Source organism: Halorientalis pallida (genome assembly GCF_004118325.1).
Lineage (GTDB): Archaea > Halobacteriota > Halobacteria > Halobacteriales > Haloarculaceae > Halorientalis > Halorientalis pallida.
The window spans coordinates 1-442,478 of sequence record NZ_RDFA01000003.1 but is presented as its reverse complement, the minus strand read 5'-3'; the positions used below and the strand labels follow the sequence as shown (position 1 = coordinate 442,478).

Here is a 442,478-nt window from a genome sequence, read left to right as displayed (position 1 = left end):
GAACGTGTCAACGGGTCGAACAGCGGCCGGGCGTTCTCCGGGTGTGGCGACGGGCGCGTCACTGACGGACCGGTTCGTTTTTGACAGGCCCGGGTCAATGGTCGGACGTGCTCGCCGCCGAGTTGCACTCCCACTCGTCGCTGTCTCACGACGGCCGTGATCCCGTCGATCTGCTTCTGGGACAGGCCCAGGCCGTCGGTCTCGACGCGCTGGCCGTCACCGATCACGACGAGATCGAGGCCAGCCTGGCGGCCGTCGAGAAGGCCGAGGAGTACGGGCTCGTCGGCATCCCCGGCATGGAAGTCTCGACGGCCGCCGGCCACGTCCTCGCACTGGGAGTGCACGAAGCAGTCCCGCCCGGCCTCTCGTTCGGGGAGACGCTGGACCGCATCCGCAGGCTCGGCGGTATCGCCGTCGTCCCACACCCGTTCCAGGAGTCCCGCAGCGGCGTCCTCGCGAACATCTCTCAGGAGACGCTGACGGCCGCCGACGCCATCGAGGTGTACAACTCCCGCCTGCTCACCGGCCGGTCGAACCGCCAGGCCGAGCGGTTCGCTCGCCGGAACGGCATGCCCATGACCGCCGGGAGCGACGCCCACATCAGCGAGATGGTCGGTCAGGCGGTCACCCGTATCGACGCGGCCGAGCGGAGCGTCGACGCCATCCTCGACGCCATCCGCGAAGGTCACACCACCGTCGAAGGCAAGCGCACGCCCTGGCGGATCAGCTTCCGCCAGGCCGCCGGCGGCGTCAAACGCCGCGTCGCGCGCCGCCTCTCCGAGCTGCGATGATCGACGGGGCCGACCCGGCGACCGTTCGCACCGCACTCGACAGCGGCGACTCACTGCCCGGGACTCGCGGGTTCGCGGGCGATCTATCCGGCCCCGACACCGACACACCGCGTCTGGTCCGGGACGTTCTGGGTCGCTATCCCTGCTTTTCCGAGACAGGCGACCCGACGACGTGGAGTTTCGATCCCACCGACCTGACCGATCCCGACCCCGTTCCGGCGGGCCACGTCCGAACCCCAGACGGCGACGAGCAGGTCTGGACGCTCCCGGACCCGCCCGCGACCGAGGACGACGCGGCGGTCGTCCAAGCGGTGCGGGACGCGCTCGCCGCGAGTACCGCCGCGGTCGATCCCGACGGGCTCGCGGTCGCGTTCTCCGGTGGCGTGGACTCGGCGGTCCTGGCCGCGCGACTGGACGCGCCGCTGTACGTCGCGGGCTTTCCCGACAGCCACGACGTCGAGGCCGCTCGCTCCGCCGCGGCGGCGATGAGTCGGGACTGCACCGTCGTCGAACTCACCCACGAGGACCTCGAACGCGCGGTGCCCGAACTCGTCGCCGCCACGGGCCGGACCAACGCGATGGACGTGCAGATCGCACTCCCGCTCTATCTCGTGGCCGAACGGGTCGCCGCCGACGGCTACGACCGCCTGGCCGTGGGCCAGGGGGCCGACGAACTGTTCGGTGGCTACGCCAAGGTCGCGAAGGCACCCGAGGATCCACGCGTCGAGGCCGACACAGTCCGGGGTGCGCGTCGGGAGGTCGTCACCACCCTGCCCGACCAGCTGGAGCGGGACGTGCTCACACTGCGGGCCGCGGGCGTCGAACCCGTCGCACCGCTCCTCGACGACCGCGTGATCGAAGCCGCACTCTCCGTGCCCGGGAACCTGCTCGTGGCCGAGCCCGGCGAAGGCGTGGACCGTGGCGACGTCGAGCGGAAAGTCGCGCTCCGCCGGGCGGCGAGTGAGTGGCTCCCCGACGCGGTTGCCCAGCGGGACAAGAAGGCCGTCCAGTACGGCAGTCTCGTAGCGCGAGAACTCGACCGGCTGGCCCGACAGGCCGGCTACAAACGCCGGATGGACGACCACGTCACGAAGTACGTTCGGTCGCTCGTGGAATAGCGGTCGCTGGTGAGTCGGTGCAACAGGGAGAAGAGAGCGGAGAGTTACAGAAAGTCAAGGAGAAAGTCCAAGATGTCAGTTGTGGGTTAAATCCGGCAACTTTCCTGCAACCACTTTCACTGCGGTTGGCAACCTCATATATGGGTAGCACTCGTCACACAAAACACAAACCGGGCGATACGATGCACCGAGAAGTCACCACCACGGTGCGGGTCAAACTCCACTCGCTCACCGAGTGGAAAGCCCGACTCGTCGAACGTGAGTACAGTGCGTTCCAAGACGCCGTTCACGGTGAGGACGCGAACCTCTACTCAGCCACCAAGCAGCAGGCGGGCAAAGTCCGGTCGAACAAGAATCCACGCGAGGATACCGAGCAACCAGTCGTCCTCCGCAACGACTGCATCAGCATAGAACACGACGAGGCGACAGTTCTCTCGTCGTGGTGGTTCAAATTCCCTGTCTACAATCCTGAGAAAGAGAAGGGAGACAACATTTGGGTTCCCATCCACGTTCCCGAGAAGGACACGCATCTCCTCACCGACGAATCCATCCGTGACTCGGAACTCGTCCGTCGAGACGGCGAGTGGTACGTTCATCTCGTCTGTAAGCGGTCTGTGGCCGTCGCAGACGAGTACGACGACGTGCTGGCCGTCGACATGGGCGCGAAGTGGATCGCCGTCAGTACGTTCCTCTCCGACCGCGACACGGAGTTTCACGGCGCGGAAGTCCGCCGAGTCCGTGAACACTATAAGCAACTCCGCAAGTCATCGGGAAAGCGAAGGTGCGGTCGGGAACCCAGGTCATCAAGCGGATCGGTCACAAGGAGTCGCGGACGGTCGACCACGAACTCCATCAGGTGGCGAACGAACTGATCGCCCGCGCTCGGGAGCGCAACGCTGTCATCGTGTTCGGTGATATGACGGGGTTGCGGTTTGATGAGGATCAGGGCAGGTACGTGAACGACAAGACCCACAAGATGCCGTATGCGAAGCTGGCGAACTTCTTGACGTACGAAGCCCATCTCGATGGCCGAGAGTGCATCCCAGTTGAGGAGTACGACACGTCTGTGACGTGTTGGCGGTGTGGGTCTCAGAACACGAGTCGGGAGGTGCAGGGTCGTGTCGAGTGTCACGATTGCGGGTTGGATGATAATGCGGACAAGAACGGTGCGTCGAACATCGCGCAACGAGCCGTGGGTAAGGACATTCAGAGCCCGCTATCGACGGCGGGGGCTGTTGTGGCTCAGCCCGAAACGCAGGTCAGACTCGACGGACCCGACAACGAGACAGAACCTGCGAACTCCCCAGACGACGTGGGCCTCACCCTCAGTGAGGGAAGTCCACGAGTTCACTTGTGGGAGTAGTCACTGGGAGACGTTGTCCTCGGCTTCGAGCAGTTCGTGGTAGCGGTTCCGGATGGTGACTTCGGAGATGCTGGCGACCTCGGAGACTTCCGACTGGGTCACCTTCTCGTTGGCCAGCAGCGAGGCGGCGTAGACGGACGCCGCCGCGAGCCCGACCGGAGACTTCCCGGAGTGGACGCCCTTCTCCTTGGCGGAACTCAGCAGTTCCCGCGCCCGGCGCTCGACTTCCTCCGAGAGGTCCAGGTCCGAGGCGAAGCGGGGGACGTAGCTCTCGGGGTCTGCGGGCTGGATCTCCAGACTCAGCTCCCGGACGACGTAGCGGTAGGTCCGGGCGATCTCGTCCTTGTCGACCCGCGAGACCGAATCGATCTCGTCGAGACTGCGCGGCGTGCCCGCCTGTCGGGCGGCGGCGTACAGTGAGGCCGTCGCGACGCCCTCGATGGACCGGCCCGGCAGGAGGTCCTCGTCGAGTGCCCGGCGGTAGATGACGCTGGCGGTCTCCCGGACGTTCTCGGGGAGTCCGAGCGCGGAGGCCATGCGGTCGATCTCACCGAGGGCCTGCTTGAGGTTGCGCTCCTTGGAGTCGCGGGTGCGGAACCGCTCGTTCCAGGTCCGCAGTCGCTGCATCTTCTCGCGCTGCCGCGAGGATAGGGAGTTCCCGTAGGCGTCCTTGTCCTGCCAGCCGATGTTGGTCGAGAGCCCCTTGTCGTGCATCATGTTCGTGGTCGGAGCCCCGACCCTGCTTTTCTCGTCTTTCTCTTTGGCGTCGAAGGCGCGCCACTCCGGCCCAGGGTCGACTTCGTCTTCGGATACGACCAGTCCGCAGTCCTCACAGACCGTCTCGCCGCGCTCGGAGTCCGTCGCCAGCGAACCGCCACACTCCGGACAGTCGACCTGCTCTTCGTTCTCCCGTTCGTCCGATTCCGTCGGCTTTTCGCGCGTGCGCTCGCGCTCGCCCGTATACTCTCTGATGGTGGTGTCGGTCATTGGTTGAATCGGCGGGCACTGATGCCCGGAAAACTCTCTGATACGGTATTATGTTGGGGATCCGCCGACTTAAAACTTCCGGCATGTTGAGCGGTCCTGCGTGCCGATTTCGGCCGTTCACCGGCTGCCTCGCGCGAGCGCGCCCGCGAGCGACCGAGCGGCGGCGCAAAAGCCCGTGTATCGAAACCCTTACCGCCGGTCCGGGCCTCGCCGCGAACATGAGCGATTCGGCCGTCGAACCCGAGGACGTGCGCCACGTCGCCTCGCTGGCCCGCGTCGACCTCGACGACGAGGAGGTCGACCGGTTCGTCGAGCAGTTCGCGGACATCCTCGACTACTTCGAGACGCTGGACGAGGTCCCGGAGGTCGACTCCGAGACGGACCTCGCGAACGTGATGCGGGATGACGAGGTCCGAGACTCTCTCGACCAGGACGAGGCGTTGCGAAACGCTCCCGAGAGCGAGGAGGGCTTCTTCAAAGGGCCGAAGGTCTCGTAATGTCGCACAACGCCTACATCACCGACGAGCGGATCGCGGGCGGCGACGACGGCCCCCTGGCCGACCGGACCGTCGCCGTCAAGGACAACATCTCCACGGAGGGGGTCCGCACCACCTGCGGGTCGGCGATGCTCGACGAGTACGTCCCGCCCTACGACGCGACGGTCGTCGACCGCCTCAAATCGGCCGGCGCGACCATCACCGGCAAGACCAACATGGACGAGTTCGGGATGGGGACGACCACCGAGACCTCCGCGTTCGGCCCGACCGAGAACCCCGCCGCGCCGGGCCACGTCCCTGGCGGGTCCTCCGGGGGCTCCGCGGCGGCCGTCGCGTCCGGTGACGCCGACCTCGCCCTCGGCACGGACACCGGCGGTTCCGTGCGTTGTCCCGCCGCCTTCTGTGGCGTCGTCGGCATCAAACCAACCTACGGCCTCGTCTCGCGGTACGGGCTGATCGCCTACGCCAACTCGCTGGAACAGATCGGTCCTATCGCACCCTCCGTCGAGGAGGCCGCCGAACTCCTCGAAGTGATCGCCGGTCCCGACGAACACGACGCGACGACCCGGGATGCCGCCGAGGAGGGTGCCGATACCGACTACGCCGCCGCCGCGGACGGCGACGTGGAAGGCATGCAAATCGGGATTCCGACGGAACTGGTCGAGGGCGCCGACGAGGACGTCGTCGAGACTTTCTGGGACGCCATCGACGACCTCGAAGCGCAGGGCGCGAGCTCCCACGAGGTCGACCTGCCCTCGGTCGAACACGCCGTCGAGGCCTACTACGTCATCGCCATGTCCGAGGCGTCCTCGAACCTCGCGCGGTTCGACGGCGTCCGCTACGGCCCCAGCCCCGACTACGAGGGCAACTGGAACGAGGAGTTCGCCGGCGTCCGTGAGGCGGGCTTCGGCGAAGAGGTCAAACGCCGCGTCCTGCTGGGCACCTACGCCCTCTCGGCGGGCTACCACGACAAGTACTACAAGAAGGCTCAGGACGCCCGGGCGTGGGTCAAACAGGACTTCGACGAGGCCCTGGCCGAGGCGGACGTGCTGGCCTCGCCGACGATGCCCGTCCCGCCGATGGAGATGGGCGAGAGCCTGTCGGATCCACTCACCATGTATCTGGCCGACGCGAACACGACGCCGGTCAACCTGGCGAACCTGCCGGCCATCTCCGTGCCGGCGGGCGAGACCGACGACGGCCTCCCCGTCGGGATGCAGTTCGTCGGGCCGGCGTTCGGAGAGACGGAGATTATTCGCGCCGGGAGTGCGCTAGCGTAGCAACTGCGAGCGGGCTGGTGGCCCGCGAGCAGTCGTTTTGGTCCAGATGTTACGAGGTTCACGAGAGCGTCGCTCTCGTGAGCAAACCAGAAATCTCCGATTTCTGGTGTGAGCGGTGGCGCGCGAAGCGGGCCACCCGACGACGTAAAAGGTGGTTTTGCGAAGTCGATAGTATTCGGGCCGGGAGCGCGAGAGTCTAACTGGGAACCTGGACAGACGCGCTCAGGAAGTCGACGAGCAGGTCGACGAGTCGATCCGGCTGATCTTCCGGGACGAGCGCGTTCGATCCGTCGACACGTTCGAGCCGCGCGTTCGGGAAGCGGTCGGCCAATGCCTGTGCATCTTCGAGCGGGAAGATCGGGTCTTCAGGTGCCCACGCCAGAAGGACCGGCCGGTCGAATGTCGGAAACACTGTCGCAGCCTCGTTCGTGTACTCCGGAGAGACGCCGAGAAGCGCTTTGCGCAGGTCCCGTCGCACGGCGGCGTCGCTCCGTAGTGAGTCGGTGTATCCATCGAGGACGTCCGGCTGGATCGGGTGCTTGGCCAGGAGGGCGAACGTCTGTCTGCGGATTCGCTGTGACCCGAGTACTCGGGCGAACAGCCCCACGGCCCCAGGTATCCGTGCGCCCCAGACGAACGGCAGTGCCTGGATCGGAGGGAAGTTGTCGAACGCGTCGCAGTTCGTCAGCACCAGCCGTTCGACTCGTTCGGGATAGGCAGCGAGAAATACCTGGCAGATCGCACCACCGGTGTCGTTACCGACCAGCGTCACCCGTTCGACCCCGATTTCGTCGAGGAACTGTGCGAGTAAGTCGGCCACACCGGAGGGTGTGAGGTCTGCGTCCGGGTCCATCGCCACGTCGTGTCCGCCCAGCGGCAGCGTCGGCACGAGACAGCGTGCGGTGTCGGACAGCGGTTCGGCGACGTTCCGCCAGAGGTTGCCGTCGACGAACGCGCCGTGGACGAACAATACCGGTTCGCCCGACCCGATATCGTAGTACTGAATCGGTCCCTGTGGCAGGTCGACGGTTCGTCGTTCGCTTCCGGGAAAGGCCTTCTCCGTCCGCTTGCTCTCTATCTGGCTCATACCTGTAGCATCGACGGGTGTGGCTGTCAAGACACCGACGCGGAAATTCCGAGGGCCCTGGAATCCGTGCCACCAGCAGCGGGTTTCATAAACCGTGCAGGGGACCGGGAAGTATGAACGGCGAGGACCTCACCGAGTTGCTTCGGCTCCGGCACGGAGTCCTCAGGGCACTGACCGAGCAGCCACGCCCGCGCTACGAACTCGTCGACGCCCTGCCGGACTCGAAATCGACCATCTACAAGGGGCTCTCACAACTACAGGAGGCGGGCCTCGTGGAGCGCGTCGAGGACGAGTTCCGACCGACACTGTTCGGCGTCGTCGCACTTTCGCGATTCGACGAACTCGCGGACACGGCTCGGTTCGGCGACCTGCTCGCCGACTTCCCAGGCGGCACTGTCGACCCGACGGCGCTGGCTGGTGCGACGGTCGTCCGCCCCGACGAGACCGACGTCGAACGTCATCTCGATGCGGTCTGGGAACTGCTGGAGAACGCCGACAGGGTACGTGGCGTAACCCCTGTGGTCTCGCCCGGGTACGTCGAACAGTTCCGTGCGCTTCTCGACGGCGGGCTCGGCGCGGAACTGGTGCTTCCGGAAGCAGTACTCGACTCGCTCCGTGACGACCATGCGGACGCGCTGACTGCTGTCGCAGCGCGTGCAGACCTCTACGAGACCACCGCGACCGTTCCGTTCGGTGTCCTCGTGACTGTTGACACGCCGCGACGCATGGCCATCGAACTCCGCGACGGTCCACTCATCACCGGGTTAGTCACGAACGACACACCGAGCGCCTGTGACTGGGCCGAAGCGACCGTCGACCGGTTTCAGGACGATGCCGTCCGGATTGGGACCGGTAGTGGCGAAGGCAAGGGCCTGTGACCCCGTACCGTTCGAACAGGTGTCACGACCAGGGGTCGATCAGACGATCAGTTCGGCATCGTCGAGATAGTGTGCATGGATGCGTTCGACCTCGGGTCCCTCCGGGACCAACCCGGGTTTCGTGGCTGGCTCGTCGAAGCGGTCCGGATTCGGCGTGACGGAGTCGAGAACTTCCGAGAAGACGGGGCCGTCCCGGCCGGTGATGTGAACGAACCCGCCGTACTGTCGGTCTTCGACGCGAGACGCCGCTGGGTCCGGGAACGCTGCTCGGATCAGGTCCGTCCGTTCCCGAATGTACCCGGCCGCTTTCCGCTGTGAATACTGGCATTCGGCGTGGTATCGGTCGCGGTATCGGGAGTCGAGGTCCGACTCGTCGTGTTTCGGCGACTCGTAGCGGATGGCGTCGTCGGCCACGTCACCGTCGAAGAAACTGAAGTTCACCGTAAAGGAGTCTGGGTAGCGAAGGACGGCCAGCACGCAGATGTCGTCGTCGACGGTGAATCGTTCCTGTAACCGGCAGTAACACTCCTGGTAGTAGACGGCGAGCGCACCGACCCAGTCGTCACGGTCTCCCCGAAGATACTCGTCCGCGATCGTGTGGTACTCCTCGCCCGCGATCTGCTGGAGACGGTGTTTGAATCCCTGACTCACCTCGTCGAGTTCGTACTCGTAGGCGTCGGTGAGCGGCACGTCGGGATCGGCGAGCAACTCGGCCTTCCGGTCACCGGCGTCCGCGATGCGATGCATGTTCTCGTGGAGGGTCCGCTCTGCGGCGTCGTCCGCCAGCGGCACCCTGACGGCCTGCCGAGTGAGAATGTCCGTCCCGCGTCCCAGCCGCTGTCGCCAGTCGTCCATTTCCCGTCTCGCTGTTTCGCGGTGGGGATAAAAACAGTCGTGGCAGACTCACCGCTCGATTCGAACGAGACGATCGAAGCCGCCCTGATCCGTTACTCCGCCGCTGGCTGTTCCCGATCGCGTGTTGGCGCTCCCTCCTGTTGGTCGAGGTACGTCACCGCGCCCGAGAAGTTCATCCGGAGTTCGCCGTACTCCAGGTCGTCGCTCCAGCCGTCGGGCACGTCGTTCGCGCCGAGCAGGTGCTTGAACGCCGCGCGGTCGTCCTCTTGCCGGCGGCGTGTCTGTGCGACGCGGCCGACCCAGGCTTTCAACAGGCTGGCGTAGGCGTCGAGCGCGCCGTCGGCCGGCCGCGGCCCGAAGTGGCTGTACAGCAGTGTCTCAGCACCGATTTCGCGGAGCAACTCCACGTCCTCGATGCACTGGTCCAGATCGAAAGTCGGCGGCGGCGTCGCAACCCGGGCGGTGTCGAACTGCTCGTAGAAACAGCCCACTACGTCGGCGGTGAACACGGCGTCGTTCGCCGGATCGTGGTACACAACCTGATGGGTGGCGTGACCCGGCGCGTGGTGGACGGCGAGTTCGTGGTTCCCGAGGTCGATCACGTCGCCGTCGGTCACCTCGCGGATTCGACCCTCGGGGACGGGCTCCGGGTACTCGTAGAACTGCCAGCCCGACTCGCCGACGACCTGTTTCGTTCCGGCGACGAGCGTCGAGGGATCGACCAGGTGGGGTGCGCCTTGTTCGTGGACGACGACCTCCGCGTTCGGACACGCCGCGGCGAGTTCGCCGGCACCACCGGCGTGATCCAGGTGGACGTGGGTGAGCGCGATCACTTCGATCGCCTCGCGAGCGATCCCGAGTTCCTCGACCGCGGCCAGCACCCGGTCTGTGTGTGCGCCGATTCCCGACTCGATTATCGTCGGACGCTCGCCGTCCAGCAGATACACCGACGTGTGTCCTGGCACTTCGTACACGCCGGGATCGACGTAGTACAGGTCCGTGCAACTCCCCATCTCGACACGACTCGTGTCCCCAATTCCCATGGTGTCTGGTAAATTCCCCCATGAATATGAATGTAATGAAGCAAGCAAACTACAGGACACCGCTTCCTGGCGGTTCTGGTAGTTTCAGTGTTAGGATCGCGGTGTCAGTCTCGGGTGTGGCGTTCGATTCGGAGCCGGTGGCCGCGGGCTAGCAACGCGAGGCCGATCAATGCACCGAGGGCCGACAGGCCCCAGCGGCCCGGCAGGCCATCGTACTGTCCGTCACGGCTCACGTAGTAATACTGGTCGCCGTCGACCACGTACCGGCCGGTTTCGTATTCGAGGGTGGAACGAGCCGATCCATGCCGGACCGCTCGCGCGAGGGGAGCTGGAGTTTCGTCCAGGTCGTCACCGACGGTTTCGATGACGGTCCGGGCGTCCACGGGTTCCAGCGAGATCGTCGTGGTATCGTTTTTCTCCGTGAACGTCCGTCGGAAGTAGCCGTCCTGAAGATGGACGAACGGGTCGTTCGGACCCTCGTATTTCGTAGTTTCGACCGTGAGAGAACCGGCTTCTGCAACGTGTTCCTCGAAGGTACACCGCCAGGACGGCGTTATCGTGAATTCATCACAACCGACGCCTCGGACGCCGCTGACGGTGATCACGCCGTGAGATTCCCCAGCGGCGACTCTGACGCGGTCGCCGAAACTCACGACGGAGACTTCGTAGGATCGATACTGATGTCGCGGGCCACCGAGGTCGAACGCCCCGACGAGGAGGGGATTCAGAACCAGCGAAAGTCCAACGACCAGATAGAAACCGATGCGCGTTCGTTTGGCGGGGGACCAGCCACGGGCGACCATGCCCGGTCCGACTCACGCCAGTGGGATGACAGTTACTCCTCGTAGGCGAGGTTCATGACCCACTGGGAGAAGGCGTCCGAGTGGGGGTCGACTTCCTCGTCACCGATGAACGGGGAGAGCATGTCGCCGGCCATCAACAGGGAGAAGTCCAGATCGCGGGGCGCGGGGGTGAGGTGGTAGGTGTTGTGGCCCTCGTAGACCGTCTCCTCGCGCTGGATGAGACCCTTGTCGGCCAGTGACTCGACGATGCGGCTTCCCTTGCGGGAGGAGACGTCGAGTTCCTTCCAGAACTCGCTCTGGTGGATGCCACCGGTCTCCCGGACGAGTTCGAGGCCGCCGCGCTCGTCCTCGGTGAGTTCGGATTCGGGCGTAACCATACCCGTCTCTGGGACTGTCTGCGGTTTAAAACTGACTCTCGACCGGTCGGTACTCCGACTCACATGGTGGACCGTCGGCGAACCGGTAGCGGCTCCCCTCCGAGCCGACGGTCAGAAGCGACGACGAACGCGTCCCGAAGCGATCCCGGTGGATACAGACGCCGTACTCGTGGTCCGCGATCACGTCGGCGGCGCGCTCGATCCACGCGCCGGCCTGCTCGCCGGGTTCGGGGCGGAGTTCGGTCCGGACCGCAGCGGCGTTCTCACCCTGTTGGCGGCCGTCCTCTGGGCGTTCCTCCGGAATCCGCCAGTCGCCGTCAGCGCCGACGTTGACGACGACGTGGACGCCGGGCTGGACGTTCCGGACCGCGAGCTGGCCGTCCCACTCCAGCAGGAGGGCGGCGTTCTCGTCGGCCACGACGAGATTGAACCCGTCGAACTCGTGGTCGCGGACCTCGCTCTCGACGAAGCGGGCCGCCTCTTCCGCGCTCTCTTTCCGGAGCGCGTCCCGCGTGAGCAGACCGCGTGAGCGGTCGCCCGCCAGCTCGGTGCCGGTCCAGCGGTTCGTGATGCCGACGAACAGCCCGTGTTCGTTGTGGCCGATCCAGGTTCCGCCAGCCTCGCTGTCACGCGGCGCGATCACCGCGGGCTCGTCGTCGAGCCGTTGCGGTGGTTCGGAGGGGCGGTCGACCATCTCGTCACGATTCGCCGCGACGGCGACCGGCGTGTCGGCGAACACCTGCCAGGCGAGAACGAGTGTGCACACGAGTCTGCATAACCACCGGGCCCGCTTAAACTGTCGGTGAGCGGGTGGTAACCCGGCCCTACACCGCCCGGTCGCGAAGCCGGTCTCGAACCCGCCCTCGGTCGACGGTTCCCGACGCCGTCCGCGGCAACGCCTCGGCGAACGCGACCGTCCGCGGGAGTTTGAACCCCGCCAGCCGCTCCCGGCAGTGGGCCTCGATCTCGTTCGCAGAGAGCGACTCGTCGGTCGGGACCACCAGTGCGGCGACGCGCTCGCCCCACTCCGAGTCGTCGAGTCCGACGACGGACGCCTCCTGAACAGCGCGGTGGTCCTGCAGGACCGCAACGACTTCCCCGGGGTCGACGTTCTCCCCGCCGGTGACGATCCGGTCGTCCACGCGATTGTGGATCCACAGCCGTCCGTCCTCGTCTCGGGAGCCAATGTCGCCGGTGTGGAGGCCATGCGGGCCGAACGCGTCGTCGGTAACCTCGGGATCGAGATAGCCTGGCGTCACCGTCGGACCGTCGACGACCAGTTCGCCCGTCTCGCCCGGACCCACGGGATCGCCGTCCCCGTCGACGAGGGTCACCGTCGTGTTCACGAGCGACTGGCCGACCGTGCCGTCGTGGGAAGCCGCCTGCTGGGGCGTCGCCGTCGCGATCTGTGAGGCCGTCTCGGTCATGCCGTAGGTCGGACAGGCCGGGACGTTCCGGTCCCAACAGCGCGCGAGCAATTCTTCGGAGGCCGGCGCACCGCCCAGCAGGACGAACCGCAACTGCTCGGACGGCTCCCAGCCCGCGCCGAGCAGGCGCGTGAGCATCGTCGGCACGAGCGAGACGCCGGTGACTCCGTATTCGTCGAGGATTTCGGCGGTCTCCGCGGCCTCGAACTCGCGCTGAATCACGACCGTCGAGCCGTACAGCGCCGAGCGGACGACCGGCGCGAGTCCGCCCATGTGGTAGGTCGGGAGACAGCAGAGCCACCGATCCCCGGGCGTGACACCGAGCCGGAAGGCCGAGGCCATCGCGCTCGCTACGATGTTCCCGACGGTCAGTCGGACGCCTTTCGGCTGGCCGGTCGTTCCTGAGGTGAACATGACCAGTTGTTCCGTGTCGGGCGTCAGCGTCGCCGGTTCCACCGGTCCATCGTCGAGGCTGTCGAGCGGCCGCACGCGCTCACTCGTCGGCGCGTCGACGGACGCGATGGGGCCGTCGAACACCTCGGTCGCGGTCGTTTCCGTGTCCGATTCACAGACCAGCGCGTCCGGAGCCGTCCGCTCGATCTGCTCGGTCAACTCGGCGGATGTCAGCCGGACGTTCAGCGGGACGACCGAGACCCCCAGGCGCATGGCCGCGTAGAACAGTTCGGCGAACGCGGGTCGGGTGTCGAGCAAGAATGCGACCCGCTCGGGCTCGTCACCTGCCAGTCCAGCCAGCGCAGCTGCCCGGCGCTCGACCGCCGCGTCGTACTCCCGGTAGGTGATCGTCTCGTCGCGGTCGGCGTCGAGCAGGGCGGTCCGCTCCGGCGTCGCGGCGGCGCGGGCGGCCACGAGGTCCTGTGTCGGCCAGTCCATCACTCGTCTCCGAGGTCGACGCCCAGGCCCTTGGCCTGTGGGACTTCGATCTGGCCGTCGGCGACTGGCGCGGGGTCGGGGCCCAGGTCGTCGGCCAGCCAGTCGGCCGTCGCCAGGCCACAGGCCGGAATCTCGGGAATCGCCGCGGCGACGTGGACCGCCGCGGTCCGCGCGACGACGGCGTCGATCGTCGTCGAGATCACGGGCGTCACGCCGGCCTGTCTGGCCTGTCGCGCGACGTTCCTGGCCCTGTCGGGGCCGCCCAGCGCCATGGGTTTGAGGACGAGATAGTCGGCGGCCTCGGCGGCCAACAGGTCCGTCACTGGCCGCCCGGCCAGGGACTCGTCGAGCGCGATGGGGACCTCGTTGCCCCCGTTCCGGAGGCCGGCGTGGGCCGCCACTTTCTCGGCGGGCATGGGTTGCTCGACGTACTCGAGATCGAGCGCTTCGAGGCCGTCGAAGGCCCGCTCGGCCTGCTCGCGGTCCCACGCGCCGTTGGCGTCGGCGCGGAGCGCCACGTCGTCGCCGACCACTTCCCGGACTCGCCGCAACCGTTCCACGTCCTCGTCCACCTCCCGCGCGCCGATCTTGATCTTCACGCAATCGAAGCCGTTCTCGACGGCCTCTATCACGCTCCGGGCGGTCGTCTCGGCGTCGGCGTCGCCAACGGTCGCGTTCACCGGCACCCGGCGGACGAGTCGCTCGTTGCCGAGATAGCGGTACAGCGGCGTGTTGTCGAGTTTCGCACGGGCGTCGGCCAGTGCCAGCGCCAGCGCGTGCCGGGCCGCTGGCGCGGACGTTTCGCTGAGCGCCACGCCCCAGTCCTCGTCGGTGGCCAGTTTCGGGGCCCACTCGAGGGCTTCCCGGCAGGCGTCCAGGGATTCCGTCCAGCCCGGGAGCGGTGCGGCCTCGCCCAGCCCGACCCGGTCGGCGTACTCGACCCTGACGAGGAAGCCTTCGCGCTCGTCGATGCTCCCGCGGGCGGTCGAGAGCGGGCGTGCCAGGTCGAGGTGGTAGGGTTCGATGTCGATCATGTGAGTGCAAGCCCGGCGGCGAACAGTGCCGAGTGCGCCGCCAGTAACTGCCCGGTACGTTCGAGCGCCGGGTTGAGCGCCGCGCCGTCCGTTCGCCGCATGACTGTCGCCCCGACCCTGACCGCCAGCGCCAACGTCACCAGCGGCAACAGTGCCGGGAGGCCGAAGGCCGGGTCCAGCGCGAACAGGACGGGGACGACGTAGGCCATGCCGACCATCGCCAGCCACTCGAGCCGGCTGAACGTGTAGCCGAAAATCACCGCGAGCGTCCGCTTGCCCGCCGCGGCGTCCTCCTCTTTATCCCGGACGTTGTTCGCGATCAAGATCGCAGTCGAGAGCCCGGCCGCCGGGAGACTCGCCACCAGCGCGGCCGCGGGCACGGTGCCGTCGGGAATCCCCACCGCGAGCGGCTGGACGCTCGCCAGCACTGTGGCCGCCTGCACGTAGTAGGTCCCGACGACGGCGATCACACCGAAGTACAGGAACACGAAGAGGTCGCCCAGCCCGCGGTAGCCGTAGGGGTAGGGGCCGCCCGTGTAGGCGATGCCGGCGGCGATGCTCGAGAGCCCGACCACGAGGATCGGGAGGCCGCCGACGTAGACGAGATAGAGTCCGACGACGACCGCCAGCGCGTAGGTGGCGGCCATCGCCTGCCTGACGCGCCCGGGTTCGATCAGTCCGCCGGCGGTCACCCGGGTGAACCCCTCGCGGTCGGCCGAGTCGGTCCCCTTGACGGCGTCGTAGTAGTCGTTGGCGAAGTTGGTCCCCACCTGCAAGAGGAGCGCCCCCAGCAGCGCCGCTATCGCCGCAGCCGGCGCGAACACCCCGTCGTGGAGCGCCAGGCCCGTCCCGACGACGACCGGTGCCGCGCCCGCGGGCAGGGTCTGGGGCCGTGCGGCCATCAGCCAGGCTCTCGTCCGCGATACCTCGGCGTCTGCCGTTGCCATTGCCGTACAGTTGGTGGTCCAGCCGTGTGAAGGTTGCCACTCCGTACGTGAACTGAGTGCATCGAGCACCACGTGACGGCCGATTCGACGTACCGCGACCCGTCAATCGCGTCTAAACAGGAGGATCGCGAGCATCAGCGCGACCACACCGACCGCCGGGCCGAACCCGGGCCCCGCGGCGGCCGTTCGCTCTTCGGTGACACTCGAATCCGACTCGGCACGCTCCGTCGTCGCCAGGTCGCCGGTGTTCCGGTCGACGACTACGCCGTCCAGGTCTCTGGTTAGCTCGACGGACTCGTAGTCCGACGCGCCGTACTCGTCGGTCAGACGCGCCTCGACGAGACCACCCAGCTCCCCGAACTGGAAGTCGACCGTTCGGCCGGTCCGGACGGTCCCGTTCGGGAGCCGCCAGCGGACCGTCGTGTTCCCGACGGTGTTCGTCACGTCGGCCACGAGACGAGCCTCGTACCCCTCGCCGTACAGTTGCGAGGCGACGCGCTCGACCGACAGCGCGAGATCGGGCGGGTCGTTGCGGCGCGTCTCGATCCGCCGCGAGGTGGTATGCGTCTGCCCGGCACCGTCGACGACCGTCAGTCCGACCTCGTAGGTGCGGTTTCGCCCCTCGAACGTGTGGGCGACCGTCGCGTTGTCGGTCGTCGCATCCGGCTCGCCGTCGCCGTCGAAGTCCCAGCGGTAGGTCCGGATCGCGCCGTTGTCGCGACTGCCGGTGGCCGACAGGGTGGTCGGTTCTCCGGCGGCCACCACTTCCGACGAGGGTCGGGAGAGCACCGCCGTCGGTGGCGTCGTGTCTCGCACGGCGACCGCCGTGGTCGCGGTCGCCGTGTCCGTCCTGCCACCCGCGTCTTCGACCGTGACTCGTGGCCGGATATCACCGGTCGTCGTCGGGACGTACCGCAGGATCGGCTCCCTGGTGGCGTGTTCGGCCGTGCCGTCGCCGTCGGTGTCCCAGTGGTAGCGCGCGATGCCAACGTTGTCGGCGGAGTCGTTCGCGCGGAGCGTGACGGTCGTGTTCCCGACTTCCGCACGGTCGGTCCCGACTGTGATGGCGGCGGCCGGCCCTGCGAAGTCGATCCGCGTCGCGTAGGCGTCGAGGTCCCCCCCGTCTTCGCGCGCCCCGACGGCGACCGTCGTCTCGTTGCGGGCTGGAAGCAGGTCGTTGACCTCCGTGCCGTGGTACCCACGCCAGCGCTCCCGGCCGCCGGCGCCGAACTGGGCGACGACGCCGGTCCCGTTCCCCGTCTCGCCCGCGGCGAGTACTGTCCCGTCCGGGCCGCGCGCCACCGCGTCGACGCGGCCGCCGTCCGGGAACGGGCGTCGCGTCCACGACGGCACCCCCTCGCCGTCGAGGCGCGCCAGCCAGCCCCGCTCGCCCGCGGTCCCACCGACGACGACGTCGTCCCCGACGGTCGAGAGAGCCCGCAACCGGACCGACTGCTCACCGGTCGTCCGGCGCCACCGCCGGGCGCCGTCGAGACCGAGTTCGGCCACGTAGCCCGTCGTCCCACCGTCGTTCGTCTCGCGCGTGCCGGCGACGAGCACGCCGTCGTCGGTCCGCGTCCCGGCCCGGAGGGTGACGCCGGACGGTGGGCCGTGTGTCCAGGTTCGGTCGCCGTCGCCGCGGGCCGTGTCGACGGCCCAGACGCGCTCGGAGCCGACGGCGACGGCGTGGGTCGCGTTCAGGGGGAGGACGTCGTAGAACGCGCCGTGGCCCCGAGCGTATCGCCAGGTGTGGATCTCACGGGTGTTGTCGAACAGGAGGTAGTCACCCACGCCGGTCATCGATGGGGCCTCGGTCGTCCCGGCGAAGACGTACCGACCGTCGGCGAGTTTCAGCCCGTCGTGGAGGACGCGAGTGTGCGTCGCCGCGTGCATGTACGCCCGGCCCCAGGTGCGGTGGCCGTCGAGACTCGCCTCCGCGGCGTAAGCGACGACCTCGTCGCCGTCGAACTCGTCCCAGCCAGTGCCGACCAGCAGGAGGCCCTCGGCCGTCCGCGCGACGCCGTTGAGTCGCTGATCGTCGGCCTCTCCGAACTCCGTGAAGTAACTCTCGGACCAGAGACTGCCGTTGTCGACGGGCCGATCGGCGGGCTGGCCCGTGGCTGTGCCGACACCCACGAGGGTGGCGACTGCAAGCACTACGACGGCCGCGACCAGTCCGACCCGGGCGATACCTGTCACGGGAACTGATAGTACCGCGATCGGTAATAAGTGATCGGACGCTCAGTAGTGCCAGGGGAACTGCGAGAAGTCCGGTTCGCGGCCCTCGACGAATGCGTCCCGACCTTCCTGTGCTTCCTCGGTCATGTAGCCCAGGCGAGTGGCCTCCCCGGCGAAGAGCTGCTGGCCGACCATGCCGTCGTCGGCGAGGTTGAACGCGTACTTGAGCATCCGGATCGCAGTCGGCGATTTCGTGTTGATCGCCTCGGCCCACGCGAGCGCGACCTCTTCGAGTTCCTCGTGGGGGACGACCTCGTTGACCATGCCCATGTCTTCGGCCTCGTCGGCGTCGTAGGTCTTCCCGAGGAAGAACACCTCGCGGGCCTTCTTCTGACCGATCTGCTGGGCCAGCAGGGCCGAGCCGAACCCGGCGTCGAAGGATGCCACGTCCGGGTCGGTCTGGAGGAACTTCGCGTGTTCCTCGCTGGCCAGGGTCATATCACACACGACGTGCAGGGAGTGGCCGCCGCCGACGGCCCACCCGGGAACCACGCAGATGACCGGCTTGGGCATGAACCGGATGAGCCGCTGCACTTCGAGGATGTGGAGACGGCCCGTCTTCCCCTCCTCGTCGTACTGGTACCCGTCGGGGCCCCGAACGCGCTGGTCCCCACCGGAGCAGAACGCCCAGCCGTCGTCTTTCGGGGAGGGACCGTTGCCGGTCAGGAGCACACATCCCACGTCGGTCTGTCGCTTGGCGTGGTCCAGCGCGACGTAGAGTTCGTCCACGGTCGGTGGGCGGAAGGCGTTGCGCACGGCGGGGCGGTCGAAGGCGATTCGGACCGCGCCCGTCTCGCTCGCACGGTGATAGGTGATGTCCTCGAAATCGAACTCGTCGACCGCCTTCCAGCGGTCGTCGTCGAAAAGTGCCGAGACCATACGGCGACTCGGGCCGGTGCCATCAAATAGGTTCCCGGTCACGGCCGGTATCAGCGCCGAGAACGCGGAGGGAGATTTATCAGCCCGCTCGCGTAAGTTAGCGTGAACGAACCCCACCGGCGCGCCCCTCCGGTGTCGCCCCGGAACCACCTCAGTCCCACCCGGAACCCCCCGATGCACGCCCAGTCCACGTTCTACGACGTGCTCGACGTGCCGCCCGACGCCTCCCGCGACGAGATTCGGGCGGCCTACCGACAGAAGGCCAAGGAGACCCATCCAGACGTCAGCGATCACCCCGACGCGGAGACGCGGTTCAAACGCGTCACCCGGGCCCGGGAAGTGCTGACCGACCCCGACGAACGAGCCCGCTACGACCGACTCGGCCACCGCCAGTACGTCGACGGTGCGGGCTGGACCGGGGCGGACGCCGACGGCGACCAGTCCGCCGACGGGAACCGGTCCGACGCCGACTCGGACCGTGACCACGCGGGACGAGGCGCGGGCCGAGCCGCCGACGACGCGACTCGCGACGCGACCGGTAGTGGCAGTTCGTCGGCACGGACGGACGCGGCCGCGAGCGGTTCGGGGACGACAGGGGCCGGCGCGACGGCCGGGCCCGGGCAGTCGTCGGGGACGACACATGCCGAGTCGCAGGCCGGCGACGGTGCGACCGAGTGGGGGCAGACAGGCAGTCAGCGCGGTGGTGCGAGCGCGACGACGGCCGGCTACGCCACGCGCGCCGACTACAAGGAACAGTCCTTCGACCGCGTTCGGGTGCCGCTGACGCCCCAGTCGCTCATTCAGGTCGGGACGATGTTCGCGTTCTACCCACTCTTCCTGTTCGCCTCCGTCTTTCCAGCCTTCCCGTCGGTCGTCAACGTCGTCGTCGGACTCTGCACGCTGTTCGTGATCGGCTATCTCCTCTCGATCCCCGAGGTCGGGATGGTCGTGTTCGGCGGCTGGGGCGTGCTCGCGCCGGCCGTCCTGACAGCGTTGCCCGAGGTGGGCGTCGTCTCCCTCGTCGGGGTCGTCGCGCTGACGGCCTGCTGGGTCCCGTTCGGCCTCGCGGTGCTGACCCGATCCGCGCTCCGGACGTGACTGCCCGTTCGCACCGAGCCGTCACGAGAGCCGATCGAACGCGTCCCACGTGGGGTCGCTGGCCGGCGGTTCGAGTGCTTCCCCGTCGACCGCGACACCCGCGCCGTCGGTAACGGACCCGACGACGGCCGCGCGGGTTCCGCGCCGGCGCACCGCCTCGGCGACCGCCGCCCCGTCACCCGACTCGACCGCGATCAGGAGCGTGCCGGCACTGGACACCGTCCACGGGTCCACGTCGACGGCGTCACAGACTGTATCGACGCCCGGAGCCACCGGCACCCGGTCGGACTCGATCTCGAACCGGACGCCAGCGCCGCGGGCCATCTCGACCAGTCCGCCGGCGACGCCCCCTTCGGTCGCGTCGTGCATCGCGGTCACGTCGCCGGCCTCGAAGGCCGCCCGGGCGTCGGCGACGGCCGCGATGTCGTCGACGCGTTCCCGGGCGGTCGCGACGGTCTCGGCGTCCAGACCCAGCTGTTCGGGAAACAGCGTCGCGAACAGGCCCGTCGTCTCCGCCGCCGGACCCGTCGTCAACACGAGTTCGTCGCCGGGACGCGCGCCGTCGGGCCGAACCACGTCCGCTGGGTCGCCGACGCCGAGTACCGTCGCCCCGCCGACCCACGAGCTATCGACGCCGGGGTATCGCGCGGTGTGGCCCGTGACGATACTCACGCCCAACCGTTCGGCGTGGGCCGCGACCCCGTCCCAGACCGCGGCCAGGTCCGCGTCGCGCCAGTCCGGCGGGAGCGTCAGGCTGATCGCCAGGTGCGTCGGGGGAACCCCGGAGACGGCCACGTCGGTCAGGACGATCTCCAACGCAAACCGCCCCGCCCGTTCGAGCCCCAGTTCGGGCAGCAGCGAGACTGGATCGGCCGCCATCACCACCGCCCGGCCACCCACCTCGACGACGCCGAAGTCGATCCCGTGCTGGGGGCCAATCGCCACGTCGTCCCGGTCGGCACCCAGCGCTGGGTAGATCACGGCCCGGAACACGTCCCGGTCGATCTTCCCGAGGTCGCTCATCGCTCACCTCCGGTCGCCGCGGGTCGGTCGCCGTTCGAGAGGACGTGAATTGCATCGGGCGCGAACCCAAGCGACACCGCTCCCTCGGGCGGACTCGCGCTGTCGGTCTTGACCGTGATCGGCCGGTCGTCCCACCGGCAGTGGACCCGGTAGGCGTCCCCGAGGTACTCCACGGTCTCGACGGTCGCGGACCGCGTCACCGCCGCCCCTGGGCCGCGCTCGTCGACCGTCGACCCGTGCCCGTCGGCCTGCGCGCCGTCCCTGTCCTGGACCGAGATCGCCTCCGGTCGAACGGAGACCGTCACACTCGCTCCCGTGGACAGGTCCGTCTCCGCGGGGAGCGGGAGCGTCGCCGTGCCGTCCACGCTGATCCGATCGCCCGTCCCGGTGACGACGCCGTCGAAGACGTTGTTGTCGCCGACGAACTCCGCGACGAAGCGGGTGGCCGGCTCGCGGTACACCCCTTCCGGCGTCCCGACCTGTTCGATCCGGCCGTCGCGGACGACGGCCACACGGTCGCTGATCGCCAGCGCCTCGGCCTGATCGTGGGTGACGTAGACGGTGGTGATGTCGAGGTCGCGCTGGATCGAGCGGATCTGCACCCGGAGCCGCTTCCGGAGGCTGGCGTCCAGCGCCGACAGCGGTTCGTCCAGCAGGAGCACGTCGGGTTTCGGCGCCAGCGCGCGGGCCAGCGCGATGCGCTGCTTCTGACCGCCCGAGAGCTGGTCCGGTTCGCGGTCCGCGACGCTCGTCAGATCAACCAGATCGAGCAGTTCCGTCACCCGCTGGTCGTCGGGTTCGGGAAGGTCGTGGAACTGGAGTCCGTAGGCGACGTTCTCCCGGGCGGTCATGTGGGGAAAGAGCGCGTAGTTCTGGAAGACGACGCCCACGCCACGCTCCTCGGGTGGTTCGTCGGTGGCGTCGCGGCCGTCGATCCGGACCCGGCCCGCGGTCGGCGCTTCCAGGCCCGCGACCGTGCGCAACAGCGTCGTCTTCCCACAGCCCGACGGTCCGACGAGCGTGAAGAACTCGCCGTCGTCGATGGACAGCGACACGTCCGTGAGCGCCTCCACGTCGCCGAACCGCACGGTCAACTCGTCCACGTCGACGCCGCCGTCTGCGCTGGTCATCACTCCCACCTCCCGCCGACGCGGTCGATCAGTACGAAACTGACGGTCGTCACCGCCAGCAGGACGGTGCCCATCGCCGTCGCCGGGCCGAGGTTCGGGCCGAGCGAGCGGTCGCCCACGTAGCGTTCGAGCGCGACCGGCATCGTCGCGGTGTCGACCCCCGTCGAGAGCAGGACGGTCGAATCGAACTCCCCGACACTGATGGCGAAGGCGAAGGCCGCGCCGGCCACGAGCGCCGGCGCGACAAGCGGGAGTTCCACGTCGGCCAGCACCGTCGCCCGGTCGGCCCCCAGCGAGCGCGCGGCCTCCCCGAGGCTGTCGTCGACAGAGCGCAGCGCCGGGGTGACAGTACGGGAGACGAACGGGTACGCCGCGACCGCGTGGGCGGCCACGATGGCGACCGGCCCGGTGACAGTGAGCCGCTGGCCGAACAGGGTCGTGCCGAACACGAGCGCCTGGAGCATCCCGAGGCCGAGGACGATTCCGCTGACCGCCAGCGGAGCCGTCAGCAACGCTTCCGCCGCGCGGGAGCCACGGCCGCCGCGCGTCGCCACGACGGCGACGACGATCCCCATCGGAATCGCCACGAGGAGCGTGCCAGCCCCGAACAGCAGGGAGTTGACGACGGCCGGGAACGGGCGGACCGTCCCCGAAGCCGTCGAGGCCTGTCGCGCGAGCAGGAACGCGTAGTAGTCGCCCGTGGGCTGGCCCGCGGGCGTCGTGACGCTCTCGACCACGAGGCTCACCAGCGGCCCCGCGAACAGCACGAGAACGACGGCCCCGTACGCGAAGACCGCGAGTCGAAGGGGATCGACCAGCGAGCGTACCCCGTCGACGAGCGGGCGCCGGGACAGCCCTCGGCTCGCTCCCCCTGGTTCCGTCCGGCGCGCCTCGTAGCGCAGGTAGACGTACAGCAGGCCCAGCGAGAGGGCGGTCTCGATGGCACCAAGCGTCGCCGCCTCCGTCAGGTCGAGGCTCTGAACGCGCGCGAACAGCCACACCTCGACCGTCGCCAGTTCCAGCCCGCCCAGCGCGAGGACGATGGGGAACGACATGAACGTGAACACGAAGGTCAACACCGCGGCCGTCGCCAGCGCCGGCAGGAGTTGCGGGAGCGTCACGTCCCGGAACGCCCGGACGGGGGAGGCCCCGAGCGTCCGGGCGGTCTCGACGCGGTCGGCGTCGACCGATTCCCAGGCCGCCGTCACGAGCCGCGTCACCAGCGGCGCGTTGTAGAAGGCGTGTGCGAGCACGACGATCTCCAGCGTGAACGTCAACTCGACGGGCCCGAGACCGACGGCCCCGAGCAGGTCGTTGAACAGCCCCGTCCGGCCGAACATCGCGAGGAAGCCGACCGCCACGAGGATCGACGGCAGGACGAACGGGAGGATCGTCACCGACCGGAGGAATCGCCGGCCGGGGAACTCGAAGCGGGACAGCACGTACGCGCCGGGGAGGCCCACGAGGACGCTGACGAGCGTCGAGAGCAGGGCCTGGTAGGCGGTGAAACCGAACAGGCCGAACTCGACGGCCGGCGCGCCGGCCGCGAGCCACTCGACGACCCCGGAGGGTACCGCCGCGGGGTCGGTCACGAGCGTGTGCGCCGCGCCGGTGTAGAACGGGTCGCCCAGCACCGAGCGGATCGGGGCGAGCGACAACTGGCCGTCGACGGCCACCGCGTCGGCGAAGACGCGGCCCACGGGGTAGTAGAAGACGACGACCAGCGTCGCGAGCGTCGCGGCGACGCCGACCCACAGTGCCCAGCCGTCCCGGCGGCCCATCGCTACTGGCCTGCGATCTGACGCGCCCAGTCCTCGATCCAGCCGTCGACGTTCCCCGCGAGGTCGTCGTAGCTGAACGTCACCGCCTCGGGCGGTCTGAGCGCGTACTTTCCGAAGTCCCCGCCCGGTTCGACGCCCTCGACCGCGGGGAACTGGACGTTGCGCACCGCGATCTCCTTCTGGGCCGTTTCGGAGAGGACGAACGACATGAACTCACGAGCCAGTTCGGGGTTGTCGGCGTCGGCGAACTGCGCCATCCCCTCGGGGTTGGCGTAGCCCTGATCGTTCAGGAACCCGACCTGGTGGCGCGACATGTCGACGCCCTCGCCGTGGTAGTACACCTGGTCCGTGGAGTAGGAGACGACCATCGGCGCTTCCTCGTTGGTGTAGGCCTGATAGGCCGGTTGCCAGTCCGAGAGGATCTGGACGCCGTTGTCGACCAGCCCCTGCCAGTAGTCGAGGTAACCGTCCGGTCCCTTGGCATCGATGGTCCACAGGAGGAACGCTCGCCCGGGGTCGGACTGCTGAGCGTTCTGGGCGATCAACCCGTCCTCGTAGGCCGGGTCGAGTAGCGCGTCGAAGGTCCCCGGTGCGTCGACTGCCTCCTCGTCGTACACCAGACTGATGAACCCCGTGTCGTACGGGATGGCCCGCCCCTCGGGATCGAACGACAGCGAGGAATCGACCGTGTCGGCACCCTCGAGGCTGTCCTCGACGGTGGCGAACAACTGGTCGTCGAGTTGCTCGTCGACGCGCACGAGTTCGCCCGTGTTCAGCCCGACGAACAGGTCGGCGTCGACCGTCGCGCCCGACGCCTTGCGCTGGACGAACCGATTGATGCCGTTCTCCGGCGTCTGAAACTCGACGGTCGCGTCGGCGTGTTCCTCCTCGAAGGCCGACTTGAGCCAGTTGCCAGCCGTGTCCTCACCCGTGAACGAACTGTACGTCGCTATCGTCAGTGTCCCGTCGTTCGAACCGGCGTCCGACGAGTCGCCCATGCATCCAGCCGTCGCCGCCAGTCCCGCCGTCGCGAGTCCCGCTCGCGAGAGAAACGTGCGTCGTTGCATTACCCAGTTGTCACACCGGGTCATACTTGACGCTGACGTTCGAGATCTACAGTTTCGGCGGCCTCGATCGCTCAGCCGCTGGATTCGGTCAGACCGACCGCTTGCTGGTGAATCGCCTCCCGGCTCCGGTGGCTCGACTCGCCGTCGAACACGACCTCGACCACCTGGGTGCCGTCCATGGCCCGTGATTCCGCGAACGCGTCGGCGAAGCCGTCGGGCCGCACGCGCTGGAACGCCAGCCCGTAGAGGTCTGCCGTCGGCTCGAAGTCGAGTCCGTGGGGCGTCCGGAACTGCTCGGTGAACGGCGGGTCGAAGTCCTCGATGGGGAGGATGTGGAAGATGCCGCCGCCGTCGTTGTTGACGAGGACGATTGTCGCGTCGACGCCACAGCGTGCGATCGAGAGCAGGCCGTTCGAGTCGTGGTAGTAGGCGAGATCGCCGGTGACCAGCACCAGCGGGTCGTCGGTCGCGCTCCCGGCACCCAGCGCCGTGCTGGTGATCCCGTCGATGCCGCTGGCACCGCGGTTGCCCAGGACTGTGAGGTCCGCCGAACGCGGCCGCCCGAATCGGTCCAGATCGCGGACGGGCATGCTGTTGGAGACGAATACCGTGGCCGGATCGGGGACGCGCTCGGCGACCGTCGCCAGCACCTGTCCCTCGAATGTCTCGTCGGCGCGGGCGTCGTCGATCAGGTCCCAGTAGTCGCGCTCGGCGGCGGCGAAGCGCTCGCGGTAGTCGGCGGCGGAACCGGGCGCGTCCCCGTCGATTCGCTCCGCCAGCCCGGCCGCCAGCCGCGAGGGATCGGCCACCAGGTGATCGGTGGCGGTGAACTCGGCTTCCCGCCAGCCGCCGGCGGGATCGACGACGAACTGCCGGGCCGCGTGGTCCCGGAGGTAGTGTCGCAGGACCTTCGAGGTCGGCGAGGCTCCGACCCGAAGGACGACCTCCGGATCGGGCCACTCGCTCGCGCCAGCGAGGTAGGAGTCGTAGCCGCCACAGACGGTCACCCCGTCGCGGTCGAGGTGGTCGCCGAAGCGGAGTCCCGAGAGCGGGTCGGCCAGGATCGGGAACCCCGTCGCCGCCGCGAGATCCGCAACCGCCGCGGCGTCGAGGGCGGGCGCGTCGGCCGGCCCGGCGACCAGGAGCCCGCGGTCGGCCTCCTCGAGGGCCGCGGCCACGTCCTCGACCCCACCCTCGGCAAGCGTCGGCCGGCCGGCAGTTCGCTCGACGAAGGGACCGTCCCGGCCCTCGACGGCCAGCGGCGCGCGCTCGGCCAGGTCCTCGGGCACGTCGCCCTCGACCGCGACGGGTTCGAGGGGCTTCCGGAACGGGCAGTTGAGGTGGACCGGCCCCGCGGGAACGCCGGTGGTCTCGCCGACCGCCCGGTCGACCGTGGTCCGGAGCGAACGGAGTTTTCTGTCCCTGGGTTCGGGTTCGGGGAGCGTTCGGTACCACCGGACTGCGTCGCCGTACAGTTTCTCCTGGTCGACGGTCTGGTTGGCACCGCTGTCGCTGAGTTCGGGTGGGCGATCCGCCGTCAGCAACAGGAGCGGGACGCGCGACTGACTGGCTTCGATCACCGCGGGGTGGTAGTTGGCGGCGGCGGTCCCGGAGGTACAGACGACGGCGGTAGGTTCGCCGGTCCGGCGGGCCCGGCCGAGCGCGAAGAAGGCCGCCGAGCGCTCGTCGAGGATCGAGAAGGTCTCGATCCCGTCGTGATCGGAAATCGCGACGGTCAGCGGCGTGGAGCGACTGCCGGGGGAGAGCACCGCGCTCGACACCCCGGCCGCGGCGAGTTCGTCGGCGATCACTCGGCCCCACAGCGTGTTGCGGTTGGGCGCGCTCATTCGCGTTCGAGTTCGTCGAGGATCGGCCGGTACTTGTGTTTGACCTCGTCCCACTCCTCGTCGGGGTCGGAATCGGTGACGATGCCGTTCCCGGCGAACAGCGTCGCCCGACGGCCGCCGGCGACGCCCGAGCGGATGCCGACGGCGAACTCGCCGTCCCCGTCGCTGTCGAACCAGCCGACGGGCGCGGCGTACCAGCCGCGCTCGAAGGTCTCCGTGTCCCGGATGACTTCCCACGCCTTCTCCGGCGGGAGGCCGCCGACGGCGGGCGTCGGGTGGAGCGCCTCGACGATGGTGAGGACGTGTTCGTCGCCGGACAGCGTCGTGGTGATCGGCGTCTGCAGGTGCTGGATGTTCGTGAGCTTCCGGACGCCCTGCTCGCCCTCGGCGACCTCGCCAAGCGGTGCCAACTGGTCCATGATCGCGTCGACGACCAGTCGTTGCTCGTGCTGGAGTTTCTCGCTCTCCAGGAGCGACTTGGCGTGCTCGGCGTCCGCCTCGGGCGTCTCCCCCCGCGGGACCGATCCGGCCAGCGCCTCGGTCTGGACGCGGCCGTCGGACAGCTTCACGAGCCGTTCCGGCGGCGGGCCGAAGAAGGCCGCCTCGTCGGTCGGTTGGACGAGGAAGCGATAACAACTCGGGTACGTCCGGCGGAGCCGTTCGAGGACGCCTGGCACGTCGATCTCGTCGGCGAGGTCCACCGACAGCGCCGTCGCGAGGACGACCTTCCGGAGGTCGCCGTCGGCGATCCGGTCGATTGCCGATTCGACCTGTGTGGTCCACTCGGTCTTGGTCGGCGTGACTTCGGTGCGCTCGACGCCCGGCGGACCGCCGCTGGGACACATCGAGGGCAGCGTCTCCAGATCCTCCCGAGTTCGTTCCAGTCGCCCGGCGACGTCGTCGGGTGACACGTCCTGGCCGTACTCCCTGACGGTCAGCCAGGTCGTGCCATCGGCACGGGTCAACTGGGTCTCGGGGAGCGAAAACGCCGCCGCGGGGAATCCCGTCCAGGGTGGCGCTGGGTCGTGGTTCTCGTTGAACGCCAGGCCGCCGAGGAACCGCGGCCGCGTCTCGGCCGGGCCGGTCCGGTCCACGTCGCGAAAGATTGTCGTCGCTTCCTCGCGAAGGCGGTCGAACCGGTCAGTGCCGTGAGCGGTGAGTGTCACCGCGGCCCCGCTGCCGACGACTTCGAGGCCGTCCGGTGCGGCCCAGTGGAGCCGTGGGGCCGAGTGGCTGGCCAGGAACGCCCGATAGGACACGTCGGGTACCTCGCAAGTGCGGCTGACCAGCACCGCACCCGCGCGTGGACCAACTCTCTCCTCGCGTTGGGCCGGTTCCATTCCCCTCATTCTCAGGGTTGGTCCCTCTTGAGACTGTCCTTCCAGCGTGGTAGCACTCGCCGCCACCCGCACGAACGCCACGCACGTCGGTCAACTGTACCGGTCTTCGGCCCACGGGTCCGCCGTGACCGAGTAGCCGCGTTTCTCCCAGAATCCGCGTTCGGGTTCGGTGAGGAACTCGACGCCACACACCCACTTCGCCCCCTTGTAGGCGTACTTGTGTGGCGTCACGATCCGGAGCGGACCGCCGTGGTCGGCGGGGAGGTCCTCGCCGTCGAAGCCGTAGGCGAACAGCACCTCTTCGCGCATGCAGTCGTCGAGGGGCAGGTCGGTCGTGTAATCGTCGAGCGACGTGAACATGACGTGACAGGCGTCGTCGTGGACGCCAGCGCGCTCGGCCAACTCCGGGAACGTGACGCCGGTGAACTCGCAGTCGAACCGGCTCCAACCGGTGACACAGTGGAAGTCCTGGCGCTGGGTGACGCTGGGGAGGGCCGTGAACTCGTCCCAAGACAGTTCCAGCTCCTCGTCGACGGCCCCGCTGACCCGGAACGACCAGGTCTCGGGGTCCCACGTCGGCGTGTTCCCCTTCGAGAGAACCGGGAAGTCGCTCGTCTCGTGCTGCCCCGGCGGGAGTCGCTCGTCGCCGAACTCCTCGTAGAGGTCCGTAACGTCGGTAATGGGCACACCGGCAGGAATGGGCTACAGCTACGTAGGCGTGCCGACTCCGGGCCGCCTGAGGCATCAATTCCACAACCACTTGCCGATTGAGGAACCCGAGTGCCGGAATACTGAAATAGTGTACTCGTATCTTGAAAGACAAGTTTGCGAATGATGATGAAAACTTTTACTCGAACCGAAGAACCCCCGTCAGAATTAAATACCCCTCAGTCGAAACCTCGAACGTTCAAATGCCGAAGGCAGAGATAACGATCCCCGAGCACCTCGAGATGCAGATCGCCCAGCTCGTCGAGAAAGGGGAGTTCCTGAACCGCGAAGAAGCCATCGAGGATCTCCTCTCGACCGGCATCAAGGCGTACAAGACTAGCGGTCCGGTCGACGACGACGAAGAGGCAGGCCTCGAAGACGACGGAATGATGGGTCACGACGACGAGTACGTCTTCTGACACACCGCGGACCGACCGGGGGTCGTGCCAGCCCGCGGTTCTGCCCCGTCGCCCTCGCCCGGAAGTGAGTGCTGAACTCGCTCGGGCCGCCTGCGAGGACGCATGTGTATCTGTGACACGGGTTGTCAAAAACCCTTAAACAGTGCTTTTGCGTATGTCACAGTACAGATGCACAAAGACGAACTGCTCGAACTGCACGATCACATGGTGCAGATCAAAGACTACTTTGCGGACCTGGAGGACGTCGACTCCGAGCTTTTCGACCCCTACGAGGAACTCGACGTGACGCCCAACGACGTACACAAGTCGAAAAGCGAACACAAACACGCCGTCTTCGTCCTCGGGAACGCGCTCGCCACGGCGATGAGCGAGGACGAGTTCTCCGACGCGGGGCGGATCGGCAAGCGGATGAAAGAACTCGCCGAGGACGCCGAGAGCAAACTCTAGCCGGGGGTCGACGGTTCGAGGGCCGACAGTCGAGGATCGGATCGCTCATTTCAACTTCGATGTCGTTGCCACTCGTTTGATGTGTTCGGGAACCAATGGGTTGATGACCCCCGAGAGAGGTTGTATCGAACGAGATGGCGTCCCTCCACCACGCGACACTCACCGCCGCGCTGACGTTCGTCGTCCTCGTCAGCGGCTGTGCCGGCATCGTCCCCGGGACCGGAGCGACGTCGGTCGGCGGCCAGGCGGTCTCGGTCCAGTCGGATACTCTCGACGCGATGGAATCGGTCGACAGCTACCGCGCGGTCACGAACATGGACGTGTCGATCGGAGCCAATCGCACGTTCACCAACGTGACGACGCTGGTCAACCGGTCAACGGCGACCGTGAGTGTCTACAGCACCGACCGTAACTACACTACCCACGTCGTCGACGATCAGGCGTACCGCAACACCAGCGACGGCTGGGAGACCGTCTCCGGGGATGTCGACGGCCCGAGCGATCCTGCCAGCAACCAGACCGCCCTCCTGAACGACTCCCGAGTGAGCGACCTCCAGCGGACCCGGACCGACGGGCGCGCGACCTACCGGCTCGACCTGGATCCGCGAAACAGCACACTCGTCGGCATTCTGACCGCCCAGCCCGGCAACGGTGTCGAGCGGCCCGAATCGGTGACGGTGCTCGACCGCTCCTACGAGATGCACGTGAACCGGACGACACACCGCCTCCAGCGGGTCGAGATGACGCTGAAGTTCCGTCACCGCTCCGAGGTCGGGCGCGCGACGATGGTGGCCTGGTTCACCGGCTACGACGAGACGGTGCCGACGGTACCCGACCGCGAGTCGCTCGAAAACTGAGACGACGGGCGTCTCAGGGTCGTTCCAGAATATTCACGCAGGAGACCGCACCGGTCGCGTTGCGGCCGATACCGATGTTGTGCTGGAGGCCGACCTCCGGCTCGTCGACCTGCACGTCACCCGCTTCGCCCCGCAACTGCTCGAAGATCTCGGCGACCTGGGCGACGCCCGTCGCCCCGATGGGGTGGCCCTTCGAGAGCAGACCGCCCGAGGGGTTGACGGGTTTGTCGCCGTCGAGGTGCGGCCGTCCCTCGTCGACGAACTGACCGCCCGTGCCTTCCTCGCAGAACCCGAGGTCCTCGTAGGTGATCAGCTCGGTGATGGAGAAACAGTCGTGGACCTCGGCCACGTCGATATCGTCGGGGCCGAGGCCGGCGCGCTCGTAGGCCTGGCTGGAGGCCTGGCGCGTCGCCGGGAAGTTCGTCAGCGCTTCGGGTGCGCCCCGCTGGAAGGTGTCGCTGGCGAGACCGTAGCCCGCGACCCGGATCGGGTCGTCGGTGAACTCGCGTGCGCGCTCCTCGCTGGTCACCAGCACCGCACACGCGCCGTCGGTGACCGGACAGCAGTCGTAGAGGTTGAGCGGGTACGAGACCGTGGGGGACTCTTTCACGTCTTCGACCGTGCACTCGAACTGCTGGTGTGCGTGGGGGTACTTCGTCCCGTTCTCGTGGTTCTTGACGCTGATCTCTGCGATCTGCTCGCGGGTGGTCTCGTACTCTTCGAGGTGGCGGGTCGCGCGCATCCCGAAGTAGGCGGGCATCGTGACGCCGCGCCCCCGCCAGAGCCGTTCGAGCGCGGCGCTGGCGATCAGGCCCTCGGTGGAGTCGGTCATCTTCTCCGCGCCGATGACCAGCGCGACCTCGGCGTCGCCCGCCTTCACGGCCTGTGCCGCGTTGCGGAACGCGTCGCTCCCGGTGGCACAGGCGTTCTCGACGCGAGTGATCGGCGTCTCGAACAGGCCGGTGGCGTGGGCGACCGCCGAGCCCGAGGATCCCTCGTTGGCGATGTCGATGGTGCCGTACCAGGCGGCGTCGATGTCGCTCGGGTCGACGCCCTTGTCGACGTTCTCGACGAGCGAGAGGTAGGCCGATTCGAGCAGGTCGTCGAAGCTCTGCTCGTACAGTTCGCCGAAGTCGATCATCCCTGCGCCGACGACGTGTGGATCCGTCATGCTTTCTCCTCCCGCGGAACGCTGAACTTGAACGAGTTGATCGGCCGCTCACCGTCGCTGAACAGCTCGCGGAACCGGGCCACGACCTCGGTGCCCACGTCGATCTCCTCGAGATCGGTCTCGGTCAGCAGGCCGTACGCCCGCGCCGGCTCGCCCTCGCCCTCCTGGGGCAGGTCGACGATGGCGACGGGCTGGGGCGTCTCGATGTCGTCGGGCAGGTACTGCTGGACGACGAACGTCTGGATCTCCCCGCGCTCCGCTAGCTGGACTTCTTCCATCTCGGCCGGGGCGTCCCCACAGCGCTTGCAGGTTCGTTTCTCCTCGGGGAACGAGACCCAGCCACAGGCCTGACACTCGAAGCCGATCAGGTGCTGGTCCTGGCGCTTGCTGCGCTCGTAGCGTGGGCCGCTCATGGCGTCTTCACCCCCTCGTACTCGACGGGTTCACGATACTCGAGATGTTTGGCGTACGTCGTTTCTTCTTTGGCGTCGAGGTACGTGGCGACCGACCGAGCGTCGGTGGTCCCGACGCCGTCGGCGGTCTGCAGTGCGACCGCGCCCGCACCGCCCGCGCCGTACGCGACGACGACTGCCGTGTCGCCGGCGTCGGCAGTCTCCAGCAGGTGGGCCAGGTCGAGCAGGGCGGCGGCCGCGCCGGCGTCGCCGACCTGTTCGCGCGTCGAGACCTGTTCCGCGTCGACGCCGCCGAGAGCGGCCCCGGCGAGTCGACCGCTGGGCGCGGCGGCGACGGCTTTCACGGGCGCCGCACCGTCGAGCGCCCGCTCGGTGGCCGCGGGTGCGGCCTCGCCGACGCCGTGTCGGCCCTCGAACTTGGCGTCGCCCGTCTCGGCGGCCTCGCCGTGCCGGCGGTGGTGCTCGACGAAGCCGGTCGTCGCCTGGCCGAAACCGGTGAGATCGGCGGCTGGCTCGTCGGCCTCGGGTCGGAGGACGACAGCGCCCGCGCCCGCGCCGGCCTCGGCCACGTCGTCGCTGTCGGGGTCGGCGGGGAGTACGTCGACGCCGACGACCAGCGCCGGCGCGTCGTTCGCGACGACGAACTCCCGGGCCGACGCGAGGGCGTCGGTGGCGGCACGACGACTCCCGCGCAGGTCAGTCGTGCGCACGTCGCCGGTGGCGCCGAGTCGATAGGCGACGTGGGCCGCGATCCCGTGCTCGGCGAAGGGGTCGCTCACGCTCGCGGTGACGACGGCACCGAGGTCAGCGCCGGCCACGTCGGCTCGGGCCAGCGCGTTGTCGGCGGCCTCACAGGCCATCGTGACGTGGTTCTCGTCGCGGGCCGGGACGGCGCTCTCGCCGCGGCCCCGGCCGCCGTGCTGGGCGGCCACCTCGCTCCTGTCGACGCGGTACAGCGGCACGTAACCACCGTGTCCGTCGATCACGACCATCCGGACCACCTCACGGCGACCGGACCGGTGCTGCGTTGCCAGTACATACCATTAACGCTTCACGAAGGCCTGGTAGTAATCCCTTCCGATGGAAGACGAAAAGCATATATACGAAACGTTGGAAGGATCTGTTGGGTTGCAACCTGTACCCGGTGTACCAGGCAGGTCTTAACACGATCACCTGCTCACCCCTCTCTACTTTACAACTGAAGAGACGTATCTGAATCAATCTAACAGTGTTCTACTGCTCCGGTGGAGTTATACCGGTGGGGGTACAGCTACCCCGCATGTCAGTTGACGACATCGAGCGAGTCGCAGTGCTCGGCGCCGGGAACATGGGTCACGGCATCACAGAGGTCGTGGCTATCGCCGGCTACGACGTCGTGATGCGGGACATCGAACAGGAGATCGTCGACGAGGGCTACGAGGACATCCAGTGGAGCCTCGAGAAGCTGTCCGAGAAGGGCCTCGTCGACGAGGACGCCGACGACGTGATGGCCCGGATCGATACCGAGGTCGATCTGGAGACCGCCGTCGAGGACGTGGACCTCGTGATCGAGGCCGCACCCGAGCAGATGGAGCTGAAAAAGGAGATCTACGGCGAGCTCACTGATTTCACGCCCGAAGACGCCATCCTCGCGTCGAACACCTCCTCCCTGTCGATCACGGAGATCGCGACGGCCACGGACAAGCCCGACAAGGTCGTCGGGATGCACTTCTTCAACCCGCCGGTGAAGATGGACCTCGTCGAGGTCATCTACGGCGAGGAGACCAGCGACGAGACGGCCGAAACCGTCTACGACTTCGTCGAGTCCATCGACAAGACGCCGATCTACGTCCGCAAGGACGTGAACGGCTTCGTCGTCAACTCCGTGCTCGGCCCGTTCGGCGACGAGGCCGGCTGGATGGTCAGCGCCGACGAGGCCACCATCCGCGAGGCCGACGCCACGATGGTTCACGAACGCGGCTACCCGATGGGGCCCTTCGAGCTCGGTGACCTCACCGGGATCGACATCGGCTACCACGTCCGGAAGGAAGCGGGCAAGCCGGTGCCGCCCATCGTCGAGGAGAAAGTCGAGGCCGACGAACTCGGTCAGAAGACGGGCAAGGGCTACTACGACTACGAGGACGGCGACGGGGCCGACTACGGCCACGAGGACGTCTCGGAGGACTTCGACTGGCTCCGCATCGAGGGTCGGATGGTCAACGAGGCCGCCAAGCTGATCGGCAACGACGTTGCCACGCCCGACGCCATCGACACCGGGATGCGTCTCGGTGCCGGCTTCCCCGAGGGCCCCTGCCGGCGTGCGGACAAGATCGGCCTCGACGCGGTGCTTGAGAAACTGGAGACGCTGTACGAGGAGACCGAGGCCGAACGCTACCGGCCTGCCGACTACCTCGTCGAACTCGTCAACAACGGCCACACCGGCGAAGACGCCGGCCAGGGCTTCTACGAGTACGGTGGCGACGACGGCGACCGCGAGTACCGCACCCTGAACGTCCTCGAGGAGGGCGAGGTGCTGGCCATCGAACTCGACCGGCCCGAGCGCATGAACGCGCTCAACGAGGACCTGATGGACGAGATCGAACACGTCCTCGACAACGCCGACCTCGACGAAGTGCGCGTCGCGACCTTCGAGGGCGCTGGCGACCGTGCGTTCTGTGCCGGTGCGGACATCGGCGGCTTCGCCGGTGCGAAACCCTGGGAGCGGGGCACCATCACCTCGATGTTCGAGACGGTCAACGACTTCCCCAAGCCCACCATCGCGAAGATCGACGGCTTCTGTCTCGGCGGCGGCCACGAACTCGCGCTGGCCTGTGACCTCCGGGTCGCTACCGAGGACTCCGAGTTCGGCTTCCCCGAGATCAACCTCGGCCTGCTGCCCGGCGGCGGCGGCACCCAGCGCACGATGCGGATGATCGGCGAAGCACGTGCCAAGGAACTCGTCTTCCGCGGCGAGCGCATCTCCGCCGAACGCGCCGAGAACTGGGGCCTCATCAACCGTGCGGTGGACGCCGACGAGTTCGACGACGTCTGCGCCGAGTTCGTCGACGACATCGTCGAGGGCCCGCCGGTCGCACTCGACTACGCCAAGAAGGTGATGAACCGCGGCGAGGACGCGAGTCTGGAGGCCGCGCTGACCATGGAGAGTCAGAGCTTCGGCCTGCTGCTCAGTACCGAGGACGTGCTCGAGGGCACGTCGGCGTTCGCCGAGGACCGCGACCCCGAGTTCGAGGGCAAATAGATGGGCGAGGGTGACGACGGGCAGTCGACCCCGGTCGACATCGACCCGGACGCCCCCAGCGCGGAGGTGGCCGCGTACGTCCTGGAGAACCACGGCTACCTCTCGTGGCTGAACATCACGGTCGAGGACCTGGAGGAGGGCCGGGCAGTCATGCACCTGCCTTACCAGGAGAAACTGGCCAACTGGGTGACGGGGACGATCCACGGCGGCGTGACCGCCACGCTGATCGACACCTGTAGCGCCTTCGCGCTCCGGACGACGATGGACGATCCGATGAACACGACGCTCGCGACGACGGATCTGGACGTGAAGTACGTCCGACCGGCGACCTCGGACATCGAGGTCGAGGCGGAGGTCATCCGCTCGGGCACGTCGACCGGCGTCACCCGCGTCACCGTCACCGGCGAGACCGACGACGGCGAACGAAAGGTCGTGGCTATCGGTGCGACGACCTACCGGCTATTCACGGACAGCAGCCTATGACAGAGAGTTACTTCGAGACGGTCGAGATCGGCGAACAGCGCGAGACACAGGCCCGGACGGTCACGGAGGCGGACGTGGTCAACTTCGCCGGCGTCAGCGGCGACTTCAACCACCTCCACACGGACGCGGAGACGATGGGCGAGTCGCAGTTCGGCGAGCGGATCGCCCACGGCATGCTGGTGTTCTCGATGGCGACGGGTCTGCTCTGGCAGTCCCGGTCGGAGCAGGAACGCGACGCCGTCGTCGCGTTCTACGGTATCGACGAGGTGCGGTTCGTCGGACCGACGTTCATCGGCGACACGATCCACGTCGAGATCGAAGTCCTCGACAAGCAAGAGCGCGATCACCCAGTCGCGACTGGCGTCGTCCGGTACGACATCGACGTGGTCACGCAGGACGACGACACCGTGTTGTCCTGTGAGATGCTCTCGCTCGTGACCTGACGCGGAAGAGCGGAACTCGCGGTTCTTTCAGTCGTCCTCGTGGAGCGTCTCCAGAATCTCCGGATCGGTCCGGAACTTCAGGACGTTGTGGACCACGGAGTTGCGGATGTTGTGGACGACGTGGCCGTGTTCCTTGTAGAAGTCGTGGATCCACTTGGACTCGGTCTGTCGGTCGGGGAACATCATCACCGACTTCCACTGGTACTCGCCGTCCGAGAGGAAGTACATCAACGTATTCGGCGAGTCCCGGATGTACTCCATGGCGTCGCGCCAGCCTTCCTCGAACTGCTCGGGGTTGATCTTGAACTCGAACATCCCGAAGATGAAGTACTCCTCGTTGGGGATGATCGCCTCTCGGAAGACGCCTTCCTCGCGCATCCCGCGGATCGACTCGCTGACGGTGACGTGGGATACCTCGATGTCGTGTTCCGTCTCGAGGATGCGCGCCAGGTCACGCGAGGACAGCTGTGGGTCCCGCGATAGCTCGCGCAGTATCAGCACGTCACGTTCCTTGAACTCCCAGTCCGGTGCGCTACGTTCTCCGCTCACGCGTCTCCCTCCATCGTCTCAGTGGTGGTTTGCAGATTCATTTTATCCTTTTCACTTGGACACAAACTGCGACACTTCCTCGGCGAACCGCTTCGGCCGGTCTTCGACGACCCAGTGGTAGGCGTCGAGTTCGATCACGTCGCCGCCGACCTCCTCGGCGAGTCGTTCCCCGTACTCGAGGGGCTGCATCACGTCCTGCGCGCCCCAGAGACAGAGCAGATCGGCCTCGATCGCGCCGTAGTCGATCTCGGTCGTGTGGTTGGTGTTCGTCGCGACCGCGTTCCGACTGAGCGAGACCTGCCCCGGCTCGGTTGCCCACGGCGCGGCGATCCCCTCGACGAACGTCTCGTCGACGTCGTCGTGGTAGAGCCCCTGCCGGAAGGCCCCGTCCAGCATCGCCTGGAACTCTTCGGGGTCCTGTTCGGCCGTGTCCGGCAGGCCGAGGTTCGAGATGAACTCGACGGGCCAGGAGTCGTAACAGACCGCGTTGGCCATCACCAGATCGGTCACCTCGCCGGGCCGGTGGGCGGCGTACCGCACCGCCGCGCCGCCGCCGATGTCGTGGGCGACCAGCGCGCACTCGTCGATCTCGAGTTCGTCGAGCAGATCCCGGAGCATCAGTTCCTGCGCGCGGACCGACCGGTCGAACCCGTCGTGCATCGCCGAGTTGCCGTACCCGAGCATGTCGGGGACGATCACCCGGCGATCCGTGGCCTCGGCGACCGCCGGGGCCACGTCCCGCCAGAGGTACGACCACGTCGGGATGCCGTGCAGGAACAGGATCGGCGGGTCGTCGTTCGCGGTGTCGGCCTCGCCGTCGTCCGCCGAATCCCAGAACGCGACCGACAACTCGTGACCGTCGACGGTGACGGTCGCGTCGCTTTGCTCGTTCGTCCACTCCTCGTGTGTGTAGCGCGTCTCGGACATCGTCAGAGGTGCTCCGCGATGATATTCTTCTGAATCTCGCTGGTGCCGTCGTAGATCTTGGTGATGCGAGCGTCCCGGTAGAACCGTTCGACCGGGTGGTCGGTGACGTAGCCCGCGCCGCCGTGGACCTGGATGGCCTCGTCGGTCACGTCGACGGCCCGCTCGGAGGCGAACAGTTTCGCCATGCTGGCGAGTTTCGTCGCCAGGGCGTCGTCGCCCGAGTCGATGGCCGCGCCGGCGCGGTAGGCCATCGACCGGGCCGCCTCCACGTTCGTCGCCATCTCGGCGAGTTTGTGCTGGATGGCCTGGAACTCCGAGATCTTCCGGTCGAACTGCTCGCGCTCGTCGGCGTACTCCACGGCGGCGTCCAGCGCCGCCTGCGCGACGCCGGTGGCCTGTGCGGCCACGTCCGCCCGCGCCGGGGCGAAAAACTCCATGAGCTGGTAGAAGCCCCTGTCGACCTCGCCGACGACGTTCTCCGCCGGGATGCGCAGGTCGTCCAGCACGATCTCGGCGGTGTCCTGGGCGCGGATGCCCAGCTTGTTGTCGATGCGGGTCGCCTCGTAGCCGTCCACGTCGGTCGGCGTGAGCAGTGCGGAGATGCCGCCGTGGCCCTCGCCGCCGGTCCGGGCCATGATGATCGCCACGTCGGCGACCGTGCCGTTGGTGATCCACATCTTCTGTCCGTCGACGACGAACTCGTCGCCGTCCCTTTCGGCAGTCGTCTCCATCCCCGCGACGTCGCTCCCGTGGGCCGGTTCGGAGATGCCCGTACAGATGGGCGTCTCGCCGGCCGTGATCTTCGGGAGCCACTGTTCTTTCATCCAGTCGTCACCGTACTCCAGGAGCATCTCGGTCCCGAAGCGGGCGGCAGAGATGGACCCGCCGATGCCGGCGTCGGCCCGCCACAACTCCTCGGTGACGAGGAGTTCGCTGACGGGGTCCATTCCCGCGCCGCCGTACGCCTCGGGGACGTTCGGTGCCACGAAGTCCAACTCCGCGGCCGCTTCGAGCAGGCCGTGTGGATACCGCTCTTCGGCCTCGTACTCGCGCGCGACCGGGCGGATCTCGGCCTCGCCGAACTCCCTGACCGCCTCCCGGACGGCGCGTTGCTCCGCTGTAAGCCGGAACGACATACCGGCCGTTCGTTACCATTGGAAAAATAAGTTCCGGGGCGAGACAACGGCGTTAAGATTCTCGCCGGCTTTAAGTCCGCGCCCGCCGAGAGTATCGGGTATCCAATGCATCGGATCACGCTCGGAAACACGTACTTCGAGGGCAAGAACGACGCCTACCTGTTCACCGGCGACCAGACGACGCTGGTCGACACGGGTATCGCCACCACCGACACCCGCGAGCAACTGGCCGACGGACTGGCCGACCACGGCGTCGCGTTCGCCGATATCGACGCGATCTTTCTCACCCACTACCACGCCGACCACGCCGGCCTCGCCGCCGAGATTCAGGCCGAGAGTGGCGCGACCGTCTACGCCCACCCCGAGGACGCGGCCCTGATCGCCGGCGACGACGACGCCTGGGACGACCTCGAAACCCGCCAGCGCGCGGCCTTCGAGGAGTGGGGCATGCCCGAGGACGACCAGGCGGTGCTGGAGACGTACATGCGGGCCGGCGTCGACCACCACACCGCCGGGGCCGACGTGGAGACCGTCACCGACGGCGAGCGCTTCGACCTGGGCGACGCGACGCTCGAAGTCGTGCACACGCCGGGCCACACGGCCGGGCTCACCTCCTTGGCCCTCCCCGACCGGAACGAGGTCCTGACTGGTGACGCTCTCCTGCCGGTGTACACGCCCAACGTCGGCGGTGCCGACGTGCGCGTCGACCGCCCGCTGGAGCGCTACCTCGACACCCTCGGGCGCATCGCCGACGCCGACTTCGACCGGGCCTGGCCCGGCCACCGCGACCCCATCGACGATCCCACCGCTCGGGCCCAGGAGATCATCCACCACCACGAGGAGCGCGCTTACCGCGTCCTCCAGGCCCTGGACGACCTCGGGCCGGCCGACGCCTGGGCCGTCAGCGCCGACCTGTTCGGCGATCTGGAGGGGATTCACATCCTCCACGGCCCCGGCGAAGCGTCGGCCCACCTCGACCACCTGACCCGCACGGACGACATCGAGAAAGACGACGGCGTGTACTCGCTGCCCGCCGACACCCGCGAGCGCTTCCAGGCCCGCGACGACGACCGTTGGCCGCTCTGAGCGGCCGCTCGCCCCGATCAGGCACCCTGTTCGGGGTCGGCCGCCAGGTCGCCGAAGCCGGCAATCCGGAACTGCCGCGAGTCGGTGCAGTCCTCGACACCAGCCGCGAGGTCACCGACCGTGTAGTCGAACCGGTGCTCGAAGGAGTCGTAACTGCCGTCGGCCAGTCGGTCGGTCACCGCCGTGACCGAGAGGGCCTCGTCGTACGCCTCGCGGAAGGCCGCGGCCTTCTCTGCGGCGGCCGTCGCAGTCTCCGCGTCGGCCCCGAACTCCTCGACGAACGCCGCTTCGAGTTCCGCTACGAACTCGCTGTCCTCGATCTCGCTCATGTACGCCCCACGGTCGGCGCTCAGTGTATTCCTTGTGGATTCTGGTCGACCACGGGGCGGTCGGACCAGGATCGTGAGACATGTCCACGTCCCCCACCCGGAATAACTTGTTGCGGAAGGAGGGGATTTATACGCTAGAGCCGTAGGGCAGACGTGGCCTCCCCATTCGACGTTCTCGGGATCGACCCTGACGCGGACGACGCGGCGATCCGCGACGCCTATCGTCGGCGGGTGAAGGAAGCCCATCCCGACCGCGGCGGGTCCGCCCGCGAGTTCCAGCGCGTCAAGGAGGCCTACGAGAAGATCGAGAACGGATGGGAACCCGACGACCGAATCCCGGAACCGGGGTCCCCGGAGACCGCACCGGAGCAGGAGCCCGAACCCGAACAGGAGGGGCACCACGTCGAGTACCTCAACTACGAGGTCCTCGACGACCACGGCTGGGAGCTCTCGGACGACGACCTCTTCGAGAAGGCCGCCGGTGCGTACCTCGACGAGGACGACTACGGCGAACTGCTGGTCGAAGACAACCAGTCGCTCCTGGAAGCCGCCGAGGGCGACGGCCACGCCTGGCCCTTCGCCTGCCGGGGCGGTGCCTGCACGAACTGTGCCGTGGCCGTCGTCGAGGGCGAGATGCCGACGCCGACGAACCACATCCTTCCACAGGAGATGCTCGACCGCGGCATCCGACTCTCCTGTATCAGCTCGCCGGTCTCCGACGAACTGAAAGTCGTGTTCAACGTCAAGTACCTCCCCGGCGTCAACGAACTCCTCTTGCCCGCGAGCCGGTTCGAGGGCGCGTCGACCTCCGACTGACCGTCGCCGGCCACTACTCGACGGCTGCCAGTCGGTCGACCCGTTCGACACTGACCGCATCCGCGAGCCGCTCGCGCAGTTCGGGGACCGCCGCGGTGCTCTCCAGAGTGACGGCGACGGTCACCAGCGTCGCGGTGAACTGCGGGTCCAGCCCGCACAGGCCGTCGACAGTCACTGTCCGAACGCCCGCGACGCGCCCGAGCCGCCGCTCGGCCCCGGTCGCGAGGTCGGCCCCGGAGCCGTCGGGAATCCGGACGCCGAGGAGCGCCGTCAGGGTAGTCGTCCGTGTCGATTCGACGTCGGTGTCTGTGATGGTCATGAGTACAGCGTCTCTGATCGGCGACAGCAGTCGTACTCACTGGTGATACGGTCGTCCTCGACCGATGCGTGCCACACGGCGTGACGATTCGGTCGCTGACGGTTCGTGATCAAATCGAGAAGGCCACAGCGACCACGCACGCCCGACTCGCCGTGGGGAACTGTGGCGTCCGGGTTCCCGGCCCCCGACGGGTAGTCCGTGTAGGGTAGCCGGTTGTCCGGACTCAATCGTGGCCCGCGCCACGTGCATCGAGGGCGGCGTCTACTGCCGCCGGTTCACGAACAGTGGCGGCGTCGAGTAGCAACCGGGAAGAACGGCCCCGGACACCGGTCGCTCTCGGACCGCGCGACCGTCGTCCGTCCGGGTTCTCTGCATTCATGGAGTGACCCCTCTCGGGCACGCCGTCGCCGGTGCCCGTGTTCACTCCCACAAACCCGAGAGTGTGTATTAAATTTAGCTGGGGTGTGTGACGCACACTCGTACACCCCCGGCAGAGAGATCACGTCCTGACACCACACGAACACAAAAATAGAGTACCGTCCGTCGCATGCCGACATGGCCGAACTTCTCGACGACCTCTCCGGTTTCGAGTTCGAGGATCTCATGGAGGACGTATTCCGCAATCTCGGCTACGAGGACGTCCGGCAGTCGACGAAGACGGGGGACGAGGGACGGGACATCGTCATGGAGGAAGTCGTAGACGGGACACGTCGGGCGGTCGTCGTCGAGTGCAAACACACGGAACGAGTCGGCCGTCCGGTCGTCCAGAAACTCCACTCCGCGGTGGCGACGCACTCGTTCGACGGGCCAAAACGAGGGATGGTCGTCACGACCGGAACCTTCACCGGGCCAGCACGGGAGTACGCCGAACAACTCCGTTCGAACGACGACCCACACAGGATCGAGCTCCTCGACGGGACGGACTTACGAGCGATCGGTGACGAGATCGGTTTCGACCTGTACAACGGCCGGATCGAGATTCTCTGCGACGAAACGCTCCGACCGTCCGACCCGTCCGCCGGCGTCCACGCGCCGGTCAGGGACGCCTTCCGCGACGTGGAAAACATCGACGCGCGTGACATCCCCGCTCCCGTGGCGACCGCCGATTTTCGGCCCGTCCTCGAAATCACCGCCGAGACCGACGCGACGTTCGAGACGTCCGTCGGCGTCGTCCATCGAGAGCGCGGCCAGGACCGGATCCTCGTCGAGGCAGAGCGCGGTCACCCCTCGGAAGCAGACCCGACTGTTCGACGACTCGTCACGAACAACCTGAACCAGCGAGTGACACTGGACGAAGACTCACTCGGCGAGGCGTTCGACGACATCGAGATCCATCGGTTCGGTCAGACGGAAACCGAACACAAAGACTGGGCAGTCGAACGTATCCGCGAGAACCGAACGACGTCGGTCGAGTACACCGGCGACAACAACGTCACCTACGACGAGACGTGTGAACCGTCGCTCTCTGACGTCTCCGTCCAGTCTATCGACCCAGTGTATCTCCCCCGGATTCGACAGGTCGTCACGCTCCAGCAGTACAGCTATCCCTACGAGTACTACAACGCTGGTCCCTCCCGGGAGACGCTGGAAAACGGTGTCCATCGCTGTGTCCACTGTGACGCGGCCAGCGCGGAGACGTACACGTACTGTGCCAACTGCGGGAGCATCAACTGCGGCTCACACACCAAAACTGAACGTCTCGAAGGGACACCGATCTGCACCGGGTGCGCCGTCACCGAGCGGTTCGTGTTCTCGACGAAGTACTTCTACGACCGCGAGAACCTCGATACGTTCCGGACCGAATACGAATCGATGCCGGTCCACGAGCAACTCATGGAGAACCGGCCGCTGACCGCCGGCCTCCTCCTCGGTGTTCTCGGACTCGCGTTCTTCCTACTGGCGTCGACTGGCCTCCTGTGACACCAGTCTCAAAGAACCGTCACATTCGTCGCTCGCGGAATAGCCAGCGACAGAAGTGCTCCGACAGGGATTTGAACCACGCGAAAACGGACCCGTTCGTTTCACTCACGGGTTGCGTTTTCTCTACTGCAGATCTCTCTGGAGCATTCGCTCCTCACCTTCGTTCGTCGCAAAAGTGCTCCGACAGGGATTTGAACCCTGGTCATCGCCTCGAGAGGGCAATATGATTGGCCGGACTACACTATCGGAGCGCGACGCTTTGGGCATCTCGGACACCCTCGGCGCGTCTACTCCACGGTAACCGCGAGTTGTGTTTAACAGTTCCGTTTTCGGACCACCGTGGTCCGGCGTACCAACCGCCCGTCCGCACCGGCCCTCGCGGTCACAGTGGCGTTCGTGGGCCGTGTTCGAATGCCACGTTCCTGCCGGCTACTCCGATTCGCCGTCCAGATTCGGCTGGTATCCGAAGCGAACGGGAAAGCGGTCGGTAACGGGGTGGATTCGTCCGGCCCGTGTCGGGAGGTAGTCCGTCCGCAAGCACAGACGGGACGGCTGGTTTCCCGCGAAAATACTCACACTGGACACTCTCGTACGGATACAGGTGGTTGTGACGTGGGACGGCCGAGTGAGGATCGGCCGGTAGAGGGGGTCGGCGACTCCTGGGGGCGGACCGTCACCGTCGAGCGGTGCGACTCTCGGCGGGCGGTGGAGCCTGTGACGGTGCGTTGCCGACGAGGCAACCACGAAAGGGAACACCATGTACGACAAATCACTACTGGCGAAGAGTACCGGCGTCTCTCTGGGCGTGATCGCGGTCATCGGCCTGCTCTTTCTGAGTACCGGGACCGGACTCGCCGTCCCGGTCGCGGGTATCGGCGGCTTCACCATCGAGGCCGACAGCATCGAGGGCGACGACCTGGTCCTCTACCCCGACGTAGTCGAGAGCGAGCAGGGATCCGACTATCCGCAGGCGATCATCGAACTCCAGGCCAACCGCATCGAAGGACTCCGACTCGTCAAGACCGTCGACCTGGACGACGTATCACTCGACACGCTCGACGGGACCGTCCGGATACTGATCGAATCCGGCGGTACCGTCGAGACCGATCAGATCCTCATCCAGTCGCCGGGACTGAACGCGAGCGAGGGGACGTTCAACGGTCTCCAGATCCGTGGCTCCGACTCCGACGACCTGACCGAGACGTTCCAGATCACGGCCCCGTCCGAACCGGTCGAGGGGAAGACGGTGGACCTCGACGGCGGTGAGAACCCCGGCATCGAACTCACCGACCCCGAGATCCACGCGACGTACCTGGCGACCAACCAGATCACGCTGCCCGACCTCGAACTGCGCGTGCAGTACGACTCCGACGACGACGGTGAGTACGAGTTCGGATAGCTCGGGTGCCCCGTGGGCCTGCGCCCTCTGCCCCACTCACTCGTCGTCGAACGGTGAACCGGCCGCGTCCGGTTCGTGACCTTTGAGACTGATGATGTTCTCCCGTCCGACGCGCAACTTGCTGATGTGTTCTTCGTCCTCCATGTCCGAGAGGAGCATGCTCACTTTCGATTTCGACCAGCCCGTCTCGTCGACGATGTTGGCCTGTTTCATCCGCCCGCCGTTGTCTTCCAGCAACGACAGCACCCGATCCTCGTCGGTCAACAACTCCTCGTCGGGGATCGGCGACTCCTGTTCCGGCTCGGTCGCCGTTGCGTCGTCGGGATCCGTTTCGGTCGCGGCACCGGCGGCCGGCCCGTCCGAGTCGTCCACCTCGGTCGTCGTCGATCCGAACAGCCCCGTCCGCCAGGCGATGCCTGCGCCGGCACCGACGGCGACGACGAGCACGCCGACGAGGACGAGCGGCAGGAGCCCACCGCCGTCGTTCGAGACCTGGTCGGGTTCGCCCGTGGTGGTCGCCACGGCCCCGCCGTTACCGAGCGTGGCGGGATCGGCAGCCGTGAACACGACCCGTGGATTGTCGTCGGGGAACGACTTCGGGCCGGCCCAGCTGACAGAGGCCGTCTCCCCCTCGGTCGTGGTGTCCGGTTCGGGGGCAGTTCGATCCGCCAGCAGGGCGAGGTCGGGGCCCGTCCGGAAGACGAGTTGCTGGCTCTCCCCGACGTAGAACTCGCCCTGGAACACGTCGCCGACGGTCACGCTGTCACCGGACACCTGCGCGAAGTTGGTCCACAGGAACGACATCTCGACGACGCCGCTGTTGCCCTGCGGGTTCAACCCGGCCGTCCGACTGAACCGCGTCGCGGTCATGTTCCGGCCGGTCGCGTCACTGCCCGCGGCTGTCAGTCCCTGTGCGCTGTCCTGGAAGTTCGTCCAGAGGTCGGTTTCCTCGGTTCGGAACCGCTCGGCGTACTCCCGAAACTGCGCGCGTTCGCTGTCGTTCAGGGGCCCACCGGTGAAGTGTTTGAACGTCCATCGTGCGGAGCCGTTCGCGTACACCGTGACGACGAACCGCGTCGACTCGAACTGCTGTGGCGTCGCGAGGGCCCGCCCGTCTTCGGCCTGTGCCCCAGCGCCGTCGGCGGCGGTCACCCCGGCGCCCCCCGGAGTCGCGGCGACCACGCCTTGTCCGAGGACTCCCCCGGCCAGTAGGATACAGACGAAAGCGAGCGAGAGCGGACGAGACATCTAGTGGGAGAAAGAACCCCCGGACTCCATAAAAACACTGTGTCTGATCCAAGTTCGCCGGTGTCGACACGTCAGGTGGGTCGACGCTCTCCGGTGGTTAGCGGCGAGGAGCGGCCGACGACTGGTCGTCGCTCGGTTTCAGGGGGCCAGCCGGTTCTTCCGGTTTTTCATGTGCTCGTCGTAGTACTCGAAAGTGATCGGACACCACTCGGCTGCCAAGTCAAGGACCTGCTCCGTCATCTGTCTGATCTCCCACTGACTGTCTGCCGCCGCCCGCATGTCCGCCACGTGCATCAGCATCCGGACGTTCATCGACATGACCATGTTGACCTCGGTGCCGATGGGCAGCACGAACCGGGCGTCTTCGGGCGGCATCCCCAGATCGAGCAGTTCCTGGTAGGACTCGACGGCGTCGGCGACGGCGTCCTGGAAGACTTCCTCACGCTTCTCGGCCGTCTCCTCGCCTACTGCACCGCTTTTCTGGTTGCGGCCCACCCAGTCGGGATCGGTCGCCGACGGCGGGGTGACGACCATCTCCCCCTCGCGCACGTCCTCGGGGTCGACCTCGTCGAAGGAGACGTACCTCATACTCTGGATATCGAATGATACGTGCCTGTGACGGGTGATCTGGGCCATACAGGATCGGCTGATCCCCTTCACCGCGAAGGTGGCCTGTGGATGCTCGAACGGGCCGAAGTGGCCGTGATCGAGTAGGTGGCCGATCAGCGTCTCCTGTTTGTCCTCCAGCGACTCGCCGTCGATCGACGCCATGACCTCGTCGAACGGCGTCTCGCCGACGAACTCCGCCATGTAGTCGTTGCGAGCCGCTTTGCAGACGAGTTCCTCAGGGTCCTCGGTGGCTTCGAGTAGGCGGACCTCCATACCTCCACGCCGGAGCGGAGAATTATAAAGTCACCTTTCGATCACTCGGCCCACCCCGTCGGCGGATTGAAATCGCTCGCAGTCGAACAGTCGGTATGGCCTACCAGAGAGCTTCGACCGACGACGTAGAGTCCGTGATCGACGACGAGCACGGCGGCATGTGGTTCCTGAAGGAAGCCCTCGACACCGACGAACTGGGACTGACCGTGATGCGCCTGGAACCCGGCTCGAAGGGCAAGCCACACGACCACAGCGAGGACGGCCAGGAGGAAGTGTACTGTGTGGTCGAGGGTGAGGTCGTGGTCGACTTCGACGGCGAGACGGTGACGCTCGGCGAGAACGAGGCTGTCCGGATCGACCCGGACCAGCGCCGACAGATCAGAAACGAGAGCGACGACCTGGCGCGGCTGGTGCTGGTCGGCGCGCCGATCTAGAGTTCCGACCAGTCCGTGGGGCCGTCGGTCAGCCCCATGACGCGTGCCTCGCGGCCGGCGTCGCCGTCGCGGACTTCGATCAGGCCGTCGAAGGCCTGCTTGATGACCTGCAGGGTCTGGTCGTCGTGGGCACCGCTGTCGATGGTGAACACGCCGATGTAGCCCGCGGCGTCCAGCCGCGAGGAGAGGACGTGACAGAACTTGAACACGGTCTCGCGGTTCGTGTAGGTGAGCATCGTCGACAGCGAGATCAGGGCCATCCTGCCTTCTTCAGCCCCCGCGCCGTGGAGCGCTTCCAGGCACTTCGTGATCCCGATCCCGATGCCGGTCAGGTCGCCCGGCGATGAGACCTTGTGGACGTACAGCCCGGGCGGGGTGTCGCCGTCGGCGAGGCCGCCGCCCGAGCCCTCCGCGCGGCAGTCGACGACGCCCAACTGGAGATTGTTGACGCCGGCGACACGGTCGCGGTAGTCCTCGACGATGTTCTCCGCGCTGTCGCCGGTCGAGACGACCAGCGCGCCGTCGCCGTTCCGTGAGCCCTCGGCCAGGATCTCCATCGCGAGGCTCTCTTTGCCCGTCATCGCCGGGCCGGCGATCAGGATGCTGGTTCCCGGGCGGACCTCCGACACTGCCTCAGTTTCCAGAACAGATGATAGGTCGTACATTACGTATCCTCACTCCCGCCGATCTGCTGAATCGCCGTGATGAAGTCGGCGTCGTCCTCGACACCGCCCATCGTCTGGGAGAGCTCATCCTGCAGGTCGGCGATACGGTTCTGTAACTGTGCGTATTCGTTGCTCTCTGCCAGTTCCGCGCCGCTCTTTGCCGTTTCCAGCGTGGCCTGCTTTTCGACCAGTGCGTAGTACTTCTGGAGCAGGCGGTCGTAGGTCGATCGTTCGAGGAGTTTCTCGACGGTCTCGATGAGTTCCTCGCTCCTGATCGGCTTACTGAGATAGGCGTCGAACCCCATCTCCAGGATGTCGAAGTCGGGTTCGACGGCCGTCACCATCGCCACCCGACAGCCCAACTCCCGCTCCCGAATACGTTCGAGCACCTCGTCGCCCGACAGCCCGGGCATCATCCGGTCGAGCAGAACCACGTCTACCTCCGCGTCGAGTTTGTCGAGCCCCTCGTCACCGTCCCCCGCGATCCGGACCTGGTAGTCCTCGGCGAGCCAGAGGTTGTAGGTCTCGGCGACGTCGGGCTCGTCCTCGACGATGAGCACGACAGGTGCTGCTGAATCAGTCATCTGCGCTCTTGTACGCTTTTACCATTCCTCATACATAGCCCTGTGGGTCGATACTCGCGCCTGATACCGACGCGTGGGCTTCCTCACACGAATCACACACCAGTCAGGTCGTGTGAGTACGAAACGACACGCAAAAGCCGCCGGTCGCTGTACTGAGCGTATGATCGTCAACCTCGCACGCGGCGTCCGCGCGTTCACGAGCAACGTCTTCCTCGTGGACGGCGACCGCACGGTGCTCGTCGACGCCGGTAACGAGTTCGACGTCGTCGGCGCGGCCCGCGAGCACGTCGACGACGTGGACGCCCTCGTGATGACCCACACCCACCCCGACCACGTCGGCAACCTCCCCGACATCGTCACCGAGTTCGACGTGGACGTGTGGGGCTACGACACGGACCAGTCCGGCGTCGACCACACCATCGACGACGCGGCGACGGTCCAGCTGGGCGACCACGAGTACCGCGCGCTCCACACCCCCGGCCACAAAGACGACCACCTCTGTTTCTACTCGGCGGCCGCCAGCACTCTCTTCGCCGGCGACCTGATCTTCGCCAACGGGGGGTTCGGCCGGACCGATCTCGCCGAGGGGAACCGTGACGTCCTGATCGACAGCATCGACCGGATCCGCTCGGTCGTCCCGGAGGACCTCGGCGAGATGCACACGGGCCACGGCCCGAGCGTCACCACCAATCCCTACCAGGACGTCGAACTCGCCGCACAGGCCGCCCGGATGGGCTGAATCGGTTTTCGAGCGCGGATACCGGCTCAGGATTTTAGTCGTTCAGTCGCTTTCGTGGCTGTATCACCGATCCCACTGATGCGGACGGGTCGGCCGATCTCGACGCCCTGGCGGCCCGTCGACGGCTCTACGAAGTGATGCAACAGGACGCTCCATTCGAGGCCAAGGCCGAACAGGCGCTGGCGCTCGGGGAGTCGTACCTCGGGGTGACCTACGGCCGTCTGACGCGGATCGACCCGGAAAGTGAGTACTGGCGCATCGTCGTGAGCACCGACTCGGCGGACGACGAGTACCCGCCGGGGCTGGTCCTCGATCTCGGCATGACGTACTGTCGCCACACGATCGGAGTGGCGGACCCGGTCGAGGTCGACGACGCGCTGGCGAGCGACTGGGAAGACGACCCGGCGTTCGAGCACCAGGGCTTCCGGTGTTACTACGGCACCACGATCACCGTCGAAGACAACCTGTACGGGACGGTCTGTTTCGCCGCCGAAGAGCCACGCGGCGAGTCGTTCTCCGAGGACGAGACGCTGTTCGCCGAACTCGTCGGGCGGATGCTGGAACACGAACTCGAACACCGGCGGACCCAGCGCAAAGTCGACCGACTCGACGACTTCGCCGGCATCGTCTCCCACGACCTCCGGAACCCGTTGAACGTCGCCCAACTCAACCTCGAATCCCTCCGTGCAGACGTGGACGACGAACGCCTCACACGTGCCGACGACGCGCTCGACCGGATGGCAGGACTCATCGACGACGTCCTCACGGTCGCCAGGCAGGGCCAGCACGTCACCGAGACCGAGACGGTCGCACTGTCGACCCTCGCAGACGACTGCTGGACGATGGTCGGCACCGGCGACGCGTCGCTGGTCGTCGAAGACGACCTGCGCTTCCGTGCCGACCCGGACCGACTGCAACGGCTGTTCGAGAACCTGTATCGAAATGCGGTCGAACAGGGCGAGAGCGACGTAACCGTGCGGGTCGGCACCGTCGCCGACGACGGGTTCTACGTCGAAGACGACGGCCCCGGGTTCCCACCGGACGAGCGCGAGCGCGTCTTCGAAGCCGGGTTCTCGACCACCGACGGCGGGTCGGGGCTCGGCCTCGCCATCGTCGAGAGCATCGTGGACGCCCACGGGTGGTCGAGCGAACTCAGCGAGAGCGCAGAGGACGGCCCCGCGAACGGGGCGGGCGACGACTCGGTGGACGATCGGCAGTCGTTCCGGGGCGCACGTTTCGAGATCACGGGCGTCGTGGTCGACCAGACGGCTGAGCGGGACCCCGACGAGTCACGAGAGGGCGGCTAACAGGGCCTCGTATCCCGGCTCGTACGCCGTCGCGACCGCGGACGGCTCCTCGCGTTCCTCGCTCGACAGCGCCGGGAGCGGCGCCGAGTCCACCGGATCGATGAGGTCGACGACGGCGGGGACGCGTTCCTCCAGTTGGCCCTCCTCGGGACCGCCGCTGGTGATCGAACAGGCCTTGGAGAAGCGCTCCCCCTCGTAGATCCGCACGCGTGCCGGCTCCACGACGGCTACGGCGTCGGGCTCGAACTCGCGGAGTGGCCGGGCCACGTCGCCGTAGGACTCGACGACCGCGCGCTCCCGCTCTTCGATTCGACGGGCGATGCCGTCCAGCGCGACCAGGTGGAGGTTCCCCATCACCTCGTTCAACTCGGGGAGCGAGGAGACGTGGATGGCCTCGTCCAGTGGGAGGTACTTCCGCACTTCCGCCGGGATCTCGACGGTGTCGTTGACGACGTAGTTCTCGGCCACCCGGTCGACGACGAACTCCCGGTCGGTCTGACCGAGCATCCCCGCGCCCGATCCCGGCGAGGGCCGCCAGAGCCGGTGGATCGGGTTGATGGCTTCGGGATCGAGGTCGGCGGAACTGGCCGCGGCGAGACGCTTCGCGTCCTTCCCGAACAGGCGACCCTGCTCCACGGCGTGGCGGTAGTCGTCGTGGTGGAACCAGTGGTCGTTGCCGGCGCGGGGCTTGAACCCCACCGCGTCGAGGTGGTCGAGCAGGCCGACAGTGAAGGTGGTCTTGCCGGCGTCGACTCTATCGGACCCGGCGACGAGCAGCTTCATTCCTCGCCGGTACCGCCGCCCGTGCTGCCGGCGGTCCCGGCGGTCGCCAGTCCGTAGTGACCGGGCTCGTCGTCGTCGGCCGGCTCGGCGAACACGAAGGCCTCGCTGTTGTCGAGCATCCACGGGATCGTCCAGTCCAGCAGGATGTCCTCGGTCGCCGGATCGAGGTCCTGCCCCGGTTCCAGCCCCTGGAACAGGCGAGCAATCTCGTACACCGTGTACATCTCGTTCTCGTCGAGCACTTCCTCGGGGTCACGGAACTCCAGAGATCGCAGATCGTCGAATTCCGATTTGGGAACAGGCATACTCGCCGATTCGTACGGAGGGGAGTAAACCTCCCGGAACCGAGCCGGCGAGCCAGCCGGTTCGATCCGTGGCCTGCGGCGTGCAAGCAGCCGAAACTGGTATTGAGACGGCGCTGTTTCGGGGGCGTATGACAGACTCCGACCGATTCGGCGACGACCGTGTCAACGACATCTATCGCCGGGGCATGCTGGACAACGAGACCACCGACTTCCCGGTCTCCTACGAGGACCTCCGGAACGCCGCCCACGCGGCCATGAGCGACGAGGGTCGCGCCTACGTCCACGGCGGCGCGGGGTCGGACGAGACCTTCGAGCGAAACCAGGACTTCTCGCCGTGGCGGATCGTCCCCAGGATGCTCCGGGGCGTCGAGTCCCGCGACCTCTCGACGGAGATCGCGGGCGTCGACTTCGACGTGCCCATCGCGCTGACGCCGCTCGGCGTGCAGTCGTTGCTCCACGAGGCCGCCGAGATCGGCACCGCCAAAGGGGCCGCCGAGATGGACGTCCCACTCGTCCTGAGTTCCCTCTCGACGGAACCCATGGAAGACGTGGCCGAGGCCCTGGGTGACACCCCGAAGATGTTCCAGTTCTACTGGTCCTCGGACGACGCCATCGCCAAGAGCTTCCTCGACCGCGCCGAGGCGGCGGGCTACGACGCCATCGTCGTCACCGTCGACGCGCCCATCCTCGGCTGGCGCGAGCGCCTGATCGAGCGCGGCTACTACCCCTTCCTCGAGGGCGAAGGCGTGGGCAACTACTTCTCCGATCCGGAGTTCCGTGCCCAGCTCGAGCAGCCGCCCGAGGAAGATCCGTCGGCCGCCGTCGAGCACTTCCTCGACATCTTCGGCGACTCCAGCCTCACCTGGGAGGACCTCCAGTTCGTCCACGACAACACCGACCTCCCCGTTCTCATCAAGGGTGTGCTCGATCCGCGGGACGCACGAAAGGCCATCCAACACGGCGCTGACGGGGTCGGCGTCTCGACCCACGGCGGCCGTCAGGTCGACGGCTCCATCTCCGCTATCGAGGCTCTGCCCGCCGTGGCCGAGGAAGTCGACGGCGAAGTGCCGATCACCTTCGACAGTGGGGTCCGGCGCGCCTCCGACGCGTTCAAAGCGATCGGCCTCGGTGCCGACGCCGTGTTGCTCGGCCGGCCCTACGCCTACTCGCTGGCCGTCGACGGGGCCGACGGCGTCGAGACCTACCTGCGGAACTTCGTCGCCGAATTCGACCTGACCATGGGGCTGTCGGGTTGTCGCAACGTCGACGAGATCACCGGGGACACGCTCCGCCACGAGTCCGAGTTGCACTGAGCCGCGGGTCCACTTCGTCGCGACGCCGTCGCTGACGGAACGAGCGCTCGAAAGAAAAACGTGGGTTTTGGCGACTTACTCGTGCTTCGAGACGGTGTGGTCGTACTGTTCTGCGACGTTGTCCCAGTCGACGACGTCGAAGAACCCGTCGATGAAGCTGCCGCGGTCCGGACCGTAGTCGTAGTAGTAGGAGTGCTCCCAGACGTCCAGCGCCAGGATCGGGTGGGCACCCCAGAGCGCGCCCTGGTCGTGCTTGTCGACCGGGACGTTACGCAGCTGCTTCGCGACGGGGTCGTAGACCAGCAGCGCCCAGCCACCGGCGGCCGACGCGGCGGCCTCGAACTCGCCCTTCCAGCCCTCGTACGAGCCGAAGTCTTCCTCGATGCGGTCGGCGAGTTCTCCCGAGGGTTCGCCGCCGCCGTTGGGGTCCATGTTCTCCCAGAACAGCGTGTGGAGATAGTGGCCACAGCCGTTGTGGGTCACGTTCCCCATGGCTGCAGCGGAGCTCCCGAAGTCACCGTTCGCACGGTTCTCGGCGAGTGTCTCCTCGGCACTTTCGAGGCCGTTCACGTAGCCCTGGTGGTGGGTGTCGTGGTGCCATTCGAGCACCTGCTCACTGATCGACGGTTCCAGCGCGTCGTAGTCGTACGGAAGCGGTGGCAGTTCGGGGTTAGATCTCTCGGGCATATGTAATTCTCCTCCGACTCTATAGTCGGCTGGACACCTGTTAAAGGTTTAGAAGGCGGGTGATATCGTACAAAATTCGGACGATGTGTAACCGGTAGCGGCTAGGTCCCCGAGCAGGGGCAGGCTCCGGGGTCACGAGTCCGGTGTCCGTTCGGATTCCTCGACCACCGGGACTTCGAGGCGGATGGTCGTCCCCGACTCGTCGGCCTCTGCGATGGTGACCGTCCCGCCGAGCCGTTCGACACCCCAGGAGACGAGCCACAGGCCCAGTCCACTGGAGTGTTGGAGCGGGGTCTCCTCTTTGTTCCGCAGGACCGACCGCTCCTCGGCGGGGATACCCGGACCGTTGTCGACGACCTCGAGGATCGCCTCGTCGCCCTCGATCCGGGCGTCCACTCTGACCCACGGGTCGTCGCTGTCGTTGTGTTCGGCGGCGTTCTCGAGCAGGTTCCGGAGGACGGCCCCGAGCGGCCGGTCACAGGTCGCTGCCGCTTCGGGGGCAGACGCCTCGAAGGTCACGTCCGGGTAGGCCTCCCGTGCCCGCTCGACCTCGAGGTCGAGGACCTGCGAGACGGTGATCGGTTCGCCATCGGACTCGTCGTCGAGGATGCGGTCGATCTCGCGGGCCTTGTCGCCGAGCGTGACCATCCGCATGGCCTTCTGCTGGATGCGGTCGACGGCTTCGCCGTCGTCGAGTCGGTCGGCGTAGCCGTAGATGACGTTCATCTCGTTGCGGAGGTTGTGCCGGAGGACGCGGTTGAGCACGTCCAGTTGCTGGACGCGGTTGCGCCGGTCGGTCACGTCGTGGATCAACACGATGTGTCCGGCCGTCCTGTCGACGGTCGACCCGAGATCGGTCTCGCTGAGTTCGTAGTAGCGCACCCCGTCCTGGCGCTCGATCTCGATGGTCCGTGTGTCCTCGCCGTCCAGTTCGTCGTAGGCCGGCAGGAGCGCCGACACTGGTCGTTCGACGGCGGAATCGCGCGTGCAGTCGATGATCTCAGCCGCCTGTGGATTGCAGTCGATCACCGTGTCGTCGTCGTCGACGACGATCACGCCGTCGTCCATGCTCTCGACGACCGAATCCCGGGCGACCCGGCTGGAGACTGGGACGGCGTCGAGAAACCGGAACTGCGACAGCGCGGCCAGCCCCGCTGCCCCGGAGATGACGAACATGAACGGCGTCGGGTCGAAGTTCGTCAGCGACAGGTCCGTGCCCGTCAGCACGACGATCGGGAGGTAGTCGGTGGCGTAGATGAGGTTCCCGATCCACGGCGCGATGACGGTCACGACCAGGGCAGCGGCCTGCCCGCGGTACAGCGACCGGCTACTGACAGCCAGCTGGATGACGTGGAAGGTGCCGGCCGCCAGTAACGCGTACGCGTAGGTGATGAACACCCAGAACCAGGGGCCACGCTGGGCGTCGACGAGGGCGACCTCGCCGTACCGCCGGACGACCCGGTCGGTGTACAGCAGGTGGTGGGTGTCGTTGGTCGCCAGCAGGACCAGCGTCACCAGCGGCACGACTCCGAGCAGTCCCAGCGTCCGTCGTGAGACGTACTCCTCGCGGCTCGTGTACTCCAGGGCGAACACCAGCCACGCCGGCGGGAGGACGGCCGGCCCGACCCACTCCAGATTGTGCAGGAGGAGCCGCCTGGAGCCATCCAGGGTGAACAGGCCGATAGCGGAGGCGACGACCCACCACGTCCCGGCTCCCATCATCGCCGCGAACGGCGTCGCGCCGGGTTTGGGCCGCTGTCGCCACGCCAGCAGCGTCAGCGCGGCGGACGCCGTGATCGTCCCCCAGATGAGCACGAACGAGACGTGGGAGACGGTCATAATTGCGACTCCCGCGTACCTCGTGTGTCTGACGTTATAAATACAACCGGTGACGGGCGCGGACCGGCCCGCCGTCGGGCCCGCCCCGTCCCGGCATTCAGGCGTCCCCGCGAGCGTACTCGAACATCTCGATGGCCTGCTCGCGCCGTTCACCGTGGTCCACGACGGGTGCCGGGTACTCCGGTGCGACCTGCTGGCGCTGGGTCAGCGAGAGGCTGGGCCAGTCGTGGATCAGGTCCGGGTCGACGCCGCGCAGTTCCGGCACGTAGGTCGTGATGTACTCCGCGTCGGGGTCGTAACGTTCTCCCTGTGTCGTCGGGTTGAAGATCCGGAAGTACGGCTGGGCGTCGGTCCCGGTCGAGGCGGCCCACTGCCAGCCACCGTTGTCGTTGGCCGTGTCGTGGTCGACCAGTTTCCGGCGGAACCAGTCGTAGCCGTGTCGCCAGTCCAGCAGCAGGTCCTTCGTCAAGAAGGAGGCGACGATCATGCGCACGCGGTTGTGCATGTACGCCTCTTGGCGCAACTGGCGCATTCCGGCGTCGACGATAGGGTAGCCCGTCTCGCCGTCCTTCCAGGCCTGGAGCGCCTCGGGGTCGTCGCGCCAGTCGATGGCCCGTTCGTACGTCTTGTAGTTCTCCGTGACCACCTCGGGGTTGTAGAAGAGGACCTGCGTGTAGAACTCCCGCCAGGCCAGCTGGTCCTGGAACTCGGAGACGGATTCGGCCTCGTCGCTCCCCTCGGCGACCTCGAACTTCGCGGCCTCGGTCTCCTGGTACACCTCCCGAATGCCGATCGTGCCCCACTTGAGGTGCGCCGAGAGCCGGGACGTACACTCGTCGGCGGGGTAGTCGCGGCGCTCACCGTAGCGGTAGATCGGTCCGTTACAGAACTCGACCAGTCGGTCGCGTGCGGCCGCGGGACTCGCGGCCGGGACGTCGGCTTCGGGGTCGTCGAATCCCAGATCGGCCAGCGACGGCAGGGGTTCGTCGTCGGTCACGTCGGCCAACTCGTCGCCGGATGGGGCGTCGAAGGGGTCGGGCTTGCGCCGGTCGTGCCACTTCTTCGAGAAGTATGTGAACACCTGGTAGGGGTCGCCGTCGTTCGTGGTGATCGCACCGGGTTCGTGGAAGATGGCATCGTGGACACTCTCGCGTGTCACGTCGTCGTCGGCCAGGGCCTGCCGGACCGCGGCGTCGCGTTCGGCCGCCAACCCGGAGTAGTCCTTGCACCAGGTGACGCCCTCGGCGTCGAACTCGGCGGCGACGGCGGGGAGGACCTCGCGGGGGTCGCCCTCCCGCACGAGCAGGTCGCTCCCCCGGTCCCGGTACCACTCGCGGAGGGAGTCGAGGGCGTCGAGCATGAACGCGACCCGGGGCGGGCCGGCGTGGGCGAGTACGTCGCGGTCGAAGACGAACACGGGGACGACGCCGGGGGTCTCGTCGTCGGCTGTGGCGGTCGCGGCCGCCCGAAGCCCCGCGTTGTCCGCGCCCCGCAAATCCCGCCGGTGCCAGTGGATGCGCATACCATCTGTAGGGACGGCTCCGTCCAAAAGCCCCCGCCCAACCAGTGGGGCACGCGACACGCCGACACGCGCCGTGCCCCTCACTCGGCGGGCGTTCCAGTCGTCTCGTTTGGGGTCACCTGCGTCTGTCCCTGGGCCTGGGCCTTGGCCTGCTCGAACGTGGATTCGGCGTACAGCGAACCGACCGACTCCATCGAGAGCGTGTCGATCAGGGCCTCCGGGGTGCCCGAGACGAGCAACACGCCGAACGCTTCGACGGAGTCCTCGACGGTGAGGTTCGAGTCGTCCGCGACCCCGGACTCGAACGAGGCGATGGCCTCGCCGTACAGCTCCTCCTGGGTACTCCGGATCTGTGACTGGGCTTCCGACCGGCTGAGGTCACCGCTCTGTACCTGCGACTGGATCTGGATCTGCTGTTGCTGGAGTTGTCGCTGGGCCTCCTGCCCGAGCTGGATCTGGAGCGCCACCGTCGCGCTCCCCGACGCCTGTCCGTCGTCGTCTGCCGTCGCCGTCCCGTCTGTCGGCGTCCCGTCCGACTGGAGGGCGTTACAACCGGCGAGCGAGAGTGCCGTCCCGGTTCCGGCGAGCTTGATGAAACGTCTGCGGTTCGTGTTCGGGGACATCGGTGCGTTGCTTGCGGGAGCCACGAAAAAAGGGCTGGCTTTCGTGCATCTCAGTGACGGCTGATATTTAGGACGGAGCCACGTGGGTTCTGAGCACTCCCAGGCGCCGGAACGGCCGACGTGGACCTGTCGGTATCCACGAATAACGACACAAACCCTTTTCGGGACGGTGTCGAAGCCCAGGGTATGCACGACGAGTTCGACCTCTCGGGACGTGTCGCAGTGGTCACTGGCGGGAGCCGCGGCATCGGACGCGCCATCGCCGAAGGGCTGGCTGGCGCGGGCGCGGCGGTGGTCCCGGCGGCCCGCACACGCGGGGACGTCGAGACTGTGGCGGAGACCATCCGCGAGGCCGGCGGCGAGGCCCGGGCCGCGACGGTGGACGTGACCGACGAGGACAGCGTCGAGGCCCTGTTCGAGGAGGCGGTCGACGCCTTCGGCGGCGTGGACGTGGTGGTCAACAACGCCGGCGTCAACCCCGACCCGGCGCTCGGTCGGCCCGAACGGGTCGACCTGGACGACGGCTTCGACTCCACTGTCGACGTGAATCTCCGCGGGGCCTTCGCGTGTGCGCAGGCGAGCGCGGAGTACCTGGTGGATGGCGGTGGGAGTCTCATCAACGTCGCCAGCGTCGGTGGCCTGGTCGGACTCCCTCGCCAGCACCCCTACGTCGCCTCCAAACACGGACTGGTGGGCCTGACAAAGAGTATGGCGCTGGACTGGGCACCCGAGGTCCGGGTCAACGCCATCGCGCCCGGCTACGTCGCCACGGACCTCATCGAGGAGGCGATGGAAAACGAGGACATCCGTCAGTCGCTGCTGGACCGGACACCGCTGGAACGGTTCGCCGACCCCGACGAGATCGCCGGCCCGGCCGTCTTCCTGGCCAGCGACGCCGCGAGCTACGTTACCGGCTCGGTGCTGTCGGTCGACGGTGGCTGGACGAGCCGGTAGCCGTGTCCACCGCTCCGACCCCCGAAATTACAATGTTAGGGAAAGATGCCAGTGAGAAACCACTGGTAGCCGATGGGGAAATTTTTTGAACGGGTGGGCCGACATGGGTCGTAGTATGTCGGACGAATCCGTACTTTTCGACGTCGAGGACGGCATCGCGACAGTGACGCTGAACGAACCGGACATGCGAAACGCCCTGACGGGCGACGTGGCCGAGGGCATCGTCGACGCCATGGACGAAGTCGACGAGTCCGACGCCCGCTGTGTCGTCGTCACGGGCTCCGGCGGGTCCTTCTCCGCCGGCGGCGACATCAACGCCATGCTGGAAGGGCTCCACGGGGAAGTCGCGCCCTACGAGAAAGTCCAGAACATCAACCACACCTCGGAGGCCCTCACCCGGGTCCACGAGTGTGAACTGCCGGTGATCGCCGAGATCGACGGCACCTGTTTCGGGGCGGGCGCGAACCTGGCCATCGCGTGTGACGTACAGATCGCCAGCGAGAGTTCCCGGATCAGTTTCGGGTTCCGGCAGGTCGGGCTGGCAGTCGACACCGGAACCTCGTACTTCCTGCCCCGGATCGTCGGTCAGAACAAGGCCCAGGAACTCGTCCTCACCGGCGAGATGCTCGACGCCGAGGAAGCCCACGAGGTCGGCCTGTTCACCCAGGTCTACGACGACGACGAATTCGAGGACGAAGCCGCCGAGTACGTCGATCGGATCGCGACCGGCCCGACGGTCGCGCTGAAAACCTCGAAGCGTCTCATCCGCCAGGGCCTCAACAGCGACCTCGATCAGGCCATGACAAACGAGGCCGCGGGCCAGGCGCAGGTCTTCGAAACACACGACCACGAGGAGGGTGCGACGGCGTTCATGGAGGGTCGGGACCCCGATTTTGAAGGCCGGTAATAGCAGGCCTTTTATATTAGGTTCCGGTTTCCTGTTGCACCGTCAACAAACGCCACGAACATTTATTACCCTCGTTTACAATGTGGGGACAGACACCATGGTTAACGATGGAAGTACCAGCGGTGCAGGAGGCGCCAATGGTAGCAAAGAAATTGGGGACGAATACAATGGAAATAAATCGAAGCTTAACCGCCGTCGGTTCATTCAGGCGGCCGGTGTTGGGGCGGCCGCGACGGGGCTCGCGGGTTGTCTCGGCGGTGGTCCCGGGGGCTCGTCCGAAGGGATCCCGAGCGAGGTGACGCTGGGGGTACTCGCCCCGGCACCGGAGAACAACCCGATCGGTGCGGCGATCGCCAACTCGGCGGAGCTGGCGGCCCAGAAGATCAACAACAGCGGCGACGTGCTGGGCGACGCGGACAACGTCTCGGTCTCGATCAAGAACACCGAGGAGAGCCCCTCGACGGGGCGGCAGCGCTATCGTGAACTCACGCTCGACGAAGGCGCGCACATGACGACGGGTGTGTTCACGAGCGAGGTTCTGCTGCAGCTGATGGACCCCATCGCACAGCAGAAGACTGTCCACATGACGACCGGCGCGGCCTCCCCGAAGGCCAGCAACCAGGTCAACGAGAACTACGACAAGTACAAGTACCACTTCCGGAGCGGCCCGATCAACGGGTATCACCTGGGACAGAACATGGTCGACTTCCTCGAGGCGAAAGGCGACGACCTCGGTTGGGAGTCGGTGGCGATACTGGTCGAGAACTACGAGTGGACCAACCCGGTCCAGCAGGCGATCGAAGACCACATCGGCGACCTCGACGTCGAAGTCGCGATGGAGGAACGCTACGCCTCGGGGACCCAGAACTTCGGTCCGATCTACGACTCCGTGGAGGATTCCGGTGCCGACGCGGCCTTCGTGGCGATGGCCCACACCGGGACCCCGGCGATCGTCCAGTGGGCACAGGACCAGCGGCCGTTCGAGTTCGGTGGGATCCACGTCCTCTCACAGCTCCCGGCCTACTACGGGATGACCAACGGTGCCTGCCGCTTCACGGTCACGCAGAACACGGCGACGCCACAGAGCGACCTCACCGACAAGACGCTGCCGTACGTCGAGGACTACAACAGCGCGTACGATTCGTTCCCGGTCTACACTGGCTACATCACCTACGACGCGATCATGCAGTGGGCGAACGTCGCGACCGAGCTCGGCACGGTCAACTCCGACGAGGTCGTCACGGGCCTCGAAGAGAGTTCCTTCACGGGCACCGCGGGTAGCCTCGACTACTACGGCAAGGACCACGAGTTCGCACACGACATCAAGTACAACTTCTCGACCGACAGTTCGCCCGAAGAGGGCGTCAACCCCGTCTTCCAGCAGTGGCAGGAAACCGACGGGAGCGGGACGCAAGAAGTCCTGCACCCAAGCTACGTCTCGAGCGCCGACTACCAGGCCCCGCCCTGGGTGTAACGCGGACTAACTTTTTCAGTTCATATTTCACACATGGCAACTCTATCAGTCGCACTCACAATCATCGTACAGGCGGCAATGATCAGCGCTCTGTATGCGCTGATCGCCATCGGATTTACCCTCATCTTCGGCGTCGGGGGTGTCCTGAATCTCGCCCACGGGGCCACGATCACGATGGGCGCGTTCTCGGCGTACTACGCCGGGCAACTCGGTCTCGGTATTCCCGGAGCAATCTTGGCCTCTGTCGCGATCCCGGCGTTGTTCGCCGGCCTGCTGTATCTCGGCATGGTCAAGCGGCTCGAAGAGGAGCCGATCATGGTGATGATCACGACGCTCGTGGTGAGCGTCGTCATCGAACAGGCCATCGTCGTCTTCGAGGGGACGACCAACCGGTCGCTCCCACAACTCATCGAGGGCCAGTTCTCGATCGCCGGCGCCACGTTCCAGAACCTGCTGGGCGTGATGTTCGTCGTCTCCTGGATCATCATCGGCCTCCTGTTCCTCTTCGTCAACTACACGAAGACCGGGAAAGGCATCCTGGCGGTCAGCATGAGCCACAAGGGCGCGTCGCTGGTCGGCATCAAGAGCAGTCGCATCAACCTGATCACCTGGATTATCGCGGGCGCGTTCGCCGGCATCGCCGGCCTCTTCCTTGGGTCGTGGTTGACCGCCAGTTTCGCGATGGGGCAGGCACAACTGGTGCTGTCTTTCTCCATCGTCGTGGTCGGCGGTATCGGCTCGATCCGGGGGAGCGTCATCGGCGCGTACCTCATCGGCTTCCTCGAGATCGCGACGACGAACCTCGTCTCGTCCAGCCTCCAGGGGCTGGCCCCGCTCGTCGTCCTCGTGGTCGTCCTACTGGTGAAACCTGAAGGCCTCTTCGGCCGGGAGTTCGCGGAGTGATACCATGACTGACAACTCAAAATCTCGACTACGCCTGCTACTCGGGCAACTGAACCCGCTCGGACTGCCGCTGCGACAGAAGATCGGCGTGTTCGGACTCGCTTTCCTGATCGCGCTCCCGCTGCTGGTCTCGCTACCGGTCGTCGGGCAGTTCGTGGTGATGATCCTGCCGGCCAGCTCCTGGGAACTCGGGCTGTACAACGTGGCGGCCGCACTGTTTTTCGCCATGTTCGCGATGAGCTGGGACGCCGTCTCCGGCTACACCGGCGAGATCAGCTTCGGGCACGGCCTGTTTTTCGCCGTCGGGGGCTACACCTCGGCGATGTTGAACATGGGGCACGGACTCTCGCCGTGGGTCTCCGTCCTCGGTGGCGTCCTGCTGGCCGCGGTGGCCGGCGTCATGATCGGCGTGCCGGCCCTGCGCGTCGAGGGCCCGTACCTGTCGCTGGTGACGCTGGTCGCACCGCTGATCCTGCTCCAGCTGTTCATCTTCATGAGCGACATCTTCGGCGGTGAACAGGGGCTCAGCAATCCCGAGAATCTCGTGGGGCTGGGCTTCGTGAGCAACTACTTCCTCGCACTCGGGCTGTTCGTCGCCGTGTTCGCCCTGCTGTGGGCGCTCACGCGCTCGAACACGGGATCGATCCTCACCGCGATCCGCGAGGACGAAGACGCCGTGTCGGCCGCGGGGCTGAGCAAGGCGAAGTTCAAGATCTTCGCGTTCGTCCTCAGCGGCGCGATCGGCGGCCTCGCCGGCGCGGTGTACGTCCACACGCCGGTCGGTTCGCCGACTCCCTCGGAGTTGATGTCGGTCATCGTCAACGTCGAGGTCATCATCGCGGCCGTGCTGGGTGGGATGGGGACTATCGTCGGCGCTGCGGTCGGCGGTCTGTTCGTCGCCATGTTGCCCGACTATCTCAACCTCGTCGAGTTCACCGTCCCGGTGATCGGGAAGTCCATCTCGGAGATGTCCTTCTTCCTGTTCGCCATCGTGACGCTGTTCCTGCTGAACATCTTCCCCGGCGGTGTCCTCCGCTGGGGCATCGCGCTGGGCCGGCGCGCGACCGGCCGCGACGGTGGGAAAGAAGGGATGGCGGCCGACGGTGGCCAGTCCCCGGAGGACACCGGCACGAATCCGGTCGCACAGACTATGGAACGATATCAGGAGTACTACGACAACATGTTCGGAGGTGACGACGAATGAGCGCCGACACGACGGCAGAGGAAGCGGCGACCGCGACGGTCGACGACGAGATCAGTCCCGACGACGGCATCCTCGCCGTCGACGGCCTGCGCAAGGAGTTCGGTGGCCTCGTGGCCGTCGACGACCTCTCCTTCGCGGTGCAGGAACAGGAGATCCTGGGCTTCATCGGTCCCAACGGCGCGGGCAAGTCGACGACGTTCAACTGCGTGACGGGCACGTACCCCCCGACCGCCGGCACCGTCTGGTACAAGGGCGAAGAGGTCACCGGGACCCCGCCCCACGAGATGGTCAAACGCGGGATGGCGCGAACCTTCCAGTCGTTCGCGCCCCTCGAAGACCGGAGCGTGCTGAAAAACGTCGCGCTCTCGATGATGAACGACAACCTCGTCACGATGGACGGGCTGCTCGGTGAATTCCACGAGGAGGCACGGGCGATCTGTGAACGCGTCGGTCTCGGCGACCGACTACACCAGACGCCCGCGGAACTCCCCCACGCGGGGATGCTCCGGCTGGAACTCGGCCGGGCGCTGGGGACCGACCCCGATCTCTTGCTGGTCGACGAGCCCTTCGCCGGCCTCTCCGGGCCGGAGGTCGAGAGCGTCTCCGATCTCTTGCTCGAACTGCGCGACGAGGGCATGACCCTCGTCGTCGTCGACCACAACATGCGTGGCCTCCTGCAACTGATCGACCGGGCCATCGTGATCAACTTCGGGTCGCTGCTCGCTGAGGGCTCGCCCGACGAGATTACGAACAATCCGGAGGTTCAGGAGGCGTATCTCGGAGGTGGTCTCGAATGAGTTCCGACGCCGAGGGGGCCGCCGGTGCGGCGGTCGGCTCCAGTGTCAGTGGCGAGCGGATCCTCTCCATCGACGACGTCCACGTCTCCTACGGGAAGGTGCAGGCGCTCAACGGCGTCGACCTGGAGATCGGCAGCGGCGAGTTGATCTCCGTCATCGGTCCCAACGGCGCGGGCAAGTCGACGCTGGCCAACTCTATCTCCGGCTTTCTCCCCTACGACGGATCGATCACCTACCGGGGTGAGGAGGTCAGCGGGACCGATCCCGAAGGGCTCGTCGGGCGTGGCCTCATCCAGTGTACCGAGAAGCGGGACCTGTTCGGGTTCATGTCCGTCGAGGACAACCTCGACCTGGGCACGTACGTCCGGGGCGACTACGAGGAGCGTCTCGAGTTCGTCTACGACCTGTTCCCGACGCTCGAAGAGCGCAAGGACCAGCACGCCCACACGATGTCGGGCGGTGAACAGCAGATGCTCGCCATCGGCCGCGCGCTGATGAGCGACCCCGAATTGCTGGTGCTCGACGAACCGACCCTCGGGCTCGCGCCGGTCATCCTCGACGACATCAGCGAGGGGATCGACCGCATCCAGGAGGAAGGCGTCACTATCCTGCTCTGTGAGCAGAACGTCACCTTCGCGATGAACCACGCCGACCGGATCAACCTGCTGGAGAACGGCGAGGTCGTCCGGCAGGGATCCCCCGAAGAACTCCGCGACGACGACTACATCCGCGAGTCGTACCTGGGCGGATAGCGCTCCTCGCCCGCGATGGCGCTTCCGTTGTAAGCTCCACCGCGACCATCGGCACCGATGTTAGACGTTACCACGAAATCGGGAAACGATGGTGGAGGATAAGACAACTATTTTAATCACGTCAGCCGTTGGTGGTGAGTGATGACAAACCTCGTAAACGACGTGGCCGAGACGGTCGCAGAATACCCCGAACAGACCGCTATCTCGTTCCAGGACACGGACATCTCCTACGAGGCGTTCTGGCACCGGACCGGGCAACTGGCGGCCGCACTCCGTGACGCGGGCGTCGAGCCCGGCGACCGTGTGGGCGTGTACCTCCCGAACCTGCCGCAGTTCGTCACCTCCTACTACGGCGTCCTCCGGGCCGGCGGGGCCGTCGTGCCGATGAACCCCCAGTACAAGGCCCGCGAGATCAGCCACATGCTCGAGGACAGCGAGGCCAAAGCCGTCGTCGCGCTCTCGGATCTGGTGCCGTTCGTCCGGGAAGTGCAGGACGACACCGACGTCTCCCAGATCGTCAGCGTCGGCGGTGAGGCCGAGGGCGCGACGGAATTCGACGCCTTCCTCGCCGACGAGCCGATGGAGACCGTCGAGCGCGACGACGACGACGTGGCCGCACAGCCCTACACAAGCGGGACCACGGGCACGCCGAAAGGCGTCCTCCTGACACACCGCAACCTCGGCTGGATGACCCGCCACGCCGGTGACGTGATGGAGGAGGACTACGGCCCCGAGGACAAACTGCTCGGCGTCCTCCCCCTGTTCCACATCTACGGCATGACCGTCGTGATGAACGCCGGTCTCTACAACGGCTCGACGTACTACCCGCTACCCGAGTGGGACGCCGAGACCGCCATGGGCCTGATCCAGTCCGAGCAGTTGACCATCATGCACGGAGTGCCGGCGATGTACAACGACATCATCAACCACCCCGACGCCGGCGACTACGACTTCTCCAGCCTGCGCTTCGTCAACTCCGGCGGGAGCAGTTGCCCGGTCGAGGTCATCAACCGCTTCGAGGAGATCTTCGGCGTCGAACTGTACGAGGGCTACGGCCTGACCGAGACGAGTCCGATCACCCACGCCAACCGCCCCGCCGCGCGCCGGAAGGGCTCCATCGGCCAGCCAATCCCCGGCGTCGACGCCAAGATCGTCGACGAGGACTTCGAGGAGATGCCCCGCGTCGAGGAAGGCCCCATCGACGAGGAGGAAGTCGACCTCGACGAGATCGTCGGCGAGGTCGTCGTCTCCGGCCCGAACGTCATGAAAGGCTACCACGGCCGCCCCAGCGCGAACGAGGACGCCTTCACCGAGGTCGACGGCAGTCCCGCGAGCGAAGCGAGTGGGACATCGGAAGCGGGAACCGCTTCCGGAAAGACCTGGTTCCACACCGAGGACCTTGGCTACTGGGACGAGGACGACTTCTTCTACGTCATCGACCGGGAGAAACACATGATCGTCACGGGCGGGTACAACGTCTACCCGCGTGAGGTCGAGGAGTTGCTCTTCGAGCACGCGGACGTGGCCGACGCCGCCGTCGTCGGCATCCCGGACGAACGCCGCGGCGAGACGGTCAAGGCCTTCGTCGTCCCCAAGCCCGACGCCGACGTGACGCCCGAGGAGATCAAGGAGTACTGCCTCGAGAACATGGCCGAGTACAAACACCCACGCCAGGTCGAGTTCGTCGAGGAACTGCCTCGCACCACGACCGGGAAGGTCCAGAAGTTCGAGCTCCGCGAGCGGGAAGAAGAGAACTGAGCAGCCCCCGGCGCTACACCACCGCCTGTTCCTGTTCACGACAGGCGCAGATTTCGTCGATAGCAACCGCCACGAGGTCGCTCCGGCGACCGTGGACCTGTTCCCGGAGGACGGTCAGGCGGTACTGGACGCGTTCGAGTCGGCCCTGATCCGGCGGGCGCTCCTTCTCGGTCGCGAGGTACCACAGCTGTCCCGCCAGATCGTCCAGTTCGTCCTCCAGCCCGGTCTCGGGCGGCGTTTCGATGGCGTCTAGGAGTGCCCGGTTGGCCGCTTCGAGGTGTTCCCGCGTCATGCGCGTGGGTCGCGTCCGCAACCGGATAAGTGACTCCCCACGGACCCGCGCCGCTGACGACAGACCGGCGACGACGCCGATCAGGTGGCCGCCGATCACGCGCCGCCCCGTCTGGAGTTCCGTGTGGACCGTCGCCAGCAGGTACGCGGTCGGGCCGAGGCTCGGGAAGACGAACGCCTCGCCGGTCGCCCACGCCAGCGCGCCGGGCACGACGAGCAAGACGCCCGCGTACCCAGCGTCGACGAGTGGCCGTGTCCGCGCGAACGCCGCCCAGCAGAACGACGACTCATCCATCCGTCGCCAACTGACCGGCTCACGTGATTGTGTCTGACGAATTAGAGGAGAGAGAACTGACCGAACGTTCGGTTCTATGCCGCCACGGCCCGCTCCGGGTGTCACCGGTGGCACACGATGTCGCCTGCGCTCGCCGTCACTCGCCGAGGACCACGTCGACGAACGCCGGCGCACCGTTCTCGTAGTCCGGACGCTCACCGGAGGTCCGGAACTGCTGGACGTGGTCGACGGCCTCCCGTACCGAGGTGGCTCTCGCGATGCCGTCGATACGCTTCTGCTCGGCCCGCTTCGCGATGGCCTTCTGGAAGGGGAGAAACGGATAGATCACGCAGGGGGTGCCCGCGACGACCGTGTCCGCGATGGAGGAGAAGCCGGTACAGACCACGACGTCCGCGGCCGCCGTGTAGGGCGTCATCGCCGGTTTCGTCTCCCACTCGTCGTCCCCGACCGACCTGACGTCGAGTCCATCGGCCTCCAGTCGCCGACGGATCGCGTCGAAGTTCTCCCCGTGGGTCCCTGGGTTGAGGAGCACGTCGTAGGGTTCCACCTCGTCCGTCGGGTCGCCTTCCTGGGCGAGTGGTCCGACTCGAGTGATCCCCTCCGGGTCGGGGTCGTCGGCCCACAGCGACGTGACGACGATCTGCTCGGCGAAGGCCAGCGAGATCTCGTTGTAGATCATCAGCGGCCCTCGCCAGAGCGGGTCCAGCAGGTCCGTCGTGAGGTGGTCGATCCGGTAGAACTCGATGCCTTGTTTGGCGGCCGCCAGCCCCGCGAACACGTCGTCGGTCACCAGTTTGTCCGGATCCTCGTCTTCCAGCCACCGGTACACCTCCCGCATCCGCCGGGCCGCGGACGGCACCAGGTCGAACGCCGTGTGCTTCAGGAAGGAGAGCGGCGTGCTTCCCTCGACCGTCACGGTCGTCAGGTCGGGGTGTTCGAAGCCGTTCATCTCGACGAACTTCTGACCCTTGCCGCCGCCGGCGACCGCGACCTCGACACCGCGGGATTCGAGTTCCTGCGCGACCGGGATGGCCCTGGCCGCGTGTCCCGCGCCGTCACACCAGTAGACGATTGCGACTTTTTCGGTCATGCTCGGCCTGTCGCATCCCAGCCAATAAAGCGAGTACGGTCTCCGGCCGAATCCAGATTGAAAGCAAAGTTACTAATGACGTTCCCACCTCGCTGATGTTCATGGAGGAGACTGCCACGGAGAAAAAGAACGTGGTGTTCCTCGTTTTGGACTCGCTGCGGAAAGACCGGCTCTCGGTCTACAACGAGAGCGTCGACTTCACGGATCACGTGCAGCGACTCGCGGATTCGGCCGTCGTCTTCGAGAACGCCGTCACGCAAGCCCCCTGGACGCTCCCGTCGCACGCGTCGATGTTCACCGGGGAGTACCCCTGGGAACACGGGACGACCCACGCCGAGAGTTACTTCCAGGGCGGCGAGACGTTCGTCTCCCAGTTCGAGCGGGCGGGCCACTCGACCGCAGCGATCACCCCGAACGTCTGGATCACCCCACACAAGGGCATGACCGAGGACTTCGATCACGTGGAGAACTTCCTCGGGAAAGCGGACAACCGGGTGAGCGTCCGGCTCTCGCGGCTCGGAACGAGACTGTTCAACGCGCTCGGCGATGGCACACGTCGCGTGCTCGGCCGGCAACTCGACCGCGTCTTCAGGCTGTTCGACGTCGACGACTCCACGAAATCCGAAGAGACCGTCGAGGCGGTCGAGGAGTACCTCGGCAGCCGGAGCGACGACGAGAACTTCTTCCTGTACGTCAACCTGATGGAACCGCACGAGCCGTACCATCCGCCGAAGTCCTACGCCGACAGCCACGGCGTGGCCGACGACGCGAACATCCCGCACCGGCAGAAAGACATGTTCACGATGGACGACATCGACTACGAGGCCCTCCGGAGGGTCTACGACGCCTCCGTGGACTACACGGACGACCTCGTGGGACGGATCGTCGACGCGCTCGAAGCGAACGACCTCGACGAGGACACCGTGGTCGTGTTGCTGTCGGATCACGGTCAGGCGCTCTGTGAGGACGGCGAGCAGTTCGGCCACCAGTTCACCGTCGCCGAACCGGTCGTGAACACGGTGTTGCTGGTCGACCACCCGGACATGGGTCCCGAGACCGAGGAGCGCCCCATCGAGATGCGGAAGCTCAACGAACTAGTCCCCTACTACGCCGGCATCGCGCCCCGTCCCGAGGGGGTTTTCAGTGAGACGGTAAAAGGCGGTATCGAGTACCCGGAGAACTTCACCGGGTTCATCCCGCGGGACCGCTGGAACGAGTACTACCGGAAGTACAGGTACGTCAAGCGCGACGGGACGAAGGTCGTCAAGTCGGTCGACGAGGACGGCCGGGCACGGTACGAGGCCTACGATCTCGTGACGGACACGGACGTTCCGGTCCCGGACGCCCTCAAGCAGGCGGTCGACGAGATCACGTCGGCGGAGCAGCCGTCCGACGGGGACCGAGACGGGGACGCCGAACCCGATCACGAGATGGACGAAGAGGTAACGCGGCGGCTCGAAGAACTGGGCTACAAGTAACCGAAACCAGAGACGATGGGAACGCCGGGACACCGTACCGACGGACACGCTCCTACTGGCCACGCCGAGGCCCGTATCGTCGCAGCGACAGCCACCCCGAACCCACCCGGGCCGACGCCGCGGTGCCGACGAGCCACGGACAGGCCGGGCTCCCCAGGGAATACAGACGGGAGGTGTCGATGGGGCTCCCGATAGACATCGGTCGGAAGGGAGCGCTCTGGTTCGGTGTCACCGGGCTGTTGTTCGCGATCTTGCTCTATCTAGCCGACGTCGACGAGTTCCTCTCGTCGATCGGCCGCGCCGACCCCGGCTTGTTCGCGATCGCCGTCCTCGTCGGGTTCTCCTCGTTGCTGGTCTGGGCGCTGGTCTGGTACCGGTACTTCCAGCGGATGGGCATCGACGCGACGGTCTCCCGGACCGTGCGGATGTTCCTGACGGGCCACTTCCTTAACTCGATCACCCCGCTCGGACAGTTCGGCGGGGAGCCGATCATGGCCTACATCGTCTCCGACAACACCGACACCGAGTACGAGCGATCCCTGGCCTGTGTGATCTCGGCCGACATCCTGAACGCCACGCCCTTCTTTACGTTCACGCTCGGTGGCCTCCTGTATCTCGGGATCGCCGGGTCGATCCAGGGGCTGCTCGTCGACATCACCATCCTCTCGGTGGTGATCGTGTTCCTTGGCGGTCTGCTGGCGTACCTGCTGTGGTCCGACAACGACGCGCTCGGTGCCGCCATCAGTCGACTCCTGCGCGTTCTCGAGAATCGGTTCGACCGCGCCGAATCCCTCTTCCGGTCGCTGCAAGAGCGGGTCGACCGGATCGAAGACGCGTTCCAGGAAGCCGGGAGCGACCCCCGCTTCCTGCTGACGACCGCCGGCGTCTCGCACCTCGCGATCGTGGCCCAGATCGTCTCGTTGTACTTCGTCCTCCTGTCGATCGGTATCGAGCCCGACTTCGTCCCGCTGTATCTCATCGTGAACCTCTCGGTCATCGCGACGCTGTCGCCGACGCCGGGCGGATCGGGGACCTACGAGGTGGCGTTCTCGGCGCTGATGACGCTTTTTTTCCCGGTCGAGCTGGCGACCGCCGTGACGGCCGCCGTCCTCTTCCGGCTCACGACGTACTGGCCGGGGTTGCTCGTCGGGTACGTGTCGATGCTGACGCTACGGGGTCGACCGACCCCGGACGGAGCCGATTAGCGGCGGCCGTCCCGATCTCTCTCACTCGATACCGTGACGCTCCGGATAGGACTCGGGCACGCCGAAGCCCGCCGTCCGTAACCGCTCGCGGCCGCCAGTGAGCCGGTCGATCCAGGGCTGCCCAGCATCGGTGAGCGCCGTCGCGGCGTACCGGATCGGTCGTCCGCGGACTGTCCGGTCGTCGAGGTCGTACGACGCACGGGCGTAGCTGTCGGCCGCGTCCGGCGAGGAGAAGTCGATCCGGTCCGGCAGGGAAACGTACGGGAGGTCGCGCTCGATGGCCATGTTGCGGTAGACGAACGCGGCGTCGAGGTCGCCCCGTTCGAGGACGTTCGACAGATCGGTTTCGGGCAGGATACGGGCGTTGTCGAGGGTCTGGTCGGCGTCGAGCAAGCCCGCCTCGGCGGCCAGGTCGAGCGCCATCACCGTCCGGTAGCCCAGCGGATCGACCGCGGGGTCCGTCCGACCGACGTCGACGACCGACCGCTGGACGGCGCTCGTCCAGTCGTCGCGGATCCTGTCCGCGTGTGCGGAGTCGGGATTGTACGCGATCACGAGTGCGTTCGTGGCGAACGCCGTCACCCGATCGGCGATCCCGTCGAACAGACGCGGATCCGCGAGCGCGACGCCGTCCGGGTCGCGGAGTCCGTCCCGGATCAGCCGGCGCACGGCGACGCTCCCGTGAGCCTCGACCGTCGCACCGGACACCTGCGAGGCGACGCTCAGCAGGCTTCCCGCCACGAGCACCGACGGAGTCCGGTCCCCGTCCTCGGCCACCGTACCGTACACCGCCACCCCGATACCGCCCGCGACGGCCGTGCCACCCAGCCCGACGAGCAGATTCCGACGTGTCACATTCATTGTCTTCTGTCGGTGACGGTAGTAACCCCGTACGGCTACGTAAGACGACTCCCGTTGTCGAATATAGTTTCAGCCGCGGCATAAACGTGTTCCCGAACGTCGTCGTTCCGACCGCGTTCTCGGAGCCTGGAAACGCCCGGTCGTTTATATTGGACCCCGGACTGCAGTTGGTCGTATGTACGAGAGTATGCCCCTCCTGACCGCCGCGAAGGTGGTGACGCTGCTGTTCGGCGGGACGCTCACGTTGCTGTCGGGCAGAGCGTATCGACGGACGGGATCGCCGGCCCTCCGTGCGCTGGCCGTCGGTATCGGACTCGTCACGGCGGGAGCCATCCTCGGCGGTGCCCTCCACCAGGTCGTTGGGCTCCCTCTGGAGGCGAGCGCGACGGTACAGAGCGTGTTCACTGCTATCGGCTTCGGCGTCCTCACGTACTCGCTGTACACCGAGTCGCCGACGCCGGCCCGCGAACGGCGGTCGGGGCACCAGCCAGGTGACGACTGACAGACCGACCGCAGAACGACTTCCGAACCGGCAACGGCGGGTGAGCGGTCCTCGACCGCGGCTCGAACGCACGAAACAGTGAGCCTGGATCGAGCCGTGGTCGGAGAGAGGGCTCTCGACGAGTTACTCCCGGTGTCGAACCGCCGAGGACGACACCTCCCTCGTCAACGAAGGAGTTCGTCGAGGGCGTCGGCGTGGGCCTGCAGGAGCGATAGCCCGGCGGCAGTCAGCGTGTACCGGTTCGTCCGCTTGTCGATCTCCCCGCGCTCGACGAGGCCGAACTCGACGAGTTCGTCGAGGTTCGGGTAGAGACGGCCGTGGTTCACGTCGTCGTCGTATCGGTCTTCGAGCCGTCGCTTGATCGCCAGCCCGTAGCTGTCTTCCTCGCTCGACTCCAGTCGTCGCAGGACGACGAGTACGTCTCGCTGGAACGCACTCAGGTCCGCGTACGTTACGTCGGCCGTGGTACTAGATTCGGTTTCGGTCATCTGATATCACTCGGCCCGCCGTCGATACCGCAACCAACCAGCCACTCGGACGGGGTCGCCCCCATCGCGTGTCGGCTTGCTCGGTCCATCGAATTCGGTCAGGGTCCGCCCGGGCACGCCACCCGACGACGAATCACACTGTATCTACAGCCCTGTTGGTAATACACTTAATTGTTCCCACAACGATCGTCCATAAATTCCGGTCGTATCTCGTGAAGCGACTGTGAAATGAGAACGAATTTTAAGCCTGCCGTCATTACGGTACGACGATGCAGCCGCCCCTGGCCTCCTGGATGACACCGGTCGACCGCGACGTACTGGAGTTGCTCAGGAACGGGGACGAGAGCGAGCTCGTTCTCACGCCGGGCGTGATCGCGGCCAACACCGACTGGAAACGACAGACTATCCGCGAGCACCTCCTCCGGCTCTCGGACGAACGACTCGTCGAGTACTACGACGAGGCCCGCGCCCTCTACCAGTTGACCGACCGCGGCCGGCGATACCTCCGTGGTGACGTCGCAGTCGAAGCGCTCGAAGCCGACGACTGACCCGCAACTACTCGGAAGCTATCAGAAAGAAAGGAGTTCATAAGACCCTCCCGAGTATCGGCAGACGGATATGATCGAGGCCCTCCTCCAATTGCTACTCGGTGTCGGCATCAGCGTCCTCGCCGTCCTGTTCGCGCTCCCGGTGACGCTCGCACTCGGGAGAGCCTTCCGGCGGACGCTGGGCGGCAGTACCGTGCGCCGGGTCTGTGACCAACTCGGCGGCGACGGCTGGACCTTCGAACTCGCCGACAAGGTCGAGACTGCCATCATCGGCGGCCTCATCGGCGGCGTCGTGTTCGCCAGCCTCAGCCCCGCCATCGCCCCTGCGATGTACGACTTCCACGTCCAGAGCGGCATCGTCGACAGCCCGACTCCCGCCGTCGAGGTCAACCAGCTCGAAGTCCCCGACCGGGAACTGCAGGCCCGCTACAACCTCAGCGCCGGCAACTACTCCGTCTACCGAGTGGAACTCAGCAACCCGGACCAGCGAACCCTCCGGAACTTCGAGCTCAACGCCCGCTTCCCGGGCTGTGTCGAGCGCTCCTCGCTGGGCGCGACCAACTTCGGGACCGCCGTCGTCTCCAACGAGACTCGCGAGTTCCGGATCGGCGAGTACGCCAACCGCTCCGCCAACGCCACCTGCTACGGCGCAGTCGGCGCCGAGGAGTTCCCGCCTGGCAAGGCCGCCCGCGTCACCTTCGTCGTCGACGAGAACGCCTCGGCCAACCGCACACAGCTCTACGAGGCTCCCGAATCCGGGTCGGTGTTGCTCGCCGATTCGTTCTCCTGGACGTACAACGGCCGCAGTTACTCCGACCCCGCCGCAGTGAGCCGACAGTCCGTGGGCGGGAACCGAACGCTGCGGGCCTGACCCCGGTCGCGAGCCGCCGATCCTATATTCTCTTTCGACACTCGGTGATGAATATCCTGACATTCACCTTTAAATAGGCTTTACTCCGTAGAATCGGTTGCTGATTGATCTGATGTATCTGCGTCGGTTACCGGTGTATCTCTGGAAGGTTCTTCTACTGGGCGCTTACTGGAGTCTGGTGATCCTTCATTGACGAAGCCATATGCACTGCTGAGCATGGCAATCGCACCACCGATAATCGTTAGATACAGTCCCATCTCGATAGATATTGCATATTGAGTTATATCTGAGGATTCGGTTGTTACGCCAGCCAGTGGGTCTACAATATAGATTCCAGAGAGCCAGGTTACAATCACTCCCCCGACTACACCGACTATTTGTGTTTTCTTTGACCACTGGTATATGCCAGCCCCAGCGATAAGGAATGCTAGTACGAGCGTGATCACGCCATCGCCATCGACACCACGTTTTGTGAGTGTGGTACCAAGGGCGTTGACCGACATCCAAGGCAAAAGTGCACCAATGCCTATTATGCCCGAACCGGCGAACAACCCTTTCTGACCAAGCGGGAGGTTGCTCTTCGAGTTTACACTATCAAAATCTGATGACATCTTCTCCGTTTTCGCTTGTGTTGGGAGATTTGTACCACAAATTTGACAATGATTCCACTCTGACTCAGTTTCCGCCCCACACTCCGGGCAATATGTCATATTCGCGTATTTTCCCAGCAGTACTATATATCCATGGCCAGCGTACGACGCACTCTCCGCGGAAAAAAGCATCCGACCGCCCCCAGTCGTGGTGATCGCTGGGCCCCTGGTGTCAACCCCCGGCCGCTAACCGCCTTCCGGGAAGGGGGCATTCTCGGTGGTTTCCATGCCAGCGAGCTCGGGATCGTTCGCGTCAACGGTCCCGCCTTCGCCCTGCCAGTAGAGGGCCTCAGAAATGTACTGTCAGGACTAGTCCAGCCGCTCTCCTTCCTAAGAGTGGCTGGGACTCAAGCGGGCTCACTCCTAGGAGCCGTTGAAGTACGTATTTCTATATGCTATTTATTCGGCCACCAAACAGTCCATCGAAGCCGTTCGTGGCCGCCGACTGCGTTGGCATGTGAGCAAAACGGAGAAAGCCAGGGGTGGGATATTGAACCACGGTCGCTCCCGTTCGCTTCGCTCACCTCCCGCTCCCTGATTCAAATCCCAGACGGCTCGCCGCGCTCACGGGTTGTGAGCGCGCCGAAGCCAGGGGTGGGATTTGAACCCACGAACTCCCGATTACAAGTCGGGTGCTTGGACCGCCCAAGCTCCCCTGGCACACCTCCGGATAGCGCCTACCCCTTTGAGTGATTATCGCTTTCCACCGGCTTCTCCAGTTGCACCCGATGCGGATCGTACCCGTGTCGCCGATAGAACCGCCGCGCCGCCTCGTTGTCCGCCAGCACCTCCAGTTTCACCGCGTCGACCCCGCGTGCCGCCAGTTTCTCCTCGGCAGTCGCCATCAACTCACCACCGATACCCTGATCGCGGTACTCGGGACGCACGTACAGGTTCTCGATAGTCCCCCGCGTCGCCGTGGTCGCCAGTAGCTCGCTCCCCGCGCTGAACATCACGAAGCCCAGCACCGTACCGGGGTCGGCGTCGAACTCGTCGTCGGCCCCTGCGACAGCGACGTAGAGGCCGTCGGCGACGATGGCCCGGCGGACGTTCTCGCCGATAGTGCCCCGGTTCTCGACCGCCTGGAGATGGGAGCCGACCTCGCGCTGTTCCGCCGCGAGATCGACCCAGAGGTCGGCGATCGCGTCTGTCGCGTCCGTATCCGGGCGTTCGACGTTCACTACTCGCGCAGCACCTCGACCGCCGGCAGTTCCCCGCCGGTGAGTAACCGGAGGGCCGCACCGCCGCCGGTGCTGACGTGATCGAACCCCTCGATACCGAGTTGGCGGAGCGACGCCGCCGTGTCACCGCCGCCGACGATGCTGTACTCGGCGCTTGTCGCCGCGCCGAATATCTCGCGGGTCCCGTGGGCGAACTGCTCCTCTTCGAACACGCCGGGGGGGCCGTTCAGGATGGCCGTGCCGGCTGTCTCGAACACGTCGGCGTAGGCGGCCGCAGTGTTCTCGCCCACGTCCAGCGCCGGCGCGTCGACGGGCAACCCGTCGATACCGACCTCGACGCGCTCGCCGTCCCGCTCGACGGCCACGTCCTCGGGGACGTGGATCTTCTCGCCGTACTCGTCGAGCAGGGCCTCGGCCTGTTCGACGGCCGTCGCGTCGCGGTCGGTGATGGCGTCCATCGACGGCTGCCCGATGTCGACGCCGCTGGCCGCGAGGAACGCGTTGCCGGTCATCCCGCTGGTCAGGATCTCGTCGGCCAGGCCGCGTTCGAGGACGCTCTCGGCCACGTCGAAGGCGTCGGCGATCTTCGCCCCGCCGAGCGCGTACACCCGCGGGCGCGGCGTGTCCTCGATGTTGCTCAGCACGTCGAGTTCCCGCTCCATGACCCGGCCGGCGTAGCTGTCGACCCGCATCGGCAGGCCGACGATGGAGGGCTGTGAGCGGTGCGCGGCCGCGAACGCGTCGTTGACGAAGGCGTCGACGACCGGGGCCAGTCGGTCGACGAGGAACGTCTCGGCGGCCTCCGCGGGCGGGAACTCCATGTACTCCTCGCTGTAGAACCGCGTGTTCTCCAGCAGGACCGCCTCGCCGTGATCGAGGTCGGCGATGGCGTCCCGAGCCTCCGCGGAGAAGGTGGCGTCGCAGTACTCGATGGGCTGGTCGAGCAGTTCACCGAGGCGACGGGCGTGGTCTTCGAGCGTGGCGAACTCGTCGCCCCCGGGTCGGCCCTGGTGGGCGAGGACGGCGAGTTTCCCGCCACGGTCGAGCAGTTCCTGCAGCGTGCCGACGTGCGCGTGGAGCCGAGCGTCGTCGGCGAGGCGTCCGTCCTCGTCCAACGGGCTGTTGATGTCAACGCGCACCCCCACCGTCGTACCGTCGACGGCGAGGTCGTCGAGCGTCGGTATCCCCATGCTCCTCTCTCCCGTTCGGTGGAGGATATGTGTTTTGTTGTGGGTCGTCGGGGCGGGCCCCGGCGCGCTCAGACGTTCTTGCAGTCGCTACAGACCAGCTGCCCGTTGAACGTCGAGAGATCCCGGGTCAACGACCCACACAGCTCGCAGATGCCCTGGTTCGAGTACTCCTCGTCCGTGGCCCCAGCTTTGGCCGTCGCCGTCACCGCCTCGACCGTGGTCCGTTCCGTCTCCACCCGCTCGCTCTCGACACCCGGGTCGAGCGTCGAGGCCGTCACCACGTCGTGTTCGGTGATCACACCGGCAAGTTCGTCGCCCTCCATCACGAGGAGGTGACGCGAATCCGTCCCGGACATCCGGTCGGTCGCCGCCGTCAGTGATTCCCCGCGCCCGACCGTCGGCGGGTTGTTCTGCATCACGTCCGCGACAGTCACCGAAGCCAGGTCGCCCCGCTCGACCGCCGTCTCAAGCACGTCCCGCTGGGTGACCATCCCGATTGGGTCGGTCCCGCGCAACACGACGACCGTCTCGACGTCCTCTTCGAGCATCAACGCGGCCGTCTCCGCGAGCCCGTCGCCCTCGCTCGCACCCACGAAGTCCCGCCGCATCACCTGTCCGACCGTCACGTTGCCGTTCATGTGATACACTTTCACACACGGTGTCTAAAAGCTACCTACGCCACGCTTAAGACCGATCGTGCCCTATCTCCGAGTCCTTCGGCAATTCCAGAGAGCGACCCTCAGAAGTCCAGTTCCACGTCGGCGCCGTCCGCGCGACACGCCTCCAGTGCGTGTTTCGCGGCCATGCCGGCGTCCTGTGCCGTCCGTCCCCGGCCGACGCCGACCTTGAGGTCCACGTCGACGGCCTCGTCGACGTGTTCGATGGCGTCCCGATAGTCCGCGGCGTCGAGGTCGGGACAGACCGCGATGACGTTGTCACCGCCCACGAAAAATGACAGCGAGTCGTGGGCCTGGCGCATGTAGCGCATCAACTCGGCGTAGCCCTGTTCGATCCGGATGAACGTGTCGAACTCGTTGAGTTCGTCGGTGTACTTCCCGGTCGCGTCGTTCACGTCGAAGTGGGCGATCTGGACGTCCGCGGCGGTCCGGAACTCCTCGTCGATGGTCCGGCCGCGCAGAATCTCCCGCCGGTGTTCGTCCTGGGCGCTCCCGGCGTCCTGGAGTTCGCTCGTGGCGTCACCGAGCGCGGCGGCTGGCGTCGTTCCCGTCGCGACAGCCATGCTCATCGTCACGGGATAGCGGTTGCCCACCGATTCCTGAATCATCGCGTGATCGTCCACGTCCAGCCCGTTGGTCACCGCGATCATGTTGTCGAACCTGGAGAAGAAGACGTAGCCGTTGCGGTTCCCGAACAACTGCGAGAGGTCGGCGTACAGCCGGGATTGCAACGTCTGCAGGTCGACCTCGCGTCGCGGCTCCGGGGTGACCGTCCAGGGGCCGTAGTTGTCGATCTGGACGTGGGTCACCTGCGTGTTCGTCACAGTGGCCACGGCTTGGCCCCGACCCGCTATTTGTCTTTGGTTCTGACAGCGGTCTCCGGACCGCTCAGGGCGCTTCGTCCAGCCGTTCGGTCAGCCGCGGCCCACCGGTGAACTCGACGGTCCCCAGCCGGGAGTCGAACGCGACCGTCCCCGTCTCCGTCAACCGCGGCAGATGGTGCTGGTAGATGTCCGCCCGTGCGCGTCGCCGGTCCGTCGGCACGTCTGTCCCGTCGTCGGCCGCATCCCCGTTGTCGTCCGCCGACGCCACGACGGCTGCCGCCAGGTCGTCGACCGGCATCGGCTCCCCCGCCTCCCTGAGCCGTCGGAGCAACCGCCGACGCGCCGGCGACGCGAGCAAGCTCTCCACCACGTGTGCCGGTAGCTCACCGTCCCGCTCGCTCCCGCCCGGTCCCGTGTTCGCAGTGTGCGTAGCCATGGCTCGTCGTGGAGCTACGCTACCCCTCCACAAGTATGTGTCGTGCTCACACACCACTGGCCCGAGACGTTCGGGCGGCGGAAAAACGGTAGACGACCGTCAGGCGAGTTCGTACGGCCAGTAGCCAGCGTCGCGCATACACTGTCCGACGACCCTGTGGAAGTGTGGGAAGTCCTCGAACTCTTCCTCGTCGACGTTCTCGAAGATGTCGGCCACGCTGACGACCGTCTCGTAGTCGATCCGGATGGGGTCGTCGCCGAACTCCTCGACGAACTCCGCCTGCGAGAGCGGGAAGTCCTCGTCTTCGTCGATCTTCTTGGCGAGGATCGCCTGCCCGTACTTGCGGCGTCCCTCGCTACCTTCGTCGCCGTCGGGATCGTGGGGCCAGTCGCTCATACCACACGCTCGGGCCGAACCACGCAAAAGCGTTACTCTCCACGCTCGTCGGCGGGATCGAGCGACGCCGTGTCGGTGTACAGCGACTCGAGGTTCACTTCCAGCCGCGCTCCACCGTCGGCAGCCTCGGCGACCCGGACCGTCCACCCGTGGGCCTCCGCGAGCGTCCGGACGATGTTCAAGCCGAGGCCAGTCCCCGAGGGCGACCCGCTGACGCCCGCCTCGAAGGCGCCGCCGACGACGTCGGCCGGGAAACCGAGGCCGTCGTCCTCGACGGCGAATCCCGTCTCGGTGTCTTCGACGGTCACCCTCAGACTCGCCGCCTCCGGGTCCGAATCGTCCCCGTTCGGCTGGCCCGAATCCCCCCGCTCGTGCTCGACAGGGTCGTCCGACTCCCTCCGATTGCCCGTCGAGCCATGCTCGACAGCGTTGCGAAACACGTTCTCGAACAGTCGCTGGAGACGGCCCTCGTCGGCCTCGACCGTCCGCTCCGTCCGTACCACGAGGGTCTCGTCGGCCGTTCGAACGGTGTCCCAGGCCGTTCGCGCCACGGTCGCCAGTTCGACCGGTCGTCTCTCCAGCACCGTCTGCCCGCCCCTGGCCAGTGTCAGCACGTCGTCGACGATGCCTTCGATCCGGTCGAGTGCGTGGGTGACTCTCGCGATCGTCCCAGGCTCCGGAGCGCCGTCGACGGTTTCGAGCTGGAGTCTCGCCACCTGTAGCGGGTTCCGGAGGTCGTGTGCCACGACGTTCGCGAACTCCCCGAGACGCTCGTTCTGCCGCTCCAGTTGCCACTCGCGCTCCCGAACCGTCGTCACGTCTCGCCCCACCCCACAGAACCCCAACACGTCACCGTCCTCGTCGACCAGCAACTCCCCCGTCAACTCGAACAACACCGTCCCGCGCGTGGTTTCGGCCCGCGCCTCGACGACCGTTCGTCCCGTCGACATCACCTCCTCGATTGCCGCTTCGACCTGTGGCCTGTCGGCCGCGACGAAAAAGTCCGTGGCAGCCATCCCGGACAACTCCGCCTCTGTCAGGTCGAACAGTTCCCCCAGCACTGCGTTCCAGTGAATCAGTTTCCCTCCCTCGTCGTAGACGTAGAACACGTCTTCCAGGGTGTCCAAGGCGTCGTTGACGAGACTGCTATCGGCACCCATGGCTTCCCTACGTGCCGATAAATTATAACTACTCTGTCATTCTGCTGTTAGAATCCGCTCCGACGCCCGCTCGGGGCGGTCTATCGCCGGACGATGAACACCGCGATCCCGACCACCAGTAGGCCGATCCCCCACAGCACCGAGTCCCCCGGCAGATACGCCAGCAGCAACGTCACGATCCCCGACGTGATGAGGGACCACCCGATGGTCGTCCGATAGGTCATACACCGTCGTGGTCTCGCCGTCCGGTGTACGTTGTGCCGGCATTTGCAAGCGCGCCCGGTCGACGGACCCGTCCCGCGAACGAACCGTTCGCGACAGAATACGGTGGGAAGGGGATTCGAACCGGAGGAAGACATTCCTGCTCGCTCGCTTCGCTCGCTGTGCGGGCTGTGACTTCCAGGGCTCCAATCACCTTGGAGGTTCGCCCGCGGCGCGAATTGCGCCGCGGTCTCACGGTGGGAAGGGGATTCGAACCGAGTGGAGACGGTCGGCCTCACTTCGTTCGGCCGCTGCGACTCCCCGGGTTCGAATCCCGACACCGGATTCGTCGCTCACGAGATGTTCGCGACAGAATACGGTGGGAAGGGGATTCGAACCCCTGAGTCCGTGAGGACACCTGCTCTCAAGGCAGGCGCGTTAGGCCACTTCGCTATCCCACCACAGTCTCCACTTTTTCCCGGCGCTTCTAAGAGTTGTCGGTCACTTCCGACGCTACTCCCGCACCAGTTCCGAGCCGTCCCCGCCCGCGGTCACGTCCAGGCCCAGTCCGACCAGGCACTGCGCGGTGTGACCGGGATGGTTGCGCCCGGCCCCGGCCCGCGCAGCGGTCTGTGTGATCGCCGTCACCAGATCCGCCCGCGTCTCGACGACCGGCGCCATCGGCAGGAAGTCGACGCTGTAGTCGGCCGCCACGCCACGGTCCGTCAGCGACTCCACGACCGGCGGTTCGTAGGCGTCCTCGAAGTCGATTCCCTCGGCGAACCCCGCGTAGTACACCCGCCCGTCGCCCGCGGGACCGAGCACTACCTCGTGTCGCCGGAGCTTCATCGCGGCGTTGTCGACGATTCCACGAGTCAGGAACGGCCCCGTCGGCTCGACGACCGCGGCCGAGGTGACCTGCTCCTGATCGAGCAGGTGCGAGACCGTGTTGCCAGCTCGGGCCGAGAACGACGACCCGACCTGCACCTCGAAACGAGCCTCGTCGGGGGATTCGAGTGCCGGCGCGACGGCCGCCCGGAGCTGTGCCTCCGAGGACTCGCCGTCGTGCGCGGGGAGGTCGTCGTCGGCGCGGTAGTTAACGAGCAGGTCGCCCCCGCTGGCCTCGACGGCCCGGCACACGTCACGGAGCATGGCAGTGTACAGTTCGGCCGCCTCTACCTCCGAGAGTGGCGTTGCCGCGGCGAGTTCCGGCAGGACGAGTCCCTCGCGCGGCGGGTCCGCGAGTACGGCGACGGTAGTCATGTACACCCCTCGGCGCGGGCCGCCCTTGAACGCGCCGTTTCGAGCGCCGGAACCACCCCCGTTTATATTCTCCGTGGGCTAATCCAGTGATATGATCTACGAACAGATGACCGGGTTCGTCGCGGCCCTGCTGATCGCTGCGATGCTCGTCGGCAGTGTCGTCGGAATCGCAATGCTGGTAGCAGCCGTCCCGGCCGTGACCTCCATCACCGCAGTCGGCGCGACCATCGCACTCACCGCGCTCTTCGTCGTCGTTCTCGCGGCCGCCGGTACCGCCGGTAGCGGCGGTGTCTCGAACCCCTACTGGTAACTCACCGACTGCGCCGCCCTTTCGTCTGCCGATAGTCCCGATCCAGAAGCGACGCGAGGTGATCCAACAGGGCCGTCCGCTCCTCGCCCGTCTGCTCCGCCGGCGGGAGCATCGGCACGAGTTCGAACCCCCTTCCTCTGATCGTCGTCGCGTGGTCGGCCGCCACGTCGAAATCGTCGGCCCGCTTGGTCGTGTACTCTAGCGCTAGCGCCTCCAGCGGTCGCTGTCCCACGGGGAGAATCACTTCGGGATTGATCATCCGCACCTCGGCGGTCAGAAAGCCCTCGCAGTTGCGCACTTCCTCGTCGCTCGGGGGTCGTTCCGGGTGGTGACAGCGCGTCAGCGTCGTCAAAAAGACGTTCTCGACGGACGGTTCGTCGCCGTCGGGCGCGTCGACGAACCCCAGGTCCGCGAGGAGCGACAGGACCGCAGAGCCCGCCTCGTCGCCCGTGAATGGAACCCCGGTGGCGTCCGCGCCCGGGCCAGGTGTGTCCCCGAGGACCAGAAAGTCCGCACCCACGTCGCCGTAGCCGTGGACGACCTGCGTTCGCGTCTCACAGAGCTCCGGACACTGCCGACAGTCCGCGTCCATTCCGAACGGGTTGGCGACGGTCTCCTGATTCGGGTCCATGGGTGAACCAGGGCCGGGTCGCTCATAAGCCCCTGGCCGGGTGGGTCGCTCTGTTTCACCTGCTGATACGTCGAAACGATGGGATACGCTGACAACGCCTGACTCCGTAAGACAGGTGATGGGACACTTCAGACGCCTCGCCGAACTGACGTTCCTGATCGCCTTCTGCCTGGTCGAGATCACGACGGCCGTGTTCGACCAGTACCCGGTACTCGTGTGGCTCGGCGCGGTGGTCCTGCTGGCGATTCTCGTGGACTCGCTCCGCTGTGCGCGGTGTCAGTGGCGGCAGTTGCGCGAGGCCTGGTCCGGCAGTGAGGCGTCAGGCTGATTCCGCAGGCGCCCCTTGTGATGGTATGCCCTCGGTCCTCTCCGAGACCGACCGACAGCGCCTCTTCGACGGCGACGACGAGCGATTCTACGAGCAGCCGCGATTCGTCCAGCACGTCGACGAGCCGTTCCGAGAGCGGCTGACGGCGCTGTACCGCGACCGGCTCTCGCCGGACGACGACGTTCTCGATCTGATGAGCAGCTGGGTGTCGCACCTCCCGCCGGACCTGGAACTCGGCGAGGTGGTCGGCCACGGGCTGAACGAAGCCGAACTCGACCGGAACGACCGCCTCGACCGCTGGTTTCGACAGAACCTCAACGACGACCAGACGCTGCCCCTGGAGAGTGCCTCGGTCGACGCCGTGCTGTGTGCCGTCTCCGTCCAGTACCTCCAGTACCCCGGGCGGGTCTTCACGGAGGTCGCACGCGTCCTCCGACCCGGTGGCGTCGTCGTCGTGAGTTTCTCGAACCGGATGTTCGCACAGAAGGCGATCCGGGCCTGGCGGTCCCGGTCGATGGACGAACGCGCCGCGCTCGTGGGCACGTATCTCGATTCGACGGACGCGTTCGACGACCCGACCGTTCACGACGCGGTCGAGCCAGGACGGGATCCGTTCTACGCCGTGACGGCGCTGAAACGTTAGTCGTCGTCCTCGGTCGTCTCGGCCTTCGTCGCGGCGTCCTCGGGGTCGTCCTGCGGACTCGACGGGTGGTAGTCGGTGTCGTACTCGCCGGGGCGGTCGTCGATGCGGTCGGGGTTGATCCGGCCCGAGAGCATCATGAAGTCCAGCACGGTGCATGCAAGCATCGATTCGACGACCGGCACGGCCCGCGGCGGCAGGACGGGGTCGTGGCGGCCGACGACCTGGATCTCCTTGCGCTCGCCGTCCTCCCAGTCGGCGGTCGTCTGGGTCTTCGGGATGGACGTGGGCGCGTGCCAGGAGACCTCGCCGTAGATGGGTTCGCCGGTCGTGATACCGCCCTGGAGCCCGCCGTGATCGTTGCCCACGGGGACGGGATCGCCCTCTTCGCTCACCGTCTCGGGGTGGGATTCGCCGTCGTCGAACTCCCAGTCCTCGTTGCGGTCGATGCCGGCCACACCACGGGCGTCGCGGCCTAGGCCGTACTCGAAGGCCGTCACGGCCGGGATGGAAAATATCGCCTTCCCCAACCGCGCGGGTACGGAGTCGAATCGCGGCGCGCCGAGGCCGCGGGGGACGCCACGACACTCGAAGTAGATCGAGCCACCGATGGAGTCGCCCTCCTTCTGGTACTGGTCCGCGACCTCGCGCATCTCCTCGGCCGTCTCGGGGTGGGCACACCGGACCTCGTTCTCCTCGGTGTGTTCGAGCATCTCCTCGAAGGTCACTTCCGGGGCCTCGACCTCTCCGATCTGGTTGACGTGAGCCTTGATCTGCACGTCGTATTCGGAGGCGTCGAGGACCTGCTGGGCGATGGCACCCGCCGCGACCCAGTTGACGGTCTCGCGGGCCGACGAGCGCCCGCCGCCGCCCCAGTTGCGCGTCCCGAACTTCGCGGAGTAGGTGTAGTCGCCGTGTGACGGTCGTGGGGCCGTGACGAACGGCTCGTACTTGCCGGAGCGGGCGTCCTTGTTCTGGATGACCATCCCGACGGGCGTCCCCGTGGTGTAGCCGTTCTGGACGCCGCTGTTGATCGTCACTTCGTCCGGCTCGCCCCGGGAGGTGGTGATCATCGACTGCCCGGGCTTGCGCCGATCGAGTTCCCGCTGAATCGTCTCCTCGTCGATCTCGACGCCCGCCGGGACGCCCGAGACGGTACAGCCCATGGCCTCCCCGTGGCTCTCCCCGTAGGTCGTCATCTGGAAGAGCCGCCCGAAACTGTTGCCGTTCATTACTGTCTTTTGAGTGGCCCTGGCATTTGAAGCTTGAGAAAACGTCGGACCCGCCCCTCGAGCGTACGAGAGTTTATTTCGGAAGCCGAGATCACCACGGACCATGCGCTGACAGCCGCCGCGGCGCAGTCCGCGATAGCACGGGACCCTGCGCCGCGGCCCGCCTGTCCCGTCTGTTCGCCCCTGTCGCTCACCCCGAGGAGCTTTCACTCCCGACTGACTTCGGCTCCGATGCCCTCGAACACGTCGAAGAAGTCCGGGAACGACACGTCGACGTGTTCGCCACCCTCGATTGTCGTCGGGCCGTCGGCTACCAGTCCCGCCACCGCCAGTGACATCACGATCCGGTGATCGGCGCGCCCGTCGACCGTCGCGCCCTGCAGGTCGGTCTCGCCACCGTGAATCGTCAGGGTGTCCTGTTCTTCCTCGACCGCGGCCCCCATCGCGGTCAGTTCCTCGGCCATCGCGCTCACGCGGTCGGTCTCCTTGTAGCGGACGTGTTCGCAGTCGGTGATCGTCGTCGTTCCGTCGGCCACCGCGCCCAGCACCGCGATGGTCGGCAGGAGGTCGGGCGTGTCCTCGACGCCGACCTCGACCCCCGAGAGCGAGGACCGGCGAGTCGTGATGACGCCCCGGTCCCGGTCCCAGTCGATAGCCGCGCCCATCCGTTCCAGGACGTCGACGATGGCTGCGTCACCCTGGGCGCTGGGCTGTGCCCCTCGCACTTCGAGCTCGTCGTCGGCCGCCAGCGCGCCCGCGGCCAGCAGGTACGACATCGACGAGAAGTCGCCGGGGACGGCGTACTCGCCACCCTCGGGCGCGTAGGACTGCCCGCCGTCGACGCGGAACCCGGCGTCGGTCTCGACGGCCTCGACCCCGAACGCCTCGAGGACCTCGATGGTGATCTGGACGTACGGCGCGGACTTGAGTTCGGTCTCCAGGTCGATCTCGATCCCCTCGTCGGTGACCGCCCCAGCCATCAGGAGGGCGGTGATGTACTGCGAGGATACGTCGCCGGGAATCGAGACCGAGCCGCCGTCGACCGGGCCCTGGACTACGAGCGGGGCCTGGCCGTTCCTGCGGGTACTCTCCGCGCGACCGCCGAGTTGCTCGACCGCGTCCAGCAGCGGCCCCTGGGGTCGGGACCGGAGCGAGTCGTCGCCAGTCAGGACGGTGATCCCGTCGGCGAGTGCGCCGGTCGCGGTGACCAGCCGCATCGTCGTCCCGCTGTTTGCGCAGTCGATCACGTCGTCGGGCACGTCCGGACGGCCGCCGAACCCGTCGATGTCGAGGGTGCTGCCGTCGGCACTGCGGTCCACGGTACCACTGTAGGCTTCGACCGCACCCATCGTCGCTCGCGTGTCCGCGCTCACGAGCGGGTCGCTGACTGTCGCGCCGTCGGCGTATCCCGCCGCGAGGATCGCGCGGTGCGTGTAGCTCTTCGATGGCGGGGCCTGCACGGCTCCACTGACCCGGGACGGTGAGATCTCGACGTTCATGCGGGAGTCGTCGCAGTCCCACGCCATGAGGATACCGGAGAGTACCGAGGACCCACGAGGTTTTGTCGGTCCGGGCCGGACACCGGCGTATGGAACGCGATCTCTCCGCCCTCGACGCCTTCCTCGACGAGGCGGGCGTCGACGGCTTCCTGATCGACGCCGCCGGTGACGACTCAGACCAGCTGTACCTCTCGGGGTTTTCGGCCCCCGACCCGTTCCACACCCTTTACGACGGCGAGGTCCACCTGCTGGTCTCCAGTCTGGAGTACGGCCGCGCGAAGACCGAGAGCGGGGCGGCGTCGGTCGAACGCCACGTCGAGTACGACCTGCCCGCACTCGTCGAGGAGCACGGTCGGCTGGCGGGCGGTCGTCGCGTCCTCGCGTCGTTCGTCGAGGATCGCGGTGTCGAGTCCGTCGCCGTCCCCTCACGGTTCCCCGTCGCGACCGCCGACGGCCTCCGCGAGCATGACATCGATGTCCAGTCCCCCGACACGCCACCTATCGGTCGTGGCGGGACCAACGTAATCGAGGCCATCCGCGCGACCAAGACCGACAGGGAGGTCGAACACGTCCGCACGGCCCAGAAGGCGAACGAGGCTTCGATGCGGGCGGCGGAGGAACTCATCGAAGCGGCGACCGTCGAGGACGGGACGCTTCACTACGAGGGCGACCCCCTAACCAGCGAGCGCGTCAAAGAAGAGATCGAGGTGACGCTCCTCCGGCACGGCTGTGCGCTCGACGAGACCATCGTGGCCTGCGGGGCCGACGCCGCCGACCCCCACGACCGCGGGAGCGGCCCGCTAGCGGCCGAAGAACCGATCATCGTCGACATCTTCCCGCGGGACAAGGCCACGAAGTACCACGCCGACATGACCCGGACCTTCCTGAAGGGCGAGCCGTCCGAGGAGATCCGCCGGTGGTACGACCTGACCGCGGAGGCAAAGCGGGCGGCTCTCGAAACCGTCGAGGCGGGTGCGACCGGCGCGGCGGTCCACGACGCCGTCTGTGACGTGTACGAGGGCGCCGGCGAACCGACCCTCAGAAGCGACGAGACCACCGAGACGGGCTTCATCCACAACACGGGCCACGGCGTCGGGCTGGACGTCCACGAACAGCCACTCGTCGGGCCCGGCGGTGGTGAACTGGAGCCCGGGCACATCATCACCATCGAGCCAGGGCTCTACGACCCCGCGGTCGGTGGCATCCGGATCGAGGACATCGTGGTCGTCACCGAGGACGGCTACGAGAACCTCACCGACTATCCCGAAGCACTCGTCGTCTGAGGCCCATTCGCAGTGGTATTCTCGCTGGTTCCGGCTCGGTCGAGCCACTCGGGTGGCTGGACCGACACGTCCCCGTCCTGCGTGATCCGGTAGTCGACGGCGTAGACGAACGGTGCGCCCCGCTGGGTCCCCTGCAGGTCGATGGTCGCGCGGCGGATCACGCCGTTCGGGGCGATCAGGATTCGGCCCGACGAGTGGTTCAGCGTCACCGTGGCATTCGGGCCGGTCGCCGCCGCAGTCAGGTCGAAGGCGGCGTATTCTCGGCCGTCGCGGGTGACGTTTCCGGCTCGCTCGAACTCGCCGAACTCGTAGACCTGCCGGAGTCGCTGTGTCCGGAGACTACTGCCGTGGACGGTGTTGACGAAGGCGACGGTGCCCCGTCCGTCCGTCGTGAACGTGACGTTCTCGGCCCCGAGATCGGCCGAGTCGAACGTCGTCGAGCCGTTGGCGACGAACCTGGTGAACAACTGCGCGCCGTCGACGAACCGATCGAGGGTGCTGTCGGTCGTCCGTCTGTGGATCAACTGGCGCTCGCTGTCCGGGGCGCTGGCGACGCTGACGGTCCGGTTCTCGCTCCCGTTCGGTGTCCTGATCCGCACGTCGAGGCGGAGTTCGTATCCCCGATCACGGAGCGCGTCGGCGTGTGCGGCCAGTCGGTCGTAGGGGATGCTGGGACCGTCGTCGGTGCCGGTCGTGTTCCCCGCCGCTGGCCCGGCTGGTTCGGGTCGTTCGACCCACGAACACCCGGCCAGGATCGTCGCGACGGCGACTATGAGCACGAGCGCCACCCGGCTGTCCATGTCGGATAGCGTCAGCGCGGCGGTAAAAGGCTCGTGGTCGCCGACCCGAACCGCTTTTGAGCGGGCCACGGTTACCACGTCTCCATGAACGTACTCGTGGTCGGTGCCGGCGCGATGGGCCGGTGGTTCGCCGACGCGGTTCGGGCGGGCCCCGACGACGCGGCCGTCGCCTTCGCCGATCCCGACGACGCGGCCGCGAGCACCGCCGCCGACGCCGTGGACGGCCGAACCGTCCCGCTCGACACCGACGAGTCCTTTACTGCGGTCTGTATCGCGGTCCCGATCCCGGTCGCCGTCGAGGCCATCGCCACCCACGCCGGCCGCGCGGAGGACGCGCTTGTCGACGTGACCGGCGTCGCCGCCGAACCCGTCGCCGCGATGCGCGAGGCGGCCCCCGACCGCGAACGGCTGAGCCTCCACCCGCTGTTCGCCCCGGCGAACGAACCCGGGAACGTCGCCGCCGTCGTCGACGCCGCCGGGCCGACGACCGACGTGATCCAGGAGGCACTGCTGGCCCGCGGCAACAATGTCTTCGAGACCACCGCCGCCGAACACGACCGAGCCATGGAGACCGTCCAGGCGAAGGCCCACGCCGCCATCCTCGCGTTCGGCCTGGCCGCCGACGACGTGCCCGAGCAGTTCCAGACGCCGGTCTCCGCCGCGTTGTTCGACCTCCTCGAACAGGTCACGGGCGGCGATCCACGCGTGTACGCCGACATCCAGAGCGCCTTCGAGGGAGCCAGCGACGTGGCCGCGGCGGCCGAGGAGATCGCGGCGGCCGACGACGACGCCTTCGGGAACCTGTACCGCGACGCGGGTGACCACCGATGAACGCCGACCAGCGCGAACAGGTCCGGGACAACGCCCAGTACCTCCAGTCGGTCCGGCCCATCGACCCCGAGGAGATCCAGGAGTACGTCGAAGGCCAACCCCACCCGGCCACGATCATGCGGGTCCTGCGGGAGGACGCGTTCGACCTCGGACTACTGGAGAACGACGACGGAACCTTCGAGCCCGTCGAGGCCGGTCCGCTCTCTGTCCCCTTCCACGGCGTCGAGGACTTCCCGTCGGCGTACTCGATGGTGCTCGAGGAACTGTTCGTGGACGAATACGGCGCGGGCTGGCCCGACGGCGAGTCCGGCGACGCGATCCGCGAGCGGATTCGCGACCTGAAGACCGACTACCTGTGGGGCAACGACGTGGAGTACGACGAGGAAACCGCACTCGCTTACGCCCTGTATCACCTCCCGGACTACTACGCCGCCGTCCAGTACGTCCTCTCGGATCTGATCGCGGACGGCTTGCTGCCCCGGAAACTGCGCGTCCTCGACGTAGGGGCGGGCGTCGGCGGCCCCGCGCTGGGGCTGGCCGATCTGGTGCCCGAGGACGCGCTGGTCGAGTATCACGCCGTCGAACCGAGCGCGGCGACCGCCGTCCTCTCGGCCCTGCTCGACGAAACCGGCCGGAACTTCCGGACGACGGTCCACGAGGCCACCGCCGAGGACTTCGAACCCGACGGGGAGTACGACCTGATCCTCTTCGCCAACGTCCTGAGCGAACTCGACGATCCCGGCGGCGTGGTCGACCGCTACCGGAACGCGCTCGCAGCGGACGGCTCGCTGGTCGCACTCGCGCCCGCCGACCGCGAGACTGCGATCGGACTGCGCGAGGTCGAACGCGCCGTCGAGGACGGATTGTCCGTCTACGCGCCGGCGGTCCGGCTCTGGCCGTCGGCGACGCCGAGCGACGAGGGCTGGTCGTTCGACGTCAAGCCCGATCTCGACACGCCGGCGTTCCAGCGTCGCTTGGACGAGGCGGCCAGCGACCCAGACCACGAGCCAGGCGAGTTCGTCAACGCCGACGTGCAGTACGCCTACACGATCATGCGGCCCGACGGACAGCGCCGGATCGACTTCTCGCCATCGGTCAGCGAGTTCGCCCGGATGGCCGAGATGGACACGCACGTCTCGAACCGCATCGACGTGGCGGCGATCAAGCTGAGCCACGACCTCGCCGGCGATGACGCCAACCCGCTGTTCAAGATCGGCGACGGGAGCGAACGGGTGGCTCACTACGCCGTCCTCACCAAGGAGTCGGCGCTGAACCGCGACCTGGCGACGGCCGCGTACGGCGACCTGCTGGTCTGTGAGAACGTGCTGGCGCTCTGGAACGACGACGAAGAAGCCTACAACTTGGTCGTCGACGGCGAGTCCGTCGTCGACCGGGTACCCGCAGCCGCCTGAGCTACTCCGTGTCCGCGCCCAGGCCCTCGCCGCTCTCGAACCACTCCGCGAACGAGCCGAGCGCCAGGAGCCAGACGAACGCCAGCGTCCCCGCGCCGAGGAGTCCGAGAATCAGCCCGACCCACCAGAGTCCGACGCTCTGTAACAGCGCCGACGTGGCCGCGACGAAGGCGAGAAAACTCGTCGCCAGCCCGATGAAGACGAACGCGCTCCGGAGTCGGTCGGCCCGCGACTCGTCGAACTGGTCGAACAACAGCCACCGGCAACTCCCGAGCAACGACAGGTCCTCCGGTGGGGTCCTCTCCTCAGCCATACGCGATATCTTATAAAAGGCGTCATATAAAAACTGGTTCCGACTCAGTTCCCGAGCGTCGCGGGTGAGCGGTGGGCTTTTGCGAGGGCCGTCCTACGACTTCACATGGCCGATCCGGAGATTCTGTTGACGAACGACGACGGCATCGAGAGCACCGGGTTTCGCGCCCTCTACGAAGCGCTCTCGGCCGTCGGGACGGTGACGGCCGTCGCTCCCGCCGCCGATCAAAGCGCCGTCGGCCGCGCGCTCTCACACAACGTCGAGATCCACGAACACGAACTCGGTTACGCCATCGAGGGGACGCCGGCCGACTGCGTGATCGCGGGCCTGGGCACGCTGGTCCCCGACGCCGACCTCGTCGTCGCGGGGTGTAACCAGGGTGCCAACCTCGGCGCCTACGTGCTCGGTCGCTCGGGCACCGTCAGCGCCGCCGTCGAAGCCACCTTCTTCGACGTACCGGCCATCGCCGTCTCCCTGTACGTCCCCGTCAGCGAAGACACCAGCTACACCGACATCGACGTCGAACTGGCTGCCTACGACAACGCCGCCCGCGCGACGCGGTACCTCGCCGACCACGCCCTCGACGCCGGCGTCTTCGAGCGGGCGGACTACCTCAACGTCAACGCGCCCGTCCCCGATCAGGGCGGTGACGGGCCCGCGGAGATGGTCGTCACCGAACCCTCCCGGACCTACATGATGGACGCCGAGCGTCACGACGGGGAGATCACCCTCCACGACCGCATCTGGGAACTGATGGGGGAGGGCGACATTCCCGACCCCGAGGGGACCGACCGTCGTGCCGTCGTCGACGGCCAAGTCAGTGTCTCACCGCTGACGGCCCCACACACCACCGAACACCACGAGGCCCTCGACGCGCTCGCCGAGACGTTCACGGATTCTGCCGACTAGCTCCTGACCAGTTGTTCCTCTTCTTTCAGCACGATCCGGTCGTCGGTGATTCGCTCGACGTGTTCGGTCCTGATGGGGTAGCTCTCGTCGTCGTCGTCGCCCCAGCCGAGCGTCGACATGATCCGGTCGGTGATTCCCTGGTGGGGGTCGACGTACACGACCGACCCGTCCGATTCGACAGCCGTGACCTCGCCCACGTCGTCGCCGGTGGCGTCGACCACGCGCTTGCCGACCTCGTCGTCGCCGATCCGGCCCCTCCCTTCGCCGGCCATCGTCCCGGTCTCGCTGACGTCGCGCGTCTCGAGGATCTCGAGATCCCCGTACTCGCCGTCGGTGATCGCAGCGTGGAGGTGCAGTCGGTCGACCACCTCGTCCTCGACGGTCCGTTCACGCTCGAACTGTGTCCTGATCCGGTCGTCTTCCTCGAACTCGCTCTCGATCTCACACTGCGCGAGCACGTCGTCGGGTGCCCCGTCGAGTTCGACGAGACCCTCCTCGACGATGGAGCGGTGGAGCCCCTCGACGTCGACGTCCTGCCCTCGGACGGCCTCGTCCTCGCTCACGTCGACGCCCGTGACACGGCTCTCGACGGTGTACTCGTCGACGACCCGGCGCGTGACCGTCCACGTCTCCCTGACGTCGAGGTCGGCCCCGTAGGGCACGTCGTCGCCCTCGATCTGTGCGCCCTCACCGCGGGCGATCCCCGCTTCGTCACGGGTGGCCGCCTCGTACCGACCCCGGTCGAAGCGATCCGCCGCCGCCGGCGTCTCGTCCGTGACGAGATCACAGCTCGTACATTCGCGGTCGGCCAGCCGTACGTCCACGACCGTCTCGTCCGTGACGTCTTCGCCGACGAGTTCGCTCTCGACGGTCGCTTCCTCGTGGACGACGGTCTCGACGACGGCGGTCTCCTCGACCTGGGTCGTCACCGTCTCGCCCGTGATGAGCCGCTCTTCGAACTCCGCGTCGTCGAGGCCCGCCTGCGCCATCGCGTCCTCGCGCTCGAGGACCGCCAGCGGTCGATCACGGTCCGAACCGTACTCGACGACTAGCTCGTCTTTCGCGTCCAGTTCGGTCGCGAACGTCTCCCAGTCGACCCGCTGGCGATCGGCTCCGATCTCCGACTCGGGAATCAGCTCGAACCGCTCGCCGGACGACCCCTCGAACCGGACCGGGACCACGTCGTGTTCGGTCGCCCACGTACGGATCGTCTCCTCGTCGCTCGATATCCGCTGCTCACCGCCGGTACTCGGTTCCCCAGACATAGCATCTCTCGGTGCCACGGCAGTCCGAATAAACGCCGGACATCGTTCGTCCGGAAAGGCTCTCCTTCCCGGCCGGGCGCCTGCCGACGGCCCCGGTGTCCCACACGTACGCCCAGCTTACCCGGTCTCTCGCCGGCCGGTGGCGCTGTCACTGTCGGTCCGGTTTCGGCCTCACATACCAGACCCAAACCTTACCTACCTGTTACCCTGAGCGGGGGTATGGCCAAGATAGAGATGGAGCTGTCCGACCGCGTCGAGAACGATATCGAACGAATGGTGAGCCAGGGCGAATTCGTCAACTGGGACGAGGCCGTCGAGAAACTGCTCACGCAGGGTCTGTCGGCCTACGGCCCCATCGAGGAGGAGAGCGAAGAACTCGGCGGCGACATGTTCCAGCAGTCGGTCGCCGACCAGCAGGACCCCGCCATGCGCGACGAACCCGGTGACGACGACTACTCGCTGTAGTCCGTCGCTTCGCCGCCGCGACCGCGTCCGACGGCGGTCGCGGTTCGATCCCCCTTCTGTCGGGTTTTCGTGGGAAAACAAGAGTTACGTCGGTACCGTGTGCGTCTTGGGTATGGATCAGACGTTCGTCGACCTGCTGGCGCGGAACGCCGACCACGCCGCCACGTTCGACGCACGGTTCGACGACGTGCAAGACGCCCAGCATCCCGAGGCCGTCACCGTCTGCTGTTCGGACTCGCGCGTCCTCCAGGATCACATCTGGGGAAACGACGAACCCGGGCACCTCTTCACCTGTGGCAACATCGGCAACCGCGTCGTCCAGCGGACCGCGGTCGGCGAGACCGTCTCCGGCGACGTGCTCTACCCCATCGAACACACGGGCACCGAGATCGCCGTCGTCGTGGGCCACACGGGCTGTGGGGCCGTCACCGCCACGTACGACGCACTCACACACGGCGTGTCCGAACCCGACGGGATCGGCCACTGTCTCGACCTGCTGAAGCCCCAGCTCGAACCGGGCGTGGACCGGTTGCCCGCGGACCTCTCCCGACCCGATTCCATCAACCACCTCGTCGAGTACAACGTCGACCGGCAGGTCCAGTTCCTCCGTGAGAGCGACGACGTCCCCGATTCGGTCACCGCCGTCGGCACCGTGTACGACTTCCAGGACGTGTACGGTGGCCGTCGCGGCGAGATCCACGTCGTCAACGTCGACGGCGAGAGGGACGTGGAAACGCTCCGGGCCGCCCACCCCGAGATCGCCGAACGGATCGACCGCCGCTGGGAGTACTGACGGGCAGGTCACTCCCGGGAATCGTGTTCCTGATAGACGACGTGCCCACAGGCCTTGCAGTGTGAGGCGTCCGGATCGTGATAAGAAAGGCCACACTCGGGGCAGGTGACGTTGACTCTCTCCCGGCTGGTCCACTCCTTGAGGATCTTGCTCGCCTGTCGTGGGATGACGATGATCGCCGCGAGGATCGACGCCACGGTGACCCACTTGCCCGCCGCCGTCATCGGGACGATGTCGCCGAAGCCGACCGTCGAGAGCGTCACGACGGTGTAGTAGAACGCGTCCCCGAACGTGTCGACGTTCGGATTGACGCCGTGTTCGGCGCTGTAGAAGAGCCCGGCCGACGCCGACAGGAGGACCAGAATCGTGAGCAGCAGTTTCATCGCCCGCAGGGTGTTGTCCGAGACGGTGCCGAAGAAAAACTCTGCGTCCCGTGTGAACCGGTAGAAGCGCAAGAACCGGACGATGCGGAGAACGCGCAGGAACCCCACGTCGACCGCGAAGACCGACGCCGGGAACGCGACGAGCAACAGCGTCGGCAGGATCGCCAGCAGGTCCACCATCGTGTAGCCGTTCAGGAACTCTGCGAGCCGGTGTTCCGCACCGTAGAGTCGAACGAGGTACTCGACTGCGAATACGGCCGCGATGGCGACTTCGAGCGTCCACAGCAGGTTCTGGAACCGATCCGCGACCGGGTACGTCTCGACGACGAACAGACAGACGAACAGCAGATTCAACAGGAGCAAGGCGATATCGATGGCCTTCCCGAGGTACGTCCGGTGGTCCAGCAGGTAAAACCGAACCGTCGCACGGAGGTCGCCTTCCCCCGACACGGACTCGTCGCCGTCCATACGCCCCGTTTCGGCGGGCCCGTTACAAAGGTACGTTATCGGGACTCGCGCTGTTCGACCTTGTTCAACTCGATCAACAGGCGGAAGACGGCCTTGACGAGGTTCGAGTCGACGTCGAACCGTTCGGCGTTCTCGCCGGCACGTTCCATCACGGCCTGTTCCTGTTCCTCGTCGGTCGTCGGGAGGCCCTGTTCCTCCTTGACGGCCGCGATGGTCTCGGCCACGTAGGTTCGCTGGGCGATCAACTCCACGAGTTCCCGGTCGATGGACTGGATCTCCTCGCGGAGTTCGTCCAGGTTCATCTCGTCTGTGCGCCGTCGGTCTGTGTCGTTGTCAGCCATGTGTTACCGTCTCGTTCCGTCCAGATATCCCGCACTGTCTCGAGCGCGCTGTGCTCCCCGACCGCAGTGAAACTCGGCCCGGTTCCCGACAGGGAGACGCCCTCGACCAGCGGCATCGCCTCGACGATGGGCTCCGTCGGGAAATCGAGTGCCGCGCAGTAGGCCAGGCCGTTGACCGTCATCGCCCGCGCGAAGTCGCCGCCGAGAGCGAGGTCGGCCACCAGCTCGGCCATCGGCGCGACCTGCTCGCACCGATCCACGTCGGCGTCGGCCGAGAACGAGCGTTCCGGCGGCGTCCACACCAGCACGGACCAGTCGCGTTCCTCGCGCGCCAGCAACTCGTCGTCGGTGTTGTCGGTCACCGTCACACCACCGAGCATACTCGCGCTCGCGTCGTCGAACGCGCCCGTGATCGTGACGCCCGCGTCTCGGGCGGCCTGCACGCCGATCCGGCAGGCGTCCTCGCGGTCGATCTCGTCGGTCGCGTCGAGCGCCGACAGCGTCGCCAGCACGGTCGCGTTGGCGGCCGCGCTCGAACTCTTCAGGCCGGACGCCATCGGGACCTCGCTCTCGGTGCGAACATGGCCGCCCTGCCCGTCGCCGAAGCGCTCGACGACGCGTTCGACGCAGCGTTCGATCAGTCGCGTGTCCGCGTCGGGTGCGCCGGCGATCTCGCCGTCGACACCGCCGTCCGGGTCCAACTCGACGGTCGCCGTCGTGTAGGCGTCGATGGCGAACGCCGATCCGGTCCCGGTCGCGAGGGCGTTCAACACCGTCCCTGCCGCGGGGGCCTGGGCCCGACCTTGCATCATCCGTTCCTCTCGTATCTCGGTACTTACCTGTGGTGGTTGCCGGTCGCGGGTCCGGCCGAACTGCGTGCGGCCGGGCTCGGTAGTCGAGCGAAGCGAGTCTACCGGCGGTCCGACGGGATTTTGCCCTCGGGACCGAACGTTCGGGTATGACCACCCGTGAGGAAGTCTCCCCGCAGACCCTGCCGATCGAACTCACCGAGGACGGGATCACCGTCGAGTACACCGACGGGCGCGAGGCGTTCTACCGCGGTGTCCCCCAGAAGCGTGAGTCCCCGCTGAAGACCGCGCCCGGCCGGGACGTGCACGTCCTCGTCACCGACGGCAGTGAGACCCAGGGCGTGTTGACTTACGTCAACGACCTGAAGACCCACGCCGACATCCTGGAAGACACCGGCGTCGGTCGCGTCATGCTCGAACCAGACGAGCAGACCACCGTGTTCCCCGGTGTGACCGTCCGCAACGAGGCCCACCGGGTCTTCGTCGAGGCCGACCTGGATCGAGCCGACGGCCGCGTGTTCGTCTTCGAGGAGAACCAGATGGGCGAGCGCTCGTTCGAGATGGTCGCCGACGCGGAGTGATTTCGGGCGATCACGGCTCGGCGACGAGGTACCGAGCAGCGCCGACCCTCGCGAAACCGTCCACTGACAACCGGTGACGATTCCGGGCCGGAGGCCTACCCACGGCCCGATCCGTTCGCCACCCCAGCGTTCGACCGGCTCGTCGACGGTCTCCGAGCGCGTATCTACGGGAGTGGACTACCAGCGCGTTCTCTGTCGCTCGACCAACTGGCTCTATCGAACACCGAGGCCCTCCGGCCGGGGGCTCACGGCGATTCACTGCCATCATTGATTGTTAAATTGAGTCTCTTTTCTACTTCTGAGATTGGATTGGGTACGAATGAAGAAAACTATTAAATAGGTCTCGGTAGACTCTGACATGTGAAATGATACTATGAACCGTGCCGGTGTCGACATCGGTGGGACCTTCACCGACGTGATCGTGTTCGACGAAGAAAGCGGCGAGATCGAGATCGCGAAGACGCCGTCGACGCCCGACAACCCCGCGGAGGGTGTGATCAACGGGCTGACGAAAGCCGAGACGGGTATCGCGGACCTGGACTTCTTCTCACACGGTTCGACCGTCGGGACGAACGCACTGATCGAGCGCGAACTCCCGCGGATCGGGCTCATCACGACCGAAGGGTTCCGCGACGTCCACGAGATTCGAGACGCGACGAAAGACAACCTCTGGGACGCCTACGAGGACGTTGCCGACCCCTACGTCCAGCGACGGGACCGTCTGGGGGTCCCCGAGCGCGTCGACGCGTCCGGAGCGGTCGTCGAGCAGCTGGACGAGGAGGCCACGCGGGAAGTCGTCCGCATCTTCGAGAAACGCGGCATCGATACGATCGCCGTCTCGCTGGTCAACGCCTACGTCAACGGGGAGCACGAGGCGCGCATCGCCGAAATCGTCGAGGAGGAACACCCCGACGCGTTCGTCTGTACCTCCCACGAGATCCTGCCGGAGATGTTCGAACACGAGCGGACCAGCACGACCGTCATCAACGCGGCACTGGTCCCCGTCGTCCGGGAGTACCTGACGGACCTATCGGACCAGTTGGACGACCGCGGGTATCACGGCGACGTGCTGGCGATGCACTCCGGCGGCGGCGTCATGACGACGGAGGCCATCGCGTACTACGCCGCCCGCATCGCCAACTCCGGGCCGACCGCCGGCGCCATCGCCAGCCAGTACATCGCCGAACAGTGTGGCTTCGGGAACGCCATCGGCTTCGACATGGGGGGCACCAGCGCCGACGTCTCGCTCACCTACGACGGCGACATCGAGATGACCGACGAGTGGGCCGTCGAATACGGCTACCCCATCATGTTCCCCTCGACGGACATCGAGACGATCGGTGCCGGTGGCGGCTCCGTCGCCTGGATCGACGACGGTGGCTCGCTCCGCGTCGGCCCGAAGAGTCAGGGCGCGGACCCGGGACCGGCCTGCTATCTTCGCGGCGGCGACAAGCCGACCACCACCGATGCGAACGTCGTCCTCGGCTGGGTCGACCCCGACAAGTTCCTCGGTGGCGACATGGAGGCGACGGCCGAACCGGCAGAGCGAGTCATCGAACGCGACATCGCAGACCCGCTCGGCCTCGACCTCACCGAGGCGGCGTCGTCGATCGAGCAGATCGCCGTCGCGAACATGTGTAACGCGGTCCGACTGGTCTCCACGAGCAAGGGGTACGACCCCCGCGACTTCGCGCTCGTGGGCTTCGGCGGCGCGGGCCCGCTGCACGCCGCACACGTCGCAAAGCAGATGAGCATCCCGAAGGTCATCATCCCCCCGTATCCGGGGATCAACTCGGCACTCGGTTGTCTGCTGGTCGACGTCGAGCACGACCTCTCGCGGACGTTCATCGCGGACGCGACGGCGGACGTCGTCGACGACATCGAGGGGGCCTTCGCGGAGATGGAGTCGGAGATCTACGAGCGCCTCGACGAAGAGGGCGTCGAGGACGACGACATGCGGATGGACCACGAACTCAAGATGCGCTACGCCGGCCAGTGGCGCTCGCTGGACGTTCCCTGTGCCCGGCCGATAGAGAGCATGGAAGCCATTCGCGAGCAGTTCCACGACCACCACGAACAGGTGTACGCGTACTCCGACCCCGACCAACAGGTCGAAATCTACGGCCTGCGCGTCACCGGTCGGGGGATCGTCGACAAGCCGTCCTTCCCCGAACTCGACGCCGGGGGAGCCACGGACGCCCACGTCGGAACCCGTGACGCGTACTTCGACGACGCGGGCGAGTACGTCGAGACCGACGTCTACGACCGCTCGAAACTAGGCGCCGGTGCGTCGTTCGAGGGGCCGGCCATCGTCGAGCAGATGGACTCGACGGTCGTCGTCCCGCCAGGCACCGACGCGGAAGTCGAACGCACTGGAAACCTCATCATCACGGTGAAATAATGTCAGAATCGCAAGCGCAGACGGACATCGACCTGGATCCGGTCACCTTCGAGGTGTTGCGCAGTTCGTTCACGAACCTCGTCGACCGGATGGCAGAACAGATTCAGCGAACGTGTTACTCGTTCGTGATCTATAACCGAGACTTCAGTAACAGTCTCAACGACGCCGAAGGGAACACGGTCATGCAGGGCTCGAAGGACATCGCCGTCCACGTCGGGACCCTCCACTACACCTGCAAGGAGACGCTCGAATTCTTCGAGGGCGACATCAACCCGGGCGACGTCTACATCGTCAACGACCCGTATCTCGGTGGGACACACATCAACGACGTGCGTATCATGCGACCGGTGTTCCACGATGGCGAACTCATCGCCGTCACCCAGTCCAACGGCCACTGGGCGGACGTCGGCGGCCCCGCGCCGGGTTCGTTCAACATCGACGCCAACTCCCACTTCGCGGAGGGGTTGCGCATCCCGCCGCTGAAGATCTGGGACGCCGGCGAGTTCCGGGAGGACGTCGCCAACTTCATGACGACGAACATGCGCCTCTCGGAAGACCGAATGGGCGACCTGCGCGCCCAGGCCGAGGCGACTCGCATCGCCGAGGAGCGACTGCTCGAACTCGTCGACAAGTACGGTGTCGACACGGTCATGACCGCCTTCGGCGAGTCCAAAGACTACGTCGAACGTATCATGCGCGAGCAGATCCGCGACCTGCCGGACGGCACCTGGCGGACCCAGGACTACATCGACGCCGATCCCAACAAGGAGGAAGGCTACGTCACCGTCGACGTCGAGATGACCATCGACGGCGACGAGGTTCACTACGACCTCTCGGGGTCCGACGAGTTCATCGGCAACTTCCTCAACGCCACCTTCGGGACCTCCTTCTCGGCGGTCATCGCCGGGACGAAGATGTTCTTCCCCGACGTTCCGCTGAACTCGGGGATGTACCGCGTCGTCAGCGCCGATCTGCCCGAAGGGACGGTCGTCAACGCGCCCGAGCCGATCCCCGTGACGGGGTCGGTCGCCGGTGCCTACGAGAAGGTGATGAACGCCATCTTCGAGCTGTGGTCCGAGGTGCTGCCCGAGCGAGCGATGGCGTGTGCGTTCAACCTGGAGTATCTACTCGCGGGTGGGACCGACAGACGGGAGAGCCGCGAGGGCGAGGAGTTCGCCTGGTACGACTGGATGGCCGGCGGCTGGGGCGGCCGCGACGGCAAAGACGGTGCAAACGCCACCGCGCCGGTCTTCGGTGCCGGCCTGGCCGTTCAGTCCCTGGAGGGGCAAGAGCGGGACACCCCACTGCTGACCAGCCAACACGAGATCGTCACCGACTCCGCGGGCCCCGGCGAGTTCCGCGGCGGCTGTGGCCTCCGGAAGGGCGGCCGCATGCTCGACTGCGAGAACGCCGTCATGTCCTACTGTTCGGACCGCTCGCGTTCCATCACCTGGGGCATCAACGGCGGCCTGCCGGGCATCCCCCACGGCGTGACGCTCACACAGGACGGCGAACGCGAGGAGATGGGGACCGTCTTCTCGAACCACCCCGTCAGCGAGGGCGACGAGTTCGTCCGGCCGTCGTCCGGCGGTGGCGGGTTCGGCGACCCGCTCGAACGCGACCCCGAAGCCGTGCTCGAAGACGTCAAAGACGACTATGTCTCCGTCGAGCGCGCCCGGAAGGACTACGGCGTCGTGATCGAAGCCATCGACCCCGACATCTGTGCGTACGAGATCGATCACGACGCCACGGCCGAGGAACGCGACCACATCCGGGACAACCGGGAGGACTGGCTTCGAGAAGACCCGGACGCCGTCGCCCAGCGCTATCGAGACGGCGAACTGGACGAACTCGACCTGATCCGCCGATACGGGGTCATCCTGGACTGGTCGACCGGCGAACTCCTCGAACGCACGACCGAACAGTTCCGGGAGATGCTCGGCGAACGCGCCGAGTCCGAGTGGGAGCAGTGACGGACTCGCTCGCGAACCCCGTCTCAGGACGGTGACACTCGGGCCGCCGTCTGTCGGGTGACCGAATTCGCCGTTCCCCTCCGGCGCAGTCCCGTCACCGAGCGCTGCCGGAATCGTCGACACGACCGGAGTCGCTGCCGGAAACGAGTTAGAGAGACAGTCAGTAGAGGCTGTCGGCGGACAGTTCGGTCTTGAACGTGTAGCAGTACTTCTCCATGCCCTCCTTTTCGTAGAACTCGTGTGCCCGGTCGCGCCAGTGGCCCGACGCGAGTTCGACACACGAGCAGTCTCGGTCATCGGCCCACGACTCGACCCACGAGAGGAGTTCCCCGCCGTGGCCCTCCCCGCGGTGTGGCTCGTCGACGACCAGTTCGTGCACCCACGCGTGTTTGCCGTGGTACATGTTCGTCTCGACGACGACACCCGCGAGTGCTCTGATGTCGCCGTCACCGCTCCGGAGGGCGAACAGCTGGTACCCGCTTTCGGCCCGCATGGTGTCGTAGACGTCCAGAAACGTGTCCGCACCGATGGGCCGGAGCTGTTCCAACACTGGATACGCCTCCCGGAGTTCCTCCGCTGTCGTCAGTTCTGTAACCCGTTCACTAGACACACCATGTCAAGAACTAACACAAACTTATACGTTGTGTTCGAGAGACCGACGCGATGCGACTCACACCGCGATTGCTGGACACAGTTCGATACAGGGTTCGAAACGCGAAATAGACGCGATTGTATGGGGTACGGATCAGATCGAATCTAGTACGGGTCGTGCCGCTCGGCGGATCCGGCGACCGGTCTCACGTCGTCTCGATCCCGTCGGGTAGATCCAGCGGCACGCTCCCTTTCGTGTACCCTTCGACTCGACCGTCGGGCCAGGCCCGGAACACGACCGCTGGGCGGTGTCGGACCTCCGGCCGTTCGTCCAGCAGGGTCGCCCAGTGGTGGTCGGCGAAGGAGGAACAGTCGACGAACAGCACGACGCCGCCCTCGTGTTCGGACAGCTGGCCGGTGACTTTCGTCTCGGCGGTCTCGCGGATCGACTTGCTCGGCGAACTCGCGGCCCGTTCGGCGGGCGGTTGCGGCCGGGTGACCTCCACGAGGACGCCCTCGCCGTTCTCGTCCGCGCGGAAGTCGATGAAGTGGCCGGTGGTCACCTCGATCTCGGGGGTGACCTCGTACCCGGCCTCGTGGAGGAGCTTGGCGACGGTGAACTCGCTCATCGTCGAGCGCATCCGGCCGACGTTGAGGTGTTCGCTCGTTCCGAGTTTCGACGCCATCGTGTACCGGTCCTCGAGGGCGTCGGTCTGCAGGAACGCTTCGTAGAACTGGAGGCCCTCGTCGGGGTCGGCGTCGGGAAAGCCAGCGGCGTGGTCGTGCAGGAACTCTCGGGTCGTGTGTCGGCCATCCTTCGAGAGCAGGACGGGGAGGAAAAACCACGAGATGGTGGGGTAGTCGGCCAGCCACGGCGACTCCTCGTGTAACTGGGCCAGCAGTTCGCGCTGGGCCCACTCCGAGATGCGGTCGGGCACCTGCGAGAAGGTGTACTTGTCCGTGCGCCACAGGGCACTCGGCGTCTCGGTGTTGCCCAGCCAGTAGCCCTGGCCGTTCCAGGCGAACAGGGCGATGTCGCCGTTGTCCATCTCGAACCGGCGGGCTTCGTAGCCCGACGGCTGTTTGAACCAGGGGCGGCTCATCTCGGCCCCGAGGTTGGCATCCAGGGGGCCGAGCAGGTCCGACCGGACCCGACCCTCGGTCCACCGTTCGTTCGACACGCGAAAGCGGAGCGGCTTCGCCACACCAGCGCTTGATTATCGAGCGCATTACGTGTTGCGCGTCGCCGCCGAAGAAATCGCGCGGTTACGACCCCTCGTCACGGCTGTGCCGCACCGGGGGACGGGTCGTCGCCCCCGTTGATGATCCGTTCGACAACGTCACCGATGTCCGGCGCGTTCCGGTCTTCGTCGTCGCCTCGCGGGTCGTACGGAGCGATCGGCATGGGAGTCGCACCCCATCGAACCTCGTCGGCCCGCCGAAAAAACGCTTGTGCCGACTGCGAACCGAGTGCGGGCCATACTTGACGCTGGAGCCGTTGCCTGGGATATGGCCGACGAACACGGGGGATTCGAGCACGTCCGCGAGAGCGTCGACGGCAACGCCGTCTGTCGGCTCGTCGGCTACGCGCGCCCCTACTGGCTCACCCTCACCGTCGGTATCGTCGCCTCGTTTCTGACCCGCTTCGCCCGACTGGTCCCGCCGGTCATCGTGGCGACGGCCATCGACCGGATCATCAACCAGTCCGGGAAGCCGGGACTGCTCGCCGAACTCGGTCTCGTGCCGGCGGGCGCGATTACGAGCCAGGCGGCCCGGCTGGCGTTACTCGAACGCCTCGTGCTCATCGCAGCCCTGGCCTACCTGCTCCGCTCGGCGACGCGTTTTGCGGGTCGCTATCTGATACAGTCGACCGCCCAGAAGATCCAGCGAGACCTCCGCGACGACGCCTACGACCACCTCCAGCACCTCTCGATGGACTTCTTCGCCAACCACCAGACCGGTGGGATGCTCTCGATCCTCAACAGCGACATCAACAGGCTGGAGTCGTTCCTCAACACTGAGTTTCGGCAGTTCATCCGCATGCTCGCGACCGTCGGCGGCATCGCTATCGTGTTGACCTACTACTCCCCACAGCTCGCGCTGATCGCGCTCGCGCCGGTGCCGGTCATCGGCGTCGCGAGTTGGCTCTTTCTGCGCTGGATCGAACCACGGTACCGGGAGATCCGACAGACGGTATCCCGGCTGAACACGCGCCTTGAGAACAACCTCGGTGGTGTCGCGGTCGTGAAGGCCTTCAACCGCTACGGATTCGAGCGGGGTCGAGTCGCCGCCCAGAGCCAGCAGTACCACGACGAGAAAGTCGCCGCGCTCCGTATCCGCCGGGCGTTCTTCGCGACACTCAGGCTGTTCACCGGTGTCGTCTTCGTCCTCGTCCTCTACATCGGCGGCCGGGACATCATCCTGTACGGCGACGCGGGAATCATCACACTCGGTGGCTTCGCCGCCTTCTTCCTCTACCTCCGCCGCCTGTACTCGCCGATGCGCCGGATCGGCAAGTCCGCGAACAAGTACACCCTCGCCAAGTCCAGCGCCGAGCGGGTGTTCGGCCTGCTCGACACCGACCCGACGATCACCGACCCCGCGGCCCCCTCCCGGCCCGACGAGATCGACGGCGCGGTCGAGTTCGACGACGTGACATTCGCCTACGGCGACGGCGAGCCGGTCGTCCGCGGCGTCTCGCTGGACGTGCCCGCTGGAGCCACGGTGGGCCTCGCGGGCGCGACCGGCGCGGGCAAATCCACGCTCCTCAAACTCGTCCCGCGACTCTACGATGTCGACTCCGGGGCGGTGCGCGTCGACGGGACCGACGTGCGCGAGTTCGACCTCCGGCGGCTCCGCGAGGAGATCGCCGTCGTCGAGCAGAACCCGTACCTGTTCTCGGGGACCGTCGCCGAGAACGTCGCGTACGGCGACGAACTCGCCCTGGAGATCGAGAGCGACCAGCGGTCGGTCGACGCCGAGCGCGAAGCCGAGGTGCGCGAGCGCGTCGTCGAGGCCGCGAAGGCGGCCGAAGCGCACGAGTTCGTACAGGACCTCCCCGACGGCTACGACACGCAGGTCGGCGAGCGCGGCATCAAGCTCTCCGGTGGTCAGCGCCAGCGAGTCGCCATCGCTCGCGCGCTGCTCAACGACCCCGCAATCATCGTCTTCGACGAGGCCACGAGCGACGTGGACACCGAGACCGAGGAGTTGATCCAGGAGAGCCTCGACCGCCTGATCGAGGACCGCACCGCCTTCGTCATCGCCCACCGCCTCTCGACGATCAAGGACGCCGACCGGATCGTCGTGATGGACGAGGGCGAAATCGTCGAGGCGGGGAGCCACGAGGACCTGCTGGCCGTGGAGGGTGGTGCCTACGCCGACCTGTGGGCGGCACAGGCCGACGAGGAACGGTCGAAGTCGGTCGCCGACGACTGATTTCCGCGAGCCGAACGGTCAGCCCGCGGCCTCGACTGCCTCCTGGACGGCCTCGAAGTCTGGCTGGGTGTGGGGGTCGTCTGCGACCCACTTGTAGGTGATCTCGCCGTCGCCGTTGACGACGAAGACAGCGCGCTGGGCCAGTCCGTAGTAGCCCATGTCCGCGAAGTCGATCTCGACGCCGTAGTCCTCGATGACTTCCTTGTTCGAGTCGCTGAGCATGTGGAACTCGAAGCCGTGCTCCTCGCGGAACGCCTTCTGGGCGAACGGCGAGTCGACGCTGACGCCGTACAGCGTCGCACCCATGTCGCGGTAGTTGTCGATGTCGTCCTGGAACTGGCTCATCTCCTCCTGGCACGGCGGGGTGAACGCGCCGGGGAAGAAGGCCAGCACGATAGGGGCCTCGTCGAGGTGGTCCGACAGCGTGAACGGTTCGGGATCGCCGTCGTGGGCGAGCGGGACGGTGAAGTCCGGTGCCTGATCGCCAACGTCTGACATGCGCGAACTAGGATGGGCTCTGTATCCGTAAAACCCGGCCGCAACCTGTTCGGGCCCGGAGAGGAACGTCGCCGGGGGGGGGGGGGACTCGACGCTCGAACTGGCCAACGCGCTTACAACGGGGCTCCACCTAGAGCGTGCATGGTATTCTCACCCGGGAACGATGACGAGCGCGACGCGGGCGCGGAGCGGTCGTCGGTCGAGGGCGGGTTCGAGGCGCTGGCGGAGCGGCTCGGGCGTTTGGCTGCCGTCCTCCCCTGGTCGCTCGACGACGCCGTCCTGTTCCGGGACGACGAGCAGGTCGTCCTCGCGCGGCCCGCAGGCGGTTCGGGGCCGGCCGGGCCAACGGTCGGTCCCGCCCCTGCGGCAGTCGACGACGAAGCCGACGTACTGGTCGTCGCCAGCGACGGCGACGGACTGGTCGTCGAGCACTGCGAGCCCGGCGCCGTCGATTTCGACTCGCTGGCGTGGATTCCCGGCGGTCTGGAGGCGGCGACTCGGAAGTGATCAGGCGTCGGTCTCGCTCGCCTGCACAAACGACGAGAGCGGGCGGAGTTGCAGGTACGGCTCGATCGCGTACCAGACGACCACCAGCCCGGCACCGATGGCGTTCGCGTAGGCGTCTTCGACGCTGAAAAACCGGTTCGGGATCGTCCACTGACAGAGTTCGATCCCGATCCCGTACAGCATCGCCACGCAGAACACGCCGACGGCGAGCTCGGTACGCTGCCGCTCCGAGTCCGCCAGGGCGTACGCCAGCGCGTAGGCGATGGCCGCGTAGGCGAGGAAGTGACGCCACTTGTCGAGCGGAACGAAGTCGAACTTGCCCGGGATGACCGGGTCCGGGGGTGGCGCGACCAGCACCGAATTGACGAAGACGAACCCGGCGACGGCGGCCACACCGAGCCACCGCAGCCAGGCTGGAAGCAGCGGAACTGGAAGACGGCGCATGCCTCAGGACGCGCCCGAGCGGGGCAAAAATCCAGCGGTCGGAATCAGGAGGGGTGGCCGGACAGCCGTTCGTCCAGCTCGTCGAGTGCGGCTTCGGACCGGTCACGGAGCTGGTCGAGCCGTTCCACGTGCCGGTCGTACACGTCGTGGCCGGATCGTTCGGTCGGCGTCAGCTCCAGTTCCAGCGCGGCCTGGCTGGCCGCCAGCGAGAGGTACGTCTGCTTTCGGACGGCCTCGTCGGACATCGACGCCGCCGTCGCGACGGCCTCTCTGAACGGTTCCGGGTCCAGCGGTCGAACCAGGTACTCGGTGAACCGAAGTCCGATTCCGTCGGCGTTCGGTGCGTCGTCACCGACGACGATCACCGGACGGTCGACGGCCCGCGCGACTAACTCGTCGAACAACCGTTCCACGCCGTCGCTCGCGACCTCCGTCTCGACCACGATCGCGGCCACGTCTGGCGTCACCGTCGACAGTAACTCCGCGTCGCTCTCGACCACCTCGCTCGACCAGTCGTCGAGCCACTCCTGGTACGTCGCCGCCTGCCCGTCCGACGCAGCGACGAGAACACGCCTGGAATGCGGCATATCACAGTTCGACCGTATACCGGCATAAACTGCCGCGACCGTTCAAACCGTTTATTTCAAACGGCGGGTGTCCGAACCGTGCTACAGTCCCCCGGCACGCTAATGTTCGAGGGCGACGACGCGTGAGTGTGACGCTGCTCGTCGATATCGCCTGTCCGTCCTGTGGTCGCACCCGTACGCTCCGGAAAGTCGCCATCGGAACCTACCGGTGTGACGACTGCGACCGCGAGTTCACCGACGCCGATATCGACCCCTCGCTGTAAAGTTCGTATAGGTAACCTTGTATCAGGGGTGAGCGAGTAATTCCCGAACGTATTATTGTGTGGGACTGCGTGGGTCACGCCAATGACCACAACGGAGGAGTTGTTGCAACTGGAGCGTGAGTACACCGACGAAGTGACAGGATCGGGGACGGTTCCTCAGTTGTTCGAGGCCAGCGCCGAGCGGCACGCGGACCTGCCGGCCCAGCAGTACAAGGGTGGCGTCTACGACCGGTCGTTGACCGAGGACGTGGTTCCCGACCCCGCCGAAGGGGAGTGGGGGCTGTTGACCTACGACCGGATGGCCGACATCGTCCGCAACCTGGCGGCTGGCTTTCGGGAACTCGGCGTGGATCACGGCGAGCGCGTGGGACTGTTCTCGAACACGCGGATGGAGTGGGCCCAGACCGACTTCGCCCTGCTGGCCGCCGGCGGCGTCGTGACGACCATCTACACGGAGTCCTCGCCCCGACAGGTCCGCTATCTGCTGAACGATCCCGAGGCCACGGGCGTCGTCGTCGAGAACGAGGAACTGCTCGCCCGGGTGCTGGACGTGCAGGCGGACACCGACGTGGAGTTCATCGTCATCATCGACGGCGTCGACATCTACGACAACAACGACGACATCTACACTCTCGGTGAGGTCCACGAACTCGGCCGCGAGGCCTTCGACGAGTCGGCCTACCAGTCCTGGCTCGACGAGCAGTCGCCCGACGACCTCGCCAGCCTCATCTACACCTCGGGGACCACGGGCAAGCCGAAGGGCGTCCAGTTGACCCACGCGAACTTCCGGGCCAACGTCACGCAGATCCGCAAACGGTTCGGTCCGCGACCGGACAAAGACGAGGACACCCCGGTAATGGACTCCGACGTGAAGACGCTCTCGTTCCTCCCGCTCGCGCACGTCTTCGAGCGGACTGCCGGCCACTTCTCGATGTTCGGTGCCGGCGCGACCGTCGCCTACGCCGAGAGTCCCGACACCGTGCAGGAAGACATGAGCGCCGTCCAGCCGTCGACGGCCACGAGCGTCCCGCGGGTGTACGAGCGGGTCTTCGACGCCATGCGCGAACAGGCTGCTTCCTCCGATCTCAAGGAGAAGATCTTCCAGCGCGCGCTGGAGATCGGGAAGGAGTACGGTCGGACCGAGAACCCCGGCCGGCGGCTCAAACTGGAGTACTACGTCGCGAACAAGCTGGTCTTCCAGCAGGTCAAAGATCAGCTGGGGGGCAACATCGACTTCTTCGTCAGCGGCGGCGGGAGCCTCAACAAGGACCTCGCGGAACTGTTCCGCGGGATGGGGCTGGAGATCTTCGAGGGCTACGGCCTCACCGAGACCTCGCCGGTCGTCTCGACCAACCCCGCCGAGGACCCGCGACCCGGGACCCTCGGCCCGCCGATGGCCGGGATGGAGACGTACCTCGACGACTCCGTGATCGGCCCTGACCGGAAGGAGAAAGCCGACGGCGAGATCGGTGAACTCCTGTTGCGTGGGCCCAACGTCACGCAGGGCTACTGGAACAAGCCCGAGGAGACCGAGGACGCGTTCACCACCCTGCCCGACGACGACGAGGACGACGACGAGTGGTTCCGGACCGGCGACATCATCGAGCAAACCGAGGACGGCTATCTGGTCTATCACGACCGGCTGAAACAGTTGCTCGTGCTCTCGACCGGGAAAAACGTCGCGCCCGGCCCCATCGAGGATGCCTTCGCGACCAGCGAGCGCGTCGACCAGGTGATGGTGATGGGCGACGAGCAGAAGTTCATCAGCGCGCTGATCGTCCCGAACTTCGAGACTATCCGCCGCTGGGCCGACGAGGAGGGGATCGACCTGCCCGAGGACCCAGACGACGTGTGTGACGACGAGCGCGTCCACGAGTGGGTCCAGGAGGCCGTCGACGAGGTCAACGAGCAGTTCGAGAAACACGAGACGATCAAGCAGTTCGAACTGGTCCACGTCGAGTGGACGCCCGAAAACGACATGCTCACCTCCTCGATGAAGCTCAAACGCCGGAACATCCGCGATCACTTCTTCCACAAGGTCGAAGCGATCTACGGCGAGGAAGCCAGCGCGGACTGACCGCCGGATTCGTCGGCACCCCCATTATCACGAACGAACCCGCCTTCGGTGGCTACGGCAGTTTCAGATACGTCGCGCCCCGTTTCTGGGCACGAGTGACTTCCGCGACGCCGGACGGAACGGTCGTGACTCCATCGGCGAGGCTCTCGGCCGTGTGGTCGAACCGTTCGAGGGAGTTCCCACAGGCGGAAATTTCCACGCCAGCGTCCGCCATTCGTTCGATCTTGTCAGCTTCCGGGGCCGTCGTCAGGAGAAACCGGACGGCCGGCCCGTTGACGACGACCTTCATCAACCCCGGCGGTGTCGACACCGTCTCGTCCTGTACGAGATTCACGAGGTTACGCAGCGCCATTCGCCAATCGCCGGTCTCGCCGCTCGTGATGTGGATCACCATCTCACTTCCGGAATCCATACAATCGACATCGGGGGGTCGAAGACGTAAATCCCTGCCTCGACACGTCCGGCCCGACGGGCCGATTCGCCCCGTGCCGTCCGTGATAGTGCGTCTCGGACCACTACCGGTCTGACGGCTTCCGCTCAGAGTTCCGCCACGGCCGCCTCCACGTCCTCGTGGGGGAGCGGGCCGATCCACTCGTCGGCGACGTAGGCGAACTGCACTTCGAGGTCGGGATCGACGACGAACACGGACCGCCACGGCGTCGCGACGTTGGCCATGTGGTCGCGGTCGGTGAGCAGGTCCAGCGCCTCCGACACGTCGCCGTTCACGTCGGCGAACATCCGGAAGGGTGGGCGACCGAGCCAGCGGAGGAAGTCGTTCTGGGCGTAGGGACCGTCACGACTGATTCCGAGGACGGGCACCTCGTCGAAGTCGTCCCAGCCGTACTTCTGGAAGCGCTTCCACCAGTTCTGTGCGATGGCGCTGTAGACGAAACCGGTCGAGACCAGGACCGCGCCGCGTTCGCCTACGGCCTCGGAGAAGTGGGTCGAGCGAAACGTCTCGCCGTCACAGCACAGTGCCTCGAAATCGGGGATGTCGTCGCCGTCAGCGGGTGGCATACCCGGGCATGGAGTCCCTCCCTCAAAAACCCCGGCGAACGTCCGGGGCTGGGGCCACACAGACGACCCTGAGCCGCAGTTTTTTGCCAGCCGGCCTCGTAGCGGGTGGTATGACGATGACACTCTATCGGCTGGAGGGCTGTCCGTACTGCGAACTCGTCGTGGACCGGATCGAAGAACTGGACATCGACTACGAGTCGGTCTGGGTGGAAGGGCTCCACTCCCGACGCAACGAAGTCAAGCGAACCTCCGGCCAGCGCCAGGTCCCCGTCGTCGTCGACGAGGACCGCGGCATCACGATGGCCGAGTCCGAGCGCATCCTCGAATACCTCGATCAGAGCTACGCCTGACCGGGCTCAGTCGAGACTGTGCGGGTCGAGGCCGGGGTCTTCGACCGCCGGCGCGCCGACCGCGAGGATGACGCCCTCGTCGTCGCCGACGTAGCGGTGACCGTGCCCGATCTCCGGGCCGGCCGCCCAGAACGCGCCCGGGCCGACCTCCATCGTCTCCTCCTCGCCGGAGCGACCGAGCTTCAGCGAGAACTCGCCCTCGATCACGTAGTAGAGTTCTTCCTGCTCGCTGTGCGCGTGATACTGGATCTCCTCGCCGGGCTCGAAATGCCACAGCGTCACGTGGAGGTTGTCGAGGCCCATCGTCCGTCCGACGGGACGGATGTCCAGATCCGGCGGCACGCCCTCGACCTCCGACAGGTCGGTGACCGGTACGTCCTCGGTGTCGAGTACTTCGTACTCCATAGCGACGGAACCCACGCCCGGTCACATCAAAAGCGTGGGGGTGAGTATGCTACGCGGGCCCGGTCGCCGACCGCCCTCACTCCTTGACCGCCTGCCGCAGTCGCGGGAGCGCCTCGGTCACGTCCGCCCGGAGATCGTAGTCGGCCCGCTCGGAGACGGGCGTGGATTCGAGGTTCACCAACACGAGCGTCGCCCCCCGCTCGGCGGCGACCCGCGGGAGCGAGGCGGCCGGCTGGACGGTCAGCGACGAGCCGACGGCCAGGAACACGTCCGCGTTCTCGGCTTTCGCCTGTGACTGCATCAGCGCGTGTTCGGGCAACTGCTCCCCGAACAGCACGGTGTCGGGCTTGAGCGTGCCGTCGCAGTCGTCACAGGTCGGTGGGAGGTCGCCGTCCCGGGCCCGCTCCATCGCCGGTTCGGCGTCGAACCGCCGACTACAGTCCCGACAGACCACCCGCGCGGCCGAGCCGTGGATCTCGATCACGCCCTCGGAGCCGGCGTCCTGGTGGAGCCCGTCGATGTTCTGGGTGACGACGGTGTCGAGGTAGCCCGCCGATTCGAGTTCCGCCAGTGCCTCGTGGGCGGCGTTGGGTGCGACGTTGCCGTCGTCGAACGCCGCTGCCAGGAGTTTCACGCGGTCGTCCCAGAACCCCCCGGGGTCGGACCGGAACCGGTCGATGTGGAAGTCCATCGGATCGTGGCGCTCCCAGATGCCGTCCTCACCGCGGAAGTCCGGGATGCCCGACGCGGTGCTGACGCCGGCTCCGGTCAGCGCGACGACCGTCTCAGCGTCGCGGATCGCCCCGGCGACCGCTCGTACGTCCGACTGGTCCACGCTCATACCATTGCCTGGCCGCCTGCGGGATTAAAATCTCCGCCTCGCGAGATCGGTTTTCGCTCGGGTTACCGTATAAATCACCGTATTTGACTGTAGATTTATCCATGTGTGGGTCCAATTCACATACCGATGCCTGCCGAATCGGCTGGGGACCGTGAACGAGAGGGTTCGGGTTTCGAGGCACGAGCGGCCGGACTGGCCGCCGAAATCGACCGGCTCTGGGACGAGTTGCGTGACGAACGGGAGTCGGGGAGCGACGCTGGAGGCGAACCGGACGACACCGAGACCGGAACGCCGACGGCCGTGATCGACGCGGTCGTCGAACCACCGCCGGGCGCGAGTCAGTCGGCCGTCGAAGCGGCGGTCGCGGACGCCGGAACGGACGATACCCGTCGGAACCGTGAGGCCTACGACGGCGAGCAGCCCTCCACGTGACTCAGAGGGACCGTCGTTCGATCTCGGGGTCGATGTCGGCCGCGGCAAGATCCTGGCGAATCCGCTCGCGAAGCGGCGTCGGAACCGTGTCACGACCGACCGGAACGGCGATGTCCCCGTCGGGCGAGACCTTCCAGTAGACCACACAGTCGCTCGGTTCGTAGTACTCGATGCTGTAACGGTCGGTGCCGCCGTCGTAGTGAACGCGCGCCGCGGCGTTCTCGACGTGCCACCCGTCCTGCTGGGCCAACCGGTCGAGGACAGCAGTCATGTCCGTCCGTAGGGGAGCCAGGGGCTAGTGGTTTCGGTCACGGACAGACCTACCGCGAGGCGTCGTCACTCGGCCACGTTCCGAGGAGGGGGAGCGGAAAGAGGGAGGGGGAAAACCGGTTCGGGATTGGGAGCGAACCGCACCTGATTCAACGAACCCATCGTGGTTCAGTTTTCTTCACGAAATCATCGGCCAGTTATAAGTCCTCCCGATCGCGATCGAAGTGCGCGAGGGCTCGGTGGGAGTGCCCGGGCAATCCGCGTTCCCGGGAACGGCGTGACCGGGGAGTCGGGTGCGGGCCTCAGTCGGAATGGCGGACGATGTGTACGTCGTACCGGGGGTCTTCCGAGACGGGACTGCCGACGCTGGTGACCGGAGTCGAGACGCGGCCGGCGTTCTCACTGCCGATGAACACGATGGATGCGTCCACGTCGTCGGCGACGTGTCTGATGGTCCGTGTGATGTCGTCGATGACTGTCGCAGTCATCGAGTCGCTCGTGTCGGGGTGTTCACACCGGTAAGTCGCGTTCGGTGCGACTTCCTGGACGGTGCCCTCGAACTCGTCACAGACGGCCGCCTGGTCGTAGGTGCCGTCCTCGTCGATCCAGTCGCGCTCGCGGGCGAACTCCTCGTCGTCGGGGATGATCGTCAGCGCGACGACTTCCTCGTCGCGGTAGTCGGCGAATTCGCTCGCGCGTTCGAGCGCCCTCCGGGACAGCGCCGATCCGTCGAACGGGACCAGAAGCGTCATGCGATTCCGTTCTCTAGCCCGCGTCTTAACGCCGGGGGAGGCGGCAACGCCTCCCGAACCGCTCCGGACATTGATGTCGCTCCGTGACCTGCCCTCCCCCATGGAGACGCTGGGCGACGGCGACGGACCCCTCGACGTCCACGACTACCGTCACGGCCTGAAACTCCTCAAAGAGACCCGCGACACCAGCCACTGGGCGAACAAGAACGAGTACGCCTGCCCCGCCTGCGGGAATCCTTTCGAGCAGTTGTTCATCTCCGAGAAGACCGACAACACGTTCACCCCGTCCTCGGTGACGCCGTTTTGCATCCGACACGAACCCGACCGCATCCTGATGTTTCGGCACTGACCACGCCGACCCGATCACAGCGGACGCCCGACGGTGTCCGCGGGGGGACTGGTCGTCAGGGCCGATCCCGCAGGGAAACGGCCTCGTTTCGGTCCGGTTCGGTCATTCGCTCACTTCCGTCTTCACGACGGTCGCGGGGCGGGTCGTCAACCGTACGACGCGATCGGTGACGCTCCCGAGCAGGGTCCGGTACTCCTCCGGCCGACGTTTCGTCCCGAGGACGAGCAGGTCTGCGTCCTGCTCGTCGGCGTAAGCCACGATGGTCTCGGCCGGCTGGCCGTGCCGTATCTCGTCGCCCACCTCGACCCCGGCGTCGCTCGCCTCCTCTCGGATCGCGGCGAGTCGCTCAGTTCCCAGTTCCTCGAGCCCGTGTTCCGGTCCCTCACTCTCGTCGACGTACTCGTCGCCGCTGTAAGCGGTCACGACGTTCTCGTCGACGACGTACAGGGCGTGCAAGACGGCCTCGTGGGCCGCCGCGAGGTCGATGGCGTGCGCTTCGGCGTCGTCCGATGCGGCTGTCCCGTCGGTCGCGAGCAGTATTCTATCGTACATACACGTACAGATCGGATCGCTGTCGTGTTAAATTCACTCGACGGTTCCCATCGATCGATAGGGGCCTGGCCCGCCGCCGTCTCCGGACTGCCGACCGTCGTCGGTCGAGTGCGCCGGCTTACGACACGCCCAGCTGTTTGGCGATGGTGTTGAGCTGAATCTCGTCGGTGCCCTCGACGACCCGCAGGATGCGGGCGACGTGGAGGTGGTCCATGAACGGGTTGTCCTCGGACAGCCCGTTCCCACCGTGGACCTGCACCACGTCGTCGGCGATGTCGAAGTAGACGTTCGTCGCGAGGTACTTGAAGATCGAGGACTCCTCGATGGCCTGCTCGCCCCGGTCCATCTCCCAGGCGAGTTTCAGGCCGGCGGCGTCGGCGGCGTAGTTGCGCGCTCTACCCTCGGCGAGTTTGTGTGAGATACCCTGAAACTTCCCGATGGGGCGCCCGAAGGCCTCCCGGTCGTTGGCGTACTCGACGCCTTTCTCGATGAGGTGTTCGGCGTAGCCGACCGCCTCCGCGCCGAGTTCCAGCCGGCCCAGCGAGAGGAAGTCCATGGCGTTGTAGAAGGCGGTGTCGGGCTGTCCGAGGACGCGGTCCTCCCCGAGTCGCACGTCGTCGAACAGCAACTCGGCCTGCATCCCCTCGAGTCCGACGGCGTTGTTCATCGACCCGAGCTCGAACTCGTCGGCCTCCACGATGAAGCAGGTGATCCCGCCGTAGCGGCCGGCCTCCTCCTGTGGCGTCGTTCGCGCGAACACCTGCACGAAGTCGGCGTAGGGCGCGTTCGTGATCCACTGCTTCTGTCCGTTGAGGACCCACTCGTCGCCGTCCTTCTCGGCGTGGGTGTCCATGTTCGGCGAGTCCGATCCCTGGCCGGGCTCGGTCTGGGCGAAGGCCGTGGACACCTCGCCCGCGACGGCCGGCTCCAGGTACTTCTCGACCTGGTCACCTTCGGCCTGCATCAGAAGCGGCTTGGGCCCTTCCGGCCCCGCGAGGACGTACTCGGTCAACCCGACGCCGTGGCTCGCGACGTGTTTCTTCGCCCGGTACCAGGTGACGTTCGAGACGTCCTCCCCGCCTACGTCTTCGGGGAGGTTCATCGCGTAGTAGCCCGCGTCGGCGCTCTTCTTTCGGATGGTCTCGATGGCGTCGACGACTTCCGGGACCAGTCGCCCGTCGTCCTCGTGGCGCAGTCGTGGGTTCTCCCACGTCTCGCCCAGTTCGTCCCTGACTGGCTCGACCTCCTGCTCCATGAACTCGTCGAGGCTGTCGAGGATCAGTCGTGTCTCCTCGCCAGTGTCGAAACTGACCGACCGTTTCTTGTTTTCTGTTGCCATGGCGCAAGGGAACGCGCGCCATTGCTATGAAACCACCGCTCCGAGCGGTCGGGCTCGTCCCGCCGAGCCGAGGAGGTGGGGGCCGGACCGATCAGCGCCGCCGTACGGCGAGGACGGCCAGGCTGGTTGAAGCGACGAGACCGGTCAGCGCAACTCCCAGGCCGCCGCCGTCGGGCGTCCCGGGCGTCCCCGGTGCCGGAACCGTCGTGCCCGGCGTCGCCGGCGGTTCGGGAACGGGTTCGTCTGTCACGGGGGGTTCGGTAAGTGGCGGCTCGGTCAGTGGGACCTCGGTGATCGGTGGCGGCTGCGTAACCGGTTCGTCCGTGATCGGTTCCTCGGTAACGGGAGGTTCGGTGATGGGTTCGTCCGTGATCGGTTCCTCGGTGACTGGTCGCTCGGTGTCCGTCTCGGGAGGCTGGTCCGTCGCTGGCGATTCCGTTTCCACCGGCGGTTCGGTCTCCCTCTCGACTGGTGGCTCCGTCGGTGTCTCGACCGGTTCGTCGGTGATCGGTGGTTCGGTGGCTTCGGTCTCGGTGGGCGTCTCGTCGGGCGATGGCTCCTCCTCGCCGGGCGTCTGGGTTTCGGTCGGCTCCACAGTCTCGGTGTCGCCCGGCGGTACGTCTTCGGTTGGCGTTTCCGTCTCCGTCTCAGTCTCCGGTGCCGTCGGCGTAGCCTCTTCGGTCGGTGAGGGAGTTTCGGTCTGGGTCGCTTCCGCCGTCGGCGTAGCGGTCTGAGTTTCTGTCTCCGTCGGTGTCTCGGTCGGTGTGGCAGTCTCGGTGGGTGTCTCCGCTATCTCGATCCGTGCCTCGTCCCGATCGTTCACGGGAACGGGGTCGCCGGCCTCGGTCTCTGCCGTCACGTCGTACTCGCCGGGATCGAGGGTGTCGGTCACGCGCCCGTCCGCAGGCACGTCCGTCAGCAGACTCTCACCCCCCTCGGTGACCAGCGTCACCACGACCGTCACGTCGTTGGGGTTCTCGATGGTCACGGCCGAGCCCGCCTGCGTGACGGTAACGCTCTCGAACTCAGCTTCCTCGTCTGTCTCTTCGTCGGCGCTCGCGGCCGACTGCGCGTTCGACTCGATCTCGTCGGTGTCGGTGACACCCTGCTGTGCGGCCTCCTCGGCCGTGGACGCGGCGGCCGCCACGGCGACTTCCTGGATCTGCTCGATCTCGACGTCCTGGCGCTGGCTACGCTCGATCGCCCCGCTGCAGGCCCCGCTGGCCGCGGCCTGGATCTGGTCCGCGCTCGCCGTCTGGGCCTGACTGAGCGCGCCGGCGGCCGCGCCCTGCGTGATCGCCTGGATCTGGACGACGTTGACGGTCTGGACCTGTACGGTCGCGCCTGCACCCGCGCCCGCGGCGGCGGCCTGGATCTGCTCGACGTCCGTCACCTGGTTCTGGACCGCGGCCGCGGTCGCCCCGGCGGCCGCTCCCGCGGCGGCCTGCTGGATCTGGACGACGTTGACGACCTGCACCTGGACCAGCGTGCCGCGTGCGGCCCCCGACGCGGCGGCCTGGATCTGTCGGATCGAAGCCCGTTGGTGCTGGGCGATGGCTCCCTCCGCGCCGCCGGCCGCGGCCTGCTGAATCTGGGTGACGTCGGCCCGCTGGCGCTGGATCAGGGCGCCGCTCGACCCGCCGCGGGCCGCCGCCTGAATCTGGGTGACGTCGGCCCGCTGGCTCTGGACGAGCGCACCCTTCGCGCCGCCGATAGCGCCGTCCTGAACCTTCTTCGGATCGGCGTCGTCGTCGGTGATCGCGCCGCCCGCGCTCCCGAAGGCCGCGGCCTGGACCTGCTCGACGGCGATCTCCTGTGACTGGAGCAAGGCACCGTAGGCACCGCCCTGGGCCGCCTCCTGGATCTGACTGACGCTGGTGCGCTGTTTCTGGACGGCCGCCTCGACCGCGCCGGCCGCGCCACCGGCGGCGGCGAACTGCCGTTGCTCGACCGTCACGTTCTGTCGTTGTGCGAGCGCGCCGTGGCTCGCACCCTTCGCCGCGGACTGGAGCTGTGTGACCTCGGCGTTCTGGGACTGGCTCAGCGCACCAAGCGTCCCGCCGTAGACGACTGCCTGCAGTTGGTCGATCTCGACGTTCTGACGCTGGACGAGCGCGCCGTGGCTCGCGCCTTTCGCGGCCGCCCGGATCTCCTCGGCCGAAGCCCCCTGCATCTGACTCGTCGCGCGCTCCGCGGCCGTCGCCGCCGCGTCGAGCTGTCGCTGGTTCACGTCGGCACCCTGCTCCTGTGCCAGTCCCGCGCCCGCCCGAGCGCCCTCCCGGGCGGCTGTCGTCTGTTCCTGTGTGAGTGCGCCCGGATCACCGTTCTGACGACCGGCTGCGGACAGACCCTCCAGTTCCTCGTCGTACGCCTGCATCGCCGCCGGACCGGCCCTGTCCGCCCCATCGCCGACGTCGTCGGTCACCGAGTCGAGCAGTGTGGGCCCGCCGACCGCGAGGACGCCGACGAGACCGAGCAGGAAGACCGCCGCTATGGCGCCGGCCAGGTTCGTCTTCATCGGGCACCTCCCCGGTCTGTACGTCTCTCAGTGCGCTGGACTCGTGTGTGCATGTAGACCCCCGGTCGCTGTGGACCGCCACAGCACACCGACCCCGTACCCCGAACCAGCGAATAAAGCCGCCCGACCGTTGCACGGCGCTCGCGAGCGACGCGTCACTCGCCGGATCGTAAGTCCACCTTTCCCGACCGATCCCCGCTGTCCCACGTCGGTCGGCTCAGTCGTCGCCGGGACGGGGGCTTATGTTCGTGGCCTCGGGAAGAAGGGTATGCGACTCGACGGAGTACGCGTCCTCGACCTCTCGCGACTGTTGCCCGGCCCCTACGCGACGCAGCTGCTCGCCGACGCCGGCGCGGACGTGGTCAAGGTCGAAGATACGGACGCTGGCGACTACGCGCGAATCCTTCCACCGTACACCGACGCGGGCGTCGGCGCCATCTTCGACGCGGTCAACCGCGGGAAACGAAGCGTCGCCCTCGATCTCAAGAGCGACCGCGGTCGCGAGGCCTTCCTCGACCTGGCCGCAGAGGCCGACGTGGTGTTCGAGCAGTTCCGCCCCGGCGTCGTCGAGCGCCTGGGCGTCGACTACGAGGCCGTCCGCGCGGTCAACGACGACGTGATCTACTGTTCGCTGTCGGGGTTCGGCCAGGACGGCCCGCACGCCGACCGGGTGGGTCACGACCTCAACTACGTCGGCATGGCCGGCCTGCTGGACATGACCCGCGAGGGCGAAGACAGCAAGCCACAGATGCCCGGCTATCCCGTCGGCGACATGGCCGGTGGCCTCTTCGCCGCGTTCAGCACGGTCGGCGCGCTACTCTCCCGCGAATTGGGCAACACCGGCGGGGAGTACGTCGACGTGGCCATGACCGACGTGGTGGCCTCGTTCTCCCAGGCCGTCGCCCACGACGCGCTGACCGGCGGCGATCCACGCCCGGGCGACACGGAACTCTCCGGCGCCCTGCCGTGGTACGACACTTACGAGACCGCCGACGGGAACTACGTCACGCTCGCGGCGCTCGAACCCAAGTTCTGGGACGCCTTCTGCGAGGCAGTCGGACGCGAGGACCTCGCGGACGCGCACATGACCGACGACCCGGCCGAGCGCGAGGCCGTGCGCGAGGAACTCGAAGCGCTGTTCGCGGAGCGGACGCGCGACGAGTGGGAGGCCCAGTTGGGAGACACCGAGGCGATGGTCGCGCCCGTCCGGACGCCCGCCGAGGCGCTCGACAGCGAGGCCGCGGACGCTCGTGACCTGATCGACCACTCCGGAACCGTCCCCCGGGCCGCGTTCCCCGCCCAGTCCACGGCGGAACCGGAGGGCGTCGCCGGTTCCCCGCCCGGTCACGGCGAACACACCGACGACGTGCTCGAAGCCGCGGGCTACGACGCCGACCGGCTCGCCTCGCTCCGCGAGGACGGCGTGATCGAGTAGCGGCCGGAAGACTCCGGAGGGAGCTTTTTGTGCCGGGGCGGCGATTGCGGAGACCATGCAACCGGGCCTGCTCTTGCCGCCTGCCGACGTGATGGACCCGACCGGTGTCGCGACCACCGCCGAACAGCTGGGCTTTGGCTCCGTCTGGATGCCCGAACTCTGGGGGAGCGACGCGTTCGTCCAGCTCTCGGCGGTCGCCGAGGCCACCGAGGACGTCCAGCTGGGCACCGCCATCGCAAACGTGTTCTCGCGCTCGCCGGCCGTCCTCGCGATGGCCGCCGCGACCGTCGACCGCTACGCCGACGGCCGGATGGTCCTCGGCACCGGCGTCAGCACCGCCAAAGCCATCGAAGACCTCCACGGAATGGAGTTCGAGAATCCGGTTCGCCGGGCTCACGAGACCATCGCCATCGCCCAGCGCTACCTCTCGACCGACGACGGCACCGTCTCCTACGACGGCAAGCTGTTCCAGGTCGAGGACTTCGAGCCGCTGGGACGGGACGTGCCGGTCTATCACGCGGCGCTCGGCCCGGCCAACCGGCGGGTGGTCGCGCGGCTGGCCGACGGCTGGATTCCGCACAACGTCCCCTTTCCGGACCTGCCCGAGGCCTTCGAGGACATCGAGGAGACCGCGGCCGAGGCGGGGCGGGACGCCAGACAGATCACGGTCGCACCGTACGTGCCCTCGGCCGTCAGCGACGACGACCCCGACGCGGCCCGTGACGCGATCCGGGGCCACGTCGCCTACTACGTCGGGAACGGCGAGGGCTACCGGAAAGCCGTCGCCCAGCGGTTCCCCGACCAAGCCGGGACGGTCGCGGATCGGTGGCAGGCGGGCGACCGAGACGAGGCGAAGGCCGCGGTGACCGACGAGATGGTGGACGCGCTCGGGGTCGCGGGGACGACCGAACAGGCGCGTGAGCGACTGGCCGAACTACAGGACGGGTTCGTCGACCTGCCTATCATCACGGTCCCGCGGCAGGCCGCCGGGGAGATGGCGATGGCGACGATTCAGGCGCTCGCGCCGGACGCCTGACGGTCCTTAGGGTCAGGATTCGACACCGCCGCGTCTGATCGTGAGGACGCCACTGGCGAGCAGGAGCCCACCGACGAGCAGCGGCAACACTGTGACTGTGTGCCAGTTACAGCCGTCGTACCACGTGATCGCCAACTGTCCGAGATCGAACCCCGTCAGCCGAAGACCCGTCGGATCGACACCGATGGCGTCGTACACTCGTCCCCCGACCTCGGGACAGCGACGCTGGGTACTACCGCCGAGCGTGAGAATCGACAGCGTACAGAGGACGCCGAGTCCGATTACCCCGTAGCCTGCGAGTCGTGAGCGGAACATGGTCGCGGTTCGTGTACAGGACGGACCGCACCAATATGTAGCGGAGGGACAAGTCTCCGTTTGAGTCACTGGCAGTTCGTCCGCCGAGCGCGCCCTGCGCGCGAGGCGGTCCACTTCTCGCGAGCGAGACGGTAGTTTTCATACTAAATTTTTGCGAGTGGGGGTTCGCCGCAGGCGAATCCCCCCGAAGTGAAAATTTAGTAGGTGAACAGATCGACGCCGCCGGTGACGCCCATGACCTGGCCGGTGATGTACTCGGCCTGCTCGGAGGAGAGGTAGGCGACGAGGTTGGAGACGTCTTCTTCGCTGCCGAGTTTGTCCATCGGCGTGGCGCGGGCGATGTCGGCCCAGTGTTCGTTGATGTTTTCGAGCTGGTCGTGGGGCAGTTCGGCGAGGTCGCCGACGACGATGGTCGGCGCGAGGATGTTGGAGGTGACGCCCTCGGGTGCGCCCTCCAGGGCGAGGGTCTTCCCGAAGCCGATGAGTCCGGCCTTCGTGGTGGAGTAGGAGATCTGACCGTAGCCCCCCTCCCAGCCGGCCAGGGAGGACATCGTGATGACGCGGCCCCAGCCGCGGTCGCACATGTTGGGGAAGATTTCGCGGGTGATGTTGTACGTGCCCGTCAGGTTGACCGAGAGGTCCCGATCCCAGATGCTCGGGTCGAGGTCGCCGGCCGTGCCGACGGCGTCTACGAGGCCGGCGTTGTTCACGAGGATGTCGACGCCGCCGGTCGCGTCCTGCAGGTCGTCGACGACTTCGCCGACCTGGTCGCGGTCGGTGAGGTCACACTCGATGGCGATGGCCTCGCCGTCGTAGTCGCCGTCGTTGATGTCGTCTGCCACGTCCTGTGCGCCGTCCTCGTCCACGTCGAGGACGACGACCTCCGCCCCTTCCTGGGCCAGTGTCTTGCAGTCTTCTTCACCGATGCGGCCCGCACCCCCCGTCACGAGGGCCGTCTTATCGTCAATTCCGAAATCCATTGCACCTGCCCTGTACCGAACACACTTTGTTAACAGTTCCTCCTCAGAAGGGAGGGGGGTTTATCAGCCCGGCGCTCAGTCCCGTCGAAAATCAGCCGTAGCGGGTCGCTCGTGTGCGCCGGCTACTCGACCTCGACGACCTCCAGCAGTGTCCGGTGGTCCTCGACGGCGTAGTCGATGGCGTCCTCACCGACGACCCGGTACCCGTCACGGCCGACCTCTGCGGCACGCTCGAACGCTGTGCCGTTGTAGGCAACCGTTCCCAGTCCCGCCTCCGTGCCGCCCTGCATGTCGTGGTCGTAGCGGTCGCCGATCATCAGGCCCCGTGCGGGGTCGATGTCGGCTTTCCCGAGGGCGTCCTCGAACATCCGCTGGTCGGGTTTCTTGTACCCGACGGCCTCGGAGGTGGTCACGCCGTCGAAGGCGTCGTCGATGCCGAACTGATCGAGCATCCGGTGGGCCTCGCGGGTGTCGATGTCCGAGACGATGCCAAGGTAGAAACCGGCGTCGTCCAGCGCCTGGATCGTCTCGACCACGTTCGGTTCGGTCTCCATGGCGGCCTTCGTCGCCGCCTCGAAGCCGGGTTCCCACGCCTCACGGGCGAGATCGCCGTCCACGATGGCCTGGAAGGCCTCGTGGTACCCCTCGGCGGCGGACATGTACTCGGTCCCCTCGGCGGATTTGAAGTGCTCGCCCAGTCGCTCCCGCCAGGTCTCCAGTGCGGGTTCGGGCTCGAGATCACGCTCGGCGGCGAACTCCCGGAGGAAGTCGACGTAGCCCTGGCGGATCGAGGGGAGCGAGACGATGACGCCGCCGATGTCGAAGAAGACGGCCTCGTACTCGGTCATGCGACCTCGTAGCGACGGACGCCGTGGTCGTCCGTCTCGCTCGTGAGGACACCCTCACCGTCGAGGTGGGCCAGCGCGCTGGCGGTCTCGATGACGAGGTACTCCATGTTGCGGTCGCCCGAGCGCTGGAATGCGATCTCGACGGCCGTCGCCCCGCTACCGTTCTCCAGTGCCTCCTGGGTTCGGTCGAGCAGGCGGTCCAGACTCTCGCGGTCGTGCTGGACTCGGACGTCGAACTCCGTGTGGGGGTCGTCGTGGCCAGTGAACACGCGGTCCACGTCGAGGTCAGCTAGCGTGTCGAGGGCGGCGTAGAACTCGCCGATAGCGTCCTCGTAGCCGTCGTCGAAGCCGGTGTGCATCGCGACGGGGCGGAAGGTGCCCAGCGCCATGTCGCCCGAGAAGAGGACGCGCTCGCCGTCCAGATCGGACAGATAGCAGAGATGGTCGGCCTGGTGACCCGGCGTGTGGACCGTCTCGACGGTGAGCGGACCGACGTCGACGGTCTCGCCCCGGCCGAGCCAGTGGTCGACGGCCTCGCTCGGGAGGAGACTGCTGTCGCGTTTCAGCGACTCGACGGACATCTCGACAGCGTCGTCGAGGTACTCGCCCTGGACGCCGGCCGCCTGAGCGTTGGCCCGGACCGTGTCGGACAGATCCTCGGGGTCGCGCTCGAACCGCCGCTGGATCGACGCGGGTGCGTACACCTCCGAGTCGGCGGCGTCGATGACCGCCTGCACCTGCCCGATGTGGTCGGTGTGCGGGTGGGTGACGACCAGGTGTTCGATGTCCGCCAGTTCGTAGCCGTGGGATGCCACGTCCTCGGTCAACTCCTCGCGGGCCGTCTCGCCCGCCATCCCGGCGTCGAAGAGAATCGGCTCGGCACAGTCGACGAAGTACGCCGCGACGTTCTCCGGCGGCCAGTCCACGCTACACTCTAACCGATGAACCGTCGTCGACTCCTGCATTTGCTCTGCTTGCTCGTTCATTTTCCGAGTAGGAGTGTCTTGCGACAGATAAGCGTTGCCCTATTATGAAACAATGATAGATATATAGTCCACATCTATTAACGAAACCAGTTATTTGAGGCAGTTTATTTAACGAACGCAGACGAGTGGACGAACGGGCACCCTCACTGCTGGCTACGAAGTTACTCGTCGTCCCGGAGTTTGTACTTTTGGATCTTCCCGCTGGCCGTGCGGGGGAGACTGTCGACGAACTCGACCTCGCGGGGATGTTTGTACTCGGCCAGTTCGTCGAGGGCGAACTGTTTGACCTCGTCGATGGTCACGTCCTCGCCGGGTTCGACGTCCGGGCGCGCAACGACGTACGCGACGGGGATCTCGTTGCGGCGCTCGTCGTCGATCCCGACGACGGCGGCCTCGGCGAGGGCGTCGTGTTCGGTGAGCAACTCCTCCACCTCGCTGGGATAGACGTTGTAGCCGGCGGTGACGATGACGTGTTTCTTCCGGTCGACGATCTCGTAGTAGTTGTCCCGGTCGCGACGGGCCACGTCCCCGGTCCGGAAGTACCCGCGTTCGGTGAAGGCTGCCTCGGTCGCCTCGGGCATGTCGTGGTACCCTTTCATCACCTGCGGGCCACGGACCAGCAGCTCGCCCTCCTCGCCGGGCATCACCTCCTCGCCCTCGGCGTCGACGATCTTCGAGTCGGTCATCTGCAGGGGCTGACCGACGGTCCCCTCGCGGTGGCCGAACGCGGTCTCGTTCTCCGTGTGAGTCGCGCCGCAGGTCTCGGTCAGGCCGTACCCCTCGGTGATGTCGACACCGGCGGTGTCCTCGAACTCGCGCTGGACGGCGACGGCCATCTTCGCGCCCCCTTCCGCCGCGACTTCGAGACTCGACAGGTCGTGATCGCCGAAGGCCTCGTCGTTGACCATGTCGACGTACATCGTCGTGACGCCGACGAAGTGGGTGATCCCGAGGCCCTCGATGGTCGCCATCGCCTCGGCGGCGTCCCACCGCATCGCGCTCCGGAGGTGGAGCGACCCGCCGCACAGCAGTGGTTGCCACCCACAGTGGACGAAGCCCGTGATGTGGTACATCGGCAACCAGATCAGGCTCTTCAGTTCCGCGGGCGTCAACGGGGCGTTCTCGTCGTCGTCGACCAGCATGTCGATACCCTGGGCGCGAACGTTCCGGTGAGTCAACTGCACACCCTTTGGCTGGCCCGTCGTGCCACTGGTGTAGGGCTGGAGCGCCACGTCGTCGCCGTCGCGCTCGACGTGGGTCGGCTCGCCTGTCACGTCGTCGACGTGGTGGTCCCCGTCGGGTACCTGCCCGCGGTCGCCAGCCGTGATGACCACCGGATCCGCGTCGGTCTCCGCCAACGCGTCGTCGACGGTGCCACGGAGCCACCAGTGAGTGACGATGGCCTCGGCGTCCGTGTCTTCCAGCTGGTGAACCATCTCTCGGTGCTTGTACTGCGGGTTCATGAACGAGACGGGCGTCCCGGCCTTCAGCCCGCCCAGCGCGGCGATCACGTAGGTCGGTCCGTTGGGCAGGTAGAGGACGATCCGGTCGTCCGGTTCCAGCCCGAGATCGTGGAGCCCGCCGGCGAACGCCGCCGACCGGTTCCGCAACTCCGCGTGTGTCAGCGACTCGCCGTCCATCTCGACGGCCGTCAGAGCACCGTTCGCCTCCGCCGTCCGACCGTGCAGCCCGGCCGCGTTGCCCTCAAGCGGTTCGTCGCCGAGGTCCTGAAGGTCCATGCTACCCGATACCATTTAGCATCATTAATAACTACCGTCGTTCACGTACGCGAACTGGTAAAACGGGCGGTAGTCAGCCCCGGAGGGCTTCGACGGGGCGCTCGTTGGCGGCCCGCCAGGCAGGGTACGCGCCCGCGACGAGACTGGTACCGATGCCGAACACGACCGCGCCGACCAGGTAGAGGAGCGACCCCGACGTGAACGCGAAGGGACTACCCAGGAAGATGGCGTTGGCGGCCAGCACGACCAGCAGCGCCAGCGCGATGCCGATCCCGGCACCGATGGCTCCCAGCAGTGCGGCCTCGACCAGCAGGATTCGCAGGATGTCGACCTTCGAGTAGCCGACCGCCCGGAGGACGCCGATCTCCTCGCGTCGTTTGGTCACCGACATCAGCATCGTGTTGGCGATCGAGACGCCGGCGACCAGCAGCGACAGCGAGCCAAGGCCCGCCAAGAACAGGTTGATGCCGTTGACGATGGACGTGAACAGGCGCACGAGCGACGTGAGCTCGAAGACGATCAGCGTGTCTTTCCGCCCGTTGAACTCCTCGCGCAGCGCCGTGGCGGCGGCTTCGGCCTCCTCGACCGACTGTGTCGTGATGCGGACCTGTCCGTACTGTCGATCCCCGGTCGCTTCGATAGGCAGGTACACTTGGTCGACGCCGAACGCCTGGGTTTCGGCCAGCACGGCGGTCACGCGGTACGCGCGGAACTCCCCAGTTTCGTCCTCGTCGGTCTCCGGCGCCAGCACGATCCGGTCGCCGGGTTCGAGATCATTGTCCGCCGCGAACTCCCGGGAGACGACGGCACTCCGCCGCCAGTTTTTCGGGATCTCTCCGGCAGCCACGTCGTAGAGTCGGCGCGGATCGTCTAGATACGTCACCGACACCCCTCGCTCGCGATTCGAACGTCTCCTGTACTCCATCGACCGCGACTCCGTGGCGACGATGCCGGCTCCGCCGACCGTCTCGTCGATCCGCATCAGGTCGGTCCGGTCGAAGTGCCGATCTTCCTTGTCGAAACCGGGCGAGACGTAGACGTTCGTCGCCCCCTGCTCCTGAATCCTGTCGAGTTGGCTCTGCTTGAACGCCGCCCCGCCGGCCCCGATGCCGGCGATGGCCACGACGCCGATCATGATCGCCGCGGCCGCCAGCAGCGAGCGCGTGCGTGCCCGCGAGACGTTCCGGCGGGCGATGACGACCGACGGGAACCGACCGGTGAGCCGTCGTAGCAAACTCATCGCCCCACCTCCGTGTGACCCGACATCAGTCCAACGCCTCCACGGGCCGCTTGTTGGCCGCCTTCCACGCCGGATACAGCCCCGCGATCAGCGCGGTCACGATTCCGAAGGCGATGCCGATCCCGACGTACCGGAGCCCCGCCGCGGTGAACGCGAGCGGGTCCCCCAGCAGGAGCTGGTTGATCGCCATCCCGATCCCCAGCGCGAGGGGCGCGCCGATGGCCGCCCCGACCGCGCCCAGGATCGTCGACTCCGCCACGAGGAGACTGACGACCGCCCGCTTGGGGTAGCCGTACGCCCGGAGGACGCCGATCTCGCTCTCGCGTTCGATTGCCGCCATCAACATCGTGTTGGCGATAGTGACCGCGGCGACCAGCAGCGAGATCGCGCCGACGCCGATCAGGAACTGGTTGACGGTGCCGAAGAAGGCCTCGAACTGCTCGCGTTGCTCCTGGACCTGTTCGACCCGGACGACCTGTTCACGGGCGTTGAACTCCCGTTCGATAGCCTGGGTCGCCTCGTCGATGGAGCCGGTCGTCGTGTCGACGCGGACGATGGCCTGTTCGTACCCGTCACTCTCGAACTCGGAGGCCGGGACGAACACCGTCTGGTCCGCTCCGAGCGGGGCAGAGAAGCCCTGTGGCTCCAGAACCGCCGCGATCTCGAAGCTCCGGTCGAACTCGTCGGTGACGTTCACCCGCAACCGGTCGCCGGGCTGCAGGTCGTTTTGCTCTGCGACCCGGGATCCGATCACGATGGTTCGGCGCCAGTTGTCCGAGATCGTCCCGTTCCGGGCCTCGTAGAACTCGCCAGGGTTCTCCAGTCCCTTCACCCGAGCCATGAACAGGAGCGTCCCGGCCTGGGTCTGTACGGTCGCCCCGACCGGCTCGTGGACGGGCAACACCGTCGCGCTCGGGGTAGCCTGTCTGAGGCGGCCGATGTCGCCGTCCGACAGTTCGGTATTGGTGAGGTTGCCGTCCTCGAACTGGACGTCGGGTTCGACGGTCGCCGTCCCCCCGAACCCCTCGTAGGCCTCCAGTTGATCCTGTTTGAACGCTTCGCCGCCCGTGCCGATCGCGCCGATGGCCACGACGCCGATGACCACGGCCGCGACGGCCAGCGCCGAGCGCAGCGTCGCCCGCGAGAGGTTCCGCCGGGCCAGCGCCAGCGTCGGAAACCGCCCGACGAGCCAGCGGAGCGGGTTCACGGATCGGGACCCTCCTCGAAGTTGGCCCGCCGGCTCTCCGTGTCCCGAATCCGGCCGTCGATGAGCGTCACGACGCGATCGGCGGCTTCGGCCACGTAGTCGTCGTGGGTCACCGTGACGACGGCGACGTTCTCGTCACTCCGGAGTTCGTCGAACAACTCGAGGATCTGGTCGCCGGTGTCCCGATCCAGGTTTCCGGTCGGCTCGTCGGCCAGCAGGATGTCGGGGTCGTTGATCAACGAGCGTGCGATGGCGACGCGCTGTTTCTGCCCACCCGACAGTTCGTCGGGGTAGTGATCGAGCCGGTCGCCCAGGCCGACGCGTTCGAGCAACTGCGTCGCCCGCTCGCGGGTCTTCGTGGGCGTCCGGTCGAGCATCCGGGGCATCTCGACGTTCTCCAGTGCCGTGAGCGTCGGGATCAGGTAGAAACTCTGGAAGACGAACCCGATCGTCTCCTTCCGTTTCCGAGTCTGCTCCCGGTCGGTAAACGTCGATACGTCCTCGCCGCGCAGGCGAACCTCGCCGCTCGTGGCCACGTCCAGCAGGCCGAGCAGGTTGAGCAGGGTGGACTTCCCGCTGCCGGAGGGACCGACCACCGCCACGAAGTCGGCGGGCGCGATGCTGAAGTCGACGCCTTTCAGCGCCCGGACGATCTGACCGCCCGTCTCGTACTCTTTGACCACGTCGGTCCCGCGGATGATCGGGTCCGTCGCGATCGTCTCGCCCAGCGTGCCGGCGTCGAATCCGTCCTCGTCCGGGTCGGGTGTCACAGCGGTCACCCCCGCCGGCGGTAGATCACGACCGCCGCGATCACGGCCACGACCACGAGGATCGGGACGATCGGGAGACCACCCCGCTGTGGCGACCGATCCGGTGCCGCGGCCTGCGTCACCGGAATCTCGGTCGTGTAGTTGCGCCGGACGTCGTCGACGACGTAGCTCACCTCTACGGGGACCGTCGAGACGTTCCCTCGGACCGACGGTTCGAGGGTGAACGACGAGAAGTCGCTCGCGTCGACCGATCCGACGAAGTACTTCTTGCGGCCGACGTTTTCGGCCTCGCCCGTCGAGACGATCACCGACTTCACCTCGTCGGAGCCGACGTTGCTCGCGGTCGCGGTGATCTCCAGCGTTCCGCCCCGGGCGACCGCCTCGACGCCGGTGAGTTCGATCGCTCCGGGATTCGGCGGCGCGTCGAACGCGGCCTGGAACCGCTCGGTCACCTGCTTGCGCGTGCCGTCGTCAGTGTAGTTCAGCGTCACCGTCACTGGGTACGAGCCGCTTTCCGTCACGCGAGCTGGGAAGCGGAAGTCGGTGGTCTCGCCGGCCGTCAGCTGTGACGTCACACGTTCGCTCGCCGTGAACGTCGCGACCGGGGAGTCGACGGCGACTTCCACCTGGCTCAGGTCGCCTTCCAGCCCGTTCGCGACGGTGACGTTGACTGGACGGTTCGTGCCGGGCAGTCCGTCGGCCACCGACAGCGCCAGTTGCGGGCCGTCGACGGCGGCCGAACCGGTCGTCGCGTCGAGTCCGACCGTCCGTTCGAGTTCCTGGGTTTGTCCCATCGCGTTCGTGTATTCGAGGATCGCGGTGACGCTACCGGTGTCACCGTCCGGTATCGAGCCGGAGTACGTGAACGTCCGTTTGGTGCCCGGCTCTAGCTTCGCGTCGAGGCGCTCGGGATCGCCGATCCGGACGTTCCGACCGTCGAGCGTGAGGTCGAGGTTCCGGATGGCGTCGAGCTGGCCGTTCGAGACGTTGACCGCGATCTCGCGGTACCTGCCGACCGAGCCCGCCACGTCGATGCTCATCTTCGGCCCGCTCTCGGAGACGACGACCGTCACCGGATAGTTGAACTGGACCAGTTCGTCGTCGTTGGTCTTCACGGAGACGGTCAACTCCAGTTTCTTGACGCCTGGTTCCTCGAACGTCGTCGTCAGCGGTGCGGTCACCGATCCACCGGGGGTCACCGTTCCGAGATCTCTGACCTGTCCGTACCGCTTGAAACCGGACCGGCTCTCCAGTCGGACTGTCTGGACCTCCGCGGTCTCGGAACTGGTCGCCGCGTTCGAGACCTCGGCACTGATTTCGACCAGGTCGCCGGGCGCGGGCCGGGAGGGCGTGATGCTCACGTCGCTGAGCGATATCTGGGGCCCGGTCGACTGGGTACTGTTCACATTGTTCGCAGCCGCGAGTGGCGCGCCGGTCGCGGACCCGACCAGCAGCACTGCGACTACTGTCGTGGCGACCACAGATAGCGGCCGTCGGACAGTGGGACTCATGACTGCAACCTCGGAAGGGAAGGGCAGTTGGGGACCATCGTCCTATGGCTTGGTCTCCCACTTCTACCCATTAGAATTTTTTTACTTGACATTGGTAGCGGGGAAATCGCTCCACCCATGTCCGGTCCGTCACGCCACCCGGTATGTGCAGATTTATTAACATTGAGGTAGAACGCGGCATTGTTGATTAACAATGGTAACTGAAACGGAGGAAAGCCGATGAGAGAGCAGTTCGCAGTCGAGGATCAGACGGCGATCGTCACGGGTGCGTCCCAGGGGATCGGTCGGTCGATCGCCGAGCGGTTCGCCGACGACGGCGCCGACGTCGTGATCTGCTCGCGCGAGCAGGAGAAAGTGGACGAAGTCGCGGAGGGCATCAACGCCGAGGACGGTGGCGAGTGTCTCGCCATCGAGTGTGACGTGACCGAGCGCGACGCGGTCGACGCGCTGGTCGAGGCGACCGTCGAGGAGTTCGGCGGTGTGGACATCCTCGTCAACAACGCCGGGGCCTCCTTCATGGCCAACTTCGAGGGCATCAGCGAGAACGGCTGGAAGACTATCGTGGACATCAACCTCCACGGCACCTACCACTGCACGCAGGCCGCGGGCGAGGTCATGCGCGAGGGTGACGGCGGCGTGATCGTCAACTTCTCCAGCGTGGCGGGCAACCGCGGCGCACCCTTCATGAGCCACTACGCCGCGGCGAAAGCCGCCGTCTCGAACCTCACGTCGACGCTCGCGTTCGAGTGGGCCGACGACGGCGTCCGAGTGAACTGCATCGCGCCCGGTTTCGTCGCCACGCCCGGCGTCGAGAGTCAGATGGGCGTCAGCGCCGACAACATCGACCGCTCGGCGGTCGACCGACAGATCGGTCTCGAAGAGGAGATCGCCGACCTGACCCAGTTCCTCGCCAGCGATGCGTCCTCGTACATCACCGGCGAGACCATCACCGCGAAGGGCGTCCCGGACATCATGGAAGACCCGGACGTCTAACCTGCGACACCCCGCTCCGACTTTCGTCGTGCACGCACAGTCCACCGGGAGCCTCGCCTGGCGACCGAACGCCTGCCACGAGGCGGCAACTTATTTCCCGATCCCGGTCGGTGAGAGGGTATGGTACGTGACGTTTTCCTGCCGGTCGCGGCACAGCCCAGCGTGGACACCCTCGTCGAACAGGCCCAGACTGCGGAGGAACTGGGATACGACCGCGCGTGGCTCCCCGAGACCTGGGGCCGGGACGCGGTGACCACACTCACCAGCATCGCCCACGGCACCGAGGAGATCGGCATCGGCACCTCCATCATGCCGATCTACTCCCGGTCGGCCGCGCTCATCGGTCAGACCGCCGCCACGCTGCAGGAAGTCTCCGACGGCCGCTTCCGCCTCGGCCTCGGTCCCTCCGGCCCCATCGTCATCGAGAACTGGCACGGCAAGGACTTCGCCAACCCGCTGAAGTTCACCCGTGAAACTGTGGACGTCGTCAAACAGGTCCTCTCGGGCGAGCGAGTCAGCTACGACGGCGAGTACTACGACCTCGACGGGTTCCGGCTGCGCTGTGAGCCGCCCGAGCAGACGCCCCAGATCGACGCCGCCGGGATGGGGCCCAAATCCGTCGAACTCGCCGGCCGGTTCGCCGACGGCTGGCACGCCCTGATGCTCACGAAGGAGGGACTTCGGGACCGACTGGAGGACTTCGATCACGGCGCCGACCTCGGCGACCGCGACCGCAGCGAGCAGGAAGTCACCGTCTCGCTGACCTGCTGTGTCGACGAAGACCGTCAAAAAGCACGAGAACTTGTCAAATCTCATATATGCTTTTATATCGGTGGCATGGGTACTTTCTACCGGGACGCGCTGGCCCGCCAGGGGTATGAGGACCTAGCGCACAAAATTCACGACGAATGGGACGACGGCGACCGCGAAGAAATCGTCGCGGAGTTCCCGGAGGACCTGCTCGACGAACTCGCCGTGGCGGGGACGCCCGAGGAGTGTCGTGACCGCGTCGACGAATTCGAGGCGATCGATGGCGTCACCTCCGCGTCCGTATCCTTCCCCCGTGCGGCCGAACAGGCCGACATCCAGCGGACCATCGAGACGCTCGCACCCGATAACTGATAGGAACGGTGTCCCCGGACGAACGACACAGTTTCCAGCGAATCCCGCTCGGACGGTCGCCCTCGATATGTTTCCAGCAATCTAGGGCGTAACCATGGCGTGGTAGAGTGTGTGTAACACGGCCCACTGTTAAGACAACTATTTTTCAACTTTACACTTCTGTCATGGAAGGCTATATATGCAGTAAACGTTAATCCAGTTCCCATGCGTGGAAGATCCAGATTAGATACCGTTGATAGACGGTCGTTCATGAAGCGTTCGCTCGGTAGCGCAGGGCTCGTCGGTGCGGCCGGACTCGCCGGCTGTTTCGGAGACGAGGGCAGTGGCAGTAGCGAGGCGCCCGGTGCCGACGGCGAGATGGTCATGACGACCTCGACCCAGGACACCGCGGCCTACACGATGAGTACGGTCATCGCCAACGTCGTCAACCAGAACAACGACACGGTGAACGTCCAGGCCCAGCCTAGCGAGGGGACAAACGCCAACATCGGGCGGCTCAGCCAGGATCAGTCCGACATCGTCTACATCCAGAACTGGACGGCGAGCAAGATCGCCAACGAGGAAGAACCGTTCGGGAGCCTCGATTTCACTCCGTTCCAGGTGTTCCACCTGTACGACCTGGCGTGGTTCATGTGTTCGTCCAACGAGGGTTGGACGAGTGTGAGCGACATCGGCTCGGGCGATCGCATCTCGCCGACCCCGAGCGGATCGGGGACCGCGGAGATGCTCGAGTACGCGCTCAGCTTCGTCACCGAGGACTACGAACGCATCAGCATCGGCTACGGTGAACAGGGCAGTGCCATGAGCGAGGGTCGCCTGGACGCCGGGGCCGGGACCTTCGTCAACCTCGCCGTCGAGCCCAGCTGGCTCCAGCAGATGAAGAGTACGACGGACCTGCGCCTGCTCCAGTTCCCTGACAACGTCGTTTCCCAGCTCGAAGAGGATCCGTCGATCATCATGAGCGAGGTCGACACGACCCAGTTCGAGGGCTACGCGTACGCGCCCGATACACTCAACACGCCGGCGCTGGCGTACAACTTCGTCACCCGGGACGACTTCGACTACGACACGCTCTACACGTTCCTGGAGACGCTGTGGAGTCAGCGCGACGGCCTCGGCGACGAGAACGCCCTCCTCGGGACGATGGAGGAGGGATCGTTCTGGACGGAAAACGGCTACGACACGCTACCGTTCCACCCCGCTGCCGCCGACTTCTACAAGGAGAAAGGCGTCTGGAACGACAGCTACTCCGTCGGCGAACAGTAGCCACCAGCACCCCACGCTGTCGTAACCACTCTTTCCATATTCACGATGACCGATACCACATCAGAAACCGAGACCTGGTCGCCGCGCGAGGACCTCTCCGCCTTCCGCGAGCGGGGGATCGCCGAACAAGTACTGCTCACGCTGATCACGCTCATCGGCGTCGGCCTGACCGCCGTGACGCTGTACTTCGCCTGGGAGCGCCCTGTCGTCCGCGCGAAGTTCGCCATCGGCTTTTTCGGTGCCGGCACGGCCCTCTACTACCTCGCCCAGGCGCTGACCGTCGCCGAGGACCCGACCGACCGGAGTAGCGCGACGAAGCTGACGGCCTGGGTGCCCGACCGACCCTACCGTCTGGTCCGGATCGTCGACGGCTTCGTCTGTGTCGCGCTCGCGGTCGCTGGGGCCGCGACGAGCTACCACGTGTTCACCAACTACGCGCGTCTGGACGGCCCCGCTCTGATCTCGGGGTTTCAGAACGTCGACCTGTACGTCGGGCTGGTGATCGTCGTGCTGACCATCGACGCCACCCGACGGGCCTACGGCTGGTCCATCGCCCTCGTCGCGGTCGGCTCCGTGCTGTACGCGTTCTTCGGCGATCTGATGCCCGGGTTCCTCCAGCACCCCGGATTCTCGCTGGAGGGCATCGCGACCTACGGTGCGGTCCGGCTCTCCGGTGCGTTCGGGTTCATCATGGAGATCGGTGCCACCTGGGTCGCCATCTTCATCATGTTCGCCGGGCTCGCCCGCGAGTTCGGGGCACTGGACGTAATTTTGGGCCTCGGGAAGAAACTCGGTGAGAACCTGCGGAGTGGCGTCGTCCACGTCGCCGTCATCTCCAGCATGGCGATGGGGTCGATCACCGGGAGCGCGGCGGCCAACGCCGCGACCACCGGCTCCTTCACCATCCCGATGATGAAAGATCAGGGCGTTCGGAAGGACTTCGCCGCGGCCATCGAGAGCGTCGCCTCCTCCGGCGGACAGATCATGCCCCCGGTCATGGGCGTCGCCGCGTTCCTGATGGCCGACATCCTCGGTGTGGCCTACGTCCGGGTGATCCAGGCCGCCATCATCCCGGCACTCCTGTTTTACTTCTCGGTCGGCGTCGCCGTCCAGTTCGCCGTCCTGCGGTACGGCTGGACCACCGAGAACACGGACGGGCCCGGCATTCTGTCCTCACTCTTTAGCCGGGGTTCACTCCTGAAATCGCTGTACGCGCTGGTCGTCGTCGGCGCGTTCTACGTGGTCCGATTCGTCCTCGGCCTGGGCATCCTCCAGTCGGCCGCGGCCGCCATCGTCGCACTCCTCGTCACCCGCCTGCTGCAGGCCGTCGCCCTGCAGGGCCGGAACGGCAACAGTGTGGGCGAGGACTTCGCCGGTGCAATCGCCCGCTTCTTCGACGGCGCACACTTCGCCATCCCGATGTCCGTGCTGGTCTACACGCTGGTCGTCATGCAGCTCTCGCCGATGGCCGCGGGCCTGTACACGTCTCTGACGATGATCGGGACGATGGTCCTGGGCAACCCCATGGCGACGCTGGCCCGCAATCTCGGCGGGGTCACCGAGGGCGGTGAGTCCACCGATGCGACCGCTTCGGGCGTCTCCATCGGGACGGCCGTCGAACGGACGCTCTACACGCTCGTCGAGACGGTCTACACGACCCTCAAGGGTTTCCGCCGCGGCGCGATGGACATGGCCCCGCTGGTGGGCGTCCTCGCCGCGATGGGCGTCATCATCAGCATGCTCACCCAGACGGGGCTGACCTCCGAGATCAGTGTCCGGATGGTCGCGCTCGGCGGCGGCGTCCTGCTGGTCGTGTTGATCCTGGCGATGATCACGAGCATCCTGTTCGGCCTCGGGATGCCGACGCCCGCCGCGTACATCCTCGTGGCGACCCTGCTGGTGAGTCCGCTGGTGGAACTCGGCGTCACAGAGATCACGGCCCACCTGTTCGTGTTCTACTTCGCGATGCTGTCGGCGATCACGCCGCCGGTCGCAGTCGGCGTCGCCGTGGGGTCGCGGATCGCCAACAGCGGATTCATGATCTCGGCCAAGCAGTCGCTCCGGATCGGCGCGGCCGGCTTCCTGATCCCCTTCTCGCTCGTGGTGAACGACAGCCTCGTCAACTGGTCGCTGACTGGGACGCCCGTGTCGGCGTTCTGCGTGTTCGTCGGCGTCGTCGCACTCACCGCGGTCACCATCGGCTTCGACGGCCGACACGTCCTCGGAGCCACGCACCGCGCGGCCTACCTCCTGCTCGCGCTGACCGCGCTGTACGCGCCGGCACTGAACGTCTACATCGGAAGCGGTATGTCGACGATGCTCCAGCTCACTGCGGCCGCCATCGCGCTGGCGGGACTGACGCTCACACAGATGGATCGGCTACCCGGAGTAGTGACGCCCGCCAGGAGAGCGCGGGACCGCTGACCCCACGATCGCCCTCTCGGTCCCGAGCTCTCGGATTCGCAACACCAGGGACAGAGTGCCGTCCGTTCACAATGTGAACGCAATATCAGTCCTGAATACCGGAACGGAGCATACTTTGCGGGGTCCGCTGCAACTGAGACTATGCTCGCGTCGGATTCCCTCGATGTGCTGGTCGTCGACGACAGTGACTTCTTCGTGAGTGTCACTGCGGACAAGCTCGGCGACGAACACGGGATCGCGACGCGAACCGCCAACAGCGGTGCCGAGGCGTTGTCCGTCCTCGAAGAACACTCCGTCGACTGCGTGGTTAGCGACTACCAGATGCCCGAGATGAACGGGCTCGAACTGTACCGGCGGATCGACGACCAGTACGGGATTCCGTTCGTCATGGTGACCGGCGAGGGCGACGAGATGGTTGCCAGTCACGCCATGAGCGCGGGCGTCGACGAGTACTTCAAGAAAGACGAGATCGCGGCACAGGACCGACTTGAACTGCTCGCCAACCGGATCGGGAACGTCGTCGCACAGCGCCGGGCCCGCAACCGCTACGAGATGCTCGTCGACAACACGCCGGACGAGATCGTCCACGTCGACACCGACGGGACGATCGTCGCAGCCAACAGCGCGATGGCCACCTCCTTCGGCACCGACGAGTCCGACCTGATCGGGCAGCAACTCGGGCACGTGATCCCAGGAGACGTCGCACAGAGCCGTATCGAGGAGGGCAAGCGGGCCATCACGGCCGGGAGCGCCGTCACGTTCCAAGACGACATCGGCGTCCGGCACTTCCACAACATCGCCGTGCCGATCACGGAGGGTAGCGGCGGCGACTCCTTCCAGCTCATCTCGCGCGATATCACCCAGCAGAAACGCCGCGAACGGGAGCTGGCCGCCACCAACGAGGAACTGGCAGTCATCAACCGTCTCGTGCGTCACGACATCAACAACGACGTCCAGTTGCTCCTCAGCTGGGCCGAAGTCGCGAAGCAGTCCGCCGAGGGGCGACCCTGGGAGTACCTCGACCGGATCGAGGACGCATCTCAGCACATCTCGGAGTTGACGACTGTCGTCGGCGACATCGTCGACTCCATCGCTCACGGTGAAACGTTCGATCTGGAACCCACCTCCCTGAAGCCCGTCGTCACCACCGAGATCGAGAAGCGACGGACCGCCGACGACGCGACCATCTCCGTCGTCGGCGACGTACCCTCGGTCGACGTCTATGCCAACGAGTTGCTCCGGTCGGTCGTCGGCAACCTCCTGAGCAACGCCGTGCGCCACAACGACAGCGACGACCCGACCGTCTGGGTCACGGTCGAAGAGGCAGCCGACGACGTGATCCTCAGTGTCGCCGACGACGGCCCCGGCATCCCGGACGATCAGAAAGACGAGATCTTCGGGAAAGGCGAGATGGGCACCCAAAGTCCGGGCACCGGGATCGGGCTGTACCTCGTCAACCGCCTCGCCGAGGCGTACGGCGGCAGCGTCCGGGTCGAGGACCGTGCGAACACGAACATCCCGTCAGACGTCACGCCCGACGATACCGGTGCTGTGTTCAGTGTCCAGCTCCCGAAACACGCCGCCTAGCACGGACCGGAGACGACTCGTCGACGGTCGCGGCGTCCGTTCTAGAGGTCGAAATTGTTATGCTAGCGGAAAGATTAAAATTACACTTCGTTGAGAATAGTATCGTGGGGACATGAACCGGAGACAGTACCTTCAGGCGATCGGTATCGGCGTGGCAACGACTGGCGTTTCCGGCGTCGCGAGCGCCGGCACTTCGGATCTGGGCCTCTCGGACGGGCTGAACACGACTCTGACGACGACGGGGCAGACCAGCGACCTGGAGGAGCGTGCGGCGGTCGCCTGTGGCGGCGCGACGGGCGTCACCGGGACTATCGTGGCCTCGGACGGCTGTGAAGAGCCGGCGGTCGCGGACGTGAGCCTGACCGATGGCACGCTCCGACTGGTACTGGAGACCGTCGACGACACGGGGGGAGTGACGGTCTGCACGCAGGCCCTGGTCGGGCACGAGTACGTCGTGACCGTCGCCGGCTACGACGAGACGCCCGACGAGGTGGTCGTCGTCCACGACGGCACGGAAGTCACGAAGGAGTCCTGTGACGGTGGCGCGGGTGACGTGTTCGTGACGACCGGGGCCGGGAGTGAGATCGAGAACTCGGCGGACGCTATCTGTGGCGGCGTGCCCGTCGTCCGCGGGACGATCGTGGCGTCCGACGGTTGTAGCGTCCCGCGACTGGCCGACGTGTCCGGATCCGACGGGACCGTCCGCTTCGAGGCGGTGACCGAACGGCCCGACGACGCCGACGTCTGTACTCGGAAGATCGTCAGCCACGATTACCTCGCTGCGGCACCGGACCTCGCCGACGCGCCCGAGGAGATCGTCGTCGTCCACGACGGCGAGACCGTGACGGAGCGGACCTGTCTCACCGGGGACGGGGACGACGGCGGGAGTGGGGGCCCCTTCGATCGGCTGCCCGGTGGCGCGTAGATCGCGGACGCGGCGGCCGGGGTAACAAATTTTCCGAGTGGTCGCCGCTGAAAGCCGCTGGGAACCCCTCAGGCCTGGTGTGTAACTATTTTAGGGGTGCCCGCCGGAGACACAGTATCTCCATGACAGGCTACACGGGTTCGGATCTGTTCGTCGACGCGCTGGAGCAGTACGGCGTCGAACACGTCTTCGGCAACCCCGGCACGACGGAGCTACCGGTCCTCGACGCGATCAGTCGGAGCGACCTCGAATACGTCCTCGGACTGCACGAGGACATCGCGGTCGGGATGGCCTCGGGCTACGCCAGCACGCGCCGCTACCACGCCCACCACGACGAGAGTGTGATGCCGGCCGGCGTCGTCAACCTCCACATCACGCCCGGCCTGGCCCACGGCGTGGGCAACACCTACGCCGCCCAGTTCGCGGGCACGCCACTGGTCATCACTGCCGGCAACCACGAGCGGGACTTCCGCCACGAGGAACCCCTGCTCCACGGCGATCTGGAGGCGATGGTCGACCAGTTCACCAAGTGGTCCGACGAAGTGCTGGACGTGACGGCCCTGCCGACGATGCTCCGTCGGGCGTTCCGCGTCGCCCTGACGCCACCGACGGGGCCGGTCTTCCTCGGGCTCCCCCAGGACGTGATGCTCTCGGAGACGGACCCGGAGGCCATCGAGCCGCTGGGGCAGATCCCGAACGCTGGACCGGGCGACGCCGGGCAGATCGAACGAGCGGCCGACCTGCTCGCCGAGGCCGACGACCCCGTCCTCATCCTGGGCGATCACGTCGCCCGGTCGGGAGCCGACGCCGTCGACGCGGCCGTCGACCTCGCAGAGGCCTCCGGCGCGCGTGTCCACGCCGAGATCCTCTCCTGTGAGGTGAACTTCCCCGGCGACCACCCGCAGTGGATCTCCCACATCCCGCCCAACGAGGGCGTGGCGAGCATGCTCATGGACACCGACACGCTCGTGCTCGTCGGCACGTCCACCCACACGACCCTGCTGAACCACGAGAACGCGTTGGTCGACAGCGACACCACCTGCATCCACATCTCCGACGACGCCTGGGAGGTCGGGAAGAACCAGCCCGCACAGGCCGCCGTCGTCGGCGACCCCGGCCTCGTGATGGACCAGCTGGCCGAGCGCCTCGAGGACCGGATTGACACCGCGGAACGCCAGCGCCGGATCGACAGCGTCGAGACCACGAAGCAGGCTCTCGCCAGCACCATCCAGTCGATGAGCGAGGACGAGACGCCCGAGGGCGAGACCCGTGCCTCAAAGGCCGACCTCGTCGACGCGCTCAAAGCGACCGCGCCGGACGCCTACGTCGTCGACGAGGGCGTGACATCGAAGTATCCGCTCCTGATCCGCTGGGAGATGGAGGCCGAACAGATGATCTCGAACAAGGGTGGCGGCCTCGGCTACGGCCTCCCCGCATCCGTCGGCGCGGCGCTGGCCGAGTCGATGACCGAAGACCCCCGCGACGTGGTGGGCTACATCGGTGACGGCTCGTACCTCTACTATCCGCACTCGATCTACACCGCGGTGCGCCACGACCTCGACCTCACCGTGGTCATCCCGGACAACCGCAACTACCGCATCCTGAAGGACAACACCATCTCCATCTTCGGCGGCGACGACGAGGACCACGACTACGTCGGCATGGACTTCGAGCCGCCGGTCGATCTCGTGAAAAACGCCGAGAGCCACGGCGCGCGGGGACACCGCGTCGAGACGCCCGACGAGATCGCCGACACCTTCGCCGACGCGCTGGAGCGAGAGGGGACGGACGTGCTGGACGTGTTCGTCCACGACTGATCGGAGGCTGTTCGAGCAACCGTCGTTTTCGGCCCGCAGCTGCTCGCCTCGTGCCGTTTCAGGGACACCGTTTTCCTCCTCGGGTCGCCCTGGGCGATCGCTCGCCGAAAAACGTCTCCAGAGATCGTAGATCTCTGACGGGCTCGCGGGAGCGGCGCTCCCGCGAACGTGGGCGAAAGAGCCGGCCGATCCCTGCGGTCGCGTCCGGGTGCTCGGCTCAGTCGTCGGTCGGCTCGGCCTGCACCCGCTCGCCCTGTGCCGTCTCGGGGAATATCTTCCCCGGATTCAGCGTGTCCTTTGGGTCGAGCGCACGTTTGAGCGCCCGCATCGCCTCGACGCTCTCCTCGCCGTGTTCCTGTACGAGGTACTTGCGTTTCCCGCGGCCGACGCCGTGCTCGCCGGTGCAGGTGCCCCCCATCTCGATGGCGCGTTCGACGATGTCTGTGTAGACCTCTTCGCCGGTCGCGATGGTCTCGGGGTCGTCCAGATTCACCAGCACGGAGTAGTGGACGTTCCCGTCGCCGGCGTGGCCGAAGCAGGGGACGACGATGTCGTCTTCCGCGCCCCGATCCTTGGCGTAGCGGATGATCTCCGGGAGCTTGCTGATCGGGACGGTGATGTCGCCGGGGTGGAGCGGCTGGAGGTCGGGCTCCCACATCTGGATCGCGAAGGCGAGCTCGGCGCGAGCCTTCCAGAGCTGGTCCATCTCCTCCGCATCGGCCATCTCGAACCGCTCGACGTCGTGGCCCTCGAAGATCGACCGGCAGTAGTCGATCTCCTCGTCGATGCCGTGGTTGGCGTGGAACTCCAGGAAGACCATCGGGTCCGGCGGGAGGTCGGCGTCGCCGTCCGCGTAGTCCGCGGCGATCTCGGCGCTCACGTCGTCGACGAGTTCGATCTTGGCCACGTCCACGCCCGACTGGACGGCGTCCATCACGGCCTCGGCGGCGTCGTCGAGCGTCGGGAAGATGGCCCGCCCGCCCCAGATCTGCTGGGGCCGCCCCTCCAGTTCCAGGGTCGCCCGCGTCACGACGCCGAGGGTCCCCTCGCTGCCGATCAGGAGTTCCTTCAGGTTGTAGCCGCTGGAGGTCTTGACGGCCTTCGAGCCGGCCTCGATCACGGAGCCGTCGGCCAGGACGACCTCCAGTTCGAGCACCCAGTCGGCGATCTCACCGTACTTGACCGTCTGCATCCCGCTGGCGTCGTTGGCGATCATGCCGCCGATGGTGGAGATGTCGCCCGACGAGGGGAGTGGCGGGAAAAAGAGTCCGTGTGTGGCGGCTTCCTCGTCGATCACGTCCCCCATCACACCCGGTTGCACGTCGATCTGGAAGTCGTCGGGCCGGACCTCCAGCACGTCGTTCATGCGCGTCATGTCCAGGCTGACACCCTCGAACTCGGGCACCGGATTCCCCTCCAGGCTGGTGCCCGCCGCGTAGGGTGTCACCGGCACGCCCCGCTCGTCGGCGGCCGACAGGACCGCGGACACCTCCTCTGTGGACTCCGGCCAGACGACCGCGTCGGGCTTGACACCCGTGCCCGCCCCGTCGGAGGCCCAGTCCCCGGCGTGGTTGTCCCGGTCCGAGTCCCCGAACGACACCTGCTCGTCGGGCAGTACGTCCGTCAGAAACGAACAGTCGTGTGGCATTGTTGTACACCCACGCGCCGGACGGCTTAAATCCACGCCGTACACGGCCGGCCGGTCTGTCGCTCCGGTGGGCACGTCGGGAGCGCCTGATCGTCGCGTCCGACCTGCTCTTTTACTGTCCGCGTCTGAAATCCGTACGTATGTACGACCGGATCCTGCTGCCGACGGACGGGAGCGAGGAGGCGACGGCGGTCAGCGACGTGGCGTTCGATATCGCTGCGACCCACGACGGGTCGGTCCACGTGATCAACGTCGCCGACACGACCCGGGACAGCGTGACGAACGTCCGCGGACAGATCGTGGACGCCCTCGTGGAGGAGGGTGAACGGATCGTCGACGCTGTCGAGGAACGGGCGCGGGACCGGGGCGTGACCGTGCGGACGGCGGTCCTGCAGGGGGCCCCGTCACCGACGATCGTCGATTACGCGTCGGCGTCCGATATCGACCTCGTCGTCATGCCGACGCGGGGGCGACGCGGGCTGGAACGGGTTCTCCTCGGGAGCGTCACCGAACGGGTGATCTCGTCGGCTCCGGTGCCGGTGCTCGTCTGTAACCCCGGCTCGGAGTTCGCGTTCGCCTACCCGCCCGAGCGCGTCCTGGTTCCGATCGACGGGAGTGATGCGGCCGACCGAGCGCTGTCGGCGGGGATCGACGCCGCTACCGCAACCGGCGCGACGCTGCACCTCCTCACCGTCGCCGAGACCGCGTCGCTCGGTCCCGACGTGCGGTCGGCCAGCACGACGGAGCGACTCTCCGAGGCGGCCGAAGAAACGCTCGAGGACGCCCGTAGCCGTGTGGAGGCCGCCGGCATCGACTCGCTCGTGACCGCCGTCCAGCAGGGGCAACCGTACCGGGAGATCCGTTCGTACATCGACGACGAGGACATCGACCAGGTCGTTCTGGGCACCGGCGAGGAGTCCGACTTCGGCCGTTTTCTCTGGGGCGGTGTCACGTCGAAACTCGTCCGATCGTCACCGATCCCGGTCCTGATGGCCCCGACTCGTGACGGATAAGTCCCGACGGGACAACTCTCCACATCGGCAAAGTTCCCCCAGACCGGGGGAATTTACATAGGGGGGTTTCCATTGTAAGCTCATGAAGGTAGCTGAGGTAACAGAGTTCGGCGGCAACGAGAACATCGAGATCAACGAGCGGGAGAAACCCGAGCCAGGATCGGGCGAGGTCCGGATCGAGGTGAAGGCCGCTGGGATCAACTTCGCGGACATCATGCAGCGCCGCGGGCACTACCAGGGCGGTCCCGATCCGGCGTACGTCCCCGGGATGGAAGTCGCGGGCGTCGTCGACGCGGTGGGCGAAGGCGTCGGCCGCGAGGTCGGCGACGAGGTGATGGGCTTCGTCGAGGAGGGCGGCTACGCCGAGTACGCCCTCGCAAACGCCGCCGGCTTGTTCGACCTCCCCGAGGACATGTCCTACGAGGAGGGCGCTGGCTTCCCGGTCCAGTTTCTGACCGCCCACAACTGCCTGTTCGAGTGGGGCGACATGACCGAGGGCGAGCAGGTGCTGATCCACGCCGCGGCGGGCGGGGTCGGGACCGCCGCCGTCCAGTTGGCCAGCAACGCCGGCGCGGAAGTGTTCGGGACCGCCAGCACCGAGGAGAAACTCGACCTCGCCGAAGACCTGGGCTGTGACCACCCGATCCAGTACACCGAAGAGGACTTCGTCGAGCACGTGAACGACATCACCGACGGCGACGGCGTCGACCTCGTGCTGGACGGTATCGGCTCGGAGACGACCACCGAGAGCCTGAAGGCGCTGACCCACTTCGGCCGGATGGTCTCCTTCGGCGCGGCGTCGGGCGAACCGGGCCAGCCCAACACCGCCGACCTCCTGTTCAACAACCACACCGTCATCGGCTACCACCTCGGGCAGGCGATGTACCGCGACCCCGGTCGCGTGTTCCAGGCCGTCCCGAAGCTGACGGGTCAGCTCGAATCGGGCGACCTCGACGTGATCGTCGGGACGAGCTTCGATCTCGAAGACGCCGCCGAGGCCCACCAGTACATCGAGGACCGCAAGTCCAGCGGCAAGGTCGTCCTGACGCCCTGAGCCGCGCTCCTCCGCCTCGAAGCGACCAGTACCATTAGGGAGCGGCAGTCCATAGCCGGGATGATGACCCGCGAGGCTGTCAGAGCCGGGTTCGAGGAGTTCGTCGGTGACATCGTCGACACAGCCTACGAGGAGTTCGACGTGGTCGCCGTGTTGCGTGGCGAATCGGGCGCCAGCGGCCGGTTGCTCAACAAACTCCTCAAGAACAGCCGCCGCCTCGACCAGCGCGTCGTCCGCCCCGAGTTGCGCGACTATCGCCGCCGGGTCCTCGAGCAGTTCGAACCCGTTCTGGACTACGCCGCCGACGCCGACGGCGACTTCGAGGACTACCGTGATCGGGTCCGCGACACGGATGTGTACCTCGCCAACCTCCGGCCGAGCATCCGCGGCGACCGGCGACGGACCATCGAGCAAGCGCAACTCGACAGACAGCGCCGCCTGGCCGAGGCCGCACGGCCGCTGGTCGAGTCACCGGAGTCCGACTTCTGGGCCGCTGCCGTCGACTCGCTCGACCGTGACCACGCACGGGACCTCGTCCAGACGCACTTCACCTTCACCGATCCGCTCCGCGAGGACCCCGACGCGTACGTCTTCGAGACCGAGGTCGATCCGGGCGACGTCCTCGGCGGGCCACTGGCCGGCCGACTCCCCTCGGTCACCGTCGAGTACACCGACGAGGTGATGCGGGTGCTGGAACGGGCCGAAACTACCGTCGTCGAGCGAGCGCTGTCCGAACTCGACCGCCGGTTCGACCGCGACTGACTCCCCTCACTCGTCCGTCCAGGACCGCGTGAGTGTGTCTCGCCGCCCGTCGAGCACGTCGAACCGCTCGTCTCGGCGCTGTTCCAGCCAGGAGAGCAACCGTTCGGCCCAGGCCAGTTTCTGCCGTTTTTCGGCCCCTACGTCCGGGTCGTCGAAGTCCCAGCCGACGAACACCAGTTCGGCCGCACCGAAGTGGTCCGCGAGGAACGCCGCCCGGTCCCCGTCGGTGAACCCACCGAAGTTCTCGACCGGCCCCGCAGGCTCGGCCTGCGTCGTCGGGAGCACCTGCTCGCCATCGAACGTCGGGACCAGATCGCGGACGGCCGCGACGTTGTCGCCGTGAGCGTGGGCTGCGACCGGGACGCCCTGCTCGGTCAGTTCCCGGGCCGTCTCGGGGTTCTTGTCGAGATCGGTGACCATGCAGTCGACGTCGACGCCGGCGTCCCGGAGGGTGTCGGCGGCCGTCGACGCGGCGAGCACGGCGTCGGCCTCGGCCGCTCCGCCGGTCTCGGTCGCCAGTGACGGCCCGGCCCCGGCGATGGCGACTCGCTGGTCCCGGAAATCCAACCGCGCCGTGTCGAAGGGGTCGACCAGTCCGGCGAGCACGTCGCGGGCGTGTTCGTCACCGCCCCGACCGTAGCCGAAGTCCGTGAGGATGGCGTCGTATGCGGGTTCCCAGGTGTGAAAGTTCATGCTACTCGCTCACCGGGTTGGTGCTATATAAATCGAGGTGAGCCGAAGTGGCACAACCTGGTACCCCTACCCGGGTGCCCTTTCGGCCTTCACCCCCCTGTTCTTGCGCATTTGGCATAAGTTTTCTCTTCGTCAGGCAGTCCGGTCGGCCGTCGTACGGCGGCTGGCGTGGAACGGTTAAGCAGGGCTTACGCTCCGGGTAGCCCGTCCGTAATGGACGACACGACCGACGCGAGTGGGTCCTCGTCGACCCCCGTGGCCAACCGCCGGAGGGCACCGACCGTCCCGAACAGGAGCACGGTCGCAGTACCGTCGTCGCCCGCCCCACCCTCGACGGCCGTGACGCCGTAGGTGCCGGCCGCCTCGCGGAGTGACTGGGTGGCGGCCTCGTCGAGCCCCGATACCTCGAACACCCGGACGACGGCGTCGTCGGCGTAGGCACCGTCGACGCCCAGTCGGTCGAGGTGGCGGCCGACTTCGCCCGCCGTGGTCACGTCCAGTTCCTCGACTTCGGGCGTCCGGACCCGTTCGCGGGTGAAGGCGTCGCCGACCAGCGCGGCGTCGCGAGTCTCCCGTACGTCGTGTGTCCGGATCACGTGTGCGCCGCGCTCGACGGCCATCGCGGTGGCCGCGAGGCTCACGGGGAGGGCCTCCTCGGTCGTGCGGCCGGCGATCTCCCGGAGGAAGTTCTTCCGGTTGATCGAGACCAGCAGGGGGTAGCCGTAGCCGCGGAACTCCCGGAGTCGGTCGAAAGTCTCGCGGTCGTCCTCGATCGTCTTGTCCTCGCTCCAGCCGCCGAAGGCGGGGTCGAGGATCGTCTTGTCCGTGAACCCGTTCAGCTCCAGGGCGTCGTAGATGTCGTCCACGTCCTCGACGGCCCCGGGGCGTTCCAGATCCGGCGGGCTGGCCATCTTCCCGACGGCCACGTCGTAGTCGGCACAGACCTCTGCCATCTTCGGGTCGGCGAACCCGCAGATGTCGTTGACCATGTCGAACCCGCGGTCGAGCGCCGCCTCCGCGACCTCGTGGTAGCGGGTCTCGATGGAGAAGACGGCGTCGCCGGAGACGCTCTGGATGGTCTCGACCGCCGTATCGAGACGCTCGAGCTCCTGTTCGGCGGTCAGTACGTCGAACTTCTTGTTGGCCGACTCCAGGCCAACGTCGACGATGTCGGCCCCCTCGCCGATGAGTTCCGCGTCGACGTACTCGGCAGCTTCTCCGGGGTCGTCGTAGACGCTGGGGTCGTACGGCGACTCGCTGGAGACGTTCAGCACACCCATGATGCGGGGCGGATAGTCGTCACCGATGCCCAGTCCGGCTGCGTCGACGTTGCGCATACCTTCCCCAAGGAATCCAGGCGCTAAAGCGACGTGATTCGTTCCGGGACCGGAGGTCAGGCCCGATCCCGTCGTTCGACACCCGTGATCTCGAACCGTGCGCCCCCCTCGGTGCCGTCCGTGACCTGAACGTCCCACCCGTGAGCGGTGACGATCTCCTCGACGATGTTGAGGCCGAACCCGGTCCCGTCGTCGTCGGTCGTGTAGCCGTGCTCGAAGACGGCCTCGCGTTCGGCCGGCGGGATACCGGGCCCGTCGTCTTCGACGTAGAACCCGTCGGAGAGCGTGCCGACCCGGATCGTCACGTCCCGGCCGCCGTGCTCGATGGCGTTTCGGAAGAGGTTCTCGAACAGTTGCTGGATACGGCTGGTGTCGACCGAGAGCGTCCGGTCGGTGTCGACGATCAGGTCGGCGTCGCCCGTCTCGACGGTCTCCCAGCAGCTCTCGACGAGCGGCGCGACGTCGACTGGCTTCCTGTCCTCGACCTGTTCGCCGTGGCGGGCGATTGCGAGGACGTCCTCGATCAGTTCCTCCATACGGACGAGCTGTTCGTCCACGACGTCGAGGTGCTCGGAGTCGTACTCCCCGCGGACGAGTTCGAGTCGCGACTGGGCGACGTTGAGCGGGTTGCGCAGGTCGTGGGTGACGATACTGGCGAACTGTTCGAGTTGCTCGTTTTTCCGCTTCAGTTCGCGCTCGCGGCGGCGGCGGTCCGTGACGTCCGTGAGGATGCCGTCGATGTACACCTGGCCGTCGGCTTCGGTTCGGATCGCCGTGAGCGTCACGTCGATTGGCTCCCCCGAGAGCGTTCGCTGTTCGACCTCGAACTCGGTGACGTGCCCGTTCTCGCGAAGTTCGGCCCTGAACGCCTCCCTGTCGCCGCTGTCGGCGTAGAAGCTAGCCACGCTCTCCTCCAGCAGTTCGCTCTTCGAGTAAGCGTCGTATATCGACACGAGCGTGGAGTTCACCTCGACGAACTCGCCGCCCGCTTCGGCCGTCGTCCGGTAGACGCCAACGGGGAGATTCCCGATGATGTTCTCGTAGCGCTGGAGACGCTGCTGGTACGCTTTCCGCTGGGTCACGTCGGTGTTGATCGCGACGAACCCGTCGATGGTGCCGGCCCGATCTTCGATGGGCGCGACCGTCTGCTCTGCGACGTAGTTCTGTCCGTCTCGCCGCTGGTTGATGACCTCACCCTTCCAGACTTCCCCCGAGAGGATCGTGTTCCAGAGGCCAGCGTAGAACTCCCGGCTGTGCTCGCCGGATTTGAGGATGCTCGGATCGGACCCGATAGCGGCCGGCCGCGAGTACCCCGTCGACGCCTCGAAGGCTGGATTGACGTACTCGATGGTCCCGTCCGTATCGGTGATGTAGACGGCGTGTCCAGCCTGTTCGACCGCCTGTCTGAACGGATCCGGCGTCGCCGCGAGCACCCGCTCCGTCCGCCCCCGTCGCTCGCTCGGTGGCTCACGTGGGGACCGCACGACGATCTCGCGGACCCGTTTCGCGACCGTCGCCGCCGGCTCCGGTTCGGCGTCGACGAGGACGTACTCCGTCGCGTCGTCCTCGATCAGTTCCGGGATCAGGTCCGTCCGGTCCCCTCGAACCAGAACGACGAACGGGAGCCCCGGCGCCACGTCCCGTGCCGATTCTCGAACGTCGACGGCGCCGCCATCGGCGCAGTCGGCCTCGAGGACGACACACGCGAACGGTTTCGCCGAGAGCCTGTCCAGCGCACCGCCGACAGTGCCGACCCGGACGACGTCCAGCGCGGGAGCCTCGGATTCGCCGGAGGGGACGGCCGAAAACCCGTCGCCGGTCCCGACCTGCAGTACCCTGTAGGGCGATTCTTCGGGCATAAATCGCTAGGTGGTTGTTCGAGGTTCGGGCCTGGGGTTGGAAATATACACCGGCCCGATATCAGCTTCCGAGAATCGTGTTCGAGTCGCGCGCTTTTTGGTCGGCAAACGAGTACACTCGCCTATGGGCAAGGTCAACATCGGGCTGCGCGGCTGGCGGTTCGACGAGGCGGAAGTGTTCGACGAGGACGGCGACCTCGTGCCGCTGGGGACGATGGACCCCGAAACGCGCGACCGCATCGTCCGGCTCTCGACGATGATGGGCGAGCCGTGTGACGCCTGCTACCTGATCCACGGCGACGAGAACATCCAGGAGTGCAACGTCGCCCGCATCGTCTACGGCGAACCGCTCGGGGAAGTCCTGCTCTGTCCCGAGCACGAGGCCGACTTCCTCTACTGGTTCCGCGAGGCAGGTGGCAAGGAGTACGCCGGCGAGACGGAGATGGAAGACGCCTTCTACGCCTGGTTCGACGACGGCGGCCGTGCCCCGGACGGGTACGCCGGCATCGACCACGTCGACACCGACGCCGACGACGTCCCCGTCCCGGACCCGGCGGAGGAACTCCCCACCCTCGAAGAGGAACTGGAGAAACTCGACGACGAGACACTCGACGACCTGGGCGTCGACCTCGGCGACCTCGATCTCTGATGGTGTCCGTCGCCGTCGTCGACGCGACCGAACCCGGGAACGTCGGCACCATCGCCCGCTCGATGAAGAACTTCGGCCTCTCGGACCTCCTCCTCGTTGACCCGCCCGAACTCGACCCCGAGGGCGAGGCCTACGGCTTCGCCGGCCAGGCCCGCGAGGACGTGCTTCCCGAGGCCCGCGAACTCACCTTCGAGGAACTCGTCGCCGAGTTCCACACCGTCGGCTGTACCGCCGTCACCAACGAGGACGCCACCAAACACGTCCGCTATCCCTTCCAGACGCCCGCCGAACTGGCCGACGACCTCGCCCGCATCGAGTCCGAGACGGCCGTCGTCTTCGGCCGCGAGCGCGTCGGCCTCACCAACGACGAGTTGGCCCGGATGGATCAGGTCTGTTCGATCCCCGCCAGCGCCGAGTACCCAGTGCTGAACCTCGGTCAGGCCGCGACCGTGGTGCTGTACGAGTTGCGTGATCTGACGGTCGACGAGACACAGCACCCCGACGAGCGCCACGAACGCGCCGATCAGCAGGCGGTCGAAGGCCTGCACGAGCAGTTTTCGGACTTCCTCGACGACATCGGGCATCCGGAGGAGAAACGGCCCAAAGCACGCCGGCTCTGTCGACGGTTCGTCGGTCGCGCCCACCCCACGGGCCGGGAAGCCCGGACGCTCCGCGGCATCTTCCGGCGAGCAGGCCAGCGCATCGAGCGGGCCGAACGAGAGGACTGAGGTCCCTGTCGGCGAGTCGACGACGGTGTGACCCGAGTGGGGATCTCGATCCGCCGGTCCGAACCCCGGCCGGTCCGAACGGAACACTCGCACCTGCACACCGGTGTGTGTCAGGTACGCATCCGCGATCAAATCACTCTATATGTACCAATATGGAAATATTAGTTATTGGCTCAGGGAACAGATCCGTTCGAAGATAGTCGAATGACCGGAAATTCTGAAGCTGAAGCTGGACGTACGACTGGTATTCCGAGTGATACGCTGTTCGGAATTCTCTCGAACCCGACGCGGCGGACAGTGTTGTTTCATCTCCGACAGCACCGCGTGGCGACGCTGGACGAACTCGACGAGATCGTTCACGAAGTGTTGGTGACCGACGGCGACAGCGAGCGCGTCCGCACGGCCCTGCACCACGTCCACCTCCCGAAACTCGAAGCACAGGGGCTGGTGAGATACGACGTCGGCGAGGGGACCGTCGAGGGACTGGCCCTCGGTGAGGGGGTCGGCGAGTGGCTCGACCTGGCGGTGCGCCGGGAGATTCAGCTCGAAGCCACAGTCGACCGACGTCGGGGGGACGACGAGATGATCCGCGTCCTGCTCGTAGACGACGAACCGGGACTCCCCGAGACCATCGCCGGGTCCGTCGAGCGGACCAACGCCGACATGACGGTGACGACGGCGACGAGCGCGCTCGAAGCGGTGACCGCGCTCGAATCGGAGCCATTCGATTGCATCGTCAGCGACTACCAGATGCCGGCGATCAGCGGCCTCGACTTCCTGAAAGCCGTTCGCGAACGTGACGCGACGATCCCGTTCATCGTGTTCACCGCGAAGGGTAGCGAGCAGACCGCGAGCACGGCGATCGCGACCGGCGTCACGGACTACGTCCGGAAGGGGACTGGACAAGAGCAGTACGAACGACTGGCCTCGCGCGTCCGTGCGGCCGTCGACCGGACGACAGACAGCGACTGATCCATCTCCAGCCAGCGATGAGAGACACTGCCACAGGAACCGGGACCGACGCCGCTACTGCGGGGTGGGGGATCAACGTGCTCTGTGTCGACGACGAACCCGACGTGCTGGAGTTGACCGCCTCGTTTCTGGAGCGCGAGAACGAGCGCATTGCCACGACGACGACCACGAGCGCGTCGGACGCGCTCGGCAAACTCGGTCGCGAGCCCGTCGACTGTGTCGTCAGTGACTATCAGATGCCCCAGATGGACGGATTGACCTTCCTCGACCGGGTCCGATCCGAGTACGACGACCTCCCGTTCGTGCTGTTCACCGGCAAAGGCAGCGAGGAGATCGCCAGCCAGGCCATCTCACGGGGCGTCACGGACTACCTCCAGAAGAAAGCCGGCGCCGAGCAGTACGCCGTTCTCGCCAACTGCGTCGAGAACGCCGCCACCCGACACAGGGCCCAGAGTCGCCTCGAGAGCTTTCTCCACTCGGCACCCTACGGAATCGTCATCAGTGACGTCGCAGGCCGAATCCACCAGGTCAACCGCCACCTGCAAAACCAGTTCGGGTACGATCGTGACGAGTTGCTCGGCGAGCCGATCGAACGGTTGCTCCCGGAGCGGTACCACGAGGACCACGTCGCCTCCCGCGAGGCCTACGTCGAGGACCCCGACCGCCGCCCGATGGGTGCCGAGCACGACCTGTGGGGCCGCCGGCAGGACGGCACCGAGTTCCCCGTCGAGATCACGCTCTGTCCGATCGACCTGGACAGCGGCCTGGAGATCGTCGCCTCGATCCACGACGTGAGTGCCCAGCGAGTGCGCGACGATCGGCTCGAACTCGCCGAAACGCTGTTCGAGAACACACAGGACGCGCTGTTCGTGATCGACGTCGACGAAGCCGACGACGAGTTCCGGCTCCAGCGGGTCAACCCGGTGTACGAAACCAACACTGGCCTCTCCAGCGACCACCTCTGTGGACGGCGCTTGCGCGACGTATTCGGCGACGAGGTGGGCGGAGAGATACTCGACCACTACCGCGAGTGCGTCGCTCGACGGGAGCCGATCGAGTACGTCGAGTGGGTCTCCGTCCCCGAGATGGGACCATACTGGGAGACGCGCATCGCACCGGTCATCATCGACGGCACCGTCGAGCAACTGGTCGGCGCGACACGCAACGTCACGGCCCAACGGGAACGAGAAATCCGGTACGACGCCATCTTCAACCAGACCTACCAGTTTACGGGTCTGATGGACACGGACGGGAGGCTCCTCGAAGCCAACGAGACCGCACTGGAGTTCGGCGACCTCGACCGCGATAGCGTCGTCGAGAAACCGATCTGGGAGACCATGTGGTTCCGCGACGGTGACGTGTCGGCAGAGACTCTCCGGGACCTCGTCGAACGAGCGAGCGCCGGCGAGTTCGTTCGCGCCGAACTCGAGGTCGCCGGCGCCGACGGCCCAGCCACCATCGACTTCTCGATCAAACCGATCACCGACGAGACTGGCGAGGTCGTCCTCCTGTTGCCCGAGGGGAGAGACATCACAGAGCGCAAGCGTCGCGAGCGGGAGCTGAAACGTCAGAACGCGCGACTCGACGAGTTCGCCGCGGTCGTGAGCCACGACCTGCGAAATCCGCTGAACGTGGCGATCGGCTCGCTGGAACTCGGCCGCCGGAGTGGCGATCCAGTGGATTTCGACCGCGTCGAGATGGCACACGGTCGCATGAATGCGCTCATCAGTGACCTCCTCGAGCTCGCACGGAACGGGAAACGCGTCGAGGAGACGACTACCATCCACCTCGGCACGGTCCTCGAATCCGTCTGGGGGGCCGTCCACACCGAACGGGCGACGCTCGAATCGGCCGTCGGTGACTTCCAGGTGGAGGCCGACAACCACCGTCTTAGCCAACTCCTCCAGAATCTGCTCGCGAACGCCGTCCAGCACGGCTCGACGAGCCCACCGTCGCGGACGGCGGAGGATGCTACCGCTCCCGATGCAGCCGACGTGGCCGACGAAACTCCGGACGCCACCGTCCGTGTCGGCGTCCTCGAAACGGACGCCGGCTTCTACGTCGCCGACGACGGTCCAGGCATTCCCACCGAGGAGCGGTCGGCTGTGTTCGAGCACGGATACTCGACGAGCAGCCGCGGGACTGGATTCGGGCTCTCCATCGTCAGGAGCATCGCCGAGGCTCACGGCTGGACCGTCCGGGTCCGTGACAGCGCGACCGGCGGTGCACGGTTCGAAGTCGTCGTGGACCCGAACGGGTCCACAGAGGCGTAGCGACGGGTGTCTCAGGCTCGCTTCTGGATCTCCTCACGAAGCACTTCGCTCACGAGGTCGCCGTCGGCCTGTCCGCGCAGGGCACCCATACACTCACCCATCAGCCCGGAGAAGGCCTGCATCCCCTCGTCTTCGACCTGGTCGGCGTTGCGCTCGACGACCTCGACGACGGCCTCCCGCACTTCGTCCTCGGCGGCACTGCCCAGGTCCTCCTGTTGGGCGGCCTCGGCCGCGGAGAGTTCGGGGTTCTCCGCGAGCGCGGTCAGGAGGTCCGGCACGCCCTCCTTGGCGACTTCGTCGTCGGCTAGCAGGTCGAACACGCCCAGGAAGTGGTCGTCGGTCAGGTTCTCGACCGGCACGTCGTCCCGACGGAGTTCGGTCACGTCGGACTCGACCGTGCGGGCCGCGAGGTTCGCGTCCACGCCCGTCTCGACGGCCGCCTCGAACAGTTCCCAGCGACGGCCGTAGGCCACCTGTTCGGCCACGCCCTCGCCGAGTCCGTGCTCCTCGACGTAGCGCTCGACCTTCTCGGTGAGCAACTCGGGCGTCTCCACCTCCTCGGGATCGGGTTCGACCGGCGGCACGTCCGTCTCGGGGTACATCCGCGCCGCACCCGGGAGCGGCCGGAGGTAGCGCGAGGTCCCGTCCTCGTTGGCGTCCCGGGTCTCCTCGGGCACGCCGTCCATCGCCGTCTCGGCGCGCTCGGCGACGGCCTCGATCGCCAACTCGGCCGTCTCGGGGTCGTCCGCGACGATGGCCACCGCGTCCGCCGGGCCGGCGCCGACGGCCTCGCGGAGCGAGTCGACTTCGGCCTCGGTGACACCGTAGGCCGGCAGTTCGTCGGTGTGGAAGATGCCGCCCGCGCCGTGGCGCTTGGCGTGATCGGAGAACTCGGTCCCGAGCCGGCGGTCGGGCTGGATCTCCCGGCCAACCAGGCCGTCGAATCCCTCCAGCAGGACCGCCTGCACGACGCCGCCCGACGAGAGCGCGCCGCCGATGACACCCGAATCGGTGTCCTCGAACACGTCGGTCACGTCCTGCGGTTCGCCCACAGCGGCGTCGCGTTCGGCCAGTTCGTCGGCGATGTCGACGAGTTCGACCTGTCGGCGGACCTCGTTGCGCACCAGGTCGTCGATGTCGTCGAGGCTCTGGACGCCTTTCATTTCGATGCGCGCGCCGTCGGCGATGGAGACGTTCACGTCCTGGCGGATCGTGCCCAGACCGCGCTTGACGTGGCCGGTCGAGCGCAGGAGCATCCCGATCCGCTTTGCCGCCTCCTTGGCCTGTTCGGGCGAGCGGATGTCGGGTTTCGTCCCGATCTCGACCAGCGGAATCCCCAGTCGGTCGAGGCTGAACCGCACGCCCGAGTCGGTCTCTTCGACGCGCTGGCAGGACTCCTCTTCCAGCAGCATGTCCTCGATGCCGACCGGGCCCTCGGAAGTCTCGATCCGGCCGTCGTTGGCGACCATCATCGATCGCTGGAAGCCCGTGGTGTTCGAGCCGTCGACGACGATCTTGCGCATGACGTTGACCTGATCGACCACCTGCATGTCGAGGAGCTGGGCGATCTCCAGGCTCGTCGCGAGTGCCTCTTCGTCGACGCGGTGTGGCGGTTCGTCGTCCTCCTCGACCAGACAGGTCGTGTCGTAGGCCAGGTACTCGAATTCGCGTTCGACCTGGCTCTCTTCGAGGGCGGCCTCGTCGATCTCGCCCAGTTCGGACTTGGTGGGGTGGAGGTAGCGGGTGAACCGCCGCGTGGACTCCTCGGGTTCGCGAATTTCGGTCGGACAGGCACAGAACAGCTTGGTCTCGGTGTCGAGTTGCTGGTGGATCTCCAGGCCGGCCACCAGCCCCAGTTCCTCGTAGTCGAAGGCGTCCGCGTCAGTCATTGCCCGAACCTGCGAGGCCGGCGGTCAAAAAACGCACCCTTCCGGTCAGTTCGTACCCGACCGGCCGTCCCGTGGCCAGCCCACGCATAAATCGCCTCGGAACCGACGAGACACACACTTTCCGGTCGGTCGTGAACCGAAACCGTGACCGACACCGAGGAACTCGCCGACGAGGTCGAACGCGTACTGGAACTGCCGACAGACGAACTCACAGAGGAACTGCCCGCAGTACTGGACGACCTCGACGGCGAGGTCGAGCTGCTGGCCCTGGAGAACCCACTGCTACTCTCCGACGTGATCGACCGCGTCGGCGACGTGGACGTGGCCGAATTCGCCACGGAGAACCCCGAGACGGTCGATCAGTTCCAGGAACTCCAGTGGCAGGGCGTCGAACTCTTGGCCCAGTTCAGCCCCGACGTGCAACAGTCGATCGACGAAGACACGACGGTGAACTTCGAGGCGACCGACGCGCCGATGGCCAGCCACCTCGAACTCGACGCCGACGCGGGGACGGTCTCGGGCGGGGCAGGACTGGCCGAGACCCCCGACCTCGAAATCCGCGGGCCGGCAAACACCCTGACCGCGCTGACGACCGGCCAGCTCGACCCGGTCTCGGGTTACGAGGACGGCCAGTTCGAGATGGACGGCTCCGAGGCCACGGGCGACCAGCTGGCGACGACGATGGGAAAACTCGCTGAGAAACTGCCGGACAACTAGAAGGGCGCGCGGTAGATCCGGAACGTACAGCCACAGTAGTTCTCGCCGGGGCACTCCGGACAGTCCCGGCCCTCGCCGTAGTACTCCTCGTACTCGGCGATCAACTCGCCGTAGGTCTCGACCAGTTCGAGGTTCGCCACGTTGTTCTCCCGGACCCAGGCGACGGCGATGGCCTCGTCGACCCGTTCGTCGTCGACGAACGTCTCGCCGATAGCCCGCAGACCCAGTTCCGTCCCGAGCCGCCGGTCGCGGGCGCTGGGCTTCACGACCAGCGACTTGAACATCCCGACGGGGCAGTCCTCACGGTCGAACAACTCTTCGACCGGGACCTGCAACTCGGCGTCGAGTTCCTCGTAGGTGTGGACGCAGGTCAGGGTAAAACCGAGTACTTCCCGCCCGATTTCGGCGTCGTCCTGTGTCCCGAGCTCCCGATAGGCCACCTCGCCACCATCGGCGAGGGCGACCCAGAGGTGTCGGTCGGAGAGGTCGATCTGCCGCCGGAGGTCGTCCGCAGTCCACATCCCCTTCAGGAGTGCCGCGTCGCTGAGTTCGACGATCTGTTCGACAGCCGGCCCGTGTGTCGACGTCTGCGTTTGATCCGTCACTCGTACCCACCTACCTGCGATTTCTTCACGGGACTCTGCAGACTTAATTTTTCCCCGACTGCTGACCGTTCGATTCGGGGCCGACACTGGCGCGGCCGTCGTCCGCCCGGGACTGTTCGGTCCGGGGGAGCGAGACGGCGACTGCGCCGCCGTGGTCCGTCTCCGGGAACGAGACGGTGCCGCCGGACAACTCGGCGATCCACTTGACGATCCACAGCCCCAGTCCGCTCCCGTGTTCCAGCGCCGTCTCGTAGCCCTGTTCCAGCGCGGTCACGTCGGCTTCCGGGATTCCAGGCCCGTTGTCGACGACGAGCAGGCGGACCCATCCGTGGCCGTCGCGCTCGTAGGTGTCGACGGTCACCCGGAGCCAGGGGTTCTCGTCGTCGTTGTGCTCGCAGGCGTTCTCGACCAGCTGGCTCACCGCCGTCGGGAACGACTCGACGGCCAGCGCGGACGCGTCCTCCGGGACGGCCGTCTCCGCGTCGACTTCCGGGTACTCCTCGGTCACCTCCCCGACGGCGTCGGTGACGACCGTCGGCAGGTCGTGTACGGTCCGGGTCTCGTCCCCGTGTTCGAGGACGGTGGCGATCTCCCGTGCCTGATCGCTCAGGTCGGACAGTTCCCAGGACTGGGCGAGGATACGGTCGGCAGCCGTCGCGACCTCCGTGTCGTCGGCCTGCTGGCTGATCACCTGTGCGTACCCGATGACGCCCGCCGTCCCGTTGCGGAGGTTGTGCCGGAGGACGCGCATCAGGACGTTCAACCGCTGTTCGCGCCGTCGCTGACTGGTCACGTCCCGGAGGCTCACCAGACGGCCGGCGACCAGCCCGTGCGCACGGCGGAGTCGAGCGACGCGCACGTCGAAGTCGCGCTCGATCCCGTCGACGGCGATCCGGACCGACCCGGGCTCCTCGGTGTCGCCCTCGCGCAACTCGGCGTCCAGTTCGGGCAGGACCGACGAGAGCGGTTCACCCACGATCGACCCCCGCCCGACGAGACGCCTGGCGGATGGGTTCGCGTCGACGATCCGGTCGTCGGCGTCCAGAACGAACACGCGGTCTTCCATCTCGGTGATGAGTTCCTCCCGGGCGATCTCCTTGGCGATCGGGACGATCTCCAGCAACCGCTGGCGGAAGATCGCGACCGCGAGGACGACACCGGTGAACACGAAGCCGACGTTCGTCTCGACCCCCGCGGGCAAGAGCCCGAGCAACCAGAGGGCGTTCGCGGCCAGCGGGCCACAGACCGCCAGCAACAGCGCGACGCTCTGGTCGCGATAGAGTCGTTCAGTGTTGACGACCAGCCGCGTGAGCAGGATCGCCCCCGTCAGAAACAGCAGGTAGGTGTAGGCTATGTGCGCCTCGAACAGCGGGCCCGGATCGTACCGAAGCACCTGTTGCCCTCCAGCCGCCTCGAGCGTCGGATTCGACCGGAGCAACGGGGCCGGATCGAGTACCCAGATCGCGGCCGTGAACGCCGCCGGTTCCGCCAGCAACGCCGGGACGCTCCGCCGGTTGACCCACTCCTCGTGACCCGTGTACACCACCGCGAACCAGAGCCAGCACAGGACCGCCAGGGGCGCGAGTGACATCTGGAGGCGGCTCAACACCAACTTGCCCTCGATCCCCGAGACCGGGACCGCGACCAGATCGAGCGCCGACCACAGGCTGGCAGCCCCCATCAACGCCGCCAGCGGCACTGCGCCGGCGACGCGCCGGTTCCGGAGCGAGAACACTGTCACGCCGACCCCCAGGACCGTCGACAGCACCGTCAACACCGCGTGCGGACTCAACCACCAGACCATGTCGGTCTGTGCACGTGTTCGACGCCCGACCTGAAAAGTATTACCCGGATGATACTTGTCACTCTAAATGATTAATCTACTGGACGATCCGGGAGCGATGTCCGCCAGCCCCGCCCCGGCTGCGCCCGTCCACCGGCTGAAACTGACCCGAACGCAGGCGGCCCTCGCCGTCGTCCGGACGACTGCCACGAACGCAACCAGTCGCCAGTGGTTATTTTTACACAGAAAAATCTGAAAGTACTGTGGCAGATCCGAACGAAACCGATCGGGGATCGGACGTCTTCCCGGAGGAGTACTCGGACTACTGGGCGATCGTCCAGGGAATCCACAGCGAGGTGCGTTCCGACGCGGTCACACTCCGGAAACGGAAGGAGAAATCCGAGACGACAAAACACGTCACGTACGGCCGCAGCGAACTGGCGAAGAAACTGGCGGACGCACACGCCGCCGCGCGGTCGAGGACCAAATCGAACGCGAAGTTCGCCGGCGTCGAGGTCACGGTCGGCGAGATCGAGACGGCTCTGCGGAACCCGTCGTCGTACGACTCGTCCGAGGACTGGATGGCCTGGGCCGGCGTCCACGAGGGTCGCTGGTACGACACGCACAACGGCAAGGTCTGCGAGGACGACGCGACCTGGTACCGACCGGAGACGGAGTCCGCGTCGGAGTTCCCCGCGGACACGCTCCACCAGGACGCCCACTTCGAGGAACCGAAACCGGACGGCCGGAAAGGGTGGAACGAGTCGAACCCGGAGGCCGACTTCGTCTGGGGATGGGATCCCAAGCAGAAAGACCCGCGAACGCTGGAGTACGACGACGGCTACGTCGGCACCCACGTCGGCTCCCCCTTCTCGAAGGGCGAGGCCAGTTGTATCGTCTGTCTCACGCCACAGGTGGCCTTCGTCGAGGTCGTCGAGCCACATCCGGACCTGCCGCGACGCCTCCGGACGAGCGCGACACCGGACGGCTGGGACTGGGGGTACGGCCAGTGGAGCGTCAAGCTCCGCGACGGGATGTTGACGCCCGGTGGGGGCGAGAAGTGAGTTCCCGGTCGGTCGGAGGGCTCCGCTTGCTCGCGGCTCCTGCGTCGCGGCTCGCGCGCTTGGCGGGTTCGCTTCCCTCGCCCGCTACTCGTCGGCCGACAGGATGCCGGTCTCGGTCATCTTCATCGGGTCGAGCACGTCGTCGACCTCGTCCTCGTCGAGATACCCCTCTTCGAGGACGACTTCTCGGATCGTCTTCCCATCGGCGAGAGCTTTCTTCGCGACCTTGCTGGCCTTGTCGTAGCCGATGGCCGGGTTGAGGGCGGTCGCCAGCGCCATGCTCTGCTGGACGCGCTCCTCGCAGTGCTCGGCGTCGGCTTCCAGCTTGTGGACGAACTTCTCGCCGAAGGCCTCGCTGGCGTTGGCGAGCAGTTTCGCGGACTGTAGGAAGTTGTGCGCGAGCACCGGCTTGTAGAGGTTGAGGTCGATCTGACCCTCGGCCGCGCCGGCCGAGACCGCGGCGTCGTTGCCGACGACCTGCTTGTGGACCTGGTTGACCGCCTCGGCCACCACGGGATTGATCTTCCCGGGCATGATCGACGAGCCGGGCTGGTTCTCGGGCTGGTCGATCTCACCGAGCCCGTTGCGCGGGCCCGACGCCAGCAGGCGCAGGTCGTTGGCGATCTTGTTGAGCGAGCCCGCGATGGTTCGCAGGGCACCGTGGGCCTCGGACATAGCGTCGTGGGCGGCCTGTGCCTCGAAGTGGTTGTCGGCCTCGCGGAACTCCAGACCGGTCTCCTCGCTCATGTACTCGGCGGCGAGTTCGGGGAAGTCCGGGTGGGTGTTCAGGCCCGTCCCGACGGCGGTGCCGCCGAGCGCGAGTTCGCCGAGGTGGTGTCGCGTGTCCTCGGCCCGGGTGATGCCCTTCTCGACTTGTGCGCGGTAGCCGCCGAACTCCTGGCCCAGCGTGACGGGCGTGGCGTCCTGGAGGTGGGTCCGGCCGGTCTTGACGACGTCGGCGAACTCCTCCTCTTTGGCTTCGAGTTCGTCGCGCAGGACCTCCAGTCCGGGGATCAGGTCCTTCTGGACGGCTTCTAGGGCGGCGACGTGCATCGCGGTGGGAATCACGTCGTTGCTGGACTGACCGAAGTTCACGTGATCGTTGGGGTGGATCTCGCGAGTACCGATCTCGCCGCCGTAGATCTCGGTCGCGCGGTTGGCGATGACCTCGTTTGCGTTCATGTTCGAGGAGGTCCCGGAACCGGTCTGGAACACGTCCACGGGGAACTGGTCGTCGTGCTCGCCGGCGATGACCTCGTCGGCGGCCTCGATGATGCAGTCGGCCTTGTCCTCGGGGACGGTGCCGAGGTCCTCGTTGGCCTGAGCGGCGGCCTTCTTGACGATCCCGAGCGCGCGAACGAACCGACGGCCGAAGGTCACGTCGGAGATGGGGAAGTTCTCCACGGCACGCTGTGTCTGTGCGCCCCAGTAGGCGTCCGCCGGCACCTGCATTTCGCCGAGACTGTCCCGCTCCGTACGGTAGTCCTCGTCAGTCATGATCGTCCGACTCTCCGTCCGGAACGGTCCTAAAAGCACACGGTCCGGACCGAGCACCGCCCGTCAGTCGCCACCGTGGAGACTCGCCTGCAACCGGTCGCGGTTGAGTTCGTAGAGATCGCTCGCCGCGTCGGCCTCGATGTCGTAGGCGGTGGCGTCCTGCCGGCCCAGTAGCGACGCGGTGGCGGTGTCGGCAGTCAGGTGGGCCAGGTCGAGTCGGCGCTGGAAGACGGTCCGCTGGCGGATCACCGTCTGGAGCCGGTAGTAGGGGACGATCCGTGTCTTCCGTGTCCAGAAGCCGTCCCGGACGACGAAGTGATCCTCGCCCACGCAGTAGCCGCGGTGTTTCCACTTCAGGTGGGCGGCCGGCGGCACACCCACCAACAGAACGAGCGGCAGATACCAGAGACCGAACGCGGGGACGGCGACGGAGAGCCCGAACGTCAGCGCCGTCAAGCCGAGGACGACCAGCCCGTACCGAACCGCGTAGCGTCGGCGCGCCCGTCGCGGCGAGCGGGTGAAGGACAACTCGTCGAACGGTTCGAGTTCCCGCGCCAGCGCGAGCGTGCGCTCCCGGTCGGCCAGCGGAATCGCGGACTGGGGCCCCTGCTCGCTCTGACCGGGGCTGTAGCCGGCGGTCTCGACGGTGAATCCGGCGTAACCCAGCGCGCGCATCAGGACGTTCTCCTGGATCGTCAGGGTCTGAATCTTGTCGGTCGGGATCGACCCGCTGTAGCGCTGGAGCAGGCCCCGCTCGTACACCAGATCCTCGCCCTGCCGGCCGAGCGTGAACCCGTAGTACTGCAGGAACGTGACGACGCTGCTGACCGCCCACATCGTCACGACACCGAACGCGACGGCGAGCAGGCCGACCAGGATCGCCAGATCCGGCGTCCCAGTCAGCGCGTCGACCGGCGCCTCGATCCCCGTGACGCTCGCGAACAGGCCGACGAGGAGGTCCTCCACGATGGGAAAGCCAAAGAGGAGGAAGGCGACGGATGCGAGCTGGAAGGAGGTGAGCGCGAGGACGAGCAGCTCCGCCGACCCGAGCTCGAACAGCGTCGCCTCGGGCTGGAGGTCACCCTCACGGGAGAGGCGGTCCGCGACCGCCTCGGGGTCGGCGTGGCGGGTCTCGGACGGGGCGGTCGCCTCGACCGTCGCCTCCTCGGATGTCTCGGCGGTTTCGGCTTCGGCGGCTTCTTCGCGGGCGCGTGCCCTGCGGTCGCGAATCTCGCGCTGGAGCCGGCGGGCCTCGTCGGCGGCGACGAAGTTCAGCGTCGCTTCGGTCTGGGAGCCACCCGCAGTCTCGATCTGGACGATGGCGACGCCGACGATCCGGTGGAAGAGGCTCTCGGTCACGTCGACGTTCTGGATGCGTCGGTAGGGAATCTCGCGTTCCTGCCGGCCGATCACACCCGAGTACACGTCGAAGGTGTCCGGCGTGAGCGTGTACTCGAAGCGGTAGTAGTAGGCGACGCCGTACGCGACGCCGACGGCGAACAGGAGGACGAACAGTCCGGCGATCAGGCCGAACGAACCCAGCAGTTCCGGGGCCGCCACCTGTCCGATCGCGGTCACGAAGAACGCGAACGAGGCGGCGACCAGTCCCCGCTGGAGGCTGCGCGTGACCGCACTCAGCGGGTGGAGTTTCATACTGCGTCCTCCGGTTCGCTCTCGATGGCCAGGTCCCGGAGCCGGTTGCGAAGCTCGCGGGCCTGGTCGGGCTTCAGGCCGGGAATCGTCACGTCGGCACCTCTGGAGCCGGCCGTGTAGACGACGACCTGACCGAGGCCGAGCAGACGGTCCAGCGGGCCGCGCTGGGTGTCGACGTGCTGGACCCGGACGTACGGCACGGCCGTCTCGACCTTCGTGACGACGCCGCGTTCCAGTTCCAGCGCGTCGTCGTCGAGCCGGTAACCCCAACTGCGGTACAGCGCCTGGATGTACACCACCTCGAGGGTGGCGAGAGCCACCGCGACGCCCGGCCCGAGCAACGGCGAGAATCCGAGGACGAACCGGTCTATCGCATAGACGATTGCGCCCAGAATCGCCACGACGACGAGGGCGACGATACCCCAACGCACTCGGACGCGCGACTGGAGGGCGTTCATACCCCGTCAGTTCGGCGGCGCACCCGAAAACGTTCCGGAACCCGACACACTGCTGCCGGTCACGTCCACCGATCGAGCCCGGTCTGGACCGTCGCCTCCGCGATCCGCTCGAAGCCGCGCTCGACCTCGTCGGCCGCGACACCCCACTCCTCGACGACGAACGCCTTCGCCGCGTCGACGTCCGGTTCGATCCCGGCGTCGAACGCCACGTCGTCGGTCACGGGCGGATCGAGGAAGAGACTCCTGATGCGGTCGACGTTCTCGACGTACACGTCGCGGGCCTCGAAGACGCCCCAGATGTCGCCGTGTTCCCGGACCGTCTTCACCGCCGTCTTGGGGCCGATGCCGGTGACGCCCTCGTTGAAGTCGGTCCCACAGAGGATGCCCACGTCGACCAGTTGCTCCCAGGTGAGGTCGTGTTCGTCGAGGGTCGCGTCGAGGTCCATACACTCGGGGTCGCCCTTCGAGGTGAGTTGCCGGAGGGTCATCGGCGAGCCAAAGAGGAGGGCGTCGTAGTCCTCGGTGCCCGCGTAGTCCACGGTTCCAGAGCGCGCCATCCGGGCGGCCTGGGCCTCGCCCTCGGCGGGGGCGTCGACGACGGGAACGTCGAGCAGAGCCAGCAGTTCCCGGGTCGTGTCGACGATGGTGTCGGTGAGCCGCTGGGTGCGAGACTCCAGCTTGGCGACCTCGACGGAATCGCCCTCCTCGCGGGCTTGCTCCAGCTGTTCCTCGTACCTCTCGCGCTGTTCGCGGCGCTTCTGCACTTCGTCCTCTTTGAGATCCGTCACCCCGCCGTCGAAGACGAAGACGGGCGTCACGTCGTGTTCGAGGAACTTCGGGAGGCCCTGCACGACGCCGATGAGGTTGGCGACCTCCTCGCCGTCGGCGGTGGTGTACGCCGAGTCACGGGTGAACTTCACCGTCGTCGTCAGATAGCGGTACAGCCAGTTGTGGGCGTCGACGGCGACGACCGATCCCGCGAGATCGTCGTAGGCGACGGTATCGATGACCGCGAGATCGCGCAGATCTGCGTTTCCCATTACCCCGTGGTAGCGGCGGCCACCGCTTGAATCTCCCGACCCGGATCAGGCGTCGTCGGCGGGGACCAACGGAATCGTCGCCGGCGGGTCACTCCCCTCGCGCTCGCGCAGGAACACCCGTTCCGCATCCGAGAGGTCCCGCTCGCGGTACACGTCGAGCCCGGCCTGGTAGGACTCCCGGGTCCGCTCGCCGGGACAGGTCATGACGAGTTCGGCGATACCGGTCTCGTCGCCGGTGAAGGCGAAGCCGGCTTTCGACAGCGCCTCGAACGCGAAGGGGTTGTTGACAGCGATCTGTATCCGGTCGTACCCGCGATCGCGGGCGTGTTCGGCGGCGAACCGGCAGAGTCGCGGGCCGATCCCCTCACCGCGGCGGTCCTCGCGGACGGTGACGTAGCGCAACCAGAGGGTGTCGGCGTCGGTGCGGTCCTCGTTGAACGCGACGGCGGCGACGGTCTCGTCGTCGTCCCGGACCACCGCCTTGCCGGTCGCCGACATGACGAACTTCCCGGCGTAGCTGAACTGTCGGTAGTCCAGCCGGAAGGTCGGCCCGTCCGGGGGCCACCCCAGCAACGCGTACTCCATGACTGCTCCAACGGGCGGCACCCGCTTTAGTTCGGGGGAACGACTGAGGGGGTCGGGCCCGACGGTCCTGGTATGGCGTCCGACACCCGTACCGGCGACGTGGCGATCTTCGACCGGATCGCGCGGCTGTACGATCTGAAGCCGGCGACTCGCCGGAAGAAACTCGCGCCCGCGCTGGCGATGGCCGACCGCGACGTAGAGCGGGTCCTCGACGTCGGTGGCGGCACGGGACAGGGCGTCCGCGCGCTGAACGTGCCGACGGGCGTCGTCGTCGACGCCGCGCCGGGGATGCTCGCGGAGGCTCGTGACCACGGCGTCGCCGGGGTTCGCGGGGACGCCAGTCGTCTCCCCGTCGGCGACGAGTCGGTCGACGCCGTGTTGATCCTCGACGCACTGCACCACATGGCCACCCCTCGGGCCGTCCTCGGGGAGGCGGCCCGCGTCCTCAGACCCGGGGGCGTGCTGGTCTGTCTGGAGTTCGATCCCACGACGGTCCTGGGGCGGGGCCTGGTCACCGCGGAGCACGCGTTCGGGTTCGATTCGCAGTTTTTCACTGCGGGCGACCTGGCCGCGATGGTTCGAGCGGTGGGCCTCTCGGCGTCGATCCCCCGGACCGGGTTCGAGTACACCGTCGTCGGCGTCAAACGGTTCTGAGGGTCGAAGTCGGGACACACAAGTCCGCCCGGACCGAACGCCGGGGCATGACCGCGCTCGACTGGGTCCGGAGTCGTGTCGATCCGACCGCCACGACGGGGCTCGTTCTCGCCGGCGACCTGCTGGCCATCGCCGTGTTCATCGTGATGGGTGAGATCAGTCACGACTACCCGCTGCTCTCCGTGCGGGTCCTCGGAACGTACGCGCAGTTCCTACTCGGGTGGCTGGCCGTCGCGATTCCAGTGGGCGTGTACGCGGCGGACTACCGGCGCGATCTGACGCGCTCGACGGCACTCGTCGTGGGCGCGTGGCTCGGTGCCGACGTGGTGGCCCAGGGCCTGCGCTCGACGGCGATCTTCCCGGGCAACGCGGCGCTGACGTTCGGGATCGTCGCGTTCCTCGTCGGCGGCGTCCTGCTTCTGACCTGGCGGTTGACCTTCGCCCTCGTCACGTCCCGGCGGCAGTCGACGGCGCCCGCGTGACGAGGTAGGCCCCGAGGCCGGCGGCGAGGACCGCCAGGCCCGCGAGGACGAGGAACAACTGCTGGGGGGCGAAGAAGGTCAGCATCGTCCCGGCCAGCGTCGCACCCAGCGCACCCACGCCGAACACGCCGAGGTAGGTGAATCCGTAGGAGAGGCCTCGAGTTCCGGCCGGGGTGTACTCCGCGACGCTGGCCTGGTAGAACGGCTGGATGAAAAACAGAAAAAGGCCCAGTAGTGCCGAGACGACCAGCAGGGCCGGCAGGCCGAGCGCGGCCGCGGGCAGGAAGAGCACGGTGACGACGGCTAACGCGACGAAGCCGGCGAGAATACCGATCTCCGGACGACCGCGGTCGGTGAGCTTCCCGGCGACGAACTGCCCGCCGACGCCGACCATCAGGAGGCCGACGTAGACGTAGCGGCTGGGTTGGAGGGTGCGACCGCCGAACTCCACCGGAGCGAGCGCGGCGATCTGCAGGTTGTCCAGCAGTTCCGGCAGGAAGGTCAGCACGCCCCGGTAGTACAGCCCCGAACAGAGCGTCACGGCGAAGACGACGACGAAGGCGCCAGCGAACAGGTGCCGCGACTGGGCGAGGAAGTCGCCGAGGGAGTCGACGCCGCCCCCGGCGCGGCCGTCGCCGTGGTCGGCACCGCCGTCGGCGGCCGCCACGGCCGCGCGCTCGTCGATGTCCGCCCGGAAGGCGTAGAGAGCGGCGAACGCGGCGGGCAAGGCCAGGACGGCGACGACGACGCGCCAGTCGAACGCGAGGAGCAGGAGGATCGTCAGGAGCGGACCGACGGCGATCCCGAGGTTACCGGCCATCCCGTGGTAGGCGAAGGCGCTGCCGCGCTGTTCGACGCCGCGGCTGATGAGCGAGAGGCCGGAGGGGTGATAGACGCTGGCGGCGACGCCCCAGACGGCCATCGCCAGGCCGATCACTGCCGGCGTCGGCGAGATGGCCAGCAGGAGGAACGACGCGCCCATCCCGACCAGACAGCCCGTGATGAGGACGCGGGCGTCGATACGGTCGACGAGGACGCCGCTCGGGAGTGCGCCGAGGCCGAACAGCGCGAACCCGACGGTCACGAGTGCGCCGATCGTCGCCTCGTTGACCGGGAACTGTGCGAGGCCGACGTCGATGACCGAGAACTCGGTGAGCCAGATGGGGATCAAAACCGGGATCGATAGCTCGTAGGTGTGGACCATCGCGTGAGCGACCGTCACGAGACCGACGATCGATCGGTCGTTACTGTTCACGCGACACGGGTTCGACGTTGATCCGCTTCAACGCGTCGATTGCCCGATTCGGCCACTGGTCACGCCCGGCCGCCGCTCACGGTATCGAGAGAAACGTGTGTACGGGCCTTCCCCCTACGGTCGGCCTCAGCACTCTTCGTCGACCGGAATCGACACGCTGGACTGAATCCATGCCTGGTGGTTCTCCCGGTCGTAGATGACGAACTCGTCTTCGCCGATGTTGAGTTCGGCGCACTGTGGCTGCTGGGAGTCGCCTGCTTCGTCGTCGGTGTCCGTGTTGTGGATGCTCATGTGTGACCTCGGCGGCGTTGCCGCCCTCGTCCGCCTCGATGCGAACTTTCCCGCACGTCCTCATAAGGCCTTGCTCTAAATTATCAATCAATATAATGGTATATACTCGAAGAGGGGCGAAAAGGAATAATATTTTCAGCAGTAAAAATTGGGCTGGTACGCGATCAGAAGCAGTGGGGGCTCGGATTCTACCGCGTTCATAAACGACCCAAGACAGATGCCCTGCCGCTGTCCTGTGGTTTCGGGCTCATAAGTTATGCGTTGGATACGTATGGATCACTCGAGAACTTCAGAATAAATACCTCGTGCCTACAACAGATACTATGCAGTGCCTACGGGACAACACTTATTACCCCATCTGTCCTGTATTAGTACAAGTTATGACGGGATACTACGACTACGTTCTCGGTCTCATTCCGGTGTCAGTTGCAGGAATCAGCACGGCCCTTCTCGCTGCTGGATTGACACTCACGGTCGCCGTTCCGGTCGCTCTCCTGTTCGCGATCGGCCTGATCGGTCACGCGATGTTCGTCAACGCTCCGGTCGACGACGTGACGGCGACCGCCCCGGCGGCTTCGCAGGATAGCCCGCAGTTCTCCGCCGACTGAAGTCGTTCTCTCCGTCCCGGACCTCCCGTTCTCGGTTCTTCGGTCCGCGTTTCGTCGTCCTCACGGTTCTCCCATCGCTCCTTCCAGCACACCTATGAGTGGGTCGTCCGAACGGGCGGGCATGACGACACACAAGGAGGCACTGTTCCTGCGGAGCGACGAACTCGCCGGACTCGCCGAGCCGGCCGAATACGTCGATTCGGTTCGCGAGGGGTACCGCCAGCGCGGCGAGGGCGCACCCGCCGAACCCCGGACCAAGCTCCCGAACGCCGACCCGCCGGGCTTTTTTACCGGGTATCTCGCCATCCTGCCCGACACGGGTGCGATGGGGACGTACACCTACGGTGCCGGCTTCGGGGCCCAGGACGCCCACTTCATGCTCTCGCTGTTCGACGCCGAGAGCGGCGAGCCGCTGGCGCTCATGGACGGTGCGAGCATGAACCCGTTCAAGACCGGTGCGGTCGGCGCGGTCGGTATCGACGCGCTCGCCCGCGAGGACGCCTCGACGCTGTCGATCATCGGGAGTGGCGCGCAGGCCCGCGGCCAGCTTCGCGCCGCGACTACCGTCCGTGACTTCGACCGGATCGACGTGTACTCCCCGACCAAGGAACACCGCGAGAACTTCGCGGCGGAGATGAACGACGCGCTCGACGCCACCGTCGCCGCGGTCGCATCCAGCGCGGCCGCCGTCGAGGGCTCGGACGTGGTCGTCACCGCGACCAACGCCTCACAGCCGGTGTTCGACGGCGACCTGCTGGAGGAGGGGACCCACGTCACCGCGATGGGACAGTACGACGCCGACGTACGCGAAGTCGACGCCGAGACCGTCGAGCGAGCCACCTACGTCCCCGACCTCCGCGCTCGCACCGAGACCGACGCCGGCGCGTTCATCCAGGCCCGTGAGGAGGGCGTCGTCGGCGACGATCACGTCCACGCGGAACTGGGCGAAGTCGTCGCCGGTGTCGAACCCGGCCGGACCAGCGACGACGAGATCACGCTGTTCGACAGCGGCGGGACGGCCATCGAGACCGTCGCCGCTGCGCACATGCTCTACGAGCGGGCCGTCGAGCGTGACCTCGGCGAGCCCCTGGAGTTCGCCCCGGCCAGTCAGGCGCTCACCGGGAAGTGAGCCGTCGTCGGGCCGGTCAGCCCAGCCGCCGGGCCAGTTCGTACGCCACCGTCGCGGGGGCCGAGACCCACAACACGACGAACCCGACCGTCTCCGGGGACGGCTCACCTGGCCGCAGTGCCGCGTAGAAGAAGAGCGAACCAGTCGCCAGCACCATCACGATCGTCGCGACGTATGACGGATCGGTCCACGAACTCGGGAACTCGCGGGCGGACATGGCCGGCGGTTCCGCCGCCGGGCGGAAAAAGTTAGAGGAAGCCCGCGAGACCGAGCGCCTGCAACAGTGGAAGCCCGCTGACCAGTGCGGCGACGAGGTAGCCGCCGATGACGCCCCCGTTGAGCAGTGGCAGACCCGCGTGGGCGCGCCCTTCCAGCACCATCCGCAACAACAGCGCCAGTCCCAGGAAGGTGCCGACCATCGCGCCGAGGGCAGTGACCGGAATCACCAGCCCCAGCGCGCCGACGGTCGGCACCGACGCCGGTGCGAAGAAGGCCGCGCTGGCGACGAGGACGGTGGGAATCACCGCGTCCCCGAGGCCGATGAACAGCGCGTCACGGTCCATCGGTTCCCCGTCGATGGCGTCCGCGCCTCCGTCGTCCTCACCGTCCGCTCCGTCGACTTCTGCCTCGCTCACGGGCTCGCCGCCGTTGGCCGCAGCGTCGCCGTCGACCTCGCCGGTGGGGTCGGGCGTCTCCGCGGAGAGAAACGAGTACGAGAGCGTGAGGGGGACGACCAGTACCACCGGGACTTTGAGGTCCATCACGCCGGAGGCCAGCGTCAACATGTGTTCGGTGCCGTAGACGCTGATGGCGTCGTAGATGGCCAGCACAGATAGCAGGAGGATCGCCGGCAAGAGGCCGAAACTGATCCCGAACAGTCCGGCTGCGCCGGCACCCATGACGACGCCGGAGGCGTCGATGACGTACCACTCCGGGTACAGCAGGAGGGCGGCACCGAGCGCGAGCGCGGCCCCCACCGCCAGGAGATTGAATCCCGCGTAGGTGACGACGCTCGGGACGACGACGCTGAAGACGTACCACGAGAGGTAGACGCCGGCGAAGACGACGAACCCACGGATGAGCTGGTCGACGTCCAGCTTGATCGCCAGCAGCATCAGGCCCGTCGCCACGAGGATCGCCGCCACGTAGACGAGGGTGTTCGTCGGGTCACTCGGGTCCTCGACGGCCTGATAGCCGGCCGCCTCGAACGGCTGGACCAGCGCCAGCGCCCCCAGCTGCACGAGCAGAAAGATCAGTCCGATGAATGCGCTCGCGACGAGCGCCCGCGTTCGCTGCTCCATATCGACCCCACGCCCGTCTCCCGTTTCAGGATTGCGAAGGAATCGTCGAACTCCGGACTACGAGTGATTTCACCAGTCGGCGGTGAACTGACTGCACACCCGTGCGTACGAACCGAGCAAAACTGGCTGCACTCGGCTCCGCAGGACTGCAGGAGATCGGTTCACCGATGGCGAGGCCAGTGGCCACGGAAGCGACGCGAGCGCAACCACCCGACACGGAAAAGGTGGCTACCCGTAGATGTCGGCGGTGGCGACCTCGCCCGTGACGAGGACGACACGACCGTTCTGAGACGCCGAGATACGGGAGAAATCGTCGAACAATTCGATGTCCCTGTACGCGTCCACCGACTCCATGTCCACGCTCGCGGGTTCGTCGAACAGGAACACCTCCCTGGTCTCCATCGTCTCGCCGCGGACCGTGTCGGCGTAGCCGTACCCGACTTGCCCTTCGAAGAGACCGGATTCGAGAGCAGTTTCGGTGACTCGCTCCGACGTGCTGCCACCGAGAAACGTCCCACTGCCGAGTACGCCCGTGATGGTCGCCATGTCCTCGCCCTGGGTCGTATACCGATCGGTTTCACCCGCCTTCGCGTCGATGAGTGACTCGACGTTGGCGGTCGAGTCCATCTCTGCACTGGACCCCGAGAGCACGACTCCATCAGCCAGTGCCACCGTTCCGTCCAGCTCACCGCCGTAATAGAGCGTGTAGGCCCCGCGACGTTCCGTGGACACGCCGGACCTGTCCCCGTTTGCCCCCTCGGAGTCCGAAACCGTGATCGAGTCGGTGAACTCCTCCTCGACGTCCCCGCGGGAAAAACTCCCGAGAATGACGTTCCACTGCCCACCCGAGCCGCTCATCGGCCGGAGGTTGATCAGCGTGGAACTATCCGCGAGGCCGATACCGAACTGTGCGAACTCGTCGGAGCTGACGTTCGACCGAAGTTGACCGAACACGTCCGGGTCCATCTCGGTTCGCACCGACCTGAGCCGCTCGTAGTCAACAGTGCTGAAGGAGTAGTGGTCTCGTCCCGCGAACGCGTTGGGAGAGACCAGCCACTCCTGGTACTCGGTCGACGCAGTCGCGTCTGCCTGTGGAGACGCACTGTCTGCGTCCGCCGTCGAATCACGGCCGTCATCGGTGTCCGTGGTGCCCGTCGTGGCACCACGGTCGTCAGTATCGGAACCGCTGCACCCGGCGATGGCTACGAGCCCGGAACTCCCCACGAGTTTGATCGCTCGTCGACGTCGTCGATCCATGTTAGAATGTTCAAAGAGACTGGCATATCGATTGGCATCGACACAACACTTGCTCGTATATTTCAATAATCTTTGGCTATTTGTACGAATAGTACTACATTTATCATTGGCTGATAGATCGAACACTCTGCCAACCTGTCGATCCGCGAGAGAGCCAGTTGCGGTCCGATCCCGTGGCGGTACTCACCGCGCGTACAGCGCCGACCCCAAGAGCGTGGGCAGCCGAACTCCCTCGTCGGCCGAGACGGCCACGTATGGCTGGTCGACGGGCCCGAACACGTCCACGACCCGGCCGATCTCGTCCAGGTTCTCGTCGACGACGGGCGTGCCGAAGTCGGGGTGGCCGTCGTCGGGTGAGCGGACCACGGCGAGACCCTGCGCGGTGCGGACGACCTCGCCGACGCGTTGCATGCTCACGAGCGGATCACGTCGAGATAGGCCGCGACTGCCCCGAGCAGGTCGCTTTTCGTCGCGTCGTCGGCGTCCTTGACGAGGACGCGACCGCGGGGTTCGAACTCCCGGGAGTACTGTTTGTCGCGTTCGATGACGGCGTCGTAGCCCACCTGCTGGACCGCCTGTGCGATCTCGTCGACGGTCGGCTCGTCGACCGCTTGCTCCAGATTGACCCGTCGACCCTCGGCGCGGGTCAACTCCGCGTCGAGAAACGCGGGCCAGATGACGTTCTCCACCATACCCGCCTCTGACCGGCCCGTCGGTAAGGACTTTTCCGTCCAGCCTTCAGAGCCGCCGCCCGACCAGCAGCGCCGCCGCGGCCACGGCCAGCACGGCGATCGCCCCCACCGTGACACCGAAGCCCGGTCCGCTCGCCGCCGTCTCCTCGGCGGTCGCCCGGTTCGGCGTCGGCACGTCTGACTGGTTGACCGTCCGATTGGCCTCCGCCAGCCCCTCGGGGTACCAGGTCTTCGCGAGTTGTGTCACCGGGATCGCCACTCGAGGCCCAGGCTGGTTGATGTAGCTGTAATCGAGCGCGATGGTCTGGTTTCGCTGGAACGCGGTCGTGTCGTTGTACGGGGTTCCCCCGGCAACGGTGTAGTCGTCGGGGTAGACGATCCACTCTGGGTTCCGGTCGATCACGAGCTCGTCGCTGAGTTCCTTGTACCCCTCCAGTCCGGCCTCGGCGGCGACGTTCTCCCCGCCTGCGGCTTCGATTGCGTCGTGGATGTGGGTTCCCGTGCCGGTCGTGAAGCCGAAGAAGGTGTACAGAACCGACGGACCGTCGCTCGCGTTCGCCTGGGCGGCCCGTGCGCGCTCGACAGTGAGCCGGAACTCGTCGGCCTCCTCGCGGGCCGACTCACAGGAGCCGATCAGCCGGCCGACCGTCTCGACGTTCCGCGCGATTCCGTCCAGCGACTCCACGCCGGCGAAGTGATACACCGTCAGTCCGGCCTCCCGGAGCGACGCGACCGTCTCCGGATCGGAGACGTTCGCCGCCAGCACCAGATCGGGGTTGGTGCCGACGACTCTCTCGACGGTCCCCTCACCGCTCACGTCGGCCTTTCCGGACCGACCGTCGAGGTACGACGTGTACTGGGTCACCGGCATCCCGACGACCCGGTCCTGGGCGTCGATCTCCCAGAGGATCTGGGCGTCGCTGGGCTGGAGCGCGACGATCCGCTCCGGTCGCTCGTCGATCGTGACCTCGGTTCCCGTCACGTCCGTCCGCGTGACCGGGAACTCGCAACTGCTCTGTGCCACGGCTGCCTGCTGTCCGGCGGCCGGATCGACGGCCGACTGCTCGCCCGGCGATCCATCGACCGCTCCACCGGCCACCGCGCCGGTCGCCGCGAGTCCGCCGGCGACCAGCACCACCGCCGCGAGAACGAGTGTGCGTGTGTTCATTCGGATCAGGCTCTGTCGGTATCCAATAAGTATTTGCCTACTCCAATCCAGCTTGAAGACTATGCACACGGGCGTCCGGACCGTCTGGTGGTCGGTCGGGCTGTCCGTCCTCCTCGTGGGGGTCGTCCTCGCGAGCGCGACAATCGGACCGGTCGCCATCGACGCCGTCACCGTCGCGAAGGCCGCGCTCAACGCCGTTGCGATCCCCGTCGGTGTCTCGGTGACCGTCGAATCCGCCGGCGCGTTCGGCGCGTCGGTTCCCGTTCCGGTGCCGGACGTATCCTACTACTACCCGCTCTCGCTGTCGGTCCCGACGACCGCCGAGACCATCGTCCGGCAGGTGCGGCTCCCCCGGATCGTGCTGGCGGCCGTCGTGGGGTTCTCGCTGTCCGCGGCTGGCGCGGTCATGCAAGGGTTCTTCCGGAACCCGATGGCCGACCCGTCGATCATCGGCGTCTCTTCGGGGGCGGCCGTCGGCGCCGTCGCGACCATCGCTTTCCCGCTGGCGATCCCCTTCGGGCTCCAGACCGCCGCCTTCGTCGGCGCGCTCGCCGCCGCTTTCGGCGTCTACGCCATCGCCAGCGAGGGCGGACGGACGCCGGTCGCCACGTTACTTCTCGCAGGGGTCGCCGTCCAGACGTTGCTCGGCGCGGCCGTCTCCTACATGCTGTTGCAGGCCGGGCAGAGCCTCCGGGAGGCCGTCTACTGGCTGATGGGCCAGCTCTCCGGATCGTCGTGGGCCGAGGTCGAGGTGACCCTGCCTCTCGCCCTGCTCGCGTTCGCGGTCCTCTACGCCTACACTCGGGACCTGAACGTCCTCCTGCTCGGTGAGGCCGACGCGCACACGCTCGGTATCGAGGTCGAACGCACCAAGCGGATCCTGCTCGCGGTCGCCAGCGTCATCACGGCCGCGGCGGTGTCGGTCGCGGGCGTCATCGGCTTCGTCGGGCTGATCGTTCCCCACGTCATGCGGTTGCTCGTCGGCCCGGACCACCGCATCCTGCTCCCGACGAGCGCGCTCGCCGGTGGGGCCTTCCTCGTCGCCGCCGATACGGTCGCCCGCGCCGGCCCCGCCGAGGTCCCCGTCGGCATCGTCACCGCCGCGCTGGGTGCGCCCTTCTTCCTCTACCTGCTTCGCAACCGGGAGGTGCACGCGCTGTGATCGACGGTGAGGGTCTGACGGTCGCCCGCGGCGGCGTCACCGTCTTCGAGGACGTATCCCTCTCCGTCGACGAGGGGGAGTTCGTCGCCCTCGTCGGCCCCAACGGCGCGGGCAAAACGACGCTCCTGCAAGTGATCAACGGCGTCCTCACGCCCGAGTCCGGGACCGTCGAGGTCGACGGCCGCCCGGTCACCGACTGCTCGGCTCGGGAACGGGGCCGACTGGTCGCGACCGTCCCCCAGGACACCCACGTCGGCTTCGACTTCTCCGTCGCGGACATCGTGGCGATGGGCCGGACGCCCTACCACACTCGCTTCGGCCGGACCGACCGCGAGGCCGACCAGCGGTCGGTTCGACGCGCGCTGGACCGGACCGACACGGCCCGATTCGCCGACCGCCCGGTCGACGAAGTGAGCGGCGGCGAGCGCCAGCGCGTCCTGCTCGCTCGCGCGCTCGCACAGGACACGCCCGCCCTCGTGCTCGACGAACCGACTGCCAGTCTGGACGTGAACCACCAGGTCGAGACCCTCTCGCTCGTCTCGGACCTCGCTGCCTCCGGGAAGGCGGCGGTCGCGGCGATCCACGACCTCGATCTCGCCGCGCGATTCTGTGACCGGATCGTCCTGCTCGCCGACGGCCGGGTGCTGGCCGAGGGCGCACCGGACGAGGTGCTCGACGCCACGTCGCTGGGCGCGGCCTTCGACGCGGACGCCGCCGTGACGACCCATCCCACGACGGGAACCCCGTCGGTGACGGCTCTCGGCGAACCTCGGGATCGCGATCTGACGGTCCACGTCGTCGGGACCGGCCGAACCGCTGGGCGCGTCCTCACCCGCCTCCACGACGCTGGCGCGACCGTCACCGTCGGCCCGCTTCCGGAGGGTGACTTCGCCGCCGAGACCGCCCGCGCCCGCAACCTGGAGACTGTGACGGCCCCACCCTTCGGCACGCTCGATAGTGCAGTCCGGGACCGCGTGTGCACGCTCCGGGACGAGGCGGACGTCCTCGTCGCGGCCGACCCGCCAGCGGCCGACGGGATCGCGACCCTCCTCGACGCACGATTGCCGGTCGTCGCCGTCGACGGCACGAGTGGAGCCGACGCCGAAGCCAGTGGCCGGACCCCAGCGGTTCGGCCTCAGCAGACGACCCGGGTCGTCTCACCGGGGGACGTCCTCGGAGCCGTGGTCACCGTCGCGCCCGAGCGAGAACTCCCCGCGGACGACTGATCCGGCGACGCGGCTCGTCGCTGTTTCAGTGTCAGCAACAGTCACTGCTAGTTTATGTCCTCAGTCAGCGTACATTTAGCTATGTCTTCAGTATCCACATCCCAGGACATCGGACCTGGTACCGTCAGCCGCACCGTCGACTGGGCGGTCACGATCGTGACGATCCTCGCGGGCCTGCTGTTCGCGGCGGGCGGGGCTGCGCTCTACGCCGCGGCCGACCGGAGCTGGATCGCCGCGGCCGTCGCGGAGGGCACCGTTCGCTCGGACGGCCTGACCGACGCGCAACTCGTCGACGCGATCTACGGGCTCGCGTGGTGGGGCGGCATCGGCCTCGCGGTCACGGGCCTGCTGTTCGTGGTCGCAGGGATCGCGTTCATGATCTACCGCACCCGCTGGCACCGCCGCCGCGCCGAGAGTGGCGAGGCCGGCCCGGACACGACCACCAACGCCGTGATCGGTGCGGTCGTCACCGTCGTGACTTCGTTCGTCCCGTTCTCGCCCGTGCTGGGCGGTGCGGTCGCGGGCTACCTCGGCCGTGCAGACGGGAGCACCGGCGTCCGCGTCGGCGCGTACTCGGGGCTGGTCACCGCCATCCCGGTGATCGTCCTCTTCGCGTTCCTGATCGGCGGGGCCGCGGTCGTCGGTGCCGAGATCGGCGTCGGTCTCGGGGCCGTTGCCATCGCTCTCGTCTTGATGTTCGCGCTCCTCGTCACCGTCCTCACCGTCGTCGGACTCTCGGCGCTGGGCGGGTACCTCGGCGTCGAACTGTCGGAGCGGTCGGCCTGACGAGTCAGGACAGGTCGACGGTCAACACCGGGATCGACGAGTCGGCGACGACTTTCTCCGCCGTACTCCCGAGGATGTTCTGGGTGTAATCGTCGCCCTGGGTCCCCATCGTCACCACGTCGACGCCCGCTTCGTCGGCGTAGGCGACGATCTCGTCGGCCGGCGTTCCCCGTCGGATCGCGGTAACCGCGTCGAGCCCGGTGGCCTCCAGTTCCGCCGCGACGGTCCCCACGGCGTCGTTCCCTTCGGCCTGCAGATCCTCGAGGACTTCCGCTTTCATGTCGTCGTCGAGCGTCAGGAACGCGCGGTCGTCGACGACGTAGAGGACGTGTACGGTCGTCCGCTCGTCGGACGCGATCTCGACGGCCCGGTCGAGCACCGCCTCGAACCCCTCGCCGCCGTCGGTCGGGACCAGAATGTCGTCGTACATAGATGAAGGTCACCCCGCGGTGTACACACGCCTTTCGGTTGCGAGTCGCCCCCGCGTGCTGGGCCGGGTCAGATGACGGTACCGTGTTTCTTGCTCGGTCGATCCTTCTCCACGTCCTCGTAGAAGGCAAAGCGGGCGGCCAGTTCCGTCCGGAGGTCGCTGGGTGGCACGATCTCGTCGATGACGACCTCGCTGGCCATCCGGTGGACGTCGATGTCCTCGCGGAACTGCTCGCGGAGTTCCCGCTCGCGTTCGGCGCGCTCCTCGTCGTCGTCGATTGCCGCCAGCCGGTTGGCGTAGACGGCATTGATCGCCGCTTCGGGCCCCATGATCGCGATCTCGCCGCTCGGGAGTGCGATGGTCGACTCGGGATCGTAGGCCGGCCCCGACATCGCGTAGATCCCCGCGCCGTAGGCCTTCCGGACCACGACGCACTGTTTGGGGACCGTCGCGGCCGACGTGGCGTAGATCATCTTCTTGCCCTGTTCGAGGATACCCTCCTTCTCGACGCCCGAGCCGGCCATGAAGCCCGGCGTGTCACACAGATACAGCAGCGGCACGTCGTAGGCGTCGCAGGTCCAGACGAACTGGGCGGCCTTCTCGGCGGCGTCCGGGAAGATCGCCCCCGCGCGCTGGGCTGGCTGGTTGGCCACGACGCCGACCGGCCGTCCGTCGACCCGCGCGAACCCGGTCAAGATCTCCGATCCGTACTGCGGGCGCAACTCGAAGAACGAATCGGTGTCGACGACCCGCTCGATCACGCGGGTCATGTCGTAGCCCTTGTTGGGCTCGGCGGGAACGATAGCGTCGATGCCCTCGGGCGGTCTCGCGGGCGCGGTGCCCGCGGTCCTGGGTGGGCTCTCGTCGCTGTTGTCCGGGAGGTAGGAGAGCAGTTGCGCCACGAGCGCGCGAGCGTGTTCCTCGTCTTCGGCGATCAGGTCCGCGCTCCCGGTGTGGCGGGCGTGGACCTCCGCGCCGCCCAGGTCCTGCAGGTCGATCTCCTCGCCGGTTACCATCTCGACCATCCGCGGACTGGCGATGGCCATCGCGCTCACGTCCCGGACCATGACGGTGAAATCGGCGAAGATCGGCGTGTAGGCCGCGCCGGCGATACAGGGGCCGTAGAGGACGCAAATCTGGGGCACCCGGCCCGAGAGCCGCGAGTGGTTGTAGTAGTACTTCTCGATCCCCTCGCGGTTGGCGAAAAAGCCCGTCTGCTGGTCGATCCGGCCGCCCGAGGAGTCCATCAGGTACAGCACCGGTTTGCCGGTCTTGAGGGCCCGCTGTTGCATCCGGAGGAACTTCTCGACGCCTTTCTCTGCCATGCTCCCCGCCTTCACCGTGAAGTCGTTGGCCATGAAGTGGACGTCCCGGCCCTCGAACTCGGCCGCGCCCGTCAGCAGGCCGTCGGCGGGGAGGCGGTCGCCCCCGTTCTCGTCACCCTCGACGGCGTTCTCGTGCCAGCTATCGAAGTTGGCGAACTTCCCGTCCTCGAACGCGACTCCGTCCACACCGAACCAGAGGTCGAGTCGGTCGCGGACGAACAGTTTCCCCTGTTCTTCGAGACGGTCGCGGTACTTCTCGGGACCGCCGGCCTCGATGTCTGCGATCTCCTCGCGCAGGCGCTTCTCGCGGTCGGTCGGGCCGAGGTCTGCGTCCGGTTCCGGTGTGGTGTTCGACGGTGCGGTGTGGGTGACCGCCGGTTCGGTGGCGTCGCCGACGTACAACTCGACCGTGTCGGCCACGTGCTGGGCCATCGCCTCGGCGATGGCGGCCAGTTCCTCCTGGTCTGCCCCCTCGGGAACGCGGACTTTCATCGCCCACGACTGGGCCCAGGAGTGTGAAACCGTTTTCCCCTGTCCCGCTTCGAGACGCCGCCAGCGCGGCCGCCGACGTGCCCGCCGACGCGACGATGCTGGTCAGCGGCTTCGGGAGCGTCGGCGAGGATATCGACGTGGCGCTCGTGCAGGCCGACGCCATCGCACGCCGGTTCCCCTACCAGACCCGCTCGCCGGCCCGCGAGGCGGCCAACGACGGGCGGATGGCCTTCGCCGACCGCCACATCTCGACGCTCGGTGACGACGTGCAGTTCGGCGGCCTGGTCGACCCGGACGTGGCGGTGGTCGAAGCCGTCGCGGTCGGCGAGGACTGGCTGATCCCCTCGGGGTCGGTCGGCCACACGCCGGCCTCCGTCGAGAGCGCCGACAGCCTGATCGTGGAGGTCAATCACGCACAGCCGCGGTCGCTCGCGGGGTTCCACGACATCTACCGCCCGGAGCTGCCGCCCGAGCGCGACCCGGTCCCGCTGTCCGCGCCGGTCTCGCTCGCCATCGGCATCGCCGTGCAACTCCTCTTTCTGCTCCTGGCGGTCGCCATCGGGTTCGTGTCGGTCGTCCTACTGATGAGTCTGGTCACGCTCCCGGTCTGGATCGCGCTGATCGTGTTCGACCTCGCCTGGGGCACCCTCGGCGTCATCGCCGTCGGTCGGTTCGTCGCGAACCGCGCGGGTCGTGGTGGGGGCTGGGTCGGTCTCCTCGTCGGGGCCATCCCCGTGGTCGTGTTGCAGGCCGTCCCGTTCGGCGTCGTCCCGATGTTCCTGATCGTCTCACTCGGCATGGGTGGTGCCGTCCGGCCACACATGGGCGTGTCGACGAGCGATCGGTCGGTTCCCAGCGGGCGGTTCTGACTGCGGTCCGGTCGGGCCGAGCACACGGTAAGCCGGCCCTAGACCGTTCCGGATCCTGAAGCGACGAAGCCCGGTTATTCGACGACGGCGAACCCGGGGTATGCTCGGCACCGACGGGGACGAGCGCGGCCTCGGGGCGGCGGGGAAACTACTACTCGCCGTCGCGATCGTGCTGATCGTCGCCGTACCGGTCGCCGTGGCGGGGTTCGAGACCGACCTCCTCGGCGTTCCGGACGTCACCGCGGTCGACAACCGGTTCGCCGGAGCGACCGAGTCCGTCACCGTCGTCACGTCGGACGTGACGGTCCGCAATCCCAACCCCGTCACGGTCGCCGTCGACCGCGTCGACGTTCACCACACCGTCTACGCGAACGGGGTCAGACTCGGGGGCGGCGTGCGTGAAGAACTCGCACTCCCGGCCGGGAACTCGACCGTCCACGTGCGGACGGCCGTTCGGACCGACCGCGTCACCGACTGGTGGGTGCGCCACGTCCGGCGCGGCGAACGGTCGAACCTGACTGTCGTCGCCAGCGTCTCCTCGGCCTCCCTCGACCGGGAGTACTCCCGAACCGTCCTCACCCGAACGGTCCGGACCGACGTTCTCGCCGCGTTCGAGACCGACCGGTCCGTCCCGGTGGACGCGAACGTCTCGCTGATCTCGGGGCCCGTCCTGACCGTCGACTGCACCACGGCCCGGTGGGGTGCCGTCGGCGAGAACCGGACCGTGGTCGCCGTCGCCGCGACCGTCTCCAACCCGACGGCCTTCGACGTTCCCCTGCGGTCCGTCAGCTACGACGTGAGGATGAACGGCCGCGCAGTCGCGAACGGATCGACCGTAAACGCCACGACGATCCCGGCCGGCGCTACCGGGAACGTGACTGCGCGGCTGGTCGTCGACAACGACGACTTCGAGGAGTGGTGGCCCACGCACATCGAACGGAACCAGACGACGCGCGTCCGGATCGATCCCACTATCCGGGTCGACCTGTCGCGGTTCGGTCGTGGGTCCAGAACGTTCACGCCGTCTCCGATCACCCGACGGCTGGAGACGGATCTCTTCGGCGGCCGGTTCGAAGTGGCGCGGGACGGCTCAGTGTAGCGCGCCTTCCAGCCGTTCGATCAACTCGGTGTTGCCGACGTGAACCGGGACACGCTGGTGGAGGCGGTCGGGTTCCACGTCCAGCAGCGACTGCTCGCCGTCTGAGGAACGACCGCCGGCGCACTCGACGATGTAGCCGATCGGGTTGCCCTCGAACTGGAGGCGGAGTTTGCCGTTCTCGGCGGATTGCAGGGCGGGATATGCGAAGATGCCGCCGTACTCCATGACCTGGCTCACGTCGCCGATCATCGCGCCGCCGTAGCGCAGTTTCAGCTCGTCTTCGATCTCCCGAACGAACGCCTCGAAGTCGTCGTGCCAGTCCGGGACGCGGCCGCCGAACCCGTAGACCACGGGATCGGCGGGGATCGTCACGTCCTCCTCGACCACGCGGCGCTCGACGCCCTCGTCGGTGTCGTCGATCACGTACTCTGTCACCGTATCGTCCCGAGCCAGCACGAGCGTCGTGATCGGGCCGTAGAGGACGTAGCCCGCGGCGACGAGCGCGCGGCCGGGAGCCGGCAGTGGCTCGTCGTACACCGCGAGGATCGTCCCCATGACGTTGTTGGACTTCAGGTTCGACGAGCCGTCGAGCGGGTCACAGGCGACGTGGAGGTGCCCGTCGCCGGACTCGACGATCTCTTCGCGCTCCTCGCTGGCGTAGCCGGCGACGCCGTCGACGGCGAGCAGGCGCTCTTCGAGCAACTCGTCGGCGTGGCGGTCGGCCGCGAGCATCTGCTCGCCCGAGGGGTTCTCGCTGGTCTCGTACTCGCGCCGGCCGGTCAGGCCGGCCCGCACGTCGGGCGCGGTCTCGGTGACCACGTCGACGATCTCGGATACCGTGTCGCTCATCTATTCGGCTTCGGGGGCCGCACTCTCGGCGGCGGCCAGGGCCTCCTCGACGGAGGACTCCTCGAAGATGACCTTCTCCAGGGCGTCGAGGATGCGCTCGGGGTTCTCGCGCTGGAAGACGTTCCGGCCGACCGCCAGGCCCGCGCCACCCGCGTCGATCACGGACTTGACGTTCGAGAGGAATTCCTCGTCCGAGCGCTTCGAGCCGCCGGACATGACGACCTTCGTCTTGCCGGCCATCCGGACGGTCTCCTCCATCGCGTCCTGACTGCCGGGATATTTGACCTTGGCCACGTCCGCACCGAGTTCGAGACCGAGGCGGGCGGAGTAGGCGATGCTCTCCGGAGTTTTGGCGTTACGCAGGCCCTGACCGCGCGGGTAGGACCACATGACGACTGGCATGTCGTAGTCGCGGGCCTTCTCCTGGGCCTCGCGGAACTCCTCGACCATCTCGATCTCGTGGTTCGAGCCGCCGTAGACGGTGAAGCCGATGGAGTCGGCGCCGACCTCGTTGGCGTAGTCGACCGTCCAGTTGACCGCCGAGTTGGGTTCGCCGCGCCAGAGGTTCGACGTACCGTTGAGCTTGGCCAGCAGGTTCACGTCGTCCTCGTAGGAGGGGTAGTACGCTTCCGCGATGCCCTTCTGGACCGCGAGGGAGGTCACGGCGTCGTGGGTCGCCACGTCGAAGACGTGTGCGGGGTCTGCGCTCTCCGGTACGTCCTCGAAGTCGACCGGGCCGTGCTCCAGGCCGTGGTCGTACGCCAGGATCAGCACCTTCCCGTCCCGGGTCAGGGGGCTGTCGTCGATAGGGATCATCTCACCTTTCTCTGCCCCACGTTCGCTAATTAAGTTGTTGGAGACGCGTAGCGAAATCCTGCTCCGAACGTGAGTTAACTTTCCGGACGGTGGCGCACAGGTCGGCTCGGAGACAGTCCCGTCGACACACTTAGGCCGGTTCGCGTGGTCCCACCCGGCATGCGTGGATTCGACGAAATCCAGACCTGGGGCGTCGTCGGCGCGGGAACGATGGGCCACGGTATCGCACAGGCAGCGGCCACGAGCGGTTACGACGTGGTGATGCGGGACGTAGAGTCGGAACTGGTCGAGGGGGGTTTGCAGGGCATCGAGTCCAGCCTCTCCAGGTTCGAGGAGAAAGACGAGCTCACCAGCGAGGAGGCGACCGCCGCCCGCGAACGGGTCACCGGCACCACCGATCTCGAAGATTTGGCGGACTGTGATTTCGTCGTCGAGGCCATCGTCGAGAACATGGACATCAAACGGGACGTGTTCGCGGATCTGGACGAGACGGTCGACGAGGACGTGGGACTCGCCACGAACACCAGCACCCTCTCGATCACCTCCATCGCGAGCGCGACCGACCGCGCCGAGCAGGTGATCGGCCTGCACTTCATGAACCCCGTCCCGCTGATGGAGGGCGTCGAAGTGGTCGTCGGCGAACGCACGAGCGACGAGGTGGTCCAGCTAGCCCACGACCTCGCCGAGGACGTGGGCAAGACCACCTGGGAGTCCGACGACAAGCCCGGGTTCGTCACCAACCGCGTGCTGATGCCCTGGATCGCCGAGGGCATCCGGGCCTACGACGAGGGCGTCGCCACCAAGGCCGACATGGACCGCGGGATGAAACTCGGCACGAACGTCCCGATGGGGCCGCTGGAACTGGCCGACCACATCGGGCTGGACATCTGTCTCGACGCGATGGAGACGCTCCACGAGGAACTCGGTGACCGCTACCAGCCGCCGTACCTCCTGAAACGGAAAGTCGAAGCCGGCGACCTCGGGAAGAAATCGGGGAATGGGTTCTACGAGTACGGGGAGTAAGACTGTACCCGTCCGCCCCCGCTTCCACCCAAAACACTTGTTGGTTGATTCGAATGCGCCGACATGACCTTCAGCTACTGGGGCGCGGGCCACATCGCACTGGTCGGTGTCGTCTGTCTGGGATCCGTGCTGTACATCGAGCGCCCAGTCGTCAGTGCCATCGTCGGCCTGCTGGGTGCGTCGGCGATACTGCACGCCGCGTACACGATCCGCAACGAGCGGGTCGGAGAAGAGACACAGGTCGGGTTCTAGGACTCCTCGCTCACCGACCGCTGGAGCGCCTCGACGTCCTCCATCAGCGACTCGAACTCCTCGCGCACGCCCTCGCGGTCGCCGAACTGGCGCTCCGCCCGCGTTTTGAGGTCCGTCGCGTCGTCGCCCAGTCGCTGGACTTGCGCCTGGAGTTCGTCGCGTCGGTCCAGTAGCTCGGCCACCTTCTCGGCGAGTTCGTCGATGTCGGCCTCCCCGATCATGTCGTACTCGTCGTAGAGCCCCGAGCCCACGGCCCCGTGGCCGGAGCCGGTCAACTCGTGGATCACACCGTCGTCGGTCTCTGTCTCGGTGGCCAGCCCGAGCGTCGAGAGTTGCTGGCAGCGATTCTCGACCTGCGATCGTTCCAGGCCGGTCGTCTCGACGAGCGCGTCCACGTCGGCCCCCTCGTGGTCGTCGATGGCGTGCAAGACAGCGACCGCTTCCCAGTCGAGCACGTCCGAGAGTTCAGAAATCGTCGGCATACCCGGGTGCAAGCGTGCCGGCCGGGTAAGGCTTAAGACTCCGCTCGCGCGACGGCGCGGGTCGCCGTCGCCTTGAACGTCGCGACGACCGGGGTTCCAGTGGCGAGTTCCAGTCGCTCGACGCTCTCGACGGTCACCAGCGCGGCCAGGTGCAGGTCCGGGTCGATCGCGACCGTCACGCGAGCCAGCGTCTCGCCGCGGTCGACGGCCACTACCTCGCCCTCGAAGCGGTTGCGCGCGCTCGTCCCCCCGGGTTGGGGGGCCTCGGCCGGCCGGTTCAGGGTCACCGCGTCGGCCCGGATCGTGACGACCACGTCGGTACAGTCCGGTGGCGTCACGGCTCGAATTCGTCCGGCCGTGGTCTCGACGGTGGCGAGTTCGCCGTCCCGCTCGGTCACGCGGCCCGTCAGGACCGTCTCGTCGGCCTCGGCGACGCCCGCGAACTCCGCGCGAACGCGGTCGAACGTCGCCAGCACCTCCCGGGCGCGGTCGGTGAGTTCGCTCCCGCCGCCCCCGCCGCCGCCGCGACTGCGGTCGACCAGCGGGCCGAACGCGTCTCCGAGTTCGACGACGCGCCGCTGGGCGTGTGCGTACGACCGGCCCAGCGAGTCCGCCGCCGCGTTCAACGAGCCCGCCTCGTCGATGGCGGCCAGCAACTCCCGGTCCCGAACGGTCAGGGCGACGCCATCCCGACCGAGTTGCACGTCGAAATCCGGGGACACGTCCATAGATTGCGTTCGTCCGAGACGAACAAAAGCCCTCGTGTCGGCTTTGGTGAGCGCCCCTCAGTACACCAGTTCACCATCTATGAACTTCGCTGTGCGCTCGTCGGCCGGGCTCTCGAAGACGGTATCGGTCGGACCGACCTCGGTGATCTCCCTGTCGAGCAGGACCGCGACCCGGTCGGCGACCCGTTCGGCCTGGTGCATGTCGTGGGTCGCGATGACGACGCCGATCCCCCGGTTCCGCGCTTCTGCCACGGCCTCCTCGATGACGGCCGTGTTCCGGGGGTCGAGATCCGAGGTCGGTTCGTCGAGCAAGAGCACGTCCGGGTCGTACGCCAGTGCACGCGCGAACGACACGCGCTGTGCCTCCCCGCCGGAGAGCGACTTCGCGTGCTGGTCGAGTTGTTCGCCGAGTCCGACGACCCCCAGCGCCTCTTCGACCGTTTCCGGCGTCCCGTTCGACCGGAGCACCTCACTGAGACCGTCGCTGAGTCGGTCGCGCCAGGACCGCCGGACTTTGAGGCCGTACTCGACGTTTCGCCCGACCGTGGCGTCGAACAGGCTCGCCTCCTGGAACACCATCCCGATCCGGCGGCGCAGAGCGAGGCGTTCGCCGTCGCTACACCCCCACACGTCGGTGTCGCCGAACCTGATCGTCCCGGTCTGGGGTTCGATGAACAGCGCGAGAATCCGGAGGAGTGTCGTCTTCCCGACGCCGGAGGGGCCGATGATCGCGACGACTTCGCCGGACTCGACCGAGAGCGAGAGGTCCTCGACGACCGGCGCCGTGTCGTAGGTGTGGGTCACGCCGTCGAGTTCCATCATCACTGCATCACCCCGCCTTCACCCAGGCGGACGACGACGGCGTTGATCAACAGGACGATCACGAGGAGGATCCCACCGAGCACCATCGCCGTCTCGTAGCGGCCCTGCCGGGCTTCGAGCTGGATCGCCGTCGTGAGCGTCCGGGTCTTCGAGACGCCGTCGGCGCTCGCGATGTTGCCACCGACGATGAGGACCGACCCGACCTCGCTGATCGCGCGACCGAAACCCGCCAGGATCGCCGTCGCGATGCCGTACCGCGCTTCCTTGATCGTCACGAGGGCCACGTCGACGCGCGTCCCGCCGAGGACGTGCGCCGCGTCGCGGACGTTCTCCTCGACGCCGGAGACGGCCGCCAGGCTGATCGCCGTGATCGCCGGTGTCGCCAGCACGAACTGGGACATGATCATCGCTTCCCGCGTGAACACGAGGTCCAGTCCGCCCAGTGGTCCCTGGTTGGAGACGGCAAAGAGGACGAGCAGGCCCACGACGACGCTTGGAAACCCCATCCCGGTGTTGATGATGGCCTGCAGGAACTGCTTCCCGCGGAACTCCGTGAATCCGAGCAGGAGTGCGACCGGCAGGCTCACCGCGGTGCTGAAGACGATGGCCAGTCCGCTGACGTACAGCGAGACGTCGATGATACTCCAGACGTACTGTGGCTCGAACGGGAAAGCCGGGAGCGACACGATGGGAACGGCGCCTGCGATCACGGTCACCCGCTCGTCGCGTTACTACTCCAGCCCTCCGGAACGTACTGCTGGAAGTCGGGGTCCTCCGAGAGTGCCCGGGGGAAGAACAACTGTTCGCCGTTCGCACGGTAGCCGTCGATCAGGTCCTGTGCCTGCGGGCTGGTGATGTAGCCGATGTAGGCCATCGACAGATCGTAGTTCACGTCGTGAACCGCCGGGTTGACTGCCATGATCCCGTAGGGATTTGCCAGCGTTTCCGGGCCACCCTCGATGGGGCCCTGCACGAGGATCACGAGGTCGATCTCCGACCGCTGGGAGAGGTAGGTCCCGCGGTCCGAGAGAGTGTAGGCTCCCTGCTCGTTGGCGATGTTCAGCGCCTCCCCCATGCCCGTTCCGGTCTCCTGGTACCAGTCACCGCCCGGTTCGACACCCGCCTGCTCCCAGATCAGGAGTTCTTTGGTGTGTGTCCCCGAGTTGTCGCCCCGCGAGACGAACATCGACTCGGAGTTGGCGATGGTGGTGAACGCTTCGGTGGCCGAGGCCATCCCCTGGATGCCCGCGGGGTCACCCTCCGGACCGACGATCACGAAGTCGTTGAACATGATGTCCCGGCGGTTGACGCCGTGGCCGTTCCGCATGAACTCGTCTTCGAGCGACCGGGCGTGGACCATCACCACGTCCGAGTCCCCGTTCCGAGCGGTCTCCAGGGCCGCACCGGTCCCCTGCGCGACCGAGTCCACCGAGACGCCGTACATCTCCTCGAACGGTCCGTTCAACTCCCCGAGCAGTCCCGTATCGTACGTGCTCGTCGTCGTCGTGAGCGTGAGTGTCTCGCCGGCGACGCCGGCCGTCTGGTCGTTGCCGCCCAGAATCTGTGAACAGCCCGCCAGTCCTGCGACCGCCCCTGTCCCTGCCGCCGCGAGAAACGTTCGGCGTTGTATCGGCATGGACACAACCATGGAGGGGGCTCTGATATAGATTCCGGCTGTCGTCGGTCGTCGTTGGGCGGTTTCTGTCCCGTTTTCGGGCAGTCCATCGAGCGTAAACCTCACCACGGTCGCCGACGGGGATGCTACTATATGACCCGGGAAACCGGAGCGCTCCCACTGAACGCGCTGGGCCGGGGCTCGGTCGCTCTCACGGTCGTCGCCGTCCAGCTCGTGGCCTTCGCCGCCGCATACTCGCTGGGTCGGCCTACCCTCTACGCCGGCTTCGTCCTCCTGAGCGCCGCCGCCCTGGGTTTTGCCTCCCGACGCGGCCTGTTCGGCGTCGCGATGGCGACCCTCGGGAGCGTCCTGCTGGTCGCGCTCGGCCTCCCCCTGCTCCTCTTTGTGGCCCGGCAGTCCCCCTCGCTGATCGCCGAGAAAGCCACGGACCCGGGCGTCCACCGGGTCCTGTACCTGGGCGTGTACGCGCCGCTTCTGACCGCGGTCGTCTGCCTCGCGTTCGGCGTCCCCCTCGCGTACCACCTCTCGCGAGGCTTCCCGGGCCAGCAACTGATCGAGAGCCTGGTCGACCTCCCGCTCGTCGTCCCCCACAGTGTCGCCGGTATCGTGGTCCTCTACGGGTTCGGCGAAGGTGGGATGTTCCCGTCGCTGTCGGTGTTCGGGACGCTTCCCGGGATGATCCTGGCACTCACGTTCGTCAGCGCGCCCTACGCCGTGAACGCGGCCCGCGAGGCGTTCGAGTCGGTGGACGACCGGCTGGAGTACGCCGCGCGCGTCCACGGCGCGAGTCCGTGGCAGGCCTTCCGCCGGGTGACCGGTCCGCTCGCGGTGCGGGGGATGGTCACCGGCGGCGTCCTTGCGTGGGCACGCGCTGTCTCGGAGTTCGGGGCCGTCGCCGTCGTCGCCTACAGCGTCGAGTTCTTCTACCCGCCGGCTGGCGAGCAGGTGATCGCCCAGCACGCGCCCGTGTTCGTCTACAACACCTACCTCCAGGGTGGCCTCGACGAGAGCGGCGCGATTGCGGCGCTGTTGCTCGCCGTCTCGGCGGCCATCTTCCTGCTGGTGCGCTGGCTCACGACCGACGCGACGACCACGCAGGGTGTGGCATGACGCTCGAAGTCGACGTCGAGGCGACCTTCTCGGCCGACGGAGCCGACGCCTTCCACGTCGCCGCGGACTTCGCGGTGCGGGAGGGTGAGACGCTCGTGATCCTGGGCCCGAGCGGGAGCGGGAAGACGCTCCTGCTGGAGACCGTCGCCGGTTTCCACGACCACGGGGGCACAGTGGAGAACGGCGGGCGCGTCCTCTCGGACCGCCCGCCAGAAGGCCGGGACTTCGCGTTCGTGTTCCAGGACTATGCGCTCTTCCCGCACATGACCGCCAGCGAGAACGTGGGGTTCGGCCAGCGGTACCGCGAGGCCGACGCGGACCCCGACGCGTTGCTCGCGGATCTGGGCGTCGCGGACCTCGCGGACCGGTATCCGCCGACGCTGTCGGGTGGCGAAGCTCAGCGGGTAGCGCTCGCCCGGGCACTGGCGGTCGATCCCTCGATCCTCCTGCTGGACGAACCGCTCTCGTCGCTGGACGTGCCGACTCGCCAGTCGCTCAGGGACGACCTGCAGGACGTGCTGGCGGACGTAACCTCGATCTACGTCACGCACGACCGGACGACGGCGCGGGCGCTGGCCGACCGGATCGTCGTGATGAACGACGGGCAGGTGGTCCAGACCGGCACGCCCGAGGACGTGTTCGAGCGGCCGGCGTCGCCCCTCGTGGCGCGGTTCACGGGGAGCAACGTGGTTCCACTCGCCGCGTTTGGCGACCGGACGAGCCAGTTGCTGGACGGCGACCGCGACGCGACCCATCTCACCGTCAGACCGGAGGACGTGGAACTGGGAGCGCACGACCCGGACCTCACGGGGACCGTCGAGCGTGTGACCCGGGAGGACGCCACCAGTCGCGTGACCGTCGCGGTCGGGGACGTTCCGGAACCGATCACCGTCTTCAGCGCGGACCCGCCCGCGCCGGGCACCACCGTCTCGCTCCGCTTTCCCCGCGAGCGCGTGGCGACCTGTCGGGCGTGACCGGGCGTATTTAAAAAGCCGACCAATACTGACACTGGAACTAATTGTCGGAGACGGGAACTGACAGTATGGTCGAACGGATTGATTCGGACTTCGAGAGTCAGGGAACGCGCTGTGCGGGATGGCTGTACGAACCAGACGAGGCCGGCGAGGAATCGCCCGCCATCGTCGTGGCCCACGGTTTCGGTGGCGAGCGAACGGCCCGCCTGCCGGCATTCGCGGAGCGGTTCGCGGAAGCCGGGTACGCCGTCGTCCTGTTCGATTACAGGGGGTTCGGCGACAGCGACAGCGAGCCGCGGCACGTGATCGACGGGCCGGCCCACGTCGCGGACTGGCTGGCGGCGCTGGATCACACCCGCGCGCTCGACGCCGTGGACGGCGACCGAGTCGGACTCTGGGGCACCTCCTTCAGCGGCGGACACGTCGTCGAGACGGCGGCCCGGGACGACGACGTGGCGGCCGTCGTCTCGCAGGTGCCCTTCACCGACGGCCTGCGCAACGCCCTCCACCTCGTTCGGCAGGGCGGGCTGGGCTATCTCACCGAGACGGCGAAAGCGGTCGCGCGCGACCTCGGCCGGATCGTCACGCGCCGGGAGCCCTACTACGTCCCCATCGTCGCCGACCCCGACGAGTTCGGCGTCCTCAATACGCCCGACGCCAGGCCGGGTTACGAGTCGCTGATCCCTCCCGAGGAGGACTGGGACAACGAGTGTGCCGCCCGGATCCTCGCCACCGTGGGCCTCTACCGGCCCGTGACGGCGGCGAGCGACGTGGACTGCCCGGTCTTCGTCGCCGAGGCGACCGCGGACTCGATCATCCCCTCGAAGTCGGTGGACGCGCTGGTCGAGGGGCTGGACGACGTGGAGCGGGTCCGCTACGATATCGGGCACTTCGACGCGTACATCGGCGAGGACTTCGAGCGTATCGTCGCGCGCGAGCGGGCCTTCTTCGATCGGGTGCTTCGGAACTGAAGGGGAGATGGGAAAAGTAAAGGATTGACTGGCCTAGAGTATCGGTATGGATCTGAGTCTCACGCAAGAACAGCGTCAGATCAAGGAGATGGTCTCGGAGTTCGTGGACGAAGAAGTCGTGCCGCGAGCCGCCGAGATCGACAAGAACGACGAGTTCCCCTGGGATCTGGTCGACGAACTCGCCGAACTCGGGCTGATGGGCATGCCCTTCCCCGAGGAGTACGGCGGGGCCGGCCTCGACTACCACGCCTACCCGATGGCGCTGGAGGAGATCTCGCGGGGCTCGGGCGGCCTCGGGACCATCGTCGCCGCCCACATCTCGCTGGCCGGCAACATGATCTACGAATTCGGGGACGAGGCGCAAAAGGAGGAGTACCTGACCCCGCTGGCCGAGGGCCACGACGTCGGCGCGTTCGCGCTCTCGGAACCCGGTGCGGGCTCGGACGTGCCCGCCATGGAGACGACCGCCGAGAAGGACGGCGACGAGTACGTCGTCAACGGCAACAAGCTCTGGATCTCCAACGGCTCGGTCGCCGACACGGTCACGGTGTTCGCCAAGACCGACCCCGACGCCGGGAACAAGGGTATCTCCTCCTTTATCGTCCGCCCCGAGGAGGACGACGGGTTCATCGTCGAAGGGACGGAGGACAAACTCGGCGACAAGGGCTGTCCCACCGCCGAACTGCGCTTCGATAACATGCGGATTCCCGAGGACCGCCTCCTGCAGGAGGAGGGCGCGGGCTTCGTCCACGCGCTCAAGACGCTCAACGGCGGCCGCATTACCATCGCCGCGCGCTCGGTCGGCATCGCACAGGCCGCGCTCGACGAGGCCGCCGAGTACGCCGGCGACCGCGAACAGTTCGGCCAGGCCATCGGCGACTTCCAGGCCATCCAGCACAAACTCGCCGACATGGACACCAAGACCCGCGCGGCGCGCCTGCTGATGCACGACGCCGCCGACAAGAAGATGCGCGGCGAGAAGTTCATCAAGGAGGCCGCACAGGCCAAACTCTACGCCTCCGAAGTCTCCCGCGAGGTCGCCAACGAGGGCATCCAGATCCACGGCGGCTACGGCTACACCAAGGACTTCCCGATGGAGCGGTTCTACCGCGACGCCAAGCTCAACGAGATCTACGAGGGCACCAGCGAAGTCCTCCGCAACACCATCGGCCAGCAGCTCCTGGAGTAGACGGCCGCACTCTTCTCTTCGGCGCAACTCGACTGTAACTCCTCCGCCCCGTCCACGCCGGATATCCTGCCCCCACTTCAATAGCGGATAATCGAAGGCACAGGCTTTGTGCTATCGAGCCACTTGTGATGGGTACACATGACGGCAGCAGCCGACAACGTCGCCGACGGGCGGGAGCCAGTGGCGTCCGACGGTGAATCGACTGTGCGCGAAGTGGTTGGGGACACAGTGGACACAGCGCCTGAATCGATCGCCTACCGCGAGAACGTGGGCACCCTCGACGACCCCGAAGAGCAGTGGCACCGCTACGAGACGGTAGCGGAACTGCCCGACCGGGCCTTCGACGGATGGGACGAACTGTACGTCTACACGGAGACCCACGTCTACCACTGGGTCGCCGGCGGGTTCGCGCAGGGGCCCGAACGGATGCCTCGCGACCCCGAGTCGCTGCCGGACGGGGAGTAACCGCGCGTTTCTGCTTCCGACGGGCGATTACGACCGGCCCGCCCGTCGGATGTGCCACCGGTCCACGAGTCGGAACGGTGATACGTCTCACCCCGTTATACTCTGTCGTGTTCGTCATCGCTGAACTCGCGCTTTCCTCGCCGACCCTCGTGATGACACCGACCATCGAGGCGAATCCGTCGGCGCGGGTTCGCATCCAGTTCCAGCCCGCGATGGACCCCGAGCGGCGGCGCTTTTTCGTGCTGGTCGAAGGTCCCGACTTCGACGCGTTCGACGATGCGCTCGCCGACGACTACACAGTCGCGGAGCCGACCGTCGTGGCCGAACAGGACGGCGTGCGCATGTACCGGCTCGGGCTGACGGAAGACGTCATCGCCGTGACGCCGATGGTCACCGAAATCGGGGGGATGGTGCTGGAGATGCACAGCACCGGCGGCGTCTGGTTCGTCAAACTCCAGGTTCCCGACCGCGACGCGCTGGCCGCCTTCCGCGAGTTCTGCATCGACAGCGGCATCGAGTATCGCCTCGAGCGCCTCTACCGGACCGAGCCCACGCGGAGCGACGACCACGGCCTGACCGCCCAGCAGCGCCGGACGCTGCTGACGGCCGCCCGCGAAGGCTACTTCGACGTGCCGCGGTCGATCAGCCAGGCCGAACTCGCCGCGGAGCTGGGCGTCTCCGACTCGGCGGTCTCCCAGCGCGTCCGACGTGCCGTCGCCGCGCTGATCGAGGGGACGCTCTCCGTCGACGAACCGCCGGAACACCGGGCCTGAGGCTCGACGGGGCTCGCGCTCCGGTCGACGTTCTATTTAAAACGTGGCATATCGAAGCCGACAGTTTGGGACCGTGCAGTGCGAACTCTGGGCAACGATGCAGGACCCAGCCACCGCGACGACCGAAGGGGAATCGACCGAGGCAGTGGGTCCCGACGCCACGTCGGGGTCGACGATTCGCGAGCGAGTGGCGTCGGTGCTGTCCGGCGAACAGTTCGTCGCCGCTTTCCGCCGTCGGACGGAGAGATCGCCGTCGAACCCGGTGGTCAGCCGGGAGCGGTTCGACGCCCTGGATAGTCTCCCCGACGAGACCTTCGACACGACACCGGTACGGACGGAACTCGTCGTCTACTCCGAGACGTACGTCTACCGCTGGGTGGTGACCGCCGGGACCGTCGAGCGGACCCGCCTGCCCCGTGATCCGGCGGCGATGGCTCGCGAACAGTGACCTACGCCAGCTGGTCGCACAGCCACTCGTAGTGCTCCCCGAGTCGCTGCTCGCCCGCGTCGGTCAGGGAATACACGTCGCTCAGTCCCTCAGTCCGTGACTCGACGAAGCCCTTGCGTTCGAGGTCCTCGAGCGAGCCGTAGAACTGTCGCGGCTCGATCCGATCATCGTAGTGGCCTTCGAGCCGCGTCTTGAGTTTCTGGGCGGGCAACTCGCCGTCCTCGGCCCCACCGAGCAGGATACAGATGTCGCGGCGGGTGCCGCTCTGGAGCCAGCGCATACCCGAAGCCGGGGCTGGCGACCGTTTTTAGCTACTGATCTCGACCGGCCGCCGACCGCTCGTCGGCGACCAGTGCGCGGATGGAGACTCCGCCAGTCGATCACGACACCGCTCGCGGCTCACGCGTGGATTCCGGCGCAAGTTCTTTTCGGGGCCCGAGACTGTGTCCGTCCGATGACAGAGAGACGAGACGTCGCTCGCCGTTCGGTCTTACGGATCGCCGGACTCACCGTGGCCGGTGGTCTCGCTGGTTGTTCCGGATCGAGTGACAGTGAGTCGAGCCCGACCGACCAGCCCCCGGCGACGGACGGTGGCGAACCGACCGGGACCGAGCCGACTGCGACCCTGGACGCCGAACCGGTCGCGGTCGAAGACGGCACCGTCTCGGCGGGTGAGCTCCCACCCTACGCTGATCTGCTCCCTGCGACCGAGGACGCACTCCTCTTTGCCGTCTTCGGGACCGAGACCGAGAGCGGCCACGAGATCGGTGCGACGCCCGACGAGCCGAGCGATCCGCTCCGGTTCGACGGCCTGTCGGGCGCGGTGACCGGACGCGTCCTCGCCGCGTTCCTCCTGTCGACGGACTTCGGATTCCGCGTCGACAGGCTCGGGATCGACGAGACGGAACGCGTTCTGAGCGTCGGTGGTGTCGGCGTGCAGGTGTTTCCGGTCGATTTCGAGGGCGCGATGGCGGACCTGGAAGACGCGGACGTGTCGATGCGGTTCCAGGCGGACGACCGCGCTGTGTTCGTCGGCCCCGAAGACGACGTGTTCGGGCTGACCGCCGACGCGCTCGTGTTCGCCGGGGCCGAGCAAGGCTCCGGTTCGTTCGATCCGGTCGACCGGATTCGGGCCATCGTGGACGCGCGGACGGGTGCCGAGCGACCGAAACACGAGACGGACGACGACTTCGCGCAGTTCCTCCGCCACGCAGAGACTGGGGGCAGTGTCGCCGGTGGGTACGCGCCGAACGCCGACCTCGAGACGCTCGTCGGCGACCGTGCGAGCGACGCGTCTCCCTCTCGGGTGAATCTCGTGACCGACGGGTTCGGAGCCGCCACTGCCGGGGTCTTCCGGATGGGGTTGCACAACGGCGACGCGCACCAGCCCGCCCGCGGGACGCTGTTCTACCCGAACCGGGACGCTATCGACGAGGACGCGCTGACGACGACCGTCGGCGCGGCCGCAACGAACCGCTCGTACGTCCGGGACGGGACGACCGTCCGCGTCGAGGGGTCGTACTCCTGGGACGCCCTGAGCGAGTTCGAGACGGAGAGCACCTTCTCCTGAGGACTGGCCGTCCCGCCTCTCCGCGACCGACAGGTTCGACTGTCCCTCGGCCCAAAGGCGGGTAATGACAGACGCAGAGAGCGAGGTGACGGCCGAGGGAATCACCGCGCGTTACTACGAGACAGACACCGAACGCGTCCTCGCGTTCGAGCGCGACGGTGCGAGCGCAGCGGTCGCCCAGAACGTCGAAGGGTACGCCATGCTGAAGGTACGGCCGTCGTCCGACGGGGACGAACTGGAACGGTACTACGGGTTCGACATGGCGCTGGATCACGCCGCGGAGTTACTCGGCGTCGCGCCCTCGACCCTGCCCGTCCCCGACGCCGCAGCCGACATGGGGATGTGATTCAGGCGTCGAGGACGGCGGCGACGAGTGCCGCCTCGGCCCGCCGGAGGAGGTCGTTTGCGGCGCTGGGCACACAGTCCAGTTCCGTCGCGATCTCCTCGTAACTGGTCGCCCGTGGCGACTGGTAGAAGCCAAGCTCGAAGGCGGTCTCCAGCGCTTCTCGCTGGCGGTCGGTGAGCTGTGCCAGCGGACCGCTGTGGCCTGGTTCGTAGTCGCCCAGCCAGTCGATCGTCAGGTCGAACTGGCCGCTGATTCGGCCGTGAGCCTGCTGGATGTCCTCGGTTCGGCCCGCGATGGTGATCGTGACACCTGCCTCCGTCCACTCGTAGGGGCCGTCGACGAGCAGCGTGTACTCGTCGGCGATGTCGAGCAACTCACCCATGAGGTCACTCCGGTCCGCGTGGACGAACACGAAGAGCCACTCCCCGTCCATCTCGATGAGTTCGTACTTCCGGACGGTCTCGTCACCGTCGAGCGCCGTCTCGACGGCCCCCGCGTCTTCGGCGACGATCCGGTACAGCGCCGAGAGGCCGCCGTCGTCCATCCACTCCAGGTTCAACACCGCGTCGCGAGTGACGCCCGCCGTCTCCGCGAGCGTGCTGTCGACGCCCGGGAACGCCCCGCCGGGCGGATCGAGCGTGACCTCCGTGACCTTCATACCTCGCCGCTCGCCCCCCATCGCATCGCCGGTTCCTGTACCCCCGTTCGCACGCCGGTTCGCGTCATCGTCCGACCCTCTACCGGCCAGCGACAAAAATCGGGGGGCTCCTCGGGACCGTCGTGTCTCGCGAATTACGATTTGGTAAAAATACGCCTCTATATCCGCGGAAAATACCAATCGGTTACTTCCAGTACGGATACGTGCTGGCGAGTCGCCAGCACGCCGCACGCACTGACGGGGGTCGGGTGTGCGGACAGGGGGAACACCATGGACGAGACCGACGAGACGACCGACGGAGGGGGCACAGACACCCGGACGGACCGGGAACGAACCGACAGCGAGGTGTCACCGGCAGGGCACACGTCGCGCCGGCGCGTGGTGGTGGGCTCCGGCGCGGCGCTGGCCACGGCGGCACTCGGCGGCGTTCCGACGGCGAGTGCCCAGTCGGCCGATACGCGAACGACACTGGTCGTCGGCTGTCAGGGCACCGGGACGATCACCCTGGCCGACGCCACCACGTACGAACACATCGAGGACTTCGATTCCAGTCCCGGCGAGGACAGTCCACCGCTGACGGACCCGCTCACGAAGATCGCCAAGCCGATCATCGACAGCGTCGCCGGCCGGTCGAACGTCTGCGAACACGTCAACGTGAGTCCGGACGGCGAGACGCTGTACGTCTCCCGTGCGAACCTCGGTGACACCGTCGCCATCGACATGGAGACGCGCGAGATCGAGTGGCGGACCGAGATGCTCGGCTTCCGCTCGGATCACGCCAAGATCACGCCCGAGGGGGACTCCCTCTACCAGGCCGACATCCTGTCCGACAAGGTCTGGAAGATCGACACCGAGACCGGCGAGAAGGTCGACTGCTTCGAGGCGGAGGACTGGCCCCACGGGACCCACGTCCACGAGGACCGGATCATGAACGGCTCGCTGGGCAGTATCCTCCTGCCCGACGAGATCGACGGCAACCACCGTCTGACCTTCGCCGACCGCGAGACGCTGGAGGTGACGAAGACCATCGAGTTCGAGGAAGGCGTGCGCCCGTTCGCGTTCGCCGACGACGACGAGACGGTCTACGTACAGATCTCCTACCTGCACGGCTTCCACGAGGTCGACGTGTCCTCCGGCGAGATCCAGCGGACGAAGGATCTGCCGATCAACGAGAACGTGCCGGACTCGAAGGAGGACTACCCGCTGCAGTCGGCCCACCACGGCATCGAGGTCTCTCCCGACGAGCAGTACATCTGTGCCGCGGGTACCACCGGCAACTACGTGGCCGTCGTCGACCGCGAGAGCTTCGAGACGGTCGGCATCACCGACGTGGGGAAGTATCCCTACTGGGTTGTCAACGCGCCCGACGGTGAACACGCCTTCGTCTCGGTGAAAAACGAGGCGAAGATCTCGGTGATCGAGTACGAGAGCGCCGAGGAAGTCGCGACGATTCCGACCGGAGACTTCCCGATGGTCTCCCAGATCGCCGAGGTGCCCGAGTCCTCTCTCGGAACTGGAGAGAGAGTCACCGACCCGGACGACGGACTGTTCGGAGGGCTGTTCGACTGACCGGCTTCGAACCGGTTGCATCCCGTCTCTCAGCCGTTCTTTCGCGGCTTTCTGTCGGCGGTCGTGTGCGAAATGTGGCCACACCGGCAAGCCTAAATGCCGAACGCCTCGTAAGCCGTTGTGATGTCTGACCCACGCGTAGCCGGCGTCGGCCTCACCCACTTCGGCAAGCACCCCGAGCGAACCGGGCGTGCGATGTTCGCCGAGGCGGGGCTGGCCGCGCTCGACGACGCCGGGATCGACCCCGACGACGTCGAGGCGCTCTTCTACGGCAACTTCATGGGCGAACTGGCCGAGCACCAGGGCCACCAGGCACCGCTGATGGCAGAAGCCGTCGGACTCGACGTGCCGGCGACGCGCTACGAGTCGGCCTGCGCGTCGAGCGGGGCGGCGATCAGGGACGCCGTGTTCCGCCTCCGCAACGGCGAAGCCGACGTGGTGCTGGTCGGTGGCTCCGAGCGAATGACCAACATCGGGACGGCCGCCGCGACCGACGCGCTCTCTATCGCCGCTGACGACCTCTACGAGGTCCGTGCCGGCATGACCTTCCCCGGCGCGTACGCCCTGATGGCCCGAGCCTACTTCGAGGCGTACGGCGGCTCGAAGGAGGATCTCGCGGAGATCGCCGTCAAGAATCACGAACACGCGCTCCCCAACGAGTACGCCCAGATGCAACAGGCGATCACCGTCGAGGACGCGCTGGACGCCCCGATCATCGCCGACCCGCTCGGGCTGTACGACTCCTGTCCGATCACCGACGGCGCGACCGCCGCGGTGCTGGTCAGCGAGGACTACGCCGCCGACCACGACCTCGACACGAGCGTCGCGATAACCGGCACCGGGCAGGGCGGCGACAAGATGGCCCTGCACGACCGGCAGTACTTCGCGCGAACGCCCGCGACCAAGGACGCTGCCGACGAGGCCTACGACGACGCCGGCATCGGTCCCGACGCGGTGGACTTCCTGGAAGTTCACGACTGTTTCACGATCGCCGAAGTCCTCGCGCTCGAAGGGCTGGGGCTGTACGAACCCGGCGAGGCCATCGGGGCGGCGGGCCGTGGCGAGACCACGCACGAGGGTGCCCTCCCCGTCAACCTCTCGGGCGGGTTGAAGGCGAAAGGGCACCCCGTCGGCGCGACGGGCGTCGCCCAGCTGATCTCACTCACGAAACTGCTGGAGGGACGCCATCCCCGCGCCGAGGCCGTCGAGGGTGCGTCGACCGCGCTGGCACACAACGCGGGTGGGACCGTCGCGAGTGCGACCGTCCACGTGCTCCAGGAGGTGGTCGAATGAACGACACGTTCATTCGAGTACGTCAGAGCGAAGCTCTGGAGGTGGAGCAATGAGCGACGAACCGCGGGACGACGGCTTCGACGATCTGCTCGACGCCATCGCCGACGGCGAGGGCTTCTACGTGGAGTGTGCGAACGGCCACGGCTCGCTCCCGCCCCGACTGTCCTGCCCGCAGTGTGGCTCGCAGGAACTCAGCGAGGAACCGCTCCCCGACTCCGGCGAGGTCGCCACGTACACCATCGTCACCGTCCCGACACCGCAGTTCGATGAGGACGCGCCCTACGTCACCGCCGTCGTCGATTTCGGCCCGGTGTCGATCACCGGGCAGGTGCAGGGCGTCGACCCCGAGGACGTTGAGACGGGACAGGTCGTCGGCATCGACGTCGGCGAGAGCGTCACGCGCGACGAACGGCTGATCGTCTTCGAGCCGCGATAGCCGGCGTCGCCAGTCCGGCGACCGCTACTGCACTGCGGGGTAGGTGACACGGGGTTCGCGCACCAGCTGATCGACAGCGGGAGCTGCCGATGCCACGCCGCTGAGTCGTAATACACACACTGGTGCAGTGTGAACGGAAAAGAGAGATGATCGGGGCTGTCGGAGAATGGTTGACGGGAACCGAGGCGGCAGTCCTTCTCGTGATCCTCGTGCTGGCGACGCTGGGGACGGCGGCGTTGTTCGTGATCGGCCTCGCGGGGTACCGGCGGCGTCGTACCCGGACGTATCTGCTGCTGACCGTCGTACTGGGGTTGCTCGTCGTCCGATCTGTCGTTGGTATCGGGACGGTTCTCGGACTGGTTCCGATGCCCGTTCACCACCTGATCGAACACAGTGCCGACCTGACGGTCGCCGCGCTCGTTCTCTACGCGCTCTTCCAGATGGGATCGCCGACCATCGAGTGACAGCGGTTCGGCCTCTCCTCGGTGCCGGTAGCCGCCCGTTCCCAGAAATCGAGAACGTACGCCCTGGCTTTACCCGTCAGTGCCTAACCTCGCCGCACATGACCGACGTGAGACAGCAGGTCCTCGACCACGTCGACGCCCATCCCGGCGTTCACTACAACGGACTCGTCCGGGAACTCGACATCGCGGCGGGGCAGGCGCAGTATCATCTCCGCCGACTGCTCGACGCGCGGAAGGTCGACGTCGAGAAGATCCAGGGCCGGACACACTACTTCACCGACGGGTACGACGGCTGGGAACGGCGGACGATCGCACTCCTGCGTCGGGAGACGGCCCGACACGTCATCGTGTATACGCTCGAATCGGACGGCGCGTCGGCGATGGAGCTCGCGGACGAACTCGACCTCGCCCGGAGTACCGTCTCTTGGCACGTGTCGACGCTCGTCGAAGCGGGTGTCGCGGAGAAATACTACGACTCGAAGGGCCGGGCCCACCTGCGCCTGACGCGACCGACGGAGACGCGGACCCTCCTCGACGCGGTCACGCCGGCGCTGTCGGATCGGCTCGTCGACCGGTTCACGCGGCTGGTCGACGCGAGTTTCCACGGCTAGCCGTCGCGCCGGAACCGACGATTCGACCGGCTACTCCAGGAGGGTACCGCGGTACTGCTCGGCCAGGGCCCGGTCGAACGCGGACAGGTCGACGATGTCGTCCTCGGTCAGGTACTCCACCGCGTCGACGTACGCGACCGCGTCCGCGCGATTGGCGAACGGCGCGGGGTTCAGCCGCATCGGGTCCTCGAGTCGGTCGGAATCCGTCTCGAGCGCGAAGAACGCCTCGGTTCCGTCGACGAACTCGCGGGTCTCGAGGTCCGTCACCCAGAGCGCGGCGACGGCCGCGTCCGTCTGGGCGAACTCCTCGGGGACGGCGTAGTAAGTCGTCGCGCATCCAGCCGTACAGAAGGACGCCCGTCGGTCGTCCTCGTGGACGGCCTGTGCGTTCCAGTCCGAAAAGTTCGCGGCCTTCATCCCACAGACAGCACACGTCGCGTCGGCCGGGATGTCGACCGGTTCCAGCGAGGCCTCACCGGGCGCCGTCGTCGTTTCGTCGTCGGGGCTCGTTTCCGTCGTCTCGGCCGGCGTGTCGTCGGTACCGTTTCCGTCACCGCCGCTACAGCCCGCGAGTGAGACCGTCGCGCCGGCCGCCAGCAGCGTGATCGCGGTGCGTCGATCGACCCTCCGGCTGTCTCCGTTCGTCATAGTCGACCGTTGCAACCCGTGTGAGAAAACCCGTCTGGTACGTTGATCGAAAGGCTTCGAGTAACGCACCAGACGCCTTACCGTCGGACAGTCCGGACTGACAGACGATGAACAGGCGACGTTACCTCCAGTCGGTCTGTTTCGGTGCCGGCGTGGGGACGGCCGGGTGTCTCAAGTCGATGGTGAGCGGCGACTCGGCGGCCCCGGAGCCGGTTCTCGACCCGCCAACGAATCAGCAGTTCGACAGCGAGGACATCCCCTATCCGGCCTACGGGGAACGACTGCCCGACTTCGCGGTGCCGGACCCGCTCCGGGGACGGACCGTCGACACGGCCGACCTCGACGAGACCCTGCTCGTCACCGGGTTCTTCGCGACCTGTCCGGCGGAGTGTCTCAGCCTGATCTCCCGCCTGACGAACGTCCAGGCGGGGGTCGTCGACGAGGGGCTCACCGACCGGACGCGGTTCCTCGCGATCACGTTCGATCCCGAGCGCGACGACGCCGAGACACTGCGGGCCTACGGCGAACGGATGAACGTCGACTTCGAGGCGGGCAACTGGCACTTCCTGCGCCCCGCGTCGGCCGACCGCGCCGAGGCGGTCGTCGACGAGAGACTCGGGATCACCTTCGACCGGGTCGGTGCTGGCGAGTCGAGCCGGCTGACCGAGTACGACTTCGTCCACCTGTCGGTAACCGTCCTCCGGAACCCGGACGGGATCGTCGAACGCGCGTATCGGACGGACACCCCCGACCCAGAGCGCGTTCGCTCGGACGTCTCCGCAGTCGTCGACGCGTATTGATGCTCACGACATGCACACCGGTGAACCCCCTGTTCGGGACGGAGACGATCAGTCTGGGCCTGCTGGCGCTAGTGGGCCTGCTCGGTGGCGCCCACTGTATCGGGATGTGCGGCCCACTCGTCGTCACCTACTCCGACCGAATGGACGGCGGGCGGGCGGGGACGCTCACGCTCGGCGAGGTACGCCAGCACGCACTGTTCAATTTCGGCCGGACCGCGAGTTACACGGTCCTCGGTGGGCTGTTCGGGCTGGCGGGCGAACTCCTCTTCGTCGGCCTCTGGGACCTGACGCGGCTGGCGACGGATATCCACGCGATCTCGGGGATCGCGGTCGGCCTCGTCGTCGGCGTCGCCGGCGTCGGGTACCTGACGGGCGGAGTCGGTGGCGACGTGCGCCTGCCGGGACTGGCCCGTCTGGGCGCGGCAGTCCAGTCACGCGTCCTCCCCAGTGTCGAGGGGCTGGTGAACGGCCCGCGGATCGTCGGCCTCGGGGCCGTCCACGGGTTGCTCCCCTGTCCGTTGCTGTACCCCGCCTATCTGTACGCGTTCGCCCAGGGGTCGGCGCCGGGCGGTGCGACGGCCCTGGCCGCGCTCGGACTCGGCACTGTCCCGGCCGTCTTCCTGACGGGGACGGTGTTCTCCTCGCTCGGTTTCCCCGGCAACCGGCTCTTCCACCGGGGTTTGGGCGTCGTCTTCATCGCGCTCGGATACATCCCGCTCCAGCACGGGCTCGCAGCCCTCGGCGTCGCGCTCCCTGCCGTCCCGTTGCCACACTTCCAGCCGTGGTGACGACCGGACCGACACTCGACACCACCGGAGATCGAACACGACCACGACCGACAGAACACGACCATGACTGACACACGAGATTCACGCGAGTCGGATGGCCAGGGCCGTCGCGGCTCGTCGACGGACCGAACCGACGGACCGAACCACACCCACCAGTGCTGCCCACACCACCGCTCGACGTCGAGTCGGCGCGCCGTCCTCCTCAGTGGCGCGGGCCTCGCCGTCGCGCTTGCGGGCTGTGTGGGCGACGACGGGACCGACGGCACCGACTCCGACGCACCCGACCCCGTGACGCTGACCCGGGCCGACCAGTGTGAACTCTGTGGGATGGTCATCCCGAACCACCCGGGGCCGGTTGCCGAGGTGTTCTACGCCGAGCAGCGACCCTCGGGACACGGGAACCCGGCCCGGTTCTGTAGCACCTGGGAGGCGTTCACGTACGACTTCGAGCGCCGCGACCGCGGCTGGGAGCGGACGGCCTTCTACGTCACCGACTATTCGGCCGTCGACTACGATCTCATCACGGACGCCGGCGACACGCTGATCTCGACACACGTCGCGGCCTCCGCGTTCGCGGGCGCGACCGAGGTCACCTTCGTCGTCGGCTCGGAGGTGAAAGGTGCGATGGGGCGGGACCTCATCGGGTTCTCCGGCCAGGACGACGCGGCGGCATTCCGGCGCGAACACGGCGGCGAACTGGGTACGTTCGAGGAGATAACCGAGGCGACGATCGGCCAGCTCGCCAACCGATGATCGGGCCGAGCCAGCCATGAGAGCGGTCGTCGTCGCGGGCGCGGTGGTCGGACTGACCCTCCTGGTCGCCACGACGGGGTTCGTCGCGAACCCCGCCGCCGAGGCGGACCTCTCGCCGGTTCCGTTCGACCGGACGCTCCAGACGGGGATGACCGGCGTCGACGTCCAGCAGGCCGAGGCCGCAGGGCACGCGATTCCACGCGGGCAGGTGTTCTACTCCCAGTACGAGTACGTCGTCGGCTTCTACGGGATCGACGCGCTCCTCGCGGGGACGACGGGTCGGTACACCGAACAGTTCGGCCGGCCGCTCGCGGCCCACGTCACCGACTTCGCCGGGACCGACCCGACACTGACTGCGGCTGGATATCTGAACCGATCACGGGACGCGCCGATGGGCTGGACGCGCGCCACCGACGCGTGGTACGTCGTCGGGACGGCGGCCCGGACGCCCGCCGGTCCAACGCCCGTCCCGTTCGGCGACCGTGACGCGGCGACGGCCTTCGCACGCGAGTACGACGGCGAGGTTCTCGACTGGGAGACGCTCTCCGACCGACGCGGATCTCGATCGGCGACCGGCCCGCCCGCGTCGCCGACTGACGAGCGACTCCGATGGGCCGACCGGCAGGTCCGGGGAGCGAGTGCGATACGCGAACGCCCGGTCTCGGTGACGGTCGGCGAGGACGCACCGACGGTCGCGGCCGCGGTCGAGCGCGCGCCGCCGAACACGACGGTCCGGATCCCGCCCGGCCAGTACGACGTGAACCTCACCGTTACGAAGCCGATCACGCTCGAGGGCGCGGGCACGGCGACAGTCCTCGACGGCGGCGGGAACGGGACGGTGCTGACCGCCGCGACGGCCCGCGTCGGCGTCACCGACCTCCGCGTGACCGGGGTGGGTGACCGGGAACTGGTGAGCGTCGACGAGAACGAAGTGGCGGACGATCCCGCCTGGGACAGCCGCATCAGGCTCGTCTACGGACGCGGCGACGCGGGTATCAGGCTCTCGACGGCCCCCGGCTCGCTGGTCGAGAACGTCACGGTCCAGACGGACGCGAACGGCGTCGTCGTCTTCGACAGCCCGGGGGCGGTCGTCCGCCGCGTGCGGATCGACGGGCGTGACGGCTCGACGACCGGCGGAATGGGGGTGCTGGCGATGTACTCCCGGATGGTGATCGCGGACACGACCGTCGACGGCGGTGCCGACGGCGTCTACACCCACCACGCCGACGGGCTGGTCGTCCGGGACAGTGCGTTCCGTGGCATGCGCTACGGCGTCCACGAGATGTACACGAGCGACACGCTACTGGTGAACAACACGATCACAGGGGCCGATATCGGGATCTTCGTCATGACCCGGCCGACGGGCAACGCCATCGTCGGGAACCGGCTCCGGGACAACGGCGTCGGCGTCGAGACCGCGGGGACGGCCTCCGCCACCGTCGACAACGTCGCGGTCGGCAACCAGGTCGGGATCTCCATCGGCACGAGCCGGTCCGTCGTCGCGAACAACACCGTCGCCGCCAACGGCGTCGGGCTCCGGTCGACGACGCTGTTCCCGACCAACGACGTGACCGGCAACGACGTCGTCGCCAACGACCGGCCCGTCGAAGTCGACCTCGGACGGCTGACCGTCTGGGCCGTCGACGGCCGCGGCAACTACTGGGGATCGGTCCCGGGCACCGACCGCGACGGCGACGGGGTCGTCGACCGCGCGTTCCGCCCGACCGACGCCCTCGACAGCCGCGCACGCGTGCGACGAGGCGAGTACGTCCTCGCTCACGCCACCGCGGTCGAGCTCCGCCGAGCGTTCCAGCAGGCCGTTCCCGGACTGCGGCCGGCGGCCGTCGTCGATCCCGCGCCGCTGGCGGCCCCGACTCGTCCCGAGCGTCTCGATCGGTTGAACGTCTCCACGAGAGAATGATGTCCGAGCACTCCACCATTGATCCGACCGACGCATCGACCGAGCGACCGGAGCGACCGACAGCCGTCACCGTCGAAGGGCTCGACTACGCCCACGGCGACGTATCCGTGTTCGCCGACCTCTCGGTCGGCGTCGACGCGGGCACCGTCACCAGCGTCGTCGGTCCGAACGGCTCCGGGAAGAGTACCCTGCTGGCGCTCGTCGCGGGCGTCCTCGAACCCGACGCGGGAACGGTCACGGTCGCCGGGGACGGCGACCGCACGGTCGGGTATCTCGCCCAGCGTCCCGAGTTTCGGCCCCAGTTCACCGTCCGTCGAACTGTCGGGTTCTACTGCTCGCTGGTCGCGGGGGGCCAGGACGTAGACGCGCTCCTCGATCGAGTGGGGCTGACCCCGGTCGCGGACCGGCGGGTCGGGGCGCTGTCAGGGGGGATGGTGCGACTGCTCGGCATCGCGCAGGCGGCCGTCGGCGACCCGGCCGTGCTGGTGCTCGATGAACCCACCAGCGGGCTGGACCCGGAGATGACTCGCCGCGTCGCCGGCGTCGTCACCGACCTCGCCGAGTCGGGCGCGGCGGTCCTCGTGGCGACCCACGACCTGCACCTGGTCGATCGGTTCGTCGACCGGGTCCTCGTCCTCGATCGGGGCACACTCCGGTCGACCGGCTCGCCAGCCGACCTGCGCGATGCGACCGGGGCGGACACGCTTGACGGTGCGATCGCCGCCCTGACGCGTGCCGGGGGCAGTGACGGCGTCGCGGTCTCCGCTGGGCTCGACGGAGGTGTCTCCCGGTGACCCGCGCGCACGTGCTGGCGGTCGCCCAGCGGGAGTTCGCGACCGTCTTCCGGACCCGTCTCCTGGTCGTGTTGAGCGTGGGCTTCGTCGGTCTGATAGCGGGTGTCGCCTGGCTCGGTGCATCCCCGGCCTACCTCGCGCTCTCGTTCGATCTCCTGACGCCGCTCGAAGCGCTGGTCCCCGTCCTGGCCTTTGCCTTCGGGTACCGGGCACTGCTGGGCGATCGGGAACGGGGCGAACTGGCACGGCTGCGGACGTATCCGCTCGATCACCGGCTCTACGTCCTCGGCGTTTACCTCGGGCGCGCGGTTGGACTGCTCGGCGTCGTTCTGGTCGGTCTGTCGACGGCGGCGCTCGTCGTCCCGCTCACCGGGACGGAGTCTCTGACCGCCGTGGCGATCTACGGGACCGTCGATTCACCGGCGCTTTTCCTCCGGTTTCTGATTCTGACGGCCGTCTTTGCGCTGGTGGCGCTGGCGCTCGCGCTTCTGGTCTCTGCTGCGGTCCGCTCGACGTGGAACGGGCTCGCGCTCGCCACTGGCGCCGTTCTCGCTCTGGTCGTCGGTCTCGACGGCGCGCTCGTCGGAACGGTCACCGCGACGCTTCCGGCACCGGACGTGACCGCCACGCTCCTCGCGCTCAGTCCCACCAGCGCCTACAGGAGCCTCGCGTTCGCGCTCGTCTTCGCCCCCGGCGGCGTGACCGTCTCCGGGGGCTCGACCGCGGTGATCGGAGCACTCGCGCTCGGTAGCTGGTTCGTCGGCTCGCTCGCGCTCACGGGGGTACTCGTCCGCCGATAGTCCGGGTCGAACGAGCGCGCCCGAATCCGACCGCCGAGTCGACCGCTACTGGCTCGTCGCCCACGACCCCCATTCGCTGGCAGGGATACCGACACCGATGGCGGGGACGGCGCGGGGGCCGGTCTGCGCCCTATTCCTCCGTCTCGGCGGGGTCGCTCTCGCCGGGCACTTCGATCTCGATGCTGGTCGCGTCCCCGGGTTCCTCGCCGTGGACCACCCGGCGGACGAACTGGTCGGCGTGTTCGACGTGGGGTTGCACGTCGGACTCGTCGAACACCAGGAGCCTGGCGTTCGCCTGCTGGGCGAGTGCTTCGCCGTCTTCGAGCGGCGAGACGGTCGCCTGACGGCCCCACACGAGCGTCACCGGCACGTCGAGGTTCGCGAGGGTCTCGCCGACGTCGGCGTCGAGGTCGAGGAAGCCGCCGAAGAAGGAGGCGGGCGCGAAGCGTGCGCCGGGCTGGTGGGCCGTCGCCCACTGGTAGTCGACCAGTTCGTCCGTGACGTTCTCCGCGTCGTAGTAGCCGTGATCGGTGTTGAAGTAGCGGATCGCGGGCTTGCACGTCGCGAGGTTGTAGAGGGCGGTCCCGAGCAGCGGCGTCCGGACGAGCGAGCGAACCAGCGGCCGCCGCCCCTCGAAGGTGGTGGCGTCGGGACAGACTAGGATCAGTTCCTCGACGTCGGCGTCCTCGGCCGCGACGGCGGCGTAGGCCCCCGACAGCGAGGCACCGACGACGGTCGGATTCTCGGTCACGTCCGCGAGGAAGTCACCGACGAACGTGGTGTACAGCGAGCCGGAGTACAGCAGCGGTGGTCGGTCCGAGCGCCCGAAGCCCGGCATGTCCGGCACGAGGACGTGGTAGTCCTCGGCGAGGGCGTCGAAGATGCCACGGAACTCGTGACCGGACCCGGAGGCGTTGATCCCGTGGAACAGACAGACGTCCGGGTCGTCCGGATCGCCGGCCTCGACGTAGGCCACGTCGAATCCACGCCAGCGGTAGGTGTTCGTCTCGCCGTCGAGCGGTGAGTCGAGGCCGTCCGCTCGCCGGCCGAGCAGTCGGTTGGCGGCCCCAATCAGTCCGGCGGAACCCAGCGCCCCCAGTGCGACGTTGCGGAGCTTCATAGAAGAATCAAGGGGCGACAGGCGTTTATACGTGATGGGACAGGCGGGGTCGGCCGCGGGCTCACTCACGCCAGACGCGGGCGACCGCGACGCCCAGCGCACCGACGAACCAGAGGGTCAGCCCCGCCGTGCCCGCCAGTAGCGACGGGGTTGGGGCACTCCGGGTGTACACGTCACCGACCGCGAGCGTGTAGACGAGCCCGCGGTAGGCGCTGTTCGGGCTGAGCGCCGTGAGCGTCCCGAGCGCGTCGGGGCCGATCAGCCCGCCCGACAGCGCCGCGACGATGGTGGCGTCGAAGCCCAGTACGAGCGCGATCACGAGGACGACGGCGATAGCGAGCGCCTCGCGGCCCGACCGGGCGGCCGCCGAGACGGCCACCGCCACGGCCAGCGCTACCGCCGTGAACAGGACGGTCAACGTCACGAACCGCAGGAACAGCACGGGCGCGTCGACGGTCCCGTGCCTGACGACGACGGAGACGGCGTCCCCGGGCGTGAACACGACGGCACCGGCCGACAACCCCAGGGCGACGAGGACGACCGGTAACAGCCCCGCCAGTCGGCCGAGGAAGACGCCGCCGACGAACGAGAGCCGGCTCAACGGGTAGGTCTGGATCGTCTCCAGTTCCCCGCGGTCCGCGTCCGACTGGATCGCCCGGTAGCCGAAGGCGAAGGCGAGCAGCGGCACCAGAATCTCCATCGGGGCGACCAGGTCCAGGACCAGCGGGAGGTAGCCGCCGGTCCCGGCGGCGAGGACGAATCCGCCCACGACGACCACGAACCCCAGTGCCAGGACGAGGATCGTCGGCGTCCGGAGGAGCGTGGTGAACTCCCGCTGGGCGACGACCAGAGCGGTCCGGGCGCGGCTCATCCGTCCACCTCCGCGTCGCGGGTGGCGACCTGCCCGGACTCGCTCGCGACGAGTTCGCTCATGGCGGACTCCAGATCGTCGGTCCCCGTCGACGCTTGCAGCTTCGCCGGACTGTCGGCCGCGACGATCCGGCCCCGATCCAGCACGAGTACCTGATCGGCGATCCGTTCGACGGCCGTGAGGTCGTGACTCGTCACCAGCACAGCCGCGTCAGCGGCGAGGTCCGTGATCACGTCCGCGACGTGGCGGGTCATCATCGGGTCGAGGCCGCTGGACGGTTCGTCGAGCAGGACCAGCGGCGGGTCACCGACCGTCGCCTGTGCGATGCCCAGCAATCGCGTCATCCCGCCCGAGAGTGCGTCGACCCGTCGGTCGGGGACGCCGCCCAGGCCCACGCGGTTGACGGCCGCGTCCACGTCGACGCTCTCGCCGGTGAGGTCGGCGTAGAACTGCAGTGTCTCCGCGACGGTGAACTGCGGCCTGAACGCCGGCGCCTGCGGGAGGTAGCCGACGGGCCGCGTCGCGCTCTCGGGACGTTCGACGCTGCCGTGATCGATCCCGACGAGGTCCGCGACGGCCCGGATCAGCGTGGTCTTGCCGGACCCGTTCGGGCCAACGAGACAGGTGACGGTGCCCGGCGCGACGGTGAACGACACGTCGTCGACCGCGACCAGGTCGCCGAAGGCCACCACCAGGTCCTCGACGACGAGCGTCGGATCGGCGGCGTCCGCGACGGTGTCGGTCGCCGCGCTCTCCGCCGTCGTTCCGTCGGCCGTGTCCTCCGTCCGTTCGTCGGTCATGGTCGACTCCCGTTCGTTCTCGCGAGCGCGTTCGGTCGCGTCGGTTCGGTCAGCGGTGCGGTGTCGACGACGCCACTGGCCCGGAGGCCCGGCAGGCGGTCCCGGACGGAGCGCAACAGCGTCATCGCGGGTGACTCCCGGAGTGGGAGGCTGCCCTCGGACCGCAGGAGTGCGCCGTCGACGGCACCGGTGGGGCGGTACGAGTCGTCGAGCGTTCCGTCGCCGTCCGCGTCGACGCCCGGGAGCCGCCCCCAGTAGTTCCCGCGGCCGTCGGCCGTCCAGATCCGGACCGGCCCCATGTCGGCCTCGGCCTGCTCGTCGTTGGCCACCACGTCGTTCCCGGTGACTGTCAGCGAGGGCAGGAGGAGGTCCGCCCTGATCCCGATGCCGTTGTCGACGACGGTGTTGTGGGCGACGTAGGATCGCGCGGCGGCCATGCCCAGTCCGACCTCGTTGTTCGCGACGACGTTCTCGGCGACGAAGGAGGCGCTCCCGGCGACGATCAGCCCCGCCTCGCTCGCCCGCACGTCGTTGCCCCGGAGGACGTTCGCCCGCGGCCGGGTCATCACGATCACGCCAGTCGAGGCCCGGCGGACCGTGTTGTTCCGGATCAGCGCCCCCGAGGTGTACATCTCGTGGACACCGAACCGGAGCCCCGCCATCCGGGAGTCACGGACGACGATCCCGTTCGCCCGGTGGGTGTAGACGCCGTCCCGACCGCCCTCGAACGTGACGTTCTGGACCACGACGGGATCGAACATCGCCAGCACGCCCATGAAGCCGTCCTGCCACTCCGGGGGCCCCTCGATGTGGGAGTCACGGACGACGAGTCCCTGGCCGCCGCGCACGAGGACGCCGTTGGCGCGCGTCTCGATGTCGACGCCCGCCACGAGCGATCCCGTGCCGTTGATAAAGCGGATCGCCGAGTCGCCGCGGCCGTACGCGAGGCGGACGAACTGGTCCCAGTCGCCGCCGTCGGCGTCGCTGAACGACCGCGCGCCGGTCGACCCGACGCCGCTGATCCGCAGGTCGGTGACAGCTACCCGTTCGGCCGTGACCGAGAGTACGGTCCCTTCGCTGTCACCTCGAACGTGGGTCTCCGGCCCCGCACCGGTCAGCGTCAGCGGCTTGTCGACCGTGACGTTCCCGTCGTAGGTGCCGGGCGGGAGCCGGACGGTCGTGTCGGCCGGGGCCCGCTCGATGGCCGCGGCCAGCGTGGGCGTGTCTTCACCCACGACGACCGACACGGGGCGGTCCCGGAGCCCTGCGGTCGCCGTCACCTGCCGGTCGGCCCACTGGCTCCGGTTCGCGGTGATCCGGTCCATCTCCGTCGCCGGCGATGTTCGCTCGGCGCTCCGCGACTGGACCGAGCCCCAGTCGACGACCTGGCCGCCGTAGCGCTCCGCGAACGACCGGGCGGCGCTCCGTTCGCCGAACGGGACGATGGCGGGCCCACCCGGCGTCTTCGCGCGACTGTCGACGACGAACACCGCCGACTGCGCCGAAACCCAGCCACCGCCGAGGCTGTTCCGCTCGATCAGGAACCCGTTCTCGTTCAGCGCGGGCTCGGTCCCGGCGTAGTCGGTGACGAGGACGCCGATGGGTTCCCCGAACTGTTCGGTAGTGCGAGGACCCCGGAGGTGGGTCGCGGTGCTCTCGATCCCGTAGTAGCCGACGACGTACTCGTACTGGGAGAAGAACACTTCGGCTCTGGGGATCGAGAGATTACGCTCCTCGGCCTCCTTGACGTCGACGCCCGTCATCCCCATGGTCAGCGTCGAGTCGAACGACACCGGCTCGACGTCCCGTTCGCCGTGTGGATCGACGGTGAACCCCGTCGCCGTCACGAGGACGACGAGCGCGAGACCGGCGAGGACGTACTTGACGTCCATTATCGGCCGAGCTGCGCGATGAGTTGCGGCGTCACCTCGTCGGCCGTGACGAGTTTCCCGCCGTGTTCGTCCCGGAACGCCGAGGCGTCCGCCTCGTCGCCGAACCCGATCAGGTCCCTGCCCATCGCACCGACGACCTCCGAGTTCGCCACGAAGGTCACGTCACTGGCGGCCGCGAACGCCGACGCTTCGGGGTGCGTCGAGATGCCCGTGGTGTCTCTGAACTCGAACAGATCGTACTCGACCGCCGAGTAGTCGGTGACGTACATCACCGACCGCGACCAGCCGCGATCGGCGCGCTCGAAGTCGTACTGGAACGCCTCCCAGGTGCTGTCGAACCGGGCCGGGTTCTCGTGTCCCGACGGCTGGTGGTCCGGGTAGAAGATCTCCGCCGACGGTCCCGGGTGGTTCACGATGTTCATCCCACACACCTCACAGGTGTCGCCGTCGGTCAGCGTAACGGCCGCTGGCACGTCCGCCGTCCCGTCCCCGGAGTCCTGCTCCGAACAGCCGGCGAGCGCCGCCACACCGATCGCTCCCAGTCCGCCGAGAACCGCTCGTCGGCCGTACCGATTCCGCTCGTTCGCCTCCGCCGAATGTGCATGGTTGTCACACATGTATTGTCACCTGTTCCCGACGAACGACTGCGGGCTGGCCGAACTCGTCGGTCGGTCGTCGCGATGGTCTTGTGGAATTCGTACACGTAGCTCCGCCTAAAGTCCGCCGACGGTTCCCGGAACGTGGGAACACCGTCAGTCCCGCCGCTGCTCGACACACTCCGCGATGGGGCCCAGGAGTTCGTCGGCGACGGTGTAGGGGTCGGTCTCGCGGTCGAGGACGCGGTCGACGAACCCCTCGATGCCGCCGCGGGCCTCGATCTCCTCGGCCAGCAGATCGGCCGTGTCTTCACGCAGGAGCGTCCTGATCTCCGCGGCGTAGCGGTCGCGGGCTTTCGTCTCCAGTCGCCCGGACGCGACCAGGTACTCGCGGTGGTCGTCGAGTACCGAGAGGAGTTCGTCCAGTCCGTCGCCGCGTTTGGCCACCGTCTCGACGATCGGGGGTGACCAGGAGGGAGCGTCGGCGTCGTCGGTCCCGTCGCCGGCCCCGTTCCCGACCTCGGTCGTCTTCTCGACCGCGCCGTGGTGGCCGGTGGCGACCGCGAGTTCGTCCCGGCGCATCTCGATCATCTCGCGGAGTTCCTGTACTGTGCGGTTGGCCCCGTCCAGATCGGCCTTGTTGACGACGAACATGTCGGCGATCTCCAGAATGCCAGCCTTGAGCATCTGCACGTCGTCGCCGCTGGCCGGCGGGACCAGCACGGCCACGGTGTCGGCCATCCGCACGATATCCACCTCGTTCTGTCCCGCTCCGACGGTCTCGATGATGACCTTGTCTTTCCCGAAGGCGTCGAGCGCTTTGACGGCGTCCGTCGTCGCCGTCGAGAGCCCACCCAGCGAGCCACGCGCGGACATCGAGCGGAAGAACACGTCCATGTCGCCCGTGTTCGAGGCCATCCGGATGCGGTCACCCAGCACCGCGCCGCCGGTAAAGGGCGAGGACGGGTCGATTGCGATGACGCCGACCGTGAGCCCGCGGTTTCGGTACTCCTCGGCCATCTTGTCCACCAGCGTGGACTTGCCCGCGCCGGGACTGCCGGTGATGCCGATCACGTCGGCGTGCCCGGTGTGTTCGTGGAGTTGCGAGACCAGCTCGCGGTAGCCAGGCGCGCGGTCCTCGATCTTGGTGATCGTGCGGGCCAGCGCGCGATGGTCGCCGTCGAGGAGGTCCTCGATCAACGCGTTCATCGTCGGTCGGGTGCGTTCTCGCGGACGAAGTCGACGATCTCGTCCATGGACGCTCCGGGGCCGAAGATGCGCGCGACGCCGAGATCGAGCAGTTCGTCGCGGTCCTCGTCGGGGATGATCCCGCCGACGAGGATCAGCGTGTCCTCTTTCGCGCCGTACTCTTCGAGGCCGTCCATGATCTTCGGGACGAGCGTGTTGTGCGCGCCCGAGAGGATGGAGATGCCGAGTACGTCGACGTCCTCCTGTACCGTCGCCTGGACGATCTCGTCCGGGGCCTTGTGCAGGCCCGAGTAGATGACCTCGAAGCCCGCGTCGCGGAACGCCCGCGCGATGACGTGTGCGCCGCGGTCGTGACCGTCCAGCCCGACCTTCCCGACGAGACACCTGACCGTCCGCTGTTCCTGTGCTTCGCTCATGCCACCTCGTAACACGTTGGTGACTTTCACTCTTGTCGTTACGGAATGGCCCGCGTCGGCCGCGAACGGAATACTGATGTGCCGAACTGTATCTCTCAAAAACATATACGAGAGCAGTACAGTCATGGGTGGCATCGCACTGGCGGTTCTCGGGTCGTCATGCTGGCGGCCAGCGTGAACGGCATCGTCCCGGCCGTCACCGAAGCCTCGGGATACGAACGAATGTCGGCGACCGTCGTCGAAGCCGTGGTCGAGGAGTCCCAGAACGACCGCGATTACTACCCAGTTGTGGTCTACGAGTACGAGTTCGACGGCGACAACTTCTACACTGGGTCCACCGAACCGCCGTGCTCGGAATCGAAAGCCCGGGATCGGATCTCCGAATACGAATCCGGCGAGAACGCTACGGTGTTCGTCGATCCGGACGATCCGGATCGGGCGTTTCTGGAGCGACGGCCGCCGGCCGCCGGCCGAACGGGTCCTCGGCGTGGGCGGGTACGCCGTCGGCATCCCGATCGGGGGATTGCTGCTCGTCGGTGGTGGGAAACCCGTCGTCTCGGGCCGCCGCTCGACGGACGAGTGACCGAATTCCGACGGACTGATGACCGCGGCGTCCTCACGAACGGCTATGGCAGTCGCCGACGACCTCAATCGCTGGCCGAAGGCTCATCCTCGTGCCGTCACGACCGTCCTCTCGATCGTCGGATATGCACTGGTGATCGGCGCGTTCGGCGGCTTCCTCCCGCTCCCGGATTTCAGCAGGGAGGTCGTCATCCTGCTGGGTGACGCTATCGCCGTCGTCAACACGCTCGCGCTCACCGCAATCGTCGCCGGCGTCTACTTCATCCGCAACGACGAGGTCCGGAAACACCGCGCGGCCATGCTGACCGCCTTCACCCTCATCATGGTGTTTCTCGTCCTCTACCTCCTGAAAGTCGGCGGCGGGTTCGAGAAGGCCATCGCCGTCGGGGGACCCGTTCGGACCGCCTACCTCGCCATGCTCGCCATCCACATCCTGCTGTCGGCGCTGGCGGTCCCCGTCGTCCTGCACGCCGTCGTCCTCGGGTTGACGCACTCGCCCGCGGAACTACGCGAGACGATCCACGCGAAAGTCGGCCGGGTCGCCGTCGCCGCGTGGGGGTTGTCGCTCGCGCTCGGTATCGTGACCTACGTCCTCCTGAACCACGTCTACGGCTGGACGCCGCGCGGCCACAGCGCCGGCCTACTCCTCTTGCTGGTCTCGACGCGCTCACTGCTCGACAGTGAGTGAGCGACGTCCCGATCCGTTCACCGGTCGTCACAAATAGTACGTAGAGTGTCAGTACTGGACGCCGCTACTTCGGCCCCCTCACGACCGGACGGTAGCCCACGGCGGAATATATGAAAGTATAAACAGACGAGTACTGACGTTTCGAGAACATGGTCCCCTCTCGGCTCCTGCTGACCGGTCTCTACGTCGTCGCCGGACTTCTGCCGGTCGTTCTGTTCCCGCGTGTCCTCGGGAACCGTGACAAACCCGGCGCGGTCGGGCTGGTCCTCTTGCTCCTCGGTGCCAGCGTCTGGAGTCTCGGTACCGCGGTCGTCACGATGGCGACGACGATGCCGCCCGCGTTCGTCGGAGAGAACCTCACCTCGCTGGGCGCGGGCATCCTCGCGACCGGGTGGGTTCTCGTCGCGGCCGAGTACGCCGGTTTCCTCGTCCCGTCGCGCAGGACGGTCGGCGCGCTCCTCGGAGTCGGCGTGCTCCCCCAACAGGTCGCCGCCTGGACGAATCCGATCCATCACCGCTACTACCGCTCGCTGTCGCCCTCGGCGTCGCTCACCAGTGTGTCCGCGGACGTCGGGCCGGCGTTCTGGGTGTTCATCGTCGTCGGGTACACGTTCTTCGCCGTCGGCTTCCTCGTCTTCCTCAGCGAGGTCCTCACCTCGCGCAGCGTTCGCCGGCAGCAGAGTTTCGCGTTACTGCTGAGTACGATCCCGACCATCCTGGTCGGGTCGATCAGTGTCTTCCTGGTTCCCGAGGTGAGTCTGTCCCCGTTCAGTTTCGTCGGGATGGTGTTCATCGTCACCTGGGCGCTGTTTCGCAGTGATTTCCTGGACATCGTCCCGATCGCCAGGCAGGAACTCGTCGAGAACATCCGTGACCCGGTGGTCACCCTAGACGAAGGCGGTCAGGTCATCGACAGCAACGCAGCCGCCCGGGAGCTGTCGCCAGTCGGGCCCGATGTCACGGGCGTGCCGGCGGCGGAGTTCTTCCCGGACCGGACCTGGCAGCGTGCGGTGCGCGAGAGTAGTCCCGGCGAGACGGACGTGGCAGTCACTCGGGACGGGCAGGATCGCCACTTCGTTGCGGACGTGTCCCGACTCACCGACGCTCGCGGGACCGAACGGGGACGGCTCGTGGTGCTCCGGGAGGTCACCCGGCTCAAGGAACGCGAGCAGCAACTCAGGCGTCAGAACGAGCGTCTCGACCAGTTCGCGTCGATGATCTCACACGACCTGCGGAACCCGCTGAACGCCGCCCAGCTCCGGTTCAGTCTCGTCCGCGACGACGCGACCGAGGAACACGCCGCGGCCGTCGAACGGAACCTCGACCGGATGGAGCGTATGATCGACGACATGCTGACGGTGGCCCGGGCTGGAACCGATGTCGAAGACACTGAACCGGTCGACCTGCCGACCCTCGTGGCCGAGGCGTGGGACACCGCCGAGACCGACGGCGCGACCCTTGACAGTGACCTGCCCGCGACAGCGACCGTCGAGGCCGACCCGTCACGGCTCCGGAACGTCTTCGAGAACCTGTTTCGCAACGCCGTCGATCACAACACCGCGCCGGTGACCGTTCGCGTCGGCACCCACCGGGACGGGTTCTACGTCGAAGACGACGGCAGTGGGATCCCCGACGACGAGCGCGAGGACGTCTTCGACCGGGGATTCACGACCAGCGACGACGGGACCGGGCTCGGGCTGTCCATCGTGAGCGACATCGTCGAGGGCCACGGCTGGGAGATCACGGTCACCGAGGGGGAGTCCGGCGGAGCCAGGTTCGAGATTCACACGGCGTGACGCGAGCGAATCAGTCCGTCCGCGGGAGGGCGGCCGCACCGCCGGCGAAGAAGACCAGCGTCAGCCCGGCCAGCACGCCCAGGTAGAACGGCCACCCGGTCGGCAACCCGGCCAGCGGTTCGATCCCGGGACCGTAGGTCGCCGCCCGCACGCCCCGCGAGAAGTACGTCAGCGGCGAGAGCAGGATGGCGGGCCGGAACCACTCCGGGAGCATCGACGGCGGGACGAACGTCTCCGAGAGAAAAAGGAGAGGGAGCGCGATCCCGTTGCTCGCGGCGATGACGCCGTCCTGTGACCCGGCGAAACTGCCGATCAGCGCGCCCCCGCCACAGAACAGCGCGACGCCGAGGAAGACGAACGGGATCAGGAGTGGCGAGAACGAGATCTCCGCCCCGGTGACGACCACGATCAGGCCGAGCAGGAGCAGTCCCGCGAGGCCGATGACGACGACGTTGACCAGCGTCTGAGCGAGTAGCCACTCCGACCGCGAGAGCGGCGTCGTCGCCAGCTTCTCGAACTGGTTGCCCTCGCGGTGGCGCGCGACCTCGCTGCCCACCCGCGAGAGCGGGGTGAACAGGACGACTACGGCCAGGTAGCCCGGCACGTAGTACGCCGCCGGTTCGGTGAACAGTCCCGTCCCACCGCCGCCGGTCTGGACCAGCGCGCCGAAGATCACGATGATGATGACCGGGAAGAAGAAGGTGAAAAAGACCGCCGTCCGCCGGCGCAGGAAGGACTTCCCGGCGGCGACGGTGGCAGCCCCGATCCGACCGACCGCCGTCATCGGTCGACACCTCCAGTCCCGCTGTCGTCACCGTCCAGTCGCCCGCCGTCGGCCAGCGGCGTCTCCCCGCGGCTGACCGTCTCGCCGCTGGCCGTGACTGCCTGCCCGGTCAGGTCCAGATACACGTCTTCGAGGTCGGGTTCGGTCCAGTTGATCGACTCGTAGGTCGCGTCCGCCGCGTCGAGGGTGGCGACGACCCCGCCGATCTCCTCGGGCGGGACGTCGTAGACGGTCAACTGCCCGTCCGCGAGTTCTGCGGGGTAGTCGAGGTCGGCGGTGATCGCGGGACCGGCGTCCGTGTCGATCACCAGTCGGCTCTCCCCGCCGTGCTCGGCGATCAGCGCGTCGGGGGAATCCCGGGCGACGAGTTTCCCGTCGGCCAGCAGGCCCACCTCGTCGGCCAACCGCTCGGCTTCGGCCATGTAGTGAGTCGTCAAGAAGACGGTCGTGCCGCCGGCCGCCAGGCCCTCGATGAGCCGCCAGAGCGCACGTCGGCCCGCGGGGTCGATCCCCGTCGTCGGTTCGTCCAGCACGAGCAGGTCGGGGTCGTTGACCAGCGCCGTCCCGACACAGACCCGGCGTTGCTGGCCGCCCGAGAGGTTCTCGTACCAGGTGTCGGCGTCGTCGGTCAGGCCAACGTCGTCAAGCACCGCTTCGACCGACCGGGCCTCGTCGTAGAGCCCGCCGTAGTAGTCGAGCAGTTCCCGGGCGGTCAGGCGTGCGGGTGGGTCGAACGACTGGGGGAGCGACCCGAGTCGCGCCCGTTCGACCTGCTGGGGGGCCGTCCCGAACACGGTCACGTCGCCCTCGGCGTCGGTCGTGCCGAGCAGCGATCGGACCAGGGTGGTCTTTCCCGCGCCGTTCGGTCCGATCAGCGCGAACACGTCCCCCTCGTCGACGGAGAGCGAGACGCCGTCGAGTGCTGTCGTGTCGCCGTAGACCCGACGAACGTCCTCGGCGACGACGGCTGCTGTCATTGTCGGACCGCGGACCGGTATCGTCCTAAGCCCGTCGGTTCGGTGTCGTCAGACGTGGTCGCGGACTCGCCGGACGATCTCGTCCACGTCGAAGGCGTCGTCCTGCTTGTCGTACACCCGTTCGTCGTTCACGGACACTCGAAACACGCCGTTGGCACCGGTTCGGAGCGTCACCGTGTCCAGCTTCTCGCCGAAGGTCGTCAGCAGGACGTGCTGGACGTTCTCGGCGCGGTCGAGGAAGCCACATGGGACGCAGTACTCGATCTCGACGTCCGTCATGCGCACGAATACGCGAGTACGACAGAAAAGTCCGTCCGTCACCGCCCGAACGGTCGCCAGTACAGCAGGCCGACCGTCACCACGAACACGAGCGTCGAGAGGCCGTAGGATTGGGTGTACACCGCGCCAGCGAGGGCGCTCCCGCTCCCGAGGAGGCCCGTCGCCAGCGAGGCGAGCACCGGCCAGCTACAGCTGACACAGGAGAGCAGGCCGAGCAGGCCCGTCACCGCCGACCCCGCCGCGTCGAGTACCGTCGCGTACACGAGATACGCCAGCGCGACGTACCCGACGAGCTTGAACGGGAACAGCGCCGCCGAGAGGACGTCCCCGTTGTAGATCAGCGTCGGGGCCCAGCCGGGCGGCAGCGCAAGCACCGTGACTCGCAAGCTCCGCCCGGCCATGCTACTGGCGGGACCGACGAGACCGCCGGCGTAGGCCAGCACCGCGAAGTAGGCGACCGCGATGCCGCCCGCGAGCCAGCGGTCCCGGCTGGGGGACGGCGATGGCGTCGTCTTGAGGATGGCCCACAACCCGACGTTGATCCAGACGAACGGGTAGAGCCAGTAGCGGATCGAGGACAGGCTGGTCAACTCGCTCGGGCTGACGAGCCAGTAGACGCCCAGCAGGAGCACCTCGGAGTTGACGATCAGGAGCGCGATCAACAGATTCTCCCGGGTCGGTCTGAGGCCCGCGAGTCGGTCGGTGATCGTCGCGTCGGTACTCATACGACCAGTGCGTCGACGACGATTGCCAGCAGCAGTGCGCCGAGGTACGCGTTGGACGCGTGGAACGCCCGGAACGCGGCGGACTCGTCGCGTTCGCGGTGGAGGCGGACGACGGCCCACAGGAACACTGCCCCGAGCGCCGTCGTCGTGACAGCGTACACCCAGCCGAGATCGGTCAGGGCTGCCAGGCCGGCCGCGGCCAGCAGCGTCGTGGCCAGCCACAGCAGGATGTGTTTGCGGGTGGTCGCTTCGCCGCGGACGACCGGCATCATCGGGAAGCCGCCGCGCTCGTAGTCGTCCTTGTACGCGAGCGCGAGGTTGTAGAAGTGCGCTGGCGTCCAGACGAAGATGACGCCGGCCAGCATGAGTCCCGGCAGGCCGATGGTCCCCGTCACGGCGGCCGACCCGATCAGGGCCGGCAGGGCACCGGCCGCGCCGCCGATGACTGTGTTCTGGACGGTGTTGGGCTTGAGGACGAGTGTGTAGACGACGCTGTAGAACAGGATGGCCGACAGGCCCAGCGCCGCCGCGAGCAGGTTCACCTGCAGGAAGACGGCGACGGACGCGACCGCCAGCGCCAGGCCGAACGCGACGGCGTTTCGGACCGGCAACTGGTGGGTCGCGATCGGCCGGTCGCTCGTCCGGTCCATCTTCTTGTCACGGTCGCGTTCGAGTATGTGATTGAAGGTTCCGCTCGATCCGATAGCGAGGACGCCACCGCCGAGGGTCAGGACGATGGTCCGGACGGTCAGTTCCGTCCCGGCGGCCCCCGCGGCCAGCGCCATCCCGGCCGACGCCACGAGACAGAGCAACCACATCAACCGCGGTTTCATCAGCCGGAAGTACGCCTCGACGACGTGCGCCGCACGCGCGAACGTACTATCCGGTAGGGGTGGCTGCTCGCCGGGTTCGGTGGCCGGCTCCGCGGCCGGCGTCGGCTCCGGCTCCGGCTCGGGGTCGCCCGTCGACGCGTCGGCGTCGCGGGGTTCGAGTTGCCACGCCAGCGCGAGCGTCAGCCCGGCGAAGATGCCCATCCCGGTGAGCAGGTGGACGGCCGGGAACGGGTTCGCAGCGCCGGTCGTCGCGACCTGTGCGCCCAGTGCGACCTGCACCGGGAACAGGGCGAGTGCGAACGCCAGTGCGGCTTTCACCCGCCGCGAGACGGTCGACCTTCGCAGGCCGATCACCGCGGTGGTGAGAACCAATACGCCGACCAGCGCCGCGACGACGCGATGACCCCAGGCGACCACCAGCGCTGGCTCGGCCAGCGTCGGCGGGCTCGAACACACCGGCCACGCAGAACAGGCGCTCGCGGCGTCCGCGATGGCCGCCGTCGCGCCGGCGACGACGAGCAGGTACACACCGACTGCCGATCCGGACAGAAGCGTCGCGAAACGGGGACGAGAATAGCGTTCGGTCACAGCTGTACCTCTCACTACGAAAACCTTGGAGCGGTAGTACTTATGACCCGCGCTTTCGGTCAGTGGCTGGGGTTCCGACACCGGGAGAAACCGTTGCAGGGGGACCGCACCCACCCGAAGACAGCAGCTATTTATGGCCCAATTCCTAAGCCCCGCGTAATGATGAACCGCAAGCGCGCCGGGGCGATGGCGCTTTTCGGTGCCGCGTTGCTGCTGATGGCGGTCGAGCCCGCGGCCGCCCAGTCAGGCTCCGCATCGACCACCCAAGAAGCGATCAGTGGATTGAACAGTAACCTGTTCTACGTGGCGGTCCCGATCACGATCCTCGTCGAGGGTATCTTGATCTACACCGTCTGGAAGTTCGGGAAGAGCGACGAGGCCAAGCCGACCCAGGAGAACCGCCGCCTGGAGATCACCTGGACCGTCGCGACGGCCGTCATCCTGCTGTTCGTGGGTGTCGCTTCCTACCAGGTGCTGGGCAGCCCCTACGTCTCCGCGTCGTCTGAGAACACGCTCGAAGGCGGTCCAACCCAGGAGATCGAAGTGTACGGTCAGAAGTACAACTGGAACTTCGTCTACCGGAACGTCAGCGTGGACGGTGCGAGCGCGACCGACGTGTCGATGACGAACGTCTCCATCCAGGGAACGAGCGTGAAGAACGTCACCGACGAGGGAATCGTAATATCGGGTGGTTCGGCATCCAGTGCTACGGATGGCGCACTGGAGAGCGCGTCGCTCGTCAACGGGACGGTGACCGCGGGCGCAGGCAACGCATCCCAGTACGAGAACCGGATCGGTGAGCAAGTGAGTTTCACCGACGTGAGTGTCAGCGGAGCGGCGGTCGAGGACGCCTCCATCTCCGACGGCACGGTCAAGAGTACCAACACGGTCGTCATGCCGAAAGACGAGAACATTCGACTGAACATCACCTCCCGCGACTGGCTGCACGCGTTCCACGTCCCCGCCATGGGGCTGAAACAGGACGCGTTGCCAGGGGAGTCCAACTCCATCGTCACCAAGCCCACGTCGACGGGCGAGTACCAGCTCTACTGCGCCGAGTACTGCGGTGTCGGCCACTCGGGCATGCTGGGATCGGTCGAAGTCAAGACCCAGTCGGACTACAACTCCTGGCTGGCTCAGTCCTGGTTCAGCGCACAGGGATAACAGCGCGGTCGTTCTCTCTCCGTTTCTCCACCCCGATCAGTGACGCGCCCGCGACTAGTCGCTCGTCGCGGCGTCCGCCCGCTCGGACTCGACGTCCGTCTCTTCTGTCAGGAACCGTTCGCCACGTTCCGTCGTCCGGTAGACGACCTCGCCGCTGACCGGTTCGACCAGTCCGTGTTCGACGAGGACCGCACAGCGGCGTTCGACGTAGCGCAGATGCATCCCGAGGCGGTTGGCGACCAGCGCGAGATAGTCCGGCCGCTCCGCCCGGAGCTGCCGGAGGATCCGCTCGTCGGCCGATCGCATCCAGTTGGGTCCGGACATCGTTCTCGCTCGTAGTATGTGCATTGGTTCCACATAACATTACCGCAAGTCTTGCCGAGGGCTCGGGGGCGGAGAGCGGCCGGGAAAACGCGGGGCTGCGATCAGCAGAGGTTGCCGGTCACGTAGACGTCGCCGCTCTGGGTGACCTCGACACCGACGCCGATCTGCTTGGCGTTCTCGTAGAGTAGCCGGTTCCGACTGGTCCCCGAGAACCAGTCGGTGACGATAGCCCGTGCGACCTCGGTCTCGGTCGCCAGGAACTCACTGTCGTGCGTGCGTCCGGCGACCGTGTGGCCGATCACTTCGAGCCGGTTGCCCTCCGCGTTGACGATGTAAGTCCCGGCATCGGAGTTGAACTGACAGGAATCGAAAATTCCAGCGCTCTTGTACCGGTCCTTGCTAAACACTCCGTCGATAGCGTGGCTGACACGAGCTTCGTCGGCCATCGCGACGCTGTGATTGTGAGCCACCGTGTCGAGTTTGGTCGTGACTTGCCCGTCCACGATCAACTCGGCGAGATCACGGTTCGTCCGGCGCTGGTTGACCAGTTTCTTGATCTCTCGTTCGATCTCGTCGGCCTCGAACCGTCGCGCCGGGATCGTCTCTTCCTCGTCCGGTGGCTGGACGGTCTCCATCTCACCGCCCGGAATCGTCGTTCGCACGGCCTGGTCCGACCCGCCGCCGCTCGGCCCCTGCGATGTGTCCCCGTCCGGTGTGGGGGTCGACATGCTCGTCGTGCCGGCACCGTCGCCACCGATCTGCATCCCGATGAGTACGCCGACACCCATCGAGACGAGAACGATGACGCCCAGCACCGACAACGCCGCCTTGTTCACTATACTATGTGTCCCATGACCGACCTAGTAAATCAACTTTTGGTGGCGTTATCACCATCGTAATCGGCCGTTACACCCGCTAATTCCGGGAGTATCGAGCGCGAATCCGACTTCCGGCACCGACGTCCCGGCCGCTCACTCCGGTCGTTTCAGTGAGAGCGCCGTCCGGTCGAACTCACAGACCAGGCGTTCGTCCTCGCCGACGACGAACGCCTCGACGTGCATCGTGACGACGCCTCGGTCGCCGTCGCTAGTCTCGCGTTTGTCCGTGACCGTCGACTGCGCCCGGATCGTATCCCCATGGAAGACCGGTGCCGGATGTTCCACGTCGTCGTAGGACAGGTTCGCGACGATGGTCCCGTCGGTCGTGTCGGGGATCGTCAGCCCGACGGCGAGACTCATGGTCAACAGCCCGTTGACGACCCGTTCGCCGAAGTCAGTCTCGGCGGCGAAGGCCTCGTCGAGGTGGAGCGGTTGCTGGTTCATCGTCATGTCACAGAACCGTTGGTTGTCGCTCTCGGAGATAGTCCGGCGCTTCTCGTGGCGGATCGTCTCTCCGACCTCGAACTCCTCGTAGTACAGGCCAGTCATGCCCGCCTCCTCGACCGCCCGAGGGATAAACGCTGGCGTCCACCGGAGGGGAACGGCCTTGTGGGTGGGCGCACACGGCCGCGTATGGCTCGTAGAAGCGTCCTGTTCTCCCCCGGAGACCAGCCCGATCTCGTGCGGAAAGCGCCCGAGTCCGGTGCCGATGCCGTCGTGTTCGACCTCGAGGACGCGGTCGTCTCAGACCGCAAGCCCGTCGCCAGGGAGTCCATCCACGAGGTTCTCACGGATCCCGAATTCGACCCCGACTGTTCGGTCTGGGTCCGGGTGAACCCGCCGGGGACGGTGGCCGACGCGGACGTGGCGACCGCGCTCGCGGACCCAGCGCCCGTCGACGCCGTGATGGTCCCGAAAGCCGCCGACGCGGCGGGAGTCGAACGCGTCGTCGATTTGCTCGACGAGCACGGTGTCGACGCCCCGGTCGTCGCCTTGATCGAATCGGCGGCGGGCGTCCTGCACGCCGAGGGGATCGCCGCGGCCGACCGCGTCGACGCCGTCGCCATCGGGGCGGAGGACCTGGCAGCCGACATCGGTGCGACCAGAACGGCAGAGGGGATCGAAGTGCTCCACGCCCGCGAACAGGTCGTCCTCGCCGCCGCGGCCGCCGGCGTCGACGCGCTCGACACGATCCACGTCGACGTGGACGACGCCGACGGACTGGAATCGGCCGCCGAGTTCACGGTCCAGTTGGGGTTCGACGGCAAGATGGCGATCCACCCGGCACAGGTGCCGATCATCAACGACGCCTTCACGCCGAGCGAGGAGCGCATCGACTGGGCCGAGCGCGTGCTGGCGGCCAGCGTCGAGGCCGACGCGGAAGGCCGGGGTGTCTTCCGCGTCGACGACGAGATGATCGACGCGCCCTTGATCGCCCAGGCCGAACAGATACTCGATAGGGCCCGGGCCGCGGGGAAACGGTAGCCGACCTTATACAATATTAATTCTTCCACATGATAATAACACCACAACGTTTACTACCGAAACGGTCGACGACTGTGGCATGTCTGGTGACGTAAACCCGTTCGAGAGTCTGCAGGAGCAGATCGACGACGCGGCCGCGTGCGTCGACGTGGACTCCGACGTGCTCGAACGGCTGAAACGGCCCGAGCGCGTCCTCGAGACCACTCTCTCGGTCGAGATGGACGACGGGTCGATCGAGGTGTTCACCGCCTTCCGGTCGCAGTTCAACGGCGACCGCGGCCCCTACAAGGGTGGTATCCGGTACCACCCCAACGTCAGCCGCGACGAGGTCAAGGCCCTCTCGGGGTGGATGGTCTACAAGTGTGCCACCGTCGACATCCCGTACGGCGGCGGGAAGGGTGGTATCGTGATCGACCCGCGTGACTACTCGCTGTCGGAACTCGAACGCGTCACACGGTCCTACGCGAAGGAACTCCGACCGCTGATCGGCCCGGACAAGGACATCCCCGCCCCCGACGTCAACACCGGTCAGCGGGAGATGAACTGGATCAAAGACACCTACGAGACACTCGAAGGCACCACGGCACCCGGGACGGTTACCGGGAAGGCACCGACCAGCGGCGGGAGCGCAGGCCGCGTCGAAGCGACCGGGCGCTCGGTGATGCTCACCGCCCGGGAAGCGTTCGAGTACCTCGACAAGCCAGTGTCGGACGCGACCGTCGCCGTGCAGGGCTTCGGCAACGCCGGTTCCGTCGCTGCGCGGCTGATCGACGAGGAACTCGGCGCGGACGTCGTCGCCGTCTCCGACTCCAGCGGCGCGGTCTACGCGCCCGAGGGCCTCGACGTGGCGGCCGCCAAAGACCACAAACGAGAGACCGGTCAGCTCTCGGGCTATCCCGACGCCACGGAGGAGTTGACCAACGACGACCTGCTGACGATGGACGTGGACCTGCTGATCCCCGCGGCACTCGAAAACGCCATCGACAGGGAGATCGCCCAGCGGGTCAGCGCGGACATCATCGTCGAGGCCGCCAACGGGCCGCTGACGCCCAACGCCGACGACGTGCTGACCGACCGTGACGTGGCCGTCTTCCCCGACATCCTCGCAAACGCCGGGGGCGTTACCGTCTCGTACTTCGAGTGGGTGCAGAACCGCCAGCGGTTCTACTGGACCGAAGAGCGCGTCAACGAGGAACTCGAACGGGTCATCACCAACGCCTTCGACACGCTCACCGATACCTACGAGAACCGGGACGTGCCCAACTACCGGACCGCGGCCTACGTCACCGCCATCGAACGGGTCGCCGACGCCGCCGACGAGGCCGGCGTCTTCCCCTGAGGCTCCAGTCCGCGAACGCCGGAGTTTTACCCGTGCTGACCCTAGGAGAGACGTGTCTCAGTACCAGCGAACAGTCCGGGTCGACGCGCCGTTCGACGAGGTGTGGGATTTTCACTCCCGCGTGACGGGACTGGAAGCGTTGACGCCCGGCTGGATGAATCTGGAGGTCGAATCGGTCACGGGGCCGGACGGCGACCCCGACCCTGGCATCCTCGAAACCGGATCGCGGATCGAGTCGTCGGTCCGCCCGTTCGGTGTGGGCCCGCGCCAGGAGTGGACCTCGGTCATCGCCGAACGCGAGGAGAGCGACGGCTCGGCCATGTTCCGCGACACGATGGACGGCGGCCCCTTCGCCGAGTGGGAACACACCCACTCCTTCTTCGCGGACGGTGACGGGACTATCATCCACGACAGCGTGGAATACGAACTCCCGCTGGGCGGACTCGGCCGGGCAGTCTCGCCGCTCGCGGTCGTCGGCATGGAACCGATGTTCCGCTACCGGCACCGGCAGACGCGGAAACTGCTGGAGTAGCCCGGTTTCCGAACCACTAAGACCGCCCCGCTTCTGGGCGGGGGTATGCGACTGGAGGAGTACTGGGGCGTCGGGCCCAAGACGAAGGCGTTGCTGGCCGACAGTATCGGCGAGGCGGCGGCGATCCGGGCCATCGAGGACGCCGACAGCCGGGCGCTGATGGAGGCCGGACTGAGTCGGGGGCGGGCCACCCGGATTCTCCGGCGCGCCAGCGGCGGCGAGGGGATGGCCGTCCTCGCGACCCGCGACACGCGCGACGTGTACAAGTCGATCCTCGACCTGGCGAGCCAGTTCGCCGTCACACGCCACGCCGAGGACCGCATCCGCGTGTTGACGCCGCTACGTGACCGCGAGGAGATGACGGATCGCCTCGAAACCGTCCTCGCGGCCGTCGACGCCTGGACGGCCCTCACCGGGACCGAACGCGAGGCCGTGGTCGAAGCCTTCGAGGCCCACGACAGCGTCGCCGGCGGCGAGCGCTCCGCTGTCGAGACGGCGGTGGAACTGCTCGACCTCGGCGTCAGTGGCGGCGTCTTCGACCGCGTGGCGGACCTGGACCGCGAGGGACTGGCCGACGCCGCCGACGCGCTGGCGGCACTGGGCGACGGTGGCGTGGACCGCGGCGTCGACGACCGCCTCGACGAGTTGCGCGACCAGTACGCCGCGGTCGACGAACTCGCCGCGAACCAGAGCGCGGTCGTAGAGGCGGTCCAGGGGAGCGCCCGCGGGGCCGACGAGTTCCGCGAAGCGTTCCGCCGTCACGTCACCGACGAGACCGGCGTGCCGTCGGCCGCGATCAGGGAAGCGATGCCCGGCGACGCCACCGACGCGGCGGGCTTCGTCGGTGAGAGCCTCAGGGCCCTGGCCGACGACTGCCGGAGCGCGGTCGAGGAGCGCGAAGCCGAGATCGTCGCCGATCTCGAGGGGGCCATCGAGGACGCCCGCGAGGAGGTCGACGCCGCCGTCGCGGCCGTCGACGACGCGGCGCTTTTCGTCTCCCTGGCCCGCTTCGCCGACGCCTACGACCTGACGCGACCGACCTTCGTCCACGACCGTGAGACTGTCGCCGTCGCCGGCGCGCGGAATCTCGACCTCCAGGCGGCCGATATGAGCGTCCAACCCGTAGATTACGCCGTCGGGGACCACGACATCGACTTTCCGAGCGAGTCCGCACCCCCGACTGGCGACCGCGTGACCGTCCTCACCGGTGCCAACAGCGGGGGGAAGACGACCCTGCTGGAGACGCTCTGTCAGGTGCAGTTGCTCGCCCAGATGGGGTTGCCCGTCCCGGCAGACGCCGCAGCGGTCGGCATCGTGGACGTGGTCGTGTTCCACCGCCGCCACGCCAGTTTCAACGCCGGCGTGCTGGAGTCCACACTGCAGACCGTCGTGCCGCCGCTGACCGACGCGGGCCGGACGCTGATGCTCGTCGACGAGTTCGAGGCCATCACGGAACCGGGCAGTGCCGCTGACCTGCTACACGGGCTTGTGACGCTGACCGTCGACGAGGACGCCCTCGGCGTGTTCGTCACCCACCTCGCGGACGACCTCGAACCGCTCCCCGACGAGGCCCGGACCGACGGCATCTTCGCGGAGGGGCTGAACCCCGACCTGGACCTCTCGGTGGACTACCAGCCCCGCTTCGGGACTGTGGGGAAGTCCACGCCGGAGTTCATCGTCTCCCGACTCGTCGCCAACGCCGACGACCGGACGGAACGTGCCGGGTTCGAGACGCTGGCGGCTGCGGTCGGGCAGGAAGCCGTCCAGCGCACGCTGGCCGACGCGAAGTGGTCGGAGAACTAGTCGATCTCGTCCAAGTCTTCGACGGCGACGGCCAGCGCCGACTGCCCGCTGGGTCCCGGTTCGTCGAGTGACACCTTCGCGATCAGGTTCCCCTTCTTGGGCGTGTACGTCACCGACTCGACGGTCCCGCGAACGGCCTCCCCGTCGAGCGTGGTGCGCACTCGCTGGCCCTCCGCTGGCCGACTCCCGAGTTCGTCCATGTCCAGCGTTACGACCGAACCGTCCTGTGTCTTGTGGACCCGGCCCGCTCAGCTCACTGTCACGCCGTCGGTCGTCGAGACGACGACAGCCAGCCCGGCGTACTCGAAGGTCAACTGTCCCTCGGTGTCGCGGGTGAACAGTCGGTTCAGCGCGTCACCGTCGATGAACTCCTCCAGCGGCGGCAAGGATACCGCGTCCGTGCCCGTCTCGGACACCACGGCGTCGACGACTGCGCTGCTGACGGGGTCGGGCCGCGACCAGTCGATGACCTGTGTCGTGGCTCCCTCACCCGACGAGGAACTCGGGTCGTCGTGCGCATCTGGAAGCATCGCCGTCCCTTACAGCCCCACCGATATAAGCATCGTGACGGATATCGGTCACCGGTACCACGGCGGAATGGCGACGCGACGCTGTGATACGTATTCGATATTATTTTGGAATAATCGATCGAACCGCAGTCGGTGTTCGAAGTGTGTTCACTGAACTGTATCGCAGTAAGATTTTAGTGGAATAACGTCGTAGTAACGGATGGTGGAGGTGAAAACTATGCCCCGGAGTGACAACGCCCGATCGGGTCGTATCGGACTACAGACGCTCGATTCCGTGTCGCGGTACGATCTGGTACTCGCCCTGATTCCGGTGGTGTTCCTGCTGAGCGTCGTCCTCGGTCACCTGCTGTCGGTGCCGTTCCGGACGACGCTGGTCGGCGCGTCCGCCGTCGGCGCGCTCGTGCTGCTGGACGCGCTGTTCGTCAACCCGCCGGTCCGTCCGACGCAGTGACCGGCTTCTCCCTTCGTGCCATCCTAGCCCGTTAGCTACTGCTGTCCTCGCCGTCGTCGTCCGCGTCACCATCGGCGGCGTCACCCTCGTCCGTGACCGCCTCCGCTTCGGCCTCGGAGACGCGGACCCCCTTCGACGAGAGGTGGCGCATCCGACGCTGCGCGAAGTCCTCCTCGCGACTCCCACGTGTGGCCAGCACGTAGACCAGCGACCGTCCTTCCGGGCGCATGGTCCGTCCGGCTCGCTGGGCACCCTGCCGGCGCGACCCGCCCAGTCCGGAAGCGACGACCGCCAGTTCCGCATCCGGGAGGTCGATCCCCTCGTCGCCCACCCGGGAGACGATCAGCGTGTCGCGGTCGCCCCGGCGAAACTCGTCCAGGAGTCGCTCGCGCCGGCTGTGTGGCATCTCGCCGCTGACGAACGGCACGTCGAGGCGGGCCGACAGCTCCCGGCCCTGGTCGAGATAATCACAGAAGACGAGCGCCTTCTTGTCGGGATGGCGAGAGAGGATGTAGCGTGCCTCCTCCACCTTGGCCGGGTTCGACGCCGCCAACTGTCGGCGTTCGTGGCCGTCCGAACTGACGTACTGGTTGCGCGCGTCGTCGTCGACCCAGGGAACGTATCTGATCTCGACCTCCGGTTCGGCGACGAAGCCGGCCTCGAACAGCGCGTCCCAGTCCGTCCCGATGGGCGGGCCGATCAGCGTGTATATCTCCTCTTCCTTGTCGTCTTCCCGGACGGGCGAGGATGAGAGTCCGAGGCGGTGCTTGGTCTGGAGGTCGGCGCTCCGTCGCGCTACCGCGGCTGGAATGTGATGAACTTCGTCGTATATCACCAATCCCCACTCGCGGCTGTCGAACAGCTGTCGGTGGCGATCCATCCCGGCAGTCTGGTAGGTGGCGATGGTCACGGGGGCGACGGTCTTCTCGCCGCCGTGGTACTCGCCGACCTGCTCCTCGGTCAGCGTCGTCCGCGCGAGTATCTCCTCGCGCCACTGGCCGGCGAGTTCGCGGCTGGGGACGAGGATCAGCGACTCGCCCCCGACCCGCGCCAGTATGCCCAGCGCCGCGACGGTCTTGCCAGCGCCGGGTGGCCCCACCAACACGCCGGATTTGGTCTCCAGGAACTCACTCACCCACTCGTGCTGGTAGTCCCGGAGGTCGAGTGTCAGGTCGAGATCGAGGTCGTCGCCGGTGTCGAGGTCCCGTTCGTCCTGCACCGGGTAGCCAGCCTCGTAGAGCGTTCGCTTGACTTCGGCGACCGATTCCTCGGCGACCCAGCTCTCCGTGTCGGAGATGGCCGCCCGGAGCTGTCCCTCGTCGAGTTTCTCGCGGGCCACGTTGCCCATCAGCGAGTCCGTGGCGGCTTCGAGGACGACGTAGCCGTCCTCGTGGGTGCGGAGAGTGAACCGGTGGGCGCGTTTCCACTGGTCCTCGATCCACTCCTCCAGTTCGGGCGAGCGTTCGGGTAGGACGTCCCGCACGGTACCCAGCAGGTCCTCGAACTCGTCGTACGGTGCGCCCCAGATGTCCTCGCGGCGGAGTTCGTAGAGGTACCCGCCGCGATGGGTGGTGTCGACGAGGTGGGCGAACTGCGAGAGCTGTGCCCGCGTGAACTGCGTGGGGTGGTCGACGACGATCTCGCGGCGGCCCGGGAAGAGGATCACGCGCTCGCGGTCGACCAGCTGCGACCAGTCGGTCGGGTACCAGACGACGGGGTCGGCCGACACGTCCAGTCGGTCGACCGCGTGCTCGTCGGCCAGCGCGTCGAGAGCGGTGCTGGCCTCGTCCTGCGTCCAGTCCAGCGCCTGTGCGACGTGCGTTGCGGTGACGACGGGCCGCCCGATCTCCTGGACCACGTCGGCGAACGTCTCGGCGCCGAGCGTGGCGTCGCCGGCCGGTGGGTCACCGGTGGGCTGATCGTCCGCCTCCGCCGTGTCGGTGCCGTCGGACTCGTCGCTGTCGGTCACTACCCATCGGTTGGCGGTGGACGGACAAACGGCTTACGTCCCGCGAACGTCCGAGAAAGCGCTCGGTGCCCCCCGTCACTGGATGTACGACGGGTCTTCCCCGTCGCAGTCGGACTCGTGCTGGCTGGCGTCGTCTCTGTCGTCGAACATGAGTCCGCAGGCCTCACACTCGTACCAGGTGACCTCGTCGCGCTGGGTTTGCACGACCATGTGAGAGAGTGGTACGCCCGGCGGTATATGCGTTTCTCCGGGGAAACCTCTTGACGGTGGGGCGACTACGGCCGCGCATGAACGACGAGCACGGCGTCGAGTTGACGGTCGCCGGCGCCGACAAACGCGACGCCGGACGTGGCGTGGCGCGCCTCCCGGAATCCGCGCGGCGGCGACTGGGCGTCCTCAGCGGCGATCCCGTCGTCGTCCGCGGCGAGCGCGAGACCGTCGCGAAGGTGTGGCCGACCGACGACGGTGACGACGTGGTCCGCATCGACGCCGACACGCGAGCCAACGCCGGTGTCAACATCGGCGAGACCGTCACCGTCGCGACCACCTCCGTCGAGGAAGCCGGGATCGTCTCGGTCCGACCCACCGAGTCACTGCCCGAGGACAGCGACACCGATGCGCTCGTCGCGGACGCCCTGCTCGACCGCCCCATCCGGGAGGGCGAGCGCGTCCACGTCGACGGCCTCGGCGTCGTCGTCGTCTCCCTGACCGATCCCGACGGCCCCGTCCGGGTCGTCGAGGAGACCGAAGTCACCGTCCTGCCCGGCATCGACCTCGACCTGGGCGGGGGCGACGCCGGCGGCGACGCGCTCCCGGACGACGCGCCCGACCCCGACGCCGACGCGGCCGCCGAGGCGGGCGAGCAGGCCGAAGACCTCGGCTCGACCTACGAGGACATCGGGGGGCTCGACGACGAACTCGACATGGTGCGGGAGATGATCGAACTCCCGCTCTCGGAACCGGACCTGTTCCGCCGGCTCGGCATCGACCCACCGAAAGGAGTCCTGCTCTACGGCCCGCCCGGCACCGGAAAGACGCTGATCGCCCGCGCCGTCGCCAACGAGGTCGACGCCCACTTCCAGACCATCTCCGGCCCGGAAGTCGTCTCGAAGTACAAAGGTGAGAGCGAGGAACGCCTCCGGGAGGCCTTCGAGGAGGCCGAAGCCAACGCACCAGCGATCCTCTTTATCGACGAGATCGACTCCATCGCCGGCCAGCGCGACGAGGACGCCGACATGGAGAACCGCGTGGTCGCCCAGCTGCTGACCCTGCTCGACGGGCTGGAGGACCGCGGCCGCGTCGTCGTGATCGGGGCGACCAACCGGGTCGACAGCATCGACCCGGCGCTGCGCCGTGGCGGCCGCTTCGACCGCGAGATCGAGATCGGCGTCCCAGACGAGACGGGCCGCCACGAGATCCTGGAGGTCCACACCCGCGGAATGCCCCTCGGAGACGACGTGGACCTCGACCGACTCTCGGCCCGCACGCACGGCTTCGTCGGCGCGGATCTCCAGTCGCTCGTTACCGAGGCGGCGATGTCGGCACTCCGGCGGACCCGCGAGGAGCCCGTCGTCGCCCGCGAGGACTTCGAGGCGGCGCTGGCGGCGGTCGATCCATCCGCGATGCGGGAGTACGTCGCCGAGTCTCCGGGCGTCTCCTTCGACGACGTGGGCGGCCTCGACGGGGCGAAGGACCGACTCACCGAGGCCGTCGAGTGGCCGCTCGCCTACACGGAACTGTTCGAGGCCACGAAGACCGACCCGCCCTCGGGCGTCCTGCTGTACGGCCCGCCCGGCACCGGGAAGACCCTGCTGGCGCGGGCGCTGGCCGGCGAGAGCGACGTGAACTTCATCCACGTCGCCGGCCCGGAACTACTCGACAAGTACGTCGGTGAATCGGAGAAGGCCGTGCGGGAGGTGTTCGAGCGCGCCCGCCAGGCCGCGCCCTCGATCGTCTTCTTCGACGAGATCGACGCCATCGCCGGCAGGCGGGGTGAGACTGGCGAGGCGACCGAGCGGGTCGTCTCACAACTGCTGACGGAACTCGACGGACTGGCCGAGAACCCGAACCTCGTGGTGCTGGCGGCGACGAACCGCCGGGACGCCCTCGACCCCGCACTCCTCCGTCCGGGCCGACTGGAGGAACACATCGAGGTGCCCGACCCCGACGCCGACGCCCGTCGGGAGATTCTCCACGTCCACACACGCGAGAAACCCATCGCCGACGACGTGTCGCTGGTCGACCTGGCCGCCGAGACCGAGGGGCTCTCCGGGGCGGAACTCGACGCCCTGGTCCGGGACGCCTCGATGCGGGCCATCCGCGCGTTCGCCCGCGAACACGGGCCCGAGGAGGCGACAGCCCGCGCCGACGAAGTGCTGATCGGAGCCGACCACTTCGAGACAGCGCTGACCGAACTGGATCGGGGAGACTGAGGCCGTCGACGTCCCGCGTTTGCGACCCACGATTCCCGGCCCACGGATCTAGCAGGAACATTTATTACAGACTGTGGAGTACACCTACGTGTCACGATGATACCGACTGTACGCGGCCACTGTTCGCTTCTTTCCTGACGCGTCTCGGTATCGTTTCCAGAATCACGCGGCTCGCAGACCACGACAATGAGTACACGCACACCGACCCCGACGACCCGACCTACGACCACGACCGACCAGACCAGCGGCGCACCGCTGACGTTCGCGACCGACAACGAAGTGCCGATCACGGGTCTGTTCGACGCCGAGAGCGACCAGCACTGAGGCTCCGTCGTCGCCCGATTTTCCGGCCGAGATTTATACGGCCCGACGTGGACCAACGGGTATGCGATGGGCCGCCCAGATCGCCGTGTGCCTCCTCGTCTTGCTCGCGGGATGTAACGCGCCTTTCCAGTCCCCGCGGACGGATGCTGCCGACTCACAGACTGCGACGGCCGAGCCAGCCCGTTCCGACGCGCCAGGGGATTCGGTGACGCCGCTCCCGGGAACCCCTCGACCGGCCAGGGTCACGGTCGTCAACGGTGACCTCCCAGTCAGGCCCGGGCCGGCGTTCGCTCGCGTTCGGCACCTGCTCGACGCGTCGACGGGCCCGCCGATCGTCGAGGTGCGCGACCAGCCGACCCGTGAGGGCGGGCTCCGACCAGAGGCGGGCGAGTTCGAGTCACTCCTGGGGATCGAGGCGCCGCGTCCGGCCGCCGAGAGCGAGATCCGGGTCGGCGGTGCGACGACGCCCGATCAGACGGTGTACGTGGCGCCAGGCGACGCGTCGGCGAGTCGAGTCGAGCGCACGCTGGCCCACGAGTTCGTCCACGTCGTCCAGTTCGACCGGGACGTCGTCTCGCGACTGCCCGACCGCCTCCCCTCCGGCCGAGCCGACACCACTGACGGCGAGTACGTCGTGCGGAGTCTCGTCGAGGGCGCGGCCACGTACGTCTCGACCCGCTACACGCGGCGGTACCACCCGGTGGTCGAGACCGAGTACGAGACGCTGGCGCGCATCTACGCCGACGCCAGCGCCGGGACCCGCCTGTTCTGGGGCGCCTACTACCACGGCGCGCGGTACGTGGCCGCCTCTGTCGACGACCCGCGTGACCTGCGGTCGGTGTACGCCGACCCGCCGGCGACCACCGAGCAGCTGCTCCACCGCACCCAGGACCCGCCGACGCCACTCACCGTCACCGTCGCGGACGCCGATTCGGCGTGGGTCGGCGATTCGACCGACAGCCGCGGCGAACTGTTCGTGCGCCTCCTGCTGGACAGCGAACTCCCGCACGACCGGGCGGCCGCGGCGGCCGCCGGCTGGGGGAACGACCGTCTCGTCCCGTTCTACGGCGAGAAGGACCGGAGCTACGCCTGGGTCATCCGGTTCGACGACGCGCCGAACGCGACCGACGCCCGCCGCGCCGTGGCCGACTACCTCGACGCATACGCCAGTGACTCGGTCTCGGGCTGGACCCGTGGGGCCGCTACCTTCGCGCTCCGGCAAATCGACGGGCGCACGTTCGCACTGCTCGCCGGCGAGCGAGGGTTCGTAGACGGGGCCAGCGTCTCCACCGACGACGGCGAGGTCGTCGTCGAACCGCCCGAGTCGACCGGCGAGTAACTCAGGCCAGCCCGAGCGCCGACAGCCCGTCGAAGACGAAGAGGAAGTAGTACAGCTGGACCAGCCCGGCCAGCACGACCACGAGGCCGGCGACCTGCGAGATGCGACCGGTCGCCGCGGACAACCGTCGCAGAACGGCGTCCCGACCGAGTGCGGTCGCGGTCGTGACACCGATCATCAGGACGCTCATCCCGGCGGCGTACGCGCCCAGTGTCCCGACCGTCGCGACGGGGCCGGTCGTCACCGCGGCGAAGGCCACGCCCAGGAAGAGCGGCGCGGTACACCCCGCGGCCGCCGCGGCGTAGACCACGCCGAACAGGACGTAGCCCGCCGCCGAACGCCGGCGCTCGGGCAGTGGGACGTGGAGGGTCGTCGCCTGGAACCGTCCGGTCGCCATCACGCCGCCCACGACGATCAGCGCCAGCCCGACGACGAGTTCCAGCGCCGCGATGTCGTCGACGATCCGCGGCCCGACCGCGGCCAGCAAGAGTCCGAGCGCACCGTACACCAGCGCGAATCCGAGACTCACCAGCAGACCCACGCCGACCGCGCGACCGAGGCGGCGCGCCACCGGGCGCTCGGACGCTCTCCCGTCTGAGCTCCCGAGATAGTAGGCGATGTAGCCGGGCAGGAGGGGAAACGCACAGGGGGCGAAGAAGGTTCCAGTTCCGAGCGTGAACGCGTAGGCCAGCCGCGCCACCCCGAACTCCGTCACTGCCGGGCCGCCTCCAGTTCGGCCTCGATGGTCCCCGCCTCCGCGAGCCCCTTGTGCCGCCACGTCTCGGTCCCGCCGGCGTCGACGACCAGCATCGTCGGCAGTGCCTGTACGTCGTAAGTCGGTCCCGTCTCGACTTCGGGGTCCATCGCCACGGGCCAGGTCCCGTCGTACTCCCGCCAGAACGACCGGACGGTGGCCGCATCGCGTTCCCACGTGATAGACAGCATGTGAACGTCCGGGAACGCCGACCGGACCTCGCGCAACTCCGCCATCTGTGGCTTGCAGGGGGCACAGTACGTCGCGAAGAAATCCAGCAACGTGACGGTGTTCTCGGGCACGACCGGCAGCGCCTCGCCGGGGGAGCCGCCCACGTCGAGCGTGTCGAGCGTCTGTGCGTCGTTCCCGGTGCCGTCACCGTCACTCGCGCCCGGCGCGTCGCGCGACCCGGACAACTGCGTACAGCCGCTCAGGGCCGTCGCGGCGGCTCCGGTCGCGGCCAGGAAGGTCCGACGATCGTACCCGCGCATGCTCGGCGCTCGGGGCCGGGCGTAGAAAAAAGGCGCGTCATCGTGAGCGAGGGCCGCACTACCGGTAGCGCGACCGAAGGGGCGGTACGGAGACCGAATCGTTGATTACGCGCCGTCCGGACAGGCGGTCTATGACCGATACAGCCGAGCGGGCGAGCGTCTGGGCCGGGCTGGCCGCCCCGGTTCTCTCCCTCGTGGGCGTCCTGCTCGCGACGCTCGTCTCACCGTCGTTCGCGTGGACCGGCAACGCACTCTCGGAACTCGGCGGACCGGCCGACCCCGTCGCGACGGACCTGACGCGACTCCTTTTCAACGGCGGCCTGATCGCCGGCGGCGTCGTCGCACTCGGGTTCGGGTACGCTCTCCTTCTGACCGCGCGCAACCTCGTCGAACTCGCCGGCATCGGACTGTTCGGACTCACGTCGCTCTCGATGGCCCTCATCGGCGTGTTCCCGCTCCCCCAGGCCGCGCACTTCGTCGTCGCCGTCTCGTTCTACGTCCTCCTGTCGCTGGCGCTGTGGGTGTACGGAGCCGGCGGCGTGCTGGCCGGCGACCGGACCCGCGGCGGCGTGACGGTCTGCCTCGGCGTCCTGAACGCTGGCGCGTGGACCGTCTGGGTGGCCACCGGCAGGGTCAGCCGGCCTGGGCTGGCGCTCCCGGAAGTCGTCGGCGCGGCGGCGCTGGCTGGCTGGACCGTCGCGACGGCGCTCGGCGTTCGAGACCGACTCGACATCGCCTCCTGAGGGCCCTCTTTTCGCCCCGTGCTCACAAAAATAACGTGAACGATACGTTTACAAAAAGCGATTTACGATTGGTGGACATGCGAACGCGAGTTCTCGTGACGCTGGCGCTGACGATTGTCGTCGCGCTCGCTGGGTGTACAGGAGGTCTCTCAGGTGGGGAGGGAACGACCACGGACGCGGGGACCGATTCGGAAAACACGAGTGAGGAGGCACTCGATTCCACGACGGCGACGGTGACTGACTTCGCCTATCCAGCGGGAGCCTCGCCGTCCGGAATCGAGAACGTCACCAGCCTGCTCGACGCACACGAAGCCGCGCTCTCGGGGTCGAGTGTGACGCTCTCGGGCACCAAGGGGTTCTCCGCCGGTGGGAGACAGAGCTCGGCGACGGCGGGGATCGAGTACACGATCGAACACGAGGCGGCCAGCAACGAGACGCTGACCCGGATCGTCGGCGGTGGCTCCGGTGACACCTTCACCTCCTACGTCACGGACGGGACGGCAGCGTACCGCGTCGACGGATCCGCCGGCGTCGAGTCCGGGACCGTCTCGTCGGCGGTCGACGCCCCGTTCGCGGACACCGCACCGGACAGTTTCACCGGGCGAACGTTGCTGCGGACTATCCTGGGGTCGGGCGAGTACAACGCGACCGACGTGGTCAGCCGGAACGGGACCGAACTCGTCCGCTACGACCTCGAAACCGTGGTGTCGACGCCCGACGCGAAACTGAACATCGGGAGCGACACGCAGGTCCAGGGGACGGTGTTCGTCGACTCCGAGGGTATCATCCACGAGGCCAGCTTCAGCGCGACCTCGGGTTCGGACGAGGGTTTCTCCTTTGGTTACGAGGCCAGCGCCGTCTTCTCAGGTATCGGGTCGACGACGGTCGAGGAACCGGCCTGGCTCGGCGAGGTCTACTCGTAGCGGGCGGCGAACTCGGTGATGTTCTCGTCGGGGCCGGCGACGACCACGCTGTCGCCGTCTCGGATCTCGAACTCCGGGCCGAGTTCGGTGATCACTTCGCCGTTCCGCTCGACGGCGACGACGGTACAGCCCGTTTCCGCGCGGACGTCGGCCCCGGCGAGCGTCTCGCCGACGAGCGAACCCGCGTCGAACCGGATTACTTCGACCTGCTTGTCGTAGGAGATGATGTCCTCCTCGAAGATCGTCGAGGCGAGCATCCGGCCGCTGACGGTCGCGAGCGCGAGGACGTAGTCCGCACCGGCCTGGTAGAGTTTGCGGACGCTCTCTGTCTGGTCGGCCCGGGCGATGATCTCGACTTCGGGGTTGAGCTGTCGGACCACGAGCGCCGCGAAGATGGTCATCGTGTCCGAGGCCAGCGCGAGGATCACCGTACTCGCGTCCTCGACGCCTGCCTCCTGGAGGACCGACTTCTCGGTCACGTCACCGACGATGTCCACACCTCCGTTGGCTTCCCTGTCGACCGTCGTGCAGGAGACGCCTTCGGCAGCGACCCGCTCTCTGACGGTCGAGCCGACCTCGCCGTGGCCACAGATGACGACGTGGCCACGACGGCGGCGGCGCTTGTCCGAGAGGGTCATCTCCTTGAGCGGCTCGAGCTGGCGCTCGTGGCCGGCGACCAGCAGGATCGTCTGCTCGTCCAACCGGGCGTCGAGCGAAGGTGGGCTGACGAACTCGCCCCGGAACCACGCGCCGACGACGTTCGCGCCCGTTCGCTCGCGAATGCCGCTCTCGGCGATGGTCTCGCCGACCAGCTCGCTGCCGGCCAGGATGGGCAGCTCGACGATCTCGAAGTCCTCGCCGATCTCGACGGCGTCGCCAACCTCGGCGGTGATGCCGGTGGTCACCTTGCTCGCCAGACTCTCGCCGATGAGCCGCCGGGGCGAGAACACGTGATCGGACCCGGCGTAGCGGTGGTAGCTGGCGATGTCTGGATCTTCGACGAAAGTGATACACCGCACGTCGGGATCGGCAGCCTTGGCCGTCAGGACGATACTGGCGTTGGTCGAGTCGTCCACGTCGGCGACCAGCGCCCGCGCTGATTCCAGGTTCACCGCTTCGAGCGTGTCCATCGACTCCGGATCGCCGTGGACGACCTCGATCCCCTCCTCTATCAACTCGACCGCGCGGTCCCGGTCCGGCTCGATCACGACGTAGGGCACGTCGAAGACCTCCAGCTCGTCGGTCAGCATGTCGACCCGCGGGGAGAACGAACAGATGACGACGTGATCCTCGATTTCGTCGGCTGCAGTGGGTGGCGTCGTCGAGATCGTCTCCTCGAACAGCGGGAACAACAGGACGGGGAGTGCCAGGAAGATGAGCAAGACCCCACTGATGTCCATCACCATGACGACCAGGTTCGTCACCGTGCTCTCCCAGGGTGAGTGGGACCCGTAGCCGGTCGCGGTAAACGTCTCGACGATAAACTGGAGCGACTGCACGAAGGTGTACGTCTCGGGCTCGAAGACGGCCGTGACCTGCTGGTACACGAGCGCATAGATCAGCATCAACACCACGACGCCGACGCCGTAGTAGACCGTCCGACGCTGCCACGTATCCATCGCTAGCCACCCTAACGAACAGCCACCCCTTACGCTTTCTGACCCTGACCCAGCGCCCCGAGCCACCCCGCGCCTTTTTTGTCTGCGAGTCCCTCGTCAACGTGTGACACGAGAGATCACCCACGAGGCGACCGGGCCGAAGATCGTCGACGAAGACGACATCGCGGAGCAGGGGAACGTTGCGATCTGCATGTGCGGGCTGTCGGGTAACTACCCGTTCTGTGACGGCTCCCACCAGGTGACCGCAGACGAGGAAGACGGGACACTGTACAAGTACGAGGGCGACGACGACGAGAACGTGCGCCACGAGATCGCGGAGATGGTGTTCACCGACTCGGAGTAAGGAGGGCGGCGCGGCCGTTACTTGCCCTCGAATTCGGGTTCCTGATCGGTGACGAAGGCAGTGATACCTTCGCTCAGGTCTTGGGTGTCGAGCAGGTGGCCGAAGGCGCTGGCCTCCAGTTCGAGGCCGGCATCCAAGTTGTCCCACCCTTCCCGCATGGCGCGTTTGGTGTACTTCTGGGCGATGGGCGGGCCGCCGGCGACGTTCTCGGCGAATTCGAGGGCTCGCTCCTCGAACTCGTCGTCGTCGTAGACCGCGTGAACGAAGCCGAGTTCGTGCATCCGTTCGGCGGGGATCCGTTCGGCGGTGAAGACGACGTACTTGGCGGCGCTCTCGCCGACGAGTCGCTGGAGGCGCTGGGTCCCGCCCCATCCCGGCAGGAGGCCGAGATCGTGTTCGGGCAGGCCCATCTCCGAGGACTCGCTGGCGACCCGGAGGTCGGCACACATCGAGAGTTCGAGGCCGCCGCCGAGCGCGTACCCGTCGATGCCGGCGATGACGGGCAGGTCGCTCTCGCGGAACTCGCCGAACACGCGCTGGCCGTACCGGGAGTGTTCGACGCCCTCGCGGTTGGACATCGCGCCGTTGGCGGACACGTCCGCCCCCGCGGAGAAGGCCTTCTCCCCCTCGCCGGTAATGTAGATGGCCCGGACTGCCTCGTGGTCCTCGAGCACGTCGACGGCCTCGTCGAGTTCCTCCAGCATCTGCGCGCTGACGGTGTTCATGTCCTCGGGCCGGTCCAGCACGAGGTGGCCGACGTAGTTCCCGGGCGTCTCGATGCGAATCGTCTCGAAATCGGTGTCGATGTCAGTCATACTGATCCCCCGTGGACCGCGTGGCCCACTCTGTGGCTGTGGTGTGCCCACGACCGGCCTAACCCTTTAGCGTCGGATGTGTGGGAATTGAAGTTCAGTGGCTAAAGCCCCGGCAATCCTTTTCTCGCTGGCCCGACACCACTCGGAGGATGAACGCCATCGAGACGGACGGCCTGACCAAGCGCTACGGCGACGTGTCGGCGCTGGTCGACCTCTCACTGACCGTCCCCGACGGCGAACTGTTCGCCCTGCTGGGCCCGAACGGCTCGGGCAAGACCACCACCATCGAGATCCTGACCGGTCAGCTGGAACCCACCTCCGGCACGGCCTCCGTGCTGAGTCACGACCCGGCCTCCGATCCGCTCGCAGTCCGGCAGTCGGTCGGCATCCTCCCCGAGCGCGAGGATCCGCCGAGCTTTCTGACGCCGCGGGAGTACCTGGAGTTCGTCGGGAGTGTCCGGGACCTCGACGACGTGACCGCTCGCATCGACGAGTGGGCCGAGCGCTTCGAGTTCGCCGGCCTGCTCGACACGCTCTCGACGGACCTCTCGGAGGGGGAACGCCAGCGGGTCATGCTCGCGGCCGCGTTCGTCCACGAACCCGACCTCGTGTTCATCGACGAACCGCTGGTCAACCTCGACCCCCTGATGCAGGAACAGATCAAGGGCCACTTCCGGGAGTACGTCGAGCGCGGGAACACCGTCTTTCTCTCGACACACTTCATCGAGGTCGCCGAGGAACTCTGCACGCAGGTCGCCATCGTCAGCGACGGCCGCCTCGTTGCCGAGCGCGATCCACGGGAACTGGCCGACGGCGAACGTCTGCTCGACGTGTTCCGGGCGGAAGTCGGCGACGCCGAACCCGACACGCCGGCGGGCCGGGCCCAGCACTGACGATGTCGCTCACGACCGACCTCTTCCGGCGGATGCTTCGCGAGGAGTGGCGGCTCCACGAACACCTCTTCGGCGGTCGGCGGTTCGCCGCCTTCCCCGTCGTCGTGGCCCTCTTGTCCGCAGGCGGATTCGCGCTCCTCTCGTACACGGGCACGGACTTCGGCGCGGTCGTCGCCGGCCTGCACGGCCTGCTCTTTTTCTTCGGCTTGCAGGTCGGCACCATCGGACTCGTGGGCCGGGACGCCCTGCGTGACGCGCTGGGTGACGTGACGCTGCTCGTCTTCTCGGCCCGGACGCTCCCGGTGTCGTGGAATCGCCTGCTCGCCGTCTTCCTCTGGAAGGACCTGGTCTACTACACCGGCTTCTTCATCGCGCCCGTCGGACTCGCCGCGGTACCGACGGCGCTCGGAGCCGGAGTCGCTCCCGGCCGAATCGCCCTGCTGTGGCTGACGCTGATCGGCGCGTTCGCGCTCGGCGTGACGCTCTCGCTGACGCTGGCGGGCGCGGCGACCCGGAACCGCTGGCTAGTGGTCCTCCCGGTCGCGCTCGTGGTCGCGGCCGTGCTTTGGCCGGGTATCGACGCGCTGGTGTACACACCGTACGCGCTGTACCGGGACCCGTCCGCACTCGCGGCGGCCCGCGGGTTCGCTCCCGTCGCGGTGTTCGGCGTCCTCGGACCCGTCCTGTTCCGACCGGCCGACAGCGGCGCCTACCGGACGGCCAGCGAGCGGTTCACGACGCTCGAGTCCGCCCTCCGGGACGGCGACGGGTTGACGACGCGGGCCATTCTGGAGGTGAGCCGGTCCAGCGGTTCCGTCTGGAAGGTCCTGTTCTCGATGGGCGTCCTGTTCGCGGTGACGGCCCTGCTCTTGGGGCAGATCACGGCCGCCACGGGCCTCCAGCCATCGCCGGGTGTGGCCTTCGGCACCCTGCTCGGGCTGGGGTCGTTCACCACGTACAGCTGGGTGACGCAGTTCGACAGCGCCGACGAGTACCTGCGATATCCGGTGTCGATCGCGACCGTCTTCGCGGGGAAGCGGCGGGCGTATCTCCTGCTCTCGGTGCCGGCCGGCCTCGTCTATCTCGGGGTCGCGACGATCTGGTACGAGCCGGTGGCGCTCCTCTCGGGGCTGGTCGTCCTCCCGCTGCTGTCGGTGTACGTCTTCGGCGTGACGGCGTTCGTCGCCGGGCTCTCGCCGACGGAACTCCTGTTCGACACGCCGCGGTTCCTGGCCTTCGGCGCGGCGCTGTCGGTGGTCGCGATGCCGCTGCTGGTGGCTGCGCTGGTCGAACCCGCGTTCGGCCCGGGTGCGACTGTCGCCGCGGTCGCACTCGCGGCGGTCGCCGCCCTCGTCGGCATCCTCCTCCAGCGACGGGCCGGTCCGCGGTGGGAGCGCCGGCTTCGCGCGTAAAATCGCCCGTAGATATTTGACAGTGGGCCGATTCGTTGTGGATAGTACGTATGGCCAGTCCGTCCGTCGTCTCGCGCTGTGTGTGTCGTCCACTCACGGAGACCCCGAGCCATGACTGACGACATTCGCGTGCTGGTCGTCGACGACAGCGAGTTCTTCGCCGAGATGACCGCCGAGACCCTCGCCGAGGACCACGGGATGGAGTCCCACTGGGCCACCGGTGCCGAGGCGGCGACGGACGTCCTGGCCGACGCCGAGATCGACTGTATCGTCAGCGACTACGAGATGCCCGGGCCCGACGGCCTGGAACTCATGGAGATGGTCCGGGCCGAACACGGCGACGTCCCCTTCATCCTGCTGACCGGCCGCGGGACCGAGGAGATCGCCAGCGAGGCCATCTCCGCCGGCGTCGACGACTACATCCTCAAACTCGAAGTCGTCGAGGACCAGCAGTACCAGCAACTGGCCAACCGGATCACGAGCGCGGTCGATCAACAGCGGACCCAGCAACGATACGAACTGCTCGTCGACAACACCCCCGACGTGGTCGCACAGGTCGAACGCGACGGGGAGATCGTCGCGGCCAACCCCGCGATGGCCGACCTGGCTGGCGTCGACCGGGCGTCCCTGCGTGGGGCGTCGCTCACGGAGCAGTTCCCCGAGACGGGCGAGTCGTGGCTCACGGCCGGGCAGGCCGTGCTGGAGACCGGCGAGTCCCGGACCTTCGAGAGCGAACTCGACGGACGGCACTTCCACAACATCGTCGTCCCGGTCGACATCCGCACGGAACGGGATACCTTCCAGCTGATCGCCCGGGACGTGACCGAGCGGACCGAGCGCGCCCAGGAACTCAAGCGGAAAAACGAACGACTGGACCGCTTCGCGAGCATGGTCTCACACGACCTCCAAGGCCCGCTGGATATCGCGACGATGAACGCGAAACTGCTGGCCGAGGAGTTCGACGAGAATCCCGAGGAACTCGACGCGATCCAGCGGTCACACGACCGGATGGGGCGACTCATCGAGGACGTGCTGACGCTGGCCCGGCAGGGCGACACCGTGGACGACCCCGTGGCGACGACCATCGAGACGGCCGCCGAGAAAGTGTGGCCCTACGTCGACGCCGACGGCACGGAACTCGTCGTGGAGACGGACGCGGAAATCATGGCCGACGACGCGCGCCTGCAGGAACTCCTGAGCAACCTCTTTCGGAACGCGATCACGCACGGCGACGCCGATACGGTGCGGGTCGGCACACTCGCAGACGGTTCCGGCGACGAGGATGCTCTCGCCTTCTACGTCGCCGACGACGGGACGGGCATCCCCGAGGCGGACTACGACACGGTGTTCGAGACGGGCTTCTCGACGGCCGGTGACGGGACCGGGTTCGGCCTGGCGATCGTCGAACAGATCGCCGAGGCGCACGGGTGGACGGTCGACGTGGGCGAGAGCGTGGATGGCGGGGCACGATTCGACGTCACTGGTGTCGACCCGGCCTGACCGACGGCGCTGGCCTCGGGTTCGACGCTCGCGTCGGGACCGCGGTCGTTAAGCCCGTTCCTTCCATGGACGGGGATGATGACATATCGCGGCGTGGTGCTCGATCTCGACGGGACGGTCTACCGTGGTAACGAACTCCTGCCCGGCGCGGCCGAGACGGTCGACGCGATCCGGGCCCGCGACATCTCGCTGTGCTGTTGCTCGAACAACCCCACCAAGACCCGCGCCGAGTACGTCGATCGACTCGCCGGCATGGGCGTCGAGATCGACGAGGGCGAAGTCCTGTCGGCTGGCACCGTCACCACCGACTATCTCGTCGCCGAACACGGCGGCGACGACTGCTTTTTGATCGGGTCGCCGGGCCTGCGCGACCAGCTGGCCGACGCCGGTATCTCCCTGATCGACGAGCCGACCGCCGCCGACGTGGTCGTCGCCTCCTGGGACCGCGAGTTCGGCTACGACGACATGACCGACGGCCTCCGGGCGCTGGCGGACCCGACCACGGTGTTCGTCGGCTCGGACCCCGACCGGACGGTCCCCGCGTCGAACGGCCGCTCGGTTCCGGGATCGGGGGCGATCATCGGCGCGGTCGCGGCCGTGGCCGACCGCGACCCCGACCGCGTGATGGGCAAGCCCTCGCCGGAAGCCATCGACGCCGTCAGGGACGCCCTCGATATATCACCAGGTGAGTGCCTGCTCGTCGGCGACCGCCTCGACACCGACATCGCGATGGGCGAACGCGCCGGGATGACGACCGCCCTCGTCCTGACCGGGGCGGCCGACCACGACGACGTGGCCGACGCCGACGTGACGCCCGATCACGTGCTGGACGACATCGGCGACGTGCCGGCCCTGCTCGGCTGAGGCGAGTCGCCGGCCGTCGCCCCCGCCGGCTAGTTTTATGTCTGCGGCGTCCGTTAACACACCCCGTGTTCCAGCCGAACACGGACCCACTATGACTGGCAAGCAGATCCTCATGATCGTCGGCGACTTCGGGGAAGACTACGAGACGATGGTGCCATTTCAGGCGCTCCAGGCCGTCGGCTACGAGGTCGACGCGGTCTGTCCGGACAAGGAGGCGGGCGACACCTGCAAGACGGCGATCCACGACTTCCGGGGCGACCAGACCTACATGGAAGCCCGAGGGCACGACTTCGCGGTGACGGAGACGATGGCCGCCATCGACCCGGCCGACTACGACGCGCTGGTCGTCCCCGGCGGCCGCGCGCCGGAGTACCTGCGCACACACGAGTCGGTGATCGAGACGGTCCAGCACTTCTTCGAGGCTGGCAAGCCCGTCGCCTCGCTCTGTCACGGGCCACAGATCCTCGCGGCCGCGGACGTGCTGGACGGCTACGAGATGACGACCTATCCCGCCGTGCGGGCCGAGGCCGAGGCGGCGGGCTGTTCCTGGGTCGACGAGGTGACTCGCGACCGCAACCTCGTCACGGGCCAGGACTGGAGCGACCACGTCGAGTGGCTCTCGGAGTTCCTGGAGATGCTGGGCACCGACATCGAACACGGGGAGCCGGTCGCGCCGGCGGACGACTGACTGGTCACCGAACCATAAGGTTGTCGAGGGTGGCGCGGGAACGGGTCTGCGTGACACGCCGCCCTCCCCTCTCCAGACGCGCGCTTCTCTCCGGCATCGGTGCCCTCGGATTCGGAGCCGGGGCGCTGGTTGCCACTGGCGCCGACGGGTCCGACGGACCGGACTGGCCGATGTACCGACACGACCCCGCGGGGACCGCACACGCTCCGGATGCCACGGTGCCACGGGAGAAACCGGTCGAGCGGTGGCGCCACGAATTCGAAGAGATGGGCTTCAGCACGCCCGCACCGATCCTCTCCGACGGGCGCGTGTTCGTGGCCCGGAAATCACTCGTGGCGTTCGATGCCGAGACGGGCGACCGTCTGTTCCTGATCGAGTCCGAAACCGGTTCACGGGAGTTCCTGTCTACGCCGACAGTCGCGTCCGCCCGGGCCTACGTGGCGCCGAGCCTCGTCACCGCGTCGGAGTCTGGGCTCCGGGCGGTCGGGATCGACGGCGGTCCCGACCTGCCGGTGGGCAATGACGATGCGCTCTCACAGCGCTGGTCGACGGGGCAACAGCCGGACGAGCCGATCCTCGAATCGATGGGCTTTGGCGACGGCTGGCAGTCACCGCCCGTCGCCACGGCGGGGACCGTATTCACGGTCGACGACGGCGTCGCCGCGGTGGATACCAGTTCCGGCTCGGTCCAGTGGCGGACGCCGGTCGACACACTCGAAGCTCGACCTGCAGTCGCCGACGGACGGCTGTTCACTGTCACCTACGACGGAACCCTCACAGAATACGCGGTGGACGACGGTGCCGAGCAGTGGACCGCCTCGACGCCGGCGGTCCGGCACGAACTGCAACCGACCGTCGCGAACGGAGCGCTGTACGTGGCCCACGAGACGGGGGTGACGGCCTTCGAGGTAGACGGTGGAGACGAGCGCTGGACGAGCGGCCAGCCGGAGGGCGAATACGGTCGCTACGTCACACCACCGTCCGTGACCCCCGACGCCGTCTACGCCGCGGGGTCCGGACTGCTGGGTGACGAGTCAGACGGGCTAGTGGCTCTCGACGCCGAGACCGGTGAGCATCTGTGGGACGCTCCGCTCGGGGGGATCAGCGAGGCCAACGACGGGCCGGCCGTCGCCGGTGACGTCGTGGTACAACCCGACAACCACGACCTGCGTGCGTTCGACGCCGCGTCCGGCGAGGAGCTGTGGCGACTCGAACGCGAGGCACAGGTGTCTCAGCCCGCCATCGGCCGCGAGGGGTTCTACCTCGCGGACGGGTTCTCTCTCAGTGCCTTCGGGGGTGCCTGACCGTGCCGTACCGGACTCCCGGGATGGCAACACGGGACGCCAGCGACGGCGGTGGTGTCACGGCGGCGCTGAGCGACGGGATGCGCGTGTTCCTCAGCAGGCCGGCGCTGTTCGTCCCCTTTTTGATCGCCGGACTCGTGATCGTTGGCGTCGAGCAGGCGATGCTCGCCGACCCCGTTCCGGTCACGACGGTACAGTCAGTCACCGGAACCGGCGTCGATCTACAATTCCCGATCCTTCCGGTCGAACAGCGCCGCGTGACGACGCCACTTCCCGCCCTCTGGGGGCTCAAACTCCGCTGGCTCGCCCAGCGTGCGCTGTTCGCCGCCGTCACGACCGGGACCACCGCGCTGGCCGGCGCGGTCGCCGTCGTCGGGATGTACGAGGGCGGGCTCCGTCCGGGCCTGCGGGCACTCGACGGGGCGTCCGCCGCACGCGCGGTCGGCTACGTGGCCGGGTTCGGACTCGCGCTGTCTCCCGTCGTGGCGCTCGTCCTGGTGGCCCCCATTCTCGTCGTCCCGGCGTTCGTCCTGACTCTGTTCGTCGCCGTGCGCCTGTTCGTCGCGTTCCCGCTTGCCGTGCGTGGTGCGTCGATCGCGACCGCGGTCCGGACGAGCTGGCGACGCATGGGCGGCTACGGCATCTCGTTGACCCTCTTTCTCCTCCTGCTGGGCGTGTTCGGTCTGTCGCGGCAGTTCGGCTTCTTCGGCGGCGGGCTCGCGACGGTGCTGGTCGGCGTTCCGCAGGTCGGCACGATGGCCGTCCTCGCGTACTGGACCGAACCGAGCGACGAGGGTGAAGAGGGCACTGCCGACGCCGCGGACGCCTGACCCGCCGTCGACTCACGCCTCGACCATCGCCACGGGCCGGACCCACCCGGCGCTGGCCTCGGCGATCTTCACGGGGAAGGTGACGACCGGCACGTCGGTCCGGCGGGGCAGTTCGTCCAGGTTCGCCATCTTCTCGATCTGACAGTACTCGACCTCGCGGCCGGCGAAGTGGGCGGGCCACAGTTCACTCTCGTCGTCGGTCTCGACGTAGCGCCGGCCCATCTCGTCGAATGGCTTGTCGAAGCCGTAGGCGTCGGTGCCGATCACTTTCACCCCCTGCTCGACGAGGTGTTTCGTCGCCGCCGCACCCATGCCGGGGAACTCCGTGAGATACTCCGGTTCGCCCCAGAGGTCGTCGGCACCGGTCTCGATGAACACCAGTTCGCCGGCCGAGAGTTCGTGGTCGAGGGCGGCCAGCCGGTCGTCGATCTGCTCGGGTGTGATCTCTGCGCCCGCGTCGAGATCGGTGAAATCGAGGATCACGGCGTTGCCACAGCACCACTCCAGCGGAATCTCGTCGATGGTCTTCGCTGGTTCGCCGTCACACTCGGAGCCGTAGTGCCAGGGCGCGTCGAGGTGGGTGCCGGCGTGGGGGATCGCCGTGATCTCCTCCCACGCGAGGCCCTGTCCGTCGGGGAACTCCTCGCCCGCCACGTCGTGGCCCAGCGCCTGGAGGTTGCCGGCGAGTCGGGCAGCACCCTCCTCGTGGTCCATGTACCCGATCTGGGGCGGGAACGGTTCGCTCGCGACGCCCGGTTCGAGGCCGACGCTCAGGTCGATCAGTCGCTTGCTGGCGAAGTCCATGCGGTCCACGTCGGGCAGGGACGACAAGGAACTTTCCCGGCGTCAGGTTGCCCGTGTGCCGATCATCGGCGCGGCGACGGCACCACCACCGGTGACTGCGCCGCCGACGAACGCTACCGTCACCGGCGGATCGAGCGCGTAGAGGACCCCCGAGAGCCCACCGACGATCGCCAGCACGACGATCCCGGCGATCACTTCCCCGCGGCTCGTGGCGCGGATCGGGACGGTGTCGGCGACGCGACGACAGACGAGCCACGAGCCGACGGCTGCACCGGCGGCAGCCCCACTGATGGCCGAGCCGTCGACGAACATCGCGAGGACGCCGACGGCGACCGCGACGCCGAGGACGCGGCCGGGGTCGGTCCCGCCGTCGGCGAGCCAGTAGCACGCGCCGAGGACCGCCAGCCCGAGTCCGACGCCGGCGATCACGTCCACCAGGTAGTGGACGCCGAGGACGAGGCGCGAGGTCGCGACGATGGCGACGACGACCGCGGCGAGGCCGAACCGCACCCGGTCGCGCACTCCATCGATGACGAGCGCGACTCCGCCCCAGACCATCGTGGCTCCGAGTGCGTGTCCGCTCGGGAACCCGGAACTAGACGCGGTGGTGATGTTCTCGAACACCCCGGCCAGGATCGGCGGGAGCCAGCCCACTGCGGGGGCCTCGCCGGCACCGGGCGGTCGCGGAAGCCCGAACAGCGGTTTGAGCGTGCTGACCAGCACCACGTAGGTCACCACGAGCGCGAAGACGAACAGCCCCTGGCGGCGGTCGACCGCCAGGCGCGGGACCGTGCTCCCGGCGACGTAGACCCCGCCGCCGAGGACGAAGAGGAACCACACGTCACCCAGTTGCGTGAGCAGGGCGAACAGCGCGACGCCGACGGTCCCGGCCTGGCCGTGCAGGCGCTCCGTGACGCCGATTCCGCGTGCGAGTGCGAACACGATCACACTGCTCGTGGCACGACGACGCGCTCGCCGAGACGCGAGACGTGGTTATCCATCGGTGATCCGGTGGGGGTGATCGAGCGGCTTCACGAGCAGAGCCAGTAGCAGGTGACTCAAAAGGATGGCGGCTAGCAGACCGACGTTCCAGACGGGGTCGTTGTCCCAGATCAGGTCCACGATCACGGGTTCGGGGTAGACCGGTCAGAAGGGTTCGAGCGGCTGGGCGATGTCAGGCGAAGAGAGTACGTCGGCGAAGAGGTGACTGAGGCCCCCGATCAGGACCGCCAGGGCGACGAATCCGAACGACACCCGGGGCGTGACCGGTTCGCGCCACAGCCAGCGGTCGAGCGGCCGCCGTTGCGTGGCGACGACAGCGCCGACCGCGAGGCTCACGCGCCGGCGCCAGCAGAACCACGCCGGGGCCCCCCACAGCAACCCCATCGCCACGTGCCCCATCACGTCGACCATCTGTTCGGACTATGAGCTCACCCCGGAAACCGGACGGGCCTGCATTTGTAAGTGGCGGGTGGTCACCTTCCCGCGGGGGCACTCGCGATTACAGAATGACCTTCCCGAGTGCGCTCGCGGCGAGTTCGACCCCCAGTTCTGCGGTCTGGTTGTGCCGGTCGAGGATCGGGTTGACTTCGACGAGTTCCATGCTCGCCAGTCGGCCGGGGTCGGCGGCACGTTCGGAGATCAACTCCATGGCGGCGTGGGCCTCGCGGTAGGAGACGCCGCCGCGTTCGGGGGTCCCGACGCCGGGCGCTTCCGTCGGATCGAGCCAGTCCAGGTCCAGACTGACGTGGACGCCGTCTGTGCCGTCGGTGGCCACGTCCAGCGCTTCGGTGACGACCTCGGTGACGCCGCGGGCGTCGATGTCGGTCATCGTGTACGCGGTCACGTCACTGTTCCGGATGTTCGGGCGCTCGGCCGCGTCGACGCTCCGGAGTCCCACGAGGGCGACGTTCTCCTCGGCGACGTTCGGCGCGGGAGCCCAGTCGGTGTCGGCGAACGGCCCCTTCCCGAGGATGGCGGCGAGACCCATCCCGTGGACGTTGCCGCTGGGCGTCGTCGCGGGCGTGTTGAAGTCGCCGTGGGCGTCGAACCAGACGATGCCGGTCTCGGCGTCGCGGGAGACACCGCCGGCGGTCCCGATGGCGATTGAGTGGTCACCGCCCAGAACCAGCGGGAAGTCACCGTCCGCGACGGCGTCGGCGACCTCGTGGGCGAGGCGGGTGCAGACGGTCTCGGTCTCGGCCAGGAACTTCGCCGTTCCCGACGCCGGGGCCCCGGCGTCGGGATCGCTCCCCTCCGGCCGTGGGACGTGGACATCACCCCAGTCGGAACAGGCGACGCCCAGTCCCTCGATCGACTCGGCCAGCCCTGCGTAGCGGATGGCAGAGGGGCCCATGTCCACGCCACGTCGGTCGGCCCCGAGGTCCATCGGGACGCCGATGATCCGCACGTTCCGATCCATCACCTCCACCACTCTCGTGGATCGACAAAACTACTGGTACTGTGCACAGACCCGCTCGATGCCCTCCGCGAAGTCGATCCGGGGTTCCCAGCCCGTCGCGTCGTTGATCTTGGAGATGTCCGCACAGGTGTCGTGGACGTACACGTCCTCCGGGATCGGGTTCTCGACGTACTCGGGGTCGATGTCGGTCCCCAGTTCGTCGTTGAGCATCTCGACGACGGTGTTGAAGCTGAAGGCGTCCCCCGTCCCGAGGTTGTAGATGCCGGTCAACTCGTGGTCGGCGGTCGTCTCGATGCCGCGAACGATATCTTCGACGTGGGTGAAGTCGCGTGTCTGCTCGCCGTCGCCGTACAGCACCGGCGACTCACCCTTCGCCATGTCGTCGGCGAACTGCGCGATGACGTTGGCGTACTCCCCCTTGTGCTCCTCCGCGCCCCCGTAGCCCTGATAGACCGAGAAGAACCGCAGGCCTGCGACGTTCATGTCGTGGTAGTTGGCGAAGTACTCGCCGTAGCGTTCCCGGGCGAGTTTCGAGGCCTCGTAGCCGGTGTTCACACTCACGGGCATGTCCTCGGGCGAGGGCTCGGTTCGACTGCCGTAGATCGAGGAGGTCGTCGCGTAGACGACCGTCTCACATCCTTCCTGTCGGGCCTGTTCGACGGTGTTGACGAAGCCCTCGACGTTGACGCGAGCGCCCCGCTGTGGGTCGTCCTCGTGCATCTGGAGCGAGGAGAGCGCGGCCAGGTGGAACACCACGTCGACGTCGACGGGCAGGTCGTCCTCGAGGACGCTCGCGTCGACGAATTCGACGGTGTCGTCCAGGTTCTGGGGCGTTCCGAGGTAGCCGTCGTCGAGCGCGAGTACCTCGTTGTCGGCGGCCAGGTGGTTCGCGAGGTTCGAACCGATAAACCCCGCGCCCCCCGTGACGAGTACGCGTTTGTCTCGCATATTTCGACATCTTAGCCATGCATCAAATGTGTGTCGTTTCCCGAAGCATCTGACGCGGACTGCCGTCGGTGGGTCCGCTGTCTCTCGGTTTTCGGACACGTACGCGAGCACTCGTTTATCCGCCGGGTTTATGGAAAGCTACAACGAACGTCATCTCATGTCATCAATCGAACTCACGCCGAGTCAGAAGAACATCCTCCAGGAGCTGGTCAATCTCCACCGCCAGTCCGAGAGCGCGGTCAAGGGTGAGGACATCGCCGAACAGGTCGACCGGAACCCCGGGACGATACGCAACCAGATGCAGAGTCTCAAGGCCCTCCAGCTAGTCGAGGGTGTACCCGGTCCGAAAGGTGGCTACAAGCCGACCTCGAACGCCTACGAGGCACTGCAGGTCCAGAACATGGACGACGCAGCGGACGTACCCCTCAAACACAACGGCGAAGCGGTCCCGAGTGCCAACGTCGAGGAGATCGACCTCACGAGCGTCCACCACCCCGAGGAGTGCCGCGCCGAGATCAAGCTCCAGGGGTCGATCTCGGAGTTTCACGAGGGCGACACGATCACTGTCGGCCCGACACCGCTGTCGAAACTCCGCATCATCGGCACCATCGAAGGCAAAGACGACACCAGCAACATCCTCATCCTCACTATCGACGACATGAAGGCGCCCGTCGGCGACGTCGAGAAGTAACCGTCTGGGTCGACTCGCCGCTCGACCTCTTCGCTCCGTTCTACCGATAGAACGCCGGTCAGCTCTGGAAATTCCGGCAGCCGTCGCCGCTAATTCGTGAACCCCACCCACCGAAACGGGGACTCGTATAAAAACTGACGACATGGAGATGGCGATTTCAAAGCCTTTGTATCGGGTGACTCCTCAGGTGCGGGTATGACCGACGACGTCGTCGTGCTTGGCTCCGGCTACGCCGGTGCGGGCGCGATCAAAAATCTCGAATCGGAAGTAGGTAAGGACGCGGACATCACCTGGATCTCCGACGTCGACTACCACCTCGTTCTCCACGAGTCCCACCGCTGCATCCGAGACCCGAGCATCCAGGAGAAGGTCACGATCCCCATCGAGGACATCAAGTCCCCCAGCACGCGCTTCGTGCAGGGTGAAGTCACCGATATCCACACCGACGAGCGGACCATCGAGCTGGCCGACGACTCCGAGGTCGACTACGACTACCTGCTCGTCGCGCTGGGCTCTCAGACTGCCTTCTTCGGCATCGACGGGCTCGAAGAACACGCTCACACGCTCAAAGGGCTCGACGACGCGCTCGGCATCCACGAGGCCGTGAAGGAGGCCGCTCGTGAAGCCTCCCAGTCCGACCCCGCGCAGGTCGTCGTCGGCGGTGCGGGCCTGTCGGGCATCCAGAGCGCCGGCGAGATCGCCGGGTTCCGCGACGACCACCGCGCACCCATCGACATCCACCTCGTCGAGGGGCTCGACGAGATCTTCCCGGGCAACGACCCCGAAGTGCAGGGTGCGCTGCGCAAGCGCCTGGAAGCGCTCGACGTGAACATCATGACCGGCGAGTTCATCGGCGAGGTCGACGAGGAGACGGTCTATATCGGCGACGAGACCGAACTCGACTACGACGTGCTGCTCTGGACCGGCGGCATCACCGGCCAGGACGCCGTCGGCGACGTCGACCTCGAGAAAGACGAGCGCAACCACCGCATCGACACGGGCATGAACTTCCAGACCGAGGACGAGCGCGTCTTCGCCATCGGTGACTGTGCCCTCATCGACCAACCCGGCGAGAACCCCGCGCCGCCGACCGCCGAGGCCGCCTGGGAGGCCGCCGATCACGTTGGGAAGAACATGGCCCGCGCGATGCGCGGCCAGCCGCTTGAAGACTGGACGTTCAAGAGCAAGGGAACCGCCATCTCCGTGGGTGAGGACGCCGTCGCCCACGACGTGATGTTCATGCCGATGGAGACCTTCGGCGGTTTCCTGGCGCGCAACCTGAAGAAAGCGATCGCCGCGCGCTGGATCTCCTCGATCACCGGCCCGGGCCGCGCGATGAAGGCCTGGCCCGACATGTGACTACCTGTTGAGTCAGTATCACTAAGGCGCTCGGTCGACGACGCCCCGCTATGGAATCGTGGACGCCTCGCGAGGCCGCCCGGAACGCACCGCTCGTTTTCTTTCTCTCACTGGCCACCATCGTCCCGCTGGAGATGCTGGTCTTCGATTCGAGGGCGACCGTCCTCGAAGCGGTCGTCCGTGGGCTCCCCACCGCGACCGGCCTCGCCTTCGGATTCGCCTTCCTCCACCTCGCCCGCTGGCACTACGAACGGAAGGCAGTCTGAGCCGACGCGTCGGGGGCGCTACTTTTTTGTCATCCGTCCGTGAAGTCTGCACCGTCCGTGCCTCGCCGACCGAATCTGTCCGGGACGCTACCGGATATTCCGTTCCTGTCCCTCTTCAAACGGAAATTCCCGTTTACGATTCTCCTGATCGCCGGCGTCGGGTGGGTCCTCGTCACCAACGGTGTTCGGATCGAGGAGGTGTTCGGTCCGTCGCCGAGTCCGTTCAACCCGCTCTTTCACCTCTCGAACCAGTTCTTCCACGCGAGCCTCGACCACTATCGAGGGAACATGCTGGTCCTCGTCCCGCTCGGAGTCGTGCTGACGCTGTTGACCAGCGACAAACACGTCCTCGCCGTGGTCGTCGGGGCCGACGCACTAACGAGTTTCGTCTATCACGTCGGCTCCGGTCCGGTGGTCGGGTCCAGCGGGGTCGCGTTCGCCATCATCGGCGTGCTGATCGTCAGGACCGTCGGCGACGCCATGCAGAACGCGTCGATGGAGTGGTTGTTGACGATCATGGTCGGCCTGTTTCTCCCCTTCTTCCTGGTGTTGCTCGTCGTGGCCGTCGCCCTTCAGGGGGCCTGGGTCGCCCACTTCGGGCACCTGCTGGCGTTTTGTTTCGGCGGCATGTTGGCGGCCGCGTTCGTCGTCGTGGGCCACGCGAGCGACGACCGACTCGTGTTGTCGTGGTAGCCAGCGTAAAACCAGCCGACCGCGAGCCGACCGTTACGTAGCGTTCCATACTCCATCTAGCTGTAACTATCCATCCGAACGGTTGGTTCCAGGGACGACAGACATGTGACTATGGTAGCACATCGAGCCGGTACCCATCGGACACCTGTCGAATTCAGCTAAATATATTAAAAATATAAAATTTTAGTCGGGTTTCGGGCGGAACGTCGGCCGTGGAGCCCGAAAATCTCCCAGACATCGACCCGACGGCGCACAACAGACGAAAATTCCTGCAGCGAACCGGCGGCGTCTCGCTGGCGGCCATGGTGGGCATGTCCGGCGGCGCGTCGGCACAGGTGACGGAGGACGGCGAGTTCGAGAGCGACCCGTACTCGCTGGGCGTCAAATCCGGCGACCCGCTGCCGAACTCGGTGATCCTCTGGACGCGACTCGCACCGAATCCGCTCGAAGCGGACGGCGCGATGCCGAACGAGTCCTTCGAGGTGAACTGGGAAGTCGCGACCGACGAAGCCATGTCGGACGTGGTCACCTCGGGGACGGCGACGGCGAAGCCCGAACACGTACACACCGTCCACGTCGACGCCGACGGCCTGCAGTCCGACACGGAGTACTACTACCAGTTCGAGTGCCGCGGCGAGTCGAGTCCGGTCGGCCGGACCAAGACCGCACCCGAACCCGGCAGTTCGGTCGACGAGTTCCAGTTCGGGTTCGCCTCCTGTAACCGGTGGGCCGACGGTTACTTCACCGCGTTCCGGCGCATGGCCGAGGACGAACTCGACCTGATCGTCCACCTCGGGGACTACATCTACGAGTACGGCATCGACGGGCCGGCGACGCCCCGGAACCGTCAGCTCCCCCAAGCGTACAAGAAGGAGACGACTGACCTGGATACCTACCGCCTGCGGTATGCCCTCTACAACACGGACCCCGACATGCAGGCGGCACACGCCAGCGCCCCGTGGCTCATCACGCGCGACGACCACGAGGTCGACAACAACTGGGCCGGCGACGTGCCACAGGACCCGGACAAACAGAGTACCGAAGAGTTCGTCAAGCGCCGCGCCGCGGCGTTCAAGGCCTACTACGAACACATGCCCTTCCGGATGGCCCAAAAGCCCGAGGGCGCGAGTCAGAAGCTCTACCGGTACTACGAGTTCGGCGACCTGATCGACTTCAACGTCCTCGACACGCGGCACTACCGCTCCGACCAGGCCTGTGACGACGTGTTCAACAAAGTCGACTGCGAGGAACGCTTCGAGGAAGACCGTACCATCCTCGGGGACGCACAGGAAGCGTGGTTGCTCTCCAACCTCGCCGAGACCGAGACCACCTGGAACGTCCTGGCCAACCAGCTCCCCTTCGCCAAGATGGACTTCAAGCAGGGACCCGAAGAGGGCTACCGAACCGAGCAGTGGGACGGGTACGTCCCCGAACAGCGACAGGTCAAACGGGCCTTCGAGGAAGACGCCAACAACCCGGTCGTCATCACCGGCGACTTCCACTCCCACTGGGCGAACAACCTGATCAGCGCGAAGTCCGGCTCCGACGAACCCGTCGGAGCCGAGTTCGTCGGCACCTCCATCGCCTCCGGCGGGGACGGAGCCGACATGGACGACTTCGGCCGCTACGTCGTCACCGAGAACGACAACGTCGAGTACTACAACAACCGTCGCGGCTACGTCCGCTGTACGGTCACGCCCGAGGCGTGGACGACGGAGTTCCAGGTCGTCGAGTACGTCGAAGAACCCGGCGCTCCCGCACGGACGGACGCAGTCTTCCAGGTCGAAGCCGGGCAACCCGGCCTGCAGCCAAAACACCCGAAAGTCCTGGCAGACGCGGTGGCCGTCGGGAACGGCAAGACCGGCACGGCCGAACTGACCGCTCGCTGGCTCGACGAGGGCCTCGCCGGCGGTTCGGTGACGCTCTCGCTCTCGAACCCCGAGGTCGCGACGATCACCGACGCCTCCGTCGTCGACGCCTTCGGCATGGCCGAGGCGACCGTCTCGAGCGACGGGTCGTCGGCGACGCTCCGGTTCGCCGACCTCGACAAGAACGTCCAGTCGGTCGTCGCGGGGACGGACACCCCGCTGGCGACTCTAGACGTGCGTGGTGACGCCACGGGCACGACCGATCTCGAGGTCGCTGTCGACCGGCTGAACGACGAGGCCGGGTCCGACCTCCAGGCGACCACGGACGTGGGCGTCGTGGTCGTCGGTCCGCCGCCAGTCGGCGGTGGCGACGCACCGCGCGACCCCGACAGCGACGGCCTGTTCGAGGACGTGAACGGCAACGGCCGGCTCGACTACAGCGACATCGAGACGCTGTTCGAGCACTTCGACGACGACAGCGTCCAGCTCAACAGGGCCGCCTACGACTTCAACGAGAACGGCAAACTGGACTACGACGATATCGTCACGCTGTACGACGGCATCAACTGAACGTCGTCGAGCTCGTCCGCTGACCCCCACGTTCCCTCTCCCTTTTCATTCGATCCCTAGCCCCGCGTGCCACTCGCTCGCGCCCGATTCGGCCACCCGCTCGTCCATCTTCGCCAGCAGGTGTGTCGCGAGGCTCGCGGTCTCGGCGGCCCGCCGCTCGCCCTCGGTCCGGAACTCGCCGGTGACGCGGTTGGCGTAGACCGAACAGACCGCGCCCGCCCGCAGGCCGTAGACGCTCGCCAGCGTCAGGATGGCGCTGGCCTCCATCTCGAAGTTCAGCACGTTCGCCGCGCGCAACTCCTCGACGAGCCCGTCGCTCCCGCGAGCCTCGAACCCCTCGAAGCCGGGCCGGCCCTGTCCCGCGTAGAACGAATCCGTCGAGCAGGTCAGACCGACGTGGTAGTCGTAGTCCAGCCGCTCGGCGGCGGCGACGAGGGCGGCCACCACGGCGTGATCCGCCACGGCAGGGTAGTCCTCGCGGACGTACTCGTCGCTGGTCCCCTCCTGCCGGACCGCGCCACGGGTGATCACCAGGTCGCCGACTGCCGCCTCCTCGTGGATCGCACCGCAGGAGCCGACCCTGATCAGCGTCTCGGCGTCGACCCGGGCGAGTTCCTCGACCGCGATGGCCGCCGAAGGACTCCCGATGCCCGTCGACGTGACCGAGATCGGAGTGCCTTCGTAGGCACCGGTTGCCGTCCGGTACTCGCGGTGTTCGGCTACCTCCTCACTGTGATCCCACGTGTCGGTCACCTTCGGGACGCGCTCTGGATTGCCCGGTAGGAGCACGGTGTCGGCCACGTCCTCGGGACCGACTTCGAGGTGGTACTGCTCGTCGTCGTTGGGGTCTTCGCTGTCCATACCTACTTCCCCAGCGTCTCCGCGCTGATGGCGTCGGGCAACAGGTCGCCCAGTCGGTACTCGCTCGTTCCGTCGCCCTCGTCACAGACCACGACGAGGTCGTCGTCGCAGAACTCCACGAGGGTCTGTCGGCACATCCCGCAGGGCGTCACGCCGTCGCGTTCGCTCGACGAGACCGCGAGGCGGTCGAACTCGCGGTGGCCGGCCTCGACCGCTTTCCCGACGGCCAGTTCCTCGGCGTGGAGACTGTTGCTGTAGTTGGCGTTCTCGATGTTACAGCCGGTGAACACGGTGCCGTCCGCGGCCCGGAGTGCGGCGCCGACCCGGTACTCGGAGTACGGGACGTGGGCGTCCGTCCGTGCCGACTGCGCACGCTCGACCAGATCCTCCATGCCAGGGGCCGACGGGGCGACCGGACAAATACTCTCCCCCGGCTCCAGGGTGAGAACTGACGGGCGATTTATGAGGTCCTATTGACAATGGACGAGCATGCGGTACACGCGCTCGCTCTATCGGTCGCTGGTGGGGACCTACGTCGCGCTGGTGGTCGGGCCGTTGGCAGCCGCGCTGGCGGGAGCGTCGGGCGTCGTCGATCCCTGGATCAGCCTGGCGGTCGCCGCGGTGGGCGGCGGCGGACTCGGGTACTGGATGGGCGGCGGACTCGACGTGGAGCGGTTCGCCACGTCGCTGGCTCTCGCCGTCCCACCCGTGGTTCTGCCGCTCGGGTACCTCGTGTGGATCATCGCACTGCTCGCGCACAATCCCGGCATCAGTCCGCTGACCCTGCTCGTCAGACCCGCGACCCTCGGCGTGCTGGCCGTCGCACCGGCCGTGGCGCTGGTCGAACTGGGCACGCGCTCGGTGACGGTCGCCCGGATCGAAGCCGCCACGGTCCTGCACAGCTTCCAGACCCGTCCCGACAGGCGGGAACGTCTGACCACCTACGGCGCGCTGGCCGTCGGACTGGGCGCGATCGCCGGCCTGCTCGGCGTGCTGGTCCTGCTGGGGCAGGCGTCGATCGCGATCGTCCTCGGGACGCTCGTGGTCGTGCCGCTCGCGCTGGCCGTCCTCCGATCGGACGACCGGACCGTCGTCGTCACCGACGCCGGACTGGCCGTCGACGGCGAATTCACCGGCTGGGAGGAGGTGGAATCGTACGCCGTCGCCGACGATTCGCTGGTCGTCCGGCCGCGCGGGTGGTTCACCGACGTGTACCGACTCGACCTCTCCTCGGGGCCCGACCCCGATCAGTTACAGTCCACCTTCGAGAACCACGCCAGCCGCTAGTCGACGGCGCGTTCGACGGTCGCGACCGCCTGTTCGATCAGTGGGTCGACCTCGTCGCTCTCCGCGTAGACCCGGATGTACGGTTCCGTCCCGCTGGGTCGGACCAGTATCCAGGACGCGTCGGGGAAGGAGAGCCGAACGCCGTACTCTGTCTCGACGCTGGCCTCCGGGAATCGGTCCGGGAGGCTCGTCTCCAGGGACGCCATGGCCGCCGACTTGGCCGCGTCCGGGCAGTCGACGTTCGCCTTCCGGTAGGGCCGCTCGGTCACCGGGTCCGTCAGGTGGTCGAGCCCCGACGCCGCGACGAGTCGCGTGACGACGGCCGCGCTGACCACGCCGTCGATCCAGTCCCCGAAGCCGGTGTGCACGTGTTTCCACGGTTCGGCGGCGAAGACGACCTCGGTCTCCGGGCCGCCGGCGGCGCGGGCCGCGGCCAGTCCTTCGTGGAGGACACCCAGCGCCGTCCGCTCGACGCGGCCGCCCGCGGTCTCGACCCGTTCGTCGATCCGCGCCGACGCGTTCGGCGTCGTCACCACCACCGGGTCACCGGCGTCGCTCGCACGGACGTACCGTTCGGCCAAAACTGCCAGCACGGTGTCCTCGTGGACGACCTCCCCCGTCTCGTCGACCACGACGATCCGATCGGCGTCGCCGTCGTGACCGATGCCGAGATCGGCGCCACCGTCCGCCACGAACCGTCGGAGGTCCGCCAGGCTCTCCGGCGTCGGCTTGCTCTCCCGCCCGGGAAAGTGACCGTCGACGGTCGCGTTCAGTGCTCGCACGTTCGCGCCGAGTGCCCGGAGGACCTCCGGTGTCGCGACGCTGCCCATCCCGTTGCCACAGTCGACTGCGACCGTCAGTCCGTCCGGGGCCGTGCCGAATGCCTCGGCGTAGCCCGCGACGGCCTGGCGGTATCGCTCGAGGACGTCGAGGTCCGTGGCCCCGCCCCAGGCGTCCCAGGCCACCGGATCGGACCCCTCGGTGACGCGCTCTTCGATCCGTCCCTCGGCGTCGTCGCCGTACTCCTGCCCGTCGACGAACAGCTTCAGCCCGTTGTCGGTCGGCGGGTTGTGACTGGCGGTGACCATCACGCCGCGCCGCCCTCGCGAGGCGTAAGCGAGCGTCGGCGTGGGTACTTCGCCGATCAGCCGCACGGTCGCGCCGCCGCTCTCCAGGCCGGCCGCGACGGCCGCGGCGAGCGCCTGACTCGTCTCGCGCCCGTCGCGGCCCAGGACGAACTCGTCGCCGTCCGCCGCCGCCGCACGGCCGACGGACAGTGCCAACTCGGGGGTCACCCGCTGCTGGACCGAGCCGCGTATCCCAGCCGTTCCGAACAGTTCCATAGCTATCGAGAGCGGGGACACGCACTTAGAGGCAGGCGGTCCGCTCGCGTCCCCGGACCGCTCAGAGTTCGACGCCGGAGGGGATCAGCGAGTGTTTCCGGAGGAGACTGCCCTCGTCGTCGTAGACCAGGAGCGTCCGCTTGTCGGTCGCGTAGCGGTCGCCCCCGGCCACGTCGATCTCGAGGCTGTAACAGCCGGGCGCGTCGCTCTCTTCCTGCCCGTACGCTTTCGCGGCGTCGACGAGTTCGAGGATGTCCGTTGCGTCGGCGTTGACTTCGAGCACGAAGTCGCCGGTCAGTCGTTCCGTGATGGCGAGCACGCCGTCGGCGTCGGGATCGTCGACCGGCGTCTGGAAGCGGAAGGACAGATCGAGGTCCGTCCCGGGTGTCAGGCGCGTCTCGAGTTCGTCCGACGGGCCGTCGTACTCGACGTGTACCGTCGGCTGCTCGACCGGATCGTCCCCGCCGTCGCGCAACTCGAGCGTGAAGTAATCGCGCCTCATTCAGTGTTCCTGCCTACGTCGTCCGAGCCAATGAACGTAACGCCTGTTACGAGCGACCCCGACGGGCTCCCCCGCGGCGTGGGGATTTTTGACGGATGCGTTCGGGAGGGCTGGTATGGTCTGGGTGAAGTCGGAGTACGCCGAGGAACTCGCCGTCCTGTCGGCCTGGCTGAGTGCGCTCATCCCGTGGTCGATCTCCGTCGCCATCGGCGAGATCCAGGGGGGATCGCTGATCGAGTTTCACTTCCCGTTCCTGTTGATCCGCGTCCTGCTCGGTATCGACGTGCCCGGGCCGAATCCGCTCATCATGCCCCCCTGGGAGGCCATCGGCTACTACAGCGGTGCGCCCGGCCCGCTCCCCTTCGCCGTCTGGACCGTCGGTGCCGCCGTCGTCGGTCTCGCCGTCCTGTTGAGCCTCGCCATGTACGTCTTCGAGGACCGATTCCGAGCGTCCCGCCGGGACCCCGTTCGGATCATGGGCGGCCTCCTGCTGGTCGCCGCCGTCCTCCACACCGTCGCCAGCGGCTTCCTGCAGTTCGGTGCGCTCCCAATCGCCGGCCTCGCGGCCGACGCGTTCCCCGGCATCCTGTTGCCCGTCGGCGTCGTCTTCCAGTTCGCCTTCGCGTACACCCTGCTCCGGGTCGAACGTGTCGACGACCCCGAGGTCGACACGGCCGATTCCGACGCGGAGTCCGACAGTCCCGATGCCGACGGGACGACCGAGGAGTGAGTGCTGTTTCCGCCCGGAACCTGTCAGCTTCCGCGATCAAACGGGCGGAAACGAGATGCGAATTTAAGTAAGTGGCTCCGTAAGCGCCAGTAAGCATTCGCCAGATGGCGAAGTCCAGCTATGGCAGGGAAGGACGCCAGCGCCGGTGACGACGTCGGTGAGTCGAGAGTCGAAGAGGTACGCCGCTGGCTCTCTTACACCGCCGACCTGCTCCGGGGGACGACGATCCCGGTCCAGAACTACGACCCGGACAAACACGAGCGGCTCATCGCCTTCTCCGGCCTGCCAGGCTACGAAGAGACCGACCGCTACTGGCTGAACGTCCCCTTCTCGTTCGTCTCGATCAACTACGACCACGAGGACGACAAACACCGCTATCACGTCGTCGAACCCGAACTCGACGAACTGGAGGCCGACCTGCTCGACCGGTTGGCCGAGGACATCCGCGAACCGCTGTTGTACCGCGAGGACGTCGCCGACGACCCCGAGGCGGCACTGCGCGAGGAACTCCAGGAACGCCTCGAAGAGTACGGCGTCGACATCGGGCTCGAATCGTACTACCGGCTGTTCTACTACCTGCATCGACGGTTCCACGGGTACGGGCAGATCGACCCGATCATGCACGACCCGCACGTCGAGGACATCTCCTGTGACGGGCCGAATCTGCCGATCTTCGTCTACCACGACGACTACACCGACGTCGAGACCAACGTCACCTTCGAGAGCCAGGAACTGTCGAACTTCGTCATCCAGCTCGCCCAGCGATCGGGCCGGCACGTCAGCGTCTCCGATCCCGTGGTCTCGGCGACGCTGCCGGACGGCTCCCGGATCGAGCTGGCGCTCGGTGAGGAAGTCACGCCCCGTGGCTCCGCGTTCACCATCCGGAAGTACGCCGACGAACCGTTCACGCCGATCGACCTGCTGGAGTACGGCACCGCGAACCTCGACATGCTCGCGTTCCTCTGGTTGTGCATCGAGAACAACCGGTCGCTCCTCTTCGCGGGCGGGACGGCGGCGGGCAAGACCACGTCGATGAACGCCGTCTCCATGTTCGTCCCGCCACGGTCGAAGGTGCTGACCATCGAGGACACCCGCGAACTGTCGCTGTACCACGACAACTGGCTCTCGTCGGTGACCCGCGAACGGCTGGACGACGACGACATCACGATGTACGATCTGTTGCGCTCGGCGCTCCGGCACCGGCCCGAGTACATCATCGTCGGCGAGGTCCGGGGTGAGGAGGCCATCACGCTCTTCCAGGCGATGAACACTGGGCACACGACGTTCTCGACGATGCACGCAGACTCCGTCCAGACCGTCATCAACCGGCTGGAGAACGAACCCATCAACGTCCCTCGACCGATGGTCCAGTCGCTTGACGTCCTCTGCGTGCAGGTCCTCACGCGCAGTCAGGGCGAGCGCGTTCGCCGGATGCGGACCCTCGCCGAGATCGAGGGGATCGACCAGCGGACGGGCGAACTGGACTACTCGAACACCTACTCCTGGCGAGCGACCGAGGACCAGTTCTCCGACAGCGGGAGCGACCTGCTCGACGACATCCGCGAGGAACGGGGCTGGACCCAGTCCGAGTTGCTCCGCGAGATCAGGAACCGCAAGCGATTCCTCAAGTACCTCCGTGACGAGGGCGTCGACGACTACCGGCGGTTCACGGCGATGGTGAACAAGTACTACGCCGACAGCGACGAAGTCCTCGACCGGATCGAGGACGCCGGCATCGAAGTGGAGTCCTGACATGGTCTCGCCGCTCTCGTTCGTCCCGGCGCTGCTCGCGCTCGGTCTCGGTGCCCTCCTGATTTCGGCCGGATCGAGCGGGTCCGTCAACAAGCGACTGACCCGGATCTCCCGGGGTGTGTTCGGGCGGTTCGTCGACGACGACCGGATCGAGCGGAAGGAACTGTTGCAGTCCGCATACGTCCCCGAGACGTATCGCGCCTACGCGGCCAAGACGTACTTCTACGCGGTCGTCCTCGCGGTTCTGGGCGGCATCGTCGGCGGGTACGTCGTCGTCGGGTTCGTCCTCGCGGTCCCGCTGATCGGCGGTCTGCTCGCGGGGCTGCCCAACACGATGACGGCGGTGCTGGGACGCCCTTCGACGTGGTCGCTCGAACTCGCCCCGGACGTGTTCCTCGCTGTCGCCGTCGTCGGCGGCGTCGTCTCGGCGCTCGTGTCGGGTGCACTGGCGTTCACGATGCGGTGGCAGCTCCTGGCAAGTCGTGCCGAGGCACGGCGGCGGCGGATCAACGAGAGCCTGGCCCGGACCGTCGCCTTCCTGTACGCGCTCTCTCGCGGCGGGATGCCGTTCCCGGTCATCATGCGAACCCTGGCGGACAACAAGCGGATCTACGGGGAGAGTGCCCGCGAGATGTCCGTCGCCGTCCGGCAGATGGACCTGTTCGGCACCGACATGATCAACGCCATCCGTCGGATGTCCAAACGGACGCCCAGCGAGGAGTACAAGACGTTCAGTGAGAACCTCTCCTCGGTCCTGCAGAGCGGACAGAGTCTCCCGCAGTTCCTCCACGATCAGTACGAGCGCTACCAGGAGGAAGCCGAGGAACGACAGGAGGAACTCCTCGAACTGCTGGCGACCATCGCCGAGGCGTACGTCACCCTCCTCGTCGCGGGGACCCTCTTTTTGATCACCGTCTTGCTGGTGTTCGGCCTCACGACGACCGACACGCTCGGCATCCTCCAGTTGCTGGGCTACCTGGCGATCCCGCTCGCCAACGTCGGGTTCATGGTGTTTCTGAACCAGCGTCTGGAACTGCTCGGGATCGGGAGCGACGGCACGTCCATCCCCGACGAGTCCTCGCTCATGCGTGGCGGTGCCTCCTTCGAGGGTGACGTGCCCGCGGCCGACGGCGGCCACACGAACGCACTGACCCACAACTTCGATCGCCTGACCGTCTACGACCGGCTGCAGCGGTACAAGCGCGTTCTCAACGCCCCCGTCGAGACCGTCCTGCGGAACCCGACGGCACTGCTGTACGTGACGATCCCGCTCGCGCTCGTCGTCACTGCCCTGCGCCTCCCGGCCGCGCTCACCGGCGTCGGCGTCAACGTCCGCGTCCTCGACGACCTCGTCATTCAGGGCCTCCTGTTCGTCCTCGGGACCTACGCCGTCGTCCGGTTCGTCCAGCAGCGCCGGCTCGGACGGGTCGAGGCCGCCTCACCTGAGATGCTCGAACGACTGGCCAGCCTCAACGAAGCCGGCATGTCCGTCGTCGAGAGTTTCAACCGCGTCCGGGGGAGCGATCTCGGCGCACTGACCGACGAGATCGAACGCATCTGGGCCGACATCAGCCTCGGGGCCAACGTCGAGGACGCGCTCGTGCGGTTCGGGACGCGCGTCCGGACTATCCCCGTCACTCGCGCCGTGACGCTGTTGACCAACGCGATGCGGGCCAGCGGGAACATCGGGGCCGTGCTGCGGATCGCCGCCACGCAGGCACGCGCGGACCTGCGGATGAAACGCCAGCGCCGCCGGCAGATGCTCACCTACCTCGTCGTCATCTACGTCGCGTTCCTCGTCTTCCTGGTCATCATCGTCGCCGTCGAGGAAGTCCTGGTCCCGAGTCTGCCGAACAACGTGCCCACGCCCTCCTCGAACAACCGACTGGGGATCGACCCGAGCCAGTTCACCCGTTTCGGCAGCGTCAACAAGGCCGCATACACCCTCGTGTTCTTCCACGTCGGGATGGTCCAGGCGTTCTTCTCCGGTCTCGTCGGCGGGCAACTCGGTGAGGGCTCGATTCGGGACGGGGTCAAACACGCCGCCATCCTGCTGACCGTGGCCTACGTCGTCTTCGTGTTGCTGTCCTCGCCCGTCGCGTCGATGAACATGGAGGCCCAGTTCGGCGGCAAGGCCGAGGTGAACGTCGAGTCCGCCTCGCTCTCCCAGGGCGGGTTCGTCGTGGTTCGGCAGGGCAGTGCCGACGGGAAAGTGATCGGCGTGAGCGAGTACCTCCCCGCCGGGACCTCCGAGGACGTCACCATCCAGCTCGACAGGGAGATAGACGACGAGGAGACCATCGTTCTGGTCCCCCGCATGGACACCGACGAGGATCAGACCTACGACGAGACCGACGGCACCGACACGGTCTACCCACCGGGCGTCGAGGCCAACCGGGTCGAGTTCACCTTCGGCTAACGCAACCGTCTTGAGCCACGGCCGGAAACGCCAGCCATGGACGACGACCCGGCCCGCGCGGGCGTCCGGGACACCTACGACCGGATCGCCGCCCACTTCTCGGCCACTCGCGAGTACGCCTGGCCCGAAGTCGAATCCTTCCTCACCGACCGGACCGGGACGCTCGGCCTCGACGTCGGCTGTGGCAACGGTCGCCACGCCGAACTGCTGGCCGACCCGACGGATCGAGTCTGTGCCCTCGACGTGAGTCGCGGCCTCCTAGAGGAAGCCCGCGAGCGCGTCGCCAACACCGACGTGAGTGACACTGTGGGGCTGGTGCAGGGCGACGCGTCTTCGCTCCCGGTCTCGACCGGAACGGTGGACCTGGCCGTCTACGTCGCGACGCTGCACCACCTCCCCAGCCGCGAATTACGGCTGTCGAGTCTGGACGAACTGGCTCGCGTCCTCGCGCCCGAGGGTCGAGCGCTGGTCAGCGCCTGGAGCACGGCACACGACCGGTTCGACGCCGAGGCGGGGTTCGACACCACGGTGGACTGGACGCTCCCCGGCGGCGAGCGTGTGCCGCGGTTCTACCACATCTACAGCCCCGACGAGTTCCGGGCGGATCTGGACGCGAGTGGGCTACAGCCGGTCGAGGTGTTCGTCTCCAGCGGGAACTGTTACGCCGTGGTCGCCGACGGCGAAAGGAAAGCCACATAAATTGGCACGCGGAACTGTCTGGTGTCACCTCGCGCCGCGGCGATCCAGCCTGGATCACTGGCGCGCCCGGTCGGGGCGACGTTCGAGCGGTCAACCTACACACGCGGCGATGGTCTAGTGGTAGGACCTGAGCCTTCCAAGCTCATGGCCCGGGTTCAAATCCCGGTCGCCGCACTTCTGTCTCGAACAAGACGTGAGCGACGAACGCGGTCGGAAGCGATTTGAGTTCTGCCCGTCGCGCACGAACAACTACCCGCGACCGACGACGCGGAAGAGCAGGAGTTAATCGGTTCTACGCCCTAGCTGCCGACGCCGAACCGACGATGTCACGGGATACCGAGTCGGCGGAGACAGAAGGAGAGACTCAGTCAGAAAACACCGACCCGAGCTGGGCCGGCTTCGACAGGCAACTGCTCTCCGACCTGTTCGTCAACGTGGTCCCCATCGCCATAATCGCGGCGTTCGTCGTCATGTTCGGGCTCTTCTCGTCAGGAGGAGAGGGGGGTGATCCGCTCCTCCTCTTCCACGGGGCGCTGATCGGCGGGGTCGTCCTCGTCAGTATCGTCGCCGGGTGGGTCATCAGCGGCGAGGATAGCCCGCTCGAAGGGAGTGTGGCGGGCGGGTACGATAGCGAGTCGGATCGGGAATGAGATCGACTGGCGTCAGTCGTGCACGATTACTCCACCAGCCGCCACCCTTCTCCTGACGCCGCGGCAACGTCGCGGCGGACCATCTCGGCCATCACCTCGTCGAAGCGGTCGGGCTGGGCGATCTCCATCTCGATGCGCTCGATACCGTGGACTTCCCGGAGTGCGCCGCGAATCTCGGTTTCCGTGACGGTTTCGCCGTCGGCTTTGCGCATCACGTCGGAGACGAGGTCGATCATGTCCTCGACGAAGTTCCAGGGGTAGACGACCCAGGTCCACTCGGCGAGGCGTTCGCCGACGAAGTCGGGTTCGAAGGAACTCGTGCCCAGCAGCTGGAGAGTGGCGGTCCGGACCTCGTGGCAGTCACGATCCGTCACGTAGTCGAGGGCGCGGCTGATGGAGCCACCGGTGTCGGCGATGTCGTCGACGATCAGGACGTCCTTGCCCTCGACGGAGCCCTCCGGCATGGGGTAGCGGACGGTGGGTTCGTCGGATTTCTCGGCCGCGCCGACGTAGTGTTCCATCTTGAGGCTCGTCAGGTCGTCGAGGCCGAGGAAGTCACAGCAACAGCGGCCGGCGAACCAGCCGCCGCGGGCGAGCGCGACGACGATGTCGGGCTCGAAGTCGGCAGCTTTCACTTGGTCGCTCACGTCGCGACAGAGGCCGTAGATGTACTCCCAGTTCGTGATCGTACAGTCGAATTCATCCGGCAGGTCGGACACGAGTGGTCACCGTTTACCCCCCGGAGCGCCGAGAACTTGAATGTCACCGCCTGCGCTGTGGCTCCGGCCGCCGCGACCGCCCACTCAGCGTTCGACGTCTTCCCAGGTATCGGACGTGATCCGCGCGTCGGTTCGGTCGGGGTAGTATATCGAGAGCCGGCCGTCTTCCTCGGTGGCTTCGAGGTCGGGCGCGTTCTCCTGGCCGGTGTCCCGAGCGGGCTGGACCAGCGGGACCGACCGGTTCTGGAACGTCGTCTGTGTGTCGTCAGTGGCACCCTCCTCGTCCCGGGTCGCCGGACGGAGGCGGCGGGACTCGGCGACGTCCGCTTCCTCGACGACGAACGCCGACGCGAGATTCAGCGACGGGAACACCGAGAGTCGCCTGCGCACGCTGCCGAGGGTAGACCGTACGAACCCGACCACCGCCTCCCGAACCGACGCGCCGGCACCCGGTTCGTCCGCGTCCGGGGAGTCGCCTTCGAAGGGCTGTTGGGTGGGCGTGTTACCCATACCCAAAGATACGGCCGCCAGTACTAAACGGTTGTGTCGGGGTTGGTCACCTCTCCGAGCGACAGCATTATGTCCCGGTGCTCCGTGCCCATTCCACACCGTGACGAATCAGGGGAGCCTGGGCGACGACGCCAGCGACCGCGTGCAGGTCCTCGACGATGCCGGCCACGTCTTGGAGGGCGCATCGGTGCCCGACCTTCCGGACGAGCAACTCGTCGAGATGTACCGCCAGCTGTGGCTCGCTCGCCACTTCGACGAACGAATGATCAGCCTCCAGCGACAGGGACGGATCGGGACGTATCCCTCGCTCGCCGGCCAGGAAGGGGCCCAGATCGCTTCGACGCACGCCATGGCCGACGAGGACTGGATCTCCTTCCAGTACCGCGAACACGGGGCCGTGATCGTTCGCGGTCTCGAGCCTGAGTACCTGCTCTACTGGATGGGCCACGAACGGGGCAACGAGTGGCTCGCCGAGAAGAACGTCTTCCCGCTGAACATCTCCATCGCCGGCCACCTCCCCCACGCGACGGGGATGGCCTGGGCCGCCAAGCTCAAGGGCGACGACCGGATCGTCACCTGTCACTTCGGCGATGGCTCGACCAGCGAGGGCGACTTCCACGAGGCACTGAACTTCGCCGGCGTCTTCGACGTCCCGGCGATCTTCTTCTGTAACAACAACCAGTACGCCATCTCGCACCCGCGCGAGCGACAGACCGCGAGTCCGACCATCGCCGGCAAGGCCGACGCGTACGGCATCGACGGCATCCAGGTCGACGGGATGGACCCTCTCGCCGTCTACGAGGTGACTCGCCAGGCCGTCCGGAAGGCCAGGGACCCGGCCGACGAGCAGTGTCGGCCTACGCTGATCGAGGCTGTGATGTACCGTTTCGGCGCGCACACGACCGCGGACGACCCTTCGGTCTACCGCGACGACGAGGAGGTCGAGGAGTGGAAAGAGCGCGACCCGATCCCACGGATGGAGACGTTCCTCCGGCAGCGCGGCCTGCTCGACGACGAGCGGATCGACGCGATTCAGGAGGCGGCCCGCGAACGAGTCGCCGACCTGATCGACGCCGCCGAGGAGTTCGAACCCGATCCGGGGCAACTGTTCGCCAACGCCTACGAGTCCGACACGCCCCGGATCCGCGAGCAACGGGAAGCGTTCCGAGCGCTCCGGGAGCGCCACGGGGACGAGGCGTTGTTGGAAGACGAGTGAGTCAGTCGGTGGGTGCGGTCTCCACACCATCGGCGGGATCGACCCGGTAGAGGACGAGGAAGGCGACCGTCGCGAGGGCGATGAGGGCGCTGGCGGTCCAGAACGCGACGAACACGTCGGTGTAGTCCCACAGCGTGCCGACGGTCACCGGCCCGACGACCTGTCCGACTTTCCAGGCGATGGAGCGCAACGACATGCTCCCGGCGACGGCGTCGAACTGTTCGCCCTCCTCCACGAACAGCGCCATGCTCGCTGGCAGGCGGATGCTGTCCGCGATGCCACAGACGCCGAAGGCGACGAACAGCGGGAGGAAGGCTGGCGGGAGCGTGGCCGCTCCGGCGGCCCAGGGGATCGGGACCCTGACCGTCGGGACGACCCCGGCCGCGAACTCCGCCAGCGGGATCAGTGCCGCACCGAGTGCGTACAGCATGGCCCCGACGAAGACGAAGCGGTGTTTCCGGCCGATCCGGTCCGTGAGGTCGCCGACGTACCCCTGCGAGAGCGCCTTCGTCAGCTTCCCGCCCGCGAGGATGCCACCGACGAACAGCGCCGACATGCCGAACCCGGTCCGGGCGTAGATCGGGAGGAAGATCAGCACGGCCATCTTCCCGAAACTGAGGCCGAGTCGGAAGATGACGAGCGCGCGGACCGTCGTCCGGGCGAGCAACAGGCGGAACGTCTCGACGCTCCCCTGGTCGTCGGGGTCGGCCTGTCCGCCAGGATCGTCCCGGAGGTGCCGGTAGACCAGCAGTCCGGACAGGAGCGTGACGCCGCTCAGGACGGCGTAAGTGAACGTGAAGCCGTAGAGAGTCAGCAGCAGGCCGCCAACTACGTCGCCCGCGAGGCTGGAAAACGCGCCGACCTGATTGTACGCACCGAGCCACCGCCCGCGAGCGTCCTCTGGACCGATCTCGCCGACGACGGTCGTGCCGGTGATCCAGAGGATGCTCGCGCCGAGTCCCTGGAGAATCCGGACGAGCAGGACGTGTTCGACCGCCGAGACGAGCGTGAAGCCGACGAAGGTGACGACGTTGATGGCCAGGCCGACCAGGAGGATGCGCTTGGCGTTGTTCGTGTCCACGTACCGCCCCAGCGGGAGGACGATCAACAGTTGCGTGACGGCGAAGACGGTTCCGAACAGGCCCTCGACGAACCCGGAGGTCGAGAACAGGTCGGCGTACAGTGCCAGGGCGATGATGATCGTCGAGTAGGCCTGACTCCGCGCGAAGGCGGTGCTCGCGAGCGCGCGAAACTCGGTGTTCCATAACAGTCCCAGCGCACCACCAGCGTCGTCGCTCACGGTCTCGCTCGGCACCCGCGGGAATAATGGATTACGTCTCGCCGCCAGTTTGTGGCGCGGTCGCACCCGGATTTATGAGGCTGCCACGACCTCCGTCGTCTATGAGCGTGGCTCCGTACGATCACTACCGTGTCGGTTCCGACGCTCCGGTTCCGGCCGGCGTCTATCGCGTGGTGGGACTCCCCGACGGGTCGGTAACGCTCCTGCTGGTGGCAGACGAGAACGGTCACCGTCGCGCTACCGGCTGGATCGAGACGGTCGACCGTGACGTCGTCGACACGTTCGAACCCGCCGAGAACCCAGACAGCGGGTTCGACCCGCGGAATCTGGTGGAGGGAATCGTCCTGCAGTTCAAGCTGCTCTACTGGAAGGTACGGTAGGGTCGGGCGCTACAACTCGATGCGCTCGACGATCTGGTCGTCGTCCTCGTGGGCGTTGAGCGCGACGATCCGGAGGCGGTCTTCGAGTCCCGAGCCTCTGACCTTGGCCTTCAGGAGGTTGTCGACCTGGTAGACGCCGGCGGCGTTGGTCATCTCGATTTCGATGAGAACCGCGTTGTCCTCGCCGGGGTGGAGCGTGACTGCCTTGATCGCCTGACTGGAGACGGTGTTGATGCCGCGGCCGCCGCGTTCGTAGGGGATGCGCGACCGGCCCTGTTCCATGTCCAGTGCGTCCGCGACACGGAGGACGCCCGCCTCCAGGGTCAGCGGGTCCTCCTCGACGTGGTGACAGAGGATCGCGTGCAGGACCTCGCCTTTCGTCCGGACGATGTCGGGAACGTCGTAACCCAGATCGGGGAGGATGCGGTCGAGCAGATCCGCCGCGAGGGGGATCGAGTAGTAGGGGTGCTGGTCGCGGTGGACGACGTGACCGATGTCGTGCAGGGTCGCCGCCAGCGCGACGATGACCGGCTCGTCGGCCTCGGAGAGGCCCTGCTCCGTCGCACCGTTGAACTCGACGCCCTCGCCCTTGAGGAGGTCGTAGAGACAGAGCGCCCGGTTGCGGACGATCTCGACGTGTTTCTTGCCGTGGTCGTTGTAGCGTTTTCGTGCGACCGGGTTGACGTTCTGTGCTTCCAGGTACGCCGTGATCTCCTCGTCGTCCGCGATGTATTCGAGAGTCTCGGTCAGCCGCTCGTCGGGGAAGTTGTGGTCACCGTCCACGTCGTACACGCGGCCGTCGCCGCTCGAGCCGCTATCGCCGCCGCTGGTGGCGTCACTCATGCCCGTATCGTCACGTGCGACGGAGAAAAAGACTCGGGGGCGACGGGCCGATCAGGCGTCGGCGGCGGCCGATTCGACCTCGTCGTAGTCGGGTTCGACGCCGGGGTCGTCGCTGACCCACGCGTAGGTGACGTCGCCGTCGCCGTTCACCACGAAGACGGCGCGCTTGGCCACGTCGTGGACGCCCAGGTCGGCGAAGTCCATGCCGATGCCGTACTGGTCGATGACCTCCTTGTCGGCGTCGCTGACGAGGCCAAAGTCCAGATCGAGTTTGTCGCGGAACTCGTTGAGGGCGAACGGGGAGTCGACGCTGATGCCGTACACTGTGGCGCCCACGTCCTCGAAGTCGGCCAGGCGGTCCTGGAAGGTGTTCATCTCGTGGGAGCAGACGCTCGTGAACGCACCGGGGAAGAAGCACAGAACCAGGGGTGCGTCGTCGAGGTTCTCCGAGAGTGTGAACTCGGCGATGTCGCCGTTCGCGAGCGGTGCAGTGAAGTCGGGGGCTGCGTCTCCTTCGTCTACCATGACAACAACCCCTTCGGACGGGGGTGGGATTACTGTTGTGCCATCGACCTGCCGCGAGAGCGCCCCTGCGGCCGGTGTCGGGATCTGGGGCTGAGCAAAAAGCCTATAATTAGCCTCCGGTTATGCAGAGGTACAGATGATCCCATTGTTCATCCCAGGGGCACCCGGTGGGCCGGAACTGCTGGTGATCCTGCTCATCGCGATCCTGCTGTTCGGCGCGAACAAGATTCCCGAACTCGCCCGGTCGTCCGGGCAGGCCATCGGCGAGTTCCAGAAAGGCCGTGAGGAGATCGAAGAGGAACTCGAAGAGATGAAAGATCCCGACGTCGGCTCCGACTCCGACACGTCGGCCGACGCCGGCAGCTCGGTCGGCTCCGAGGTCGACTCCGAAGTCGAATCAACCAGCGAGACTGGCACGGACACCACGAGCAGCTAGACGCGCTCAGTTCAATTTTCCGGCCCGCAACCCGCTTCAGTCTCGACGCCGCCGACCGTGGCGGGTGCGGGTCCCTCCCTCTCGTGAGCACCGACCCGGCCGTTCAGGCCTGCGGATCGTTCCCGCACTCGCGACAGGTGAAAGAGAACTGCCCGTCGTCGGTGAGGCCCATCCCGTGGTCGGTCTCCTCCTCGCACTCGGTGCAGTACACCAGGGCGTCGAGTTCGTCCCAGTCGTGGCGGGAGTCGGGCGCGCCGATTGCGAACCCGCGGACCAGGTCGTCCGTCTCGTTGCCCCCGGTCTGGTACTCGCCCGGCTCGAAGCGGATACAGCCGTCTTCCGGTACGTCGACGACTTCTTCGGGCGTCTCGAAGGTGGCCGTGCCTTCGAGGATGTAGAACAGTTCCTCCTGATCGTGGTGGCGGTGCATGCCGCCGGAGAACGACTCGCCGGGCTGGAGCTCGAAGTAGTTGAACGCGAAGTCGGTCGTCCCCAGCGCGTCGGAGACGGGTTTGCGGACCGAGTGGACGCCCAGCGGGTTGTTCTCGATGCGAACGTCGTCGAGTGCGACTTTCTCCATAGCAGGTTCTGCGGTGGCTCCGACATAACCGTTGGGAGCGAAGAGCAATCGTTTTTCACCGGACCTGCACAAGTGGGGGTAGGGCGTGTGGCCTAGTGGACAGGGCGAGAGGTTCCTAACCTCTCGATCCCGGGTTCGAATCCCGGCACGCCCGTGCAGGGAGGAGCGAAGCGACGACCGAACCGGACCCGAGATTCGAAGTAGACCGAGGTTCTGCGCGGAGCGCAGGTTCTCGGGCGTGGTTCGAATCCCGGCACGCCCGCTCCCTTCGGTCGTGGGCCTGCCGATGTCCCACTCGCCACGCTCGCGGGACTCCCGGCACGCCCGCCCGATCCACTACACCTGTTTCCCAGGGTTTTCGGCACGCGTGCAAGTAAATATCGGCACGATTCGATTGGTATTTAATCCCCTGTAGAAAATGTCCGACTGCAATATGTTCGGTAAATTTGACAGACGGCAGTTTCTCGGTTTGACGGCTGGGGCTGCTGCGGCGGGGATCGCAGGGTGTACCTCGAACGATGGAGCCGGAACGGACACCGGGACGGACGATTCCGATGGCTCTCCCGAGTCGACCACGTCGTCCGGCGACGACGACTACACGAACGGCGTCGGGAGTGACGCGTCTGTTTCCTTCGCCGTCCCCTCGGACGGCGCGACACTCAGTAGTCCGTACGTCCAGTGGCAGGGCTCGGCCAGCGGCGTCACTATCGAAGAGTCGGGGGCCGTCAACGAGGGGGCCGGGCACTACCACGTCATGGTGGACACCGAACCTGTCGAGTCCGGCGAGACGATTCCTGGCGACGACCAGCACATCCACTACGGGACTGGACAGGACAACGGGGTCCTCGAACTCGAACCGGGCGACCACACGCTCCACCTACAGGTGGCGGACGGCGAACACACTGCGATGGCCCTGACCGACACCGTCGAGGTAACTGTCGAGGACACTGCCAGTCTCGACCTCTCGACCAGCGTCGACGGGAGCGTCGTGGAGTGGGACGTGACCGCCGAGAACTACACCATCGAACCGTCGAGTGCGGGCATCGACGCCAACTCCGGGCACCTCCACGCCGTCATCGACGCCGACCACGTCCCGGTCGGTGACGTGATTCCGAGCGATGCCAACCACATCCACTACGGCGACGGCTCGACCAGCGGGTCCATCGACCTGGCCGAGCAACCGGGTGACGCCTACGAACCCGGTGACCACACGATCCACTTCCAGGTCGGAACCGGCACTCACCGCGCGACGATGGTCCACGCCCACACGACCGTCACGACCGAGTGACGCCGCTCTCGAACTACCCGGCCCGGCTCGAGGCCGAGTAATATACACGAAGGAAATAGATCGAGGAGTATCTTCCAGAACGACGGGGACAGGAACAAACTTTTTGTCGGATTACACGCGACATGGAAGTGCAGTATGGCACAAGCGGAACGGTCCGGTCCCAGGGAGGAAGACCGGGACGGAGAGGAACGGGACCGCGAGTCCGAGATGCCGACACCGGGTGGACTCCGCGGTCTCGTCTAACCGGGTACAGACCGTCCTACGACGGGACGAACCACGTGGAGCGAACCATTTTTTCGGTCTCGTCGTCGATCACTCCTGCCCGCCAGCGACGCCCGGCGCGAGACTCACCGTCGTCCCGTCGGTCAGCGTCGTCGCCGCTCCGTCCGCGTTCCGGACGTTCGCCTCGTCGACCAGGACGTTGACGTGCGGTCTGAGGTCGCCGTCCCCGTCGAAGAGGAGCGGCCCAAGACTCTCGTACTCGTCGGCGAGCGACGAGATCGCCTCGCCGACCGTCGTTCCTGCCTCGAACTCGCGCTCGAGGTGTTTCTCGCCGATACTGTCACGGATCGTCGCGTACGTGACGAACTCGACGTGCATGGCCCTCCTCCGCCCGGCACCCGGTTAAGCCCGGCGACGTGCCAACGCTGTTAGCTCTCGTGCGCGTGACGTTAACTGTTGGAAGGAAAATAACTATGAACGGCGGTCGAGTGGAACCCACATGTCACTGGAACGCGCACCAGCCGAGCGGTTCGAGGATCTACCGGACTACGACTACGAGGCCAATTACGTCGACGTGGGCGGCCCCGAGATGGCCTACGTCGACGTGGAGGGCGAGGGCGACGAGACGTTCCTCTGTCTCCACGGGGAACCGACGTGGTCGTACCTCTACCGGAAGATGATCCCCACGCTCTCGGAGGCCGGCCGCGTCGTCGCGCCGGACCTGATCGGGTTCGGTCGTTCGGACAAGTGGCCCGATCAGGACGACTACACCTACAGTGCGATGTACGACACGGTCGAGCGGTTCGTCGAAGAACTCGACCTCCGGAACGTCACGCTGATCTGCCAGGACTGGGGTGGCCTGCTCGGGTTGCCCCTGGCGGCGAACACCCCCGACCGGTTCGCGCGACTCGTCCCGATGAACACCGGCCTCATGGACGGCAGCCAGTCGATGCCGGACATCTGGCACGATTTCAAAGACATGGCGGCCGAAGATCCCGACTTCGACGTGGGCCAGCTGGTCGAAGGGGGCTGTCTCTCGGCCCTCTCCGAAGACGTGGTCGAAGCCTATCGCGCGCCCTTCCCGGACGAGGATCACATGGCGGGTGCGCGCATCCTGCCGAGTCGGGTCCCTATCGACCCGGACATGGACGGGGCCGAACTCACCAGGGAGGCAAAGGCGACCTTCGAGGAGTGGGAGAAACCGGTGTTCGTCCTCTTCTCGGACTCGGACCCGATCACGCACGGGTCGCGTGACTACCTGCGTGACCTGTTCCCGACCGCGAGCGAACAGCCCGACGTCTGGATCGAGGGTGGCGCGCACTTCCTGCAGGAAGATCGCGGGGAGGAAATCGCCGAAGAGATCGTCGACTTCGTCGAGCGGACCTAGCGGACGACGACCGCACCGCGCCCGTTGTAGGGGCGGTCGCCCCGACAGTAGTAGCGATAGACGCCGGGTTCGTCCAGTGTCACGCTGTACGTGTAGCTTGCGTCCCGCACGTTGTCACTGGGCTCGAAGTCGCCGTCTTCCCAGGTCACGTCGTGTGTGCCACCGCGGCCGGTCCAGTCGAAGGCGATCCGGGTGCCTCTGTCGACCAGGATCGCGATCGGATCGAACGAGCGGTTCTGCCCGTTCGGGCTCCGTGCGCCGACCGACACTTCGACCGACCCCTCGCCCCGCCGGTCGGTCAGCCGGCCGCTGTACTCCTCGTACTCGCTGAGCCACTCGTCGACCGTCGGGTAGCCGCTGAGCGTCTGCTGTTCCTCGACGATGATCGCGCCGCGCATCCCGAGCGCGCCGCCGTGATTCGAACACTTGTAGAGGTAGACGCCGGGCTCGGTCAGGGTCACGGTGTAGGTCTTCCCGGACGACGCGACGGGGCGCCCGCTGTCGAACAGGCCGTTGCGTTCCCGGACGTTGTGCTGGTTCGCCGGATCCTCCCAGAGCCACTGGATCTTCGTCCCCGTCGTGACCCTGATCGCGGGTCTGCCGAACGCGAAGGTACTGCCCGAACCGTCGTCGACGCCGACGCCGATCTTCACGTCGGTCCGCCCGATCATCGGGTTGACCTTCCCGTTGTAGTTTTTCGTGTTCGCGAGCCAGTTGTCGACGGCCGCTTTCGGGTTCTGCACGTCGGCTGGTTCGTCGGGTTCGGTCGGTCCCTCCGGTTCGTCGGGTTCCTCGGGTGTCTCCACGTCAGCCTCGGTCTCCTCGGGCGTGGGCGTCGGCGTCCCCGCTTCGGTCTCCTCGTCGTCGTCATCGTCAGGGTTCTCGCCCGAACCGCTGTCGGAACAACCGGCGACACCCGCCGCTGTCGCCACCACTGCGGTCCGGAGAAACGCTCGACGCTTCGATTGCCAGGTCATGCGGGAAACCTCTGTGGCCACAAAGATAAATCACTTGACCTTCCTTCGGGGCCCGACACGCAGTTTTTGTGTCTATCGCCCTAGGCGGTGTACATGACGTCCCACCGCTGGGTGGAGGACCGCCCATGACGATACTGGCACTGGGCGATCAGTTGACGCGGACCGTCGGCCCACTCGCGGATCACGACGGTCGCGTGCTCATGATCGAGGCTCGCGACTTCGCCCACCGCCACCCGTACCACCCGCACAAACTCGCACTGGTGTTCGCCGCGATGCGTCGGTTCCGCGACAGGCTACAGGCGGCCGGTCACCCCGTCGACTATCGGCGAACCGAGACGTTCGCCGACGCGCTCGAGGCACACTTCGAGGCCCATCCCGACGACGACCTCACTGTCGTCCGCCCGGCGAGCCACGGCGGGGCCGACCGGATGCGACGACTGGTCTCCGACGCTGGCGGCTCGCTCACGGTCGTCGAGGACGAGCGGTTCCTCTGCTCGCCTGCGGCGTTCGACGAGTGGGCCGGTGACCGCGACACTCTCACGCACGAGACGTTCTACCGCCACATGCGGCGTGAGACGGGCTACCTGATGGACGGCGACGACCCGGTCGGCGGCGAGTGGAACTACGACGACCAGAACCGTGAGACGCCGCCGGAGGGCTACGAACCGCCCGAGGCGCCGACCTTCGAGTACGACGACGAGACCCACGAGGTGATCGAGTGGGTCGAGTCGGAGTTCTCGGGCGGCTACGACGAGCCCCCTTACGGTGGCGACTGGGCCGACCCCGAGCCGTTCCGCTGGCCCGTGACCCGCGAACAGGCTCTCCGCACACTGGACCACTTCGCGGAGAGCCGACTCCCCGAGTTCGGCCCCTACCAGGACGCCATGCGCGAAGACGAGTGGGCAATGAACCACAGCCTGCTGTCGGCCCCCCTCAACCTCGGACTGTTGACCCCCGACGAGGTGGTCGAGCGCGTCCTCGACGCGTACGAGTCGCGGGACGTGCCGCTCAACAGCGTCGAGGGGTTCGTTCGACAGGTGATCGGCTGGCGGGAGTTCCTCAGGCACGTCTACCGCCGGGAGATGCCCGAACTGGCGACCGCGAACCAGCTCGGGCAGACCGAGGGTCTGCCGGGGTTCTACTGGACCGGCGAGACCGACATGGCCTGTCTCTCGGACGTGATCGACGGCGTGCGCCGCCGGGGGTACTCCCACCACATCGAGCGGCTGATGCTCCTCTCGAACTTCGCGCTGATCTACGGCGTCGAACCGGCCGCGCTGAACCGCTGGTTCCACGCCGGCTACGTCGACGCGTTCCACTGGGTCACGACACCCAACGTGATCGAGATGGGGTCGTTCGGCGCGGGCGTGTTCGCCACGAAACCCTACGCGTCCTCGGCCAACTACGTCGACAAGATGAGCGACTACTGTTCGGATTGCTCCTACTACAAGACCAAGACGACGGGCGAGGGGGCCTGCCCGTTCAACACCTTCTACTGGGACTTCCTGGACCGTAACGAGGACGAATTACGGTCGAATCACCGGATGGGACTGGTGTACAGTCACCTCGACAACAAGGACGACGAAGAGATCGAGGCGATCCGCGACCGCGCGACCGAGCTGCGTGAACGAGCGGAAAACGATGACCTCTGATCAGCGGAACCGGCCGAACAGTCGGTAGTCCTCGCTGGGCGTGTACGACCGGAACGCGAGGCTATTGGCCAACACGGAGACGCTGGACAGCGCCATCGCGCCCGCCGCGAGCACGGGTTGCAACAGGCCCAGCGAAGCCAGCGGGATCATCGCGGTGTTGTACCCCAGCGCCCAGAACAGGTTCTGCTTGATCTTGGCGAGGGTCCCTTCGGAGACGCGGATTGCCTTCAGCACGTCCTGCGGATCGGATCGCATCAGCGTCACGTCCGCGGCCTCGATGGCCACGTCCGTCCCGCTCCCGATGGCACAGCCCACGAACGCCGCCGCCAGCGCGGGCGCGTCGTTGACCCCGTCGCCGACCATCATCGCCCGCTCGCCGTCTGCCTGAATCGCCTCGATGGCGTCGGCCTTGTCCTCGGGCAGGACCTCGGCCCGGACGTTCTCCGGACGGATCCCGACCTGCTCGGCCACGGCCTCGGCCGTCCGCTCGTTGTCGCCGGTGATCATGTGGACGCGCAGGTCCCGCTCGTGGAGCGCGCTCACGGCCGCCTTCGCCGACTCCTTGACCGTATCGGCCGTGGCGACCACGCCGACGAGGTCGCCGTCGACCGCGACCAGCATCGCCGTCTTGCCCTCGCTCTCCAGGCGCTCCATCGTCTCCGTCGCAGGTGCCGGATCGACGTCGTTCGACTCCAGCAGGCGGCGGTTCCCGACGAGGACCTCGCCGCGGTCCGTCGTCGCCCGCACGCCCTGCCCGGGGACGTTCTCGAACGCCTCCGGTTCGGCGGGCTCGAGGTCGCGCTCCCGGGCCCCCGCGACGATGGCCTCGGCCAGCGGGTGTTCGCTCCCCCGCTCGGCGCTGGCGGCGGCGGCGAGGACGACCGACTCGTCGACCTCCGGCTCCAGCCGGCCACCCTCGGGCGCAGTGCCCCCATCGGCGACAGCGCCGCCACCCACGACTGCCACGTCGGTCAACTGCATCTCGCCGGTGGTCAGCGTCCCCGTCTTGTCGAAGACGACCGTATCCACGTCCCGGACCCGCTCCAGGACGTCACCCCCCTTGAACAGGACGCCGTTTTGCGCGCCGATGGAGGTCCCGACCATCGTCGCTGCCGGCGTCGCCAATCCCAGCGCGCAGGGACAGGCGATCAAGACGGCGCTGGCGAAGACGACCACCGAGAACTCGAAGACCGACACCGTGCCCCCGGCCACCATCGGGCCGCCAGCCACGAGTCCCAGGAGCGGGATCGCGCCGACGATGCTCGCCAGCACGTCGGGAGCGGTGTACCAGACGCCCGCCCAGAACAGCGCGTTCACGATGACCGCGGGCACGAAGTACGCGCTGATGCGGTCCGCGACGTTCTGGATCTCGGGCTGGCGGCTCTGAGCGTCCTTGACCATCGAGACGATCTGCTGGATCGCCGTCTCCGAGCCCACCTTCGTGGCTTCGACCACGAGGACGCCGTTCTGGTTGACCGTCGAGCCGACCACCTCTTCGCCCTCGCTCTTCTCGACCGGGACGGACTCACCGGTCACCATCGACTCGTCGACCGCGCTGGACCCGTCGACGACCGTCCCGTCGGTCGGAATCTTCTCGCCCGGCCGCACCTTCATCCGGTCGCCGACGTCAATCTCCTCGACGGGGACCTCGCGCTCGTTTCCGTCCGCGTCGACGAGCGTGGCCGTGTCGGCCTGCATCTCCAGCAACTGTCGGATCGCCTCGCCGGCCTGCCCCTTCGAGCGGGCTTCCAGATAGTTCCCGAGCGTGATGAACGTCAGGATCAACGCCGCCGAGTCGAAGTACAGCCCCTCGGAGGCGATCAGCCCCAGGAGGACGGCCACGGAGTAGACGTAAGCCGTCGACGAGCCCAGCGCGATCAGCACGTCCATGTTGGCCGTGCGGTTCCTGACCAGCGCCGTGTAGCTGTTCTCGTAGAACTCCCGGCCCAGCACGATCTGGACGGGCGTCGCGAGCAGGAAGGCGAGCCAGCCCATCTCGATCCCGAAGACCGTGTCGGGTAACGCGCCAGGGGACAGCAACTCGACGGCCATCATCGCCACCAGCGGGAGCGACAGCGCCCCGCCGAACAGGACCAGTCGCTTCTGCCGGTCGATCTCGGCCTGGCGAGCGGCGTCCTGACGTGCCTGGGAACTGTCGCCGTCCCCGTCGCCCCCCTCTTCGTCGTCCCGGACCGGGGTGTACCCCGCGTCCTCGATGGCGTCGTACAGCGCCGATCGGCCGGTTGCGGCGGGGTTGTACGTCACACTGGCCTCGTCGGTGGCGAAGTTGACTTCGGCCTCGATCACCCCGGGCTGGCGTTCCAGCGCGGTCTCGTTGGTCTCTGCGCAGTTCGCACAGGACATGTCGGTGATCGGGATGGTGAGCGACTCCCGGACCACGCCGTAGCCCGCGTCCTCGACGGCCGCGTAGATCTCGGCCAGCGAGGTCGCCTCGGGGTCGTAGGTCACGGTCCCTTCGTCGGTGGCGAAGTTTACGTCCGACTCGGCGACGCCGTCCAGCCCCGCGAGGGCCTCGTCGATGGTGCCCGCGCAGTTGGCACAGCTCATCCCCGTCAACTCCAACCGCGTGCGCCGTTCGGTCATCTCGTCTGTACGTAGGCTACCCACGTTCAAGCGGTTTGTCCTTGTTTTCCCGTCGCAGAATCCGGACGAGACTTTGCTTTCGAAGGTGAAGATCCGATCGAGTTCAGGAAACGCACGCGGTCACGAGGTGGCGCCCTCTCGAAGCTCCTCGTACCGGTCGACGAACTGGGAGCGACAGGACGAACAACAGAAGTGGTAGCGACTCCCGTCGAGTTCCGTCGTTTCGCCACCGCTGCCGACGGTGTTGCCACACTCGGCACACTCGGGGGCGAACTTCGCGCCGTCCATCGAGGGCGACCAGGCGGTGTCGTCGAGCAAGCGTACGTCGTACCCGTCGAGGTCCTCCATCTCGACCGCGTCGGCGAGCATGCCGCTCACGTCGCCGTCCTCGACCGTCGCCGTGGCCACGACGCGCTCGTCCACGGTGGTGAAGACGTGTTCGACGGGATCGGCGGCCGACAGCGCGTCGGCGACTACCCCCCCACGGCCCGGCCGGACCTGCAGGTCGAGCAGCACCGGGACACCCTCCTGGAGCACCGACCGGTCGAGGTCGACGGTGAACCGGCGCACGATACCACGGTCCTGGAGCCGGTCGATCCGGTCGGACACCGCGGGCGGCGAGAGACCGACGGCCTCGGCGATGTCGCTGTACGGACGGCGACCGTCCGAGAGGAGGATGTCGAGGATCTCCCTGTCGGTCTCGTCGAGTCCGCGCATAGGGGCACTGCGACCGGCCCCGGCAAGTCAGTTTCGCCGCCCCGGCCCCACTCACCGCGTGCCGAGATCGATTCGTACCAGCACCAGAACAGAACCAAACGAAGGACTGAAACGCGAGAAACCGAACAATCCCGGAATATGGAACGTGATCTCGTCGACGTGGTGTGGGACGACTTACACGAGCGGGTCGGCGAGGACCTCCGCACTGTCGTCCAGTACGACGCGGGGTCCTCGGTGGTGCAGTTCCGGCCAGACGTGGAAGAACAGTACGAGATGACCGAACGACAGCAGATCCTCGACGACGCCATCGTCCAGCAACTGAGCTTCTCCGATCAGGGATCCGTGTTCAAGACCGGGGAACTGCGATCGTTCGTCCGCGTGTTCGACGAGGCCTGGGTCCTCACGTGGCGCGAACCGTCGAACGTGAAAGCAGGATTCCTGATCTCGATTCAGCGCGACGGCGAGGTCGCCACGATGGCGGACGTGGAGTACTGCGTCCAGTATCTCGACAGCGAGATCGAACCGCGGCTGTGACCGCGGCCGGCCGCCCCGCTACTCCCGCCCGAGCGTGTAGAACTCCGCGTTGGGCCGCATGTCGACCAGGTGAGCCATGCGGTTCGAGAGGTTGTAGAAGGACACGACGTTGCCGATGTCCCAGATCGCCTCCTGACTGAACCCGTGATCCCGGAGTCGCTGGAGGTCCTCGTCTTCGACCCGCGCGGGCTCTTCCGTGAGTTTGACGGCGAAATCCAGCATCGCGCGGTGGGTCTCGCTGATATCCGCGGTGCGGTGGTTCGCGGTCAGTTGTTCGGCCAGCATGGGCGCGTCGGCGTAGATCCGACAGAGCGCGCCGTGGGCGACGATGCAGTACAGACAGTCGTTGACGCCCGAGACCGTGACGATCAGCATCTCGATCTCCTCGCGTTCCAGCGCCGTCTCCTCCAGTAAGGCGTCGTGGTAGTCGAAGAACGCCTGTGCCTGCTGTGGGCGATAGGCCATGGCGAGGAACACGTTGGGCGTGAACCCAGCCCGCTCCGTCTCCGCCTCGATGCGTTCCTGCATGTCCTCGGGCAGGTCCTCGGTATCCGGCACTTCGAACCGCGTCATCGCTTCCGTCTCGTCTCCCATGCCACCCCTCTCGACCAGCGGGGGCTTCAGTGTTGGCCGCGACTCACTCCTCCGTGGCGCCGTCCTCGACCACGTCGCCGTCGCGCCACCGGTAGAACAGCCACAGCAGGGCGTAGGCGGCCACGCCGCCGGCGAACAGGACGACCGGGATCACGAACGGCCCGACCCGACTCAACACGTCTCCGGCGACCGACGAGAGCATACCCCGACTGTGGCCGGAAGCCGGTTAAGCGTCTCCATCGTAGCCGAAAGTTCATGTCCGAACACGAACCATCACCGTGTGTGTACCGGGCAGGTCATCTCGGCGTCTCGCTGCTGGTCGTGCTCCCGGTCGCGGTCGTGCTGGTGCTGGCGGGCCGGCCCGACCTGGCCGTCCTCGGGGAGGTGTGCGTGCTGTCGGTCGCCTCCCTGCCCGACGTGGACCACGAGCTGCCGCTGGTCTCTCACCGCGGCGTGACTCACACGGTCTGGTTCGCCCTCTCGATCGGTTTCGGGTTCGCCGCGGTCGGGTGGGTCCTCGGCGGGCGAGTAACCACACCGCGATCGGCCGAACTCGCGGTCGCCGGGTTCGGCTTCGGGACGCTCGGCATCTGTGCCCACCTGCTGGGTGACGTCCTCACACCCACGGGAATCACGCCGCTGTGGCCCCTCTCGAGGCGGACAGTTACCTTCGACCTGGTCCGTGCGAAGAATCCGGTCGCGAACTACGGCCTGCTCGGCGTCGGCGTGTTCGCCACGGCCGCAGCGGTGGTCCTCACACCGTGAGCCGTGGTGACCTCGGCGGGGTTCGTCTCAGACGAGGTCCTGGTTCTCCAGTTCGTCCACGATGTCGTCGACGAAGTCCTCGGCGCTGTCGTACGGGAAGTCCCCACCCGAGAGCTTCGTGTTGAGCTCCATCGCCGTCATGGAGAAGTTCCCGGACTCGAACGTCGTCGACGGCCCGTTGGGCAGGGCGGGTACGAGATCCATCGGACTCGAGATCGGATAGTCGGCGCCCTCGAACGCGTCGATCATCTGCTGTCGCAGATCCTCTTTGTCTGCCATGATCCACTCCAACGGTTTTCGAAGCTAGTGTAAAAACATTCGTGTGTGTGATCGGTCACGTTTCGGCGGTCCACACTCCCGGGACAGTCGGGCCGTCCAGGGACGAGAGTAACCCGCCACAACTTTTGATCCCGACGCCAGCGTAGGTGATCACTCGCGGTATGACCGCTTCGGAGGACCACTTGGGACCGTGGCGAACCTGCGACGGGAGTCGAGTCGCCGCCGACGGCGACCCGGACGCAGTCCTGGCACACGTCAGCGACCTCCACGGTCAGTTGTCTCCACGGCAGCAGGTCTACTACGATACGGGACAGCCGAACCCCGAGATCGAGTTCGGCGACGACGACCGCACGATCGAACGCGCGGGGGGCGTCCCCATCCTCACGGCGAAACTCGAGGAACTGCGTGCGGAACATCCGGTCCTGACGTTGATGTGTGGCGACACCTTCCACGGCTGTGCCGAAACGACCTACACGAACGGGCGTGCGATGCTGGAACCGATCGACCAGCATCTGCGCCCCGACGTGTACGTCCCCGGCAACTGGGACTACTCGAACGAGGCGGCCGAGGACGGAAACCTCACGGCCGTGCTGGACGAACTGGCCGCGCCAGTACTCGCCGCCAACCTCTACGACTGGGAGTCGACCGACCGGCTCTACGACGCGTACGATCTGTTCCAGGTCGACGACTGCACCGTCGGCGTGGTCGGCATGACGAACGTCTACGTCGACCGGATGGCCCCCGCGTTCTTCCGGGGGAGATATCGCTTCGGGAAACACCCGTCACAGCTCGAATCGGCCGCGGCCGATGCGCGCGCGGACGGGGCCGACATCGTGGTCGCCGTGACCGAGATCGGCCTCCCCTGGATGGTGCAGGCCGCCAAGGACTGCCCGACGGTCGACATCGTGTTCAGCGCTCACACCCACGAGTACACCGACGAGCCCCTGTTCGTCGACGGGACGGTCGTCGTCGAGTCCGGGATGGGCGACGCGCTCGGCCGCGTCGACGTCCGGACCCGTGACGGCCAGTTCCAGTTCCGCCACTCCCTCTACCGTCTTATCGAGGACGGCCCAAACACGCCGGAGCCGGATCCCGAGGCGGCGGCGACCGTCGAGGCTCTCCGCCGACCGTTCTTCGCCGAAGATCCGGGGTTCGAGCGCGGGGCCGGGCGGCTGGACCGGTCGCTCGACACGGTCGTCGGGCGGACGGAGAGTGCCCTGTCCCGCCGGTCGTTCCTGGAGAGTCCCTGGAACACGCTGTTCAACGACGCGGTACGCTGGCACTTCGGGACCGATCTGTCCGTCGCCCACGGGTTCCGGTACGGGAGCGCGGTTCCGCCCGGCGAGATCACGCTCGGCGACGTGTACACGGCGTTCCCGATGACGGCACCGGTCGCGAAGGGCGTCGCGTACGGGCAACAACTCACCAGCCACATGGAGGGCTTCCTCGAAGACAACTTCACGCCCTACCCGTACGCCCAGGAGGACGGCCGCGTCCGGTCGTACTCCTCGAACGTCGAAGTGATCGTCGATCCGACCGCGAAACGGGGCCGCCGCCTGGTGGAGTTGCGGGTCGACGGCGACCCGGTCGATCCGGAGGCGACCTACTCTGTGGCGACCGTCCGCCGGCCTGGCGACCCGGAGCGGGACCTCGGGAACTGCGGCTTCCCGTTCCGTGACGTCCAGGTCGACGACGAGGCGATCCCGGCCGACGTGGTCGTCGCCTTCCTCTCGAGGCACTCGCCGGTCGACTACGAGCCGTCGGGGCGGGTCCGGACGGCCGAGGACGGCGGCGACGCCCAGAACACCCCCGCGGACGGCCCGTACCCGTTCGTCCAGCCGGGCGTGGACTACGCCGACGGCGACGGGTACTGTGAGACACGGATGATTCCCCGCGGGAACCGCTTCCCCGAACAGGGTCGCAACCAACATCGATAGCGGTCGGGGACCGACTCAGGCGGAACGGCCCGACGACTGCACACCGATCCCTCATCGATCCATGGTCGAAACCATCACCGTCGAACGACTCGCGGACCGAATCGACGCGGACGAACAGTTCACGCTCGTCGACACACGACCGACCGACAGCTACGAGGCCTGGCACGTCCGGGGTGCCGAGAACGTTCCGTACGACCCCAGCGAGGGACTCGATCAGGCCCAACTGGACGACGTGTCGTCCATGGCCGACGGACGTTCGGTCGTCGCCATCTGCGGGAAAGGGCTGACCTCGACGCCGTTCGGGCTCGAACTCGCGGAGAACGGCTTCGAGGACGTGTCGGTCGTCTCCGGCGGCATGGAGGCCTGGAGCAAGGTCTACGAGGTCGTCCCGATCCCGACGGCGGACGACGATCTCGTCGTACGACAGGTCCAGCGGCGGGCGAAGGGCTGTCTCGGCTACGTCGTCGGGTCACGAACCTCGGGTACGGCCGTGGTAGTCGACGCGACCCGGCAGACGGACCAGTTCAAAGTCGCCGCACAGGACGCGGGCCTCGTCGTCGAGGGTGTCGTCGACACGCACGTCCACGCCGACCACGTCTCGGGGGGTCGACGACTCGCCGACGAGGTCGGGCTCGAGTACTATCTCGGTGAACAGGCCGTGGACCGTGGCGTCGAGTACGAGTTCACACCACTGTCGGACGGCGACGTGATCGAAGTCGGCGACGTGACGATAGAGGCGCTACACGCTCCGGGCCACACCTCGGAGATGGTCAACTTCCGTGTCGGTGGGGAACTGCTGTTGACCGGCGACACGCTGTTCGTCGACTCCGTCGGGCGGACGGAACTCCAGTTCGGGGAGGCGGACGCCGCACACGGCGCGCAACTCCTCTACGAGACGCTGCACGAGACGATTCTGGAACTGCCGGCCGACCTGACGGTGGCCCCAGGACACGTCGCCGTGACCAGCGACGGGCGCTACGAGTCCGGGTCGCCGGGAGAGCCGATATCGGCTCGACTGGGCGATCTCGGTACGGAACTGGACCTCCTCCAGCTCGACCGCGAGGCGTTCGTCGACCGGTTGACCGAGGACGCGCCGGAGAAACCACCCAACTACGAGGACGTGATCGCGATCAACACCGGGGCCGAACGAGTCGAGACGGAACACGAGGCCACCGAGCTCGAACTGGGGCCGAACAACTGCGCCGCCTGAGCGGCTACAGTTCCGGGACCGCCGTGAACAGCAGGACGAAGGCGTTCACGGCCAACAACAGGAGCACGAGCCACTGGAAGATGCGTTCGGGGATGTGGTCGAAGATGTACACGCCGATCCAGGCACCGAGAAACACCATCGGGATGGCCACGAGCGCCTCGGCGAGTAGCGGCGTCGTCACTGCGCCAGTGTACGTGAGCGCCCCGAGGCGGTACAGCATGAGCGTCCCGAAGAAGGCCGTGAAAACGGCCTTCATCTCCTCGCCGCTTCAGAAGCCGCTGGCCGACATGAAGGCGCCGTAGACGATCATCGGGGGGCCGGGGACCGCCACGGCACCGCCGAAGATTCCGGCGAACAGCCCGGCGGACGCCCCGACGACCTTCCCCGGCCGGTACTCACTGGCTTCGATCCAGTCGGTGACCACGTCCAGTTGCTGGGTCGCACCCACGACGAGGACGGCCAGGACCAGTACGACGCCGATGGCGATCCGCATCTGCGCCTCGTCGAACCGGCTGAACACGAAGATACCGAGCGGCATCCCGACGACGAGGCCGCCGATCGGAACGAGCCACCGCCGCCAGTCGAACGCGTCGCGGACGCTCCACCACACGCGGCCGTTGCTCACCACGGCGGTGGCCGTGAAGACGATGGAGGCGCTCGACGGACTCCGGAACAGCGGTAATATCCCCATCGACACCTGCGCGAACCCGAACCCAGCGATACCGTGCACGAGCGACGCGAACAGGATGACGACGGCCGTCAGCCCGGTCGTTCCCCAGTCGCCGATCATTCTTCGGCCCTCCGGGACCGTATCATGCACGGGGCGATTCCACGACCACGGTGATGTCTGTACTTGCGGGTTCGTCGACTCCCGACCGTGGGTGACAGACCCATACATATTTTACCGTCGCGCGAGAGATTGCTGTCACTATGCGAGTCAATTGTAAACACTACGTGAGTTTTCCCAGCGATCCGTTGGCAGGTGAGCCCTGATTATGGAGATCACAGTCGACGGCGAGACCGACGAGGACACCGCCCGCGTGATCGCGACGGCGGTCGCCGAACACCTCGGCCAGCCCGTCGAGATCGTCGATCCTGGCGGCGACCGGGTCGCGGCCGACGAGGAGGAGTGGACGGGCGGGGGCGACATCGTCACCGAGCGCGAGCAGAAACTCCGCGAGCAGATCGAGGACATCGTGTCCGGCGGTCCCGAACGAGGCCACGAGAAACTCGAGAAGCTCGGGAAGGCGTTCGTCCGCGACCGCCTCGATCTCCTCTTCGACGAGATCACCTACGAGGACGGAACCTTCGCCCGGTTTACCGACGACGACGAACTTCCCGCCGACGGCCTGCTGACCGGCGTCGGCGAGATCGAGGGCCGGGAAGTCTTCTTCACCGCGAACGACTACAGCGTGAAGGCCGGCTCGCTCGGTCAGATGGGCGTCGAGAAGGAGATCCGCCTCTCGGAACGGGCCGCCGAGGCCGGCGCACCCATCGTCCGCCTGATCGATTCGACGGGGGCGCGGCTCAACGCCGAGGAACGCGAGAAAGGCGACACGCACATGGACCGCTACCGCGGCGGGAAGATGTTCTACAACCAGTGTCTCCACTCCGGCCAGGTCCCACAGATCGGCGTCCTCTACGGGCCGAACATCGCGGGCTCGGCCTACACGCCCGTCTTCTGTGACTTCCTCATCATGGTCGAGGACATCTCCGGCATGGCCATCGCCTCACCTCGTATCGTCGAGGCGATGACCGGCGAGTCCGTCGACATGGAGAACCTGGGCGGCCCACAGGTCCACGCCACCCAGTCGGGTAGCGCGGACCTCGTGGTGCCCGACGAGGAGGCCGCCGCCGAGGCCGTGAAAGCCCTGCTCTCCTACCTCCCACAGCAGTACGACGCCCCGAACCCGACGCGGGAGCCGAAACCACCCGTCAAGAACCCCAAGGGACTGGACGCGGTGATCCCCGACGAACCGAACGCCGCCTACGACGTACACGAGGTGATCGACCGCGTGGTCGACCGGGACTCCTGGTTCGAGACCAAGCCGCAGTTCGCCCCGGAGATGGTCACCGGGTTCGCCCGCATGGGCGGGCGACCCGTCGGCATCGTCGCCAACCAGCCAAACCACGTCAGCGGGGCCATCTTCCCCGACTCCGCGGAGAAGGCCGCCGAGTTCGTCTGGATCTGTGACGCCTACGAGATCCCGCTCGTGTATCTGTGTGACACGCCCGGCTTCATGGTCGGGTCGAAGGTCGAACGCGAGGGCATCCTCCAGCGCGGCCGGAAGTTCATCTACGCCACCTCGAACGCGCAGGTGCCGAAGTTCTGCGTCGTCACCAGAAAAGCCTACGGCGCAGGTATCTACGCCATGTGTGGTCCCGCGTTCGGTGCCGACGCGACCCTCGCGCTCCCGAGCGCCGAGATCTCCGTGATGGGCCCGGACGCCGCGGTCCACGCGCTGTTCGGCGGGCAACTGGAGGAGATGGAAGGCGAGACTCGCGAGGCGTTCGTCGACAGCGCCAAAGCGCAGTTCGACGACTTCGTCGACCTGCGGGCCCAGGCCGCGAAGATGCAGGTCGACGAACTGCTGCCGGCCGGTGACCTCCGCGAGCAACTGCTGGCCCGGCTCTCGGCGTTCCGGAACAAGCGCCGGGACGACCCGGACCGTCACCACGGGACGATCCTGTTCTAGCTGTCTTCGTCGTCGCCGTCCTCGCTTCTCTCCCGCCGAACGACGAGCACGGGCGCGACGGCCCCGTCTGCGATCCGTTCGCTCGTGTCACCCAGCACCGTCGTCAGTAGGGTCTGCTCCCCTTCGCCCATGACGATCACGTCGAAGTCGTCCGAGCGGTCGACGATGGCTCGCGTGGGAAACTCCACGTCGTCGGATTCGGTGCGGATCTGTTCGTCGGCCAGGCCGCGGTCCCGGAGCGTCTGTTCGGACTGATCGAGGAGCGCGGTGTTCTCGTCGCCCGTGAGATCCCAGAGCGTGACCCGTTTGTCCTCGCCGTCGACGAGCGTCGAGACGAGATCGGCCAGTCGGTCCACGTCGACGACGTCCCGGAGCGGGACCAGAATATCGTCGATCTCGCCCGTCGGGTTCGGCAGGAGGACGGCGGTCGCGTCGATCTCGTCGGCGACGCGGTCGAGCGTTTGCTCCCGGTCGTGGGTGAAGGCCACGCGTTCCTCGACGTCGCTGTGTGCCTCGGCGAACGACGCGGCGATGTCATCGACGGCTGCCCGCACTCGATCCTCGAACTGCATGCTCGCCTGCTCGGTCGGCGTCTGCTCGGGGATGACGTGGTAGCCGAGGAGTATCAGCTCGGCTGGGGCGAGAAACGCCACGAGCGATTGCGGGATGGTCTGTCCCTCCAGCACTTCGATCGGTACGAGGACACGTGGCGGTTCGCGGATCGCGAGGTCACCGGCCGTGTCCGGTTGGTCGTCGGTCATCAGAGAACCCCCTTGAGAGACACGTCACTGGCGTAGTACTTGTACCACACGCCGGACGCGATCATTATCGCGGCACCGACTCGTCGTGAGAGCGGCTGCATGAACGCGATCATCCCGAAACTGGCGATCGCGCCGACTCCAGCCACGACCGGGGCCGCGGGGACCCGGAACTCGGGGTCGTACCATTCCGGCTCGTCACGGCGGATCACGAGTAACGCGACACAGATCAGGCCGTACATCACCAGATGGAGGAACGAGGCGACCTCGGCGAGGACCTGGACCTCGCCGGACGCGGTCAAGACGAGCACGGGGCCGCCGGCCATCGCCAGCGCGACGTGTGGCGTCCCGTATTTGAGGTTCATCCGACTGGCGTACTTCGGGATGATGGCGTCTTTGCTGACCGCGAAGACCGCCCGCGAGGTCGAGAGGATCGACGCGTTGGCGCTGGAGATCGTCGCCAGCAGTCCCGCGACCAGGATCAGAACCGCACCTGGGACGCCGAAAAAGGAGCGTGCCACTTCGACCATCGCGGTCTCGCCGAAGGCCGTCAATCGCTCGCTTCCGAAGGCGCTGGTCGCGACGAAGATCGTCACGACGTAGAGGACCCCGACGATGAGGACCGAACCGACCATCGCCAGCGGGAGGTTCCGACCGGGCTCTTTGATATCGCCGGCTATCGTCGCCACCTGCGCGAACCCGAGATACGAGGTGAACACGAGCGCGGCCGTCGTGAACACCGGCATCGGGCCGAACGGCAGGAACGACTCCGGCGCGCTGGGCTGGCCGAAGATTCCGACGGCATCGAGACCGCCGTAGCCCAGAAAGAGGACGAGGATGGTCAACAGCAGGCCGACGACGTAGTTCTGGAGTTTCGCGGCGTTCTCCGTCCCGAACAGGTTCAGTCCCGTGAGGAAGGCACCGAAGACGAGTCCGAGCGGGACGACGACGCCCGCCCCGCCCAGGTCGATGCCGGCTTCGGCCAGCACCGCCGCCGCGTAGCTCCCGAACCCGACGAGGTAGAACGCGGTCGCGAATACCAGCCCGAGCCACACGCTGATGCCGACGACGGCACCGGGGAGTGCGCCGAGTGCGCGCGAGACGAAGTAGTAGCCGCCGCCGGACTTGGGCATCGCGGTGGCGAGTTCGGAGGCCGGGAGCGCCACGAGCAGGGCGACGACCGCGCCGATGGCGAACGAGCCGGCCGCCGCCGGCCCCGCCTGGCCCGCCGCGATACCGGGGAATACGAAGATGCCCGCGCCGATCATCGTCCCGATGCCGACAGAGAGGCCGCCGACGAGTCCGATGGACCGCTCCAGCTCCGATCCCTCCTCGGTGACCGTCGTCTCCTCGTCCACGGCCGTCGGTGACGCGACGGTCGACGGTGACTCGCCGGCTCTGTTGGTCTGGTCGCTCTCGGCCACGGGTTTCCTCGGGTGTGAGTTATCTGGGGTCGAGAACGCCGGGCGTAATCAGTGCGGCGGTGGTTCCCCACTCCTGGGAACGACGGCTGGATCGGCCGCTGCCCGTCAGACCCGACGGTGCGCCGTTCTCACGTCCTGGGAACGCGCCTCGGAGGTTTCATGGGTCGCCTACGTATTTCGCGATAGCCATGACACAGCAATCGACGGCGGAGCGAGTGACGGTGTGGCTCGGACGCATCGTGGGCCTCCTCGCGGTGGCCTACACGGCGCTCGGCACCTGGGTCCTGCTCGGGCGACCGACGAGCATCGGGCCCAACGGATACCTCGTCGGATCGCTCGTCTCGATCCTGCTGTTGCTCGGGGTCGCGTACGTGCTGGCCGACCAGAAACCGCAGCTCCGCGACGGGGGACGGTCTGCCTGAGCAGACTGATCGCGTCTCCGGATACCGGTCGGCGACACGATCTCCGACGCGGATACAGGGATAGACGGCGACTTCGACTCTCGACAGTCGTCGAAAACAGCGTGCCGAGTCGGAGGCACGTACGCTGCAGCTATCACCTTCCCTCTCGCCTTCCGTTCACGCGGTGGTGAACGTCATTCGAGCGTCGTCTGGACGACACCGAGAATCGATTCGACCGGCGCTTCCCACGGATACGGTTCGCTGTTCCGGTCGCCTTTCGTGACGTAGGAGCCGTTCTCCCACCTGATCGCGCGTGCAAGCACTGGCGTTCGATCCCTGTCGCCATCCGGATAGTACCGGATCACGTCGCCACTTCCACCGAGCTTTTCGTAACCGATCTTCGTACCGGTCTCAACGGTGACGACACCAGTCGCCTGTGCGCTCTCGACCGGCCGATAGGAGTCGTACTGGACGATGCACACTTCTGCGCCCCTCGAAAGATTTGGTTCCATCCCGCCGCTCTCGATCCGTACTGTCGCTGCACAGTCTGGAGCACCGTCGTCGGCGGCGGCTTTCAGATCGGTTCCGTTCTCGACACCATCGATACTGGTTCCGCTGGCGTCCGTTCCGCCAGTCGTCGGTTCGCCGTCTCCGCCGGCAACACCGGGTTCTCCAGTCGATTCGTCTCTCTCTCCCGTACATCCAGACAGGACCATGGTTCCAGCGACCGCAGTCAGAACCGCGCGGCGTGTTTCCATGCACCGATATATATCGAACAATATATAATAAATTCCGCAGGTGTATCGAGCGCCCACCGTACGAATCGTCGTCGTCTCTCTCCAGCACCACGGCTGGCGGAATCACTGTCAGGCTCCGACAGACGGCAGAAATCGGGATTTCACACGTCGGTTCGCCGAAGCGGAGAGACCGACTGGACCTGCCCCGTCAGGCGTCCGCCGCTTCCGGTTTCTCGCTGACTTCCGACCAGACCAGTACCATCGCGAACGCGACGACGCCCATGCCGAGCGAGACTTCCATCGGCAGGTTGACGCCGACGAACGACAGCACGACCGGCAGTTCGATGAACAACGGGACCATGAACGCCCCGACGATCAGCAGCGAAGCCGGTGAGAGGCGACTCATGCGATCACCTCCAGCAGCGGTGCGATGACAGCCGGCGACGCTTCCTGTCCGGCCGGGTAGAGACCGGCACCCTGGACGATGCTGTACAGCGGCAGCGAGTAGGCGAGGATCACCAGCACGACGGCAATCAGCGCCCAGAGTTTGAGGTTGTCCAGCACCGTCGGCGACTGCTCGGGGCCGGACAGCGCCGGCGGCAGTGCCGAATCGAGGCCCCGGGCGGGCTTGTTGTTCATCGCAGTGAGGCCGACGTTCATGAGGAACAACAGCGCCGAGACGAACAGGAGGACACCACCGAAGGCGAGTTGCAGTCGGAGGCTACCGACCGATCCGGCGACCGTCTCGAAGGCGACCTGCGGGTACTGCGGTTCGGCGGTCCGACGCGGGATGCCCGCCAGGCCGCCGCGGTGCATCGCCGCCGACATGAACACCATGCCGACGAACCAGAGGACGACCTGGAACAGCCCGATGGGGCGGCTGTACAGTTTCCGGCCAGTGATCCGGGGCACGAGCCAGTAGGCCCCGGCCATGAAGGACAGCGCCACGGCCGTCCCGACGGTGAGGTGGAAGTGGCCGGGCACCCACAGCGTGTTGTGGACGAGGTAGTTGATGTTCATCCCCGCGTTGACCATGCCGCTGAACCCGCCGGCGGCGAACATCAGGCCCGCGAGTGCCATGCCCGTGAAGGCCGGGTCACGCCACGGGAGTGCTTTGAGCCAGCCGAAGTAGCCGGTGCCGCCGCGCTGGCGAGCGCCGTGTTCGATGCTGGCCACGACGGTGAAGGCCGTCAGCAGGCTCGGCAGCAGCAGGAACATCGTGTTGGTCATCGCGATGAATTTGAACCCCTCGGCGATGCCGGGGTCCAGATACTGATGGTGAATCCCGACCGGCGTCGAGAGGAGCAAGAAGAGGACGAACACGACCCGTGCGAGCGGGTCGCTGAACAGCCGTCCGCCGGCGATCTTCGGCAGGACCGTGTACCACAGCAGGTACGCCGGCATCAACCAGAAGTAGACGATCGGGTGGCCGAAGAACCAGAACAGCGTCCGGGTCAGCAGCGGATTCGGTGCGGGCATGATTCCGAGCGACCACGGGATCAGGAAGACGACGACCTCGACGGCGACGCCGAGGGTGGCGATGAACCACATGATCATCGTCGTCAGGACCATGAACGACTGCAGGGGAATGCGCTCATCGGGGTGCTCGCGTCGCCAGGCCAGGAACTGGCGGAACCAGTCGATGCCGGCGAGCCAGGTCCCGATGACGAACACGGCGAGCCCGATGTAGAAGATCGGGTGTGCCTGCAGGGGCGCGTAGAACGTGAACAGCACGTCCGCGCTGATGTCGATACTCGGGAGCAGCCCGGCGAGCATCGCGATACCCGCCATCGCAGTCCCGGCGGACATCGTGACGACCCAGAACCACGTGAACCGTTTGCTCACCGGTGGTCTGTCGAGGCTCCGCGTGTTCGCCCAGGTGAACACGCCCGCGAGGAAGAAGATGGTGAACACGATCGCCAGCAGGACGCCGTGGAGCGTCAAAAACGTGTAGTAGTCGGCCGATTCGACGATCCGGGCGATGCCCGTCCGGTGGAGCGCCTGCAGGACGCCCATGAACGCCCCGATCCCGAAGGCGACGAACGCCGTCAGGAACAGGGAGCGCACGACCCGCGAGACGTGCGGGTACTGGATCAGGAAGGAGTTGTCCGGGAGCATCTCCCGGGCCGACTCGACGGTCTCGCCGGCCGTCTCACCGGGGGTGCTCACGCCGACTCACCTCCGGTCGGCGTCGCCGTGGCGTTCGTCGTCTCGTTTCCACTCGTCGGCGTCTGCGTGTCGTCTTGCATCGTGAAGTTCGATGGCTCTCTGACGATCAACTCCGCGGCCATGCTGTGGTGGCCAGCGCCACAGTACTCGTGACAGACGATACCGTACTCGCCCGGTTCGTCGAACTCGACGGTGATCTGCGACACTTCACCGGGGATGACCATCGTGTTGGCGTTCGTGCCCGCGACCTCGAACCCGTGGACCACGTCCCGGGAGGTCACGTAGAACGTGACCGTGCTGTTGGCGGGCAGCTCGACGGTTCCGGGCTGGAACGCGAACTGGAGGGCCACGATGTGGACTTCGTACTCGTTGGGGCCGACCTTCGTCACGCCGGGGTCGTCGAACCCGCTCGTGTTCCCGAGTTCCTTGGGGTTCACCTGTCCGCCCTCGTCGTTGACCATGGTGATGCCGGCGCCCGCCGCCCCGTAGACGATAGTCGAGATGAACCCGACGATCAACAGGAGCGACGCCCCGAGCCACAGCTTTTCGTAGTTGTGAACGTGCATCGCCGATCACCCCACCACCGTCGCACCGTTGCCGAGGAACTCGACGAAGTACATGTACGTCCACATCAGGGCGAGGATCAGGAAGTACACCAGCAACAACGCCAGCGTCCCCTTCGGATCGTACTCGTCCTGTGAGAGCGACTCCTCGATATCCGGATCCCTGACCAGTGTCCCGTCGGTGTACACGTCGTCACCGACGACCGCGGAATCCGCCTCCGCCTCAGCCTCTGTCGCGGTCATACGAGAGTATATGCACATGTTCGTTAAATTCGATACAGGGAGTTCCCACGGAGTGAGAACACCGCCCAGGATTATACCGCGCGTTCTCCAAGCATCGGTATGATCCAGGCGTTCGACTCGCTGTCGCCACGAATTGTTATCGCTATTTCATTAATGGCGTTGGTGCCGGTAGTAACGTTCGGCCTCACACTGTCGTTCTACGTTGCACTCGCCGTGACGGTCACGAACGTCGTCCTGATCACGACCAGCCTGTACCTGCTGTTCTCGCCGACCGAGGCCGAAGAACACGGGACCGAGGCCGCACACAGCTGAGCGTGGTGCCGACTTCCCGATAGATGACCGCGACGACCCTCCAGTTGGCCGGCGTCTCCGCCGTCGAAGGCAACGTCGACCTGCTGGTATTCGCCGTGATCGGCCTGTTGGCCGGCGCACACTGTCTCGGGATGTGCGGCCCGCTGGTCACCCTGTACGCCGACCGGATGGACGCGAAAACCGGCACCGACCGGAGTCGGCGGCTCACGCCCTTCGCCGTCCGCCAGCACCTGCTGTTCAACCTGGGCCGGACGATCAGCTACGCCGCAATCGGCGCGCTCGCGGCCGCGGTCGGCGGCCTCGTGTTCGCGTCGGTCGACGGACTCCCCGCTATCGCGAATCCGGTTCGGATCGTCGCCGGACTGACCGTCGGCGCGGTCATCGTCGCGACGGGTGTCAGATACCTGCTGGGCGGCACCGGCCACCTCGACCGGTTCACGCCCGCCGTCGTCACGCGGGGGTTCCAGCGGATCAGCGGGTGGCTCACCGCACGCGTCGACCGGCTCGTCGGCGGGCCGAAGATCGTCGGCCTCGGGGCCGTCCACGGGATCCTTCCCTGCCCGATCCTCTACCCCGCGTACGTCTACGCGTTCGCGCTCGGTGATCCAGTCCGGGCCGCGCTCAGCCTCGGTGTGCTCGGCCTGGGAACGGTCCCGACGCTGTTCGCCTACGGCACGGTGCTCGGCACGCTGGGTGACGGGCACCGCCGGACCCTCCACCGGATGCTGGGCGGAGCCTTCATCCTGCTCGGGTACATCCCCCTCTCACACGGCCTGATGTTGCTCGGCGTCGGCGTGCCGATGTTGCCCGTGCCGTTCTACCAGCCCCTCGCATGACCGACTGTACTCTCTGCGATCGTCCGACGCCGGACCAGCCGATCACCGACGGCGACGGCGGTTCGTACTGCTGTCAGGGCTGTCTCTCGGTCGCGAACGCCCTCGACGACGTGGAGACGACCGAGGCGGAGCTCGACGAGCGCCGGAGTCGCGAGGAGGTCTCGGTGCCGGCTGACGCCGAGACCGGCTACCTCGCCGTCGACGGGATGCACTGTGGGACCTGCGAGGCGTTCGTCGAGTCCCGCGCCGTCGACCAGTCGGGTGTGCACGACGCCGCCGCGAGCTACGCCACGGACACGATGCGGCTGGTCTACGACCCCGAGGAGACTCGGCCCGACGAGCTCGCGGATGCCGTCTCCGGCTACGGATACGCGGCCCGCGACCGCGAGGTCGAAGCCGAGAGCGAGGCCGACGAGTCCGCCTGGGCGCTGGCAATCGGCGGTTTCTTCGGCATGATGGTGATGGGCTGGTACGCCCTCTTTCTCTACCCGACCTACTTTGGCTACGACGCCCCCTTCGTCGATCTGAACAGCCTCGTCGGGCTCTACCTGTTCGGGAACGTCTGTCTGATGACCTCGATCGTCCTGTTCTATACGGGGTGGCCGATCCTGCGGGGCGCGTACGTCAGCCTCCGAGCCGGCCACCCGAACATGGACCTGCTGGTCGCGCTGGCGGCCACGGCCGCCTACAGCTACAGCAGCGTCGCCATGCTGCTGGGCCGCACGCACCTCTACTTCGACGTGACCGTCGCCATCGTCCTCGTGGTCTCGCTGGGCAACTACTACGAGGGCCGGGTCAAGGACCGCGCGGTCGGCCTGCTCTCGGAGTTGACCGAGTCCAGAGTGACCGAGGCGCGCCGGCTGACCGTCGACGGCACGGAGACGGTTCCCGTCGAGGAGCTCACGGCCGGCGACCGACTGCTGGTCAAAGTCGGTGAGCGAGTTCCGACCGACGGCGAGGTCGTCGAGGGATCGGCCGCCGTCGACGAGTCCCTGCTCAGCGGGGAACCGATGCCGGTCGACAAGCGCGTGGGCGACGAGGTGATCGGCGGGAGTGTCGTTACCGACGCGCCGCTGACCGTCGAAGTCGCGGCCGACGCCGAGAGCACGCTCGACCGCATCGTCGAGTTGCTCTGGTCGATCCAGAGCGCCCGGCCGGGGATGCAGCGCCTCGCCGATAGACTGGCGACGGTGTTCGTCCCGACGGTGATCGCGCTCGGTACCGTGGCGGCCGCGGCTGTGCTCCTGACCGGCGGGAGCGGCGTGTCCGCCCTCCTGATCGGGCTCACCGTCCTGATCGTCTCCTGTCCCTGCGCGCTGGGGCTTGCGACGCCGCTGGCCGTCGCCGCGGGCGTCCGCGAGGCCGCCGACGCGGGCATCGTCGTCGTCTCCGAAGCGGTGTTCGAGGCCGTCCCCGAGGTCGACGTGGTGGTCTTCGACAAGACCGGGACGCTGACGACCGGCGAGATGCGCGTCGCCGAGGTCGTCGGTGACGACCCGGAGACGTTGCGCCGTCGTGCGGCCGCGGTCGAGTCCCGGGCGAACCACCCCGTCGCGACGGCGATCACCGAAGCCGTCGAGAACCCGACAGACGCCGTCGACTTCGAGCGCCACGCCACCGGGGTCAGCGCCGTCGTGAACGGCGATCGCGTGACCGTCGGCCGGGCAGACCTGCTGCGTTCCGAGGGGCTGTGGGTCCCCGACGAGCTAGACCAGCGAGCCACCGAGGCGGCCGACGCGGGCCAGCGCCCCGTGTTCGTCGGCTGGGCGGGCCAGGCTCGGGGACTGCTCCTGCTGGGCGAGCGCGAGCGCCCGGAGGCCGAAGCTGTTGTCGCGGCCCTCTCGGCCGACCACGAGGTGGTCGTGTTGACCGGCGACGAGGGCGGCGCTGTCGAGCGCATCGAGGACCGGATCGACGCCGACGAAGTGTTCGCCGGCGTCCCGCCCGAGGCCAAGGCCGAGACAGTCGAGCGACTGCGGGGCCGGGGCACCGTCGCGATGGTCGGCGACGGGAGCAACGACGGCCCTGCACTGGCCGCGGCCGACCTCGGTATCGCACTCGGGAGCGGGACGGACCTCGCCGCGGACGCGGCCGACGCGGTCCTGCTGGACGACGACCTGCGAAACGTCACCGCGCTGTTCGAGATCGCCAACGGCACGCACGGGCGCATCCGACAGAACCTCGGCTGGGCGTTCCTCTACAACGCCGTCGCCATCCCTATCGCCGTCGCCGGCCTGCTGAACCCCCTGTTCGCCGCCGTCGCGATGACCGCCTCCAGCCTGCTGGTCGTCACGAACTCCTCACGCTCGCTCCGTTCGTGACATATTAGGACATTTAATCTAACTCCGGTCGATATCGTAAACAATTATATGCAACCCTTTCGTCGGCAGTCCCATGGGGGATACAGGTACACCAGTGCCGACCACGTGGAACGACCCGAACGTCTGTCCGTTCTGTGAGATGCAACTCGAATCGCCGGGGGCCGGCTTCATGGATCATCTGAAGTCCAACCCCACCTGCGAGTCGGGCTTCGATCAGTGGCGGGGCAACATCGATAGCGACATCCGCGGCGGCTGGTCCGGCTAGGTCGCCGTATCTTTCTCGTAGCGGTAGGCCACACACCCGGTCAGGACCACGAGGAGTCCGATCAGCGGCGGCGTCGCCAGCCCGAACACGGGTTCCAGTCCGCCAACGACCGTCGTCGCGCCAGCCTGGGAAAGCGGCGAGATCTGGAGTATCTGGGCCACGTCGTCGAGCCTGACCGAAACGTTCGCCAGCAGCGCGCCCGCGATGATCAGCCGTCGCGGCCGGCCAGCCGGGAGGAGGTAGCACAGTGGCACCAGCGGAAAGTACAGGATCACGACGTAGATGGGATAGGAGGGGAAAAAGAGGAGGATCGCGATCAGGGTCCCCAGGATCGCGACCAGCCGGTCGAGTCGATCCTCGACGGTGCGATAGAGAGACGCCACCGGTGGTACGAGTAGCGCCAGCGCCCCACCGGCCCACAGGAGCGACGGCCCGGCCGGAAACAGCACCGACAGCGGCCGCCGGAGGGTCAGGTACGTCGCCGACGGAGCGAGTCCGCCCGCGAACTCGCCGTGGTCGAGGCGGTCAAGCAGCGCCGCGTGCAGGTAGCGTTCGGTCAGTTCGGGGCCGAAGGCGACCAGTCCCAACGCGAGCAGGCCGAGACCGGTTCCGACGGCGACCCCGATGGCCCGCCAGGAGCGCCGGCGGAGCAACCAGATCCCGACGGCCGCCGGGAACACCTTGAAGTACGCGGCCGCGGCGAAGGCCCCGCCCGCGACCCGCTCGCGGTTGCCTTCGAGAGCGACGACGCCGGCGGTCAGCGCCAGTGCGAGATGGTGATTCACCTGGCCGAAGACGAGCGACGGCATCGAGTGGATCGAGGCGGCGACGAACCCCGCCACGAGCAGGCGGTCAGGCCAGGAGAGGCGACCCCTGGTGCGCTCGACGGACCGCACCAGGAGCCAGGCGGTCGCTAGCCCCGCGAGGACGGTCCCGAGCGTATGGACGACGTAGCCCGGCACCCAGGAACCGAAGCCGGCGTACGGGTAGAACAAGAGGATCGAAAGCGGCGGGTAGACGTACGTGAACTCCGGGACGCGCTCGGGCGAGACGGCGTAGAAATTCTCGCCGGCCAGGGCGGCTTTCGCCGCGACGTAGTAGACCTCGAAGTCGATGCCGATCCGCGAGGGTCGGACCGCGAGGACGAAGCCCAGGTAGACCAGTCCGAACAGGAGTCCGCTGGCCAGGACGAGACGAGGGCCAGTGAGGCGGTCGCCATCAGTCATCGCCGCGCGACACCCGTCATCGCTCGGAGGTTGAGCGAGGGACCAATTCAGCCTACCGGAACCGGGGTCCGGTGACTCATTCGATACTCATGATCTCGCGGGCCTCGTCGGGCGTGGCGGGTTCTCTGCCCACGTCGCGGGCCATCCGTGCGGCCTTCTCGACGAGGTCGGCGTTGCTCTCGGCCATCTCGCCCTCGCTGACGTAGAAGTTGTCTTCGAGGCCGACCCGGACGTTCCCGCCCATCGACAGCGCCGCGCCGACGAGTCGCCACTGGTCCTCGCTGATCCCGATGACCTGCCAGGTGGCATCGTCGGGCAACTGGCGCACTTGGTGGGCCAGGTTCTCCGCGGTCGCGGGGATCCCGCCCAGCACGCCCATGATGAGGCTGAAGTGGAGGGGGTGTTCGAGTTTGCCCTCCGCGAGAAGCGGGCGTGTGTTGCCGATGTGGCCCGTGTCGAAACACTCCAGTTCGGGCTTGACGCCGGCCTCTCCCATCGTGGTTACCATCTCGCGGATCTCCGAGAAGGAGTTCTCGAACACCATGTCGAACACGTAGTCCTCCCGGGACTCGGAGTACTTGGCGTAGTTCATCGAGCCCATGTTGAGAGCGGCCACCTCCGGCTGGGTCTCGCGGACGTACTCCGCGCGGCTCTCGACGGGTTCGTGGATCGCGCCCGTCGAGAAGTTGATGACGATGTCGGTGCGGGCCTGCACCTCGTCTTTGATCTCCTGGTAGCGCTCGGTCGAGTAGGTCGGTGAGCCGTTGTCCGTCCGGGCGTGGATGTGGGCGACGGCCGCGCCCGCCTCGCGCGCGGCGGCGGCTTCCTCCGCGATCTCCTCGGCGGTGTAGGGGATCGCCTCGCACTGGTCCCGGGTCGTGAGCGCACCCGTCAGCGCCGCCGAGATGACGACTTTGTCGGGGTCGTTGCCCTTCACGGAGTCGCGGTTCGCGTCGGTCATTGGCGCACCTCCCACTCCGGATCCTCGTCCATCAGGAACGAGTTGATCCCCTCCTCGGTCGCGTCGCTCATCGCCACGACCGTGATGATCTCCTTCAGGTAGGAGAGCGCTTCCTGGAAGCCCATGTCTCGCTGGGCGTAGTAGGCTTCCTTGCCGACCTCGATGAGGACCGGGCTGTTGTCAACCAGCTGGTCCACGAGGTCGTCCAGGGCGTCCTCGAACTCGCCTTCGGGTGCCAGCTCGGTCACGAGTCCCATCTCGGCAGCCTCCTCCGCAGGTACGTGTTCGCCAGTGAAGAGGAGTTTCAGCCCGGCCTTCTGGTCGACAGAGCGCATGATCGGGGCCATCGCCTGCGCGGGGAACAGCCCAACGTTCACCTCGGGCGTGCCGAACTCGGCGTCGTCCCGGGCGACGACGAACTCGCAGGCCGACGCGAGGCCGAGTCCGCCCGCGAGACAGTAGCCCTCGACCGCCGCGACGGTGAGGACGCTGGCGTCGACCATCTCCTGGACGATGGCCGACAGCGAGGAGAACTGCTCCCGATAGGCCTCCGATCCCTGCCCGATGACACCGGACATCTCGGAGAGATCGCCGCCCGAGCAGAAGGTGCCGCCCGCACCGCGCAGGACCAACACCCGCGCCTCGCTCTCGTCGGCGAACTGGATCGCGTCCAGCAGGCCCAGGATCACCGGTTCGTTCAGTGAGTTACGTTCCTCGGGTCGGTCGATGGTCGCCCGGACGACGAACCCGTCGTCGCTCACCGCAACGTCGAGAGCCTCGTTCGAGAGTTCCTGATCTTCCATGAGGTTTTGTATCGTGGCACACGCCGCCGCAATAGTATTTCGGATAGGAAGAAACTCACGAGGGGTTTCCTGTTTCCGAAAGGTCCGCCGAGTCACTGTCGCAATAAACGGACAACGGGTGGGCTGTGTCTTTATGTGGGTCGTCCGCAAATGGCGTGGTATGGTGGATACCCCTATCGACTACAGCCGGTACGAGGCGGGGAGACACGTCAACTACTGGGAGCTCGACCTCGCGCTGCAGGCGGAGGTCGAGCGGACCTATCCGGGCGCGGAGTTCGAGTGGGCCGAACCCGAACTGTCGGACCTCGGTGAACTGACCGGTCACACCATCACCGACAACGCGGCGATCATCGACCGCGAGGGCCACGAGTTGCGGACCTACGACGAGCACGGCGAGGTGCAGAATCACGTCCAGTACCACCCACTGCAGCACGAGAACGACCAGCTGGTCTACGACCGCGGCGTGACACACGACGTCTTCCACGCGCCACCGGGACGGGACGATCCGTTGGGGTTCCAGCACGTCCTGAGCCAGCAGACGATTCTCTCCTTTGCCGACGGGGGCTTCGTCTGCCCGGTCTCGATGACCACCGGTGCGGCGATCGTCCTGGAGAAGTACGTCGACGACGACCACCCCAACGCAGACCTGCTGGACGAGTACTTCCGGGGCCTCACCAACCGCGACTACGACGACCACATCGAGGGCGCGATGTTTCTCACCGAGAAACAGGGCGGCTCGGACGTGGGAGCGAACGAGACTACCGCCGAGCCCACCGACGAGGAGGGGATCTACGAACTCCACGGCGAGAAGTGGTTCTGTTCCAACATCGACGCCGAGGGCACGCTCGCGCTGGCCCGCCGACCCGACGCCCCCGACGGCACCGCGGGGCTGTCGCTGTTTCTGGTTCCACACACCAAGCAGGATGGAAGTCTCAACGATCAGCTCTATCGCCGGCTGAAAGACAAACTCGGCACCATCGCCGTCCCCACGGGCGAGGTCGAGTTCCGCGGTGCGGAGGCCTACCTCGTCGGCGAGCCCGAGAACGGGTTCAAGCTGATGGCCGAGATGATGAACTTCGAACGGCTGACCAACGCTACGGGCTCGGTCGGCGGAATGGGACGTTGCCTCCTCGAATCGAAGGTCCAGGCCGCCACCCGGGACGCCTTCGGCGAGACCATCCAGGAGTACCCGCTGATGCGTCGCGATCTCGTGAACATGCAGACCGACTACGAGGCCGCGCTCGCCTTCACCTTCGAGGCCACGCGCCACTACGCCGACTACATGGCCAACGAGCAGCGCCTCGACGAATCGCCCGAGGACCGCGACGACGACGCGGCGCGGGCGTTCAAGCTGATGCGCCTGCTCGTCCCCATCGCGAAGTACAAGACCGCCCGGATGGCCGTCGACACCGCCTCCTACGCCTGTGAGATCCTGGGCGGTAACGGCTACGTCAACGGCTTCACCACCGAGCGGATGCTCAGGGACTCGCAGGTCCTCCCCATCTGGGAGGGTACCTCGAACGTCCTCTCGCTGGACGTGTTGCGCGTGCTGAACCGCGAAGCCGCCCACGAGGAACTGTTCCCGCTGGTCGAGGACGCCCTCGATACCGCCGACCACCCACACCTCGACGACCTCGCGGCGACGGTCGCCGAGGAGTTCGAGGACATGCAGGCGGCCATGCTCTCGCTGGCCACCGAGGACCAAGAGTACGCCCAGCACGAGGCCAAACAGCTCGCCGACTACATCTTCGACGTGGTGACCGCCGCCCTGCTGATCGAGCGCGCACAGGACGCCATCGACGAGCGCGACGACGCCAGGAAGGCCCTGGTCGCCGAGTGGTTCGTCGAGACCAGGTTCGCAAAGCAGGACGCCCGCGGCATCACGGACGGCGAGAAACTCCCCGACGATCACTTCGCGGAGATGGTCCGACACGGGTCGCTGTCACCGGATCGGTTGGCCCAAGCCGCGCCCGCGGACGACTGACGGGCGGTCGACGGAACGTTCGGACGCGGTCGGATCGGCGTTCACTCGTCGGCGGGATCAGGGACGACGGTCACGCTGGCGACTCGATCGTTGCCGTCGAGTTCCATGATCGTGACGCCCTTCGTGTTGCGGCCGACCGTCGAGATGTCGGCCGCGCGGATGCGCATGATCTGACCGCTCTCGCTCATGATGATGAGGTGGTCGCCCTCCTCGACAGCTTTCACGTCCGTCACTGGCCCGTTGCGGGCGTCCGTCTTGATGTCGATCAGCCCCTTGCCGTAGCGGGACTGCTGGCGGTACTCGTCGAGCAGGGTCCGCTTCCCGTAGCCGTTCTCCGTGACGGTCAACAGTGCGCGGTCGTCACTCCCGCCCGTCGCGACCAGCCCGACCACGCGGTCCCCGTCCTGGAGCTTGATCGCGCCGACGCCGCGTGCGTTACGCCCCATCTGTCGGGCCTCCGTCTCCGCGAACCGGATCGTCATGCCCCGTTCGGTCGCGATCACGAGATCCTGCTCGCCGTCGGTCACCTCCACGTCGACGAGTTCGTCACCCTCCTCCAGCGACGCGGCGATGATCCCCGTCGACCGGATGTTCTGGAAGTCGGTCGTGCAGGTCCGCTTGACGTAGCCGTTCCGCGTGACCATGGTGAGACACCGGTCGTCGCTGAACGCGTCGGTGTCGACGACGGCCGTGATCTCCTCGCCGTCGTCGATGCCCTCGATGACGTTCCGGATGTGGTTGCCACGGGCCGTCCGGCTCATCTCGGGTACCTGGTAGGTCTTCAGTCGGTAGACCTTGCCCTGATTCGTAAAGCAGAGCAGGTAGTCGTGGCTGTTGGCCCGAAACACCTCGTTGACCCGGTCGCCCTCCTTGGGATCGGCGCCGATGATGCCCTTCCCGCCCCGGCCCTGGGGCTCGAACTTCTCGACGGGCATCCGCTTGATGTAGTCGTCCTCGGTGATGACGACCACGCAGTCCTGCTCGGGGATGAGGTCCTCGTGGGTGACCTCGCCGTCGTCCTCGACGATCCGGGTCCGGCGCTCGTCGCCGTAGTCCTCGCGGATCTCCCGGAGCTCGTCCTTGATGACGTCCAGCAGTTCCTGCTGGTCGCCCAGGATCTCTTCGAGGCGCTCGATCCTGTTCTGGACTTCCTCGTACTCGGTCTCGATCTCGCCGACCTCCTCGGAGGTCAGGCTCCCGATCTGGATGCGGACGATGTGATCGGCCTGGTCCTCGGAGAAGTCGTACTCGTCTCGCAGGGCCTCTTTCGCGTCGTCGCGGGTGTCGGCGTCCCGGACGAGTTCGATCACGTCGTCGGCGTTCTGGACGGCCGTGAGTCGACCTTCCAGGATGTGCGCGCGGTCCTGGGCCTCGTCGAGCTCGAACTGGCTCCGGCGGCGAACGACCTCCTTGCGGTGGTCGACGTACTCCGCCAGGGTCTCCTTGAGCGTCAGCACGCGGGGCTGGCCGTCGACGAGGGCGAGGTTGATGACGCCGAACGTGGATTCGAGGTGGTGTTCGAGCAGTTGATTCTCCACCACGTCGGCGTTCGCGCCACGCTTGAGGTCGATCACGACCCGCACGCCGTCCCGGTCGGACTCGTCGCGCAGGTCACTGATCCCCTCGACTTTCCCCTCGTTGACGTTCTCGGCGATTCGCTCGACCACGCGGGCCTTGTTCTCCTGGTAGGGCAACTCGGAGATGACGATGCGACCCTCCTCGTGGTCGACCTCGTACTCGGCGCGGACGGTGAGCCGACCGCGGCCAGTCTTGTACGCCTTGTGGATGTCGTTGCGGCCGACGATGTTCGCGCCCGTCGGGAAGTCCGGCCCCTTGATCGGCCCTGGACTCTCCTCGAGGTGGATCAGGTCCTCCACGTCGCAATCGGGATTGTCGATCAGGTGGATCGTCGCGTCGATCACCTCTTCGAGGTTGTGCGGCGGGATCTTCGTCGACATCCCGACCGCGATCCCCGTGGAGCCGTTGACCAGCAGGTTCGGGTACGCCGCCGGGAGGACTTCCGGCTCTTCGAGGCGGTCGTCGTAGTTGGCCTGGAAGTCGACGGTGTCCTTCTCGATGTCCTCCAGCAACTCCTCGGCGATGGGGCTCATCCGGGCCTCGGTGTACCGCATGGCCGCGGCGGGGTCGCCGTCCATCGACCCGAAGTTCCCCTGCCCGTCGATCAGGGGTTCCCGCATCGTGAACGTCTGGGCCATGTTCACCAGAGTGTCGTAGATGGCCTGGTCGCCGTGGGGGTGGTAGTCACCCATCGTCTCCCCGACCACCGAGGAGGACTTGCGGTGGCTGGAACCGCTGGTGACGCCCATGGAGTGCATCGCGTAGAGGATGCGCCGGTGGACGGGCTTGAGTCCGTCACGCACGTCCGGGAGGGCCCGACCCGCGATGACGCTCATCGCGTAGTCGATGTAGCTCTGCTCCATCTCGTCTTCGACCCGCACGCGCTCTACGTTCGCCGCCGGGGCGGCCGTCGCGTCGTCGGGCTGGTCCGGCAGTTCGGAGCTCATATGTCGACCCACTCCGCTTCCGGCGCGTGTTCCTTGATGAACTGTTTACGCGGCTCCACGGCGTCACCCATCAGGACGTTGAACATCTTGTCCGCCTTCGCCGCGTCCTCGATGGTGATCTGCTTGAGGTGGCGGTGTTCGGGGTTCATCGTCGTCTCCCAGAGCTGTTCGGGGTTCATCTCCCCGAGGCCCTTGAACCGCTGGACCTGCGTGGGGTTGCCGTCACACTTCTCCTGGACGATGCGTTCCCGTTCGGCCTCGGTCATCGCGTCGTAGGTCTCGCCGCGATACCGGATGCGATAGAGCGGCGGCTGGGCGGCGTAGACGTACCCCGCCTCGACCAGCGGCCGCATGTGCCGGTAGAACAGTGTCAACAACAGGGTCCGGATGTGTGCGCCGTCCACGTCCGCGTCACACATGAAGATGATCCGCTGGTACCGAGCGTCCTCTATGTCGAACTCGTCGCCGATCCCGGTCCCGATGGCCGTGATCATGTTCCGGATCTCGTTGTTCTCCAGGATCCGGTCCAGTCGGTGTTTCTCGACGTTCAGGATCTTCCCGCCCAGCGGGAGGATGGCCTGGAACTCGGGGTTGCGCCCCTGTTTGGCCGAGCCACCCGCGGAGTCGCCCTCCACGATGAACAGCTCGGACTCGGTGGGATCTTTGGTCTGACAGTCGGCGAGTTTGCCGGGCAGGGCCGTCGACTCCAGCGCGTTCTTCCGGCGCGTGAGCTCTTCGGCTTTCTTGGCCGCCTTGCGAGCTTTCGCCGCCTCGACGGCCTTCCGGATGATCGCCTGTGCGGTGTCGGGGTGTTCCTCGAAGAAGGTCGTGAGCTGTTCGTGGACCGCACTTTCGACGACGCCGCGAACCTCCGAGTTCCCGAGTTTGGTCTTCGTCTGCCCCTCGAACTGCGGATCGGGGTGTTTGACCGAGATCACTGCAGTCAGCCCCTCGCGGATGTCCTCGCCTTTCAGGTTCTCGTCGAGGTCGCCGATCAGCCCGTGCTCCTCGGCGTAGTCGTTGACGACGCGCGTGAGTGAAGTCTTGAAGCCGGTGAGATGTGTGCCACCCTCGCGGGTGTTGATGTTGTTGGCGAAGGCGTGGATCGACCCCTGGAGTTCGTCGGTGGCCTGTACCGCGACCTCCACGCGGACGGTCCCCTCGTCGACGGCTTCCTCGTCGTCGAAGTAGATGACTTCCTCGTGGAGTGGTTCCTTGGTCTCGTTGAGGTACCCGACGAACTCCTTGATTCCCCCCTCGTAGCAGAAGGTAGATTCGGTGCCGTCACGTTCGTCGTGAAGCGTGATCTCGACGCCGGAGTTGAGGAAGGCGAGTTCGCGAAGGCGCGCCTCCAGCGTCGAGAACTCGAACCGGGTCGTCTCGAAAATGTCGCCGTCGGGCCAGAACCGGACCGTGGTGCCCGTCTCTTCGTCTTCTTCGAGGTCGCGAACCGACTTCAGTTCGTACTCGGGCTCGCCGTGGTCGAACCGCTGTTTCCAGACCGCGCCGTCCCGCCTGACCTCCGCTTCGAGCCACTTCGAGAGCCCGTTGACGACCGATACCCCCACTCCGTGGAGCCCGCCGGACACCTGGTAGGACTTGTTGTCGAACTTCCCGCCCGCGTGCAGGACGGTCATGATGACCTCCAGCGCGGGGCGGTCGTGTTCGTCGTGCGTATCCACTGGAATCCCCCGTCCGTCGTCGCTGACGCTGACGGAGTCGTCCTCGTGGATGGTGACCTCGATAGTGTCACAGTATCCCGCCAGGGCCTCGTCGATAGAGTTGTCGACGACCTCGTAGACGAGGTGGTGCAGTCCACGGGAGTCCGTCGACCCGACGTACATCGCCGGCCGCTTGCGTACGGCCTCCAACCCTTCCAGGACCTGTATCTGCCTGGCTCCGTACTCAGACTCGTTAGACATGAAATCTACTACGCCGTAGGATTTGCGGACTGATAAAACCCCCGCACGCGCGTGCTCGCGTGCGAACTCAACCAGTAGGGGCACGTTACGCCGTCTCTGCGCGGCGTCGGACGCGTACTCAACTGGCCCGTTCGCTCGCTCTTCGTCGGTCGCTCCGCGGTCTGTAAGAAAGTGACACGCACGGCTTCACTTTCACCGAGCTGCCGTGCAACATTTAACCCCTCCGGGGGTAGAAGTGTGCAGAGAATGACCTCGTACCAGTCGACACTCGCCGAGGGGGAGGGGATCGCAGAGGAGCTGGCGGAGGCTCAGCGGTCCATCTCCATCGCCGAGTTCTTCGAGAAGAACCGTCAGATGCTCGGGTTCGACTCGGGCGCGCGGGCACTGGTGACGGCCGTCAAGGAGGCCGTCGACAACGCCCTCGACGCGACCGAGGAATCCAGTATCCTCCCGGACATCTACGTCGAAATTCAGGAGAACGACGACTACTACCGCCTCATCGTCGAGGACAACGGCCCCGGGATCACCAAGGAGCAGATCCCGAAGATCTTCGGCAAACTGCTGTACGGCTCCCGGTTCCACGCCCGCGAGCAGAACCGCGGTCAGCAGGGGATCGGTATCTCGGCCGCCGTCCTCTACTCACAACTCACGAGTGGCAAGCCCGCCAAGATCACCAGCCGGACCAAGGGCAGCGCCGACGCAAAGTACTTCGAGTTGACCATCGACACGGACTCGAACGAACCCGAGATCGAGGGCGAGGACACGACCTCCTGGGACCGACCCCACGGTACCCGCATCGAACTGGAGATGGAGGCGAACATGCGCGCCCGCAACCAGCTCCACGACTACATCAAACACACTGCGGTCGTCAACCCCCACGCGCGACTGGAACTCCGGGAGCCACAGGAACACTTCAAGTTCGAGCGCGCCACCGACCAGCTCCCCGAGGAGACAGAAGAGATCCGGCCCCACCCCCACGGTGTCGAACTGGGCACCCTCCAGAAGATGCTCGACGCCACCGACTCCTACTCTGTGTCGGGCTTCCTGCAGGAGGAGTTCACCCGTGTCGGCGGGAAGACCGCCGACAAAGTCATCGACAACTTCCGCGATCGGCACTTCGGCCGCGAGATGGCCTGGAGTGCGCCCGCGACACACGAAGATGCAGACATCGAGTCGGCCGTCTCCGACGCCGTGGCCAACAAGGGCGCGGAGGCGACTGCCGAGTTCGCCGCGTCGATCGCCGCCGAGATCGACGACGCCGGTTCGGTCACCCACTCCCGGGTGCAGGGCATCGTCGAGACGGTCGCCGAGGGCGTCGAGGAAGCGTACGCGACGACTTTCGGCTCGACCGTCCGGGAGAAGGCCGCCGCGGCCGCCTGGGGCGCCGTCAGCGACGAGCGGACCGGCGACATCTACGCGCTGGTCGACGAAGCCACCACGGACCGGAAGGACGACGCTCACGTGCAGGGCCTGGCCGAGCGGGTCGCCACGAAGTTCGAGGACGAGGAGAATCCCCACGACCGACTCACTCGCGATCAGGTCGAAGACTACGTGGACCGGGCCGCCGACGCGACCGAGGAGTACGACGAAGCCACCTTCGGCGAGACGGCTCGCGAGAAGGTCGTCGACGCCATCTGGGGGCAGATGTCGACGATCCCCGACGAACCGCCGAACATCACGGCCATCGACGACGACCGCGACACCGCGAGCGAACTCCACGAGGCGATGCGCGAGACGGACATTATCGCGCCGCCGACGGACTGTCTCTCGCCCATCTCCGACGGGCTGGTGCTCGAGGGACTCAAAAAGGAGTTCGACGCGGACTTCTACGCGGCCTCGACGCGGGACGCCTCCGTCCACGGCGGCGACCCGTTCATCGTCGAGGCGGGTATCGCCTACGGCGGTGACCTCGAGGAGAGTTCCAGCGCCGACGTTATGCGCTTTGCCAACCGCGTCCCCCTGGTCTACCAGCGCGGGGCCTGTTCGATCACCGACGTGGTCAAGACGATCAACTGGCGCAACTACAAACTCGACCAGCCCGGCGGGAGCGGCATTCCCAACGGCCCGGCGGTCATCATGGTCCACGTCGCCTCCACGAACGTTCCCTTCACCAGCGAGTCCAAGGACGCGGTGGCGAACGTCCCCGAGATCGAAGACGAGGTCGAGCGGGCCATCCGGGAGGCCGCCCGCGACCTGAAGTCCTACCTCAAGAAGCGCCGGTCGATGGAGAAACGGCGGCGCAAGCAGGACAAACTGGCGACGATCCTCCCCGAGATGGCCGAGAAACTCCAGGAGGTGACGGGCAAAGGCGAGTTGAACATCGACGACTCGCTGGCCCGGATCATGAACAACGTCCTCGTCGACCGGGAGCACGAGAACGGCACGGTGCGGCTGATCGTCGAGAACAACGACGACACCAACGCCAGCCTGGAGATCACCGACATCGTGAGCGAAGACCCCGGCGAGGTCGACGGCGCGAACGTCGTCGAGATGGACGGGGAGTACTTCGTCAAGTGGACGCCCGAGGTCAAAGCGGGCACGGAAGCGAGCATCGAGTACCGCGTCGACGGCGACGCCACCTTCGACGTGCAGGTCGAGGGCATCGAAGACGAGAAACTGACGATCAACGCCTAACATGAGTACCGACAGCGACACACAGAGCGAGGCCGACGCGCGCGAGCAGTTGATCGACCTGGCGGCGGAGTTCTACGATCAGTTCGCCGGCGGCGAGGTCCCGACCATGTCGATCCCGACCCGGACGAAGTCCAACATCGAGTACGACGAGGAGATGGACGTCTGGGTGTACGGCGACCGAGAGAGCACCCGCAGCGCCAAGACCGTCAGCGGCGCCCAGAAGTTGCTGAAAGCCACGTACGTCATCGACTTCCTGGCCCAGCAACTCGAGGAGGACCGCTCCTCCACCCTGCGTGAACTCTACTATCTCAGCGAGTCGTTCGACCACGAGGAGGCCCAGTTCAACAGCCAGGACGAGTCGAACCAGCTGATCGAGGACTTAGAGATCGTCTCGGACGTGCGCCGCGAGGAGTTCCACATGCGCCCCGAGGAGTCCGGGGCGACGGTGATGGGCCCCCTGCTGATCCGGGAGCAGACCCGGCGGGGCGAGCGCGAGATCCACTGCCAGGAGGACGTCGGCGAGGGCGGCTACCAGATCCCGAACAACCCCGACACCATCGAGTTCCTCGACAACGACGCCGACTTCGTCCTGTGTGTGGAGACCGGCGGGATGCGGGACCGGCTGGTCGAGAACGGGTTCGACGAGGATCACAACGCCCTGATCGTCCACCTCAAGGGCCAGCCCGCACGCGCGACCCGGCGGCTCACCAAGCGGCTCCGTGACGAACTGGGCCTCCCCGTGACCGTGTTTACAGACGGTGACCCCTGGTCGTACCGCATCTACGGCTCGGTCGCCTACGGGTCGATCAAGTCCGCGCACCTCTCGGAGTACCTGGCGACGCCCGACGCGCAGTTCATCGGCATCCAGCCTGCGGACATCGTGGAGTACGACCTCCCGACCGACCCGCTCAGCGACTCGGACGTGAACGCCCTCGAATCCGAACTGGAGGACCCGCGGTTCCAGACCGACTACTGGCGCGAACAGATCGAACTCCAGCTCGACATCGAGAAGAAGGCCGAACAGCAGAGCCTGGCGGCGCGTGGGCTGGACTTCGTGACGGACACGTATCTCCCGGAGCGATTGGACGCGATGGACGTGATCTAACTACTGAGAAGCGCTTTCGAACCATCGTGCTACCGGTTCGCAGATCCTACTGATATTCCCCTCCGACGTACGAGAGCCATCTTACTTATATCCCCCTCCGACGTACGAGAGCCGTGAACCGAGCGTTTCTCGCAGTCTGTCTCGGCGCGATGGTCGTGCTGGCAGGCTGTGTGGGTGGTGGGACCGACACCGGAACGACGGACGCCGGCGAAGACGGTGACCCAGCGACAGGTGCCGGAGGCGGTGACGGGAGTCCCGAAGCCGGAAGCGGGGCCGGCGGTGACTCGGTCACCGACGGCGAGTTCGAGTACTTCGACTTCTCCCAGCCGGGTCGCTTCGAGTACGACATCGCGATGGACGGTGATACCGGCCGGCTGGTCTGGGACGTGCAGACGATCGAAGGCGACACCGTGACGGCGACGATGGATTACCGACTCGGCGGTGACAGCTACAGTTCGACCGTCACCGGGAGCCGCGAGGAGATCCAGGGCCAACTGCTGACGACGCCCGCGGCTGGATTCGTGGTGCTCGGCCTCTTCTCGCCGTACTACGGAGCCTACGAGGGGCGTGATCTGCGGGTCGGCAACGAGTGGTCTTACTCCGCCGACGGACAGACCGTCTCCTACAGCGTCGGCGACCGCGACACCGTCGGCGGCGTCGACTGCTACCGCTCGGAGATTCGGACGAACGGCCAGGTCGTCTACGAAGCCTGCTTCTCCCCCGACGTGGGACTGGCTCCGTTCACGGCCTACTACGAGGAAGACGGAACCGAGACGATGCGGATGGAGTTGACGAGCTACGAGCGTCGGTGAGGGTCACACCGCGGATGCCCGCCGCCGCTTGTGCACGTAGTACGGTCGGGACAGATACGGAAGGTAGACAGCAATGCCGGTCAGCAACAGCGGCGACGGATTCCAGTCACCGTCCGCGTCCGTGATGGCACGCAGGTCGTAGTACTCGGCTGGTACCACGACGAAACGGCCCGCCAGGCCGAGGGCCGAGATGACGTACGCGACCGGGTTCGGCGTCGAATCGTGACTGATCTAGCTGTACGATTCCCGGGAACTCCCCAACTCCTTGCCCGCCCTCCACAACGTTATCCACGCCGGTAGCGTAATTTCGAGGATGGCAGATAACAAGAAAGGGCGGGAGGACCAGGCCCAGAACGCCGACCGACGCCAGCGCGAACGTGCTATCGCCGAGGAACTGGAGCGACGGGACGAGCCGGAGCCGCCAGTCGATCCGTCGGAACTCGCCTACCTGGAGACGGAACTCGAAGCGGTCGAGTTCCCGGCGACGGGCGACGAAGTGATCGCGACGCTGGGCGACCGCGATGTCGAGGCGACCGACGGGACCTACACTGTCGAGGAACTGCTCCCCGAGACAGACGTGGAGACGTTCGAGTCCTCCAGGGCGGTTCGCGAGCGGATCGAGCGACCGACGGTGGCCGCGACGATGAAGCGGATCGTGGAGGCGAGTCAGAAGCTCCCCCGGGAGCAACTCGACGGGTCACAGTGGGACGCCTACCAGAAGACGCTCCGGGAACTCGCCGCGATCGACGCGGACGATGAAGACGAGGGCGTCCGCGTCCTCGGAGACTGGATCGTCGACCGGATCGAGCAAAAGGGGAAACTCCCCGGTTCCCGCGCGGTTCGGCGCGAAGCCGCGAACTTCTGCCGGTCGGAAGGCTACGAGATTCGAAACGACGAGTGGCTCGGGGTGTAGGGCTCAGTCGGCGTCCAGCGCGACTGGGACCCCCCGCGCGTCGAGGTCGTCCGCGAACGCCTCGGCGTCCGTCTCGATGGCCTCGAACGTGTCGTAGTGGATCGGGAGGACGAGCCCGGGAGCCATCGCTTCGGCCAGTTCGGCGGCCGCTTCACGGTCCATCGTGAAGGTGCCACCGATGGGTGGCAGGAACAGATCCACGTCGAGTTCCGCGTGGCCCGCGAGTACGTCGGTGTCGCCCGGCCAAAAGACGGTGGTGCCGTCGATGGTGAGCACGAAGCCACAGCCGAAGCCCTCAGGATGGATGGGCTCACCGCCGGCGTCGGTGTGGGGTCCGTCGGCCTGGTTGTACGCCGCGGTCGTCCGGACGATCACGTCGTCGACGAGGTCGTCGAGTTCGGCGTCGACCCGGCGGGTGTCGTAGGGCAGGTCACGCACCGGCGTCACGTCGCGGTCGGTCTCGCTGTGGTGGACGGCGTCGTAGACCAGCACCGTCGCGTCTGCCCGGGCGACCCGTTCGATTCCGTCGCTGTCGTAGTGGTGGACGTGGCTGACACAGACGAGCTGCCCGTCCCCGGGATCGTACTCGTCCAGCACGCCGTACCGACCGGGATCGATGTAGACCACGGTTCCGTCGGGGGCTTCGATGCGGACGGTCGCGTAGCCCAGCCAGTCGACCCGGAGGTCGTCGAAGTGGACGGTCATACCGGAGAGTTCGGCCGGCGCTCGAAAACCCGTGTCGGTTCACTCGCCGTCGGCCAGTCGCTCGACCCGTTCCAGCGTGTCCGCACTCTCCGGATCCTTGTCGTCGCGGACGTCGAGATAGCGGGGGAATCTGAGCGCGTAGCCCGACGAGTACGTCGGCGACGTCTGGATCTCCTCGTAGCCGACCTCGAAGACCACGGCGGGATCGATGGTCACGTCTTTGCCGTCTTCCGCCAGGACGTGTGGTTCCAGCAGGTCGGTCAGGTCGGCCAGTTGCTCGTCGGTGATCCCCGTCGCTACTTTCCCGATGGTCTCGAACGAATCGGGGCCAGCACCCACGGACAGCTCGAAGGTCCCGAGGAACTCCGCCCGGCGGCCCTCGCCCCACTCGGCCCCGGTGACGACGCAATCCAGCGTCTCCACGTCGGGTTTCCGCTTGAGCCACTCCTTCCCGCGCCGGCCCGGCGAGTACGTCGAATCGGGGTCTTTCAGCATGATCCCCTCGTGGCCCGCGTCGAGTGCCTCGGCCTCGACCTCGGCGACCTCGTCGGCGTCATCGGTGACGGCGAGGGCCGAAACCCCCGAGTCGAGGATCTCGGTCAGCCGGTCGTGCCGGTCTTCGAGTGGCGTGTCGAGCAGGTCCTCGCCGTCGGCGTGCAAACAGTCGAACGCCCACAGCTGGACTTCGACTTCCTCCTTGGTCTTCGCAACGTCGTGTTTCCGCCGGAAGCGACGCAGCACTTCCTGGAACGGAAGCGGGTCGCCCGCGTCGTCGACGGCCACGACCTCGCCGTCGAGGATGGCCGGAACGGCGAGGCTCTCCTCGACGAACGCGACGATCTCGGGCAACGGGTCGGTCACGTCCTCCATGTTTCGGGAGTAGAGCGACACTGCGTCCCCGTCGTAGTGGACCTGGACGCGAGCGCCGTCGTACTTGGTTTCGACGGCGACGGACTCCCACGAGTCGACGGCGTCGGTGACCGTTCCGGCCTGTGCCAGCATGGCCTGGACCGGTCGCCCGACTTCCAGACGCAGGTCGTCCAGCCCGGACTCGCCGTCGTCGCGGGCGACGGTGGCGACCAGCCCGTAGTCGTTGGTCACCTGGAGCGCACGCTCGACGGCCCTCAGCGGGACGTCGAACGCCTCGGTGATCGCGTCCCGGACCGTTCCCTCGCCGACGCCGATCCGCATCTCCGAGAGTACGATCCGCGCGAGGTAGCGGGCTTCCGCCGGCTCACAGCGGTTGAACAGACCGAACAGGAGGTCGAGCTTGCGGTCCTGACTGCCCGACCCGGCCGCTGCCGCGAGGTCGCGCAACTCCGATTCGACCTCGCCGACGGTCAGGTCCGCCGAGCCGCCGCCGTCGCCGAACGCGCCGAGGCCCTGCTGGCCGCCGAAGTCGTACTCTGCGGCCACGTCGCCCACGTCGCCGACAGCCGCGACGCGGGACTCTACGTCGTCGGCCGAAACGTTGTGCCCCGCCGCGCGGGCGATGGCCTCGTAACAGAGGCTCGGGCCGATGTCCAGCGTCGTCGATTCGTGGGCGGGAACCACACGGCCCTGTACGAACCTGGCGACGGTGTCGAGATCCTCTGCGGAGACCCTGAACAGGTCCCGAACGAGCGAGACGATATCGAGATCGGCCGAAGTCGACTCGATCTCGTCGGCGCGCTCGGCGAACACGGCGAATTCCATCGGAACGGAGTACCCACGAGTCGGTGTTAAATCGTCCGGAGTCGACGAATCCGTCGACCAACAAAAGCAGGTGGTCTCGGTAGCGGAGTGGGCTAGAGGGCGACCGACGACGGGAGTGGTGACTTACTCTCCGGCACTGGTCCGTTCGTAGGCCGCGCCGAGCCGGTCGATCATCCGGTGGATCGGCAGGGTGACGCCGAACCGGCTGGTCACGAGCGCGAGCGGCATCAGCACGATGCCGAGCATCAGACTCAGCTGGTACAGCGCGAACAGCAGGCCACTGTGCAGGCGGGTTTCCATTGTCCTCGACTAGGCCTGGACCGATCGGAGTATATAAATATTCCTCCTGTTCGAGAATCATAATGGTCTTTTTACGGAGACGATACCGCTCCCGTCTTGCGGTTCAGTTCTGGTTGGGAAAACGACAACCTCGGGCGGGGCCGGTGGGCCGTCGTCGGTAACACGGAGATAATCGACGCCAGTCGGAGCCATAAGTTATGGCCATTATCGAAGTCACGTGCGCAGCCGTGGTAAGGGCGCGAGCGAATCACAAGACACGTGGGGGTGGGGGACAGACCAGTGAGTATGAACTATCTCGTAGCGATGGAAGCCGCCTGGTTGGTTCGAGACGTCGAGGACATCGACGACGCCATCGGCGTCGCAGTCAGCGAAGCGGGCAAGCGCCTCAACGATCAGGACATGGATTACGTCGAAGTCGACGTGGGGGCCACGGGCTGTCCCGCCTGTGGCGAACCGTTCGACTCCGCCTTCATCGCCGCCGATACCGCCCTCGTCGGGCTGGTGCTGGAGATGAAGGTGTTCAACGCCGAGAACACCGAACACGCCCAGCGGATCGCCAAGAGCGAGGTCGGCGGCGCCCTCCGTGACGTCCCCCTCTCCGTCGTCGAGACCATCGAGTTCGCCGAAGACGAGGAAGCCGACGCCTCCGCCTGAGTCTGCAACTGGGGAACCTTTTTGTATTACCTCTGGTAATCGGATCGTATGGAACTACCGACCCCTGAGGATCTCCGGGAGCGTCGGAACGAACTGGACCTGACCCAGAGCGAGTTGGCGGAACGTGCGGACGTGTCCCAGCCGCTGATCGCCCGGATCGAGGGTGGGGACGTGGACCCGCGGCTCTCGACGCTCCGGCGGATCGTCAACGCCCTCGAAGAGGCGGAGGGCGGCATCCTGCGCGCCGGCGACCTGATGCACAGCCCGGTCTACGGCGTCGAACCCGACGACAGCGTGATGACGGCCATCGAAGTGATGAACCAGGAGGGCTACTCCCAGTTGCCGGTCGTCCGGGACGACTACCCCGTCGGCATCGTCGCGCACAGCGACATCCGCCACTCCGACGAGGACGACCCCGGCGAACTCCCCGTTGCCGAAGTGATGCGCGAGTCGATCACCACCGTCACGAAAGACGCGACCGTCGACGAGGTCGATACCCACCTCGACCACCACGAGGCCGTCATCGTCATCGAGGACGCCGAGATGGTCGGCATCATCACCGACGCGGACGTGGCCGCTCACATCAGCTAACCGCGTCGCAACCGCCAGTAGCCTCGCTCAGCGGCCCACCTTCGGGGCGTCGGTCACCCGTTGTCGCCTGTACCTCGCCACGTGATATCGAGTGACCACCACGGACAGCCCGACCGCCAGCAGCGCCAACAGCACGCCAAACGCGATGGGGCCGCCGGTGAGAAGCCCACCCGACACCTGCAGGAGTGCGAAGGCGGGTAAGCCCAAGGTAAAGAGACAGGTTCGGAGCGGGAACGCACGCGCCATCGCCAGGAACGCGTCCCGGTCGTCGGAGAGGTCCTCGGTCATCCGTGTCGAGCAAGCGGGAAGGGTACAGATAGGTACTTCGGATCCGGGTACGCCCCGCTTACTTCCCAGCCGCCGAATCGAATCGGGTCCCCGATACTACAGCTCCAGCCCGCGGATCGCGACCGCCTCCTCGCCCGCCTGTACCCCGCCGACGATCCGACCGTCGGTCTCCGCCACGAGCGCCTCGGCGTCCGCCGGATCGAGCGCCGCGACAAAACCAGTGCCCATGTTGAACGTCAGGTGCATCTCCTCGTCGGCCACGTTGCCCTCCTCCTGGACGAACTCGAAGACTGGTTGGGCCTCGAAGGGATCGGTGATCTCGTAGCGGAACGCGCCCATCCGTGTGAGGTTCCCCCAGCCACCGCCGGTGACGTGGGCCGCGGCGTTCGTGTCGTGGTTCCGGAGCGGGTCCAGCAGGTCGGTGTATATCCGGGTCGGCTCCAGCAGTTCCTCGGCGATCGAGCGGTCCGGGTTCGGCGGGAACGGGTCGGTGTACTCGTGGTCTCTCGTCACGGCCTTGCGTGCCAGCGTCAGGCCGTTCGAGTGGATGCCGCTCGAGGGGAACCCGACCAGCGCGTCGCCGGCCTCGGCCTCACCGGGGAACAGCGCGCCCTTCTCGGCCAGGCCGGCGCAGGTTCCGGCGATGTCGAGACCCTTGACGACTTCCGGCATCACGGCCGTCTCGCCGCCGACGAGTTCGACGCTCGCACGGTCGGCGCCCTCTGCCAACCCGTCACCGATCTGTTCGCTCGTCTCGTCGTCGGGTTCTGCGACGGCGAGGTAGTCGACGAACGCCACCGGGCGGACGCCCGCCGCCACGAGGTCGTTGACGTTCATCGCGATGCAGTCGATGCCGATGGTCGAGTAGTCGTCGATGGCCTCGGCGACGAGAAGTTTCGTCCCCACGCCGTCGGCCGCCAGCGCCAGGTAGCGGTCCCCGATGTCGAGCAGGCCCGCGAAGTCGCCCTCGAACCCCTCGGTCGCGCCGATCAGGGCGGCCGTCGCCGCCTCGCTGGCGTCGATGTCCACCCCGGCCTCGGCGTATGTCATCCCGTCGTCAGCGTCCTCGGTCATATCCGAGTTCGCGCCCGGCGCGCGCAAAAGCCCGTCGGTCGCGGGCGGTCTTCACCTCGCCTGGCCCGCCGAGTAAATTCGCCACTGTCCGTTCTCGGGCCGGAGCTCGATCCGCACGCGATTGCTCTGTTCCCGGTCGGAGCCCGCCGGCGAGAGCGTCACCGTCGCCTCGACGGTCGCGGAACTGCGGGCCTCGGACACCACCGTCACACGCTCGGCCGTCAGCGACGCCTCTTCCATCGAGTCGGCCGCCTGCTGGGTCACGTCGATCCCCTCCGCCTCGCTGTGGAGTCGAGCGTTCGCGGCCGCCCGGTCCCCGTCGTTGAGCGCGGCGTAGAATTCTGTGACGACGGCCCCGGGATCTCCGGGTGGACGGGGCCCGGGACCGGAATCGGGTGTCGGTTCTTCCTCCGGTGTCGGCTCGTCGGCCGGCGCTTCGCCCGTGTCGTCGACCGATTCGACCGAGTAGAGCCGCCACTCACCGGTCTCGGTCCGGAGTTCGATCTCCAGTTCCCGGGTGATCTGTCGATCCGTATCCGCAAACGTCGCGTCCAGAGTCGTCCGGACGACGGCCCGCCCCTCGCTCTGCTCGACAACCTCGGTGGCACTTGCACTGACGGACCCCTCGTCGAGGCTCCCGTACTGTTCTTCGGTCACGGGCGGCTGCGAGGTCTCGTTGTGCAACAGCCCGTTTGCCACGTCGAACCGGCCCGCATCTAAGGCAGCGTAGAACGTCTCGACTGCGGCGGCTGGTCCGTCGGCCTCGTCCGCTCCGGAGTCGTCGTCATCGTCGTCTTCGTCGGGCTCTGAGCCGCCACTCCCGCTGGTCCCGTCGAGTACGTCCTGACACCCACTCAGTGCGGCGACGCCGACGAGTCCGGCGATGTAGCCGCGCCGTGATGACTTGTTCATACGGATGGTTCCGATACCGGGGATATAAAACCCGTATCCGTTCCATCCGCCGAACCACGGTCAGAACAGACCGAGCCCGAACAGCGCCCACAGTGCCAGCGCCGCCGACGGGACGAACACCGCCACGAACACCGGCGTACTCCACTCTTTGACCGTGCTTCCGTCGAGCGGCCCGAACGGGACCATGTTGAACGCCGCGAGAAAGAGGTTGATCGTGAGCCCGAGACTGCCGATGGAGGCGAGAAAGCCACTCGCGAGGAAGGCGAGCGGGGCGAACATCGCCGCCAGGACGAGGTTCGTGACTGGTCCGGCCAGCGCGATCAGGCCGTTCTGCTTGAGCGTCGACCGGCCCTGATGGTACACCGCACCGGGCGCGGCGAAGAGGAACCCGATCGCCGCCCCCATGATCGCGACGAACAGCATCCCGTAGTCCGCTCGGAACTCCGCGATCTTGCCGAACCTGATCGCGACGACCTTGTGTGCGAGTTCGTGCAGGAGGAAGGCGACGCCGACGGTGACGAAACTCAAACCGAACGTCTGGACCGCTTCCGGCACCGACACCAGCTGGAGGCCCGGGATCAACAGGATACTGAACGCGACGCTCAACGCGACCCAGGCGGCCCCGAGATCCAGCAGTTCGCGGGGCGAAAATCGGACGTTCACGTCACCAACCCCCAGAGCAGGCGGGCGCTGTTCTCGGCACCCTGGGCCATCAGGCCGACGACTTCACCGGTCGACCCGATCTCGGCGAAGAAGTACGGCAGGAGGACGAACCCGAACAGGCCGCTGGCGATCATACTCCCGATGTTCGTCATCGCGACGATCAGGATGAGCCTGAACAGCGGCACGTCGTACATCCGGCCGAACAGGTCCCGGACGGGGGCCTCCTCGTCGCTCATGATCTCGTTGAGCTGATTGATGTCGCCGATGTTGACCGAGGTGTACCGGAGTTCGACGTAGCCGGCGAACCAGCCCGGAGCCAACAGCGGGTTGAGGCTCGTCAGCCAGGCGACGGCCCCGCCGACGGTCGCGCTCTGCCAGTGTGCACCCGCGAGTTTCGCCAGTCCGAACGCGATGATCCCGTTGATCAGGAACCACGAACCGAAGATCTGGATCAACAGGCCGGTCGAGATGCCCTCGACGCCGGTCGCGACCGCCATCACGAGCAGCGCGAAGATGACCAGGAATCCGAGCGTGAACAGGTAGCCAAAGAGTTTGAACAGCGAGAACCGGCGACCGGACTCGACGCCGATCAGCGACTCCATCGGCGGGAGCGTCTCGGGGTTGTCGAGGTACTCCTCGATCCCCGCACGGTGGCCCGCGCCGACGACCGCGACCACCGAGTAGCCAGCCTCGCGCAACTCGACCAGATTGTGTGCGATGTACGCGTCGCGTTCGTCGATCAGCGCCTCCGCGCCGCCGGGGGAGAACCGACGGAACTCCTCCATCATTGCAGACACCACGTCCGTGTTGGTCATCTCTGACATGTCCAGGTCCTCCAGATCCTCCTCTTCTCCGGATCCCGAGAGCAGGAGGGCCAGGGGCATCCCGACGGCGAGCCCGATCGTGACCACGAGCGCGAGGCCGTCGAGGAGGCCGACGAGGACACCTGGGACGACCCCGACGCCGCCCAGCAGCAACGGTCCGGCGAGCAGTTCCAGCGGGATCGCCAGGAAAACGCCCAGCGCGAACCCGAAGGTCATGCCGGCGACGAGTGGATCGGCGACGCCGGCTATCAGTCCGCCCAGTAACTTGATCTTCTCCAGTCCGGTGAGTCGTGCCCAGAACCGCTGGATCGTGGTCTGGATGTCGCGGTCGACCAGCGCGACGCCGAGTCCGAACTCCTCGGCGGTGTCGACCGCAGCCATCATGTCCGCGCCGGGGTCGACGTCGAACTGGTCGCCCAGCCGGGCCTGGACGTAGGAGAGCATCCAGTAGGCCAGGAACTGAAAGACCGTGTTCCCGCCCAGCAGGTCGCTCGGGTCGAGGTCGTCCGGCGTCTCGCCTTTGAGCTGGCGATACCGGCCATCGTCGAGTTCGACGGCGACCACGTCCGGGTGCTCCTCCTCGATGGTCTCCTCGACCTCGCGGACGCTGTCCTCGGAGACGTGGGCGGTCCCCAGCACCGTCACGCTCCCCTCCCCCGACGGGGCCGACGGATCCGACGGCGTCGGTGCCGACCGTTCGCTCATTGCCCCGTCATAGACAACCCCCCGTCTTACGATTGTCGGGACGACAACGCCTGCCCCACGAGCGGCGGCTCGGAAGACTCTTTTCCCGCCGACGGAAACGCCGGCACAATGCCGGATCTGATGGACACCTACATCGAGAACCGCAAGATGATCCAGCCAAACCACGCCAACAACCTCGACACCACCCACGGCGGGAACGTCCTGAAGTGGATGGACGAGGTCGGCGCGATGTCCGCGATCCGTTTCGCCGGGAGCGACGTGTTGACCGCCCGTATGGAACAGACGAACTTCCGCGGCCCCATCCCTGTCGGCGAGAACGCCCTCATCGAGAGCTACGTCTACGAGGTCGGGACGACGAGCATGCGCGTCCGGGTACGGACGTTCCGCGAGGACCTCCGGACCGCCGAGACGGAGTTGACCACCGAGTCCCACCTCGTCTACGTCGCCATCGACGAGGAGTTCGAGCCCCGGAGCGTCCCCGACCTCACCGTTTCGAGCGACCGCGGTGCCGAACTCAGGGACGCCGCCAGGAAGAGTGACGAGAACAACGAGCACGGCGAGTGAGCCTGGCCCCATCGGTCGGGTCCGAGGGCTGTCCTTTTCCGCACCGGCGTCCTATCGAGGGGCATGGGACTGGATGTTGACACCCCAGAGCCGCCGGAACTCGAAGCGTTCGACCCCAACGAGTACGAAGACGCCGAGGTCGTCGGCGACACGGACTTCCGGCGCGACGAGATCGCGGAATTTCTCGACGACGGAGCGTGGGACCGAGCGTTCGGCGAGTGGAGCGAACACACCGATCTGGACGCCGAGGACTACGACATCGTGACCGACCTGGGCCTGATCGAGCGATTCGACTTCTTCTGGGACTCACACGCGGACCGCGTCGGCTACCACGCCCCAGGCCTCCCCGAGGACTGGAAACAACACGACCTCCACCCCGAGCTGAACTCGTGGGGTACCGTCTCCTCGATCAACGCCGAACTCACCGAACTCGGACAGATCGTCTGTGACGTACTGAAAGACGACTACATCGACTGGGAGACCGACTACGAACCACCCGAAGACCTCCCGGACTTCTAGTTACTCCCGTGGCACCGCGATGTTCTGCACGTCGCCGCCACACCCCTCACAGGACGACAAGTGATCGTTCGTCCGGAACCGGCCGTTGCATTCGACACATTCGTACACTGATTCGTCCGGTCGGTACGGATCGATCCCATCCATGCGGAACAGTGGCAAAGGAACCGAAATAATCCTTTCGTTCGCGCTCGCCGGTCGGCTGTCAGGACGCGGTCCCGTTCGGGACGGTGTGTGGTGGGGGTCGGTAGCAGTCGAGAACTTCTTAACGGGTGGCCCTCCTCCTGTTAGACATGGCAGAGGTCATCCCGCCGACGGAACGGGTCTGCGAGCGCTGTGGCCGTCACGACCGCTGGGAGGAAGCGCGCGACACCTGGGTAATCGTCACCGAGGACGGCGAGAAAGCGGTCGGCAACCCCCACTGTCTCCACGAGTGGGACATCAACGGCGACTACAACCCCTTCGAGGGGTGACTGGCTCCCGCGAACGGGCCACGTTCTACCCAGTTACACCTGCCGACCGGCAGGTTTTCACGCCCTCTCGTGGTACACGTTCTCATGGCTATCGGCTGTAAACTCTGCCGGCACCGACTCCCCGACGTCGGCCACGACGCCCACTGCACCTGCGGATGGTGGCTCGACCGCAACTGCAGCGAGAACCACCGACGGTGGTGTCCCGACGGCGGGGAAGACAGCTGGATCGGGGCCGTCGAGATCTGACCGCCGGAAGGCGTTTTTGCCTGCCGTTCGTTCCCAGGCTCATGCCTACAGTGTTCGTGACCGCACCGCCCGAGGACGCCGCATCGCTCGCCGAACACCTCGTCGAGGAACGGTTCGCCGCCTGCGTGAACCGGTTCCCGTGCCGGTCGACCTATCGGTGGGACGGCGACGTCCACACCGAGGACGAGGAGATCCTGCTGGTCAAGACGACCGAGAGCGGCTACCGGGACGTCAAGGAACGCATCGCCGAGTTACATCCCTCCGACGTGCCCGCGATCGAACGGTTCGACGACTCCGGCGTCTCCGCCGAGTTCGCCGACTGGCTCGACGACTGCGTCGGCCCGACGGAGTGACCGGCCGACTGCGCCGTCACTCCTCGTCGGGAACGTGGGCTTGGGCGATCGGCTCGTCGGTTTCTGCGTGTTCCCGCGCGATCTGGACGTACTGATCGCCCGCGTACTGCCAGATGGAGTCCTCGACTTCCTTGACTACCTCCGCGGGCTGGCCCGCGACCAGCACCGACTCGGGTACCTCCGTGTCCTCGGTGACGACGCTGTTGGCCCCGACCAGACTCTCGGCACCGATGGTCGACCGGTCCAGGACGATCGCGCCCATCCCGACCATCGCTCGCTCCTCGACCGTCGACGCGTGGACGATGGCGTTGTGTCCGACCGTCGCGTACGGGCCGATCTCGACGCCCTCGTGGAGTGTCGCGTTGTCCTGCACGTTCGCACCTTCCCGGAGGACGATCTCGCCGTGATCGCCACGGAGCACGGTTCCGGGCCAGACGCTGGCGTCGGCTTCGAGCGTCACGTCGCCGATGACCGTGGCCGCCGGGTCTACATACGCCGAGTCGGCGATCGTCGGTTCGATACCGTCGAATGCTCTGATCATCGTGCGTCCCGACCGCCGCCAGTGACAAAAACGACCCGGCTCAGCTCCCTTTCTCGACGCTGTACCAGTCGCCCCCCCGGCCGTACGCGTACTCGATGACCGCCTTGATCGCGGTGAGGCTGTACAGCGGCACGACGATCGGCACGACCAGCCAGGCCCAGCCCAGGCGCTCGACCGAGCCGACCCGCCAGTCGTGGACCCGGACCGCGGCCGTCACGCCGACGACGGCCACCAGCGGCGGAACGAAGTACGACTCCATCCCGACGAAAAAGAGGACGACGAACTTCGAGAGGATCGTCAACAGCAGGAAGCTCCCGATCACGGTCCCCGCACAGATCGCAGCCGACGTGAGGTTTCGGACCTTCCGTATCGGTTGCGCGTTGGCCAACAGCTTGTGGAGGACCTGTACGTACCCGGTCATCCAGCGTTTGCGCTGCCCCCACCAGTCCCGCAGGGAGTGTGCAGCCTCGATCTTCGAGGGATGGTCGAGCTGTTCCTCGACGTCGAGGCGGTGCCTGTAACAGGTGTACGCGAAGTCGAAGTCCTCGGTCAACATCTCCGTGTCGTACCCACCGGTGATCGACAGCGCGGACCGACGCATCACTACGGCCCTGCTGGCCGCCATCCGGAACTCCGTGCAGAGGTACAGGAGTCGACGCGAGACGTAGCTCAACAGCACCGACTCGTAGTAAGCCAGTTCCTCGACGGCTCCGTCGGGCTGGGGAACCGTCCGGCCCTGCACTACGTCACACTCCTGGAGTCGAGCGACGGCTTTCGGGACGAACGTCGGATCGACCCGTTCGTCGGCGTCGAAGACGGCCACGTGATCGCTGTCGGTCTCCTCGACGGCGTAGTTGATCGCACCGGCTTTCGAGCCGGGATACCGCGTGTTCACCAGGGAGGACACGCCCGTCTGCTTCGCGAGTTCGCGAGCGCGCTCCAGACCCGCCTGGTCGTCTTCCTCGCAGACGATCAGGACCTCGAGATCGTCGTACTCGCTCGCGAGCAGGCTCTCGACGCTCCTGTCGAGGACGTTCGCGTCTCGATACACCGGAACGATCGCCGTGACGGTGTCACCGGCGTACTTCGGCGCGGGATCGGCGTCGCGACGGAGGGACCACAGGAAGGAGACCCCCGACACACCGACGAACCCGGTGAACAGCAGACTGGAGATCACCGCCTGCAGGAGGACCACTGCCAGGACGACGAATGCGAACTCGAACCGGATCGTCCCACCCAGCGCCACGTTCCCCTGGACGAACCCCCAGGCGAACACGCCACTGGTAACCCCCAGGAAACTGATCCGGTCGAGCCAGCGTCGTATCAGTTTCATAGCTCTTCAATTCAGACATGTTTTTAGAACCGTAAATGTATCTATCGGTCGACCGTCTACCTCCGCCACCCCACGATCACAGACCGAATCGATCAGTTCGGAATACGGACCTGTCAAATTCGGTGTGTCTCGCAGGCGTCAGCCTTCCGTCGGACGTTCGATCCCAGAGATAGACAGAGGGCCGTCAGCGTCGGCTCCCAGTTTTCAAATCTCGAAACTGCCGCGGTGGACTTATGTTCGATGTCCAACGATTAGGGGCCATGGCAGCGAACGGACGCGACATCGCGGTCTTCGTCGTCGGGCTCGCGGTGGCCGGTATGGCCCCGATCCTGGCGTTCCCGACGCTCGAGTTCTCTCCGATGGTCGCCCAGGTCTCCGCACTCGCGGGTGGCGTCCCGATCCACCACATTGGGGTCGTCGTCCTCGTGGCGCTCGTTGCGGCCGCCTGGGTCGACACGGGTCTGAGTGAGCGGACGAGCGACCGCGAACACTGGGATTGATCGACTGCGAACTCGACGTCTCGGCCCTCGAAAAGAGAGTCGCCGCGGTTTTCAGGGTGCGACGACTCCAGCGCCGCCTGCGGGTTCCGCGATCAGTGACGGACTCTCCGACCCGTCGGTCGACGTGTTGGTCGAACCGTCACTCGTGGAGTCGTCACCGGTCGTCCCGTCACCGCTCGTCTGGTTGGCCGACGACTCGTTCTCGTCGGGTTGGGGCTGGGTCAGGTCGGTCCGCTCCAGGGTGACCTGCACCGGCGAGTCGTCCTCGCCGATGACCTTCGCCTCGCTCACGTCCGCCGTGGCGTTGTAGACGTAACTCGACCCACTGCTCAGGTTCTGTGTCACGCCCGTCCGGATGGTGTACGGCCCCGCGGCTTCGACGGCCACGTCGGTGTACCCCTGTTCTGGGCCCCAGTTGTCGTAGCCCGTCGTGGAGTAGGGCACCGTCATGGAGAACTCGCCGTCGGGCCCGGTCTGAACGCGCTGGACGTACCGGAACGTCGAGTTCCCGGAGTTCAGTTCTATGGGGACGGACGCGACGACCGTCCGGTTGGCCGGGCCGGTCCCCTCGATGGTCGCCCCGGGAACCCGCTCGAACACCTTGGTCCACGGTGGCGAGGGACTCTGCGGTCCCAGCAGGATGCTCTGGATGCCCTGCAGTTCGGTCCGACTGGAGTTCCGGAAGTTCTGGATGCCACCGGCCAGCGAGGTGGCTTCGCGCTGGAACCCGCGGGCGTACGGACTCCGGGGCTGGAACGCCGACGTGTTCGAGTTGTAGACCAGTCGATAGTGGTCGAGCGCATCGACGGCCTCCGGCGGGTTCGGCCCGACACCCCCGAGCTGGGCGCTGCCGTCATCCTCGACGAAGTCTCGTGCTTCCCGCATCGAGTTGTACACGCGATACGGCTGGCGGTCGTCGGTCGGGAGCACTTTCAGTTCTCCGTTCTGTGTCTGTCTCGTGTCGTAGTCCATCACCACCGGTCGCGGCTGACGGCCGCTCCCGTGGAAGTACCACAGGCGGTTGACCATGCTCTCGTAGTAGCGCTGGGTCTTGAGGTTGTACCCGACTCGGGGCTGCCCGCTCCCGATGTCGATCACCCGGCTGTAGTAGTCCGTGGCCGTAGTACTCTCGTTGAACACGATCGGCGCGAAGAACTTCCCGCGGGAGAGTCGCGAGTACGTGTTGACCATCTTCCAGTCGATCATGACGTACCGCGTCTGGGCGTCGTCCTCGCTGACCTGCTCGATCACGTCGTTGGCCTGCTGTTCGTTCGGTGCGAGCAGGAAGTTCGCCGCCTCGGGCGCGCCCTGCTGGAACGGGTTGGCGTTCGGGATACGCTCGCCGCGCTGGGTGATCCAGTGCCCGTAGTCCCACCAGGACATCACGCCGTAGGCGCCGTCGGGATAGTCGTAATCGTCCTCTCTCGGGAACGCGCCAGTGAACTCCATCCCGTTGTCGGCGCCGCCCAGCGTCCCCGGAGCCGGCGTGTTGTCGTTCATCCAGTCGAGACTGTCGGACCAGCCGACCACACCGGAACTCGGCGCGGCCTGACTGCCTGTCTGGACCGCGGTCGACGAGCCGCTGGTCATCGGGACGACCATCGGTGCGACGACCAGGATCAACACCGCCATGATAGTCAGCACCTGGAACGTCTCGACCCCTTCGAGCGACCCGCTCGGGGAGACGTACTTCGCGATCAACGCGATGACGTACGCGTTCAACACGGCGACCGGCAGCGTGAGGTAGTACCCGAACCGGATCTGGGTCAGCGTCGCCAGCAGCATCATGACCGTCCAGATCATCACGAAGATGGTCTCGGCCCGACGCTCCGTGCCCCGAACGTGGCCGACCAGCATCACGACCAGGCCCGCAAAGGCACCGAACCAGGCCAGCCCGTAACTGCCGAACAGTTGCGGCAGCAGGTCGCCCAGCGGAAGTCGCTGTGCCTCACCGATGGTTCCGGCCTGTGCTCCGCCGCTCAGTCCGATGAACCGCTGGGTGTTCTTGACGATGTAGCCGAACACGTCGGGCACCACCACGGCCGCCAGCACGGCCACCGCCGCGATGGCACCGAACACCGCCGCCGGGTAGGCCCAGCGGTCGACGTCCGCGTCGTCGACCTGCCGGGCCAGCCAGGCCATGAACACGGCCCCAGCGGCCACGGCGAAGGCGAGCAACGGCTGGATGAACGTGAAGTCGACCGCCGTCAGCTCGAATGTACTCAGCGGGACGAACGAGAGGAGACCGGTGACGACGAGCGCGACCGCACCGACGAACGCGATGTGCTCCGGACTGCGACCGCGGAGATAGTCGACGTTCAGCTGGACGACGAGGAAGATACCGAAGATACCGACCAGCAGGATGGCGGGCGGCCACACCCAGATGTACAGGGCCATCGCGACGCCGGCGAGCGTCGCCCAGCCCGTGGGTCGGCGGAGCGCGTCCCACTCGCGGTTGACCAGAAGTTCCCAGACCGGCATCTCCTCCTCGGCGACCGAGACGGCGACCATGATCGCCACCACGGCGGTCATCTGGAGCAGCGCCTCGGCGACGTGGTGGTCGGAGAAGCCGACGATACTACGGTTGAGGAAACTCCCCGAGGAGAGCGCCAGGATCAGGACGCTGACCAGGCCACCGAACCGACCGCCGAGACGTTTCCCGGCGAAGTACACCGGAATCGCCACGAGCGCCCCGAACACGGCGGGTGCGATCAGGACTGCCATCGCGACCGTCTGGTCGCTCGGATTTCCGAGGCCGACGACCAGCGCCACCGTCGCGATCAACTGGTCGAACAGCGTCCCGAACTGGCCCGAGGACGTCCCGTACGGGAAGTACGTCCACGGGTCGAACGGCATCGTCTGTGGCCAGTTGTGCACGACGTACTGGGTCTGCCTGTAGTGGTACCACGCGTCGTTCCCCTGGAAGAACACCTCTCCGCCCCTGACGAAGTTACTCCAGTTTTGCACCCGGACCCACAGCATGAACCCGAGTAACGCGACCAGAGTCGGAATATGATACCAGTCTTGGACGTCTCCGAGGACGTTGCCGACGTCGAAGTCCTCGAAGTACCCCCGGCGTTGACTCATTGCCCGGGGTAAAAACGAACTCGGGGATAAGCTTTGTCAAATCGTCTTCTTCTCGCCCGCACTCCCGTGGTTCAGATACCGGCCCGAGAGGGCCCCTGTGTCCGTTATTCCACACTTTCGGCTTTCGAATCGAACACCGATACCGACACAACACTCAGGTGCGATCATTCCGAAGAGTCTGGAACTCCCGGCGTGTCCCGACCGACGCGACGGAGCGACGACGATGACCCGCGAGGACCCACAGCGAACGGCACGAGACGACGAACGCGCCATCACGGTCACCGACAGTGTCGCCGCCGGATCGCTCGTCGTCGTCGCCGTGCTCCTGGCTGCCGGGCTGGGGCTGGGTGTCCTGTACGCCCCGTCGGACGGCGGAAGTAACGTCACGCGCGCGAACTTTTCGTTCGAACACTTCCCCGACGATTCGGCGTTGATCGTCACCTTCGCCAGGGGGGATTCGATCCCGGCCGGCGAACTGTCGGTCGTCAGCGACGAGACCAACCGCACCTGGGCGGCCCTCGCCAACATGAGCGAGTCGAAAGCGGTCTCGCAGGGCTCGACGATCCAGTTGACCGGGACTGGCACGTTCGGGAAACCCATCACGACGAACACCCAGGTCCGGGTCGTCTACACTGGCGGCAACGAGACACGGGTGCTGGACCGGTGGCCGCCCGACAGCGGTGGCGGATAGAAATACATTTGTCGGGCGGGTGACGAGCGGTCCGTATGCGGGTCTCGGTCGTTCTCTGCACGCACACGCTCGATCGGTACGACGCTTTCACCGAGGCCGCCGACAGCGTCCTCGACCAGACACACGACGACACGGAACTGGTCCTGGTCAGCGACGGCTCCGAGGCCGTCTACGAGCAGTTCCAGTCCGACTTCGGCGACCACGAGGACGTCGTCACCCACTGCAACGACGAGAACGTCGGCCTGCTGGAGAGCCGCAACAACGGGGCCGAGATCGCCACCGGCGACGTGGTCGCGTTCATCGACGACGACGCCGTCGCCGACGAAGACTGGGTCGCCCAACTCGTCGAGGCCTACGAGTACAGAGACGCCGTCGCCGCCGGCGGGAAGATGACGCCCGAGTGGGTCGCCGGCCGCCCGGCGTTCCTCCCGGAGGAATTTTACTTCCTGGTCGGGGTCACCCAGCGCGGCTTCGCCGACGGTCCCGGGGAAGTCCGCAACACCTTCGGTTCCAACATCTCCTTTCGCCGGGACGTGTTCCTCGAACTCGACGGCTTCGACACCGACATCGGGGGGCGGAAGGGCGACGAGAACCTCCAGGGCGGCGAGACGGAACTCTGTGCCAGGCTGCGCGAGGCTTACGACGCCGGGGTATACTACAATCCCGACGCACGCGTGGCGCACAAGGTCTTCGAGTACCGGACCGATCCGAAGTGGTTGCTCGACCGCGCGTTCTGGCAGGGCTACTCCAAGCGTGGCATGGAAGTCCTGGTCCCCGAATCCACTGGCGAAGAGTACGACTTCCTCGGCCAGTTGCTCGGCGAGTTCGTCCCCGACCGCGCGACGGAACTGGTGACCGATCCCTCCCGCGAGAAGGCGCTCCAGTTCGTCATGCTGTTCGTGTTCACCGCCGCGGTCGGCTTCGGCTACCTCTACGGTGCGACCAAGTGGCGCTGACCGTCGGGACTGCCACCGAGGCGCGGACCGCCGTCGGTACGCTTAAGCACGCGCCGTCGCTCGCCCCCGATAATGACAGCCGGGGCGACCGAGGGTGACGCCGGGGAAGACGAGGGCGCGACTGCGAGCCTCGCGGACCTCGACGTGGCCGTCGCACACTGGGGGATCAACGCCTGGGGCGGTGCCGAGTACCTCGTCACCCACCTCGCCGAGGCACTCGACTGTGACCGGGTCTACACGCTGGGCGACCCGGACCCCGACGATCCCAACCCCTACGGCGACGTGACGTTCGTGGACGTGACGCGGGACCTCTCCCCGGCACCGCTCCGGCGACTGCAGGCGAAGGCCGGCCGCATCTTCGAGTACGCCCTCTGGGAGGACGTGGACTGGCGGGAGTACGGCGACCCGGACGTGCTGGTGACCTCGGGTGCCACCACGCGTGCGGTGATTACACCTGACGACACGCTCCACCTCAACTACTGTCACTCGCCGCCGCGGTGGTTCTACGACCTCTACCACGACCGGAAAGACTCGCTGACAGGCCAACTCGCCCGTCCCCTGGTGCGATACCTGCGGATGCGCGACGCCACAGTCGACCTCCGCGTCGACGGCTACTTCGCCAACAGTCCCGTGGTCGCCCGACGCATCCGGAAGTTCTACGACCGCGACTCGGAGGTGCTGTACCCACCCGTCGATCTCTCGGCCTACGAGAATCGCGACCACGAGGGCTTCTACCTCCACCTGGGTCGACTCGACGAGGAGAAGGGCGTTCCGGCGGTCGTCGAGGCCTTCGCGGGGAGCGACCACCGCCTCGTGCTGGCGGGCGGCCGCGGTGACGTGGACGAGGCCGTGATGGACCGGATTCGGCGGGCCGACGCCATCGACTACCGCGGGTTCGTCGACGAGGCCGAGAAGTACGACCTGCTCGCGACCTGTCGTGCGCTGGTGTTCAACGGCCGCGACGAGGACTTCGGGATCGTCCCTATCGAGGCCAACGCCAGCGGGAGGGCGGTGTTGACCCGCGACGAGGGGTTCCCCGCGATCTTCGTCGACGACGGCGAGAACGGCTACCGTCACGACGGCACCGCTGGGGGAATCCGCGACGCGATCGAGCGGTTCGAGCGAGACGGCATCGCGGGCGACCCGCGGGAGCGCGCCAACAAGTTCGACGTGTCGGCGTTCCGGAGCCGACTGCGGGAGGGGATCGAGCGCCGCTACGACGAGTTCAGCCACGCCGGCGCGTTCGCCGACCATGGTTGATACAGGTGTGGTTCAGTCACATTTATAACCCGTCCCGGCCGAACCTCGGGTGAATGACCGACGTCTCGGTAGTCATCCCGAGCATCAAGGAGGACGTTCTCACGCTGGAGAGCGTGCCCGAGGGGGTGGACTGGCAGGTCGTTCGGGAGGGGACGCTCAACGAGGCGCGCAACCTCGGCGTCGAGCGTGCCGAACACGACCGGGTCCTCATACTGGACGACGACATCTCGTTCAGCGAGTCCTTCTTCTGGGACCTGGCCGACCGGATCGAGCACGGCAAGCTGGTCGGCCATCCCGACTGGGACTACGGACTCGTCGCCGGGCGGGTGATGGCGTTTCACCGCACGGACTGGGAGCGGTTCGGTGGGTTCGACGAGTTCCTGAAATCGCACATGGGGGACACGGAGTTCGCTCTGAAGTTCGTCCACCGCGGGGACGGCGTCGCACACATCGATCCCGACGAGGTCGAACACGCCCCGCACGAGCGGTCGGTCACCACCTGGGATCGCGTCTGGCGGACCGCCTACATCGCCGCGAAGTACCCGCGGTCCGCGCCGAAGATCCTGACACGAACGGTTACCTGAGCTGGTGAGCTATGACTGACACGAACGTACTTCTGGTAGTGATGGACAGTGTCCGTGCGCGAAACTGTAGCCTGCTCGGCCACCACAACGAGACGACGCCGAACCTGGACGCCCTCGCCGACGAGGCGACGGTCTACACGCAAGCACGGTCCCCGGGCACCTGGAGCCTGCCCAGCCACACCTCGATGTTTACCGGTCTCCACGTCGAGGAACACGGCATCCGCAGGGCTCACCACCGGTTCACGGGTCGGACGTTCTGGGACGAGATTCCCCACCGGACGGGCGTCTTCTCCGAGAACATGTGGATAACTGACATGGGCGTCGGGCTGGAGGATCCGTTCGACGACATCCACGGCCAGCAGAACGTTCTCTTCCAGGAGGGACTAGACCCCGGCAACTTCGCGCTCTCGGAGGGACAGGGAGAGTACGTGAAGTACCTCAAACGCTGTCTCTCCCACGACCACCCGCTCAAGTCCGCCCTGAACGGGCTGTACATCAAGGCGGCGTGGGACTACCCCCAGCTCCTGCCCGACGGGCACACGACGGGGACGCCCGCGGAGGTGTACACGGATCTGTTCACCGACTGGATCGACGAGCGCACCGACGGCTGGGCCGCCTGTATCAACTACATGGACGCCCACCTGCCATACGAGCCCGAGGCGCAGTTCGACGAGTGGGACGACGGGACCGCCCGCAAACTCCAGGACGACTGTGGCGACCAGGTCTGGTCGTTCAACGGCGGCGAGAAACCAGTCTGGCAAATGTGCAGTTTCGAGGCCCTCTACGACGGGGCCATCGCCCAGATCGACCACGAGGTCGGCCGCCTCGTGGACGCGCTCAAGGCCCGCGGCGAGTGGGACGACACCCTCCTGATCGTAACCGCCGACCACGGCGAAGGGTTCGGCGAACCCTCGGAGGTCCGTCCCGACGCCATCGTCACCGGTCACGGCGCCGGTATCCACGAACTCCAGTTGCACGTCCCCCTGCTGGTGAAGTTCCCGGGCCAGGAGACGGGCGCGACCCACGACGAACCGGTATCGCTGACGGACACGCCACACGTCGTGCGGGCCGCCCTCGACGGCGACTGGGAGACCGACGAGTACGTTACCGAAGGGCCGGTGCTGGCCTCCTCTCACGGCCTCGAAGAGCCGATGGAGGAACGCGCCAGCAAGTTCGTCGACGACCTCTGGCTGTACAACGGGGACTACCGGGCGCTGTACACCGACCGCGGCGACCACGTCGAGAAGGCGATCACGTGGCGCGACGACTACGAGTCCGTCGTCGACGTGTACGACGCGCAGGTGAGCCGTGTGTTCGAGGGCGAGTCGGCCCCGAACGTCCGGGAGGCGTTCGCCGACCTCGCGGACGCAGGCGTCCGGGAGTCCGCCGGCGACGTGGACGTGTCGGGCGCGACCGAACAGCGACTCGAAGATCTCGGCTACATGTAGCGGTCGCCGGGGCGATAGACAGGTTGCCGGACCGGAACATACTTTGGCCGGCCCGTCCCTCCACTCCTCCAATGACAAGCGTCGCTCTGGTGGTGCTCGACACTCTCCGGAAAGACGCCTTCGACGACTTCTTCGAGTGGCTACCCGGCCGGCGGTTCGAGCGCGCCTACTCCACGAGCCACCGGACGGTCCCCGCGCACGCCTCGCTGTTCACCGGCAACTACGCCGGGGAGATGGGGATCGGGGGCGAGAACGAGCGGCTCACATACGACGGGGCGGTCCTGGCCGAGCGGTTGCGGGACGCGGGCTACACGACGCGGGCGTTCAGCGCGAACCCGTACGTCTCAAGCGAGTTCGCCTACGACCGCGGGTTCGAACACTTCGAGCGCGGCTGGCGGCTGGACGCCGGCGATCCCGACGTGTTCGACTGGGGCGTGTTCATCTCGAACTCCCACGGCGAGGGCGTGAGCCGCTACCTCCGAGCGGGCTGGAACTGCGTCACCTCCGACTGTGATACGGTGCGGTCGCTCCGCCACGGCGCGCGGCTGAAGTTCTACGACAGCGGCTTCGGTCCCTTCGAGATGGACGACGGGGCGAAGGCCGCGCTCGAGACCGTCCGCAACACCTCGTTCGGTGACGACGAGTTCTTCTTCGCGAACCTGATGGAGGCCCACGCGCCGTACAACCCGCCCTCGGCGTACCACACGACCGACGATCCGGAGTTCGACGGCGTGCGCGCGACCGTGTCGGGGAAATCGGACGTGGACTCGTCGCAACTGCGCCGGAGCTACGAGGACAGCGTTCGGTACCTCTCCGATATCTACCGGGACATCTTCGACGAGTTGCGCGCGAACTTCGACTACGTGATCACCTGCTCCGATCACGGCGAACTGTTCGGTGAACACGGCGCGTGGAACCACTGCTACGGCGTCTTCCCCGAGCTGACCCACGTCCCGCTGGTCGTAACGGGTGCGGAGGACGACGGCGAGGTGATCCACGACGAGACCGTGGTGAGCCTGCTCGACGTGCACCGGACGGTGCTGGATCTGTCCGGGGTCGACGGCGAGTCCCGCGGCCAGCACCTCCTCGACGACGCCGAGGGCGGCGTATACCTGACGGAGTGTCAGGGATTGACGCCGCGCCAGTACGACCGTCTCGCCTCGGAAGACGTGGACCAGCGGACGCTCGACAGCTTCGAGGCACCGGTGTACGGCCTCGCCGCCCCGGAGAAGTTCTACGGCTACGAGACTCGTGAGGGGTTCGTCGAGACCGGCACCGCGTCGATGGCCGACCCGAGAGAGCGCCTGGACGAGCTGAAAGAGGAACTCGCGGGTGGACCCGCCCAGACCGGCGACGACGACCTCTCGGAGGCGGTGCTGGATCAGCTGGACGACCTGGGCTACACGTAGCCGGTGGCCGTTCGCAGTGCCTGGTGTGTCGGGGTCGGTCCGTCGGGACTGCTCGGGCCCGACGAAAGCGACTTTATACGGTCGCCGGTGTACTGGTCAAATATGGTACTCGTCGTGTTGGCCCTGGACGCCGTCGACGTCCGTCACGCGGAGGACTTCGGCTGTGAGAACTTACTGCTAGACGAGCACACGAAGATGCAGTCGGTCGCGCACAGGCTCGAACACCCGCACACGGGCGAGGCCTGGCCCTCCATCGCGACCGGCCTCCACCCGACGGAACACGGCATGACGGGCCACGGGGAGTGGGACAGTCAGTTCCTGACCGCGCTCTCGCGGATCGCACACACCCTGAACGTCAGCGGGAACATCCGGAGTCGGATCGGGGACGCCATCAAGCAGAACACGGGGCAGGACTGGAGTCTCCAGATCGTGGACGAGCCGACCTTCCTCGACGGGGAGTACCGGGCCGTCCACAACTGGCCAGGGGTCTACCGCAACGAGGCACTGCACTACATTTGGGGGCTGTTCGAGGAGGTCAAGGAGGACCGGATGTCCGAGGAGACCTTGATCAGGGAGACCTACACCGAGGCCGCCAGCAAGTTCGGCTGGGTCCACGAGGCGATCACCCACGACATCCAGATCGCCGCCACCCACATTCACGTCATCGACGTGCTCGGCCACATCTACTCGGACGACCGAGCGGCGTATCGGCAGGTGTACGAGGACGTGGACGAGCGGGTCGGCGAGGTGAGAGAAGCGCTGGGCGAGGACGACGAACTCCTGATCCTGAGCGACCACGGCATGGAGACGACGTGGCTGGACGACGACGACCCGGGCACCCACTCCTGGCGGGCCATCGCCTCGACGACGGTCGGATCGCCGCCCGAACACGCCCTCGACGTCAAGGAGTGGGTCGAAGACCACGTCCAGGAGATCGACCCCGAGCGGACACGGGCCGACATCCCCGAAGATCAGCTCCGCGAACTCGGCTACATCGACTGAATGTCCCCCACCCTCCACGACGATGAGTGATCGCTCGGACTTCGGCGAGCAGGTCGGGTTCGGGTTCGTCGGTCGGCTCCTGACGGCGGCCCTGGGGCTGGTCGGGACCGTCGTCGTCGCCCGGATGACCATTCCGGAAGTCTACGGGCTGTACTTTTTCATCTACGGCGTGGCCGACACGCTGAACAACCCCTTCGGTGGCTGGGTCGAGGGCTGTCGCAAACGCATCACCGAGAGCGAGGCCGAGGAAGGCGAGATCATGGGTGCGTACGCGCTCGGTCTCGCGCTGTTCACCGCCTTCGGCGTCGCGGTGATCGCGCTCGTCGGTGAGTTCGGGGCGGGATACGTCCCTGTCGACGGGCTCGAACAGCACTGGCCGGTACTGGCCGCGCTGTTCGTCGGCCTGAACCTCACCCAGCAGACGGGGATGATCCTCAGCGTCCGGCCGAACTTCGGGTACCACAGCTGGATCGACCTCCTCAAGACCGTCCTGAAGTACGTCGGACAGATCGGACTCGTCGTCCTGGGCTACGAGGCCGGCGGCCTCGTGTTGGGGACGGCGCTCGCGCTCGTCGTGGTCGCGCCGCTGCCCTTCCGGCTCATCGGCGTCCGACCGCAACTGCCGACCCGCGCGACCGTCCGTCGGATCTGGACGTTCGCCAAGCCGAAATTTCCCCAGAGTATGCTCAACACGATGATGGGGCGGATCGACACTATCCTGATCGGCGTCCTGGCGACGAGCGCGTTCGTCGGGTACTACAACGTCGCCCTCCGCATCTCCGCGCCGGCGATCTTCGTCACGCAGCTGATCTCGAACGGGGCCTACGGCGACATCAGCGACCTGCACAGCCGGGGCGAGGCGGTCGCGGAACGACTGCGCCACGCCGCCTCGTACAGCAGCGTCCTGTCGGTCCCGCTGTTTTTCGGCGCGCTCATCCTCGGCCGGGAGATTCTGGTCACCGCCTACGAGCCGAAGTACGCCGCGGCCGGCACGTTCCTCGTGTTGATCGCACTCTATCGGTTGCTCATCACGCAGGAACAGGTCTTCGCCTCCGCGATCAACGGCCTCGACATGCCCTACACCAGTTTCCGAATCTCGTTGGTGAAGTTCGTCACGAACGTCGTGGGCAGCGTCGGGCTGTTCTTCGTGATGGGGCCACTCGGCGTCGTCGTGGGCTCGACCATCGCTCAGTTCGTCACGTACGCGCTGTCGGTCTACGTCGTCAAGGTGAAAGTGCCGTCGCTCACCATCGTTCCGAAGCCACTGCTCCACCAGCTGGTGAGCGGCGTCGTCATGGCGGGTGCGATCCTGGGACTGCGACAGGTAGTCCCGGTGCGCTCGTGGGTGTATGTGGTCGCTCTGGTCGGGGCTGGTGCAGCGGTCTACGGGGTCGTCCTGCTGGCGGTCAGCGAACACCACCGGGCGACGTTGCGAAACGTCTCGGGCGGCCTGCTGGGGAAGGTCGTTCCATGAGGACTCCGCGATCGGTCGCCGCGCTGAAGGGAAGGGACTAAATCGGGACGTTAGCAACACTGCTCCATGGCCCAGAACGTCGTCCTGGTGACGGTCGACTCGCTCCGGGCGGATCACGTGGGGTGTTACGGGTACGGCCGGGACACGACGCCGGAACTCGACGGGTACGCCGAGGACGGGCACCGGTTCAGCGCCGCGTTCACCCACGCCTGTGCCACCCGGCCGTCGTTCCCCGCGATAATGACCTCGTCACACCCGCTGATGTACGGGGGCTTCGAGCGCCTCTCCGAAAATCGGACGCTCGTCTCGGAGGTCCTCTCCGAACAGGGGTACGCTACCGGGGGATTCCACTCCAATCTCTACCTGAGCGCCGAATTCGGCTACGAACGCGGCTTCGACACGCTGTACGACTCCCGGGCCGACCCGTCGCTGATGACCCGGCTCCGGCAGGCCGTCAAGGACAATCTCGATTCGGACGGCCTCGCCTACCGCGCGCTCGAAAAACTGTACCAGGGCACCGAGAAGGCCGCGGGCGTCGACGTCGGCTCGTACTACGTCTCGGCCGAAGACATCACCGACCGGGCACTGGAGTGGGCCGCCGACCAGGACGACCGCCCGACCTTCCTCTGGGTCCACTACATGGACCCCCACCACCCCTACTCGCCGCCCGAGGAGCACCAGATATACTCCGACATCAGTCGCCGCGAAGGCGTCAAACTCCGGCCGAAGATGATGGAGAACGACGAGGACGTTACCGAGGACGAACTCCAGACGCTGATCGACCTGTACGACGGCGAGATCAGATACACCGACGCCCAGATCGGCCGGTTGCTCTCCTCGCTCGAAACCCAGTGGGACGACTGGACGGCCATCGTCACGGCCGACCACGGCGAGGAGTTCCGCGACCACGGCGAGTTCTTCCACCAGAACCGCTTCTACGACGAAGTGATGCACGTCCCGCTGATCGTCTACGACGGGGGTTCGTCGGGCACCCACGACGAGATGGTCGGGCTCATGGATATCGCGCCGACGGCGGCGACGCTGGCCGGCGTCGAGACACTGCCGGAGAACTTCTGGGGGCATCCGCTGGAGCCGCTCCTCGAGGGGCGGCCCGAGGACTGGGAGCGTGAGGGTGTCTGTGGGAGCTGGTACGACGTGCCCACTGGAACCGAACGCTTCGCCTACCGGACGGCCGACTGGAAGTACATCCGGGACTACGTCCACGACGCCGAGGAGCTGTACGACCTGCAGGCCGACCCGGACGAGCGGTCGAATCTGCTCGCCGCCGACCACGCGGACCCGGACGTGCTCGACGGGATGCGCCGTGTCGTCGACGACCTGGAAGCGGACATCGAATCGACCGACACCGACGTGGAATCCGTCGAGATGGACGACGAGATCAAAGAGCGACTCCGGAACCTCGGCTATCAGGAGTAGTCGTCCAGTGCTGACGGCGGTTCGCTCTCGTGTTCCCAGACGAGTTCGAAGTACCGCTGGAGCCCGGCGACGAACGACCCGTTGTCGGTCAGCGCGGCCTGTCGCATATGGAGGGGGACGTCTTTCTCCTCGACGAGGATGATCGCGCGGCCGGTCTCGTAGTCCATGCTCGGGTCGGTGACGGTCCCGCGCCAGGGGAGTTTCTCACTGCTGAACCGGAGATCGACCGTAGGGAACTCCGAGCGTATCCGCTCGACGATCTCGGCCTGAATCGGACGGTTCTCGGCTTCCAGGAGGTCGGGGTGGAGAAAGAGCGCGTCCACGTCGATCCCGCGGTCGATGGCGTCCTCGAAGGCCGGTCGAACGGCGTCGAAGTACTCGAAGCTCTTGGTGATGATCCGGACCCGGTCGTCGGCTTCGTGGTAGAGCTGGCGGGTCTCCCGTTCGCTGGGCTGGCCCACGTCGACGACGTGGAACAGTTCCTCTGTGGGCGTGATGTCCTCACTGGCGCGCTCGAAACGGGGCCGAAACTCCGCGAGGAACGCCGCACGGACGGCCTCCAGTTCCTGGACGAACCCCTCGAACTCCTGGCGACGGTTCTCCTCGGCCCGGTCGAGGATCTCTTCCGGGGACTTTGGCTGGTACTCCTTCGGCCGACCGGGGATGATCTTGATGAACCCTCGGTCCGACAGCGAGTCCAGTACGCCGTAGATACGGGCCTTCGGGATGCCCGTCGCCTGCGCCAGGTTCGGGGCCGTCGTCCGTCCCAGCGTCAGCAACTCCTGCAACGCCGTCGCCTCGTACTCCGTGAGGCCGAGCCGATCCAGCAGGCCGACCGCTTCGTCGGTCATGTATCGGCTTGTCGCCGGCCGGCCTTGTAAAATCGCCGAAAGGTATTTACGATCCGTAGCCAAACAAGTTACTCACAGACTGAGTAACTATGTCGAACGACCGGCCACAACAGGACGCCGACGAGCATCTGGAGGACGTGAGCGACGGGTGCGGGTGTACCGAAATGTGGGAACACATGAGCGACCACCGCGACGAGGAGTGAAGCCGTCTTGTCCGGGGTCGGTTCCGCAGTCGGGAACCGTACCTTTTTGCGGTCGCCGTAACGATAGAGCGACGATGGCCGACCGCTCGGAGGTCTGTGTGCTGGTGCCGACGCTCAACGAGGCCGAGACTATCGGCACCGTCCTCGATTCGTTCTCCGAGCACGGCTTCGAGAACATCCTCGTGATCGACGGCGACTCCACCGACGGGACCCGAGAGATCGCCCGCGATCACGGGGCTCGGGTGATCGTCCAGTCCGGGACGGGGAAGGGACAGGCAGTCCGCGAGGCACTTCGGCAGATCGAGGCCCCGTACGTCCTGATGCTCGACGGTGACGCTACCTATCGCGTCGAAGACGCCGAGGCGATGCTCGAACCGTTGTTCTCCGGGCGTGCCGAACACGTCATCGGCGACCGGTTCGCGGACATGGAGGCGGGCGCGATGTCCCGACTCAATCGCACCGGCAACGGGATCATCAACCGGGCGTTCCGCTGGATCCACGGCCGGAACCTCGAAGACATCCTGAGCGGCTACCGTGCGTTCACCCGCGAGTCGGCCGAGCGACTCTCGCTCACCGAATCGGGGTTCGGCATCGAGACGGAGATGGCCGTCGAGTGTGTCAAACACGGCGTCCGGACGGAAGTCGTCCCGATCCGGTACGAGGCCCGGCCCGACGAGTCGGAGACGAACCTCCACCCGTTCCGGGACGGGGCGACCATCATCCTGACGCTGTACCAGATGGCCAAGACGAACAACCCACTGTTCTACTTCGGGAGTGTCGGCGCGCTCAGCTCGCTCGTCGGATTCGTCCTCGGCGGGTACGTCGCGTACGACTGGTTCGTCCCGCCCCGGACGTCACACGAGGTGATCGCTATCGTCAGCGTCTTCTCGATTCTCGTCGGGGTTCAGTTGCTGATCTTCGGCGTCCTCTCGGACATGATCGTCGCGCTGAACCGTGAACAGACCCGCCGGCTCGAGGAACTGGCCGAGCAACTCGGCGGTGACCGGCCCGACAGGACGGGCGACGGCCCCGCCGACGGTACCCCGGCCGACACAGCGGCCGGCGCGGACGCCGATCCGGAGACCGACGAACTGGCGTCCGCCGGCGAACGCAATTAGAAGGGGACGAGCGCTCGCAACTGCATCAGCACGCTCGACGAGGCCGACTCGCGCATCTCCTCGAACACGGGGTGGAGGGCGTTCAGGAGTTCCTGTTCGGTCTCGAAGTACTCCTTGCCCGAACGGTCGATGGCCTCCGCGATGGTGACCTTGTTCCCAGTCGCGTTGTAGGGGATCTTGCGGTCGCCGAGCGCGGCGACGATGCTGTCTTTGTCCGCCGGGAACGCCACCCCTGCCTCCGAAAGCCGGGCGTCCAGCGCCGCGATGCCGAACTCGATGGCATCCGGTTCGTCGTCGTCCTGTTGTGGTGGCCGAACTCCCATCGTTGTCTCCTTTCGCTTCCAGCCCCGAAAACCCTATCCCTCGCCGAGAAAATATCGCAATATTTGACAGGTAGACTACGAACAACACAACCCATATCCGGGCGGTCGACCTCCAAGCCCACATGACAGACTACACTACCGTCTCGATCCCCCAGGACCTGGCCGACCGCGTCGAGGAGACCATCGAGGGAACCAGCTTCTCGAGTACGAGCGACCTGGTGCGGTTCCTGCTCCGCAGTATCGTCATTCAACACGAGAAACGCGGCGAACTCACCGAATCGGAGTTTCAGGAGATCACCGAACAGCTCCAGGACCTGGGCTATCTGGACTAGGCGACCCGCTCTTCGGGCGGTTCGGCGTCGACGATTTCCAGGTCTTTCCGGCGGCCGCTCCGGTCGAACGCCGCCAGTGACTCGTCGTCCCAGGGAGGGACGGCGACGAAGACGACCTCCGCCAGGTCGTCCCGTTCGGAGATGGAGAGGTCGCCGACCGGATGCGAGACGAACAGGCCCTGGGTCTGTCCGGGCGGCGTCCCGAGATCGATGCCGAACACAGCGCCGACGGAGCCGCCGGCTTCGGGCATGTAGAAGTGTGTGAACACCGGCGTCTCCGGCGGCAGGCCGGCGTCGTCGAGTTCGCTCGCCGGCAGTACCGAGAGACGGATCGTGATCGACTCCGGATCTCTGTCTTCCCCGAGTCTGAGCAGCGTCTCGGCCAATCCCCGTGTAATATAGACCACGGTGAGAGTTCGTGGCACGGTAATTTAATTGCATCGCCCCGGCGGTTCCACCGACCGCGAGCCGACGGCCCGACGGCGACACGGAACACGCTACCAATCCACTGGAAGGTGTTGTCTCCCTGCCAACACGTTTTTCCCTGTCAAACCGTAACATATAACGAACGATGCACGACCTGACCGCGTTCCAGCGCGACGTGCTGTACGTCCTGGCCGGACTCGACGAGGCTTACGGGTTGGCGATCAAGGCCGAACTGGAGGATTACTACGAAGGTGAGGTCAACCACGGGCGGCTCTACCCGAACCTCGACGATCTGGTCGAGCGCGGCTACGTCGAGAAAGGGCAGATCGACCGCCGGACCAACTCGTACGAACTGACCGACGCCGGGACGGACGCGCTCTCGGAACGCCGGGAGTGGGAGGACTCGTACCTCGAGGATCTTGAAGTCGTGACAGCGTGAGTCAGCCGAAGACGAACTCCTTGCCGATCTTCGCGTAGAGGGCGGGCGTCCGGGACCGCGATCCCGAGACGGCGTCGTGGAGCGCCTCGGTCGCGTCCTCGTGAACTCCCGTCCCGTGTCCGACCAGGACTCGCTCCGGCGAGAAGCGCTTGAGCTTGGTCGGGGGTTTGAGCCTGAGGGCCGGGTGGACACCCAACCGCTCCGAGGACGACAGGAAGTAACTCGCCGTCCCGACGGATTCGGGGACGAGCAACTCGCCGTGGTCCTCGATGGAGACGACTGCTTCCTGCCAGAATCGGTTGTCGACGAGTTTGTGAATCCCGACACCGGTGTCCTCGAGTTCGACGTGGACGCGCTCGACCCTCGCGTCGAGTTCGCCGGCGACTCCGTCCATCCACTCGGGCACGTAGACGGGTACGTCGTGGCGGTTCGCGACCTCGGCCGAGTCGCGTTTGTGGCGGTCGAGCAGGATCAGGACGCCCGCCACCTCGCCGAACTCGGCCAGCATGTCGTCCAGCCCGTCCACGTCGACGGGGTCGACGACGTACACGTCCCCGTCGACCTCGAAGGCGTGGCTGGCCCGCTGCATTCGTTCGTTGGGGTAGGCCATCCATCCGACCCCGTGTTCGCGGCGGTCGATCTCCCGATACTCCGTCGCCGGCCCAGAGCCTTTCATCGGCATATACCCGGGGTACGAGACCACGACTCAAAAATAGTTGTAAACTGGCAACGTATCTCCACCCGTTGGCTACCATCGTAAACCGGCCACGGAACTGGCCGCGACGCCAGCCCGCCGCCTCGCCCACCGTTAAGACCGGGCAGGATCAAAAGGCGGTATGCTCACGGATCTCCACTGGCTCGCACTGGAGGCCAAGTATCTCGACCGGGCCCGCTCGTTCTACGAGTCGTTTCTCGACCTGGACGTGCGACGCGAGCGCGAGGGTGAGGTGGCGCTTGCCGCGGGCGACACCGATCTGATCCTTCGCCGGCCGACGAGCGTCCCCCGGGGCGGTGTCCACACCCACTACGCCTTCGCGACCCCGTCGGCGGCCTACGACGGCTGGTGGGACCGACTCTCTGCGTCGTTCGACCTCGTGGAACACCAGTTCGGCGACGCGAAGTCGCTGTACTTCTACGACGTGGACGGCAACTGCGTGGAGATCGGCCAGCGTGGCGAGGGTGGGGTGGACGACGGCATCACCCGCATCTTCGAGGTCGTGTTCGAGGTGGCCGACCTCGACCGGTCAGAAGCGTTCTACCGCGACCTCGGGATGGAGTTGCTGGGGCGGGGTGACGACCGAAAGCGGGTTCGACTGACCGCGGGCCCGTTCGACTTCGAGCTCTGGGAACCCCAACTCGGCCTCGCGGACGGTCGCGGCGGGGTCCACGTGGACGTCGGACTCGGCGTCGAGGACAGCGCGGAAGCAGTCGAAACTGTCGGCAGGCGAGCGCGGTCCGTCGCGGAACTGGACGACGGTGTCAGAATCGAGGACCCGGACGGGCACCAGTTGACCTTGCGTTCGGCGTGAATTACAGCCGTTCGGTGTCGATGACGACGCCCGGGGGCGTCACGAGCAGAAAGTCCCGGAAGCGCATCAATTCGCCACCCATCTCGGTGATATCACGGGCGAAGCCGGCAGCGAGTTCGTTCACGTTCCCCTCCACGTCCAGCACGAGCACGGCACCGCCATCGACCTCCGCGATCCACTCCTCGTCGGGCGTCGAGCCGTCGAGGATCCCGAGCACGATCCGGCTCCCCCCGCGCTCGTCGTCGTCCATCCGGTCCTCGACCGCCTGCAGGTCGAGGTCGAAATCGCTCATACCGGCTCCCTCGCACCGGGCCGGCAAAAACCCCTCGCAACGTCTGACGATTCGGCCTCAGGTGAACAGCCTGAACGGCCGAACGATGCGGTCGGGGAGGCCACCGATCCGCTCGTGCGCGCGCCGTCGTTCGTTCCGAAGTGTGTCGGTGAGGCTCCGGTCGTCCAGACGGGACGCGTAGCGGCCGTCGTCGCGTTCGATCACGTCCAGGTCCAGAAGGGTGTCGAGTGCGTCCTCGACCCGCGACCGGGGGAGGTCGAGCGCGTCGTCCAGTTCCGCGACGGATTTCGGACCGTCTTCGAGGGACTGGCCCACGATGGCGGCGTCACCGAACCGGTCCATCGCGTCGGGTGCCCCGGGTTCGGTCCGGCCGGCGCCGGATCGGAAGTCGTAGACGCCATCGAGCGTCAACCACGCACCGACGACGAGGAACACGAGCTTGAGCACGTCGTTGCCGCCGGTGACGGCGAGGGCGTACGCTCCCAGTCCGATCAGGGCGAGGCCGAGCGGTACCTTGCCCCAGCCGCGGTTGATCCCGAAGCGACGCCGGACGTGGGGAAAGACGGTCGCCGCCGTGATGCCGATACCTGCGCTGGCGAGTCCGCCGGCCGATATATCTGTGAAGTACCAGACGAGCAGGAGTCCAGTCGCTGTTCCCGCCAGTTCCAGCACGAGCGAGTAGCGTCGGAGGAGGGCGATGGGCCGCGATTGCAGGGACATATCCGGACCAGTGGCCCGGATTACAAAAATCCTGTCGAGGGCCCGACCGGGCAGTTCCCCCCGCCGGACCTGTGGTAATTAAATGCACACGCCATGTCGCACGGACAGTTTTATATACGATACGCGATTTTGGGACAAGTGCTACAATGTCCAACGATACAGAGGGCACGTCGGGATCCCCGGCGGATCGAGTTCTTCCAGGGCACACTGGATTCCACTTCTGAGATAACAGAAGCACGCATTTTCGACACCACGCTGCGCGACGGTGAGCAGTCGCCACGCACGTCCTTCTCGTACGACGACAAACGCGAGATAGCGGCCGTGCTGGACGACATGGGCACCCACGTCATCGAGGCGGGGTTCCCGGTCAACTCGGACGCGGAGTTCGAGGCCGTCCGCGACATCGCCGAGTCCGCACAGAACAGCGAAGTCTGTGGGCTAGCGCGCGTGGTCGAGGAGGACGTCGAGGCTGCACTCGACAGCGGCGTCGATCTGGTACACGTGTTCGTGTCCACCAGCGACGTTCAGCTCCAAGACTCCATGCACGCCACACGGGAGGAGGCCAAACAGGCCGCCGTCGAGAGCGTCGAGCGTGTCACGGAGGCTGGCGTCGAGTGTATGTTCTCGCCGATGGACGCCACGCGAACGGACGAGTCCTTCCTGATCGAGGTCGTCCAGGCCGCCGACGCGGCCGGCGCCGACTGGGTGAACATTCCGGACACCTGCGGCGTGGCCACGCCCCGGCGGTTCTACGACATGGTCGAGAAGGTCGTCGACGCGATCGACGCGCGCGTGGACGTCCACACACACGACGACTTCGGGCTGGCAGCGGCGAACGCCCTGTCCGGCTTCGAAGCTGGCGCGAGCCAGTCGCAGGTGTCGGTCAACGGCATCGGTGAGCGGGCGGGCAACGCGGCCTACGAGGAGGTCGTGATGGCCCTCGAGTCGCTGTACGATGTGGAGACTCACATCGACACGACCCGCATCACCGAACTGTCGCGGCTCGTCGAGGACCGGTCGTCCATCCCGGTGCCGGCGAACAAGCCGGTCGTGGGGCAGAACGCCTTCTCTCACGAGAGCGGCATCCACGCCGCGGGTGTCATCGAGAACTCGGACACGTTCGAGCCGGGTGTCATGACGCCGGAGATGGTCGGGGCCGAGCGCGAACTCGTCCTCGGGAAACACACCGGCCAGCACTCCGTCCGGGAGCGACTGGTCGACGCCGGGTTCGACCCCACCGAAGAGGAGGTACGTGAGGTCACCCGTCGCGTCAAAGACTACGGGGCCGAGAAAAAGCGGGTCACGATGGACGTGCTGGAGAAGTTCGCCCGTGAAGTCGGCGTCACCGAGGAGGAGGTCCGGGTCTGAGATGGCCTCCTCTCGGGGTGTTCGCGCCCGTCAGCGGCTGGTAAAGGGCGCCACGACTCGGAAGAATTATGTCACTGGACGGGCCTACTCGGCATACGATGACCGCGCGTGCTGGACCCGGGAGCGCCCCCGTACCCAGCGGCGCGCTCGTGATTCTCGCGGGTATCGTAGGGGCCCTATAGCCCCTACACACGTCTTCACCCCGAATTCTGCAGCACAGTCGGTAGCGACCGGGAGGCGACACATGACATGCACACCACCACGCACACAACGACGGAGGAACGGACATGAGCGATAGCGCACAGACACCACACGCGGACGAAGTCGAGACGGAAGCGACGGACGACAGACCGGACGAACCCGAGGGCGAGAGCCACGTCGAACCCATCGAGACGGGCGCGGACGCGGTCGTCGCGGCCCTGAAAAACGCCGGGGTCGACTACCTGTTCGGCGTGCAGGGCGGGGCGATCATGCCCGTCTACGACGCCCTGTACAGCGAGTCGGACATGACCCACGTCACGATGGCGCACGAACAGGGGGCGGTCCACGCCGCCGACGCCTACGGGATCGTCACGGGCGACCCCGGCGTCTGTATGGCGACCTCGGGGCCGGGCGCGACCAATCTGGTGACCGGCATCGCCGACGCCAGCATGGACTCGGACCCGATGATCGCCCTGACGGGGCAGGTCCCGACGGATCTGGTGGGCAACGACGCCTTCCAGGAGACGGACACCATCGGCGTCACCCAGCCGATAACCAAGTACAACCACTTCGCGTCTTCGCCCGACGAGGTGGGCGACGACGTGAGCACGGCCTTCGCGCTGGCCGACGAGGGTCGGCAGGGACCGACGCTGGTCGACCTGCCCAAGGACGTGACCCAGCCCGCGACCGGCGTCGAGCCGGGCAAGCCGGAGACGCCTGACACGTACAACCCGCCGGAGAAAGCCGACGAGGACGCCGTCTCCGAGGCGGCCGACGTGATCTCCGACGCCGAACAGCCGATCATCCTGGCCGGGGGCGGCGTCATCAAGGCCAACGCCAGCGACGAACTGCGGGCGTTCGCCGAGGAGCACGAGATTCCGGTCCTGACGACGATGCCGGGCACCGGTGCCTTCGACCAGACGGAGGACCTGTCGATGGGTATCGCCGGCATGCACGGCACCGGCTACGCCAACATGGCGATCACGCTGACCGACTGCATGCTCGCGATCGGGACGCGGTTCGACGACCGGCTGACCGGCGACGTGAAGACGTTCGCGCCGGACGCCGACATCGTCCACGTCGACATCGACCCGGCGGAGATCAGCAAGAACGTCGAGGCCGACTACCCGCTGCTGGGCGACGCCAAGGCGGTGCTGGACCAGTTGAGCGACGCCATGACGGACTCGCCCGAGGCCGACGCCTGGCGCGAGCAGTGTCAGACCTGGAAAGAGGAGTATCCGCTGGACTACGAGATGCCGGAAGATCGGCCGCTCAAACCCCAGTACATCGTCGAGCAGTTCGACGAGGCCATGCCCGACGACACCATCGTCACGGCCGGTGTCGGGCAACACCAGATGTGGGCCTGGCAGTACTGGACCTGGACGGAACCCCGGACGTGGGTCACCTCCCACGGTCTGGGCACGATGGGCTACGGCTTCCCCGCGGCTATCGGCGCGAAGCTGGCTAAACCCGACAAGGAGGTCATCGCCTTCGAGGGCGACGGTTCGTTCCTGATGACGAGTCAGGAACTCTCCGTGGCGGTTCGGGAGAACCTCGACATCACCATCGTCGTCCTGAACAACGAGGCGGTCGGGATGGTCCGCCAGTGGCAGGACGGCTTCTACGAGGGTCGTCGGATGGCCTCGGAGTACCCGTGGGTGCCCGAGTTCGACAAGCTCGCGGAGGCCTACGGCGCTCGTGGCTTCCGGCTGGAGGACTACGACGAGGTCGACGAGGTCATCGAGGCCGCGCTGGACTACGACGGCCCGGCGGTCGTCGACGCGATCATCGACCCCGAGGAGAACGTGTACCCGATGGTGCCCAGCGGCGGTGACAACAGCCTGTTCGCACTGTCGGAAGGCCATCTGGACGAGATCTAACGATGACAGGGAAACTTCCAGGGCCGGGCCCGGGCGAGCGGATGCGACCCGAGGGTCGGCGCAACGAAGACGGTATTCGCATCGACCCCGAAGCGGAGGCGAAACACGAATCCAAGCGGGCCGTGCTGTCGACGTTGGTCGAGAACGAGCCGGGCGTCCTCGCGGAGGTCTCCGGCCTCTTTAGCCGCCGGCAGTTCAACATCGAGAGTCTCACGGTCGGGACGACAGTCGACGAGAGCCGGGCGCGCATGACCATCGTCATCGAGGAGACGCGGCCGGGGATCCAGCAGGCGAAAAAACAGTTGCGGAAGCTGATTCCCGTGATCTCCGTGCGAGAGCTGGCCCACGACTCGGTGCAGCGGGAACTGGTGATCGTGAAGGTCAACGGTGAGGAGCCGGACAAGGTCCACGCCATCACCGAGATGTACGGCGGGGAGACCCTCGACGCGGGGCCGCGGACGATCACCGTCGAGATCACCGGCAACGAACAGAAGATCGACGACGCCATCGACGCGTACAAACAGTTCGGCATCCGGGAGGTCGTCCGGACCGGCTACGCGGCGCTGGCGCGGGGCGAACAGCAGACGGCGGAAGTCGAAGACGAAGTGAAACTGACAGCAGACACAGAGGTGCCAGCAGACGATGACTGACGAGTTTACCAACGAAATCTACTACGACGACGACGCAGACGTGTCGCACATCGAGGACAAGACGGTGGCCGTACTGGGCTACGGCAGCCAGGGCCACGCCCACGCGCTGAACCTGCAGGACAGCGGCGTCGACGTGGTCGTCGGTCTGCGGGAGGGGTCGTCCTCGCGGGAGGCCGCCAGCGAGGAAGGCCTCGAAGTCACGAACCCGGTCGATGCGGCGTCCCGTGGCGACATCGTGAAGATGCTCGTTCCCGACACGGTCCAGCCCACGGTCTACGAGCAGATCCGCGACGAACTCGACGCCGGCGACACGCTCCAGTTCGCCCACGGGTTCAACATCCACTACGGGCAGATCGAACCGCCGGAAGACGTGGACGTGACCATGGTCGCGCCCAAGTCGCCCGGCCACCTCGTGCGACGGAACTACGAGAAAGGCGAGGGGACGCCCGGCCTGCTGGCGATCTACCAGGACGCAACCGGTGAAGCCAAAGAGGAGGGGCTGGCCTACGCGAAGGCCATCGGCTGTACGCGCGCCGGCACGATCCAGACCACGTTCCGCGAGGAGACCGAGACCGACCTGTTCGGCGAGCAGGCCGTCCTGTGTGGCGGCGTGACCGACCTCGTGAAGGCCGGCTTCGAGACGCTCGTCGACGCGGGCTACTCCCCTGAGATGGCCTACTTCGAGTGTCTGAACGAACTCAAACTCATCGTCGACCTGATGTACGAAGGCGGCCACATGGAGATGTGGAACTCCGTCTCCGACACCGCCGAGTACGGCGGCCTCACGCGCGGCGAGGAGGTCATCGACCGCGAGGGGATGGAGGAGATCCTCGAAGGCGTCCAGAACGGCGAGTTCGCCCGCGAGTGGATTTCGGAGAACCAGGCGCACCGACCGGCCTACAAGCAGTACCGCCAGGCCGAACAGGACCACCAGATCGAGGAAGTCGGCGCACGCCTGCGCGACCTCTTCGCCTGGGGTGAGGAACAGGAATGACCGAGGAATCCGACCGACAGACGATGCGGGACGTAGACCACACACCGCCACACGGCGAAGGCGCAGAGCGCGCCTTCGAGCGTGGCACCGAAGGACGAGCTGAGACAGTATGAGTTCAGGAACTCTGTACGACAAGGTCTGGGATCGACACAAGGTGACGACGCTGCCCAACGGGCAGGATCAGCTGTTCGTGGGTCTGCACCTCATCCACGAGGTCACGAGCCCACAGGCGTTCGGGATGCTCCAGGAACGGGACCTGGAGGTCGCCCGACCCGACCTGACGCTGGCGACCGTCGACCACATCGTGCCGACGGCCGACCAGTCTCGGCCCTACAGCGACGACGCGGCCGAGGAGATGATGTCGGAGCTGGAGCAGAACGTCCGCGACGCGGACATCGAGTTCCTCTCGCCCGAGACCGGTGAGCAGGGCATCGTCCACGTCATCGGTCCGGAGCAGGGGCTGACCCAGCCCGGCAAGACCATCGTCTGTGGCGACAGCCACACCTCGACCCACGGTGCGTTCGGCGCACTGGCCTTCGGCATCGGCACCAGTCAGATCCGGGACGTGCTGGCGACCCAGACCATCGCGATGGAGAAACAGAAGGTCCGGAAGATCCAGGTCGACGGCGAACTCGGCGACGGCGTCGAGGCCAAGGACATCATCCTGGAGATCATCCGCCGACTCGGGACCGAGGGCGGCGTCGGCTACGTCTACGAGTACGCCGGCGAGGCCATCGAGGACCTGGGCATGGAAGGCCGGATGTCGATCTGTAACATGTCCATCGAGGGCGGCGCTCGCGCGGGCTACGTCAACCCCGACGAGACCACCTACGAGTGGCTGGAAGAGACCGATTACTTCCAGGAACACCCGGAAAAGTTCGAGGAACTCAAGCCGTACTGGGAGTCCATCCGCAGTGAGGACGACGCCGAGTACGACGACGTGGTTCACATCGACGCCGACGAACTCGAACCGGTCGTCACCTGGGGGACAACTCCCGGCCAGGGCGTCGGCATCACCGACCCAATCCCGGCCCCGGAGGACCTGCCGCCGGAGAAGCAAGACACGGCCCGGCGCGCACAGGAACACATGCGCGTCGAACCGGGCGACACCATGGAGGGCTACGACATCGACGTGGCCTTCCTGGGGTCGTGTACGAACGCCCGCCTGCCCGACCTGCGCCGCGCGGCGAAGATCGTCGAGGGCCGCCAGGTCCCCGACGACGTGCGCGCGTTCGTCGTCCCCGGCAGTCAGCGCGTCCAGCACGCGGCCGAGGCGGAAGGCCTGAAAGACGTCTTCACCGAGGCCGGCTTCGACTGGCGCAACGCCGGCTGTTCGATGTGTCTCGGCATGAACGAGGACCAGCTGGAGGGCGACGAGGCCTGTGCCTCCTCCTCGAACCGGAACTTCATCGGCCGTCAGGGGAGCAAGGACGGCCGGACGGTCCTGATGAACCCGCAGATGGTCGCCGCGGCGGCGATCAACGGGGAAGTGACTGACGTGCGCGACCTGGAGGAGGTGGTCAGTGTATGAGTCCGGAGGACGACCGAAGCGAGTCCTCCGAACGGACGAGGAGCGCGGAACGAAGTTCCGCGGACCGTTCGAGCGAGCGAAGCCCGCGAGAAGACGGGGAGGAACGACCCGCGAGCGTCGACGCCGTCGGGAGCGGATTGCGAGCCGACGGCGGCGACGAGGTCGAAATCCCGGAAGTGAAGGAAGTGCAAGGTTCGGGTATCCCGATCCGCGGGAACGACATCGACACGGACCAGATCATCCCGGCGCGGTTCATGAAGGTCGTCACCTTCGACGGCCTCGGGGAGTTCTCGTTCTTCGATCAGCGGTTCGACGACCAAGACGAGCCCAAGGACCACCCGATGAACGAGGACCGATTCCAGGACGCCAACGTCATGGTCGTCAACGCGAACTTCGGCTGTGGCTCCTCGCGTGAACACGCGCCCCAGGCGCTGATGCGCTGGGGGATCGACGCGTTCATCGGCGAGTCGTTCGCCGAGATTTTCGCCGGCAACTGCCTCGCCCTCGGGATGCCGACGGTCACCGCGGATCAGGAGACCGTCGAGGACCTGCAGGACTTCGTGGACGAGAACCCCGACGCCGAGGTCGACATCGACGTGGCCGCCGAAACCGTTACCTACGACGGCAAGACGGTCGACGTGACCGTCGACGAGGGCCAGCGGAAAGCCCTCGTGGACGGCATCTGGGACACGACCGCACTGATGAAGGCGAATCAGCAGGCAATTTCGGAGACGGCAGAGGATCTGCCGTACGTCTAATCTACCGAGCAACCGCGGGTCGCTCTTTCTCGGTTTCCAATGGAACAGCCGCCGCGCTGGATCGTGTCAGCGGGGGTGCTCGCTTCCAGGAAACCGCAAGTCTATTCGCCCGGGCACTCGCCTGACGAGATAATGACACACCGGATCGCGGTCATCCCCGGCGACGGTATCGGCGGCGAAGTCGTGCCTGCGGCCATCGAAGTCCTCGAAGCGCTCGACCTGGGTTTCGAGTTCGTCGACGGCGAAGCGGGCGACCACGTGCGAGACGAGCGTGGCGAAGCGCTCCCCCAGGAGACCTACGACCTGGCGGCGGAGGCCGACGCGACGCTGTTCGGTGCGGCGGGTGAGACGGCCGCCGACGTGATCCTCCCGCTCCGGGAGGCCGTCGGTTCGTTCGCCAACGTTCGTCCAGCCCGCGCGCACCCGGGCGTCGACGCGGTCAAGCCCGAGACCGACATCGTGTTCGTCCGGGAGAACACGGAGGGTGTCTACGCCGGCATCGAGGACGACCTGACCGACGACGTGACGACACTCACACGCCTCATCACCGAGTCGGCCTCCCGGCGGATCGCCGAGTTCGGCTTCGAGTACGCCGAGGAGAACGACTTCTCGGAGGTGACGGTGGCACACAAGGCAAACGTCATGCGAAAGACCGACGGTCGGTTCCTTGCGGCCTGTGAGGCGGTCGCGGAAGAGGGCGGCTACGCGTACGAGGAGGCGCTGATGGACGCGCTGGCGATGCACCTCATCATGCACCCCGAGGACTACGGGGTCGTCATCTGTCCGAACCTCGCGGGTGACATGCTCTCGGACCTGGCGGCTGGCCTCGTCGGGGGCCTGGGCCTGCTCCCGAGCGCGAACGTCGGGCCGGACAACGCGCTGTTCGAACCGGTTCACGGCTCCGCGCCGGACATCGCGGGCGAGGGCATCGCGAACCCGGCGGCGATGATTCTGAGCGCGGCGATGATGCTCGATCACCTGGGGTACGGTGACGAGGCGGGGCGCGTTCGGGACGCGGTCACGGCCGTGCTCGAGGAGGGACCGCGGACGCCGGATCTGGGTGGCGATGCGACGACCGCGGACGTGACCCAGGCGGTGTTGAACGCGCTGTAGTCGGGTCGGTCACTGTTCCGGGGCCGATCGGCAGCGGTCCGAGCAAAACGAGTGAAAGAGCAGCGTCCCGTCTTCGGCCGTCTCCGTCTCGACGGGATACCACTCGTTGGCGTCGATACAGGCACCGCAGTGTTCACAGACCGGCGTCGACGACGCTGTGTTCGCGTGCAGTGGTCGTGGAGGGGTCGACGACTCCTGGCTCACCCGTCGATCCCTCGCTCGGTTCTCGGCGCGACCTCGAACGCGAGCTGGTCCTGTACCTCGCCGTCGACCGTGACGGCTCCGTCGGCGGTAATCCCGATCTCGTGTCCCCACGCCTCGAAGGACACGGAGAGGGCGGTCTGAGCCGACGCCGATGTGACGAGTCTGTCTAGCGCGTCGGGGTCGACGAACGCGAAGACCGGCTCCGATAGATCGACCGGTTCGACGCCTTCGGCCCGGGCGACTGCGTTTACGATGGCTTCGACGACAGGTTTGTTTGCCCGTGTCACGTGAGCGGTGTCACTGAAACTCGCACGCATGATTCTACGTAAGTCCAAACACACCACGATGCATGGCTGTGGTCACGATATAGATAACCGTCGCCGCGACCGGGCGTTATCAGTATAACACCGCCGGGTCGGCCGGGCTGCCCGCCTGGTGCCGACGTGAGTCAGCGGTCCAGTGCCTCGCTCTCGATGGCGTGCTCGGACAGCAACCAGTCGAACACCGTCCGCTGGGCGACCCGGAGGTGGCGGTTCACCGCCGGCTGTGAGACGCCGAGGGCGTCGGCGATGTCCTGTCCGGTACTCTCGCGGGGTCGCTCGAAGTAGCCGCTCAGATGGGCCGTCGCGAGGACTTCGCGCTGGCGCTCGGTCAGGTCACCGAGCACGTCGCTCCGGAGCTGTTCCGCGCTCCGCAATTCCCGGGTCACGTCCTTGCGGGCGATCAGTTCCGCCGTCGGGTAGGTGGCACGGACGGCGTCGACAAGTTCCCGGACGTGGATGTCGTGAGAGACGTCGACGATCAGATCCATCGCCCCGGCCGCGACGGTGAGTTCCCGCGGGAGGCCGCCGTGTTCCAGCAGGGTCCCGAGGACGGTCTGGTCGGCGAACTCCACCTCGTACACGTCGCTGTCGCACTCGCCCACGTGACGGTGGTCGGCGACGGCGACGGCCCGGTCGAGGGCGGAGTCGACGGCCGCCGAGTCGACGCCGGCGATCGTCAGGAACGCACGCAGACCGTCGGCAGTCCAGTTGTTGACGCCGTCGAGGCTGATAGTACAGTCGAGGTGGTGACTCAGCGAGACGAGCGGACTCGTCTCGTCTTCCAGCCGGAGTTTGAATCGGATGGCGTCGTCGCCGAGCAGCGACTGCTTGGTCTCGAATCCGTTGATGGCGTTGGCGATGGTCTCGCCGAGTTCGGCGAACACCGGTCGCTCGGTCTCGCCGAAGGCGCCGCTCTCCTCGCCGTAGACCGCCAGGACGCCGTAGGTGTAGTTCTCGTAGACCAGCGGGACGGCCACGACCGACCGGAAGCTGCGGAGCAGTGCCGCCTGCCGCCAGGATTCGTCGCGGAGCTGGTCCGATACCCGCGAGACGACCACCGGCTCGCTCGCGTCGAGTGCGCGGTAACTCGGTTCGCTGGCGTTCGACCCGAGCGTGTCGAGATACTCGCCACCCTCGCCGGCCCAGGTTCTGACGGTCAGGTCTTCGGTGGCCGGATCGAACTGGCCGATCCAGGCGAATCGATACGACCCCTCAGAGACCAGCCGCTCGCAGACGGACTGTTCGATCTCCGTCCGCGTAGTCCCGTCGACGAGCGCCTCGTCGACCCCGCGGATCACCTCGTTTATCTTCACCTGTCGTTTCAGCTGGCGATTCTGCGTTTCCAGTTCCTCGTCCCGCGCTCTGAGGGTGGCTTCGCCCTCGACCCGGTCGAGGGCGGCCTCGACCGACGTCCCGAACAGTTCGAGGACGTACCGGAGGTCGCCGTCGAATCCTCTCGGCTCGGTCGACAGCGCGAGCAGGAGGGCGTGGCCGCCCAGAGGGACGGCCAGGCCGCTCCGTGTATCCTCGTCGGTCACGGCCGACAGTTCGGCGGCCTCGAACGCGGTCGTCTCACCGTCGAGGAAGGCCGCCCAGGGCCCGGAGTCGACCGTTCCGGGGGCTCGCAGTCGGTCGGCGTCGAACTGCTCGGTGAAGCCGTCGGTGGACGCGCTCCGAACCAGGTCGCCCCCGCCGTCCAGCAGGAAGACGCCGATGTTCGCCGTCTGCAGGACGTCCGAGGTGGCACAGACGACTCGCTCACACACGTCCGCTTTCGAGTCGGCGTTGATGAGGTCGCGAGTCGATCCCTGGAGGGTCGTGAGCACCTGCTCGCGCTCCTCGCGGTCGATGGTCGCCAGTGCGTACCCCAGCGTCTCGCCGAGTTCGCTCAGGACCCGCTGTTCGCGTTCGTCGAACGCGTCTGGGCGGGTCGCGAACACCGAGAGCAGTCCGTAGGTGGTGTCCTCGAAGACGACGGGGATGATCGCGAGCGACCGGATACCACACTCGAAGGCGGCGGCCTCCCAGGCGTGGAGTCGGTCGCTGGCCCGCAGATTCTGGACGACCTGCACCGACCGGGTCCGGATAGCTTCGCGACTGGAGTCCTCGGAAGCCGTCCCCATCGCCTCGACCACGTCGATCCGGTCGTGGTCCCCGGCACCGGTCCGGGGGACGAACGCGTCGGCGGTCGAGTCGTAGCCTATGACGGTCGCGAACCGGTAGGCTTCCGAGGCGGCCAACCGGTCACAGACGACGCCTTCTGCCTCTCGGCGGCTCTGGGCACGGATCAGCGCCTGGTCGATGTCACGGATGACCGCGTTGATCCGGTTCAGGTCGTCGAGTTCGTCACGCTGGCGCTCGATCTTCCGTTCGCGGGCGGCCCGATCCGACACGTCCCGTCCGATCCCTGCCACGCCGATGAGATCTCCGTCCTCGTCGACGACCGGGCCGCCGCTGAGTTCGTGCGGGATACGCTCCCCGTCGCGCGTCTGCAGGTTCACTTCCAGGTGTTCGATCCGTCGGTCGGAGACGACCGTCCGGAGGGTATCGGCGACCCGCTGGCGGTCCTCGGCGGCGAGGAAGTTGAGGGGCTCCATCGCCTCGATCTCCTCGTCGCTGTAGCCCGTCGTCGCCGGAACGCTGTCGTTCCACCTGAGGAACTCCCCGTTCTCGTCGAACGCGTAGAGCAGGTCCGGGACGGCCTCGAAGATGGCCTCGACCAGGGCGCGTTCCTCCCTGAGGCGACGCTCGCGCTCGCGCCGTGCTCGCACGTCCCGGACGACGCCAACGTTCCCGAGGAATTCGCCGTCGTGCTCGACGATCGCGAGTCTGTTCTCGCAGGGGATCTCCTCGCCGTCGGGTCGCTCGATGGTCTGTTCCATCGTCCCGACGTGGCGGTCGTCGTCGGTCAGTAGCTCCCGGATCAACTGGCGGCCACACTCTACGTCCGCGTCCGGGAGGACCGTCGAGACGTGCCGCCCGACGAGGGATTCCCGCTGGTACCCGGTCAGGTCCTCGGTCGCGTCGTTGACGGCGACGAACCGGCCCTCGGAATCCATCAGGTAGACGCCGTCCTCGACCGTGTTGAGGATGGTCTCGTACCGCTGGAGGATGGTCTCGTATCGCCGTCGACCCGGCTGGTCGGGGTCCCTCGAGTGGTTCAGCACGATGCCGCCGTCACGCTGTGTCGTGTCAACCGTGCGGTCGATCAGGTCGGTCTCCTCTAGCGAGGGCATCGCGGACAGACCGCGGTCGGCGTCGGCAGTAGGCGCTTCGCGGTCGATTCGCGCCAACAGTTCCGGTCCGTCGGGGCCGACGAGTCGCGGGACCGTCTCGGGGGTGACGACGCCCGTCGCGCCGGCGTCGAACAGCGAGTCGTCGGTCTCGCTCCGCTCCGTGACGACCGCGATAACCGGGGCCTCGGGGGCCGCCTCGGAGATTCGCTCGATCAGGGTCTCGACCGACTGTTCGGCCGAATCGGCCACCAGCACCGCCGTCTCCCCGTCGGCGAGGGCATCGAGGGCCGCCGTCGTGTCGCCCGCTCTACGGATGCTGGTGGCCGCCTGCTCTTCGAGGTCGGTCGGCACTGTCCGTGCCGAGCCAGCGACCAACAGGATCGGATCACGTTCTGTCATGGGAACTTCGCTCGACGCTCGTGGGCCCTCGGCGACAGCCACGGAAACGCTTGCCTGATCCGGTACGCAAACCAGAACAGGTCACGTCGAGACCAGAACCAGGTCGGTACCGTCCGGCAAACAGGTTCCGACGATCGTTCGGCGAAGCGGACGGAAGGTACGGGTCCGGGCCCACGACCTCCGTCCGGGCGAGGCGACGAGAAACTTAACTACGTGGGTGCAGTCTCTGACACTGTATGCCAAGCCTGGATCTCGAAGAGGAGACGATCGAGCGGCTGGACGGGCTCCGGATCGAGGACGAGAGCTACGACGAGGTCATCAACGAACTCATCAACATCTACCAGGCCGAAGAGTTGACGCTGTTCCGTGGCAGCGACGAAGACTACTGATCGGACTCGGCGGCCGCGGCCCGGACCGTACTCCACCTGCCGGTCTCTTCGAGGTGTGTCTGTAACTCCGAGGCGTACTCGTCGGCCAGTCGTTCGGCCGTCGCCAGTCGCTCCTCGTCGAGGCCGTCGTCGTCACTGCCGCCACCCAGTCCGAGTGCGTCCTTGATCCCGCCGAGCACACCGTCGCCGCCACCGCCGCGACTACCCGGTCCACCGGGACCACCGGGTCCGGCCATCGGGTGCTCGTCCACCGAGTCGAGTTCCGGAATGACCGACGGGAGGGCGGTCGTGTCGGCGACGAGTCGCGCCGCCTCGTCGTCGGTGGGGTTCTCGATCTCGAATTCGATGGCCGTCATGACCAGTCCCCACTGTTGTCGGGAGAACGGTGACGACTCGACGCGGTCGGTGAACTGCTGGTCGACCGTCATCCGGTCGCCGACGATCCGGTCGGTCCAGTGTTCCATACCCCGACTGTGGCGGCCGAGTGGCTTCAGCGTTGTCACGGTCGCACCGCTCGGCGGCCGGTCGCGAAGAAACGGTGTCCGCGGCGGACGATGCGTGTCGGTGCCACCCCCACGTGGCAACTGGGTCCCCACCCATGGTGCGTCGTCCGACAGGCCGAAGCCTGTAACACGGTGCCCCCTCGGTCGCTGGTCCCACCCCCGACCGAATAGGCATCTAACACACGTCTTCCATCCCCACTGATGCTGTCGCCGGTTATGGACGGTCGTTTATAACAGTGGGGGCGGTTGACACGCCGTCCGAGCTGAAAGACGGAGCGCCGGAGTTACAGGCCGTCCAGGTCGACGGACTCGTCGCCGTCGAGGACGTGGACCTCGGCGTCGCTGCCGGTCGCGGCCACTTCTTCGACGAACCGATCGGTGTCGATCTCGATGGGCGGGAACGTGTCGTAGTGCATCGGGAAGACGTGCTCGACGTCGAGCCAGTCGGCCGCGACGGCGGCCTGCATCGGGCCCATCGTGAAGTGGTCGCCGACGGGCAGGGCCGCGGCGTCGGGTTCGAGGTACGGGCCGATGACTTCGCGCATCTCGGTCATCAGGCCGGTGTCGCCGGCGTGGTAGAACGTGGTCGAGTCCTCGTCGGCGACCTGCGTCGGCACGGTGTCGCTGATGACGTAGCCGGCACAGTTACCGCCGCTCGGGGCGTTGAAGCCGCCTTCGAGGCCGTTCGTGTGGTCGGCGCGATGCATCGTCACGTAGGCGTCGCCGAACTCGACGGTGCCCCCGAGGTTGAACCCGACCACGTCGTCCTCGGCGAAGTCGTGTTCCTCCGCGAGGTGGCCGACGACTTCGGGTGTCCCGCCGAGCGTCGCGTCGGTGTACTCGCCCACGTCGGCGACGTGGTCGTCGTGGCCGTGGGTCACGAGTACCACGTCCGGCTCGAGGTCGGCGGCCGCGGTGTCGGTCTTCGGATTGTCGAAGAACGGATCGATCAGGATGTCGGTGTCACCGACCGAGACACTCCAGGTCGCGTGACCGTACCAGGTGAGTTCCATTGCAACGAATCGGTTGGGTCGAAGCCCACTTAACGGTACAGGAGCCTGCAGAGCCGACCGCCTCAGCCCCGCAGATAGCGGTACGACCCCGCGACCACGACCGCCAGGATCGCCGCCCCGAGCGTGAACCCGCCGAAGGTCCCGTCCGACACCATCACTGTCCGATCGGCCGTCGCGGTCTCCGTGGCCGTCGCGTTGCTGGACGCGGTGGCGGGAGTCACGCCCGCCTCGGCTGTCGTCGGCACGACGGCCGACGGCGCGGCCGCGAGAACCACCAGCAGGCAACAGGCCACTCGGTACACGGGGTGGTGTAAGAGATGAATGCTTGTAAACGCTTATCAGGCGGCGCTCCGATTCGCGGGACATGAAACGCGTGCGCTTCCGGGATTCCGCGGGCAACGTGCGTGGGGGTCGCTGGACCGTCGAGAACGGGGAAGAACTGGTGACGGCCGCGGCCGGACCGTACGGACGCATCTCGTTTGGCGACGAGAAGTTCGCTCCCGACGAGGTCGAGATCCTCCCGCCCTGTGAACCCACCAAGATCGTCTGTGTCGGCCTCAACTACGCCGATCACGCCGCCGAACAGGACGAGGAGGTCCCGGACCGCCCGCTCCTCTTTCTCAAACCACCCAACACGGTCACCAGCCACAACAAGACGGTCCAACTCCCGGCCAACAAGGCACGCATCGACTACGAGGCCGAACTCGCCGTCGTCATCGGCGAGCGCTGCAAGGACGTGACCGCCGGCGCGGCCATGGATTACGTCTCCGGCTTCACCTGTCTCAACGACCTCTCGAACCGGGACGACCAGGAAGTCGAGCAGAACTGGGTCCGCGGCAAGGCCTTCGACGACGCCGCTCCCATCGGCCCGCTGGTCGCGACCCCGGAACACGTCCCCGAGGACGCGACCATCGAGTGCCGCGTCAACGGAGAAGTCAAACAGCAGTCCTCCCGCGACCAGTTCATCTTCTCCGTCCCCGAACTGATCGAAGAGATCACGACCTACATGACGCTCGAACCCGGCGACGTGATCTCGACGGGCACCCCCGCCGGCGTCGGCCCGCTGGCCGACGGCGACGAAGTCGCGGTCGAGGTCGAGGGCATCGGTACCCTCCGAAATACCGTCCACATCCCCTGAAACGCGCTTTCTCGGTCGCCCCCTCTGCACTCCCCAGCCACGGGTGTCCGCCGGCCGACACCAGAAGCCATAAGTTTAGGCTCACCTAATCCCGGCCGAGATGGATCGACGGCCGAGCGAGCGGGTCGACGTGTGCGTCGTCGGGGCAGGGCCGGCTGGCGCGCTCGCCGCCCACCGCCTCGCCGAGTCGGGGCACGAGGTCGTCGTGCTCGAGGCGGGGCCGCGATTCGAATTCGGGTCGCGCCTCGACCGGATGGAGCGGGCCATCAGGCCCGCCCACTCCGATACCTCGGTGTGGGACATGGGCGGCGAACGCGACGCCTACGCCAGCAGCGGTGAGAAGTTCTACCCGCTCAACAGCGCCCGCGTCAAGGGGATCGGTGGCTCCACGCTCCACTGGCAGGGGATGGTGATGCGCCACCACGAGGCCGACTTCGAGCGTCGGACCCGGGACGGCGTCGCCGCCGACTGGCCCGTCGGGTACGACGATCTGAAACCGTACTACGCCACGGCCGAAACTGAACTGGGGGTCTCGGGGGCCTCGGACAACCCGTTCGCGCCGCCGCGGGACGAACCCCACCCGCTCCCCGCGTTCGAGCCCTCCTACAGCGACTCGCTGTTCGCCGAGGCCTGCGAGCGACTGGGCGTCGTGATGCACTCGGTCCCGAACGCGCGTAACTCCGAAGGCTACGACGACCGGAGCGCCTGTGTGGGCTACGGCACCTGCAAGCCGGTCTGTCCCTCGGGCGCGAAGTACAGCGCCGACGTGCACGTCCGCAAGGCCGAGGACGCGGGCGCTCGCGTAATCGATCGCGCGCCGGTCCAGGAACTCGAAACGGACGATGCTGGCCGCGTCGAGGCCGCCCGCTACGCCACGCCCGACGACGAGAGCCACCGTCAGACCGCTCGTGAATTCGTCTTGGCCTGTGGCGGCGTCGAGATCCCCAGACTGTTGCTCATGTCCCGTTCGGCGGACCATCCGGACGGACTCGCCAACAGTTCTGGATTCGTCGGCCGCTACTTCACCGAACACCTCTTCTGCGGTGCCGGCGGCCTGCTCGACGAACGGACCCGACAGAACCACGTCGGCTTCATCACCAGCGAGTGTCACCAGTTCTACGACGATCCGGGCCGGGCGACCGAAGGAACCGACGGCGGGATTCCGGGGAGCGACACCGACCTCGGCCCGATGAAACTGGAGTTCCTGAACTACGCTGGCCCCTCACCGGTCGAACTGGCGCTGAGCGCCGACGAGTTCGGCGACGACCTGCTCGACTCCCTCCGGGGAGCCTACGGCAACAACATCGCCATGGGTGGGCTGGTCGGCCAGTTACCCAGGAAGGAGAACCGCATCACGCTCGACACCTCGACCACCGACGACCACGGCAACCCTGTGCCCGACATCACGTGGTCGCTGGACGCCCGGACCGAACGGACGATCCGTCGCGCCAACGAGATCCAGCACGCGGTTCTCGAAGAGCTGGGCGTCGACATCGGCTGGACGGTCGGCCCCGAGAACACCGGCCCGGCCTACCACCACATGGGGACGACCCGGATGGGGAGCGACCCCGACGAAAGCGTGGTGAACCCGCAGTTGCGCACCCACGACGTGCCCAACCTCTCGGTGGCGTCGAGCAGCGTGTTCGTCACGCCCGGGGCGCTGAATCCCACGCTTACGATCGCGGCGCTGTCGCTGAAGTGTGCGGATCACGTCGACGAACGGCTGTAGAGAACGGGTCGCCGTGGATCAGAAACCGCCCAGGAGCAGGCCGGCGGTGACCAGGAGACCGAGCGCGGCCACGGAGCCGGCGAGGAAGAACGGCCGGGCGTTGTTCGCGGGTTCGCGGAGCTTCCGTTCGGCGAGGCCGTCGCTGATCTTGCTTGTGCCGACCTCGACGAGGCCCGCCAGCGCCAGCCAGAGGACGATCATGGCGATGACGAGGTAGCCACGCGTCGAACCGGTCAGCGTCCCGACGGTGTAGAGGTTGCCCGCGAGGTGGCCGCCGGTCAGGAACAGGATCAGCGCGGAGGCCCGCGAGAGCGTGAGCAGGCGGCTCGTGATGTCGGCGAAGGGGTCGGTGTCGATACTGCCCTCCCGGGCGATCGGGAGGACGCCGTAGGTCATGAACAGGACGCTGCCGGTCCAGAGGCCGGCAAAGAGCATGTGTATTACGTACCCGATTGTCAGGTCGATAGACGCCATACCGGAGTGCTGGAGGCATCACCTCTTGAAACTGGTGAGTTCCGGCCGGATCGTTCAAGTAGGCTTAAGAATCGCGGTCCGCTTCCCTCGTATATGGAACCACGGGACCTGTCGGACCACTCCGTCTACCGGGCCGGGCGGGGGATCGAAGAGGTCGCCCGGGATCTGGGACTCGATCCCGAGGCGCTGGTGAAACTCTCCTCGAACGAGAACGTACTGGGTCCCAGCCCGAAGGCGGCTGCCGCGATCCGCGAGCACGCCGACTCGGTACACCTCTACCCGAAGAGTTCACACACCGACCTGATCGAACGCCTGGCCGACGACTGGAACGTCGCGTCCGAGCAGGTCTGGCTGGCAAACGGCGGCGACGGCGTCCTCGACTGCTTCTCGCGGGCACTCATTCGCCCGGGTGAGCGCGTGCTGGTACCACGTCCGGGCTTCGCCTACTACGCCATGAGCGCGCGCTACCACCACGGTGAGGTGACCAACTACCGCCTGTCGAAAGCTGACGACTTCGAACAGACGGCCGACGCGGTACTCGACGCGTACGACGGCGAGCGTATCGTCGCCGTCACCAGCCCGCACAACCCGACGGGCTCGGTCATGCCACTGGACGAAGTCGAACGACTGGCCGACGGGACCGACGAGGACACGCTGATCCTCGTGGACGAGGCCTACGGCGAGTTCGCGGACCTGCCCAGCGCGGTGGACCTCGTCCGCGAGCGCGACGACGTGGCCGTCCTCCGGACGTTCTCGAAGGCCTACGGACTGGCCGGGATGCGACTGGGATACGGGCTTGTCCCCGAGGACTGGGCCGACGCCTACGCCCGGATTCACACCCCCTTCGACACCGGCGAACTCACCTGTCGAGCGGGACTGGCGGCGCTCGACGACGACGCCCACATCGAGGAGACGGTGGCGATGGTCGAGACCGCCCGCGAGTACCTCTACGAGAACCTCGACGCCCGCACCTGGGAGAGCCAGGGGAACTTCGTGCTGGCGGAAGTGGGGGACGGTGAAGCTGTGACCGACGCCGCCCAGCGCGAGGGGATCATCGTCCGCGACTGTTCGAGTTTCGGCCTGCCCGAGTGCGTACGGATCACCTGTGGCACGCCCGAGCAGATGGAGCGAGCCGTCGACGTGCTGAACGGGGTGATCGACACGTGAGAGTCGCGGTCACGGGCACGCCCGGGACGGGCAAGACCACTGCGACGGAGCGAGTCGAGTCCGGTCTCGACCTCGTCCACCTCAACGAGGTCATCCGTGAGGAGGGGCTCGCTACCGGGCGAGACGAGGAACGCGACAGTCTCGTCGCCGACCTGGACGCCGTGGCCGACCGGCTGAGCGACCGTGACGACCTCCTGCTGGACTCGCACCTGGCCCACCGGCTAGACGTGGACCGCGTGGTCGTCCTGCGCTGTCACCCGGGAGAACTGGAGCGGCGGCTGACCGAACGCGGCGAACCCACTGCCAAAGCCGAAGAGAACGCCGAGAGCGAAGCGCTCGACGTGATCCTCGCGGAGTCGGTCGACCGTCACGGCGAGGACTCGGTCTACGAGATCGACGCGACGGACCGGGACCCAGAGGCGGTCGCCGGGGAGATAGAGCGTGTGATCGACGGCGACCGCGACCCGAGCGCCGGCACCGTCTCGTTCATCGAGTACCTATGACCCTCGACAGACTCAGGCCGCTTGCCGACCGCGCCCTGACGCCGTTCGTGACTGCGTCGAGCAAACTGGGCGTGACGCCGAACGTCGTGAGCGTGATCGCCTTCGTCCTCGCGGCCGGCGCTGGCGGGGCGTTCTACCTCGGGGGCGGCGGGCGGACGGCTGCCGGCGACCCGCTCTGGTACCTCGTCGGCGCGCTGTTCGTGTTCCTGAACGGCTGGCTCGACCTGCTGGACGGCGCGCTGGCCCGCCAACTCGGGACGGACTCCCGAGCCGGCGACCTGCTGGATCACGTCCTCGACCGCTACGCCGACATCGTGATGATCGTGGGCCTGGCCGCGGGCGTCGACCGCTACCCGCTCGGGCTGGCGGCCGTCACCGGCGTCCTCATGACTTCGTATCTCGGCACGCAGTCCCAGGCGGTCGGGCTGGATCGGGTGTACGGCGGGTTGCTGGGCCGGGCCGATCGGCTGGCACTCATCGGCGTGATCGCCCTGTACTCGACGGTAGTCCCGGAGTCGCTGTACGGGTTCACTGCGGCCGGGTGGTTGCTCGTCGTCTTCGCCCTGGTCGGGCACCTGACGGCGCTCCAGCGGTTCGTCGGCGCCTTCCGGGCGCTGTCCTGATTCCTGTCTCTGTGGCCGTGTCGCCTGGCGTACGATTTATACACGGGCGTGGCGAAGGCACTGGCATGGTCCAGTGTGAGATGTGCGGAGCCGATACGGGCTCGCCGAACACGGTGAAAGTCGAAGGCGCAGAACTCGACGTCTGTGACGACTGTGCCGATTTCGGCACCGAGGTCCGCACCCAGAGCAGTTCGAGCTCGTCCACGAAGTACTCGACGAGCAGTTCCTCCGGGTCGGGCGCCGAGAGTTCGGGCTCCAGCGGTGGGTCGAGTTCCAGCGGGAGTTCGTCGTCCGGTGGTGGGGGCGGTGGTCGCGGTCGGCGCGATATGTTCGACGAGATGGACGAGGTGGCACAGGACTACGACCAGCGTATCCGGCAGGCCCGTGAAACTGCGGGACTGAGCCAGGAAGAACTGGCAAAACAGCTCAACGAGAAGGCCAGCCTCATCCGTAAACTCGAACGCGGCGACACGCTCCCGAGCGACTCGGTCCAGACCAAACTCGAACGTGCACTCGATATCGTGCTGACCGAGGGGGGCGGCAGCGCCGACGACACGGAGTGGAGCGGCGGCTCCAGTGACGGCGAGTACACGCTGGGCGACGTGGTGCAGCGAAAGGACTCCTAGATGTGACGCTGGACGTCTTCGATCGAGAGGTCCTCGCCGATCTCGTCTAGCTCGGATTCGAGCCTCTCTATCTCGCCGGTCAGCCGCTCGAAGCGCTCGCTGCGCTCCAGTTCCGCGGCACTCTTTTCGACCTTGAGGACGTTGCGTTTCAGCTTCTTCGAGGTGAGTTGCTGGTGTTTCTCGCTGTACTCCGAGAGTTTGAGCAGGCGCTGTACCACGTCGAGCAGATCGTCGCGGGAGACTGGCTTGACGAGGTAGTCGTCACACCCCATGTCGATGATGTCGAAGCCGGGGTTGACCGCGGTGACCATCGCGACCCGACAGTCACAGCCGTTCTCGTTGATGTCGGCGAGCACCTTGTCGCCCGAGAGATCCGGCATCCGCCGGTCGAGCAGTGCCACGTCGACGTCCACGCCGTCGTCGTGGAGGATGTCGACCGCCGCTTCGCCGCCGTAGGCTGTCAGCACCTCGTAGTCTTCGGCCAGGTAGTCGGTGTAGAGGTCCGCGAGGTGCTGTTCGTCTTCCGCGACCAGCACTGTCGCCTCCGAAGTTGCCGATGACACGACTATCACTTCACCGGTACTGGTCCAGGCGTATTAAAACGGCATTCCGACTCACCGTGCCGAACTCCCACCCTTTATGTCCGCCGCGGCCGGCCCCCCGGTATGTTCGTCCTCGTCAACCTGAAGGCGTACCCGTGTGACCCCGTGGCGGTCGCGACCGCGGCCCACGAGGTCAGCGACGCCACGGGCGTCCGCATCGCCATCGCACCGCAGGCCGCTCGTCTCTCGGCCGTGGCCGACACCGGCGTCGAAACCTGGGCCCAGCACGTCAGCCCGGTCGAGCACGGCAGTCACACCGGCTCGACGCTCGCGGAGGCCGCCGCCGACGCCGGCGCGGTCGGCACCCTGCTGAACCACTCCGAGAACCGGCTAAAACTCGCCGACCTCGACGCGAGCCTCGACGCCGCCGAACGCGCCGACTTCGAGACCATCGTCTGTGCCAACAACCCCGACCAGATCGCCGCCGCCGCGGCGCTGGATCCCGACGCCGTCGCCGTCGAACCGCCCGAGTTGATCGGCACCGGCACCCCCGTCAGCAAGGCCGACCCCGACATCGTCCGGGACGCCGTCGACGCTGCGGCCGCCGTCGACGACTCCGTGGACGTCCTCTGTGGGGCCGGCATCTCGACCGGTGAGGACCTGGCGTCCGCACAGGACCTGGGTGCGGACGGCGTCCTGCTCGCCAGCGGCGTCGCGAAGGCCGACGACCCGAAGGCGGCGCTGGAGGATCTCGTCGAACCCGTCGCCTGAGCCGGACCCGTTCGATCCAGCAACACTTTTGCGCCCGCTGTGAGTGTCAGCGACCGTGACCGACGGCTCGGATCGCGGTCGTGGGGACACCGTTCGTCGGAACCTGATGGACGTGCGCAAGCGGGGACGGCGGCGACGGACCCGACGGTCTGGGGCTACCAGCCGGTGACGTTCTGACCGTCTTCGTCGTCGCCGGCGTCTCTACCCTCGCGGGTATCCAGCGGGTCCGGATTCCCGCCGTCGGCGTCTGGGGGCCGCTCGTCTCGCTCGTCGATTTCGCCAACGCCCACGTGGTGAGCCTGTTCGTGCACGAGGGACTGGGCCACTACCTGGGGAACATGGCCCTGTTCCTGCCGTTCGACGGGGTGTTGACGGCTCTGACGAGTGACGAGCACGTCCTGGGCGCGATCCAGGCGACCCACGTCCCCGTCTCGATCCTGTTCCCGGTACTCTACTCCACGTACGGGGTCGGGAGCAGCCTCGCGGTCGCCGGGATGATCGCGGCGACGTTCGTCCGCGCCGTGGCGGTCGTGACCGGACGGGTCGACGCCGACCCAGTGAGGGCGATCCTGGGCGGTGCGTTCGCCGTAATCGCCCTGACGTTGTACACCTGGGGCTTTCTGACCGAGAGTTTCCTCTACGTCCGGATCACCGATCACCACCTCGGGGGCTGGATCGCCGGCGCGCTCGCGGAGACGCCGTGGCTCGTCGGGCCCAGGACCGGTGAGTAACGCGCGGACGGTCCGTCGTGAAGCCGCAAATAAATCATGACCGGAGCCCGATGGAGTGACAGTGACGAGTCACCGATGACCGAGACGGTTCCGTTCACGCCGCTGGAAGAAGCGATCTTCTACATCGAGCGCATGCACGGACCCTGGAACGTCCAGTTCGAGGTCGAGACGACGGCGCGGATCGACGCCGACCGTCTCCGGGCGGCCGTCATCGCGGCCTGTAACGCTCACCCGCTCGCGCGGGCTCGCAAGCGACCGCACGACGAGACGGACCGTCGCTGTCACTGGGCCATCCCCGACGCCATCGCGGACCTCCCGCCGGAGACCGTCACCGTGGTGGACGACCTGACGGCGAGCGAAACGTCCGCGTTCTACCGCGAGCGGTTCGATCCGCCCGAGGAGTTGCCGTTCAGAGTACTCGTCGGCCGCGGCGAGGGGCGCGACGACGGCGACCGCGTGCTGATCTGCTCGAACCACGTCGCCGCCGACGGTGTGGGTGGCGCACAGTTCGTTCGCTCGCTCTGTCGCGCGTACCGCGGTGAAGCCCCCGACGTCGAACCGGTGGCCCTCGGGACGGCCCGGGCCGCGGTCGGTGACGCCGGTCCGACCAGTCCACGTACCACCCTGGAACTGCTGAGCGATGCACTCTGCTCCCTCGGGACCACGCTCAGGGAACCGGCCCGGATCGCCGGAAACGGCGGCGTCGAGGCCGAGGGGTGGCTCTTCGAACGGCGACGCCTCGACGCCGCCCTGACCGAACGGGTGCTGGGAGAGCGCTCGGAGAGGGCGACGGTCAACGACGCGATGCTGGCGGCGCTTCACCGCTGTATCGAGGCCTGGAATCGGGATCACGGGGAGCCAGCCGGACGGATCAGCGTGATGATGCCACTGAACCTGCGCCCCAGGGAGTGGTTCTACGACGTGGTCGGGATGTTCACGGCCATCGCCAGCATCAGTACCCGACGGCGGGACCGACGGGACCCGGGGACGACCCTGCGGACCGTCGTCGAGCAGACCCGTCGGATCAAAGACCGCGACCGGGCGACGATCCCCCACGAGGTGGCCAAACGTGTCCCGTCCGGAACACCCGTCGGCCTGAAAGAGTGGGTCCCGGAGTTACTGAACGGACTGGGTCGCCGGTTCGTCGACACCGCAGTGCTGTCGAACCTCGGCCGGATACCCGCCCCGCGGCCGGGATTCACCCCCGACGACGACCCGACGCTCTGGTTCTCGCCGCCGTCGTTCACGCTGGCCCCGGTAGGGATCGGCGTCGCTACCGTCGGCGGGGCGATCCACGTCACCGGTCGCTACTGGCGGCGCACGTTCGACGCCGACGCCGCGGCGGCCTTCACTGACCGGTACCTCGACTGTCTCGAAGCGGTCGTGGGGTGAGGTGTTCAGTCACAGACCCACGTCGTCGACTCGATAGTCGGACCGTCGTCGAGTGTGACCGTTACGCCCGACCCGCGGCAGTAACCCGCGACCAGTGCGTTGGTCTCGACAAGTGTTTCTGTGGCCGCCGTCACGGTCCCGTCCACGACGCCGACGTCCGGGCGTGGCGAGCATCGGACGACCCGACCGGGGAAAATCCCCATCCATTAGTCGGCCCGCCTCGACCCACTGCCATGACCAGTGCCTTCGGACAGGCCCTGCTGGACCATCACCGTGGCGAGCGCGAGACGCCGCTCCGCCAGCGCGACGGCGAGGCGAGCAAGGTTCATCCAGTCGAGGACTTCTACTTCGGTGGGTTTCCGGACGAACCGGCCGCGGACTGGGTTCGGTCGTGGCTCGACGGCCCTCTCCTGGACCTCGGTGCCGGGGCCGGCCGCGACGCCCTCCACTTTCGGGACCGGTTCGAGACGGTCGCGCTGGACGTCGACCCGGCGCTCGTGACGCTGATGGACGAGCGCGGTGTCGCCGACGCGCGACGAGGCGACATGTTCGCCCTTCCAGAGCAGTTCGAGCGCGACCGCTTCCGGTCGGTGCTCTGTATCGGCACGCAACTCGGGCTATCGAAGTCGATGCAGGGCCTGCGCTCGCTGCTGGCGGATCTCGCCCACGTCACGACGGCCGACGGGACGGTGGTCGTCGACGGGTACGACCCCACCTACGAGGGTGCCGCGGACATGCTCGGATTCCGGGCCGATCCCACGCCCGGCCTCGCGTTCCGCGTCGTCACCTACGAGTACGGCGGGAGGCTGGACCCGACACTGCTCTTTCGGCTCGTGAGTCCCGACCGACTCCGTGAGGCGACCACTGGGACCGACTGGCACGTCGCCGACGTGCGGCGGCCACACGACGCCTACTACTATCGGGCCGCGCTGGAGAAAGCGTAGACGCCGACGACCGCAGTCACTTCACGAACGTTTCCTCGATCGCAGACACTAGCACGTCGAGTTCGTCGGTGTCCGGTTCGCCGGGAGACTCCTCTTCGACGAGGTCGGAGAGTCTGTATCCGTAGTAGCCACGGCCCACGTGTTCGATGTAGCCGTGGGTCCGGAGGGTGCGGTTGTGGGCGTACGCGCTGGTGCGGTCGCCGTCGCCACCCCCGGCGAAGTGTGCGTCGAGGGGTTTGGCGGGCCCCTCCTTCCGGTAGTAGCGCAACATTCCCCGCGTCTTCGGCGGCATGGCGTCGATGGCCTGCCGCAACTGCTCGACGAGTTCCTCGCCAGCCGGCGGTACCTCGCCGGGCCAGGGGTCGGCGTCTATCGCGACGGCCTCGCCGGACTCGCCGTCGATCATCGCGTCGTCCCCGACGGCGGCCATCGCCGCCGCAACGTCGCCGTCGTCGGCGTCGTCGCCCTCGCCGTTCCGGGTGACGGCCGCGTCCGCACCGGCGCTCTCACCGGGTGGTCCCTCGAAGAACGACGCGGCGGCCGTGGCGGGGTCCGACTCGGGGCCGCTGTCGCCGCTGGGCTCTGCCGTCGCGCCACCGTCGGTCGTCGCCGTGCCGTCGCCGTCGGTCGCCGCAGTGTCGTCCCCGCCGACCCCGGCCGCGTCGTCGAAGTCCGGCATCGGCTGACGGTCGGGGTCCGCGTCGTCGGCCGTGTCACCCGATTGATCGCCGGCAGCGGTGGCATCCCCGGTGGCTCCGTCGGTCGCGTCGTCGACCGAGGGCTCGCCGGTCGCCAGTTGCCGTTGCTCGCGCATCCGCTCCTGTTCGGTGCGGCCGGGGTTGACGCCCTTGACGGTGTCCAGCAGGGCGTCGACGAACTGGTCGGCCATCCGCGACATGTCGCGGGCGTCCTGTAACTCCTTCTCCAGTTCCGCGATCCGGGAGTTCTTCTCGTTCAGTTCCTGCCGGAGTTCCTGGATACGGTCCTCGGTGCGCTGTTTCTCCTCGCTGATCTCCTCCAGCTCCGAGACCAGGTCCGAACTGACGGACTTGAGGTCGGGTCGGTCCACGTCCTCCAGTCCGGGGGTCGCGCCGGCGTCGAAGGTCTTCTTGCGGTGGAACTGGACGCGCTGGACGCGCTCGGTCCAGTCGTTCATCATGAACGCCTCGCCGTCGTCCAGGTCCTCGACGGCCTCGGCGTACTCGCTACCCAGGATGCGGCTGACGACCTTCGTGTCGTTGTTCCAGGTCAGGCGGTGCCAGACGAGCCAGTCACACTGCGTGATGAAGTCCTTCTTCACGTCCGCCGGCCGCTGGCTGATCCCGACCATGCCGAGACCGTGCTTCCGGCCCCGCTTGCCGATCTTGATGAGCATCTTCCCGGCCTCGGTGACCGAGCCCTTCTCGGGGATCCACTCGTGAACCTCTTCGACGAGCATCAGGAACGGCTGTTTCAGCTTCTTCTCCTTGGCGAACAGCTGTTTCGAGACCTCCGTCAGCAGGGTCTCGGCCTCGTCCTCGTCGAGGAACGAGGACACGTCGAGGATGATGGGGACGTTCTGTTCCAGCGCCAGCGACGCGATCTTGCCGGCGTGTTCGGTCGTCACCTGGATATCACACTCCTCGTCGGCCCCGACGTGGAGGATCTCGTACTCCTCTTTCAGGCCGTAGTACTCGCCGTCGATGTCGACGATGAGGATCCCGAAGCCGGCGTCCAGCAGGTTCTCCGCGATGACGCTGGCCGTGTTCGACTTCCCGCTACCACTCTTGCCGGTGACGAACCCACGTCCGGTCAGGATCTCGACGACCGGGAGGTCGACCGACCGGTCCGGCGTGGTGCCGGTCGGTGGGCCGTCGCTCGACTCGGCAACAGTAATACTCTCTTTCTCGTCTCCCATCGTTTGTCGGACAATCTGACTCCGGCGACATAATCATCCGTCAGCCAGCCGTCAGACGCGAGTTGCACCGGCGATACTGGCCGAACCCATATTACCGAGCGATGTGAAGACGACACCTACCGAGACCGTTCACAATGCGCCGTCACGAGACCACCGTGGACGACGGCACCGTCTACGTCGAGACCGGGAACGGCCGTCTGGAGGTCGGCGCGCTCGATCGGATCATCGACGCCGTGGGCGGACACGCCTGGACCATCGAGTACTCCGACTGGGAGAAGGAGTACTACGACGACCTCGACACCTCAGACGAGGGTATGATCGTCGACGTGGTGGACATGATGGAGGCGATGACTCACGGTGAGTCGTTCGTGGAGATGCTTCGAACGCACCCGTCGGAACCACCCACCACTGGGGAGGGAGCCGGTGACACCGGGACCGACGAGGAGGCCGACCTCTCGCCGCGCATGGGGCTGTTCGTCGGGAAACTCCTCGAAAACCTGGAGAGCGGACTGGACTGAACGGCTGGCAGTTCAGAGTACCCGGAAGACCCGAATCGTGTCTCGATCCGTCGGCTCGCGGAGCAACTGGGCGAAGCCCCGGTCGGAGAACACCTGTTTCCAGTCGCGGTGGTAGAGCGGGAACTCGTCGTCGACGTAGCTCACGTCCGTCTCGCCCTGTCCGCGGTTCGGGCCGTTGCCCTCGTTTTCGGCGGTCACGAGCAGGTCGGTCGTGAGCCGCTGGAACTCGTCGAACACCCACCGATCGTCGGGGTGGACGTGCTGGAGCGTCTCCACGGTGTAGATCACGTCGAACGCGTCGTCCGTCATCTCGGGCAGGTGGTCTTCCAGGGCGCCGTCGAGGAAGGTCCCAGTTTCGACCAGTTCGGGATAGTGGTCGCCCATGACCTCGAAGGCGGCCGGGTTGATGTCGATCCCGGTGAGGTTCTCGAAGCCCTGCCGACGGAGGTGTTCGAGGTGCCGGCCGCACCCACAGCCGACTTCCAGGATCGTCGCGTCCTCGACGGCGTAGTGGTCGACGATCTCGCCGACGGTCTCGCTCACCTCGTTCGGGCCGATCTGGGCGTAGTAAGTGGGCGAGAAACGGCCGGAACGGTCGGCCCAGTCCTGGCGAACGTCCTCGGGGTCCATGGTTCGACGCTGGCGTCCGCGGGTAATACAATGTGCGGTCTCTCTATGATCGTCGGGTCGGCCGTCCCGGAAAGCCGTCACTGGAACTCTCCCAGCGAGCTCTGTCCCTGTGGGTCGGCGTCGTCGGCCTCGTCTCCCGGGTCGCCGTCGGTGAACGCTCCCAGGGAGTGGTTCTCCCGCCGACCGGACCCTGCGTCACCGGCCGACGCGTCCTCGAACCCGTCCAGACTGGCCTGCTGGGCGGCCGAAAAGTCGAGATTCGAGACGCGCACACCCACTTTCCGAACGTCGTCGTCGCGAAACTCGGTCAGCAGGTCGAGTGCCACCTCTTCGACGAGGTCGGCGTCCTCGACGGGGCCCGGGAGCGACTCCGCCCGGGTGTGTACGTCGAACGGCGGCGTGACGACCTTGATCCCGATGGTTCGGTAGAGCGCGTCTTTGCTCCTGGCGCGTTCGGCCACGTCGCCGGCCAGCGCACGGACGCGGTCGCGCTTTCGCTCCGGGTCCGCCGTCGCTTCGGTGAAAGCCGACTCCCGGGAGAGGCTCTTTGGTTTCCCGACGGGTTCGACGGGCCTGTCGTCCTCGCCGCGGGCGTACGACCAGATCTCGCGGCCGCGCTCGCCGAAGCGGTCGTCGATGCGGTCCGGATCGGCGTCGGCGAGGTCACCGGCCGTCTCGACGCCCATCGACCTGAGTTCGCGGGCGGTGACCGGACCGACGTTGTGGACCTCTTCGACGTCGAGCGGGGACAGAAAGTCCCGGACGTCGCCGGGTTCGACGATCACGAGGCCGTCGGGTTTGTCGTGGTCGCTGGCGATCTTGGCCGCGCTCATCGCCGGCGCGACTCCGACGCTGGCGACGACGCCGACCTCCTCCTCGATCCGATCCTTGAGGTCCTGGCCGAACGCCGCGGCCGCCTCCCAGTCCACGGTTTCGGTCACGTCGAGGTAGGCCTCGTCGATGCTGACCTCCCGCACCGTGTCCGCGGTGTCGTGCAAGATCGCCTTGACTTCCTCGGCGACCGACTCGTAGTAGTCCAGGTCGACCGTGCGGTAGAAACCCGCCTCGTCGGGGTCGATCTCGGGGTCGTCGACGGCGTCGACCTTGCGGGGGAGCAGTTCCAGCGCCTGCGAGATTGGCATGGCGCTCTCGACGCCGAACTCGCGGGCCTCGTAGCTAGCCGTGGCGACTGCGCCGTGGGTCTCACCGGACTCGTAGCCCATCCCGACCACGAGCGGTTCGTCATCGAGGGCGGGCTCGCGGAGGCGTTCACAGGCCGCGTAGAAGCAGTCCATGTCGACGTGACAGATCACCTGCTCCGGCGAGCCGTCGTCGACGCCCGGGAGCCGCCCGTCCATGCGCCGGCGTTCGGACCGCCCCCACCTAAGTCTCTCGCCCCGTGGAAGCGTGGACCGCCGGAGTCACCGATTCTCCGGCCCGGCCGTCAGCCGCGGCGTCGCGCCGTCGAGTCGGTCCCGATTTTCCTCGATGGCCAGTCGCACCTCGTCGCTGACGCCGGGGAGGAAACCGACGGCGACGACCGCCTCGACGGGGTGGGCCTCCAGTTGACTGCGCGCCTCGAACAACCGACCGTAGCCGTCCGATCCCCACTCTACGTCGCTGGCGAAGACCATCTCCCGGAAGGTTCGGCCGTAGTTGGCCTGGGCCTTCTGCGAGAGCGTGTCCAGACGCTGGGTGATCGCCGACCCCTCCCTGTAGGTCCCCAGCAGGAGGTCGGTCAGCGGATACGCTGTGTCGTCCTCGATCGGGGGTGCGTACGCACCGGGGATGCGGGAGAGGTGTGGGCCGTCGCTGCCAGTGCTCGCGGCCGGGTCGCCATCAGCGCCGCTTGTCACCTCGTAGGCGAGAAACCGGGGGATGCCACCCTCGTAGAGGTGGGCGACGACGGCGGGTTCGACGCCGCCGCCCAGTGGCGGGGCGGTTCCGATCTGGACGACGGCGGTCAGGGCGCTCATCGCTTCTCGAGCAGTGCACCGGGGTTCATGATCCCGGCGGGGTCGAGACGGTCTTTGGCCGCGTGCAGCGCGTCGCGGAACTCGTCGGGCGACTCCTTCTCGTACCACTCCCGATGCGTCCGGCCGACGGCGTGGTGGTGGGTGATGGTTCCGCCGTACTCCTCGATCACGTCCGAGGCCGTCCCCTTGATCTCGCGCCACTGTTCGAGTTCCCGGCCCACGTCGGCGGGAGCCAGCAGGGTGTAGTAGGGTGCTGGACCGTCCGGGTAGACGTGGGTGAACCGACAGGAGAGGAAGCCGGCACCACACTCCTCCTCCATCGTCGCGGTCACCTGTTCGGTGATCTCCCGATGGAGCCGGTCGAACTGGTCCCAGGTGACGGCCGTCTCGAAAGTCTCGACGAGGACGCCGAGACTCACCAGCGCGTTGAACTTGTAGGGGGCCTCGAAGAAGGCCGACCGCCAGTCGCCTTCCTCGTCGTCGCGGTCGGCGTCGTCGGGGTCTTCGTCGCCCGCTGCCTCGCGGTGAGGTCCCTCGTAGCTCGGGTCGCTCGAAACTGTGCCGCCGTGATCCTCGGCGATTTCGAGCGCCCGGGCGAGGTCGTCGTCCACGGGGTGATCGGTCGACTCGAAGCCCAGCACGAGGACGTGACTGCCGTCCATCGCGACCTCGTTCATCATGGCCTCCCTACTGTCGAGCAGGCGGCAGTTCGCGGGGTAGAGCCGCGCCTGCACGATCTCGCGGGTCGCGTCGACTGCCGCGTCGAAGTCACTGAACCGGACCGACGCACGGGCACGATAGGGCGGGCGGGGCTGGACGCGGAGCCAGCCCTCGGTGATGACGCCGAGCGCCCCCTCAGACCCCAGCACCAGCCGGTTCGGGTCGGGCCCAGCACCCGACGCGGGGAGCCGGCGGGACTCGAATTCGCCCGATGGTGTGAGCATCCGGACGTTCTCGACGAAGTCGTCGATGTGGGTGTAGACGGTGGCGAAGTGACCGCCGGCGCGGGTGGCTATCCACCCGCCCAGCGTCGAGAACTCGTAGGATTGGGGATAGTGTCTGAGCTGGAGGCCGTGTTCACGGAGCTGGTCGTTGATCTGTGGCCCCGTCGCGCCGGCCTGGATCTTCGCGGTCCGGGAGTGTTCGTCGACTTCCAGCACCCGATCCATCTCGCGGAGGTCCAGCGAGAGTACGCCGGTGTAGCCGGCCCCGTCGCCGTCGGGGTCACACTCGACGCCGGCGACGACGCTCGTGCCGCCGCCGTAGGGGACGACCGCGATCCGTTCGTCGGTCGCCCAGTCCAGAATCTCGCGGATCTCGTCGTCCCCTGTGGGTTCGGCAACCACGTCCGGGGCCGACGAGAAGTCGCCGTGGAAGCCCCGAACCAGGTCGCGATAACCGCTCCCGTAGGTGTGGCGAATCCGGTCTTCGGTTTCGGCCGAGCAGACCCCGGACAGGTGATCGGGGACCGACACGGACGACTCGGGGATCGACACGTCCGAGAGCGTCGGCGGCTCCAGTCGGGGGCGTTCCGGGAAGCCGAGCATCGTCTCCATCCGGGTCGCGAGTTCGTCACGCTCTGCCTCGTCCGGAAACTTCTCTGCGTAGCCCCAGCCCCAGAAACTCAGGTCACTGTCGGACATCACCCTACCTGTGTCTATCGCTACCAAAAGTATTGGGCCTCAGTTCCAAGGTAGGGGTACCAGAAAATCGGATCCCGGAACGAGCGTCGGCTGGCCAGCCGTCTGCCGGGAGTCCTGATCGTCTGCCGATGCCAATTCCCGAGCGGTTACGACGGTCGTTCCCGTCGAGAACCCCCAGCGAATCGGGGTTCTACAACCGTGTTAGAGAGTGTCAAACATAACTCTTTCGGCGGTCACTGGCGGACGAGCCGGGCGGTCAGCGCCGCGCCGCCGACACCGTAGAGGAAGCCGGCGGCGTGGGCGAAGACGTTCGTGACCGCCCCGCCCTCGACGATGTCGGGCGGGAACAGGACGGAGACGAAACTGACCAGCAGGGCCACGACCAGCAGGGCCTGTGCCAGCTGGATCAGTTCGAGCCGCGACCGGCGGCGGGTGACTGTCGCCGGGCCGGTCGACTCCCGACCGATTCCGACCAGGCAGGCGACCCACCCGACCGCGAAGAGGCCGCCGACGACCGGCGTCACGTCACCCACGTAGATGAGGTACACCTCGAACAGGAGCAAGAGCCAGATCGCGAGTCCGCTGTAGCCGGCCACCCGGTAGTCGTACAGCCGGTTCAGCGCAGAGAGCAGGGCGACGAACACGAAGCCCGCGAAGGCCGCACCGACGCCCGAAAAGCCGCGGCTCACCGGCTCGATGCCGGGGTAGAGCAACCCGATGACGGCGTAACTGGTGAGACTCACCGCGACCGGCAAGACGAGCAGGAAGCCGGCGAAGGTGACCCGGAACCATCGGCGGTGGCCGACCTGCACGCAGAGTCCGTAGGCGACCAGCGCCGCGGCGACGAATCCCGCGACGTTGCCCGCGAGGTGGGCCACGTCGAGATGGACGAACGCGCTCGTGTACAGCGAGACGGGATCGAGGGACTCGTGGCGGAAGGCCATGCGCGTGCGGACCGCCGGTGGGAGGGCGAGATGTATCCAGACGAGGACGGCCGCGACGGTACCGATCAGTCCCAGGTCCCGGAGGGCCGTCCGATACCGGTCGACGCTGGCGGCGCCCATCGAGTCGACGCAGGGTCCCCAGCGGCGAATAAGTCCCGGTTCCGGAGACCAGACCCGTCCTGCGCCGGAGGGCGAAACCCGCTCGTCGGTGTGGCACCTGTCGGCGCGACCCGGGCACGATTTTTGTCCACTCGGTGACTGACCACACGTATGGGACTGGACGAGGACGCACTGGAGTATCACCGGACCGACCCGCCCGGGAAGATCGAGATGGAGACGACCAAGCCGACCAACACGCAGCGCGATCTGAGCCTCGCGTACTCGCCGGGCGTCGCCGCCCCTTGCCGCGAGATCAGCGACGACGCCGGCGAAGCCTACACCTACACCGCGAAGGGCAACCTCGTCGGCGTCGTCTCGAACGGCTCCGCCGTCCTGGGGCTGGGCGATATCGGCGCGCAGGCCTCAAAGCCCGTGATGGAAGGCAAGGGCGTCCTCTTCAAGCGCTTCGCCGACATCGACGTCTTCGACGTGGAGTACGACTTCGCGGACCCCGACAAGTTCGTCGAGGCGGTCGCCGGCATGGAGCCGACCTTCGGCGGCATCAACCTCGAAGACATCAAAGCACCGGAGTGTTTCGAGATCGAGGAGCGCCTCCGCGAGCGCATGTCGATCCCGGTGTTCCACGACGACCAGCACGGCACCGCCATCATCACCGGCGCGGCCCTGCTGAACGCCACTCACATCCTCGACAAGGACATCGAGGACCTGTCGATCACCTTCGCCGGCGCGGGGGCTGCCGCGACCGCGACCGCCCGCTTCTACGTCTCGCTCGGCGTTCCGCACGAGGGGATCACCATGGCCGACGAACACGGGATCATCACGACCGAGCGCGACGACCTCGACGAGTTCGTCGAACCGTTCGCCAGCCCGCCCGAGGAGAGCGGCGACCTAGCCGACGCGATGGCCGGTGCCGACGTGTTCGTCGGCCTCTCGGTCGGCGGCATCGTCTCCCAGGAGATGGTCCAGTCGATGGCCGACGATCCCGTCGTGTTCGCCATGGCCAACCCCGATCCCGAGATCGACTACGCGTCGGCCAAGGCCGCCCGCGACGACACCGTCATCGTCGCCACCGGGCGCTCGGACTACCCCAACCAGGTCAACAACGTCCTCGGCTTCCCGTTCATCTTCCGGGGCGCACTGGACGCCCGCGCGACCGAGATCAACGAGGAGATGAAAGTCGCCGCGGCCGAGGCCATCGCCCGCCTCGCCCGGACGGACGTGCCCGACGCCGTGCGGAAGGCCTACGACGACGAACCGCTCCAGTTCGGGCCCGACTACATCATCCCCAAGCCGCTGGACTCCAGAGTGCTGTTCGAGGTCGCGACCGCCGTCGCCCGGGCGGCAATCGACAGCGGCGCGGCCCGACGCGACCTCGACCTCGCGGCATACCGCGAACGCCTCGAAGCCCGCCTGGGCAAGTCCCGTGAGATGATGCGCGTCGTCCTCAACCGCGCGACGAACGATCCCAAACGCGTGGTGCTGGCCGAGGGCGACGACGAGAAGATCGTCCGCGCGGCACGTCAGCTCTCCGCGGAAGGCATCGCCGAGCCCATCCTGGTCGGCGACCGCGAAGAGATCTGGCGCTCCATCGACGATCTCGGCCTCGACCTCAACCCGGTCGTCGTCGACCCGGAGGAAGACCAGCTCGACCCCTACGCCGAACGGCTGTACGAACTCAGGAAACGCAACGGCATCACCCGGAAGGAAGCCGACGAACTGGTCGAGAACGACAACTACCTCGCCAGCGTCATGGTCGAGATGGGCGACGCCGACGTGATGCTCAGCGGCCTGACCCACAACTACCCCTCCGCGCTGAAGGCTCCTCTGCGGGTCGTCGGCACCGCCGACGACGCCGACTACGCCGCGGGCGTCTACATGCTCACGTTCAAGAACCGCGTCGTGTTCGTCGCCGACGCCACCGTCAACCAGAACCCCGACGCCGACGTGCTCGAAGAAGTTACGCGCCACACCGCCAACCTCGCGCGCCGGTTCGACGTGGACCCCCGCGCCGCCCTGCTCTCCTACTCGGACTTCGGCAGCGTCGACAACGAGGGCACGCGCAAACCTCGCGAGGCCGCCCAGCGGCTCCGGGCCGATCCAGCCGTCGACTTCCCCGTCGACGGGGAGATGCAAGCCGACACCGCCGTCGTCGAGGATCTGCTGACCGACGACTACGAGTTCTCGGATCTGGACGGCCCCGCGAACGTCCTCGTGTTCCCCAACCTGGAGGCCGGCAACATCGGCTACAAGCTCCTCCAGCGACTCGGCGGCGCGGAAGCCATCGGGCCGATGCTCGTCGGCATGGACAAGCCGGTCCACGTCCTCCAGCGGGGTGACGAGGTCAACGACATCGTGAACCTGGCGGCGGTGGCGGTGGTCGACGCCCAGCAGAACGACTACTGACCACCTCCTTTCGAGGGGGTCTCGGCGATCCCCAAGCAGAACGGCCACTGGTCCGACCGATCAAAATTCACTGAGCCGTGACTGGCCACCGGCGGTCGTTTCGTCCTGCTCGCTCTCCCGGCCGCCACTACCGCGCCGTGACAGACTCGCCCGCCGCCGGATCTCCGGGTCCGCGAGGGCCTCCTCGGCCCGATCCGCGAGTCGTCCGAACACCTCGCGGGCGCGCTCCCGGCGCGCTTCGAGCTCGACGACCGGCCGGGGGTAGTCCTCGCCGATCCGGATGCCACACTCGTCTTGCACCGCGAGCGGTGCCTTCTCGGGCTGGTCGAGGTGTTCCGTCGGGAACCCGCGGAGTTCCTGAACGTACTCCCGGACGAACTCCCCGTCCGGATCGTTCTCCCGGACCTGTTTGCGCGGGTTGTAGATCCGAACTGGGCTGACGCCGGTCAGCGCCGACTGGGACTGCCACTGCGTGTAGTTGATCGCCGCGTCCGCGTCGATCAGGTGCCGGTAGAAGTGATCCGCGCCGACACGCCACCAACACTGGAGAACGTACGTGTAGAAGGTGGCACACATCGCTCGCATCCGGAAGTTCAGCCAGCCCGTCTCCCGGAGGGCACGCATCGAGGCGTCCACGAGCGGGTAGCCCGTCCGCCCCGCCTTCCACGCGGCGACCAGTTCGGGGTCGTGCCGGTCCCGGAAGAGCCCCGTGTAGACCGGGTTGACGGCCCGTTCCATCCACCCCGGCCAGTCGGCGAGTTTCTGGTTGTAGTGGCGGTTCCAGAACAGTCGGCTCGTGAACAACTCGCGGCCGGTCCCGGCGGGCGCGTTCTCGTTGACGTGCCGGTAGACCTGTCTCGGCGTGAGACAGCCTACGGCGAGATAGGGCGAGAGTCGACTGCTGTTCCGTTCCGCCTTCGCTGGCGGGGAGATGCTCCCCGGATAGTCTGTGATCGCGTCGGCGAAGGCGGCGAGGCGTTCCCAGCCGGCCGTCGCACCGCCGTCGGGCACGTCCGTCTTCTCGGGCTCGACGCCGTACTCGCGTTCGATTTCGGCCACGCTGGTCGTACTCTCCAGGGGGTTGTCGGGGAGCGGACCGGGCGGCCGCCTCGGGTCGCGCTCGAAGTATGCCTCCGCCTGGTCGCTCCAGTCGTATTCTTCGCGGGAGCGCTCGGTCCAGTCGATCCCGTCGTCGGCGAACACCCGGACGTCCGGGCGGTCGAACAGCCACTCGTCGCGCTCACGGCCGTACCGCCCGGTGACGCTTCGGTTGACGTAGATCCGGTCGACGGGCAGGTCACCGAGCACGTCCTTTGGATCACCGTGACACAGCACCAGATCGCTCCCGTGATCGCGGTAGAGTCGACGAAGACCCGCTACGGACTCGTGGACGAACCGCAGTCTGGCGTCACAGGCCATCCCGCTCCGATAGAACTGCGGATCGAAGACGTAGATCGGGCACGGACGCCCGTCCGCGACGGCCGCGTCGAGAGCGGCGGCGTCCCGAACCCTGAGGTCGTCACGGTGACAGACCGCGATTCGTGGTGTGGAACCCATCGCGATTTTCGGTCTCTAGGGACGGTTCCCTCATAATCCTCTCCCCAGCTTCGACCCCGAACAGAGTGTCCGGTCCGTGGAACACACCTTTCACCGACCCGCCGTAACCACGCGTATGCCCGACGAGCAGAACGTCCTCGGGACGGAGTTGGAGACCTGCAGCGAAGATCCGATGACCGGATTCGAGCGTGACGGGTGCTGCCGGCCACATCCGGCAGACGCCGGCCGCCACGAGCTCTGTGCCGTCGTCACCGAGGAGTTCCTGGAGTTCAGCAAGGCCCGTGGTAACGACCTGATCACGCCACGGCCCGAGTTGAACTTCCCCGGCCTGGAGCCGGGTGATCGGTGGTGTCTCTGTGTCGGCCGCTGGCTCGAAGCCGAGAAAGAGGGTGTCGCGCCGCCCGTGGTCCTCGAAGCGACGAGCGAGGCCGTACTGGAGGACGTCATGTTCACGACGTTGAACGAGTACGAGTACGAGGGCTGACGGCGACGGGTGCACAGTGGGCTCCGGGTCCCTCCCAGCCCGAACGGCCTCCTGGCTGGCACCGGCTCGGAACCACGACGCGCGACGGTGATTACTCGGTCGCCTCGCCTCGAGCACTGGCCCCGACACTGCAGCCAACCGGTATTTGATAGTCGTCAAGCCCGTAGTGTTCGGCATGCCCGTAGAGACGACGACCGACACCAGCGGCCGCCTCGCACCAGTTCTGGGCGTCGCACGTGCCCCGTTTCTCGCACTCCCGCTCACCCTCGCCGCAGTCGGGGTCGGTGCAGCGTCCCTCGACGGTGTCGTGGACGTCGGTCGTGCCGTACTCGCAACAGTCGGCCTGATCGCCGCCCACGTCGCCGTCAACGCCCTCAACGAGGCACGCGACTACGAGAGCGGGATCGACCTGGAGACCGAGTCGACCCCGTTCAGCGGCGGTAGCGGGACCCTCCCGTCCGGGGCACTGTCCCCACGCGACGCCCGGTACGTCGGATACGCCGGCCTCGCTGTCGCCGCTGCCGTCGGCATCTGGTTCCTGACCCTGGTCGGCCCAGCACTGCTCCCGATCGTCGCTCTCGGCGGTCTGACGGTCGTGGCCTACACGCCGGTGTTCACGAAGTACGGCCTCGGCGAACTCGCCGCCGGCCTCGGCCTCGGATTCCTGCCCGTCGTCGGCATCGGGTTCGTGCAGACCGGCCAGTTCACGCCCGCACTCCTGCTCGCCGCCGTGCCGCCGCTCTTCCTCACGTTCGATCTGCTCCTGTTGAACGAGTTCCCAGACCTGGAGCCCGACCGTGCCGGCGGCCGTCGGAACCTGCTCCACCGTTTCGGCCGCCGAGCCGGCGGCCTACTGTACGTGCTCGCAGGGGTGGCCGCCGTCGCCACCGTCGTCGGCGGTGTCGTTGCAGGCCTCCTCCCGGTGCCCGCCCTCCTCGCACTCGTCCCGTTCGCCCTGTTCGGCCGCTGTGCGCGCTGGGCACTGACCCGACCGGACACGGACGTTCCCGTCGCCCGCCTCCGGGACAACGTGCTCTGGATCCTCGCGACGAACCTCGCGCTGGCCGTCGGGCTGCTGGTCTGATCCGCCGAGAGCGCCGTCTCTCGGTGTCGAACTATCGAATTCGAGAGAGTGGCGTCGACGGGATTTGAACCACGATCGCAGCGAACTGCTGCCTGGTTCAAATCCACCTCCCGTCACACTGCTGTCGCTCGCCGTATTGTTCGCGACAGCAAGAGTGGGGTCGGAGGGATTTGAACCCCCGATCGACTGATATCTCCGGTCGCGCCTCGGAACTCCAGAGGGTCATCAGCGCGGGCGGTGATCAGCCGTCCGCTCAGTATATCAGTCTGGAGTTTCGTCACCGGGCGCGGTGCCTCTGGAGTCAGTCGCCATGCCGGGCTTGGCCACGACCCCTCACCACCCGCTTGGATCAGTCTCCGTAAAGGGATTTCGATTCGGTCAGTCCCGATCCGTGTCGGACCAGTCACAGTCCTGGCACTTCTGTCCGGTGACGAACTCGGTGACGGAGGGCATGTAGCCCACTTCGAGGACGTTGCCGCCACAGTCGGGGCAGTCCCGGTCGGCGTCTTCGATTGCTTCTGCGTCCATCACACTGTCGTCTTCGATGAGTTCGGCCAGTTTGCCGGGCGTGACCATCCGGCCCTGAACGACGCGGTTGTCGGCCATACCCACAATCGCGGACTCACGTTCCTAAGCCTTCCCTTCGACGCGAAGTTACAGCCACGGGGCGTGGTCTTCTTCGGCCACCGTGTCGGCACTCGCGGGACCGACGGAGTCGTACTCGTCGTCGCTCCGGGAGTCGCCGGGACCGTCCTCGGAGTCACCACCGGAGCGGAAGTCCGCGACCGAGTCCTCCGGGTCGAACGCGAACAGGAAGGTCATTCCCAGCACGGCTAGGGCCAGCGGTGCGTCGCCGGGCACGAGGCCGAACAGCCCCAGCGGGAGGACCCCGAGGGCGACGGCGCTCCCGAACCGGAAGCGGTCGATGTCGACGATGTCGCGGAGCCACGGGCCGAACAGGGCCAGGTGGAGTGCGAAGGCGACGGCGACGAGGGCTGCGGCCGCGGCCCGCGCCATGAGTCCGGGGTCGAACTGGACGACCAGCTGTGCGCCGGAGGGGTCGAAGCTGGCGACCAACCCGAGCGCGATGATGATCGCCGGCCGGGGGAGGTAGTCACCGATCCGGGCGCTGGCGGTCTGGGCGGCCACCGCGAGGATGACGAGGCCGGCGAACCGCTCGAACACCGCGAGGTCGAGGAACCCGGCGATGGTCGGAGCCAGCGCCGCCTCGACGACGGCACCCACGACGACGACGCTCCCCACGAGCAGGACGGACTTGGCCTGTTCCCGCGGACTGCCGTCCATGTCGGCCAGGATGACCGCGACGGTCGCGCTCCCGCCGAAGATCAGCAGTCCGACCTCCAGAATCCCCGCGGGCTCGGACAGCGCGCCGGCGAGGACGAGCGCCGGGAAGATTCCGTCCAGGAGCGGGAGACACATGACGGTCGCGAGCAGGCGCGTGGCACCGCCGACGCGCTGCTCGATACGGAGCGCGACCGGATGCTGAGACTGGCTCATTCAGTGCGAACGGCCCTCTCCCGTGGCCATCGGGTGATGTGAACGATATACCGGGGCGCGTCGGCGCGGTTCGCCGTCGCCCGCTGTGGCCGGTTTCTCCGCCGTATTGAATGTGCGACCGTCGCAGAATGTGTTGTCGCCACCCGCTGGCGACGGCTCGCTCGCGACACGCACGTTCGATTGGCTGGCGGAGTCCATACTCGAAACAAGTATTGACGGAGCCATAAGCGTTGTGTGGTATACGACCCCACACCGCGGGAATCGTCCAGTCTCGTCGCTGGTAACTGGCCGCTCGTTTCGCCGCTCGTCCACGAACGGGACGAACGGCCACTTCTATTCGCTAGTGTAGCTGGTCGGGCACCGGCCAGGACCAGTGAGAATCTACCACGAGGACGGGCCGTCTCGCAACGTTTTTCCCCGGCCCGGTTCCACGGTTTACATGGCGAACGACAACGAGTTCTTCTCGGAAAAACTCCGGGTTCCAGAGGCGCTGACGTTCGACGACGTGCTCTTGCGACCCAAGGAGAGCCGCGTCGAACCGGACGAAGCGGACACGACGACACGCGTGTCGAAAAACGTCGAACTCACCGTGCCGGTTCTCTCGGCCGCGATGGACACCGTCACAGAGAGTGACATGGCCATCGCGATGGCACGGCAGGGCGGACTGGGGGTCCTCCACCAGAACATGACCATCGACGAGATGGTGGCCGAGATCGAGCGCATCAAGCGCGCCGACGAACTCATCATTCGCGACGTGGTCACGGCCAGCCCCGACCAGACGGTCCGGGACGTCGACGAGATGATGGAGAAGGCAGGCGTCTCGGGTGCACCCGTCGTCGACGAGGACGACCAAGTGCTGGGGATCATCTCCGGTACCGACATCCGCCCGTACCTGGAGGTCGGCGACCGCGACGAGGTCAAGGAGGCCATGACCGACGAGGTCATCACGGCCCCCGAGGACGTGACCGCCCGCGAAGCGCTCGAACTGATGTACGACCACAAGATCGAGCGCGTCCCCATCGTCGACAATGAGAACCGTCTCGTCGGTCTCGTGACGATGCAGGGCATCCTCCAGCGCCGCGAATACGACGACGCCGCCCGCGACGAAAACGGCAAGCTCCGTTCCGGCGTCGCGGTCGGTCCCCACGACATCGACCGCGCGACCGCCGCCGGCGACGCCGGTGCCGACGTCCTCTTCATCGACTGCGCGCACGCCCACAACCGTAACGTCGTCGAGAGCGCCCGCGAGATCAAAGACCTCGTCGACGCGGACGTCGTCGTCGGCAACATCGGCACCCGCGAGGCCGCCCAGGCCGTCGTCGACTTCGCCGACGGCGTCAAGGTCGGGATCGGCCCCGGTTCGATCTGTACCACCCGCGTCGTCACCGGCGCCGGGATGCCACAGATCACCGCCGTCGCACAGGTCGCCGACGTGGCCAGCCAGCACGACGTGCCCGTCATCGCGGACGGCGGCATCCGCTACTCCGGCGACGCGATCAAGGCCATCGCGGCCGGTGCCGACGCCGTGATGCTCGGCTCCTACTTCGCCGGCACCGCCGAGGCACCGGGTCGCGTCATCACGATGAACGGCAAGAAGTACAAGCAGTACCGCGGCATGGGGAGCGTCGGCGCGATGAAGTCCGGCGGCGGCGAACGCTACCTCAAGGAAGACGACGAGGACGAGGAGTTCGTCCCCGAAGGCGTCGAGGCTGCCACCCCGTACCAGGGCCCCCTCGAAGACGAACTCCACCAGCTCGTCGGCGGGATGCAGAGCGGCATGGGCTACGTCGGGGCCGAGACGATTCCCGAATTCAAAGAGCGTGCCGAGTTCGTCCGCGTCTCCTCTGCCGGTCAGCAGGAGAGCCACCCCCACGACGTGGTCATCACGGACGAAGCACCGAACTACAGTCCCGGCGAGTAACTCACGAAAACACTACCGTCGATCGAACGGCCGTTCCGGCTACGCAGTCACCGGCGGCTATCTGAGGCCTTTGCCGTCAGTTTCACAGGCCGGGCTGCAGTACGTGTTCGCTGCGGCGTTCGAGCTCGGGTGTGCACTGAACTCCTCTGTACAGCTGTCACAGGTGTACGTCTCGAACTCCGACATCACGACCTACTGTGCGAGGCCAGCAAAAGAAGGCTTCGGACACTGAGCCTCGAAAGAGCCCACCGGGCGACCGTCGAGGCGGGACCGGAAGCGGTGGAACGTTCAGACGAGCCATAGCAGGTGGATCGGTGGCTCGCGTCCTCGTTTACACTCACCGCTGGAGTGGAGACCCTCCGCTCGCCACGTGTCAGAACACATATTTCATTCCGGGCCCACGTCGAGCCCACAGTGGGCGACGGCACGGCTTCGGTCGACAAACTCGTCGGCGAGTTGTCACCAGCCGTCGCCATCTACGCCCTGGCAGTCGGGTTGCTGGCGGTTTCGCTGGCGAACTTCGCCCGCGAACTCAGTTCCCTCGGGGCCGGTCTCGGTCCCATCCTCGCGGTCGGCATCAACGTGACGCTCTCCCTGGGCGTCTGTTACGGCGGCTACAGGCTCTCGAACTCGTCGCTGGCGCCGGCGCGCAAACCGACCGTCGCCGTCTGGTGTCTCGGGGGGGCCGGCGGAGCGGCACTGGTCGTCTGTCTCACCGTGGTGGTTCGCGAACTGGAGGGTCGTGCCGTCCCGGAGCCCGTCTTCGCGCTGGTCGTCGTCACCGCACTCGGCGGGCTGTTCGGCGGCCGCATCGGCTTTCTGCGCGAGAACCTTCGGGAAGAAGCGGCGCGGGCCAGCGAAGCACGTGACGCCATGGCGTTCACCAACAGTCTGCTCCGACACGACGTGCGCAACGGCCTCCAGATCATGCAGGGACACGCCGAACTCGTCGAGTCCGCCGACGACGACCTGCTCAGAGAGTCCGGCCGGGCGCTCACCAAACAGGTCGACACACTCAGGGAACTCGTCGAGGAGGTCCGTGCCGTCTCGAACGTCCTGCTCGGCGAGGCCGACGTCCAGCCGATCGACGTCGTCTCGATGATCGACGACGTCGTCGAGACCACCGGCGAGTCCTTCCCCGACGCGTCCGTCGAGACAGACCTCCCGGCGTCGCTGGACGCCCGCGCCACGCTCGCGCTCAAGCCCGTCTTCACGAATCTGTTGAACAACGCAGTACAGCACTCCTCGGACGCCCCCGAGGTCCGTGTCACCGGTCATCGTGACGCCGACCGCGTGGTGATCAGCATCGCCGACGACGGCCCCGGCGTCCCGCCCGACCAGCGCGACCGTATCTTCGAGCGCGGCGTCACGTCCGACGGCGGCGACGGCGGCCTCGGCCTCCACATCGTCGCCACCATCCTCGACCGCACCGACGGCGACATCCGCGTCGAAGACAGCGACCTCGGCGGCGCCGCCTTCGTCGTCACGCTCCCCGCCAGCGACGAGTGAGGTCGGTCTCGATCCTGTACGGCCACCGGCCGATGGACCGCCTCGACTGCCCGTCTGACCCACCCGACCCGATTCAAATCTCTTCGAACGCACACCCGGCGCTCACGAACTGCGAGCGCCCCGAGGAACGGGCCGAAAGGGATTTGAACTACGTCCACTTCGGTCGCGTCGCTCCCTCGTGGCCTACTTCAAATCCATCCGGCGACGACACCCGCCGCTCACGAATTGCGAGCGCCCCGAGGAACGGGCCGAAAGGGATTTGAACCGGAGCAAGACGGTCGCTCGTTTCACTCGCGCTGCGTCTTGCAGGGTTCAAACCCCCGGCCGCTCTCTGACTCACGGACGCGAGCACACACTACGCGGAGCTCGCGGTACAATTCGTCAGAGAAGCGGGCCGAAAGGGATTTGAACCACGGTCGGACGGGCTCACTGCGTTGCGGGCGATCTCCCTGATTCTAATCCCTTCGGTCGCACACCCGGCGCTCACGAATTGCGAGCGCCCCGAGGAACGGGCCGAAAGGGATTTGAACCCTTGACCGACGGCTTAAGAGGCCGTCGCTCTGCCGGACTGAGCTATCGGCCCTCGCGACGACTGAACGTAACGGGGTGGTATTGAAATACGTTTCCTTTCCATCGTCGGGCGGTTTCCGGTCATCCCAGTTCGAAGACGTGACGGGAAGGTGTGTTATAAGTAGCTCCCGGACCGAGCGCCTGTAGCATGAGCAGCGCCATTACGATGGCCTCGATGTCTACGTATGCGATTCTCGGGTGCGGGAGCGTGGGGCACGCGGTCGCCGAGGAACTCGAAACGGAGGGCAAAGACGTCCTCATCCTCGACAAGGACGAGGGCCGCGTCGAGGCGCTCCGCGACCAGGACCTCGACGCTCGCACCGCCGACATCCGTGAATCGACGACCGCCGAGGCCATCGAGGACCGGGACGTCCTCCTGATCCTCTCCTCGGACGTCGAAGCCAACATGGCCGCCGTCCAGAACGTCCGCGACCGCGGCGGCGAACAGTTCATCGTGGCGCGTGCCTCAGACCCCGTCTCCGCCGACGAACTCACCGAAGCCGGCGCGGACGTGGTCATCAACCCCTCGGCCGTCATCGCCGACTCGGCACTCCGAGCGCTGGAAACCGGCGAACTGGAGTACAAGGCCACCCAGCTCGCCGACGTCATCGCCGACACCGACGAGCGCATGGCCATCCTCATCCACCGCAGCCCCGACCCCGACTCCATCGCCAGCGCCGCCGCCCTCCAGTTGATCGCCGACAGCCTCGACGTCGACGCCGACATCATCTACCAGGGCGAGATCGGTCACCAGGAAAATCGCGCGTTCGTCAACCTCCTCGGGATCGAACTCCGGCAGAGCAGCGACGTGGACCTCGACGAATACGACACCTTCGCGATGGTCGACCACGCCAAGGGCGGCGAGCCCGAGGTCGAACACGAGGTCGACGTGGTGATCGACCACTTCGAGCCCGAACACGATCACGACGCCGCGTTCGTCGACGTCCGCCCCAACGTCTCCGCCACCTCCACCATCCTCACCAAGTACATCCAGGAACTCGATCTCAGCCTCGATCAACACGTCGCGACCGCGCTGCTCTACGGCATCCGCGCCGAAACCCTCGACTTCAAACGCGACACCACGCCCGCGGATCTGACCGCGGCTGCCTACCTCTACCCCTTCGCCGACCACGACACGCTCGAACAGGTCGAATCACCGTCGATGTCGCCCGAGACGCTGGACGTGCTCGCCGAGGCCATCCGCAACCGCGAGGTCAAGGGGTCCCATCTCATCTCCAACGCCGGGTTCATCCGCGACCGTGACGCCCTCTCGCAGGCCGCCCAGCACCTCCTGAACCTCGAAGGGATCACCACGACCGCCGTGTTCGCGCTGGCCGACGACACGATCTACCTGGCCGCACGCTCGAAGGACATCCGGATGGACATCGGCGCGGTGCTGGAGGACGCCTTCGCCGAGATCGGCGAGACCGCGGGCCACTCGACCGACGCCAGCGCGGAGATTCCGCTTGGCATCTTCACCGGCATCGAGACCAACGAGGACAACCGGGACACGCTGCTGGAACTGACCGAACAGGCCGTCAAACAGAAGCTCTTCCAGGCGATGGGTGTCGACGGCAGTGAAGGCAGTAGTAACGGTAGCTAGAGAGAGTCAGGCCGTGATTTCTTCTTCCTGCTCTTCCTCGGGGGTTCGGAGCCGCTCGATGATGTCGCTGACGAGCACGACGTCGCCGACGGCCTGCACCCAGTCGTAGGGCAGGATGATGCCGCGATTGCCGCGGACGCGCTCGCCGAACAGGTCGTGATTGATCTCGTGCAGAGCCAGGCCGGTCACCTGCACGTCGTCCAGATCGAGTCGCACGTCTTCGACTTCGCCGACGAAGACACCGTTGCTCGAATACACTTCTCGCCCCACCAGCGCGGTAATTTCCTGCGTTGGTCCGTCCATACGAACCTCCAACACAGCCTCCCTCTTAACTTTTGGCAGGCGTCTGACGTACGTCAGCCGGGGCGATGTCAGAACCCGACGTTCGCGCCGTGACCGATGGACATACGACGTCTCCGTCCTCAGTGTTCACACTGCGTGTCCGACCGTTCGCCCTCCCTCGCGGCCCTGTACTACGCCGTCGAGACGGTAGTGATCGCCCCTGGCATCGTCAGCCACGAGGCCGCCCACCTGCTGGCCTGCCGGCTGGCCGGCGTCGAAATACGGGGTGGATCGGTACTGAATCCCTTCGCCGCCGACGCGTATCTCGACCACGAGCGCGTGACGTCGTTCCCTGCCGACCTGCTGATCGCCGTCGCGCCGCTCCTGTGCAACACGACGCTCGCGTTCTGCGTGTTCGCGCTGGCTCCAGCCGTCGGGACGCTGCTCCTGTCGGTTCCGCTGTACTGGCTCGGCGTCTGCTTCGCGCTGACCGCATTCCCGAGCGTCGGTGACACCGAGACGCTGTTCGAGACGGCCGGCGAGCTCCCCCGGATTCTCCGGCCGGGCGGCTATCTGCTCGCCGCGCCGATCCGGGCGTTCACCGTGATCCCGGGATCTGCGGGCGTCGGTGGGTTCGCTCTGCTCCTGGTCCTGTTCGGACTGACCCAACCGTAATTCGCTTGCGGCTCATTCCGCGGGTTCCGGCGGCGTCGCGGGCTGTTCGTCCGCGACGACGACCCGATCCGGGAGCTCGAGGTCCGGCTTCCGACCCAGCGTGAGCAGTCGTTCGGTGAGCGTGAGTTCCTCCGTACTCGGACTCGGTTTCCGGATCTCCTCGAACTCGACGGCCACGCTGTCGGCTTCCGCGGCGATCCGGACGGCACAGAGCTGGTACGACGGATAGAACACCGGCGGAAGGACGCCGATGACACCGTCCCGGCGGTGGAGCCGCTTGAGCCACGTCCCGCTGTTGACGAGCAGTCCGCCGTCCAGCTGCGAGACGGCCGGTCGGTGGGTGTGGCCGTAGCAGTAGATGGCCGTCTCGTCGTCGGTCGCGAAGCGTTCGCGTGCGGCCTTCTCGTACGGTTTCTCCGCGTCGACCGTGAGCGCCGTCTCGAAGACACCGAACCGCTCGATGGTCTTCCGGACGTCCCGGCGGAGGAGGTAGAGTGGGATACCCACGAGCAAGAGGAGTCCGGCGATTGCCACGTTGACCGCGAGCAGGAACCAGATGGCCGTGCCGGCGGCTCCGAACTGGCCGAGGAACGCCGTCCCCCACTCGACGGGTGCCGACCAGACGTCGGCGACCGAGAGTCCGGCGAGAACTGCCAGGACGGCACTGACGTTGAACAACAACAGGAAAGGAACCAGCGCGTACCGCAGGAGCGGGTTCATCTCGCGGTAGAAGTACTTCGAGAGCAACCACACCGGCATCCGTTCGGTCGGCGTGACGGCCTGGACGTCTTTCAGCCAGTTGTACCGCCCGCGGTCCGAGAGCTGGCCCGCGCGGCTGGTGACGAGGGTGTTGTAGTAGTACCCCAGCGGCGAGGCGTTGGGATTCCCCCAGTCCTCGATCCGGTTGTTCGGGTCCCGCTGATGGCCGTGCTCGAAGTACACGACGCGGTCACCGACGCGTCGTGTGATCGAGTCGTCCAGCACCAGATTCACGTTGTAGGCCGCGAACCGCTCGACGTACTCGTCGTAAGCTGCGAGTTCGTGGTCGTGATTGCCCGGCAACAGCGTGATCGTGACGTTCTCGCCGGTCGCGCGCAGCTGCTCGAACAGTCGGGGGTACGTGTCGGTGAGGTAGTCGAACTTGTCCGTCCCCTCGACGCTGGTGATCTCCCAGAGCCCGAACGCGTCGCCGTTGACGATCAGCTCCGCGTTCTCGTCGGTCCGTTCCAGCCGTTCCAGAAAGTCGAGCAGTTCCGGCAACGCCTCTACCTCCCCCAGTTGCTCTTCCCCACCGACGTGGAGGTCGCTTATCACGTAGCACACCCGATCGTCGGCGTCTGTCGGCACTGTCACCGTTTGACCTCCCAGTGATCATAGGCCTTGTTCTTTCGGGGGTCTCACCCGGCCGGTCTCGTCGGTCCCTCGCCGCTGGCGCAATCCGGCCGCCGCCCGGATCAACCCCGCCGCCAGTCACGGTAATTTCGGGATCCATTCGTGTTAACGCAACTCCTGATGGCACGCGACACGAAAGTACACTGTTTAGGCGCGGCTTCCTCGGCCTTGGGTATGAGCGACCGGCACGGTAGAGACGACCTGATCCCGGACGAGGAGACCGGCATCATTTTCACCCGGATGTCGCCCGATCCCGAGACCGCCGAATTCGAGTTCATCGAACTCATTTCGTCCGTCGAAGGGGCGCCGGTCGAGGAACTGCCGCTCCTCTACGACGAGGTCGATCACCTCGTCGAGCGACTGTTCGAGACGCCGCCATCGCTGGACGCACAGGTCGAGATCTCGTTCTCGTACTCGGGCTACCGGATCACGATCAATCGGAGCGGCGACGTGAAACTGATCCCGGTCAAAGAGACACGGGAGTGAAGCTGTCCTGCGGTCACGGCGCGCCGCGCCGGCGCCCCATCACGTGTGCTGCGACGAGCAGGGCGACGAGCGTGGCCAGGAACCCGAACCCGGGGCCGACCCTGGTAGACGTGTTCGCCGGTGCAGCCGGGGCGTCGGGGCTTTCGGTTCCCGCCGTTGTCCGAGCGTCCGTCGACTGCTGAGTGGCCCTCGCGGTCGTCGGGCTCTCGGTCCGCACGGTATCCGCCTCCGACGTGTCCGATCCGTCCCTGTCCGGTACCGTAGTCGTCGGTCCCGACTCCGGCGTCGTCGCGGTCGGCGTCGTGGTCGCATTGAACCGCACCGTCCCGTTTCGTTCCGGGGTGGCGGCCGAGACGGTCACGAGCGCCACGTCGATGTCCGAGTTACTGCTCTCGTCCCAGACCCGGAGCGTCACCGCGTACTCACCGGGACTGTCGAACGACCGTGTGGCTCGTGCGCTCGTCTTCTCGTACCGGCCGTCGTCGTCGAGGTCCCACTGGAGGGTCTCGAGTTCCTCGTCGTCGGAGGAGTTCGTCCCGTCGAACGTGACCGAATCGCCGACGGTGGCCGACCGATCCGGCCCAGCGTCGGCCGTCGGTGGGGTCCTGTCGTCGTCGACCGGCCCGCCACCGTCCCTGACACCGGTTATCGTCAGGGTGATGCGACCCTGAGCCGTGCCGCCGTTCCCGTCCCCGACGGTGTAACTGAAGCTGTCCGTGTCGGTCCCCCCATCGCCGAGGGCCTCGAACTGGCCGTTGGGATCGTAGGTCCAACTCCCGTCGTCTGTGACGGTGAGGGACGCCCCGCTTCCGAGCGTAATTCGATCGCCCGAACTGAAAGTCGAAGCATCGACCTGCGTCAGGGTGAGTGTGTCACCGTCCACGTCGCTGGCCAGGTTCAGCAGGTCGAGACTGTCTCCGTCCGCGACTTCGAGGGGCGTGTCCTCGTCGGTCGTCCCGGTGTCGTCGCTCGCGGTCGGCGCGTCGTTGACTGCGCCCACCGTCACGCTCAGTTTCGCCGTGTCGGTGCCACCGTTCCCGTCGCCGACCTCGTAGGTGATGGTGACGTCACCGGTCTCGTCGGTCCCGGGGTCGAACTGGATCCGGTCGTTACTCGCGCCAGTGATCTGTGCCGTCCCGTGGCTCGGCCCGTTCGTGATCGCCGTGACGTCCAGCGCATCGCCGTCGACGTCGTTGTCGTTGGCGACCACGTCGACGGTGGCGCTCGTGTCCTCGTTGGTACTGTCCGAATCGTCGGCGGCCGTTGGCGTGTCGTTGACCGGATTGACCGTGATACTCAGCGTCCCGGTGTCGGTGCCACCGTTCCCGTCGTCGACCTCGTAGGTGATGCTCACGTCGGCGGTCCGGTCAGCTCCGGGATCGAACTGGATCTGATCGTCGCTCCCACCGGTGATCTGTGCCGATCCGTGGCTCGGGCCGTTCGTGATGGCACTGACGTCGAGGGCGTCGCCTTCTGGGTCGTTGTCGTTGGCGACCACGTCGACGGTGGCGCTCGTGTCCTCGTCTGTGCTGTCGGAATCGTCGTTCGCAGTCGGTGCGCCGTTGACGACGTTGCTGGTCTGTGTCGTCGCCGCGCCGCCGAAGAAGTTGAACGACCCAGCCTGGTTCTCGGTCACGTCGATGGTGACCTGGGTCAGGGTCTTGCTGGCGTCGGCCGACACGGCGTACCCCCAGATTCCAGGTTCGTTGGCGTCTTCGTATCCCCCGCCGCCGGTCTCGTATCGGTCCATGCCGTCACGGACAGCGTATCCCGGGTCGCTCGGTGGCGAGCCGAACCAGTCGGGGACGGTGTACTCCGGCGACGTCACGGTCGTCGTGTCGCTGTAGTGGAGCGTCACCTCGAACCTGGCCGGACTCCCTGTGCCCGCACCGCCGGCGGACGCGACGACGTGCACAGTCTCGTACTGTCCGTCCGTAACTGACGCCGTCTGACTCCCGGTGCCGGTCGTCTGCCAGGCGTTGCTGTCGACCGAATCGAAGTCCACCAGGTCGAACCGGGGGTGAACGCCCGTGACTGCCGGGAACACACCGTCGTCCGGAACCCCGTCGTCTGCTGGGTTCCCGTTGGCCTGTGCCTCCGACGACGACACCAGTGTGAACCCACCGTTGTCGAAGTCCCCGTCCGTCGCGTCCGCCGTCCCACGAACCACGTCGGCGTTGTAGATGCCCGAGAAATCGAGTTGGGCCGTGTTCGCCGCTGCCCCGACACCGGAAAAGGCCGCCACGCCCGCGACCACCGAACCGAAGGTCAACAGCGCCAGTGCCAGGGCTCGCAGTTTCCCGGCGCTTTCGGTCACGGCCGTCCTCTCAGTCGTCGCGACCGCTCGTTCACAGTCGTCCCGGTCCGGTAGTTCATGAGTTAGATTGACGGTAACTCGATAAAGTAACATCGCACGTTTCAACCGTCGACTCGTCGGTTGAGCGGTCCAGAACCACCAAAATCAGTCGCACTGGAGAAGCAAAGCGTCCTGGTCAGCGTGGCGCGATCAACTCGACGGGATGGGGCACCTCGCGCTCGTAGAGCACGTCCAGTTGCTCCTGGCAGGAGGTCCCACTGGCGACGAGCGCCCGCTCATCGACGTCGCCGAGGTCGTCGTGCAGATGTTCGCCCACGTCCATGCTGACCTCGTAGTACTCGGACTTGTAGCCGAAACTCCCGGCCATCCCGCAACACTCCACGTCGGAGGTCCGGACGCTGTAGCCCAGGTCCGACAGGACAGACTCGGTGTACTCGTCGACGCCCATCGTCCGCTGCTGGCAGTGGCTGTGGTAGGCCACGCCGGCATCGTCACCGGGCGTCTCGAGGTCGTCACCGTCCGCGCCGTTGTCGAGGAGGCCGTAGACGAACTCCATCACGTCGTACGTGTTCTCGGCCAGTCGCTCGGCCGACCGCTCGGGCAGGAGGTGGTCGTAGTCGCGCCGGAACATCGCCAGGTCGCTGGGTTCGATCACCACCACGTCCCGGCCGTCGTCGATGTGCGTCACCAGTGCGCCGTGGACCGCCTCGGCCTGCTCGCGGGCCGTCTCGATCATCCCCTGCGAGAACGGAGCGCGACCGCTCTCGGGTACTGCCGGAATATGGACCCGAACACCCAGGGCTTCGAGGGCCCGCACGGCCGCTTTGCCCCGGTCGGGGTCGAAGTAGTCGGTGTACACGTCGGGGTACAGCACCACGTCGCGGTCGGGATCGGACACCTGCGCACCGCGTGCCCCGTACCACTCCCGCAGCGTTTCGTCTGCAAACTCCGGGAGGTCGCGGCGCCGATCGACGCCGAACGCCCGCTCCAGCAGCCACTTCCCGGGACGACTCCCCGCCACGGCGTTGCTCAGACCGGGCACGAGCGAACCGACCTTCGCCAGCGTCTCGACGTTGCCGAACAGCCGTTTCTGGAGGTCGAGTCCCGCGGGCTCGTCGTCCGGTGTCAGTCCCTCGACGAGGAAATCGAGGTCGTCGTCCTCGCCCTGATGGTTGATCCGGTCGCGAACGACCGTGTTGACCCACGGGATGTCGATCTCGACCGGACACTTCGGTTCACACCGCGAGCATCCGGTACAGAGGTCGTTCATCTCGCCGGCGCTGTCGAGGTCGTGAACGCCGGCCTCCCAACCGGTGCCGATGCCGCCGGTGTAGGTCTCGCCGCCGAATCCGTGGCCGCCGACGGCCTGGAAGTTAGAGCAGGCGTTCGAGCAGGCCCCACACCGGATGCAGTACAGTGTCTCCCGGAGGTCGTCGTCCTCGCGCATCCCCATCCGACCGTTGTCGAGCAAGACGAGGTGGAAGTCCCGGTCGTCGGCGGGTCGCATCTCGTCGGCCTCGAAGTCCGGGACCGGGGAATCGACGGGCGGCGTCAACAGCGAGACGTACGAGGTGATGTCCTGTCCCGTCCCCGTGCGGGCGATGAGTTCCGTGAACGGCTGGAGGTCCGCCAGGCTGGGGACGAGTTTCTCGATCCCCGCGACGGCGACGTGTGTGTCCGGCGTCACCGCGGTCTTCCGGGCGTTGCCCTCGTTGGTGACGAGCATCAGCGTCCCCGACTCGGCGACGACGAAGTTCGCGCCCGTCATGCCCACGTCGGCCTCGCGGATGTGCTCGCCCACGCGCTCGCGGGCGAACTCCGTCAACTCGTTGGGGTCGCCCGACAGGTCCTCCTCCAGATCGAACTCGCGGTTGAACAGGTCGGCGATGTCCTCGGGCGAGCGGTGCATCGCCGGCCCGATCAGGTGCGACGGCGCTTCGTCTGCGATCTGGATCACGTACTCCCCGAGGTCCGTCTCCACCACCTCGTAGCCCGCCGCCTCGAGGTGATCGTTCACGTCGATCTCCTCGGTCGTCATCGACTTGCTCTTGACCAGTTTCTCGGCGTCGCGGTCGGCCATGATGTTCTCGACGATCCGGTTGGCGTCCGCCGCGGTCTGTGCGACGTGGACCTGGCCACCGTTCGCCTCGACGGCCTCGGTGACTTCGTCGATCAGGTCGGGGAGATTCGCGATTGCCGACTCCTTGATCTCCCGGGCCGCGTCCCGGAGGTCCTCGTAGTCCTCGAACCGCTGGATGGCGTAGTCCGAGAGTTGGTTGACGGTGCGGGTGTTCTGTCCGACGGCGTCGCCCTCCGTCGCCATGAGGCGCCGGAGACGTTCGGCGGTGTCACGACGGGAACTCATCGGTCCTCCAGCACGACGACGTGTGTCTCGGAGGGGCCGTGAACGCCCTGGACGAGCGTCCCCATGTCGGCGGTCGCGCTCGGCCCCGTCGCCAGGACCTGCGTGTCCATCCCGGCCGCGAAGTCCTCGCCGAGCCGTTCGTAGGCCGTCGGCATGTCCGGGACGACGTCGCTGGCGGCGACGACGGCCACGTGGCGGGGCGTGTACAGACTGACCAGTTCGTCGCCGGCCGCACCCGACGGAATCGTCACGGTGCCGTACTCCGCGATGCCCAGCGCCGCCGGTGTGACGCCCGTCGCGGCGGCTTCGAGCGTCGAGGGCGACGGATCGGTGTCGACGGATCCGGGGAGGGATACGTCGTCGTACGGCAACGCGGTGCCGACGGCTGGCTCCTCGACGGCATCGTCGAGAACTGCATCGGCGTCCGCGGTGGTTGTCCGGTGAACGTCACCCGGGACGGACGACTCGAACGTCGAGAGCGACTCGGAACTCATGTCACGTGGTGTCTGGTACCAGGCACCTAATTCTGTCGCCCTCGCGTGGGCCCGAACCCGTCCGTGAGCGTATTCAGAGCCTGAAATTACTGATGGGTTTATATAAGGGTATAGGGTATAGGGGGCTATATGGGTGCAAACGACGGTGAGGTCTACATCCTCCGGTCGGACGAGGAGGGTGACACCGACGACGAGGAGGCTTGGGTCAGTCCACAGCCGGCGAGTCGAGTCGTGCTGGAGGCGGTCGCGGAGGCCGTCGACGGCGACGCCGACGATTTCGACGATCTCGACGTCTACGTCGATCTCGACGACCTGGCTGCCGTGTTCGACGACGACGAAACCGACGACATCACGTTCTCGGTCGAGGACCACGAGGTGACGGTCGATGCCACCGGCGACGTGACGGTCGACGCGGCCGATTGACATCGGCAGACGGGGGGCGATCCGCGGCGATCGAACCCGCTTTCGATCCGCCCAGCGACGACTGGTCGTGCTCCCGAGCCGCACAGCCAACGCCGTTTTAGGGGACGCTACCGTACGGACTGGTATGAGTGACGCCAGCGACCCGGACGATATCGAGTCGATCCGAGAGCGAAAGAAAGAGCAACTGGAGTCGGAACTGTCCGGTGAGTCGCCGGACGAACCGGTCCACGTCGAGGACGGTGATCACTTCGCCGACCTCACCGGCGACGGTGTCGTGCTGGTGGATTTCTACGCCGACTGGTGTGGCCCGTGTCAGATGCTCGAACCGACCGTCGAGGCCATCGCGGCCGAGACGGCGGCGACCGTCGCGAAGGTCGACGTGGACGAGCACCAGCCGATCGCCCAGCAGTTCAACGTCCAGGGCGTGCCGACGCTCGTCCTGTTCGCCGACGGCGAGGCCGTCGAACAGGTGGTCGGTGTCCAGGACGAAGGGACGCTCGTCGAACTCGTCGAACAGTATAGTTAGACGCCCCGAACCGTGTCGAAGCGGTTCCGGAGCCTGGCGAACGTCCGTTCGCCGATCGCGCCCTCGACGACCGCATACGCGGCGCTGACGTCCCGTGCGCGTGTCTTCTGAATCAAGTGGTCGACGAGCCGGTAGACCTGCTGTTCGTCGGCGTACAGCAGGAGGACGTTCAGGTTCTCGAACAACACCCACCCGTGGCCCCGGGTGAGATGCTGGAGCGACCGGGTGAAGGCCATGCTGAGCCCCGTCAGGTCGCTCGGCGAGATCGTGTCGGTCGTCCACAGCGGCCCTTCGTAGCCGTGTTCGGAGCCCGAGATCGGGATGAGGCCGACGTTCGACACGTCGACGCCCCTGTCTCTGAGCTCGGCCTCGACCTGCCGTGGCGAGTTTGGCGAGACGAGCAGGAGGTTGTCGAACGCCCCCGCCGGCGGTACCGACAGCGCCGACTCCATCGACGACAGCGCCGCCAGCAGTTGCGTCCCCGGAACGACCCCCTGTTCGCTCCGCTGTGTCGCGTCACTCGTGCTCGTCATCGCCGATTCTCCCACCGTCCCACCGGTTTGTAGTATCATACGTCCGTCCCATTCCGTAAGCCCCCGTCGTCGTGTTGCGCGGCGTTACCCGCCGTCGTCGTCCCCGAATCCCCCGCTGCTGTCGCCGCCTTCGTCGTCGACTAACTTAATCCGTTCGGCAGTATCGACGAACGAACTGGCGAATTCCCAGCAACCGGCGCCGAAACTGACGGCACTCGCCAGTCCAAGCACTGGCGCGACCGGGCCGGGGGCGGGAACGAACTCCATCGCCCACTGCGCGCTCAGGAGCAGGAATCCCAGTGCCAGCAGGCCCACCCCGCGCCCGTGAGCGACGTTCTGTGGGTGCCGGACCACGGGATACACCAGGAACAGACTGGTCACCAGCAGGAGGACGGTCTGGATGAACTGCAACAGCCACTGGAACAGGTCGGCGTAACGCGACAACTGGACGCCGCCGATCTGGAGCCACGGCGTCGGATCGCCGATCAGCGGTCCCACCGGACTCGCGGGATCGATCACAGTTTTCGCCTCCCCGTCAGGAGCAGTAGCGCCTCGAACGCCATCGCGAACGACGCCGCGACGGCCAGCGACGACACGACCGTCGAGTACGCGACGGGCGGGTCAACTGCCAGTACCGTGGGCACGTGTAACGCGACGAGCGCACCGAGGATGACGGGGAGCGGCCGCAGTAACCGGCTGAACGGGGCCCGCCAGTACCCGCGGACGGCGATCGCCGCCAGCGGCAGCGTCGCCGCCAGCACGAACACCGTCGCCAGCGAGAGGATCCTCGTGAACATGCAACGACTCGCTTGCCAGGGACTCCGGGGGTGAGCAGTTAACTCTCACGGTGCGACAGTCAGATTCGACCGGTCACGCCGCTGCATCGTCGTGGTTGCTGTCGCCCAGCACGTAGCGGCTGTACAGGGCCCAGGCGCGGGCCAGGCCGTTCGAGAGGTTGAAGACGAGCACGGCGGCCACGAGCCCCGCCAGCGAGGCCAGCAGTGCCTCGGGCGGCGTCTCGACCTGCCAGGAGGTCACGCGAAGCATGGTCTCGACGCCGACGGCCAGTTCGTTCCAGGGCAGGGACAGCGACGGGGTCAGTCGGATCGGCTCGGTGAGCTGTACCCCCACGGTCACCCCGGGTTCGTCGTAGTACAACGGCGCAGTGAGCAAAGTTCCGCTGATCACCGAGGGGACGCTGAGGACGGCGAAAGCGACCGTGCCGTAGACGAATTTGCTGCCCAGGTAGAACAGCGTCGTCCAGACGGTCACGTCGGTCACCAGGCCGCTCGCGCGCTCGACCGGGGACCCCTCGAAGAGATAGTCGTAGGAAGGGACCGGGATCGGCACGTCGAGCAGCCACCCGCTCAGCGCGAGTTCGACCCGACCGAGGACGAGCGTCACCAGCAAACAGCCCAACAAGAGCGGCACGCCGACGACCAGGACGAGCAGGCTGGCACTGATCGCGAACGCCGTGACCAGGACGGTGAGATACACGACGCCGAGCGGAAAGGCGAGCCACAGGTACACGAAGTTCTTGTACGACTGGAGGCGCAACGGTGCGGTGAGGGCCGACCGAACCGACGGAAACGAGAGGGCGGGTGTCCGTGACCGTACGTCCGGAGGCATCTGACGTATCCCACCGTTTGACGTGCGACATAAAAGTGAGCACCACGTGTTGCAGCGTCTGCAACAGTGGCCGGGGTATCATATTCCCCGATGCCGGACCGGTGGATATGTACCGTTTTCTCGACCGGTCGGGTTTTTTCGGCGTCCCCGAGAACCCCGGACGAAGATGAGACAGAGCGACGGCGAGGACGAGGACGTGCTGGCAGTCCTCGACGACGAGTACGCCACGGACATCCTCGTCGAAACCTCCGCCGAGCCGCGTTCGGCCAGACGTCTCGCCGAACTCTGCGACGCCTCACGCTCGACCGTCTACCGCCGGATCGAACGACTCCAGGCGCACGACCTGCTGGAGACGCGCCAGCAACTCGACCCCGAAGGCCACCATCGTGAGGTGTACGCCGCCCGTCTCCAGCGGGTGACCGTCGAGTTGACCGACGACGGCCTCGACGTGAGCGTCGACCGCGCCGAGGAGGATGCGGCGAGTCGCTTCACCAGGTTGTACGAGGAGTTTACGGGGGAATCGTGATCGAGACGGTCCTCCTCTCGGCCGGTGGGGTCAGCGCCACCGGCGGGTCGACCGCGTTCGCACTCTTCGCCCTCCTGCTGTTCGGCCTGGCGCTCGTGCTGTCCGTCGTCGTCACCTATCACTTCGTCCGGGGATACCGGCGGACTGGCCGACGGCCCATGCTGTTGCTGGCCGTCGGTCTGTTCCTGCTGGCGGCCGCGCCGATGTTCGTCAGGCTGGTGCTGGGGAACGTCGACGTGACGACCGTGGACGTCCGGCGACTCACCGTGGCCGCCCTCGAACTGTGTGGGCTTCTGACCGTCCTCTACGTGGTGTTCGACCCATGATCGGAATGCTCGCGGACCTGGCTACGGCGGCCACCGCAGTGGTCGGCGTGTTCGTCGCCGCCCTCGCGTTCAGGGGCTACCGACAGAACGACAGCGGTGTCATGCTGGCACTGGCCGTCGGCGTCGTGGCGATCACCGTCGTCCCGTTCCTCGTGATGGAACTGCTCGGCCCGTTGCTGGCACTCTCCGACGCACAGGCGCTCGTCGCGATACTGCTGGCCCACACGCTCGGTCTGGTGGCAATCTACCGGACGTTCCGCAACTGATACTTATATTTTCGGGCCGTGTCCCTGACTCGGCGACGCTGGTTCGGGGTATAGGGGGCCTCCGCCTCGACGACTAGGTGGACAGATGACACGGACTGCCGCACCTGACCGATCCCTCACGGATAGCCTCCGGGGCTTTTTCGGCGTCCCGTTCCGGGGACAGACCTACCGAAGCCTCGCGTACCTCCTGCTTTCCTTCCCGCTCGGGCTCGCGTACTTCGTCGCCGTCACCGTCGGCGTCGCCACCGGCGTCGGCCTGCTGATCACGCTCGTCGGTGTTCCGATCCTGCTGGTGACGCTGTACGGCGTGACGCTGATCGCTGGCTTCGAGGCGTCGCTGGCGCGTCACCTGCTGGGGATGGACGTCCCGGCCCCCGAATGCCTCCAGCGGGGAGACGCCGCCGACGGGTGGGATCCGGGGTCCATCCTGGCCTGGGCGCGGACCGTCGTGACCGCACCCACGACCTGGACGGCACTGGTCCTCGTCGGCGTGAAGTTCGTGTTCGGACTGACGGCGTTCGCCGTCCTCTCCGCCGCGGCGACGGTCTCGCTCGTCTTGCTGGCCGCACCGATCGCAGTCCTCACCGACGTGCCACTGCAGGTGGCGTCGGCGACCGACGGACTCACTGTGGGCATCGTCTCCAGGGGGCAACCGCTCTGGGTGGCCGAAACCCTCCCGGAAGCCGCGGCGCTGGCCGTCGTCGGCGCGTTCGCGACGCTCCTCACCCTCCACCTCGTCAACGGCCTCGCCACGTTCGGTGGCGTCTCCACGGCCGCGTTGCTGGACGTCGACGGCTCCGACGGAACACCGGCGTAGCGACGACCCGGCTCTCCGGCCGAACCCGAAGCCCCCACAGTTGCCTGGTCGTCACCAGTCGGTCACGCACCCCTAGCTTTATTACCTCGTCAACTGACGAATTGTGTGTGGTTTACGAGACCGGCAATCGGACGATCGACGACGCCGTCGAACGAGTGCTGGCGGGCGAGCGACTCGACCGCAGAGACGGACTCGCCCTGCTGGCACAGCCGGTCGAGGAACTCGCGGCCGGGGCCGACTACGTGCGCTCACAGTTGGGCGACGACACGGTCGACGCCTGTTCCATCGTGAACGCGAAAGCGGGCAACTGCGCGGAGGACTGTGGATTCTGTGCGCAGTCGGTCCACTTCGACACCGGCATCGAGACCTACGGTTTTCTCGACCCCGAAGAGATCCTCGACGCGGCCAAACGCGCAGAACGCGACGGTGCACAGCGGTTCGGCATCGTCGTCGCGGAGAAGGGCGTCTCCAAGGAGAACCGGCCCGACGAGTGGCAGGAGGTGCTGCGTGCGATCCGGCTGGTGCGGGACGAGACCGACGTGGAAGTCGACGCCAGCCTCGGCATCCTCACCCGCGAGGAGGCCGAAATCCTCGCCGACGAGGGGATCAATCACTACAATCACAACGTCGAGACCTCGCCGAACTTCTTCCCGGAGATCGTCGACACCCACTCCTTCGAGGACCGGGTGGAGACGCTGGAACTCGCCAAGGACGTGGGCATGGACCTCTGTGCCGGCGTCATCCTCGGGATGGGTGAGTCGCCCACGGACCGTGTCGACGCGGCCATCGCGCTCCAGGACGTCGGCGTGTCCTCGCTCCCCGTCAACATCCTCAACCCCGTCGCGGGGACGGCACTCGGGGAGAAACTGGGCGACTCGGCCGCGATCGGCACCGAAGAGATCATCGCGACCATCGCGGTCTACCGTCTACTCCACCCCAACGCGAGAGTGCGGCTGACGGGCGGGCGCGAGGTCAACCTCGACAAGGACGAACAGCACCTGCCGTTCGAGGCGGGTGCGGACGGCATCCTGACCGGCGATTACCTCACGACCGGCGGGCAGTCGCCCGGCGACGACATCGAAGTCATGGAGGAAGCCGGGATGGAGCCGAACATGGCGGCCAACGAGTTCGACAAAGAGGCCGTGAAGGCCCGCGCGGACGCGGACGGTGATGCCGGCACCGCCGACGCGGAGACAGCTGCGGGCACGGCGACGAGCAACGCGGAACTCGACGACTAGCGGGAGGTCGACCATCGGGAGACCGCCGGACGAGCGAACGGTGTCTCCAGACGCCGTAAGTCTGCGGATGCGGACACAGCTACGACACATGGACGAAGTCAACTTCGCGGTACTGGGATGCGGTGGCATCGGCCGACGAACGCTCGAAGTTTCGACGGACAAGGAACACCTCACACCGGTCGCGGCGTGTGATCGCAACGGCGTCGCCGTCGATCACACGGGTCTCGACGTGGACGAACTGCTCGCGGCGACGGAAGGGAACATCGCGAGCGATGGCGGCACTGCGGCAGCGAGTAACTCAGGTGCGGACTCCGGCGGCGTCAAGCAGACCGGCGAGAACGCTGGCGTCGCGGCCTCGGTCCAGGCCGACCCGACCGAGACGCCGATCGAGGACGTCGTCGAAGCCAGCGACGACGTCGACGCCGTCCTGATCGCGCTACCGAACTTCGAGCACGACTTCATTCCGCGGGTGGCTGATCGCTTCGCCGCGGCGGGCTACGAGGGCGTCCTCGTGGACGTGCTGAAGCGCTCTCGCGTCATCGACATGCTCGACGAGCGGACCGACGAGTTCGAGGCGCAGGGCATCACGTTCGTCTGCGGTGCGGGCGCGACGCCCGGGTTCCTCACCGGTGCGGCGGCCATCGCCGCCCAGTCGTTCGTCGATGTCCACGACGTCGATATCTGGTGGGGCGTCGGCCTGAAGTCCGGTTACGAGGACAACCGCGGCACGGTGCGGGAAGACATCGCCCACCTCCCGGACTACGACATCGACGACGCCCGGGAGATGAGCGACGCGGAGATCGAAGCCGTCGTCGACGAGCACGACGGCGTCATCGAGTTCGAGGATATGGAACACGCCGACGACGTCCTCCTGGAACGGGCGGGCATCTGCGACGCCGGGGACGTGACCGTCGGCGGGATTCTCGACGTGACCAGCGACGAGAAACCGACTACGACCACAGTCCGGGTCACGGGGACGACCTTCGACGGTGAGACCGGGACGAACACCTTCGAACTGGACGACGCGACGAGCATGGCGGCCAACGTCAACGGCCCGGCGCTGGGGTATCTGAAGGCCGGCGTCCGCCGGAATCGTACGGGCGAGTACGGCGTCTTCGGCCCCGCCGACCTGATGCCCGGGTTCTGATGGCCAGCGACGCCCCACTGGAGGAGCGCACGGAGGGACGTGGGACCGCGGACCGCGGATTCGATCCCGCCGACCGGCTCGCGGAACGCGAGCGGCGTGGCCTCCGTCGGGACCTCACACCCGTGGCGGACGTGGCGGCCCGGAGCCCCATCGCCGACGATCCGGGGGCGGACGAACCGGTCTTCGACGGCCCCGAACAGGTGATCTTCGCCGCGAACGACTACCTGGGGCTGGCCGACGACGAGCGCGTCCAGCGGGCTGCAGCCGAGACCGCACGGGAAGTCGGAACTGGCGCGGGTGCGAGCCGTCTCGTGACCGGCGATACGCCGGCCCACCGTGCGCTGGAGCGGGACCTGGCGGCCGTGAAGAACGCCCAGCGCGCCCTGGCGTTCTCGTCGGGGTACGCCACGAACGTCGGCGTGATCTCGGCGCTCTCGCCCGACGTGGTGTTCTCCGACGAACTCAACCACGCGAGCATCGTCGACGGGTGTCGGCAGGCCGGCGCGGAGACGGTGGTGTACGATCACTGCGACCCGTCGGACCTGCAGGCGAGGATGGACGAACGGGCCCGCGCGACCCGGGCGGGGACCGACGAGTCCTGGCTCGTCCTCACGGATTCGGTGTTCAGTATGGACGGCGACGTGGCTCCGCTCGAAACGATCTGTGACGTGGTCGAGTCCTTCGGTGCGTGGCTGATGGTCGACGAGGCCCACGCCACCGGGCTCTACGAGGGTGGCGGCGGGATCGTCCAGCGCGAGGGACTCTCGGATCGCGTCCACGTCCAGATGGGGACGCTCTCGAAGGCACTCGGGAGTCAGGGTGGCTACGTCGCGGGGAGCGAGTCTCTGATCGAACACCTGCTCAACGCCGCACGGTCGTTCGTCTTCTCGACCGGCCTGGCCCCGCCCGCCGCTGGCGCGGCCCGGGAAGCGCTGCGAATCGCCCGGGAGGACGACGCCCACCGCGAGCGACTGTGGGAGAACGTCGCCCGTCTTCGGGACGGCCTCGACGCCGCTGGCTACGAAGTCTGGGGCGAGACGCAGATCCTCCCGGTCGTCGTCGGTGACCGCAAGGACGCCATGGCGCTGGACGACCGGCTGCGCGAACACGACGTCGTCGCGCCCGGCATCCGACCGCCGACGGTCCCGGAGGGGACGAGCCGCATCCGCGTCGCACCGATGGCGACCCACACCGAGGACGAGATCGACCGCTGTCTCGCGGCGTTTCGCGAGGCCGGGCGGGAGCTGGATCTGGTATGAGCGACGGATTCGACGACCCCACCGACTTCGCCGTCGTCGGCACGGACACCGGCGTCGGGAAGACCATCGTCACCGCGGGGCTGGTCGGCTGGCTCCGCGAGGCCGGCGTCGACGCCCGCGCAGTGAAACCCTCCCAGACCGGCCATCCGCCGGACGACGACGCCGACTTCGTGGTCCGGGCCTGTGGCGACGACGAGGCCGCGACCTGTCTCCGGCGACTGGAGCCGGCACTCGCGCCCGCCGTCGCCGCGGAGCGTGCCGACGTGGACCTGTCCTACGAGTCGATCCTGTCGGGGTGTCGGGATGCGATGGCCGACGCCGAGGTCGGCGTGGTCGAGGGGATCGGCGGGCTTCGCGTCCCGCTCGCGGACGGACGGGAGGTAGTCGACCTCGTGGCCGACCTCGACGTACCAGCGCTCGTGGTCGCTCGCTCCGGACTCGGGACGCTCAACCACACGGCCCTCACTGTCGAGGCGCTGCGAGCGCGAGACGTCCCGGTGAGCGGTGTCGTCCTCAACGAGTACGACGGCGCCTCGACGGCGGAACGGACCAATCCCGACGTGTTACACGAGATGTTGGACGTGTCAGTAGAACAACTTCCGTCACTGACTATCGATTCGCCGACGGTCGCAGTCGACGGCATCAGTGAGCACGTAGCACGGTCCGTGGTTCCGACGAAATCTCGCCTCTAGATCCCGACGGCGTAGAATACAGGGAAACCAGGGGGCGTGTGCCCCCGGCGTGTGACACTACGGAGCCAATTGGCTCCACACCTCGATATGGCGTGAATCTGTATAAACCTACAGTCTTTATCTTTCGCTTACAAGAGTCGGAAAACTACGCGTCGGTGTGAGTCACTCGCCGAGGGCCAGCAGTGCGTCCAGATCGACGGCGTCGGCCAGCAGGTCGCCCATTCGCTCGACGGTCCCGGGATCTCGGGTGCGGCCGCTCCGGACGACCGATTCGGCGCGGTCGATCGTCGTCCGGGTGTCGCCCTGGACGAGCAGGATGGGTTTGCCCGCTTCCTCGGCCCGGCCGACGACCGCGCCGCTGGGTCGGTGGCCTCCGGTGAGCAGGAGGCACTTGACGCCGGGCGCGCCCAGCGCGGCCGTCTGGATGTCCGACCGATCGCCGCCCGTGATGACCGCCGCCTCGCGTGCGCGACGGAAGCCCGAGAGCGCGGCGTCTCGCCCCATCGCACCGACGAGGAACCGCTCGACGTAGGCGTCGGTCGGCGCGTCGCTGGTCAGTAGGTCGGCACCCAGTTCCGCGGCGAGTTCGCCGACCGTGACGCCCGAGAGTTCCTGCACCTGTGGAATCGCACCGTAGACGGTGACGCCACGCTCCCGGAGGAACGGGATCACGTCCTCGGTGAGTTCGTCGAACTCGTCGTCGGAGACGCCGTTGAACAGGACGCCGCCCAGTCGGTCGCCGAAGGCGTCGGCCGCCGCCAGCACGTCGTCGAGGTCCGCGGGCTCGTCGTAGTTCGCGATCAGTAGAACACGGGCGTCGAGCAGGTCCGCCAGGTCCGGGTCGGTCAGGTCGATGATGCCGCCGGTGGTGTACTCGCCGGCCCCTTCGATGACGACCGCGTCTTTCCCGTCGGCGATCCGCTCGTAGTTATCGGTGACGCTCTCGTGGAGCGCGTCGAGGTCCTCGCGGCCACGGACGGCCTCCTGGACGAAGGTCGGCGAGTAGACGATGGGCTCCATCTCGTGCATCTGCTCGTCCAAGTCGAGGATCTCGCGGGCCAGCATCGGGTCCTGGTCGAGGGTCTTCCCGACGGCGCTTTGCAGACGGGTCCCCTTCGGTTTCATGTAGCCGACCGACTTGCCCCCGTCGGCGGCGTGGCGGGCCAGCGCGAGCGCGACGGCCGTCTTGCCTGTACTTGCCTCGGTCGAACTGACGAGTATCGGGTTCATAGCTTCTCCTGGTCGATAGTGAGTCGCACGTCGACCGCCGAGACGCCGGACGGCGTCGCGACGAGCGGGTTGATGTCCAGTTCCAGTATCGCGGGGAAGTCCGTCACTAGCTGTGAGAGGCGCTGGATTGTCTCGACGACGCCGGCCTCGTCGACCGGCTCGCGGCCCCGCGCCCCCCGCAACAGCGGCGCGGACTCGATGTCGTCGATCATCGACTCCGCCTCGGGTTCGCTGACCGGCGCGACCTTTACCGTCGTGTCTTCCAGCACTTCCACGAAGATACCGCCCAGCCCGAACAGCACCAGCGGCCCGAACTGCGGATCGCGGTTCATCCCGACGATGGTCTCCGTCGCGGCGTCCAGATCGAGCATCTCCTGGATCTGGACGCCCAGAATCGTCGCGTCGGACTGGTAGTTGCGCGCCCGCGTGACCAGATCCTCGTAGGTGTCGGCCACGTCCTCGGCCGGGACGCCGACCTCGACGCCCCCGATGTCGGACTTGTGGAGGATGTCCGGGCTGACGATCTTCATCACGACACCGTCGCCGTCGTCGATCCGCTCGGCGGCTTCGCGGGCCTCGCTCGTCCCGTCGACGATCTCGCCCTTGGGGATCGGGATGCCGTATGCCGACAGCAGGTCCATCGCCTCGACGCCGAGGCTGTTGGTGTCGCGGCGCTTCGCGGCTTCGAGAACCGCGCGGGCGCGCTCGCGGTCCACGTCGAACTCCGTGGGTTCGGCGTACTCCCGGGCCTGTATCTCGCGGAACTCCCTGAGCGCGTCGAGACTCCTGACGGCCCGGGCCGGATCGAAGTACGTCGGGATGCCGGCCTCCGAGAGAGTGGCCTGGGCCTCGCGCGTCGAATCCCCGCCCATCAGCGACGCCGCGACGGGCGTCTCGTACTCGGCCTGCAACTCGACGGTCGCCTCGGCCAGGTCCTCGAACGCCAGGGTGGCCGTCGGGCAGGCCATCACGATGGCCGCACCGACGTTCGGGTCCGCCAGCGTGATACGAATGGCCTCGCTGAAGCGATCCACGTCCGCGTCCCCGATCACGTCGACGGGGTTGTACACGTTGGCGCCCGCGGGCAGGGCCTCGGTCAGTGCGTCGATGGTATCGTCCGAGAACGAGGCCAGGTCGAGGTCGGAGTCGCCGATGGCGTCGGTCGTCATCACGCCCGGGCCTCCGGCGTTGGTGACGATGGCGACCCCGTCGCCCTCGGGGAGCGGTTGCCCCGAGAGGATGCCGGCGTAGTCGAACAGTTCCTGGACCGTCTCCACGCGGAGGACGCCGGCCTGTTCGAGCCCGGCCTCGTAGGCGCGTTCGCTGCCGGCCATCGTCCCGGTGTGGGAGGCCGCGGCCGAGGCCCCTGCCTCGGTACGACCGGACTTGACCATCAGGATCGGCGTGTCCTGAGTCACTTCGCGGGCCGTCCGGATGAACTGCCCGCCGTTCTCGATACCTTCGAGGTAGGCCAGGATCACGTCCGTCTCGGGGTCTTCACCCCACTCGGCGACGAAGTGGCGCTCGTCTAGCACCGCCTTGTTGCCCAGCGAGACGATGTCTTTGAAGCCCACGTCACGGTCGTTGGCCCAGTCCAGCACCGCGGTGACGAACGCGCCGGACTGGCTCATGAACGAGATCGGGCCAGGTTGGGCGTTCTCGGGGCCGAACGTCGCGTTCATCCCGACGCCGGTGCTCATGATCCCCAAACTGTTGGGCCCGACGACGTTGAGGTCGTACTCGTCGGCGACCTCCCGGAGGCGGCGTTCGCGGCTCGCGCCGTCACTGCCGGCCTCGCTGAACCCGGCCGTGATGACGACCACGTTCTCGATCCCCGCTTCGCCACAGCTCGCCACCACGTCCACGGCGATGGATGCCGGCACCACTACCACGGCCACGTCGACCGTCCCCGGTACCGAGCCCACGTCCTCGTAACAGGGCAGTCCGAGGACGGACTCGGCGTTGGGATTGACGGGGACCACCTCGCCGTCGAAGTCGGCGGCGAGGTTCGACGTGATGGCGCGGCCGACTGATCCCTCGCTTTCGGTCGCGCCGACGACCGCTACCCGGTCGGGCGCGAACATCGTAGCTAGCTCGCCCATCGTTCGCGGGTTCGCCACCGCGACGGATATAGTTCGGGAAACCGGCCAGCCTGCCCCCCCGATGCCGGGACGGTGGACGCTCAGCGCTCGACTAACCGCGTCTCGCCGGCCGTCACTTTCTGCCCTTTCTCGACAGAGAGGTCGTCGCGAGTCACACCCTCCGGCATGATCACGTCCACCCGACTGGAGAAGGAGATGTGGCCGATGCGCTGGCCGCGCTCGACACTCTCGCCCGGCTCTACGTAGGGGTGGATGCGCCGCGCGATCGCACCGGCGATCAGGACGAGCGTGTAGTCCTCGAACTCGACGTGGACCTTCTCGTTGCGGTCCGACTCCTTGGTGAACGCCGGCCAGTGTTTGCCCGGCGAGTGAGTCACGGCCTCGACGGTCCCCGACAGCGGCGCGCGGTTGACGTGCACGTCGGTCAGATTCATGAACACGCCGAGACGGAGCCGGCCGTCCTCCTCGCGGACGACCGAAACTCGTCCGTCGGCGGGTGCGAGGAGCCCGTCCGCCGGTGGACTCCGGTCCGGATCGCGGTGGAACCCCAGGGCGGCACCGCTAGAGAGGAAGGCGACGGCCGCGCCGGCCAGCGAGAACGGCAACAGAAAGAGCCCGACGAGCGCGGGAGGGGCCGCGTACCGCCAGGATCCGCGGGCGAAACGAGCGCACATACCTCTCCGTTCGGTCCCGAGGGAATGAACCTATCGGACCGGGGCCTCGGCGGCGACGGTGTTTTTGTCCCTGCCGGTCCTCGTTGGAACGATGACCGAGGACACGCTCGCTCCGTTCGACGACGACCTGCTCGGAACGGTCGCCGGCCGGCACGACCTCGACGAACCGGCCCTCCGGGACCTCCTGGCCCGGCACCAGCGACAGGTCCGCGACAATCCCGGCGTCGAGGACATCGTCTACGAGTGGCGGTCGCAGTTTCACGAACAGCCGATCCTCCAGCGGACCGACGACACCTACTACCTCCGGCTGCGAGCCCACGTCTGGGACGAGTTCGCCGACGCGCTCGACATCTCCGAAGCGGACCTCCACGCACTCCTCGACGCCCACGAAGAACAGTGCCGACGTGAAACCGGCGCCAGTATCGGCGACGGCGAACGGGCGATGGTCCTGAGCCGCCCCTGAGCGACGCCCCGAAATTTCGGCTCCCCAAAATCAGTTTTTGGCTTGCGAAAAATTGTTTTCCGAACCCAAAGTTTATGATACCGCGGGACCACCATCTAGACGAAATGAGTACCGAGAAAACCGTCCGGAAAGAGTTCGGTGAAGTAGAGGAGAACGCACTGCGGCTCGATCAGGAGAAGGCGGAACAGATCGTCGAGGCGCTCAACGACGACCTCGCGGACACCTACGTCCTCTACCACCAGCTGCGCAAGCACCACTGGAACGTCGAGGGGGCAGAGTTCCGCGACCTCCACATCTTCCTCGGTGAGGCCGCCGAGAACGCCGAGGCCGCCGCCGACCAGATCGCCGAACGGCTCCAAGCCATCGGCGGTACGCCCGTCGCGAGCATGCCGAACCTCTCGGAGCGGGCCGGCGTCCCCCACGAGGACGGCGACGTGTACCCGATCCGCACCTCCCTGAAGAACGATCTGGAGATCTACGGCGACGTCATCGAGAGCCTCCGGGAACACATCGAACTCGCGACCGAACTCGGCGACCACGCCACCGCCGAGATCCTGCGTGAGATCCTCGTCGAAACCGAGGACGACGCTCACCACCTCGACCACTACCTCGAGGACGACACGCTCGTGTTCGAGACGAGCGCAGAATAGAACTCTCGGTCGCGAGAAGCGTCCGTTCGGAACGCGCGACTCCGTATTTTACTCCCGACACTCGACGGTCAGATCCGTCGCGATCCAGCCGTCCGTGTTCCCGTCCTCGGTGAAGACGGTCCGTTCGTCGGTCGCCCGGTGGCTCTTGATCAGCGGTGCGTCGTCTTCCGGTTCGGCCGTCGGCTCGGGTTCGTCGACGGTGTCCGGCGCGTGGCTCATTGACTGAGGTTAGGTGGGCCTAAATCTAAAAGGGTTTTGGTTAGCCTAAATCGACCCAGTCGGTGGTGACCCCGTGCTCAGGGAAGTGCCAGCGCTGTCGCGGGCGCGGGTCGTCACGAACCTGGACGATCGCGTCGAACAGCGGCTCCAGCCGACGGACCAGGTCGCTGTCGTACGGTTCGGACACGTGCACGTGTCCCAGCGCGTTCACTACTCCGATTTTCTCCAGGACGGCGTCGAGGAAGACCGATTTGGCCTGGAGCGTGTCGGGCGCTACCGGGCCCAGGCAGACCCGTAACTCCGCCGGGGCCAGGCCGTGACTGTGCTCGTCGATAGCCGCCGTCACTCGATCCGCCAGCGACGACGACTGCAGGACTGCACCGGCCCGGCAGGCCGTCGCCTGCGCCGGTTGTCCCTGCACGACCGTCGCGTCCCGTGTGCAACTGGCCGTCAGACAGGAGTCCTGTGACCCCACCACGACTCGTTCCCTGTCCGACGACCCGAGCAACCGGTCACAGAGGCGCTGCTGTTCGCCCGCTGCCCCCACGACGAGGATTCCACCCCCACGGCGTTTGAGGCCCGACAGCACCCCCGGGACCTTCGCGGCCGCGGATATCGCGCTCATTGAGGATTATTTACGCGCCCAGAGACATAAGATTTGCATTGGTTTCGGCGATCGAAACACACAGTTCGTTGTCACGATCCGGCTAGCCGAACCACGATGAAGACCCGGGCTTAAGACCCGACGCTCCGTACGGGTCGTATGAGCGATTCGGCCAGCGACGAGGACCTCGCGCGCCTCACGGCGGACCTCGCACGGTCGCTACGGGACCTGCAGCGTGAACTCGAACCCGGGGAGCGACGGCGGCTCCGCCCGCCCTCCCCGCGGGAACTCCTGCAGTTCACCGACGAAGTGGCGATTCCGGCGGCGATCCTCGTCCTCGAGACGAACGTCCGGGCTCTCCGACTGCTCCAGCGAGCGATCCGGCTCGCCGATCCGGAGCGGAGCCTGACAGACGGGCGCGACACACCCGTCCGCGACCGGGCGGTCCAGCTCAGTCAGACCACCGTCCGGAAGCTGGACGACGTGCTGGCGGACGTCCAGGACGCCATCGAGGGTCGCCCCACCGACGACGAGGCGGAGCGCGTCCTCGCGGAGGCGCGGTCACTGCGCGACGAGATCGACGACCGTCTCGCCGCAGAGACGGAGTCACGCGACCCCGGCGCGGACGCCGAGGCCGGTGGGCCGGTACCCGTCGACGTCGACGCCGAACTCCAGTCGATCAAAGACGACCTCGACGGGGACGACGACTCCAGCTCGGCCTGACGCCACCGTCACGGACCACGGGACTGCCGGCACCGCCCCGTCCCGTGAGTAACAGTGTCAACGAAGCCTAACATAGCAGGTTTTATTTATTTCATGGCCAAATCCCGTAGTACAAATGACCGGTAACGGGAGCACCGCTGGGACATGGGTCGAACTGTTCGCTCGGTCCTCGCTGCCCGAGGTCGCGTCGCGGCGACGTGACGAGGTGGCGGGACGGCTCAAGCAACTCGCCGAGGACGGCTACGTCGGCGACGTGGCGATCCGTACCTGGAACAAGAAAGTGCCGCTGTCGGGGGACCACGACGAACTCGGCGAGTACGAGCGATTCCGTGACTGGGCCGACGAAACGGGCGTCGCGCTCGAACCGTTCTTCGATACCCGGTCCTGTTACTCGATGGAATCCGGCGAGCGGGGCGAGTGGCTCGTCCTCCCCGCGCTCTGTCTCGCCGTCTACCGCGACGGCGACCTCGACGCCGTCTACCCTCACTCGACCAACGACGGCTCCCGGTCCGTCCTCGACTGTATCCGCGCCATCGAAGCCGCTCCGGGTCGCGTCACCCAGCCACTCGAGTCCGAGGAGACCGAACAGGTCGACCTCGCCGAAATCTCCGACTGACACCGGACGTTTTGCCCGCGGTCGTCCCACCGACAACTGTGTGATCGTTTCCCAAACAGCTAAGCGCACCGACAGCGTGTAGGTAGCAACCATGACGCAGGTCACACGCGCGGAACTGTACCTCCGCAACGGGGTGCCGATAGCAGCCGAGACCGAGCAATCCCGAGTGCTCGGTCGCCTGCAGGCGCTGGCAGCGGCAGGCATCATCCGGGACCTGCAGGTCCAGCGCTGGCCCCACCGAGTGACGGTCGGGGACACCCAGGCCCGTCGGGAGTTCGCTCTCTGCCGGGAGTTCGAGGGTTGGGCCGACGCCCACGGCGTCGAACTCGCCCCCGCGTTCGAGCGCCACGACTGCTACAACAGCTTCACCGATAGCCGCTACAGGACCGCCGTCCTCCCGGTGGTCTGTCTGGCCCTGTACGACGACGACGATCTCGTCGCACTCTTCCCACACTCCTGTGACACCGGGATCAGAACGGTCCTCGACGGGATCTCCATGCTCGAAGCCGGAAGTGGACTGGTGGCCGGGCAGTCTCGCCCCTGGAGCCAGCCACGACAGGCGAGCGCGGACCGACCCCACCCCTGAGACACCGTCCGGGTTCGATTGAGCCGAGCTACTCCGACAGCGGCTTCACTGGGAAAGCTGGAACCTCCGATTCCGACTGTCGGTTCGGACAGAGCCCTCACTGAGACAGTCGGAATCGGTACCCGTCCCACTCCTGATCCGCGTCGGCGGGCTTGAGCCCGACGCCCGGCTCTCGCAGTTCTTCCGCGTACACCGGTTCCACCTCGTCACCGGTCTCGACGTCGGCGTTGTCCGCGATCTGACCCAGCGCGCGTACCGGCGTTCCCTCCACGTCGAACTCGACGAAGGCCAGGACGTTCGGCTCACGGACGCCCGGTGGCGTCGCGGTACTCTCCGTCCAGGTGACGACCTCGCCAGTGCGGTCGCTCAGGTCGATCGTTTCGACCGGTTCCTCGCCACACTCCGGACAGCGGGGGTGCGTGGGGTACTTCACGTGACCGTTCGGACAGCGGATGGCGTCCATCGACATTATCGTGCCTCCATGATCGTGGTGATGACGCAGTTCCCGAAGCCACCGACGTTGCAGGCCAACCCCGTCTCGGCGTCGACCTGCCGCTCGCCGGCTTCACCGACCAGTTGCTCGTAGATTTCGTAGCCCTGTGCGACGCCGCTGGCACCCAGCGGATGGCCCTTCGACTTCAGGCCACCGGAGGTGTTGATCGGGCGGTCGCCGTCGATGGCCGTGCGGCCCTCCTCGACGTGTTTCCAGGCCTCACCCTTCCCCGCGAAGTCCAGTCCCTCCATCTGGAGGAATTCGAGGATGGTGAACATGTCGTGGAGTTCGGCCACGTCGACGTCCTCGGGGCCGATTCCGGCCATGTCGTAGGCCTCCGCTCCGGAGTCGACGACGCCGCCCATCGTCGTCGGGTCCTCGCGCTCGTGGACGACGTGGGTGTCGGTCGCACCGCCGATGCCCGAGACGACAGCGTAGTCGTCGGCGTACTCTTCGGCCACCTCGACGGGGCAGAACATGAGCGCCGCGCTGCCGTCGGTGATCGGACAGAAGTCGTACAGCCGGAGCGGGTCGGCGATGATGGGGCTCTCCAGGGCCTTCTCCTCGGTGATCTCCTTCTGGAACTGCGCTTTCGGATTTCGGGTGCCGTTCTCGTGGTTCTTCACGGCCACCTTCGCCAGGCTCTCCCGGGGCGCGTCGAAGCGTTCGAGGTAGTGCCGCGCCGTCATCCCCGCGAAGGAGGGGAGCGTCACGCCGTGTTTGTACTCGGCAGGGTGGGTGATCGACGCGATGATGTCTGTCGCGCCGCCGGTCCCCTTGTGGGTCATCTTCTCGCCACCCACGAGCAGGGTCATGTCGCTGGCCCCGGACTTGATCGACTGCCAGGCCGCGTACATCCCCGCCCCACCGCTCGAACTGGTCTGGTCGACGCGCTGGCTGTAGGCCGGTAGCAGCCCGAGGTCGTGGGCCACGGCGTTCATGATTCCCGTCTGTCCCTCGAACTCCCCACTGGCCATGTTCGACACGTAGACGTGGTCGACCGCGTCCGGTTCGACGCCGGCGTCGGTCAGACACTCCTCGCCGGCCTCGGCGAGCAACTCCCGTATCCAGGCGTCTCGCTGGCCGAACTTCGTCATCGACCCGCCGATGATGGCAACCTCCCTGTCCATATCACCTGCAACTGCAACGGGCGGTATTGTAAATCTGGCTGAAAGCGCGGTATTCGACCGGTGTTCCCGAGTGCGAGCCACGTCTCGATGGAGTCTTGTAATTCCGTTCACAACTGGTCCCCATGACCGGGACCGTCGAGCGCATCCACGTCGCACCGACACCCGGCGCGCCGCCCGAACGCGTCGAGTCCGTCCGGGCCGTCGCCGGCGAGGGACTGGAGGGTGACCGCTACTACGAGGGCGAGGGCACCTTCGGCCGTGGTGAAGACCGCGCCATCACGCTCATCGAGGCCGAAGCACTGGCGGCCGCCGAACGCGACTACGATATCGACCTCGAACCGGGCATTCACCGCCGGAACGTCACGACGTGCGGCGTCGCGCTGAACCACCTCGTCGACACACGATTCCGCGTCGGGGACGCCGTCTGCGAGGGTGCCGAGCTGTGTGAACCCTGTTCGTATCTGGAGCAACACACCGAGGTGCCGGACGTCGAGGGAGCGCTGGTCCATCGGGGCGGCCTCCGGGCCCGTATCGTCGAGACCGGACCCGTCTCCGAGGGAGATACGGTCGGACCAGCCTCGGAGTGAGCGCGAAACTCAAGCTTCAAAGTTCCCCGGCCCCAGTTACGAGTATGAACGAACCGGGAGTCGAAGTCCTGCTCGATCAGGCGACGCTCGCGGACCGTGCGGCCGCGGGCGACCTTCCCGAGTGGGCGGTCGACCACTGGGAGAGTTTCCGGAACGGTCTGCTCGGCGAGCGCAACGGCTCGCCGTTCCCCTGCTTTTTCGGCGTCGAGTCCGTCGAGAACGGCGACCCGCTCTACGCGCTCTGTTCCTCGACGACCGACAAGGACGCGCTGTTGCGCTTCCGTGACACGCTACTGGAGTATCTCGACACGTACGAGGATCACTCCGACCAGGCGTCGCTGGTGACCTTCTTCAAGCCGCCGGAGGGCCCCCTCTCCGAGCGGGAGTATCACGAGCGGCTCTGGCACCTCCTGCAGTTTCTGCACGTCCACGACCCCGAACCGTGGCCCGAGGACGTACCGACCGATCCCGACGACCCCTACTGGGAGTTCTCCTTCGGCGGCGAGTCGATGTTCCCGACCTGTCGTGCACCGTTCTACGACACGCGAAAGAGTCGCTACTGCCCCATCGGTCTGGAGATCACTTTCCAGCCCCGGTCGCTGTTCGAGGGGATCACCCACGACACCGAGGCCGGCCAGCGCGCCCGCGAGGTCATCCAGGACCGCATCGAAGACTACGACGGCGTCTGCCCTCACGCCGACATCGGCGACTACGGCGTCGAGGGCGACCGCGAGTGGCCCCAGTACATGCTCTCCTCGGAGCCGGAGCAGGCTCCGGACGAGTGTCCCATCAACGTGACTCGCGACCACCCGAAAGCCCCCAGCACGCTCCCGGACGGCTATGCCGCCGATTGAGGAGCGGTCGGTGACGGTCGCCGACGACGCCGTGCTGATCCTCGTGGACTTCCAGGAGGGCTTCGACGATCCCGTGTGGGGCCAGCGCAACAACCCCGACGCCGAGGCGGGTGCGGCCAAACTGCTCGCCTCGTGGCGTGAAACTCGCAGACCTGTGGTCCACGTCCGCCACGACTCGACCGAGCCGGACTCGCCGCTCAGACGCGGCGAACCGGGGTTCGCCTTCGAGCCCGAACTGGCACCGGCCGACGGCGAGCGCATCGTCACGAAGCGAGTAAACGGTGCCTTCGTAGGCACTGGGCTCGACGACTGGCTCGACGAGCGCGGGGCCGACCAGCTCGTGATCGCAGGCTTGACGACGGACCACTGCGTCTCGACGACGACGCGGATGGCCGAGAACCGCGGGTACGAGGTTTTGCTGGTCGCGGACGCGACGGCCACGTTCGACCGCGAGTTCGACGGTGAGTCGATGCCGGCGGAGCAGGTGCATCGGTCGGCGCTGGCCCATATCGACGGGGAGTTCGCGACGGTCGTGACCGCGGACGCGGTGCTGTCGTCGGTCGAACTCGACTGAATCGCCGCCGAGAGCTACCCGTCGTTCGGAGCGTACTGTTTGCGGGCCACGAAGGCTATAGCGAGGGCACACGCAGGACCGGAAACAGCGGCGACCAGTACCGAACCGTCGAACAGAGACAGTTCGATTCCGACCCAGACCGCTACTGACCATGCGATCATCGCCAGCGCCTACGCCGCGGAATCCGCAGCGAAGTCGACCACGGCCTACAGCGACCGCGACGCCGCCCGCCACTCGCTGCCACGCTCGACGTTCCGCGGCCGTCGCCGGTGCGTGACACCGTTGGATCGCAGGCGTCCGTCGAGCTTCCATCCGGGCACGGTCTCGGGCTCGTCGTCCGCAGCAGCGTCGGCGGCTGCGAGCGCCCGATCCGTCCGGTGTGTCGCGATGGCCACCGCGACGGCCGCCGCTTCCCGTTCCGTCGGAACGGTCGTCTCGAACTCCAGGCTGGCGAGTAACTCGTCCAGATCGACTTCGAGGAGGTCGTCCTCGGAATCCATGTCGAATTCGGCCCGGCTCATAGCGGGATGTTGCCGTGGTCTTTGGGCGGGGTGTCCTCGCGTTTGCGTTCGAGCAGTTCCAGGTCGTCGATGAGGCGCTTGCGCGTGTTCTGTGGCTCGATCACGTCGTCGAGGTAGCCCCGCTTTGCCGGGCCGTAGGGATGGGCGAACTCCTCGCGGAAGTCGTCCATGAGTTCCTGGCGCTTTGCGTCGGGGTCGTCGGCGTTGGCGATCTCTTTGCGGTAGAGGATGTTGACCGCGCCACGGGGGCCCAGCACGGCCATCTCCGCGCCGGGCCAGGCGTAGTTCACGTCGCTCCCCAGGAACTTCGACGACATGACGATGTACGCACCGCCGTAGGCCTTCCGGACGACCACCGACATGAGCGGGACGGTCGCCTCGGCGTAGGCGTAGATTAACTTCGCGCCCCGGCGGATGATACCGTTGTGTTCCTGGTCGGTCCCCGGCATGAACCCTGGCACGTCGACCAGGGTAGCGATTGGGACGTTGAACGAGTCACAGAAGCGCACGAACCGCGCGGCCTTCTCGGAGGCGTCGATGTCGAGAGTGCCCGCGGAGACCCGGGGCTGGTTGGCGACGACGCCGACGACACGGCCGTCGAGGCGGCCGAAGCCTGTGACGACGTTGCGTGCGAAGCCGTCGTGAACCTCGAAGAACGAATCCTCGTCGACGATTCGCTCGATCACGTCGTTCATGTCGTAGGGTTTGCGCGGTTCCTCGGGCACGATGTCCACGAGGTCATCGCAGGTCCGGGTCGGATCGTCCCAGGGCTGGACCCGCGGTGGGTCCGCCATGTTGTTCTGCGGGAGGTAGGAGAGCAGTTGGCGGATGTCGTCCAGCGCCTCTTCCTCGGATCGCTCCGCGAAGTGGGCGACGCCGGATTTCGTGGCGTGGGTTTTCGCGCCACCGAGTTCTTCCTTCGAGACCTGCTCGCCCGTGACGGTCTCGATCACGTCCGGGCCCGTGATGAACATGTGGCTGGTGTCTTCGACCATGAACGTGAAGTCGGTCAGCGCGGGCGAGTAGGTCGCACCGCCGGCACACGGCCCCATGATCGCGGAGATCTGGGGGATGAGGCCGGAGGCTTCGGTGTTCCGGTTGAAGATCTTCGCGAACCCGACGAGCGAGTCGACCCCCTCCTGGATTCGTGCGCCGCCGGAGTCGTTGAGTCCGACCACCGGAACGCCGTTCTCGATGGCCTTGTCCATCACCTTGCAGATCTTGTCCGCGACCACTTCGCCGACCGAGCCGCCGAGGACGGTGAAGTCGTGGGCGAAGACGAAGAGTTTCCGGCCGTTGACCTCGCCGTAGCCAGTGACGACGGCGTCGCCGGGGAACGTCTTCTCGTCCATCCCGAACGACTGGGCGCGGTGTTCGACGAAGGCGTCGACCTCCCGGAAGGTCCCGTCGTCGAGCAGGTAGTCGACCCGTTCGCGGGCGGTCATTTTGCCCTTCTCGTGCTGGCGCTCGATCCGCGCTTCGCCGCCGCCGAGTTCGGCTTCGCGGCGGCGTTCGCGAAGTTCCTCGACGGGTGACTGCCCCTCCTGGTCGGACGCTTCCTCCTCTTGCTGGCTCATGTTACCACTCCATGCCGCCGTTGACGGCCAGGACCTGGCCGGTCATGTAACTGGAGTCCCGACTGGCGAGGAAGCGAACGATCCCGGCCACGTCGTCGACCGTCGCGAACCGGCTCAGGGGAATCCGGTCGAGGATCTTCTGCTGGACGCGCTCGGGAACCTCCTCGAGCATGTCCGTCTCGACGAATCCGGGGGCGACACAGTTGGCCGTCGAACCCGTCGAGGCCAGTTCCAGCGCCAGCGTCCGGGTGAAGCCGAAGAGGCCGGACTTCGTGGCGGCGTAGTTGGCCTGACCGTAGTTGCCCTGCTGGCCGACGACCGACGAGATGTTGACGAGTCGGCCCTCGTCGGCGGCCTTGATGTCCTCGAAGAAGGCGTTGGTCGCGTTGAAGACGCCGCCGAGGTTCACGTCCACGACCGTCTCCCAGTCGTCCTTGGTCATGTTCTCGAACTTCTTGTCGATGGTGATACCCGCGTTGTTGACCAGGACGTCGGCCGGTCCGTACAACTCCGCGACCCGGTCGGCCATCGCGTCGACTTCGTCCTGATCGGCCACGTCGGCCTGCAACGGGACGGCGTTTCCGCCCTCGGCTTCGATCTCGTCGGCGACCTCGTGCGCCGCCGCTTCCGAGGACCGATAGTTGACGACGACGTTCGCCCCGTGACTGCCCAACTCCTCCGCGATACCGCGGCCGATACCTCGTGATGCACCGGTTACCACACAGGTCTGATTTTCGAGCATGGTTAGTTATCTGCGGTGTGACCAGAATCGGGCCCGCTCTCTCACCCGCGCGCCTGTGTGGCCACACCCCTGTCTTCACGTAATCTTGCCCATGCACTGGCAAATAATAGTTCCCCTTATACTACATTAATCAAAATCGGTAGTGTATAATGTACCACTGCAGTCGATTCCCACTCGCCGGAAAAACACGACAGGTATTTTTGGGTGGCCTAAAGAGAACCGACAAGAAATGACGCAAGACGTTTGTGTTATCGTACCGACGATTCGCGAGTTCGAGTGCATGCGGACGTACTTCGAGAACGCCCGGGACCACGACTTCGACCTGGACCGACTCCACGTCGTGCTCGTCACGGAGGACTTCTGTGACACCGACGAGATGCAGGCGATGCTCGACGAGGAGGGCGTCGATGGCCGCGTCTTCGACGGGAGCGCCCGTGAGGAGTGGTTCGAAGAGCAGGGCGTCCCGGAGTACTCTCACCTGATTCCGGAAGCCAGCCACGCACAGACGAGTTTCGGCCTGCTGTACATGTGGGCCCACGACTTCGAGTACGGCTTCTTCATCGACGACGACACGCTCCCCCATCCCGACTTCGACTTCTGGGGGTCCCACTTCGAGAACCTCGCCTACGAAGGCACCATCGAGTCGGTCGGGTCGGACGAGCGTTGGGTGAACGTCCTCTACCAGAACGTCGACGAGCACGGGCTCTATCCCCGTGGGTACCCCTACAGCGCGATGGACGAGGAGGTCGAGACCGACGAGATCGAGATCGACGACGTGGTGGCCTCGCAGGGCCTCTGGACGAACGTCCCCGACCTCGACGCGGTCCGGATCCTCATGGACGGCGATCTCCAGGGCCAGGCCCAGACCCGGACTTCGACCGACGACTACGAGGGTAACTTCGTCGCCGAGCGGGGCAACTACCTCACCGTGTGTTCGATGAACCTGGCCTTCCGCCGGGAGGTCGTCCCCGCGTTCTACCAGCTCCCGATGGACGAGAACGAGTGGGACGTGGGTCGGTTCGACGACATCTGGAGCGGCCTGTTCCTCAAGCGAGCCTGTGACGTGCTGGACAAGCGGATCGTCAACGGGAACCCGCTCTGTGAACACAACAAGGCCCCGCGATCGACGTTCTCGGACCTGAACAACGAGGTTCCTGGGCTGGAGCTGAACGAACACGTCTGGGAGATCATCGACGAGGTGGGCGAGGACGCCGAGACCTACGCCGGCGTGTTCGCCGCGATGGCCGACGCCCTCGCGGAGGGCGAGTTCGACTACGAGAACGCCGCGTTCCTCAACTACTGCGGCGAGTTCATGCGGGACTGGCTCTCCTGTCTCGAACACATTCGGCCCGGCTCGGTCACGGAACACGCGCCTGCGACCGCAGACGACTAGAACCGGCAGGTATAAGTGTTTTAGGCCGGCCTAAATTGATACATGGAAGACGAAGTCGATTCTCGCGGACGGAGTGTTTCACGACGGCGGCTCGTGCAGGGCGGGGCCGTCCTCGGAACCGCATCCGTAGCCGGATGTTTCGGGATGTTCAACGACGACGACGGGAACAACACGCCCCAGAACGCGAACGTCTCGGACTTCCGGGGGACGGGACCCCTGGTCGAGGGTAACTTCCGTGGCTCCGGCCGGTTGGCTTCGGGCCGTCCCTACCCCGGTGGTACGTCGATCAACGATCTGCCCGACCTCTCCGGCGACCTCGCCCTCTACATCGGCGGTGGTGAGGGTGGTATCTACACCAACCTGATCAACAAACTCGAGAGTATCTACCCGGATTTCTCGGTCCAGCCCAGCAGCAACGACTCCGCGTCGCTGGCACAGACCATCGTCGAGGAGGTCGACGCCGGCGCGTCCCAGGCCGACGTCTTCTGGTCCATCGACGCCAGTTCGCTGGGTTACGTCGCGGACAACGACGCGTACGACCCCCTCTCGGACGAGGCCGTCGGCGCCGTCGCCAACTCGCAGTTCGTCGGCGACGACAACGCCTGGGCCGGCGTCGCGGGTCGCGCGCGAGCCGTCCCGTACAACACCAACCGGTTGAGCGAATCGGACGTCCCGAACAAGGTTCAGGAGTTCCCGTCGACGAGCGCGCTCCAGGGGTCGATGGGCTGGGCCCCGACCTACGGCGCGTTCAAGTCGTTCGTCACCGCGATGCGCCTCGTCCGCGGCGAGGAGGCGACCCGCCAGTGGCTGGTCGACATGCGTGAAGCCGGGACGGAACGCTACGGCAACGAGTACGCCGTCTCGCAGAACGTCGCCAACGGGTCGCTGGCAGCCGGGTTCGCCAATCACTACTACGCGCTGCGCGTGAAGAACCAGCGCCCCAACGCGCCGTTGGAACTCGCGTTCACCGAGGGCGACGCAGGCGGTCTCGTCAACATCTCCGGCGTGATGAAGGTCAAAGGGACCGACAAGGGCGATCTCGTCGACAACTTCGTGCGCCACCTGCTGTCGGCCGAGGCCCAGGAGTTCTTCGCGACGGTCAGTTTCTCGTATCCGATGATCAAAGGAGTCAAGCCCGTCGCGGGCCTGCCGACGGTCGACAAGCTCAGCCCGCCGGACATCGACCTCTCGGAGTTGTCGAACGTGCAAGAGACAATTGAGTTGATGGAGTCAGCTAACGTTTCCCCATGAGCGGCCAGGAGGACCTCGAGCGGATGAGCGGTCGATCCCCAGACAGGTCCTCCACCGTCGACTCCGGGCTCACCATGCTCGGCGCGGCCATCGCCGCGGTCCTGGTGCTTCCGATCGGCTGGCTCGCCATCGACGCGGCGGGCCTCGGCTGGACGGCGGTCGAACTCGCAATCGAGTCCCGGACGACCGGGGTACTGGTTCGAAGCGTCGCCCTCGTGTCGGTCGTCACCGCCGCGAGCATCGTCCTCGGCGTGGCGCTGGCGCTGCTGACCGTGCAGGGCGATCTGCCCTTCTCGCGGTTCTGGACGATCCTCTGTGCGTTGCCCCTGGCAGTGCCCAGCTACCTCGGTGCCTTCGCGTTCGTCTCGGCGTTCGGGCCCAACGGGGCGTTCGCGAACGTGCTGGCACCCTTCGGCGTCGACTCGCTTCCCTCCGTGTACGGCTTCGCCGGCGCCGCGTTCGTACTGACGCTGTACACCTACCCCTACGTGTTCCTGACGACGCGAGCGTCGCTACTCTCGCTCGACGGCACCCTCGTCGAGGCAGGGCAGACGCTAAACTCGGGCCGCTGGGAGGCGCTCAAACGGGTCACCGTCCCCCAGATCCTCCCTGGTATCGCCGCCGGGTCCCTGCTGGTGGCGCTCTACACGCTGGCGGACTTCGGAACGCCAAATATCATGCGGGTGGAGGTGTTCACACAGTTCATCTACGCGCAGTACAACGCCTTCGCCCGGGACTACGCGGCCGTCCTCTCGCTCCAGTTGCTCGGCGTCACGGCGGTCATCCTGGCCATCGAGTCCCGCATCGGCGTCGACGAGTCCGGGGCCTACGAGAGCGGGGGTAACCGCGGCGCGGTCGACCTCGACCTCGGTGCGTGGCGGTACCCCGCACTGCTGGTTCCGGTGGCCGTCTTCGCCGTCGCCATCCTCGTGCCCATCGGCATCTTCGGCATGTGGCTCACCCAGGGTGGGCCGGGCTACGAGGCCGGGCAGGTGGCGTTCTCCTGGGAATACGGCTGGAACTCGGCGAATCTCGCGTTGCTCGCGGCTGCGGCGTCCGTGGTCGTGGCACTCCCCATCGCCATGGCGTCGGCCCGGGCGGACTCCCGGCTGGCGGCGCTGGCCGACCGCGCGTCCTACGTCGGGTACGCGACGCCGGGCATCGTGCTGGCTATCGCTCTGCTCAGTCTCAGTCTCGATCTCCTGCCGACCCTCGCGGACCTGACGGGCGTCGACGCGGTCGGACTGTTCTACAAGACCATCCCGATGCTCGTGTTCGCGTACGTGGTCCGGTTCATGCCCCAGGCGATCGGGTCGATCCGGACCTCGACGCTCCAGGTCGACCGGGAACTGGTCGAGGCGGCACAGACGCTGGGGCGGTCGCGGCTGAGCGCCTTCCGGTCGGTGACGCTCCCGCTGATCCTCCCGGGCCTGGCCGCCGGCGCGGCGCTGGTCTTCCTGACGACGATGAAGGAGTTGCCCGCGACGCTGATGCTCCGCCCGCTGGGCTTCGACACGCTCGTGACCTACATTTGGCGGGTGCAGGAGGCAGGCTTCTACGGCCAGGCGGCGGTGCCGGCGCTGCTCCTCGTCGTCGTCTCCGGCCTCTCGATGGCCGTCATCCTCTCACAGGAAACAGGTGATTCATGATGACCGAGTCAACTCAGACACAGACGCGGACGGAACGGATCGTCGCGGCGACCCCCGACGAACAGAATCAGTCACGCGAGGTCGTCCTCGAACTCGACGGCGTGACGCGGACGTTCGGTGACGAACGCGCCGTCGCAGACTTCTCGTTGTCGGTCGACGAGGGCGAACTGCTCACGCTGCTCGGGCCCTCCGGCTGTGGCAAGACGACGACGCTTCGCCTGCTGGCGGGGCTTCTCCGTCCCGACAGCGGTACCATCGCCGTCGACGGGGAGACCGTCGCGGGCAACGGACAGTTCGTCGCGCCCGATCAGCGCGACGTGGGTCTGGTCTTTCAGGACTACGCCCTCTTCCCCCACCTCTCGGTCGGCGAGAACGTCGCGTACGGCATCGAGGACTGGGACAGTGACGCACAGGACGCCCGGGTCGACGACCTGTTGGAGCTGGTCGGTCTGTCCGACTATCGGTCGGCGAGTCCCGAGGACCTCTCGGGCGGCCAGCAACAGCGGATCGCGCTGGCGCGCTCGCTGGCACCGGAACCGGACGTCCTCCTGCTGGACGAGCCGTTCTCGAACCTCGACGTGTCCCTGCGCAAGCAGATGCGCGAGGAGGTCCGCCGCATCCTCAAAGAGACCGGTGTCACCGCGCTGTCGGTCACGCACGACCAGGAGGAGGCCCTCTCGATCAGCGACCGCGTGGCAGTCATGTCCGAGGGTCAGATCGAGCAGGTCGGGCGGCCGGAGATCGTCTTCCAGCAACCCGAATCGCGGTTCGTCGCGGAGTTTCTCGGTCAGGCCGGCTTCATCTCCGGCCGCCTCGACGAACACACCATCGAGACGGGGCTGGGGACGCTCGACACCGACATGATCCAGGGGCTCGGCCCGGAGTACGACGGGGCGGAGATCGACGTGCTGGCACGGCCCGACGACCTGCGGGCGATCCCGAGCGAAGACACCGAGGGCGACGGCGAGATCGTCGAACGCGAGTACACGGGCCCCTCGTTCGTCTACACTGTCGAACTCGACTCGGGTGACGTGGTGTACTGCGAACACAACCACTCCGACCACCTCGACCTGGACCGTCGCGTGAGAGTCGACCTCGTCGCCGACCACCGGCTCGCCTGGTTCCCGACCGAGAGCGATGGCCTCCGGGACGACTGAGAGCCGGTCGCGGACGTGGCGCGTCGGCGTCGTCGCGCTCGCCGCCGTCGCCGCGATCGCCATCTGGGTTCTCGCCACCCGCCTGTTTCCGCACCACTCGCTGAACCACGACGAGGCGGTCTACCTCCAGCAGGCGGCGATGTTGCTCGACGGTCGGCTGTTTCTCTCCCCGCCGGTCGAGGACGTCTTCCGTCCCTGGTTTTTCGTCCAGGACGGGGGCCAGCTCTACTCGAAGTACGCGCCGGTGGTGCCTGCGTTGTTCGCCGTTGGACAGTTGCTGGGCACGCCACGACTGGCACTCGCCGGCATCGCCGCTGCCAACGTCGCACTGATCGGGCTGATCGTCCGGCACCTGTTCGACCGCCGGACGGGCCTCCTCGCGGCCCTGTTCGTGCTCGCGTCCCCGCTGTTCCTGATCGACTCGGCCGTCTTCCTGCCGTACGCGCCGACGACGATGCTGAACCTCACGTTCCTCTACGCGTACCTCCGGGCCGGGAAGAGCGGGGACCGGCGCTGGGCCGGGGCGGCCGGCGCGGCCGTCGGACTGGCCTTCTTCGCTCGGCCGTACACTGCGGTGCTGTTCGCCGTGCCCGTGATCGGCCACGCGCTCTGGACGCTCTCGCGCGAGCGCCGCGACGCGCTCCCGCGACAGATCCTGACCGCAGCGTTCGGGCTGGCCGGTGTCGCACTCTCGCTCGGGTACAACGCCGTCGTGACCGGTTCGCCGCTGGTCTTTCCTTACCAGGCGTTCGCGCCGAAAGACGGCCTCGGCTTCGGCTATCACGAGATTCTCGGGCACGACGTGGAGTACACCGTCGGCCTCGCCCTCCGGTCGAACGCAGTGGTGCTCGAACAACTGACGACGACCTGGGTCGCGGGCGGCCTGTTCGGGACGGCGCTGGCAGTCGGCGGCATCGCCGTCGCGGTCAGGCGCGGGCTCTCGGCCCGGCAGGGAATCCTCGCCGGACAGATCGGGACGATCGTCGTGGGCAACGTCTACTTCTGGGGCAACTACAACGTGCTTGGTGTGCTGGAGCGGGCCGGCGACGGACTGATCGCCTCTCACGGTCCCTACTACCACTTCGACCTCCTCCTTCCGTTCGGGGCGTTCGCGGCCGTGGGAACACTGGCGCTGGTCGGTACCGTCCGGGAACTGGCGCGAGAGCGGTTCGCCCCCGGGGCGGTGCAGGCGGTGGTCGTCGGCGTGGTCCTCGTGACCGCGGCCGTGCTGGGCACCGCGACGGCGGCGAAGGTCGAGCGGCCAGTAGAGATGAACGCGCTCGCCACCGAGACCTACGACCGGGCCTACGAACCGTTCGAGGAGCGGTCCCTCGACGGCGGGCTGGTCCTCCTCCCGACGCCGTACGGCGACTGGCTGAACCACCCGTTCCAGTCGCTCCGGAACGACCCGGACTTCGACGGGGAGACAGTCTACGCCATGGACGAGCGCCCGTTCGCGGTCGTCGACGCGCATCCCGACCGGCGGCTGTATCGATACACGTTCCGTGGTGAGTGGGAACCGTACGACGGCGCGCCGCGAGGCGCGGCCATCCAGCCCGTCGATCACGCGGCCGGTGAAACGGTCACGCTGAACGCGACGGTCGGCCTCCCAGCGACCTACCGGACGGTCTCGGCGACCCTCACCGCCGACGATGAGAGCGTGACGGTCGTCGCGCGCGACGCGTCGAACCCGGCGACCGCCCGGGTCCGCTTCGCCGACGGGGCCGCGCGACTGGTCGGCCCGGCCTGGCCGTCCCGGGATCCCATCCCGTACGACGACCCGGCGGAGGTGTCGTTGACTCTCTTCGTCGACAGCGGTCCCGGGGCGAGTTTCAGTTACCGGTTCGAGACCCCGGTCAGCCGGGAGCAGGGGCGTATCCGGGCGCTCACGCCCCGGGTCGAACGCTGCGTCGCCATCGGCGAGTGTGGCGGGGAAGCCGGCTACGTCCCCGGCCTCTCGCCCGACTGGGCGTCGGTCCGGACGAACCTGACGGTCGGAGAAGACAACCGATAAACCGCCGAAAGACCACTCGTCTCTATGGAACTGACCCGACGGGATGCCGTCGCGGCGCTGGGGGCTGTCGGCGTCGCGGGCGGTGCGCTGGCGCTGTCGGAGTCGGGGGACGACGACGCCGGGAACGAGGACCGAAGGACGACCACGCCGACCGGTTCCGAGGAGGAGACACCGAGTCTTTCGGAGCACGAACTGACGACCGCGGTGGCGGTCGCGGAGGCGATCTATCCCTCCGCCCTCGAGGACGTCGAGCGCTTCGTGACCGACTTTCTGCGTGGGCGCGTCGCTGACGACCCCGACCGGGCGACCGAGATCCACGAGACCGTGACCTACCTCGACGACTACGTGAGTACGTGGTACGACGTGGACGCCTACGCGTCGCTCTCACGGGCGAACCGGACGGAAGCGTTCGAGCGCATGAACGCGGACACCATCGATCCCGACCCCGACGGTGGGAACGTCCAGCGCGTGCGCTACTACCTGATCAACGACCTGCTCTTCGCCCTCTATGCTTCCCCGACCGGTGGGGAGCTGGTCGGCATCGAGAACCCCCAGGGTCACCCCGGTGGGACGACCAGTTATCGGCGTGGCCCGCAGTCGGGGCCCCAGAACTAGCCGCGGTCAGCGCAGTCGTTCTTCGACCGAGACCGTGACGATGGACTTGGCGATAGCGTAGCCCCCGCTGATCGGGTCGAGTTTCGTCTCGCCCGCGCGCTCGCCGTACTCGATAGGGATCTCACACACGTCGTACTCCCGCATCAGGGGACGGATCAGCAGTTCCGCCGACAGGCCCGTGTTCTCGGTCCAGTCGATCTTCTCGATCACTTCGCTCCGGTAGGCACGCATCCCCGTGGTCGTGTCGTGGACCCGTTTCCCGAGCAGGACGCTCGCCAGCGCGGCGAAGGCGTGGTTCCCGAAGCGGTTGAACGCCGGCATGGTGTCGGCACCGTGGTAGAGGCGGTCGCCGCTGACCACGTCGTAGCCCTCGTTGATCCGGTCCAGGAAGTCGGGCAACCGCTCCATCGGGTACGTGTCGTCGCAGTCGGTCGTGACCACGACTGGGTCGTCCGCAGCCTGGAGCGCCGCCTCGACCGCGACACCGTAGCCCTGGGGCTCCTGTTCGACGACCCGCGCACCGTGCTCGCGGGCGATCTCCGGTGTCCGGTCGTCGGATCCGTCGACACAGACGACCTCGGCACGGCCGCCGGTCACGTCGTCGATGTCCTCGAGGACCGTACCGATCGCCGCCTCCTCGTTGTACGTTCCCATCACGACGCTCAAGTCGTCGAACGTGAACCGCTCGTGCTCCGCACGCGCCTGCTGAAGACTCATTGTGTACCCGTCTGCACGTGGGCCTCTTGAACTTTTAGGTTCGCCAAAACTAGTGTCGGCGAACCGACCAGACGGTGCGGGTAGTCGGTTAGAGCCACTCGGCGAACCAGTCGGCGGCGACCGTCGCAACCGCTTCGAGTTCGCCCGGCTCCTCGAAGAGGTGGCCCGCGCCCTCGACGACGTGCAGTTCCGCGCGGCCGGGGAGGCGGTCGGCCGCCGTCCGATTGGACGACAGCACCTGTCGGTCTTCACTGCCGACGATCAACAGTGTCGGCGCGCGAACCGACGTGAGCGCGTCCGCGGCGAGGTCGACCCGTCCACCCCGGGAGACGACGGCACTGATTCGTTCACCGAAGCGAGCGGCGGCCCGGAGCGCCGAGGCTGCGCCCGTACTCGACCCGAAGTAGCCGAGCGTCGGGTCCGCCGTCGCGACTCGCTCCCGGGCCCACTCGGTCACCGCGACGAGCCGGTTCGTCAACAGGGGGACGTCGAAGCGGTTGCGCCGGTTCCGATCCTCCCGTTCGGTCAGCAGGTCGAACAGGAGCGTCCCGACTCCCCGCGAGCGTACGGTGTCGGCGACGAAGTTGTTTCGCGGACTCTTTCGACTCGACCCGCTCCCGTGGGCGAACACGACCAGCCCGTCCGCGTCGGCCGGCATCTTCAGCGCCCCCTCCAGCTCGACGCCGTCGACCGGAATCGACACGAGGTCTTGAGACTCCTGACTCATGCTCCCGTGGACGTGACCGGCGTCCTTCAGCGGGTGGGATCGTTGCGGCCGGGCGTACGGACCGATTATACGTGCCACTTCGTTAGCAGACACCGACAATCACCGCGGGATTCTTCGGCGGGTCAATCGAAGATTCTGGTGTCGGCGAACCACTAGCCAACGGCCAGTTCGGTGCGGGGAACGGACAGATCACGGATATTAGAGGCGTCGTCACCAGGGCGTTCGTAGCGTTCGGTCCAGACACGAGTGTCTCGACGCTCGTCGGTACCGTCGAGGATCACGACGTGCAGGGAGCGATCGTCGAGGGAGACGCGTTCGAGGGCGTCGTCACGCGCCGACAGCTCGTCACCTCCCGCCGGCAACCGAACGAGAAGCTCCGGTCGCTGGCGTGGTCGGTTCCGCGACTCGGACCCGACGAGGACGTCCACGACGTCGCGCGGCTGATGATCGACAGTGACACGCGACTCCTACCCGTCTCCGAGGATGCGGAACTCGTCGGTGTGGTCACTGCCGACGACATCCTCGCGGCAGTACAGTCGTCCCCCGACGCGGCGACGGTTGGCGAGGCCGCCACCCGGGAACTGATCACGCTCACTCCGGACACCGCGGTGAGCGAGGCACTCCACCGCTTTCGCGAGAACCGTATCGCCCACCTGCCCGTCGTCGACGACGGGTCGACCGTGGGTATCCCGAGCCTGTACGACGTAACGGACCTCGGATCCAGCCACCGGGCGCGAACCGGGGCGGGAACGCCGGCGATACCGACAGCGTTGTGGGTTCGCTCGAGAAGCGCGCCGGCCGTACGCGGAGCGGCGGGTTCGGTTCGCGCGGAGGTGAGCGCCGAGTGGCCCTCGCCATTCCCGTACGGGACGTGATGGCCTCACCGGTCCGGACAGTTCACCCGGACGCGACCCTCGACACCGCCGTCGTGGAGACGTTCGACATCGACGCTTCCGCGCTGGTGGTCACGGCGAACGGCGAACCGTACGGCATCCTGACCGGGACGGACGTGCTGGATGCGCTCACCTGGGAAGCCGGCGGCAACCGGGCCGTCCAGATCAGCGGCTCCGACCTGATCGAGGACGTCAGTTACGACGAGGTCGCCGAGATGATCGAGCGGTTCGACGAACGCGGGCGGGGCACGAACGTCTTCGACGCGACGATCCACGTCCAGGAACGCGACGAGCAACGACTGGGCTCGCCCCTGCTGCTCGCAGGAATCCGCCTGCACACCGACCGCGGCCTCTACACGGCCTCCGGCGAGGGGTACGCTGCCATGCACGCCCTCGACGAGGCCCGGGACGTCATGGAGCGACGCATCCGGGACGAGAAGGCCCGCGGCCACACCAAGGAACACCCCGACGAGGCGTTCTGGGAACGCCGGTTCGGCTGGCTGCTCGAAGAGTGACAGGGGCCCTGGAACCGTTCGGGATATCGACACCCATGCAAGCGGTTATCCGTGCTAACGTGGGACGATATCACATGCAGGGGCTCCGCTGGACTTCCCTGACCGACGGTGAGATAGAGACATTCCTCGGACGCGGCGGGGTCGGTGCGCTGTCGTTCGCGACCGGATCGGACCGGCCACCCGTCTTGCGCCCGGTCTCGTACGGGTACAACGCAGCCACGGGCAACCTCTTTTTCAAACTCTCCGTGCCATCCGGCGCGGAGAAGAGAGCCGTCCTCGACAACCCGGTCGCGTTCACCACGTTCGGCCGGGTCGACGGACGGTGGTGGAGCGTCGTCGCTACTGGATCGCTCGAAGTCCTCGACGAGTTGCCGTACGACGCCAGCGCCGTCCACGAGCTGTGGGACGTCCGCATCCCCGCGGTCGACATCTTTGACCGCCCCCGCGACGAGGTCGCGTTCCGGACCGTCAGGCTGGTGCCGGACCGTGTCTCCGGACGGAGAGAAGTGCCGTCCGAGTGACGGCGACGGAACCGTCGGGGCCGAGTATTTGTGGCTGTCGCCCGTTTCGGTAGACATGCCGAAATTCGTCCTGTACGGTGGAAAGGGTGGCGTCGGCAAGACGACGTGTGCGGCCGCGACCGCGCTCGAACTCGCGGGCCGTGGCGAACGGACGCTGCTCGTCTCGACCGACCCGGCACACTCGCTTGGCGACGCGTTCGACGTGCCCCTGACCGGCGAACCGACGGCCATCGACGACGACCTCTGGGGCGTCGAGGCAGACCCGGAGCAGGGACAGGCGGCCTACCAGGAGATCGTCGCGTCGCTGGCCGCCGACTTCCGGGACGCCGGCATCGCCTTGACCGACGAGGACGTCGAACGACTGTTCCAGGCCGGATTCGTCCCGGGGAGCGACGAGATCGCCTCCCTCCAGTTCTTTCTGGACTACGCCGACGACGAGTGGGATCGGGTCGTCTTCGACACCGCACCGACCGGGCACACACTCCGGCTGTTGACGCTGCCGGACGTCCTCAGCGAGTCGCTCTCGACCGCGACGAAGGTCAGAGGTGAGGTCAGGCGGCTCGTGGACACGGCCCGCAGTATGGTGATGGGCCCGGCCGCCTTCTGGGGGAAAGGCGATGGCCAGGACGAGATCGAGGCGTTTCGCGACCGGATGGACCGTGTCGCCGGACTCCTCCGAGACCCCGAGCGGACGGACTTCCGTGTCGTCCTCCTGCCCGAGACGCTGGCTATCGAGGAAACGCGGCGACTCGTCGACCGACTCGAATCGTACGACGTGCCCGTCGAGACGTTGCTCGTCAACCGTGTGCTGGAGACGGCCGAGGACGGGTGTCCGCGGTGTCGGGACCGCTACGAGAGTCACCAGCGCCAGCTGGACCGCATCCGCGAGGCGTTCTCCGACAGGGCGATCCAGGTACTCCCGGACCTCGGCCCCGAAGCCTACGGTCGCGACGCGCTCGAACGGCTGGCCGACCGGATCGACATCTGAACGGCGGGTCAGTCAGTCGGCCGACGCCGAGCCGACGGTGAGGACCGGCACTGGCGCCGACCGGACGACCTTCTCCGTGACGCTCCCCAGCAGGTATCGATCCAGTCCGGTCCGCCCGTGCGTTCCCATGACCACGAGGTCGATGTCGTGCTGGTCGACGTAGTCGAGGACGGCACGGTAGGGCGACCCCTCCCCGACCACCCCTTCGACGGTGCCGACGTCGGCGGCTTCGGCAGCGTCGATCACTTTCTGAATCGCCCGCTCACCGGTCGTTTCGAGCGATTCGAGGACTTCCGGGCCAGCCGCTTCGTCCGTCGGCGGTTCCTCGACCACGTAGAGGGTGTGCAAGGCCGCGTCGTATTGCTTCGCGTGATCGATGGCGTGTTCGACCGCCGCCTGTGCCGTGTCGCTCCCGTCGGTCGGGACGAGTATAGAATCGTACATAGTGGTCGTTCCACGTCCCGGGCAAAAGGCGTACCGTGAGTTTTCACCGGCCTGTAACGACCGGAACGGACACCGGTTCGGCAGTACGCGGTGCGGGGCTGCTATTCGCGCGCCGGTGACACGTTCACGCCGAGCGCTCGCGCGAGCGCCTGGACGAACGCTGTACCGGTACGGTGGCGCGCGTTCGGATCGCTGTGCATCGCTTTCCCCACACAGTCGCTCACAGCCGCTGGCAACTGGGCGAGTTCGTGCGGTGGTGTGAGGTCGCCTTCCCTGATCGCAGTCGTGAAGTCCTGGCGGGTGTGGTACGGTTCCGTTCCAGTCAGGAGCCAGTACGCCACGGCTCCGAGCCGGTAGACCGGCGTCGTCGGCGTCGCTTCCTGGCGAAGTTGCTCGGGCGCCATGTACCGACTCGCGTCGTATCGGTCGACGGCCTCACTCACCCGTCGATGGAGACCGAGACCTGACACGCTGGGGGACGGTCCGGAATCCGACTGGTCGCGTCGCAGGCCACCCGGATCGACGCCCGAAGCGTCCGCCGTGTCGACTCCGATCCTGTCGGGTTCGAGGTCAGTCCGGTAGATACCGCGCTGCTGGGCGGCCGTGACAGCCGACCCAAGTCCCGTCAGGAGTCGGATCCGCTCGCGGGTCGACGTGTTCTCCCGGAGGTCCGCGATCGGCGTGGCGCTCGCCTCGAAGACGACCCACGTCGCGGGTTCGCCCCCGGTTTCGTGGATCGTCGCTACGGTCTCGTGCTCGGCCAGCGTCCGCCAGGACTCGACCGCGTCCCCGAACACGTGTTTGAGCGTCCGATGGTCCTGATGGTCCGGGTTCAGTATCAGGACGTGCGCCCGCGTCTCGTCCCAGGGGGTCCGGTAGCGGTAGACCGGTCCGTCGACGTCTAGCGCTTCCAGCTTCGTGATGTCGGGGATGACGGAGGCCAGTGTGTTCATGACCTCGCTCGCCTTTTGTCCCTCCTCGTCGACGGATTCCGATTCCGTTCGCAGGGCTTCCTCGGGCGGCGGTGCCGGCCGCTCGACGCTCGCGGGTACCTGCCCACGCTTGAACCGGACGCCGGACTTCGTGATATCGTGTCGGAGGAATCGGTGATCCCGCTCCGTCTCGAGTTCTCCCTCGCGCGTGTAGAACTCGACGGTCCTGAAGTCGTACTGTTCCAGTACCAGTTTGCCGAGTTGGTACGCCCCCTCGGTCGAGTCCGAGGCCTGGAAGACGAAGTGGTCGTCTTTCGCCGTCACGACCCACGACCGGAGCAGGTCGCTGTACTCGACGGCGAGCGTCTCGAAGGCTGGATTCCAGTAGAGCCCACCCACACTTCGTTCGGTGTCCCACCGCAACAGACAGGGATGGCGACGACGCTTCAGAACGCGCTGGCCGTCTCGCATCGCGTCGATCCGCGAGTCGTACGTCCCGAACGTGAAGACACCGTCGTCGGGGTCGTCGGTCCGTCGGTAGTACTCGCGAACGATCCACTCCCCGTCGCGTTCGATGGCCTCCAGCGGTCGCTTGCACGGCGGCGGATCGACAGCGCCGATCCGGACGCCGGACGTCGTGTCGTCACCCATTCTGCAGTTGTCAACACTTCGGAACCACTCGACTTAGTGGTTCGTGCCGAAACGATCCCGTAACCGCCGCCGACGGATCGCCCGCTCCGGAGTGTTCACGCGGACGCGCCGTACCCGGCCTCGTCGACCGCGTCGTCGAGCGTCCCGACGTCGGCGTCTCCCTCGACCGTGATGGTTCGAGTCGTGCGCGCGTCCGGTCGGTCGAGGATCGGTTGGTTTCGCCTTCGGGCGCGAGACGTGTGGAAACCGACGAGCACGCTCGAATCCAGCCGTTGGACAGGACACTCGCCGGGGTGCGCTGCGGGTTTCAGGACGTCCGAACTCGCCGGAGACGTATCGCTCTGGAAGTCGTTTTCGGCGGATGAGAAGTGCGGTCCCGTATTGTGGTCTCAGTTCGCACACGGGCGGCTCTATCGACGGGTATTTATGTACCACCCTCATCGAATGAAATGCACACGACGGATGGCGGCGAGCGGAGGTCGCCCGCTACGCCATCCACACCCTAGACGAGTTTCCTCGTCGATGATGGCGTTGTGAGCGAGATTCCACGCAGTGGCGTCTCGCTCCCCACGACCGTTCGTGGGGCGGACGAAAGTATGAGGATTCCACCCCTGCGGCCTCGCCGTACAGATGGTATCTGATGTGAGCCTCGACAGTTCGGTGATACACTATCGAATATCTCGATACCTCGTCACCGAATGACGGACACATAGCGTGTCTCCGCCAGCCCCCCATGATTGGGGAATGCATTCCGGTTGATCCTGCCGGAGGCCATTGCTATCGGAGTCCGATTTAGCCATGC

465 protein-coding genes, 7 tRNA genes and 5 pseudogenes are annotated in these 442,478 nt (G+C 66.8%); 233 read left to right on the top strand and 244 right to left on the bottom strand.

Annotated elements, in window-relative coordinates:
• Positions 1–107 precede the first annotated feature (107 nt).
• The 3 genes and pseudogenes from EAF64_RS10970 to EAF64_RS21745 all read left to right on the top strand — a co-directional run bounded on the left by EAF64_RS10970 (position 108) and on the right by EAF64_RS21745 (position 3,272).
• Complete coding sequence (locus tag EAF64_RS10970) at positions 108–791, top strand: PHP domain-containing protein (protein ID WP_129069022.1); 684 nt, start codon at positions 108–110, stop codon at positions 789–791.
• Positions 791–1,909 carry an asparagine synthase C-terminal domain-containing protein gene (locus EAF64_RS10965; protein WP_193767657.1) on the top strand — a complete coding sequence of 373 codons (1,119 nt, stop codon included), beginning with the start codon at positions 791–793 and terminating at the stop codon, positions 1,907–1,909. The genes EAF64_RS10970 and EAF64_RS10965 overlap by 1 nt, the downstream gene beginning before the upstream one ends.
• Positions 1,910–2,091: 182 nt before the next feature.
• Positions 2,092–3,272: pseudogene (locus EAF64_RS21745) on the top strand (RNA-guided endonuclease InsQ/TnpB family protein).
• Here EAF64_RS21745 and EAF64_RS10955 read toward each other — a convergent pair.
• Positions 3,273–4,259, bottom strand: coding sequence for a transcription initiation factor IIB (locus EAF64_RS10955; RefSeq protein ID WP_129069020.1), 987 nt, complete (start codon positions 4,257–4,259; stop codon positions 3,273–3,275). It lies immediately after the preceding pseudogene.
• A 218-nt stretch (positions 4,260–4,477) separates the two neighbouring features.
• On the opposite strand from EAF64_RS10955, the gene gatC reads away from it, so the two are divergent.
• On the top strand, positions 4,478–4,756 hold the full coding sequence (gatC, locus tag EAF64_RS10950; RefSeq protein WP_129069019.1) for an Asp-tRNA(Asn)/Glu-tRNA(Gln) amidotransferase subunit GatC: 279 nt from the start codon (positions 4,478–4,480) through the stop codon (positions 4,754–4,756).
• Entirely contained in the window at positions 4,756–6,036 is a 1,281-nt protein-coding gene (gatA, locus tag EAF64_RS10945) for an Asp-tRNA(Asn)/Glu-tRNA(Gln) amidotransferase subunit GatA (protein ID WP_129069018.1), read from the top strand. The genes gatC and gatA overlap by 1 nt, the downstream gene beginning before the upstream one ends.
• A 196-nt stretch (positions 6,037–6,232) precedes the next feature.
• Here the strand turns inward: gatA and EAF64_RS10940 are convergent, their stop codons facing one another.
• A complete protein-coding gene (locus EAF64_RS10940) occupies positions 6,233–7,123 on the bottom strand; it encodes an alpha/beta fold hydrolase (RefSeq protein WP_129069017.1) in 891 nt (296 codons plus the stop codon).
• A gap of 113 nt (positions 7,124–7,236) precedes the next feature.
• Here EAF64_RS10940 and EAF64_RS10935 point away from each other — a divergent pair, with 113 nt between their 5' ends.
• Positions 7,237–8,001, top strand: coding sequence for a helix-turn-helix transcriptional regulator (locus tag EAF64_RS10935; RefSeq protein ID WP_129069016.1), 765 nt, complete (start codon positions 7,237–7,239; stop codon positions 7,999–8,001).
• Between the two features lie 39 nt (positions 8,002–8,040).
• Here EAF64_RS10935 and EAF64_RS10930 read toward each other — a convergent pair whose 3' ends face one another.
• The 10 genes from EAF64_RS10930 to EAF64_RS10885 all read right to left on the bottom strand — a co-directional run bounded on the left by EAF64_RS10930 (position 8,041) and on the right by EAF64_RS10885 (position 18,495).
• Positions 8,041–8,856, bottom strand: a complete 816-nt coding sequence (locus tag EAF64_RS10930; protein WP_129069015.1) for a hypothetical protein — start codon at positions 8,854–8,856, stop codon at positions 8,041–8,043.
• Between the two features lie 92 nt (positions 8,857–8,948).
• The gene (locus tag EAF64_RS10925) at positions 8,949–9,899 is read right to left on the bottom strand and encodes an MBL fold metallo-hydrolase (protein WP_129069014.1); all 951 of its coding nucleotides are present in this window, start codon (positions 9,897–9,899) and stop codon (positions 8,949–8,951) included.
• A 104-nt stretch (positions 9,900–10,003) separates the two neighbouring features.
• A complete protein-coding gene (locus EAF64_RS10920) occupies positions 10,004–10,702 on the bottom strand; it encodes a hypothetical protein (RefSeq protein ID WP_129069013.1) in 699 nt (232 codons plus the stop codon).
• 32 nt (positions 10,703–10,734) lie between these two features.
• A complete protein-coding gene (locus tag EAF64_RS10915) occupies positions 10,735–11,079 on the bottom strand; it encodes a helix-turn-helix transcriptional regulator (RefSeq protein WP_129069012.1) in 345 nt (114 codons plus the stop codon).
• A 25-nt stretch (positions 11,080–11,104) separates the two neighbouring features.
• On the bottom strand, positions 11,105–11,845 hold the full coding sequence (locus EAF64_RS10910) for an NRDE family protein (RefSeq protein WP_129069011.1): 741 nt from the start codon (positions 11,843–11,845) through the stop codon (positions 11,105–11,107).
• A gap of 58 nt (positions 11,846–11,903) precedes the next feature.
• On the bottom strand, positions 11,904–13,397 hold the full coding sequence (gene menE, locus EAF64_RS10905; protein ID WP_129069010.1) for an o-succinylbenzoate--CoA ligase: 1,494 nt from the start codon (positions 13,395–13,397) through the stop codon (positions 11,904–11,906).
• Entirely contained in the window at positions 13,397–14,428 is a 1,032-nt protein-coding gene (locus EAF64_RS10900) for a mandelate racemase/muconate lactonizing enzyme family protein (protein ID WP_129069150.1), read from the bottom strand. Before EAF64_RS10900 ends, menE begins: the two co-directional genes overlap by 1 nt.
• Positions 14,428–15,378: a 1,4-dihydroxy-2-naphthoate polyprenyltransferase gene (locus EAF64_RS10895; RefSeq protein WP_129069009.1), complete on the bottom strand. Its 951-nt coding sequence runs from the start codon at positions 15,376–15,378 to the stop codon at positions 14,428–14,430. The genes EAF64_RS10900 and EAF64_RS10895 overlap by 1 nt, the downstream gene beginning before the upstream one ends.
• Before the next feature lie 102 nt (positions 15,379–15,480).
• Positions 15,481–17,577, bottom strand: coding sequence for a PKD domain-containing protein (locus EAF64_RS10890; protein WP_129069008.1), 2,097 nt, complete (start codon positions 17,575–17,577; stop codon positions 15,481–15,483).
• 42 nt (positions 17,578–17,619) lie between these two features.
• Positions 17,620–18,495, bottom strand: coding sequence for a 1,4-dihydroxy-2-naphthoyl-CoA synthase (locus tag EAF64_RS10885; RefSeq protein ID WP_129069007.1), 876 nt, complete (start codon positions 18,493–18,495; stop codon positions 17,620–17,622).
• Between the two features lie 174 nt (positions 18,496–18,669).
• On the opposite strand from EAF64_RS10885, the gene EAF64_RS10880 reads away from it, so the two are divergent.
• Positions 18,670–19,593, top strand: a complete 924-nt coding sequence (locus EAF64_RS10880; RefSeq protein WP_129069006.1) for a J domain-containing protein — start codon at positions 18,670–18,672, stop codon at positions 19,591–19,593.
• Between the two features lie 21 nt (positions 19,594–19,614).
• Here the strand turns inward: EAF64_RS10880 and EAF64_RS10875 are convergent, their stop codons facing one another.
• From EAF64_RS10875 to EAF64_RS10845, 7 genes are all read right to left on the bottom strand, one after another.
• A complete protein-coding gene (locus EAF64_RS10875; RefSeq protein ID WP_129069005.1) occupies positions 19,615–20,616 on the bottom strand; it encodes an AIR synthase family protein in 1,002 nt (333 codons plus the stop codon).
• Positions 20,613–21,746 carry an ABC transporter ATP-binding protein gene (locus EAF64_RS10870; RefSeq protein WP_129069004.1) on the bottom strand — a complete coding sequence of 378 codons (1,134 nt, stop codon included), beginning with the start codon at positions 21,744–21,746 and terminating at the stop codon, positions 20,613–20,615. The genes EAF64_RS10875 and EAF64_RS10870 overlap by 4 nt, the downstream gene beginning before the upstream one ends.
• On the bottom strand, positions 21,746–23,527 hold the full coding sequence (locus EAF64_RS10865; protein WP_129069003.1) for an ABC transporter permease: 1,782 nt from the start codon (positions 23,525–23,527) through the stop codon (positions 21,746–21,748). Before EAF64_RS10865 ends, EAF64_RS10870 begins: the two co-directional genes overlap by 1 nt.
• Before the next feature lie 2 nt (positions 23,528–23,529).
• On the bottom strand, positions 23,530–24,594 hold the full coding sequence (locus EAF64_RS10860; protein ID WP_129069002.1) for a thiamine ABC transporter substrate-binding protein: 1,065 nt from the start codon (positions 24,592–24,594) through the stop codon (positions 23,530–23,532).
• 71 nt (positions 24,595–24,665) lie between these two features.
• Positions 24,666–26,441 (bottom strand): 2-succinyl-5-enolpyruvyl-6-hydroxy-3-cyclohexene-1-carboxylic-acid synthase, encoded by a 1,776-nt coding sequence (gene menD / locus EAF64_RS10855; protein WP_129069001.1) that lies wholly within the window; start codon positions 26,439–26,441, stop codon positions 24,666–24,668.
• The gene (locus EAF64_RS10850; protein ID WP_193767648.1) at positions 26,438–27,781 is read right to left on the bottom strand and encodes an isochorismate synthase; all 1,344 of its coding nucleotides are present in this window, start codon (positions 27,779–27,781) and stop codon (positions 26,438–26,440) included. Before EAF64_RS10850 ends, menD begins: the two co-directional genes overlap by 4 nt.
• 90 nt (positions 27,782–27,871) lie before the next feature.
• Positions 27,872–28,468, bottom strand: coding sequence for a sulfite oxidase-like oxidoreductase (locus EAF64_RS10845; protein ID WP_129068999.1), 597 nt, complete (start codon positions 28,466–28,468; stop codon positions 27,872–27,874).
• A gap of 224 nt (positions 28,469–28,692) precedes the next feature.
• Here EAF64_RS10845 and EAF64_RS10840 point away from each other — a divergent pair, with 224 nt between their 5' ends.
• From EAF64_RS10840 to EAF64_RS10830, 3 genes are all read left to right on the top strand, one after another.
• Positions 28,693–28,908 carry a ribbon-helix-helix domain-containing protein gene (locus tag EAF64_RS10840; protein WP_129068998.1) on the top strand — a complete coding sequence of 72 codons (216 nt, stop codon included), beginning with the start codon at positions 28,693–28,695 and terminating at the stop codon, positions 28,906–28,908.
• 168 nt (positions 28,909–29,076) lie between these two features.
• Entirely contained in the window at positions 29,077–29,355 is a 279-nt protein-coding gene (locus EAF64_RS10835) for a UPF0058 family protein (protein ID WP_092659234.1), read from the top strand.
• A gap of 134 nt (positions 29,356–29,489) precedes the next feature.
• Positions 29,490–30,212 carry a hypothetical protein gene (locus EAF64_RS10830; RefSeq protein ID WP_129068997.1) on the top strand — a complete coding sequence of 241 codons (723 nt, stop codon included), beginning with the start codon at positions 29,490–29,492 and terminating at the stop codon, positions 30,210–30,212.
• Between the two features lie 13 nt (positions 30,213–30,225).
• Here EAF64_RS10830 and EAF64_RS10825 read toward each other — a convergent pair whose 3' ends face one another.
• From EAF64_RS10825 to EAF64_RS10815, 3 genes are read right to left on the bottom strand one after another with little or no spacing between them, the layout of a single operon-like run.
• A complete protein-coding gene (locus tag EAF64_RS10825) occupies positions 30,226–31,383 on the bottom strand; it encodes a thiolase family protein (RefSeq protein ID WP_129068996.1) in 1,158 nt (385 codons plus the stop codon).
• Positions 31,380–31,796, bottom strand: a complete 417-nt coding sequence (locus EAF64_RS10820; RefSeq protein WP_129068995.1) for a Zn-ribbon domain-containing OB-fold protein — start codon at positions 31,794–31,796, stop codon at positions 31,380–31,382. The genes EAF64_RS10825 and EAF64_RS10820 overlap by 4 nt, the downstream gene beginning before the upstream one ends.
• Positions 31,793–32,788, bottom strand: a complete 996-nt coding sequence (locus tag EAF64_RS10815; protein WP_129068994.1) for a hypothetical protein — start codon at positions 32,786–32,788, stop codon at positions 31,793–31,795. Before EAF64_RS10815 ends, EAF64_RS10820 begins: the two co-directional genes overlap by 4 nt.
• 287 nt (positions 32,789–33,075) lie before the next feature.
• On the opposite strand from EAF64_RS10815, the gene EAF64_RS10810 reads away from it, so the two are divergent.
• From EAF64_RS10810 to EAF64_RS10800, 3 genes are read left to right on the top strand one after another with little or no spacing between them, the layout of a single operon-like run.
• Positions 33,076–35,034: a 3-hydroxyacyl-CoA dehydrogenase/enoyl-CoA hydratase family protein gene (locus EAF64_RS10810; protein ID WP_129068993.1), complete on the top strand. Its 1,959-nt coding sequence runs from the start codon at positions 33,076–33,078 to the stop codon at positions 35,032–35,034.
• Positions 35,035–35,517, top strand: a complete 483-nt coding sequence (locus EAF64_RS10805; protein ID WP_129068992.1) for a PaaI family thioesterase — start codon at positions 35,035–35,037, stop codon at positions 35,515–35,517. It begins immediately after the preceding gene.
• Entirely contained in the window at positions 35,514–35,960 is a 447-nt protein-coding gene (locus tag EAF64_RS10800; RefSeq protein WP_129068991.1) for a MaoC/PaaZ C-terminal domain-containing protein, read from the top strand. The genes EAF64_RS10805 and EAF64_RS10800 overlap by 4 nt, the downstream gene beginning before the upstream one ends.
• Positions 35,961–35,987: 27 nt before the next feature.
• On the opposite strand, the gene EAF64_RS10795 is transcribed toward EAF64_RS10800, so the two are convergent.
• Genes EAF64_RS10795 through EAF64_RS10785 form a run of 3 tightly spaced genes read right to left on the bottom strand, consistent with a single transcriptional unit; the run spans position 35,988 to position 38,572 of the window.
• Positions 35,988–36,509 (bottom strand): Lrp/AsnC family transcriptional regulator, encoded by a 522-nt coding sequence (locus EAF64_RS10795; protein ID WP_129068990.1) that lies wholly within the window; start codon positions 36,507–36,509, stop codon positions 35,988–35,990.
• A 51-nt stretch (positions 36,510–36,560) separates the two neighbouring features.
• Complete coding sequence (locus tag EAF64_RS10790; RefSeq protein WP_129068989.1) at positions 36,561–37,436, bottom strand: alpha/beta fold hydrolase; 876 nt, start codon at positions 37,434–37,436, stop codon at positions 36,561–36,563.
• 2 nt (positions 37,437–37,438) lie between these two features.
• Positions 37,439–38,572, bottom strand: coding sequence for an acyl-CoA dehydrogenase family protein (locus EAF64_RS10785; protein ID WP_129068988.1), 1,134 nt, complete (start codon positions 38,570–38,572; stop codon positions 37,439–37,441).
• A 105-nt stretch (positions 38,573–38,677) separates the two neighbouring features.
• Here EAF64_RS10785 and EAF64_RS10780 point away from each other — a divergent pair, with 105 nt between their 5' ends.
• Positions 38,678–39,658, top strand: a complete 981-nt coding sequence (locus EAF64_RS10780; protein ID WP_129068987.1) for an MBL fold metallo-hydrolase — start codon at positions 38,678–38,680, stop codon at positions 39,656–39,658.
• Between the two features lie 17 nt (positions 39,659–39,675).
• Here EAF64_RS10780 and EAF64_RS10775 read toward each other — a convergent pair whose 3' ends face one another.
• On the bottom strand, positions 39,676–39,987 hold the full coding sequence (locus EAF64_RS10775) for a hypothetical protein (RefSeq protein ID WP_129068986.1): 312 nt from the start codon (positions 39,985–39,987) through the stop codon (positions 39,676–39,678).
• Positions 39,988–40,140: 153 nt separating this feature from the next.
• Here EAF64_RS10775 and fer point away from each other — a divergent pair, with 153 nt between their 5' ends.
• Positions 40,141–40,803: a ferredoxin Fer gene (gene fer, locus EAF64_RS10770; RefSeq protein ID WP_129068985.1), complete on the top strand. Its 663-nt coding sequence runs from the start codon at positions 40,141–40,143 to the stop codon at positions 40,801–40,803.
• Positions 40,804–40,816: 13 nt separating this feature from the next.
• Here fer and EAF64_RS10765 read toward each other — a convergent pair whose 3' ends face one another.
• On the bottom strand, positions 40,817–41,122 hold the full coding sequence (locus tag EAF64_RS10765; protein WP_129068984.1) for a hypothetical protein: 306 nt from the start codon (positions 41,120–41,122) through the stop codon (positions 40,817–40,819).
• 555 nt (positions 41,123–41,677) lie between these two features.
• On the opposite strand from EAF64_RS10765, the gene EAF64_RS10760 reads away from it, so the two are divergent.
• Positions 41,678–43,042, top strand: a complete 1,365-nt coding sequence (locus tag EAF64_RS10760; RefSeq protein WP_129068983.1) for a restriction endonuclease — start codon at positions 41,678–41,680, stop codon at positions 43,040–43,042.
• 176 nt (positions 43,043–43,218) lie between these two features.
• Here the strand turns inward: EAF64_RS10760 and EAF64_RS10755 are convergent.
• Positions 43,219–43,293, bottom strand: a tRNA-Glu gene (locus tag EAF64_RS10755).
• Between the two features lie 506 nt (positions 43,294–43,799).
• Here EAF64_RS10755 and EAF64_RS10750 point away from each other — a divergent pair.
• The gene (locus EAF64_RS10750; RefSeq protein WP_129068982.1) at positions 43,800–44,441 is read left to right on the top strand and encodes a DUF6230 family protein; all 642 of its coding nucleotides are present in this window, start codon (positions 43,800–43,802) and stop codon (positions 44,439–44,441) included.
• 36 nt (positions 44,442–44,477) lie between these two features.
• Here the strand turns inward: EAF64_RS10750 and EAF64_RS10745 are convergent, their stop codons facing one another.
• The gene (locus tag EAF64_RS10745) at positions 44,478–45,689 is read right to left on the bottom strand and encodes a helix-turn-helix transcriptional regulator (RefSeq protein WP_129068981.1); all 1,212 of its coding nucleotides are present in this window, start codon (positions 45,687–45,689) and stop codon (positions 44,478–44,480) included.
• A gap of 138 nt (positions 45,690–45,827) precedes the next feature.
• Entirely contained in the window at positions 45,828–46,571 is a 744-nt protein-coding gene (gene thyX / locus EAF64_RS10740; protein ID WP_129068980.1) for an FAD-dependent thymidylate synthase, read from the bottom strand.
• 95 nt (positions 46,572–46,666) lie between these two features.
• On the opposite strand from thyX, the gene EAF64_RS10735 reads away from it, so the two are divergent.
• Positions 46,667–47,005, top strand: a complete 339-nt coding sequence (locus EAF64_RS10735) for a cupin domain-containing protein (protein WP_129068979.1) — start codon at positions 46,667–46,669, stop codon at positions 47,003–47,005.
• Here EAF64_RS10735 and EAF64_RS10730 read toward each other — a convergent pair.
• On the bottom strand, positions 47,002–47,670 hold the full coding sequence (locus EAF64_RS10730) for an RAD55 family ATPase (protein ID WP_129068978.1): 669 nt from the start codon (positions 47,668–47,670) through the stop codon (positions 47,002–47,004). The two genes, EAF64_RS10735 and EAF64_RS10730, sit on opposite strands and share 4 nt — an antisense overlap.
• Positions 47,670–48,254: a response regulator gene (locus EAF64_RS10725; RefSeq protein WP_129068977.1), complete on the bottom strand. Its 585-nt coding sequence runs from the start codon at positions 48,252–48,254 to the stop codon at positions 47,670–47,672. The genes EAF64_RS10730 and EAF64_RS10725 overlap by 1 nt, the downstream gene beginning before the upstream one ends.
• 160 nt (positions 48,255–48,414) lie before the next feature.
• Between EAF64_RS10725 and EAF64_RS10720 the strand changes: the two genes are divergently transcribed.
• Both EAF64_RS10720 and EAF64_RS10715 read left to right on the top strand, forming a co-directional pair.
• Complete coding sequence (locus tag EAF64_RS10720) at positions 48,415–48,993, top strand: MBL fold metallo-hydrolase (protein WP_129068976.1); 579 nt, start codon at positions 48,415–48,417, stop codon at positions 48,991–48,993.
• 137 nt (positions 48,994–49,130) lie between these two features.
• Positions 49,131–50,300 carry a sensor histidine kinase gene (locus EAF64_RS10715; RefSeq protein WP_129068975.1) on the top strand — a complete coding sequence of 390 codons (1,170 nt, stop codon included), beginning with the start codon at positions 49,131–49,133 and terminating at the stop codon, positions 50,298–50,300.
• Here the strand turns inward: EAF64_RS10715 and EAF64_RS10710 are convergent.
• Positions 50,283–51,083: an ATPase gene (locus EAF64_RS10710; RefSeq protein ID WP_129068974.1), complete on the bottom strand. Its 801-nt coding sequence runs from the start codon at positions 51,081–51,083 to the stop codon at positions 50,283–50,285. The two genes, EAF64_RS10715 and EAF64_RS10710, sit on opposite strands and share 18 nt — an antisense overlap.
• The gene (locus EAF64_RS10705) at positions 51,080–51,388 is read right to left on the bottom strand and encodes a DUF5827 family protein (RefSeq protein WP_129068973.1); all 309 of its coding nucleotides are present in this window, start codon (positions 51,386–51,388) and stop codon (positions 51,080–51,082) included. The genes EAF64_RS10710 and EAF64_RS10705 overlap by 4 nt, the downstream gene beginning before the upstream one ends.
• A gap of 128 nt (positions 51,389–51,516) precedes the next feature.
• Between EAF64_RS10705 and EAF64_RS10700 the strand changes: the two genes are divergently transcribed.
• Positions 51,517–52,701 carry an alpha-hydroxy-acid oxidizing protein gene (locus tag EAF64_RS10700; protein ID WP_129068972.1) on the top strand — a complete coding sequence of 395 codons (1,185 nt, stop codon included), beginning with the start codon at positions 51,517–51,519 and terminating at the stop codon, positions 52,699–52,701.
• Between the two features lie 75 nt (positions 52,702–52,776).
• On the opposite strand, the gene sod is transcribed toward EAF64_RS10700, so the two are convergent.
• The 4 genes from sod to EAF64_RS10680 form a co-directional block, all read right to left on the bottom strand.
• A complete protein-coding gene (gene sod / locus EAF64_RS10695) occupies positions 52,777–53,388 on the bottom strand; it encodes a superoxide dismutase (RefSeq protein WP_129068971.1) in 612 nt (203 codons plus the stop codon).
• A 132-nt stretch (positions 53,389–53,520) separates the two neighbouring features.
• Positions 53,521–55,227 carry a sensor histidine kinase gene (locus EAF64_RS10690; protein ID WP_129068970.1) on the bottom strand — a complete coding sequence of 569 codons (1,707 nt, stop codon included), beginning with the start codon at positions 55,225–55,227 and terminating at the stop codon, positions 53,521–53,523.
• A 97-nt stretch (positions 55,228–55,324) separates the two neighbouring features.
• The gene (locus EAF64_RS10685; protein ID WP_129068969.1) at positions 55,325–56,749 is read right to left on the bottom strand and encodes a cryptochrome/photolyase family protein; all 1,425 of its coding nucleotides are present in this window, start codon (positions 56,747–56,749) and stop codon (positions 55,325–55,327) included.
• An 80-nt stretch (positions 56,750–56,829) separates the two neighbouring features.
• A complete protein-coding gene (locus EAF64_RS10680) occupies positions 56,830–57,372 on the bottom strand; it encodes a hypothetical protein (protein ID WP_129068968.1) in 543 nt (180 codons plus the stop codon).
• A 186-nt stretch (positions 57,373–57,558) separates the two neighbouring features.
• Here EAF64_RS10680 and EAF64_RS10675 point away from each other — a divergent pair, with 186 nt between their 5' ends.
• From EAF64_RS10675 to EAF64_RS10640, 8 genes are all read left to right on the top strand, one after another.
• Positions 57,559–58,326, top strand: a complete 768-nt coding sequence (locus tag EAF64_RS10675; protein WP_129068967.1) for an SDR family NAD(P)-dependent oxidoreductase — start codon at positions 57,559–57,561, stop codon at positions 58,324–58,326.
• A gap of 115 nt (positions 58,327–58,441) precedes the next feature.
• Positions 58,442–59,233, top strand: a complete 792-nt coding sequence (locus EAF64_RS10670; protein WP_129068966.1) for an enoyl-CoA hydratase/isomerase family protein — start codon at positions 58,442–58,444, stop codon at positions 59,231–59,233.
• 97 nt (positions 59,234–59,330) lie between these two features.
• The gene (locus EAF64_RS10665) at positions 59,331–60,707 is read left to right on the top strand and encodes an ABC transporter substrate-binding protein (RefSeq protein ID WP_129068965.1); all 1,377 of its coding nucleotides are present in this window, start codon (positions 59,331–59,333) and stop codon (positions 60,705–60,707) included.
• A gap of 33 nt (positions 60,708–60,740) precedes the next feature.
• Positions 60,741–61,610, top strand: coding sequence for a branched-chain amino acid ABC transporter permease (locus tag EAF64_RS10660; protein WP_129068964.1), 870 nt, complete (start codon positions 60,741–60,743; stop codon positions 61,608–61,610).
• A 4-nt stretch (positions 61,611–61,614) separates the two neighbouring features.
• The gene (locus EAF64_RS10655; RefSeq protein WP_227738942.1) at positions 61,615–62,814 is read left to right on the top strand and encodes a branched-chain amino acid ABC transporter permease; all 1,200 of its coding nucleotides are present in this window, start codon (positions 61,615–61,617) and stop codon (positions 62,812–62,814) included.
• Positions 62,811–63,611 (top strand): ABC transporter ATP-binding protein, encoded by an 801-nt coding sequence (locus EAF64_RS10650; RefSeq protein WP_129068963.1) that lies wholly within the window; start codon positions 62,811–62,813, stop codon positions 63,609–63,611. The genes EAF64_RS10655 and EAF64_RS10650 overlap by 4 nt, the downstream gene beginning before the upstream one ends.
• The gene (locus EAF64_RS10645) at positions 63,608–64,363 is read left to right on the top strand and encodes an ABC transporter ATP-binding protein (RefSeq protein ID WP_129068962.1); all 756 of its coding nucleotides are present in this window, start codon (positions 63,608–63,610) and stop codon (positions 64,361–64,363) included. The genes EAF64_RS10650 and EAF64_RS10645 overlap by 4 nt, the downstream gene beginning before the upstream one ends.
• Positions 64,364–64,504: 141 nt before the next feature.
• Positions 64,505–66,121 carry a long-chain-fatty-acid--CoA ligase gene (locus EAF64_RS10640; protein ID WP_129068961.1) on the top strand — a complete coding sequence of 539 codons (1,617 nt, stop codon included), beginning with the start codon at positions 64,505–64,507 and terminating at the stop codon, positions 66,119–66,121.
• A gap of 13 nt (positions 66,122–66,134) precedes the next feature.
• Here the strand turns inward: EAF64_RS10640 and EAF64_RS21400 are convergent, their stop codons facing one another.
• Positions 66,135–66,707: an HPP family protein gene (locus EAF64_RS21400; RefSeq protein WP_227738941.1), complete on the bottom strand. Its 573-nt coding sequence runs from the start codon at positions 66,705–66,707 to the stop codon at positions 66,135–66,137.
• Between the two features lie 136 nt (positions 66,708–66,843).
• On the bottom strand, positions 66,844–67,797 hold the full coding sequence (locus EAF64_RS10630) for a glycosyltransferase (protein ID WP_129068960.1): 954 nt from the start codon (positions 67,795–67,797) through the stop codon (positions 66,844–66,846).
• Positions 67,798–67,898: 101 nt separating this feature from the next.
• On the opposite strand from EAF64_RS10630, the gene EAF64_RS10625 reads away from it, so the two are divergent.
• Together EAF64_RS10625 and EAF64_RS10620 are read left to right on the top strand one after the other, a co-directional pair.
• On the top strand, positions 67,899–69,275 hold the full coding sequence (locus EAF64_RS10625) for a sulfatase (protein WP_193767647.1): 1,377 nt from the start codon (positions 67,899–67,901) through the stop codon (positions 69,273–69,275).
• Between the two features lie 179 nt (positions 69,276–69,454).
• Positions 69,455–70,480, top strand: coding sequence for a lysylphosphatidylglycerol synthase transmembrane domain-containing protein (locus tag EAF64_RS10620; RefSeq protein ID WP_129068958.1), 1,026 nt, complete (start codon positions 69,455–69,457; stop codon positions 70,478–70,480).
• 21 nt (positions 70,481–70,501) lie between these two features.
• Here the strand turns inward: EAF64_RS10620 and EAF64_RS10615 are convergent, their stop codons facing one another.
• Positions 70,502–71,335, bottom strand: a complete 834-nt coding sequence (locus tag EAF64_RS10615) for an extracellular solute-binding protein (protein ID WP_193767646.1) — start codon at positions 71,333–71,335, stop codon at positions 70,502–70,504.
• Positions 71,336–71,516: 181 nt separating this feature from the next.
• On the opposite strand from EAF64_RS10615, the gene EAF64_RS10610 reads away from it, so the two are divergent.
• Entirely contained in the window at positions 71,517–71,843 is a 327-nt protein-coding gene (locus EAF64_RS10610; protein ID WP_129068956.1) for a DUF7521 family protein, read from the top strand.
• Between the two features lie 164 nt (positions 71,844–72,007).
• Here the strand turns inward: EAF64_RS10610 and EAF64_RS10605 are convergent, their stop codons facing one another.
• Entirely contained in the window at positions 72,008–72,331 is a 324-nt protein-coding gene (locus EAF64_RS10605) for a PadR family transcriptional regulator (RefSeq protein WP_129068955.1), read from the bottom strand.
• A gap of 269 nt (positions 72,332–72,600) precedes the next feature.
• On the opposite strand from EAF64_RS10605, the gene EAF64_RS10600 reads away from it, so the two are divergent.
• Together EAF64_RS10600 and EAF64_RS10595 are read left to right on the top strand one after the other, a co-directional pair.
• On the top strand, positions 72,601–72,879 hold the full coding sequence (locus EAF64_RS10600) for a MarR family transcriptional regulator (RefSeq protein WP_227738940.1): 279 nt from the start codon (positions 72,601–72,603) through the stop codon (positions 72,877–72,879).
• A gap of 70 nt (positions 72,880–72,949) precedes the next feature.
• Positions 72,950–73,750 carry a hypothetical protein gene (locus EAF64_RS10595; RefSeq protein ID WP_129068954.1) on the top strand — a complete coding sequence of 267 codons (801 nt, stop codon included), beginning with the start codon at positions 72,950–72,952 and terminating at the stop codon, positions 73,748–73,750.
• Between the two features lie 80 nt (positions 73,751–73,830).
• Here EAF64_RS10595 and EAF64_RS10590 read toward each other — a convergent pair whose 3' ends face one another.
• From EAF64_RS10590 to EAF64_RS10540, 13 genes and pseudogenes are all read right to left on the bottom strand, one after another.
• A complete protein-coding gene (locus EAF64_RS10590) occupies positions 73,831–74,361 on the bottom strand; it encodes a hypothetical protein (protein WP_227738955.1) in 531 nt (176 codons plus the stop codon).
• Between the two features lie 33 nt (positions 74,362–74,394).
• A pseudogene (locus EAF64_RS21740) lies at positions 74,395–74,460 on the bottom strand (zinc ribbon domain-containing protein); the annotation flags it as partial.
• 526 nt (positions 74,461–74,986) lie between these two features.
• A tRNA-Thr gene (locus EAF64_RS10585) sits at positions 74,987–75,060 on the bottom strand.
• A 17-nt stretch (positions 75,061–75,077) separates the two neighbouring features.
• On the bottom strand, positions 75,078–75,581 hold the full coding sequence (locus EAF64_RS10580) for a GNAT family N-acetyltransferase (RefSeq protein ID WP_129068952.1): 504 nt from the start codon (positions 75,579–75,581) through the stop codon (positions 75,078–75,080).
• Positions 75,581–76,771 (bottom strand): phosphoglycerate kinase, encoded by a 1,191-nt coding sequence (locus EAF64_RS10575; protein WP_129068951.1) that lies wholly within the window; start codon positions 76,769–76,771, stop codon positions 75,581–75,583. The genes EAF64_RS10580 and EAF64_RS10575 overlap by 1 nt, the downstream gene beginning before the upstream one ends.
• Positions 76,772–76,839: 68 nt before the next feature.
• Positions 76,840–77,409, bottom strand: coding sequence for a CBS domain-containing protein (locus EAF64_RS10570; RefSeq protein ID WP_129068950.1), 570 nt, complete (start codon positions 77,407–77,409; stop codon positions 76,840–76,842).
• 101 nt (positions 77,410–77,510) lie between these two features.
• Positions 77,511–78,272 (bottom strand): GTP cyclohydrolase III, encoded by a 762-nt coding sequence (locus tag EAF64_RS10565; RefSeq protein ID WP_129068949.1) that lies wholly within the window; start codon positions 78,270–78,272, stop codon positions 77,511–77,513.
• A gap of 64 nt (positions 78,273–78,336) precedes the next feature.
• On the bottom strand, positions 78,337–78,708 hold the full coding sequence (locus EAF64_RS10560) for a DUF7344 domain-containing protein (protein ID WP_129068948.1): 372 nt from the start codon (positions 78,706–78,708) through the stop codon (positions 78,337–78,339).
• A 99-nt stretch (positions 78,709–78,807) separates the two neighbouring features.
• On the bottom strand, positions 78,808–79,104 hold the full coding sequence (locus tag EAF64_RS10555; protein ID WP_129068947.1) for a DUF5785 family protein: 297 nt from the start codon (positions 79,102–79,104) through the stop codon (positions 78,808–78,810).
• A gap of 32 nt (positions 79,105–79,136) precedes the next feature.
• The gene (locus EAF64_RS10550; protein WP_129068946.1) at positions 79,137–80,264 is read right to left on the bottom strand and encodes a sensor histidine kinase; all 1,128 of its coding nucleotides are present in this window, start codon (positions 80,262–80,264) and stop codon (positions 79,137–79,139) included.
• Positions 80,265–80,344: 80 nt separating this feature from the next.
• A complete protein-coding gene (locus tag EAF64_RS20975; RefSeq protein ID WP_193767644.1) occupies positions 80,345–80,488 on the bottom strand; it encodes a hypothetical protein in 144 nt (47 codons plus the stop codon).
• 354 nt (positions 80,489–80,842) lie between these two features.
• Positions 80,843–80,926: transfer RNA gene (locus tag EAF64_RS10545), tRNA-Ser, on the bottom strand.
• A gap of 52 nt (positions 80,927–80,978) precedes the next feature.
• On the bottom strand, positions 80,979–81,728 hold the full coding sequence (locus EAF64_RS10540; protein ID WP_129068945.1) for a DUF2064 domain-containing protein: 750 nt from the start codon (positions 81,726–81,728) through the stop codon (positions 80,979–80,981).
• 91 nt (positions 81,729–81,819) lie between these two features.
• On the opposite strand from EAF64_RS10540, the gene EAF64_RS10535 reads away from it, so the two are divergent.
• Positions 81,820–82,038: a hypothetical protein gene (locus EAF64_RS10535; protein ID WP_129068944.1), complete on the top strand. Its 219-nt coding sequence runs from the start codon at positions 81,820–81,822 to the stop codon at positions 82,036–82,038.
• 1 nt (position 82,039) lies between these two features.
• On the opposite strand, the gene EAF64_RS10530 is transcribed toward EAF64_RS10535, so the two are convergent.
• Complete coding sequence (locus tag EAF64_RS10530; protein ID WP_129068943.1) at positions 82,040–82,669, bottom strand: uracil-DNA glycosylase; 630 nt, start codon at positions 82,667–82,669, stop codon at positions 82,040–82,042.
• 118 nt (positions 82,670–82,787) lie between these two features.
• Here EAF64_RS10530 and EAF64_RS10525 point away from each other — a divergent pair, with 118 nt between their 5' ends.
• Both EAF64_RS10525 and EAF64_RS10520 read left to right on the top strand, forming a co-directional pair.
• Positions 82,788–82,997: a hypothetical protein gene (locus EAF64_RS10525; RefSeq protein WP_129068942.1), complete on the top strand. Its 210-nt coding sequence runs from the start codon at positions 82,788–82,790 to the stop codon at positions 82,995–82,997.
• A 25-nt stretch (positions 82,998–83,022) separates the two neighbouring features.
• Positions 83,023–83,640 carry a class I SAM-dependent methyltransferase gene (locus tag EAF64_RS10520; RefSeq protein WP_129068941.1) on the top strand — a complete coding sequence of 206 codons (618 nt, stop codon included), beginning with the start codon at positions 83,023–83,025 and terminating at the stop codon, positions 83,638–83,640.
• Here the strand turns inward: EAF64_RS10520 and aroC are convergent.
• Together aroC and aroA are read right to left on the bottom strand one after the other, a co-directional pair.
• Positions 83,637–84,869 (bottom strand): chorismate synthase, encoded by a 1,233-nt coding sequence (gene aroC / locus EAF64_RS10515; protein WP_129068940.1) that lies wholly within the window; start codon positions 84,867–84,869, stop codon positions 83,637–83,639. The two genes, EAF64_RS10520 and aroC, sit on opposite strands and share 4 nt — an antisense overlap.
• 206 nt (positions 84,870–85,075) lie before the next feature.
• Positions 85,076–86,368, bottom strand: coding sequence for a 3-phosphoshikimate 1-carboxyvinyltransferase (aroA, locus tag EAF64_RS10510; protein ID WP_129068939.1), 1,293 nt, complete (start codon positions 86,366–86,368; stop codon positions 85,076–85,078).
• A gap of 89 nt (positions 86,369–86,457) precedes the next feature.
• Between aroA and EAF64_RS10505 the strand changes: the two genes are divergently transcribed.
• The gene (locus tag EAF64_RS10505) at positions 86,458–87,651 is read left to right on the top strand and encodes a M24 family metallopeptidase (protein WP_129068938.1); all 1,194 of its coding nucleotides are present in this window, start codon (positions 86,458–86,460) and stop codon (positions 87,649–87,651) included.
• Here the strand turns inward: EAF64_RS10505 and EAF64_RS10500 are convergent.
• Complete coding sequence (locus EAF64_RS10500; protein WP_129068937.1) at positions 87,627–88,451, bottom strand: DUF7537 family lipoprotein; 825 nt, start codon at positions 88,449–88,451, stop codon at positions 87,627–87,629. The two genes, EAF64_RS10505 and EAF64_RS10500, sit on opposite strands and share 25 nt — an antisense overlap.
• Before the next feature lie 84 nt (positions 88,452–88,535).
• On the opposite strand from EAF64_RS10500, the gene EAF64_RS10495 reads away from it, so the two are divergent.
• Both EAF64_RS10495 and EAF64_RS10490 read left to right on the top strand, forming a co-directional pair.
• On the top strand, positions 88,536–89,282 hold the full coding sequence (locus EAF64_RS10495; protein ID WP_129068936.1) for a prephenate dehydrogenase/arogenate dehydrogenase family protein: 747 nt from the start codon (positions 88,536–88,538) through the stop codon (positions 89,280–89,282).
• Complete coding sequence (locus EAF64_RS10490) at positions 89,279–90,694, top strand: small ribosomal subunit Rsm22 family protein (RefSeq protein ID WP_129068935.1); 1,416 nt, start codon at positions 89,279–89,281, stop codon at positions 90,692–90,694. The genes EAF64_RS10495 and EAF64_RS10490 overlap by 4 nt, the downstream gene beginning before the upstream one ends.
• Before the next feature lies 1 nt (position 90,695).
• Here the strand turns inward: EAF64_RS10490 and EAF64_RS10485 are convergent, their stop codons facing one another.
• Entirely contained in the window at positions 90,696–91,007 is a 312-nt protein-coding gene (locus EAF64_RS10485) for a hypothetical protein (RefSeq protein WP_129068934.1), read from the bottom strand.
• Between the two features lie 105 nt (positions 91,008–91,112).
• Here EAF64_RS10485 and surE point away from each other — a divergent pair, with 105 nt between their 5' ends.
• Positions 91,113–91,916, top strand: coding sequence for a 5'/3'-nucleotidase SurE (gene surE / locus EAF64_RS10480; protein WP_129068933.1), 804 nt, complete (start codon positions 91,113–91,115; stop codon positions 91,914–91,916).
• Here surE and EAF64_RS10475 read toward each other — a convergent pair.
• Positions 91,913–93,181, bottom strand: a complete 1,269-nt coding sequence (locus tag EAF64_RS10475) for a hypothetical protein (RefSeq protein WP_129068932.1) — start codon at positions 93,179–93,181, stop codon at positions 91,913–91,915. The genes surE and EAF64_RS10475 overlap by 4 nt on opposite strands.
• Positions 93,182–93,400: 219 nt before the next feature.
• Between EAF64_RS10475 and EAF64_RS10470 the strand changes: the two genes are divergently transcribed.
• Both EAF64_RS10470 and EAF64_RS10465 read left to right on the top strand, forming a co-directional pair.
• Complete coding sequence (locus EAF64_RS10470) at positions 93,401–93,646, top strand: DUF7120 family protein (protein ID WP_129068931.1); 246 nt, start codon at positions 93,401–93,403, stop codon at positions 93,644–93,646.
• 112 nt (positions 93,647–93,758) lie between these two features.
• On the top strand, positions 93,759–94,439 hold the full coding sequence (locus EAF64_RS10465; protein WP_129068930.1) for a carbonic anhydrase: 681 nt from the start codon (positions 93,759–93,761) through the stop codon (positions 94,437–94,439).
• Between the two features lie 8 nt (positions 94,440–94,447).
• Here the strand turns inward: EAF64_RS10465 and EAF64_RS10460 are convergent, their stop codons facing one another.
• Genes EAF64_RS10460 through EAF64_RS10450 form a run of 3 tightly spaced genes read right to left on the bottom strand, consistent with a single transcriptional unit; the run spans position 94,448 to position 96,440 of the window.
• A complete protein-coding gene (locus tag EAF64_RS10460) occupies positions 94,448–95,290 on the bottom strand; it encodes a potassium channel family protein (protein WP_129068929.1) in 843 nt (280 codons plus the stop codon).
• A 35-nt stretch (positions 95,291–95,325) separates the two neighbouring features.
• Positions 95,326–95,631, bottom strand: coding sequence for a chorismate mutase (locus EAF64_RS10455; protein ID WP_129068928.1), 306 nt, complete (start codon positions 95,629–95,631; stop codon positions 95,326–95,328).
• Positions 95,589–96,440, bottom strand: coding sequence for a shikimate kinase (locus tag EAF64_RS10450; RefSeq protein ID WP_129068927.1), 852 nt, complete (start codon positions 96,438–96,440; stop codon positions 95,589–95,591). Before EAF64_RS10450 ends, EAF64_RS10455 begins: the two co-directional genes overlap by 43 nt.
• 149 nt (positions 96,441–96,589) lie before the next feature.
• Between EAF64_RS10450 and EAF64_RS10445 the strand changes: the two genes are divergently transcribed.
• From EAF64_RS10445 to EAF64_RS10435, 3 genes are all read left to right on the top strand, one after another.
• Positions 96,590–97,021 carry a DUF5796 family protein gene (locus EAF64_RS10445; RefSeq protein ID WP_129068926.1) on the top strand — a complete coding sequence of 144 codons (432 nt, stop codon included), beginning with the start codon at positions 96,590–96,592 and terminating at the stop codon, positions 97,019–97,021.
• Positions 97,022–97,394: 373 nt separating this feature from the next.
• Positions 97,395–99,422 (top strand): hydantoinase/oxoprolinase family protein, encoded by a 2,028-nt coding sequence (locus tag EAF64_RS10440; RefSeq protein ID WP_129068925.1) that lies wholly within the window; start codon positions 97,395–97,397, stop codon positions 99,420–99,422.
• On the top strand, positions 99,422–101,395 hold the full coding sequence (locus EAF64_RS10435) for a hydantoinase B/oxoprolinase family protein (protein WP_129068924.1): 1,974 nt from the start codon (positions 99,422–99,424) through the stop codon (positions 101,393–101,395). Before EAF64_RS10440 ends, EAF64_RS10435 begins: the two co-directional genes overlap by 1 nt.
• Positions 101,396–101,555: 160 nt before the next feature.
• Here the strand turns inward: EAF64_RS10435 and EAF64_RS10430 are convergent, their stop codons facing one another.
• From EAF64_RS10430 to EAF64_RS21625, 3 genes are all read right to left on the bottom strand, one after another.
• Positions 101,556–102,005: a GNAT family N-acetyltransferase gene (locus tag EAF64_RS10430; protein WP_129068923.1), complete on the bottom strand. Its 450-nt coding sequence runs from the start codon at positions 102,003–102,005 to the stop codon at positions 101,556–101,558.
• Between the two features lie 187 nt (positions 102,006–102,192).
• Positions 102,193–103,191 carry a DUF5784 family protein gene (locus EAF64_RS10425; RefSeq protein WP_129068922.1) on the bottom strand — a complete coding sequence of 333 codons (999 nt, stop codon included), beginning with the start codon at positions 103,189–103,191 and terminating at the stop codon, positions 102,193–102,195.
• Positions 103,192–103,265: 74 nt separating this feature from the next.
• Entirely contained in the window at positions 103,266–103,391 is a 126-nt protein-coding gene (locus EAF64_RS21625) for a hypothetical protein (protein ID WP_267899433.1), read from the bottom strand.
• Between the two features lie 104 nt (positions 103,392–103,495).
• Here EAF64_RS21625 and EAF64_RS10420 point away from each other — a divergent pair, with 104 nt between their 5' ends.
• Complete coding sequence (locus EAF64_RS10420; RefSeq protein WP_129068921.1) at positions 103,496–105,424, top strand: ABC transporter ATP-binding protein; 1,929 nt, start codon at positions 103,496–103,498, stop codon at positions 105,422–105,424.
• Positions 105,425–105,442: 18 nt separating this feature from the next.
• On the opposite strand, the gene EAF64_RS10415 is transcribed toward EAF64_RS10420, so the two are convergent.
• Positions 105,443–105,922 (bottom strand): redoxin domain-containing protein, encoded by a 480-nt coding sequence (locus EAF64_RS10415; protein ID WP_129068920.1) that lies wholly within the window; start codon positions 105,920–105,922, stop codon positions 105,443–105,445.
• 141 nt (positions 105,923–106,063) lie between these two features.
• Here EAF64_RS10415 and EAF64_RS10410 point away from each other — a divergent pair, with 141 nt between their 5' ends.
• Positions 106,064–106,429, top strand: a complete 366-nt coding sequence (locus EAF64_RS10410; protein ID WP_129068919.1) for a hypothetical protein — start codon at positions 106,064–106,066, stop codon at positions 106,427–106,429.
• Here the strand turns inward: EAF64_RS10410 and EAF64_RS10405 are convergent, their stop codons facing one another.
• Entirely contained in the window at positions 106,430–106,873 is a 444-nt protein-coding gene (locus tag EAF64_RS10405; RefSeq protein WP_129068918.1) for a VanZ family protein, read from the bottom strand.
• 44 nt (positions 106,874–106,917) lie between these two features.
• A complete protein-coding gene (locus tag EAF64_RS10400) occupies positions 106,918–107,460 on the bottom strand; it encodes a HalX domain-containing protein (RefSeq protein WP_129068917.1) in 543 nt (180 codons plus the stop codon).
• Between the two features lie 128 nt (positions 107,461–107,588).
• On the opposite strand from EAF64_RS10400, the gene EAF64_RS21620 reads away from it, so the two are divergent.
• Both EAF64_RS21620 and EAF64_RS10395 read left to right on the top strand, forming a co-directional pair.
• Positions 107,589–107,723 (top strand): hypothetical protein, encoded by a 135-nt coding sequence (locus EAF64_RS21620; RefSeq protein ID WP_267899432.1) that lies wholly within the window; start codon positions 107,589–107,591, stop codon positions 107,721–107,723.
• A gap of 82 nt (positions 107,724–107,805) precedes the next feature.
• The gene (locus EAF64_RS10395) at positions 107,806–109,800 is read left to right on the top strand and encodes an AMP-dependent synthetase/ligase (protein ID WP_129068916.1); all 1,995 of its coding nucleotides are present in this window, start codon (positions 107,806–107,808) and stop codon (positions 109,798–109,800) included.
• Between the two features lie 52 nt (positions 109,801–109,852).
• Here EAF64_RS10395 and EAF64_RS10390 read toward each other — a convergent pair whose 3' ends face one another.
• Together EAF64_RS10390 and EAF64_RS10385 are read right to left on the bottom strand one after the other, a co-directional pair.
• Entirely contained in the window at positions 109,853–110,212 is a 360-nt protein-coding gene (locus tag EAF64_RS10390; RefSeq protein WP_129068915.1) for a DsrE family protein, read from the bottom strand.
• Positions 110,213–110,337: 125 nt separating this feature from the next.
• The gene (locus tag EAF64_RS10385) at positions 110,338–110,817 is read right to left on the bottom strand and encodes a redoxin domain-containing protein (protein WP_129068914.1); all 480 of its coding nucleotides are present in this window, start codon (positions 110,815–110,817) and stop codon (positions 110,338–110,340) included.
• 110 nt (positions 110,818–110,927) lie between these two features.
• On the opposite strand from EAF64_RS10385, the gene EAF64_RS10380 reads away from it, so the two are divergent.
• Positions 110,928–111,167, top strand: coding sequence for a glutathione S-transferase N-terminal domain-containing protein (locus EAF64_RS10380; RefSeq protein WP_129068913.1), 240 nt, complete (start codon positions 110,928–110,930; stop codon positions 111,165–111,167).
• 6 nt (positions 111,168–111,173) lie between these two features.
• On the opposite strand, the gene EAF64_RS10375 is transcribed toward EAF64_RS10380, so the two are convergent.
• Together EAF64_RS10375 and EAF64_RS10370 are read right to left on the bottom strand one after the other, a co-directional pair.
• Entirely contained in the window at positions 111,174–111,572 is a 399-nt protein-coding gene (locus EAF64_RS10375) for a cupin domain-containing protein (protein ID WP_129068912.1), read from the bottom strand.
• A 76-nt stretch (positions 111,573–111,648) separates the two neighbouring features.
• Positions 111,649–112,413, bottom strand: a complete 765-nt coding sequence (locus EAF64_RS10370) for an SIR2 family NAD-dependent protein deacylase (protein WP_129068911.1) — start codon at positions 112,411–112,413, stop codon at positions 111,649–111,651.
• A gap of 126 nt (positions 112,414–112,539) precedes the next feature.
• Between EAF64_RS10370 and EAF64_RS10365 the strand changes: the two genes are divergently transcribed.
• A complete protein-coding gene (locus EAF64_RS10365; RefSeq protein ID WP_129068910.1) occupies positions 112,540–112,845 on the top strand; it encodes a hypothetical protein in 306 nt (101 codons plus the stop codon).
• A gap of 1 nt (position 112,846) precedes the next feature.
• On the opposite strand, the gene EAF64_RS10360 is transcribed toward EAF64_RS10365, so the two are convergent.
• Complete coding sequence (locus EAF64_RS10360; RefSeq protein ID WP_129068909.1) at positions 112,847–113,116, bottom strand: DUF7538 family protein; 270 nt, start codon at positions 113,114–113,116, stop codon at positions 112,847–112,849.
• Between the two features lie 301 nt (positions 113,117–113,417).
• Positions 113,418–113,867: a universal stress protein gene (locus EAF64_RS10355; protein ID WP_129068908.1), complete on the bottom strand. Its 450-nt coding sequence runs from the start codon at positions 113,865–113,867 to the stop codon at positions 113,418–113,420.
• Between the two features lie 100 nt (positions 113,868–113,967).
• Here EAF64_RS10355 and EAF64_RS10350 point away from each other — a divergent pair, with 100 nt between their 5' ends.
• A complete protein-coding gene (locus EAF64_RS10350; RefSeq protein ID WP_129068907.1) occupies positions 113,968–114,216 on the top strand; it encodes a DUF7385 family protein in 249 nt (82 codons plus the stop codon).
• A gap of 102 nt (positions 114,217–114,318) precedes the next feature.
• On the opposite strand, the gene EAF64_RS10345 is transcribed toward EAF64_RS10350, so the two are convergent.
• The 3 genes from EAF64_RS10345 to EAF64_RS10335 form a co-directional block, all read right to left on the bottom strand.
• A complete protein-coding gene (locus tag EAF64_RS10345; RefSeq protein WP_129068906.1) occupies positions 114,319–114,768 on the bottom strand; it encodes a universal stress protein in 450 nt (149 codons plus the stop codon).
• 118 nt (positions 114,769–114,886) lie between these two features.
• Positions 114,887–116,107: an acyl-CoA dehydrogenase family protein gene (locus EAF64_RS10340; protein WP_129068905.1), complete on the bottom strand. Its 1,221-nt coding sequence runs from the start codon at positions 116,105–116,107 to the stop codon at positions 114,887–114,889.
• A gap of 91 nt (positions 116,108–116,198) precedes the next feature.
• Positions 116,199–118,625, bottom strand: a complete 2,427-nt coding sequence (locus EAF64_RS10335; protein WP_129068904.1) for a hypothetical protein — start codon at positions 118,623–118,625, stop codon at positions 116,199–116,201.
• A 268-nt stretch (positions 118,626–118,893) separates the two neighbouring features.
• On the opposite strand from EAF64_RS10335, the gene EAF64_RS10330 reads away from it, so the two are divergent.
• Both EAF64_RS10330 and EAF64_RS10325 read left to right on the top strand, forming a co-directional pair.
• Positions 118,894–120,060 carry a CaiB/BaiF CoA transferase family protein gene (locus EAF64_RS10330; RefSeq protein WP_129068903.1) on the top strand — a complete coding sequence of 389 codons (1,167 nt, stop codon included), beginning with the start codon at positions 118,894–118,896 and terminating at the stop codon, positions 120,058–120,060.
• Between the two features lie 55 nt (positions 120,061–120,115).
• Positions 120,116–121,096, top strand: coding sequence for an LLM class flavin-dependent oxidoreductase (locus EAF64_RS10325; protein WP_129068902.1), 981 nt, complete (start codon positions 120,116–120,118; stop codon positions 121,094–121,096).
• 12 nt (positions 121,097–121,108) lie between these two features.
• Here EAF64_RS10325 and EAF64_RS10320 read toward each other — a convergent pair whose 3' ends face one another.
• The 9 genes from EAF64_RS10320 to EAF64_RS10280 form a co-directional block, all read right to left on the bottom strand.
• Entirely contained in the window at positions 121,109–121,411 is a 303-nt protein-coding gene (locus EAF64_RS10320; RefSeq protein WP_129068901.1) for a hypothetical protein, read from the bottom strand.
• Positions 121,412–121,608: 197 nt separating this feature from the next.
• The gene (locus tag EAF64_RS10315) at positions 121,609–122,391 is read right to left on the bottom strand and encodes an SDR family NAD(P)-dependent oxidoreductase (protein ID WP_129068900.1); all 783 of its coding nucleotides are present in this window, start codon (positions 122,389–122,391) and stop codon (positions 121,609–121,611) included.
• A gap of 122 nt (positions 122,392–122,513) precedes the next feature.
• A complete protein-coding gene (locus EAF64_RS10310) occupies positions 122,514–123,239 on the bottom strand; it encodes an HAD family hydrolase (RefSeq protein WP_129068899.1) in 726 nt (241 codons plus the stop codon).
• Positions 123,236–124,225, bottom strand: coding sequence for an MBL fold metallo-hydrolase (locus EAF64_RS10305; RefSeq protein ID WP_129068898.1), 990 nt, complete (start codon positions 124,223–124,225; stop codon positions 123,236–123,238). The genes EAF64_RS10310 and EAF64_RS10305 overlap by 4 nt, the downstream gene beginning before the upstream one ends.
• A 161-nt stretch (positions 124,226–124,386) precedes the next feature.
• Entirely contained in the window at positions 124,387–125,964 is a 1,578-nt protein-coding gene (locus EAF64_RS10300; protein WP_129068897.1) for a class I adenylate-forming enzyme family protein, read from the bottom strand.
• 73 nt (positions 125,965–126,037) lie between these two features.
• Positions 126,038–127,204 (bottom strand): ABC transporter permease, encoded by a 1,167-nt coding sequence (locus tag EAF64_RS10295; RefSeq protein ID WP_129068896.1) that lies wholly within the window; start codon positions 127,202–127,204, stop codon positions 126,038–126,040.
• A 25-nt stretch (positions 127,205–127,229) separates the two neighbouring features.
• Positions 127,230–128,411: an ABC transporter permease gene (locus EAF64_RS10290; RefSeq protein WP_129068895.1), complete on the bottom strand. Its 1,182-nt coding sequence runs from the start codon at positions 128,409–128,411 to the stop codon at positions 127,230–127,232.
• The gene (locus EAF64_RS10285; RefSeq protein ID WP_394345752.1) at positions 128,408–129,181 is read right to left on the bottom strand and encodes an ABC transporter ATP-binding protein; all 774 of its coding nucleotides are present in this window, start codon (positions 129,179–129,181) and stop codon (positions 128,408–128,410) included. The genes EAF64_RS10290 and EAF64_RS10285 overlap by 4 nt, the downstream gene beginning before the upstream one ends.
• A 5-nt stretch (positions 129,182–129,186) precedes the next feature.
• Positions 129,187–130,692: a hypothetical protein gene (locus EAF64_RS10280; RefSeq protein WP_129068893.1), complete on the bottom strand. Its 1,506-nt coding sequence runs from the start codon at positions 130,690–130,692 to the stop codon at positions 129,187–129,189.
• Positions 130,693–130,911: 219 nt separating this feature from the next.
• On the opposite strand from EAF64_RS10280, the gene EAF64_RS10275 reads away from it, so the two are divergent.
• The 7 genes from EAF64_RS10275 (at position 130,912) to EAF64_RS10245 (ending at position 140,826) form a co-directional block, all read left to right on the top strand.
• Complete coding sequence (locus EAF64_RS10275; RefSeq protein WP_129068892.1) at positions 130,912–131,685, top strand: SDR family NAD(P)-dependent oxidoreductase; 774 nt, start codon at positions 130,912–130,914, stop codon at positions 131,683–131,685.
• 120 nt (positions 131,686–131,805) lie between these two features.
• Positions 131,806–132,807 (top strand): TIGR04024 family LLM class F420-dependent oxidoreductase, encoded by a 1,002-nt coding sequence (locus tag EAF64_RS10270; protein ID WP_129068891.1) that lies wholly within the window; start codon positions 131,806–131,808, stop codon positions 132,805–132,807.
• 249 nt (positions 132,808–133,056) lie between these two features.
• Positions 133,057–134,073 (top strand): TAXI family TRAP transporter solute-binding subunit, encoded by a 1,017-nt coding sequence (locus EAF64_RS10265; protein ID WP_129068890.1) that lies wholly within the window; start codon positions 133,057–133,059, stop codon positions 134,071–134,073.
• A gap of 45 nt (positions 134,074–134,118) precedes the next feature.
• Positions 134,119–136,497: a TRAP transporter permease gene (locus EAF64_RS10260; RefSeq protein WP_129068889.1), complete on the top strand. Its 2,379-nt coding sequence runs from the start codon at positions 134,119–134,121 to the stop codon at positions 136,495–136,497.
• 141 nt (positions 136,498–136,638) lie between these two features.
• Positions 136,639–138,084 (top strand): hybrid sensor histidine kinase/response regulator, encoded by a 1,446-nt coding sequence (locus EAF64_RS10255; protein ID WP_129068888.1) that lies wholly within the window; start codon positions 136,639–136,641, stop codon positions 138,082–138,084.
• A 112-nt stretch (positions 138,085–138,196) separates the two neighbouring features.
• Positions 138,197–139,009, top strand: a complete 813-nt coding sequence (locus EAF64_RS10250) for a hypothetical protein (protein WP_129068887.1) — start codon at positions 138,197–138,199, stop codon at positions 139,007–139,009.
• A 122-nt stretch (positions 139,010–139,131) separates the two neighbouring features.
• Positions 139,132–140,826, top strand: a complete 1,695-nt coding sequence (locus EAF64_RS10245; protein WP_129068886.1) for a thiamine pyrophosphate-binding protein — start codon at positions 139,132–139,134, stop codon at positions 140,824–140,826.
• A gap of 217 nt (positions 140,827–141,043) precedes the next feature.
• Here the strand turns inward: EAF64_RS10245 and EAF64_RS10240 are convergent, their stop codons facing one another.
• Positions 141,044–142,474 (bottom strand): FAD-binding oxidoreductase, encoded by a 1,431-nt coding sequence (locus tag EAF64_RS10240; RefSeq protein ID WP_129068885.1) that lies wholly within the window; start codon positions 142,472–142,474, stop codon positions 141,044–141,046.
• A gap of 140 nt (positions 142,475–142,614) precedes the next feature.
• Here EAF64_RS10240 and EAF64_RS10235 point away from each other — a divergent pair, with 140 nt between their 5' ends.
• From EAF64_RS10235 to EAF64_RS10225, 3 genes are all read left to right on the top strand, one after another.
• Complete coding sequence (locus EAF64_RS10235; RefSeq protein ID WP_129068884.1) at positions 142,615–143,487, top strand: universal stress protein; 873 nt, start codon at positions 142,615–142,617, stop codon at positions 143,485–143,487.
• An 82-nt stretch (positions 143,488–143,569) separates the two neighbouring features.
• Complete coding sequence (locus EAF64_RS10230) at positions 143,570–144,541, top strand: quinone oxidoreductase family protein (protein WP_129068883.1); 972 nt, start codon at positions 143,570–143,572, stop codon at positions 144,539–144,541.
• Between the two features lie 63 nt (positions 144,542–144,604).
• Positions 144,605–145,303: a hypothetical protein gene (locus EAF64_RS10225; RefSeq protein ID WP_129068882.1), complete on the top strand. Its 699-nt coding sequence runs from the start codon at positions 144,605–144,607 to the stop codon at positions 145,301–145,303.
• A 6-nt stretch (positions 145,304–145,309) separates the two neighbouring features.
• Here the strand turns inward: EAF64_RS10225 and EAF64_RS10220 are convergent, their stop codons facing one another.
• From EAF64_RS10220 to EAF64_RS10210, 3 genes are all read right to left on the bottom strand, one after another.
• Positions 145,310–145,996: a 6-hydroxymethylpterin diphosphokinase MptE-like protein gene (locus EAF64_RS10220; RefSeq protein ID WP_129068881.1), complete on the bottom strand. Its 687-nt coding sequence runs from the start codon at positions 145,994–145,996 to the stop codon at positions 145,310–145,312.
• A gap of 188 nt (positions 145,997–146,184) precedes the next feature.
• Positions 146,185–147,333 (bottom strand): dihydropteroate synthase, encoded by a 1,149-nt coding sequence (folP, locus tag EAF64_RS10215; RefSeq protein WP_129068880.1) that lies wholly within the window; start codon positions 147,331–147,333, stop codon positions 146,185–146,187.
• 56 nt (positions 147,334–147,389) lie between these two features.
• Positions 147,390–149,192, bottom strand: a complete 1,803-nt coding sequence (locus EAF64_RS10210; RefSeq protein ID WP_129068879.1) for a PAS domain S-box protein — start codon at positions 149,190–149,192, stop codon at positions 147,390–147,392.
• Positions 149,193–149,316: 124 nt separating this feature from the next.
• On the opposite strand from EAF64_RS10210, the gene EAF64_RS10205 reads away from it, so the two are divergent.
• The 4 genes from EAF64_RS10205 to EAF64_RS10190 all read left to right on the top strand — a co-directional run bounded on the left by EAF64_RS10205 (position 149,317) and on the right by EAF64_RS10190 (position 153,814).
• Positions 149,317–149,841 carry a hypothetical protein gene (locus EAF64_RS10205; protein ID WP_129068878.1) on the top strand — a complete coding sequence of 175 codons (525 nt, stop codon included), beginning with the start codon at positions 149,317–149,319 and terminating at the stop codon, positions 149,839–149,841.
• A complete protein-coding gene (locus EAF64_RS10200) occupies positions 149,841–150,569 on the top strand; it encodes an RNA methyltransferase (protein ID WP_129068877.1) in 729 nt (242 codons plus the stop codon). The genes EAF64_RS10205 and EAF64_RS10200 overlap by 1 nt, the downstream gene beginning before the upstream one ends.
• Before the next feature lie 204 nt (positions 150,570–150,773).
• Complete coding sequence (locus EAF64_RS10195) at positions 150,774–151,541, top strand: response regulator (RefSeq protein ID WP_129068876.1); 768 nt, start codon at positions 150,774–150,776, stop codon at positions 151,539–151,541.
• A gap of 17 nt (positions 151,542–151,558) precedes the next feature.
• Positions 151,559–153,814: a hybrid sensor histidine kinase/response regulator gene (locus tag EAF64_RS10190; RefSeq protein ID WP_129068875.1), complete on the top strand. Its 2,256-nt coding sequence runs from the start codon at positions 151,559–151,561 to the stop codon at positions 153,812–153,814.
• 11 nt (positions 153,815–153,825) lie between these two features.
• Here the strand turns inward: EAF64_RS10190 and gatE are convergent, their stop codons facing one another.
• Complete coding sequence (gene gatE, locus EAF64_RS10185; protein WP_129068874.1) at positions 153,826–155,703, bottom strand: Glu-tRNA(Gln) amidotransferase subunit GatE; 1,878 nt, start codon at positions 155,701–155,703, stop codon at positions 153,826–153,828.
• 144 nt (positions 155,704–155,847) lie between these two features.
• Between gatE and EAF64_RS10180 the strand changes: the two genes are divergently transcribed.
• Complete coding sequence (locus EAF64_RS10180) at positions 155,848–156,420, top strand: SCP2 sterol-binding domain-containing protein (protein ID WP_129068873.1); 573 nt, start codon at positions 155,848–155,850, stop codon at positions 156,418–156,420.
• Here the strand turns inward: EAF64_RS10180 and EAF64_RS10175 are convergent.
• Both EAF64_RS10175 and EAF64_RS10170 read right to left on the bottom strand, forming a co-directional pair.
• On the bottom strand, positions 156,417–157,025 hold the full coding sequence (locus tag EAF64_RS10175; protein ID WP_129068872.1) for a hypothetical protein: 609 nt from the start codon (positions 157,023–157,025) through the stop codon (positions 156,417–156,419). The genes EAF64_RS10180 and EAF64_RS10175 overlap by 4 nt on opposite strands.
• A gap of 43 nt (positions 157,026–157,068) precedes the next feature.
• A complete protein-coding gene (locus EAF64_RS10170; protein ID WP_129068871.1) occupies positions 157,069–158,829 on the bottom strand; it encodes a sensor histidine kinase in 1,761 nt (586 codons plus the stop codon).
• Positions 158,830–159,071: 242 nt separating this feature from the next.
• On the opposite strand from EAF64_RS10170, the gene EAF64_RS10165 reads away from it, so the two are divergent.
• Complete coding sequence (locus EAF64_RS10165; protein WP_129068870.1) at positions 159,072–159,872, top strand: hypothetical protein; 801 nt, start codon at positions 159,072–159,074, stop codon at positions 159,870–159,872.
• Between the two features lie 84 nt (positions 159,873–159,956).
• Here the strand turns inward: EAF64_RS10165 and EAF64_RS10160 are convergent, their stop codons facing one another.
• The 5 genes from EAF64_RS10160 to EAF64_RS10140 all read right to left on the bottom strand — a co-directional run bounded on the left by EAF64_RS10160 (position 159,957) and on the right by EAF64_RS10140 (position 165,105).
• Positions 159,957–161,369 (bottom strand): class II fumarate hydratase, encoded by a 1,413-nt coding sequence (locus EAF64_RS10160; RefSeq protein ID WP_129068869.1) that lies wholly within the window; start codon positions 161,367–161,369, stop codon positions 159,957–159,959.
• A 63-nt stretch (positions 161,370–161,432) separates the two neighbouring features.
• On the bottom strand, positions 161,433–163,022 hold the full coding sequence (locus EAF64_RS10155) for a PH domain-containing protein (protein WP_129068868.1): 1,590 nt from the start codon (positions 163,020–163,022) through the stop codon (positions 161,433–161,435).
• On the bottom strand, positions 163,019–163,480 hold the full coding sequence (locus tag EAF64_RS10150) for a PH domain-containing protein (RefSeq protein ID WP_129068867.1): 462 nt from the start codon (positions 163,478–163,480) through the stop codon (positions 163,019–163,021). Before EAF64_RS10150 ends, EAF64_RS10155 begins: the two co-directional genes overlap by 4 nt.
• A gap of 59 nt (positions 163,481–163,539) precedes the next feature.
• The gene (gene fen / locus EAF64_RS10145; protein ID WP_129068866.1) at positions 163,540–164,520 is read right to left on the bottom strand and encodes a flap endonuclease-1; all 981 of its coding nucleotides are present in this window, start codon (positions 164,518–164,520) and stop codon (positions 163,540–163,542) included.
• 45 nt (positions 164,521–164,565) lie between these two features.
• The gene (locus EAF64_RS10140; RefSeq protein WP_129068865.1) at positions 164,566–165,105 is read right to left on the bottom strand and encodes a GNAT family N-acetyltransferase; all 540 of its coding nucleotides are present in this window, start codon (positions 165,103–165,105) and stop codon (positions 164,566–164,568) included.
• A 72-nt stretch (positions 165,106–165,177) separates the two neighbouring features.
• On the opposite strand from EAF64_RS10140, the gene EAF64_RS10135 reads away from it, so the two are divergent.
• Positions 165,178–165,759, top strand: a complete 582-nt coding sequence (locus tag EAF64_RS10135; protein ID WP_129068864.1) for a class I SAM-dependent methyltransferase — start codon at positions 165,178–165,180, stop codon at positions 165,757–165,759.
• Between the two features lie 47 nt (positions 165,760–165,806).
• A complete protein-coding gene (locus EAF64_RS10130; RefSeq protein ID WP_129068863.1) occupies positions 165,807–166,241 on the top strand; it encodes a DUF3054 domain-containing protein in 435 nt (144 codons plus the stop codon).
• On the opposite strand, the gene EAF64_RS10125 is transcribed toward EAF64_RS10130, so the two are convergent.
• On the bottom strand, positions 166,207–167,445 hold the full coding sequence (locus EAF64_RS10125) for an MFS transporter (protein WP_129069147.1): 1,239 nt from the start codon (positions 167,443–167,445) through the stop codon (positions 166,207–166,209). The two genes, EAF64_RS10130 and EAF64_RS10125, sit on opposite strands and share 35 nt — an antisense overlap.
• 177 nt (positions 167,446–167,622) lie before the next feature.
• Positions 167,623–167,787, bottom strand: a complete 165-nt coding sequence (locus EAF64_RS20970) for a DUF7331 family protein (protein ID WP_193767643.1) — start codon at positions 167,785–167,787, stop codon at positions 167,623–167,625.
• A gap of 380 nt (positions 167,788–168,167) precedes the next feature.
• On the opposite strand from EAF64_RS20970, the gene EAF64_RS10120 reads away from it, so the two are divergent.
• Together EAF64_RS10120 and EAF64_RS10115 are read left to right on the top strand one after the other, a co-directional pair.
• Positions 168,168–168,395 carry a hypothetical protein gene (locus EAF64_RS10120; protein WP_129068862.1) on the top strand — a complete coding sequence of 76 codons (228 nt, stop codon included), beginning with the start codon at positions 168,168–168,170 and terminating at the stop codon, positions 168,393–168,395.
• Between the two features lie 121 nt (positions 168,396–168,516).
• The gene (locus tag EAF64_RS10115) at positions 168,517–169,524 is read left to right on the top strand and encodes an ornithine cyclodeaminase family protein (protein WP_129068861.1); all 1,008 of its coding nucleotides are present in this window, start codon (positions 168,517–168,519) and stop codon (positions 169,522–169,524) included.
• A 16-nt stretch (positions 169,525–169,540) separates the two neighbouring features.
• Here EAF64_RS10115 and EAF64_RS10110 read toward each other — a convergent pair whose 3' ends face one another.
• The 6 genes from EAF64_RS10110 to EAF64_RS10085 form a co-directional block, all read right to left on the bottom strand.
• A complete protein-coding gene (locus tag EAF64_RS10110) occupies positions 169,541–169,741 on the bottom strand; it encodes a hypothetical protein (RefSeq protein ID WP_129068860.1) in 201 nt (66 codons plus the stop codon).
• A 31-nt stretch (positions 169,742–169,772) separates the two neighbouring features.
• Positions 169,773–170,825, bottom strand: coding sequence for a presenilin family intramembrane aspartyl protease PSH (locus tag EAF64_RS10105; protein ID WP_129068859.1), 1,053 nt, complete (start codon positions 170,823–170,825; stop codon positions 169,773–169,775).
• 228 nt (positions 170,826–171,053) lie between these two features.
• Entirely contained in the window at positions 171,054–172,082 is a 1,029-nt protein-coding gene (locus EAF64_RS10100) for a hypothetical protein (RefSeq protein ID WP_129068858.1), read from the bottom strand.
• Positions 172,083–172,265: 183 nt separating this feature from the next.
• Complete coding sequence (locus tag EAF64_RS10095; protein WP_129068857.1) at positions 172,266–172,493, bottom strand: H/ACA ribonucleoprotein complex subunit GAR1; 228 nt, start codon at positions 172,491–172,493, stop codon at positions 172,266–172,268.
• A 2-nt stretch (positions 172,494–172,495) separates the two neighbouring features.
• Positions 172,496–172,774: a signal recognition particle subunit SRP19 gene (gene srp19 / locus EAF64_RS10090; protein ID WP_129068856.1), complete on the bottom strand. Its 279-nt coding sequence runs from the start codon at positions 172,772–172,774 to the stop codon at positions 172,496–172,498.
• A gap of 46 nt (positions 172,775–172,820) precedes the next feature.
• Positions 172,821–173,942, bottom strand: coding sequence for a PGF-CTERM-anchored ABC transporter substrate-binding protein (locus EAF64_RS10085; RefSeq protein ID WP_193767642.1), 1,122 nt, complete (start codon positions 173,940–173,942; stop codon positions 172,821–172,823).
• A gap of 61 nt (positions 173,943–174,003) precedes the next feature.
• Between EAF64_RS10085 and btuC the strand changes: the two genes are divergently transcribed.
• The 3 genes from btuC to EAF64_RS21390 all read left to right on the top strand — a co-directional run bounded on the left by btuC (position 174,004) and on the right by EAF64_RS21390 (position 177,116).
• The gene (btuC, locus tag EAF64_RS10080) at positions 174,004–175,104 is read left to right on the top strand and encodes a vitamin B12 ABC transporter permease BtuC (RefSeq protein WP_129068854.1); all 1,101 of its coding nucleotides are present in this window, start codon (positions 174,004–174,006) and stop codon (positions 175,102–175,104) included.
• The gene (locus tag EAF64_RS10075; protein WP_129068853.1) at positions 175,101–176,330 is read left to right on the top strand and encodes a heme ABC transporter ATP-binding protein; all 1,230 of its coding nucleotides are present in this window, start codon (positions 175,101–175,103) and stop codon (positions 176,328–176,330) included. The genes btuC and EAF64_RS10075 overlap by 4 nt, the downstream gene beginning before the upstream one ends.
• 81 nt (positions 176,331–176,411) lie before the next feature.
• On the top strand, positions 176,412–177,116 hold the full coding sequence (locus tag EAF64_RS21390; protein WP_227738937.1) for a DUF5518 domain-containing protein: 705 nt from the start codon (positions 176,412–176,414) through the stop codon (positions 177,114–177,116).
• 4 nt (positions 177,117–177,120) lie between these two features.
• On the opposite strand, the gene EAF64_RS10065 is transcribed toward EAF64_RS21390, so the two are convergent.
• Together EAF64_RS10065 and EAF64_RS10060 are read right to left on the bottom strand one after the other, a co-directional pair.
• A complete protein-coding gene (locus tag EAF64_RS10065; RefSeq protein WP_129068852.1) occupies positions 177,121–177,546 on the bottom strand; it encodes a universal stress protein in 426 nt (141 codons plus the stop codon).
• A gap of 68 nt (positions 177,547–177,614) precedes the next feature.
• Complete coding sequence (locus EAF64_RS10060; protein WP_129068851.1) at positions 177,615–179,363, bottom strand: acyl-CoA carboxylase subunit beta; 1,749 nt, start codon at positions 179,361–179,363, stop codon at positions 177,615–177,617.
• Between the two features lie 23 nt (positions 179,364–179,386).
• On the opposite strand from EAF64_RS10060, the gene EAF64_RS21385 reads away from it, so the two are divergent.
• Together EAF64_RS21385 and EAF64_RS10050 are read left to right on the top strand one after the other, a co-directional pair.
• Entirely contained in the window at positions 179,387–180,232 is an 846-nt protein-coding gene (locus tag EAF64_RS21385) for a hypothetical protein (protein WP_227738936.1), read from the top strand.
• Between the two features lie 100 nt (positions 180,233–180,332).
• Positions 180,333–181,331 (top strand): LEA type 2 family protein, encoded by a 999-nt coding sequence (locus EAF64_RS10050; protein ID WP_129068850.1) that lies wholly within the window; start codon positions 180,333–180,335, stop codon positions 181,329–181,331.
• Here the strand turns inward: EAF64_RS10050 and EAF64_RS10045 are convergent.
• Positions 181,323–182,180 carry a class 1 fructose-bisphosphatase gene (locus EAF64_RS10045; protein ID WP_129068849.1) on the bottom strand — a complete coding sequence of 286 codons (858 nt, stop codon included), beginning with the start codon at positions 182,178–182,180 and terminating at the stop codon, positions 181,323–181,325. The genes EAF64_RS10050 and EAF64_RS10045 overlap by 9 nt on opposite strands.
• Positions 182,181–182,996, bottom strand: coding sequence for a class I fructose-bisphosphate aldolase (locus EAF64_RS10040; protein WP_129068848.1), 816 nt, complete (start codon positions 182,994–182,996; stop codon positions 182,181–182,183). It lies immediately after the preceding gene.
• Between the two features lie 159 nt (positions 182,997–183,155).
• On the opposite strand from EAF64_RS10040, the gene EAF64_RS10035 reads away from it, so the two are divergent.
• On the top strand, positions 183,156–184,019 hold the full coding sequence (locus EAF64_RS10035) for a 3-hydroxyacyl-CoA dehydrogenase family protein (RefSeq protein WP_129068847.1): 864 nt from the start codon (positions 183,156–183,158) through the stop codon (positions 184,017–184,019).
• A 63-nt stretch (positions 184,020–184,082) separates the two neighbouring features.
• On the top strand, positions 184,083–184,271 hold the full coding sequence (locus EAF64_RS10030) for a hypothetical protein (RefSeq protein ID WP_129068846.1): 189 nt from the start codon (positions 184,083–184,085) through the stop codon (positions 184,269–184,271).
• Here EAF64_RS10030 and EAF64_RS10025 read toward each other — a convergent pair.
• Genes EAF64_RS10025 through EAF64_RS10005 form a run of 5 tightly spaced genes read right to left on the bottom strand, consistent with a single transcriptional unit; the run spans position 184,268 to position 187,939 of the window.
• Complete coding sequence (locus EAF64_RS10025; protein ID WP_129068845.1) at positions 184,268–184,753, bottom strand: hypothetical protein; 486 nt, start codon at positions 184,751–184,753, stop codon at positions 184,268–184,270. The genes EAF64_RS10030 and EAF64_RS10025 overlap by 4 nt on opposite strands.
• A 32-nt stretch (positions 184,754–184,785) precedes the next feature.
• Positions 184,786–185,481, bottom strand: coding sequence for a TOBE domain-containing protein (locus tag EAF64_RS10020; protein ID WP_129068844.1), 696 nt, complete (start codon positions 185,479–185,481; stop codon positions 184,786–184,788).
• Positions 185,482–185,538: 57 nt separating this feature from the next.
• Positions 185,539–186,303 (bottom strand): ABC transporter ATP-binding protein, encoded by a 765-nt coding sequence (locus EAF64_RS10015; protein ID WP_129068843.1) that lies wholly within the window; start codon positions 186,301–186,303, stop codon positions 185,539–185,541.
• Complete coding sequence (locus EAF64_RS10010; protein WP_227738935.1) at positions 186,303–187,013, bottom strand: ABC transporter permease; 711 nt, start codon at positions 187,011–187,013, stop codon at positions 186,303–186,305. The genes EAF64_RS10015 and EAF64_RS10010 overlap by 1 nt, the downstream gene beginning before the upstream one ends.
• A 2-nt stretch (positions 187,014–187,015) precedes the next feature.
• Positions 187,016–187,939 (bottom strand): substrate-binding domain-containing protein, encoded by a 924-nt coding sequence (locus EAF64_RS10005; protein ID WP_129068842.1) that lies wholly within the window; start codon positions 187,937–187,939, stop codon positions 187,016–187,018.
• Between the two features lie 132 nt (positions 187,940–188,071).
• Here EAF64_RS10005 and EAF64_RS10000 point away from each other — a divergent pair, with 132 nt between their 5' ends.
• The 7 genes from EAF64_RS10000 (at position 188,072) to EAF64_RS09970 (ending at position 193,869) form a co-directional block, all read left to right on the top strand.
• Positions 188,072–189,049 (top strand): ABC transporter permease, encoded by a 978-nt coding sequence (locus tag EAF64_RS10000; protein WP_129068841.1) that lies wholly within the window; start codon positions 188,072–188,074, stop codon positions 189,047–189,049.
• Positions 189,046–190,023, top strand: a complete 978-nt coding sequence (locus EAF64_RS09995; RefSeq protein ID WP_129068840.1) for an ABC transporter ATP-binding protein — start codon at positions 189,046–189,048, stop codon at positions 190,021–190,023. Before EAF64_RS10000 ends, EAF64_RS09995 begins: the two co-directional genes overlap by 4 nt.
• A 68-nt stretch (positions 190,024–190,091) precedes the next feature.
• Positions 190,092–190,994 (top strand): alpha/beta hydrolase, encoded by a 903-nt coding sequence (locus tag EAF64_RS09990; protein WP_129068839.1) that lies wholly within the window; start codon positions 190,092–190,094, stop codon positions 190,992–190,994.
• Between the two features lie 46 nt (positions 190,995–191,040).
• Entirely contained in the window at positions 191,041–192,183 is a 1,143-nt protein-coding gene (locus EAF64_RS09985) for an acyl-CoA dehydrogenase (protein WP_129068838.1), read from the top strand.
• A gap of 138 nt (positions 192,184–192,321) precedes the next feature.
• Positions 192,322–192,648: a hypothetical protein gene (locus EAF64_RS09980; protein ID WP_129068837.1), complete on the top strand. Its 327-nt coding sequence runs from the start codon at positions 192,322–192,324 to the stop codon at positions 192,646–192,648.
• A gap of 107 nt (positions 192,649–192,755) precedes the next feature.
• On the top strand, positions 192,756–193,421 hold the full coding sequence (locus EAF64_RS09975; RefSeq protein ID WP_193767641.1) for a helix-turn-helix domain-containing protein: 666 nt from the start codon (positions 192,756–192,758) through the stop codon (positions 193,419–193,421).
• A gap of 97 nt (positions 193,422–193,518) precedes the next feature.
• Complete coding sequence (locus EAF64_RS09970) at positions 193,519–193,869, top strand: hypothetical protein (RefSeq protein ID WP_129068835.1); 351 nt, start codon at positions 193,519–193,521, stop codon at positions 193,867–193,869.
• A 1-nt stretch (position 193,870) separates the two neighbouring features.
• Here EAF64_RS09970 and EAF64_RS09965 read toward each other — a convergent pair whose 3' ends face one another.
• Positions 193,871–194,149, bottom strand: coding sequence for a PadR family transcriptional regulator (locus EAF64_RS09965; RefSeq protein WP_129068834.1), 279 nt, complete (start codon positions 194,147–194,149; stop codon positions 193,871–193,873).
• Positions 194,150–194,323: 174 nt separating this feature from the next.
• Between EAF64_RS09965 and EAF64_RS09960 the strand changes: the two genes are divergently transcribed.
• Positions 194,324–195,439 carry a hypothetical protein gene (locus EAF64_RS09960; protein ID WP_129068833.1) on the top strand — a complete coding sequence of 372 codons (1,116 nt, stop codon included), beginning with the start codon at positions 194,324–194,326 and terminating at the stop codon, positions 195,437–195,439.
• Between the two features lie 64 nt (positions 195,440–195,503).
• Positions 195,504–195,785: a DUF7111 family protein gene (locus tag EAF64_RS09955; RefSeq protein ID WP_129068832.1), complete on the top strand. Its 282-nt coding sequence runs from the start codon at positions 195,504–195,506 to the stop codon at positions 195,783–195,785.
• 1 nt (position 195,786) lies between these two features.
• On the opposite strand, the gene EAF64_RS09950 is transcribed toward EAF64_RS09955, so the two are convergent.
• Complete coding sequence (locus EAF64_RS09950; protein WP_193767640.1) at positions 195,787–196,443, bottom strand: helix-turn-helix domain-containing protein; 657 nt, start codon at positions 196,441–196,443, stop codon at positions 195,787–195,789.
• Between the two features lie 270 nt (positions 196,444–196,713).
• Here EAF64_RS09950 and EAF64_RS09945 point away from each other — a divergent pair, with 270 nt between their 5' ends.
• The 5 genes from EAF64_RS09945 (at position 196,714) to EAF64_RS09925 (ending at position 200,816) form a co-directional block, all read left to right on the top strand.
• Positions 196,714–198,012 carry a YncE family protein gene (locus tag EAF64_RS09945; RefSeq protein ID WP_129068830.1) on the top strand — a complete coding sequence of 433 codons (1,299 nt, stop codon included), beginning with the start codon at positions 196,714–196,716 and terminating at the stop codon, positions 198,010–198,012.
• 123 nt (positions 198,013–198,135) lie between these two features.
• On the top strand, positions 198,136–199,305 hold the full coding sequence (locus EAF64_RS09940; protein WP_129068829.1) for a thiolase C-terminal domain-containing protein: 1,170 nt from the start codon (positions 198,136–198,138) through the stop codon (positions 199,303–199,305).
• Between the two features lie 49 nt (positions 199,306–199,354).
• Positions 199,355–199,741, top strand: a complete 387-nt coding sequence (locus tag EAF64_RS09935) for a Zn-ribbon domain-containing OB-fold protein (protein WP_129068828.1) — start codon at positions 199,355–199,357, stop codon at positions 199,739–199,741.
• Between the two features lie 170 nt (positions 199,742–199,911).
• Positions 199,912–200,205: a DUF7471 family protein gene (locus tag EAF64_RS09930; RefSeq protein ID WP_325051208.1), complete on the top strand. Its 294-nt coding sequence runs from the start codon at positions 199,912–199,914 to the stop codon at positions 200,203–200,205.
• Between the two features lie 98 nt (positions 200,206–200,303).
• Positions 200,304–200,816 carry a winged helix-turn-helix transcriptional regulator gene (locus EAF64_RS09925; protein ID WP_129068826.1) on the top strand — a complete coding sequence of 171 codons (513 nt, stop codon included), beginning with the start codon at positions 200,304–200,306 and terminating at the stop codon, positions 200,814–200,816.
• 30 nt (positions 200,817–200,846) lie between these two features.
• Here the strand turns inward: EAF64_RS09925 and EAF64_RS09920 are convergent, their stop codons facing one another.
• A complete protein-coding gene (locus tag EAF64_RS09920) occupies positions 200,847–201,464 on the bottom strand; it encodes a nitrous oxide reductase accessory protein NosL (protein WP_129068825.1) in 618 nt (205 codons plus the stop codon).
• Between the two features lie 107 nt (positions 201,465–201,571).
• Between EAF64_RS09920 and EAF64_RS09915 the strand changes: the two genes are divergently transcribed.
• The 6 genes from EAF64_RS09915 (at position 201,572) to EAF64_RS09890 (ending at position 207,320) form a co-directional block, all read left to right on the top strand.
• A complete protein-coding gene (locus EAF64_RS09915) occupies positions 201,572–202,264 on the top strand; it encodes an SCO family protein (RefSeq protein WP_129068824.1) in 693 nt (230 codons plus the stop codon).
• Positions 202,264–203,052, top strand: a complete 789-nt coding sequence (locus EAF64_RS09910) for a sulfite exporter TauE/SafE family protein (RefSeq protein ID WP_129068823.1) — start codon at positions 202,264–202,266, stop codon at positions 203,050–203,052. The genes EAF64_RS09915 and EAF64_RS09910 overlap by 1 nt, the downstream gene beginning before the upstream one ends.
• Positions 203,053–203,115: 63 nt before the next feature.
• Complete coding sequence (locus EAF64_RS09905; RefSeq protein WP_129068822.1) at positions 203,116–203,805, top strand: nitrous oxide reductase accessory protein NosL; 690 nt, start codon at positions 203,116–203,118, stop codon at positions 203,803–203,805.
• Positions 203,806–203,821: 16 nt separating this feature from the next.
• Positions 203,822–205,726 carry a NosD domain-containing protein gene (locus EAF64_RS09900; RefSeq protein WP_129068821.1) on the top strand — a complete coding sequence of 635 codons (1,905 nt, stop codon included), beginning with the start codon at positions 203,822–203,824 and terminating at the stop codon, positions 205,724–205,726.
• Positions 205,726–206,520: an ABC transporter ATP-binding protein gene (locus EAF64_RS09895; protein WP_129068820.1), complete on the top strand. Its 795-nt coding sequence runs from the start codon at positions 205,726–205,728 to the stop codon at positions 206,518–206,520. The genes EAF64_RS09900 and EAF64_RS09895 overlap by 1 nt, the downstream gene beginning before the upstream one ends.
• The gene (locus tag EAF64_RS09890) at positions 206,517–207,320 is read left to right on the top strand and encodes an ABC transporter permease subunit (protein ID WP_129068819.1); all 804 of its coding nucleotides are present in this window, start codon (positions 206,517–206,519) and stop codon (positions 207,318–207,320) included. Before EAF64_RS09895 ends, EAF64_RS09890 begins: the two co-directional genes overlap by 4 nt.
• A 130-nt stretch (positions 207,321–207,450) precedes the next feature.
• Here the strand turns inward: EAF64_RS09890 and EAF64_RS09885 are convergent, their stop codons facing one another.
• The 7 genes from EAF64_RS09885 to EAF64_RS09855 all read right to left on the bottom strand — a co-directional run bounded on the left by EAF64_RS09885 (position 207,451) and on the right by EAF64_RS09855 (position 214,224).
• On the bottom strand, positions 207,451–208,440 hold the full coding sequence (locus EAF64_RS09885) for an alpha/beta fold hydrolase (protein ID WP_129068818.1): 990 nt from the start codon (positions 208,438–208,440) through the stop codon (positions 207,451–207,453).
• A 61-nt stretch (positions 208,441–208,501) separates the two neighbouring features.
• Positions 208,502–209,311 (bottom strand): ABC transporter permease, encoded by an 810-nt coding sequence (locus tag EAF64_RS09880; protein WP_129068817.1) that lies wholly within the window; start codon positions 209,309–209,311, stop codon positions 208,502–208,504.
• A complete protein-coding gene (locus tag EAF64_RS09875; RefSeq protein ID WP_129068816.1) occupies positions 209,308–210,111 on the bottom strand; it encodes an ABC transporter ATP-binding protein in 804 nt (267 codons plus the stop codon). The genes EAF64_RS09880 and EAF64_RS09875 overlap by 4 nt, the downstream gene beginning before the upstream one ends.
• Complete coding sequence (locus tag EAF64_RS09870; protein ID WP_129068815.1) at positions 210,108–212,003, bottom strand: NosD domain-containing protein; 1,896 nt, start codon at positions 212,001–212,003, stop codon at positions 210,108–210,110. Before EAF64_RS09870 ends, EAF64_RS09875 begins: the two co-directional genes overlap by 4 nt.
• Positions 212,003–212,620: a nitrous oxide reductase accessory protein NosL gene (locus EAF64_RS09865; RefSeq protein ID WP_129068814.1), complete on the bottom strand. Its 618-nt coding sequence runs from the start codon at positions 212,618–212,620 to the stop codon at positions 212,003–212,005. The genes EAF64_RS09870 and EAF64_RS09865 overlap by 1 nt, the downstream gene beginning before the upstream one ends.
• 135 nt (positions 212,621–212,755) lie before the next feature.
• Entirely contained in the window at positions 212,756–213,808 is a 1,053-nt protein-coding gene (meaB, locus tag EAF64_RS09860; protein WP_129068813.1) for a methylmalonyl Co-A mutase-associated GTPase MeaB, read from the bottom strand.
• Positions 213,805–214,224 carry a cobalamin B12-binding domain-containing protein gene (locus EAF64_RS09855; protein WP_129068812.1) on the bottom strand — a complete coding sequence of 140 codons (420 nt, stop codon included), beginning with the start codon at positions 214,222–214,224 and terminating at the stop codon, positions 213,805–213,807. Before EAF64_RS09855 ends, meaB begins: the two co-directional genes overlap by 4 nt.
• Before the next feature lie 45 nt (positions 214,225–214,269).
• Between EAF64_RS09855 and EAF64_RS21735 the strand changes: the two are divergent.
• From EAF64_RS21735 to EAF64_RS09840, 3 genes and pseudogenes are all read left to right on the top strand, one after another.
• Positions 214,270–214,668, top strand: a pseudogene (locus EAF64_RS21735) (DUF3592 domain-containing protein); the annotation flags it as partial.
• A gap of 184 nt (positions 214,669–214,852) precedes the next feature.
• Positions 214,853–215,494, top strand: coding sequence for a DUF420 domain-containing protein (locus EAF64_RS09845; RefSeq protein ID WP_129068810.1), 642 nt, complete (start codon positions 214,853–214,855; stop codon positions 215,492–215,494).
• A gap of 149 nt (positions 215,495–215,643) precedes the next feature.
• Entirely contained in the window at positions 215,644–217,290 is a 1,647-nt protein-coding gene (locus tag EAF64_RS09840) for a histidine kinase N-terminal 7TM domain-containing protein (RefSeq protein WP_129068809.1), read from the top strand.
• Between the two features lie 10 nt (positions 217,291–217,300).
• Here the strand turns inward: EAF64_RS09840 and EAF64_RS09835 are convergent, their stop codons facing one another.
• From EAF64_RS09835 to cyoE, 5 genes are read right to left on the bottom strand one after another with little or no spacing between them, the layout of a single operon-like run.
• Positions 217,301–218,074, bottom strand: coding sequence for an ABC transporter permease (locus EAF64_RS09835; protein ID WP_129068808.1), 774 nt, complete (start codon positions 218,072–218,074; stop codon positions 217,301–217,303).
• Positions 218,071–219,051 (bottom strand): ABC transporter ATP-binding protein, encoded by a 981-nt coding sequence (locus EAF64_RS09830; RefSeq protein ID WP_129068807.1) that lies wholly within the window; start codon positions 219,049–219,051, stop codon positions 218,071–218,073. Before EAF64_RS09830 ends, EAF64_RS09835 begins: the two co-directional genes overlap by 4 nt.
• Before the next feature lie 48 nt (positions 219,052–219,099).
• The gene (locus EAF64_RS09825; protein WP_129068806.1) at positions 219,100–219,330 is read right to left on the bottom strand and encodes a SelT/SelW/SelH family protein; all 231 of its coding nucleotides are present in this window, start codon (positions 219,328–219,330) and stop codon (positions 219,100–219,102) included.
• 38 nt (positions 219,331–219,368) lie between these two features.
• The gene (locus tag EAF64_RS09820; RefSeq protein WP_129068805.1) at positions 219,369–220,055 is read right to left on the bottom strand and encodes a DUF7546 family protein; all 687 of its coding nucleotides are present in this window, start codon (positions 220,053–220,055) and stop codon (positions 219,369–219,371) included.
• Positions 220,052–221,476: a heme o synthase gene (gene cyoE / locus EAF64_RS09815; RefSeq protein ID WP_129068804.1), complete on the bottom strand. Its 1,425-nt coding sequence runs from the start codon at positions 221,474–221,476 to the stop codon at positions 220,052–220,054. Before cyoE ends, EAF64_RS09820 begins: the two co-directional genes overlap by 4 nt.
• 159 nt (positions 221,477–221,635) lie before the next feature.
• Here cyoE and coxB point away from each other — a divergent pair, with 159 nt between their 5' ends.
• Positions 221,636–222,640 carry a cytochrome c oxidase subunit II gene (coxB, locus tag EAF64_RS09810; RefSeq protein WP_129068803.1) on the top strand — a complete coding sequence of 335 codons (1,005 nt, stop codon included), beginning with the start codon at positions 221,636–221,638 and terminating at the stop codon, positions 222,638–222,640.
• A gap of 54 nt (positions 222,641–222,694) precedes the next feature.
• On the opposite strand, the gene EAF64_RS09805 is transcribed toward coxB, so the two are convergent.
• From EAF64_RS09805 to EAF64_RS09795, 3 genes are all read right to left on the bottom strand, one after another.
• The gene (locus tag EAF64_RS09805) at positions 222,695–222,964 is read right to left on the bottom strand and encodes a helix-turn-helix domain-containing protein (RefSeq protein WP_193767639.1); all 270 of its coding nucleotides are present in this window, start codon (positions 222,962–222,964) and stop codon (positions 222,695–222,697) included.
• A gap of 101 nt (positions 222,965–223,065) precedes the next feature.
• Entirely contained in the window at positions 223,066–223,800 is a 735-nt protein-coding gene (locus tag EAF64_RS09800) for a CAP domain-containing protein (protein ID WP_129068801.1), read from the bottom strand.
• Positions 223,801–223,935: 135 nt separating this feature from the next.
• Entirely contained in the window at positions 223,936–224,391 is a 456-nt protein-coding gene (locus EAF64_RS09795) for a MaoC family dehydratase (protein ID WP_129068800.1), read from the bottom strand.
• Between the two features lie 84 nt (positions 224,392–224,475).
• On the opposite strand from EAF64_RS09795, the gene EAF64_RS09790 reads away from it, so the two are divergent.
• The 4 genes from EAF64_RS09790 to EAF64_RS09775 all read left to right on the top strand — a co-directional run bounded on the left by EAF64_RS09790 (position 224,476) and on the right by EAF64_RS09775 (position 229,001).
• The gene (locus EAF64_RS09790; protein WP_129068799.1) at positions 224,476–225,327 is read left to right on the top strand and encodes an HpcH/HpaI aldolase/citrate lyase family protein; all 852 of its coding nucleotides are present in this window, start codon (positions 224,476–224,478) and stop codon (positions 225,325–225,327) included.
• A 79-nt stretch (positions 225,328–225,406) separates the two neighbouring features.
• Complete coding sequence (locus tag EAF64_RS09785) at positions 225,407–226,666, top strand: Glu/Leu/Phe/Val family dehydrogenase (RefSeq protein ID WP_129068798.1); 1,260 nt, start codon at positions 225,407–225,409, stop codon at positions 226,664–226,666.
• A 52-nt stretch (positions 226,667–226,718) separates the two neighbouring features.
• Positions 226,719–227,198 carry an SRPBCC family protein gene (locus EAF64_RS09780; protein ID WP_129068797.1) on the top strand — a complete coding sequence of 160 codons (480 nt, stop codon included), beginning with the start codon at positions 226,719–226,721 and terminating at the stop codon, positions 227,196–227,198.
• 45 nt (positions 227,199–227,243) lie between these two features.
• On the top strand, positions 227,244–229,001 hold the full coding sequence (locus EAF64_RS09775) for a MutS-related protein (protein WP_129068796.1): 1,758 nt from the start codon (positions 227,244–227,246) through the stop codon (positions 228,999–229,001).
• Here EAF64_RS09775 and EAF64_RS09770 read toward each other — a convergent pair.
• Both EAF64_RS09770 and EAF64_RS09765 read right to left on the bottom strand, forming a co-directional pair.
• Entirely contained in the window at positions 228,998–229,201 is a 204-nt protein-coding gene (locus EAF64_RS09770; RefSeq protein WP_129068795.1) for a hypothetical protein, read from the bottom strand. The genes EAF64_RS09775 and EAF64_RS09770 overlap by 4 nt on opposite strands.
• Before the next feature lie 48 nt (positions 229,202–229,249).
• Positions 229,250–229,531 (bottom strand): HalOD1 output domain-containing protein, encoded by a 282-nt coding sequence (locus tag EAF64_RS09765; RefSeq protein WP_193767638.1) that lies wholly within the window; start codon positions 229,529–229,531, stop codon positions 229,250–229,252.
• A gap of 217 nt (positions 229,532–229,748) precedes the next feature.
• Here EAF64_RS09765 and EAF64_RS09760 point away from each other — a divergent pair, with 217 nt between their 5' ends.
• Positions 229,749–229,982, top strand: a complete 234-nt coding sequence (locus tag EAF64_RS09760) for a hypothetical protein (protein ID WP_129068794.1) — start codon at positions 229,749–229,751, stop codon at positions 229,980–229,982.
• Between the two features lie 31 nt (positions 229,983–230,013).
• On the opposite strand, the gene EAF64_RS09755 is transcribed toward EAF64_RS09760, so the two are convergent.
• Both EAF64_RS09755 and EAF64_RS21615 read right to left on the bottom strand, forming a co-directional pair.
• Positions 230,014–231,951, bottom strand: a complete 1,938-nt coding sequence (locus EAF64_RS09755) for a DEAD/DEAH box helicase (protein WP_129068793.1) — start codon at positions 231,949–231,951, stop codon at positions 230,014–230,016.
• A 75-nt stretch (positions 231,952–232,026) separates the two neighbouring features.
• Positions 232,027–232,161: a DUF7128 family protein gene (locus EAF64_RS21615; protein WP_267899431.1), complete on the bottom strand. Its 135-nt coding sequence runs from the start codon at positions 232,159–232,161 to the stop codon at positions 232,027–232,029.
• Between the two features lie 77 nt (positions 232,162–232,238).
• On the opposite strand from EAF64_RS21615, the gene EAF64_RS09750 reads away from it, so the two are divergent.
• From EAF64_RS09750 to EAF64_RS09745, 3 genes are all read left to right on the top strand, one after another.
• Complete coding sequence (locus EAF64_RS09750; RefSeq protein WP_129068792.1) at positions 232,239–234,383, top strand: AAA family ATPase; 2,145 nt, start codon at positions 232,239–232,241, stop codon at positions 234,381–234,383.
• 186 nt (positions 234,384–234,569) lie between these two features.
• Positions 234,570–234,707 carry a hypothetical protein gene (locus tag EAF64_RS20965; RefSeq protein WP_193767637.1) on the top strand — a complete coding sequence of 46 codons (138 nt, stop codon included), beginning with the start codon at positions 234,570–234,572 and terminating at the stop codon, positions 234,705–234,707.
• 61 nt (positions 234,708–234,768) lie between these two features.
• Positions 234,769–236,046, top strand: coding sequence for a hypothetical protein (locus EAF64_RS09745; protein ID WP_129068791.1), 1,278 nt, complete (start codon positions 234,769–234,771; stop codon positions 236,044–236,046).
• A 1-nt stretch (position 236,047) separates the two neighbouring features.
• On the opposite strand, the gene EAF64_RS09740 is transcribed toward EAF64_RS09745, so the two are convergent.
• Together EAF64_RS09740 and EAF64_RS09735 are read right to left on the bottom strand one after the other, a co-directional pair.
• Complete coding sequence (locus EAF64_RS09740; RefSeq protein WP_129068790.1) at positions 236,048–236,761, bottom strand: cytochrome c biogenesis CcdA family protein; 714 nt, start codon at positions 236,759–236,761, stop codon at positions 236,048–236,050.
• Positions 236,758–237,291: a TlpA family protein disulfide reductase gene (locus EAF64_RS09735; RefSeq protein WP_129068789.1), complete on the bottom strand. Its 534-nt coding sequence runs from the start codon at positions 237,289–237,291 to the stop codon at positions 236,758–236,760. The genes EAF64_RS09740 and EAF64_RS09735 overlap by 4 nt, the downstream gene beginning before the upstream one ends.
• Before the next feature lie 131 nt (positions 237,292–237,422).
• Between EAF64_RS09735 and EAF64_RS09730 the strand changes: the two genes are divergently transcribed.
• Entirely contained in the window at positions 237,423–238,034 is a 612-nt protein-coding gene (locus EAF64_RS09730; protein ID WP_129068788.1) for a DUF998 domain-containing protein, read from the top strand.
• Between the two features lie 77 nt (positions 238,035–238,111).
• The gene (locus tag EAF64_RS09725; protein ID WP_129068787.1) at positions 238,112–238,957 is read left to right on the top strand and encodes a DUF7537 family lipoprotein; all 846 of its coding nucleotides are present in this window, start codon (positions 238,112–238,114) and stop codon (positions 238,955–238,957) included.
• Here the strand turns inward: EAF64_RS09725 and EAF64_RS09720 are convergent.
• Positions 238,948–240,576, bottom strand: a complete 1,629-nt coding sequence (locus EAF64_RS09720; RefSeq protein WP_129068786.1) for a potassium channel family protein — start codon at positions 240,574–240,576, stop codon at positions 238,948–238,950. The two genes, EAF64_RS09725 and EAF64_RS09720, sit on opposite strands and share 10 nt — an antisense overlap.
• Positions 240,577–240,679: 103 nt before the next feature.
• Between EAF64_RS09720 and EAF64_RS09715 the strand changes: the two genes are divergently transcribed.
• Positions 240,680–240,919, top strand: a complete 240-nt coding sequence (locus EAF64_RS09715) for a CDGSH iron-sulfur domain-containing protein (protein ID WP_129068785.1) — start codon at positions 240,680–240,682, stop codon at positions 240,917–240,919.
• A 17-nt stretch (positions 240,920–240,936) separates the two neighbouring features.
• On the opposite strand, the pseudogene EAF64_RS09710 reads toward EAF64_RS09715, so the two are convergent.
• Positions 240,937–241,716, bottom strand: a pseudogene (locus tag EAF64_RS09710) (enoyl-CoA hydratase/isomerase family protein); the annotation flags it as partial.
• A 167-nt stretch (positions 241,717–241,883) separates the two neighbouring features.
• On the opposite strand from EAF64_RS09710, the gene EAF64_RS09705 reads away from it, so the two are divergent.
• The 7 genes from EAF64_RS09705 to EAF64_RS09675 all read left to right on the top strand — a co-directional run bounded on the left by EAF64_RS09705 (position 241,884) and on the right by EAF64_RS09675 (position 249,225).
• The gene (locus tag EAF64_RS09705) at positions 241,884–242,627 is read left to right on the top strand and encodes an ABC transporter ATP-binding protein (protein ID WP_129068783.1); all 744 of its coding nucleotides are present in this window, start codon (positions 241,884–241,886) and stop codon (positions 242,625–242,627) included.
• Positions 242,628–242,629: 2 nt separating this feature from the next.
• Positions 242,630–244,039 carry a hypothetical protein gene (locus EAF64_RS09700; protein WP_129068782.1) on the top strand — a complete coding sequence of 470 codons (1,410 nt, stop codon included), beginning with the start codon at positions 242,630–242,632 and terminating at the stop codon, positions 244,037–244,039.
• 111 nt (positions 244,040–244,150) lie between these two features.
• Positions 244,151–245,539 carry an ATP-binding protein gene (locus EAF64_RS09695; protein WP_129068781.1) on the top strand — a complete coding sequence of 463 codons (1,389 nt, stop codon included), beginning with the start codon at positions 244,151–244,153 and terminating at the stop codon, positions 245,537–245,539.
• Positions 245,540–245,617: 78 nt separating this feature from the next.
• Positions 245,618–246,403 carry an HAD-IIA family hydrolase gene (locus EAF64_RS09690; RefSeq protein WP_129068780.1) on the top strand — a complete coding sequence of 262 codons (786 nt, stop codon included), beginning with the start codon at positions 245,618–245,620 and terminating at the stop codon, positions 246,401–246,403.
• A gap of 91 nt (positions 246,404–246,494) precedes the next feature.
• The gene (locus tag EAF64_RS09685; protein WP_129068779.1) at positions 246,495–247,091 is read left to right on the top strand and encodes a DJ-1/PfpI family protein; all 597 of its coding nucleotides are present in this window, start codon (positions 246,495–246,497) and stop codon (positions 247,089–247,091) included.
• A 50-nt stretch (positions 247,092–247,141) separates the two neighbouring features.
• Positions 247,142–248,395, top strand: a complete 1,254-nt coding sequence (locus EAF64_RS09680; RefSeq protein ID WP_129068778.1) for a PQQ-binding-like beta-propeller repeat protein — start codon at positions 247,142–247,144, stop codon at positions 248,393–248,395.
• Positions 248,396–248,418: 23 nt separating this feature from the next.
• Positions 248,419–249,225, top strand: coding sequence for a hypothetical protein (locus EAF64_RS09675; protein ID WP_129068777.1), 807 nt, complete (start codon positions 248,419–248,421; stop codon positions 249,223–249,225).
• A 12-nt stretch (positions 249,226–249,237) separates the two neighbouring features.
• Here EAF64_RS09675 and EAF64_RS09670 read toward each other — a convergent pair whose 3' ends face one another.
• From EAF64_RS09670 to EAF64_RS09650, 6 genes are all read right to left on the bottom strand, one after another.
• The gene (locus EAF64_RS09670; protein WP_129068776.1) at positions 249,238–250,029 is read right to left on the bottom strand and encodes a cyclase family protein; all 792 of its coding nucleotides are present in this window, start codon (positions 250,027–250,029) and stop codon (positions 249,238–249,240) included.
• A gap of 42 nt (positions 250,030–250,071) precedes the next feature.
• Entirely contained in the window at positions 250,072–250,977 is a 906-nt protein-coding gene (locus EAF64_RS09665) for a phosphatase PAP2 family protein (protein WP_227738933.1), read from the bottom strand.
• A gap of 45 nt (positions 250,978–251,022) precedes the next feature.
• Positions 251,023–251,151, bottom strand: coding sequence for a hypothetical protein (locus EAF64_RS21610; RefSeq protein WP_267899430.1), 129 nt, complete (start codon positions 251,149–251,151; stop codon positions 251,023–251,025).
• A 24-nt stretch (positions 251,152–251,175) separates the two neighbouring features.
• On the bottom strand, positions 251,176–251,442 hold the full coding sequence (locus EAF64_RS21375; protein ID WP_227738932.1) for a hypothetical protein: 267 nt from the start codon (positions 251,440–251,442) through the stop codon (positions 251,176–251,178).
• Between the two features lie 88 nt (positions 251,443–251,530).
• Entirely contained in the window at positions 251,531–252,451 is a 921-nt protein-coding gene (gene rocF, locus EAF64_RS09655) for an arginase (RefSeq protein WP_129068775.1), read from the bottom strand.
• Between the two features lie 30 nt (positions 252,452–252,481).
• On the bottom strand, positions 252,482–253,399 hold the full coding sequence (locus tag EAF64_RS09650) for an NAD-dependent epimerase/dehydratase family protein (protein WP_129068774.1): 918 nt from the start codon (positions 253,397–253,399) through the stop codon (positions 252,482–252,484).
• A gap of 157 nt (positions 253,400–253,556) precedes the next feature.
• Between EAF64_RS09650 and EAF64_RS09645 the strand changes: the two genes are divergently transcribed.
• The 5 genes from EAF64_RS09645 (at position 253,557) to EAF64_RS09625 (ending at position 258,846) form a co-directional block, all read left to right on the top strand.
• Positions 253,557–254,090 (top strand): Rrf2 family transcriptional regulator, encoded by a 534-nt coding sequence (locus EAF64_RS09645; protein WP_129068773.1) that lies wholly within the window; start codon positions 253,557–253,559, stop codon positions 254,088–254,090.
• A 195-nt stretch (positions 254,091–254,285) separates the two neighbouring features.
• A complete protein-coding gene (locus EAF64_RS09640; protein WP_129068772.1) occupies positions 254,286–255,449 on the top strand; it encodes an NAD(P)/FAD-dependent oxidoreductase in 1,164 nt (387 codons plus the stop codon).
• Between the two features lie 50 nt (positions 255,450–255,499).
• A complete protein-coding gene (locus EAF64_RS09635) occupies positions 255,500–255,715 on the top strand; it encodes a hypothetical protein (protein ID WP_129068771.1) in 216 nt (71 codons plus the stop codon).
• A 57-nt stretch (positions 255,716–255,772) separates the two neighbouring features.
• A complete protein-coding gene (locus EAF64_RS09630) occupies positions 255,773–256,408 on the top strand; it encodes a rhomboid family intramembrane serine protease (protein ID WP_129068770.1) in 636 nt (211 codons plus the stop codon).
• A gap of 212 nt (positions 256,409–256,620) precedes the next feature.
• On the top strand, positions 256,621–258,846 hold the full coding sequence (locus EAF64_RS09625; RefSeq protein ID WP_227738931.1) for an alkaline phosphatase D family protein: 2,226 nt from the start codon (positions 256,621–256,623) through the stop codon (positions 258,844–258,846).
• A gap of 45 nt (positions 258,847–258,891) precedes the next feature.
• On the opposite strand, the gene EAF64_RS09620 is transcribed toward EAF64_RS09625, so the two are convergent.
• Both EAF64_RS09620 and cdd read right to left on the bottom strand, forming a co-directional pair.
• Entirely contained in the window at positions 258,892–259,707 is an 816-nt protein-coding gene (locus EAF64_RS09620; protein WP_129068769.1) for a nucleoside phosphorylase, read from the bottom strand.
• A 2-nt stretch (positions 259,708–259,709) separates the two neighbouring features.
• The gene (gene cdd, locus EAF64_RS09615; RefSeq protein WP_129068768.1) at positions 259,710–260,099 is read right to left on the bottom strand and encodes a cytidine deaminase; all 390 of its coding nucleotides are present in this window, start codon (positions 260,097–260,099) and stop codon (positions 259,710–259,712) included.
• A 97-nt stretch (positions 260,100–260,196) separates the two neighbouring features.
• Between cdd and EAF64_RS09610 the strand changes: the two genes are divergently transcribed.
• Complete coding sequence (locus EAF64_RS09610; protein ID WP_129068767.1) at positions 260,197–260,994, top strand: hypothetical protein; 798 nt, start codon at positions 260,197–260,199, stop codon at positions 260,992–260,994.
• On the opposite strand, the gene EAF64_RS09605 is transcribed toward EAF64_RS09610, so the two are convergent.
• Together EAF64_RS09605 and EAF64_RS09600 are read right to left on the bottom strand one after the other, a co-directional pair.
• Positions 260,991–262,337 (bottom strand): phosphomannomutase, encoded by a 1,347-nt coding sequence (locus EAF64_RS09605; protein WP_129068766.1) that lies wholly within the window; start codon positions 262,335–262,337, stop codon positions 260,991–260,993. The two genes, EAF64_RS09610 and EAF64_RS09605, sit on opposite strands and share 4 nt — an antisense overlap.
• A gap of 61 nt (positions 262,338–262,398) precedes the next feature.
• The gene (locus EAF64_RS09600) at positions 262,399–262,839 is read right to left on the bottom strand and encodes a DUF5793 family protein (protein WP_129068765.1); all 441 of its coding nucleotides are present in this window, start codon (positions 262,837–262,839) and stop codon (positions 262,399–262,401) included.
• A 115-nt stretch (positions 262,840–262,954) separates the two neighbouring features.
• On the opposite strand from EAF64_RS09600, the gene EAF64_RS09595 reads away from it, so the two are divergent.
• From EAF64_RS09595 to EAF64_RS09570, 6 genes are all read left to right on the top strand, one after another.
• The gene (locus tag EAF64_RS09595) at positions 262,955–263,569 is read left to right on the top strand and encodes a DUF7549 family protein (RefSeq protein ID WP_129068764.1); all 615 of its coding nucleotides are present in this window, start codon (positions 262,955–262,957) and stop codon (positions 263,567–263,569) included.
• Between the two features lie 120 nt (positions 263,570–263,689).
• Positions 263,690–265,321, top strand: a complete 1,632-nt coding sequence (locus EAF64_RS09590; RefSeq protein WP_129068763.1) for a type II/IV secretion system ATPase subunit — start codon at positions 263,690–263,692, stop codon at positions 265,319–265,321.
• A 1-nt stretch (position 265,322) separates the two neighbouring features.
• The gene (locus EAF64_RS09585; RefSeq protein ID WP_129068762.1) at positions 265,323–267,740 is read left to right on the top strand and encodes a type II secretion system F family protein; all 2,418 of its coding nucleotides are present in this window, start codon (positions 265,323–265,325) and stop codon (positions 267,738–267,740) included.
• A gap of 36 nt (positions 267,741–267,776) precedes the next feature.
• The gene (locus EAF64_RS09580) at positions 267,777–268,439 is read left to right on the top strand and encodes a class I SAM-dependent methyltransferase (protein ID WP_129068761.1); all 663 of its coding nucleotides are present in this window, start codon (positions 267,777–267,779) and stop codon (positions 268,437–268,439) included.
• 103 nt (positions 268,440–268,542) lie between these two features.
• Positions 268,543–268,613: transfer RNA gene (locus tag EAF64_RS09575), tRNA-Gly, on the top strand.
• Between the two features lie 149 nt (positions 268,614–268,762).
• Complete coding sequence (locus EAF64_RS09570; RefSeq protein ID WP_129068760.1) at positions 268,763–269,089, top strand: DUF6684 family protein; 327 nt, start codon at positions 268,763–268,765, stop codon at positions 269,087–269,089.
• 26 nt (positions 269,090–269,115) lie between these two features.
• Here the strand turns inward: EAF64_RS09570 and EAF64_RS09565 are convergent, their stop codons facing one another.
• On the bottom strand, positions 269,116–269,808 hold the full coding sequence (locus EAF64_RS09565; protein WP_129068759.1) for a phosphoribosyltransferase: 693 nt from the start codon (positions 269,806–269,808) through the stop codon (positions 269,116–269,118).
• 84 nt (positions 269,809–269,892) lie between these two features.
• Positions 269,893–270,318, bottom strand: a complete 426-nt coding sequence (locus tag EAF64_RS09560; RefSeq protein WP_129068758.1) for a hypothetical protein — start codon at positions 270,316–270,318, stop codon at positions 269,893–269,895.
• A 100-nt stretch (positions 270,319–270,418) separates the two neighbouring features.
• On the opposite strand from EAF64_RS09560, the gene pdhA reads away from it, so the two are divergent.
• The gene (gene pdhA, locus EAF64_RS09555; RefSeq protein WP_227738930.1) at positions 270,419–271,534 is read left to right on the top strand and encodes a pyruvate dehydrogenase (acetyl-transferring) E1 component subunit alpha; all 1,116 of its coding nucleotides are present in this window, start codon (positions 270,419–270,421) and stop codon (positions 271,532–271,534) included.
• Between the two features lies 1 nt (position 271,535).
• Here the strand turns inward: pdhA and EAF64_RS09550 are convergent, their stop codons facing one another.
• Positions 271,536–272,834 carry an MFS transporter gene (locus EAF64_RS09550; RefSeq protein WP_129068757.1) on the bottom strand — a complete coding sequence of 433 codons (1,299 nt, stop codon included), beginning with the start codon at positions 272,832–272,834 and terminating at the stop codon, positions 271,536–271,538.
• A 101-nt stretch (positions 272,835–272,935) separates the two neighbouring features.
• On the opposite strand from EAF64_RS09550, the gene EAF64_RS09545 reads away from it, so the two are divergent.
• Entirely contained in the window at positions 272,936–273,214 is a 279-nt protein-coding gene (locus EAF64_RS09545; RefSeq protein WP_129068756.1) for a hypothetical protein, read from the top strand.
• A gap of 9 nt (positions 273,215–273,223) precedes the next feature.
• Here EAF64_RS09545 and EAF64_RS09540 read toward each other — a convergent pair whose 3' ends face one another.
• Both EAF64_RS09540 and EAF64_RS09535 read right to left on the bottom strand, forming a co-directional pair.
• Positions 273,224–274,057: an HD domain-containing protein gene (locus tag EAF64_RS09540; RefSeq protein ID WP_129068755.1), complete on the bottom strand. Its 834-nt coding sequence runs from the start codon at positions 274,055–274,057 to the stop codon at positions 273,224–273,226.
• 51 nt (positions 274,058–274,108) lie between these two features.
• Positions 274,109–274,582: a redoxin domain-containing protein gene (locus tag EAF64_RS09535; RefSeq protein WP_129068754.1), complete on the bottom strand. Its 474-nt coding sequence runs from the start codon at positions 274,580–274,582 to the stop codon at positions 274,109–274,111.
• Positions 274,583–274,718: 136 nt separating this feature from the next.
• On the opposite strand from EAF64_RS09535, the gene tatA reads away from it, so the two are divergent.
• Complete coding sequence (gene tatA, locus EAF64_RS09530) at positions 274,719–275,018, top strand: twin-arginine translocase TatA/TatE family subunit (RefSeq protein WP_129068753.1); 300 nt, start codon at positions 274,719–274,721, stop codon at positions 275,016–275,018.
• Between the two features lie 103 nt (positions 275,019–275,121).
• Here tatA and EAF64_RS09525 read toward each other — a convergent pair whose 3' ends face one another.
• A complete protein-coding gene (locus EAF64_RS09525) occupies positions 275,122–275,598 on the bottom strand; it encodes a cupin domain-containing protein (RefSeq protein ID WP_129068752.1) in 477 nt (158 codons plus the stop codon).
• A gap of 81 nt (positions 275,599–275,679) precedes the next feature.
• On the opposite strand from EAF64_RS09525, the gene EAF64_RS09520 reads away from it, so the two are divergent.
• Positions 275,680–275,752: transfer RNA gene (locus tag EAF64_RS09520), tRNA-Arg, on the top strand.
• A gap of 279 nt (positions 275,753–276,031) precedes the next feature.
• On the top strand, positions 276,032–276,886 hold the full coding sequence (locus EAF64_RS09515) for a DUF4399 domain-containing protein (protein WP_227738929.1): 855 nt from the start codon (positions 276,032–276,034) through the stop codon (positions 276,884–276,886).
• 312 nt (positions 276,887–277,198) lie between these two features.
• Here EAF64_RS09515 and EAF64_RS09510 read toward each other — a convergent pair whose 3' ends face one another.
• Positions 277,199–277,486, bottom strand: coding sequence for a ubiquitin-like small modifier protein 1 (locus EAF64_RS09510; RefSeq protein WP_129068750.1), 288 nt, complete (start codon positions 277,484–277,486; stop codon positions 277,199–277,201).
• A gap of 121 nt (positions 277,487–277,607) precedes the next feature.
• On the opposite strand from EAF64_RS09510, the gene EAF64_RS09505 reads away from it, so the two are divergent.
• The gene (locus tag EAF64_RS09505; protein WP_129068749.1) at positions 277,608–278,495 is read left to right on the top strand and encodes a haloalkane dehalogenase; all 888 of its coding nucleotides are present in this window, start codon (positions 277,608–277,610) and stop codon (positions 278,493–278,495) included.
• Here EAF64_RS09505 and EAF64_RS09500 read toward each other — a convergent pair.
• Positions 278,492–279,472, bottom strand: coding sequence for a halocyanin domain-containing protein (locus EAF64_RS09500; RefSeq protein WP_193767636.1), 981 nt, complete (start codon positions 279,470–279,472; stop codon positions 278,492–278,494). The genes EAF64_RS09505 and EAF64_RS09500 overlap by 4 nt on opposite strands.
• Positions 279,473–279,597: 125 nt before the next feature.
• On the opposite strand from EAF64_RS09500, the gene EAF64_RS09490 reads away from it, so the two are divergent.
• Complete coding sequence (locus EAF64_RS09490) at positions 279,598–281,124, top strand: cryptochrome/photolyase family protein (RefSeq protein WP_129068747.1); 1,527 nt, start codon at positions 279,598–279,600, stop codon at positions 281,122–281,124.
• Here EAF64_RS09490 and EAF64_RS09485 read toward each other — a convergent pair whose 3' ends face one another.
• Positions 281,125–283,728 carry a heavy metal translocating P-type ATPase gene (locus EAF64_RS09485; protein WP_129068746.1) on the bottom strand — a complete coding sequence of 868 codons (2,604 nt, stop codon included), beginning with the start codon at positions 283,726–283,728 and terminating at the stop codon, positions 281,125–281,127. It lies immediately after the preceding gene.
• 120 nt (positions 283,729–283,848) lie between these two features.
• Complete coding sequence (locus EAF64_RS09480) at positions 283,849–284,445, bottom strand: AsnC family transcriptional regulator (RefSeq protein ID WP_129068745.1); 597 nt, start codon at positions 284,443–284,445, stop codon at positions 283,849–283,851.
• Between the two features lie 138 nt (positions 284,446–284,583).
• Here EAF64_RS09480 and EAF64_RS09475 point away from each other — a divergent pair, with 138 nt between their 5' ends.
• Positions 284,584–284,979 carry a hypothetical protein gene (locus EAF64_RS09475; RefSeq protein ID WP_129068744.1) on the top strand — a complete coding sequence of 132 codons (396 nt, stop codon included), beginning with the start codon at positions 284,584–284,586 and terminating at the stop codon, positions 284,977–284,979.
• A gap of 18 nt (positions 284,980–284,997) precedes the next feature.
• Here the strand turns inward: EAF64_RS09475 and EAF64_RS09470 are convergent, their stop codons facing one another.
• Entirely contained in the window at positions 284,998–285,573 is a 576-nt protein-coding gene (locus tag EAF64_RS09470) for a peroxidase-related enzyme (RefSeq protein ID WP_129068743.1), read from the bottom strand.
• A gap of 43 nt (positions 285,574–285,616) precedes the next feature.
• On the bottom strand, positions 285,617–285,775 hold the full coding sequence (locus EAF64_RS20960) for a hypothetical protein (RefSeq protein ID WP_193767635.1): 159 nt from the start codon (positions 285,773–285,775) through the stop codon (positions 285,617–285,619).
• 80 nt (positions 285,776–285,855) lie between these two features.
• Between EAF64_RS20960 and EAF64_RS09465 the strand changes: the two genes are divergently transcribed.
• Positions 285,856–286,338, top strand: a complete 483-nt coding sequence (locus EAF64_RS09465; RefSeq protein WP_129068742.1) for a metal-dependent hydrolase — start codon at positions 285,856–285,858, stop codon at positions 286,336–286,338.
• 27 nt (positions 286,339–286,365) lie between these two features.
• Here EAF64_RS09465 and EAF64_RS09460 read toward each other — a convergent pair whose 3' ends face one another.
• On the bottom strand, positions 286,366–286,617 hold the full coding sequence (locus EAF64_RS09460) for an MTH865 family protein (protein WP_129068741.1): 252 nt from the start codon (positions 286,615–286,617) through the stop codon (positions 286,366–286,368).
• 161 nt (positions 286,618–286,778) lie between these two features.
• Here EAF64_RS09460 and EAF64_RS09455 point away from each other — a divergent pair, with 161 nt between their 5' ends.
• Together EAF64_RS09455 and EAF64_RS09450 are read left to right on the top strand one after the other, a co-directional pair.
• Positions 286,779–288,554, top strand: a complete 1,776-nt coding sequence (locus EAF64_RS09455) for a bifunctional metallophosphatase/5'-nucleotidase (RefSeq protein ID WP_129068740.1) — start codon at positions 286,779–286,781, stop codon at positions 288,552–288,554.
• A 61-nt stretch (positions 288,555–288,615) separates the two neighbouring features.
• Positions 288,616–289,764 (top strand): MBL fold metallo-hydrolase, encoded by a 1,149-nt coding sequence (locus EAF64_RS09450; RefSeq protein WP_129068739.1) that lies wholly within the window; start codon positions 288,616–288,618, stop codon positions 289,762–289,764.
• Positions 289,765–289,768: 4 nt separating this feature from the next.
• On the opposite strand, the gene EAF64_RS21370 is transcribed toward EAF64_RS09450, so the two are convergent.
• Positions 289,769–290,020, bottom strand: a complete 252-nt coding sequence (locus EAF64_RS21370; protein WP_227738928.1) for a hypothetical protein — start codon at positions 290,018–290,020, stop codon at positions 289,769–289,771.
• Positions 290,021–290,032: 12 nt separating this feature from the next.
• A complete protein-coding gene (locus EAF64_RS09445) occupies positions 290,033–290,554 on the bottom strand; it encodes a sulfite exporter TauE/SafE family protein (RefSeq protein ID WP_227738927.1) in 522 nt (173 codons plus the stop codon).
• 205 nt (positions 290,555–290,759) lie between these two features.
• Between EAF64_RS09445 and EAF64_RS09440 the strand changes: the two genes are divergently transcribed.
• Positions 290,760–292,460: an acyl-CoA carboxylase subunit beta gene (locus EAF64_RS09440; protein ID WP_129068738.1), complete on the top strand. Its 1,701-nt coding sequence runs from the start codon at positions 290,760–290,762 to the stop codon at positions 292,458–292,460.
• Here the strand turns inward: EAF64_RS09440 and EAF64_RS09435 are convergent.
• Entirely contained in the window at positions 292,457–293,221 is a 765-nt protein-coding gene (locus EAF64_RS09435) for a universal stress protein (RefSeq protein WP_129068737.1), read from the bottom strand. The genes EAF64_RS09440 and EAF64_RS09435 overlap by 4 nt on opposite strands.
• Positions 293,221–294,642, bottom strand: coding sequence for an APC family permease (locus tag EAF64_RS09430; RefSeq protein WP_129068736.1), 1,422 nt, complete (start codon positions 294,640–294,642; stop codon positions 293,221–293,223). Before EAF64_RS09430 ends, EAF64_RS09435 begins: the two co-directional genes overlap by 1 nt.
• A gap of 188 nt (positions 294,643–294,830) precedes the next feature.
• Here EAF64_RS09430 and EAF64_RS09425 point away from each other — a divergent pair, with 188 nt between their 5' ends.
• Positions 294,831–295,064 (top strand): hypothetical protein, encoded by a 234-nt coding sequence (locus tag EAF64_RS09425; protein ID WP_129068735.1) that lies wholly within the window; start codon positions 294,831–294,833, stop codon positions 295,062–295,064.
• A gap of 173 nt (positions 295,065–295,237) precedes the next feature.
• On the opposite strand, the gene EAF64_RS09420 is transcribed toward EAF64_RS09425, so the two are convergent.
• From EAF64_RS09420 to EAF64_RS09400, 5 genes are all read right to left on the bottom strand, one after another.
• On the bottom strand, positions 295,238–295,801 hold the full coding sequence (locus tag EAF64_RS09420) for a S26 family signal peptidase (protein WP_129068734.1): 564 nt from the start codon (positions 295,799–295,801) through the stop codon (positions 295,238–295,240).
• A gap of 187 nt (positions 295,802–295,988) precedes the next feature.
• Positions 295,989–296,186 carry a CbaC protein gene (locus EAF64_RS09415; RefSeq protein ID WP_129068733.1) on the bottom strand — a complete coding sequence of 66 codons (198 nt, stop codon included), beginning with the start codon at positions 296,184–296,186 and terminating at the stop codon, positions 295,989–295,991.
• Complete coding sequence (locus EAF64_RS09410) at positions 296,183–297,898, bottom strand: b(o/a)3-type cytochrome-c oxidase subunit 1 (RefSeq protein WP_129069140.1); 1,716 nt, start codon at positions 297,896–297,898, stop codon at positions 296,183–296,185. Before EAF64_RS09410 ends, EAF64_RS09415 begins: the two co-directional genes overlap by 4 nt.
• A gap of 47 nt (positions 297,899–297,945) precedes the next feature.
• Positions 297,946–298,515, bottom strand: a complete 570-nt coding sequence (locus EAF64_RS09405) for a cytochrome c oxidase subunit II (RefSeq protein WP_129068732.1) — start codon at positions 298,513–298,515, stop codon at positions 297,946–297,948.
• A 6-nt stretch (positions 298,516–298,521) separates the two neighbouring features.
• Entirely contained in the window at positions 298,522–298,683 is a 162-nt protein-coding gene (locus EAF64_RS09400; RefSeq protein WP_129069139.1) for a cytochrome oxidase, read from the bottom strand.
• A gap of 234 nt (positions 298,684–298,917) precedes the next feature.
• Here EAF64_RS09400 and EAF64_RS09395 point away from each other — a divergent pair, with 234 nt between their 5' ends.
• From EAF64_RS09395 to EAF64_RS09380, 4 genes are all read left to right on the top strand, one after another.
• Positions 298,918–299,067, top strand: a complete 150-nt coding sequence (locus EAF64_RS09395) for a hypothetical protein (protein ID WP_227738925.1) — start codon at positions 298,918–298,920, stop codon at positions 299,065–299,067.
• A 23-nt stretch (positions 299,068–299,090) separates the two neighbouring features.
• Positions 299,091–299,903 carry a sulfite exporter TauE/SafE family protein gene (locus tag EAF64_RS09390; RefSeq protein WP_129068730.1) on the top strand — a complete coding sequence of 271 codons (813 nt, stop codon included), beginning with the start codon at positions 299,091–299,093 and terminating at the stop codon, positions 299,901–299,903.
• Positions 299,900–302,224 (top strand): heavy metal translocating P-type ATPase, encoded by a 2,325-nt coding sequence (locus tag EAF64_RS09385; protein WP_129068729.1) that lies wholly within the window; start codon positions 299,900–299,902, stop codon positions 302,222–302,224. Before EAF64_RS09390 ends, EAF64_RS09385 begins: the two co-directional genes overlap by 4 nt.
• A 73-nt stretch (positions 302,225–302,297) precedes the next feature.
• A complete protein-coding gene (locus EAF64_RS09380; RefSeq protein ID WP_129068728.1) occupies positions 302,298–302,489 on the top strand; it encodes a DUF7501 family protein in 192 nt (63 codons plus the stop codon).
• Here EAF64_RS09380 and EAF64_RS09375 read toward each other — a convergent pair.
• From EAF64_RS09375 to EAF64_RS09365, 3 genes are all read right to left on the bottom strand, one after another.
• On the bottom strand, positions 302,486–303,715 hold the full coding sequence (locus EAF64_RS09375) for a glycosyltransferase family 87 protein (protein WP_129068727.1): 1,230 nt from the start codon (positions 303,713–303,715) through the stop codon (positions 302,486–302,488). The genes EAF64_RS09380 and EAF64_RS09375 overlap by 4 nt on opposite strands.
• Before the next feature lie 76 nt (positions 303,716–303,791).
• Positions 303,792–304,676, bottom strand: a complete 885-nt coding sequence (locus EAF64_RS09370; RefSeq protein WP_129068726.1) for a BKACE family enzyme — start codon at positions 304,674–304,676, stop codon at positions 303,792–303,794.
• A complete protein-coding gene (locus EAF64_RS09365) occupies positions 304,673–305,479 on the bottom strand; it encodes an enoyl-CoA hydratase/isomerase family protein (protein ID WP_129068725.1) in 807 nt (268 codons plus the stop codon). The genes EAF64_RS09370 and EAF64_RS09365 overlap by 4 nt, the downstream gene beginning before the upstream one ends.
• A gap of 160 nt (positions 305,480–305,639) precedes the next feature.
• Here EAF64_RS09365 and EAF64_RS09360 point away from each other — a divergent pair, with 160 nt between their 5' ends.
• Complete coding sequence (locus EAF64_RS09360) at positions 305,640–307,463, top strand: acyl-CoA dehydrogenase family protein (protein ID WP_129068724.1); 1,824 nt, start codon at positions 305,640–305,642, stop codon at positions 307,461–307,463.
• Positions 307,464–307,504: 41 nt separating this feature from the next.
• Here EAF64_RS09360 and gyrA read toward each other — a convergent pair whose 3' ends face one another.
• Both gyrA and gyrB read right to left on the bottom strand, forming a co-directional pair.
• On the bottom strand, positions 307,505–309,988 hold the full coding sequence (gene gyrA, locus EAF64_RS09355; protein WP_129068723.1) for a DNA gyrase subunit A: 2,484 nt from the start codon (positions 309,986–309,988) through the stop codon (positions 307,505–307,507).
• Entirely contained in the window at positions 309,985–311,910 is a 1,926-nt protein-coding gene (gene gyrB, locus EAF64_RS09350) for a DNA topoisomerase (ATP-hydrolyzing) subunit B (RefSeq protein WP_129068722.1), read from the bottom strand. The genes gyrA and gyrB overlap by 4 nt, the downstream gene beginning before the upstream one ends.
• A 246-nt stretch (positions 311,911–312,156) precedes the next feature.
• On the opposite strand from gyrB, the gene EAF64_RS09345 reads away from it, so the two are divergent.
• The 3 genes from EAF64_RS09345 to EAF64_RS09335 all read left to right on the top strand — a co-directional run bounded on the left by EAF64_RS09345 (position 312,157) and on the right by EAF64_RS09335 (position 316,461).
• On the top strand, positions 312,157–314,544 hold the full coding sequence (locus EAF64_RS09345; protein WP_129068721.1) for a DNA topoisomerase VI subunit B: 2,388 nt from the start codon (positions 312,157–312,159) through the stop codon (positions 314,542–314,544).
• Position 314,545: 1 nt separating this feature from the next.
• Positions 314,546–315,649 carry a DNA topoisomerase IV subunit A gene (locus EAF64_RS09340; protein ID WP_129068720.1) on the top strand — a complete coding sequence of 368 codons (1,104 nt, stop codon included), beginning with the start codon at positions 314,546–314,548 and terminating at the stop codon, positions 315,647–315,649.
• 113 nt (positions 315,650–315,762) lie between these two features.
• Positions 315,763–316,461 carry a hypothetical protein gene (locus EAF64_RS09335; protein ID WP_129068719.1) on the top strand — a complete coding sequence of 233 codons (699 nt, stop codon included), beginning with the start codon at positions 315,763–315,765 and terminating at the stop codon, positions 316,459–316,461.
• A 3-nt stretch (positions 316,462–316,464) separates the two neighbouring features.
• Here the strand turns inward: EAF64_RS09335 and EAF64_RS20955 are convergent, their stop codons facing one another.
• Entirely contained in the window at positions 316,465–316,620 is a 156-nt protein-coding gene (locus EAF64_RS20955) for a hypothetical protein (protein WP_193767634.1), read from the bottom strand.
• Positions 316,621–316,774: 154 nt separating this feature from the next.
• On the opposite strand from EAF64_RS20955, the gene EAF64_RS09330 reads away from it, so the two are divergent.
• Positions 316,775–317,374, top strand: a complete 600-nt coding sequence (locus EAF64_RS09330; protein ID WP_129068718.1) for a DUF5789 family protein — start codon at positions 316,775–316,777, stop codon at positions 317,372–317,374.
• Between the two features lie 3 nt (positions 317,375–317,377).
• Here EAF64_RS09330 and EAF64_RS09325 read toward each other — a convergent pair whose 3' ends face one another.
• The 3 genes from EAF64_RS09325 to EAF64_RS20950 all read right to left on the bottom strand — a co-directional run bounded on the left by EAF64_RS09325 (position 317,378) and on the right by EAF64_RS20950 (position 320,074).
• Positions 317,378–318,079 carry an MBL fold metallo-hydrolase gene (locus EAF64_RS09325; RefSeq protein WP_129068717.1) on the bottom strand — a complete coding sequence of 234 codons (702 nt, stop codon included), beginning with the start codon at positions 318,077–318,079 and terminating at the stop codon, positions 317,378–317,380.
• A gap of 39 nt (positions 318,080–318,118) precedes the next feature.
• Positions 318,119–319,774, bottom strand: a complete 1,656-nt coding sequence (gene ligA / locus EAF64_RS09320) for an ATP-dependent DNA ligase LigA (RefSeq protein ID WP_129068716.1) — start codon at positions 319,772–319,774, stop codon at positions 318,119–318,121.
• A gap of 123 nt (positions 319,775–319,897) precedes the next feature.
• Positions 319,898–320,074 carry a hypothetical protein gene (locus tag EAF64_RS20950; RefSeq protein WP_193767633.1) on the bottom strand — a complete coding sequence of 59 codons (177 nt, stop codon included), beginning with the start codon at positions 320,072–320,074 and terminating at the stop codon, positions 319,898–319,900.
• A 285-nt stretch (positions 320,075–320,359) separates the two neighbouring features.
• Between EAF64_RS20950 and EAF64_RS09315 the strand changes: the two genes are divergently transcribed.
• Together EAF64_RS09315 and EAF64_RS09310 are read left to right on the top strand one after the other, a co-directional pair.
• On the top strand, positions 320,360–320,728 hold the full coding sequence (locus tag EAF64_RS09315; protein WP_129068715.1) for a DUF555 domain-containing protein: 369 nt from the start codon (positions 320,360–320,362) through the stop codon (positions 320,726–320,728).
• A gap of 48 nt (positions 320,729–320,776) precedes the next feature.
• A complete protein-coding gene (locus EAF64_RS09310; protein WP_129068714.1) occupies positions 320,777–321,319 on the top strand; it encodes a CBS domain-containing protein in 543 nt (180 codons plus the stop codon).
• A 27-nt stretch (positions 321,320–321,346) separates the two neighbouring features.
• On the opposite strand, the gene EAF64_RS09305 is transcribed toward EAF64_RS09310, so the two are convergent.
• From EAF64_RS09305 to EAF64_RS09285, 5 genes are all read right to left on the bottom strand, one after another.
• The gene (locus EAF64_RS09305; protein ID WP_129068713.1) at positions 321,347–321,607 is read right to left on the bottom strand and encodes a hypothetical protein; all 261 of its coding nucleotides are present in this window, start codon (positions 321,605–321,607) and stop codon (positions 321,347–321,349) included.
• Between the two features lie 96 nt (positions 321,608–321,703).
• Complete coding sequence (purM, locus tag EAF64_RS09300) at positions 321,704–322,681, bottom strand: phosphoribosylformylglycinamidine cyclo-ligase (protein ID WP_129068712.1); 978 nt, start codon at positions 322,679–322,681, stop codon at positions 321,704–321,706.
• A gap of 51 nt (positions 322,682–322,732) precedes the next feature.
• A complete protein-coding gene (locus EAF64_RS09295; RefSeq protein WP_129068711.1) occupies positions 322,733–323,593 on the bottom strand; it encodes a DUF3828 domain-containing protein in 861 nt (286 codons plus the stop codon).
• Positions 323,594–323,653: 60 nt separating this feature from the next.
• Positions 323,654–324,256 (bottom strand): metalloprotease, encoded by a 603-nt coding sequence (locus EAF64_RS09290; RefSeq protein ID WP_227738924.1) that lies wholly within the window; start codon positions 324,254–324,256, stop codon positions 323,654–323,656.
• On the bottom strand, positions 324,253–325,785 hold the full coding sequence (locus tag EAF64_RS09285) for a TraB/GumN family protein (RefSeq protein WP_129068709.1): 1,533 nt from the start codon (positions 325,783–325,785) through the stop codon (positions 324,253–324,255). Before EAF64_RS09285 ends, EAF64_RS09290 begins: the two co-directional genes overlap by 4 nt.
• A gap of 108 nt (positions 325,786–325,893) precedes the next feature.
• Here EAF64_RS09285 and EAF64_RS09280 point away from each other — a divergent pair, with 108 nt between their 5' ends.
• Together EAF64_RS09280 and EAF64_RS09275 are read left to right on the top strand one after the other, a co-directional pair.
• On the top strand, positions 325,894–326,349 hold the full coding sequence (locus tag EAF64_RS09280; protein ID WP_129068708.1) for an acyl-CoA thioesterase: 456 nt from the start codon (positions 325,894–325,896) through the stop codon (positions 326,347–326,349).
• 63 nt (positions 326,350–326,412) lie between these two features.
• Entirely contained in the window at positions 326,413–326,868 is a 456-nt protein-coding gene (locus EAF64_RS09275) for a hypothetical protein (RefSeq protein WP_129068707.1), read from the top strand.
• On the opposite strand, the gene EAF64_RS09270 is transcribed toward EAF64_RS09275, so the two are convergent.
• Positions 326,869–327,012, bottom strand: coding sequence for a rubrerythrin-like domain-containing protein (locus tag EAF64_RS09270; RefSeq protein ID WP_129068706.1), 144 nt, complete (start codon positions 327,010–327,012; stop codon positions 326,869–326,871).
• A gap of 146 nt (positions 327,013–327,158) precedes the next feature.
• Between EAF64_RS09270 and EAF64_RS09265 the strand changes: the two genes are divergently transcribed.
• The 3 genes from EAF64_RS09265 to cutA all read left to right on the top strand — a co-directional run bounded on the left by EAF64_RS09265 (position 327,159) and on the right by cutA (position 327,937).
• Positions 327,159–327,338, top strand: coding sequence for an HEWD family protein (locus EAF64_RS09265; protein WP_129068705.1), 180 nt, complete (start codon positions 327,159–327,161; stop codon positions 327,336–327,338).
• An 84-nt stretch (positions 327,339–327,422) separates the two neighbouring features.
• Positions 327,423–327,584, top strand: coding sequence for a hypothetical protein (locus tag EAF64_RS20945; RefSeq protein WP_193767632.1), 162 nt, complete (start codon positions 327,423–327,425; stop codon positions 327,582–327,584).
• Between the two features lie 41 nt (positions 327,585–327,625).
• Positions 327,626–327,937 carry a divalent-cation tolerance protein CutA gene (cutA, locus tag EAF64_RS09260; protein WP_129068704.1) on the top strand — a complete coding sequence of 104 codons (312 nt, stop codon included), beginning with the start codon at positions 327,626–327,628 and terminating at the stop codon, positions 327,935–327,937.
• A 16-nt stretch (positions 327,938–327,953) separates the two neighbouring features.
• Here the strand turns inward: cutA and EAF64_RS09255 are convergent, their stop codons facing one another.
• Both EAF64_RS09255 and EAF64_RS09250 read right to left on the bottom strand, forming a co-directional pair.
• Positions 327,954–328,478, bottom strand: coding sequence for a gamma carbonic anhydrase family protein (locus EAF64_RS09255; RefSeq protein ID WP_129068703.1), 525 nt, complete (start codon positions 328,476–328,478; stop codon positions 327,954–327,956).
• A gap of 40 nt (positions 328,479–328,518) precedes the next feature.
• Entirely contained in the window at positions 328,519–329,811 is a 1,293-nt protein-coding gene (locus tag EAF64_RS09250) for a glycosyltransferase (RefSeq protein WP_129068702.1), read from the bottom strand.
• 260 nt (positions 329,812–330,071) lie between these two features.
• On the opposite strand from EAF64_RS09250, the gene EAF64_RS09245 reads away from it, so the two are divergent.
• Entirely contained in the window at positions 330,072–330,311 is a 240-nt protein-coding gene (locus EAF64_RS09245; RefSeq protein WP_129068701.1) for a hypothetical protein, read from the top strand.
• 51 nt (positions 330,312–330,362) lie between these two features.
• On the opposite strand, the gene EAF64_RS09240 is transcribed toward EAF64_RS09245, so the two are convergent.
• On the bottom strand, positions 330,363–333,398 hold the full coding sequence (locus EAF64_RS09240; protein ID WP_129068700.1) for an oligosaccharyl transferase, archaeosortase A system-associated: 3,036 nt from the start codon (positions 333,396–333,398) through the stop codon (positions 330,363–330,365).
• Between the two features lie 223 nt (positions 333,399–333,621).
• Here EAF64_RS09240 and EAF64_RS09235 point away from each other — a divergent pair, with 223 nt between their 5' ends.
• From EAF64_RS09235 to EAF64_RS09195, 9 genes are all read left to right on the top strand, one after another.
• Positions 333,622–334,089 (top strand): hypothetical protein, encoded by a 468-nt coding sequence (locus EAF64_RS09235; RefSeq protein WP_129068699.1) that lies wholly within the window; start codon positions 333,622–333,624, stop codon positions 334,087–334,089.
• A 35-nt stretch (positions 334,090–334,124) separates the two neighbouring features.
• The gene (gene aglG, locus EAF64_RS09230) at positions 334,125–335,045 is read left to right on the top strand and encodes a glucosyl-dolichyl phosphate glucuronosyltransferase (RefSeq protein WP_129068698.1); all 921 of its coding nucleotides are present in this window, start codon (positions 334,125–334,127) and stop codon (positions 335,043–335,045) included.
• Positions 335,046–335,117: 72 nt separating this feature from the next.
• Positions 335,118–336,305 carry a glycosyltransferase gene (locus EAF64_RS09225; RefSeq protein ID WP_129068697.1) on the top strand — a complete coding sequence of 396 codons (1,188 nt, stop codon included), beginning with the start codon at positions 335,118–335,120 and terminating at the stop codon, positions 336,303–336,305.
• Between the two features lie 53 nt (positions 336,306–336,358).
• Positions 336,359–336,889 (top strand): glycosyltransferase family 2 protein, encoded by a 531-nt coding sequence (locus tag EAF64_RS09220; RefSeq protein WP_129068696.1) that lies wholly within the window; start codon positions 336,359–336,361, stop codon positions 336,887–336,889.
• Between the two features lie 11 nt (positions 336,890–336,900).
• On the top strand, positions 336,901–338,337 hold the full coding sequence (locus tag EAF64_RS09215) for a sulfatase (protein ID WP_129068695.1): 1,437 nt from the start codon (positions 336,901–336,903) through the stop codon (positions 338,335–338,337).
• Between the two features lie 71 nt (positions 338,338–338,408).
• Positions 338,409–339,746 (top strand): sulfatase-like hydrolase/transferase, encoded by a 1,338-nt coding sequence (locus EAF64_RS09210; RefSeq protein ID WP_129068694.1) that lies wholly within the window; start codon positions 338,409–338,411, stop codon positions 339,744–339,746.
• A 102-nt stretch (positions 339,747–339,848) separates the two neighbouring features.
• Entirely contained in the window at positions 339,849–340,748 is a 900-nt protein-coding gene (locus EAF64_RS09205; protein ID WP_129068693.1) for an alkaline phosphatase family protein, read from the top strand.
• Positions 340,749–340,770: 22 nt separating this feature from the next.
• On the top strand, positions 340,771–342,222 hold the full coding sequence (locus EAF64_RS09200; RefSeq protein WP_129068692.1) for a lipopolysaccharide biosynthesis protein: 1,452 nt from the start codon (positions 340,771–340,773) through the stop codon (positions 342,220–342,222).
• A gap of 66 nt (positions 342,223–342,288) precedes the next feature.
• Positions 342,289–343,659 carry a sulfatase gene (locus tag EAF64_RS09195; RefSeq protein ID WP_129068691.1) on the top strand — a complete coding sequence of 457 codons (1,371 nt, stop codon included), beginning with the start codon at positions 342,289–342,291 and terminating at the stop codon, positions 343,657–343,659.
• Here the strand turns inward: EAF64_RS09195 and EAF64_RS09190 are convergent.
• The gene (locus EAF64_RS09190; RefSeq protein WP_129068690.1) at positions 343,650–344,510 is read right to left on the bottom strand and encodes a TrmB family transcriptional regulator; all 861 of its coding nucleotides are present in this window, start codon (positions 344,508–344,510) and stop codon (positions 343,650–343,652) included. The two genes, EAF64_RS09195 and EAF64_RS09190, sit on opposite strands and share 10 nt — an antisense overlap.
• 277 nt (positions 344,511–344,787) lie before the next feature.
• Between EAF64_RS09190 and aglJ the strand changes: the two genes are divergently transcribed.
• Positions 344,788–345,831, top strand: coding sequence for an S-layer glycoprotein N-glycosyltransferase AglJ (gene aglJ / locus EAF64_RS09185; RefSeq protein WP_129068689.1), 1,044 nt, complete (start codon positions 344,788–344,790; stop codon positions 345,829–345,831).
• On the opposite strand, the gene EAF64_RS09180 is transcribed toward aglJ, so the two are convergent.
• On the bottom strand, positions 345,828–346,154 hold the full coding sequence (locus EAF64_RS09180; protein ID WP_129068688.1) for a DUF5789 family protein: 327 nt from the start codon (positions 346,152–346,154) through the stop codon (positions 345,828–345,830). The genes aglJ and EAF64_RS09180 overlap by 4 nt on opposite strands.
• 122 nt (positions 346,155–346,276) lie before the next feature.
• Between EAF64_RS09180 and EAF64_RS09175 the strand changes: the two genes are divergently transcribed.
• A complete protein-coding gene (locus EAF64_RS09175) occupies positions 346,277–346,486 on the top strand; it encodes a ribbon-helix-helix domain-containing protein (protein ID WP_092661711.1) in 210 nt (69 codons plus the stop codon).
• Here the strand turns inward: EAF64_RS09175 and EAF64_RS09170 are convergent.
• On the bottom strand, positions 346,483–346,893 hold the full coding sequence (locus EAF64_RS09170; RefSeq protein WP_129068687.1) for a hypothetical protein: 411 nt from the start codon (positions 346,891–346,893) through the stop codon (positions 346,483–346,485). The two genes, EAF64_RS09175 and EAF64_RS09170, sit on opposite strands and share 4 nt — an antisense overlap.
• 164 nt (positions 346,894–347,057) lie before the next feature.
• Between EAF64_RS09170 and EAF64_RS09165 the strand changes: the two genes are divergently transcribed.
• The gene (locus EAF64_RS09165; RefSeq protein ID WP_129068686.1) at positions 347,058–347,351 is read left to right on the top strand and encodes a PadR family transcriptional regulator; all 294 of its coding nucleotides are present in this window, start codon (positions 347,058–347,060) and stop codon (positions 347,349–347,351) included.
• 1 nt (position 347,352) lies between these two features.
• Here the strand turns inward: EAF64_RS09165 and EAF64_RS09160 are convergent, their stop codons facing one another.
• Positions 347,353–348,033, bottom strand: coding sequence for a hypothetical protein (locus tag EAF64_RS09160; protein WP_227738923.1), 681 nt, complete (start codon positions 348,031–348,033; stop codon positions 347,353–347,355).
• 154 nt (positions 348,034–348,187) lie between these two features.
• On the opposite strand from EAF64_RS09160, the gene EAF64_RS09155 reads away from it, so the two are divergent.
• Positions 348,188–348,880 carry a VOC family protein gene (locus tag EAF64_RS09155; RefSeq protein ID WP_129068685.1) on the top strand — a complete coding sequence of 231 codons (693 nt, stop codon included), beginning with the start codon at positions 348,188–348,190 and terminating at the stop codon, positions 348,878–348,880.
• A gap of 1 nt (position 348,881) precedes the next feature.
• Here the strand turns inward: EAF64_RS09155 and EAF64_RS09150 are convergent, their stop codons facing one another.
• Positions 348,882–349,172: a DUF5779 family protein gene (locus tag EAF64_RS09150; RefSeq protein WP_129068684.1), complete on the bottom strand. Its 291-nt coding sequence runs from the start codon at positions 349,170–349,172 to the stop codon at positions 348,882–348,884.
• A 57-nt stretch (positions 349,173–349,229) separates the two neighbouring features.
• Positions 349,230–349,892 carry a hypothetical protein gene (locus EAF64_RS09145; RefSeq protein ID WP_129068683.1) on the bottom strand — a complete coding sequence of 221 codons (663 nt, stop codon included), beginning with the start codon at positions 349,890–349,892 and terminating at the stop codon, positions 349,230–349,232.
• A gap of 93 nt (positions 349,893–349,985) precedes the next feature.
• On the opposite strand from EAF64_RS09145, the gene EAF64_RS09140 reads away from it, so the two are divergent.
• The 7 genes from EAF64_RS09140 to EAF64_RS09110 all read left to right on the top strand — a co-directional run bounded on the left by EAF64_RS09140 (position 349,986) and on the right by EAF64_RS09110 (position 358,387).
• Positions 349,986–351,260: a LeuA family protein gene (locus EAF64_RS09140; protein ID WP_129068682.1), complete on the top strand. Its 1,275-nt coding sequence runs from the start codon at positions 349,986–349,988 to the stop codon at positions 351,258–351,260.
• Positions 351,261–351,547: 287 nt separating this feature from the next.
• A complete protein-coding gene (gene ilvB, locus EAF64_RS09135) occupies positions 351,548–353,341 on the top strand; it encodes a biosynthetic-type acetolactate synthase large subunit (protein WP_129068681.1) in 1,794 nt (597 codons plus the stop codon).
• Positions 353,342–353,343: 2 nt separating this feature from the next.
• Positions 353,344–353,991, top strand: coding sequence for an acetolactate synthase small subunit (gene ilvN, locus EAF64_RS09130; RefSeq protein WP_129068680.1), 648 nt, complete (start codon positions 353,344–353,346; stop codon positions 353,989–353,991).
• The gene (ilvC, locus tag EAF64_RS09125; RefSeq protein ID WP_129068679.1) at positions 353,984–354,985 is read left to right on the top strand and encodes a ketol-acid reductoisomerase; all 1,002 of its coding nucleotides are present in this window, start codon (positions 353,984–353,986) and stop codon (positions 354,983–354,985) included. Before ilvN ends, ilvC begins: the two co-directional genes overlap by 8 nt.
• A gap of 109 nt (positions 354,986–355,094) precedes the next feature.
• Entirely contained in the window at positions 355,095–356,516 is a 1,422-nt protein-coding gene (leuC, locus tag EAF64_RS09120) for a 3-isopropylmalate dehydratase large subunit (RefSeq protein WP_129068678.1), read from the top strand.
• Positions 356,513–357,274, top strand: a complete 762-nt coding sequence (gene leuD, locus EAF64_RS09115) for a 3-isopropylmalate dehydratase small subunit (protein WP_129068677.1) — start codon at positions 356,513–356,515, stop codon at positions 357,272–357,274. The genes leuC and leuD overlap by 4 nt, the downstream gene beginning before the upstream one ends.
• 132 nt (positions 357,275–357,406) lie before the next feature.
• The gene (locus EAF64_RS09110) at positions 357,407–358,387 is read left to right on the top strand and encodes an isocitrate/isopropylmalate dehydrogenase family protein (RefSeq protein ID WP_129068676.1); all 981 of its coding nucleotides are present in this window, start codon (positions 357,407–357,409) and stop codon (positions 358,385–358,387) included.
• 9 nt (positions 358,388–358,396) lie between these two features.
• Here EAF64_RS09110 and EAF64_RS21800 read toward each other — a convergent pair whose 3' ends face one another.
• The 3 genes from EAF64_RS21800 to EAF64_RS09095 form a co-directional block, all read right to left on the bottom strand.
• On the bottom strand, positions 358,397–358,591 hold the full coding sequence (locus EAF64_RS21800) for a DUF7576 family protein (RefSeq protein ID WP_129068675.1): 195 nt from the start codon (positions 358,589–358,591) through the stop codon (positions 358,397–358,399).
• A complete protein-coding gene (locus EAF64_RS09100; RefSeq protein ID WP_129068674.1) occupies positions 358,588–358,878 on the bottom strand; it encodes a HalOD1 output domain-containing protein in 291 nt (96 codons plus the stop codon). Before EAF64_RS09100 ends, EAF64_RS21800 begins: the two co-directional genes overlap by 4 nt.
• Positions 358,879–359,039: 161 nt before the next feature.
• Complete coding sequence (locus EAF64_RS09095; RefSeq protein WP_129068673.1) at positions 359,040–362,549, bottom strand: PAS domain S-box protein; 3,510 nt, start codon at positions 362,547–362,549, stop codon at positions 359,040–359,042.
• A 236-nt stretch (positions 362,550–362,785) separates the two neighbouring features.
• On the opposite strand from EAF64_RS09095, the gene EAF64_RS20940 reads away from it, so the two are divergent.
• On the top strand, positions 362,786–362,938 hold the full coding sequence (locus EAF64_RS20940) for a DUF7557 family protein (RefSeq protein WP_193767631.1): 153 nt from the start codon (positions 362,786–362,788) through the stop codon (positions 362,936–362,938).
• On the opposite strand, the gene EAF64_RS09090 is transcribed toward EAF64_RS20940, so the two are convergent.
• The 3 genes from EAF64_RS09090 to EAF64_RS09080 form a co-directional block, all read right to left on the bottom strand.
• Positions 362,932–363,402, bottom strand: coding sequence for a DUF5799 family protein (locus EAF64_RS09090; protein ID WP_129068672.1), 471 nt, complete (start codon positions 363,400–363,402; stop codon positions 362,932–362,934). The genes EAF64_RS20940 and EAF64_RS09090 overlap by 7 nt on opposite strands.
• Before the next feature lie 323 nt (positions 363,403–363,725).
• Entirely contained in the window at positions 363,726–364,454 is a 729-nt protein-coding gene (locus EAF64_RS09085) for a metal-dependent hydrolase (RefSeq protein ID WP_129068671.1), read from the bottom strand.
• Positions 364,455–364,516: 62 nt separating this feature from the next.
• Positions 364,517–364,756, bottom strand: a complete 240-nt coding sequence (locus EAF64_RS09080; protein WP_129068670.1) for a hypothetical protein — start codon at positions 364,754–364,756, stop codon at positions 364,517–364,519.
• 62 nt (positions 364,757–364,818) lie between these two features.
• On the opposite strand from EAF64_RS09080, the gene EAF64_RS09075 reads away from it, so the two are divergent.
• Positions 364,819–365,592, top strand: a complete 774-nt coding sequence (locus EAF64_RS09075; RefSeq protein ID WP_129068669.1) for a fumarylacetoacetate hydrolase family protein — start codon at positions 364,819–364,821, stop codon at positions 365,590–365,592.
• A 100-nt stretch (positions 365,593–365,692) separates the two neighbouring features.
• Positions 365,693–367,321, top strand: a complete 1,629-nt coding sequence (locus EAF64_RS09070; protein ID WP_129068668.1) for a GMC family oxidoreductase — start codon at positions 365,693–365,695, stop codon at positions 367,319–367,321.
• Between the two features lie 18 nt (positions 367,322–367,339).
• Here EAF64_RS09070 and EAF64_RS09065 read toward each other — a convergent pair whose 3' ends face one another.
• Positions 367,340–367,795 carry a transporter gene (locus EAF64_RS09065; protein WP_129068667.1) on the bottom strand — a complete coding sequence of 152 codons (456 nt, stop codon included), beginning with the start codon at positions 367,793–367,795 and terminating at the stop codon, positions 367,340–367,342.
• A gap of 93 nt (positions 367,796–367,888) precedes the next feature.
• Here EAF64_RS09065 and hisC point away from each other — a divergent pair, with 93 nt between their 5' ends.
• From hisC to EAF64_RS09045, 4 genes are all read left to right on the top strand, one after another.
• Complete coding sequence (gene hisC, locus EAF64_RS09060) at positions 367,889–368,962, top strand: histidinol-phosphate transaminase (protein WP_129068666.1); 1,074 nt, start codon at positions 367,889–367,891, stop codon at positions 368,960–368,962.
• A complete protein-coding gene (locus EAF64_RS09055; protein ID WP_129068665.1) occupies positions 368,959–369,465 on the top strand; it encodes an adenylate kinase family protein in 507 nt (168 codons plus the stop codon). Before hisC ends, EAF64_RS09055 begins: the two co-directional genes overlap by 4 nt.
• A complete protein-coding gene (locus tag EAF64_RS09050; RefSeq protein WP_129068664.1) occupies positions 369,462–370,088 on the top strand; it encodes a CDP-alcohol phosphatidyltransferase family protein in 627 nt (208 codons plus the stop codon). The genes EAF64_RS09055 and EAF64_RS09050 overlap by 4 nt, the downstream gene beginning before the upstream one ends.
• 65 nt (positions 370,089–370,153) lie before the next feature.
• A complete protein-coding gene (locus EAF64_RS09045; RefSeq protein WP_129068663.1) occupies positions 370,154–370,714 on the top strand; it encodes a multiprotein bridging factor aMBF1 in 561 nt (186 codons plus the stop codon).
• Here EAF64_RS09045 and EAF64_RS09040 read toward each other — a convergent pair.
• Entirely contained in the window at positions 370,711–371,277 is a 567-nt protein-coding gene (locus tag EAF64_RS09040; protein WP_227738922.1) for a response regulator, read from the bottom strand. The genes EAF64_RS09045 and EAF64_RS09040 overlap by 4 nt on opposite strands.
• 102 nt (positions 371,278–371,379) lie before the next feature.
• On the opposite strand from EAF64_RS09040, the gene tpiA reads away from it, so the two are divergent.
• On the top strand, positions 371,380–372,027 hold the full coding sequence (gene tpiA, locus EAF64_RS09035) for a triose-phosphate isomerase (RefSeq protein ID WP_129068662.1): 648 nt from the start codon (positions 371,380–371,382) through the stop codon (positions 372,025–372,027).
• Between the two features lie 155 nt (positions 372,028–372,182).
• Here tpiA and EAF64_RS21605 read toward each other — a convergent pair whose 3' ends face one another.
• The gene (locus tag EAF64_RS21605) at positions 372,183–372,317 is read right to left on the bottom strand and encodes a hypothetical protein (RefSeq protein WP_267899429.1); all 135 of its coding nucleotides are present in this window, start codon (positions 372,315–372,317) and stop codon (positions 372,183–372,185) included.
• 3 nt (positions 372,318–372,320) lie between these two features.
• Between EAF64_RS21605 and EAF64_RS09030 the strand changes: the two genes are divergently transcribed.
• Both EAF64_RS09030 and EAF64_RS09025 read left to right on the top strand, forming a co-directional pair.
• The gene (locus EAF64_RS09030) at positions 372,321–372,758 is read left to right on the top strand and encodes a hypothetical protein (protein ID WP_129068661.1); all 438 of its coding nucleotides are present in this window, start codon (positions 372,321–372,323) and stop codon (positions 372,756–372,758) included.
• A gap of 36 nt (positions 372,759–372,794) precedes the next feature.
• Entirely contained in the window at positions 372,795–374,150 is a 1,356-nt protein-coding gene (locus tag EAF64_RS09025) for a hypothetical protein (protein ID WP_129068660.1), read from the top strand.
• 5 nt (positions 374,151–374,155) lie between these two features.
• On the opposite strand, the gene EAF64_RS20935 is transcribed toward EAF64_RS09025, so the two are convergent.
• Positions 374,156–374,296, bottom strand: a complete 141-nt coding sequence (locus tag EAF64_RS20935) for a hypothetical protein (RefSeq protein WP_193767629.1) — start codon at positions 374,294–374,296, stop codon at positions 374,156–374,158.
• Positions 374,297–374,383: 87 nt separating this feature from the next.
• Between EAF64_RS20935 and EAF64_RS09020 the strand changes: the two genes are divergently transcribed.
• Positions 374,384–375,094 (top strand): methyltransferase domain-containing protein, encoded by a 711-nt coding sequence (locus EAF64_RS09020; protein WP_129068659.1) that lies wholly within the window; start codon positions 374,384–374,386, stop codon positions 375,092–375,094.
• A 16-nt stretch (positions 375,095–375,110) separates the two neighbouring features.
• Here the strand turns inward: EAF64_RS09020 and EAF64_RS09015 are convergent, their stop codons facing one another.
• Entirely contained in the window at positions 375,111–376,991 is a 1,881-nt protein-coding gene (locus EAF64_RS09015; protein WP_129068658.1) for a helicase HerA domain-containing protein, read from the bottom strand.
• A 134-nt stretch (positions 376,992–377,125) separates the two neighbouring features.
• Between EAF64_RS09015 and EAF64_RS09010 the strand changes: the two genes are divergently transcribed.
• A complete protein-coding gene (locus EAF64_RS09010; protein ID WP_129068657.1) occupies positions 377,126–377,509 on the top strand; it encodes a hypothetical protein in 384 nt (127 codons plus the stop codon).
• 12 nt (positions 377,510–377,521) lie between these two features.
• Here the strand turns inward: EAF64_RS09010 and EAF64_RS09005 are convergent, their stop codons facing one another.
• From EAF64_RS09005 to EAF64_RS08985, 5 genes are all read right to left on the bottom strand, one after another.
• A complete protein-coding gene (locus tag EAF64_RS09005) occupies positions 377,522–378,139 on the bottom strand; it encodes a class I SAM-dependent methyltransferase (protein WP_129068656.1) in 618 nt (205 codons plus the stop codon).
• A 77-nt stretch (positions 378,140–378,216) separates the two neighbouring features.
• Positions 378,217–379,497: a DNA polymerase IV gene (dinB, locus tag EAF64_RS09000; protein WP_129068655.1), complete on the bottom strand. Its 1,281-nt coding sequence runs from the start codon at positions 379,495–379,497 to the stop codon at positions 378,217–378,219.
• Positions 379,498–379,560: 63 nt separating this feature from the next.
• Positions 379,561–380,115, bottom strand: coding sequence for a hypothetical protein (locus EAF64_RS08995; protein WP_129068654.1), 555 nt, complete (start codon positions 380,113–380,115; stop codon positions 379,561–379,563).
• The gene (locus EAF64_RS08990) at positions 380,112–381,758 is read right to left on the bottom strand and encodes an FAD-binding oxidoreductase (RefSeq protein WP_129068653.1); all 1,647 of its coding nucleotides are present in this window, start codon (positions 381,756–381,758) and stop codon (positions 380,112–380,114) included. The genes EAF64_RS08995 and EAF64_RS08990 overlap by 4 nt, the downstream gene beginning before the upstream one ends.
• 233 nt (positions 381,759–381,991) lie before the next feature.
• Positions 381,992–382,822 (bottom strand): rhomboid family intramembrane serine protease, encoded by an 831-nt coding sequence (locus EAF64_RS08985; protein ID WP_129068652.1) that lies wholly within the window; start codon positions 382,820–382,822, stop codon positions 381,992–381,994.
• Between the two features lie 150 nt (positions 382,823–382,972).
• Between EAF64_RS08985 and EAF64_RS08980 the strand changes: the two genes are divergently transcribed.
• Entirely contained in the window at positions 382,973–385,225 is a 2,253-nt protein-coding gene (locus tag EAF64_RS08980; protein ID WP_129068651.1) for an NADP-dependent malic enzyme, read from the top strand.
• A 60-nt stretch (positions 385,226–385,285) separates the two neighbouring features.
• On the opposite strand, the gene EAF64_RS08975 is transcribed toward EAF64_RS08980, so the two are convergent.
• On the bottom strand, positions 385,286–386,782 hold the full coding sequence (locus EAF64_RS08975) for an FAD-binding domain-containing protein (protein ID WP_129068650.1): 1,497 nt from the start codon (positions 386,780–386,782) through the stop codon (positions 385,286–385,288).
• Positions 386,783–386,897: 115 nt separating this feature from the next.
• Here EAF64_RS08975 and EAF64_RS08970 point away from each other — a divergent pair, with 115 nt between their 5' ends.
• Entirely contained in the window at positions 386,898–387,266 is a 369-nt protein-coding gene (locus EAF64_RS08970; RefSeq protein ID WP_129068649.1) for a DUF2237 family protein, read from the top strand.
• A gap of 175 nt (positions 387,267–387,441) precedes the next feature.
• The gene (locus EAF64_RS08965; protein ID WP_129068648.1) at positions 387,442–388,350 is read left to right on the top strand and encodes a prenyltransferase; all 909 of its coding nucleotides are present in this window, start codon (positions 387,442–387,444) and stop codon (positions 388,348–388,350) included.
• Positions 388,351–388,505: 155 nt separating this feature from the next.
• On the opposite strand, the gene EAF64_RS08960 is transcribed toward EAF64_RS08965, so the two are convergent.
• The 3 genes from EAF64_RS08960 to EAF64_RS08950 form a co-directional block, all read right to left on the bottom strand.
• Positions 388,506–388,683 (bottom strand) — tRNA-Trp (locus tag EAF64_RS08960).
• Positions 388,684–388,728: 45 nt separating this feature from the next.
• Positions 388,729–388,956: a DUF5795 family protein gene (locus EAF64_RS08955; protein WP_129068647.1), complete on the bottom strand. Its 228-nt coding sequence runs from the start codon at positions 388,954–388,956 to the stop codon at positions 388,729–388,731.
• Between the two features lie 48 nt (positions 388,957–389,004).
• The gene (locus EAF64_RS08950) at positions 389,005–389,868 is read right to left on the bottom strand and encodes a DUF5794 domain-containing protein (protein WP_129068646.1); all 864 of its coding nucleotides are present in this window, start codon (positions 389,866–389,868) and stop codon (positions 389,005–389,007) included.
• A 439-nt stretch (positions 389,869–390,307) separates the two neighbouring features.
• Here EAF64_RS08950 and guaB point away from each other — a divergent pair, with 439 nt between their 5' ends.
• Both guaB and EAF64_RS08940 read left to right on the top strand, forming a co-directional pair.
• A complete protein-coding gene (gene guaB, locus EAF64_RS08945) occupies positions 390,308–391,789 on the top strand; it encodes an IMP dehydrogenase (protein WP_129068645.1) in 1,482 nt (493 codons plus the stop codon).
• A gap of 414 nt (positions 391,790–392,203) precedes the next feature.
• Complete coding sequence (locus EAF64_RS08940; RefSeq protein ID WP_193767628.1) at positions 392,204–393,298, top strand: ATP-binding protein; 1,095 nt, start codon at positions 392,204–392,206, stop codon at positions 393,296–393,298.
• Between the two features lie 509 nt (positions 393,299–393,807).
• On the opposite strand, the gene EAF64_RS08935 is transcribed toward EAF64_RS08940, so the two are convergent.
• A tRNA-Lys gene (locus EAF64_RS08935) sits at positions 393,808–393,881 on the bottom strand.
• Between the two features lie 135 nt (positions 393,882–394,016).
• On the opposite strand from EAF64_RS08935, the gene EAF64_RS08930 reads away from it, so the two are divergent.
• Positions 394,017–395,471, top strand: a complete 1,455-nt coding sequence (locus EAF64_RS08930; RefSeq protein ID WP_129068643.1) for a DHH family phosphoesterase — start codon at positions 394,017–394,019, stop codon at positions 395,469–395,471.
• Positions 395,472–395,477: 6 nt separating this feature from the next.
• Here EAF64_RS08930 and EAF64_RS08925 read toward each other — a convergent pair whose 3' ends face one another.
• A complete protein-coding gene (locus EAF64_RS08925) occupies positions 395,478–395,774 on the bottom strand; it encodes a PRC-barrel domain-containing protein (RefSeq protein ID WP_129068642.1) in 297 nt (98 codons plus the stop codon).
• A gap of 135 nt (positions 395,775–395,909) precedes the next feature.
• Here EAF64_RS08925 and EAF64_RS08920 point away from each other — a divergent pair, with 135 nt between their 5' ends.
• The gene (locus EAF64_RS08920) at positions 395,910–396,428 is read left to right on the top strand and encodes a metalloprotease family protein (protein WP_193767627.1); all 519 of its coding nucleotides are present in this window, start codon (positions 395,910–395,912) and stop codon (positions 396,426–396,428) included.
• A gap of 12 nt (positions 396,429–396,440) precedes the next feature.
• On the opposite strand, the gene EAF64_RS08915 is transcribed toward EAF64_RS08920, so the two are convergent.
• Positions 396,441–397,775 (bottom strand): metallophosphoesterase, encoded by a 1,335-nt coding sequence (locus EAF64_RS08915; protein ID WP_129069136.1) that lies wholly within the window; start codon positions 397,773–397,775, stop codon positions 396,441–396,443.
• 219 nt (positions 397,776–397,994) lie between these two features.
• Here EAF64_RS08915 and EAF64_RS08910 point away from each other — a divergent pair, with 219 nt between their 5' ends.
• Positions 397,995–398,306 (top strand): HalOD1 output domain-containing protein, encoded by a 312-nt coding sequence (locus EAF64_RS08910; protein ID WP_129068640.1) that lies wholly within the window; start codon positions 397,995–397,997, stop codon positions 398,304–398,306.
• A gap of 13 nt (positions 398,307–398,319) precedes the next feature.
• Here the strand turns inward: EAF64_RS08910 and EAF64_RS08905 are convergent, their stop codons facing one another.
• From EAF64_RS08905 to EAF64_RS08895, 3 genes are all read right to left on the bottom strand, one after another.
• On the bottom strand, positions 398,320–400,623 hold the full coding sequence (locus EAF64_RS08905; protein ID WP_193767626.1) for an Ig-like domain-containing protein: 2,304 nt from the start codon (positions 400,621–400,623) through the stop codon (positions 398,320–398,322).
• 175 nt (positions 400,624–400,798) lie between these two features.
• Positions 400,799–402,988 (bottom strand): LUD domain-containing protein, encoded by a 2,190-nt coding sequence (locus EAF64_RS08900; protein ID WP_129068638.1) that lies wholly within the window; start codon positions 402,986–402,988, stop codon positions 400,799–400,801.
• Positions 402,985–403,482, bottom strand: a complete 498-nt coding sequence (locus EAF64_RS08895; RefSeq protein WP_129068637.1) for an LUD domain-containing protein — start codon at positions 403,480–403,482, stop codon at positions 402,985–402,987. The genes EAF64_RS08900 and EAF64_RS08895 overlap by 4 nt, the downstream gene beginning before the upstream one ends.
• A gap of 129 nt (positions 403,483–403,611) precedes the next feature.
• Here EAF64_RS08895 and EAF64_RS08890 point away from each other — a divergent pair, with 129 nt between their 5' ends.
• Both EAF64_RS08890 and trxA read left to right on the top strand, forming a co-directional pair.
• Positions 403,612–403,905: a HalOD1 output domain-containing protein gene (locus EAF64_RS08890; protein ID WP_129068636.1), complete on the top strand. Its 294-nt coding sequence runs from the start codon at positions 403,612–403,614 to the stop codon at positions 403,903–403,905.
• A 124-nt stretch (positions 403,906–404,029) separates the two neighbouring features.
• A complete protein-coding gene (trxA, locus tag EAF64_RS08885; RefSeq protein ID WP_129068635.1) occupies positions 404,030–404,431 on the top strand; it encodes a thioredoxin in 402 nt (133 codons plus the stop codon).
• Here the strand turns inward: trxA and EAF64_RS08880 are convergent.
• The 4 genes from EAF64_RS08880 to EAF64_RS08865 all read right to left on the bottom strand — a co-directional run bounded on the left by EAF64_RS08880 (position 404,428) and on the right by EAF64_RS08865 (position 406,593).
• Complete coding sequence (locus tag EAF64_RS08880; protein WP_129068634.1) at positions 404,428–404,964, bottom strand: DUF7504 family protein; 537 nt, start codon at positions 404,962–404,964, stop codon at positions 404,428–404,430. The genes trxA and EAF64_RS08880 overlap by 4 nt on opposite strands.
• A gap of 84 nt (positions 404,965–405,048) precedes the next feature.
• On the bottom strand, positions 405,049–405,483 hold the full coding sequence (locus EAF64_RS08875; protein WP_129068633.1) for a hypothetical protein: 435 nt from the start codon (positions 405,481–405,483) through the stop codon (positions 405,049–405,051).
• Complete coding sequence (locus tag EAF64_RS08870) at positions 405,480–405,761, bottom strand: hypothetical protein (RefSeq protein ID WP_129068632.1); 282 nt, start codon at positions 405,759–405,761, stop codon at positions 405,480–405,482. The genes EAF64_RS08875 and EAF64_RS08870 overlap by 4 nt, the downstream gene beginning before the upstream one ends.
• Positions 405,762–405,834: 73 nt before the next feature.
• Positions 405,835–406,593, bottom strand: coding sequence for a sensor domain-containing protein (locus EAF64_RS08865; RefSeq protein ID WP_129068631.1), 759 nt, complete (start codon positions 406,591–406,593; stop codon positions 405,835–405,837).
• A 166-nt stretch (positions 406,594–406,759) separates the two neighbouring features.
• Here EAF64_RS08865 and EAF64_RS08860 point away from each other — a divergent pair, with 166 nt between their 5' ends.
• From EAF64_RS08860 to bioD, 8 genes are all read left to right on the top strand, one after another.
• On the top strand, positions 406,760–407,119 hold the full coding sequence (locus EAF64_RS08860; RefSeq protein WP_129068630.1) for a winged helix-turn-helix domain-containing protein: 360 nt from the start codon (positions 406,760–406,762) through the stop codon (positions 407,117–407,119).
• A complete protein-coding gene (locus tag EAF64_RS08855) occupies positions 407,116–407,445 on the top strand; it encodes a DUF7521 family protein (protein WP_227738921.1) in 330 nt (109 codons plus the stop codon). Before EAF64_RS08860 ends, EAF64_RS08855 begins: the two co-directional genes overlap by 4 nt.
• Positions 407,442–407,711, top strand: a complete 270-nt coding sequence (locus tag EAF64_RS08850; RefSeq protein WP_129068629.1) for a DUF7521 family protein — start codon at positions 407,442–407,444, stop codon at positions 407,709–407,711. The genes EAF64_RS08855 and EAF64_RS08850 overlap by 4 nt, the downstream gene beginning before the upstream one ends.
• Before the next feature lie 85 nt (positions 407,712–407,796).
• Positions 407,797–408,528, top strand: a complete 732-nt coding sequence (locus tag EAF64_RS08845) for a sensor domain-containing protein (protein ID WP_129068628.1) — start codon at positions 407,797–407,799, stop codon at positions 408,526–408,528.
• 107 nt (positions 408,529–408,635) lie between these two features.
• Positions 408,636–409,766 carry a biotin synthase BioB gene (gene bioB / locus EAF64_RS08840; protein WP_129068627.1) on the top strand — a complete coding sequence of 377 codons (1,131 nt, stop codon included), beginning with the start codon at positions 408,636–408,638 and terminating at the stop codon, positions 409,764–409,766.
• Between the two features lie 88 nt (positions 409,767–409,854).
• Positions 409,855–410,913 carry a transcriptional regulator gene (locus tag EAF64_RS08835; RefSeq protein ID WP_129068626.1) on the top strand — a complete coding sequence of 353 codons (1,059 nt, stop codon included), beginning with the start codon at positions 409,855–409,857 and terminating at the stop codon, positions 410,911–410,913.
• Positions 410,913–412,172, top strand: coding sequence for an aminotransferase class I/II-fold pyridoxal phosphate-dependent enzyme (locus tag EAF64_RS08830; RefSeq protein ID WP_129068625.1), 1,260 nt, complete (start codon positions 410,913–410,915; stop codon positions 412,170–412,172). Before EAF64_RS08835 ends, EAF64_RS08830 begins: the two co-directional genes overlap by 1 nt.
• The gene (gene bioD, locus EAF64_RS08825) at positions 412,169–412,864 is read left to right on the top strand and encodes a dethiobiotin synthase (RefSeq protein WP_129068624.1); all 696 of its coding nucleotides are present in this window, start codon (positions 412,169–412,171) and stop codon (positions 412,862–412,864) included. Before EAF64_RS08830 ends, bioD begins: the two co-directional genes overlap by 4 nt.
• 162 nt (positions 412,865–413,026) lie before the next feature.
• On the opposite strand, the gene EAF64_RS08820 is transcribed toward bioD, so the two are convergent.
• The 3 genes from EAF64_RS08820 to EAF64_RS08810 all read right to left on the bottom strand — a co-directional run bounded on the left by EAF64_RS08820 (position 413,027) and on the right by EAF64_RS08810 (position 416,870).
• The gene (locus tag EAF64_RS08820) at positions 413,027–414,094 is read right to left on the bottom strand and encodes a phosphotransacetylase family protein (protein WP_129068623.1); all 1,068 of its coding nucleotides are present in this window, start codon (positions 414,092–414,094) and stop codon (positions 413,027–413,029) included.
• Positions 414,091–416,196, bottom strand: coding sequence for an acetate--CoA ligase alpha subunit (acs, locus tag EAF64_RS08815; RefSeq protein WP_129068622.1), 2,106 nt, complete (start codon positions 416,194–416,196; stop codon positions 414,091–414,093). Before acs ends, EAF64_RS08820 begins: the two co-directional genes overlap by 4 nt.
• Before the next feature lie 80 nt (positions 416,197–416,276).
• Positions 416,277–416,870, bottom strand: a complete 594-nt coding sequence (locus EAF64_RS08810) for a protein sorting system archaetidylserine decarboxylase (RefSeq protein ID WP_129068621.1) — start codon at positions 416,868–416,870, stop codon at positions 416,277–416,279.
• A 91-nt stretch (positions 416,871–416,961) separates the two neighbouring features.
• On the opposite strand from EAF64_RS08810, the gene EAF64_RS08805 reads away from it, so the two are divergent.
• Positions 416,962–417,333 (top strand): hypothetical protein, encoded by a 372-nt coding sequence (locus tag EAF64_RS08805; protein ID WP_129068620.1) that lies wholly within the window; start codon positions 416,962–416,964, stop codon positions 417,331–417,333.
• A 104-nt stretch (positions 417,334–417,437) separates the two neighbouring features.
• Positions 417,438–417,983: a DNA starvation/stationary phase protection protein DpsA gene (dpsA, locus tag EAF64_RS08800; RefSeq protein WP_129068619.1), complete on the top strand. Its 546-nt coding sequence runs from the start codon at positions 417,438–417,440 to the stop codon at positions 417,981–417,983.
• Between the two features lie 48 nt (positions 417,984–418,031).
• On the opposite strand, the gene EAF64_RS20930 is transcribed toward dpsA, so the two are convergent.
• Both EAF64_RS20930 and EAF64_RS08795 read right to left on the bottom strand, forming a co-directional pair.
• Positions 418,032–418,202 (bottom strand): DUF7331 family protein, encoded by a 171-nt coding sequence (locus EAF64_RS20930; RefSeq protein ID WP_193767625.1) that lies wholly within the window; start codon positions 418,200–418,202, stop codon positions 418,032–418,034.
• 40 nt (positions 418,203–418,242) lie between these two features.
• Entirely contained in the window at positions 418,243–418,827 is a 585-nt protein-coding gene (locus tag EAF64_RS08795; protein WP_129068618.1) for a DUF7504 family protein, read from the bottom strand.
• Positions 418,828–418,965: 138 nt separating this feature from the next.
• Here EAF64_RS08795 and EAF64_RS08790 point away from each other — a divergent pair, with 138 nt between their 5' ends.
• The 3 genes from EAF64_RS08790 to EAF64_RS08780 all read left to right on the top strand — a co-directional run bounded on the left by EAF64_RS08790 (position 418,966) and on the right by EAF64_RS08780 (position 420,731).
• Positions 418,966–419,529 carry a DUF7547 family protein gene (locus EAF64_RS08790; RefSeq protein ID WP_129068617.1) on the top strand — a complete coding sequence of 188 codons (564 nt, stop codon included), beginning with the start codon at positions 418,966–418,968 and terminating at the stop codon, positions 419,527–419,529.
• 115 nt (positions 419,530–419,644) lie between these two features.
• On the top strand, positions 419,645–420,145 hold the full coding sequence (locus tag EAF64_RS08785; protein ID WP_129068616.1) for an HTH domain-containing protein: 501 nt from the start codon (positions 419,645–419,647) through the stop codon (positions 420,143–420,145).
• 91 nt (positions 420,146–420,236) lie between these two features.
• Entirely contained in the window at positions 420,237–420,731 is a 495-nt protein-coding gene (locus EAF64_RS08780) for an HTH domain-containing protein (protein WP_129068615.1), read from the top strand.
• Positions 420,732–420,828: 97 nt separating this feature from the next.
• On the opposite strand, the gene EAF64_RS08775 is transcribed toward EAF64_RS08780, so the two are convergent.
• Positions 420,829–421,200 (bottom strand): Zn-ribbon domain-containing OB-fold protein, encoded by a 372-nt coding sequence (locus EAF64_RS08775; RefSeq protein WP_129068614.1) that lies wholly within the window; start codon positions 421,198–421,200, stop codon positions 420,829–420,831.
• Positions 421,200–422,354 carry a thiolase family protein gene (locus EAF64_RS08770; protein WP_129068613.1) on the bottom strand — a complete coding sequence of 385 codons (1,155 nt, stop codon included), beginning with the start codon at positions 422,352–422,354 and terminating at the stop codon, positions 421,200–421,202. Before EAF64_RS08770 ends, EAF64_RS08775 begins: the two co-directional genes overlap by 1 nt.
• 122 nt (positions 422,355–422,476) lie before the next feature.
• On the opposite strand from EAF64_RS08770, the gene EAF64_RS08765 reads away from it, so the two are divergent.
• Genes EAF64_RS08765 through EAF64_RS08755 form a run of 3 tightly spaced genes read left to right on the top strand, consistent with a single transcriptional unit; the run spans position 422,477 to position 424,369 of the window.
• Complete coding sequence (locus tag EAF64_RS08765; protein WP_129068612.1) at positions 422,477–422,941, top strand: MOSC domain-containing protein; 465 nt, start codon at positions 422,477–422,479, stop codon at positions 422,939–422,941.
• 44 nt (positions 422,942–422,985) lie between these two features.
• The gene (locus tag EAF64_RS08760; RefSeq protein WP_129068611.1) at positions 422,986–423,795 is read left to right on the top strand and encodes a YqcI/YcgG family protein; all 810 of its coding nucleotides are present in this window, start codon (positions 422,986–422,988) and stop codon (positions 423,793–423,795) included.
• A complete protein-coding gene (locus tag EAF64_RS08755) occupies positions 423,782–424,369 on the top strand; it encodes a cysteine hydrolase family protein (protein ID WP_129068610.1) in 588 nt (195 codons plus the stop codon). Before EAF64_RS08760 ends, EAF64_RS08755 begins: the two co-directional genes overlap by 14 nt.
• Positions 424,370–424,575: 206 nt before the next feature.
• On the opposite strand, the gene EAF64_RS08750 is transcribed toward EAF64_RS08755, so the two are convergent.
• Genes EAF64_RS08750 through EAF64_RS08740 form a run of 3 tightly spaced genes read right to left on the bottom strand, consistent with a single transcriptional unit; the run spans position 424,576 to position 427,209 of the window.
• The gene (locus EAF64_RS08750) at positions 424,576–424,890 is read right to left on the bottom strand and encodes a hypothetical protein (protein WP_129068609.1); all 315 of its coding nucleotides are present in this window, start codon (positions 424,888–424,890) and stop codon (positions 424,576–424,578) included.
• Positions 424,887–426,467 (bottom strand): acyl-CoA carboxylase subunit beta, encoded by a 1,581-nt coding sequence (locus EAF64_RS08745; RefSeq protein ID WP_129068608.1) that lies wholly within the window; start codon positions 426,465–426,467, stop codon positions 424,887–424,889. Before EAF64_RS08745 ends, EAF64_RS08750 begins: the two co-directional genes overlap by 4 nt.
• Before the next feature lies 1 nt (position 426,468).
• Positions 426,469–427,209, bottom strand: a complete 741-nt coding sequence (locus tag EAF64_RS08740; protein ID WP_129068607.1) for a beta-ketoacyl-ACP reductase — start codon at positions 427,207–427,209, stop codon at positions 426,469–426,471.
• A 229-nt stretch (positions 427,210–427,438) separates the two neighbouring features.
• Between EAF64_RS08740 and EAF64_RS08735 the strand changes: the two genes are divergently transcribed.
• The 6 genes from EAF64_RS08735 to EAF64_RS08710 are packed head-to-tail and all read left to right on the top strand — an operon-like array spanning position 427,439 to position 435,288.
• Positions 427,439–428,602: an alpha-1 4-glucan-protein synthase gene (locus EAF64_RS08735; RefSeq protein ID WP_129068606.1), complete on the top strand. Its 1,164-nt coding sequence runs from the start codon at positions 427,439–427,441 to the stop codon at positions 428,600–428,602.
• A gap of 42 nt (positions 428,603–428,644) precedes the next feature.
• Complete coding sequence (locus EAF64_RS08730) at positions 428,645–429,853, top strand: extracellular solute-binding protein (protein WP_129068605.1); 1,209 nt, start codon at positions 428,645–428,647, stop codon at positions 429,851–429,853.
• Positions 429,850–431,502, top strand: coding sequence for an ABC transporter permease (locus EAF64_RS08725; RefSeq protein WP_129068604.1), 1,653 nt, complete (start codon positions 429,850–429,852; stop codon positions 431,500–431,502). The genes EAF64_RS08730 and EAF64_RS08725 overlap by 4 nt, the downstream gene beginning before the upstream one ends.
• On the top strand, positions 431,502–432,659 hold the full coding sequence (locus EAF64_RS08720; RefSeq protein WP_129068603.1) for an ABC transporter ATP-binding protein: 1,158 nt from the start codon (positions 431,502–431,504) through the stop codon (positions 432,657–432,659). The genes EAF64_RS08725 and EAF64_RS08720 overlap by 1 nt, the downstream gene beginning before the upstream one ends.
• Entirely contained in the window at positions 432,640–434,673 is a 2,034-nt protein-coding gene (locus EAF64_RS08715; RefSeq protein WP_129068602.1) for an ArnT family glycosyltransferase, read from the top strand. The genes EAF64_RS08720 and EAF64_RS08715 overlap by 20 nt, the downstream gene beginning before the upstream one ends.
• Positions 434,674–434,697: 24 nt before the next feature.
• Positions 434,698–435,288, top strand: coding sequence for a gluconate 2-dehydrogenase subunit 3 family protein (locus EAF64_RS08710; protein WP_129068601.1), 591 nt, complete (start codon positions 434,698–434,700; stop codon positions 435,286–435,288).
• A 6-nt stretch (positions 435,289–435,294) separates the two neighbouring features.
• Here EAF64_RS08710 and EAF64_RS08705 read toward each other — a convergent pair whose 3' ends face one another.
• Positions 435,295–436,005, bottom strand: coding sequence for a dolichyl-phosphate hexose transferase (locus tag EAF64_RS08705; RefSeq protein WP_129068600.1), 711 nt, complete (start codon positions 436,003–436,005; stop codon positions 435,295–435,297).
• Between the two features lie 88 nt (positions 436,006–436,093).
• Entirely contained in the window at positions 436,094–436,732 is a 639-nt protein-coding gene (locus EAF64_RS08700; protein WP_129068599.1) for a dienelactone hydrolase family protein, read from the bottom strand.
• Between the two features lie 188 nt (positions 436,733–436,920).
• Between EAF64_RS08700 and EAF64_RS21730 the strand changes: the two are divergent.
• The 3 genes and pseudogenes from EAF64_RS21730 (at position 436,921) to EAF64_RS08685 (ending at position 439,649) form a co-directional block, all read left to right on the top strand.
• Positions 436,921–438,140 (top strand): annotated as a pseudogene (locus EAF64_RS21730) (CBS domain-containing protein).
• A gap of 74 nt (positions 438,141–438,214) precedes the next feature.
• A complete protein-coding gene (locus EAF64_RS08690) occupies positions 438,215–438,661 on the top strand; it encodes a pyridoxamine 5'-phosphate oxidase family protein (protein WP_129068598.1) in 447 nt (148 codons plus the stop codon).
• Positions 438,662–438,716: 55 nt separating this feature from the next.
• Complete coding sequence (locus tag EAF64_RS08685; protein WP_129068597.1) at positions 438,717–439,649, top strand: ArsA family ATPase; 933 nt, start codon at positions 438,717–438,719, stop codon at positions 439,647–439,649.
• Positions 439,650–439,661: 12 nt separating this feature from the next.
• On the opposite strand, the gene EAF64_RS08680 is transcribed toward EAF64_RS08685, so the two are convergent.
• The 3 genes from EAF64_RS08680 to EAF64_RS20925 all read right to left on the bottom strand — a co-directional run bounded on the left by EAF64_RS08680 (position 439,662) and on the right by EAF64_RS20925 (position 441,933).
• Positions 439,662–440,093 carry a universal stress protein gene (locus EAF64_RS08680; protein ID WP_129068596.1) on the bottom strand — a complete coding sequence of 144 codons (432 nt, stop codon included), beginning with the start codon at positions 440,091–440,093 and terminating at the stop codon, positions 439,662–439,664.
• A gap of 101 nt (positions 440,094–440,194) precedes the next feature.
• Positions 440,195–441,676 (bottom strand): hypothetical protein, encoded by a 1,482-nt coding sequence (locus EAF64_RS08675; RefSeq protein ID WP_129068595.1) that lies wholly within the window; start codon positions 441,674–441,676, stop codon positions 440,195–440,197.
• A 95-nt stretch (positions 441,677–441,771) separates the two neighbouring features.
• Positions 441,772–441,933 carry a hypothetical protein gene (locus tag EAF64_RS20925; protein WP_193767624.1) on the bottom strand — a complete coding sequence of 54 codons (162 nt, stop codon included), beginning with the start codon at positions 441,931–441,933 and terminating at the stop codon, positions 441,772–441,774.
• Positions 441,934–442,478 lie beyond the last annotated feature (545 nt).

Bases quoted from the DNA above. Each gene is read 5' to 3' on its own strand.
- EAF64_RS10955 (WP_129069020.1), bottom strand. From the start codon at position 4,259: ATGACCGACACCACCATCAGAGAGTATACGGGCGAGCGCGAGCGCACG.
- gatC (WP_129069019.1), top strand. From the start codon at position 4,478: ATGAGCGATTCGGCCGTCGAACCCGAGGACGTGCGCCACGTCGCCTCG.
- gatA (WP_129069018.1), top strand. From the start codon at position 4,756: ATGTCGCACAACGCCTACATCACCGACGAGCGGATCGCGGGCGGCGAC.
- EAF64_RS10940 (WP_129069017.1), bottom strand. From the start codon at position 7,123: ATGAGCCAGATAGAGAGCAAGCGGACGGAGAAGGCCTTTCCCGGAAGC.
- EAF64_RS10935 (WP_129069016.1), top strand. From the start codon at position 7,237: ATGAACGGCGAGGACCTCACCGAGTTGCTTCGGCTCCGGCACGGAGTC.
- EAF64_RS10930 (WP_129069015.1), bottom strand. From the start codon at position 8,856: ATGGACGACTGGCGACAGCGGCTGGGACGCGGGACGGACATTCTCACT.
- EAF64_RS10925 (WP_129069014.1), bottom strand. From the start codon at position 9,899: ATGGGAATTGGGGACACGAGTCGTGTCGAGATGGGGAGTTGCACGGAC.
- EAF64_RS10920 (WP_129069013.1), bottom strand. From the start codon at position 10,702: ATGGTCGCCCGTGGCTGGTCCCCCGCCAAACGAACGCGCATCGGTTTC.
- EAF64_RS10915 (WP_129069012.1), bottom strand. From the start codon at position 11,079: ATGGTTACGCCCGAATCCGAACTCACCGAGGACGAGCGCGGCGGCCTC.
- menE (WP_129069010.1), bottom strand. From the start codon at position 13,397: ATGGACTGGCCGACACAGGACCTCGTGGCCGCCCGCGCCGCCGCGACG.
- EAF64_RS10895 (WP_129069009.1), bottom strand. From the start codon at position 15,378: ATGGCAACGGCAGACGCCGAGGTATCGCGGACGAGAGCCTGGCTGATG.
- EAF64_RS10885 (WP_129069007.1), bottom strand. From the start codon at position 18,495: ATGGTCTCGGCACTTTTCGACGACGACCGCTGGAAGGCGGTCGACGAG.
- EAF64_RS10880 (WP_129069006.1), top strand. From the start codon at position 18,670: ATGCACGCCCAGTCCACGTTCTACGACGTGCTCGACGTGCCGCCCGAC.
- EAF64_RS10875 (WP_129069005.1), bottom strand. From the start codon at position 20,616: ATGAGCGACCTCGGGAAGATCGACCGGGACGTGTTCCGGGCCGTGATC.
- EAF64_RS10870 (WP_129069004.1), bottom strand. From the start codon at position 21,746: ATGACCAGCGCAGACGGCGGCGTCGACGTGGACGAGTTGACCGTGCGG.
- EAF64_RS10865 (WP_129069003.1), bottom strand. From the start codon at position 23,527: ATGGGCCGCCGGGACGGCTGGGCACTGTGGGTCGGCGTCGCCGCGACG.
- EAF64_RS10860 (WP_129069002.1), bottom strand. From the start codon at position 24,594: ATGCAACGACGCACGTTTCTCTCGCGAGCGGGACTCGCGACGGCGGGA.
- menD (WP_129069001.1), bottom strand. From the start codon at position 26,441: ATGAGCGCGCCCAACCGCAACACGCTGTGGGGCCGAGTGATCGCCGAC.
- EAF64_RS10850 (WP_193767648.1), bottom strand. From the start codon at position 27,781: ATGGAACCGGCCCAACGCGAGGAGAGAGTTGGTCCACGCGCGGGTGCG.
- EAF64_RS10840 (WP_129068998.1), top strand. From the start codon at position 28,693: ATGCCGAAGGCAGAGATAACGATCCCCGAGCACCTCGAGATGCAGATC.
- EAF64_RS10835 (WP_092659234.1), top strand. From the start codon at position 29,077: ATGCACAAAGACGAACTGCTCGAACTGCACGATCACATGGTGCAGATC.
- EAF64_RS10830 (WP_129068997.1), top strand. From the start codon at position 29,490: ATGGCGTCCCTCCACCACGCGACACTCACCGCCGCGCTGACGTTCGTC.
- EAF64_RS10825 (WP_129068996.1), bottom strand. From the start codon at position 31,383: ATGACGGATCCACACGTCGTCGGCGCAGGGATGATCGACTTCGGCGAA.
- EAF64_RS10820 (WP_129068995.1), bottom strand. From the start codon at position 31,796: ATGAGCGGCCCACGCTACGAGCGCAGCAAGCGCCAGGACCAGCACCTG.
- EAF64_RS10815 (WP_129068994.1), bottom strand. From the start codon at position 32,788: ATGGTCGTGATCGACGGACACGGTGGTTACGTGCCGCTGTACCGCGTC.
- EAF64_RS10810 (WP_129068993.1), top strand. From the start codon at position 33,076: ATGTCAGTTGACGACATCGAGCGAGTCGCAGTGCTCGGCGCCGGGAAC.
- EAF64_RS10805 (WP_129068992.1), top strand. From the start codon at position 35,035: ATGGGCGAGGGTGACGACGGGCAGTCGACCCCGGTCGACATCGACCCG.
- EAF64_RS10800 (WP_129068991.1), top strand. From the start codon at position 35,514: ATGACAGAGAGTTACTTCGAGACGGTCGAGATCGGCGAACAGCGCGAG.
- EAF64_RS10790 (WP_129068989.1), bottom strand. From the start codon at position 37,436: ATGTCCGAGACGCGCTACACACACGAGGAGTGGACGAACGAGCAAAGC.
- EAF64_RS10785 (WP_129068988.1), bottom strand. From the start codon at position 38,572: ATGTCGTTCCGGCTTACAGCGGAGCAACGCGCCGTCCGGGAGGCGGTC.
- EAF64_RS10780 (WP_129068987.1), top strand. From the start codon at position 38,678: ATGCATCGGATCACGCTCGGAAACACGTACTTCGAGGGCAAGAACGAC.
- EAF64_RS10775 (WP_129068986.1), bottom strand. From the start codon at position 39,987: ATGAGCGAGATCGAGGACAGCGAGTTCGTAGCGGAACTCGAAGCGGCG.
- EAF64_RS10765 (WP_129068984.1), bottom strand. From the start codon at position 41,122: ATGACCATCACAGACACCGACGTCGAATCGACACGGACGACTACCCTG.
- EAF64_RS10760 (WP_129068983.1), top strand. From the start codon at position 41,678: ATGGCCGAACTTCTCGACGACCTCTCCGGTTTCGAGTTCGAGGATCTC.
- EAF64_RS10750 (WP_129068982.1), top strand. From the start codon at position 43,800: ATGTACGACAAATCACTACTGGCGAAGAGTACCGGCGTCTCTCTGGGC.
- EAF64_RS10745 (WP_129068981.1), bottom strand. From the start codon at position 45,689: ATGTCTCGTCCGCTCTCGCTCGCTTTCGTCTGTATCCTACTGGCCGGG.
- thyX (WP_129068980.1), bottom strand. From the start codon at position 46,571: ATGGAGGTCCGCCTACTCGAAGCCACCGAGGACCCTGAGGAACTCGTC.
- EAF64_RS10735 (WP_129068979.1), top strand. From the start codon at position 46,667: ATGGCCTACCAGAGAGCTTCGACCGACGACGTAGAGTCCGTGATCGAC.
- EAF64_RS10730 (WP_129068978.1), bottom strand. From the start codon at position 47,670: ATGTACGACCTATCATCTGTTCTGGAAACTGAGGCAGTGTCGGAGGTC.
- EAF64_RS10725 (WP_129068977.1), bottom strand. From the start codon at position 48,254: ATGACTGATTCAGCAGCACCTGTCGTGCTCATCGTCGAGGACGAGCCC.
- EAF64_RS10720 (WP_129068976.1), top strand. From the start codon at position 48,415: ATGATCGTCAACCTCGCACGCGGCGTCCGCGCGTTCACGAGCAACGTC.
- EAF64_RS10715 (WP_129068975.1), top strand. From the start codon at position 49,131: ATGCAACAGGACGCTCCATTCGAGGCCAAGGCCGAACAGGCGCTGGCG.
- EAF64_RS10710 (WP_129068974.1), bottom strand. From the start codon at position 51,083: ATGAAGCTGCTCGTCGCCGGGTCCGATAGAGTCGACGCCGGCAAGACC.
- EAF64_RS10705 (WP_129068973.1), bottom strand. From the start codon at position 51,388: ATGCCTGTTCCCAAATCGGAATTCGACGATCTGCGATCTCTGGAGTTC.
- EAF64_RS10700 (WP_129068972.1), top strand. From the start codon at position 51,517: ATGACAGACTCCGACCGATTCGGCGACGACCGTGTCAACGACATCTAT.
- sod (WP_129068971.1), bottom strand. From the start codon at position 53,388: ATGCCCGAGAGATCTAACCCCGAACTGCCACCGCTTCCGTACGACTAC.
- EAF64_RS10690 (WP_129068970.1), bottom strand. From the start codon at position 55,227: ATGACCGTCTCCCACGTCTCGTTCGTGCTCATCTGGGGGACGATCACG.
- EAF64_RS10685 (WP_129068969.1), bottom strand. From the start codon at position 56,749: ATGCGCATCCACTGGCACCGGCGGGATTTGCGGGGCGCGGACAACGCG.
- EAF64_RS10680 (WP_129068968.1), bottom strand. From the start codon at position 57,372: ATGTCCCCGAACACGAACCGCAGACGTTTCATCAAGCTCGCCGGAACC.
- EAF64_RS10675 (WP_129068967.1), top strand. From the start codon at position 57,559: ATGCACGACGAGTTCGACCTCTCGGGACGTGTCGCAGTGGTCACTGGC.
- EAF64_RS10670 (WP_129068966.1), top strand. From the start codon at position 58,442: ATGTCGGACGAATCCGTACTTTTCGACGTCGAGGACGGCATCGCGACA.
- EAF64_RS10665 (WP_129068965.1), top strand. From the start codon at position 59,331: ATGGTTAACGATGGAAGTACCAGCGGTGCAGGAGGCGCCAATGGTAGC.
- EAF64_RS10660 (WP_129068964.1), top strand. From the start codon at position 60,741: ATGGCAACTCTATCAGTCGCACTCACAATCATCGTACAGGCGGCAATG.
- EAF64_RS10655 (WP_227738942.1), top strand. From the start codon at position 61,615: ATGACTGACAACTCAAAATCTCGACTACGCCTGCTACTCGGGCAACTG.
- EAF64_RS10650 (WP_129068963.1), top strand. From the start codon at position 62,811: ATGAGCGCCGACACGACGGCAGAGGAAGCGGCGACCGCGACGGTCGAC.
- EAF64_RS10645 (WP_129068962.1), top strand. From the start codon at position 63,608: ATGAGTTCCGACGCCGAGGGGGCCGCCGGTGCGGCGGTCGGCTCCAGT.
- EAF64_RS10640 (WP_129068961.1), top strand. From the start codon at position 64,505: ATGACAAACCTCGTAAACGACGTGGCCGAGACGGTCGCAGAATACCCC.
- EAF64_RS21400 (WP_227738941.1), bottom strand. From the start codon at position 66,707: ATGGATGAGTCGTCGTTCTGCTGGGCGGCGTTCGCGCGGACACGGCCA.
- EAF64_RS10630 (WP_129068960.1), bottom strand. From the start codon at position 67,797: ATGACCGAAAAAGTCGCAATCGTCTACTGGTGTGACGGCGCGGGACAC.
- EAF64_RS10625 (WP_193767647.1), top strand. From the start codon at position 67,899: ATGGAGGAGACTGCCACGGAGAAAAAGAACGTGGTGTTCCTCGTTTTG.
- EAF64_RS10620 (WP_129068958.1), top strand. From the start codon at position 69,455: ATGGGGCTCCCGATAGACATCGGTCGGAAGGGAGCGCTCTGGTTCGGT.
- EAF64_RS10610 (WP_129068956.1), top strand. From the start codon at position 71,517: ATGTACGAGAGTATGCCCCTCCTGACCGCCGCGAAGGTGGTGACGCTG.
- EAF64_RS10605 (WP_129068955.1), bottom strand. From the start codon at position 72,331: ATGACCGAAACCGAATCTAGTACCACGGCCGACGTAACGTACGCGGAC.
- EAF64_RS10600 (WP_227738940.1), top strand. From the start codon at position 72,601: ATGCAGCCGCCCCTGGCCTCCTGGATGACACCGGTCGACCGCGACGTA.
- EAF64_RS10595 (WP_129068954.1), top strand. From the start codon at position 72,950: ATGATCGAGGCCCTCCTCCAATTGCTACTCGGTGTCGGCATCAGCGTC.
- EAF64_RS10590 (WP_227738955.1), bottom strand. From the start codon at position 74,361: ATGTCATCAGATTTTGATAGTGTAAACTCGAAGAGCAACCTCCCGCTT.
- EAF64_RS10575 (WP_129068951.1), bottom strand. From the start codon at position 76,771: ATGGGGATACCGACGCTCGACGACCTCGCCGTCGACGGTACGACGGTG.
- EAF64_RS10570 (WP_129068950.1), bottom strand. From the start codon at position 77,409: ATGAACGGCAACGTGACGGTCGGACAGGTGATGCGGCGGGACTTCGTG.
- EAF64_RS10560 (WP_129068948.1), bottom strand. From the start codon at position 78,708: ATGGCTACGCACACTGCGAACACGGGACCGGGCGGGAGCGAGCGGGAC.
- EAF64_RS10555 (WP_129068947.1), bottom strand. From the start codon at position 79,104: ATGAGCGACTGGCCCCACGATCCCGACGGCGACGAAGGTAGCGAGGGA.
- EAF64_RS10550 (WP_129068946.1), bottom strand. From the start codon at position 80,264: ATGGGTGCCGATAGCAGTCTCGTCAACGACGCCTTGGACACCCTGGAA.
- EAF64_RS20975 (WP_193767644.1), bottom strand. From the start codon at position 80,488: ATGACCTATCGGACGACCATCGGGTGGTCCCTCATCACGTCGGGGATC.
- EAF64_RS10540 (WP_129068945.1), bottom strand. From the start codon at position 81,728: ATGACTACCGTCGCCGTACTCGCGGACCCGCCGCGCGAGGGACTCGTC.
- EAF64_RS10535 (WP_129068944.1), top strand. From the start codon at position 81,820: ATGATCTACGAACAGATGACCGGGTTCGTCGCGGCCCTGCTGATCGCT.
- EAF64_RS10530 (WP_129068943.1), bottom strand. From the start codon at position 82,669: ATGGACCCGAATCAGGAGACCGTCGCCAACCCGTTCGGAATGGACGCG.
- EAF64_RS10525 (WP_129068942.1), top strand. From the start codon at position 82,788: ATGGGACACTTCAGACGCCTCGCCGAACTGACGTTCCTGATCGCCTTC.
- EAF64_RS10520 (WP_129068941.1), top strand. From the start codon at position 83,023: ATGCCCTCGGTCCTCTCCGAGACCGACCGACAGCGCCTCTTCGACGGC.
- aroC (WP_129068940.1), bottom strand. From the start codon at position 84,869: ATGAACGGCAACAGTTTCGGGCGGCTCTTCCAGATGACGACCTACGGG.
- aroA (WP_129068939.1), bottom strand. From the start codon at position 86,368: ATGAACGTCGAGATCTCACCGTCCCGGGTCAGTGGAGCCGTGCAGGCC.
- EAF64_RS10505 (WP_129068938.1), top strand. From the start codon at position 86,458: ATGGAACGCGATCTCTCCGCCCTCGACGCCTTCCTCGACGAGGCGGGC.
- EAF64_RS10500 (WP_129068937.1), bottom strand. From the start codon at position 88,451: ATGGACAGCCGGGTGGCGCTCGTGCTCATAGTCGCCGTCGCGACGATC.
- EAF64_RS10495 (WP_129068936.1), top strand. From the start codon at position 88,536: ATGAACGTACTCGTGGTCGGTGCCGGCGCGATGGGCCGGTGGTTCGCC.
- EAF64_RS10490 (WP_129068935.1), top strand. From the start codon at position 89,279: ATGAACGCCGACCAGCGCGAACAGGTCCGGGACAACGCCCAGTACCTC.
- EAF64_RS10485 (WP_129068934.1), bottom strand. From the start codon at position 91,007: ATGGCTGAGGAGAGGACCCCACCGGAGGACCTGTCGTTGCTCGGGAGT.
- surE (WP_129068933.1), top strand. From the start codon at position 91,113: ATGGCCGATCCGGAGATTCTGTTGACGAACGACGACGGCATCGAGAGC.
- EAF64_RS10475 (WP_129068932.1), bottom strand. From the start codon at position 93,181: ATGTCTGGGGAACCGAGTACCGGCGGTGAGCAGCGGATATCGAGCGAC.
- EAF64_RS10470 (WP_129068931.1), top strand. From the start codon at position 93,401: ATGGCCAAGATAGAGATGGAGCTGTCCGACCGCGTCGAGAACGATATC.
- EAF64_RS10465 (WP_129068930.1), top strand. From the start codon at position 93,759: ATGGATCAGACGTTCGTCGACCTGCTGGCGCGGAACGCCGACCACGCC.
- EAF64_RS10460 (WP_129068929.1), bottom strand. From the start codon at position 95,290: ATGGACGGCGACGAGTCCGTGTCGGGGGAAGGCGACCTCCGTGCGACG.
- EAF64_RS10455 (WP_129068928.1), bottom strand. From the start codon at position 95,631: ATGGCTGACAACGACACAGACCGACGGCGCACAGACGAGATGAACCTG.
- EAF64_RS10450 (WP_129068927.1), bottom strand. From the start codon at position 96,440: ATGCAAGGTCGGGCCCAGGCCCCCGCGGCAGGGACGGTGTTGAACGCC.
- EAF64_RS10445 (WP_129068926.1), top strand. From the start codon at position 96,590: ATGACCACCCGTGAGGAAGTCTCCCCGCAGACCCTGCCGATCGAACTC.
- EAF64_RS10440 (WP_129068925.1), top strand. From the start codon at position 97,395: ATGAACCGTGCCGGTGTCGACATCGGTGGGACCTTCACCGACGTGATC.
- EAF64_RS10435 (WP_129068924.1), top strand. From the start codon at position 99,422: ATGTCAGAATCGCAAGCGCAGACGGACATCGACCTGGATCCGGTCACC.
- EAF64_RS21625 (WP_267899433.1), bottom strand. From the start codon at position 103,391: ATGCCGATCGCTCCGTACGACCCGCGAGGCGACGACGAAGACCGGAAC.
- EAF64_RS10420 (WP_129068921.1), top strand. From the start codon at position 103,496: ATGGCCGACGAACACGGGGGATTCGAGCACGTCCGCGAGAGCGTCGAC.
- EAF64_RS10415 (WP_129068920.1), bottom strand. From the start codon at position 105,922: ATGTCAGACGTTGGCGATCAGGCACCGGACTTCACCGTCCCGCTCGCC.
- EAF64_RS10410 (WP_129068919.1), top strand. From the start codon at position 106,064: ATGGTATTCTCACCCGGGAACGATGACGAGCGCGACGCGGGCGCGGAG.
- EAF64_RS10405 (WP_129068918.1), bottom strand. From the start codon at position 106,873: ATGCGCCGTCTTCCAGTTCCGCTGCTTCCAGCCTGGCTGCGGTGGCTC.
- EAF64_RS10400 (WP_129068917.1), bottom strand. From the start codon at position 107,460: ATGCCGCATTCCAGGCGTGTTCTCGTCGCTGCGTCGGACGGGCAGGCG.
- EAF64_RS10395 (WP_129068916.1), top strand. From the start codon at position 107,806: ATGACCACAACGGAGGAGTTGTTGCAACTGGAGCGTGAGTACACCGAC.
- EAF64_RS10390 (WP_129068915.1), bottom strand. From the start codon at position 110,212: ATGGATTCCGGAAGTGAGATGGTGATCCACATCACGAGCGGCGAGACC.
- EAF64_RS10385 (WP_129068914.1), bottom strand. From the start codon at position 110,817: ATGCCACCCGCTGACGGCGACGACATCCCCGATTTCGAGGCACTGTGC.
- EAF64_RS10380 (WP_129068913.1), top strand. From the start codon at position 110,928: ATGACGATGACACTCTATCGGCTGGAGGGCTGTCCGTACTGCGAACTC.
- EAF64_RS10375 (WP_129068912.1), bottom strand. From the start codon at position 111,572: ATGGAGTACGAAGTACTCGACACCGAGGACGTACCGGTCACCGACCTG.
- EAF64_RS10370 (WP_129068911.1), bottom strand. From the start codon at position 112,413: ATGAGCGTGGACCAGTCGGACGTACGAGCGGTCGCCGGGGCGATCCGC.
- EAF64_RS10365 (WP_129068910.1), top strand. From the start codon at position 112,540: ATGCCTGCCGAATCGGCTGGGGACCGTGAACGAGAGGGTTCGGGTTTC.
- EAF64_RS10360 (WP_129068909.1), bottom strand. From the start codon at position 113,116: ATGACTGCTGTCCTCGACCGGTTGGCCCAGCAGGACGGGTGGCACGTC.
- EAF64_RS10355 (WP_129068908.1), bottom strand. From the start codon at position 113,867: ATGACGCTTCTGGTCCCGTTCGACGGATCGGCGCTGTCCCGGAGGGCG.
- EAF64_RS10350 (WP_129068907.1), top strand. From the start codon at position 113,968: ATGGAGACGCTGGGCGACGGCGACGGACCCCTCGACGTCCACGACTAC.
- EAF64_RS10345 (WP_129068906.1), bottom strand. From the start codon at position 114,768: ATGTACGATAGAATACTGCTCGCGACCGACGGGACAGCCGCATCGGAC.
- EAF64_RS10340 (WP_129068905.1), bottom strand. From the start codon at position 116,107: ATGGCAACAGAAAACAAGAAACGGTCGGTCAGTTTCGACACTGGCGAG.
- EAF64_RS10335 (WP_129068904.1), bottom strand. From the start codon at position 118,625: ATGAAGACGAACCTGGCCGGCGCCATAGCGGCGGTCTTCCTGCTCGGT.
- EAF64_RS10330 (WP_129068903.1), top strand. From the start codon at position 118,894: ATGCGACTCGACGGAGTACGCGTCCTCGACCTCTCGCGACTGTTGCCC.
- EAF64_RS10325 (WP_129068902.1), top strand. From the start codon at position 120,116: ATGCAACCGGGCCTGCTCTTGCCGCCTGCCGACGTGATGGACCCGACC.
- EAF64_RS10320 (WP_129068901.1), bottom strand. From the start codon at position 121,411: ATGTTCCGCTCACGACTCGCAGGCTACGGGGTAATCGGACTCGGCGTC.
- EAF64_RS10315 (WP_129068900.1), bottom strand. From the start codon at position 122,391: ATGGATTTCGGAATTGACGATAAGACGGCCCTCGTGACGGGGGGTGCG.
- EAF64_RS10310 (WP_129068899.1), bottom strand. From the start codon at position 123,239: ATGACCGAGTACGAGGCCGTCTTCTTCGACATCGGCGGCGTCATCGTC.
- EAF64_RS10305 (WP_129068898.1), bottom strand. From the start codon at position 124,225: ATGAACGAGCAAGCAGAGCAAATGCAGGAGTCGACGACGGTTCATCGG.
- EAF64_RS10300 (WP_129068897.1), bottom strand. From the start codon at position 125,964: ATGGACCTTCAGGACCTCGGCGACGAACCGCTTGAGGGCAACGCGGCC.
- EAF64_RS10295 (WP_129068896.1), bottom strand. From the start codon at position 127,204: ATGAGTTTGCTACGACGGCTCACCGGTCGGTTCCCGTCGGTCGTCATC.
- EAF64_RS10280 (WP_129068893.1), bottom strand. From the start codon at position 130,692: ATGAGTCCCACTGTCCGACGGCCGCTATCTGTGGTCGCCACGACAGTA.
- EAF64_RS10275 (WP_129068892.1), top strand. From the start codon at position 130,912: ATGAGAGAGCAGTTCGCAGTCGAGGATCAGACGGCGATCGTCACGGGT.
- EAF64_RS10270 (WP_129068891.1), top strand. From the start codon at position 131,806: ATGGTACGTGACGTTTTCCTGCCGGTCGCGGCACAGCCCAGCGTGGAC.
- EAF64_RS10265 (WP_129068890.1), top strand. From the start codon at position 133,057: ATGAAGCGTTCGCTCGGTAGCGCAGGGCTCGTCGGTGCGGCCGGACTC.
- EAF64_RS10260 (WP_129068889.1), top strand. From the start codon at position 134,119: ATGACCGATACCACATCAGAAACCGAGACCTGGTCGCCGCGCGAGGAC.
- EAF64_RS10255 (WP_129068888.1), top strand. From the start codon at position 136,639: ATGCTCGCGTCGGATTCCCTCGATGTGCTGGTCGTCGACGACAGTGAC.
- EAF64_RS10250 (WP_129068887.1), top strand. From the start codon at position 138,197: ATGAACCGGAGACAGTACCTTCAGGCGATCGGTATCGGCGTGGCAACG.
- EAF64_RS10245 (WP_129068886.1), top strand. From the start codon at position 139,132: ATGACAGGCTACACGGGTTCGGATCTGTTCGTCGACGCGCTGGAGCAG.
- EAF64_RS10240 (WP_129068885.1), bottom strand. From the start codon at position 142,474: ATGCCACACGACTGTTCGTTTCTGACGGACGTACTGCCCGACGAGCAG.
- EAF64_RS10235 (WP_129068884.1), top strand. From the start codon at position 142,615: ATGTACGACCGGATCCTGCTGCCGACGGACGGGAGCGAGGAGGCGACG.
- EAF64_RS10230 (WP_129068883.1), top strand. From the start codon at position 143,570: ATGAAGGTAGCTGAGGTAACAGAGTTCGGCGGCAACGAGAACATCGAG.
- EAF64_RS10225 (WP_129068882.1), top strand. From the start codon at position 144,605: ATGACCCGCGAGGCTGTCAGAGCCGGGTTCGAGGAGTTCGTCGGTGAC.
- EAF64_RS10220 (WP_129068881.1), bottom strand. From the start codon at position 145,996: ATGAACTTTCACACCTGGGAACCCGCATACGACGCCATCCTCACGGAC.
- folP (WP_129068880.1), bottom strand. From the start codon at position 147,333: ATGCGCAACGTCGACGCAGCCGGACTGGGCATCGGTGACGACTATCCG.
- EAF64_RS10210 (WP_129068879.1), bottom strand. From the start codon at position 149,192: ATGCCCGAAGAATCGCCCTACAGGGTACTGCAGGTCGGGACCGGCGAC.
- EAF64_RS10205 (WP_129068878.1), top strand. From the start codon at position 149,317: ATGGGCAAGGTCAACATCGGGCTGCGCGGCTGGCGGTTCGACGAGGCG.
- EAF64_RS10200 (WP_129068877.1), top strand. From the start codon at position 149,841: ATGGTGTCCGTCGCCGTCGTCGACGCGACCGAACCCGGGAACGTCGGC.
- EAF64_RS10195 (WP_129068876.1), top strand. From the start codon at position 150,774: ATGACCGGAAATTCTGAAGCTGAAGCTGGACGTACGACTGGTATTCCG.
- EAF64_RS10190 (WP_129068875.1), top strand. From the start codon at position 151,559: ATGAGAGACACTGCCACAGGAACCGGGACCGACGCCGCTACTGCGGGG.
- gatE (WP_129068874.1), bottom strand. From the start codon at position 155,703: ATGACTGACGCGGACGCCTTCGACTACGAGGAACTGGGGCTGGTGGCC.
- EAF64_RS10170 (WP_129068871.1), bottom strand. From the start codon at position 158,829: ATGGTCTGGTGGTTGAGTCCGCACGCGGTGTTGACGGTGCTGTCGACG.
- EAF64_RS10160 (WP_129068869.1), bottom strand. From the start codon at position 161,369: ATGACTGACGAGGACTACCGTACGGAGCGGGACAGTCTCGGCGAAATG.
- EAF64_RS10155 (WP_129068868.1), bottom strand. From the start codon at position 163,022: ATGAAACTCCACCCGCTGAGTGCGGTCACGCGCAGCCTCCAGCGGGGA.
- EAF64_RS10150 (WP_129068867.1), bottom strand. From the start codon at position 163,480: ATGAACGCCCTCCAGTCGCGCGTCCGAGTGCGTTGGGGTATCGTCGCC.
- fen (WP_129068866.1), bottom strand. From the start codon at position 164,520: ATGGGAAACGCAGATCTGCGCGATCTCGCGGTCATCGATACCGTCGCC.
- EAF64_RS10140 (WP_129068865.1), bottom strand. From the start codon at position 165,105: ATGGAGTACGCGTTGCTGGGGTGGCCCCCGGACGGGCCGACCTTCCGG.
- EAF64_RS10135 (WP_129068864.1), top strand. From the start codon at position 165,178: ATGGCGTCCGACACCCGTACCGGCGACGTGGCGATCTTCGACCGGATC.
- EAF64_RS10130 (WP_129068863.1), top strand. From the start codon at position 165,807: ATGACCGCGCTCGACTGGGTCCGGAGTCGTGTCGATCCGACCGCCACG.
- EAF64_RS10125 (WP_129069147.1), bottom strand. From the start codon at position 167,445: ATGGTCCACACCTACGAGCTATCGATCCCGGTTTTGATCCCCATCTGG.
- EAF64_RS20970 (WP_193767643.1), bottom strand. From the start codon at position 167,787: ATGAGCATCCACAACACGGACACCGACGACGAAGCAGGCGACTCCCAG.
- EAF64_RS10120 (WP_129068862.1), top strand. From the start codon at position 168,168: ATGACGGGATACTACGACTACGTTCTCGGTCTCATTCCGGTGTCAGTT.
- EAF64_RS10115 (WP_129068861.1), top strand. From the start codon at position 168,517: ATGACGACACACAAGGAGGCACTGTTCCTGCGGAGCGACGAACTCGCC.
- EAF64_RS10110 (WP_129068860.1), bottom strand. From the start codon at position 169,741: ATGTCCGCCCGCGAGTTCCCGAGTTCGTGGACCGATCCGTCATACGTC.
- EAF64_RS10105 (WP_129068859.1), bottom strand. From the start codon at position 170,825: ATGGAGCAGCGAACGCGGGCGCTCGTCGCGAGCGCATTCATCGGACTG.
- EAF64_RS10100 (WP_129068858.1), bottom strand. From the start codon at position 172,082: ATGGATCGACGACGTCGACGAGCGATCAAACTCGTGGGGAGTTCCGGG.
- EAF64_RS10095 (WP_129068857.1), bottom strand. From the start codon at position 172,493: ATGCAACGCGTCGGCGAGGTCGTCCGCACCGCGCAGGGTCTCGCCGTG.
- srp19 (WP_129068856.1), bottom strand. From the start codon at position 172,774: ATGGTGGAGAACGTCATCTGGCCCGCGTTTCTCGACGCGGAGTTGACC.
- EAF64_RS10085 (WP_193767642.1), bottom strand. From the start codon at position 173,942: ATGAACACACGCACACTCGTTCTCGCGGCGGTGGTGCTGGTCGCCGGC.
- btuC (WP_129068854.1), top strand. From the start codon at position 174,004: ATGCACACGGGCGTCCGGACCGTCTGGTGGTCGGTCGGGCTGTCCGTC.
- EAF64_RS21390 (WP_227738937.1), top strand. From the start codon at position 176,412: ATGTCTTCAGTATCCACATCCCAGGACATCGGACCTGGTACCGTCAGC.
- EAF64_RS10065 (WP_129068852.1), bottom strand. From the start codon at position 177,546: ATGTACGACGACATTCTGGTCCCGACCGACGGCGGCGAGGGGTTCGAG.
- EAF64_RS10060 (WP_129068851.1), bottom strand. From the start codon at position 179,363: ATGAAAGTCCGCGTTCCCGAGGGGGCAGACCAGGAGGAACTGGCCGCC.
- EAF64_RS10050 (WP_129068850.1), top strand. From the start codon at position 180,333: ATGCTCGGCACCGACGGGGACGAGCGCGGCCTCGGGGCGGCGGGGAAA.
- EAF64_RS10045 (WP_129068849.1), bottom strand. From the start codon at position 182,180: ATGAGCGACACGGTATCCGAGATCGTCGACGTGGTCACCGAGACCGCG.
- EAF64_RS10040 (WP_129068848.1), bottom strand. From the start codon at position 182,996: ATGATCCCTATCGACGACAGCCCCCTGACCCGGGACGGGAAGGTGCTG.
- EAF64_RS10035 (WP_129068847.1), top strand. From the start codon at position 183,156: ATGCGTGGATTCGACGAAATCCAGACCTGGGGCGTCGTCGGCGCGGGA.
- EAF64_RS10030 (WP_129068846.1), top strand. From the start codon at position 184,083: ATGACCTTCAGCTACTGGGGCGCGGGCCACATCGCACTGGTCGGTGTC.
- EAF64_RS10025 (WP_129068845.1), bottom strand. From the start codon at position 184,753: ATGCCGACGATTTCTGAACTCTCGGACGTGCTCGACTGGGAAGCGGTC.
- EAF64_RS10020 (WP_129068844.1), bottom strand. From the start codon at position 185,481: ATGGACGTGTCCCCGGATTTCGACGTGCAACTCGGTCGGGATGGCGTC.
- EAF64_RS10015 (WP_129068843.1), bottom strand. From the start codon at position 186,303: ATGATGGAACTCGACGGCGTGACCCACACCTACGACACGGCGCCGGTC.
- EAF64_RS10005 (WP_129068842.1), bottom strand. From the start codon at position 187,939: ATGCCGATACAACGCCGAACGTTTCTCGCGGCGGCAGGGACAGGGGCG.
- EAF64_RS10000 (WP_129068841.1), top strand. From the start codon at position 188,072: ATGACCCGGGAAACCGGAGCGCTCCCACTGAACGCGCTGGGCCGGGGC.
- EAF64_RS09995 (WP_129068840.1), top strand. From the start codon at position 189,046: ATGACGCTCGAAGTCGACGTCGAGGCGACCTTCTCGGCCGACGGAGCC.
- EAF64_RS09990 (WP_129068839.1), top strand. From the start codon at position 190,092: ATGGTCGAACGGATTGATTCGGACTTCGAGAGTCAGGGAACGCGCTGT.
- EAF64_RS09985 (WP_129068838.1), top strand. From the start codon at position 191,041: ATGGATCTGAGTCTCACGCAAGAACAGCGTCAGATCAAGGAGATGGTC.
- EAF64_RS09980 (WP_129068837.1), top strand. From the start codon at position 192,322: ATGACGGCAGCAGCCGACAACGTCGCCGACGGGCGGGAGCCAGTGGCG.
- EAF64_RS09970 (WP_129068835.1), top strand. From the start codon at position 193,519: ATGCAGGACCCAGCCACCGCGACGACCGAAGGGGAATCGACCGAGGCA.
- EAF64_RS09965 (WP_129068834.1), bottom strand. From the start codon at position 194,149: ATGCGCTGGCTCCAGAGCGGCACCCGCCGCGACATCTGTATCCTGCTC.
- EAF64_RS09960 (WP_129068833.1), top strand. From the start codon at position 194,324: ATGACAGAGAGACGAGACGTCGCTCGCCGTTCGGTCTTACGGATCGCC.
- EAF64_RS09955 (WP_129068832.1), top strand. From the start codon at position 195,504: ATGACAGACGCAGAGAGCGAGGTGACGGCCGAGGGAATCACCGCGCGT.
- EAF64_RS09950 (WP_193767640.1), bottom strand. From the start codon at position 196,443: ATGAAGGTCACGGAGGTCACGCTCGATCCGCCCGGCGGGGCGTTCCCG.
- EAF64_RS09945 (WP_129068830.1), top strand. From the start codon at position 196,714: ATGGACGAGACCGACGAGACGACCGACGGAGGGGGCACAGACACCCGG.
- EAF64_RS09940 (WP_129068829.1), top strand. From the start codon at position 198,136: ATGTCTGACCCACGCGTAGCCGGCGTCGGCCTCACCCACTTCGGCAAG.
- EAF64_RS09935 (WP_129068828.1), top strand. From the start codon at position 199,355: ATGAGCGACGAACCGCGGGACGACGGCTTCGACGATCTGCTCGACGCC.
- EAF64_RS09925 (WP_129068826.1), top strand. From the start codon at position 200,304: ATGACCGACGTGAGACAGCAGGTCCTCGACCACGTCGACGCCCATCCC.
- EAF64_RS09920 (WP_129068825.1), bottom strand. From the start codon at position 201,464: ATGACGAACGGAGACAGCCGGAGGGTCGATCGACGCACCGCGATCACG.
- EAF64_RS09915 (WP_129068824.1), top strand. From the start codon at position 201,572: ATGAACAGGCGACGTTACCTCCAGTCGGTCTGTTTCGGTGCCGGCGTG.
- EAF64_RS09910 (WP_129068823.1), top strand. From the start codon at position 202,264: ATGCTCACGACATGCACACCGGTGAACCCCCTGTTCGGGACGGAGACG.
- EAF64_RS09905 (WP_129068822.1), top strand. From the start codon at position 203,116: ATGACTGACACACGAGATTCACGCGAGTCGGATGGCCAGGGCCGTCGC.
- EAF64_RS09900 (WP_129068821.1), top strand. From the start codon at position 203,822: ATGAGAGCGGTCGTCGTCGCGGGCGCGGTGGTCGGACTGACCCTCCTG.
- EAF64_RS09895 (WP_129068820.1), top strand. From the start codon at position 205,726: ATGTCCGAGCACTCCACCATTGATCCGACCGACGCATCGACCGAGCGA.
- EAF64_RS09885 (WP_129068818.1), bottom strand. From the start codon at position 208,440: ATGAAGCTCCGCAACGTCGCACTGGGGGCGCTGGGTTCCGCCGGACTG.
- EAF64_RS09880 (WP_129068817.1), bottom strand. From the start codon at position 209,311: ATGAGCCGCGCCCGGACCGCTCTGGTCGTCGCCCAGCGGGAGTTCACC.
- EAF64_RS09875 (WP_129068816.1), bottom strand. From the start codon at position 210,111: ATGACCGACGAACGGACGGAGGACACGGCCGACGGAACGACGGCGGAG.
- EAF64_RS09870 (WP_129068815.1), bottom strand. From the start codon at position 212,003: ATGGACGTCAAGTACGTCCTCGCCGGTCTCGCGCTCGTCGTCCTCGTG.
- EAF64_RS09865 (WP_129068814.1), bottom strand. From the start codon at position 212,620: ATGTGTGACAACCATGCACATTCGGCGGAGGCGAACGAGCGGAATCGG.
- meaB (WP_129068813.1), bottom strand. From the start codon at position 213,808: ATGAACGCGTTGATCGAGGACCTCCTCGACGGCGACCATCGCGCGCTG.
- EAF64_RS09855 (WP_129068812.1), bottom strand. From the start codon at position 214,224: ATGAGCGAAGCACAGGAACAGCGGACGGTCAGGTGTCTCGTCGGGAAG.
- EAF64_RS09845 (WP_129068810.1), top strand. From the start codon at position 214,853: ATGGCAGTCGCCGACGACCTCAATCGCTGGCCGAAGGCTCATCCTCGT.
- EAF64_RS09840 (WP_129068809.1), top strand. From the start codon at position 215,644: ATGGTCCCCTCTCGGCTCCTGCTGACCGGTCTCTACGTCGTCGCCGGA.
- EAF64_RS09835 (WP_129068808.1), bottom strand. From the start codon at position 218,074: ATGACGGCGGTCGGTCGGATCGGGGCTGCCACCGTCGCCGCCGGGAAG.
- EAF64_RS09830 (WP_129068807.1), bottom strand. From the start codon at position 219,051: ATGACAGCAGCCGTCGTCGCCGAGGACGTTCGTCGGGTCTACGGCGAC.
- EAF64_RS09825 (WP_129068806.1), bottom strand. From the start codon at position 219,330: ATGACGGACGTCGAGATCGAGTACTGCGTCCCATGTGGCTTCCTCGAC.
- EAF64_RS09820 (WP_129068805.1), bottom strand. From the start codon at position 220,055: ATGAGTACCGACGCGACGATCACCGACCGACTCGCGGGCCTCAGACCG.
- coxB (WP_129068803.1), top strand. From the start codon at position 221,636: ATGATGAACCGCAAGCGCGCCGGGGCGATGGCGCTTTTCGGTGCCGCG.
- EAF64_RS09805 (WP_193767639.1), bottom strand. From the start codon at position 222,964: ATGTCCGGACCCAACTGGATGCGATCGGCCGACGAGCGGATCCTCCGG.
- EAF64_RS09795 (WP_129068800.1), bottom strand. From the start codon at position 224,391: ATGACTGGCCTGTACTACGAGGAGTTCGAGGTCGGAGAGACGATCCGC.
- EAF64_RS09790 (WP_129068799.1), top strand. From the start codon at position 224,476: ATGGCTCGTAGAAGCGTCCTGTTCTCCCCCGGAGACCAGCCCGATCTC.
- EAF64_RS09785 (WP_129068798.1), top strand. From the start codon at position 225,407: ATGTCTGGTGACGTAAACCCGTTCGAGAGTCTGCAGGAGCAGATCGAC.
- EAF64_RS09775 (WP_129068796.1), top strand. From the start codon at position 227,244: ATGCGACTGGAGGAGTACTGGGGCGTCGGGCCCAAGACGAAGGCGTTG.
- EAF64_RS09770 (WP_129068795.1), bottom strand. From the start codon at position 229,201: ATGGACGAACTCGGGAGTCGGCCAGCGGAGGGCCAGCGAGTGCGCACC.
- EAF64_RS09765 (WP_193767638.1), bottom strand. From the start codon at position 229,531: ATGCTTCCAGATGCGCACGACGACCCGAGTTCCTCGTCGGGTGAGGGA.
- EAF64_RS09760 (WP_129068794.1), top strand. From the start codon at position 229,749: ATGCCCCGGAGTGACAACGCCCGATCGGGTCGTATCGGACTACAGACG.
- EAF64_RS21615 (WP_267899431.1), bottom strand. From the start codon at position 232,161: ATGGTCGTGCAAACCCAGCGCGACGAGGTCACCTGGTACGAGTGTGAG.
- EAF64_RS09750 (WP_129068792.1), top strand. From the start codon at position 232,239: ATGAACGACGAGCACGGCGTCGAGTTGACGGTCGCCGGCGCCGACAAA.
- EAF64_RS20965 (WP_193767637.1), top strand. From the start codon at position 234,570: ATGAGTACACGCACACCGACCCCGACGACCCGACCTACGACCACGACC.
- EAF64_RS09745 (WP_129068791.1), top strand. From the start codon at position 234,769: ATGCGATGGGCCGCCCAGATCGCCGTGTGCCTCCTCGTCTTGCTCGCG.
- EAF64_RS09735 (WP_129068789.1), bottom strand. From the start codon at position 237,291: ATGCGCGGGTACGATCGTCGGACCTTCCTGGCCGCGACCGGAGCCGCC.
- EAF64_RS09730 (WP_129068788.1), top strand. From the start codon at position 237,423: ATGACCGATACAGCCGAGCGGGCGAGCGTCTGGGCCGGGCTGGCCGCC.
- EAF64_RS09725 (WP_129068787.1), top strand. From the start codon at position 238,112: ATGCGAACGCGAGTTCTCGTGACGCTGGCGCTGACGATTGTCGTCGCG.
- EAF64_RS09720 (WP_129068786.1), bottom strand. From the start codon at position 240,576: ATGGATACGTGGCAGCGTCGGACGGTCTACTACGGCGTCGGCGTCGTG.
- EAF64_RS09705 (WP_129068783.1), top strand. From the start codon at position 241,884: ATGAACGCCATCGAGACGGACGGCCTGACCAAGCGCTACGGCGACGTG.
- EAF64_RS09700 (WP_129068782.1), top strand. From the start codon at position 242,630: ATGTCGCTCACGACCGACCTCTTCCGGCGGATGCTTCGCGAGGAGTGG.
- EAF64_RS09695 (WP_129068781.1), top strand. From the start codon at position 244,151: ATGACTGACGACATTCGCGTGCTGGTCGTCGACGACAGCGAGTTCTTC.
- EAF64_RS09690 (WP_129068780.1), top strand. From the start codon at position 245,618: ATGACATATCGCGGCGTGGTGCTCGATCTCGACGGGACGGTCTACCGT.
- EAF64_RS09685 (WP_129068779.1), top strand. From the start codon at position 246,495: ATGACTGGCAAGCAGATCCTCATGATCGTCGGCGACTTCGGGGAAGAC.
- EAF64_RS09675 (WP_129068777.1), top strand. From the start codon at position 248,419: ATGGCAACACGGGACGCCAGCGACGGCGGTGGTGTCACGGCGGCGCTG.
- EAF64_RS09670 (WP_129068776.1), bottom strand. From the start codon at position 250,029: ATGGACTTCGCCAGCAAGCGACTGATCGACCTGAGCGTCGGCCTCGAA.
- EAF64_RS21375 (WP_227738932.1), bottom strand. From the start codon at position 251,442: ATGGTCGACGTGATGGGGCACGTGGCGATGGGGTTGCTGTGGGGGGCC.
- rocF (WP_129068775.1), bottom strand. From the start codon at position 252,451: ATGGATCGGAACGTGCGGATCATCGGCGTCCCGATGGACCTCGGGGCC.
- EAF64_RS09650 (WP_129068774.1), bottom strand. From the start codon at position 253,399: ATGCGAGACAAACGCGTACTCGTCACGGGGGGCGCGGGGTTTATCGGT.
- EAF64_RS09645 (WP_129068773.1), top strand. From the start codon at position 253,557: ATGTCATCAATCGAACTCACGCCGAGTCAGAAGAACATCCTCCAGGAG.
- EAF64_RS09640 (WP_129068772.1), top strand. From the start codon at position 254,286: ATGACCGACGACGTCGTCGTGCTTGGCTCCGGCTACGCCGGTGCGGGC.
- EAF64_RS09635 (WP_129068771.1), top strand. From the start codon at position 255,500: ATGGAATCGTGGACGCCTCGCGAGGCCGCCCGGAACGCACCGCTCGTT.
- EAF64_RS09620 (WP_129068769.1), bottom strand. From the start codon at position 259,707: ATGGACAGCGAAGACCCCAACGACGACGAGCAGTACCACCTCGAAGTC.
- cdd (WP_129068768.1), bottom strand. From the start codon at position 260,099: ATGGAGGATCTGGTCGAGCGTGCGCAGTCGGCACGGACGGACGCCCAC.
- EAF64_RS09610 (WP_129068767.1), top strand. From the start codon at position 260,197: ATGCGGTACACGCGCTCGCTCTATCGGTCGCTGGTGGGGACCTACGTC.
- EAF64_RS09605 (WP_129068766.1), bottom strand. From the start codon at position 262,337: ATGGAACTGTTCGGAACGGCTGGGATACGCGGCTCGGTCCAGCAGCGG.
- EAF64_RS09600 (WP_129068765.1), bottom strand. From the start codon at position 262,839: ATGAGGCGCGATTACTTCACGCTCGAGTTGCGCGACGGCGGGGACGAT.
- EAF64_RS09595 (WP_129068764.1), top strand. From the start codon at position 262,955: ATGGTCTGGGTGAAGTCGGAGTACGCCGAGGAACTCGCCGTCCTGTCG.
- EAF64_RS09590 (WP_129068763.1), top strand. From the start codon at position 263,690: ATGGCAGGGAAGGACGCCAGCGCCGGTGACGACGTCGGTGAGTCGAGA.
- EAF64_RS09585 (WP_129068762.1), top strand. From the start codon at position 265,323: ATGGTCTCGCCGCTCTCGTTCGTCCCGGCGCTGCTCGCGCTCGGTCTC.
- EAF64_RS09580 (WP_129068761.1), top strand. From the start codon at position 267,777: ATGGACGACGACCCGGCCCGCGCGGGCGTCCGGGACACCTACGACCGG.
- EAF64_RS09570 (WP_129068760.1), top strand. From the start codon at position 268,763: ATGTCACGGGATACCGAGTCGGCGGAGACAGAAGGAGAGACTCAGTCA.
- EAF64_RS09560 (WP_129068758.1), bottom strand. From the start codon at position 270,318: ATGGGTAACACGCCCACCCAACAGCCCTTCGAAGGCGACTCCCCGGAC.
- EAF64_RS09545 (WP_129068756.1), top strand. From the start codon at position 272,936: ATGAGCGTGGCTCCGTACGATCACTACCGTGTCGGTTCCGACGCTCCG.
- EAF64_RS09540 (WP_129068755.1), bottom strand. From the start codon at position 274,057: ATGAGTGACGCCACCAGCGGCGGCGATAGCGGCTCGAGCGGCGACGGC.
- EAF64_RS09535 (WP_129068754.1), bottom strand. From the start codon at position 274,582: ATGGTAGACGAAGGAGACGCAGCCCCCGACTTCACTGCACCGCTCGCG.
- tatA (WP_129068753.1), top strand. From the start codon at position 274,719: ATGATCCCATTGTTCATCCCAGGGGCACCCGGTGGGCCGGAACTGCTG.
- EAF64_RS09525 (WP_129068752.1), bottom strand. From the start codon at position 275,598: ATGGAGAAAGTCGCACTCGACGACGTTCGCATCGAGAACAACCCGCTG.
- EAF64_RS09515 (WP_227738929.1), top strand. From the start codon at position 276,032: ATGTTCGGTAAATTTGACAGACGGCAGTTTCTCGGTTTGACGGCTGGG.
- EAF64_RS09510 (WP_129068750.1), bottom strand. From the start codon at position 277,486: ATGCACGTCGAGTTCGTCACGTACGCGACGATCCGTGACAGTATCGGC.
- EAF64_RS09505 (WP_129068749.1), top strand. From the start codon at position 277,608: ATGTCACTGGAACGCGCACCAGCCGAGCGGTTCGAGGATCTACCGGAC.
- EAF64_RS09500 (WP_193767636.1), bottom strand. From the start codon at position 279,472: ATGACCTGGCAATCGAAGCGTCGAGCGTTTCTCCGGACCGCAGTGGTG.
- EAF64_RS09490 (WP_129068747.1), top strand. From the start codon at position 279,598: ATGACGATACTGGCACTGGGCGATCAGTTGACGCGGACCGTCGGCCCA.
- EAF64_RS09485 (WP_129068746.1), bottom strand. From the start codon at position 283,728: ATGACCGAACGGCGCACGCGGTTGGAGTTGACGGGGATGAGCTGTGCC.
- EAF64_RS09480 (WP_129068745.1), bottom strand. From the start codon at position 284,445: ATGCGCGGACTCGACGAGACCGACAGGGAGATCCTCGACATCCTCCTC.
- EAF64_RS09475 (WP_129068744.1), top strand. From the start codon at position 284,584: ATGGAACGTGATCTCGTCGACGTGGTGTGGGACGACTTACACGAGCGG.
- EAF64_RS09470 (WP_129068743.1), bottom strand. From the start codon at position 285,573: ATGGGAGACGAGACGGAAGCGATGACGCGGTTCGAAGTGCCGGATACC.
- EAF64_RS20960 (WP_193767635.1), bottom strand. From the start codon at position 285,775: ATGCTCTCGTCGGTCGCCGGAGACGTGTTGAGTCGGGTCGGGCCGTTC.
- EAF64_RS09460 (WP_129068741.1), bottom strand. From the start codon at position 286,617: ATGGCAGACAAAGAGGATCTGCGACAGCAGATGATCGACGCGTTCGAG.
- EAF64_RS09455 (WP_129068740.1), top strand. From the start codon at position 286,779: ATGACCGCTTCGGAGGACCACTTGGGACCGTGGCGAACCTGCGACGGG.
- EAF64_RS09450 (WP_129068739.1), top strand. From the start codon at position 288,616: ATGGTCGAAACCATCACCGTCGAACGACTCGCGGACCGAATCGACGCG.
- EAF64_RS21370 (WP_227738928.1), bottom strand. From the start codon at position 290,020: ATGAAGGCCGTTTTCACGGCCTTCTTCGGGACGCTCATGCTGTACCGC.
- EAF64_RS09445 (WP_227738927.1), bottom strand. From the start codon at position 290,554: ATGATCGGCGACTGGGGAACGACCGGGCTGACGGCCGTCGTCATCCTG.
- EAF64_RS09440 (WP_129068738.1), top strand. From the start codon at position 290,760: ATGGAGATCACAGTCGACGGCGAGACCGACGAGGACACCGCCCGCGTG.
- EAF64_RS09435 (WP_129068737.1), bottom strand. From the start codon at position 293,221: ATGACCGACGACCAACCGGACACGGCCGGTGACCTCGCGATCCGCGAA.
- EAF64_RS09425 (WP_129068735.1), top strand. From the start codon at position 294,831: ATGACACAGCAATCGACGGCGGAGCGAGTGACGGTGTGGCTCGGACGC.
- EAF64_RS09420 (WP_129068734.1), bottom strand. From the start codon at position 295,801: ATGGAAACACGCCGCGCGGTTCTGACTGCGGTCGCTGGAACCATGGTC.
- EAF64_RS09415 (WP_129068733.1), bottom strand. From the start codon at position 296,186: ATGAGTCGCCTCTCACCGGCTTCGCTGCTGATCGTCGGGGCGTTCATG.
- EAF64_RS09410 (WP_129069140.1), bottom strand. From the start codon at position 297,898: ATGCTCCCGGACAACTCCTTCCTGATCCAGTACCCGCACGTCTCGCGG.
- EAF64_RS09405 (WP_129068732.1), bottom strand. From the start codon at position 298,515: ATGCACGTTCACAACTACGAAAAGCTGTGGCTCGGGGCGTCGCTCCTG.
- EAF64_RS09390 (WP_129068730.1), top strand. From the start codon at position 299,091: ATGACCGCGACGACCCTCCAGTTGGCCGGCGTCTCCGCCGTCGAAGGC.
- EAF64_RS09385 (WP_129068729.1), top strand. From the start codon at position 299,900: ATGACCGACTGTACTCTCTGCGATCGTCCGACGCCGGACCAGCCGATC.
- EAF64_RS09380 (WP_129068728.1), top strand. From the start codon at position 302,298: ATGGGGGATACAGGTACACCAGTGCCGACCACGTGGAACGACCCGAAC.
- EAF64_RS09375 (WP_129068727.1), bottom strand. From the start codon at position 303,715: ATGACTGATGGCGACCGCCTCACTGGCCCTCGTCTCGTCCTGGCCAGC.
- EAF64_RS09370 (WP_129068726.1), bottom strand. From the start codon at position 304,676: ATGACCGACGCGAACCGCGACTCCGTGAAGGGCAACGACCCCGACAAA.
- EAF64_RS09365 (WP_129068725.1), bottom strand. From the start codon at position 305,479: ATGGAAGATCAGGAACTCTCGAACGAGGCTCTCGACGTTGCGGTGAGC.
- EAF64_RS09360 (WP_129068724.1), top strand. From the start codon at position 305,640: ATGGTGGATACCCCTATCGACTACAGCCGGTACGAGGCGGGGAGACAC.
- gyrA (WP_129068723.1), bottom strand. From the start codon at position 309,988: ATGAGCTCCGAACTGCCGGACCAGCCCGACGACGCGACGGCCGCCCCG.
- gyrB (WP_129068722.1), bottom strand. From the start codon at position 311,910: ATGTCTAACGAGTCTGAGTACGGAGCCAGGCAGATACAGGTCCTGGAA.
- EAF64_RS09345 (WP_129068721.1), top strand. From the start codon at position 312,157: ATGACCTCGTACCAGTCGACACTCGCCGAGGGGGAGGGGATCGCAGAG.
- EAF64_RS09340 (WP_129068720.1), top strand. From the start codon at position 314,546: ATGAGTACCGACAGCGACACACAGAGCGAGGCCGACGCGCGCGAGCAG.
- EAF64_RS09330 (WP_129068718.1), top strand. From the start codon at position 316,775: ATGGCAGATAACAAGAAAGGGCGGGAGGACCAGGCCCAGAACGCCGAC.
- EAF64_RS09325 (WP_129068717.1), bottom strand. From the start codon at position 318,079: ATGACCGTCCACTTCGACGACCTCCGGGTCGACTGGCTGGGCTACGCG.
- ligA (WP_129068716.1), bottom strand. From the start codon at position 319,774: ATGGAATTCGCCGTGTTCGCCGAGCGCGCCGACGAGATCGAGTCGACT.
- EAF64_RS20950 (WP_193767633.1), bottom strand. From the start codon at position 320,074: ATGGAAACCCGCCTGCACAGTGGCCTGCTGTTCGCGCTGTACCAGCTG.
- EAF64_RS09315 (WP_129068715.1), top strand. From the start codon at position 320,360: ATGAACTATCTCGTAGCGATGGAAGCCGCCTGGTTGGTTCGAGACGTC.
- EAF64_RS09310 (WP_129068714.1), top strand. From the start codon at position 320,777: ATGGAACTACCGACCCCTGAGGATCTCCGGGAGCGTCGGAACGAACTG.
- EAF64_RS09305 (WP_129068713.1), bottom strand. From the start codon at position 321,607: ATGACCGAGGACCTCTCCGACGACCGGGACGCGTTCCTGGCGATGGCG.
- purM (WP_129068712.1), bottom strand. From the start codon at position 322,681: ATGACCGAGGACGCTGACGACGGGATGACATACGCCGAGGCCGGGGTG.
- EAF64_RS09295 (WP_129068711.1), bottom strand. From the start codon at position 323,593: ATGAACAAGTCATCACGGCGCGGCTACATCGCCGGACTCGTCGGCGTC.
- EAF64_RS09285 (WP_129068709.1), bottom strand. From the start codon at position 325,785: ATGAGCGAACGGTCGGCACCGACGCCGTCGGATCCGTCGGCCCCGTCG.
- EAF64_RS09280 (WP_129068708.1), top strand. From the start codon at position 325,894: ATGCCGGATCTGATGGACACCTACATCGAGAACCGCAAGATGATCCAG.
- EAF64_RS09275 (WP_129068707.1), top strand. From the start codon at position 326,413: ATGGGACTGGATGTTGACACCCCAGAGCCGCCGGAACTCGAAGCGTTC.
- EAF64_RS09270 (WP_129068706.1), bottom strand. From the start codon at position 327,012: ATGGATGGGATCGATCCGTACCGACCGGACGAATCAGTGTACGAATGT.
- EAF64_RS09265 (WP_129068705.1), top strand. From the start codon at position 327,159: ATGGCAGAGGTCATCCCGCCGACGGAACGGGTCTGCGAGCGCTGTGGC.
- EAF64_RS20945 (WP_193767632.1), top strand. From the start codon at position 327,423: ATGGCTATCGGCTGTAAACTCTGCCGGCACCGACTCCCCGACGTCGGC.
- cutA (WP_129068704.1), top strand. From the start codon at position 327,626: ATGCCTACAGTGTTCGTGACCGCACCGCCCGAGGACGCCGCATCGCTC.
- EAF64_RS09255 (WP_129068703.1), bottom strand. From the start codon at position 328,478: ATGATCAGAGCATTCGACGGTATCGAACCGACGATCGCCGACTCGGCG.
- EAF64_RS09250 (WP_129068702.1), bottom strand. From the start codon at position 329,811: ATGAAACTGATACGACGCTGGCTCGACCGGATCAGTTTCCTGGGGGTT.
- EAF64_RS09245 (WP_129068701.1), top strand. From the start codon at position 330,072: ATGGCAGCGAACGGACGCGACATCGCGGTCTTCGTCGTCGGGCTCGCG.
- EAF64_RS09240 (WP_129068700.1), bottom strand. From the start codon at position 333,398: ATGAGTCAACGCCGGGGGTACTTCGAGGACTTCGACGTCGGCAACGTC.
- EAF64_RS09235 (WP_129068699.1), top strand. From the start codon at position 333,622: ATGACCCGCGAGGACCCACAGCGAACGGCACGAGACGACGAACGCGCC.
- aglG (WP_129068698.1), top strand. From the start codon at position 334,125: ATGCGGGTCTCGGTCGTTCTCTGCACGCACACGCTCGATCGGTACGAC.
- EAF64_RS09225 (WP_129068697.1), top strand. From the start codon at position 335,118: ATGACAGCCGGGGCGACCGAGGGTGACGCCGGGGAAGACGAGGGCGCG.
- EAF64_RS09220 (WP_129068696.1), top strand. From the start codon at position 336,359: ATGACCGACGTCTCGGTAGTCATCCCGAGCATCAAGGAGGACGTTCTC.
- EAF64_RS09215 (WP_129068695.1), top strand. From the start codon at position 336,901: ATGACTGACACGAACGTACTTCTGGTAGTGATGGACAGTGTCCGTGCG.
- EAF64_RS09210 (WP_129068694.1), top strand. From the start codon at position 338,409: ATGACAAGCGTCGCTCTGGTGGTGCTCGACACTCTCCGGAAAGACGCC.
- EAF64_RS09205 (WP_129068693.1), top strand. From the start codon at position 339,849: ATGGTACTCGTCGTGTTGGCCCTGGACGCCGTCGACGTCCGTCACGCG.
- EAF64_RS09200 (WP_129068692.1), top strand. From the start codon at position 340,771: ATGAGTGATCGCTCGGACTTCGGCGAGCAGGTCGGGTTCGGGTTCGTC.
- EAF64_RS09195 (WP_129068691.1), top strand. From the start codon at position 342,289: ATGGCCCAGAACGTCGTCCTGGTGACGGTCGACTCGCTCCGGGCGGAT.
- EAF64_RS09190 (WP_129068690.1), bottom strand. From the start codon at position 344,510: ATGACCGACGAAGCGGTCGGCCTGCTGGATCGGCTCGGCCTCACGGAG.
- aglJ (WP_129068689.1), top strand. From the start codon at position 344,788: ATGGCCGACCGCTCGGAGGTCTGTGTGCTGGTGCCGACGCTCAACGAG.
- EAF64_RS09180 (WP_129068688.1), bottom strand. From the start codon at position 346,154: ATGGGAGTTCGGCCACCACAACAGGACGACGACGAACCGGATGCCATC.
- EAF64_RS09175 (WP_092661711.1), top strand. From the start codon at position 346,277: ATGACAGACTACACTACCGTCTCGATCCCCCAGGACCTGGCCGACCGC.
- EAF64_RS09165 (WP_129068686.1), top strand. From the start codon at position 347,058: ATGCACGACCTGACCGCGTTCCAGCGCGACGTGCTGTACGTCCTGGCC.
- EAF64_RS09160 (WP_227738923.1), bottom strand. From the start codon at position 348,033: ATGCCGATGAAAGGCTCTGGGCCGGCGACGGAGTATCGGGAGATCGAC.
- EAF64_RS09155 (WP_129068685.1), top strand. From the start codon at position 348,188: ATGCTCACGGATCTCCACTGGCTCGCACTGGAGGCCAAGTATCTCGAC.
- EAF64_RS09150 (WP_129068684.1), bottom strand. From the start codon at position 349,172: ATGAGCGATTTCGACCTCGACCTGCAGGCGGTCGAGGACCGGATGGAC.
- EAF64_RS09145 (WP_129068683.1), bottom strand. From the start codon at position 349,892: ATGTCCCTGCAATCGCGGCCCATCGCCCTCCTCCGACGCTACTCGCTC.
- EAF64_RS09140 (WP_129068682.1), top strand. From the start codon at position 349,986: ATGTCGCACGGACAGTTTTATATACGATACGCGATTTTGGGACAAGTG.
- ilvB (WP_129068681.1), top strand. From the start codon at position 351,548: ATGAGCGATAGCGCACAGACACCACACGCGGACGAAGTCGAGACGGAA.
- ilvN (WP_129068680.1), top strand. From the start codon at position 353,344: ATGACAGGGAAACTTCCAGGGCCGGGCCCGGGCGAGCGGATGCGACCC.
- ilvC (WP_129068679.1), top strand. From the start codon at position 353,984: ATGACTGACGAGTTTACCAACGAAATCTACTACGACGACGACGCAGAC.
- leuC (WP_129068678.1), top strand. From the start codon at position 355,095: ATGAGTTCAGGAACTCTGTACGACAAGGTCTGGGATCGACACAAGGTG.
- leuD (WP_129068677.1), top strand. From the start codon at position 356,513: ATGAGTCCGGAGGACGACCGAAGCGAGTCCTCCGAACGGACGAGGAGC.
- EAF64_RS09110 (WP_129068676.1), top strand. From the start codon at position 357,407: ATGACACACCGGATCGCGGTCATCCCCGGCGACGGTATCGGCGGCGAA.
- EAF64_RS09095 (WP_129068673.1), bottom strand. From the start codon at position 362,549: ATGACAGAACGTGATCCGATCCTGTTGGTCGCTGGCTCGGCACGGACA.
- EAF64_RS20940 (WP_193767631.1), top strand. From the start codon at position 362,786: ATGCCAAGCCTGGATCTCGAAGAGGAGACGATCGAGCGGCTGGACGGG.
- EAF64_RS09090 (WP_129068672.1), bottom strand. From the start codon at position 363,402: ATGGAACACTGGACCGACCGGATCGTCGGCGACCGGATGACGGTCGAC.
- EAF64_RS09085 (WP_129068671.1), bottom strand. From the start codon at position 364,454: ATGGAACTCACCTGGTACGGTCACGCGACCTGGAGTGTCTCGGTCGGT.
- EAF64_RS09075 (WP_129068669.1), top strand. From the start codon at position 364,819: ATGAAACGCGTGCGCTTCCGGGATTCCGCGGGCAACGTGCGTGGGGGT.
- EAF64_RS09070 (WP_129068668.1), top strand. From the start codon at position 365,693: ATGGATCGACGGCCGAGCGAGCGGGTCGACGTGTGCGTCGTCGGGGCA.
- EAF64_RS09065 (WP_129068667.1), bottom strand. From the start codon at position 367,795: ATGGCGTCTATCGACCTGACAATCGGGTACGTAATACACATGCTCTTT.
- hisC (WP_129068666.1), top strand. From the start codon at position 367,889: ATGGAACCACGGGACCTGTCGGACCACTCCGTCTACCGGGCCGGGCGG.
- EAF64_RS09050 (WP_129068664.1), top strand. From the start codon at position 369,462: ATGACCCTCGACAGACTCAGGCCGCTTGCCGACCGCGCCCTGACGCCG.
- EAF64_RS09045 (WP_129068663.1), top strand. From the start codon at position 370,154: ATGGTCCAGTGTGAGATGTGCGGAGCCGATACGGGCTCGCCGAACACG.
- tpiA (WP_129068662.1), top strand. From the start codon at position 371,380: ATGTTCGTCCTCGTCAACCTGAAGGCGTACCCGTGTGACCCCGTGGCG.
- EAF64_RS09025 (WP_129068660.1), top strand. From the start codon at position 372,795: ATGACCGGAGCCCGATGGAGTGACAGTGACGAGTCACCGATGACCGAG.
- EAF64_RS09020 (WP_129068659.1), top strand. From the start codon at position 374,384: ATGACCAGTGCCTTCGGACAGGCCCTGCTGGACCATCACCGTGGCGAG.
- EAF64_RS09015 (WP_129068658.1), bottom strand. From the start codon at position 376,991: ATGGGAGACGAGAAAGAGAGTATTACTGTTGCCGAGTCGAGCGACGGC.
- EAF64_RS09010 (WP_129068657.1), top strand. From the start codon at position 377,126: ATGCGCCGTCACGAGACCACCGTGGACGACGGCACCGTCTACGTCGAG.
- EAF64_RS09005 (WP_129068656.1), bottom strand. From the start codon at position 378,139: ATGGACCCCGAGGACGTTCGCCAGGACTGGGCCGACCGTTCCGGCCGT.
- dinB (WP_129068655.1), bottom strand. From the start codon at position 379,497: ATGGACGGGCGGCTCCCGGGCGTCGACGACGGCTCGCCGGAGCAGGTG.
- EAF64_RS08995 (WP_129068654.1), bottom strand. From the start codon at position 380,115: ATGAGCGCCCTGACCGCCGTCGTCCAGATCGGAACCGCCCCGCCACTG.
- EAF64_RS08990 (WP_129068653.1), bottom strand. From the start codon at position 381,758: ATGTCCGACAGTGACCTGAGTTTCTGGGGCTGGGGCTACGCAGAGAAG.
- EAF64_RS08985 (WP_129068652.1), bottom strand. From the start codon at position 382,822: ATGGGCGCCGCCAGCGTCGACCGGTATCGGACGGCCCTCCGGGACCTG.
- EAF64_RS08980 (WP_129068651.1), top strand. From the start codon at position 382,973: ATGGGACTGGACGAGGACGCACTGGAGTATCACCGGACCGACCCGCCC.
- EAF64_RS08975 (WP_129068650.1), bottom strand. From the start codon at position 386,782: ATGGGTTCCACACCACGAATCGCGGTCTGTCACCGTGACGACCTCAGG.
- EAF64_RS08970 (WP_129068649.1), top strand. From the start codon at position 386,898: ATGCCCGACGAGCAGAACGTCCTCGGGACGGAGTTGGAGACCTGCAGC.
- EAF64_RS08965 (WP_129068648.1), top strand. From the start codon at position 387,442: ATGCCCGTAGAGACGACGACCGACACCAGCGGCCGCCTCGCACCAGTT.
- EAF64_RS08955 (WP_129068647.1), bottom strand. From the start codon at position 388,956: ATGGCCGACAACCGCGTCGTTCAGGGCCGGATGGTCACGCCCGGCAAA.
- EAF64_RS08950 (WP_129068646.1), bottom strand. From the start codon at position 389,868: ATGAGCCAGTCTCAGCATCCGGTCGCGCTCCGTATCGAGCAGCGCGTC.
- guaB (WP_129068645.1), top strand. From the start codon at position 390,308: ATGGCGAACGACAACGAGTTCTTCTCGGAAAAACTCCGGGTTCCAGAG.
- EAF64_RS08930 (WP_129068643.1), top strand. From the start codon at position 394,017: ATGAGCAGCGCCATTACGATGGCCTCGATGTCTACGTATGCGATTCTC.
- EAF64_RS08925 (WP_129068642.1), bottom strand. From the start codon at position 395,774: ATGGACGGACCAACGCAGGAAATTACCGCGCTGGTGGGGCGAGAAGTG.
- EAF64_RS08910 (WP_129068640.1), top strand. From the start codon at position 397,995: ATGAGCGACCGGCACGGTAGAGACGACCTGATCCCGGACGAGGAGACC.
- EAF64_RS08900 (WP_129068638.1), bottom strand. From the start codon at position 402,988: ATGAGTTCCCGTCGTGACACCGCCGAACGTCTCCGGCGCCTCATGGCG.
- EAF64_RS08895 (WP_129068637.1), bottom strand. From the start codon at position 403,482: ATGAGTTCCGAGTCGCTCTCGACGTTCGAGTCGTCCGTCCCGGGTGAC.
- EAF64_RS08890 (WP_129068636.1), top strand. From the start codon at position 403,612: ATGGGTGCAAACGACGGTGAGGTCTACATCCTCCGGTCGGACGAGGAG.
- trxA (WP_129068635.1), top strand. From the start codon at position 404,030: ATGAGTGACGCCAGCGACCCGGACGATATCGAGTCGATCCGAGAGCGA.
- EAF64_RS08880 (WP_129068634.1), bottom strand. From the start codon at position 404,964: ATGACGAGCACGAGTGACGCGACACAGCGGAGCGAACAGGGGGTCGTT.
- EAF64_RS08870 (WP_129068632.1), bottom strand. From the start codon at position 405,761: ATGTTCACGAGGATCCTCTCGCTGGCGACGGTGTTCGTGCTGGCGGCG.
- EAF64_RS08865 (WP_129068631.1), bottom strand. From the start codon at position 406,593: ATGCCTCCGGACGTACGGTCACGGACACCCGCCCTCTCGTTTCCGTCG.
- EAF64_RS08860 (WP_129068630.1), top strand. From the start codon at position 406,760: ATGAGACAGAGCGACGGCGAGGACGAGGACGTGCTGGCAGTCCTCGAC.
- EAF64_RS08850 (WP_129068629.1), top strand. From the start codon at position 407,442: ATGATCGGAATGCTCGCGGACCTGGCTACGGCGGCCACCGCAGTGGTC.
- EAF64_RS08845 (WP_129068628.1), top strand. From the start codon at position 407,797: ATGACACGGACTGCCGCACCTGACCGATCCCTCACGGATAGCCTCCGG.
- EAF64_RS08835 (WP_129068626.1), top strand. From the start codon at position 409,855: ATGGACGAAGTCAACTTCGCGGTACTGGGATGCGGTGGCATCGGCCGA.
- EAF64_RS08830 (WP_129068625.1), top strand. From the start codon at position 410,913: ATGGCCAGCGACGCCCCACTGGAGGAGCGCACGGAGGGACGTGGGACC.
- bioD (WP_129068624.1), top strand. From the start codon at position 412,169: ATGAGCGACGGATTCGACGACCCCACCGACTTCGCCGTCGTCGGCACG.
- EAF64_RS08820 (WP_129068623.1), bottom strand. From the start codon at position 414,094: ATGAACCCGATACTCGTCAGTTCGACCGAGGCAAGTACAGGCAAGACG.
- acs (WP_129068622.1), bottom strand. From the start codon at position 416,196: ATGGGCGAGCTAGCTACGATGTTCGCGCCCGACCGGGTAGCGGTCGTC.
- EAF64_RS08810 (WP_129068621.1), bottom strand. From the start codon at position 416,870: ATGTGCGCTCGTTTCGCCCGCGGATCCTGGCGGTACGCGGCCCCTCCC.
- EAF64_RS08805 (WP_129068620.1), top strand. From the start codon at position 416,962: ATGACCGAGGACACGCTCGCTCCGTTCGACGACGACCTGCTCGGAACG.
- dpsA (WP_129068619.1), top strand. From the start codon at position 417,438: ATGAGTACCGAGAAAACCGTCCGGAAAGAGTTCGGTGAAGTAGAGGAG.
- EAF64_RS20930 (WP_193767625.1), bottom strand. From the start codon at position 418,202: ATGAGCCACGCGCCGGACACCGTCGACGAACCCGAGCCGACGGCCGAA.
- EAF64_RS08795 (WP_129068618.1), bottom strand. From the start codon at position 418,827: ATGAGCGCGATATCCGCGGCCGCGAAGGTCCCGGGGGTGCTGTCGGGC.
- EAF64_RS08790 (WP_129068617.1), top strand. From the start codon at position 418,966: ATGAGCGATTCGGCCAGCGACGAGGACCTCGCGCGCCTCACGGCGGAC.
- EAF64_RS08785 (WP_129068616.1), top strand. From the start codon at position 419,645: ATGACCGGTAACGGGAGCACCGCTGGGACATGGGTCGAACTGTTCGCT.
- EAF64_RS08780 (WP_129068615.1), top strand. From the start codon at position 420,237: ATGACGCAGGTCACACGCGCGGAACTGTACCTCCGCAACGGGGTGCCG.
- EAF64_RS08775 (WP_129068614.1), bottom strand. From the start codon at position 421,200: ATGTCGATGGACGCCATCCGCTGTCCGAACGGTCACGTGAAGTACCCC.
- EAF64_RS08770 (WP_129068613.1), bottom strand. From the start codon at position 422,354: ATGGACAGGGAGGTTGCCATCATCGGCGGGTCGATGACGAAGTTCGGC.
- EAF64_RS08765 (WP_129068612.1), top strand. From the start codon at position 422,477: ATGACCGGGACCGTCGAGCGCATCCACGTCGCACCGACACCCGGCGCG.
- EAF64_RS08760 (WP_129068611.1), top strand. From the start codon at position 422,986: ATGAACGAACCGGGAGTCGAAGTCCTGCTCGATCAGGCGACGCTCGCG.
- EAF64_RS08755 (WP_129068610.1), top strand. From the start codon at position 423,782: ATGCCGCCGATTGAGGAGCGGTCGGTGACGGTCGCCGACGACGCCGTG.
- EAF64_RS08750 (WP_129068609.1), bottom strand. From the start codon at position 424,890: ATGAGCCGGGCCGAATTCGACATGGATTCCGAGGACGACCTCCTCGAA.
- EAF64_RS08745 (WP_129068608.1), bottom strand. From the start codon at position 426,467: ATGAGCCAGCAAGAGGAGGAAGCGTCCGACCAGGAGGGGCAGTCACCC.
- EAF64_RS08740 (WP_129068607.1), bottom strand. From the start codon at position 427,209: ATGCTCGAAAATCAGACCTGTGTGGTAACCGGTGCATCACGAGGTATC.
- EAF64_RS08735 (WP_129068606.1), top strand. From the start codon at position 427,439: ATGACGCAAGACGTTTGTGTTATCGTACCGACGATTCGCGAGTTCGAG.
- EAF64_RS08730 (WP_129068605.1), top strand. From the start codon at position 428,645: ATGGAAGACGAAGTCGATTCTCGCGGACGGAGTGTTTCACGACGGCGG.
- EAF64_RS08725 (WP_129068604.1), top strand. From the start codon at position 429,850: ATGAGCGGCCAGGAGGACCTCGAGCGGATGAGCGGTCGATCCCCAGAC.
- EAF64_RS08720 (WP_129068603.1), top strand. From the start codon at position 431,502: ATGACCGAGTCAACTCAGACACAGACGCGGACGGAACGGATCGTCGCG.
- EAF64_RS08715 (WP_129068602.1), top strand. From the start codon at position 432,640: ATGGCCTCCGGGACGACTGAGAGCCGGTCGCGGACGTGGCGCGTCGGC.
- EAF64_RS08710 (WP_129068601.1), top strand. From the start codon at position 434,698: ATGGAACTGACCCGACGGGATGCCGTCGCGGCGCTGGGGGCTGTCGGC.
- EAF64_RS08705 (WP_129068600.1), bottom strand. From the start codon at position 436,005: ATGAGTCTTCAGCAGGCGCGTGCGGAGCACGAGCGGTTCACGTTCGAC.
- EAF64_RS08700 (WP_129068599.1), bottom strand. From the start codon at position 436,732: ATGAGTCAGGAGTCTCAAGACCTCGTGTCGATTCCGGTCGACGGCGTC.
- EAF64_RS08690 (WP_129068598.1), top strand. From the start codon at position 438,215: ATGCAGGGGCTCCGCTGGACTTCCCTGACCGACGGTGAGATAGAGACA.
- EAF64_RS08685 (WP_129068597.1), top strand. From the start codon at position 438,717: ATGCCGAAATTCGTCCTGTACGGTGGAAAGGGTGGCGTCGGCAAGACG.
- EAF64_RS08680 (WP_129068596.1), bottom strand. From the start codon at position 440,093: ATGTACGATTCTATACTCGTCCCGACCGACGGGAGCGACACGGCACAG.
- EAF64_RS08675 (WP_129068595.1), bottom strand. From the start codon at position 441,676: ATGGGTGACGACACGACGTCCGGCGTCCGGATCGGCGCTGTCGATCCG.